This is a genomic window from Cryobacterium sp. SO2, assembly GCF_026151165.2.
Lineage (GTDB): Bacteria > Actinomycetota > Actinomycetes > Actinomycetales > Microbacteriaceae > Cryobacterium.
In genome coordinates, this window is sequence record NZ_CP117849.1 from 2,336,423 (window position 1) to 2,792,158 (window position 455,736).

Sequence of the window (455,736 nt, forward strand, 5' to 3'; positions counted from 1 at the left end):
GGCATTCGCCGCCTCAACTGTTCCCCGCGCGGACAATTGCGCCCGGTGCGCCGGCACCATTTGTCCGCTTCGGGCACAGTTGGGCGGCGCTCGTCTGGCGGCGGGCGGATGCGGCGGGCGGATGCGGCGGCGGATGGGTCAGGCGGCGGCGTACTCCGCGAGCAGGGCAGCCTCGTCGGTGTCGCTGATCCCCGCCCGACGGGGGCCCTGCGGCACCCTGAGCCGCTCCCAGTACAGTGTGTCGGCGAGGGTCTCGGCCAGGGGCCGGGTGACCAGGCCTGCGGCTCGGGCCGCGCTGCTGTCACGGGCGTTGAATCCGGCGAAGTCCGGCAGCGGCAGCCAGAGCGGCATGGAGCGGGGCCCTGACCACGGCTGCACGTCGTGCCCCTGCAGCCACTCGGCGTCTGCGCCCACGATCGGGCCGGAGTGCCCCGCCACCCCGCGGGCTACGGCGAGGTGCTCGGCGAGGGAGACGGTCTCCCCCGCGGCGTTGAACACCCCGGCGGTGCCGTCCTCCGCGGCGTCGACGATCCATTCGGCGAGGTCGCGCACGTCGAGCACCTGCGTCAACAGGCCGGGCACGTCGGGCACCAACACGCTGCAGTTGGCGCCGGCCGGCTGGTTGAACCGCAGCGGCCAATACCCGCTGCGGTCGGAGACGTCGCCAGGGCCACCGATCAGGCCCGGCCGGGCGATCAGCGCCCTGTCCGCGCCGAAACCGTCGACCACGCGCTGCTCGCAGGCCACTTTCGCCTCACCGTAGCTGTCCATGGACTCCATCACGTCGCCGTCGAGCGCCCGCAGCAGCTCACCGGTCTCGTCCTGACCGGGGGTCGCGGCGCCCGCGTAGACATTCCCCGACGACACGAAGGTGTACGAGGCGGCCCGCTCCCGCAACGCGGCCACGGCCGACGCCACCTGCCCGGGCTGCCGCGCCACATCCACCACCACGTCCCAGTCCTCGTCCGCCACGGCCGCATAGGCCCCGGCCTGGCTGCGGTCGCCCCGCTCGAACCGGATGCCGGCCGGCGCGTCCCCGGATTCGCCGCGCGCCAGGCAGGTGACCTTGTGGCCGTGGTGCATCGCCGCCGTGGCGATGGTGTTGCCGAGCCAGGCCGTTCCGCCGAGGATGAGGAATCGCATGTGGCCAGCTAACCCACCGGGGCGCGCGGCTGCAAGCGCGGTTCGCTCTGGGCACAGCACCCCGCCCGGATCGAGCGCCGAAGGGGTGCTTTGCTGCGACTCGGCAAACGGAATCCCGCGAGTTGCCGCATTACGCCCCTTTCAGGACCGCTGAAGGGGCACTTTCCGGCAACTCGGCGGAGGGAACCCCACCTGCACAGCTGCGCAGTCCGGGTGACTACTTCGTGTCGAGGTCTGGCGTGGTGTCGGCATCGGTCGGGTCGGCATCGATCGGGTCGGCGTCGCCGGCAGCATCCGCCGGCGCCGCATCGGGCACGCCGGCCGGACCGTGCTCGAGCAACAACCGGAACTCGTCGGCGTTCAGGATGCGGATGCCGAGAAGCTCGGCCTTGGCGAGCTTGGACCCGGCGCCGGGACCGGCGGCCACGAAGTCGGTGTTCTTCGACACGCTCGACGCGTTCTTGCCGCCCGCGGCAATGATCGCCTCAGAGGCGCCCTCGCGGGTGAAGCCCTCGAGGGAGCCCGTGGCCACCACCGTGAGGCCGGCCAGTACTCCCCCGGCCGCCGCCGCGGCACCGGGGCCCGGATGCCCCGGAGTGTTGAACTGCACGCCGGCCGCGGCCCACTGCTCCACAATGTCGCGGTGCCAGTCCACCTCGAACCAGGCGAGCACGGCGTCGGCGATGATGCCGCCGACCCCGTCGACCTCGGCCAGTTCCTCGCGGCTGGCGGCCCGGATGGCCTCGAGCGAGCCGAAGTGGTTCGCCAGCGCCCGGGCGGCCACCGGGCCGACGTGACGGATGTTGAGCGAGACCAGGATGCGCCAGAGCGGCTTGGTCTTGGCCAGCTCGATCTCCGCGATCAGCTTGACCGCGTTGGAGGAGGGCTGCGGCCCGGTCAGGCCGGCCTTCTTCTCGGCAGCGGAGGGGTTGCGGCGGAACGGGGTGCGCTGGCGAGCCGTGCCGTCTTCGTCTTCACGCGGCAGCCCGGTCTCGGCGTCGCGGACGACGACAGAAATCGGCAGCAGGTCGTCGATGGTGAGATCGAACAGGCCCGCTTCGGTGTCCAGCGGGGGCACTTCGGGAATCGTCGGCTGGGTCAGCGCTGCCGCGGCCACCTCGCCGAGAACCTCGATGTCGAGGGCGCCGCGGGAGCCGATGTGCTCGACCCGGCCGCGCACCTGGGCGGGGCAGCTGCGCGCGTTCGGGCAGCGCAGGTCGATGTCGCCCTCCTTGGCGGGGGCCAACGGGGTGCCGCAGTCCGGACAGTTCACGGGCATCACGAACTCGTATTCGGTGCCGTCGCGCAGTTCGACCACCGGGCCGAGGACCTCGGGGATCACGTCGCCGGCCTTCCGCAACACCACGGTGTCCCCGATGAGCACACCCTTGGCCTTCACGACGTCCTGGTTGTGCAGGGTGGCCTGGCGCACGACGGAGCCGGCGACCCGCACCGGTGCCATCACGGCGAACGGGGTCGCCCGGCCCGTGCGGCCGACGCTCACGACGATGTCGAGCAGTTTCGTGTTCACCTGTTCGGGCGGGTACTTGTAGGCGATCGCCCAACGCGGCGCACGGTTGGTGGCACCGAGTTCGTCGTGCAGGGCGAGTTCGTCGACCTTGATCACGATGCCGTCGATCTCGTGTTCGACGCTGCCGCGGTGCTCACCGAAGTACTCGATGAACGCGGATGCCTCGCTGGGCTTCGCGACGACCTTGTAGTGCGTGCTGGTGGGCAGGCCCCACCCGGCGAGGAGGTCGTAGACGGCGGACTGCGAGTCGGCGCCGGGCTGTGCCCAGGCGCCGATGCCGTGCACGAGCATCCGCAGCCGGCCGAGCCTGGCCTTCATCAGGGCGAGCTGGTCGGGGTTCTTGCTCTCGGCCTTCTGGCGGAGCGATCCGCTGGCGGCGTTGCGCGGGTTGGCGAAGACGCGCTCACCGGCGGCGCTCTGCGCGGCGTTGAGCTCGCGGAACGCCTCGACGGGGAAGAACACCTCGCCGCGCACCTCCATCAGCGGGGGGTGCCCGGTGCCGGTCAGTCGCGCCGGAATGCCGGGAACGAGAGCGATGTTCTCGGTGACGTCTTCGCCGACGACGCCGTCCCCGCGGGTGGCGGCGCTCACGAGCGCGCCGTTCAGGTAGCGGAGGTTGATGGCCAGGCCGTCGATCTTGAGTTCGCAGAGGTAGTGCACAGCCCGGCCGGCGTCACGCTCGACCTTGGCCGCCCAGGCCTCGAACTCCTCGATGGAGAACACATTGTCGAGGCTGAGCATTCGCTCGGCGTGCTGCACGGGGTCGAACAGGGTGGTCTCGGCGCGGCCGCCCACGGTCTGGGTGGGGCTGTCCTGGCTGGCCAGCTCGGGGAAGAGCCGTTCGAGTTCTTCCAGGCGCCGGATCAGGCCGTCGTACTCGGCGTCGGAGATGACGACCTCGTTGCGCTCGTAGTACGCGTCGCGCGCCTTGAGGATGCGGGTGGTGAGACTCGCGGCCTCGTCGCCGGCAGCGGAGAGCGCTGCCGCTGGCGACGATCCCGTGGTCTCAGGCATTGACCGTCGTGGCGTCGGCGGCGGCGGCGGCGGCGGTGACCGGAACCGCGCTCACTGTGCGGTCGATGGTGCACTGGCCGAGCACCCGGGTGCCCACGTACACGACGGCGGTCTGGCCGGGCGCCACGCCGGTGAGCGGCTGGGTGGGCAGGATGCGCAGCTCGGTGTGCGCCTCAACCGGCGGAGTGGCGGTCGGATCGGCAGGCACGCTGATCACCTGGGCCACGGCGGGCTCGGGGTCGGCATGCGCGCGGATCTGCACGTCGCAGGCGAATTCGATCTCGGGGTGCTCCGGAGCCAGTCCGGCCCAGGTGTACTTGGTGCCGGCGATCTCCTTGATCGCCAGTGCCTCCTTGGGGCCCACGACCACGGTGTTCGAGACCGGGCGCACCTCGAGCACGAACCGGGGCTTGCCGTCGGCGGCGGGCGTGCCGATGGAGAGACCCTTCCGCTGACCGACGGTGAACGCCACGGCGCCCTCGTGCTCGCCGAGCTTGTTGCCCTCGCGGTCCAGGATGTCGCCGGTCGCCGGGGCGACCCGCTCGCCCAGCCAGCCGCGGGTGTCGCCGTCCGGAATGAAGCAGATGTCGTAGGAGTCGGGCTTGTTCGCCACCGAGAAGCCGCGCTCGGCGGCCTCAGCACGCACCTCGGCCTTGGACGGCGTGGCGCCCAACGGGAACATCGAGTGCGCGAGCTGCTCCTTGGTGAGCACGCCGAGCACGTAGGACTGGTCCTTGGCCCAGGCGCTGGCTCGGTGCAGTTCCCGGTTGCCGTCGGCATCCGTGACGATCGAGGCGTAGTGGCCCGTGCAGACGGCGTCGAAGCCGAGGGCGATGGCCTTCTCGAGCAGGGCGGCGAACTTAATCTTCTCGTTGCAGCGCATGCACGGGTTGGGGGTGCGGCCTGCGGCGTACTCGGCGATGAAGTCGTCGACCACGTCGAGCTTGAACCGCTCGGAGAAATCCCAGACGTAGTAGGGGATGCCAATGATATTCGCGGCGCGTTGCGCGTCCATCGAATCCTCGACTGTGCAGCAGCCGCGGCTGCCGGTGCGGAGCGTGCCGGGCATGCGCGACAAGGCCAGGTGCACCCCGACCACCTCGTGCCCTGCCTCGACCGCGCGGGCTGCGGCCACGGCGGAATCCACCCCACCGCTCATAGCTGCCAGAATCTTCACTGGTTAAGTGTACGCACGCGGCGCCGAGTCGGCCATTCCCGCGCCGATCGCCTGCGCCCACGCCGCCGGCAATGCCGCGAGCAGAGCGTCGACGTCGGCCTGCGTTGAGGTGCGGCCGAGCGTGATTCGCAGGGCACTGCGGGCTTCGGCCTCGCTGCGGCCCATGGCACGCAACACGTGCGACGGTTCGGGGATGCCCGCCTGGCAGGCTGACCCGGTGGAGACCGACACCCCGGCCACATCCAGCAGGAACAGGAGCGAGTCGCCCTCGCAGCCCGGGAAGGTGAAGTGGGCGTTGCCGGGCAACCGCCCCACCGGGTCAGGGTCGCCGTTCAGCACCGCGGACGGCACGGCGGCGCGGACGCCGGCGATCACGGCGTCGCGCAGCACCCGCAGGCGGCGGTTCTCGCTGGCGAGCTCGGCGGTCATGGCGGTGGCCGCGACGGCGAACGACACCGCGGCCGCCACATCCTGTGTGCCGCTGCGCACCTGGCGCTGCTGGCCGCCGCCGTGGATCAGCGGCACCACCGTAGTCGCGCGGGAGAGCACCAGGGCGCCGATGCCCACCGGCCCGCCGATCTTGTGCGCCGAGACGCTGAGCGCCGACACCCCCGCCGTGTGCAGAGCGGCGAAGTTGATGGGCATGTGCCCGTAGGCCGAGATCGCATCGATGTGCACGGGGATGCCGTGCGACGCGGCGAGCGCCGCCACGGCCTCGATCGGCTGCAGGGTGCCCACCTCGTTGTTGGCGGCGAGCAGGGTGACCAGGGCCACGTCGTGGGGGTTCGACGAGATGGCGGCGTCGAGGGCGGCCAGGTCGATGCGTCCCAGGGCGTCCAGCGGGATCCACTCCACAGTGGCGCCCTCTTGCTGCGCGAGCCACTCGACGGTATCGACGGTGGCGTGGTGCTCTCCCCCGGGCACGAGGATGCGGGTGCGGGGCGAACGAGCCCAGTACAGCCCCTTGATGCCGAGGTTGACCGCTTCGGTGCCGCCGCCGGTGAAGACGATCTCGATCGGGTCGCAGCCCACACTCGCGGCCACCTGTTCGCGGGCCTCCTCGAGCATCCGTTTGGCGTTCTGGCCCTGGCTGTGAATGGATGCGGGGTTGCCGACGACGGCCATCGCTTCCGCGTAGGCGGTGATGGCGGCCGGCAACATGGGGGCCGTCGCCGCGTGGTCGAGGTACGCGTGGTCGAAAGACACCGACATGTGCTCGCCTCCTGGCAGATCTGTGGCGGGCGGGTCGGCCATCCGGACTGGTCGGAATACCACGCCTGCACTCATTACTCTAGTTTCATGACTCCAGCTGACTCCCTCCGCAATCTGGGCGTCCGCGCTACGAGCAACGGCGGCGAGCTCCGCGTGTGGTCCGAACACGCGGACTCCATCGAACTGTGCATCTTCGACCACACCGATCCCAATTGGATCGTGCGCACGGTGCCCATGGTGCGCGACGCGCACAACGTCTGGGTGGGCCGCTCCCGCACCCTCACCGCCGGCCGCCGCTACGGCATCCGGGTGTCGGGCCCTGCCGGTCCCACGCACTCCTTCCACCCGGAGAAGACCCTGATCGATCCGTATTCCCGGGGCCTCGCCCGGGTGGGACCCGACCAGTGGCAATCCACCATGATCGACGGCGGCTTCGACTGGGCCGGGGCGGTCAAGCCCAACACGCCCATGGACCACACGGTCGTCTACGAGGCCCACGTGCGCGGCCTCAGCAAACTCAGCGCGGCGATGCCCGTGGAGCTGCGCGGCACCTACGCGGGCCTGGCGCACGAGAGCACCATCGCCTACCTGAAGAACCTCGGGGTGACGGCTGTCGAGCTGCTGCCCGTGCAGTCCTTCGTCTCCGAGCAGCGCCTGATCAAGCAGGGCCTGTCCAACTACTGGGGCTACAACACCTTCAACTTCTTCACCCCGCACGCCGACTACGCCACCCAGGCCTCCCAGTCCGAGGGTCCTGAGGCCGTGCTCCGCGAGTTCAAGGGTATGGTCAAGCTGCTGCACGAGGCCGGCCTCGAGGTCATCCTCGACGTGGTCTACAACCACACCGCCGAGGAGGGCCCGTCCGGCCCGGTGACGAGCCTGCGCGGCATCGACAACGCCACCTACTACCGGCAGAACGCCAAGGGCCACTACATCGACGTCACCGGATGCGGCAACACCGTGAACTTCGGTCACGAGGTGCCCATCCGGCTGGTGCTGGACTCCCTGCGGTACTGGGCCAACGAGGTGCAGATCGACGGGTTCAGGTTCGACCTGGCCGCCACCCTCGGCCGGAACGGCGACGTGCACTACACGCCGGACCACCCGCTGCTCACCGCAATCAGGGACGACCCGGACCTGGCCGGCGTGAAGCTCATCGCCGAACCCTGGGACGTCGGCATGGGCGGCTGGCAGACCGGCAACTTCCCCGCCGGCTGGTCGGAGTGGAACGACCGTTACCGCGACCGGATGCGCTCGTTCTGGCTCACTGACATCGCCGCCGTTCGCCACAACTCCACCTCGGACAGCGGCATCGGCCGGTTCGCCTCCCGCCTGGCCGGCTCGGCCAACACCTTCCCGGTGGAACGCGGGCCGCTGGCGTCACTGAACTTCATCACCGCACACGACGGTTTCACCATGGCCGACCTCACCGCGTACAACACCAAGCACAACGTGGGCAACGGCGAGATGAACCGGGACGGCACCGACGGGAACAACTCCTTCAACCACGGCGTCGAGGGTCCCACCAGGGACGTGACTGTGTTGCGCACCAGGCGCCGGGCGATGCGCAACCTGCTGGGCACCCTGCTGCTCTCCGCCGGTGTGCCCATGCTCACGGCCGGCGACGAGTTCGGCCGCAGTCAGCGCGGCAACAACAACGCCTACTGTCACGACAGCGAGCTCACCTGGCTGGACTGGAACTTCGACGACTGGCAGCAGGACCTGCACAGGGTCACCCGGCAGCTCCTCGCCCTGCGCCGGGAGAACCCGGCCCTGCGCCCGGTGCGGTTCGGCCGGCCGGGGCACACCACCCTCAGCGCCAGCCAGATGGACTGGTACAACGCCGCCGGCGCCTCGATGTCCGAGACCGACTGGAACTCCCCCCAGGAGCGCACCCTGCAGTACCTGGCGGCCAGCACCCCTGAGCACGAGGCATTCAACCGAATCCTGCTTATCGTGCACGGCCTGGAAACCCCGGTCGACGTGACGCTGCCCCTGCACTCGGGTGTCTCGGGATACACGGTGCTCTGGGATTCCAGCCACGACGACATCCGCGAGGTGCAGAGTTCCTACATGCCGGGCGCCCGCCTCACCATGGGGGGCACGTCGATGCTGCTGCTGCGGGCCGAAGAAGCCCAGGCATGACCAAGCCGGATGCCGGCGGTACGCCGGCCACTGTGGCGCTGGTGCGCGCAGGCATCCGGTTCACCGCCCACCAGTACTCGCACGACGCTGCCCCGCATGGAGCGGCGGCCGGCTACGGCCTCGAGGCGGCGGACAAACTCGGCCTCGATCCCGACCAGGTGTTCAAGACCCTCCTCGCCGACGCCGACGGCAACCTCGTCGTGGCGATCGTGCCGGTCTCCGGCCAACTCGATCTCAAGGCCCTCGCCGCCGCGGTCGGCGCGAAGAAGGCCGTGATGGCCGATCCACAGGTGGCCGAACGCAAGACCGGTTACATCGTGGGCGGCATCAGCCCGATCGGCCAGAAGTCCCGGTTCAGCACGGTGCTCGACGAGACCGCCGAACTCTTCGACACCGTCTTCGTCTCCGGCGGCCGCCGCGGTTTCGACCTGGAGCTCTCCCCCGCCGACCTCATCACCGTCACGGGGGCCGTCCTCGCCCCCATCGGCCGGGACCGCTAAGCCGGACGTGCACGCATGGTGAGCACAGGGAGACTCATTCGGCGGGGCACCGTGGAGCTTTACCTGACGGACAAAGGAGGTGACGGTCCTCCCGTCGTGCTCCTGCACGGCCTGGCGGGTAGCGGCACCGAGATGGCCCAGACCGCCGCCGCCCTCCGTGACCACCGGGTGATCACTCTCGACGCCCGCGGGCACGGACGCAGCACAACCCGGCCCGACGACGTTTCGCGAGCGGCGCATACGGCCGATGTGGTGTTCGTGATCGAGACCGTGATCGGACAACCTGTGGCACTGGTCGGCCAGTCCATGGGAGGGCACACCGCCCTGCTTGTCGCGAGCGCCCGGCCCGATCTGGTGGGCAGGCTCGTCCTGCTGGAGGCCGGCGTCGGCGGCGACGGCACATTCGAGAGCAGAGAGGCCCTGCGCGGTTTCTTCGACTCCTGGCCGATCCCGTTCGCCACGACCGCGGACGCCCGGGCCTTTCTGGGTGACTCAGTGCTGTCGCGGGCGTGGATCGACGATCTGGAAGGGCGGGCCGACGGGCTCTGGCCCCGGTTCGATCCGGAGGTGTTGGTCGAGACCCTCGCCCACGTCGATGCGCATCCGCACTGGGCCGAATGGTGCAGCCTAGACGTGCCGACGCTGGCGGTCTTCGGCGCGGTCGGCATGTTCTCCCCGGTGGCGCAACGAGAGTTCGTGAGCCGAGGCCGCAAGGTGCGCCACGTCACACTCGACGAGGGAAGCCACGACGCCCATCTCGATGCCTTCGATTCCTGGATTCGCGAGCTCAGCGCGTTCCTGGCTCTGTGCCCCACCCCGCCGGGCGATTCCGAGCAGCGGCATGGGTGAGCGTGCTCGACCCGCCATCCACGACGGGGCGCGCAGCACTCACGTCTCGCACGGCACCGTGTCCAGGGTGATCAACGCCCGTCGGCCGAGATCGCTGACCAACCCACCGACGCGTCACTGACGGATCAGCTCGCGACGGCCACCAGGCCCATCTCGGCCGGGCTGATCAACAGGTCGTTCCGCGGCACCACCCGCACCGTGTAACCGAAGCCGCCGGCGCGGTCGAGCTCCACGGTTCCGGTGAACAGGGTCGGCGCGCCGGGCGTCACCGTTTCGGTGGCGTCCTGGCTCAGGGCGTCGTTGATCGGCTCGAGGGCCTGCGTGTTGACGTCCACGAGGTCGTCGCCGCCCGCACTCTTGCCGTAGACGACCTGCACCGTGACGTCTTCAGGTGCGAGGCCGTTCAACTGCACGTGCGCGCGGAGGCGCAGTTCGTCGCCCACCTGAGGCACCGGGGCAACCCCGCCGGACTCCACGTGCTCGACAGCCACTCCGGGCCAGGCTCCCACAATCCGGGCCTTCCAGAGGGCCAGTTCGCGGGCTGCGCGGTAGTTATTGGCGGACAGCCGGGCCTCGGAGGCGCCGGCGGGCCGGTAGAGCTTCTCGACGTACTCGCGCACCATCCGGCCGGCGTTCAGTTCGGGTGAGAGCCCGGAAAGGGTCTGGCGGATGTTGGCGACCCAGCGTTCGGGCACGCCGTCGGCGTTGCGCTCGTAGAACGGCGGTGCCACCTGGTGCTCGATGAGCTCGTAGAGGGCCTCGGCCTCGAGCCGGTCGCGTTCGACCGGGTTGGTGCTCGCGTCGGCGGAGGGGATCGCCCACCCGTTCTGGCCGTCGAAGTACTCGGGCCACCAGCCGTCCAGGATCGACAGGTTGAGGGCGCCGTTCAGGGCCGCCTTCATGCCTGAGGTGCCGCAGGCCTCGAGCGGGCGCAGCGGGTTGTTCAGCCACACATCCGTGCCCGGGTACATCAGCTGGGCCATGCCGATGTTGTAGTCGGGCAGGAACGCGATGCGGGTGCGGAGCTCAGGGTCGGCGGCGAACTGCACGATCTTCTGGATCAGCCGTTTGCCTTCCTCGTCGGCGGGGTGCGACTTGCCGGCGATGACGATCTGAACCGGGTGCTCCGGGTGCAACAGCAGGGCGCGCAAACGCTCGGGGTCGTGCAGCATCAGGGTGAGCCGCTTGTAGGTGGGCACCCGGCGGGCGAAGCCGATGGTGAGCACGTTCGGGTCGAAGACCTGGTTGATCCAGGCGGGGATCAGGCCGCCGGGGTTCTGTACCAGCCAGGCCGCGCCGATGCGGCGGCGGGCGTCCTCGACGAACTGGCGGCGCATGTCGCCGCGCACCTCCCAGAGGTCCTGGTCGCTCACCACCGGTGACGCCCAGTCGGCGGTGGAGGTGTCGGTGGTGCCGAGCCGGTTCGCGGCGAGAGCCTTGAGCGCCGGGTCGGTCCAGGTGGGCGCGTGCACCCCGTTGGTGATCGACGTGATCGGCACCTCGTTGGCGTCGAAGCCGGGCCAGAGGCCGTTGAACATGCGCCGGCTCACCTCGCCGTGCAGCTTGGAGACGCCGTTGGCGTGCTGACCGAGGCGCAGGCCCATGATGGCCATGTTGAACACGTCCGGCGACCCGCCCGGGTAGCTCTCCGAGCCCAGGCCCAGCAGGTCGTCCACGGCCACCCCGGGCAGCAGGTCGGTCTCGAAGTAGCGGCGCACGAGCGAACTCTCGAACCTGTCGATGCCGGCCGCGACGGGGGTGTGCGTGGTGAAGACGGTTCCGGCGCGGGCCACCTGCAGCGCCTCGGCGAAGCTCAGTCCATCACCGATGAGGCTGGAGATGCGCTCGAGGCCGAGGAATCCGGCGTGGCCCTCGTTGGTGTGGAACACCTCCGGCTCCGCACGACCGTTGAGGTTGCTCCACAGCCGCACCGCGCGGGCGCCGCCGATTCCCAGCAGCAATTCCTGCAGCAGGCGGTGTTCGCCGCCGCCGCCGTAGAGCCGGTCGGTCACCTGGCGCAGGTCGTCGGTGTTCTCCGGAATGTCGGTGTCGAGCATCAGCAGCCGGATCCGGCCGACCTTGGCCTCCCAGACCCTGGCGTGCAGGGTGCGGTCGTCCGGCAGCGCGAGGGACACCTGCACGGGCGATCCGTCGGCGCGGCGCAGCACCGACAGGGGCAGGCCGTCGGGGTCGAGCAGCGGGTAGCTCTCCAACTGCCAGCCATCCGTGGAAATCGCCTGGCTGAAGTAGCCGGCCTTGTAGAACAGGCCAACGCCCACGAGCGGCACACCCAGGTCGGACGCGCTCTTGAGGTGGTCGCCGGCCAGGATGCCGAGCCCGCCGGAGTATTGCGGCAGGGCGGCCGCGATGCCGAACTCGGGCGAGAAGTAGGCGATCGACTCGGGCTTGTCGCCCTCCAGGCCCTGGTACCAGCGCGGCTGGTCGAGGTAGGCGCGCAGGTCGTCGCGCACCAGGTTGACGCCGGAAACGTAGTCGTGGTCCTGGGCGAGTTCCTGCAGCCGGGCCGGGTCCACCGCTCCGAGCAGGGCCACCGGGTCGGTGCCGATGCGCCGCCAGAGCTCGGGGGCGATGTGTTCGAAGAGCTGCCGGGTGGGCTCATGCCACGACCAGCGCAGGTTTCCGGCCAGCTCGTCGAGCGCGGCCAGCGACTCGGGCAGGACTGCACGGACTGTAAATTTACGGATCGCCTTCACGAACTTCACTTTAGAGGCGTGGTGTGTCTAACGGGTAACGATCCTGTGCGTGTGGCCCCACCGATTCGGCCCCCGTTCGCTACGGTAGTTGTGTGGCTAAGACAGCGAAACGAACCGGTACCGCCCCCTCGACGCCGAGCCCGGCGGATGTCCAGACCAAAGTCGGTCGCATCCCGGTGCTCGACCTTTCCCCGCAGCTGAACGACAACCTCTGGCCGGCCAAGGCCTTCGCCGGTGAGGTCGTGCCGTTTCGCGCCACGGCGTTCAGGGAGGGGCACGACGCGATCGGCGTGATGCTGCATCTCACCGCGCCGGACGGCACGACGACGCAGCATCCGATGCACCTCACCGTGCCGGGCACCGACCGCTACGAGACGCAGGTGCGCCTCGACGCGCAGGGCTCGTACACCTACCGGGTGCGCGGCTATTCGGATGATTTCGCCACCTGGGTGCACAACGCGGCGATCAAGGTGCCCGCCGGCATCGACGTCGAGCTGATGTTCCTGATCGGGTCGACCCTGCTGGCCTCCGCCGGCAAGGACCTCACCCGCCCGGTCGCCGAGCGCCGGTTGTTCGCGGCCGCTGCCAAGACCCTGGCCAACACCCGGGCGTCGCTCGCCGACCGCACGGCCGTGATCACCGACCCCGCCCTGACCAATGCTGCCGCCGTGCGTCCCCTGTCCAGCCTGGACACGTTCTCCGCCGAGCGCACCGTGCGGGTCGAACGCACCAGGGCCGGTGTCGGCTCCTGGTACGAGTTCTTCCCCCGCTCGGAGGGCGCAGTGCCCCGCGCTGACGGCAGCTGGCAGAGCGGCACGTTCCGCACGGCCGCCGCCCGGCTGCCCGCCGTCGCTGCGATGGGCTTCGACGTGCTCTACCTGCCGCCGATCCATCCCATCGGCCGCGCCTTCCGCAAGGGTCCCAACAACACTCTCGACGCCGGCGAGAACGATCCGGGGTCCCCCTGGGCGATCGGCTCGGCGGCCGGCGGGCACGACGCCATCCACCCCGATCTCGGCACGATCGACGACTTCAGCTTCTTCCTCGACGCCGCGCGTGCCGAGGGGATCGAGGTGGCCATCGACCTGGCCCTGCAGGCCTCCCCCGACCACCCCTGGGTGCGCGAGCACCCGGAGTGGTTCACGACGCTGCCCGACGGCACCATTGCCTACGCCGAGAACCCGCCCAAGAAGTACCAGGACATCTACCCGATCAACTTCGACAACGACCCGGCGGGCATCCGAGCCGAGGTCCTGCGGCTGGTGCGGTACTGGATCGGCGTCGGCGTCAACATCTTCCGGGTCGACAACCCGCACACCAAGCCCCTGGACTTCTGGGAGTGGCTGATCGGCACGATCAACCGCGAGTCGCCCGACGTGGTCTTCCTCGCCGAGGCCTTCACCCGCCCGGCACTGTTGCAGGGCCTGGCCAAGGTGGGCTTCCAGCAGTCGTACACGTACTTCACCTGGCGCAACACCAAGGAGGAACTCGAGGAGTTCTTCGACGGTCTCGCCCACGACACCGCGGACTTCCTGCGGCCGAACCTGTTCGTGAACACCCCGGACATCCTGTCTGAATACCTCCAGTTCGGCGGCCCGGCGGCGTTCAAGATCCGCGCTGCCCTCGCCGCCACGGCCGCACCCACCTGGGGCGTCTACGCCGGTTTCGAACTGTACGAGAGCGTCGCCCGCCCCGGCGCCGAAGAGAACATCGACAACGAGAAGTATCAGTACCGCCCGCGCGACTACGCGAAGGCCGAAGCGCTGGGCAAGTCGCTGTCGCCGTTCCTCGCGCTGCTGGGCCGCATCCGCGCAGCGCACCCGGCCCTGCGGCAGCTGCGCAACCTCGACATCCACTCCAGCGACGACGACTCGATCCTCGTGTACAGCAAGTACCTGGCCGGCGAGTTCACCGACGACGGCCGCGCGGATGCCCTGATCATCGTCGCCAACGTCGACCCGCACTCCGTGCGCGAGACCGTGGTGCACCTCGATGTCACCCGGTTCGGGCTCCCCCTTGGCTCCACCTTCGAGGTGGAGGACCTCGTCACCGGCGCGGTCTGGACCTGGGCAGCCGACAACTTCGTGCGCCTCGACGCGTTCACCGAACCCGTGCACATCCTGCACGTACGCACCCCACACACCGCACACCAGAACGGATAGGCCGAATGAAACACGCCACCGGCCGACCGGCCGACGAACTGCCCGTCTTCTCCGCCCACGTGCTCGAGACCGTCTCGGTGGGGTCGTACTACAACCCGCACGAGGTGCTCGGCCAGCACCTGCTCGACCTGCCCGACATCGTCGACCCGCTCACGGTCATCCGGGCGCTGCGTCCACTGGCCACCGAGGTCATCGCCGTGTTGTCCACCGGCGCCAGGGTCGAGTTGGCGCACCTGGGCTACGGCATCTGGCAGGGCGTCAGCACCATCGGCCCGCAGGACTACGAGATCGAGGCGCACTACGAGGGCGGACCGGCCTGGGTCAGCGACGACCCCTACCGCTACCGGCCGACTCTCGGCGAGCTCGACCTGCACCTGATCGGCGAGGGCCGCCACGAACGACTCTGGGATGTTCTGGGCGCCCACGTGCGCACCTTCACCGGGGTGACCAAACCCGTCAGCGGCACTTCGTTCTCGGTCTGGGCGCCGCACGCCCGCGCTGTGCGCATCATCGGCGACTTCAACAGCTGGTCGGGCATCCTGCACGCCATGCGCAACATGGGCAGCACGGGCGTCTGGGAGCTGTTCGTGCCCGGCCTCACGGCCGGCTCCAACTACAAGTTCGAGATCCTCACCCAGGCCGGCCAGTGGATCCAGAAGGCCGACCCGATGGCCAGATACACCGAGGTTCCGCCGCTCACGGCGTCGGTCGTCGGCGAGACCGCGTACACCTGGGGCGACCAGGACTGGCTCGCGACCCGCAGCGCCACCGACCCGCACAACCGGGCCATGAGCGTCTACGAGATGCACGTGGGCTCCTGGCGGCCCGGTCTGGGCTACCGGGCCCTGGCCGACGAGCTGATCGGCTACCTGGAAGAACTGGCCTACACGCATGTGGAGTTCATGCCGCTGTCCGAGCATCCGTTCGGCGGATCGTGGGGCTACCAGGTCACCGGCTACTACGCGCCGACGAGCCGTTTCGGCCACCCGGACGACCTGCGTTACCTGATCGACCGGCTGCACCAGGCCGGCATCGGCGTGATCATGGACTGGGTGCCCGGCCACTTCCCCAAGGACGACTTCGCCCTGGCCCGCTTCGACGGGCAGGCATTGTACGAGCACCCTGACCCCCGCCGCGGCGAGCAGATGGACTGGGGCACCTACGTGTTCGACTTCGGTCAGATGCAGGTGCGCAACTTCCTCGTCGCCAACGCGCTGTACTGGCTGGAGGAGTTCCACATCGACGCCCTCCGGGTCGACGCCGTCGCGTCGATGCTGTACCTGGACTATTCCCGCAAAGACGGCGAGTGGGAGCCGAACAAGTTCGGCGGCCGGGAGAACCTCGAGGCGATCAGCCTGCTGCAGGAGATCACCGCCACCGCGTACAAGCGCAACCCCGGCACCATCATGATCGCCGAGGAGTCCACCAACTGGGGCGGCGTCACGGCGGCCACCTCCGGCGGCGGCCTCGGTTTCGGCCTCAAGTGGAACATGGGCTGGATGCACGACTCGCTCGAGTACATGAGCGAAGACCCGATGCACCGCGCCTACCACCACAACGAGATGACGTTCTCGTTCGTCTACGCGTTCAGCGAGAACTTCCTGCTGCCGATCAGCCACGACGAGGTCGTGCACGGCAAGGGCTCGCTGATCGCCAAGATGCCGGGTGACCCGTGGCAGCAGCTCGCCAATGTGCGGGTCTACCTGGCGTTCATGTGGGCGCACCCGGGCAAGCAGCTTCTGTTCATGGGGTCGGAGTTCGGCCAGCGCTCCGAGTGGAGCGAAGAACGCGGCCTGGACTGGTGGATGCTCGACCAGCCCGGCCACCGCGGCCTGTTCAACCTGGTCGGCCAGCTCAACCGGGTCTACCGGGACACCCCGAGCCTCTGGGCGCGCGACAACGAGCCCGGCGGGTTTGAGTTGCTCGACGGCGGTGCCGCTGCCGAGAACGTGATCACGTTCCTGCGCTGGGACAACGACGGCACCCCCGTCGCCTGCCTGTTCAATTTCTCCGGCAATCCGCACACCGCGTACAGGGTCGGCCTGCCCCAGGCCGGCACCTGGGACGAGATCCTCAACACGGATGCCGAGAACTTCGGCGGCTCCGGCGTGGGCAACCTCGGCGAGGTGCACGCGTTGGCCGAACCGTGGGCGGGCCGGCCCGCATCCGCCACCCTCACCCTGCCGCCGCTCGGTGCCCTCTGGCTGCGCCTGCGCCGCTAGCGGAACGCGAAAGCGCCCGTTCGGGCACCTCAGCTAGCTGGGGTGACCACACGGGCGCTTTCGCGAGCAGCCCGGCTGCGCTCGCAGACCGGATCGGCTAGTAGAGCAGAGCCGTGAGGCGCTTGCGGGCCGGCGGCACCCGGGGGTCGTCGGTGCCGACGACCTCGAAGAGTTCGAGCATCCGCTGGCGGATCATGTTCTTGCCGGCAGCGTCCTGGCCGGGGAAGAGTCCGAGGAGCCTGTCGAAGGCGTCCTCGATGTGCCCGCCGGACAGGTCCAGGTCGGCGACGAGCAGCTGCGCCTCGAGATCGTCGGGGGCGGCCGCGGCGGCCGAGCGCACCTCGGCGATGGTCTTGCCCTGCAGCCGGCCGAGCAGGCTCACCTGGGCGAGGCCGGCGGTGGCCATGGCGTCGCGGGGGTCGCGGGCCAGGGCCAGCTTGTAGATGTCGATGGCCGCCGCGTAGTCGCCGCGGTCGATCGCGTCGTACGCCTCGCGGTGGTGCGGCGGCAGCTCGGGTTCCACGGGCTCGGCGGGCTCCCCCGCTGGCGCCTCTGCGGCGTCGGCGACGCCGGTCACGCCGTGCTGCGCGGCGAGCTCGAGAACGCGCTCGAACACCTCGCGGATCTGCACCACGGGCAGCACACCGTCGAACAGCTGAACGGGCTGGCCGTTGATGACGGCGGCGAGGGTGGGCACCGAGGTGGCCTGGAAGGCCTGGGCGAGCTGCGGGTTCGTGTCGATGTCGACGGTGGCGAGCACAAAACGCCCGTTGTACTCGCGGATCAGGTTCTCGATCACCGGGGTCAGCTGGGTGGCCGGTTCGCTCCACTGTGCCCAGAGGTCCACGATTACCGGCACGAACTTGGACAGCTCGAGCAGCTCGGCGAAGTTGGTGTCGGTGCCCTCGAGCACGAGGTTCGGAACCGGGACCGTGCCGGCCACGGCGCCGCCCTGAACCGTGCCGGTGCTGTGCGCGCCATGGCCGGAACCGGGAACGGGAGCGGGCGGACGGTTCACGAGCGAGGACAGGTCGACGGCTCCGCGCAGGTTGGCGCCGGCTGGGGGGACAACGGTCATGGAAGCTCCACGGAAGAGATCAGTCCCTGGCTGAAGCCAAGGAGAACGATTTTGTCGGTTGAGTTTGCGGGGGGCACATGGAAGAGGATCTGTTCGTTGGACGTGCTCTGCACGCCCTTTGAGGTGCTGTCCATACCGGAGAGCGCCTTGCTCGGACCCTCGAGCGTGATTGTCGCCTTGCCGTTCACGGCCTTCACTGTCGTGATCTCGTTGACGCTCACGGCCACGATACTGCCGGAATCGTTCGTGGCAAGGGCGACGACGTCGCCGGTTCCTACGGCGTTGCTGAACTCGATCGAGCCGGTGTCTTCAAGTTCCGCCTCTTGCTGGGTCTTGAATTCGGCGCCCTTCTGGGTGCGCAGGGTGTCGCCCTCGGCTTCGAAGAGCGGGAACGACGCGCTGGCCTCGCCGTTGAGCAGGATATCCGCATAGGCGGGCCCGACCTCATTGGGTGCCATGGTCATGAACTTGTTGTCTGGAGCGACCAGCGGAGCACCGATGCTGGCCGGGGCCACACCGGGAACCTTCGCAGAGGCCTCCAACTGAATGGCGTACTCCACCATGTACTTCTCCCGCGGAGACGCCTGCTTGAGTACCAGCGCCATGGTCGGCTCGACCGTTTCATCAACAGGCTGCAGCACCGTCATGACCACCCGCGGCCAGGTTGCGGTCTGCTGCGGCAGGGTCAGCCGCAGCGGGGCATCCGGCAACGCGATGGTCGGCGTGAACGACGAGTCCGCTGACCGGATCTTGTAGTTGGCGAGCCTCTGTTCGAGGGCGGGACCGGTGAACCTGGTGCCGAGGGTGTCGGCGTCCAGGCTCGCGTCAGCGGCGGCGGTCAGCGTGACGATGTCACCGACGATGCGCTCCAGCTGCGGCTGCGTCACGGCGGGCGGCGGCACGTCGTCGACCACGGGTGCCTCGGTGTCCGTCGCGGACGGCGAGGGTGTGGCCGTCGCGGTGCCGGTGGCCTCGGGCGCAGCGGTAGGCCAGAACTCCGGAGAGCACCCGGTGAGCGCGAACCCGGTGAGCAGAACGAGAGGCACGGCGATCATGGACCGACCGATCGAGCGGCGCGGCCCGGTGATCTCGCTGGCCTTGATGGTCTTGGGGCGCGGTGCGCGCGGAAGCCGCGGCATCCGGGGACCGCGGGGCACGTTGCGCCGCGGACGACGGGAGCGGCGGAAGTGCAGCAGGCCGAGCAGGTAGATGACGAAGCCGATCAGTGCCATCAGCGCACCGCCCACGATCAGCGGACCGGCCCACGGGGTGGAGTTGTCGGTCGGCCAGGCCACGGTGATGTCCGTCGGCGCCGGAGCGGTGCCGTCGGAGGCGAGCACGACCGAGATGCCGTCAGGCACGTTCAGCGTGGTGGTCAGGGAGCCCTGGCCGGTGAACTCTTCCAGCCACAGGTCGGAGCCTGCCGGGTTGGTGGGCAGCTCGGCCGGCACGGCCGTCGCCGCCGACTCGACCGGCGTGCCGGTTGCCGTCGTCACCGTGAACGTCTGCGACTCGGCGTCGAGGCCCACGTTCGCGTACTCGTCGTCGCCGATCCAGGCCTGGATGTCGGCGGTACGACCGTAGGCCATGAACACGGTGTCTGACCCGGTCACGGTGATGGTCTGGCTGCCCGGTTGCGCGGCGAGGGCGCTGCCGTCGATGACGGCGTACGGGGAGCCGTCCTCGATCGTGGCGGTCAGGCTCGTTGATGCTGGTTCAAGAAAGACAGTCCGCTGCGCGATGCCGAATGCGATCATCAGCGCGGCGAGGACGAATGCCAAAATGGCAAAGACGAAACGCACGTAAAACCCTCCTGTGTTGCCTGCCGATGGCTGTGTTCAACAACATATGCCACCGCTTGTCGGGGCCGGAAAGCAACAGACACGGACGTCTTACGATAGTGGACGCTCCTGAGAGGTGCCTAATAGCGTCGTTTTGCGGGTTTTCGCCCAGGTCCGGCCGCATTCCCGGGGCTATCGCGGGGATACCGGCCCCGGCGGGCACTAAAATTACACGGGCTGCTCCGGCTTTCACAGTCGGGGATGGGCCCCATTATGAGGAGAGAACGTGGCGACCGAAGAGGCTGACTTCACCCAGGTGTTCCGTGGGTACGACAAGGACGAGGTCGACAAGGCTCTCCAGGGTCTTCGCCGCGACCTCATCCAGGCGAACGCGCAGAGCACGGAGTCCGCGAAAGAGATCAAGCGCCTCAGCGCCAGGATCGACGACCTCAACGCCGAGATCGAAGAGGTCGGCAGCCCCACCTTCTCCGGTCTGGGCACCAAGCTGGAGAACACGCTGCGGGTCGCGGAGGAGCAGTCCACCCGTGTGATCGCCCAGGCCGACATCGACGCCGAGAAGCTGCGCGCCTCCGCATCCGCCGAGGTGGACGCGATGAAGCGTCAGGCGTCGGAGCACGCCGGACGATCTGTCTCCGACGCGACCGTCAAGGCCGGCCGGCTGCTCGCCGACGCCCAGGCGGAGGCAGACGACCTGCTCGACCGCGCTCGCGAGACCCACGAACAACTCACCCAGGACGCCCTGGCGGAGGCCGCCGCCATCCGCGGCGCTGTGGCCACTGAGGCCGCCGAACTGCGCGCCACCGTCAAGCGCGAAGTGGCTGCGCTGCGCTCAGAGGCCGAGCGCGAGGCCGCAGAGGTGCGGGTCGTCGCCCAGCGCGAGGCCACCGAGGCCAGGGAGATCGCCGCCGGCCTCACCCGGGAAACCGAGCTGACCCGCGCCGAGGTCGCCCACGAGCTGGACCAGCAGCGCGCCGACCTGGCCCGGGAAACCGAACAGGCCCGCATCGACCTTGCCGCCGAGACCGAGCAGGACCGCATCGACCTGGCCCGGGAAACCGAGCAGGCCCGGATCGACCTGGCGCACGAGACCGAGCAGGCTCGCTCCGATCTGTCCGTGGAGATCGAACAGGGCCGCACCGACCTGGCCCGTGAGATCGAGCAGGCGCGCGCCGCTCTCGCCATCGAGGGCGAGCAGGCGCACACCGACCTCGACCGGGAACTGGACCGTGACCGCGCCGGTGTCACCCGCGACCTCGACAAGGCGCACGCCGACCTCGCGGCTGAGATCGAGCAGGCCAGGGCCGATCTGGCCCGCGAGCTCGAACAGACCAAGGCCGACTTCGACGCCGACAGCGAGCAGGCCAGGATCGACCTGGACAACCACCTCACGGCCACGCGCAAGCGCGGCGAGCACGAGGCTGCCAAGCTCCGCCGGGAGATCGACCAGATCCGCGCCGACCTCGAGGTCGAGCTCAAGGCCAGGCGTGACGAGGCGGAGCAGGACCACCTGACCCGTCACCAGCAGGCCGTCGCCCAGACCCAGAAGTACCTCGACGACTCCGCCAAGCAGCTCTCCGACACCAACGCCCGCACCGTCGAGCTTCGCGCGCTCAACGAAAAGCTCGATGCCGGGGCCAGAGAAGAGGCCAAGGCGCAGCGGAAGACCGCAAACGATGACGCCGAACGGATCGTGCGCGACGCCGAGGACCGTGCAGCCGCGCTCCTCGCCGATGCGGAGGCACGCACCCGTGAACTGGTCACTGACGCTGAAGACCGTCTGGCCCAGATTAGGATTGAGCGCGACTCTGTCGCCGGCTACTTCGAGAGCTTGCGCAGTGTTCTGACCCAGGCTGAGAAGGTCAATTCCGACCAGGACTAGTCAGACAACGCACAGATCGATAGTGGGGAACCCGTGAAAATCCAAAACGCCTTCCGTCTGGGCCTGGTCGGCACGCTGGGAGTCGGGGTCGGGGTCTTGATCCTGAGCTCGGTCGTGTCCTTGTCGACGATCATCACCTACGTCGGCGCGGCCTTGTTCCTCGCCCTCGGCCTCGATCCGGCCGTCTCCTGGCTGGAGAAGAAGAGGTTCCCCCGCTGGGCCGCCATTCTCACGGTCCTCATCGCCGTGCTGGGGGTGCTGACCGGCGTCATCTTCGCGATCGTGCCGATCATCGTTGACCAGGTCGCCAATCTCTCCGAACGCATCCCGGAGCTCGTCAAGTCGGTCAACAGTTCTACCTTCCTCGATGACGTGCAGAACCAGTTCCCCGGCCTGGACGTGCAGAAGATCACCGAGTCGATCACGGACTACCTCGGTGGGAACGTGACGACGATCACCTCCGCCATCGTCGCTTCAGGGGTCGCCATCGTGAGCGGCCTGTTCGGCGGCCTGATCATCTTGATCCTCACCCTGTACTTCACGGCGTCACTGAACAGCATCAAGCGGGCCACCTACCAGCTCGTACCGGCCTCCAAGCGCGAGCGTTTCGCGGACCTGAGCGAACAGATCACCACGGCTGTCGGTCGCTTCATCGTCGGCCAGGGTGCGCTGGCCGCCTGCAACGGGGTGCTCAGCTTCATCTTCCTGTCCATCATCGGTGCCCCGTTCCCCGCACTGCTGGCCGTGATCGCGTTCCTGTTCTCGCTGATCCCCCTGGTCGGCACGATCACCGGCTCCGTCCTGATCGTCGCGACCTGCATGATCCCCGGGATCGGAAGCTCCTGGTTGACCGTGCTCGTGGCCGCCATCTACTACCTCGTCTACATGCAGATCGAGGCATACGTGCTGAGCCCGAACATCATGAACCGGGCAGTGGCCGTTCCCGGCGCCGTCGTTGTGGTCGCCGCACTTGCCGGCGGCTCCCTGCTGGGTATCCTCGGTGCCCTGATCGCGATCCCGGTGGCCGCATCGGTGATCATGATCATCAAGCAGGTTGTCATCCCCCGCCAGAACGAGCTCTAAGCCGCCTGGACGCGCCGGGCGACGTCCAGCCCGGCTCGTAGGCTGCCGGGCGTCTCCGCCCCACCTAACGGCGTTCTAGAGCGGCCCGGCCCACTCGTCCGGCAGCGGGGATGCCGACGGGTTCACCACCGCGACGATTTCGTTCAGCACCCGGCGGGTCTGGGTCTCCCCCACCCACAGGTGCTTGGCACCGTCCACGGCGATCACCGTCGCATCGGGCACACTCGCGAATCGCTCGCGGGCCTCGGCTGGACGCAGGTAGTCGTCGTGTTCGGGCACAAGTACCACGAGGGCACGTTCGTCACCCGCCCAGGCCGCCAATTCGGCATCCGTCGCCCGGTGCAGCGGCGGCGAGAGCAGGATGGCGCCGCGGACAGGGTGCTCGAGACCGTACTTGATCGCCAGTTCGGTGCCGAACGACCAGCCCACCAGCCACGGATTCGGCAGGCCGCGCTCGGCGACGAAGGCCATCGCGGCCGCGACGTCGGCGCGTTCGGTGTCCCCGTGCCCGAAACTGCCCTCGCTGGTGCCGCGCGGCGAGCTGGTTCCCCTGGTGTTGAATCTGAGCACGGCGAGGTCGGCCAGGGCCGGCAGTCGCCCGGCGGCCTTACGCAGGATGTGCGAGTCCATGAAGCCGCCGTGAGTGGGCAGCGGATGCAGGGTCACCAGGGTGGCGACGATGGGGCGGTCCACCGGAATGGCCAGTTCCCCCACCAGGGTGAGCCCGTCGTCGGTGTGCAGTTCGATCTGTTCACGGACAGCCGGCAGATCGATCCCGCCGCGGATCTCGACAGGACCGGTCATGGGCATTCCCCTACTCATTCAACGTCATTTGATCTTCCAGCAGTGCAGGTGCCAGTGCCGGCGGGCCTCGAGATCAGCCGCGTCGCCGGTGACGCCGTCGCCGCGCCAGGTCACCAGATGGGCGACGCCCGGCGCGATCTCGAGCCGGCAGCCGGGGCAGAGATAGGTCTTGACGGCCTGCGCCGCGCTGATCGGCTGCACGTGCCACACACCGTCCCGCTTGGGTTCGGTGCGGCGCCATCCGGCCAGCAGGCGGGCCAGATCGTCACTCTCGTCTTCCCCCGTGCCGCTTCGGCGGCCCTTTGGGCGATTGCTGCGCGGCATGAGTCCAGTCTACCCGGGCTGCCTGCGGCGGCCCGTGGCGGCGGTTGCCGCCTAATACCAGCCGACGTCGACGGAGTGTCCCCAGGCGCCGCAGGGAGTGCCGTAGCGTCCGCTGATGTAGCCCAGGCCCCATTCGATCTGGGTGCCGGCGTTGGTCTGCCAGTCTGCTCCGGCCGAGGACATCTTCGAGCCGGGGAGAGCCTGCGGAATACCGTACGCCCCGCTCGGGTTGGCCGCGTTCACACGCCAGCCGGATTCCTTGTTCCAGAGTGACACCAGGCAGTTGTACTGGTCTTCGCCCCAGCCGCGGGCGGCCACCGCGCCGTAGGCGTAGGCCTGGGCGGAGCCGGGGTTGGGCACGGCCGCCGAGGCAGCGCTCGTCGACCCGGTGGATGCGGCGATCACGGGGACAGGCTCGGGTTCGGGCTCCACGATGGTGTAGCCCTCGACTGTGACGGTGTTCTCCACTGTGCTGGCCACCAGCAACGACTGCGCGGCCTCACCGTCATAGCGGTCGGATGCAGCTCCGGGCACCTGGAAGTAGGGGGACGCGGTGGCGCCGGAGTACGGGTCGACCACGGTGACAAGCACGAACGCGGCGGCTGCGGTGAACGCGAAGAGGGAGAGCGCGACGTGGCCGCGGGACGTCGGTCGCTGCATGCTGCGCAGCGGCGGACGGGTGGAGCGCGGCGCGGCGACGCTCACGCTGAGCGCGGTGCGTGCGCCGGAGTGCACAGCGAGCGGCCGATCGGCCAGTCGTCTCGCCGATGATGCGCCCCTGACGGGCGCGGAAGTGTTCAGATGTCTACCCACGATTCTTCGACCCTAGCTCAGATCGTGTGTAACAGCCAGATAACGACACGCCGGCTCACCGAACGGCGAGCATCACGTCGACGACACTGTCGAGCACCAGGTCGACCTGCGCCTCGCGATATCCCGCCCGCTGCGGCCGGAAGACCGCGGTGCGCACGTCGTCGACGGTGACCGGGTGGCCGTCCTGGAAATACTTGACCAGCTTCGCCGAGAACCTGTCGACGTCGGCCCGGTTGTAGCCGGTGCTGAGAACCGTGGTGCGGGAGAATCGGCGACCTGACGGACGTCCCAGGCGGTTGATCAGCACCTGGGCGGTGCTGCGCGCCTGGTCGAGCCACGCCTGGTCCCCCATCGCGCTGGCGGCACGGTCCCGTTCCCTCGCGGCGAACGCGTCCTCGAGGCGTTCGAGGGCGGCGTCGACGTGCTCGGGCGAGTAGCCGCCCTTGTGCATGGCGAAGGCGGTGTGACGGATATCGGCGGCCGTCAGCTTGGTCGGAGCGTCCTCGTCGTCGTCATACGCCTGGCGTGTCGACTCGAGGAACTCCTCGACCTGCTTGAGGTTGTAGCCGAGCGTCTTCTTGCTGGTCCGCGGAAACGTTGTGCTCACCGCCTCATTCTGCCTCACGCGCGCTCGAGTGTCGAAAGCCACGCGGTCAGGCGAAGATCAGGTAGAGGCCGTATGCGGCAGCGGCCGACGGCAGGATCGAGTCGAGGCGGTCGAGGAATCCACCGTGCCCGGGTAGCCAGGAGCTCATGTCCTTGATGCCGAGGTCCCGCTTGATCAGGGACTCGGCCAGGTCGCCGAAGGTGGCGGCGATCAGGATCACCACGCCGAAGACGGCTCCGAACCACCAGGGCTGACCGAGCATGAGCACTGCCAGCAGGATGCCCACCACGATGGTGGCCAGAGCCGCACCGGCGAAGCCTTCCCAGGTCTTCTTGGGACTGATGGTGGGCACCATCGGGTGCTTGCCGAACGAGAGTCCCGAGGCGTAGGCGGCCGTGTCGGCCGAGATCACCAGAAGCAGGAACGACAGAGTCCACCATTCGCCGTCGGGCTGGGCCACCAGGAGAACGGCGAAACTGGCGAGGAACACGACGTAGACCTGGATGAGGAATCCGGCACCGATGTCGCCGAGCAGGATCCTCATGGGTACCCGGTGAGCGGGGATCACCAGCATGGCCAATCGCCACAGGGTGATGACGACGATGCCCAGGAGCATCGCGAACCATTGGCCGCCTGCTCCCAGGTAGAACGCGGCGGGAACCACGGCAACGGCCGAGACGATCACCGGGATCCGGGGAACGTTGCGGCCGGCACGGCGCAGGGCCTCCGCGAGTTCGAGGGAGGTGAAGGCGACCACCACGACGGCCAGGATCATGAACAGGGCCTTGATGAAGATCAGGCTCACCAGCATGAGACCGCCGAGGCCCAGGCCGATCAGGGTCGCCAGAACGAGGTTCCGTCCGGTGCGCGCCTCGATGCGCTCGTTCGTGGCGTCCAGTTGGGCCCTGGTGGCCTGAACCTGCCGCTCGATGTCAGCCTTGGTCGACTGCACCTGCGCCCGGAACTCGGCCCGAGTCGCGCCGCGTTCCCGGTGGGGCGGCTTGACGGGTCCTGGATCGTCAGTCATTGCTTCACCTCCCCTAGATGGCGAGGAGCTCGGCTTCCTTGCGCTTGAGCGCGTCATCGATGCTGTCGATGTGCGTCTTGGTGATCTGCTCGAGTTCCTTCTCAGCGCGGGCCACGTCGTCGTCGCCGACCTCGCTCTTGAGGGCGTCGAGTTCGTCCTTCGCCTTGCGGCGGAGGTTGCGCACGGAGATCTTCGCGTCTTCGCCCTTGGTCTTGACGATCTTGACGTATTCCTTGCGACGGTCGTTGGTCAGCTCCGGCAGTGACGCCCGGATGACGACGCCGTCGTTGCCGAGGTTGGCGCCGAGGTTCGGAGTGTCCCTGATGGCGTTCTCGATGTCGCGGAGGGCGCTCTTGTCGTACGGCGTGATCAGGAGCGTGCGCGCTTCCTGGTTCTGCAGCGAGGCGAGCTGGCCCAGCGGTGTGGGGGTGCCGTAATAGTCGACCAGGATCTTCTGGAACATCTGCGGGTTCGCACGCCCGGTTCGCACGGTGGCGAAGTCTTCTTTCGCGGCCTCGAGCGCCTTGGTCATGCGCTGAGTGGTATCGGACAGGACATCCGCAATCACGGTGACTCCTTCTTCGGTGGCTTCAATAATCCTAGTTGGAGACGAGGGTTCCCAGTTCGGCGCCGAGGATGGCGGCGGTCACGTTGCCGTGCGGAGCCATCCCGAAGACCCGCATGGGCATGCTGTTGTCCATGCACAGGCTGAACGCCGTCGAGTCGACGACCTTGAGGCCGCGCTGGAGCGCATCCTGGTAGGTGATGCTGTGGATCTTGTGTGCGTCGGGGTTGGTGCGCGGGTCGTCGGAGTAGACACCGTCGACACCGTTCTTGGCCACCAGCACAACCTCCGCGCCGATCTCGAGGGCGCGCTGGGCGGCCACGGTGTCGGTGGAGAAGTAGGGCAGGCCGGCGCCGGCGCCGAAGATGACGACGCGGCCCTTTTCCAGGTGACGCTCGGCGCGACGCGGGATGTACGGTTCGGCGACCTGGGTCATGGCGATGGCGGACTGCACCCGGGTTTCAGCGCCGGCCTGCTCGAGGAAGTCCTGCAGGGCGAGGGCGTTCATGACGGTGCCCAGCATGCCCATGTAGTCGGCGCGTCCGCGGTCCATGCCGCGCTGGGAGAGTTCGGCGCCGCGGAAGAAATTGCCGCCGCCGACGACGATCGCGATCTCGACGGTCTTGGCCGCTTCGGCGATCTCGCGGGCGAGGCTGCTGATGACGTCGGGGTTGACGCCCAGGCTTCCGGCCCCGAAGGCCTCACCCGACAGCTTGAGGAGGACCCTGCGCTTCGTACCCGTATCTGACATGCCCGTGAGCGTCCTTCCGTTGTGACCTGACTCTAAAACTACCGGTTGAGCACCGGTGGGCTGTACCCCGTTGACGTTCCGCAGAACGGGACCGTGGCTGGAGGGTGACGCTACGCAGAGAAGAAGGAGACCGGATTGCCTGGGCGATCCGATCTCCTCCTGTCTTACTGCGGTTTTGATTTACTGCTGTGGTGACTTACTGCGGTGCTGGTTACGCGCCGACCTTGAACCGGGCGAAGCCGGAAACGGTCAGGCCAGCGTCGGAGAGGACCTTGGCCACGGACAGCTTGTTGTCCTTGGCGTAGTCCTGCTCGAGCAGGGCAACCTGCTTGAAGTACGCGTGGATGCGGCCTTCGACGATCTTGGGCAGCGCGGCGGCCGGCTTGCCCTCGTTCTCGCTGATCTCGGTGACGATGCGACGCTCGGCCTCGACGGCTTCCACGGGGACGTCTTCGCGAGCCAGGTACTCCGGGTTCGCGAACGAGATGTGCTGGGCGATGCTGCGAGCGGTCGCTGCGTCGGTACCGGAGTAGCCGAGGACCACGCCGACCTGCGGGGGCAGGTCCTTGCTGGTCTTGTGCAGGTAGATCTCGAAGTTCTCACCGGTGACGGCTGCGACACGGCGAAGTTCGAACTTCTCGCCGATGATCGCGGCTTCGCCGTTGATGAGTTCGCCAACGGTCTGGCCATCGGCCGGAGCGGCAAGCGCCTCGGCGACGGTGGTGGCGCCGGCAGCGGAGACCGCGTTAAGCACCTTCTCGGAGAGAGCGCCGAACTTCTCGCCCTTGGCGACGAAGTCGGTCTCGCACGCGAGCTCCAGCAGGTAGGCGGTGTTTCCGATGACCTTGGCGGCGACGAGGCCCTCAGAGGTGGACCGGTCAGCGCGCTTGGCGTTGCCCTTTGCACCCTTGAGACGCAGGATCTCGACCGCGCGCTCGATGTCGCCATCGGCTTCCACGAGTGCGTTCTTGGTGTCGACCATGCCGGTGCCGAGGCGCTCGCGCAGGATCTTGACGGATTCGAGGTTGAAGTTTGCCATACCTGGGGTCCTTACTTGGTGTCGGCTACGGGAGCGTCGGCTGCAACCTCTTCGGTTGCGGCTTCGGCAGCTGCGGGCTCGGCGACGGGCGCCTCTTCGACAACCGGCTCGGCGTCGACGGTGGCGTCGGCGACCTTCTCGGTGTCAGCGGAGGACTGCTCGGGCGTGGTCTCGGCCGGGGCGGCGAGCAGCTCGGCTTCCCAGGCGGCGAGGGGCTCGACTTCGGCGCCCTCTTCCGGCTTCTGGTGACGCTGGATGAGGCCCTCGGCCGCGGCGTCCGCGATGATGCGGGTCAGCAGGCCCACGGAACGGATGGCGTCGTCGTTGCCCGGGATCGGGTACTGGACGTCGTCGGGGTCGCAGTTGGTGTCGAGGATCGCGATGACGGGGATGCCGAGCTTGCGCGCCTCGTCAATGGCGAGGTGCTCCTTGTTGGTGTCGACAACCCAGAGCGCGGACGGCGTCTTGGTCAGGTTGCGGATTCCGCCGAGGCTCTTGTGCAGCTTGACGAGCTCGCGCTTCTTGATGAGCATTTCCTTCTTCGTGAAACCGCTCTTGGCGGTGTCCTCGAAGTCGAGCTCTTCGAGCTCTTTCATGCGAGCCAGACGCTTGGAGACGGTCTGGAAGTTGGTGAGGAGGCCACCGAGCCAGCGCTGGTTGACGTAGGGCTGGCCGACACGCGTCGCCTGCTCCGAAATCGATTCCTGCGCCTGCTTCTTGGTGCCGACGAAGAGGATGGTGCCGCCGTGGGCGACGGTCTCCTTGACGAAGTCATAGGCCTTGTCAACGAACCCGAGCGACTGCTGCAGGTCGATGATGTAGATGCCGGAACGCTCGGTGAAGATGAATCGCTTCATCTTCGGGTTCCAACGGCGGGTCTGGTGCCCGAAGTGCACGCCGCTGTCGAGCAGCTGGCGAATGGTTACGACGGCCATGAGCCGTACTCCTTATCTGACGTTTCTGCACAGCAGAAAACGCCCATCGGTTTGTGTCGTGATCGGATGACCACTACTCCTGGTGCCCGGCGCACAGCCCGCCCGTCTTCTTGCGAAGTCAGGACCGAATGGGTGTGTTGGCCGAATGGGCACGCGTAGTCAGCGCACAAAGCGCTGCTCAGAGAACTCTAGCACCCGGCGGCCCCCTCCCGCTGACCGGCCGGCTGCTCCCGCGCCCCTCCTCAACAGGCGTTCGTGTCTCCGCTGGTTCCACCGTCGTCGTCCCGCGCGCAATCCGTCGGGCGGAAGCGCCGAGGATCGCCGCATGACACTCTCACGGTTCTCCGTCACCGGGTTCTCCGCGCGTCTCGGTGTCGCTGTTGTCCTCCTGCTCGCGGTCATCGTGCCCACCCTGGCCGTGCCCGCGTCGACCACTGCCCGTGCGGCGCCAACCGTGTCGGCGGCCCCGGCCGCAGTGGTCGCCCCCGCAGCATCCGCCACCGTTGCGCCGAGTGAAGCGGGCGCGGCGGTGGCGGGTGCGGCGCCGGGTTCAGCACCGGGTCGAGCACCGGCAGCCGTGGCGGGTGCTGCTGAGCGGTGGACCTGGCCGGTCGATCCGCCGCACGAGCTGCTGCACGCCTTCGAGGCGCCGCCGACCCTCTTCGCCGCCGGGCATCGCGGCATCGACCTGGCGGCGCAGCCGGGCTCCCCGGTGCGCTCCCCCGCCGACGGTGTCGTCTCGTTCGCGGGAATCATCGCCGATCGGCCGGTGGTGTCCATCCAGCACGCCGGAGACCTGGTCTCCAGCCTCGAACCGGTCACCGCGACGGTGGGCGTGGGCGAGCGCGTCAGCGCCGGCCAGGCGGTGGGCGTCGTGGCGACGGGCGCGCACTGCGACCGACGATGTGTGCATCTCGGTGCGCGTCGGCACGGCCAGTACATCTCGCCAATGTTGTTCTTCGGCGGGGTCCCCAGGGCCATCCTGCTCCCGCTGCCCCCGGCATCCTGAGGAGGCGTCTGCGGGGTCAGGCGCGCGGGTGCGCGAGTCGGTAACTCTGTTGCAGGCGCTCCGCCGAGACGTGGGTGTAGATCTGAGTGGTGCCGAGGCTTGCGTGGCCGAGCATCTCCTGCACGGCCCGCAGGTCGGCGCCGCCGTCGAGGAGGTGGGTGGCCGCCGTGTGGCGCAGGGCGTGCGGGCCAGATGGCCCGGTGCCTGGCAGGGTTTCCAGCAGCCCGGCCACCGTGCGGTACACGGCGCGCACGCCGAGACGGTTCCGGTGCGTGCCGAGGAACAGCGCCGCGGTGTCGGCCGGAGCCGGGCTGCCGCCGCTGGCCGGCGCGGCAGCCAGTATCGGTCGGGCGACGGTCAGGTACCGAACAACCGCGGTCTGCGCCGGAACGCCGAAGGGCACGACGCGTTCTTTGTCGCCCTTTCCGGTGACCCGCACGGTGAGACGGGAGAGGTCGACATCGCCCACGTCGAGCCCGACGAGCTCGGAGACGCGCAGGCCGGAGGCGTAGAGCAGCTCGATGATGGCCAGGTCGCGCACCGGGCCGGGGTCGCCAGCGCGGGCTGCCGCCTCGAGCCGGTCGAGCAGGTCCTGCATCTGGCTGCGGTTGATCACCCGCGGCAGGGCGCGGCCGGGTTTCGGTGAGCGCAGGCGCACGGCGGGGTCGCTGGGCAGCGTGCCTTCCCGGGTGAGCCAGGCGGTGAAACCGCGGGCGGACGCGGACCGGCGCGCGATCGTCGCGCGGGCCAATCCGGCTTCGGTCCCCGTCCACAGCCAGTCGCGCAGCAGCTCAAGGCCGATCTCGGTGACTTCGGCCACCCCCCGGCTTTCGGCGAACGTCGCCAGTCCGGCAAGGTCGGCGCAGTAAGCGCGCACGGTATTCGTGGAAAACCCGCGCTCGGTGCTGAGGTAGCGGGCGTACCCGTCGATCGCGGGGTCGAGGTGCATGCTTCCAGCATCTCCCCCCTGGCCGGGGATCACGGCAGCGACTCGAATATCCGGGTATCCATCGGCCGCCGCTACGCGGTGTGCCGGGAAAAGGCCTCCAGACGGTCGGAGGCGTCGAGGGCCTCCATCCGGTCGAGGTAGGCCGGATCGAAGCGGGTGACCACGTCGAAGGCGCCCAGTGGCACGTTGGAGTGCACAACCTGGTCGGCGTAGACGTGCACGAGGTTGATCGACTGGCCACCGCCTACGCCGGTGAGTTGGCGCGGCGGGGCCGCGGCGTCGATGGTGTAGCAGGTGGCCGCGGCAACAGACACCGGGATGCCGGCGAACAGCCCGGTGGTGGCGTAGTGCAGGTGGCCGCCCAGGATCGCGCGCACGTCACTGCCGGCCAGCACGGTGGCCAGTGCGGCCTGTTCGCGCAGCTCGAGGATCGTCATCAGGGGCAGGGCGGTGGGCACCGGTGGGTGGTGCAGCGCGAGCAGGGAGCCGTGCTCAGCGGGTTCGGCGAGCACGTCGCTCAGCCAGGCGAGCTGGTCGGACGAGATCTCACCGTGGTGGTAACCGGGCACGCTCGTGTCGAGCGAGATCACGCGCAGCCCGTTGAGGTCGACCACCGCGTCCACCGGGGCATCGTCGGGGCCGGAGTGCGGCTTCCCGCGCAGAAGTTCGGCGCGGAACGCGCCGCGTTCGTCGTGGTTGCCCATAACCCAGATCAGCTCGGCACCCATGCGCCCGGCGGAGGCCTCGACGATGTCGCGCACCCGGCGGTAGGCATCCGGTTCGCCCCGGTCGGCGATGTCGCCGGTGAACACGAGAGCGTCGATGTCCAGGCCGGAGGCCTCGAGCTGCGCCATGGCCCGGTGCACGGTGCTGTCGGTGTCGACGGCGTCGTAGAGCAGCCGCCCGTTGCCGTCGGCGGCGGCGGCGAGGAAGTGGGTGTCGCTCAGGTGGGCGATCAGATGGCTGGCCGCCGGGTACTGGCCCATCTGCACGGATGGAACCGGCCGGGCGGCGTGCTTCCCGTCGGTCGGTGCTGTTCCCGTCATTGGCTGACCCCTCACGTTCTCGAACCGCTCCGCGCGCGCACGCTGCGTCGCACGTTCACGTTTCACCCTAGGCGTACCCGCCGACCCGCCCGGCGCAACTGTTCCCGTTCCGGACAAATGCGCCCGGTGCGCCGGCAACAATTGTCCGGACGGGAAACAGTTGCGCGACCCTGCGCGGTCAGGTGACGCGCACCCAGCCGGTGGCGCGTTCCCGGGCGGAGCCCTCGAGGTCGAGGGTGCCGAGCGCACCGAGGACCGCCGCAGTGGAAAGCCCGGAGCGCCGGGCGATCTCGGCGGGCACGCGCGGAGCCCGCACGCTCAGCGCGTCGAAGACCCGCACCTGCTCGCTCGTGCGCTCGCGCGGCGTGGCCCCGTCTGTGCCGGTCAGGTCCAGTTCCAGGTCGACACCCACTCCGATCAGTTCGGCCATTTCGGCGGCCGTGGTCACGCAGATGGCGTCGTAGTCGCGCAGCAGCCGGTGGCAGCCGGCCGATGTCGGCGACGTGACAGGCCCGGGCACGGCGCCAAGCGGGCGCCCGAGCGCGGCCGCGTGCCCGGCCGTGTTGAGTGACCCGGAGCGCCAGCCCGCCTCCAGCACCACGGTGGCCTGGCTCGCGGCGGCGATCAGCCGGTTGCGTTGCAGGAAGCGCCATTTGGTGGGTGCCGCGCCGCAGGGCAGTTCGCTCATCACGGCACCGGCCTCCACGATGCGGGTGAGCAGGGCGTCGTGGCCGCTGGGATAGAAGCGGTCCACTCCCCCGGCGAGGAACGCAACCGTCGTTCCATTGCTGGCCAGCGTCGACCTGTGGGCCATCCCGTCGATGCCGTACGCCGCACCGGAGACGATGGCGAGGCCCCGGTCGACGAGGCCCGCGGCGGCCTCCATGGCCACATGCTCGCCGTAACCCGTGGCCGCCCTGGCGCCGACCAGGGCGATCGAGTGTCTGAGCGCGTCGACGGCGCCACTCCGGCCACGCCACCAGAGAGCGAGCGGTGCATGCCGTCCGAGATCCTCGACCCCCTCCGGCCAGAGCGGGTCGCCGGGCAGGAGCAGGGCGGTTCCGGTGCGTTGGGCCTGCTGCAGCGACCGCATCACCTCGGCCGAGGAGAGCCGGGGCCGCCACCTGGCCAGCGCCTGTTCCAACTCCGGGCGCAGCCCCGCGGCATCCCCCGCGCCGTTCTCGTCCACCCCGGCCGCCAGGCTCCGGCTGAAGCGGTCGGCAGGCCAGGCCTCAACCACGGCCCTCAGCGCGCCGGCCGCGCCGAGGATGCCCACGACGGTGCCGGCCACCCCGTCACCCGGTTCGGCGATGCTGGTCCAGGCGGCCCGGGCGAACACCTCGCCGGGTTCCGCCTCCGCCGCGGCTCCGGTGTCGCCGGTGCGCACGGCAGCGACGGCCGTTCGAACGGCGTTCTCCTCGAGGCCGAATATGGTCATGACGCCATTCCCTTCCGCAGGTAGAGGGCCTGCCCCACTTCGTCTGGTCCAGGTCGCTGCACGCCCGCCAGGTCGGCGATGGACCACGCCACCCGCAGGATGCGGTCGTAGCCGCGCATGGTGATGCCGCCGCGTTCCAGCGCGCGGTCGAGCATCGCCGTGACCTGGCCGCCCAACCGGGTCTGCGCCCCGCGCAGCCAGGGCCCGGGGACCTCGGAGTTCAGCGTCCACGGTGTGCTGGCGAGCCGCTCGGCCGCCGCCGCCCTGGCGGCGACCACCCGCTCGCGAGCGACGGCGCTCGACAGGCGGTGGCCGTCGGCGGCCAGCCGAAGCTCCGCGATGCTCACCCGTTTGACGTTCAGCTGGATGTCGATTCGATCCAGCAGCGGGCCGGAGAGCCGGGCGAGGTAGCGCCGTCTGGCGTTGGGCGGGCAGCTGCAATCCTGGTCGCCGGCGCCGTACTGCCCGCACGGGCAGGGGTTCGCGGCCAGCACCAGCTGGAACCGGGCGGGAAAGTGCGCTGTGGCGTTCGCCCGGTGGATGCTGATCCGGCCGGACTCGAGGGGCTGTCGGAGCGCGTCGAGCACTGGAGCGGCGAATTCGGGTGCCTCGTCGAGGAACAGCACGCCGTGGGAGGCCCGCGCTGCCGCGCCCGGCCGGATCTGCCCGCTGCCCCCGCCCACCATGGCGGCGGCGGTGATGGTGTGGTGCGGGGCCTCCAGCGGCGGCCGGGTGATCAGCGAACGGCCCACAGGTCGGCCGCTGAGCGATCGGAGCGAGCTCACCTCGAGTGACGCGGCCTCGCCCAGGTCGGGCAGCAGCCCCGGCAGCCTGGCCGCGAGCATGGTTTTTCCCGCACCCGGCGGGCCGAGCATGAACACGTGGTGCCCACCGGCCGCGGCCACCTGCAGGGCCAGGATCGCCTCGTCGTTTCCGACGACGTCGAGCAGGTCGAGGGTCTCGTCGATCCGCTCGTCCTCGGCGGGAGCGGTCAGCACATCCACATCGACCGGTACCAGCCGTGCGCCGTGCCAGATCAGGGCATCCCGCAGAGAGGCGACCCCGATCACACGGATGCCGGGCACCAGCGCCGCCTCGTCGGCGTTGCCGGCGGGCACCATCACCGTGCGGCGTCCGAACCGGGCCGCGGCGATCACGGCCGGAAGGATGCCCGGCGTCGGCCGAAGCCGACCGTCGAGGGCGAGTTCGCCGATGTGCACCACGGCGGCAACGGAGTCCGCCGGAATGACGTCGTCGGCGGCGAGGCAGGCCAGGGCGATGGCGAGGTCGAAACCCGACCCGTGCTTGCGCAGCGCGGCGGGTGACAGGTTCACGGTGAGCTTGTGGCCGTTCAACGCGCAGCCGGAGTTCTTGGCCGCCGCACGCACCCGTTCGGCGGCCTCGGCCAGGGCGGCATCCGGCAGCCCGATCAGTTTCATCCCCGGCAGCTGGTTGGAGATGTCGGCCTCGACCTCGACGAGCGACCCGGCGAGGCCGATCAGGGCGACGGAGTGGGTGCGGGCCAGTCCCATTAGAGCCGTCCCATCAGAACGCGCCCATCAGGCTGCACCCATCAGAACACGCCCTCGAGGTGCTCGATTTCCGGCTCCCGGCCCGGGCGGGCGATCACGGCAACGGCATCGATGCGGATGCGGCGCGGGTGCAGGTCAGACTGCTCGCACCAGGCGCCCGCGAGGCGGCGCAACCGGGCCAGCTTGGCCACGGTGATCGCCTCGAACGGATGCCCGAACGCTGTTCCCGAACGGGTCTTCACCTCGACGAACACCACGTCATCGCCTCTGGCGACGATCAGGTCGATCTCACCCTGCGTACAACGCCAATTGCGCTCCACCAGCGTGTACCCCGCCTGCAACAGGTATTCGGCCGCGCGGTCTTCCCCACGCCTGCCCACTTCGTCCTTGCGTGCCACGAGCACCTCCGCGACCAGCGTGCGGCGGCGGGCATCCGGCTGCGTGAGACGGGCAGAACCTGTGCACATGTGACGGGCCCGCCCCCTGTGGAGGAGCGGGCCCGCCAGAGCACACCAGGGTCAGACGGTGTCGGTGCGCTCCGCCGTCTGCATCTCCTGGGAGGCCGTGGCCAGCTCCTTGTCGAGCTCCTTGGCATCGACCTTGAGCTCCTTCTCGATGTGCCGCTGGGCCACGAGCCCGGCGCGGCGGAACTCCTCTTCGAGGCGGTCCTTGCCCACCACGATGAGGGCGGCCTCGCCGGAATCGAGCATCTCGCCGAGTTCCTTGATGTCACCGCGATCCAGGCTGCGCCAGAAGTGGCCGACGACGCTGCCCGCCGCACCCCCGACGATCGCGGTGCCGATGATGGCCGGCGGAAAGAGCAGGCCGACGACGGCCCCTGCGGCTACGCCGGTCCAGCCGGCGTGCTTGCTGGTCTTGCGGTGCACCTGCACGGAGCCGTCGGCCTCCTTTGTCGCTACCGCGGCGTCGTAGGTTCCGATCACCTTCTCGGAGTGCAACTCACGCACCACATCGAGGTCGGACTCGGCCGTTGCGGTGTCGGGATAGACACCGAGGTAGAGGAAGACTGATTCGTCGGACATGGGGACTCCTTGCTCACTAGTCGGTACGGGATGGGGCGCTTTCGCTGGGGACGGTACCCACCCCCCGCACGGGTGTCAACGGGAGAGACATGATGCTGAGCCCCACGATCGGGCGCGCGAAACCCCGAGGCGCCGGCGACCGAACGACGGCGTCACGGGGAATCCCCTCACCACCGATGGGCGACGTCGACCACCAGTCGGCTGCCGTCGCCGGGTCCGTCGACGATGAACGTGCGGAACGGGAGCCGAGCGCGAACGCCGAGCCCGAACCGGCTTTGGCCGTCGAAGCCGTCAGCGAAGGCGACCTGGCGGAACGTCTGGTAGCCGGCCACGTTGAGAGCCTCGCTGTCATTCGCCGGGTCGTAGGTCACCGCGCCGGTGACGTCGTACGGGTTGGCGAACGCGATCACCTGCAGGTCGGCGGCGCCCCGGAGCGGCACTGGCTGGCCCGATCCGGCATGGACGACCGCCGGCACATACCGAACATCGAACCCCAGGATGTCGCCACGCACATCGACGACGAACCGGTCGAAACACGGATGCTCGCCCGATCGGACGTTCAAGACCGCCGCGCCGGCGGAGAGCGTGCTCTGGCTGTCGGGCAACGACCCCCAGGTGATGCCGCAGTAGGGGGCGGCGCTCGCGGCCGCGCTGCCAGAGGTGAGAATAACGGCACCCATCAACGCGCTGAGGATGAGTGCAACGGAACGCTTCATTGCGATCCACTCCTTCGGAAGAATACTCATCAAGGATGCTACGCCGGGACCCCGGATTCCTCGGCGGTCGATGATCACAGATTGGATGCAATCGCCTGGGAACGACGTCAGCCGAGACTCGTGTCAGCAGTCAGAGCGTGAGCCTGGTGCGGGCCGACTGATTCCCGGCGAATGCGACATCCGTCGCCCGCAGTACGCGCAGCACGTTCGCGCCGGCCAGTGCGGCCAGGTCGGCGGCCGACCAGCCACGGCCGGCCAGTTCGAGAAGGAGAGCAGGGTAACCGTCCACGCCCTCGAGCTGATCGGGAAACTCGTCGGTTCCGTCGAAGTCCCCGCCCAGGCCGATGTGGCGGATGCCGGCGACCGCGCGGGCGTGCTCGATGTGGTCGGCGACCTGCGCCAGGGTCACGCGGGGCGCGGCGGTGGTCTTGTCGCCGCCGAACCAGACTGCGTACTCGGCGGAGACGAACTGCGGCACGAAGGTGACCATCAGCACCCCGTCGTTGTCGGCGAGGCGCCGGAGCACCTCGTCCGGCACGTTCCGCGGATGCGCCGTCACGGCGTGGCAGGAGCTGTGGCTGAAGATCACCGGGGCTGTCGTCACGTCGAGCGCGGCGTGCGCGGTCGCCGGCGACACGTGCGAAAGGTCGACGAGCATGCCCAGCCGGTTGAGTTCCTGAATGTACTCGACGCCGCGCGGGCTGAGCCCGCCGTGCACGGGCTCGTCGGTGCCGGAGTCCGCCCAGCTGGTGTTGTGCACGTGGGTGAGGGTGAGGTAGCGCACCCCGAGCCTGGCGAGCATCCGCAGCACCGCCGGCGAGTCGTTGAGGGAGTGGGCGCCCTCTGCGCCCAGCAGGGAGGCGATCCGCCCACTGGCCCTGGCGGCCTCGACGTCGGCGGCGCTCCGGGCGATCACGAACGTCTCCGGGTATCGCGCGGCGAGCCGGTAGACCCAGTCGATCTGTTCGAGGGTGCCCTGCACGGCGTCAGAACCCGTCAGGGTGTCCTCGACGTACACCGACCAGAATTGGCCGCCGACCCGGCCTGCGCGCAGCCGGTCGATATCGGTGTCGGTTGCCAGGGCGCCGTCCAGGCCCTCAACCGAGTACTCGCGGTTCTCGCGGCACTCCCAGGCCCAGTCGTTGTGCCCGTCGATGATCGGAGCGAGGTCGAGGGCTGCTGCCACCGTGGCGTGGGTATCCGACGGGGTGCGGCTGGTGCGATCGTTCATCCGCACACGCTAGCAGCCGGGCCGACGGCGGGTTCGCGCGAGTATCTGGATACGCGCGCGCGTCTCACGCCGCCCACGCTTGGACTAGCCCAAATACGCTAGTGCGAGAGGGCGTCCGACTAGCAAAAGTGGGCCACTCCAAGCCCGGCCGATGTGGACTGGCCCGAATACGCTAGTGCGAGAGGGCGTCCGACTAGCAAAAGTGGGCCAGTCCAGGTCTGGTTCGGCGGGTCGGGCTACTCGTCGAGGGCGAGTTCCTTAGGCAGCTCGAATTCCTTCGACGCGAGTTCCTCCACGTTGACGTCCTTGAACGTCAACACACGAACCGACTTCACGAAACGGTCGGAGCGGTAGACATCCCAGACCCAGACATCCTTCATGGTCAATTCGAAGTAGAAATCGTGTTCGGTATCGCGCCGCACCAGGTCGACCTCGTTCGCGAGGTAGAAGCGGCGCTCGGTCTCGACCACGTACTGGAACTGTCCCACTACGTCTCGGTACTCGCGGTATAGGGCCAACTCGACCTCGCGGTCGTAGTCCTCGAACTCTTCTTCTTCCATGGTGAGACAATCCTACGCGCAGAACCTAGGCGGGGATTTTGAGCCAGCTGAGCCTGTGCTGTTCGGTGGCGCCGAGGGACCCGATGGCCGCCATGTGTTCGGCGCTGCCGTAGCCCTTGTTGCCCTTCCAGCCGTAGCCGGGCGTTGTGAGGTCCGCGGCGATCATCAGCCGGTCCCTGTGCACCTTCGCGATAACGGATGCCGCGGAGACCGAGGCGCAGTCCTGGTCGGCCTTGATCCGGGTGACGACGTCCAGCGGGGTGGCCAGGGCCTTGTTCAGCCAGTCGTCGTTGCCGTCGAGAAGCACGACTCCCCCGACGATGTCGACGCCGTCGGCGTGCAGTTGGGCGAGCGCCCGCTTGCCGGCCAGGCCCAGGGCGGCGATGATGCCCACGGCATCCACCTCCTGGGGAGACGCGAGGCCGACCGCGCTGTGCCGTACCCACGCGGCAGCGAGGGGTGCGAGCAGCTCCCGGCGCGGCTCGCTGAGCAGCTTGGAGTCGCGCAGGCCCGCGGGGAACGCGCCGACGTCGGCCGTGACGACCGCGAGGCCGACGGCCACCGGGCCGGCGAGGGCACCGCGACCGACTTCGTCGCAGCCGATCACGCAACTGGCGCCGGCGGAGAGCATGGCCAGTTCCACCTCGAGGGTGGGTTCGACGACCGCCATCATCATCGTCGGGAGCCGGTCGTCACTCGTCGGCCTCTTCGACACCCCGGAAAACCTCGGGGTAGTCGTCCAACCAGCTCCACCGGTTCAGCGGCCAGCTGATCACCAGGGCGCGGCCCACGACGTTGTCCATCGGCACGAAACCCTTGCCGGGGGTGTTCGGGTGGTAGCGGGAATCGAGCGAGTCGTACCGGTTGTCACCCATCACCCAGAGGGAGTCCTCGGGCACGGTGACGTCGAAGGCATCCTTCGACGCACTGGTCTGGCCCGCGGGCAGCAGGACGTACGGCTCATTGAGCGGAATGTCGTTGACAGTCATCTGGCCCAGTGCGTTGCAGCAGACGACGTGGTCGCCCGGCAGGCCGATGACCCGCTTGATCAAGTGATCGTTGCTGTCCGGCGCGGAGAGGCCTACAACGGACAGGGTCCAGTCCAGGGCGGCGACGATGGGGTTCTGTTCGATGGGCGCCTGCGGCGGCAACCATCCGCCCGGGTCGCGGAAGACGACGACATCGCCGCGGGAGACCGGCACCAGGCCGGGCTCGAGCTGGTTGACGATGATCCGGTCGTTCACCAGAAGGGTGTTCTCCATCGACCCTGAGGGGATGTAGAACGACCGAACGAGGAAGGTCTTGATCAGGAACGAGATGAGCAGCGCCACCACGAAGATGATGAGAAGGTCGCGAATGAAGATCGCGACACCACGCTTTTTGCGCGGCGAATCTGGTTCCAGGCGATGCGATCGCGAGGGCAGAGTGTTGTCTGTCATTTAACCGCCTGAGCTCCTCCCCCAGTTTAGCGGGGAGGAGCTCAGGGGGAAATCCAGCGGGCTGCGAATACGCTCAGGCTTGCGCGTGAGCGTGTCGCGACTGGCGCTGCTTAGTCGCGCTTTTCCTTGATCTTGGCCTTCTTGCCGCGCAGACCGCGCAGGTAGTACAGCTTCGCGCGACGCACGTCACCGCGGGTGATGACCTCGATGTGGTCGATCACCGGGGAGTGCACCGGGAAGGTACGCTCGACGCCGACCTGGAAGCTGACCTTACGGACGCAGAAGGTCTCGCGAACGCCTTCGCCCGAGCGGCCGATAACGACGCCCTGGAAGACCTGGACACGCGAACGCGCGCCTTCAACGATGTTGACGTGGACCTTGACGGTGTCGCCCGCGCGGAACTCCGGGATGTCTGAACGCAGCGATGCCGCGTCCACCTGGTCGAGAATATGCATGTTATTCGCTCTCTGTACCCGCCACAGGTCGAGGACGTTTTAGTGGCGCCCCGCCCGCTCACGGAAGGTGAACTGGTGGCGACCAATTGAGTGTGTGCGTGCCGATATGAATGCAGCTCCCCTGTGGCAGAGACATGCCGCGGCACAAACGCCTATTCTGCCACTAAATGCAGCGGCACGCCAACAGGGCGCCCCTTCGCCGACTCAACGTTCGTCGGACTTCTCCTGAATAATGATCACGCTAGGGTCTACCGGCGACGCCTTCGCGGTGCCGGGGTGCTGCCCGGCGGGGTTCGACATGGTCGGGAACGGCGACGCTCCGGCCGGCACTGTGCCGAACCTGGCGGTCTCGTCGATGTACACGAGCGCCTCGCGCACGCGCTTGCGGGCCGCGTCGAAAAGCTCCCACAGCGCGAACCAGAAGGCGCCGAGGCCCACGAGCACAACGAGCACGGAGAGCCAGGGCGCGGTCACCGAGTAGACGCCCATCAGCACGATGAGCGCGTGCCACAGGGTGAGCACGCCCACATCCGCCCACGACACAGCCTTCTCGAGCCGCACCTCGCGTCGGGCGAGGAAGAGCCCGCTCACCACGAGGAGGCCGAAGCCGATGGCGATGGCACCGAACGTGGCGCCTAGTACCTGCCAGGCCGTGGAGCCGAAAATCGACGCGGCGACCATGAGCCAGAGCGGGAGCGCGCCGACGGCGACGAACTGCCAGTAGTAGAAGACCCTGCGGAGAATCACAGTCCCCAGATTACCCGCGTGTGCCCCGTCGAGCCTTGGAGTTCGCTGGAGGCAGAAGCGCCGCATCGGCCGCATCGGCGGGCAGCAGGTCGGGGCGCACCGTGCGGGTGCGCTCGATCTGCTGCTCGCGGCGCCAGCTGGCGATGGCGCCGTGGTTGCCGCTGAGCAGCACGGGCGGCACGTCAAGGCCGCGCCAGCTGGCCGGCTTGGTGTAACTCGGGTACTCGAGCAGTCCGTCCTCGTGCGATTCCTCGACGAGGCTCTCGGGGTTGCCCACCACACCGGGAATGAGCCGGCCGATGGCTTCGATCATGGCCATGACGGCCACCTCGCCGCCGTTGAGCACGTAGTCGCCGAGGCTCACCAGACGTACGCGGCCCCGGCCAGCGAAGTGGTCCACCACACGCTGGTCGATGCCCTCGTACCGGCCACAGCCGAAGATGAGGTGCGGCTCCTGGGCGAGCTCGCGGGCCATCGCCTGGGTGAACTGCTCCCCCGCCGGCGACGGGAAGATCAGCACGGGGCCGGCGTCGGTTGACTCGGCGGCGTCAGTGTCGGCGGCAGCCGTGTCGGTGTCCGCCTCCGGGCGCGCGAGGATGCTGTCCAGCGCCTCGCCCCACGGCTCCGGCTTCATCACCATGCCGGCGCCTCCGCCGTAGGGCGTGTCGTCGACGGTGTTGTGCCGGTCGTGGGTGAAGTCGCGCAGGTTGTGCACGGCGAGGTCGATCAGGCCGGCCTGCCGGGCGCGGCCGAGGAGGGAGATGTCCAGCACACCGAAGAACTCCGGAAAGATACTGATGATGTCGATGCGCATAGGGGCAATTCTAGGAGTGGGCGGTTCTACGAGTGCGCGGCGGCGAGCTCCGTCGTGCTCTCCGCGTCGTCGTCGTCGTGCAGGGCTGCCTCGCGGTTGATCTTGTTGCGGTGCGAGAAGTACAGCGGCAGGGCGGTGAAGAGCACGGCACCCATGACGTTGCCGATCAGCACGGGCCCGGTGTTCCAGCCCCACCAGTCCCCGAAGCTGATGTCGGCGCCGAGCAACATGCCGGCCGGGATGACGAACATGTTCACGACCGCGTGCTCGAGACCGAGGCCGAAGAAGGTGAGCACGGGCAGCCACATGCCGAGGATCTTGCCCGCGGCCGAGGTAGACGTGTAGAACATGATCGTGCCGAGGGCAACCATCCAGTTGCAGAGCATGGCCTTGACGATGGCCACCAGGATGCCGCCGGCGCCGATGGCCTCGTACGGGAGCACCTTGTGCTCGGCCATGTGGATGATCGCCTGGATCATCGGGTCCGTGGTGTCGGTGCCGAGGTAGGTGATGACGCCCACGTAGAGCAGGGCATAGAGCCCCGCACCGAAGATGTGCGCCGGGATGACCACGCCGAAGTTCTTGAGCATCTTGGCCACGGTGGTGCGTCCCTCGAGGACCGCGAGCGGGATCAGGGCGAAACTACCGGTGACGAGCTCGAGACCGAGCATCAGGATGACGCAGAAGCCGACGGGGAACACCAATGCGCCCACAATCGGCAGCCCGGTTTGCGCCGCCGCCGTCAGGGCCAGGGTGGTGGCCGCACCGAGAATCGCTCCGGACAGAGCGCCGCGCAGGAACATCTGGCGGGCGGTGAGGTTGGACTTGACGACCCCGGAATGAACAAGCGAATCGATCAGCTGGTCCGGTTTCACGTATGACATGCGACGGTACTCCTCATCAACGGCCGCGATCTGTACGAACGTGAAGTAGGTGTGGCGCGGCGCGCCTCTCCCCGTGAACTGGCTCAGGGAGCGTCTATGCGCCCTGACCGTCGAGAGTCGGCGTCGCTGCCGGTTCTGCGGGGGTTTCGGGATCGGTCGCCGAGCCATCGGCATCCGTCTCAATGGTTTCAGGTTCGTCGGTGTCCGGCTCCTCCGGCAGCTCTTCGAGCAGTCCGGGAGGCGGGGTGATCGTGATGACGCCGGCCTTGACGTCGACCGAGGGCACGATCGCCTTGACGAAGGGGATCATCACCTCGCCGGTGGCGGTCTTCACGATGAGGAGGTCTTGCGCCGGCAGGTGCTCGAGGCGCGTGAGAGTGCCGATCTGCACTCCGTCGCGCACCACGGCGAGCCCGACCAGCTGGTGGTCGTACCAGGCGTCTTCTTCATCCGTCTGCTCGGAGGAGTCCTGGTCGATCCAGAGAATGGCCTTGGCCAGGGTCTCCGCGGCCTCGCGGTCGGGGACACCCTTGAAGAACCCGACTGCGTGCTGGTTGTACCAGCGCAACTCGACGAGTTCGATGGTCTTGCCGTGCCAGGGTGAGCTGGTCGGCACCTGGAGGGTGAACACGGCGCCCGGGACGAAACGTCGTCCCGGGTCGTCCGTGAACAGCTCCAGCTTGATGGCGCCCTTAAGGCCGTGGGCCTTGGTGAGGCGCCCCACCCGCAGTTGGGTGGCCGGGGTCGTGCTGTCGTCGCTCATGAGGGGCTAGTCACTACCCGATCAGAAGTCGGTGTCGACAACGTCGACCCGCACGCGCTTGCCATCGGCCAGAGCGGCCACGAGAGTGCGCAGCGCCTTGGCGGTGCGACCGGCGCGGCCGATCACCCGGCCGAGGTCCTCGGGGTTCACACGAACCTCGAGCACCTCGCCACGGGGTGAGTTCTGGGCTACAACGTGCACGTCGTCCGGGTGATCAACGATTCCCTTGACGAGGTGCTCAAGCGCGGGAGCGAGCAAAATTACGCCTTGTCCTCTTCGGTTGCCTCAACGGCAACGTCTTCGGTCTCAACCTTGGCCGCGGGCTTCTCGGCCTTGGGCTTCAGAACCGGCTTCTTCTTCTCGTCGGCGACGAAGGCAACCTTCGGCTCCTTGATCTTGACGGTGGAGACGGCGTTCTTGTCACCCTTGAAGATGCCCCAGTCGCCGGTCAGCTTGAGGAGTGCCGCAACCTGCTCGGTCGGCTGTGCGCCGACGGAGAGCCAGTACTGGGCACGCTCGGACTTGACCTCGATGACCGAAGGCTCCTGCGTGGGGTGGTAGATGCCGATCTCTTCGATGACACGACCATCGCGCTTGGTGCGCGAGTCGGCGACAACGATGCGGTAGTACGGCGCACGAATCTTGCCCATGCGCTTCAGACGGATTTTGACAGCCACAATTCTCCTGTGATTTAGATGTTTGGCGAACTGACAGCCGTGAGCGTGGGGGCACACTCGGCACAAGCTCAATTAGGTTCGTGTTACGCCGGATTAGAGGGTCGGGCGCAACGGAACTCGACTAATCATTGTGTCAGACATCGAGCACTTTGTGATAATCGACGGCCGAAAACCTGGCTGGCAACATGACGCCGGTAGCGCGCCGGGCGGCGAAGTGTGCGTTTAGCTGTCAGGATTGTGCCACATCGCTCCACCCCGGGGGCGTCGGAGCGCGAAGGGCACCACCGTGGCAACCGAGACTGTGGGTACCAATACCGTGGGCATCGAATTCGCTCACTCCGAGCGCTCGACCGTCGGCATCGAGTGGGAACTCGCGCTGGTCGACCGGGAGACGGGCGACCTGGTGTCGATCGCCGACGAGGTCCTCGACGCCCTCAGGGGGCCGGGTGGCTCCCCGCACCCGCACATCACCGGAGAGCTCCTCCTCAACACCGTCGAGCTCGTCTCCGGGGTACACCACACGGTGGCCGGCGCCGTCGCCGATGTCGCCGGGCAGGTCGACGAGGTGCGCGCCATCACCGAGCCGCGCGGCGTCGACCCGATCTGCAGCGGCTCGCATCCGTTCGGTCAGTGGTTCGACCAGCAGGTCACCGACAAGGAGCGCTACCACAAGCTCATCGACCGCACCCAGTGGTGGGGTCGCAACATGATGATCTGGGGCATCCACGTGCACGTGGGCATCGAGGATCGCGACAAGGTCATCCCGATCCTCAACGGCCTGCTCAGCTTCGTGCCGCATCTGCAGGCGCTGAGCGCCTCGAGCCCGTTCTGGGCGGGCGTGAACACCGGGTACGCGTCCAATCGCGCCCAGATGTTCCAGCAGCTGCCCACTGCCGGCCTGCCGTGGCGTCTGGAGGACTGGGCGGCGTGGGAGGACTATGTCAACGACCTCACCGTGACCGGAATCATCGAGGACGCCACCGAGGTGCGCTGGGACATCCGGCCGTCGCCGCGCTGGGGCACCATCGAGGTGCGCGCCTGCGACGGAGTCTCGACCGTCGAGGAACTCGGCGCGATCGCCGCGCTCATCCAGTGTCTGGTCGAGTGGATGTCGACGGAGATCGACGAGGGACGCCCGGTGCCCACCATGCAGCCGTGGTTCGTGCGCGAGAACAAGTGGCGCGCGGCCCGGTACGGCCTCTCGGCGGAGATCATTGTGAACTCCACGGGCACGGAGCGGATGGTCACCGACGAGGTGCACCGCCTGGTGGAGGTGCTCTCCCCCACCGCCGAACGCCTGGGCTGCCTGCCCGAGCTGCTGCAGCTCAACCTGATCCTCGACCACGGAGCCAGCTACCAACGCCAGCTGGCCGTGGCCGCCCTGCACGACGGCCACCTCCCTGCCGTGGTCGCCTCGCTCGCCCGCGAACTCCGAGAGGGCCTGCACTCCTGATCCGCGAACCGTGAGTTTGGCCCGGAAAACACGCGCTTTTTGGGGCTTTTCTCACGGCTCGCGGATGCTTTCCTCACGGCTCGCGGGCCGAGCGGGTTAGGACGCGAGGGCCCGCGGGGTGTTTTTGGCGTCACGCCAGGCGATCCAGTCCTCCACAGGGGCCAGGTCGTAGGCGGGGCCGGAGATGCCCAGGGTGAACAGTGTGGTGCCCAGCTCGTAGAGCTCGTCGGCCTCCTCCGTGGTCTTACCGCGCAGCTCGGTGGAGATCTCGATCTCGTTGATGTCACGCCCCACGGTGTCGCACCAGGTGCCCAGCACGCCGAGCTTGTGGGTGAGGACCTCCGGGGTGGAGAACGAGTGCCAGATGTCGGCGTGCTGCGCCACGATGCGCAGCGTCTTCTTCTCTCCGGCGCCGCCGATGAGCACGGGGATGTCGCGCAGCGGTGCGGGGTTCAGCTTGGCCCAGCGTGCCTCGATCCGCGGGAGGTTCTCGGCCAGGGCATCCAGGCGGGTGCCGACCGTGCCGAATTCGTAGCCGTACTCGTCATAGTCCCGTTCGAACCAGCCCGAGCCGGTGCCGAAGATGAAACGCCCACCGCTGATGTGATCGATGGTGCGGGCCATGTCGGCCTGCAGGTCGGCGTTCCGGTAGCTGTTGCAGTTCACCAGTGCGCCCATTTCGAGAACGCTGGTCTGCTCGGCCCAGGCGGCCAGGAGCGTCCAGGACTCGAAGTGCAGGCCCTCCGGGTCGCCGGAGAGCGGATAGAAGTGGTCCCAGTTGAAGGCGATGTCGACGCCGAGAGCTTCAACGGCAGAGACGGTGTTCCGGATTGACGCGTACTCGGCGTGCTGCGGGGCGATCTGCACACCGAGACGCACGGGGCGGGGCTGGAGAGAGGTCATTGCAAAATCCTAATCCCCGCCCGCGCCTAGACACCGCGACCCGCGGCGTCCAGAGACGTCGGCCGACTACCGGCCGAGCATCTTCTGCAGAGCCGCCATCTCCTCAGGCGTCGGGCCGCCGGCCGCAGCCTTGCCGCCGCCGCCGAGACCGAAGCCGGAGCCGCCGCCCGCAGACGCGCCGCCGATCTTCTCACCGGAGGCGATGGCCGCGTTCTCCGCGGCACGCTTTGCCGGGTTGCCCGACTTCGAGCCCTTCTTCTTCTGCTGCACCTGGGGACGCTTGCCGCCCATGCCGCCGGGGATCGGTCCCATGCCGGGGATGTTGGGCATGCCGCCCTTGGCCACGGTTTTCATCATCTTCGCGGCCTGTTCGAACCGCTGCACGAGCTGGTTCACCTCGGTGACGCTCGACCCCGAACCACGCGCAATGCGGAGGCGGCGGGAGCCGTTGAGCAGCTTGGGTGTGACACGCTCGGCCTTGGTCATCGATTGGATGATGGCCTCGGTGCGCACGATTTCGCGCTCATCGAAGTTGTCCAGCTGCTGCTTCATCGCGCCGGCGCCCGGGAGCATGCCCATCATCTTCTTGATGGAGCCCATGTTGCGCAGCTGCTGCATCTGGCCGAGGAAGTCGTCGAGGGTGAAGGTGTCGGTGGAGAACTTCTCCGCGATCTTGCGGGCTTCCTCCTCGTCGAACGCGCCCTGCGCCTGCTCGATCAGGGTGAGGATGTCACCGAGGTCGAGGATGCGGCTGGCCATGCGGTCGGGGTGGAAGGGCTCGAAGTCGTCGAGGCCCTCACCCGTGGAAGCGAACATGATCGGGCGGCCGGTGATCGACGCCACCGACAGGGCCGCGCCACCGCGGGCGTCGCCGTCGAGCTTGGACAGCACGACACCGGTGAAGTCGACACCGTCCTGGAACGCGCGGGCGGTTGCCACGGCGTCCTGGCCGATCATCGCGTCGATAACGAAGAGCACTTCGTCGGGGTCGATGGCCTTGCGGATGTCCGCGGCCTGCTTCATCATCTCGGCGTCGACACCGAGGCGTCCGGCGGTGTCAACGATGACAACGTCGTGCAGCTTCTGCTGGGCGAACTTCACGCCGTCGCGGGCGACCTTGACCGGGTTGCCGACGCCGTTGCCGGGCTCCGGCGCGTAGACCGCAACGCCGGCCTGGGCCGCGACGACCTCAAGCTGGGTGACGGCATTCGGGCGCTGCAGGTCGGCGGCGACGAGGATCGGGGTGTGGCCGTCCTTGGCCAACCACTTGGCGAGCTTGCCGGCCAGGGTGGTCTTACCGGCACCCTGGAGGCCGGCGAGCATGATGATGGTCGGTGGCTTCTTGGCGAATTCCAGACGGCGCTGCTGGCCGCCGAGGATCTGCACGAGCTCTTCGTTGACGATCTGCACGACCTGCTGGGCCGGATTCAGCGCCTTGCTGACCTCGTCGCCGAGGGCGCGCTCGCGCACCTTGCCGGTGAAGTCCTTGACGACCTCGAGGGCGACGTCGGCGTCGAGGAGGGCGCGACGAATCTCGCGCACGGTGCCGTCGACATCCGCCGCACTGAGCTTGCCCTTGGTGCGGAGGTTTTTAAACGTCTCGGCGAGGCGATCTGAGAGGTTTCCAAAAGTAGCCATTGTGGTCTTAGTTTAACCGGCTCCGGGAGGTGCCGCTGCTCACTGCCCCGATTGTTCCTCCACCAGCGTACGGTGGAAGCTTGCGCAGAAATCAGGGAGAGCACATGTCAGTTGTCGTCGTCGCCGTCATCACCCCGCTGGACGGTCATATCCAGAACGTGGTGGATGCCTTCGCCATCGTGTCGCCGAAGGTGCACGCCGAGGCCGGTTGTGAGCTGTACGCCCTGCACCTCGACGCGGAAAAGGTCATCATGGTCGAACGCTGGACCACCGCGGCCGACCTCGCCGCCCACGCCGCCGGCGCCCCGATCGGCGAGCTCAACGCCCTGCTGGCCGACCATGTGGCCGGCCCCACCGACGTGAGCGTGCTCGAGAACGTACCGCTGGGCGATCCGGTCGCGGGCACTATTCAGTAAGCGCCGGGTCGGTCTTCGCCGTCGTCCGTCGTACAGCGCGGATGCGTCGGCGCCGAATAAGCAGCACGGCACCGGCCACGAGGATCAGCCCTACGGCCACCGACCCGATGGCTATCCACAGCACGGGCACCTCGGCGTCCGGGGTGACGGTCTCCCCCACGCCGGCGTCGGGGAAGGTGATGGTCGCGGACGCTTCGCGTTCTACGAGACCGCTCTTCAGAGCCAAGGTGGCGTCCCACGGCCCGTTGGGCAGCTCAGCGTCGAGGGTGAAGAGCACCTTCTCCGAGCCGCCGGGCGCAATGGTGGTGGCCTGGGGCACAGTGAACGGACCGGCGGCAAGGCCGGCCGGCCCGTCGGCCAGGGTGAGATCACCCGTCACGTCCAGCGCCCGGCCGCCGGTGTTTGTGACCTGCGCTGCCAGCGTGGGGCGGCCGTCCGCGTCGCGCCCGGCAGTGAGCTGGTCGACGGAGAAGTCCGCAGCGACCCCGTTACCGGGTCCAACCGAAAGGTAGATCCGGATTCCGGCTCGGGTGGCCTGAACGATGGGGGAACCATCGGTTGAGGGTGCGCGCACTTCTGCCCACACGGCGGCGTACTGCTCGCCTTCCGCCGCGTCCAGCGGAACTGCAATCGTCACCAACACCATGGCCGATTCACCTGGCGCCAGCTCCAGCTCCGGCTGGTCCAGACTGGTCCAGCTCGTGATGTCGTTGGTGGCGGGGTCGGCTTCCCCGGTGAAGACGCCGCCGTCAATGTGCGCTGCGCCGGAATACACCCTCACCGCCTGGTCGATCTCGGTGTTGTTCTGCACCTCGATCCGGCGCTCGATTGTGGTTCCAGGCGCCAGTCTGTCGACGATGTAGGCACGAGCACGCGAGTCGGACTGAGTGCCGACCGGGACATCGACCAATCGAACGCCAACGCCCTGGGACTCGATGACCCCATTCTCGGCAGGAGTGCCCGAGCTGCGGGACTCGGCGATTGCGGGCCCGGCAGTGCCAAGAACGAGAGCAAGTAGTAGTGCGGCAACTGCCGCGATGGTGGGACGCAAATCCGAAGCCTTTCCTAGCGGAGACCGCTTGCACGGCCCGGCGGCCGACGCAGCCCGGCCGCGGTGCCCGCTGGAAGCGGGTGCCGCGGCCGGTTTGGAGCGATTAGACGACGGAGTGCGTCAACACGGCGGTGAACGTGTCGGACAGCGCGTCGGTGGGAACGGGGACGGAGAGCGTTGCGCTCCACGTCGCCGTGTTGTTGCCCGTGACGGCGGTCGCGGTCTGCACCGGCAGCGTGGCCGCCGGGTCACCGGCGGCAGACGGGGCGACAGTCGCTGTACCAACGACAACGGCAGTTCCAGCCGTGTAAGTTGCCCCGGCGGCAGGGATCGTGTCGGCGGTGTCCGTGCCGGTGAAGTCGGCAAGCGTGACATTGGCAACCCAGCCCTCCACACCTGCGCGAGCGTCGGTGACGACAACGCCCGCCAGGGTGGCGGTCGACGGGGCGCCAGGTGCGACCGTCGTGAATGCAATCGTGGCGGGTGCCGCGATCGAGACGAGGCCCCCGGAGACCTCGACGGTCGCCGTGGTGTCGGCCGCGAAGGCCGGGAGGGTGGTGGCACCGACGAGAGCCGCCGATCCCGCCAGGGCAAGGGTGACAAAGGTGATTTTGCGCATGAGAGAGAGACCTCTTGTTCGTAGGAACGTACATGCTGGGTCGGCCTGAAGCCATATTGCGAGAGCCGCTTCCGGCCGCTCAGCACGCCGAAAGAATTCGGCATTAACCAGGATATCTGTGTAGATACACAGAAACCCAATCCGTCGATCAGTGTGGCGTGTCACCCGCGTGCGTGGCACCCGCCGAGGGGACGTCTCCCAGGGTGGATCAGACCTGAGGAGCGACCAGACGTTCGACGGCACGAACGACGCTGGCCCGGCGTGCCGCATGGGTGGCAGCATCCGGTTCGGGATGCGCGGAGAACGCGACGGCGGGCTCGTGGTTCCAGCACGACACGATCCCGAAGACGAGCGCGGTGACGTGGTCCGGGTCCCACGAGGCGTCGACGGCCCCCGCGGCCTGGAGCGCGATGATCCCGCGGACCTGTTCGGCGTGGAAGTCGTCGATGAGGGGCGACGGCTCGGCAATCGCGTCGTGGCGTTCCAAACGCGCCCAGTCGATCATCCGCAGGTGTTCAGGATGCTCGACCGAGTGGTCGTAGAGCGCTCCGGCGAACTCGGGCAGGGTTGCTCCCCCGTCGTGCGACACCGCCTGGGCGAACTCCACCAGGTTGAGCTCCACCACAGCACTGAAGAGTTCTTCCTTGTGCCGGTAGTAGGCATAGAGCCGTTCCTTGCTGGCGGAGGCGGTGCGGGCGATCCGGTCGATGCGGGATCCGGCAAGGCCATGGGCGGCGAATTCGGCCCTGGCCGCCTCGAGGATGCGCTGACGGGTGGGCTCCGGCTCCTTCGCCGGCAGTCCGATGGATGAATCCGGGGTAATCATGCCCCGAGTGTAGCAAAACGAACTAGTTCGTTTGGTAGGATTCTCGGCATGTCACAATCGAGCCCGACCGGCGTTTCTCCGGTTTCCACCCCGTCAAAACCCGATACCCACGCCTCTGAGGCTCACACCCACAACCCCCGCCGCTGGTGGCTGCTGGCCATCGTCGCCCTCGCCCAGCTCACCGTCGTGCTCGACGGCACCATCGTCAACATCGCGCTCCCCCACGCTCAGAGTGACCTCGGCATGAGTGACGGCGACCGCACCTGGGTCGTCACCCTTTACGCGCTGGTCTTCGGCGCACTGCTGCTGCTCGGCGGCCGCATCGCCGACTACTGGGGCCGCAAGCGCTCCTTCATCGTGGGCATGGCCGGGTTCGCCATCGCGTCCACCCTCGGCGGCATGGCGCAGAGCACCTGGGAGCTCCTGGCCGCCCGCGGCCTGCAGGGCCTGTTCGCAGCGCTTCTCGCGCCCGCCTCGCTGGCACTGCTCACCGTCAACTTCCCCGGCGGCAAGGACCGCATCAAGGCCTTCTCGGTCTACGGTGCGATCGCCGGTGGTGGCGCTGCCGTGGGCCTCGTGCTCGGCGGCGTGCTCACCGAGTACGCCAGCTGGCGCTGGTGCCTGCTCGTGAACGTGCCCATCGCGATCGTGGCGATCGCCGCGGCGATCCCGATCATCAAGGAGAGCAAGGCGCACGGCAACACCAAGTACGACGTGCCCGGCGCCATCCTCGTGGCCCTCGGCCTCGGTTCGCTGGTGTTCGGCTTCGCCCAGGCCGAGAACGGCTGGGACGCCTGGCAGGTGCTCGTTTTCATCCCGCTGGGCGTTGTGCTCCTCGCTCTCTTCGTGCTCGTCGAGAGCCGCTCCAACCACCCGCTGCTGCCGCTGCGCATCCTGGCGGACAAGGTTCGCGGTGGTGCGTTCATCACCGGCACGCTCACCGGCGCCGCTCTCCTGGGCGGGCTGCTCTTCCTCACCTTCCACCTGCAGATCGTGCTCGGCTTCTCGCCGCTGGAGTCCGGCCTGGCGTCCCTGCCGATGACCGCGATGATCATCGTCGGCGCAACGACGCTCTCGAAGTTCCTGCCCCGCGTGGGCGTGCGCATCCCGATGACCGTGGGCCCGGTCGTCGTGGCGGCCGGTCTGCTGTACCTGTCGCGCATCACCGTCGGCGGCAGCTACGTCGTCGAGGTGCTGCCCGGCCTGCTCCTGATGGGTCTGGGCCTGGCGATGATCTTCGTGCCGCTGCAGAACGTGGCCCTGGCCGGCATCGATGCCCACGACGCCGGCGCCGCCAGCGCCGCGGTCACGGCCGTGCAGCAGATCGGCGGGTCCATCGGCTCCGCAGTGTTCACCGTGCTCTACACCTCGGCGGTCGCGTCCTCCCTCGCCGGCGGAGACGGCACCCCGGTCGCCCAGCTGCAGGCCCTCGTCGACGGCTACCAGGCCGCGTTCTTCTGGGCCGCCTTCGGCGTGTTCCTGGCGGCGCCGATCGCCTTCTTCATGGTGCGCCCGAAGGCGTCGGACCTGCTCGGCAACGAAGCCGCCGTGCACCTGGGCTGATACACCCAGCACCGCGCACACAGCGAAGGCCCCCGGATCACTCCGGGGGCCTTCGTCATTCACGGCTGCAGGGCAGCGGATGCTAGCTGTCGGCGGCGATCACGATGGTGTCCCCGTGCACGTCCAGCGTGACAACGAGCAGGGCATCCGTTTCGTGCGGGCTGATCGAGTAGTCCAGCACCGCGAAATGCTGGTCGTTGCCGATGTGGTGCGGGTGGAACCCGATCCGCTGCAACTGGATGGACCGCAGGAAGTCGATCTGCTTGTCTCCGGAATCCCAGATCAGGGCGTCCTCGAGCACCTCGGCGTCGAGTTCTTCGAACTGGGTCACAATGAACTGGCTGGTCACGGAGACCTCGGCACTCAGGTCGGCGACGAGCGATTCCCTGGCCTGGGAATCGAGGTCCTCGAGGGCGTTGATCATCGCGGCGACGATGTCGAGGGCTTCGGAGGACACCGACTCCTCGTCGGGGGAACTGACGTCGATCTCAACGTTCTGGTCGCCGAGTTCGGCCGTGTCGGACCAGTACACCTCGCCGCTGTCGTCGTCGCTGCCGAGAATTCCGAAGAAGTCGTGTTCGATGGTCATGGGACGTCCTATCCGACGAGTTTTTGTGCGAAAACGTGCGGGGTGAATCCGGTGAGGTCGTTGATACCCTCACCCTGCCCGACGAGTTTGATGGGGATGCCGGTCTTCTCCTGGACCGCCAGGACGAAACCGCCCTTGGCCGACCCGTCGAGCTTGGTGAGCACCAGACCGGTTACGCCGGCGTGCTCGATGAATGCCTCCGCCTGGGCGAGGCCGTTCTGGCCCGTCGTCGCGTCGAGGACCAGCAACACCTCGGAAATCGGCGTCTGCTTCTCGATGACCCGGCGGATCTTGGTGAGCTCGTCCATCAGCCCGCCCTTGGTCTGCAGCCGGCCGGCGGTGTCGATGATGACGATCTCGGTGCCGGTGTTGATGGCGCGTTCCACAGTCTGGAAGGCCACGGAGGCAGGGTCCTGGCCCTGCGCCTGCGGTTTCACGATCTCGGCTCCGGCACGCTCCGCCCAGGTCGCCAGCTGTTCCACGGCCGCGGCCCTGAAGGTGTCGGCGGCGCCGATGAGCACACTGCGGTCGTAGACGCGCAGGAACTTCGCGAACTTGCCGATGGTGGTGGTCTTGCCCACCCCGTTGACGCCGACGACGAGCACCACAGCGGGCCTCGCGCTGAGATTGAGCGTGGGGTCGAGTTTCGCCAGGCGTTCCTCGATGCCCTCGCGCAGCATCCGGTGGAGGTCCTTCGGATCCGTGGTGCTGTACCTGGACACCTTCGCGCGCAGCTCGGCGACGATCGCATCGGTGATATCCGGGCCGAAGTCGGCCTGGATCAGCGAGTCCTCGAGGTCATCCCAGGTATCTGCGTCGATCGTCTTCTTCGCGAATACTCCGCGCAATGCGCCGGAGAGGGACCACGGGGTGCGTTCTGCCATAGGTCAAGGCTAGTCCGGCCGGACACACTCGGGTGCACGGGCGACGAAGTGCCCGTGGACCAGGGGTGCTGTTCGGCGTGTGGGTCGGGCGAACGCGGGCTGGCGGCCTCCCGCGGGGCTGGGTATCGTCACGGTAGTCGTGACAGCCGAAAGCCCCTGCCAGTCGAAAACCCGTGCCAGCAGCAAGCCCGTGCCAGTCGAAAGGATCACCGTGTCCCCCAGCATTCCGACACCCGCCCCGACGTCTCCGACTCCACCTCCCGTGCACCCGGCGTTAGCCGCGCTGGCCGGCCAGCTCGACGGCAATCTGCTCCTGCCCGGCGATCCGGGCTGGGACGACGCCCGGGCGCCGTGGAACCTCGCCGTCGACCAGCAGCCCAGAGCCATCGCCCGGCCTCGCTCGGTGCGGGACCTCAGGCATGTCATCGTGGCCGCCAGGGAAGCCGGCATCGGCGTGACGGTGCAGCCCAGGGGTCACGGCGCTGATGATAACCTCGGCGGCCGGATCCTGGTGCGCACGAACGCTTTCGACGAGGTGACCGTGAACGTCGTCGCCCGGTTCGCGCGCGTCGGCGCCGGTGTTCCGTGGGGCACCCTGCTCGGCCGCCTCGACGGCACCGGCCTCATCGCCCTGGCCGGCACCAACCCCGACGTCAGCGTCGCGGGCTACCTGCTCTCCGGCGGGCATTCCTGGTTCAGCCGGTGGAAGGGCCTGGCCGCGCACTCGATCCGGGCCGTGGAACTCGTCGACGCCACCGGGGTGCTGCGCCGCGTCACCCGGGAGAGCGACCCCGACCTGCTCTGGGGCGTGCGGGGCGCCGGCGGCCTCTTCGGTGTGGTGACCGCCCTCGAGATCGACCTGTACCCGGCGCCCGAGCTCTTCGGCGGCAAGATCCTGTTTCCGGCCGAGTCGGCCGAGGTCGTCTTCGGGGCGGCGGCCGACATCCTGTTGGATGCGCCGCCGGAGCTCAGCCTGTTCCTGGGCCTGATCAACATGCCCGACATCGAGCAGGTGCCCGAGCTCCTCCGTGGCCGCAGCTTCACTCAGGTCGATGCGGTCTTCGTGGGGTCGGTCGAGGCCGGCGAGGAGCTGCTGGCGCCGTTGCTCACGATCGCGCCAGTCATCGCCAACCTCTGCCGTCCGTTCTCGATCGGCCAACTCGGCGATGTGTCAGGCGAACCGCAGGAGCCCTCCGCAACGCTGGACTGGTCCAGGACCGTCAGTGAGCTGGACCCCGCGACGATCGCGGCCCTCGTGGCGGCGTTCCGCACCGCGAGCTACGCCGGTCTCACCCTGCTGCAAGTGCGCCCCCTTGGCGGCCTGATCGGTGACCCCACTGGTGGAGAAGACGGTGTGGTCGGCCATCTCGAGGCGGCCTTCATTCTCTTCGCGGCCGCGATCCTCCCCCGGGCGGTCCGGTTCCCGCCGCCTCGGACAGCCACCTGCTGTTCCAGCCCCTGGAGGACACCGTGCAGGCCGTCGGGGTTCCCCGGACCGTGCCGACCATGCTCACGAACGGTCAGGACCTCGGTCTGGCCTTCGCGCCGGAGGCCCTGCAGCGCCTGGCCGAGATCAAGGAACGGGTCGACCCGGAGAACCTGTTCCGGAGCAACCGGGCGCTGCCAGGGGGCATCCTGGCCAGGTGACGGACAGGAGTCCTCAGGACGCCCGTTCCACCTCGTCGGGTTCGGCTTCGCGGACGATGCGCTGGCCGACCACCGCCGACACCCCGTCCTGTCGCATCGAGACGCCGTAGAGCGCGTCCGCGATCTCCATCGTGCGTTTCTGGTGGGTGATGACGATGAGCTGGCTGGTGGCGCGCAGGTCTTCGAAGATGGTCAGGAGCCGGCCCAGGTTGGCGTCGTCGAGGGCGGCCTCCACCTCGTCCATGATGTAGAACGGGCTCGGCCTGGCCTTGAAGATCGCAATCAGCAGGGCCACCGCCGCCAGCGATCGTTCGCCGCCGGACAGCAGCGAGAGCCGCTCGATCTTCTTGCCGGCGGGCTTCACCGACACCTCGATGCCGGTGGTGAGCATGTTCTCGGGGTCGGTGAGTTGGATGCTGCCGCTGCCGCCGGGGAACAGGACGGGGAAGACCTCGGCGAACGCGGCCTGGGTGTCGTCGAAGGCGCTGGCGAAGATGGCACCCATCTTGAGGTCGATGTCCTCGATGATGCTCAGAAGGTCGGCCCGGGTGTTGGTGAGGTCGGTGAGCTGCTCGGTGAGGAAGGAGTGGCGTTGTTCGAGCGCCGCGAACTCTTCGAGGGCGAGCGGGTTGATCCGGCCCAGCCGGGCGTACTTGCGTTCGGCGGCGGCCAGTCTGGCCTGCTGTTCCTCCCGGTCATACGGCGTTGCATCCACCGCGGCCGCCGCGTCCGACTCGCTCGAAACGGGCTGGTCCGGGCCGTATTCGGCGATGAGCACCTCTTCGACGAGGCCCAGCTCGCTGGCGGCCCGCTCGAGCAGCGCAGAGAGCTGCAGTTTCTTCTCGTAGATCGCCAGTTCGAGTCCGTGCACGTTCTCGGTGATGCCCTGCAATCGGGTGCGCAGCTCGCCTTCCGCCCGGCGGAGCCCGCTCAGCTCCTCGTTCTGGCTGGACCGTTCGGCTTCCGCGACCGCCAGCTTCTGGCGCGCCGCGGCCACGGCGGCGTCGGCCGACGCGAGCACAGCGGGCAGTGCGTCGGCGACAGCGGATGCGGCATCCACCTGCCGGCGACGGATGACGGCCCGCCGCGCGGCGGCGTCGGCTTCGGCCCGGTCGGATTCAAGCTGTCTGGTCAACGAGACCACCCGGGCCTGGCCGCTGCGCACCCGTTCCTTGGCGGTGTCCACCTGCAGTCGGGCCTCGATCTCGATCTCCCTGGCCCGTTCGAGCTCGGCGTACAGCGAGTCGCGCGCGCTCACGTCGAGGATCGGCCGGGGCTGGGAGCGCTGGGTGTCCAGGGCGGCGGCGGTCGTGGCCACGGCGCTCTCCGCGTCGGCAATGCCGGCAGCGGCCAGATCGGCGGCGGTCGACAGCCTGTCGAATTCCGCCGCTGACGCGTCGACCTGCACGGTCAGGCGGTTGCGCCGATCGGCGCGGGCCGTCTCCCTGCTGCTGTGCTCGCGCAGGGCGGCCTGGGCCGACTTCGCCTGGTCCCTGGCCAATGCCAGCCGGGTGCGCTGTTCGCCGAGGTCGCCGGAGACCTGTTCGATCAGCGACGTCACCTCGGCCAGGCGGTTCTCGGCCGCGTCCCGTTCGGTCACGAGTTCCAGTTTGCTGGGCGCGGCCCCTGAGCCGCCGCGGAGGGCGTGGGCGGTGAGAACGTCTCCGGCGCGGGTGATGATCGTGACAGGTGTTGCAGACGCCTGGGACGCCAGCGCGTCGGAGACCACGACGGCGGCGGCCAGGTCGTCGACGATGAGGGTTCGCTCCAGCAGGCCGAGCACTCCGGCTGGCGCGTCGACGACGGTGTGCGCGGGAACCGTCAGCGCGGCGACGGTGTCCGGCAGCAGCGACACATCCACTCCCCCGGCAGGCACGTCGGCGACCAGCCCGGCGAGAACGAGTTCGACCCGGCCGAGATGCAGCTCGTCGGCGTGGCCCAGCGCGGCGATGGCGGCCGCGCGGTCGTCGGCGGCGACGGCATCCGCGAGAGAGCCGAGCGCCGCCGCGATGGCCCGCTCGAATCCGGGTTGAACGCTCATGTGTTCGGCGACCAGGCCACGGATGCCGGCCAGGCCGGCGTCGATGAGAGCCGATGAGCCGTCCTTCTGGCCGAGCGCCAGCGAGAGCGCCCCCGTTCGCGCGGCCAGCGCGTCCCGTTCCCGCTCCTGACCGTGCAGGATCTCGCGGAGTCGTTCGATCTCGGACTCGGCCTCGGCCACCTGCGCCTGGGCGAGTTCGACGACCTCGCCGAAATCCACGTCGGTCGCCTCGGCGTCCTGGTCGTCGTCGAGGTCGGCGAGTTGGCGACGGGACGCGGCCAGTCGGTCACGCGCCGCGTCGAGGGCACCCTGTTGGCGCAGCACTTCGCCGCGAACGGCGGCCAGACGGGACGCCGCGGAGTCCGCCTGCCCGACGAGCTGGGACACCAGCAGGTCATGCCGGGAGACGAGGGCGGACTGCGCGGCGATCTCGTCGTCGACGGCGTCGAGGTCGCGGCGCACCGTGGCGGTGGTCGTGCGAGCCGTCGCCCACGCATCCTCGGCCGCCGCGATGCCGGCCCGTAACCGTTCCACCTCCGCCGCGGCGTCATCGACGCGCTGCGGGGTGACGTTGGAGGCCCGCTCCGCCGGTTCGGCCTGGCTGCCCAGCAGCGCGAGGCGCTGGTTGGCGAGGGTGTACAGGCCGCGTAGGCGTTCCTGGGCGGATTCGAGCCCGAACGCCGTGCGCCTGGCGACATCGACGGCGTCGCCGACCTGCGCGTCTTCCAGCCGCCGCACTCGCACCTGATTGTGGTCGAGCTGTTCCTGGATGACGAGGCGTTCCGAGTGCCGCTCGCTCTCCGTGCGCCCGTGGGCGTCCAGGGCGTTGCGCAGCACGATCACGTCGTCGGCGAGAAGCCGCGCCCGGGCGTCGCGCACAGTGGCGGCGATCTGCTGGGCCTGCCTGGCCACCTGGGCCTGCTGGCCGAGCGGCTTGAGCTGCCGGCGGATCTCGCCGGCGAGGTCGCTGAGCCTGGTGAGGTTGGTCTGCATGGCCTCGAGCTTGCGCACGGTTTTTTCCTTGCGGCGGCGGTGCTTGAGGATTCCGGCGGCCTCTTCGATAAAGCCGCGCCGTTCCTCCGGGCTGGCGCGCAGCACGGCATCCAGTTGCCCCTGGCCGACGATGACGTGCATCTCGCGGCCCAGACCAGAGTCGCTGAGCAGTTCCTGCACATCGAGCAGCCGGCAGGTGCGGCCGTTGATGGCGTACTCGCTCGCGCCGTTGCGGAACAGAGTGCGCGAGATGGTCACTTCGGCGTATTCAATGGGCAGCGCGCCGTCGCTGTTGTCGATCGACAGGGTGACCTCGGCCCGGCCGAGCGGTCCTCTGGTCGATGTTCCCGCGAAGATGACGTCTTCCATCTTGCCGCCACGCAGCGTTTTCACGCCCTGCTCGCCCATCACCCAGGCGAGGGCGTCGACGACGTTGGACTTGCCGGAGCCGTTCGGTCCGACAACACAGGTCACGCCGGGTTCGAAAGCGAAGGTCGTCGATTGTGCGAAGGACTTGAACCCCTTGAGGGTGAGACTCTTCAGGTACAACGCGCCCGTCCTTCCTGCACTCGTCCTTCGCGGCTTTTCTCAGGTCAACGGTACCGGAACACCGCTGGTTTACTGGGACCGGCCCGCTGTTCCCTCCCGCTCGCCGCTCCGGCGGCCGAACCCGTTCGGGTGCCTGGTCTTCCCCGGTGACGAGGTCTAGGCTCAGCGGGCATGGAGAGCCGGGGATTCAGTATCGACGAATTGGCCATTCCCACCGAGCCGAACGGCACCGGCTGGACCGATTTCGCCGCCGCCGTGGCCGTGCGCAACACCGTCGAGACGCAGGCCTACGGCACAGGGGTGCTTGCCCAGTCCGCCGAGGAGCTGCTGCCGGGCTGGCTCACCCTGGAACACGCGCCCCGCCGGCTGTTCGTCGCCCGCGTCGGCGGGGAGATCGTGGGCAGGGCCATCTACGAAACCCAAGCAGATCCAGGGTCTGATTTCGCCTGGTTCACCGTCGAGGTGCTGCCGGAGTTTCGCAACAGGGGCATCGGCACCGCCCTGACCCACCGGCTCGACGCCGCGGCCCGCCTTGATGGCCGCAGCGTGAGCGTGGTCTACGCGGTCTCGCCCGATGCGCCGGGTGAACGCCTGGCCGCGCCGACGGGGTTCGGGTCGGTGCCGGCCGCCAATCCGGAGGTGCGCTTCCTCCTGCGGCACGGCTACAGCCTCGAGCAGGTGGAACGCGGCAGCATCCTCGTCCTGCCGGTGGACTCGGCAGTGTTGGCCCGGCGACTCGCTGAGGCGGCGGCCAGGGCCGGCGGGGACTATGCGGTGCTGACCTGGGCCGGTCGCACGCCCACGCGCTGGCTCGAGGACATCGCCCTGTTGTATACCCGGATGTCGACGGACGCCCCCACCGCCGGCCTCGCCGAACCGGAGGATGTGTGGACCGTCGAGCGTCTGGTCGCCGAACAGGAGGCCAGCGCAACCGGTCCGCGGGTGGCACTCGTCTCGGCTGCCCTGCATCGGCCGAGCGGCCGTCTGGCCGCGTTCACGGAACTGTCCGTGCCGTCAGAGCCCGGCCGGGCCGTTGAGCAGGATGACACCCTGGTACTCAGGGAACACCGCGGTCACCGGTTGGGGATGCTGGTGAAGGTGGCGAACCTGCAGCAGCTGCAGCTCCAGTTTCCGGAGCAGTCGGCAGTGACGACGTTCAATGCCGAGGAGAACCGGTACATGCTCGACGTGAACGAGGCCCTCGGGTTCGTTCCGATGGGCTACGAGGGCGCCTGGCGCAAGGTCAGCGCAGCCGCTGGCAGCGCGGGCAGTAGTGCGACGACCGGTTCATGAACTTGGCCCGCACGAGTTCGGTGCCGCAACGCGGGCACGGGCGGCCATGCTGCCCGTACGCGTTGAGGCTGTGCGAGAAGTAGCCGGACTGGCCGTTGACGTTCACGTACTGAGCATCGAAGCTCGTGCCGCCCTCCGCCAGCGCGCGCAGGAGGATGGCACGGACGGCCGTGAGGAGCCGCCGGGCTGTGGCGGCGGAAAGTGACTCGGCCGGCTGGTCGAAGTGCACCCTGGCCTCGTAGAGGGCCTCGTCCGCATAGATGTTGCCGATACCGCTGACCACCTTCTGGTCGAGCAGTACGCGTTTGATGCCCGACCGGCTGCGGCCCAGAGCACGGTAGAACTCGGGCGCGGAGAACCACGGGTCCAGTGGGTCGCGGCCGATGTGCGCCACCTGGCTGGGGACCAGGCCCGCTCCGGGCAGGGCGGAGGTTCCCGCGGCGTGCTCAGGCACGCCAGGGGCCATCCCCGGCCCGGCGTATCCGGCCGGGCGTCCGTCCGTCGTCGGCTGCAGGCTGTCGACGGCCATGCTGCCGAAGATGCGCTGGTCCACGAAGTGCAGGGCCAGCTCGCCGTGCACGGGGTGCTGCAGCGTCAGCCGGATGCGCATCAGCTTCTCGGCCGCTTCGCCGGGCGTGCGCAGCAGGACCTGGCCGCTCATGCCCAGGTGGGCGACGAGGGCGCGCGGTGCGCTGTCCCGGATGGATCCTCCGGCCAAGGGGAACCAGAGGAACTTGCCCCGACGCACGGCACCGCTGATGCCCGCGCCGGTGAGGAGCGTCTCGAAATCGCCGAGCGCGCTGTCGTGCCGACGCAGGGATCGCGCGTCGAAGACCTCGACCCCGGTGACAGTGGCGCCGGAGACGGCGCTCTCGAGGCCGGCGCGGACGACCTCGACCTCGGGGAGTTCCGGCACGGCTCAGCGTCGGGCGCGCAGCTGGGTCCACGCCTCAAGGGCTGCGGACATCTCGGCGTGCTTCTTGCTGGTGCCCTCGCCGGTCGCGGTGACGCTGGTGCCCACGGTCACGGTGGCGATGAAGACCTTCGAGTGGTCGGGGCCGCTCTCGGCGACGGCATACACGGGCACTCCGGCACCCAGCCGAGCGGCGGCTTCCTGCAGGCTGGTCTTGGGGTCCATGGAGACACCGAAGTGTCCGGGATCGGCCAGGAGCGGCTGCAGCAGACGCAGCACGAACTCAGTGGCGGATTCCACCCCGGTGTCCAGGTACACGGCACCGATGACGGCTTCGACGGTGTCGGCCAGGATCGAAGACTTGTCGCGACCGCCGGTGAGGGTCTCACCGCGCCCCAGGCGCACAAAATCGCCCAGTCCGATACCGCGGGCGATTTCGGCCAGGGCGGCACTCGAGACCAGGCTCGCGCGGCGCTTGGCGAGATCGCCCTCCGGCAGCAACGGGTACTCGCGGTAGAGCATCACGGTCACGGCCTGGCCCAGGATCGAATCGCCCAGGAATTCCAGGCGTTCGTTGGTGGGCAGGCCACCGTTCTCGTACGCGAATGAACGGTGTGTCAGCGCGAGTTCGAGTAGGCCGGCGTCGATCTGCAGGCCGAGGATCTCCTGCAGACGCGACAACGACGGAGCAGGGCTCTGGTCCGTCTTGGTGGTCGGCGAGGAACCGCGCACAGCAGAAACTCCTGCAGCGCGGGCTGCAGGAGTCCCTGTGTGACGGGAACCGGCGTCAGACTTCGACACAGCGGCGCACCATTCTCTGACTAAACGTCAGCGACCTTGCGGCCCTTGTACTCCATGAACAGTGCGGTGCCGGCGGCGTCCGTGACGACCTTCGCGCGGTGCGGGAGGCTGTAGACGACCTTGCCGTTTTCCATGGTCTTCACCAGGGTGGGGGCCTCGGCCTTCCAGCAGGAACGGCGTGAGCGGGTGTTGGAGCGTGATTGCTTGCGCTTCGGGACTGCCATGACTACTTCTCTTCTCTATCCGGTACAGCCTGGATGTCTTCATCCGTGCTGATGCTTTCGGAAGCTTGGAATTCCAATAGTGCGGACCAGCGGGGATCCTGCACGTCACTCGGTTCAAGTTCAGGGGAAGTGGCACGCCGTTCCCCGGTCTCTGGGTCGAGACCTGGGCAATCCCGCCGGCAAACCGGCTGGAACGGCAGTGACAACACCACTGCATCCCTGATTAGTGGTTCAAGATCCACGTGGTCATCTTGAACCGCACACTCATAAGCTTCGTCTAGATCGTACGCGAAAAGCTCGGCAAAATGAACTCGGACAGGCAATTCGATGTCAATAAGGCATCTTCCGCACTCTCCGGCGGCTTTTCCGGTCACATCGGCGGTCACCAAGATGCCCTCGTGGATGCATTCCAGGCGCAGATCGGCCTCGAGGGTGGAGCCGGCTTTCACGGCAACGAGCGCTTCTCCGAGGTCGTGGGGAACGACAATGTCGATGTTGCGCTCATACATCGTTCCCGGGCGGTTGATGACGTCGCGGACGTCAACCTTGTACGGGGTCTTCTTGAACTTATTCACAACGGGAAATTCTACGCGCCCGCCGGGGTCTGGTCGTTCGCTCCGGCATCCTGCCCGCCGGCGGGATCCCTCGCCAGGCCCATCCGGCGCAGGAGCGGCGAGCTGAGCGAGGCTGGAAACAGCACGGCCCGCAGTCGTTCGGCGACGGAGGACCCTCGGTGCAGGGCATGCACGACGAGATCCAGGTCGTCCACCGTCCCGTCCGGCGGCCGCGGAGAGCCGGCCTCGGCGGGAGCCATGGTCCGCGCATAGCGCGTGCGTTCGGTCGCCACGAGAAGCCGCTCGAGCGCGTCGCGCACCGTCGGCGTGTCGCCGATGCCCCGCCGCGCACGGATATCCGCTGACAGTTCCCTGGCCGTGAGGGTGTCGTGAACGGGCACCCCGTGATCGGCGGCGGTGTCGGCCAGTTCACGCCAAGCCAGGGACGCGTCGGCGCGACCGTGGACGATCAGGGCACGGCGACGACGACGACGAAGCCGGCGCCACACCCCGGGCACCAGCAGAATCAGCGCCAGGCCCGCGGCGATGAGCGCGGCACGGGCAAGGGCGCCGGTGAGGTTCTGCTCTGCCGCTGCCGCCGCCTCCGGGGTGCCGGGTTGAAGCGCGGGGTCCTCGTTCGCTTGCGGGGCCACGGATGGCGCATCGCCGCCGGCCGGCTGACCTGGCGCCGCTGAACTCTCTGGCCGCGCGTAGTCCGGAACGGTGCCCCGACCCGGAGTCGGCTCGAACGGCACCCATCCCACGCCGACAAAGTAGAGTTCCGGCCAAGCGTGCAGATCGTGAGAATCCACGTTGTACCGGTTGAGGCCGCCGATCACCGTCGTCGTCCTGCTGCCGGGCAGGTAGCCCAGCGTGACCCGGGACGGAATGCCCAGGCTGCGGGACATCAGGGCCATGGCCGAGGCGAAATGTACGCAGTAGCCGCGTTTCTTCTCGAGGAAGGTGGCGATGACATCCGCTCCCCCGCCGTCGTAATTGTCCTCGACCGGGGCCTCGGTGTCATAGCTGAAGTCGTTTCCGCGCAGGTAATCCTGCAGGGCGACGGCGGCGTCGTAATTCGACTCGGTCCCCGTCGTCACCGCGCGCGCCGTCTCCCCGATCAAATCGGGCGTGCCACCGGGAAGCGCGAGGCTCGGTTCGATGCCGACCGGATACCGGCCGCCCGACTCGCGCAGTTGCTCCCTCGTCGGCTGCAGTTCGAGGGAGGTGACCGTGTACCGCTGACCGAGGGTGGTGCTGTCGATGCTCGTGATCGCCCTGGTGTCGTTGTTCCAGAACCAGTCCCCGGTCAGCCCGGCGACGCTCGTCGCGGGCACCGGCACGGGCAACAGATCGGTCGACACGTTGTCGATGCCGATGGTCGTGGTCGCCGTCGTCCTGGCCACGCCATCCGACAGGCCGGGCGGGTCGTCGATGGACCCGACCGACTTGTCCGGATCGACCTCGACGGCCCGCGGAAGCCAGGTGGTCCCCTTGATGTCGTCGAGCGTGAGCAGGGCGAAGTAGGGCTGTTCCGACGCTGTCGTGCGGTAGTGCAGGGCCGGGCCGGCCTTGGGCCGTCGCAGATCCTGGCCGAGATTGATCATGGGACTGATCGCCCCACCGAACAGCGCGCTGCTCGGGCGCCCGCCCGCCCCGGCGTCGCCTCCCAGGGGCACCGCCACGCTCACGGCCATCGCCGCGACGATGCCCAGGGCTGCGACGACCACGGCACCCCGCATCGCCACCCCGGCGCCGGAGATCCCCAGCCCCCTCGTGCCGCTATGGTGCTCCGCACGCCTCGCTGCCAGGTGCACGTCGACTCTCAGGAGCACGAGATACGCCACGGCAGTCGCCACGAGGGCGGCCCAGTCCGCGCCGTCGTCGAGGACGAACCCCGGCACCACTATGGGCACCAGCGCCGGGATCCCGGCCAGCGCCGGCCAGCGCAGCCCGAGCGCGAGAGTGTCCATCAGGATGGCCAGCACACCGACTCCGACCGCCAGCAGGAAGAGGATGCCGTCGAGCACCTCCGCGGGGGTTCCCTGGGTCTGAATGGATCTGATGCCGGCCGTGGCCAGGGCGGAGAACCGGGTCAGTGTGTCTCCGGTGGGAATGAGCCAGGCAAACCCGGTGCCCCCGCCGAAGAGTAAGGTCAGCAACGCCACCAACACCCCCGTCGTCAGGATCGGGACGAGCGCGACAGGCGCCCGCGCGTGCCGGATGCCGGCGGCGGCGGCCAGGACCCCGGCGGCGACGGCCAGGAGCACCCACCACCAGCCGGATCCGGCCAGCACCGGGCCGAGGGCTGTGCAGCCCGCCAGGAGCAGCACCAGCAGCATGAGCGACACCGGCCAACGCACCGCGCGTCTGCCGGGCGTGCCGCCGTTGTCAGTGCTGCTCGTGTCAGTACTGCTGTAATCAATACTGGCCACGGCGGTCACCCCGATCCTGGCCGGCCAGCAGCCACGCCGCCTCGACGCCGGAGTGCGCGCTCACCGGAACGCACTGCCACCCGGCGTCGGCGAGGTGGTCGACGGCGGCAGCGCTCATGGTGTCGAAGACGAAGGCCACGGCCGGCTGGCACAGGCCTCGCAGATCGACGAGGTCGGCGGTGTCACCGGCATCCGTGTCGATGAGCACGGCGAAGGTGGGAATCTGGCCGCCGCCGATCCCTGCCCGCCGGCCGCCGGCACCGGGGGCGCCGCCACCGGCCGCCGCGAGGTGATCGCGGCGCACAACCTGTGCCAGCGCGTCCAGGAGAGCTCGCTCGCCTTCGGGGCCCGTGAACGACACCGTGTCGTCGCCGCGGAGCCCGCCGAGCCTGCCCGTTTCTGCGTTGACCGAGGGCCTGGACTGGCCGGAGCGAGAGGCACGTGGTGCGATTGGGGAGGGAACCAGTTGGGCGGGGCCGAGTTCGACGGTATCCACCCGGAAGCCGGCTTCCAGGAGATGGACGGCGATCGACGCGGCCAGTTCCACGGCCACCTCGAACTCGGCGCTGTGTGCCCCGTGCCGGTCCGCCGCGCGGGTCCCGTCGGTTCCGAAGCCGCCGTCACCGTCACGGTGGCCCGCGCCCCCGCGGGTGGTGTCCAGCAGCACCCTGGCCTCCGGGTGGCTGCGCTGCTCCTCCTGGCGCACCATGATCTCACCGTGGCGTGCGGTGGCCGGCCAGTTCACTCGGCGCATCGGGTCGCCCGGCCGGTATTCCCTGGCGATGAGTTCGTCTGAGTCGTTGTTGAGATGCCGGAGGCGTTCGTGGCGCGAGCCTTCACCCCGGGTGATCGATACTCCGTTGCCCGGCAGCGGGGTGACCCTCGGGGTGACGGTGAGGTCGTGGGGTGCGCCGACGGGCCACTCGCTGTACGCGAGTCCGAAGGGGTCGACCCTGCCGAGCATCATCGGGCCGATCGGGTAGACGCCACGCCGTGGCAGCCGCACCTGATAGCTCAGCACCGCCGTGTCCGCGGGGGTCTGGTGCCCGGGACGGGCCGGGCCGAGCGCGCGCAGCGGCTGGGCGGCGGGCATCACGACACCACTGGCGGCGGTGTCACGCCAGCGGAGGCCGGCCAGTGGTAGAGAGGTGACATTGCTCACCTGGATCGTCACGGTGGCACTGAGGCCCGCTGAGACGGTCGCCGGCCTGGCGCGGGTGACCGAGACCCGCACCGGATGCACCAGAACATAGCCCAGGGCCACCAGCGGCACGAGCAGCAGCAGAGCGGCCACGAAGATCAGGTCGCGCTGGTCGGCGGCCCAGGCGACGATGAACAGCGCCGAACCGACGCCCAGGAACAGGCCGCCGCGCAGGGTGGGGCGCACGAGCCGCCGGGCGCGGGAGGCCGGCGACGTCGAACCCGACCACGTCATAGCAGTCCGAACCGCGCCGGGGTGCGCTGCACCCGCGGGCGCAGCGTCGGTTCGAGCGAGGTGTGTGGGAGCCACGGCATGTCCATTTAGGTCACCTTCATGATGACCCGGATTGCAGCTCCCGCACAGCCCATCTGCTACAGCCGGCTCTGGGAGCCCGTCGGCACCGGCGTCGCCGCCAGGATCCGCCTGACCGTCTCTTCGATCAGCAGGGCGCTGTCTTGGGACCGGTGGCCCAGGGCCCTCGTGGTGGGCACCAGCCGGTGTCCGAGGACCGCGACAGCCAGGGTGTCAATGTCGTCGGGAAGCACATACTCCCGGCCGTGCAGGGCGGCCTGCGCCTTGGCAGCCCTGATCAGCTGCAGGGTGGCCCGCGGGCTCGCGCCGAGCCGCAGGTCGCGGTCGTCCCTGGTGGCCCGCACGATGGCCACGGCGTATTCCTTGACGGCCGCCGAGGCGAAGACGCCGCGCGCGGCTGTCATCATCCCGCGCAATTGGGCCCCGGTCACCACGGCGTCGATCTGGGCCAGCGGGCTGGTGAGGTCGCGGGAGTCGAGCATCGCCAGCTCAGACGCCGAATCCGGATAGCCCATCGAGATGCGCGCCATGAAGCGGTCCCGCTGGGCCTCCGGCAGGGCATAGGTGCCCTCCATCTCGATGGGGTTCTGCGTTGCGACGACGGTGAACGGGCGCTCGAGCGGGTAACTGTGGCCGTCGACGGTCACCTGGCGCTCCTCCATGCACTCGAGCAACGCAGACTGGGTCTTGGGGCTGGCCCGGTTGATCTCATCGCCGATCACGATGTTGGCGAAGATGGCGCCTGGCTTGAACTCGAAGCGGCGTTCAATCTGGTTGTAGACCGACACACCCGTCACATCGGAGGGCAACAGGTCCGGGGTGAACTGGATGCGACTGACACTGGAGTGCACCGACTTCGCGAGGGCCCTGGCCAGCATGGTCTTACCCACCCCGGGGACGTCCTCGATGAGGAGGTGGCCTTCGGCCAGCAGCACGGTCAGCGCGATCTGAACGGCGGAATGCTTGCCGTCGATGACCGACTCCACATTGCGCATGATCGCCAGCGCGGCACCCTGCACATCTTCGAGCGCCACGACATCGTCGCTGCCCAGGCCGATCGTGTCCTCGTCGATGTCAGCCTCCTCGACAGCGGTGTTTCCGGCCGAGGTCGGTTCGGTGACCAGCCTGCCCGGAAACGCGTTCATGCGAGCGGTCGATTCAGGAAGGCCGCCACCGCCGGCGGCACGTAGGGAGCGATGTCGCCGCCCAGGGCGGCCACCTGGCGCACCAACGAGCTGGACACGTGGGCGTGCGCGGGGTCGGGGAGCATGAAGATCGTCTCGACGCCGGCCAGGTTGCGGTTCACGATGGCCATGGGGGTCTCGTAGGCCACATCGATCTGCGAACGGATGCCCTTCACGAGCACACTCGCGCCCACGTCGATGCAGTAGTCGACGAGGAGTCCGACACTCCAGGAGCTCACCACGATGTTCGGCGGCAGAGCGCCCTCGGCGATGGAGCGCTCGATGAGCGACACCCGCTGGGTGATGGGGAGCAAAGCTGACTTGGCCGGGTTGTGCACAACAAGGACATGGAGCTCATCGAACAGGCCGGCCGCCCGTTGAATCACGTCGAGATGCCCCAGTGTGACGGGGTCGAATGAACCAGGGACGACGGCGATCCTGCGCATAGGCTTCACCCTAGCGCCAGCCCGCAGCGCCCGCTGCCCGGTCCGGCCGGATTTGCCAGACGCCCGGCCCTTTGACAGAAACGGGTCTCAGCCCTTGGAGAGGGCGGCGCGCTCCGAGTCGTCGAGCCGGCGCCGCACGGCGGCCCGCAGCGCTGGCATGGTGCGGATCTCGGGGTCTCCCCCGATGAGCTCGCGCGCGGCCGTCCTGGCGTCGGAGATGATGTCGCCGTCCGTCGCGACCCGCAGCAGGCGCAGCGATGACTGGCCACCGGACTGGAACCGCCCCAGGACGTCGCCCTCCTGACGCTGCTCGAGGTCGACCTGCGCCAGTTGGAAGCCGTCAAGGGTCTTCGCCACCGCTTCGATCCGTTCCCGGGCCGGGGAGCCGATCGGAGCGGTCGTCACCAGGAGGCACAGGCCGGGGACCCCGCCCCGGCCGACCCGGCCGCGCAGCTGGTGCAGTTGCGAGACACCGAAACGGTCCGCATCCATCACGACCATGGCCGAGGCGTTCGGCACGTCGACGCCGACCTCGATGACGGTGGTGGCCACGAGCACCTGGATGTCCCCGGCCGCGAAGGCCTGCATGGTGGCATCCTTCTCGTCGGCGCTCATCGCGCCGTGCAGGGGTTCGATGCGGGCCGTCGTGAGCAGCGGATGCCGGCGGAGGTTGGCGAGCAGCTCCTCAACGTTGGTCATCGGGGTGGCATCGAAGTCGATCTCCTCGCCCTGTTCGAGCTTCTTCGGCGAGATCGCCGGGCACACGATGAAACACTGCCGGCCCAGCGCGAGCTCCTCCGACACGCGTTGCCAGACCCGCATCACCCAGGCCGGTTTCTCGTCCAGCGGCACGACGAAGCTCTCGATACCGGGCCGGCCGGCCGGGAGCATCGCGATGGTGCTCACGTCGAGGTCGCCGAAGATGGTCATGGCGATGGTGCGGGGAATGGGGGTGGCAGTGAGCACGAGCACGTGCGGGGGCAGTTCGGCCTTGAGCCGGAGGGCCTCCCGCTGGTCGACGCCGAACCGGTGCTGTTCGTCGATGACGACGAGCCCCAGGTCGAAGAATTTGACGGTGTCGCTGAGCAGGGCGTGCGTGCCGATGACGATGCGCGCCTGGCCGGACACCGTGCGCAGCAGCGCTTTCCGCCGCGCGGCAACGGGCAGCTGGCCGGTGAGCAGGGTGGGCATCAGCTCGGCCGCGAGATCAGGTCCGAGGATCTTCGTCATCGAGCGCAGGTGCTGCCCGGCGAGCACCTCGGTGGGGGCGAGCAGCGCGGCCTGTCCGCCGGAGTCGGCCACAGCGAGCATGGCGCGGAGGGCCACGACGGTCTTGCCTGAGCCGACTTCGCCCTGCACGAGCCGGTTCATTGGCGCGGTCAGCCCCATGTCGCGCCCAATCTCGGCCCCGGTGAGTTCCTGGTCGACCGTGAGGGCGAACGGCAGCGCCGCGTCGAATCGTTCGAGGTAGCCGCCGGGAACCGGCAGCCGGGCCTTGGTACGGAGGGCCCGGTGCTCGGTGTGCTGCTGCACGAGCACGCACTGCAGCACGAACGCCTCGGTGAAGCGCAGCGTCGTCCTGGCCGCGTTCCATTCCTCGTCGGTCACGGGGCGGTGGATGAGGGTGAGCGCGTCGCGGTGCCCGAGCAAGGAGTGTTCCAGCCGTAGCTGCTCAGGGAGCGGGTCGTCGACCGGGCCGAGCTCCTTCAGCACGTCCACGATGATCTTCGCGATCTGCCAGCTCGTCATGGCGGCGGTGGCCGGGTAGATGGGGATGGGCCGGTCGGCCCAGAGCCGGGCCTCCGCCGCATCCGCCGGCGAGATGGTGGCGTCCATGGGCTCGTCGCTGCCGGGCACGATCTGGTAGTCGGGTTGAGCGAGTTGGCGGGCCTTGTTGAAGACCGTCACCTTGCCCGAGAACATCCCGCGCATGCCCGGGCGCAGGGTCTTGATCAACCACGGCTTGTTGAAGAATGTGAGCGGGAGCATGCCGTGTCCGTCGGAGATCACCACCTTGGTGCGATGCAGCGCCTTCTTGCCCGGCTGCGCACGGCCGTAGTCCTGAACGGTCACCGAGATCACTTCGGCCAGCACGGTGACGGCCTCGTCGAGGGGCAGTTCGGCCAGGGTGGTGAGTTCGCCGCGCCGGGCGTAGCGGCGCGGGTAGTGGCTGAGCAGGTCGCCCACCGTGGCCATGCCGAAGGCCTTGGCCAAGACTGTGGCGGGGCCTGCGGGCAGCACGACCCGCAGCGGCGAGTCCAGGGTCAGCGGGGTGGGGTCGTCGAAGGGGTCGCGCGGGGTGGCGGCGGCATCCGAACCGGTCATACTCCGATGCTAAACGTCACCGCCGACAGCGGGAGCCGGTCGACGGCTAGGCTCGAAGGCAAATGACGCGAATTGTCGCCGGGTTCGCCGGCTCCCTCACCCTCAGCGTGCCGGCCAAGGGCACCCGACCCACCAGCGACCAGGTCCGCGAGGCGATGTTCTCCGCCCTCGACGCGCGCGACGCCGTGCACGGCTACCGGGTTCTCGACCTGTACGCCGGCTCAGGCGCGCTCGGTCTCGAGGCCGCCAGCCGAGGCGCCCGGGTGGTCACGCTGGTCGAGAACGGTTTCGCCGCGGCCCAAACCTGCCGCAAGAATGCGGCCGCAGTGCAGAAGGCCGCTCCGAAGGGGGCCACGCCGACCATCTCGGTGTCGAGCCAGGCCGTGGCCTCGTTCCTGGCGGCCACGCCAGACGGATTCGACCTGGTGTTCCTCGACCCGCCGTACGATCTCCCCGACGCCGAGCTGGCGGCGAACCTCGTCGCCCTCACGCCGCTGCTCGACCGTGATGCGCTCGTGGTGGTCGAACGCTCCTCACGGTCCCCCGAGCCTGCCTGGGGCCCAGGGCTCGAACTGGAACGACGCAAGGACTACGGCGACACGACTCTCTGGTACGCCGGGGTCGCAAGCCCGTCCTGACGCATCCGGCCTCGCGCACAACTGTGCAGGCGGGAGGGCTGGTCAGAACAGGTTTGCAGGCATAGCGTCGTAGGTGTGGCCACCATCGTCCACCGCAACCGAAAGGTCGATCCCGTGCGTGTAGCGGTTGTCTGTGCGAGCCATTACGGCGCAACAAGGGGCATCGCCGAACGGATCGGCGCCGAACTGGCTGTCGCGGGCCTCGACGCCCAGGTCTTCGATGCCGCCGAACCGCCACACGCCGAGGCGGTCGCCGGGTTCGATGCCTTCGTCGTGGGCAGTGCGGTGTACATGGGGCACTGGCTCAAGAATGCGACGACGTTCGTGCGGCGTTACCAGCCCACCCTGCTGGAGCATCCGGTGTGGCTGTTCAGCAGCGGCCCGCTCGGCCCTGACGACGCAGAAGCCGACGCCGAATCCCTCGTGCCCGCCGAGATCGCCGACTTCACCAAGATGGTGCGCCCCGTCGAGCACCGGGTCTTCTCCGGCGCCATCGACCCGGAGGCGCTGAGTCTGCCGCACCGCATGATCCGCAAGTTCCCCGGCGCCGCGGAGAAGATTCCCGCCGGCGACTTCAGGGACTGGCCCGAGATCGAGGCCTGGGCCCGCGAGATCGCCCGCACCCTGGTCGCCTCCCCCCGCTGAGGCCGCAACACGTCCCGCTGCGGACAAGTGGCCCCGGCGCACCGGGACCAGTTGTCCGCGCGGGGACCAGTCGTGGGCGTGCGGGCTGCGGGGCAAGGTCAGTCGATCGCACCGTCCCAGCCGCGGTAGGGGTCCCAGCCGGCCTGCACCCGCGGCTCCCCGTCGACGAGCACGGCACCGTTCTGATCGGTCACCACGCCCAGCCGCCGGAAGCCGGTAGGCAGGGTGGTGCCGGGCGGGAACGTGGCCAGGAGGCCATGGTCCTCCCCACCGCCGAGCACGAGCTCCCGCTTGTCGCCGAGGGCCTCGGAGTCAAAGTTGATGCCGACCTGGCTGGCGCGCGCGATCCGGCCGGCGTCGATGGCCAGGCCGTCTGACACGTCGAGCATGGCCGTCGCCCCGGCCAGCGCTGCCACCGGACCCAGGTGGATGGGCGGCACCGGGGCGAGTTGAGCGTCGACGAACTGGGAGTAGCGCACCTTGAGCGCGTTGGCGTGCACCCGGCTGGGCACCCCGTCGGAGTCGACGCCGAAGCGGAACAAGAGGCCCAGGCCGATGCCGGCGTCGCCGAGGCGCCCGGCGTGAGCCACGATGTCGCCGGCCCTAGCTCCGGAACGCAGCACGGGAGCGCGGCCTTCGAGGTCGCCGAACGCGGTGATCGAAAGGGTGAGCACCTCCGACGCCGACAGGTCGCCGCCCACAACACCGCAGCCGGGAGCGAGTGCCTCGCAGCCGTGGCGCAGGCCGTCGGCGATGCCGAGGATCACCGAGATCGGCGTGGACGGCGGTGCCGCGATCGCCACCACGAGGGCAGTGGGCCGCGCGCCCATGGCGGCCACGTCGGAGAGGTTGGTGGCGGCCGCCTTCCAGCCCAGGTCGTGCGGCGTCGACCAGGCCAGGCGGAAGTCGGGGCCCTGGATCATCATGTCGCAGGTCACCACGAAGCGGCCGTCAGGGGCGGAGAGCACGGCGGCGTCGTCACCCGGTCCGAGTAGTTCGGTGTCGGCGTGAGGCAGCCGAGGGAAGATCCGGGCGAGCACTTCGCCCTCGGTCAGGTCCGCCAGGGTCTTTTCGGTCGGCGCCGGGATCGCGGCCGCAGCTTTCGTCATACTTCAAACGGTAACCTGAATGCGATGACTCCCCCGTTCACGCACTCCCACCGCGCCCGCGCCAGGCACTCCGCCCGCGCCGCCGCGGCACTGCTGCTCACCGTCGCCGCCGTCCTGCTCAGCGGATGCTCGGCCGCCGTTCCCATGCAGCCGGCCGCGGACGCCGTGAACCCGGATTGCGCCACCGTCATCGTGCACCTGCCCGTCTCTGTGGCCGACCAGCCCGAGCGGGAGACCAACGCCCAGGCCACCGGCGCCTGGGGCGACCCGACTGCCGTGCTGCTCACCTGCGGTGTCGCCGTGCCGGGGCCCACCACGCTCCCCTGCGTCAACATCAACGGCATCGACTGGATCGAAGACGACTCAGAGGCACCGAAGTACCGGTACACCACCTACGGCCGCGACCCGGCCACCGAGGTGTACATCGACTCGGAGCTGGTCAGCGGTTCGACAACCCTGGTCGACCTGGCCAACGCGGTCGCCAATGTTCCCGCCACCTCCCAGTGCCTGGATGCCGACGACGTGACCCTGCCCAGCGCAACCCCCGCGCCCTGACTCGCACTCCCCTCCCGCGCCGAGTTTCCGCGAAAAGCCCCTTCAGTGCATCTGAAGGGGCACTTTGCGGCAAGTCGCGGAGGCGGAGTAGCTACTCGATGACGACCGCGGAGGTGCGACGGCGGCTGTGCGCCGCACGCGCCAGGGCAACCTCGATGAGCTCGTCGATCAGCTGCGGGTAGGTGTATCCGCTGGCCAACCAGCAGCTGGGGAACATCGAGATGGGGGTGAAGCCCGGCATGGTGTTGATCTCGTTGATCACCCAGCCGTCGGCGGTGAGGAAGAAGTCCACCCGGGCCAGACCGGCGGCGTCGATCGCGTCGAACGCCCGCACGGCGATGCGCTGCATCTCGGCCAGGTCGGTCGGGGCGAGGTCCGCGGGGCAGACCAGGTCGATGCCAGCGGCGTCGAGGTACTTGGCGGCGAAGTCGTAGAAGTCACGACCGGTGACCACCACCTCGCCGGCGACGGAGGCGTGCGACGGTTCGCCGGGGCGGCCCTGCAGAACGGCGACCTCGAGTTCGCGGCCGACGAGGCCGGCCTCGATGAGCACCTTGTCGTCTTCGGCGAGGGCCACCGTCATGGCTTCAGCGAGCTGGTCGGAACTGGTGACCCGGCTCACGCCCACGCTGGAGCCGGCGCGGGCCGGCTTGACGAACGCGGGCAGGCCCAGCTCCTCGAGCGCGGCGTACGCCATGCCGGGCGCTTCGTCCCAGTCGTCGGCGGTGATCGTGCGCCAGGGCGCCACGGCCAGGGAGGCCTGCTGCAGCACGGTTTTGGTGAAGTGCTTGTCCATGCCGAGCGCGGAGGCGAGCACGCCAGAACCGACGAAGGGCAGGTTGACGAGTTCGAGCATCCCCTGCACCGTGCCGTCTTCGCCGAACGGTCCGTGCAGGATCGGGAAGACCAGGTCGATGTTGCCGAGGCTACGCCGGCCGTCCGCGTCGACCACGGTGAGTTCGCGGCTGGCCGCGCTGTCCGGCCAGAGCACCCGGGTGCCGTTGTCGGTCACGACGGGGAGGGCGGAAGCGGTCAGCTGGAACTTCGCCGGATCGTCGTCCTCGAGCACGAAGGCGCCGTCCCTGGTGATGCCGACGGGGATGACCGTGTACCGCTCGCGGTCAATTGCGGCCAGTACTCCGCCCGCTGTGGCGCAGCTGATCGAATGTTCGCTTGAACGCCCCCCAAACAGCAGCGCTACCGTGAGTTTGTCCGTCATCAGTGGTCCTTTCACCCTGCGGTGCGCCCGAGTCAGTCGTGAGGTGGGGCGCAATATCCCGCGGCTTCAGCGTACCGGCCAGCACCTGGCGGACCTGTTCGACGATGGGCATGTCGACGCCCTTGGCCCGCGCCAGCTCGAGAATCGGGCTGACGGATGCGAGGCCCTCCGTGGTCTGCTGCATCTGCGCGATGACGTCGTTGTAGCTGTATCCCTGGCCCAGGAGCCGGCCGGCGGTGTTATTGCGCGACAGCGGCGACTGGCAGGTGGCGATGAGGTCGCCGAGGCCGGCCAGACCCGCGAGGGTCTCCGTCTGGGCGCCGTACGCCACAGCGAAGTCGGTCATCTCCACCAGACCGCGGGTGATGATCGAGGCCTTGGTGTTCTCCCCGTAACCGACGCCGTCGACGATGCCGATGGCCACGGCGATGAGGTTCTTGAGCACCCCGCCGAACTCGGTGCCGATGACGTCGGTGTTGACGTACGAGCGGAAGTACTTCGTCGTGGCCAGCAGGGCGACGGCGTGGGCGGTCTCCAGGCTCGACGATGACACCACGGCGGCCGTCGGCTGCTCCTTGGCGATCTCAAGAGCAAGGTTGGGACCGGAGATGGCGGCGATGCGGGACGGATCGATCGGCAGGACCTGCTCGATGATCTCGCTCATCCGCAGACCGGTGGAGCGCTCCACACCCTTCATCAGCGACACGATGATGGCGTTGGGCGCCAGGAACGGTTCGGCCTGGATCAGGTTCTCCCGCAGCGACTGGCTCGGAACGGACACGAACACCTGCTCGGCCCCGGCCAGCGCCAGATCGAGCCTGGACGTGGCACGCAGGCCCACCGGCAGGTTGATGCCCGGCAGGTAGTCGCTGTTGCGGCGCCCCTCGGTGATCTCTCTGGCGAGTTCGGGGCGACGGGCCCAGAGCACGACGTCGGCTCCACCGTCGGTGAGGATCTTGGCGAAGGTGGTGCCCCAGCTTCCGGCGCCGAGAACGGCGACCCGGGTGCCCGGCTGAACTCTAGGCTTCAAAACGGCCGGTCTCTTTCTGATCGTGCTCGGAGGGATTCCAGCGCCGGACCGGTGCGGTCTCGTTGCGGAGATCCTCGAGCAGGGCGGTGATGGCATCCATCACCACGGCGGTCGCCTCGTTCAGCGTGGCCGTGTCGAGGTTGCGGCCGCGGAACTGGGCCAGGTCGATCGGGTCGCCGATCTTCACCAGGATGGTCTTGCGGGGAAAGAGATGCAGCTTCTTGGAGTACCGCGGCATGATCTGCTGGGTACCCCAGTGCGCCGCGGGAACGATGGGGATGCCCTGCTCGAGGGCGACCCGCACGGCACCGGTCTTGCCGCGCATCGGCCAGAGCTCGGGGTCACGGGTGAGCGAGCCCTCCGGGTACACGACCACCATCTGGCCACGTTCCACGAGAAGACGGGCGGCCTTGACCGGTTCGCTGCCGCGCACCGACCCGCCCCGCTGCACGGGGATCTGACCTGATTTCGTGAGCAACCAGCCGGCGACCGGCAGCTTGAACAGCGACGCCTTGGCCATGAAACGGGGCAGGCGGCCAAGCTTCCAGCTCACCATGCCCATCACGATCGGGTCGATCTCGCTGTAGTGGTTCGGCGCGAAGACGAACGCACCCTCCCGGGGGAACTTGTCGCCGTCGGTGATGCGATACCGCGCCACCACGTTCATCAGCGGAACCACGAGGAGAGCCAGCAGCCAGAAGATCGACGGCTTGCTTTTCTCGGAGCGGACTTTGTGGGTGGGCGTCACCGGCGACGACGAGTACGACGACGACGAGGGATCAGGCACGTTTGAATCAGGCACGGTGCCATTATCCTTCGAGATCGAAGTCAGCTCCCAACAGACGCAGCTTGGTGATGAAGTTCTCGTATCCGCGGCTGATGATTCCCACGTTGCTCACGGTGGAGGTTCCCTCCGCCGTGAGTGCGGCGATGAGGTGGCTGAAGCCGCCGCGCAGGTCGGGGACCTCGATGTCGGCGCCGACGAGCTTGGTGGGCCCGGCGATGACGGCGGAGTGGTTGAAGTTGCGCTGGCCGAACCGGCACGGGTGCCCGCCCAGGCATTCGCGGTGGATCTGGATGGTGGCGCCCATCTCCACCAGGGCGTCGACGAAGCCGAAGCGCTGCTCGTAGACCGTCTCGTGCACGATCGACACACCGTGGGCGTGGGTGAGCGCGATCACGAGCGGCTGCTGCCAGTCGGTCATGAAGCCGGGGTGAACATCCGTCTCGATGATGACGGGCTTGAGGTCGCCGCCCGGGTGGTAGAACCGGATGCCGTCGTCGTGGATGTCGAAGGCGCCGCCGACCTTGCGGAAGACGTTGAGGAAGGTGAGCATCTCGGCCTGCTTGGCGCCGCCGACGAAGATGTCGCCGTCGGTGGCCAGCGCCGCCGCGGCCCAGCTGGCGGCCTCGTTGCGGTCGAACAGGGCGCGGTGCTGGTAGCCCTGCAGGCTGTCGACACCCTCGATGCGGATGACGCGGTCGGTGTCGACCGTGATGATGGCGCCCATCTTCTGCAGGATGTTGATGAGGTCCATGATCTCGGGCTCGATCGCGGCGTTCTTGAGCTCGGTGATGCCCTCGGCGCGCACGGCGGTGAGCAGCACCTGCTCGGTGGCGCCCACGCTCGGGTAGGGCAGCTCCACCTTGGTGCCCTTGAGGCCGTTCGGCGCCGACATGCGGATGCCGTTGGGCTGCTTCTCGACGACGGCGCCGAACTTGCGGAGCACCTCGAGGTGGTAGTCGATGGGACGGTCGCCGATGCGGCAGCCACCGAGGTCAGGGATGAAGGCCTCGCCGAGGCGGTGCAGCAGCGGGCCGCAGAACAGGATCGGGATGCGGGAGGAGCCGGCGTGGGCGTCGATGTCGGCGTAGTGCGCGCTCTCCACGTCGATCGGGTCCAGCAGCAGGCTGCCGGGCTCGTCGCCCTCTGTCACCTTGACGCCGTGCGCCTCGAGCAGGCCGCGCACGATGCGCACGTCGCTGATGTTGGGCACGTCGCGCAGGATGCTGGGCGTCTCACCGAGCAGGGCGGCGACCATGGCCTTGGTGACCAGGTTCTTGGCGCCCTTGACCTCGATGCGGCCGATCAGCGGGCGTCCGCCGCGGATCGTGATCTTGTCGCCGATCAGGCCCACATTGGCTCCATGGCTCTGCGCGTTTCCGCGCTCTGAGATGTCGTGCACGTTGTCGCGGACCTGATTGTTTTCGCCGACGATGATCACAAATTTACCTGCCTTGCGGGGAGAGTGCGGGGGCGCCAGGGCTCCCGGTGGGATTCGAATTCTGCGATCCGCGCTTCGTCGCGCAAAGTCAGGCCGATGTCATCAAGGCCTTCCAGCAGTCGCCATCTAGTGTATTCGTCGACCTCGAATGAGACTGTGAGGTCACCGACACTGGCAGTAGAGGCAACCAGATCCACGGTCAGTTCTATTCCGGGGTCGGCCTCGAGAATGCCCCAGAGGGTCTCGGCGTCCTCCTCGGTGATCTGGCCGGCGAGCAGTCCCTGCTTGCCGGAGTTGCCCCGGAAAATGTCGCCGAACCGGGGGCTCAGCACCACATCGAAGCCGAAATCGCGCAGCGCCCAGACGGCGTGTTCGCGGGAGGAACCGGTGCCGAAGTCGGCGCCGACGACCAGGACTCTGGGGTTCCGATAGGCCTCCTGGTTGAGAATGAACTCAGGATCCTGCCGCCAACCGTAGAAGAGCGCGTCTTCGAATCCGGTCTTGGTGACCCGCTTGAGGAACACGGCGGGGATGATCTGGTCGGTGTCCACGTTGGAGCGGCGCATCGGCACGGCGACGCCGGTGACGGTGGTGAATTTCTGCATGTCTGGCGCTCCTACAGCTTGACGGGGATCAGATCGGCGGCGACGGTGCCGTCCTGCACGAGGTCCCACGGACTCGACAGGGTGCCGCGGATGGCGGTGGCCGCGGCCACCAACGGTGACACCAGGTGGGTGCGTCCGCCCTTGCCCTGCCGGCCCTCGAAGTTGCGGTTGCTGGTGGAGGCGCAGCGCTCCCCCGGAGCCAGCTGGTCGGGGTTCATCCCCAGGCACATCGAGCACCCGGCGAAACGCCATTCGGCGCCGAAGGCAAGGAAGATCTTGTCGAGGCCCTCGGCCTCCGCCTCGATGCGCACGCGGGCGGAACCGGGCACCACGAGCATCCGCACGCCGTCGGCGATGGTCTTGCCCTTGATAATCTCGGCGGCCGCACGCAGGTCTTCGACCCGGCTGTTGGTGCAGGAGCCCAGGAACACTGTGTCGACGTGGATGTCCTTCATGGCGGTGCCGGCCGCGAGGTCCATGTATTCGAGGGCGCGTTCGGCGGCGCTGCGCTCGTTCGCATCGGCGATCTCGGCGGGGTTGGGCACGGTGTCGCTGAGCGACACGCCCTGGCCGGGGTTGGTGCCCCAGGTCACGAACGGTTCGAGGGTGTCGGCGTCGAGGATGACCTCGGCGTCGAAAGTGGCGCCCTCGTCGGTGGCCAGGGTGTCCCAGTACTCGACCGCGGCGTCCCAGTCCGCGCCCTGCGGCGCGTGTGCGCGGCCTTCGAGGTAGGCGTAGGTCGTGGCGTCCGGCGCGACCATGCCGGCGCGGGCCCCGGCCTCGATCGACATGTTGCAGATCGTCATGCGGCCCTCCATGGAGAGCGCGCGGATGGCGCTGCCACGGTATTCGAGCACGTAGCCCTGGCCGCCGCCGGTGCCGATCTTGGCGATCACGGCCAGGATGATGTCCTTGGCTGTTACACCGGGGCGCAGGGTGCCCTCGACGGTGATGGCCATGGTCTTGAACGGCTTGAGCGGCAGCGTCTGGGTGGCCATGACGTGCTCCACCTCGCTGGTGCCGATACCCAGCGCCATGGCGCCGAAAGCCCCGTGGGTGGAGGTGTGCGAGTCGCCGCAGACCACGGTGATGCCGGGCTGGGTGAGGCCCAGCTGCGGGCCGACGACGTGCACGATGCCCTGTTCGATGTCGCCCAGCGAGTGCAGGCGGATGCCGAATTCGGCGCAGTTGCGGCGAAGCGTCTCGATCTGGGTGCGGCTGGTGAGATCGGCGATGGGCCGGTCGATCGCCAGGGTCGGCGTGTTGTGGTCCTCGGTGGCGATCGTGAGGTCGGGCCGGCGCACCGGGCGTCCGGCCAGGCGGAGGCCGTCGAAGGCCTGCGGGCTGGTGACCTCGTGCACGAGGTGCAGGTCGATGTAGATCAGGTCGGGCGTGCCATTTTCGCCCTTGGCCACCAGATGCTTGTCCCAGACCTTCTCGGCCAGCGTGCGGGGGCGGATCTCCGCCATAGGTTCATCAGTGTTCACTGCGTTAGTCATGTTCGTGCGTCTTCCTCGGGAACGGTGGTCAGCCAACGACAAACTCCGCGACGAGTGAGGCCTTTAGATACGGGACTCGTCGCGGCACAGAAGAAGAAGTCGACGTTGCAGCACACCTCAGGCTAACACCGCCCACGCAATCCGTCAGGCAAGGCGTTCCTAACTCGATCTCCGCGCGGCGGCGGTCCGTGGCAGCGATGCGGCAGTCGTCCTATGGTGTGCGCATGACAACGGCGACCGCTCCGAAGACCACCGGCAGGGTGCTGGTCGTGATCCTGCTCGCCCAGTTCATCATCGTGGTCGACTCGACGTTCATGAACGTCTCCATCTCCACCCTCGTGGCGGACTTCGACACCACGGTGACCGGCATCCAGAACGCCATCACGCTTTACACCCTCGTGATGGCCGCGTTCATGATCGCGGGCGCCAAGGTGGGTGACATCATCGGGCGCAAGCGCGCGTTCGTGATCGGTCTCAGCGTGTATTCGGTGGGTACGACCATCACCGCGCTGTCGCCGTCGCTGGGCTTCTTCATTCTCGGCTGGTCGATCCTCGAGGGCCTGGGCGCGGCCATGATGCTCCCGGCCATGATGTCGCTGATAGTGTCCAACTTCGCCGCAGGACCCGCCAGGGCCCAGGCCTACGCCGGGTTCGCCGCCATCGCCGGCATCGCCGCCGGCATCGGTCCCATCATCGGCGGGCTCTTCACCACCTACCTGTCTTGGCGGCTGGCTTTCGCCAGCGAGCTGCTGGTGGCGTTGTATATCTTCACCCAGCTCAAGATCATCGCCGACGCGCCCTTCGTCGGCCGCAAGCCGCGCTTCGACGTGACGGGTTTCCTTCTCAGCGCGGCCGGACTCATTCTGGTCGTGCTCGGCATCGTGATGGCCTCCGCCTACGGCCTCTTCACCGCCCGCACGGATGTCGTCGTCGCCGGGCAGGTCGTGCTCACGGCCGGACAGGTCTCCCCCACGGTCATCCTCGTCGTCATCGGCTTGCTGTTCCTCATCGCCTTCGTGCTTGTGGAACGCCGGCGCGACCGGCACCATCACGACACCCTTCTCGACCTGCGGCTCTTCGGCATCCGCGCGGTGTCTGCAGGAAGCTCGGTGCAGCTGTTGCAGTACCTCGTGCTCACCGGGGCGATCTTCGCGCTCTCGCTCTATGTGCAGATGGAACTGAACTACTCGGCCATCCAGAGCGGGCTCACCCTGCTCCCGCTGTCTTTGGCCGTGCTGTTGTCGGCGGCTGTGAGCGCCCGGATGTTCAGCAAGCGGTTCGCTCCGCGGTCGGTGATCCTGACCGGGTTCGTCATCATCGTGCTGGGCGCGCTGGCCATGGGACTGCTCGCCCGCGATGCCACGAGCGGCGCCGACTTCATCGTGGGGCTCGCGCTCATCGGGTTCGGCGCCGGCACCATCGCGTCGCAGAATCAGAACCTCATCATGTCCTCGGTGAAACCGAAACGCTCCAATGAGACCTCGGGGGTCATCAACACCTCGCAGAACATCGGGGCATCCCTCGGCACGTCACTGGCCGGGGCGCTCATCCTGTCGGTGTTCGTGTTCACGGCCACGAGTCTCATCGATGACAGCCCGGAGTTCACCTCGACGGAGCAGTCCCAGCTGCAGGCGGCGGTCACCGAGAAGGCCCAGATCGTCAGCGACGCCCAGCTCAGCACCGCGGTCGCGGAGTTCCCGGCCGAGCAGCAGGCCGCCATAGTCGACATCAACGCCCAGGCCAGGCAGACGTCGCTCACCGTGGTCTACGCGGGCCTCGCCCTCGCCGGCCTGCTCGGCTTCGGCGCGGCGCTGCGGCTGCCCAGGACTCCCCCGCTGTCGCGGCGGCCGTCCCCTCAGATCCCGGATGCCTAGGCGAACGTCGATTCGACGAAGACGACGGTGACATTGTCCCGGCCGCCCTTGGCCAGTGCGGCGGCGACGAGAGTGTCGGCGACGGCGCCGAGGTCGTCCGGTGCGGTGCGCGCGGCAATCAGCCCGGCGATCTCCCGAACCGACAGCTCCTTGGTGAGGCCGTCCGAACAGATCAGGAAGGTGTGCGTGCCGGCTACGGGCAGCAGCCAGACATCGGCGTCGACGAATTCGTCGGCACCGACGGCGCGGGTGATGACGTTACGGCTCGGGTGTTTCTCGGCGTCGGCGGCCTTGATCAGACCGGCCTCCACCATTTCCTGCACCGCGGAGTGGTCGACGCTGAGCTGGCTGAGGGTGCGGCCGTCCCAGGTGTAGATCCGCGAATCACCGACGTTGAAGGCCATCCAGTGGTAGCCAATATTGTCGCCGGCGTCGACGATCGCCACTCCGGCGAGGGTGGTTCCGGAGATGGCGGTACCGAAGTCATCGTCGGAACTGAGATCGCGAACGGCGTCGTTCGACGAGTGAATGGCGTCGAGGATCCGCTCCGGCGTGGACGGGAGGTTCTCTTCGATGTGATCGGTGAAGACGCGGATGACGGTCTGGCTCGCCGCGTCGCCGTGCGCGTGACCGCCCATGCCATCGGCGACGAAGAAGACCGGGGACTGCGACAGGAAGCTGTCCTCGTTGATCTTCCGCACCCGGCCGACATCGCTGCTGGCACCGAACCGCACGTTCACGACCGAAGTGCCGAGGGTGATCGCACTCTCGCCGTTCACCGCCATCTGTACCCCACCAGTCCCGTCCATGCCCTCATCCGGGGCGCTTCCGGCCCGCAACCGGGGGAAGTGGAGCTACCACCGTACCAATGCGCGGGCCGGTTCATGCCCTGTGACCGGGGTTATTCGCCCGTGGGGCCGGTGAGTTCGCCGGATTTCGCGGCGTTCTCCCTGCGGGTGTCCCTGTGGGTCTTCAGCAGGCTGGCGATGGTCGCAACGGCCATCGACACGATGATCACGGCGAGCGAGGTCCAGGTGTCGATCTCCGGCGCCCACTCGAAGCCTTCTCCCCCATTGAGGAACGGGACCTCGTTGGTGTGCAGGGCGTGGAAGACGAGCTTGACGCCGATGAAGAACAGGATGAACGCGATGCCGTACTTGAGGTACTCGAGGCGCTCGAGCAGGCCGCCGAGCAGGAAATACAGCTGGCGCAGGCCCATCAGTGCGAACACGTTGGCCGTGAACACGATGAACGGGCTCTGGGTGATGCCGAAGATGGCCGGGATCGAGTCGAGCGCGAAGATCAGGTCGGTGGTGCCGATCGCGATCAGCACGATCAGCATGGGGGTGAAGAGCTTGCGGCCGTCGATCGTGGTGCGGATCTTCGACCCGTCGAAGGTGGGCGAGATGCGGATGTGGCGGCGCAGGTAGCGCACCAGACCGTTCTCGGCGTCGTCCTCGCCGCCCTCCTTCGCGAAGGCCTGGTGGATGGCCGTGTACAGCAGGAAAGCACCGAAGATGTAGAAGATCCAGCTGAAGTTCTCGATCAGCGAAGCGCCGAGCAGGATGAAGATGCCGCGCAGCACAAGGGCGATGATGATGCCCACCATCAGCACTTCCTGCTGGTACTTCCGGGGCACCGAGAACCTCGCCATGATGATCACGAAGACGAAGAGGTTGTCGATCGACAGGCTGTACTCGGTGAGCCAGCCGGCCAGGAATTGCCCGGCGTGCTCGCCGCCGCCGAAGATGAGCATCAGCAGCGCGAAGACCAGGGCGAGGCCCACGTAGAACACGACCCACAGCGTGGCTTCGCGCACCGAGGGCACGTGGGGGCGCTTGTAGACGATCAGAAGGTCGGCGACGAGGATCAGCGTCAGGATGACCAGCGAGGCCACCTCGAAGACGATGGGCAGCTCAAGATTCACGGAAAAAGGGGCCTTTCAGGATGCAACGGGCAGGGTGCAGCGGGCAGAGTGCGCGGGTGCTGAGTCAGCGAAATCCCGAAAGTCTCTCCCGCATCGCAACGAAGCGACACCACCGCGGCCGGGACCGCACAGCGGTCCGTGTTGACGACCACGGCATAGGGCAGCCAGAGGGCGCCCAGAGGGATACTCCCCTTCGACCTCCGATCTTACTCTTCCGCGGGCCCCCGGCTCCGGTGCCCAGCAACGACACACGCCGGGAGCCGACACCGGACACGACGAAGCCGGCCACCCCGAAGGGTGGCCGGCCGGGTACTGCTGTGTGCTGCCGGACTAGACCAGCCAGGTGTACTTCTGCACGATCGGCAGGGCCTTCCAGGTCTTACCGAAGCCCCAGGTGTCCCCGGCGGCAAAGACCGCGACGACGATCAGGGCGAGCGCGTAGATGATGTGGTAGTCGACGAGCGGGTTGGTCGATGCGGCGCCGGCGGTGAAGGGCCATTCCGCGAGGTACATGAACACCATGATGAGGCTGCCGGCGACGGCGCTGATGCGCAGACCCACACCGAGCATCACGGCCAGGCCGACGGCGATCATGCCGAGCATGAACAGGAAGTCGACGAGCGGGCTGGCGATGCCGACGAAGAACGGCTGCAGCGGTCCGGTGACGCCGGGACTGTTGAGGAAGCCCTGGGCCGGGGTTCCGCCGTTCAGCCACGAGTTCTCGGTGGGAGTGGAGAAGCCCAGGCCGAACGTCTTGTCGAGGAAGGCCCACAGGAAGATGAATCCTGTGGCCAGACGCAGCACCGCGAGGGTGCGACGCTGGAGCAGGGTGGTGCCGGTCGTCGCGGCGGGAGCGGTGACCGCGGCCCCGCGGGTGGTGGTGCTGGCCATGGGATGGTTTCCTCTATGTCGAATTCGGATGTCCGTGTCGTCTGACATTGGACTGTGAGTTCAAGACTCCCAGCCCGTTCGCAGCAACGACAGGGTCGAACGTCCCACCCGGGTGAACACTTGATGCCGATCAGCCCCAAAAACAGGGCCCGGAGGCATTTCGCGCGCGCGCCCGATACAGTACCGACATGAATCAGTCCGTGAATGATGTGGGTATCGCACGATCCGGCACCTGGACCGGTCTGTCCGGGCTGAACATCGCCGTGGCTGTGGCCTCGGGTGCCTTCGGTGTGGTCGCGATCGTCAACCCGTCGAACCTCGTCAGAACACCCGTCGCCTCGGACGTAGCGACCGGCTTTTTCGTCGATATGTATGGTCTTCGAGCGGTGGGCATTGCGGCCGGCCTCGTCGCGGCCGGCCTGACGATGCGGCGCGCTCCGACAGCCGCCGCCGTTGCGTTTCTCGGAGGTGGACTCGTGCAGCTGGGCGACGTGGCCATCGCGGCTCGTTCCAGAACGCCCGGCGTCGTCGGAGCAAGTGTTGCCGCAGTCATCCACATTGCCAGCGCAGGTCTTCTTCTTCGCCACGTTCGCCGCACGAGTCCCTGAACTCGGCTTTCGACGTCGTTCCGGGCCTTAACGAAATATGCCCGGGTCCCCCTCAGCAGAGGGAGAACCGGGCGTTTGTGACCCCAACCGGATTCGAACCGGTGTTACCGCCGTGAGAGGGCGGTGTCCTAGGCCGCTAAACGATGGGGCCGTTTTTGCAACTTCACGAGTATGCCACATGCTCGATACTCAGTTCAAATCGAGGTGTTCGTCCGCGCGTCGCACAGGCATCCGTTGCTGCTGTCAGAGTACCGTGCACGGCTGCGGGTGCTCTCAGGATGCGCGTGTCGATCGTTGCCGGTGGCTGGGTTTGGGTATTAGCTCGAGACATGAAGTTGACCAAACTGGAGCACGCCGCACTCGTCCTCGAAGCCTCAGGGCAAAAGCTGTTCATCGACCCCGGATCGTTCACCACCGCGCTCACCGAGACCGCGAATGCGGCCGCGGTGGTCATTACGCACGAGCACCCCGATCACTGGACCCCCGAGCAATTGGGCCGGGTGATCGCCATGAACCCCGGCGTGCCGATCTACGGACCCGCCGGCGTGGCCGCCGCGGCCGGTGACATCCCCGTGACCGTCGTCGCCGAGGGCGACACCGTGACGGCCGGGCCGTTCACCCTGCGGTTCTTTGGCGAGAAGCACGCCGTGATCCACTCGTCGATCCCCGTGATCGACAATGTGGGGGTGCTCGTTAACGACGAGTTGTTCTACCCGGGCGACGCGTTCACGATTCCCGACGGCATCGACGTGCAGACCCTGGCCGTGCCGGCCGGTGCTCCGTGGCTGAAGATCAGTGAGGTCATCGACTACGTGCTCGCGGTCAAGCCGCGCCGCAGTTTCCCCACTCACGAGATGGGCCTGTCACGCAGTGGCAAGGACCTGTCGAATTCCCGGATCAAGGCCGCCACCGAACAGAACGGCGGCACCTTCTTCCCGCTCGAACCACACGAGTCGCTCGACCTGTAACCGCATATCGCGCGACTTGTAAACGCATATCGAAGGAGATCTCATGCGTTTCTCGTTGCTCATCATCAAGGCCGAGACCAGGGAGGGCGACATCTCCGAGGAGGAGCTGGCGCCGTTCCGGGAACTCTTCGACGCGTATGCGGCCTCGCTGCAAGAGTCCGGTGCGCTGGTGGCGGCGGACATCTTCCGGCCCGCAGCCGAGTCCACCACCGTTACGCTCCGCGGCGGCAGCCGGGAGGTGCGCGACGGACCTTTCATCGACGCCGTCGAGACCCTCTCGGGCTGCTTCGTGATCGACGTGCCGAACCGGGCCACAGCGCTGGGCTGGGCGGAGAAATGCCCGGCCGCTCTGTACGGCGTGGTCGAGGTGCGCCGGGCGGCCCTGGCGTTCCGCGATGGACGCTGGCGCGGCGAGCCCTGACCGTCAGGTGGTGTCGGAGCGACGCTCCGCCGCCGCCGTGAGCAGAGCCGACACCTCCGCCTCCCCGACGGCGTCGAATCGCCGGTAGTACTGCCCGACGGCCGCGAAGCCGAAGGGCGTCGCAACCGCGATAACCTCGTCTGCGGCCGTGCCCGCGGGCTGTCTGAGCTCCGACTCGGCCTGCGCCGCGATGACGGGCACCGCCAGCACCACCCGGGCGGCACCGAGATGCCGGGCGACCCGGCACGCTGCTCGAGCCGTGGACCCGGTGGCCACCCCGTCGTCCACGATGACGGCCGTGCGGCCGGCCAGATTCAGGGGCGGGCGAACGCACCGCAACTCAGCCGCCCTCGCCTCGAGCACGATTCGCTCCCGGCGTTCGACAGCCTGAATCTGGGCGCCGGTGACCTCGGCGAGCGCCAGCACGCGCGGGTTGAACACCCGCACCCCGTTCTCGCCGATCGCGCCCATAGCCACCTCGAGGTCGAACGGAAGACCGAGTTTGCGCACGATGATCACGTCCAGCGGCGCATCCAGTGCCTTCGCCACCTCCGCTGCAACCGGCACTCCCCCGCGTGGCAGGCCGAGCACCACGATGTTCTGGCCCCGAAAGCCCGTGAGGATGTGTGCCAGCTGGCGGCCGGCATCCGCTCGATCGGTGAAGAGCGCCATGGCTGCAGCGTCGTCCAACACCGAACCTCCCGCAAGCCCGGCATTCCAGCGACCAACCCTTTACGCCGGCGCCTCGACGTCTGGCGGCAGCAGGAAGCGGGCGAACCAGTCTGCGGCCAACTCGGCGGCGGCGCCCAGCGTGCCCGGCTCCTCGAAGAGGTGGGTGGCCCCGGGCACGACGGCCACCCGGTTCTCGCAGCGCAGGAGTCTCTGCGCGTCGCGGTTGAGCTCCAGCACGTCGGTGTCGGCACCGCCAACGATGAGCAGTGTGGGCGAGGTCACCTGCGGCAACCTGGCGCCGGCCAGATCGGGCCGGCCACCACGGGACACGACGGCGGCGATCGTCACACCGGGGTCGCCGGCCGCCCAGAGGGCCGCGGCGGCTCCGGTACTGGCGCCGAAGTAGCCGATGTGGCTTCCAGCCGCGTCCGCGCGGTCCGACACCCAGTGGGTGACCTCGGTCAAACGCCGCCCGAGCAACTCGATGTCGAAGACGTTGCCGCGGTCCAATTCCTCCTGCGGCGTGAGCAGGTCGAACAGCAACGTGCCCAGCCCCGCCCCGTACAGCACGTCGGCCACATACTGATTGCGGGGGCTGTGCCGGCTGCTGCCGCTGCCGTGGGCGAAGAGCACCACCCCGGTCGGCGATGCCGGCAGGTGCAGGTGCCCGCGCAACGTCACCTCGGCGAGAGGAATCTCAACCTCGATATCGGCATCGGCATCGGCATCGGTGTCCGGCGCCGGCGGAGCGACGTCTCCGGTCAGCCGCCGCGCGGCCTCGTCGAGCAGGCGCACGACCTCGGCGTCGTCGGTGGCGGAAAAATCGGTGTAGAACTGCCCGACCGCCCAGAAGGCTTCCGGCGCAGCGACGTAGACGACGTCGTCGGCGCCGGTGAGTGTACCCAGGGTGCTGGCGGCGATCACGGGCACCGCGAGGATCACCCTCTCGGCGCCGAGCCGCCTGGCCACATCACAGGCCACCTGCGCCGTGGCACCGGTGGCCACGCCGTCGTCAACGATTACCGCGATGCGCCCCTGCAGGGAAATCCGGTCACGACCCGGCCGCAACCGGGCCACCCGGGCATCCAGGTGGGCACGTTCGCGGGTCTCGACCGCCTGCACCTCCGCATCCGTGACCCCGGTGAGCGCCACGATCGACTCGTCGACGAGTTCTTCGCCTCCCTCGCCGATGGCGCCCATCGCGAGTTCGGGTTGAAAGGGCACGCCCAGCTTGCGCACCACGATCACGTCGAGCGGGGCCGCGAGCGCGGCGGCGACCTCGAAGGCGACCGGCACTCCCCCTCGGGGAATGCCCAGCACCACAACGTCCTGTCCACGCAGCTCGAGGAGTTGGCCCGCCAGCTGCCGGCCGGCGTCGACACGATCAGAGAAGAGCACCACCGGGCCATGATGGTCCTCGACGGCCCTTGGCGCTAGGAGCTAGGGGGCGCTGGGCGCTAGATCCTGCGCCGGCGGGGTGTGACGGCGGCTCCGACGACAGCCGCCTTCGCGACCGGCGACGGGCCGGGGGAAACCGCCGCGCCGACGACGGCGGCCTTGGCGACCGGCGCACGTACAACGCCGACTCGTCCTACTCGTGCGGGCCTCAGCGGCATGTCATCCTCCTGGTGTCTCGGGTGTGTCTCGCGGCTCTGGTGCCTCATCGGCGTCGATGGAGGCGATGATGGCCTGAACGGGGATTCGTCCATTCGCGATCAGTTGGCCCCCGGCGCGCCGCGCCGCAGACGCGAAGGGCGCGGCCCACAGGTTCTCGTAGACGAGCACACCGGCAATGCTTCCGGGGTCCATCGCCGCGGCGAGGTTCACGATGTCCTCCTCGGCGAGCAGCTCTGCCAGTTCGGCTTCGAGCGTCTGCAGCGCGCCGAGGTCTCCGACGTCGGAGAGTTCCATCGCCTCAATGCCGCCCTGGTGATCCTTGGCGAGGATGACGGCGTCGATGAGGCGGATGGTTCCCGAGTCGGTGAGCCTCACCAGCTCCTCGGCCATCTCGCCCGAGAACGTCGATTGTCCCTCGGGAAACTCCACGATGAGAAAGTCGACGGGGCCCAGGGCGTCGAGAGAAGTCTCAACCATCACTACTCCGATCATCAGGCTCGACCGCTGCCCAGAGAGCACCGCCGAGATTTGCGGCCCATGGTACGCCCGCCCCGGCTATCGTGCACCGCTTGGCCATCTCGCCCGGGTTCGCCAGCCTCAGCGCCAGAATTCCGCAAGCCGCTCGGCGAGCGCCCTGCCGTGGTCGTACCCGACCCGTGCGGCGGGCGGACGGAGCGACGGATTCATCGCATTGGCGCCGAACAGGTGCTCGGAGCTGCTGTCGGGGAAGACCGTTTCCACTCTGCTGCCGCCGGCACGTAGCTCATCGGCCTGCGTTGCGAGATGCAGGCCCCAGCGCACCGGCGTGAGAGATCGGCCACCGAAGGGTGACAGCACGAGCACCCGCGCGTATCCGGCTGCCAGATCGGCATTGTCGGCGTTAGACCGATAGCCGCCGTCGATGTACCAGGCATCGCCGATGCGGTAGGCGAATCCGCTGGCACAGCTGGCGGCCACGGCGTCGACCAAGTCGACCCAGCTGTGACGGTCGAACACAACCGGTTCTCCGGTTCGGGCATCGACCGCAGTGATGAGCACCCGCCGCCGTGGCCAGAGTTGGCTGGGCAGTCTGGTCGCGACGGTCGCGCGCCACCGCGTCTGCACGGAGTCGTCCAACTCCGCCGCCAAGTCGAGGGCTGCCGCACCCATTCTGCAGCGCATGGCGGCCGCATCCTCGGCGGCGGCGATGAGTGCGCTCGTACGCTCCAGGTGGTCGGTCGCGGACCTGGTCGGCGCAGGTCCTCGGCCGGATCGGTCCGGTCGCGTCGGCGCCGGGGGTGTGGCGGCGAGGATGTCGGCCAGCAGCTGGGTGGGGCTCGCGCCGGTGATCTGGGCCGCTGCGGTGGATCCGGCGGAGGTGCCGACGATCAGATCGGCCTCTGTCACATCCAACCCGGCCTCGACCAGGCCGGCCACGACGCCGATCAACCAGGCGTTGCCCGTCGACCCGCCACCGCCGAGCACCAACGCCGTGCGGGATGGGCAAGCGTCCGGGGATGTCGGCTCCGAGTCGCGCGTGAGGGAATCATTCATAGTCGTAGCTTTCTGAGAGTGCGTGCAGCGCTCCCCGCGACGGCTACGTCAGTCGCGCGATCGTGAACTCGAAGGAGCGCCCAGAGTGGACAGTGTGTGCATCGGGCTCACCTCCTCAAATCGTGTCACGTTCCCCGAACTCTACCCGTGGTGCACCCAGCGCGCATCCGCCACGACCAGCCTCTCGACAATCCGTCAAACCAGCCGGGTTATTCGGCGCGGCGCACTAGCGTGGATGCATGGATCTTCAGTTGCGTGGCCGGGTCGTTCTCGTCGTGGGCGGGACGGGCTTCATCGGGTCCGCCATCGTCGATCGAGCCCGCGCCGAGGGCGCCACGGTCGTTGTGGCATCGCGCACCGCGAACGTGGGAATCGTCCTGGATGCCGCCGACCAGAGGTCGGTCGACGACGGCATCGCGAAGACTGTCGCGGATCACGGTCGGCTCGATGCCGTGGTCGTCGCCGCAGCCCCCGCAGCGCATACTCTCGACCCGTCACGCAACAGCGACCCGGCGCAGGTCGCGGAAGCGTTCGATGGTAAGGCACTCGCCTTCCTCAGAGTCGCGAACGCGGCCATCCCGGTCATGCTCGCTGCCGGATACGGGCGCATTGTGGGCATCAGCGGACAGAACGCCTTCATTACCGGCAATGTCACCGGGGCCGTGCGCAATGCCGCGCTCAACATCACCGCGAAAAACCTTGCCGACGAGATCGCCGGGTCAGGGGTCACGATCAACACCGTCAATCCGGCGCTCGTGACAGAGGAGCCGGCAACCGTCGTGGCCGATGGCCGCGGCGGAGAGTCATCGCCAGCTCAGATCGCCGACCTCGTGGCCTTCCTCATTTCGCCCCTGTCCGCAGTATCCGGGGAGTCAATCGCCGTCGGACACCGGATACGCGGCGTTCTCTGAAAGAATCACCGCGATCCCGTAGCCGAGCGGTCGGCGATCTTTTCGAAAAGCCCCATGAAGGGTGGATCGCTGGCGTAGGCGAGGGCTCGAGTGAGGTCGGCGTCAACGATCGCTCGGACCATATTTGAGACGGCTTCGATGTGTTCGTCCGCAGTGGCACGCCACTCTGAGCCGATCTGCCCCGAGAGCTCCCGCAGTGTGTCCATCTGAGCCCGCAGGATGGATGCTGCCACCGTTTTCAGGATGCCGGGCGGCGGGATCGAGACGATCGTGGCGAAGACCTCGAGGCTCGAGCGAACAAGATCGCGCAACTCTCCGTCGCGCGCAGCTTCGAGCGCTGACACACGTTCTCCCAGCCTCGCAGCTCCGGTGTCATTCATACTCCCAATCGCGTCCGCGAAGATCAGCGGACGGAGGGCTCCCAGCACTCGGGCTGTCTGCGGATACAAGGGGGCGTCGAAGACTTGCCCATGAATCGATCGAACAAGACCGGACAGCGCCGAGCTCTCGCCGGCGAACACCCCGCCGCCGGGACCTGTCCGAACGAAGATCTCTCCCGTCGATTGCAGCAGTCGCAGCGCCTCGTGCAGGGTGCCGACGGAAACTCCGCACAACGCTCGCATCTCCTCGCGGCTCCCGAGGCGCACTCCCCCTCCAGCCACACGAGCGACCTCCGCGATCTGTTCGGCGGCGATTTCGGCGCGAGAGCGCGACGACGATCGCGCGGGCGCATCCGATCTCGCTTCCATTTCTCTCTCCATCCGCCGGGCGCTCAGTAACCTGCGCCACTCTACTCACACAGCTATTATTCATGAATAATAGCTACGTTAGCTTTATTGCGTTGGGCCACAGCAGCCCGATCGCAGCGCGTGTACATGAAATTGGGAACCGAGGACCACATGTCAGGCACGACCACTGGAACGAAGACCGGCGTGGCCCGAACGCATTCGAGGGCGAGGAAGGTCTGGCTCGTGATCGGCGCCAACGTCGCAGTGGTCGCGGTGGCGGCGGTGACGACGTTCGCCATCTTCAAGCACTCCGTCGACAGCTACGTCGACCCGTGGATCCAGAAGGTTGCCGACGCCGGTTACGAGCAGAAGACCGCGCAGGTCAACGACGTCAACTTAAGCTACGTGGAGGGCCCCGACAACGGCCCACCCCTCGTACTTCTGCACGCGCAGTTGATGGACTGGTTCGACTACAGCCGCGTCATGCCGGATCTCGCGCATGACTACCACGTCTTCGTCGTCGACTACCAGGGCCACGGCGCGACGACCTACCCCGACGACTATCCGATGACAGCGAACCAGATCGGCGCCGATCTGGGCGCGTTCATGGATCGGGAGATCGGCGAACCGGCCTTCGTCAGCGGCAACTCCTCCGACGGGCTCCTCACGACCTGGCTGGCAGCCAACCGGCCCGACATCGTCAGGGCAGCCGTACTCGAGGACCCGCCCCTGTTCGCCTCCGAATACCCCGAGATCAAGAACACCGTGGCGATCAAGGCGTTCAAGAGCAGCTACGACGTCGCCAGCAGCGAAACCGGCAACGAGGACTTCCTCGTGTACTGGCTCGACTACAACTCCGCATTCTTCGACAAGAACGTGTTTCCTGGCTCCGCGACGGTGATCAAATACTTCACCACGTCCTACCGCGAGGCGAATCCGGGCGAACCCGTCGAGCTCAACTTCATCCCCGACGAGACCATTCGTCTGCTCATGCGCGGACTCGAAGAATACGACCCGCGATTCGGTGCCGCGTTCTACGACGGATCGTGGAACGAAGGCTTCGATCACGCCGAAGCACTGCAGAAAATCACGGCACCGACCCTGCTCATCCACGCAAACTTCTCGACAACTGACGACGGACTACTGAACGGGGCGATGGATCAGGACGAAGCGGACCAGGCGATGTCGCTGCTTTCGGACGGAACGTACAAGCGGGTCGACTCAGAACACGTCGTGCACCTCGACCAGCCCACCGAGTACGTGAGCATCCTCAACGACTTCTTCCTCGACGGCTCCAAGTGACGGTAGTGACACGACGGGCCGGCCGCCGGCCGCCCCGCATCCGCGCGCGAACCCGCGTACTCATCATCGCCATCTCCGCACTCCTCGCCGGGGCTTCGCTGGCCGCGGTCGCGGATGCGCTGCTCCGCAGTCGTATCGAATCCGAGCTATCGGCGACGAGCACGCCGGTCGAGCTGGCCCTGGGAAGCCAACCCGTACTGTGGGGGTACCTGACGGGAACACTTCACCTGGATGCGCACCTCGACGCCGCACAGATGCAGCAGGCGATCAGCGCCAAGGCGGGCATCGCCGTCGGCGACATCACGCTGTCGGACGGTGCGATTCTCGCGTCGATCGACACCGGACCCCTGTCGGCGCTCCTCGGCGGCGATGTCCTCATCGAGCTCACTCCAGAAGCTGTCGACGGGAAGCTGTCGATCTCCGTCTCGGGAATCAGCGTCGGGGGCGAAGAGCGGGAGGGCACGGCACTCGCCGCCCAGCTCGGTCCAGTCACGATCGACCCCGCCGAGATGATGAACTGTGCCGCGCTGGCAGACGTGGAGGCCGACAACGTGAGCGTTGAGGACGGCGACATGGTCGTGTCACTGAGCGTGCCGACCGCCGCCGCGAAAGACTTCAACGGCTGTCGATGACTCGTACTCGACGTCCGTGAGCTTTCGTTCATCCAATGCACACCATCGGTTAATCGACATCTCGCCCCGTAGCTTCCAGCATTGTCCGAACGGCATATCGCTGTGTGGCGGACACGGGTGAATGCGCTCGAGGGGTCGCCGCAGTCACACCACCTGACCAAGTCCGAGAGGCGTCGCGATGAACCGTCCTATTCGAGTCCTGTCGCTCTATGAAGGTTTCTTCGCCGGCGGCGCCCGCATCCTGCATACCGATCTCATCGCCGGGCTACACAGCGGGGCCGGCCAACGGCATAGCGTCCTATCCATCGCATCGGCCGCCCGCCGCGAATCAACCATTCAGCACCTGCACAATGACCCGCGTTATCTCCGCCTCACCCAGTCGGGCGTCGAGGTGGCGACGCTGGGGCGACTTGGCGGGCTGGACGCACCTGCACCGGCCACGTTCACCGAGCGCCAGCTGCGCATCGCCGCGAACGCGGTCCGGCAAGCGGACATGATCTTGTCGCTGAAGGAGCAGCCGATCGGGCTGCTGCTCGCGTTGCGTGAGCGCGGCTTGATGCCTGACATTCCCGTTGCCGCGTGTCTCCATCGCTCCGACCCGAGGCACTCGGGGCCGGCCCTGTCCTGGCTCAGCGAAGCAGCCTCGAACGGCCTGTTGACGGCGGAGATCTCGTGCGCCCAGTCGACCAGCGACGCCTACAGACCATTTCTGGCGCCGACGACAGCACGATTCGTCATCGGCAACGGCATCGACACAGATCGCTTCCGCCCCGGCACGGACGACGAGCAAGCCTCGACGCGGCGGCGGTTCGGGATACCAGCGGCAGCACCCGTCGTGGTGTTCGCCGCCCGGTTCGACGCCATGAAGGATCCCGGCCTGTTCTTGCGTTCCGCCGCCCTGCTTTCCCAGCAGCGGCCCGAGACGCACTTCCTCGTCTGCGGCGCAGGGATGACCGTGGAGAACGACGCATTTCGTACCCTGGTTCAGGACTCGGGTGTCACCGCTGCGACAAATCTCCACGCGCTCGGCATCCGCGATGACATGCCGGCGATCTACCAGATCGCCGACATCGTCGCGCTCACCAGTGCCTTCGGCGAAGCATCACCCCTGTGCCTCCTCGAAGGCGCGGCGTCCGGTGCGACGCCGGTCACCACGGATGTCGGCGACTCCGCTGTCACGGTGAACGGCATTGGATTCGTCACGACGCACGACCCGGCCACTATCGCCGCAACGTGGGATGCTGTCCTCGACCAGAGACCAGAGCTTCGAAACCAGAGCCTGTCTGCTCGGGCGCGCTTCGGGCGCCAACGCATGATTGCCGAGTACTCAGCCGTCGTGAGCGGCCTCCTCGGGAGCAATCGGGCCGCGGCCTGACTGACCCGCATCTGTCGACCCGCGTTTGGGTTTCTTAGACGTCCCTGTGATGCCTCGAGGCACGCTGGGGTGATGGACACTCTGATTCCGGCAGCGGCCACCCGTTCAGTGCAGCAGCAGCCTTCGTGGTCCTCGAGAATGCCGCGTGGCTGCTGCTGGTGCCACACTTGAAGGGACAACGCCCCGACGCAACCGCCGTTCGTGCCGTCCAAGGAGCTTCCGATGATCGCTGAGGGCAAAGCCCGCGCTCGACTGCTCCTGATCGAGGACGACGCAAAGCTTGGGCCGCTGATCACGCAGGTGCTGACCGAGAACTATGAGGTCACCTTGGTGGCCGACGGTGCCGAGGGGCTCTCCGCCGGACTGCTGGGCGACTTCGAGGTCATGGTCATCGATCGACGGTTGCCGTCGTTGGATGGGCTGAGCGTCGTTACTGCTCTTCGCCGCAAGCTGGTCACCACCCCTATCCTGTTGCTCACCGCACTCGGTACGACCAGGGACAAAGTGGACGGTCTTGATTCCGGCGCGAATGACTACCTGGTCAAACCGTTTGAGTTCGACGAGCTCCTGGCCCGGCTGCGCGCCATCCGTCGGGTCTTCACGGGCGAGGGACGCACCCTGGTCGTGGGCGGGTGGGCGTATTACCCTGACAGCCGCACCATCTATTCGCCGTACGACGGCCGTATTCTGCTCACGGCCAAAGAGAATGACTTGCTCAAGCTTCTCGCCGAGGCCCCAAACCGCACATTCAGCCGTCAGCAGATCCTTAACGCAGTGTTCAACGCTGACGACACCGCCGGCACTGTCGATACCTACGTGCATTACCTTCGACGCAAGACCGAAACTGACATCGTCCTCACCGTGCGCGGGCAGGGCTACCGGCTGGGACAGCCGTGACCCACCGCCCCATCATTGACAGCGACACCCTCGCGATCCGACGCGCTTCACGCATCGTGGGGACTCGTATTGCGCTCACCTGCGCCGCAGTTGTCGCGCTCGTAATTCTCGCCGTTTTCTTGTATCTCCTCTCGGAGATACCTGCCGCTGAGCTGTTTGAAAGAGTACCTGACCCTGACAACCTCACGCTCAGCGCCGTTGATCTTCTGCGCGCTGCGGCCGTCCTCGGCGGGGCGCTGATCGTGCTCGCGGGGGTGATGAGTTGGTTGGTCACCAGGCGGGCGGTTCAACCTCTGGGCGAGGCACTGCGAATCCAGCGTGCCTTCGTCGCCGACGCCAGTCACGAATTGCGCACGCCGTTGGCCGTGCTCGATGCCAGGCTGCAGATCTTGCAACGTGCCCTGCCGGCAGACGACCCGGCATCCGCAACCGTTGCTGAGCTTCGCAGCGATGCGAAGGACCTGATCAACATTGTGAATGATCTCCTCGAGTCGGCGGAAATCGATAGCCCCTCCGTCGAGGAAGTTGATGCGGTGGACGTGGCCGCGGCAGTGGCCGCCGCTGTGCAGTCGATGTCTCTGATCGCCGTGGAAAAACACGTCACCATAGCCTTCGATACCACCGGTTCCGCGGCCGCGCGCGTGCCAGCATCCAGCATCACCCGATGCATCATCGCCTTGCTCGACAACGCCCTGCGATTCGCACCCGAGCACTCAGTCGTCAACGTGGGCCTGACTGTGACGCAGAAAGCAGTCTCGGTCACAGTCCGCGACACTGGCCCTGGGATTCAAGGAATAGATCCGGCTCGAGTCTTCGATCGTTTCGCACACTCTGGGCAAGCCGTGGATGGCGGTGGGGATGCTCGCACCGGTTTCGGTATCGGTCTCTCGCTGGTTCGGGAAATTGCCGTGCGCTACGGCGGAGGAGTCGCTGTTCTCGCCAGCTCCAGCGAGGGCACCGCGATTCGGCTCACGGTTCCCCGAGCGAAACAGTCGCCGCGCGTTGCCTAGGGGCGGCGACAAGCGAAAGCGGGTGAGAAATCTACGCCACTCGCCGGCGACGAATGATCGCTGTGCGCACCAGGACCGGTATAACCGAAAGCACCACAATGCCCACCAACACAACGTCGATGTATCGGGCAGCGAACTCGGATACCCCGGGAATGTGGGCTAAGCCGTACCCCAGCATGATCACTCCCGTCGCCCACACCGACGCGCCCACGACGTTGAACAGGGTGAAGAGCCCTCGGCGCATTTTCCCCACGCCTGCGGCGACGGGTGCGAACGTTCGAACCACGGGGACGAATCGGGCCACCAAAACGGCTGCCGGACCGAAACGATCAAAGAACGCCTGCGTGCGCTGGACGCTCCTTCTGCTGAAGAGCCCGGATTCTCGGCGCTCGAATATTGGCGGGCCGGTTCGACGACCGATGACGTAGCCGACCTGATCTCCAGCGGCGGCGGAAAGCACGACAGCAGGGATGACCATCCACAAGGGCTGATTGACTGCTCCGCTGAGGGTGAGTACCCCGGCGAAGAAGAGAAGGGTGTCCCCCGGGAGGAAGAATCCGATGAGGAGACCGGTTTCTGCGAAGACGATGGCGCAGATCACGACCAGCCCCCAGGCTCCTGCACCGGAGATCAACGCTTGAGGGTCAAGAAAACCGGCGACCGGCAGCATGGAGTGGATCATCCGTCTACCCTCGCAACCTGTCTCTAAGAAACGGCCAAGAATGCTGCTGGTTCCTGAGAGATTCGGTACCGCTGATAACTTCTGTGAGAAGTCTTAGACCCGGGCAGTTTCGCTGACTAGTGCTAACCCACTCAGAAGGAGCGTTCACCCATGAACTCAGAGCATTCCCGCAGTCAGTCGTCCACCCGTCGAATGCTCAACAAGGTTCCAGAGGTCACCCTCGTCTTCTGGGTGATCAAGGTCCTGGCCACCACGGTCGGTGAGACCGCCGCGGACTTCCTCAATGTCGACCTGGGGCTCGGGCTCACACTCACCTCAATCGTCATGGCCGTGTTTCTCATCGCCGCTCTCCTCGTGCAGTTCACACTCCGCCGCTACGTGCCTGCCGTGTACTGGCTCGCCGTTGTGCTCATCAGCATCGTGGGCACGTTGATCACGGACAACCTCACCGACAGCCTCGGGGTGCCCTTGTGGGTCACGACAGCAGTGTTCGCCGTTATCCTCGCGGTCACCTTCACAACGTGGTTTCTGTCTGAAGAGACCCTCTCCATCCACTCGATTTTCACCACGCGCAGGGAGACGTTCTACTGGCTGGCGGTGCTCTTCACCTTCGCGCTCGGAACCGCGGCCGGCGACCTCGTCGCCGAAAGCCTGGACCTCGGCTACCTCGTCGCACTGCTCGTTTTTATCGGCGCTATCGCGCTTGTGGCAGTCGCATATTTCATTTTTCATCTCAATGCCGTGCTGGCGTTCTGGATCGCGTACATCCTCACCCGGCCGCTCGGGGCGTCAACCGGTGACCTCCTTTCCCAGCCCGTCGCCGACGGCGGACTCGGGCTGGGCACGACAGGAACAAGTGCGCTGTTCCTGGCTGTGATCCTCGTCCTGGTGACCGTCCTGTCCGCTCGCTCGCGCAACATCGACGCTCCACTCGTGCAGACCCTGTAAACGAGTGTCAGTGCACGGTTACGGCGATCTTTCCTTCGGCGTGACCACTTCGCAGTCGTTCGATCGCCTCGGCGAGTTAGCCGAGGACCTTGGCGATCTGCACACCGATCAATCCGATCGCGGAAGTCGCCTCTGTGAACAGGACTGTGGCACCCGATGCTATTCCGGCGGTGGTCACTGCGCCGTGCTCGGTGAACAACGCGGTAGGGAGGGCCGCCGCGTCGGTGAAGGAGGGTGAGTCGGGGATGACGATGACGCGCCGGTGGTTAAGCTGCCCCTGTCCGGCTGCGTAGACCGGAAGCACCCTCTTCACGTAACCGATACCGTCGCCGGTCACCTAGGCGGTCATGGTCTTGTCGACGAGCGAATCCTGCTGGTCTGGCTTATTGCTGGTCTGGTTCATTGTTCGGCGAAGACACGCTTGGCGACATTCATCGAGCCCATCCCCTTGGGCCAGCCCGCGTAGAAGGTGACATGGGTGATGGTTTCGATGAGCTCGTCCTGGGTCACACCGTTCGCCACGGCGTGACCGAGGTGGAAGGCGAGTTGGTCGTAGTCGCCGCCGGCCGCGAGCACAGCAACGGTGATGAGGCTGCGGTCCCGAGGGGACAGTTCAGGACGGTTCCAGACATCCTCGAACAGGACGTCGTCGGTGAGGGCCGCGAGCTTGGGAGAGAAGTCGCCGAGAATTCGGCGGCCTCCGCCGACCTGCTTGCGGTTCTGGTTGCTGGTGGTGTCAGTCATAGCGCTACTCAACCGCACGTGCTCCGTATGCGGGAGGCCCTGGTGGAGGACGTACTGGGAGGGCCTCCCTCATTGGTTGCATCTGTCGTAACGTCGTCCCATCGGCGTCGACCTGCCCCGGGCATCGCCCGCGCATCAACCAGCACCACTGTTAAGGAGAAACACCATGCAGATCGAACCCCAGAACCCCACCGTCAAGAACCCGGCCGCTCAGTTCGCCGGCGACGTGTGGCTTGACCTCGTCGCCACGCCCCACACCGACGACCAGCGGATGACCGTCGCCACCGTGCGCTTCGCCCCCGGCGCCCGAACCGCCTGGCACTCCCACGCACGCGGCCAGTACCTCCGCGTCACCCAGGGAGTAGCCCGCTTCGGTGCCCGCGACGGCAGCATCATCGAGGTCCACCCCGGGCAGACGCTGTACACCCCACCCGGCGAAGAACACTTCCACGCCGCGTCCGGTGGCACCTTCATGGAGCACATCGCCATGCTCGAAGCCGGCGACGATCCCTCGGCCACCACCGTGTGGCTCGAGCACGTCACCGACGACGAGTACAACGGCAAGTAACCGCACACCTCTGGCGACGACCCCGAACCGATCGAGTCTCGGCCGGGGTCGCCGCCCCTATGAGCGGTTCGTCGTGATGATGTCGTAATCCTGTAGGGCGGTCAGCTGAACGAGGAGGCGCGTGGCCTCCTGACCGGGAAGGATGTCACCCAGCATGCCAGCGAGGTGTGATTCAGCTGCCGCCTCGGCCGCCGCCACGGTGGTCGCTCCGGTCTGGGTGAGGGCCACGATGGAGGATCGCCGGTCAGTGGGGTTGGCCGAACGCACCGCGAGGCCATCCCGTTCGAGCCGGTCAACGAGCTTGCTGGTTGCTCCGACCGTGATCGACATTTTCACGGAGATGTCCTGCACCCGAGCAGACCCCGCTGTTGAGCGGATCGCGGCAAGTGCCTGAAATGTGGCCAGGGACACCCCAACTGTTGCTTCCAGGTGGGCATCGAGTCCGTTCCAGAGCTTGATCTCCAATCTCACCAGCTCCGAAAAGACATCCAAATAGCGACTCATTGATTCCAGCTTCCCTGTGTGTTCATCAGTATTCCCTGTACGGAGCCAAGCCGACCGCACATCTGGTGGCACGCAATGTCACTCAAGCCAATTGCAGTGATGCTGGGCCACTCAGGTGGGCCTAGAGGTGTTCCGTCAGCCAAGTGCCCGCAATAGTCGACGCCGGTGCTTGCTTGTCGATGCTCTCCGCGTTGAGGGCGATGAGGCCCTCGGGCGTCAGCGCGGCGCTGATTTCGTTGATGATGCCTTGAGCCTCAGCGTCGAGCTTGTCGCTGGCGATCGGCACCACATGTGACGGGAGAAACAGGCCCTTGGGGTCTTCCAGTGCCACCAGGTCGTTGGATCCGATCGCGGGGTCGGCCGTGTAGATGACGGCGAGTTGGATCGCATCGTCCCGCAGTGCTTTCAGGGTCAACGGTCCACCGCCGTCCTCGATCGGGGTGAAACCGACCGTGACACCGTATTCGCTCTCGAGTCCCTTCGGGCCGTCCGGTCGGTTCTCGCCCTCACTGTTGCCGCCCAGGGTGATCGGCACGGGGACTGCGGCGAGGTCGGCGATGGTCGTGACGCCGTACTTCTCAGCGAACTCGCGAGTGACGACGAAGGAATTCTGGTCGGTCGCCGATGACTCGTCGAGAACGTGCAAACCGTCGGGCGCCGCCGCCACCAGAGCGTCGTAAACCTCGTCGGCTAGACGGGCGGACGTACCGGGTTCCCAGTAGGTGAGCAGCGGCCCGGTGTACTCCGGGAAGAGATCAACGGCGCCGCTCTCAATCTCCGACACATAGACCTCCCGCTGGCCGATGAGGAAGTCACGTTCCACGGTGTATCCGGCGGATTCGAGTGCCTGCGAATAGATCTCGGCGATGATCTCGCTGGAGTAATAATCCTGCGAGCCGACCACGATGGTCTCAGACGACGACGATCCGGTTGCGCCGAGCGAGTCCGTGCTCGTGCAGCCCGCAAGGCCGATCGACACGACGGCCAGGCCGGCGGCCAGTGGAATAATCCGAGTGAATTTCATGTGCTTCTTTCTGTGACAGGTGCAGGGGTGGAAGTGTCGAGGGTGCGCGCGCCCATCCAGCGCACGACGAGGGCGAGTACGCCGTCCAGGGCCAGGGCCAGAATCACGACCAGAATTGAGCCGCCGATCATCTCGTCGTATTCGCGGCTCTTGAGTCCGGTGAAGATGAAGCGACCCAGCCCGGCGTCGGCCGTGTATGCGGCCAGGGTGGCGGTCGCCACGACTTGAAGCGTCGCCGAGCGGAGACCACCGACGATGATCGGGGCGGCCAGGGGCAGCTCGACCCCACGCACAATCTGCGCCTCGGAAAGCCCGACGGCCCGTGCGGCATCCACCGTGATCAGGTCGGTGGCGGCGACGCCAGCATAGGCTCCGGTCAGCAAGGGCGGGATGGCGAGGATGATCAGCGCGAGCATCGGCGCCCCGAGCCCGATTCCCAAAGCCAGGCCCAGCACCGTGAGAAGTCCGAGGGTCGGGATCGCTCGAGCCGCGCCGGCAAGCACCACGATGACTCCCCCACCCCGCCGGCGATGTCCCAGGATCACTCCGACCGGAAGAGCCAGGCCAGCTGCGACCCCGAGCACCCCGATCGTGATGAGCACGTGTTCGACGAGCCGCTGCGGGACGCCGCCCGATCCCGTCCAGGTGTCCGGCGCGAGGAACCACGCGATCGTCTCAGCCCACAACGACATTTGCCTTGTCCTTTCGCGGGGAGGCCTGTAGCCAGGGTGTCAACGCCCGGCCCAACACGGCCAGAATCAGGTCGATCGCCACGGCGATCATGACGGTGAGAACGAGCCCGGTGACGACTTCACCGACGATGCCGCGTTGGAATCCGTCAGTGAAAAGCGTGCCCAGGCTGGAGACACCGGTGAGCGCTCCGATCGTCGCCAGGCTGACCGTGCTGACCGAGACCACACGCAGGCCCGCGATGAGGATTGGCGAGGCGAGCGGTAGTTCAACGTCCCAGAAGCGGCGCCATGGTGAGTATCCAACCGAGGATGCCGCCGCCAACGCGGACTGGGGCACCGACTCGAACGCGTCACCGGCCGAGCGGGTCAGGATGGCGACTCCGTAGGCCGTGAGAACGATGACAGCGGTAGCAGGTGATCTCAGACCGGTGCCGAAAATCGACGGGACGAGGATGAACATGGGCAGCGCGGGAATCGCGTAGAGCACCCCGATGGCGCCCAGAGCAGGTCCGCGCACTCGGCGGAGACCGTTCACGATACGGCCGAGCGGCACCGCGACCAGCAGGCTGAGCAGAATCGCCGGAAGAACGAGGGACAGGTGTGCCGCTGTCAACTCGAGGATCCTGTCCAGGTTCTGGCTAAGCCAGTTCACGGTGCCAGAGCCCCGAGAAACCGGCCGGTGCGATCGACCACGAGCCGCACACCGTTGACCTCACGTACCGACAGGGCACGGGAGGGATCTGCCGCCCCGACGAACTCTGCGACGTAGGCGTCGGCCGGTTGGGTCAGCAGCTGGGCAGGCGTGCCGCGTTGGGCGACCTCGCCGCCGGCGCGGAGCAGCACGACTTCGTCGCCCAGCGCGAAAGCCTCATCGACATCGTGCGTGACGAACACGATGGTCTTGCCGAGTTCACGGTGCAGGCGCCGCACTTCGTCCTGCAGCTCGCGGCGCACGATCGGGTCAACGGCCCCGAAGGGCTCGTCCATGAGAAGGATGTTTGGATCCGCTGCCAGGGCGCGGGCAACGCCGACTCGCTGCTGCTGCCCGCCGGAGAGTTGCGCCGGGTACCGGCCCGCCAGGGCACGATCCAGGCCGACCCGTTCCAACAGCCCCAGCGCATCCCGACGTGCGGAAACCCGGGAACGGCCGTTGAGCACCGGGACCGTGGCGACATTGTCGACAACGGTTCGGTGGGGCAGCAAACCGCCACCCTGCAGAACGTACCCGATCGATCGCCGAAGGCTAGTGGGCTCCATCGTGCGAATATCGCGGCCATCGATGAGGACACGGCCCCCGGTCGGGGCAACCATACGGTTGACCATCCGCAGCAGCGTGGTCTTGCCCGACCCGGAGGACCCGACAAGCGCGATCATGGCGTGACTCGGGATCTGGAGGGACAGGTCGCGAACGGCGGCAGCGCCGCTCGGATAGACCTTGGAGACCTTGTCGAACTCGATCACCGGGTCAGCACGACAAGCTTGCCGCCCGCGACGCCGCCCTCCATGTCGCGGTGCGCCTGCACGATCTCATCGAGCCGGTAGACCCGACCGACCGGAACCCGCGCCCGGCCGGCGACGACGGCGTCAAGGAAGCCCTGCAGCTCGGCCGCAGAGAGGTCGGCGGCCTCCCCGGAGTAGGCGGTGAGTCGCACGCCGTTCGGAAGCCAGTCCATCGGATAGAACTCGCTGATCGTCCACTGGTCGCTCAGCATGCCCGTGAAGCAGACCGTCCCTCCGGTGCGCACGGCACGCAGAGTGTCGCGCATCACGTTGACGCCGACCAGCTCGACGGCGCCATCGACACCGCCCGGCACGATCTCCCGCACCCGCGCGGCCACCGAACCGTCATCGATGATCACGTGGTCCACACCGGCGGCCTCGAGCAGATTGCGACTCGCCGGGTTGCGGGTGGTGGCGAGCACCGTCATCCCGCGAAGCGCACCGAGAGTGGCCAGGGCCAATCCCACCGACGACGTGCCGCCGCGGATGAGCAGGCTCTGTCCGTCGACGGCTTCCAGGCCGACCCGGAGAGATCCGGCCGCGGTCTGGAGCATCTCGGGCACGGCGCCGAGCACGTCCCAGCCCAGGGAGCTCGAGAAGGGAACGACGATGCGTGCGGGCACGGAGACGTATTCCGCATAACCGCCGTCGAAGGCCCGGCCCATACCGCCCATCATTGCCGCGACACTCGTCCCGATCGGGAACTCGTCGCCGGGCGCATCCACGACGACCCCGACCGCTTCGATGCCGGGGATGCGCGGGAACGACCCGGTCGAGGCAACGCCGGACCGGAAGTGCAGTTCGGAACGGTTGAGCCCGAACGCCTCGACCCGGATCAAGACCCATCCAGTTTGGGGCGTCGGGATCGGAACGTTGCGGATCTGGAGCGCCTCTGGGCCACCCGGCTGGTCGATGACGACCGCACGCATCGTGCCGGTCATGCGCGCGCCGCCGCCCAGAAACAAGCCCGAACCATCACGTTCTCCAAACTGTCATGGCCTGCACTCATGTGCATTCCTAAGAATATAATGTAGTGGAAGATTCTTCTATACGATAGGCCTCTGATCCGGCCCGTCGGTCTCTCCGCCACCGTAGAAAGGCTCCACCATGACCTCCCCCAAGAGCATTGCAGTCCTCGTGATCGACATGCAGAACGACACCGTGCACCCCGACGGCGCCTACGCGGGAACCGGTGCCGCCGAGCACGCTGCGAGCCAGAATGTCGTGCCGAATGTGCGCTCCATCTTGGATGCGGCGCGAATGTCCGGAACGCCCGTCTTCCACAGCCGGATGATTGTCTATCCCCAGCCGGGACTCGGCGGCGACAATGCCCCGATCTTCCGCATGCTGGCACCCGACACTTTCACACTCGGTAGCTGGGGAGCTCAGATCGTCGACGAGCTCACCCCCGCGGACAACGAGATCGTGCTCGACCGCACCCGAATGAGCGTCTTCAACGGCACCAGCCTCGACAGCATGCTCCGCAATCTCGGCATCCGCACGCTTGTCGTGGCCGGCGCGTGGACGAACATGGCCGTCGAGCACACTATCCGGGATGCCGCGGACCTCGGCTACGAGGTCACGATCGTGACGGATGCCACGTCCAGCCTCAGTGCCGAGTGGCAGCACGCCGCCCTCAACTTCGCGCTCACCAACATCGCCACGGCGACCGACACCGCATCTGCAGTGGCCGCGCTGCGTCAGTAGACTGATCGCCCGCACACTGGAGGCAGCATGCCCATCATTGACATCAGTCTCGCCGAAGGCCGAACAGACGAGCAGCTGCGCGACCTGATGCAGCGCGTGCACAACGCAGTGGAAGAGTGGGGCGCACCAGCATCCAGCATCCGGGTGCTGGTGCGGGAAGTCCCGCCAACACAGTGGCTATCAGGCGGGACCACTCTGGCCGAGCTGAGAGGCGTGAAGTAACGCCGCGAGACCTTCAACGCGCCGAAGCGGCTGAAGGCGCTACGGGTCAAGCGTCCCCTGGATGGCGGCGAGGTTTTGCCCGATTACCGGCTCAGGAATGCGGGGCTGGTCGTGGAGCAAGCTGAACACCGTCTGCCCAGACGTGGGAGACCGCGAGATCGCTCGTGAGCCCGACGAGGTCTGCGGCGAACCCCGGGGCCAGGTAGCCGAGTCGATCGTCCAGCCCGAGCGCAGCGGCGGGAGTGGCAGTCAGCGCGGTGACGGCGTCTGTCAGGCTCAGGCCGAGACGACCGACGGCCATTCGCAGTGCCGCATCCTGGGTGAGGGTTGAGCCCGCGATAGTGTCAGATCCCTCGACGCGTGCGATGCCGTTTGCGACGGTCACGTTCAGCGAACCGAGCAGATAGGCGCCGTCCGGGGATCCCGCGGCGGCCATGGCATCCGTGATCAGGGCGACTCGTCCCGGTACTGCCTGAAACAGGGTGCGCGCCACGATCGGGGCGACGTGAATGCCGTCGAGGATGAGTTCCACTGTGACCCGGTCGTCGTCAGCAGCCGCCATGATCGGTCCCGGTTCGCGGTGGTGGATGCCCGGCATGGCATTGAAGGCGTGCGTGAGTACCGTCGCGCCGGCGTCGAATGCCTTCCGTGTGATGTCCTGGGTTGCGACGGTATGACCCACCGCGGCGATTACGCCGCCGTCGACGATTTGTCGGATCGCGTCGTAGGCACCCACCAGTTCGGGGGCGATCGTGATCTGGGTGAGTACCCCCCGACCGCAATTCAAGAGGTCACCCACGGTCGACCGCGTTGGCTCAAGCAGGTATCCCGGCTGGTGAGCTCCATGGTTATGCGGGGAGAGGAACGGCCCTTCGAGGTGGGCACCGAGAATCAAGGGATCGTCTGACATCGCTTCCCGAATGGTGTCCAGCGAGCGGGCCAGCATAGCGACGGGGTTCGCGACAAGACTCAACACGGCGCGGGTCGTACCGTGCTGCCGGTGCATCGCTAGCGCGGCGGCGATGTCGTCCGGCCCGTTGTCGTAGGCCCCCTGCGCGCCACCGTGCCCGTGGAGGTCGATGAAGCCGGGAACCAGCGTCGTTTGCCCTAAGTCGAGCACGCGGTGCGCGGCCGGCGCATCCGGTCCGCTGCCGACAGCGTGGATGGTGTTGCCGGTGATGAGTACCCAGGCGTCCTCGAGAGTTCTGCGCGCGTCCACCGCGCGCGCTGCGCGGATGAGTGTCGTCCGCGGAACCGCCTCCGTCAATGCTCTACCTGCCAGGCCGGCTTATTGGCGTACGTGTACCGGTAGTAGTCAGCGAGCTGCAGATCTGCCGCCGCCTCCTCGTCAAGGACGACTGTGGCGTGCTCGTGTAGCTGCAGGGCACTGCCGGGTACGAAGGAACTGAGTGGGCCTTCGATCGCTGCGGCGACTGCTTGAGCCTTTGCCGAGCCGTGCGCCACCAGCACAACCTGCCGAGCCTCAAGGATCGTGCCCAAGCCCTGGGTCATGCAGTGCATGGGCACCTGTTCGATGGAGTCGAAGAAGCGTGCATTGTCTTGCCTCGTCAGTGGGGCGAGCGTTTTGATCCGGGTCCGAGACGCGAAGGACGACGTCGGTTCGTTGAAGCCGATGTGCCCGTTGGCGCCGATGCCGAGAATTTGCACATCGATCCCGCCGGCGGCTCGGATGGCTGCGTCGTAGTCCTTCGCGGCGGATTCGAGGTCGACGGCGCGGCCGTCGGGCACGCTGACGCGCGTGGGTTCGAAGCCCAGGGGCGCGACGACATCACGCGCGATCACGCTGGCGTACGACTCCGGGTGTTCGAGCGGGATGCCCACATACTCGTCGAGGGCGAATCCGCGCGCATGGGCGAACGTTATTTCCCCGGCCTGGACCCGTCGTCTCAAATCGACGTAAATCCCCTGGGGACTCGATCCGGTGGCGAGCCCGATGACTGCCGACGGATTCTGCGCGACGACGGTGGCGACTTTGGCCGCCGCGACGCGGCCGACCTCGGCCGGCGAGGCCACGATGATGATTTCCATGGTGTTTCTTCTCCTTCTAGCCTGAGCACAACGGCTCATGGACTATTAACGTGCGACGGATTCCGCGAACCAGTTGGTGATTGTGGTTGGATGCGTGATGGCCGTGCCCACGACCACCGCGAACGCCCCGGCATCGACGCATGCCGAAGCCTGGTCGGGTGTGTGCACCCGCCCCTCGGCGATCACCGGGATCGGCAACACCGAGGCGAGGATGCGCAGCACCTCCAGGTCGGGTCCGTCGGTCTTGGGCCGTTCACCGGTGTAGCCGCACAGGGTGGTGCCCACGCAGTCGGCACCGGCCTCGAAGGCGGCGATGCCGTCGGCCGCCGAGCCGACATCCGCCATCACCAGGGCGCCAGTCTGATCGTGGATGCGGGCGATCGTCTGCGCCAGGCTGAGTCCGTCAGGCCGGGCCCGGCGGGTGCCGTCGATGGCCACGATCTCGGCGCCAGCCTCAACCACGGCCAAGGCATGTCTGAGCGACGGAGTGATGAACACGTCGTCAACTCCGTCCTTCCACAGACCGATCTGTGGCAGCGCCACCCGCTGGTGGATCGACCGGATGTCGTCGAGGCCCTGGGCGCGGATGCCCACCGCGCCGCCGCGCACCGCTGCCTCGGCGATCTGGGTCATCGTCTCGGGGTGCCGCATGGGCTCGTTCGGGTAGGCCTGGCACGAAACAATGAGGCCGCCCTTGAGCGTGCCGAGGAGAGGGTGGGGCATGGCGGGGATCCGTTCGAAGTGTTGAGGTGTCGGTGCGGGTAACGAACGACGGGGCGCCGTCACGAGGAAAGACGAGCGACCGCCGGCGCGGCGAGCAGAGAGGCCGCGCCGACGATGGCCGAGTCGGCGCCAAGCCGCGTGGGCACGATGTGGCAGCCGGCCAGAAGGCCCAGCGCTTCGGCGCGGGCGTGGCTTTCCATCACGGTCCACCAGCGCGGGCCGGCGGCGGCCAGCCCGCCGCCCACGATCACGATGTCGGGGTCGACGCTGTTGATCAGGCCGCCGAGGGCGCGTCCGAGGGCGGATGCGGCGACGTCGATGATCTCGGCCGCCAGCGTGTCACCCGCGTCGGCCCGGGCGAAGATCTCCTGGGTGTTCCGGACCGGGCTGCCGCCGTGGCGCAGGTAGGCGTCGAGGATGGCGGGGCCGGACGCGATGACCTCGAGGTGACCGGTTCCGCCGCAGGTGCAGGCCAGACCGGCCGCCTCGGCGGCGGGCAGGTGGCCGTAGTGGCCGGCGGCGCCGTGCCGGCCGGACTGCAGCACGCCGTCGATCACCAGCGCACCGCCGATTCCGGTGCCGGCGGCGAGCACCAGCACGGTGCGTTCGCCCCGGCCGGCACCGTGCACGGCCTCGCCGAGGGCGTGGGCGTGCACGTCGTTGACGGTGGCGACCGGCAGGCCCAGCCGGTCTTCGATCTCGGCGCCGAGCCGTGTTCCGGTCCAGCCGGGCAGGGAGTTCGTGGCGAATTGAACGGTGCGGCTGACCGGGTCGATCACGCCGGCCGCGCCGATTCCGCAGCCGGCCAGGGGTGCGCCGGCTGCGGATTCGGTGAGGCGGGTGGCGAGGTCGACGATGGTCTGCAGCACGGCCGCGGGGCCTTTCGCCGCGGGTGTCGGCGCCGAAACCCGCCGGATGACGGTGCCATCGGCGGCGACGAGGCCCGCGGCGGTCTTGGTGCCGCCGAGATCGACGCCGATGACGAGGCTCATCGCACCAAGAGGCCCGCGCGGTCGACGATGGCTTCGATGCGCTCGACGGTCTCGCCGGTGAGGGCGGGAACCGGCGGCGACATCCGGTTGGTCGCGATGATGCCGAGGTGCGCGAGCGCGGTCTTGAACGCGCCGAGACCGGCGGCCTCGCCGCTCACGCCGGAGGCCTGGAAGACGATCTCGAACAGTTCAGACAGCTCATCCTGGATGCGGCGGACGGCGACCCAGTCGCCAGCCTTGGCCGCGGCGACCAGGTCGACGTAGCGCTTCGGGTCGACGTTGCCGAGTCCGGGAACGACGCCGTCGGCGCCGAGCAGCAGGGCACCGTCGACGACGACCTCGTGACCGGTGAACAGAACGAGCGGGCTGCCGGCGGCACGGTTGGCCATCACCAGTCGGCGGAACGCGACGTCGTCGCCGCTGGAGTCTTTCACGCCGGCGATGATGCCCTCGGTACCCAGGCGCACGAGCATCTCGAGACCGAGCTTGTTGTGCACCCGCACCGGAACGTCGTAGGCGAAGATCGGCAGATCGGTGGCGGCGGCGAGCAGGCGGAAGTGCGTCTCGATCTCGGCCTGGTTGGGCAGGGTGTAGAACGGGGCGGTAGCCACGATGGCGTCAACGCCGGCGGCTTCGGCCAGGCGGATCTGCTGCACGACCCGGGCAGGGGTCATGTCGTTGACGCCGGTGAGTACCTTGACCCGGCCGGCGGCGATGCGCACGGCTTCGCTGAGGATGAGCGAACGGTCCGCGTCGGAGAGGAAGGCGACTTCGCCCGAGGAACCCAGCACGAACAGGCCGTCGACACCGGCGTCGATGAGGTGGTTCACAAGACGCTCGAACGATTCGAGGTCGATCGCGCCGTCGGCGGTGAGCGGGGTGACGAGGGGCGGGACGACTCCGCCGAAGGTGGAAACTGACATGGATGAACTCCTGATTTCGTTAGTTATGGATGAGAAGGCTGGGGGCCGCACCGAGCAGGGTGCGGGTGTAGGCGTCGGCCGGGTTGCGGAATACCTGCTCGGCGGGGCCCTCCTCGACCACACGGCCGGACTTCATGACCACGATGCGGTCCGAGACGTACCGCACGGTCTGGATGTCGTGCGAGATGAACGCCATGCCGAGGTTGAGGCCCACCTTGAGGTCGCTGAGCAGGTTGAGGATCTGGGCGCGCACCGAGACATCCAGGGCGCTGGTCGGCTCGTCGGCCACGATGATGTCGGGCTCGAGGGCGAGCGCCCGGGCGATGGCCACCCGCTGGCGCTGCCCGCCGGAGACCTGACCCGGGAACACGTCGCTGGTGGAGGCCGGCAGGCCGACGAGGTGCAGAAGCTCCCGCACCCGGGCCTCCCGCTGCGCCAGGGTGCCGATTCCGTGCACCCGCAGCGGGTCCATCAGCACGTCGTGCACCGTCATCCGGGCGTTCAGTGCGGTGGATGGGTCCTGGAAGATGATCGACACCGACTTGCCGTAGGCCTTGGCGGTGGCCCGGTCGCGCTTGACGATGTTGCGGCCGTTGAACGACACGGTGCCGCTGGTGGGCTCCTGCAGCCCCACCATCACCCGGGCCAGGGTGGACTTGCCGCAACCGGACTCCCCCACGATGCCGATGGTCTCGCCGCGGTTGAGGGTGAGGCTCACCCCGTTGACGGCATGCACCTTGTCGCGACGGAACAGGGTGCCGGTGCGAGCGGTGTGGATGACGTGGATGTCGTCGAGCCGAAGGATCTCGCTGCTGGTAGTCATCGGGTGGTCTCCAGTTCGTCATCCGGTGCCAGGAGGGCATCGTTGTGGGTGGACACGAGGTGCAGGGTGCCGGTGACCGGGCGCAGCTCCGGGCGGGTGGCCCGAACCGCGTCACCGGTGCGTGACCGGGGCGCGAACCTGTCGCCGGTGGCGAAGTCGCGCGGTGACGGCACTGTGCCGGGGATCTGGTGCAGCCGGGTGGCGCCGTCCTCGATCGACAGCACCGAGCCGAGCAGGCCGCGGGTGTACTCGTGCCGGGGGCTCATCAGCAGCGCGGTGGTCGGCGCGGATTCCACCACCTGGCCGGCGTACATCACGGTGATCCGGTGCGCCAGCTCCGCAACGAGGGCGAGGTCGTGGCTCACGAACACCATGGCGAAGCCGAGCTTCTCGCGCAGGTCGTTGAGCAGGTCGATCACCTGCGCCTGCACGGTCACGTCCAGCGCGGTGGTGGGTTCGTCGGCCACGATCAGCTTGGGGTTACGGGTGAGCGCCATGGCGATCAGCACTCGCTGGCGTTGCCCGCCCGACAGCTCGTGCGGGTAGCTCTTCAGGGTGCGGTCCGGGTCCAGGCCCACCAGCTCGAGCAGCTCCCGGGCGCTGCGGGTGCCGCCGCGCTTGATCAGCTGGCCGAGCTGGGTGCGCACCAGCATCGACGGGTTGAGCGAGCTCAACGCATCCTGGTACACCATCGCCATCTCGTGGCCGAGCAGGGCCTGCCGGTCCTTGCGCGGCATGGTGAGCAGGTCGCGGCCCTCGAACAGGATCTGCCCGGTGATCTCGGCGGTGTCGGGCAGAAGGCCCATGATGGCCAGGCTGGTGATGCTCTTGCCGCAGCCGGACTCGCCGACCAGGGCCATGGTCTCGCCGGGGCGCACCGAGAAGCTCACGTTGTCGACCACGGCGACGTCGCCGTGCCGGTTGGGGAAGCGGATGCTCAGGTTCTTCACCTCGAGCAGCGGAGCGGCGTCGCCGGTGAACACCAGCCGGTCGGTGCGGGTGGACTCGATCAGCCGCAGCTGGGCGAGGTGCACCTCGAGGGGCACGGATGGCGCGGCGACCTCGATCGTGGACACCGTCATGGTGGTGGCGCTGTCGGCGGCGGACACGGCCGCTACGGCTGTGGAGTTCTTCGTGGCCGGTTTCACCAGCGCGTCGGTGAGGCCCTCGGCGAGGATGTTCAGCGACAGCACGGTGATCAGGATGAGCATGCCGGGGAAGAACGTCGCCCACCAGCCGCCGCTGAGCAGCAGGTTGCGGCCGGAGGAGATGACGTTGCCCCACGACGGCGCCGGGTCCTGCACGCCGGCGCCGATGAACGACAGGCTCGCCTCGAACACGATCGCGTCGGCGACGAGCACGGTGACGAACACCATGATCGGGGCCGCGCAGTTGCGGGCGACGTGCCAGAACAGGATGTGCGGCAACCGGGCGCCCATCACGCGTTCGGCGGAGACGTAGTCCTCACCGAACTGGGCCATCACGTTGGCGCGCACGATCCGGGCGATCTGCGGCACATAGAGGAACGCGATGGTGCAGATCAGGATCGGCAATTCCTTGCCGAACACGGCGACGAACACGATCGCGAGGGCGATGCCGGGGAAAGACATGATGATGTCGAGGATGCGCATGATGGTCTCGCTGAGCCAGCGCGACGCGGTGGCGGCGATCGACCCGATGATCGCGCCGAATATCAGCGCGAGGGCGGTGGCACCGAGGCCGATGGCGAGGGAGAACCGGGCGCCGTAGAGCAGCCGGGAGAAGATGTCGCGGCCATTCCGGTCGGTGCCGAACAGGTGCTCGAACGACGGCGGCAGGGCCGGGATGCCCGACTTGAGCGGGTCGAACGGGGCGATGACCGGCGCGAGCAGGGCGACGAGCACGACCAGCCCGAAGAAGGCGAGAGCGATCTTGGAGCCGAGCAGCATGGCGCCGAAGCGCTGGGCGGGCACGCTCAGCCGTGCGTTGAGTGATCGACGCATCGTTACACCGTCCGAATCCGTGGGTTGATGAGCAGGTAGAGCATGTCGACGATGATGTTGACGACCACGAAGGCCAGGGCCACGGTGAGGGTCACGCCCTGCACCAGGTTGATGTCGTTGTTCGTCACGCCGTTGAGGATGAGCTTGCCCATGCCGGGCAGGTCGAAGATGACCTCGATGATGACCGCGCCGCCAATGAGGTAGCCGACCCGCAGGCCGAGCACCGTCACCGGGGTGATGAGCGCGTTCCGCAGCACGTTGCGGCTCACCACGACGCTGCGCGGCAGGCCGCTGCCGATGGCGGTGCGCACGTAGTCCCGGTCGAGTTCCTCGACCATCGAGGTGCGCACCACCCGGGTGAGGGAGGCGGCGACTGGGATGCCGAGCGAGATAGCCGGCAGGATCATGGTGCCCAACCAGCCGGCGAAGGAGTCGTTGATGTTGATGTAGCCGCCGGTGGGCAGCCAGCCCAGGCCCAGGGCGAAGTTCTGGATCAGCAGGATGGCGAGCCAGAACGACGGCACCGCGATGCCGGCGATCGAGACCACCCGGATGAGTTGGTCAGGCCAGCGGTCGCGGTAGAGCGCCGCGGTCACGCCGAGGGTGAGCGAGAGCACCACGGCGATGAGCAGGCCCATGATGGTCAGTTGCACGGTGAGGGGGAAGGCGGAGCCGATCAGGGTGGTCACCTTGCTGGCCGGCGGCACGGTGACGCCGAGGTTGCCCTGCACCAAGTTGGCGAGGAAGGTGAGGTAGCGCACGATCAGTGGGTCGTTGAGGCCCGCGTCTTCGCGGTAGGCCTCTCTGGCGGTCTCTGACGAGCTCTCCCCGAGGGCGTTGATGGCCGGGTCTCCCGGCGCGAGTTGCATCACGAAAAAGACCAGGGCGGTGATGCCCAGGATCATGATCGGGAGCACGGCGATTCTTCGGGCCATGAGCCTGAGCAGCGCGGTCACAAATGTCTCCTAAGAAGGAATGGAGTGGGGGCCGGCCAGGCGGCCGGCCCCCGGTGGATTACTGAGCCGTGCGAGCGACGTCGAGGAAGGACAGTCCGGTGAACGCGACCGGCTTGAAGCCGGTGATGGCGTCTTCGTTCCAGGCCGTCGGCAGCTTGCGGTGCACCAGCGGGTATACCGGGCACTCGTCGGCGATGAGGTCGAACGCTTTGCCCCACAGCTTCTTCTGCACGGCGGCGTCGGAGGTGGCCATGGCGTCGTCGAGGTAGCCGGTCAGTTCGGCGAACTCGGCCGAGTCGGCCCAGCGGTACCGCTTGGTGGGCCAGACGGTCGCGGCGCCGTACCACCAGCGCAAGAGCAGGTCGGCGTCGTTTCCGAACACCGACGGGTCGCCCGGGGCGACCATGACGGTGTAGTTGCCCTCGTCGACGGTCTTGTACTGCGCCCCGGACTGGTTCGTGTCGATGGTGGTAGCGATGCCGGCGGCGTCGAGGTCTTCCTTGATCAGTGGCAGCACATCCTTCACCCAGCTGGTGTCGGTGGCGAGCAGGGTGATCGTCAGGCCGTCGACCCCGGCGGCCTTGAGCAGCTTCTGGGCCTTGGCCAGGTCGTAGGTGTAGACCGTCTTGGCCTTCTGGTAGGACGGGTGCTCCTTCTGCAGGTAGCTGGTGGCGGCCGTAGCCTGACCCAGCATGCCCGTGTTGATGAGCTTGTCGTAGTCGATGGCGTAGCGGAACGCCTGGCGCACCCGCTTGTCGTCGAACGGGGCGACCGAGGTGTTGAACATCATGAACAGCTGGCCGAAGGACTGCACGGATTCCACCGTGGCGTCCTTGAGCGAGGCGACGTCGATGTAGGGCACATCCTCGATGGCCTGCACCCGGCCGGACTGCACGGCGGTGACGCGGGCGGCGGCATCCGAGAGCAGGTTCCAGGTCATCGCCGCTGCCAGCGCGGGGCGGGCGCCGGTGTATGCATCGAAGCGCTCGAACATGATCTTGTCGTCCTTGACGGCCGACAGCATCTTGTACGGGCCGGTGCCGGTGGGCAGCGAGTCGAAGGCCACCTTGTCGGCCTCCACCAGCGCCTTCGGGACGATCTTCACGACGGAGAGGCGCTCCAGGGCGAGGCTGGTCTCTTGGTTGAGGGTGATCGTGACCGTGTTCTCGTCGACCTTGGCGATCGAATCCACGAACGGAAGGAAGGTGAGGTAGAGCGACGCGTTGGCCGGGTCGAGCACCCGCTGGAAGGAGAACACGACGTCATCGGCAGTGACCGGGGTGCCGTCGTGGAAGACCGCGCCATCCCGCAACGCTGCGGTAATGGTCTTGCCTTTCACGGTGGGCAGCTCGGCAGCGAGCGCGGCGTATACGTCGCGGGTGACCGGGTCGAGTTCTACCAGACCCTCGAGCACGTGCCAGTTCGCAGCGACGGTGACGGCGCCGGTGGTGGTCATCGGGTCGAATCCGGTGGAGAGGGCGTAGGAGATGCCCGCCTCGATGGTGCCGTTCTTGTCAATGCCCGCACCACCGGAGGGGGTTGGTGCGACGCTGTTAGTAGACGCGGGGCCGCTACAGGCAGCCAGTGTTGCCACCAAGCCCATCGCGCCTGCGGCCTGGAGGAAGACCCTACGGCTAGTCTTCCCCTGAAGTGTTTCTTGGAGCATCAGATTGCCTCTCGTTCATAATCAGAAAGCTAAATCAGACGTCAGACGTCCTACGTGTTAGATTGAAGTTATACACACACCAGTGAAAGGTCAAGCACGGATGCTGAATATCGACAGTTCGAAAGCAGGAGTTTTCGCCTCCGAAACATCCCGGAAACGTAGCTCCGTGACCGACCAGATCAAGGATTTCATCCTGCGGCGGGGACTGAAGTCTGGCGACCTCATGCCTACCGAGACCGAAATTTGCGCTGAACTGGGAGTTAGTCGATCCAGTGTTCGCGAGGCGATTCGGACCCTTGCTGCGCTTGACATCGTGGAAGTCAAACACGGTTACGGCACCTATGTTGGCCAGCTTTCGCTCGCTCCCCTGGTGGAAGGACTCGTCTTCCGTGGCGTGCTCCGCCCGCAAGACGACTTCGCCGCACTGCGCGAGGTGATCGAGGTACGCGAAGCGCTCGACATCGTCATGGGGCAGCAGATCGTCGACGCGCTGCACGGCCAAACCGATGAGGTCCTCGAGGGCCTGGTGTCCACGATGGTGTCCAAGTCCGAGACCGGCACCGCCTTCGCCGAGGAAGACCTCGCCTTCCACACCCGCCTACTCGCCTACCTCGACAACACCCTGGTGGGCCAACTGGTCACCGCGTTTTGGGAAATCAACACGGTGCTCTATCCCAAGCTCGGCATCGCGCCAGCAGAGGACATCGACGACACCGCTCGCGCCCACGGGGCGATGCTGGAGGCCGCGAAGGCAGGCGACCTCGAGGCGTACCGCGCCGCCGTGGTCGCGCACTACCAGCCGTTGCGGCGGTCGCTGGAGAAGGCGGCACTGCAGAGCGCCACCGACTAACTCGCGTAGTCCAACGAGCCAGGCGCCCCCGCCGCGATCGAGCGCCGGGCGATGTCGAGCACGGTCTGCTCGTCGTCCACGCCGCCGCCTTCGTGGCCGTTGTAGGGCCAGACCGCAATCTCCTTCGGCCCGTCATAGGCGTTGAACGCCGCGAACACCGTCGACGGCGGGCAGATCGGGTCCATCAGTGCGGCGGAGAGCCACACCGGCGCGGTGGCGCGTTTGATGAAGTTGACACCGTCGAAGTACGACAGGGTGCGCAGCACGGCATCCGCCTTACCCCGATACCAGGACAGGTAGTCGGCGATCTCCTTGTAGGGGTCGTGGTCGGTGATCAGTATCGCCCGGGGAAAATCGCAGAGAAACGGCACCCGGGCTGCCACGGCAGCGAGGCCCGGAACCAGGCCGGCCACGGCCAGGGCTAGCCCGCCACCCTGGCTGATGCCGGTGACCAGCACCCGGGTCGCATCCGTGAGCGGCAGCTCGGCCACGGCGTCGACCAGCCGTACCGCGTCGACGATCAGGCGGCGGTAGTAATAGGACTCCCGAGCGTCGATGCCGCGGGTGAGGAAACCGGGCACCTGCGGCCCGGACCCGGTCAGGTCGGGGGTGCTGCCCCGCGATCCGCTCCAAGCCTGGCCCCTGGTGTCCAATTCAAGGTGGGCGTAGCCGGCGGAAGCCCAGAGCAGGTTCTCGATGGCGTCACCCCGGCCGCGGCCGTAGCCGTGGAATTGCACGATCGTGGGCAGCACGGCCGTGGTGCCGGCCGGCACGCGCAGCCAGGCCTTGATGCGCTCCCCCGCGTAGCCGGCGAATGTGAGGTCGTAGACGTCGAGAGTGGCCAGGCCCGCGTCGACCCTGCGCAGCTCCGGTGCCAGCGGGTGCCGACGGGAGGCCTCCAGGGTGTCCGCCCAGAATCGGTCGAAGTCGGGCGGATCGACCTGCGCGCTTCGATACTCGGCCAGCTGGGATTCGGGCAAGTCTCGAAGCATGCTCAGCGCACCGTGTTGCGCAGAGTGCCGATCTCGGGAATGGTGATCGCCACCTCGTCGCCCGGGCTGAGTTCGGCGGCGGTGTTGGGTGACCCGGTCATCACGATGTCGCCGGGTTCCAGGGTCATCCACCGGGTGACGTAGACCAGGGTGTCGACCACCCTGGAGGGCAGGTTGAAAGTGCCCGACGACGCGACGAGGTTGCCGTTCACCTCCACGAGGATCTGCAGGTTCTCCGGGTCGTCGATCTCGGTCTCGATCCAGCTGCCGAGCGGGGTGTAGTTGGTGCCCGCCTTGCTCTCGAAGTTCTTGTTGTCCACGGCGTTGCGCTCGGCGCTGGTGACGTCGTTCACGATCGTGTAGCCCAGCACGTGCTCGAGCGCGTTCTCGACCGTCAGCCGGGCGGCGGTGCGGCCGATCACCACGGCCAGCTCACCCTCGGCCACCACGGTCCCGGCGTCCGGGGCCAGCACAATCTCGTCGCCGTCGTTCGCGACGGTGCGCACCGACTTGAGCCAGGCCTGCACCGGCAAGGTGGTGTGCGGGTCGGCGTTATGGCCGATGCCGACAATGAGGCCGGGGGTGGTGGTGCGGGCGATTTTCACGGGGTGGTGCCTTTCGATGTGGGAACGGAGGGGGCGGGCGGCGCGGCGACGACGGGCTGCACCGGTCGGCTCGGGTTGGGGGTGGCAGGTTCATCGTCGAGCAGAGCGTCCCGGATAATGCGGCGCGGGTCGTACTGGCGGGGGTTGAGCTTCTTCCAATCGACCTCGTCGAACTCAGGCCCCATCTCGTCTTTGAGGCGGTCCTTGGCGCCGTCGGCCAGCTCCTTGGCTTTACGCACGAAACGGCCGAGCATGGCGGCGTAGTGCGGGATGCGCTCGGGGCCGAGCAGGAAGGCGGCGATGATCGCGATGATGATGAGCTTGTCGAAGGTCAAACCGAACATGTGGGCTGGTCCTTCTCTGCTGTCGGTCGGGTAGTCATCGGAGGCCGGCCAGTTCCTGGTCGAGCCGGTCGGAGGCCTTCCGGGCGCGCCGGTCGTGGATCCAGGCAATGAAGCCGGCCACGAAGTACAGGGCCATCATCGGCACTGCGAGCAGGAACATCGACATCACATCGGCGGCCGGGGTCGCCACTGCGGTGAACAGGATCACCACGAGGATGGCGACCCGCCATGAGCCGAGGATCGACCTGGCGCTCAGCACCCCGGCGAAGTTGAGTAGGACGAGGAATACCGGCAGCACGAATGCGATGCCGATGGCGACCACGAGCTTGAGCACGAAGTCGTAGTAGCCCTTGGCGCTGATTATTGCCGCGGAGTCCGCGGGCGCGAACGAGGTGAGCAGGGCCACCATGTTGGGCAGCACGAACCAGCCGGCCGCGCATCCAGCCAAGAACAGTGGCACAGCGGCGGCGACGAATCCGAGTGCGAACCGCTTCTCCCGCCGGGTGAGGCCCGGCATGAAGAAGGCCCAAATCTGGTACAGCCAGACGGGTGAGGCGACCACCACACCCACGGTGATGGCAATCTGCATGCGCAGGTCGAAGGCCTCGGAGATCGTCGTGAAGTTCAACTCAGACGTGCGGCCCTGGGCTTCGGCTATCCGGCCGATCGGCACGCGGAGCGCGTCCAGCACGGGCTCGGAGAGCAGCCAGCCCACGACGGCGCCCGCGAGGATGCCGAGTGCCGCCCGGGTGATGCGCTTGCGCAGCTCGATGAGGTGCCCGCCCAGTGACATCTTGCCATCGCGGGCGGCTTTCACCTTCGTGACGGTGGTCACGGTGAGTCAGGCCTGGTTCGCCGCGCGGTGAGGGGTGGAGTGCGGGTCGGTGACGATGACAGTCGGAGCGAGCGGGCTGGCCGTCGGGCTCGCCGGGTCGGAAGCATCCGCCGGATCGTCGTCTTTCAGTGTCTTGACTTCACTCTTGAAGATGCGCATCGACTGTCCAACGCTGCGGGCCAGGCCCGGGAGCTTGGGGGCGCCGAAGAGCAGCAATACGATCGCCAGGATGATGACCATGTGCCATCCGGTGAGGTTTGCAAACATGAGTTCGCCTCTCTGTTCTAATCAAGCAGGACGTATGACGTCATACGCTACGCTAAATTCAACCAAATGCAAGGACGCTGTCAAAGAACTTGTGAACGAGCTCGACGAAATCCTGGCGAGCCGGCGGTGGCCTCCCGCTCACGCAGGGCCCGCACTGCGCGCGAGTCCGTCGGACAACAGTCACCGAACGCCACGAGGCCGCGTTTGATATACTGTCTCGAAGACAGTAAACGGCTAGCTTTCTTCTGGCCGGTGAACGACGGGACGAACGGTGCGATGACTGATTCACTTTCAGACGATGCCCCGAAAGTCCGGCTTGCACAGTCATACCGATCCGACCAACTTGCGGCCCTGCTTGAGGTCTTCTCGGTCTGGTCCTCGGGGTCGTTCATGAGAGGTCTCGCTGCTGGCGCCGGGTTGGATCTTGACGCCACGTCCATCGTGGCGATCACGCTGCTCGCTCGCGACGGAGACCAACGCGCGTCCGCGCTGGCTGCTCGCCTCCGGGTCGGTGCGTCGGCCATCTCTAAACTGAGCAACCGCCTCAGCGCGATAGAGCTGGTCGAGAAACTGCCGGATCCTGGAGATACTCGCGCCACTCTCCTGCGCCTCACTCCTGCCGGGAGGGCTGCCGCCAGAGCTTTGGTGCAGGCCGGCGACACGATGATGGCCGAGTTGATGCGCGAGTGGCCGGAAGACGACCGCGCGCACTTCAACCGTCTTCTCCGCCGGTTCCGTGACGACGCAATACTTCACGCTGTCCGCACTGAAACAGCAACACGTCCTTCCACTGATCCCAGAAAGTTGTGAAATGACCACTAGAACCTACCTCGTCACCGGTGCCGCCAGCGGTATTGGCAAGGCCACGGCCGAGCTGCTGACTTCACGCGGCCACCGAGTCATCGGCGCTGATCTCAAAGACGCCGATATCAACGCGGACCTGTCCACCCTCGACGGCCGGGTGGCCCTTATTAATCAGGCGACCGAGTTGTCAGGAGGCACCCTTGACGCAGTCATCGCCGTCGCGGGACTTAGCCACCCGATCCCAGTCACCGCGTCCGTGAACTACTACGGCGCGATCGCAACGCTGGAGGGCCTGCGCCCCTTGCTCACGCGGTCCGCTGCTCCGCGGGCCGTGGTGGTTGACTCGATGGCTTCTCTGCAGTCGTACGACGAGGAACTGGAACGCCTTTTCCTTGAAGGTACCGAAGGGGAGGCTGTGGCGCGTTGCGTTGAACTCGCCAGCTCTCCGGCAACCGGACACCAGATCTACTCGTCCAGCAAGCGTGCTCTGGCCCGCTGGCTACGTACCAACGCGACCACTGCACAGTGGGCCGGAGCCGGCATTCCGCTGAATGCCATCGCACCCGGCGTTGTGCTCACCCCGATGACGAGGGACCTCGTTGCTACGCCCGAAGGCCGCGCAAAGCTGAACGCGCAAGTACCGATGCCCCTCAACGGTCCGTTCGACCCGATCGTCGCGGCCCGGTTGCTCGCGTGGCTCGCCGACGAAGAGAACTCACATCTGTGCGGGCAGGTCATTTTCGTGGATGGTGGCTATGACGCCGTCCTTCGCGGCGATACGACCTGGTAGCAGGTGCTTCTGACCGCGAAGACGGGTTTCACGTGAGCGTGCGCATCCAGGCTCTGAGGTCATTCAGCGCGGTAAGTGCAACGGTGGCGTGGTCCGCGTCCGGATAGACGTGGGAGGTGACGGCCGTGCCATCGGCTTTCCGGGCGGCGACGAAGCGCGCGGTGATCTCCGGCTTGATGAGCGTATCTTTCGCGCCCTGCGCGACGAAGAGTGGCACGGCGAGATGTTCGTCCGGTGAGTTCTCTACGAGGAGTTCGCTCCAGTCGGGCGCGACGGCGGGGTTGGCGCTCGTGAATTTGCCGATCAGCGGGGTCGCGATCGCATGAAGCTCGCCGTTCTGGCCGAGCAGGCAAAGCGTCACCATGCGAGGAACAGCGGCGACTCCCGCCGGGGTCAGGATGCTCCCCAACGGATCCTCGGGCAGCTGTGACGGATACGCCCGGGCATAAGAATCAAAGGCGTACGCACCTATCGTCACACCTGAGACGTCGCCGATATCGGCATCGAGCAAGCGGGTCAGATCGGTTGCAGGGGCGGCGACACCGACCCCGAGCAGATCGAGCTCTGGCGCATAGTCGGCAACGCGCTCGGCGGCAAACAAAGCCGCGTGACCGCCCTGAGAATGGCCCCACAGTATGAGACGGTCACTGGTTCCCGTATCAGGCATCGTGCGGGACGCCCGGGCAATGTCGAGCACGTTCGCCGCTTCGGTCGCCCCAATCAGGAAAGAGGACGCCCCGGCGATTCCCATGCCGGCGTAGTCAGTAGCGACGACGACATAGCCGTCCGACAGAAGGTCGGTGAGACCCTCGATAAGCGCAAACGGAGCGACTCCACGGGAAGGGGCGCAGCGCGGAGCCGTGCCCGTGGTCGGATGCGCCCATGACACGATCGTGCGCCCATCCTTCGGCGCCGGGCCGTCCGGCACGATTACGAGGCCAGACACGAGAGTGTCAGCACCAACGACATCCGTGGAGTGATACAGCACACGTTGTGCGTGGGATCCAGGAGGGGCGCCGACCACTGACTCGGCCCGAACGACGGTCCCGGGTACCGCGGCAGCCGGCGCCGGAGTCGGGCTGGAGTAGAAGGACGCCACAGAAGACTCGGCAACCGCGCCTTCCCCGACCCGAAATGCGAAATCGATGACCCGCCAGCCCCCGACCAGCACTGCAGCGACAGCGAGGACGGCAACAACGGCGACAACACGTCGCACCACCCGTCGGCGCGGCGACACGACCCGGGGCGGCTTAGCCAGCGCGTTCTGATTCGATCCCACGGTTCTCCTCCGGTGGTGCGATCAGGTCGAGCCGCAGCTGCCCCTGGGTGGCCGCTCATCCACCAAGTATTGGTCATTGTGCCAGCCAAAGATAGGGCGGCCGGTACCGCTGCGTCGAGCGTTGCCCATTCGGCCAGTTGCAACGGTGAGTTGGTGGACGCTCACAGCACTCTCGTCATCCCACGCAAGGTTGAGGTCGTCCTTCTTGCCGCGAATCAGCGCGAAGCCGATGATCGCAGCAGCGACCATGGTGATGCCGGAGGGCGATACTCATCCACTTTATCGAGATATCGATAATGATCGATATACTCGGTTGGCCGGGAACAATCAACACCGTGTCGTCCCAACCGGAGGACGATGAGGCTCCCATGACGAACATCCAGATCTTCGAACCCGGCCTGTGCTGCGGCATCTGCGGCGTCGACATTGACCAGCATCTGGTGACGGTATCCGCCGACATCGACCGGGCCACCTCCGCCGGCGGTTCTGTCCGCCGGTTCAACTTTGCCTAGGAGCCCCTCGCGTTCGCGGAGAACGAGACCGTCCGCACCTTCCTGCACACCGTGGGCCAGGAAGGCCTGCCCGTCACGATCGTCGACGGCTCAACCGTTTTGACCGGCCGGTACCCGTCCCGCCCCGAACTGGCCAAATGGGCCGGCCTGGGCGCCCCTGCCGTCGAAGGCCGCCCGTCGCTCCTCTCCCCCGACACCGCGCGAGAACCTGCTGCGTCCGACGCCGGATGCTGCGGTGGTGACAGCGGAGGCTGCTGCTAATGACACCCGGTAGCGACACTCTCACCGGTACAGGCACCCGCAGCGACCTCGCTTTTCTTACCGACACGCCTCGGTTCCTCTTCTTCACCGGCAAAAGTGGAGTGGAAAAGGCCTCGATCGCCTGCGCGAGCGCGATCCACCTCGCTGAGGGCAGCGCATCCGTACTGTTGGTCAGCACCGACCCGGCCTCGAACGTCGGCCAGGTGTTCGGCGTGACGATCGGCAACACCGTGACGCCGATTGCCGCCGTGCCCGGGATCTCCGCCCTAGAAATCGACCCTGAACAGGCCGTCGAGAGCTACCGCGAGCGCATAGTCGGGCCCGTGCGCGGGCTGCTAACCGCCGCTGAGGTCGCCTCGATCGCGGAGCAGCTCTCAGGCGCCTGGACCACCGAGATCGCCTCGTTCAACGAGTTCACCGATCTGCTCACCGACGCCGCCTGGACCGCCGCATACGATCACATCATCTTCGATACCGCACCGACCGGGCACACCATACGGTTGCTGCAGCTGCCCGGCGACTGGACCGCGTTTTTAGATACGGGCAAGGGCGACCCGTCCTGCCTCGGCCCGCTGTCGGGTCTCGAAAAGCAGCGTGCCGTCTATGCTCAGGCCGTGGCCGCGTTGGGCGATCCCGAGCGGACTCGCTTGATTCTCGTGGCGCGAGCTCAGCAATCCACGCTGGCCGAGGGCGTGAGCAGCAGGCGCTCGGCGCACGCGGCGACGCGTTGAGCGTATTGCCGACCGATTTCCTGCCCCTCAAGGCCGGCAACATGGTCGGACTAGCCGCACTACGCGGGCATCCTTCGGTGGACGAAACAGCGACCGTCGAAGACGATACGGCCGGCCCATCGACCCCCACGTCGAGCCCCCTCAGCGACCTCGTCGACCAGATTGCGGCTGAGGGCCACGGCCTCGTGATTCTCATGGGCAAAGGCGGCGTAGGCAAGACGACCATGGCCGCCGCTATCGCAGTGGCACTGGCAGAACGCGGATTCGAGGTGCACTTCACTACGACAGATCCCGCTGCCCACCTGGCCGACACCCTCGCCGGTGACCTCGACAACCTCGAGGTCTCCCGGATAGACCCCGCTGTCGAAATCGAGCGTTATACCGACCACGTTCTGGCGACAGGGGGGCCCACCTCGATGAGCAGGGTCTGGCCATGCTCCGAGAAGACTTACGGTCGCCCTGCACGGAAGAAATCGCTGTCTTCCAGGCATTCTCCAGAGTTACCCGGGAGGCCAAGCGCAAGTTCGTCGTGCTTGACACCGCCCCCACCGGGCACACCTTGCTCCTGCTCGACGCAACGGGGTCCTATCACCGCGAGGTCTCCCGCCAGATGGGTAGCACGATGCACTTCACCACCCCCATGATGAAGCTCCAGGATCCAACCCAGACCAAGGTCCTACTGGTGGCCATTGCCGAGACGACACCTGTCCTTGAGGCCGCAGGCCTCCAGGAAGACCTGCGCCGCGCCGGAATCGAGCCATGGGCATGGATCGTGAATAACTCCATCGCAGCTGCAGCGCCAACATCCGCCCTCCTGCAGCGGCGGGCCGCCAACGAGCTCCCCGAGATCGACGCTGTGCGCACCAGCTACGCCACTCGAGTTGCCCTCCTACCGCTGCTCGCAGTGGAGCCGATTGGGATCCCGGCATTGGAGGCACTAATGGCCGCGTCGGCAGCCGAGAGGACTGTGTCGTCGGTTTAGGCCTGAGCAAGCTCAGCCCTGAAGGCGGGCGAGGAGCTCGTCGACCCGAGCGCGGATGTCGTCGCGGACCAGGCGCATGCGCTCCATACCCTGGATTCCATGCTCGGACGGTTCGTCCGTGATCCACGTCTCGAAGGTCGTGCCCGGCACTTCAGCGACCTGAGCCTCTTTACCGAGAACGACGACAACGTCAGCAGCGGCGAGCATCTCCGCTGTGATGAGCTTCGGGTGCTCATCGCCGACATCGACGCCCAGCTCGGCAAGAGACTCCACCGACTGTGCGTTCAGCGCCGCCCCGGGCTTCGTTCCCGCGGAGTGCACGGTGACGGTGTCCCCCGCTGCCGCACGCAGAAGAGCCGCCGCCATTTGCGACTTCCCCCCGTTCTTCTGGCAGACGAACAGAACGCTGGGGATAGGAGTCTCAGTCATGACGCAATGGTAACTACCGCGAAGAGACAGTCGACGCTGTGCACGGTCAACGAGTCGCTCTTGGGCGTTTGTTTGGAGGCGGCCAAACGGCGATTACAAATTGCAGCGTTCCACGCGCCTGATCTCGAGACTGCCGGCGAGGTCGCTGGCAACCAGGGTCAAGACGAGTCCCGGCCGGAGTCCGCGGGATTATCGTTTGGAGTATCACTGTCCGTGTACTCGCCCTCGGTCTGATTCTCGCTGACAATTGCGTCCGACGAGCCGGCCGCAGACTCGGAATCGGTGTATTCACCATCTGACTCGTTGTTGATCTTCATGAGCTTCTCTCTCGAAAGGAATCTCATTTTAAGTGTCAGTACCGGCAATAGATAGGCTGAATGCCGTCATTTAGCCCTTCTCCTGCCCGACCGAGATATGCACCAGACGCCATGGCCCCTATCGAGTGGCAGACTTCGCCACGTCCTACTCGACCCACGGTCGTAGCCCTCTACGGCAACGGTGGCGCCCCAGATCACGGCAAGATCTTTCGCCGTCACCGGCCGCTTTGGGAATGTTGAGCGATCAGGAAGTCGTCGAGGTTTGGCAACGCTTGGTTAACGACGCGGTGTGCTTCGTTCACTACCGTGGCCGCCTCGGCCGTCGTGGACGCGTCAATTGAGACGACCGCGGTTCCCTGGAGGCGGTGGCCTACCCAGCGCAGCTGCACACGGTCGACCGTCGTGATGCTGGGCACGGCTAGCAGAGCGGCATTCGCGCGGTCGACGAGTTCTGGCTCGATTCCGTCCATCAGCCGTCGACCGATGCTCCTCACAGTGCCCCAGAGAAGCACGATGATCGCTCCGGAGATAAGAATGCCGACGATCGGGTCGGCCAACGGGAATCCGAGCATGGCGCCGATAGCGCCGGCGACCACCGCGAGCGAGGTGAAGCCGTCGGTGCGGGCGTGGACGCCGTCGGCGACCAGTGCTGCCGAGCCGATGCGCTGGCCCACACGGATGCGGTATGTCGCGACGGCCTCGTTACCAGCGAAGCCGATAACCCCGGCGGCCACGACCCACCAGAGGTTTTCAAGCGGATGTGGATCCAGGAGTCGCGCGATCGACTGCCACGCCGCGACGACCGCCGAGAGAGCAACGACAATGACGATGAAGAGGCCGGCGAGATCCTCGGCCCGGCCTAACCCGAAGGTGTACCGGCGGGATGCGGCGCGACGGCCGAGGATAAAGGCGACCCAGAGCGGTACGGCGGTAAGTGCATCGGAGAAGTTGTGGATGGTGTCAGCCAAGAGAGCTACGGACCCGCTGATGAGCACAACCCCCAGCTGCAACACTGTGGTACCGAGAAGCACGAAAAGGCTGATCTTCAGCGCCCGCACACCCTCTTTGCTGGCCTCAAGGGCATCGTCGATCGAGTCGGCGGCGTCATGACTGTGTGGCACGAACAGGCCGTAGAAAAACCCTTTCACCCCCGTCGGGTGGGAGTGAGTGTGCCCTCCGCCGCCGTGCTCGTGCTCGTGCTCGTGCTCGTGCTCGTGCTCGTGCTCGTGCTCGTGCTCGTGCAGATGGTGCTTGCTGGCTGAACTCATGCCCCGGCCTCCGAGTGATGATGGCGTGGGTTCGAACTCAACGAGTGCTCGGCTTGGAAGATCGCATCGGATACCAACTGCTTCGCATGTTCATTGGCCAGGCTGTAGAACACCTTGGTTCCCTCCTGCCGGCTGGTCACGAATCGTGACAGGCGCAGCTTGGCTAGATGCTGTGACACTGACGACGGGGACTTTTCCAGCAGCTCGGCCAGGCTGTTAACCGAGAGTTCGCCGTCGCGCAGGGCGAGAATGATGCGGATCCGGGTGGCATCGGCGAGCATCGCGAACACCTCGACTGCCAATTCGACGTATTGGCTGTCGGGTTCACGTCCGCAAACGGGCTTATCTGCATCCATACGCAGATTCTTACATTAAAACCCCACGTCTTGTAATCGCCGTGCACCGAACCTCAGCGTTGATGGCGGATCAAGGGAAACTCAACTGTAAAGGTCGCGCCTCGGCCGGCACCGGCACTCTCTGCTCGGATGCTTCCACCGTGGGCCTCGGTGATGGACTTGGCGATCGCCAGGCCTACTCCCGACCCGCCGTGAGCGCGGTCCCGGCTGGCGTCCACTCGGTAGAAACGCTCGAAAACATGCGAAATGTGGTCGGGCGGAATTCCATGGCCTTCGTCGGACACGGCTATCGCCGCCCGGCCGTCGACTACCGCGGCGGAGAGCACCACCTCGCGCCCGGCCGGGGTGTGTCGAACTGCGTTGTCGAGGAGATTTGTCAGGACCTGACCGATGCGATCGCTGTCCCCGCTGACAGCAGCGTCCCGGGCGTCTGCGGACATGGTGACCGTCAGCGTGACGTTCTGGGCAGCGTATTGCGCCGTCGCCTGGGCTACTGCATCCGCGACCACCTGGGCAACGGGCAGGCGTCGTCGGTGCATAGTGAGTCGGCCTTCCTCTGCAGTCGTCACGATGGCGACGTCCTCGCTAAGCCGTGCCAGACGGGTGACCTGGTCCCCCAGCATCGTGAGGGTTGCCGGATCCGCTTCTTGCACACCATCGGCGATGGCCTCAAGGTAGGCGCCGATGGTGGTGATGGGGGTACGCATTTCGTGCGCCAGGTCGCCCAGCATCCTCGTTCTGGTCGCTTCGATCCGACCCAGATCGGTGGCCATCGAGTTGAAGGCCGAAGTGAGGTCGTCGAACTCACTGCCCAGGCCTACAGCTGGGATCCGCGCGGTGTAGTCCCCGTCCGCCACCCGGCCGGCCGCTTCAGTGACGGGTGCCAGGGATCGCGTGATCCGGCGGGAGAGGAAAAGGCTCACCCCGACTGACGCCGCCAGAGCAGCGAAAAGGGCCACGGCAAGGGAAAGCATGGATGCCGTCCGGAATGCCTCCTCGGCATGCACCGTTGAGTCAGCCCCAGAACCACCCATGCCCATCATGTGAACATGGAATATGGCTGGGCCGATCCCTGCAACGACGACCCAAGCAGTTGCGACTCCGACAAGTACAACGACGAGGATGGCGCCGAGCAGGCGAGCACTGAGGTCCCTCGGGCCAGGGACCCGAGTGCGTGTTCTGCTCACGCTCCCACGCCCATCTGGTAGCCAACCCCGCGCACTGTCCGGATGAAGACCGGTGACGACGGATCATCACCGATCTTGCGCCGCACATGCCCGATATGCACGTCCACCAAATGCGGATCGCTCATCCAGCCGTCTCCCCATACGGCATCAATCAGTTGCTGCCGGGAGAAGACAATTCGAGGTTGGCCGGCCAACGCCACCAGCACCTCGAACTCGGTGCGGGTCAGGTCCACCGGTTCACCGCTTCGGTGAACTTCGCGGCCGGCGACGTCGATGTGAAGGGAGCCAAAGACAAGAGGCGGTGTGCCGAGCGCGGCGGCTTGTTCGCTGGGGCGCGGTCGGCGGAGCATAGCGCGCACTCGAGCTACTAGCTCTCGCGGGCTGAATGGTTTGGTCAGGTAGTCGTCTGCTCCGACAGAGAGACCGACCAGCTTGTCGATCTCCTCGACCCGCGCGGTCAGCATGATGATGTAGCAATCAGTGAAGGTGCGCACGGTACGACAAACCTCAATGCCATCCATCCCTGGCAGGCCCAAATCGAGAACGATGATTGCGGGGGCCCAATCTCGTGCCTTCGTCACGGCGGACTGGCCGTCGGCCGCCGTCTCAACGTCGAACCCATCTCGCTCCAAGTAGCCGGCCACCAACTCGAGCAGCGGTACCTCGTCGTCGACCACCAAGACTCGCGGACGCGGCTCCGCAGTGGTCTGTGGCCTGAAGGTCGTTGACATCATGGTCTCATTGTCCCTCCGGGTTCATCCCGGACCTCTCTGATGAGCGGCCACAGCCCATATCCCCAGTCAATCTTTGTCAAAAGCCCATTCAGTGGATTTCATCCACCGCGGGCTTGTCGCCAGCCAGGAGAATCCAACTATGCAGATCCCCCAAACGCTGACTCGGTCGTGATTTGCTGACCCTCAGCCGCGGCATTCTCAGCTGAACTTTGTCAAGTGCCGATACGGTTTTCGGGTATCCGCGTTCGCAACGTGGCCTGATCGACACCGGAGGTGACATGGACCCGCACGGCAATTCCGTAACTAAACGTCGCCAAGGACCCGCTGTCGCATACGTGTTCACTGCGGTTCTGGTGCTAACAGCCATGCTGCTAGGAATCCTGGCCATGCACTCAATAATCGGCGAACACGGCGTCGCGTCGGGGGCAGCCGAGTCCACAGCACATTCCGACACCATCCCGAGTGGCGCAGACTTCAGAACTGAGATGGCGGTCGTGGCGACAGCGGCGATGATCCCGCTAATGGCGCATGCCGAAGTTGGCCTGTTCGGTTGCGCGGACTGCATGCTCGACTGCGCCATGTGGGCGATGACCTGCGCCATCCTGCTGGTCCTGGCGTCTCTCATCATTCTCGCCCGCACCCCGGCCACGTATCGGCGCCTGCTCGAAGCGGGCGGGCGCGTCGTCTCTGTCTTTCATGGCCCTGCGCCCCATCTTTTCCGGCCTAGCTTGGTCGTTCTTTCCATCAGTCGCACCTAAAACCGGCAATGGCCTTCGCGTCACTTGACGCCTGCCTTCACGACGCCGTATGGCGAACCGGTTTCTCACGCCTGACTCTGAATGGATTAACAATGCCCAAGCCACGTACCAACCTCCTTACTGCCGCGGCCATCGCGACAGCACTCACTCTCAGCGCCTGCGTCGGCGGAACCACCGATACCGGTTCATCCGCCGCCCCCAGCTCCCCCGATTCCTCCGCCTCCTCGGTCGATTTCGTCGACGCGGACGTCGAGTTCGCCCAGATGATGATCCCCCACCACGAACAGGCCGTTGAAATGAGCGACGACCTCCTTGCGAAGGACGGCATCGACCCGCGCATCGTGGATCTGGCCACCGAGATCAAGGCCGCCCAGGAGCCCGAAATCAAGCAGCTCGAATCGTGGCTGACAGCATGGGGAATGGATGACACCAGCTCCAGCGAGATGGATATGTCCGACATGGATCACGGCACGGACGGCATGATGTCCGATGACGACATGAACGCCCTCAAGTCCGCTTCCTCAGAGGACGCCGGGAAGCTTTTCCTCGAACAGATGATCGTTCATCACCAGGGCGCCATCGCGATGGCGCAGACCGAGATCGACGAGGGACAATACCCGGACGCCGTGGACATGGCCACGAACATCGTGGAGAGCCAGACCGCTGAGATTGATGTCATGAACGACATCCTCGCCACACTCTAGAACTCCCCCACCAGGATCGGGGCCGCGCATCGCGGCCCCGATCCGCGGCGTGCCCAACTCGGACACCATCTCCTCGCCTCCCTGAGGCGCAGATTGAGCGCGCCAACGTGATCGCAAGGACCACCTCCTCATGACCGCATCACCCCATCTCCCCCGCAAACAATTGCGCCTGGCCGAAAAACACCCGCACCTCAGCCGCCGAGCACAACGACCACTCCCCGCGACCCGTCGACCGGGCCGCCGCCTCAAAGGGAACTATCTCGGCTCTGCAATTCAGTGGCCCTTCCTTGTCGGAGTACCCATCACCACTGATTTCGGTCCTCGGATTCCCTCGTGCGATGGATGCTCCAGCTTCCATGAGGGCATCGATATGAACCCGGGCGTGAACACTCCGATCCAAGCGGTCGCGAATGGCGTCGTGAGAGAAGTCTCCAGCACTGGCAAAAGCGGACTGGGTGTGTACGCGATCATCGACCACATGATCGACGGGCGTCTCGTCAGCAGCCTGTACGCCCACATGACGGAAGGCACCCTGGCATTTGCTGTCGGCGACCCCGTCCTCGTCGGCCAGCTGGTGGGAAACGTTGGCAACACCGGTCAAAGTACCGGCCCACACCTTCACTTCGAGATCCTCCTTGACGGGGTCACCCCGACGGCCCCGTACGCCTGGCTGACAGACAAGGTGAGCGCATCATGACAGGCAGGCTGCGATGACCGTCATCGGATACGCGCGTGTTGCAACGCGCAAGAAGAGAGTTGATGAGCGAGAAATCGCGTTGACCTCGGCCGGCGCCGAGCGCGTATTTGTGGACCACGGCGAGTCGAGGAATAAGGCGTCGCTGCCGCAGTTTTCAGCTTGCCTGGATTACTTGCGGGCAGGTGACCTCTTGTTGGTTTGCCAGCTGAGCCAGTTGGATCGGTTGGGTCGTGACGATCGTTTGATTACGCTGCTTCATGAGCTCGGCGAACGCGGCATCGGGCTTCGTTCGCTAGCGGAACCGGCGATCGATACGACCGGCCCCTCAGGCCGGGCCCTCTTCGATATCATCGCTGTGTTCACTCAGCTGCGTACTGAGTCGATCCAGGTGCACCGGCGCGATGGCCCCGCACCGGCTCGAGCACATGGGCGCAACGGCGCACGCCCCACAGATATGACAAACGAGAGGATCGCTGTAGCTATCGATATGCGCGAAAGGGGCGCCACGATTGACACGATCGCCACCACTCTCGGCGTCGACAACGTCACTGTGCAACGCGCGCTCCTGAGCAACCCGGACGGACAGCCGAAGTTGGCGCGCGATGAGGGATGATGTCGGGCAGACGAGCCCGCTGCCCGTCTCGCGTCACCTCACGTAGGAGACCAGGCCGATCATGCCGCGAGCAGCGTGGTACGCGTTGTGGCAGTGGACGAGCCATTGGCCTGGATTATCAGCGTCGAATTCGACGGTGACGGTTTCCCCCGGCCGGACGATGACGGTGTCCTTGCGTGCTCCGTTGCCCGCGATCTGAAAGCTGTGTCCGTGCAGGTGCATTGGATGCCACATCATCGTGTCGTTGATCATCGTGATCTGCACCCGCTCGTTGAGGCTGACATCGAAGGCACCAGCGTAGGGGTCGTCCATGTTGAAGGTCCGCCCGTTGATGCTCCAGTCGTAGGAGTGCATCCCTCCCGTAAGTCGCATCTCGTGTCGCCGGGTCGGCGAGCGGGACGGGAGGCGGACGGATTCATCTGCTCGCAACTGACCGCCGTCGGTGACGTCACCTGTCAGAGTGGACGGCATTCGACCCGGCGAGGGTGGGGTGCCAGAACCTGTGCGGATGAGCCCGTAGGCGCTTCCGTCCTTGCCTTCGGGGAGAGCCAGAACTGGAGTGTAGCCGTCGACGACGGTGACGAGCGCGTCGATGCGTTCGCCCATTCCAAGGACAACGGCGTCCACCTGCTGGTGCTGGACGGGAAAGCCGTCGGTGTGGGTGAGGGTGATCTTCTGCCCGGGGATGCCCACCCTGTAGGCGGTGTCCCCTGCCGCGTTGATGATGCGCAAGCGGATCCGACTGCCGGGTCGGCTGTCGAACACTTCGGCCGTTTGCGGAGCCTTGCCGTTGAATAGATGGACGGGGAATGGCACGTCGCCCGCGTCACCGCCCAAGTATGGGCTGGTGAAAGTCGACCCCATTCCGCTCATGCCCGAATCCATCCCGCTCATACCCGACCCGCCGGCCAAAGCGTTCAGCGCATCGTCGGGAGTGCCCGGGAGTCCGTCGAGCCAGTCGTCGAGGAGGATGACCCATTCCTGGTCGTAGGCCATCGGTTCGTTGGGGTCATCGATGATGAGCGCTCCGGACAGCGCTCGTTCACGTTGCATGTCCACGTGGGAGTGATACCAATAGGTACCTGGTTGGTTCAGAAAGAATTGATATCTATAGTCGCTGCCTGAAGCTATCCCTTTTTGGGTGACGCCTGGCACCCCGTCCGCGTCATTTCGCAAGGCGAGGCCGTGCCAATGGACGCTCGTCGGCTCTGCCAGGTTGTTGGTCACTGGCACCTTCAAAAGGTCTCCCGTTTTTGCGCGGATGAGAGGCCCGTTAAGTGTCCCGTTGTACCCCCAGGTCGTCAGAGCAGTGCCGGCGACTACGGTGTCGAAGGTACCGGCGGTGAGGTTGTGGGTGACGGTGGCGCCGTTGGCCGTACGGCGCGCCTCGTACCGGGCGACCACGGGATCGGTCGACAGTATCCGGTCGGCCCCGGCTCGGGCGCCGGGACCAGTCGTGCATGACGCAAGGACCGCTGTGGCCGTCGCAGCCAGGGTCGCGTCCAGGAAGGTCCGTCGAGTGAAGTGGGTGACCATCATTGCTCCGTTAGCTTGGGCTCGCGGTCGAGCGCATGGCGGGCCACGTCAGCGAGGAGAGATGGCGGCGCAGTTTTTTTTCTGACAGGCGTCCGTAGCTGAACAGCTCGCCGTCGATCAAGATGCCCGGAGCAAAAACGATGCCGACCCGATTGGCAAGTTCTCGGCCTTCCGCTGATGCCAACGGAATCTCCGCGATGTCCAGGGGGTACTCTTCGCTGAGCTGCGCCAAGGTGTTCTTGGCGTTCACGCAGGATGGGCATGATTCCTGGGTCAGGACGGTGATCATCATGATCCGCTCACCCCGGCAGCCTTCATGTCGGCGAGCAGGTCGGTCATTGACACGTACATTGTGTAATCCGGTGCGCCGCCGTAGTCGGCGCGCCACTCAATCTCGCCGTCGGGCCCGACGAGGATGAAGCTGTGTCCGGCGCGGGAGTCGCCCATCATGCCGTAATCGTTCGCCCCGTACTCCTTGATGACGTCCATCTTCGTGTCCGCCAGCGCGACAGAAGCGAGCTTGTCGTCGTCCATCTTTTGCGCGATCAGGTCTACCGGTCCGCTGGTGATCGTGAGCACATCGTCGACTCCGGCGGCGGCGAGCTGGTCGGATGAGGCATCCAGGTCACGCATCTGGTCCCAGCACGGCTGGCAGCCCAGTCCCTCATGGAAGTACAAGAGCACCGACTTGCCCGAGTAGTCACTCAGATCCACGGTGTCCCCCGTTGTGGACTCCATTGCGAATCCAGGGGCCATTTCGCCTACCCCCGGAGATCCCACTGCGTAGTCGGCCGCATCGGCGCTCCTGCCCATAGGAGCGGACTGGGCCGTCTGGGCGGGCGCGGAGGGCTGCTGGGCGAGAACGAGGAAGAAGGCGCCGAAAATTGCCACGACCACGCCGGCACCGATCAGCACGACAAGGCGGTTGGTGTTCTTCCTCAGCGGCCGCATCGCTGCTGCCGGCTTCTTATTGCGTGATGCCATTACTTCGATTCCTTTGCATTGTCGTGACATGCCGGAGTGGTCGCACCGACCGCAACCTGTTCTGCCGTGTCTGGCTCTGTCGCCGAAGCGGTGTGACCGGCCTGTGGGCGTCGAGCGCGCAGCGCCTTCCACACGAGGGTGGCGAGGGCGGCGAAGACCACGAGCGCAGAGAGCCAACCGGGGATGAAACCAATGGACTGCTGGATAACCACCGCTGCGTGGTTCAGCCAAGCGGTGACCCGCACCTGCCAGCCGTCAGACGCCATGCCAATACCGCGAACCGCGATGATCATGGTGACGATGCCCATCCCGAGCATCAAGGCACCGGACAACAGGCTTGACAGCGGCAGCCGGCGCCCACCGGGCCACAACGCAACAGTGCGAGCCGTGAGCAGACGGCTATTGCTCCAATCCTTCCGGTCCCACACCAGTGCAAGGACGCAGAGCGGGGCGACCATGCCGAAGACATAGGCGACACCCACCAGCGCGGCGGTAGAAATCGACGACGCCGCCCCAGACATCGCGGCCACCCCAGCCAGCACCGGTGCACAACAGGCACTCGCCGCGCCAGAGAACACGCCCAGGCCATAAACGGAGCCGATTCCGGAGCCGGACTTCTTCCCCGACGGCATCGGGAGCATCAGCTTCCACCCCACCAACGTGGCGACACCCACGACGACCATGGCGATTCCCACGACGCTGAAGATCCAGAAGTGGTACTGCGCCAGGGCGCGGCTCACGATCGCGGCCCCCAACGCTATGGGCAGGATGATCGTGCCGACACCGGCGGCGAAAACCAGTGTCATGCCCAGAATCTGACCGCGACGGCGGAAGCTGGACGCGAAGAACGCCGGCAACATCACCGACACGCAACACGGGGCCAATAGGGCGACGATGCCGCCTAAGAACGAGGCGAGGATTGTGGTGGAGAGCAGGACCTGCTCCATGTATTGCTCCTTCAAAAGTGCACGGACTCACCGCCGTGCCGTCGGGGGGGCGGACGCCCGAGGTTCAAGCCTGGGTCGTGGTCTTTGCGGCTTCGTTAGAGCTGATGTCGGCGTGGTCGTATGAATCCTGCGTAGTGTCGGTGCTCCTATTTTTACTGCGCATCATCATGAACATCATTCCGATCATCATCACTGGGCACGCTAGAACCGCTGCGATGGGAAGCGCCTCGCCGATCGACCGGCCGGCCGCCAGGAGTCCGCCGAGGATGACGACACCGATCACGATCATGCCGATGAGATGAGACTTGCCGCCGTGGTTGTGCCCGTTCATGGACCTTCTCTTTTCTGGGGTTTGGTTTGGTGGACTGCGTCCTCCGGTGGTGTGTCAGTCCCCCGGCTATTCACGGGGAAGATCTGAGCGATCGCCCACACACCGAGAATGACGAAGACCACACAAATTCCGGCGAGAATCGGCCACGCATTCATGACCATTACTTCCTCCTATCGGAATGTCTTGTCATGACTGTGGCCCCTCTACCCGGGCCTCTCGGTGCAGGTTTGACGAAGAAACGATAAAGAATGGTCCTCATCTGCGAGGGAGCTCTCAGCCTTGGACTCCGCCAGAGCAGGGCGCGCCGGGTTCGGGGGCTTGTGGACCCTGCAGATAGGCGGAGAGGAATTCGCTCAGCCTCGGGTCGCCCGCTCTGTCTACCTGAAGCCGCTTACCCCACGTGGTGGCGATGATCGGCGCCGGAAGGTCCGGATACGGGCTCAAGATCTCGAACGAATTCGCTGCCGAGTTGGAGATAAGGATCTTCAGCTCAGCTGCACCGGAGGCAATTCCGGGAATGCGACAGTGCTGAGGACGTGCTCGCGGGTGAGCCCCGAAAAGCTCTCAACTTCGTCGATCGTGGAGCCAGCTGCAGACCTGTCATCAGACCCTGCATTCGGACTTCCGAGCAACACAAGGAGGGTGGACAGTTCCACCGTCACGGCCTACCAGTGCCGAACCGACGAGAGGGCCGATGTGGTGGAGAACGTGCGGCGTAAGGCCCGCGATCCCTCCCAAGCCCGCCGTGAAAGCCGTCCAACGTCGGGTGTGGGTCTATGTCCACCATCGCCTGCGTGCGCATCGATATCGATGGAGTTTCAGTGAAGGAACGATCAAGGAGCGAAGAAACCACATGGAAACTTCACAGTTCCTTCGAAAGTTCCATATTCGGGGGCAGAAGACTCGACGTCAGAGCGCCGCTGGCGCCAGACGAAAGGAAATTTGATGATGGGAAATTATGCAGGCGGCATGGGCGGGGCGGGTTGGATCCTGATGGTCCTGCTTTCGGTGACGCTGATCGTCGCTATCGTGTGGATGGTCGTCGGAATGGTCACCCAACCCAGACAACCATCTGCCCCAGTAGCGACGCCGGAGGCGAGGATCGATACTCCAGCCGACATCCTGAAGCGTCGGCTGGCCAGAGGCGAAATCGACACAGCGACCTACGAGGAACTCAGTTCAACCATGGAGAAGTCGCGCTAAACGCGCCGGCCTGTTGGCGATCCGTGACTTGTAGCCCCCACCGGGCGCTGGGCGGATCGTCCCTCTGGCGCCCGAGAAGGGCCCGCCGTGATCCGGGCGACCACCCGATTTCTCCCAACCGCGCTTGGACGGTTCATCAGTGATCCACGTCTCGACTTTCGTCCCCGTCACGTCATCAACCTGCGCCTCGCACCCCAGCACGACGACAATGTCTACGCCGGCTACTAGCAGCGGGGTGATGGCCTTCTGGTGCTCCTCGCCGACACCAATGCCCAGCTCCGCAAGCGGCTCCACCGTCTGAGCGTTCAGTGCAGTTCCGGGGTTTGTTCCCCCCGAGTGCGCTGTGATTCGGCCATGAACAAGCGATAGAAGTTAAACGAAAAACCCCCGAATCACCGGGGGTTTTGTTACTGCTGGGGTACCTGGACTCGAACCAAGAACAAATGATAGGCGTCTCGGCCGTGCCACTCCCCCGCAACTGGGGCGGAATCCCGCGGATTTCCGCGGTTTTCATGGATCTAGTGTACGCGCTGGCACGGACGTATACGGGCTCATTCTGGTCACGCAGCGAGGTATCTGGTTCGTTTCTGGTCACGCCGCCGACTGATTCCGGCACTGCCGGGGAGCTGACCTACATCGGCTCCGGACGTACCCTCGACCTAATACATTGACGATGCGACGATCACCGCTGTGTGGATCTGCGCTCCTCCCCAGGGCGCTGTCGTCACCTACCCCTTTGGACGCCAATACTTATGGCTATGTCCACCAAAGGTTGAGCCGGTGATCACTAAGCGCTCGCGCTACCCTCGGCAAAGCGCGACCTGGGGTCAGAGTGAGGTGGAGTCCATTGCCGGAGGGTTTCCGTTAGGAGTATCGCTGTCGGTGTACTCGCCCTCTGCCTGTGTGGCGTCGTCGCCAATTTCCGGCGTGCCGGCCGCTGCCTCGGAATCGGTGTATTCGCCATCAGCAGCGTCGTTGATCTTCATGGTTCTCCCTCTCGAACGGACGATTAGTCTATGTCGTTGCTCTGGGTAAGGACGGGCGGACGTGATGTGCGGTGTTCATCATCCGCCCGGAACTGATCCGCGGCGCCAGTCCGCTGAATGTAATGCTCTGCGGTCACCACCCGGCGATGCAGCCCTCCTAGCTACCGCGCTGGAAGCTGTCCCGTTCACTGAGGCGGTCCTCGGCGACCACGTCGGAGATCCCGAGGTGTCTTGATAGCAAATCGGCTTCATTGCTGTCGCGCGCCGGTCGCCCTACCTTCCTCTAACTTGAGTCGCGGTCGGGAAGAAACCGGTACCCCATTCCCGATTCAGTGAGCAGGTAGCGCGGCCGACTCGGGTCGGGTTCGATCTTTTTGCGTAGTTGAGCGATATATAGCCGGAGATAGCCCGTGTCGCTGATGTGCTCTGATCCCCAAATATCGGTGAGGAGACTCTGGCGGGTGACAAGTTTCCCGGCGTTCCTGACAAGCACTTCGAGGACCTGCCATTCTGTGGGCGTCAGCCGGACGAGTTCAGTCCCCGTTGGGGCGTTCCTTGTGACGCTTTTGGCGGCAAGGTCGATGGCGATATCGGCGAATCGGACTGTCGGCGCAGTTTCCTCGTTCGGGACCCGTCTGGTCAAGGCGCGAATGCGAGCGAGGAGTTCGTCGATTGAAAACGGTTTGGTGACGTAGTCGTCTGCGCCGGCGTCTAGGGCTTCGACTTTCTCTGCGGCGCCGGTTCGTCCGGATACAACCAGGATGGGGGCGAGAGTCCAGCCGCGGAGCGCTTGGATAACTTGGATCCCGTCGAGTTCAGGCATGCCGAGGTCGAGCATGAAGATGTCGGGACGATGCGCGATGGCTGAGTTGAGTGCTTCCGTGCCGTTGACTGCTGTAATGATTTCGTAGCCGCGCGCGCCGAGGGTAATTCGTAATGCGCGGAGTATCTGTGGGTCATCGTCGGCGATGAGGATCTTCATGCGGTCTCCTGGTCTACAGTCCCAGCGCGTTCAGCCTGGGTGCCAGCGTAGTTCTCTCCTGCTGTTGACTGGTCGCGTTGAGGACGTGCCTCGGGCAGGGATATAACCATCGTCAGTCCGCCGCCGGGTGTGGTCTCGGCTTCGAGGGTGCCTCCCATCCCTTCGGTGAACCCCTTGGACAGGGCGAGCCCCAGGCCGAGCCCCGTGAGGTTATCCGTGTCGCCGAGTCGTTGGAAAGGGACGAAGATGTCGTCGCGCCGTTCGGGAGAGATGCCGGGGCCATGGTCGATGACGCGGATTTCGACGGTGCCACCGAAGCTACTGGTCGAGATACGCACTCGGGTGCCGGGCGGAGCGAAGCGGGAGGCATTCGCGAGGAGATTCACCACTACTCGTTGAAGCAGTCCGTGATCGGCGACAAGAGTGGGAAGGTCCGGGTCGAGGTCAAGCTCGATAGCTTGGGGGCCGAGTTTCAGTTCGTCCAGCGACGGGAGGATCACGTCCTCTGCGTCTATGGCGTCGAGAGAGACTCCGAGAACGCCGGCTTGGACTCTGCTCACGTCGAGGAGGTTGGTCACGAGTGCGGCGAGGGTTTGCAGGCTCTCATCTGCAGTGGCGATGAGTTCGTCACGATCGCTTGCGGACCAGGTGACTTCGGTCGAGCGTAGTCCGCTGATCGCGGCGGTGGCCGCGGCGAGTGGCCGGCGGAGGTCGTGGCTGACGGCTGTGAGGAGTGCGCTTCGCACCCTGTCGGTTTCGGCCAGGGGCCCGATCTCGTTTGCGGTCGCGGTGAGAGCGGAATGCTCCATGGCGGCGTCGATTTGGGCGGCGATCACCGCAAGCAGCCGTCGTTCCGATGCCTGCAAGTCTCCCCCGTGGAGTTCGAGGCTGGCACGGACCCCCACCGGCACCGTGGTGACGTGTGCGGCCTGGGTGGGTTCTCCGTCTCTGACGAGAATCTGACCCTGTGCGATCAGGCGGACTTCCGTGAGGTTGAACGCTTCCCGCGTGCGACTGATCAACGCCTGCAGAGCGCTTTGACCCCGAAGTACGCTTCCGGAGATGGTAGCGAGCAGTTCGGACTCTGCTGCCGAGCGTTTCGCGGCTCGGGTGCGGCGGGCGGCTTGATCGACAACGTAACTGACCAGGGCTGCGTTGAGCACATACAGCACGAGCGCTAAGAGGTGCAGTGGCTCATCGACAGTGATGGTGTGGATCGGTTCGACGAAGAAGAAATCAAGAGTGAGGCCCGAGAGGAAAGCCGCAAAGAGGGCCGGCCAGATCCCGCCGATCAGAGCGACGAGTACGACCAGGAGCTGGTAGGTGAGAACATCGCTTGTGATGGATTCCGGGCTTCGGAACGACGCGAGTAGCCAGGTCACGAGTGGACCGCCGAGCAGGGCAAGGACGAAACCCAAAATGCGTCTCTTCATCGTGACAGCCCCGGCAAGTCGAGGCAGCGCGAACCGGCCTCCGGCTGCGGCGTGCGTGACGATGTGTACATCGATGTTGCCGGATTCGCGAATCACGGTGGAACCGATTCCAGGACCGGTAAGCGCGGCCATCAGGCGGCTTCTCCGGCTGACGCCGATCACGAGTTGTGTGGCATTGGCGCCCTTGGCGAATTCGACCAGGGAGTGCGGGATGTCGTCGCCGATGACCTGGTGGTAGGTTCCGCCGAGGGTCTCCACGAGGGTTCGCTGCTGGCCCAGCGCCCCCGGGTGCGTCGATCTAAGCCCGTCCTGGCTGGTGACATGCACCGCGAGGAGCTCCCCGCCGGCGGAACGTGCGGCGATCCGGGCGCCGCGCCGGATGAGGGTTTCTCCCTCCGGACCACCGGTGAGGGCGATGACGACTCGCTCTCGGGCCTCCCATTTGCTGTCGATTCCGTGTTCGGCACGATAGGACTTCAACGCGGTATCGACCTCGTCCGCCAGCCAGAGCAAGGCAAGTTCTCGCAGGGCGGTGAGGTTGCCCAATCGGAAGTAATTAGACAGGGCCGCGTCGATGCGTTCGGCTGGGTAGACCCGGCCGTCGGCCAAGCGTGCACGCAACGCTTGCGGCGCGAGGTCCACCACTTCGATCTGGTCGGCAGCGCGGAGTACTTCGTCTGGAACGGTTTCACGTTGCGGCGCACCGGTGATTTGCTGCACGACGTCGTTGAGTGATTCGATGTGCTGGATGTTGACGGTCGACATCACGTCAATTCCCGCAGCCAGCAGGGTTTCTACGTCCTGCCACCGTTTGTTGTGCGTGGAGCCAGGTGCATTCGTGTGCGCGAGCTCGTCGACTAAGGCGATGGTGGGTCTCCTCAGGATGACCGCGGCGAGGTCCATCTCGGTCAATTCGACGCCGCGGTGCAGGATCGTGGAGCGTGGGATGACCTCGAGGCCGTCGGCCATGGCGGCCGTGGCGGCGCGGCCGTGGGTTTCCACGACCGCGACCACCACATCCTGGCCTTCACCGAGGAGTCGCTTGCCTTCCTCGAGCATGGTGTAGGTTTTGCCGACGCCGGGGGCGGCGCCGAGCAGCACTCGTAACCGCCCTCGTTTCATCGTTAGGCCTGCAGGGCTTCGAGTGCAATGTTCAGCTGGAGTACGTTCACCGTCGGCTCGCCGAGATAGCCCAGGTCTCGGGACTGGACGTGAGCCTCGACCAGCGCCCGCACATCGTCCACGGGGAGATCCCGGGTGGCCGCGATACGGTCGACCTGGAGCAGTGCGTACTCCGGGCTGATGTGTGGGTCCAATCCGGACGCCGATGCAGTGAGGGCATCCGCGGGGATTTCGTCGGGGTCGACGCCGTTGAACTCTGCGATCTGCGCTTTACGCTCCTCGATCGCAGCGATCAGGTCCGTGTTCTCCGGGCCGTAGTTGGATCCGCTGGACGCGCCGGCGTCGTATCCGTCGCCAGCGGCTGAGGGGCGCGGTTGGAACCATTCCGGCAGCGGGTTGCCGTCGGCGTCGGAGAAGGACTGCCCGATGAGGGCAGATCCGACGACTTCGCCGTCCACGGTTTCGGTTGAGCCGTTCGCCTGAGCGGGCAGTGCAAGCTGGCCGATACCGGTGATGACGAGTGGGTAGGCCACGCCGAGGCCGACAGTGAGGACGAGCATGGCGCGGAGGGCGACCCAGTAGTGCGCGATGCCCGAGCGTGGTGCGCTCATGATGAGATCTTCTTTCTGATGTGGAGCACGGGGTTAGAAGCCGGGGAGCAGACCGACGATGAGGTCGATCAGCTTGATTCCGATGAAGGGCGCGATCACGCCGCCGACGCCGTAAACGAGCAGGTTGCGGCTGAGGATCTTCGATGCGCTCAGCGGACGGTACTTCACCCCACGCAGAGCCAACGGGATAAGGACGACGATGACGATGGCGTTGAAGATGATCGCCGACAGGACCGCCGACGACGGGGAATGCAGCCCCATGATGTTGAGCACGGCCAAGCCGGGGAACACTCCCATGAACATCGCCGGGATGATTGCGAAGTATTTCGCAATGTCGTTGGCGATGGAGAAGGTGGTGAGCGCGCCGCGAGTGATCAACAGCTGCTTGCCGATCCGCACGATGTCGATCAGCTTGCTCGGGTCCGAGTCCAGGTCGACCATGTTGCCCGCCTCTTTCGCGGCCGAGGTGCCCGTGTTCATGGCCACTCCGACATCCGCCTGCGCAAGCGCTGGGGCGTCGTTGGTGCCGTCGCCGGTCATGGCGACAAGGTTGCCGCCCTGCTGCTCGCGGCGGATCAGAGCGAGCTTGTCCTCCGGGGTGGCCTCGGCCAGGAAGTCGTCCACCCCGGCTTCGGCTGCGATCGCCTTGGCTGTTAGCGGGTTGTCGCCGGTGATCATCACCGTACGGATGCCCATGGCACGCATCTCGGCGAAGCGCTCCTTCAGGCCTTCCTTGACGATGTCCTTGAGGTGCACAACACCGAGGAGACGACCTTCACCCGTCGCGGTCTTCACGGCGACGACGAGCGGAGTGCCACCGCTGTTGGCGATGCGCTCCACCTGCTCATCCAGATCAGCCAGAACAGAGCTAGCCACCCGTCCGTCCTGTTCGATCCAGGCGATAACGGCGGAGCCGGCGCCCTTGCGGATCTGGGTGCCGTCTGGCTGATCGAGTCCGCTCATCCGAGTCTGGGCGGTGAAAGGGACGATGTCGCCGGGCGCGAATTCGCCCACGTGGATACCTTCCACGCCTGCCAGGTCGACCACCGACTTACCTTCCGGTGTCGGGTCAGCCAGCGACGAGAGAGCAGCCGTGCGAATGAGCTCGTCTGAATGGACACCCTCAAGGGTGACGAATTCGGACGCGCGACGATTTCCATAGGTGATGGTTCCCGTCTTATCCAGCAGCAGCGTCGTGACGTCGCCTGCGGCTTCAACCGCGCGCCCGGACATCGCCAGCACATTGTGCTGCACAAGCCGGTCCATACCGGCGATGCCGATAGCTGAGAGCAACGCCCCGATGGTGGTGGGGATCAGGCAGACCAAGAGCGCAACTAGGACCGGCAGGCTGACCGTCGCCGCAGAATATGACGCGATCGGGTTCAGGGTCAGCGTGACGATGACGAAGATGATCGTGAGGCTGGCCAGGAGAATGTTCAACGCGATCTCGTTGGGGGTCTTCTGGCGTGACGCACCCTCGACGAGGCCGATCATCCTGTCCACAAACGTCTCACCAGGCTTGCTGGTGATCTTCACCACGATGCGGTCGGACAGCACCCGGGTTCCGCCGGTCACCGCGCTGCGGTCACCACCGGATTCACGAACCACCGGAGCGGATTCACCGGTGATGGCCGACTCGTCCACCGAGGCGATTCCCCAGATAATGTCGCCATCACCCGGAATCAGATCACCGGCCGTGACGACGACGACGTCACCGAGCTGCAGGTCCGCGGAGGACACTTCCCGGGTCGGTGTGGTCGTTGCGGCGGGGTCACCATCGGGGCTGTACCCAGTGACCGTGTGAGCGGTGGTGCTGGTGCGGGTCTTGCGCAGGCTGTCTGCCTGGGCCTTTCCACGGCCCTCGGCGACGGACTCGGCCAGGTTGGCGAAGAGCACGGTCAGCCACAGCCAGACGGCGATGCCCCAGGTGAAGGATGCCGGTACGGAGGAGCCCCCCGAGGATTCCGGGCCGCCCATGAATGGTTCGGCGATAGCGAGGACCGTGGTGAACGCTGCGCCTACCTCGACGATGAACATGACGGGGTTGCGCCACATTTGGCGAGGATCGAGCTTTCTGAAGGCTCCGGGTATGGCGGCGATCAGTTGCTCGGCGCTGAATGCGCTCTGTGATCGAGGGGCGGTGGGGGCGCCGGGTGTTTCCGGCGCCATCGTGGGTGTTGTGGTGGTGGACATGGTTACTGCAGCCCTTCCGCTAGGGGACCCAGCGCGAGTACGGGGAAATATGTGAGAGCAGTGATGACGACAGTCACGCCGACGAGGAGACCGACGAACTGCGGACGGTGGGTGGGCAGTGTTCCCGCCGTGGCCGGCACTTTGTCTTGAGCGGCAAGGGATCCTGCCAACGCAAGGACCAACACAATCGGAATGAACCTGCCGAGCAACATGGCAACACCCAACGCGGTATTGAACCAGGGAGTGTTCGCGGTGAGTCCGGCGAAGGCCGAACCGTTGTTGTTTGCTGCCGAGGTGAATGCGTACAACACTTCAGAGAGGCCGTGAATACCGGGGTTCCAGATCGATGTGGATTCGACGTCAGCGCGGATCGCGGGGATCGCGAAGCTCAGCGCGGTACCCAGCAGGACGATCGTGGGAGTGACCAGAATGTAGAGGCTGGCGAGTTTGATTTCCTTCGGGCCGATCTTCTTGCCGAGGTACTCGGGTGTCCGTCCGACCAGCAAACCGCCAACAAAGACCGCGATGATCGCCAAGACCAACATTCCGTACAGGCCCGATCCGACGCCGCCGGGGGCGACCTCGCCGAGCATCATGTTGATCATGGGCATCATGCCACCCAGGGCGGTGTACGAGTCATGCATGGAGTTGACCGCGCCGGTGGACGTCAAGGTGCTCGTTGAACCGAACAGTGTCGAGGCGAAGATCCCGAAGCGTTGCTCCTTGCCCTCCATAGCTCCTCCCGCAAGCTGCGGCGCCGTGCCGGCACCGTTGAGCTCGAACAGGGTGAGGAAGGTGAGCGAGGCGACGAAGATGCTACCCATCACAGCGAGGATGGCGTAACCCTGTTTGTGGTTGCCAACCATGCGCCCGAAGGTGCGTGGGAGAGAGAAGGGAATCATCAGCATCAGCACGTTCTGGAATAGGCTCGTCCAGGCGTTCGGGTTTTCAAACGGGTGGGCCGCGTTGGCGTTGAAGAATCCACCACCGTTGGTCCCGAGGTTCTTGATCACTTCCTGGGAGGCAACCGGGCCACCGGGCAGGTTCTGCACGCCGCCGCTGAGGGTCGTGATCTCGGTGAAGCCGTTGAAGTTCTGGATCACTCCGCTCGCGATCAGCACCACTGCACCAACCACCGAGAGGGGAAGAAGCAACCGCAAGATCCCCCGGGTCAGATCGACCCAGAAGTTACCGATGGTGGCCGACTCGCGCCGGGTGAAACCGCGCACGAGCGCGATAGCGATCGCGATTCCCACGGCGGCGGAAACGAAGTTCTGTACGGCGAGGCCGGCGATCTGGACGGTGTAACCCATGGTGACGTCGGGCGAGTACGACTGCCAGTTCGTGTTCGCCACGAACGACGCCGCCGTGTTGAAGGAGAGCCCTTCCGGGACGGCGGGCAGTCCCAGAGAGTAAGGGAGTACCGCTTGGAAGCGTTGCAGGAGGTAGACGAACAACAGCCCGACGACCGAGAACGCAAGAACGCCCCGCAGGTAAGACTTCCAGGTTTGCTCGACGCTGGAATCTACCCCGATGATCCGGTAGAAGCCTCGCTCGGCCTTCAGGTCTTTTTTGGAGGTGTAGATGTGGGCCATGTAGTCGCCCAGGGGACGATAGAGCAGGGCCAGGATGAGTACCAGGGTCGCTACCTGGAGGATCGCGAAGAATACGTCCATTTAGAATCGCTCCGGTTTCACGAGGGCGACCACGAGGTACACCACAGCGGCAATAGCCAACGCCGCGGCAAGCAGGTCAAAGAAGATCACAGCTTCTCGACCCCCCAGCCAATGACGCCGACAAGCGCGAACACGGCAATGACGCCGAGAACGTAAACAATGTCAAGCACAAGTAACTCCATCTGGAGAAGGACCACACGACCCGAAAGCGGGACATGGATGCCGCAGCGGCACGACATCCGATTAGACACCCCCGGTCACGGCGAAATCCCAGCCCTAACGGAATCCAAACGGTGAATCGCCCGAACCTAACGGGATCCCTACACCCCTCCTCTTGCCAGGCTGATTGGCCTCGCCCAGCACCCTGATTCGTGCGTCATCGGTATGCCGGGCCGCCTCCGTATCGGTTCCGTTCGATTCAGGGCTGTACCCGCATGCGTTCCGTTAGGGAGCGGGGTTTCCCGTCGCCGGGCCAGTAGGACTGAACCATGACAACACCTGACAGCCGCACATCGGAGCCCCTCAAACCGAGCAACCGTGGCACGGGCTCGCGCTCATGACTCTCACCGCGATCATGCCCTCCCTCCGGCGCTCAATTGCCGACCCTCTCCGGATCGATGCGTGGCCGGAGTCCTCTCAAGTCACCACGACCGACGTCATCGTGTGCGGTGTCTCGATGATCCGACTCGTCGAGGTGTGCCAGACACCGTGTGTGCACACAGCGGCCGCTGTCATCCCCGGCACGCACGGGCGCAGGTCGCCCTATCGGGATGCCGCAGTGGTGGTTGTGCGCGTCACCGCGGTCTTGAAGAACTTCGATGCGGCCCGCGTTGTGCTCATCGACGCATGCCTGGACACGGTCAACGCCACGTGGCGAGAGACCCGACTCATCGGGCGAGCGTCCACGGTGAAGAGCACCGCGGCGATTCTGCTCTCCGGCGAATCCCACGAAACACCGAGCATCGGCCGCGGCGTGATGGAACTGCCCGACGATCTCCGGGAAGGCGACCTGCTCGCCATCCCCTGCACCGGTGTCGTCGCACTCCGGGACATCCGTGCCCGACCAACGGTGCTGACCGACACGATAGACACCCGCGAAGACAGCGCCGCCGAGTTCACCTGGCTGGCGCAGCTCGCATGACCAATCCCACACACCATCGCAATCCCACGGAGGAGCACTCATGACTCTCATGTCCAGCATCCTGGCCCGGACACCCCTGACGCATCGACCTGCCGACATCGGCTCCTGGCCGGAGGGCACCGTCCACACCATGGATGACCTCATCATCAACGGGGTCTCCCTGGTGCGCGCCAGCCACGACCGCACTCCCGCGGTACGAATCGGCGCGGCTCCCGACGCCGGGGAGCGGCACGCCGCCACGCCGGAACGATTCATCACCGTTCTGTTGACCCGGGTGGAGGAGACCGGCTTCACCGATTCACACCGGCGCCTGGTCGTGTGGGTCGACGCCGAGCTGGACCACTGCCGCCCCAATCTGTCGGCAGCCCGCATTGTCGGCCGCCGCAGCGTCGCTCACCTCAAGCGCATGCAGCTCCGGCCCCGGCCTGTGGATGACATGCAGTGGGTTTGGCTGCCGGCCGATGTGGTTGTCGGTGATCTGATCGCCATACCGTGCGAAGGAGCCATCCCTCTCAGCGACATCCGTCGACACAGCAGGTACCCGGGTCACCACGTAGACGAGTGGCCAGACGAACCGGACGATCTTCCGTTCACCCGCGCGTGCTTGAAATAAACCTCAGCGCCGAGTTGGAGATCCCGCCGCTCTCCGCGCCGACGATCGTCCTCCGGGGCGACCCGATGGCTGCTCTTCGCCCTTTGTCACGGCTGCCGACCGTGCTCGCGACCCCGGCTCAACCGGGGCGGCCCTTTCGGCGCCGGGCGATCAGGGCGGTGGCGACGGGGGTCGATGCCAGCGCGGACGCCGCACTCACCTCCCGCGGGCTGAAGTCACGGCTTCGACGAGAGCTGCTGTCGAGCCAGCGACTGTGCGAGTGGCTACCCCACCTCAAACACGTCATCTTCGTCGTTGCGGAGCCCACGCACCTGCGTGAGAGAGCGGTGCTCGGCATCGCTGACGGGTTTGCCGCATACGTTCACGCTCACTTGGAACGGGTCTGCGGGGCCTATGTGACCGTGACGGTGCTGCTGGTCGCCGACTGCGCCCAACCCGGGCTGCTCGCGGAACGCATCGATCAGCGCGCCTCGCTTGGCCCGCTCGACCCCTATCTGGCATTACCGTGGCGGGACGTCGCTGAACAACCAATTCAGCTCTCGGCGGCCGCCGCATACTGCTGATTCCACAGCCGCCAGCTCCCTTCCTCCCGGAGCTGGCGGAGCTGGCGGCTACGCGGCGGTCCGCGCCGCGTCCAGGTGTTCCTCGGCGTCTGAGTAGACAGCCGACCAGACCATCTCGTGTTCCGCCGGCGTGGACCGGCCTAGCTGCAGCGCCTGGTCCGCGGCCGCCAAAGTCGCGGCCAACGAGGCCAGGTATCTGCACTCGCCGGTGTGACAGGTGTCGGGCACGAGGGTGGATCTGGCCGCCGTCAGCTCAAGGACCTGTTTCCGCACCGGACCTGCAGCACGGGCCACGACGACAGCCCCGAGAGCATAAAACGCGACGCAGCCGATCACGATGACCAGTCTCGAGGCGCCACCCTCCGCCATCGCTACGAACACGCCCAGCACGCCCACGAGCCCCAGGATCGTCCAGCCGCGACAGAGTCGAACTCGGCGTCGTTGCTGCACCGATATTCCCGGCGGGTACACGACAAGCCGGTAACCGACGCTGCCGTACCGTCCGACCGCGACGGTGTAACTTCCCCACCGGCACCGCCCATCAACGACCGTGGAGAGCCATTGGTTGAGCAAGATTCCCGAACTGCTCGTTCGCGCACTATTCACCTCACCAGCGTCCTCCCGGCGCCTCACCGTTTGGAGGATCTATACGGAACGCATGCGCAGGATCCGATGCTTTATACGCTTTCCCTACGCCGCGAGTTCACGCCGCAGGGGTGTGACGGCTTCAGCTGACGTGAACGTGTGGTCGTCGTTTAGCGTTGGGCTCGGATTCGCGAAGCACCTCTCGGGTCACGGGCGCAATTTCTCCGAGGCCGGTGAACAGGAACTTGAACATATTGGCGAGCGGGTTGCCCTGGGTCCATTCGAAATAGATCTCTGGGATCAGGCCGGTCTGATCGCGGATCTCCAGCAGCACAGCGGCGATCGTGTTCGGAACGTTGCCGCTGGTGACCTGCAGAACTCGATACCCGTGTTTCGCCACCCCGCGCACGACCAGGTCCTCTTCAAAATCAGAGGAGTCGGAGGGAAGTACTTCGAGGAAGATGATCGGCGAACCGGGCGGGATATTGCCGAACCGGCGTTCGTCCCGGCTCTTGTTACGATATTCGACCTCGGTGTCGTCGTCTGGCTCGTGCGAGATGATTCGGATTACGTCGTAGTCTTCGGCGTCCCCGGTGACGAAGTCGAGTGCGGACGGGTCCAAAATGACCGATGTTGCCCGCAGTTCAAAGGAACGCCGCACCCGAGATACCAGCGAAATAACCATAATGCCCACGATGAAAAGGCCGGCAATGCGCACACCGTCAGGGCGTTCAACAATATTGACAACGGTCGTGTAGACCAGGATCACCGCGATAGCTGCGAAGCCGAGAGTCGGCCAGCGCTGCTGCTTTCGGCGTGCAGAGAGCGTCACCGCAACGGACGCGGACGTCATCAGCACCAAAACCCCCGTCGCATACGCTCCGCCCTGGGCGTCGACGCTGGCCTGGAAGGCGATCGTGATGACGAAGGCTATTGCAACGAAAACCAACACAAGTGGACGCACGGCACGGGCCCATTGCGGGGCCATGCCATAGCGCGGCAGATACCGCGGGACGAGGTTGAGCAGCCCAGCCATCGCTGACGCGCCCGCGAACCAAAGAATGCAAATGGTGCTGATGTCATACACGGACCCGAAGGCGTTCCCTAGGTATTCGTGGGCGAGGTACGCCAACGCGCGGCCATTGGCTGGCCCGCCGGGCTGGAAAGCCTCCTGCGGAATCAGCAAGGTCGTGACGATACTCGAGGTGATAAGGAATCCGCTCATGATCAGCGCGGCCGTGGTGAGCAGCCTCTTCGTGCCACGGATCCGGCCCGCCGGGTTGTCCGCCGTGTCAGAGGCACCACCCTTCACCTGGGGCATTACGGCTACGCCTGTCTCGAAGCCAGACAATCCCAACGCCAGCTTCGGGAACACGAGAAGAGCAATGCCCACCATGACAAGTGGATTGCCGTGTTGCACGGTCAGTGCCGCCCACCAATCAGTGATCAGCACCGCGTTCGAGGCGACGTGCCCGATCGATACCACGATCACGATCAGGTTAAGGAAGAGGTAGACCGCGACCAGCACCACAGCAATGCCGATGGCCTCCTTGAAGCCGCGGAGGAACACGATGCCCAGCAGTGTGACCAGAAACAGGGTGACGAGCACCTCTTGGCCGTGCAACCAGGATGGCGCGAACGGATTCTCGATAGCGTGCGCCGTGGCATCCGCTGCCGACAAGGTGATGGTGATCATGAAGTCGGTGGCGGCGAATCCGAGCAGTACCAGCACGAAGATCTTGCCGGACCACCACGGCAGCAGCTTTTCCAGCATCTGGATCGAGCCAGAACCGCGAAAACTCTCTTCAGCGACCCGGCGATACACGGGTAACGCCCCCAACAAGGTCAAGATCACCAATACGATCGTCGCAATAGGTGACAGCAGCCCTGCCGCGAGGGCCGCAATAGCCGGCTGATATCCCAGGGTGGAAAAATAGTCGACACCTGTTAGGCACATCACCCGCCACCAGGAGTGTGTTCTTTCGACCGTGGCAGCGTGGGGACCCACACGGGTGCCCTGCCGGTCGCCACTGTCCTGCAACAGCCAAGCTTTGAGATTCGTGGCGGAAGCACGTGGTTTATTCACGGGCACACATTACGCCACACGAGACACAGCCGGGAGACGGGTCGCAAAACTGCCCCGGCGCCGGAAAGATACAGAGGCACATCGCGGCGGTCAGACGGCCCGCATCTTCGTACCATTTCCAGATGGCACTCAGCATCTCCTGCCTTGGCGTTCACAACGCATTGTCCCCATGATGCAGCTCAGCGGATGAGCACTGGTGGTTCGTATTGAGGCCCGTTGAGGAGTTGAATTTCGTCTCGCTCGACGCCTGTATCCACGTAGCAGGCAACACCCGTAATCGTTGGTGCTGCACGGCCGGACCCGGTTACGTCCCTGTGAGTGGTGTGGTTTCCGGCTCTTGAGCGTTGCTTCGTCAACGTGAAGAGCCACCGTGGGATGGTCAGTGAGTACCGATCAAAGAACTCACAAAGGACACCACACGATGGCTCTAGACCAGTCTGCCCTGCTCGACCTGCTGGGAGAACTCAAACTCACCGACGTCACCGACCGAATCCGCGTCGCGACCGAAAAGCTCTACCAAGAACTCATCGATGCCGAAGCGACCGCGTTCATCGGCGCAGCCCCGTTCGAGCGCTCCGGGGACCGCACCACCCACCGCAACGGCGCCCGGTCCAGGACCCTGTCGACGACCGCCGGTGACCTCGACCTGAAGATCCCCAAGCTCCGCGCCGGGTCATTCTTCCCCGCCCTACTGGAACGGCGCCGCCGGGTCGATCAGGCGTTGTTCGCGGTCGTGATGGAGGCCTACGTCCACGGCGTCTCAACCCGGAAAGTCGACGACCTGGTCAAAGCCCTCGGCGCTGATACCGGGATCTCCAAGTCCGAAGTGTCCCGGATCTGCGCCGGCCTGGACACCGAGGTCGCCGAGTTCCGCGACCGCACCCTCGCCGCGCAGAACTTCCCCTACGTGTTCCTCGATGCGACCTACTACAAGGCCCGGGTCGGGCACCGGATCGTGTCCCAGGCCATCGTCGTCGCCGTCGGCGTTGCCGTCGACGGGCGCCGGGAAGTCCTGGGTTTCGACGTGGGCGACAGCGAGAACGAGGGCTTCTGGACGTCGTTCCTGCGGTCGCTGAAGACCCGCGGCCTCGACGGGGTCAAGCTAGTCATGTCTGACGCTCACACCGGCCTGAAGAAGGCCATCGGGACCGTGTTCCAAGGCGCCGGCTGGCAGCGCTGCCGGGTGCATTTCATGCGCAACGTCCTCGCGGTAATCCCGAAAGGATCGCAGGACATGGTCGCCTCGATCATCCGCACCATCTTCGCCCAGCCCGACCGTGAACACATCGAGAAGCAGTTCCGCGAGGTCACCACGATGCTCGCCCGGTCGCACCCGAAGGTCGCGGCGATGCTCGTCGACGCGCAACCCGACCTGCTCGCCTTCGCCGCGTTCCCCAGACGGCACTGGCGCCAAATCTGGTCCACCAACCCGCTCGAACGGGTGAACAAAGAGATCAAACGCCGCACCGACGTCGTCGGCGTGTTCCCCAACGCCGCAGCCCTGCTGCGCCTGGCCGGGTCGGTCCTGATCGAGCAACACGACGAGTGGGAAGCCGGCGAACGCCGCTACTTCTCCGAGTCATCCATGCTCAAGCTGGGCACCATGACCAACCCCATCGAGGTCATCGACGAGGCGGTGATCCTCCCCGAACTCGCCGCCGCCTAAGCTAGAACAACTGACCCGCACGGTGTTGAGAAACTCCACCACTCAGCGGGACGTGACCTCGATGAATGGCTGCTCGACCAGCCGGACGACAACACCCGCAGCATGCTCCTCGAACTCCTGGAGCGCCGCTACGACACCACCTTGACCGTGTTCTGCACCCAGTACGCCAAGAAGGACTGGCATCAGCGCCTGGGCTCCGGCGTTCACGCCGACGCAATCATGGACCGCATCGTGCACCGCACGATCTGGATCGAGACCGGCGGCACCAACAAGCGCGAACACACCGCGGACAACGCGGCGTGACCCACGCCGGTGAGCGCGAGCTGAACCGCTGGCGCTCACCGGCAATACTCAGTGGCGCTGAAGCCCAATATTCAGTGGCGCTCAACCGCAATAACTGGTGGCGCTCAAGGGGTCAAATACTCACTCGGATAGGTGGGACTCTGCCGTGTCTGTGGCGGCGTGCACACAGATAGGCACGTCGCATGAGTGCAGCAGTAGAACCGATGACGGGAGCGCCGTTCCGGTCGCGAGCTGGCAGGCAAAACGTTGGGGCCGTATGACCTTTTGGCCGTCGCCGTCTTTGGTCCAGAAGCGGCCGTAGCCGTCATTGGCAATTGCGCCCGTCCATATCCAGCAGTCATCGGCGGTGGGTCCTTTGACGACGTGGGACCAGAACCGTTCCGGCTCCGTGGCTTTCACTTCTCCCCCTTCGCGAGCTGGACCTAAACCGTCTCTTTCACTTCATCGAACCAGCGCACAACACCGTTAGTGTTATGGGCCTTGAGGAGTAAATTCGCTGTTGCCATAGCCTTTGCCGTGGCGGTCCGGAGCGAGACCGATACTGTCCCAGTAGTCCCTGCGGCGGGTTGTCCTGGGATACCGCGCTCGTCCTCACCGTCGTAGTGCCTGCCGTCTACCGCGGCACAGTGCCACGCATCCAACTGCGCATAAACCTGGCCTAACGCCGCCTGGGCATCGGCCAGCGCTCCCAGCAGCTCGTAGGAATCTGAGGGGCGCGGAACTGTGCGCGTCGAGTGCGCGAGCGTTCGGGCGGCCTCGGCCAGCTCGTTAGCGATTTCGGGCTGTCGACCTTCTTCGTTCACTGCCATTGAGTCTCCTGGTCGTTGGGGTTCTAGTGGGTGAGCTGGCTAATGCGCTGCGGTGAGAGGCCGAGAATCCGGGCGGTGTCGGCCTGGCTGAGGCCGTCTGCGGTGAGGGCCTTAACTGCTTCGCGGTTGAGCCTGGCCGCTTCCGCGACGGCGGCCCGGGCGTCTTCCTCGTTCTTCTTCGCGAGCGTCCACAGCTCGGCAGCGTGCGGCGGAATTTCTACTGTCACCTGAACCTCGATTTGGTTCTCGTCCACGTCGAGCCACACTGCGGCAATGTCGCGGGCGGCGGCGTCAATGTCTTTGACGCTGCGTGCCTGCCCGATCGCCGTGATGCGTGTGTCTCCCCCTCGGGGTGATGGTGAGGTGAGTTCGGGGATTTCGATGGTCCACCATTTGCCGTCTCGGTAGGCGCGTCCCGTTAGGGTTCGCGTCGTCGTTGTCGTGCTCATGAGATTGCCTTTCCTGCTTCGATCAACTGTCGTTCTACGTCTTCTAGCAGGCTCTCCGCCGTCACAGCTATCTCGTTCAAATCGTCTACTCGGAACTGATTTGGCTGCTCGTTCTGCTCCTCGTCGGCGGCGTCTGCGCGGGCGACTTCGGCGTAGCCGCTGAGGGCGAGCGTGAGAACGCTATATGCGCGGTCCTCGGTGAGGTCCAACACGACGGGGAACGGCTTTCGCTGCTCGGTGGCCATGGCCTGTCCTACTTCCAGTTCTGGGGGGTGTTCGAGAATACGTCGGTGATCTGTCGCACAACTCCCGCTGACAGTTCCTTGTGACCCGGGATGGTGATGGTCTGAGTTTCGTCCTCGGAGGCCCAAATCTGGTGGCCACCCTTGCCGGGCCGGAGGAAAAACCAGCCCTGCGAGCGAAGGAACTTCGTCACGTCCCGGTATTTCTGCGGCTTCGTCATAATACTAGTCTAGTCCCCCCTAGTGTGCAATGTCAAGGGGGGACTAGATGTTTAGCGGTGGTGCTGGTCGCCCTCGTCGTCGTCGGTAGCGAACATCGAGGCCGTGATCGCGCGCATCCCAGTCGTGGGGATCCTCCTTGACGAATCTCCGCACGACATCGCTCCGGCAACCTTCTTCGAAAAGATGATCACCCGCGTCCTCAACAACACCCCGGTGGACTTCCATGAACCCGCGAGAGAACTTCGAAACACCGCCGCCTAACAGGCCACATCCAAATTAACGCCCGGCTATGGTGCCAGCATGGAACCGGACTCCCTGGGCGCTCCCCCGAACTGCGAGCGATGCCCAGTCCCGATGCTGGACGCGGGGTCGCCGGCCAACCCGTTCTGGCGGTGCCCGTCGTGCAAGCTGGTGCGCCTGGTCTAGCTTTCGACCGAGCCCGCTGGTGGCAGATGATGAGGCGATGAACTAGGACCTGGCACACCGCACGCGGGGCGCTAGGGGAATCGAATGTATTTGGCAGCTGGTGCTGGGACCTTGGGTTGAGTGTGCTTCGGGAACGATAGTCATGCCGTCGGGTGTGTCTGCGGTGCGGGCCAGCGCTTCAAGCCACTCGAAATTGAGAGTCGCCTTCCGGCTGTTGGTGAATGTGTAATACAACGAAGCGCCCGGATGTATCCAGATCACGTTCCGGCCCGCGCCCCCTGCAAATTGTCCTTCCACGACAGATAAAACCTGTCATGGCGCTCAAATCTTCTTGCGATGACGGCCTGAATATGAGATATGGTTCGGTCATCGAAGTAGACCTTCAGGTTTGAGTTATACGTCAACCGGCCCATCTCGATGCCTCATTAGTTCGATACACCAACGGGTTCACCCCACGCGATTGGTAACACTCGACAATGCCCAGACCCTATCCCGCGCGCTCCACGCCCACGCCCCGTCTCGGCGAAGGGCGTCCAAGTTGCAATGTCGGTCAACCTACCGTGGTCATGTTTCCGGGAATAGGTTGTCTTCATGTGTGACGCTGACATGAGTGGCGCTCTGTTCCGTCAACAAATTCGGACCTGCGAAGAGGCATATTTCGCCCTTGTCGTTGTCAGTGACGACTGCGCCGATAGGTGCGTGGCCGTTCACGGCGACGGAGAAAGCACGGCCTGTTTTCTCGCCAACCTGGACTGCGTCGAGATCGGGAATGTTGCAGTCAAAGTGCTGTCTTGGACGACAAGTGGCCACCGAGCCGCAGCCATTGCGATACTGGATGCCTGCATCGAGGCCTGTGCTGAGTCTTCGGTAACGTGCGAACGGATGGCACAGCTCTACAGCCCCTGGATTTCGTGTGCTGCGGCATGCCAACGACTCAAAATTGCGTGCGTCGAGCTCTTGCTGAGCTTGACCGGCTCATTGCCCGTTGGAGAGAACCCTTCGTAGGCCACTAAACGAAGGGTTGTATCTAGTTCTTAGGGTGTTAAGGCAATGGGAGTCTTTTGCCGGCTAGCACTTCCGCGGCGACTTGATCGACTGTGGATTCGGTGGCGGCCGCCTGGGCGACCAACCGGCAGAGCGCCTCATCAGCACTCACGTTGGTCTGCGCGATGATCATCCCAGTCGCCTGGTGCACCTGAGGATTATGCCAGCTGGCGGCAGTCCGAATGCCCTCACTGATCTTGACAGCCATGTCTTCCCAATCTCGACTTCCCCGGATGAGAACCGGGGGCGGCCCCATTCTCGAATGAACACTTGAGCAGGTCAAGTAGATATCCGAGATAAACTCAGGGAACGGCTGGAATGACGGTGTGCACTCGTTCCCGGGCGAAGCCTCTCGAGCATCATCAAGGTAAATCAACGCGTCCGGTCACAAAGCGTTAACAGACCTGGCTGCTTCCTTTCCTACGCCTGGAGGTGGGAATTCTGATCGGGAATCTCAACGGGTGCAGGCTGGCATCATCGGCCGCACCGAAGAACAGATGAGAGAGTAGGAAGCGTACCCGCCGGTCATCACCGACGAGGAGATATCGAACATATACCGGTTCTTCGAACATTACTAAGCGACACCCACCCACAGATGGGCGTCGTTAACTTCTAGCGCGGTGCGGTCGTTCCGCTTAGGACGACGAGTCGTCGGTGCCTTGGTTGTTTTCCTGCTGGGCGAGTTCGGCTCGATCCGCGGCGGACGCTTCGCGGTCGGTCCTCGCGTGAGAGCGATCCACTGCTGCCGCTCGGCGTTCTCCCGGACCGGAATACGTTTCGCTGGTGTCGAGAAAGGCTTGGAGGTCGGCGGCTTCTGCGCGCCTGCACAGACCTCCAAGCCGCCCTATTCGTCCCCTAGAGGATGGTTCCGCGGCCACTGCCGCGTGGCTTACTCTGTGGGCCGGCGTCCGCTTTTCAAGCAGATATTCTGCCGGTAGCAGGCTGAGTGCAGGACGAGCGGGCGCGGTTCTGACAGGACCTTCATGCCTGCCTGGTGATACTTCGCGGTTTCCTTGACCTCTTTTCGGGTGACGTCTAAGACTAGAGTCGGGCCTCACAACCAAGTGGGGCAGAAAGCAGACACACCGTGACCGATGAGGCCCAAAAACAGTTCGAAAAATCTCCCAGTTGGGATAACCCTCAGGTGCATCAAGCGACCGGCGTTATCGTGGCGCAAACCAATGCCTCCCCCAACGAGGCGCTAGGCCGCCTGATCGGGTATGCGGAATCGACGGATGCCTCTGTAGATCAAGTAGCGGCCGATATCCTCGCCTACAAGATCGCGTTCACCTAAGCGCTCAACCGCCTATCGGCGGGCACCACAGACAGGTGCTCTCTTCCTTCAGCCCAGCGAGGAAGTCTCCGAACAACTAAGGGCCCTACGCCCTATCCAGTTCATCGGCCGCTGCCCGAAAAGCCTGAGCGAGGTTTCTGTGCTCGCCTTCCCCGGAAAGCTGAATCGTAAATTCTCTAGCCGAGTCGAAATCTCGAATCTTCTCACCCAACCAAATGTTGCCTGCCCCCACGTCGAAACGCACCGAAGAACTCCCAGAGTTCCCATTCAGCGCGGAATTGCGGGTCACAACCACATCCAACTCCGCAAACCCAGGAAAGCTGAACTGCATTGTTCGGGGATAGTCATTACTCATGGAGAGAGCATGGCATCTTCAAAGCGTGCTCGTTGGGCGGCTCGCCTAACGGCTGCTTCGGCTGTCGTTGGCTCTATTAGGTCCGGCGTACGCGAATTAGGTCCAGATGCCCTGCCGTTGGCTGGTTGAGTGCAAGACGAGCGGGCGCGGTTCTAACAGGACCGTCATGCCTTCAGGAGTATTCGCGGATTGCACCAATGCTTCGACCCACTTCGAATTCAGGGAAGGCCACGGGCTATCGGAAAACGTGTACACGAGCGCCACACCGGGGGAAATCCAGACCGCGCCACGGCCACCGTCGCCCTCATGGTCATTCGTCCAGGAAAGATGGAAACTCTCTTTCAGATGAAGCTTGACCCCGATAGCGACCTGGAGGTGAGCGAGCGTCCAATCGTCGACATGAATAACCTGCCTCGAACCGTATGTGAAGGTTCCCAAAGACTTCTCCTCCCCCCAAGCAACTTTTGCAGAACCATACCCCCAGTGACACAGCCTCAGGAAGGGGGTTGCGCTGCCGCTGTTTGTACGTACATGCGTTACGGCGACATAACTCCCCGAGCCTTAGCGTCCGATAGCCGATCGTCTACCGGCTCGTGTGCAAGGCGCTCGAAGTATTCGAGACTGTAGACGGACAAGCCAGTGCTCTTTCTATGATCTGCCCGGCAGCCCGGACGGTGCGGTGTGATCTCATCTGAAAGTGGGACGAGACTGCGCCGGCGGAGAGTGTTATGTTCATGAGACCTCAACGGGTACCAGGTGTAGATCAGCCGGTCAAGAGCATCCTCTGACCGTCGTCAGCCCAGGCATTTCCAGCAGCGGAGATTCTATGTGCAGAGAGTGTTCACTGATGCCAACCAAAGTGGGCGCGGGGTGATGGCGGCGTCCGAGGTATCTGATCAGCAGAAGCTGATGCTCAGCATGGCTTCAGGTAGTCAGGTCGCGTTCGGGCTCATTTACGATCACTTGTGTGTCACAACGTTTGCGATCTGCACTCATCATTCACAATCGCCGGCCGGGGTAGACGAGGTCATGCACGATCTGTGGCTGTACGTTTGGCAAAACGCGCCGAGGCTCTCGGCGCTTGACGGCTCGCCTTGGTCGATCATCATTAGTACAGCTGAGCAGCACGCCGCAGTTCACGCTCAGGCGGAGCGCCTGCACCAAAAAACGGACACCACTCCGCTCGGAAAAGTCCCGATCCGCGAGTAATGAGCAGCCCGGAGACCGCAGAGTCCCCGTTACGTTCGGCCCAGACGCCGCAAGCTACTACGAAACAATCTTGACCTCGGTTCTCGCGTACGTCGGTTATGGATAGCGACTGCTGAACTGGAGCGGATCGGTTTTGCCAGCGCAGCCGCACAGGGCCAAGCTGATGATCCCGAAAGCGATTAGTGCTTCCATGCCGCTCGGGGTCCTCATGGCCTGATCTAGCCAACTCACCTGAAGTGCATGCCCAGCGGGCGCTCCTCCGAGTTAGCGCCCATCCCGGAACAGAATCTGACGCCGACCCCGGCACCGACCCCGGCACCGGCACCGGCACCGGGCAGGATTCGAGAACCCAACCTGCACCTCGACAGACTCGACCTCAATGGCGAGCTAATCGGGCCCTTCATCCATTCAACCCCCGCTGCTTTGCCCAGCGCAGAACAGCATGGGTTTGGTCTCTTTGGTAGCTCTAGCCAACTCTTCCGATTCTCATAGGAACGGCATAGGAGATGTACAGCTGAGCTATCTAGCGTGATCGTCATGCAAAACATTGATGAGACCACGAATCGCGCCTCTGAGCGCACCCTGAAGAAGCGGGCAACTTGGATCACCGCTATGGTGCTGGCCGGCGGTATCGCCCTCGCTGGCTGCACCACTTCGACAACGGAGGCCACGACCGGGTCCTCGACCAGCAGCAGCTCCAGCGCCATCACCGATGCAGCGACGGTGTCGACCACCGACAGTACTACGACCGCCGAGACCATCTCGGCCACGACCGCCGCCGCCGCGGCCTTCCTCGCCACCCTCACGGACGAGCAGCGCGAAGCCGTTCTGTACTCCTACGACGACGAGACGAAGACCACGTCCTGGTCAAACTTCCCGGTGACGTTCGTAGAGCGAGCCGGCCTGAACCTCACCGACCTCACCGAGGAGCAACAGACCGCTGCCCTCGCGGTGCTCGAATCGCTCCTGAGCGACGACGCCTACGCCACCGTGGTCGGCATCATGGGAGGCGACGAATATCTACTGGAGAACTCCAACAGCACCGAGACCTCCCTTGGCCAGTATTACATCGCATTCTTCGGCGACCCCTCCGACACCAGTGCCTACGAAGTACAGTTCGGCGGACACCACCTCGGCATCAACGCCACCCTCGACGGCTCCACAGACGCCATCACCTTCGCCCCCACCCACCTCGGCGTGCAGCCCGCTGCCTATACCGACGCCGACGGCAACGAGGTGCAGCCCTTTGACGACATCTACACCGACGCGTTCGCCTTCTACAACAGCCTCACCACCGAGCAGCAGGCTACCCTCACCTCGGGCGACGTGAGCACGTGCGCTCCGGGCGACACCTGCGACTTCGCCACCGGCGCCGGCCTCACCGGAGCCGACCTCACCGACGAACAGAAGCAGCTGCTGCTTGACCTCATCGCCAACTGGGCCGGCATGGCCGACGAGGAAACCACCGCCACGGAACTCGCCGAAATCGAAGCGACCCTCGACACCACCGTCATCGCCTGGTCAGGCGAGACGACGTACGACATGAGCACCGGTGACGGCATCTCGTTCTCAATCTCGGGCCCGAACGTGTACATCTCGTTCCAAGCACAACAGGGCTCCGCTGGGGCAGATGTCGACGGGGTAACAACCTCAGGCTGGGGCCACGTGCACACCATCTACCGCGACCCCACGAACGACTACGCGAACAGCGTCACCCAACAGGCGGCCACCGGCATGAGCGGCGGCGGCGCACCCGCCGACGGCGGCACCCCTCCCTCGGGCAGTAGCGCACCCTCCAACGGATAGCGATCTGACCTGAACCGGAGAACGATTGGCCCGGCTGCACAGCAGCCGGGCCAACCGCGTATATGCCAATGGACGGGATTCCCCTAAAGGCTTCTCCGCGCCCGGGCCCTTATTCAATTTCATCACCGCGCGATCCGCATCGTCGATCCTGCTTTCGGCTCCGGGTAAGCATGCTGCAGATATCAAGGCACCACTGCTCGCCGCATTGTGCACGCGTCCCTACTACGACAACAGAACCATCGCCCGACCACTATTGACGGCGTCACAGCTGCTCACCGCACTGCTCCGTCGTCTAGATGTGTAGAGGCGCGGCAGGTCGGGCCTGCGAACAGGCCGCTCTGCCACATACCCAGCAACCATATTCCTGTCGTCGATCCAAAGATTCCCCTGTCGGGCCTAGTTGGGCAGGGAGTCGTGCGCACTCAGGCGATCAGCTGAGGGGGGGGTGGTTTGTGACTTTCTAACAACTGCGACGAGGCCTCTGGGAGAAGTGACGATGAAGTCATCCGGAGGCCCTGTCGGCCGGAAGGGGACCAACAGGTCGGCTGGGTACGAATTTGTAGGCTGACATTGCAGTGTCGGAGAATAGCGCTTGCCGTTCCAATCGAGGAAGATCAGAGGTGATTTCTTCAAATGCTTCGTACAGCCTGTCGAATCCGGAGTAGAGGCTGTCAACTGGAAAATTACTGCCGAACATCGTGCGCTTCGGGCCGAAAATTTCGATGGTGTCGATCACGAACGACCTTAAGGATTCGATTGTCCACCGGTGGTCGTTGGTGCCCAAAGCCGAGATTTTCACAAATACGTTTGCTTCAGCCGCGACCGCGCGCATGCCTTGCCGCCATTCGGAGATCGACTGCAGGTCTCGGTTGATCGGCATTCCGGCGTGGTCGAGGATGATGCGTGTCTCTGGGAACTCCGCTGCGAGTTCCGCGGCTTGGAGCAGCTGAGAGGGGAATACCTGCAGGTCGAAGCTCATTGCGTGCTGGTGGAGGAGCGCGAAATGAGCCCGCCACCTGGGATCGGTGATGATGTCGTTACGGTCGCGATGTGCATATAAAGGATCGTTGTGCCAGTTCAGGATGTCGCGAATGCCTCGCACACTCTGGAGAGTTGCGAGCCGGTCAAGCTGCGCTGGTGCGTCCAGGTCTAGAAGCGAAACCTGCGCTACTTGGACGCTGGGGAGTCCGCGCTCGGTGTGAAGCGAATCTATCCAGGTGGCCTCAGCCCACGGATCAGCTGCGCCGTTCTCCACATGTACGGAGCCGATCAGCCGATAGGCGCCGACGTCCTCGAGATAGTCGTCGAGTGAATACGACCGCCGCAATGGCAGATCGTTGCCGTGGTACCGAGCCCTCAGCGGACCGTCCAGCCACGGATAGGACCGAGCGAGGTCAGTGAGGTGGTGGTGGGCATCGACGATCTCAAGGTCGCTCATTACGACCCTTCGCGATGGTCAGGTAGACACCTGTGTGATCCAGTGCGCCGTCCCCATCGGCAACCATTTGGGTGAACAGCCGGGTGACTTCGGTCGTGGTCGGCAAGGTCAGGTGAAGGGCTTCGGCAGCCTCGGCGACGAAGCGCAGATCCTTGAGCTGATTCGTCGCGCTGCCTCCGGGGCTGAAGTCTTCGGTGATCCATTTGTCACCCTTCTGCTTCAAAACCTCGGAGTGTGCCAGGCCGCCCTGAAGGATCCCCCGCACGACGTCGAGGTCGAGTCCCGCTGTTCGGGCCAGCAGCATCGATTCGGATACGGCCGCAACTGTTGCTGCGACCACGATCTGGTTGCAGGCCTTTGCCATTGCGCCCGACCCACTTGGGCCGAGATGGCGGATGGTGGTGCCGAGAAGTGCGAACACTGGCCGCAGCCGTTCGACGACATCGGTCTCGCCGCCGATCATGATGCTCAACGTGCCCGTCTCGGCGCCGACGGTGCCGCCGCTCAGGGGCGCGTCGACAACCTGCACACCGTGCTGAGTCTTCATCCGCTGGGCGAAGTCGGCGATCGCGATCGGTGACACGGTGCCGTGCACGACCAGCACCGGGGCGCTGATGCGCTTGGCCGACCAGCCCGCGAGGAGCCCGTCCGGGCCGGCGAGGAGGCCTTCGACCTGCGGAAGGTCGGGCAGCACGGTGAGTGTGACTTCGGTCGCCGCCTCGGCCGGCGTGAGAGCGACAACGGCCCCGCGGGATTCCAGTGCCTCGCTCTTCCCGGCGGACCGGTTCCAGACGATGACCGGACCGTATCGGGCGAGCAGTATTCCGGCCATCGGGCGGCCCATCGGACCGAGGCCCACAAGCGAGACAGTCGGGCGTGGGAGGGTTTGGCGGATCATGGGTACTCCGAATCGAAGAATCGGCCCCACCCCGCCGGTAATCGGGAAATGAAATCCGGCGAAGGCGGGGAGAGCGCTTAGATCTTGACCGACGGATGGGTCGCTGTCGGCGGCGCCGCCACTTCCTTGCGCTTCTTGCCCCGGGAGAACATCGACCAGTCCTTGCTGGTCTGATCGAGGATGACGGCAATCAGGACCACGAGGCCGGTGACGATCTGCTCGTAGAAGCTGGGGACATTCAGCAGGACCAGGCCGTTGGTGAGTGCGCCGAGGATCAGCGCGCCGACTAGGGTTCCCGCGATGCGGCCCTCGCCCCCCATCAAGTTGGCCCCGCCGATGACGGCTGCCGCGATGGCGGTCAATTGGTAGGAAGCGCCGGCGTCCGGCTGCGCCGCATTGATTCGAGCAACGATGACCAGGCCGCCCAGTGCAGAGAGCCCACCGGCGATCGCGTACACCGCAATCTTCACGCGGTGCACTCGCACGCCGGAGAGCCAGGCGGTTTCTTCGCTGCCGCCGACCGCGATCACGTTCTGACCGAAGACTGTTTTCCGCAGCAGCAACCAGGCGCCGATTGCCACGACCGCGACGACGATGACCACGACCGGGATGCCGAAGACGTAGCTGTTGAGGATCATCACAAACTCGGCCGGGATGTCGTAGACCGGTCGGCCGTTCGTGGCCACGTAGGCGCAGCCCTGGAACACGCTCATGGTGCCGAGGGTGGCGATGAAGGGTGGCAGCCGCAGTTTTGTGACCAGCAAACCGTTGATGACGCCGCAGAGGATGCCGAGGAAAATACCCAGCAGGAGCCCGAGCATGGCCGGAACACCCTCGTTGACCATCAGGTTTGCGCTGACGATCCCCACGAAACTCGCGATGGCGCCGACGGAGAGGTCGATACCCGCGGTGATGATGACGAAGGTGAGGCCGATACCGATGATCGCGTTCACGCTCGCCGATACCGCAACGTCGCGGAGGTTGTTGACCGTGAGGAAGTTCGGGTTCAGAGACCCCAGCACGGCGAACAGGACGATGGCTGCCAGGTAGATGCCGACGGCTTGGAGGTTGATTTTGCGCTTCGGTCGGACTGCGGCCGGGGGCGGGAGAGTCATTTCTGTCCTTTCGGTACACCCATGGCGCTTGCCACGATGCTGTGTTCGTTGATGTCGTCGTCGGTGTGTTCCGAGACGAACTGGCCCGCTTTCATGACGAGTACCCGGTCCGCGATGGAGATCACTTCCGGAAGGTCGCTGGAAACGACGATGATGGCGTGGCCTTCGGAGGCGAGTCGGTCGATGAGCTCGTAGATCTCGACCTTGCCGCCGACGTCGACGCCCTTGGTCGGCTCATCGAAGAGGAAAACGCTGGCGCCCAGCCACATCCACTTGCCGATGACGATCTTCTGCTGGTTGCCACCGGAGAACTGGCGGGCATTGAGCCGCACGTTCGCCGGTCGCAGCGACATGCTCTTGCCCATCGCTTCGGCCGTCTCGACTTGCCGGCGGGCGCTGATGAACGGCCCGAAGACGTTGAGCTGCTTATCCGCCGTGAGGGAGATGTTGGCGAACGCCGGCGTTTGCAGGATGAGGCCCTGGTGTTTGCGGTCTTCGGGGATGAACGCGATGCCGGCGGTGCGACTGTCACGAGGTGATTTCATCTTGAGCTTGCGCCCACCGAGCGTGACCGTACTATGGGTTCCTTCATCGGCGTGGATGAGTGCGCGCAGGAACTCGGTGCGCCCCGACCCGACGAGGCCGGCGATGCCGACGACCTCGCCGCGTCGCACGGAGATCGACAGCGGGCCGACCCCGGAGGGGTGGGTCACGTCCGTCGCTTCGAAATACACTTCGGCGTCGGGTTTGACCGGGTGTTGCCGCACGAAGGAGAGCAGTTCGCGGCCTACCATCCGACGGACGATGTCCTCGGATGAGGTCTGGTGGATCGGAGCGTCAAAGACCGGTTTGCCGTCGCGGAGAACCACGACAGTGTCGGACACGCTCATGACTTCCGGCATTTTATGTGACACGTAGATCACGCCGACGCCCCGCCCGTGAGCGATTTCTCGCACCCGGTTGAGGACTTCCTCGACGTTGTGCTCCAGCATGCTGGTGGTCGGTTCGTCCAACGCCACGATCTTCGCGTCGAACGCGAAGGCCCGAGCGATGGTGAGCGCGTGCCGCTGGGCGGGGCTCAAGCGAGAGACCGGTGTTCGCGCCTCCATTGGAAAGCCCATCTGGGCGACGTCCTTAAGCGCGCGATCGATGTCCTTGTTCGCATTCGCCCGCTGGCTGCGGGTGAGTCCGAGGAGGAGGTTCTGAATGACGGTGAGCTGGGGCACAATGGCCGGCTCCTGCTGAGCAATACGCACCCCCTCTGCCAGCGCCCGGCGGGACGTGTACTCCGTCCGCCGGACGCCGTCGATGGTGATCGATCCGCCATCAGGCCGAAGGGATCCGCCCAGGATGGAGAGGAGGGTGCTCTTGCCTGCACCGTTTTCTCCGGCGAGGGTGCGCACCTCGCCACGCTCCAATATGAAGCTCACTCCGTCGAGCGCGCGAACGCCGGGGAATGACTTCGCTATTTCTCGAACTTCGAGCAGATGTTCGGCCATGAAAATCGCCTTTCAAGTTGAAATGGTCGGGCTGAACGGGTTAGGGCATGCCCTCGGCGTACTCGTCGACGTTCTCGGCGTCGATGATGAATGCCGGCACGTCAACCCAGCCCGGTACTTTCTGGCCGTCGAGCAGCCACAGGGCCACATCGACTCCGGTTGCACCTTCGGTGACGGGCAGCTCGCTGACCGTGGCGGTGATGCCGCCGTCTACGATCTGCTTCTTCGCCTGCGGGATGCCATCCGTGCCGACCAGGACAACCTCGCCGGTCAGGCCTTTCGCAGCGATGGCCGCCTGAACGCCCAAGGCCATTCCATCGTTCTGGGAGTAGAACGCCTTGATGTCAGGGTTGGCTGTCAGCATCGCGGTGGCGATTTCCTGCGCTTCGGTCTGGCTCCAGTTGGCGGTCTGAGAGGCAACGAGCTCCAGGTTCGGGTGGTCTGCCAGAGCGGTCGTGAAGCCCTCGCCGCGGTTGCGGGCGTTGGAGGAGCCCGGGTCGCCTTCGATCATTGCGACCTGGCCGCCGTCGGGCAGCTGCTCCGCGATGTAGTCGGCTGCCGTCGCGCCGATGGTCAGGGCGTCCGGTCCGACGTACACGACGCCGGGCACGGTTCCCTGTGCGTCGTTTAGGACGATTGCGGGGATGCCCTGCTCCAGGGCTGCCTCGAACACGGTGTCCAGAGCGGTGGCAGAGATCGGCGAGGCCAAGATTGCGCTGCAGCCTTGATTCATGGCGCTGTTCGCCTTGTCGAGCTGTTCGGTGATCGACGACTCGTCGGTTACGTCGAACGTCTGTGACTCGACGCCCAGCCTCTCAGCCTCGTCCTGGAAGCCCTGTTGTTCGAAGCCCCAGAACTCGTTGGACAGCGTTCGGGTCACGTAGCACAGCTTGATGCCCTCGCCGCCCTTGGGCTCCCCGAGTTCCTCCTTGACTGCGTCTACCTCGGTTTTCGCGTCGGTGTCGACCAGGTCGACGATTGACGAGTCCGAACCCCCACCGGTGCTGCTTGGACCGTCCGGAGTGGCGGTGCAGCCGGCGAGGAGGCCGACCGCGGCGATTCCGGCCAGGGCTGCGCCTGCGGCGCGTGGAAATGTGAACATTGTGATGCCTTTCATCTTTGAAGGGAAAAACACAGGTTCGAGTGCCTGTGGCAACGTCTGTGTTGCGGTCAATCGGTCGTGCTGGGTTGATGAGTCAGACGGATAATGGAGGTGGGGTCAAGCCCGCCGGCCGAGGGGTTGCGAGCGTCGGCCGGCGTCGCGCGTTAGAGCGCGATTCGGACGAGTTCGTTGCGAAGCTTCTGGGATTCGACACCGTCAGCCTTGTTGATCACATCGGTGATGTGGTCAATGCCCACGGCTTTCAACTTGTCGAGGAGCAGGGCCATCGTGGCGAGGTTCGCCTCGGCCTCTGCCTCGGCCTCTTCGCGGATCGGGAAGGTGTCGAAGTAAATCACGCCGTCGTAGTCATAGCGCAAGAGGTAATAGAGGAACTCGAGGGTCTCGAACGGGTGGATCGACGCGACCATGAGGCCGTCGTCGTGCGCGTTGTTCCCGTCGTTGAGGTGGACACCCCACAGCTTCCCTTCGGCGAGGAGCTGGGCCGCGCCAAAGCCAGGAGCGTCACCGGCCATGAGCATATGCGCGAAGTCCAGCGTCGCACCGACGTTCGGGCGATCGATGAGCTTGAGGATGTGGAGCGTCCCGCCGAGGCTGCGGACGACCGAGTGGACGCGCTCCTCGTACGGCTTGTATTCGATACTCAGGCGCACGTCGGGACGGTAGTCGGCGAGTTCCTGGAACGCCTCCACGATGCGGCCGAAGTCCTTCACGTAGTCCTTCTGGAACGTGTAGTCGAACCCGTCGAAGCCGAGCCAGACGGTGACAAGGTCCGATCCGCCGGCTGCCGCCGCATCGATGCCCTTCTTGGTCAGCTCGATGGCTTCCCGGCGCACCGCTTCGTCACGGTTGCTGTATTCGCCGTGCACGAATTCCTTGCGGAATCGCATGGCAACACTGTTGAGGGTCAGGCCGAGTTCATCGAGGAGCGTTTTCATCGCTTCCGGTTCTATGTCGACGAAGTGCTCCGGGTAGTTGAGGTCGACGTAGTCGATCCCGTCGACCGCAGCGACGCGGCGAAGGGCGGCGCCGGCGTCAGCGCCGGCGTTGAACGAGTTGAGTCTGGTTGCGAATTTCATAATCGTGACAGTAACAGAAAATGACACGTTTTGTCATTCTTGATCATTTTTGTGCAGCAAGATCGTTATTTTTGGCAATTGCGGTCATCTGGACATAAGCTCACTCTTGTTGGTAAGAGCGGCACGACTAGCGTGCAGCTCGCTGACGGCCCCGGGAAACGGGGATTCACAGTGAGGTGGAGCAGCACATGACGCTCGGAAACATCCTGGTCATCGGAAGCATCAACTATGACTTCATCCTGAGCCAGGCCCGGCTGCCACGACGGGGCGAGACGCTCTCGGCAACGGCGATGCGGGCCGCCTTCGGTGGCAAGGGCGCTAATCAGGCCGTACAAGCCGCTCGCCTGGGTGCGCCCGTGGAATTGCTTGGCGCCGTGGGTGACGACGCGCCTGGCCGCGAAAGCCGCGCGAACTTCGAACAACAGAGCGTAACCTGCATTCTCCGCGACTCCCCCTATGGAACAGGCCTGGGTGTGGTGCACGTCACCGACGCGGGCGAGGTCTATGCCACGATCTTTGCCGGCGCGAATGACTCAGTCGACAGCGACTGGGTCGAAGCCCAGCGCGAACGACTTGAACACGCCGACATGGTGATCCTCCAGAACGAGATTCCAGCCGAAGCCAACTACCGTGCGATCATCCTCGCCAGTGGCTCCGGGATACCGATCATCTACAACGCGGCCCCCGCCCGGCCTGTCGACCCGGACGTGACGAATCTGTGCTCCTGGTTCATCGTGAACGAGGATGAAGCGCAGTTCTACCTCGGCAGAGACCTGGGCGACGTCACCGACCTCGGTGCTATGACCGAGGCCGTCCGCTCGCTCCAGCGCTACTGCCCGGGCGTGATCCTCACCGCAGGTCGACACGGCTGTTACATCTCAGCTGGCACCGCGGTTCATTTCATCGAGGCCACGCCCGCACACGCCGTAGACTCCACAGGTGCCGGGGATTCGTTCGTGGGGGCGTTTGCGACAGCCCTGCTGGACGGCTCCGACGCACCCGACGCAGCGCGAGCCGCGTCACTTGTCGCCGCCCGCACCGTCACCGGCGTGGGCGCCCAATCGAGCATGCCGACGCGTGAGGACATGACCAATGCAACTGTTTTTGCGCCAGCAACTGATTCTTGACAAGGTTCGCGACGGTAACCCGGTCCATATCGATGAGCTGGTAGCCGAGACGGGGGCTTCCCCCTCGACCGTGCGCCGCGACATCCGGGCCCTCGAAGAGTCGGGCCGGATCGTCAGCCTGCGCGGCGGCGCCGTAAGGCTGGACGATCGCCCCACTGAATTGCCGGCGGCCGCAAAGTCGCTGATCAACCAAGCGGAGAAGGCCGCGATCGCCCGAGTAGCCGCCGAAAACGTGTGCGACGGCGAGACCATCTACCTCGACTCCGGGACCACCGCGACCCGAATGATGCAGTTCCTCCACGGCACGCGAGTGCACATCGTCACCTCGAACACGCAGATTCTCTCGTCCCCCCTCGGGTCGAAGATGACCGTCACACTCCTGGGTGGCGCGTACTTCCCCGAGATCGGTTCCGTCGCGGGTTCGATGACTGATCGCATGTTGAACGAGCTGTACTTCGACAAAGCGTTCCTTGGTGCGAATGGGATCAGCAAGGCGGCGGGGGTCACGACCTTCGATGTCCGTGAAGCGACCAAGAAACGCCTCGCCCACGAGCACAGCCGCGAGAGCTTCGTGCTGATCGACAGCAGCAAATTCGACAAGGTCACCCTTTGCCGGTCGCTCGATCTTGCCGAGGCGAACATCATCACCGACGCCTACGGTGAGGTTCTGGAGTCAGCCCGTTCGTATATCGTCGCGACCAGCCAGGAAGACCTGACGCGGGTCAGGCCAGCAACGCCTCGGTCTCCCGCCGCAGTTCGATCGCCTCGGCCAGGGAGTCGTCGATGATCACGTCGGCCCAGCGCACGATCTGGCCCTTGGCGACATCGTTGACGAGTTGGACATGGTGGGCCATCGCCACCGGAAGGGCGCCTGCCTCGACCGAGTGCCTGGCGGACACCAGCTTTCCCCACACCGTGTAGCCACCCTCGCCATCCAGGAATTCGCCGGCCTTGAGGTCCTTTTTCGCGGTCGCGACGACGTCTCCGTAGAAGCCCTCGGGTTGACCGGTTGAGATGCCGCGCAGGGCCGCATTCGCGATCGAAATGTTCAGCTCCAGCCCGACGTAATGGTACGGACGGTATAGCGCGGCGTACTGGTTGGTCGGGTCCGGGTGCCACGGGTATTCGGCGAAGCAGGTCGACACGTAGTCATTGGTGGCCTTGACGACCACGAAGACGCCCTCCTGGGTGTTGAAGGGGATCCAGCTTCCGTCACGGTTTACACTCGACATCACGTCGACGCTCCCGTGGTTGTCGAGCACTCCCCCGACCTCCCTGGGCCGGCAGATGGTGGCGATCTCCTCCACGTTCCCGGGGGTGAAGGACAGCCCGTTGTCGGACGGCACCAGGCGTGCGCCGTTGGCCACCGCCGCCATTTCGATGGCCGCCTTCGTGCCGTCGCGGAAGGAAGTGTGCATGTTCGGATTCAGCTGCCCGGAGTCGGTGAGTTCCTTGGAGAATTCCCAGTTTTCCCAGACGTTGTCGGGGTTCATGTCGTGGTAGTGCTCGAGGTACTTTGCGCCCTTGCCGGCGCAGGCGACCTCGAAGCCGCTCGTGCGTGCCCAGTCGACGAGCTCCATGATGAGCGCCGGCTGGTCCCCGTAAGCCATGGAGTAGACCACACCCGCCGTCTCGGCGCGCTTCACCAGCGCGGGGCCGGCGAGGGCGTCCGCCTCGACCGTGACCATGATGATGTGCTTGCCGGTTTCGATCGCACGGAGCGCGTGATGGATGCCCACGATCGGATTACCGGTGGCCTCGACGATGACGTCGATGTCTGACTCGAAAAGCTCAGCGGCATCCTTGAGAATCGTTGTGGTGCGATTCATCAGGGCGTCGTCGACGCTGCTCGCGATCTGGTCTTCCGGCCAGTCGACGAGCGCGAAGGCTCCCCTGGCTCTCGCGACGTTGATGTCCGCGATCGCCACGACGTGGATGCCGGGGATGTTGCGAGCCTGAGCGAGGTACATGGTGCCGTAGCGGCCCGCCCCGATGAGGCCGACCCGGATGGGACGGCCCTCTTTTTCCCGTTCGCCGAGGAGTTTGTGCAGATTCACGATGGCCTTTCTGGATTTGTGGTACCGATACCACTTTTGTACCACCCTCGTCTAGACTGTGTCAACCGCCAACGAATGAGGAAGCCCGTGAATAGACCGCCCACCATCCGGGATGTAGCGAAGACGGCCGGCGTATCGGTGTCGGTTGTTTCCCGCGTGCTCAACGATTCGGGCCCGGTCGCCGGCGAGAAGCGCGAGGCTGTTCTGCAGGCCATCGAGAGCATGGCCTACCGGCCTCGCGCTGCTGCCCGCGAGCTCAGTCAGGGGCGCGCCCTGACCATCGGACTTGTTCTCGCCGATCTGACCAACCCGTTCTTCGCCCGGCTGGCCGACCGGATCGTGTGGGAGGCGCGGGCGCACGGCGCCCAGGTGGTCCTCATGACTACGCAGGAAGATCCGCACCTCGAGGCGGAGTCGCTCGACACGCTCTTAGACCGTTCGGTGGGTGGTGTGATCGCCACGCCGACCGGCGAAAACGTCGGCCAGTGGGAAAAGCTGCAGGACGTCGGCGTGGACATTGTGTTTGTCGACCGAGCGATCGACGGCCTGCACGGGATAGACGTGGTGAGCATCGCGAACGCGCGGTCTGCAGACACCGCCACGGAGAGTCTTCTCGCGCTCGGGCACACCCGGATCGGCCTGATCTCTGGACCGCTGTCCACCTCGACCGGCCGCTCACGTATCGCCGGGTACCAGGATGCCCTGCGGCGATCGGGAGTCAGCCCCGAGACCGAGCTCATCAGGACGGTCCCGTTCCGGGGCGATGGCGGCGCCGATGCCGCGGCCGCGCTGCTCGCCTTGCCAGAACCGCCCACTGCACTCGTTGTTGCCAATACCGCGCAGGTTCAGAACGTCGTTCGGCGTCTCGCACAGCTCGGAACGAGCATCCCGCAAGAGCTGTCGTTGATCGTTTTTGATGACAATCCGTGGACCGAGCTCGTGACCCCACCGCTGAGCGCGATGCGCCAACCGATCGACCTCCTCGCCCGCCACTCCGTGGACACGGTTCTCGCTCGCATGCAGGGGCGGCTGCCTACCGGGCCGCGCGTGATCGAAGTCGAGGCAGAGCTGATCATCCGCAGTAGTTGCGCCGCCCTGATTCGACCGGCACATTCTGCCTGACCGGATGGCCAGACCATGAAGTTGTGGTGGCGGCGCCCCAGGGCCGACGTCGGAACCTACAAGCATCCGCCCATTGTTCCGCTTGCCGCGATCGAAAGTGTTGTCGAGGAGGGCATGCTGGTTTCTCGGCTTGCGGTGCGGATGGTTATCAAAAATTCGCTCATCGTCGGGGCCCTTCGCGAACGACTCGACTACGACTTTGAGCTGCTCGCGCTCGAAACCCGGGAGCGACTCATCCTCCTCGCGCTCGAGAACGAAACCACCGCGGAGCGTCTTGACCAGACCGAGCGGGATGGAGACGGCGCGGCCGCCGATGCCGACGTAGAGAGAAACGACTATGACATCCTCCTCGAAGAGGCTCATCGCCGACGCCCGAGCGTTCATCGCCTGCTCGCGGCAGCACTTCGCCGGGACGCGGATGATCCGACGGCGATTGCGGCCCTGATCGCACAGGCGCGAGTCGAGGCCGCAGACGACATCGGCAGTGAGGCCGTGCGTCAACTGGTCCGACGGGACTTCGGATCTGAAGCGGGGTACGCGGACGCGCGGGCCAAGAGAATCCAAAACCTCATCGCTATCGACATCGCCCGGTTGAGGCGTCCTCCAAGATAGGCGTCAAATCCGACGGCTGCTACGAAGTCGCCGCAGCACGCCTGACGCCTTGTCCTCGAAGGGCTTGTCAACGTCGACGCCGTCGAGCTGACGCGCCGTGTTTTGATCGAGCATGCTCACCCGATTCGCTGACCTGACATCTGCCCACCACCTGATCCGTCAGGTTGAACTCTAGGAGCCGGACAGGAGTGGCGTCAACAAAAGGGAATTCGACTTCAACTGGACGGATTTCACGGCAAGATCTGACGTCAATCTGGCTTGTACTCCAAGTCGGCATGAGGTTCGCACAGCTGCAGAATGCGCGACTCACTCTCCAAACGTTTGATGCCGGCAACCAGTTTGGGGCTCATCCCTTTGGAAAAATCAGGTGCGTTTACAGGGGGTCGGCATCCCGCCTTGGAAACGTCGATCCGCAGTTGTATACACTGGATTTCGATCTCGTCGCCGTCGTGGATCAGGATGGTAACAGGGACTCTGCCGACGACGGCTGGGTCCTCCGCGGTCTCCAGCGCGACATGGTTCTGTCTCAGCCTTCACAGTCCTCTGGGTCCGATTCCGGTCGAACGATGCGGAGCTGACGACGAACTCGCCTCTGAACTAACTCCCCCGTCTACTTCGTGTCAGATGTACTTTCATTAGGCGTATCACTGTCTGTGTATTCACCCTCGACTTGCGTCTCGTCGACGGCTGCTTCAGGCGACCCATCCCCTTGCTCCGAATCGGTGTATTCGCCATCACTGCCGGGATTGTTTTTCATGGGGTTCTCTCTTTCTGGAAGGGAATAGCAGCCTATGTCCCTGAACCGGCCAGGTACAGGCACTATGGCCGATATTCATCCAGCCTCGCCCGAGTTTCGTGCAAACATCACGCCTGCGACAATTGAGCGGCACGAAGGCCGGGAGCCTAACTCGGCAAGTGGCCACGGTTGGATTGGGGAGTCCAAATTCCTCGCTCTCGGTGGGCAAATTGCGCGAAGCTGATTGGGTCACGTCCAAGAACGTCGCGAACAGTCTGGGTAAGCCCAGCAGCCATTCCCATCCGTGCTGTGGTGTAAATCGCCAGGGTGACCAGGACCATGGTCCATGGCATCAAAAGGCGGCGGCGAGCATGGAGCGCGTAGCGAATCGCTCCGGGCTGGGCGTACCGGATCGGGCGCCCAAGCTCCGATGTGAGGATCTGCACGATCCGCTCGTAGGTTAGCGCTTCGTCGCCCGTCACCGTCAGCGCCTTGTTGGAGTACGTGTGAGGGTCGAGGAGAGCGGCCGCCGCTACAGCGCCGACGTCTTCTGCGTCGACGAACGCCGTCGCACCGCTGCCGGCCGGTACAACGAGCTCATTGCGGTCACGGATGTCCATGAGGTGGGTGGTGCTGAGGTTCTGGTGAAAAAACGATGCGCGGACGAAAGTCCAGGAGATCCCGCTGGTGCGAAGCCAAGATTCGATGGCGGCGTGCGGCACCACCTTGTTCTTCTCAGCGTCCTGAAGCGAGAGGAATACAATCTGCTCGACGCCCTGCCGGCGGGCGAACTCAAGGGCCGGGAGCATCTGTTTTTTAGGCTTCCCCAGCTGTGGCGGTCGCAGGAGGAACATCTGGCGCACCCCACTGAACGTTGCCGTCCACGTGGACGGGTCGGTGAAATCGAGACTGACAGCTTCCACTCGATCGCCAAACATCTTGCGGACCGCGTCACGGTCTCGCCCCGCTGCCCGCACCGTCTTGCCGGCGTTGAGGAGTGCCTCCACCACGGCGCGACCCACGTTCCCGGTTGCCCCGGTCACCAGGATCGCTTCTGTGGCTCCGGCAGTGCCCGGCACTTCGTTCGCATGCGGCATATGTGTAGAGTACACCTATGACCATTAGTCAGGACTGGGACCGGATTGATGCATCACTCATCCGCATGCGTCGCCTGTTGGAGACCCCGCGGGGAGCGACCGACGAGGTTGATCTTTCAGCCGTGTTTGTGGTGGACACGATTGCCCGGCGCGCGCAGGACGGGATGTTAACGCGGATCGCCGACATCGCACACCACCTCTCGGTGCAACCGTCCACGGCAAGCCGACTCGTCCGCTCCACTGAGGCGGCCGGCTACATACAGCGCTCCGCCAGCCCGGACGACCCTCGCAGTGTTGTTCTGCACCTCACGTCGAGGGGCACTGAACTCAATGCCAGCGCTAAGGACTTCCGAACCAACATGCTCCGCAACGCGACCATGGAGTGGGATTCGAACACCATCGCCACTTTTGCACGTTTGTTGGACGAATTCTCCCGCGCAACATCTGGGAGTACGACCGACCGCAACGGCCAATAGCTACCTAGGAAGTTCCATGGGGCTGTTGAGCAATCAAGAAGTCGTCCAGGTTAGGCAGCGCTCGATCCACCGCCTGACGTGCGTCATCCACAATTGCTGCTGCCACAACCGTCGAGGCCGCGTCAAGGCTCACGAGCGCGGTGCCCTGGAGGCGGTGGCCTGCCCAGCGTAACTGCACGCGATTGACCGTGGTGATGCCTGGCACAGCGAGCAGAGCGGTAGTCGCGCGGTCGACGAGCTCTGGCTCGATGCCGTCCATCAGCCGTCGGCCGATACTTCTCACTGTGCCCCAGAGGAGCACGATGATCGCACCGGAGATGAGTATGCCGACTATCGGGTCGGCTAGGGGGAAACCGAGCATGGCGCCCACTGCGCCGACGACCACCGCGAGCGAGGTGAAGCCGTCGGTGCGGGCGTGTACGCCGTCGGCGACCAGCGCCGCCGAGCCGATGCGCTGGCCCACACGAATGCGGTATATCGCGACGGCCTCGTTACCAGCGAAGCCGATGATCCCCGCGGCCACGACCCACCAGAGGTTTTCAAGGGGATGTGGATCCAGGAGCCGCGCGATCGACTGCCACGCCGCGACGACGGCCGAGAGTGCGACAACCATGACGATGAAAAGCCCGGCGAGGTCCTCGGCCCGACCCAACCCGAAGGTGTACCGGCGGGATGCGGTGCGGCGACCAAGGATGAAGGCGACCCAGAGCGGTACGGCGGTGAGGGCGTCGGAGAAGTTATGGATGGTGTCAGCCAGGAGGGCGACGGACCCGCTGATGAGCACGACCCCCAGCTGCAACACGGTGGTGCCGAGAAGCACGAAGAGGCTGATCTTCAGCGCCCGCACACCCTCTTTGCTGGCCTCGAGGGCATCGTCGATCGAGTCGGCGGCGTCATGACTGTGTGGCACGAACAGGCCATAGAAGAACCCCTTCAACCCGGTCGGGTGGGAGTGAGTGTGTCCTTCACCTCCGTGGTCGTGGTCGTGGCTGTGCTCGTGCTCGTGCTCGTGCTCGTGCTCGTGCTCGTGCTCGTGCTCGTGCAGATGGTGTCTGCTGGCTGAACTCATGCCCCGGCCTCCGAGTGATGATGGCGTGGGTTCGAGCTCAGCGAGTGCTCTGCTTGGAAGATCGCGTCGGACACCAGCTGCTGCGCATGCTCATTGGCCAGGCTGTAGAACACCTTCGTCCCCTCCTGCCGGCTGGTCACGAATCGCGACAAGCGCAGCTTGGCTAGATGCTGCGACACGGACGGCGGGGACTTCTCCAGCAGCTCGGCCAGGCTGTTCACCGAGAGTTCGCCGTCGCGCAGAGCGAGAATAATGCGGATCCGGGTGGCATCCGCGAGCATCGCGAAGACCTCGACTGCCAATTCGACGTACTGGCTGTCGGGGTCACGTCCGCATACGGGCTTATCTGCATCCATACGCAGATTCTTACATTAAACCGCGACGTCGCGAAATCGCAGTGACCCGCGCCATCAGTGCGAATCGCTGAGCAACGGAAACTCAACGGTGAAGGTCGCGCCTCGGCCGGCCCCCGCACTCTCGGCTCGGATGCGTCCACCGTGGGCCTCGGTGATCGACTCGGCGATCGCCAGACCTACGCCCGAGCCACCGTGAGCACGGTCCCGGCTGGCGTCCACTCGGTAGAAACGCTCGAAAACATGCGAAATGTGCTCTGCCGGAATCCCATCACCCTCATCGGACACGGCCATCACCGCCATACCGCCGACTACCGCGGCGGAGATCACCACTTGGCGCCCGGACGGCGTGTGTCGAACCGCGTTATCGAGGAGATTCGTCAGGACCTGACCGATGCGATCGCTATCCCCATCAATGGAGGCATCTCGGGAATCGGCGGTCATGGTGACTGTGAGCGTGACGTTCTGGGCAGCGTACTGCGCCGTAGCCTTGGCTACAGCATCCGCGACCACTTGAGCAATGGGCAGGCGTCGACGGTGCATTGTGAGCCGGCCTTCCTCCGCAGTCGTCACAATGGAGACGTCCTCGCTGAGCCGTGCCAGACGAGTTACCTGGTCCCCCAGCATCGTGAGTGTTGCCGGATCCGCTTCCTGCACTCCGTCGGCAATGGCCTCAAGATACGCTCCGATCGTGGTGATGGGAGTACGCATCTCGTGCGCGAGGTCGCCCAGCATTCTGGTTCTGGTCGCTTCGATTCGGCCGAGATCAGTGGCCATCGAGTTGAAGGCCGAGGTGAGGTCGTCGAACTCCCGGCCCAGGCCCACAGCGGGGATGCGCGCCGTGTAGTCCCCATTCGCAACCCGGCCAGCGGCTTCGGTGACCGGTGTCAAGGATCGGGTTATTCGGCGGGACAAAAACAGGCTAACCCCGACCGAGGCTGCCAGAGCGGCAAGGAGGGCCACGGCCAGGGACAACATGGATGCGGTCCGGAATGCTTCTTCGGCATGCATTGTCGAGTCGGCGCCGGAACCACCCATACCCATCATGTGCACGTGGAAGATTGCTGGGCCGATGCCGGCGACAACGACCCAGGCCGTTGCTACCCCGACAAGTACGACGACGAGGATGGCTCCGAGGAGGCGTGCGCTGAGGTCCCTGGGGCCGGGTGCGCGACTCCGTTTGTCGGTCATGCTCCCGCGCCCATCTGGTAACCGACCCCGCGCACAGTCCGAATGAAGACCGGTGAAGACGGATCGTCGCCGATTTTGCGGCGCACATGACCGATGTGCACATCAACCAGATGCGGATCGCTCATCCAACCGTCACCCCACACCGCCTCGATGAGCTGTTGTCGAGAGAAAACGATGCGAGGTTGGCTCGCCAGCGCTGCCAGGACGTCAAACTCTGTGCGCGTGAGATCTACCGACTCGCCGTTCCGGCGGACTTCGTGACCGGCGATGTCGATTCGTAGGGAGCCGAAAACGAGTTCGGGCGAGCCAATGTTTTCGGCCTGCTCGCTGGGGCGCGGTCGGCGGAGCATGGCACGCACTCGTGCAACAAGCTCACGCGGACTGAACGGCTTGGTCAGGTAGTCGTCCGCACCGACGGAGAGCCCAACGAGCTTGTCAATCTCTTCAACGCGCGCGGTGAGCATGATGATGTAGCAGTCGGTGAAGGTGCGGACAATCCGACAGACTTCAATACCGTCCATAGCCGGCAAGCCCAGGTCTAGAACGATAATGGCCGGCGCCCAGTCTCGAGCCTTGGCGACAGCAGAGGCCCCGTCTGGTGCCGTCTCGACATCGAACCCGTCTCGTTCGAGGTACCCGGCGACAAGCTCGAGTAAGGGCACCTCGTCATCCACCACCAGCACGCGCGGCCGTGGCTCGGGTGTCGATTGAGACCTAATGGTGGCTGACGTCATGGTCTCATTGTCCCTCCGCAAGCTTCACGGGCCTGCCGGATGACCGGCAGCAACCGACATACCCAGCAAACCTTTGTCGATAGCCCGGCTACCTGGCCGCTCATGACGCATTCCGCTCCCTCGTGAGCTTGTCCGCTTGGACTACCTGGCTCGGGAATGGGGCTACCGGATCTCGCTCATCGCTGGTTCCGTCGCCGAACCCAGAGGGGTCTCAGATGGAGTCGGCAAATGCAGTCTCTTCAACAGCAATGCGTTGACGGCAACGATGACGCTTGAGCCTGACATAGAGATCGCGGCGATCTCCGGGCTGAGCTTGATGCCAAACCCTGGATAGAAAATCCCCGCTGCAATCGGGAGGGCGATCACGTTGTACCCAATTGCCCAACCGAGGTTCTGACGCATCTTGCGAACGGTGCCTTTTCCGATGCGCAGGGCGATGGGAACATCGAGCGGGTCGGAGCGCATGAGGACTACGTCCGCGGTCTCGATGGCGACGTCGGTCCCCGCCCCAATGGCGATTCCCAGATCAGCCTGAGCCAAAGCGGGAGCGTCGTTTACGCCATCACCGACCATGGCAACTCGTCTCCCCGCCTGCTGGAGCGCGGCGATCTTCGCTGACTTTTCCTCTGGCAGCACCTCGGCGATGATCGTGTCGATCTTCAGCAGAGACGCGATTCGCTGGGCGGTGGCCACGTTGTCACCGGTCAGCATCACAACTTCAATTCCTGCATCATGAAGCGCTTCTACGGCGGCGGACGCGGTCTCCCGGACGGCATCAGCAAGGGCCACGACCCCAACCGCCCGGCCGTCGACGGCGATGAGCACTGCCGTACGCCCCGTCGCCGCTAGTTCATCGCGTTTCGGAATCACCGGTCCTGCGTCCACTCCTTGGTCGAGAAGTAGTTTGTGGTTACCGACGAGTACCCGGTGGCCGTCCACCGTGGCTCCGGCACCGTGGCCTGGCACGTTTCGGAAGTCCGAAGCCGCCAGAATCGGGACGTTCCTGCTGGTGGCATAGTCCACGACAGCACCAGCAAGGGGGTGCTCAGATTCCCTCTCGACGGCGGCAACCAGAGCCAGGAGAGATTGCTCGTCGTAGCCGATGGTGAAGAAGTCTGTGACCTCTGGTTGGCCTTTGGTGAGGGTGCCGGTCTTATCCATCACAACCGTGTCGATCCGGGCCGCGGTTTCCAGCGCAGTGGCGTTCTTGAACAGAACGCCACGTTTCGCTCCCAGTCCGGTGCCGACCATGATCGCCGTGGGCGTAGCCAATCCGAGCGCGTCAGGGCACGTGATGACGACCACAGTGATTGCGAAGAGGATAGCGGTCGGGAGGCTGGCCCCTGTGACAAGCCATGCCGCCAGTGTCAGTCCTCCGCCGATCAGCGCCACCAAGACCAGCCAGAATGCGGCTCGATCAGCCAGGCGTTGACCGGGTGCCTTGGAGTTCTGGGCTTCTTGGACTAGGGCAACGATCTGGGCCAAGGCGGTGTCCGCGCCCACCTTTGTCGCCCGCACCCTGAGTGTTCCGGTGGTGTTGACCGTTGCACCGATGACGGCTGATCCAACGGATTTTGCGACAGGCAGGCTCTCGCCCGTGACCATGGACTCATCGATATCGGAATCGCCCTCCTCCACGACTCCGTCGGTCGGGACCTTTGCGCCGGGCCGCACCATCATCAGGTCACCGGGAAGCACCTCGGCGGTGGGCACTTCGATCGCCTCACCGTTTCGAAGGACGATTGCCATGGACGGTGCGAGCTCCAACAGGGTGCGGATGGCGTCGTTCGCCCCGCCGCGTGCTCGCATTTCGAACCAGTGGCCCAATAGAACGAAGCTGGCCAACACCGTGGCCGCTTCAAAGAAGACCTCTCCGCCGCCGGTCAAGGTGACGATCACGCTGTACAGCCACCCGGAGCCCACTCCAACTGCGACGAGCACCATCATGTCCAGAGTTCGGGCTCGCAACGCTCGGAACGCACCATCGAAGAAGATCCAGGCCGCGTAGAAGATCACCGGGAGAGACAGAATCAACGAGAACACGTCATCCCGCAGACCAAACGGTGCGGGCACCGTGAAACCGATCACATCCCGTCCAATCGGCGACCACAAGATGATCGGTATCGACAAGATTGCCGCTACCAGGAACCTATTGCGCATATCGCGCACCATGGCATCCATCGACATGCCCGCGTGAGCTCCGCCGTGACCCATCGTGTCCTGAGCTGTCCGCGTAACGTGCTCCTTGTGTGCAATATCTCGGTCGGGCCCCTCGTGCGACATGGACGAGCTGTGGGTCATGCCCGTCGGCTGAGAGCCGTTGTTCATTTCCTCGGAGCCTTCGAGGGGATCGCAAATGTGCTCAGGCACCGAACGGCCCGCGCAGTGATAGCCGCAGGCTTGGACCCAGCGGGTTAGCTCAGCCACAGAAGTCTGACTGGGGTCATAAGTGACTACCGCTGTCTGGGCGACCGGATTTGCCTCCACGCGAATCGCTCCAGGCCGGCGGCCCAGCATAGATTCGGCGACGGCTTTCGAGGAAGCCCACTGCACGCCGCCAACCTCCATCACCGTTGATAGTTCTTCGGTGCTCATGGGCAGGTTCCTTTCATTGCGTTTCGAGAATGACAGGTACGTCTCTCTTGGCTGACGCTATACCCCCCTGGGGTACCTGTCAACAAAGGCCCGCGGGCCTGCGGGCGCCGCGGCATCGAAACGCGGCCTCGAGGCGATCGGGTGAATTTATACCCCAAGGGGGTATAGTGCGGAGTACCCCCCAGGGGTAAATGTGACGGATTCGACCGTCAGCAACGAAGGGAACTTCTGATCATGCTTACTGGTAAAGACAATGACCTCGGCCTCACAGACTCATCTTGTGCGTGCGCTCATGACTCACATCCAGACGTCGCCAACGCTTCACACACGGCTGACTCGGGTTTCTCTCGCACTTTCCAGGTTGCAGGCATGACCTGCTCTCACTGCGTTGCAAGCGTCACCACAGAGGTGGGCAAGGTAGCCGGAGCGGCGAGAGTCAATGTTGATCTAGTTCCTGGCGGCCTATCCATGGTCACCGTCTCCAGCAGCAGCCCGGTCGACCCCGCAGCGATCGCCGCCGCTATCGATGAAGCGGGTTACGAACTGACCCTCGAGACCCCGTGAGTGGCGTACAGGTCGATCTTGTCGTCGGCGGGATGACCTGCACGTCGTGTGCAGCGCGGATCGAGAAGAAACTGAATCGAATGGCAGGTGTCGAGGCCACGGTCAATTACGCGACGGAGAAGGCGAGCGTGTTCATTCCAGACGGTACGTCCGTTGAGGATGCCATCGCCACCATTGAGGCAACCGGGTACACGGCGGTCCTCCCCCGCCCCGTAAGCCCCTCGCCTGACGGGGCAGCCATACCCACCGAAGCCGAAAAAGAGGTTGAAAGTCTTCGCCAGCGATTGGTGCTCTCCGCGGTGCTGGCCGCACCGGTCGTGGCGCTGTCCATGATCGCTCCCTTCCAGTTCTCCAACTGGCAGTGGCTTGCCCTTGCGCTGGCCGGTCCCGTAGCGATCTGGGGTGCCTGGCCATTCCACCGCGCTGCCTGGGTCAACTTGCGGCACGGCGCGGCGACCATGGACACCCTGATCAGCATGGGAGTGCTCGCGGCACTCGGATGGTCGTTATACGCCCTATTCTTCGGAACGGCGGGAATGACCGGAATGACCATGAGCTTCAGCCTCACCACAGAACCCGGCGGCGGTGCGCACGAAATCTACCTTGAAGTCGCGTCGGCTGTCACGGTCTTCATCCTCGCCGGTCGATACTTTGAAGCACGCGCAAAAAAGCAATCAGGCGCCGCGCTGCGTGCCTTGCTCGAGCTCGGTGCCAAGGAAGCAACACTGCTGCGTGACGGCGTCGAGACCGCCGTGCCCACGTCTTCGCTGATCGTTGGTGACCGTTTCGTGGTGCGTCCCGGCGAAAAAATCGCCACAGACGGCACCGTCGTCGAAGGAAACTCGGCGGTCGATGCGAGCATGCTCACCGGTGAGTCCGTGCCCGTCGAGGTCAGCCCGGGCGATGCCGTGGTCGGCGCCACCATGAACTCCGGTGGCCGCCTCGTCATCCAGGCAACACGGATCGGCGCCGACACTCAGCTGGCCCAGCTAGGTCGCCTGGTCGAACAAGCTCAGACGGGCAAAGCGGAGGTGCAGCGCCTCGCCGATCGAGTCTCCGCCATTTTCGTGCCCATCGTGATAGCCCTCGCCCTCGGCACCCTCGTTGTCTGGCTCCTGGTCGGGGCCGGCCCCGTGGTCGCATTCACGGCAGCAGTGGCGACGCTCATCATCGCCTGCCCCTGCGCACTCGGATTGGCCACTCCGACAGCTCTACTCGTCGGAACTGGTCGGGGCGCCCAACTGGGCATCCTCATCAAGGGACCGCAGATTCTCGAGTCGACCCGACGAGTTGACACCATCGTTCTCGACAAGACCGGCACCGTCACCACCGGGCAGATGACCCTCGTTGCTGTCCACTCGACGGACAACACCACTGACGAGGAGCTCCTCGTTCTCGCCGGCGCTGCTGAGTCGGGATCAGAACACCCGATCGCCAAATCGATCGTGACCGGAGCGCGAGCGCGTGTGCAGACGCTCCCGACGCCGGAGGCCTTTTCGTCCACGGATGGCCTCGGCGTGCAGGCCGTCGTCGACGGACGCGTCGTGCTGGTCGGACGCCCTAGCTGGCTCAGTGAAAACTGGTCTATCGAGCTGCCCAACGAGCTCAGACTCGCCTTGTCCTCCTGCGAGTCGCACGGTCAGACAGCCGTCGCCGTCGCCTGGGACGGGCAGGCGCAAGGCGTCCTGGCTGTATCTGACGTGGTCAAGGACTCCAGTGCCGCCGCGATCGAGGAATTCCGTCGCCTGGGTTTGCAACCCGTGCTGCTCACTGGTGACAACGAAACCGTGGCGCGCGTCGTGGGTGCTGAGTTGGGCATCGCTGACGTTCGTGCCGGTGTGCTCCCGGCCGAGAAGGCCGAAGTGATCAGAGAACTCCAGCGAGCCGGCCGGGTGGTGGCCATGGTCGGTGACGGAGTGAACGATGCTGTGGCGCTGGCAACCGCGGACTTGGGAATCGCGATGGGCACCGGCACCGACGTCGCCATCGAGGCCAGCGATCTGACCTTGATCCGCAGCGACCTTGTCGCTGCCGCCGACGCCATCCGGCTTTCTCGGCGCACCCTGGCCACCATCAAGGCCAACCTCTTCTGGGCTTTCGCATACAACGTGGCCGCGATCCCGCTTGCCATGCTGGGCCTGCTCAACCCGCTCATCGCGGGCGCCGCTATGGCGTTGTCATCGGTCTTCGTCGTCAGCAACAGCCTGCGGCTGCGCGGCTTTCGTGGCCTCGACGTGCGGGTGACGCAGACGACCTCCCTGACTCGGAAGGCCCACCCGGTCGAGATCAGCTGAGCTACGGCTCAGCATTCCCAGCTGAACTTTGTCAAGTGCCGATACGGTTTTGGGTTATCCGCGTTTGCAATCTGGCTTGATCGACCCTGGAGGTGACATGAACCCGCACGGCAATTCCTTCGCCGGCCATCACCAACGGTCCGCCCTCCCCTACGCGTTCACGGCGCTTCTGGTTCTGGCGGCCATGCTGCTGGGGATCTTGGCCATGCACTCCATGATCGGCGGGCACGGCGCCGCGCCGGCAGCAGCCGCGTCCACCGCACATTCCGACGCCATTCCGAGTGGCACTGACGTCGGAACTCACGTGGCAGTCGCGGCGGTCGCGGCGACTGCCGCGATGATCCCACTGGTGGTGCACGCCGAAGGTGGCTTGCTCGGTTGCGCCGACTGCATGCTTGACTGCGCCGTGTGGGCGATGACCTGCGCCCTGCTGCTGGTGTTGGCGGCTCTCATCATTCTTGCTCGCTCGCCGGCCACGTATCGGCGCCTGATCGAGGCGGGCGGGCGCGTCGTCTCCCTGTTCCAGCGCCCTGCGCTTCATCTCTTCCGGCCTAGCTTGGTCGTTCTCTCCATCAGTCGCACCTAGAACCGGCATCGGCCTTCGCGTCATTTGACGCCGGCCGTCCTGACGCCGTATGGCGAACCGGTTTCTTACGCCTGACACTGAATGGAACAACAATGCCCAAGCCACGTACCTACCTCCTCACTGCCGCGGCCATCGCGACAGCACTCGCTCTCAGCGCCTGCGCTGGTGGAACCACCGAAGCCGGCTCATCCGCCGCCCCCACATCTCCCGATTCCTCTGCGTCATCCGTCGATTTCGTCGATGCGGACGTCGAGTTCGCCCAGATGATGATCCCTCATCACGAACAGGCCGTCGAGATGAGCGATGACCTTCTCGCCAAGGACGGCATCGACCAGCGCATCGTGGACCTGGCCACCGAGATCAAAGACGCACAAGAGCCCGAAATCAAGCAGCTTGAATCCTGGCTCACAGCGTGGGGCATGGATGACACCAGCTCCAGCGAAATGGACATGTCTGACATGGATCACGGCACGGACGGCATGATGTCCGATGACGACATGAACGCCCTCAAGTCCGCGCCCTCAGAAGACGCTGGGAAGGTCTTCCTCGAACAGATGACCATTCACCACCAGGGCGCCATCGCGATGGCTCAGACCGAAATCGACGAGGGCCAATACCCGGACGCTGTCGACATGGCCACGAACATCGTGAACAGCCAAACCGCCGAGATTGATGTCATGAACGACATCCTCGCCACACTGTAGAACTCCTCCACCCGGATCGGGGCCGCGCATCGCGGCCCCGATCCGAAGCGTGCCCATCCCGGATACCGTCTCCCCGCCTCGCTGAGGCGCCGATGGAGCGCGCCATCGTGATCGCAAGGACCACCATTCATGACCGCATCACCCGATCTCTCCCGCAAACAATTGCGCCTAGCTGAAAAGCACCCACGCAGTCGCCGAGGCCGCCAACCACGCCCAGCAACTTGCCGACCGGCCCGCGGCATGAAAGTCACGCTGCGGAAGCAGCTGTCTTCCGTGGTCGCTCTGGCGTTCGCTGCACTGCTCGCCGTCAGCGTGTCGGTCCCGGCCCTCGCTGTGAACCCCTACGCGCAGACCCTCGCAGCGCGCGCTGAGCGATCGGATGCGGCAGTACAGAACTTAACGACGTCGGGGAACGGCACCATCACCGTCGCGCAGGACTCTTTCTCGTCCCAGGCCATCCAGGAGACGCTGCGAACTGATGACTCACTCCCGGGCGTTTACTCCCAGACCGCTAACACCTATACGAATGATCTCGGCTCTGCGATCCAATGGCCTTTCCTCGTTGGCGTGCCGATCTCAACTAACTTCGGCCCGCGGATTCCGCCGTGTGACGGGTGCTCCAGCTTCCACAAAGGCTTGGATATGAATCCGGGCGTGAATACCCCGATTCAGGCTGTTGCGGATGGCGTCGTGAGAGAAGTCTCCCGAACCGACAAAAGCGGACTGGGTGTGTACGCGATCATCGACCACATGATCGACGGGCAACTCGTCAGCAGTTTGTACGCCCACATGACAGAAGGCACTCTGGCCCTTGCCGTCGGTGACCCCGTCCTCGTCGGCCAACTGGTGGGAAATGTCGGCAGTACCGGTCAAAGTACAGGCCCCCACCTTCACTTCGAGATCCTCCTTGACGGCGACACCCCTACGGACCCGTACGCCTGGTTGACAAACAGGGTAGGCGCATCATGACCAACCCTCAACGCGAGAAACGTCGCATGCCGCGTCGGAACCTGAATGCCCTTTCGGCCGCCGCTCTCGTCCTTAGCCTGGTGTCCGGTGCGGGCTGGGCCACCCAACCGGCAGCGGCAGCCGAGTACCCGTCCTGGTCCGATGTCGAAAACGCGCGAGCAAACGAAGCAACCAAACAAGACCAGATCAGCACACTCAACACCCTCATTTCCGGTCTGACCTCCGAGGTCACCGCCGCACAAGAAGAGTCCACCCGGCGCGGTACCGAATTTGAAGAGGCTCAGGGAGCCTTCGACGAGGCGACCTACCGCGCCACAACATTGCAGGCCCAAGCTGACGAAGCCGGCGCGCAAGCCGCTCTCTCCAGCGAACAGGCCGGTCGGCTTGCATCAGGGCTCGCCCGCAGCGGAGGCCCCGACCTTTCGTTGGCTATCCTCATGGCGGGAGACAACACCGACGCTTTGTTGTATCAACTTGGCGCCATGAGCAAACTCACGGAACGGTCATCGGCGGTCTATGACCAGGCCGCATCGGACCGGAACTCCGCCAGCGCCCTTACCGACCAGGCAAAGATCGCCCAAAACGAGCTTGGGGCTTTAGCCAAGGACGCCGAATCCGCCCTAACCAGGGCCATCGCTGCCAGCGCCGCAGTGGAGGTCGCACTCGCCGAGCAGCAGGCCAACGCGGGCACCATGCAAGCGCAACTCGCCGTCCTCACCGAGGGACGCGCCGCCACAGAAGCCGACTTCGCCAAGGGAGAGGAAGCCCGACGCGCTGCCGAGGCAGTAGCAGCGGCCGCGGCAGCAGCGAAGGTACCCACGGGCGGTTCGGGAGGGTCGAGCGGGTCCGGCTCAGACTCAGGCCAGCTCAGTGGACAGGGCTGGGCTCTTCCGGTGTCCGGGTGGATCAGCGACGACTTCGGTCCGAGACCCAACAAACCCGTCGCCGGAGTGGGCGCGTTCCACTACGGCACAGACCTCGCCGCCGGGTGCGGCGTCCCGGTCAAGGCCGCAACGGGAGGCACAGTCGTCTACTCCGGGTACCTCGGCAGCTACGGGAATTGGGTTCTCATCGATCACGGCAACGGGGTCCAGACCGGGTACGCCCATAACAGCGAGAACTTGGTCAGCAACGGCCAGCAGGTCTCCGCCGGGCAGACCATTTCGTTGGTCGGCACCACCGGAGCATCCTCCGGCTGCCACTCACACTTTGAAGTGCGAGTTGATGGCGCGCGCATCGATCCGGAGCCGTTCATGAGCGCACGAGGCATCAACCTTGGCTAGGCGACGAGCAGACACGGTGCCGATCACAGCAGCCATCACCAGCGCTCCACAGCGACTGACACCCTCACTCACCCCGAGCCTCCAAGAATCGACCACGAGCCCATGAACGTTCCAGCCAGCATCCCCAGCCCCGACGTCAGCTCAATCCAACTGGGACCCTTCCAGATCCATTTCTATGCGCTCTTCATCCTTGCCGGGATCGTCGTCGCGGTGGCCCTCACCTCCCGGCGTCTCACCGCGCGCGACGGGGCTCCCGACACGGTGCTCGACATTGCCCTGTGGGCTGTGCCCTTTGGCATCATCGGCGGCCGGCTGTATCACGTGGTCACCCACCCCACCGACTATTTCTTCCCCGGCGCCGACCTCTGGAAGACGCTCTACGTGTGGGAGGGTGGCCTGGCCATCTTCGGCGCCATCCTTTTCGGCAGCCTCGGCGCCTACATCGCCTGCCGCCGGGCAGGACTGCGCTTCCTGTCATTCGCCGACGCCCTGGCCCCGGGAATGTTGTTGGCCCAGGCATTCGGACGGCTTGGCAACTACTTCAACCAAGAACTCTTCGGCACCCCGACCACCCTCCCGTGGGGCCTGCAGATAGATCCAACCCAACCGGCGTTTCCCTCTGGCCTGCCCGAGGGCACGCTCTTTCACCCTCTGTTCCTCTACGAGATACTCTGGAATCTGGTCGGGGTAATCATCATCCTCCTTGCCGAACGGCATATAGATCTCCGGTGGGGAAAGGCTCTGGGTCTCTACCTGATCATCTACGGGATGGGCCGCACCTGGTTCGAGTCGTTCCGCCTTGACCCAACCGAGTTCGAACTCGACGGGTTCAAGATCAACATGCTCATCGCCTCCCTCGTCGCAGCGGCAGGCATCATCCTGATCATCGTGCAGTCGCGTCGCCACCCTGAGGCTGAGACAGACCCCCGACTGCCGAATGGGCAGGGCAGGGTTGGGACCCCAACCGACGATGTTCGCGCACCGGCTGATGCATCGGACCCCGGAGTGCTCGAGCGAGGTAAGCAGGGATGACCGTCATCGGATACGCGCGTGTTGCGACGCGCAAGCAGAGAGTTGATGAGCGAGAAATCGCATTGACCGCGGCCGGTGCCGAGCGCGTGTACGTGGACCACGGCGAGTCACGGAATAAGGCGTCGCTGCCGCAGTTTTCGGCCTGCCTGGACTACCTGCGGAGCGGTGACCTCTTGCTGGTGTGCCAGCTGAGCCAGCTGGATCGATTGGGGCGTGACGATCGTTTGATTGCACTCCTTCACGAGTTCGGCGAACGCGGGATCGGCCTGCGCTCATTGGCGGAACCGGCGATCGACACGACCGGCCCCTCAGGCCAGGCCCTGTTCGAGATCATCACCGTTTTCGCTCAGCTGCGTACTGACGCGATCCAGGTGCACCGGCGCGATGGCCCCGCACCGGAACGAGCGCATGGGCGCGACGGCCCCCGCCCCACAGCGATGACAAACGAGCGGATCGCCGTGGCTATCGATATGCGCGAAAGGGGCGCCACGATCGACACGATCGCGACCACCCTCGGCGTCGACACCGTGACCGTGCAACGCGCGCTCCTAAGCAACCCAGACGGACAACCGAAGTTGGCGCGCGACGAGGGCTGATGCCGCACAGGCGCCGGCCCTCTCGCGTCACCTCACGTAGGAAACCAGACCGATCATGCCACGGGCAGCGTGGTAGGCGTTGTGGCAGTGGACCAGCCATTGGCCGGGATTATCCGCGTCGAATTCGACGGTGACAGTCTTCCCAGGCCGGACAATGACGGTGTCCTTGCGCGCTCCATTTGCCGCGATCTGGAAGCTGTGCCCGTGCAGGTGCATCGGGTGCCACATCATCGTGTCGTTGATCATCGTGATCTGCACTCGCTCGTCACGGCTGACTTCGAAGGCACCGGCGTAGGGGTCGTCCATGTCGAAGGTGCGCCCGTTGACGCTCCAGTCGTACGAGTGCATGCCTCCGGTCAGTCGCATCTCGTGGCGCCGGTCAGGCGTGCGGGACGGAAGGCGGGCGGATTCATCGGCTCGCAATCGACCGCCATCGGTGACGTCACCCTCCAGCGCAGACGGCATTTGATCAGCCGAGGGCGGGGTGCCAGACCCCGCGCGGATGAGCCCGTAGGCGATTCCTTCCTTGCCTTCGGGCAGCGCGAGCACCGGGGAATAGCCGTCGACGACGGTGACGAGCGCGTCGATGCGTTCGCCCATACCGAGGACAACGGCGTCTACTTCCTGATGCTGGACAGGAAAGCCGTCGGTGTGGGTGAGGGTGATCTTCTGCCCGGGGATGCCCACCCTGTAGGCGGTGTTCCCCGCCGCATTGATGATGCGCAAGCGGATTCGGCTGCCCGGTCGACTGTCGAACACTTCGGCCGTGAGAGGTGCCTGCCCGTTGAACAGGTGGGCAGGGAATGGCACGTCGCCGGCGTCGCCGCCCAGGTACGGGCTGGTGAAGAGCGACCCCATTCCGCTCATCCCTGAATCCATTCCACTCATGCCCGAGCCCTCAGCCACGGTGTTGAGCGCGTCGTCGGGGGTACCCGGGAGGCCGTCGAGCCAGTCGTCGAGGAGGATGACTCATTCCTGGTCGTACGCCAGGGGTTCGTTAGGGTCATCGATGATGAGCGCCCCGGACAGGGCGCGTTCGCGTTGCATATCCACGTGCGAGTGGTACCAATACGTACCGGGCCGATTGAGCAAGAACTGGTATCCATAGTCGCCACCCGGCGCTATGCCCTTTTGGGTGACGCCCGGGACGCCGTCGGCGTCGTTTCGCAAGGCGAGGCCGTGCCAGTGGATGCTTGTCGACTCTGCCAGGGTGTTCGTCACCGGTACGTTCAACAGGTCTCCCGTTGTGGCCCGGATGAGAGGCCCGTTCAGTGTCCCGTTGTATCCCCACGTCGTGAGAGCGGTTCCGGCGACCATCGTGTCGAAGGTGCCGGCGGTGAGGTTCTGAGTGACAGTGGCGCCGGTGGCCGCACGGCGCGCCTCGTACTGGGCGACCAGGGGGTCCGTCGACAGGATTCGGTCGACCCCGGCTCGTGCGCCGGGTCTCGTCGTGCAGGAAGCCAGGGCCGCTGTCGCTGTGGCCGCCAGGGTCGCGCCGAGAAAGGTGCGTCGGGTGAAGTTTGTGACCATTGTCAGCTCCGTTAGTTCTGGCTCACGGGTGAGCGTGTGGCCGGCCACTCCAGATTGGACAGGTGGCGGCGCAGTTTCTTTTCAGACAGGCGGCCGTAGCTGAACAATGCGCCGTCGATCAAGATGCCCGGGGCGAAGACGATGCCGACCCGGTTGGCGATCTCTCGGCCTTCGGCTGATGCCAACGGCACCTCCACGATGGTGAGGGGGTACTCGACGGCGAGCTGCGCCAGGGTGTTTTTCGCGTTCACGCAGGATGGGCATGATTCCTGGGTCAGGACAGTGATCATCATGATCCGCTCACCCCGGCGACCGTCATGTCGGCGAGCAGGTCGGTCATAGACACGTACATTGTGTAGTCCGGGGCGCCGCCGTAGTCGGCGCGCCACTGGATCGTGCCGTCGGGCCCGACGAGGATGAAGCTGTGGCCGGCGCGGGAGTCGCCCATCATGCCGTAGTCATTCGCCCCGTATTCCTTGATGACGTCCATCTTCGTGTCCGCCAGGGCGACGGAGGCGAGTTTGTCGTCGTCCATTTTTTGGGCGATCAGGTCCACCGGACCGCTGGTGATCGTGAGCACATCGTCGACTCCGGCGGCAGCGAGCTGGTCGGATGCGGCGTCCAGGTCACGCATCTGGTCCCAGCAGGGCTGGCAGCCCAGTCCCTCATGGAAGTACAAGAGCACCGATTCGCCCGAATAATCACTCAGATCCACAGTGTCCCCCGCTGTGGACTCCAGAGCGAAATTCGGAGCCTTCTCCCCAACCCCCGGAGACCCCACCGCATAGTCCGCAGCATCCGCGCTCCTGCCCGCGGGAGCCGACTGAGTCGTCTGCGTGGGTGCGGAGGGCTGCTGGGCCAGAACGAGGAAGAAAGCGCCAAAGATGGCCACGATCACGCCGGCCCCGATCAGAACGGCGAGGCGGTTGGTGTTCCTCTTGAGCGGTCGCATCGCTGCGGCCGGCTTTTTGTTGCGTGATGCCATTACTGTGAATCCTTTGCATTGTCGTGACATGCCGGAGTGGTCGACCCGGCCGCAACCCGCTCTGTCGCATCCGGCTCTATCGCGGAAGACGTGTGACCGGCATCCGGGCGTCGGGCGCGCAGGGCTTTCCACACCAGCATGGCGAGGGCAGCGAAGACGACGAGCGCCGAGAGCCAGCCGGGGATGAAGCCAATGGATTGCTGAATGACCACGGCTGAGTGGTTCAGCCAAGCGGTGACCCGCACCTGCCAGCCGTCGGGCGCCATTCCGATGCCGCGAACCGCGATGATCATGGTGACGACACCCATTCCGAGCATCAAGCCGCCGGACAACAGGCTCGACAGCGGCAGCCGCCGCCCGCCGGGCCACAACGACACAGTGCGCGCCGTGAGCAAACGGCTATTGCTCCAGTCCTTCCGATCCCACACCAACGCGAGAACGCAGAGCGGGGCGACCATGCCGAACACGTAAGCAACACCCACCAGTGCGGCAGTGGAAATGGACGACGCCGCTCCCGACATCGCGGCGACGCCGGCCAACACTGGTGCACAGCACGCACTGGCCGCGCCGGAGAAGACGCCGAGGCCGTAAACGGAGCCGATGCCGGAGCCGGAACTCTTCCCGGACGGCATCGGAAGCATCAGTTTCCACCCCACCAACGTGGCGACGCCCACAACGACCATGGCAATTCCTACGACGCTGAAGATCCAGAAATGGTACTGCGCCAGGGCGCGGCTCACGATCGCTGCCCCCAACGCAATGGGCAGGATGATCGTGCCAACGCCAGCGGCGAAGACCAGTGTCATTCCCAGGATCTGGCCGCGCCGGCGGAAGCTGGACGCGAAGAACGCCGGCAACATTACCGACACGCAACACGGGGCCAGCAGTGCGACGATCCCACCTAAAAACGAGGCGAGAATCGTGGTGGAGAGCAGGACCTGCTCCATGTGATGCTCCTTCAAGAATGCACGGGCTCACCGCCGTGCCGTGGGGACGTGGCGAACGCCCGGGGGTCACGCCTGGGTCGTGGTCTTTGCGGTTTCGTCAGAGGCTGTGTCGCCATGCATGTGGGATTCCTGCGGGGCATCGGCGTTGTTGGTCTTGCCGCGCATCATCATGAACATCATGCCGATCATCATCACGGGGCACGCCAGAACCGCTGCGATGGGCAGCGCCTCGCCAATCGACCTGCCGGCCACGAGCAGGCCGCCGAGGATGACGACACCGATCGCGATCATGCCGATGAGGTGAGATTTGCCGCCGTGGTTGTGCCCGTTCATGGACCTTCTCTTTTCTGGTGTTCGGTTGGGTGGACTGTGTCCTGGGGTGGTGTGTCACTGCCTCGGCCATTCGCGGGAAAGATCTGAGCTATCGCCCACACACCGAGGATGACGAAGACCACACAGATTCCGGCGAGAATCGGCCACGCGCTCATGACCATCACTTCCTCCTACCGGAATCTCTTGTCATGACTGTGGTCCCTCCACCCGCGCCTCCCGGTGCAGGTTTGACGAAGAAACGATAAAGAATGCTCCTCATCTCCAAGGGAGCACTCAGCCTTGGACGCCTCCAGAACAGGGAGCCCCAGGCTCGGGGGTTTGCAGGCCCTGCATGTATGTGGCGAGGAACTCGCTCAATCGTGGGTCGGTGGCACTTTCTACCTGGAGCCGCTTCCCCCACGCGGTGGCGATGATCGACGTAGGCAGGTCCGGATACGGGCTCAAGATCTCATACGAGTTCGCTGCCGCGTCGGAGGTAAGGACCTCGATCTCGGATGCAGGCAGGCCAGTTCGGTATGTCACCCACACGGCACCGTGCTCGAGAGAATGGACCGCACGCCACGTGTCCACCGGCTCTGTGTATGTCCCACAGTTCGTCAGGTCCTCGGAATGGTCGCCGCCGACCGGCGGCAACTCCGGGAATGCGACCGTACTGAGAACGTGCTCGCGGCTCAGCCCCGAAAAGCTCTCAACTCCGTCGATTGTCGACCCAGGCGCAGAGTTGTCATCAGGCTCTGCCTGCGGAACACCGAAGACAACGAATCCGACGGTCGCCAGTAGGCCGGCGATCAGGACGGTACTCGCACCGAGCAAGAACACCTTCCGTCGTCGCTCGTCCTTCTTTATCTTCCCGCGGGCCTCGGCCACGATGGCTTGCCGGCCTAGTTTTCGCGCGCTATTCGATTGCATATCTGATCAGTTCATTTCTGTCGGTACTGGCGGTTGTGATGGTTGTCTGCTCCAGACGGTTGGCTCACGGGTGATGACTGTCGTGTCCCACTTCCGAGGAACCCGTGGAGGGTTGCCTCGCCGGCGCGCTTATCAGCGGCCCAACGACGAACGAAGAGAGGAGGAACATCACGACGAAGATTGCCAGGGCAATTCCAGGGGCCCACCAGCTCGCGAATTTTCGGCGAAGCGAAATCAGCATCGGCACGGATGCAACGAAGCCGAGGACACCGAATAGGACCGTTCCGCCGCTACCCGCTACCAGTGCTGAACCGACAAGAGGGCCGATGTGATGAAGCACGTGCGGCGCCACACCCGCTATCCCTCCCACCGCACCGGTGACAACCGTCCGGATGGTTCGAGGTCGGGCCTGGGTTTTCGTCACAGGCGACGCTTTGTCGACGACGGAGACATCGTCAGTGCGTGCCGAGGGGGTGCTCATCGTTCCACCATCGCCCGCGAGGGCATCGATACCGATGGAGATTCGGTAAAGGAACGATCAAGTATCGAAGGAACCACACGGAAACTTCATAGTTCCTTCGACAGTTCCATATTCGAGGACAGAAGACTCGACGTAGGAGCGCCACTGGCGCCAGACGAAAGGAAATTCCATGATGGGAAATTATGCGGGCGGCATGGGCGGGGCGGGTTGGATCCTGATGGTCCTGCTCTCGGTGACGCTGATCGTCGCCATCGTATGGATGGTCGTCGGAATGGTCACCCCGCCCAAACAACAATCCGCCCCCACACCGGCCACGTCAGAGTCGAGGATCGATAGTCCAGCCGACATCCTGAAGCGCCGGCTGGCCAGAGGTGAAATCGACACAGCGACCTACGAAGAACTGAGCTCCACGATTGACAAGGTTCGCTAACCGCCCCGGCCTGTTGACGATCCGCCTCCTTTGCCCCAGAGGGCGCTGGCGGATCGCCCTTCCGGGACCTCGAGCAAGGCCCACCGCTATCCCGGTGACCACCCGAACCAAAGGAAAGAACCTATGAAAAAGCGCCACCTCACAACCGTTGCAGTCGGAGTCGCTGCCGTCGTCGTCGCGACTGCAGTCATCGCAACCACCACCGGAAGGGCCGACGCGGAGGCGGCCGACCACAACGACATGGTCGCAGGCACCGTTTGGGTCGCCAACGAAGATGGCGCCAGCCTCACCGCGATCGATGCCTCCACCAATACGGTCGCGACTACCCTCACCGGAATCGAAAGCCCGCACAACGTTCAAGCCACGCAGGGCGGCCAGTCCGTGTGGGCGGTGAGTGGCACAACGTCGATGGCTGTGGAGATCGATTCACAGACGAACGAGGTAAACGGAGCGGTACCCACCGGGGCTATGCCGGCCCACGTCATCGTGACACCCGACGAAACCCGAACCTACACAACGAACAACGCGGACGACACCGTGACAGCCGTCGACATTGCCACCATGACGACGATCGCCACGATCCCGGTCGGCGACGGGCCACACGGATTGAGGCCCAGCCCCGACGGCAAGACCATCTATGTGGCCAACAACAACGGAACCACGCTCAGCGTCATCGACACCGCCACCAACACCCAGATCGACGAGATCGAGGTGGGCAAATTGCCCGCGCAGGTCGCGTTCTCGCCCGACGGAAACTTCGTCTACGCATCGGTGAACGGCGACAACGCTGTAGCCAAAATCGCCACGAGCACCCGTGAACGCGTTTCCACACTTACAGTGGGCGTAGGTCCAATCCAAACGTTCGTCAGCCCCGATGGTCAGTACCTCTTGGTCGCCAACCAAGGCACAGAAGAGTATCCCGGCCGAACGGTTTCCGTCATCGACACCAAGACTTTTGACTTCGTCCGCACAGTCGAGACCGGTGCCGGCGCGCACGGTGTCACCATCGACCCGACGAGTCGACACGCCTACATCACCAACACCTTTGACGACACGGTGTCAGTGCTCGATCTCAAGGAGCTTACGGTGGTGGCTACAGTTCCAGTCGGTTCAAAGCCGAATGGGATCACCTTCACCAGTCAGGCCGCGGGAATCGCCCCGGCTGTCGAACTGGACCTCAAGATGGACGACAGCGCTGCGCCCGGCATGAAGCATTGACCGAATGCCGAATCGATCCGCCTAGGCCTTGAAGGCCTAGTGACTTCTCGTATCGATTCTTTCGAATCTATGTTCTAATACCTTTATGGGAGCAACCAAGAGATATCCGAGCGGCCCCCACGCCGAAACTCCGGTGCAGGCAGACACCTTGAGACAGGTTGAGCCCGACTATGGGGACGAGTTCACCGCCCGGCCGTTCAGTCTTACGCCGGAGGAGTTGGGTCGGCTGCCGGTGACTGTGGCCTCCGAGCCCATCCCTGTACTCGCGTGGGTGCGGTCCCCGCAATGCCCACCCACGTCCAGGGTCGCGCCCTGGCCTGGACCCCACGCGCCGTCTACATCGAGTGGGAACAGCGTGGTCTGCGCCGGGTCTGGGTCTGGGCATCGGCGGTGGAGCGCGGCGGATTGGCCTGATTAGAGATGTCGCGCGAGGACGCAATCCCCGGGCTCCCGGTCATACCAAGCACCGGCGCGAACTCAGCTGCTCTTGGACGAGAAGCTTGGCTCGTCGGAACGGTCCAGTCCAACATCATTGCGACCCTGCAGCAGCGTGTTGAATCGTCGGGCACTCGCCTCCCGACGGCGCACCCGACACAACCCGATGAGAGTCACAGGTCCGGCAACCAGAAATTTCAGTGAGTTCCACGCGAACAGCAGCGCGAGCATATTGAGCCAGCCTGACCCACCAGATTCTGTGAGCCCCACGCAAGCGACCGTCGCGAGCGCGTATGGGACGGCGAGAAGCATTGACGGCATGCCCCATTTGAGACCGCGCCGAGTGTGGATAGCGTCCAGCACGAGGTTGGTCGGCATGAACCGGCGCAGCGAATAGTGCGTGCGGGCGGTCAGGCCCAAGATCAATCCGAACATGCGTCGGTCCTCCAGATGTTCGGCGACAAGAATCTGAGAGGGGCCGCTAGTTGGGAGCCATGCCATCGCGACAAGCGATGGCGCGAAGTGGAGGTCGCCTAATGACAGATTAGAACTGTATGCCGGCAGGCGGAAGCCCCACCGTCACACTCGATCTCAGTCCACCATGGGCCGGGACTCGTTCTGCAAGCCGACGTGCCGAATCTAGAGCGGCCCGGGCGCGCGCGCCGTCAAGTTGCTGCGCCTCCGACTGGGGCGCCGGACCGAGTGCACTGGCTCCAACGATCTCATAGCGCTCCCTATAGGCCGCGACTGTGCACCCATACTGCCGCCACATGGCGGATACCGATCCCCGTGGCACCGGGCCAAGGGCTCGCGTCCACGCTTCGCCCGCAAGCAACGCCTCGTTAAGGGCGATGCTCGCTCGCGTTTCGATCAGGTCGCTCCGCTCGAGCAGAGCGCGGCGCATGTCTGCGCGCATAGGTCCCTTAGGCACTGGGATTAGTCCGACTACGAGCAGTGGCATCTTCCGTGAACGCCCCGCCCCGGTGTCGTGAGCAGTCACTGATTCGACCCTGGAGCGGAGAATGGCCGCGATGTCCTTGGCGTCGTCGAATCCTCGGACGGCGATAGCGCGGGCGAGCAAGCTCTTGATGTCGAAGTGGTGCGCCTCGGCCCTCCGGAGTTCCGCTGTGAGCGGGCCAAACGCATCCGAGGCGATAACGGTGTCGGCGTGCACCTGCGACAGCCCGCTCTCGCGCACCACAGACACCCACCTGTCGTGTTGAGCGGCCGCCGCGATGGTCTCGTACTCTGCTGCAAGTTGGGCGATCGATCCCGCCGAATCCTGCTCCGCGGAGATTGCCTCATGTGCAGAAAGTTCAGCGCCCTCGCGCTGCAGTACGCCATAGAGAACGCTTCGCGCCGTGGCCTCGGTGTCGTCGCCAGGTCGAGGCCCGACGTGGGCGTCATCCGGTCGGTCCACGGCAACGTAGGCAGTATTCGTCTCCCGGCCACGCGTCATCGCGACGTAGAAGTTCTCCCTCGTCATGCCCGACGCAACGAAAGTGTGTGCCGTGTCCGTCGTCATGCCCTGGGCGCGATGAGAGGTGACCGCGTAACCGAGTTCGAGGTGCCGTTTGGCGTACACCGCAGGAAGCAGCACGGCACTCCCCCACCGACGACCATGCCGCCGCACCTCAACGGAGCCATTTCGGTGCACCGCGATCACCGTCCATCTGTCGCCGTTGCGCACCCAGGATCTGGCCGCGCGAAGGCGCCGCTCGTTCTGGCGCGTGATGACCGTGTCACCGACCGCCGCTCGGGTTCCGTCGTGAAGGGTGATCTCCCGGAGCGCATCCACACGCCCCTCCAGGATTAGTTCCGTCCGGGCGCGCACGTTCAACGAGGCAACTGCCTCGAGTGAGTCACTGATTAGCACCGTGGTCTTGCCTGCTCGAGCATCTGTGCGCCAGGCCTCATACGCAGCATCCGCCATTGACTCGGTGCTGCCGTCACGCACGCGGTCATGCGCGACGTAGGCGTCGATCGACTCGGGGTCGCCGTGACGCAGTTCGAGGGATGCCGTCTTCTCCCAGTCGTGGATGAAGCGGTGAACATCAAGAAGTTCAGGCGCGTCTGCTCGATCGTGGACGAGTAGGGACAGCGCCCCACCCGCATCGACCGACTGGAGCTGGGCGTAGTCGCCCACCAGGAGAACTTTCGCGCCAGCATCCGCCGCGAGCGCGGTTACCCGATCTAAGGGCAAGGTTCCCGCCAAAGACGCCTCGTCGATAATGACTAGCTGGCTAGCGCGGAATGTCGCCCCGTACTCGAGATGGTTGTGCCACCACTTCGCCAGATTCTCGGTTGTGATACCCAAGTCGTCTGCTAATACCTGAGCAGCGGAGGCAGAGGGAGCCAACCCGACCACGGAACCCGCACCGTGCGCCGACTCCCATGCCCGCCGGAGCGCGTTCATCGCTGTCGTCTTACCCGCGCCGGCCGGCCCGACCAGAACATCGATTACGCGGCCGGAGCCGACAACCTCTGTGAGCGCTTCAAGCTGGTCGACGGACAGCATGCCACCACCCGGCAACGGCCTGCGTTCAGTAGATCGGAGTGTGATCGCCAACACCTGTGGGCCAGTCTTATCACTGGCCCGCTTGAGCAACCGACTCTCGGCGTCCAGCAACTCGGTGGAGGTGAACACTACGGAGTGTTTGGGGCGGAAGACAGTCGTACCATCACCTCGCTGGAATGGCGCTGGGTTCGACGCTAGTTCCGGAGGCGTGATCCGCAATGACGCACGCTCGGCGGCATCGACGATAAGACCGACAGCGGCTTCTCGATCGGATGCCGATGCGAAACGGTATTGCATCGTTTGCCGTGACGCTTCGGCCACGAGATTCCAGTGGCGCCAGGTCGCTCGCCTTTCGCTTACCGCCCTCATCACACTCATCCCGAGTGCGCTGACGGCCTCGAGCGGCACGTCCCCTGCATTCAACACCACGGGTGTCGACTGCACCTCCGTGGCACTCGGCCGCGTCGTCGACTTCTGGTCCAGCACACGGTGGGCGCGTTCACGCCACTCCGCGGTGAGTTCAGCCAGAGACCGCACCGTCTTCGCAGGCCGAGTGGCCAGCGTGGCCTGCGCGCGAAGCTTCATGATTGTGACCGGGTTGGGACGGTAACCGTGACTACCCACATACGCCCCGATCAATCGATCGGTCTCGACGTCGATGTGCCGCGACCGAGTTGAGAACTCCGAGACCAGCACCTCGGGAATCGAGCTGATCGCCCACGCTGGGTGACGGTCCCGGCCTCGCTCGCGCATCACCCAGCGCACACCGACGGCACGCGCAAGCGCGTCCGCGAACAGAGTCTCGTGCAATTCAGACAGTGCGACGACCGCCGCGTGCATCGGTCGGCCGTCGAGGGAACGCCACCTTCCATCAAGCACGGCTTGCACCTTGTTGCTGATTACGACGTGCGTGTGCAGGTGCGGATCACCCGCCCTACTGTCGAAGTGATCGAAGGCCGTCGCGATCAAGCCGCTCACATCCACCTGGGCAACGGCGCCGTCGTGGACCGCTGCGCCGGTCCTCGTGGCGGCAACCTCGCGCTCCATGTACGCGACAACCTCGGCGACCGCCGCATGATGCGCATCCACGATCTGCGCTTGGGTGGTTGCGTCTGCGACGCCCCAAAGGATGCTCGCCGACTTGGGGATTGAGAAGGTGAAATCGTAGCCCGCGACTGCGCGCCGCCTACGCGCTACTTGGTCGCTTCCCGGCGACGACTCGTCCGAGTCGACCGGGGTTCGATAGGAGGGATACGCGCGTCCCAATGGCGAGCCAGTGACAGGGTCCCGCCCCATCCCGATCAAGAGCTGTAGTTGCGCCTCTGTGACTTCGGCGCCTTCGACAATGCGTCCCCTCCCGAGGCTCGGGATACCTTTGCCCATCCATCGTCCTGGCGGGGTGCCCTTCGCGCTGTAGTACCGAGTCAGTGGCGTTGACAACGACCGTTCCCCGTCGCCGGCAACAACGGTGCGGAGCAGGTACTTGTAACCGTCACCAGCGCTCATCACCCGCATAGACACCGTCATCGAAACACCCCGCCTCCGGGAGGAAGGTGCGCCGCCTCGATCTGCAAGAGGCGTGGCAATTCGGTTGGAAGGACTCCGAGGCCTGCCCAAGGGAGTGTTCACGCCAACGCTGGCTGGTGTCGGCATCGAGAGTTGATCGAGAATAATCTGCCCAGCAATGAGTGCGAACGTCGATTGATTAAGTCGGTCGCGTTCCGGCTATTTCTTCCAACGGCGGTGCAATGCTTGGTGCATTCACCATCTTGAGGGTGTGGGCTAACGGCCCGGGCATGTTGCAGACAAATCGTTCACTAAGCTCAACCGAGTCCATATCCCAGTCGGCTCAGACCTCACGAACCCAAAAAGGAACCCACCACATGTCCCGCAACGCCCGGAAATACGGCCTTGGTAAGTTCCTGCTCGATGTCATTCTGGTCCTCATCACGGGTGGCCTGTGGCTGATCTGGATCTTCGTTCGGGAACTGAGAGGCCTTCGTCGATAGTCCCCGCAGATCTAATCCGCGGCTGTCACGCTAGGGATCTGCTTCACCCTGATCTTGCTTCGGGCACAGTCGACATCTGGGTTGAGCTAGACCACTGCGGGCTACCTCAAGCTCACTTCGGTCAGGGAAGTCAGCCAAGCGTGGAGTACCGCCCTCCAGTGGTGGCGATCCGAATTCCAGCTCATCGTGTGGTCTGCGTCGAATGATTCGAGCTCGACGATGTCAGGGCGCAGTTCTCTGAGCCGACTCGAGATCTCGAATGGCGATGAGCTATCAAGGGTGCCGTGCAGGATGAGTGTCGGCACAGTCAGCTCGTCGGCTCGCGCTACCCAGTTGAATTTTCGCAGGGGGACGGGGTTCGGGAGCCCGGTCAAGCGAGCCAACGGCCGGGAGTTGAGCCATGGCAAAGCGAGGCCGCCAGTCCATGCAGGCAGGCCTGCCCGCGCGCAGTTTGCTCTGATCGTCGACACCCAGTCAAGGACTGGTGACTCAAGTACGAGACCCTTCAGAATCGCCCGGATCTCGGATTCGTTGGCAAGTTGAAGTGCGATGGCTGCGCCCATCGACCACCCGACCAGGACGATGTTATTGGCGCCGTTCTGGCGAGCGAAGCGCACGGCCGCCCGGACGTCGTCCACCTCGGCAGCACCGAGCTCGGATCGTCCAGTTCCCACAGTGGGACCTTTACCGTCATTCCTGTAAGTCACGACAAGCGAGGTCAACCCAGCTTCCTCTGCGACTTGCACCCCACGAAGTGTTCCGGCGCGCGGGCTTCCGAGACCGTGGATGTGGATGGCCCACGTTGTAGATGGGCCGCCACGAGGAGCGATAAGCCATGCAGGCGCGGGACCAACATCCGTCGGTATTGAGACGTCCATCGCATCTAAACCGGCCTCCTCCGGGGTCGAGAAGACGATGCCGCTCCAAGAAGCTTTGTCACCGGCCTTCAGGTCTCCACTCGGTTCCTCCACCGCGCGTCCGACGAGCCTCGGGCCACGATCCACTACGTCATTCGACAGCCGAGCCCAGCCGCCATTCTCGAGAATAAGGCAGTAACGACCAGGCGCCACGGTGTGAGCGGTTCGGTCAAGAACGACGATAGTCCGCTCCCCCGAGCCCTCTAATCCACGGATGGTGAGGTCGAATGTTCGGCCACTCGTCGGCGCGGTAAGGCTCTTCGCGATGAAGATTCCGAGCCCAGCGACCACACCGCCCGCAGCGACCACCGTGCCCACCACTGCCCAACCGACTCTCATCGCCGCGACTGCCCATCTCCAGTAGTCGTGGCTGAAGTCGCGGTCACCGAGCCCGTCTGTACGGCCCCAACAAGGTGACGCTCGGCGCGCTCAACCAGCTCTCTGTCTCGGTCGCTGACTGTGAAATGCACTCTGGTGTCCATCATTGCGTCACGAATCTCGACGACCTGACGGTGTAGCAGAGTGTCGGGTTCGTCCGTATGAAACGCGACCTGCTGGTTCTGGCTAATTCCCGGTCGTGCCATCGTCGCCTCCACCCAGATCGGTTTGAGGTCGTCGACGAACATCAGTGTCCTTCGTTCGCGGGATCGTGCCTGTAAGGTCCGAGCGGCAGGCTGGCCCGCGAATCCGAGGCAGAGGAACAAAAAGGCCAGCAGCCGCAGCGGCTCATACGTGACTGCGATCTCAGTCATGACGTCCAGCTCGTCGGTGACGTGGGCGAGGTCCATGGCGATGACGACGACGCTGAGAACCACCCCAAGGAGACTTCCGATGAACAGAGAAGCCGGTGGCAATTGCTGGACACCGTTGGTGTTTCGGAACTGGCGGGCAGCGAGGACTGCCATCGCGGAAAGGACGATCCCGTAGTAGACGAATTGGATCGTTGAGTAGATGGCCGCCGCAGGTTGGTCACCGAGCTCGAGCATGAAGTTTGTGGTGGTGCCGCTTAGTTCAATGAGGAAGAACGCAACGACGGCGCCGAAGATTGCAGTTACCAGGGCGACCCGACCGAGTGCGAGCCTGACTGTCCGGGGTTGATGCTCGGATGCCTTCATCACTCCACGACCTAGGAAGAATACGCCGACCATCAACGCAACATCCGCCACTAGAGTTACGAGGTTGTCCCCTCCGGCCAATCTGTCGAGAGCGCGATAGACGGGGTCAGTGTTGAGCGTCATTGCGACCGCGATTGTCAGCGCGGCATAGGTAATATTCCGTTCGGCACGACCACGCCGCAGGATGAGCAGACTCGCCGCGAGTAACCACATTGCTGCGGCGACAATGACGGCAGTCATCCGAAGATCTCCAAGTACCGGGAGCTGTGCATTGCCGAACCCCGAATCGCTGCGGCCAGACGGTCGGCGAGCGTCTCCGCTATGACTTCTTCGGCGGTGTCCAGATCCTGGCGTCGGAGCAGCCGTGACTTGATCTGTGGCGGAATGTCGGGCAGCAAGAAGTCGGGAGCTTCGGGATCGTGATTGGCGTCGTGACCGAGGATCATGTGCGCCAATTCGTGCAGCACGAACTGCTGCCGATGCAGCGCCGAATCACTGCTGGCGTGGAGGATTAAGTCTTCCCCGTCCGCCACGAGCCAGACCGCACACAACCCGTCTTGATCGCCAAGGTCCGCGAGTTCAACGATTCTCAGTCGGCGGTGCCGCCTTCTCTGCACGGCGCCGACGAGTTCGTCGAATGTGAAGTTATCCCCAAGAGCAAGGTTATCGACGGCCGTCGACACGCTCACTTCCTTGTCCACTGCTTCTTCACCTCAATTCATAGGTTGGTTATGGCTCATCTCCAGCACGATCTTGCGCTTCTCGAGATTTGGGCGAGATCGCCGCATCCAAGAACCTGCTGATTGCTTGCAGCGCTTCAGGGGAAATGTCTCCCAGGGTGCGAGCCGCGTAGGTTTTCACTTTGGCGGCTCGCATCGCGCGTATGAGATCGAGTTGAGCGCTCACTTTTGCGGGGACGTCAGCGTCGGCGGCACCCGCGAGGAACGCTGGATCGACGTCGAAGAATGCAGCCAGCCCCTCGAATAACGGGAGATCCTGTACATACCGGTGGCCGTTGACCATGTAGGTCCAACGTGACCGCGAGAGGTTGGTGCCACGCTCTTCGAGATACGCGGCGATCTGGGCGAATGTCGGCTCGCTGCCCGTTTCTGCGACCGCAACGTCGAGTAGTAGCCGAAGGCGCTTCGCGAGATTGTCGGCGGCTGTCTTACTCTCTTCATCGGTCATAGACAGACCCTCTCACCCTTCGGTCTGGTCCGAACGTTTCGGCAGTCACGCGAGGCCTTGGGAGTGCTCAATTTAGTCTTTGAGCATGACCAACACAATGGTTGCGCATGCTCAAATGTGGTGCTAAACCGTAGCTGAAAGCAATTGAGCATGCTCAACGGAGATGGCTCGCCTAACGCGCTGGTTGGCGAGGCGCACCTCTGTGTCAGCCACACATCAAGTGCGTGGCAGCCACTTGGGAAGGTGATCAATGTGTCGACTGAACCGCAAACGCGACAAGACCGGGATGCAAAGCTCGCGAGCCTTCACGAACGCCTCGTTGCATCGGTCGAGGAGCTAGTCAACGGAAATGAGTGGCGCCGCGCCCTTGAGTTCTCCGCTCGCTTTCGATCACGGTCTTTCAACAACTCACTGTTGATCTGGGGGCAGCATTCAGCAGCGCACGAACGTGGAACAGTCCCGACTGAACTCCCGAGCTACGTGGCCGGGTTCCGGCACTGGCAAGCGCTCGGGCGACATGTGATCGCCGGGCAAAAGGGTTACATGATCTTCGCGCCCCTCACCGCGCGTTTCGCAAGCTCCTCCCCCGTCGACATGAGTTCGTGGCGGAGGCTTAACCGACACGAGCGGCCCCGATCCGGTGAGGTCGTACGCCAGCGAATGGTCGGAGCCCGCCCCGCATACGTGTGGGATGTCTCCCAAACGGAGGGGTCGTCGATTCCTGAGCGTCCCGCGCCCATGCTGCTCCGCGGCGAGGCACCCCAGGGACTCTGGGACGACCTCCGAGCACTCATCGAAGAGTCGGGTTTTGCCGTCTTGTTGGTACCGGATGCTGGGTCACTCCATGGAGCAAACGGCCAGACCGACTTTGGTGGGCGAAGAGTCTTCGTCCGCGCGGACATAGATGCCGCGGCCCGGGTGAAAACGCTCGGTCACGAACTGGCACATGTCAGGTTGCACGATCCCGATGCTGGCACGCTTTCACACCGCGGCATGCAAGAAGTGGAGGCGGAGTCGGTCGCATTGATGATAGGCGCGGCACACGGGATGGATACAAGCGACTACACGATTCCGTACGTGTCCGCCTGGGCCAGCTCCGTACCCGACAAGACCGAGACCGAGGTTATCCAGGAGACCGGCGAGCGCGTTCGTCGGGCGGCCGTGGCGATCCTCGACGGGCTCTCGACACATCAGATTGGAGCCGGCGATCCTCCCGAGTTGGGCCCGTCGCAACCGGTCCGGCATTCCGACGTCACATTGCCGGATCCCCTCGATCACCAGTCTGAGCGGCCCGGAATCAGGACACTCTGATGGATATCGTCGGCGTCCTAATCGACACGATTCAGTCTTCGATGGGAAGTGCGGCTCTCTCCTTCGCCAGGGCAGCCATCCCGATCTTTCCGTGTGCCAGGGACGGCAAGCGTCCGCTCACTCATGCCGGGTTTCACGAAGCAAGCTCTGACTTGGACCAGGTGCAGGCTTGGTGGGCCCGTTGGCCCTCCGCAAATATCGGGATGCCAACGGGCAGCCCGTCCGGTTTCGACGTGGTCGATATCGACGTCACGGCCGCAGGGTCGGGGTTCAGCGCGTATGAGCGTGCGAATGCCGCCGGGCTCGTCGACGGCGAGCTCGCCCGCGTGCGCACGCCGTCCCGAGGAATGCATGTCTATTTCCCCGTGCTGGCGGCCCGTCCTCAACGCTGTTGGCAGGCTGCATCCGCGCATATCGATTTTCGTGGCGACGGCGGCTACGTCGTTGTGCCGCCCTCGATGCTGGCGACACCCAACGGCCGAGTCTGCTACCGGCTCGACTCGCTGTCAGCGGCAGGCTCGAAGCCGGTCGACGCCATCGCCCTCCGGGAGTTCTTGGCACCCAGACCGCCTCGGGCGGTATCGAGGCCGGAGGTGCTCGCCTCGGCTGAGCCTCAGCGGCTGGCGCAGTGGGTCAGCAAGCTCGCCGAGGGCGAGCGAAATAGAGGCCTGTTTTGGGCAGCCTGCCGACTTGTGGAGGCTGGGTTTGCGCCTGCGGACATCGACGCTGCGCTGGCTCCGGCTGCAGAGTCCGCGGGGCTGCCGACCACGGAAATTACTGCGACTATCCGGTCCGCGAGCCGACAGGCTGCCCCACATGCGCCTCGCGCACGGAGCGAGCAATGGTGCGACCCAAGTGCTCCGGTACGCGGGCGAGGTGACGCGCTATGCCTGGGGTGACGTTCGCGTTCGCGGCGACGTCTGGCCTTGCCCGGGGCATTGCCTTCCAGGTACGTGTTGACACTCCTGTAGTTCAAAGCATCGATATGAGGGAGGACCAAAGCCATGGCTAGGGATGAGTTCAAAGAGGCAGGCGAATCAGCAACTATCGAGACCCTCGGCGAAACACAGCCGCAGCATCCATTCCCCGCAGAGGATCCCGTTCGCTCGGATTTAGCAGCTTCGCACGACGAAGCGGACAGACGATCACTCTTAACCGGCAAGGAAAAGCACTCCCCTGGCGGCGACGTCAACTGGGTTCGCGCCTCAGATCTACTCAGCAGCAGCACCGGGCGCATGGCCGGCAGAGGCATCGACTTTGAGGCCGAGCTCGCACGCCGGATGCGCAGGACCCCGGCCACCACCCGCCGCGCAATACGCGATCGCGCGAGCAAGCTTCCCCCGCTCTCCGAATTCGGGCAGCGGAACGACCAGGCCCAGGTCTCACGCCCCGAGCTCGGCCGACCCTGATCTCAACGGCAGCCAGTGCGACGACGCACACCGATCCGAAGGGAGGTGCCGTGATGGAATGGACCACACACCGAGGAGCAGATTCGAGGGCGTTCCACGACTCCGAGGGACTGAGAACGGTGCTCGCAAGACTTCAGGCTGACGGTGGTCTCAGCTGGCGAACTGACCCCGAGGCATCCGAGCTCATGCGGTACGCCGCCAAACGCTACGCAGCCCTGGCGCACCGACACGGACTGGATCCCTGGGAGGCAGCCGCCGCGGCGTACGACGCAATGCGAGCACCGTCAGCGTTGCGCGCCGACGATCCCTGGGCGATCGTGACGAGAGCAGTGCAGGTGACCTGTATTGCGGAGGAACGCGCTCAGGGCCTCCTGTGCTCGGTGCACCAGGCACGCCGACGCAAGATCTCGGGGTACCACGATGCCGAGCGCTTCAGTGACCGGGAGCGCCCTCTACCGGAGTATCACCCGGCATTCCGCACGGAGTCGGCCGACCCGCAGACCGATGCATCGCCGCGACCCGAAGTGGAACCGGCTGTGGAGGACGCAATCATGCTGTTCACGCTGCTGGGCTGGGAGTCTGACCGAGCACGAAGCTGCGTTGAGTACATCTGTAGCCGGCTCGCGGACTCCCAATCACGCCCTTCTGCCTTCGAGTCACTGCGCCGCGACTACTCCGCCCGAGCGCACCTAGACATTCCCCAACGGGCGTGGATGTCCATGCTTCGAGCTCTCCTAGGGAACGGCGATCCGCTGCAAGCACACACCGCTGCTAGCCGCGGCATCCTGCTTCGGTTGCTTATCGGCGAGCCACTTCGTACTCTCCTTCGCGACGACGCCCTTGTTTCCGACATCGTGGCCAACGCACCAGGAGTGCGGGTATGACGAACTCACCGGGCCACATCGAGCTGGAGCGGTCGATTGACTCCATTCGGATCGGGTCGCGACATCGCACCGACCTTGGCGAAATCGACGTCCTCGCAGCCTCCATCGAGCAGCATGGCCTTCTCCAGCCGATCACAGTGACGCCCGACGGCACGCTCGTCTGCGGTGCCCGTCGCCTTGCCGCTCTTAGACAGCTCGGGGTACGCAAGCTCAACGTCTGGGTCCGTTCCGGAATCTCAGAGCGACTCACCCAGCTACTTGCGGAGCAGGACGACAACACTCTTCACAAGCCGCTGAGTCCTACTGAAGCGGCCACCCTGTATCGCGAGGTCAAAGTGCTTTTGGCCGAGGACGCGCGGCGCCGTCAGGAAGCCTCGCGATTCGGTTCCCAGCAAGGAAACCCCAGGTCAGCCGGTGCTGCCGAATCGGCAGCACCGTTATCCACTCGCGATGGCTCTGCCCGTGAACAAGCGGCGCTTCTGGTGACCGGCCGGCGTTCGTACACGACGCTGGAGGGCATCGGCGAGCTTCAGCGAATTGCGGCTGACCAGACTGTCGACGAGACGGTGCGGACGCGCGCGAACGCTGAACTCGACTTGATTCACAACGGAGGATCGGTCTTGTCTGCACAGCACCGAATGAACACTCAAGTTGCCGTCTTCGAACTGGAGCGGATGGCGGCAGACCCCGGACAGCCAGCTAGCATCCGCGAAGCCTCATCGGCGGGTGCAACCCGGATTCACGCCGCTGCCCCCATGACCCCGGATGCCGACCTCGAACGTCTGGCTCAAGATGCGCTGGCACGTGCCAAGACCGCGACAAAGGCCAAGAAGACTCGATCGGCTCCCACCGCCAACGCGAAACTGCCCGTCCGTTCGTTCGTCTTCCTTTGGCACGATCTGGGCGAATGGTGGCTGCGCTACGACGTCGCCGAGATCTCGGCCCAACTCACGGATGACCAATGGGACCAGTTCGAAGTCACGCTTGCAGGCACCGTAGCTTTCGCCGAGCAGCTACGCCGTATGCGCGACGCTTCCCTCGGTGTAAGTCAGCTCTCAGCAAGCCGATGATCCGTCCCATGACGCACTACGTCGCCTGGACCTGAGGCGTCTGAAATGCCCCTCGTCCACCAGCGCCGCTTCATCATCGCGGTCATCTGCGGCGGCCTCACGCTGATTCTGCTCATGGCGATCGGCGTGTATGGCCTGATCCGAGGCCCTGAGAAGACGAGCCACCTGGACCGGCCCGCGGTCGAGACGTCGGTCCCGTCAGTCGCGCCTGAACGCGCCGGTGAACCGCGGCCGGTGCTCGTGACGACGGACCCCGAGGTCTTCGCCCGCAGGGTGGCACACGCCTTGTTCGATTGGGACACCCGGCACGAGGGTGGCCCTGCCCAATGGGCGCAGGTACCGCTCGACGTTGCTGACGCGGAAGAGGCGCCAGCCCTGGCATCCGACGTTCGCGGTTACCTGCCGAGCCCTGAGATGTGGGAGCGCATAAGCGCTTATGGGACTCAACAACGGCTCGACGTGGAGTCAATCGCCGTTCCCAAGTCGTGGTCCACGGCACGGGAACAAGCCACGGCGGGACAGCTTCCCCCTGGTGCAGCGGCACTTACGATCACGGGAACTAGTCACCGAGTGGGTACGTGGAATACCGAAGTCATCCGCACAGAGCGTCCGGTGGCGTTCACCATTTTCGTTGCGTGCCTCGAGGGCCAGCCGTGTGTGCTCCTTCGGCTTTCGCAGCTCGACCGTCCTCTGAAGTGATTGAGCGATGAAAAAGCTCATAGTGCTTGTTGTGTTTTTCACACTCGTTGGCCCCTTCATCGGGCTAGTGAGTGTGGCCACCCTTGTGAACCCAGCGGCGATTTCGTGCGGTTCGGGATCCCTCGCCGTCGGCAGTGTGCCCGAGTCGCTGACAGCCCAGACACGCGATGGCCGTTCGATCGCTCTGAACAAGCGCCAGCTCACCCACGCCGCGACGATCGCTACGGTAGGTGCGCGAACCCCCGGGGTCGGGCGCGAGGGCGCTCTCATCGCGTTGATGGCCGCGCTCACGGAGTCGACGCTCCGGATGCTGGCGAACACCAGCGCCTATCCGGAGTCATCGAATTATCCAAACGACGGACTCGGCTCCGATCATGATTCCCTGGGGCTGTTTCAGATGCGATCTGTTTCAGGTTGGGGAACGGTGGCCGAGCTGATGGATCCGGACTACCAGGCACGAGCATTCTTCGGCGGGCTTTCAGGGCCAAATGCCGGGTCACCTCGCGGGCTGCTTGACATCCCGGGTTGGCAGTTGCTCGATCCGGGCGCGGCCGCGCAGGCCGTTGAAGTCAGCGCCTATCCGGACCGGTACCAGAACTTCCAGCCCGTCGCAGAGTCGATTCTCGCCGCGTTGACTCGACCGCAGTCGGCGAGCGCCGCAGGTTCCGTCAATATGGTCCCCGAGACAAGGCAGGTGGCGTTCCCGCTCCCCGACGGCACGTACACAAAGACAGACAGCTTCGGAATGCGAACCGACCCCTACAGCGGTGAATCTAGATTCCACGCCGGAAGTGACCTCGCGGCACCCGCGGGCACGCCGATCCTCGCGGTCGCCGACGGCATCGTCACCTTCGCCGGGCAACGCGGTACCTACGGAGGCCTGATCGTCGTCGACCACACTGTCGGCGGCGAGCGCGTCGCCTCGTACTACGCCCACATGTACGACGCGGGCATCCTGGTGACCAAGGGTGACAGCGTTGCAGCCGGCCAGCATATCGGCGATGTCGGCTCAGCGGGCAAATCGACCGGCCCCCACCTACACCTCGAGATCCACCCGGGCGGAGCAGACCAACCTGCTGTCAATGCTGAGCAGTGGCTCGCCGAGAACGGCGCCGCCGGTGTCGCAGGTGCGGCGGTCACCACAGCAGGATGCACACCAGAAAGGGCTGAGTGAGATGGATGTCTTCCCCGACTTCGGAGCCGTCGGCGGCGCCGAAGAACTGCAGAACATCGTCGGCGCCATGCTCACCTTTGTGCTCATGATCTCGGTACTCATGATGATCATCACTGGCGTCACCTGGGCGCTCGCCTCGGCGAGCGGCAACTTTCAAACGGCCGTTCGCGCCCGCACCGGGCTCTGGGTTGCCTGCGGTGCAGCAGCCCTGGCAGGCGCCGGAGTCGCCTGGGTCAACTTCTTGATCGGCATCGGTTCAACTCTGTAACGGCCGCAGCCCTCACGGGACGCAGTGCGCTCCTGTCTGTCGTACGTCCATCGACCGAGGGAGCTGATTGTGATCGACATTGATCCAAATGGGACGGGCCTACCTGGCATCGACCAACTGCGCACCATTGTGGGTGCGGTGATGACCATCGGCTTGGTCCTCAGCGTGCTCGCCTTGATCGTCGCGGCCATCGTCTGGGGCTTCGGGGCCAACTCGTCCAACCCGCACCTCGCTTCGCGCGGAAAGACCGGCGTGCTCGTGTCCTGTGGTGCGGCCATCATCTGCGGGGCGGCTGTGACGCTGGTCAACTTCTTCTGGGGCGTCGGCCAAGCCGTCTGACCGTGACTCAGACATGATCGAGACGATCCAATGAGCGTGTGCGATGTGCCGGTGATCGCGAGCGTTTGCGACGCCGTCGGTGAGGGCACCGCTTCACTGGTCGCGGCGCCGTTCGATTGGCTGGCCAACGCGATGGGCTCCGCCGCCGCCTGGTTGTTCGAATCGGTGTGGGCTGCGTTCGACACGACCACACTCGTCGACGTCACCGATCCTGGCTACATCGATGTCTACAACGTGCTCTTCGGCGTCGCGGTCTTCGTCACCCTCGTGCTCTTCTGCCTGCAACTCATCACCGGGCTCATCCACCGCGACCCGACGGCACTATCCCGGGCTGCGACAGGCCTCGCCAAATCTGTACTCGGTGCTTTCGTTCTCATCACCATCACAGCGTTGCTACTCGAGATCACTGATCAACTCACGATCGGCATCGTTCAGGCAAGCGGCAACACGATGGAAGGGATGGGTGATCGCATCGCTCTGCTCCCCGCCGGCCTCACAGCAATCAACGTCGCTGCTCCCGGCGTCGGCGCGATCGTGACGATCTTCCTGTCCGCGCTGGCGATCAGCGCCGCGGCGATCGTCTGGTTTTCACTCCTCATTCGCAAGGCACTTCTGCTCGTGGCGATCGTCTTTGGGCCAATCGCACTCGCAGGCGCCACCTGGGATGCCGCCAAAGGATGGTTCGCGAAATGGGTCGCCTTTGTAATTGCACTCATCCTGTCGAAACTCGTGCTCGTCGTGATCTTCCTGGTCGCGGTCGCGCAGGTCTCGGCCCCGATCGACGCCGATCTCGCCTCCATCAGCGACCCGATCGCGGGCATCGTGTTGATGTTCATCGCCGCGTTCGCGCCATACATCACCTACAAATTCATCAGCTTCGTCGGGTTCGACATGTACCACGCCATGTCGAGTGAGCAGGAGGCGAAGTCGGCCCTGAACCGTCCCGTACCTGTGCCTGCCGCACCCATGGCAGACAGCGCCAAGAAGATCCTCGGCCCGAGCGGAGGCGACGAGAAGGGGGCAACGGCTCCAACCGCTCAGACAGCGAGTCCTTCTCCATCTGCGCCAGGACCCACCACCGCTTCGCCGACAGGGAGCCCCGGCCCCACTGCCGGAGCGTCCAGCCTTGCATCATCAGGCGGCGCCAGTGCTGGAGCTGGCGGCGCGGGAGCAGCAGCCGGGGTGGGCAGTGCAGGAATCGTGGTTGGAGCAGCAGCCGCCGGCGCCGCCGCGGAGGCCGGACCCAGACTCGGCAACGCGCTCGGACAGACTGCTGACACTCAGACACAGGCAGTCGGCGACGCCGCCGGACCGAGCGCACCTACGCCGGAACCCGAACCCATGCAGCCAAGAACTCCCACGCCCCTAGCCGATGCACCCGCCGCGGCATCCCGACTCGACCGGAAGGAGGTTTAGCTGTGGACGCCGACGAGAACCGCGCCAAGTACCAGCTGTCCCCCGTTCAATTCTCCCGCCTCACCAAACGCGGCATCGTCCTGAGCCTGTCGCTGCCACAGTTAATTGCGCTGTCGATCGGGATGCTCACTCTCGTAACAGCGCTCTACACAGCTGGCGCCTCCGGCCTAGCGTGGACAAGTCCCGTCTGGGTGACCACCGCGGTCATCGCGGGTGTCTCGATCGGCGGTCGCAAGCTCGTCGAGTGGGTGCCGGTCGGCACACGGTGGATGTGGCGGGTTGCTTACCGCCAACTGACCTATCGGCGCCGAATCATCCGGCCGCGCCCCGTTGGAACGCTGTCCCTTCCCGGCGATGCGGCCGCCCTTCGCGAGTGGAACGATCCCGAGTCTGGGGCGGTCATGATTCACGATCCGCACGCGAAGAGTCTCACCGCTGTGGTGGCCGTGTCGCACCCGGCATTCGCGTTGCTCGACCCCGGTGAGCAGCATCGGAGGGTGACCGGTTGGGGGCGTGTACTAGCGGGCGCGTGCAGATCAGGACGCATCGCGCGACTACAGGTGTCGGAACGCACACTGCCCGATTCGGGCACCGGGCTCGCCGAGTGGTGGGAGCAACATGGCATCGATGACGGTGGTTGGGCTGCAGTGACCTATCGGGATCTCATCGGGAGAGCCGGACCAGCCGGAGAGCGTCACGCCACCACGATTAGCCTCTCCGTCGATCTCGCCTCGGCCGCGCGCCAGGTCCGAACGCAAGGCGGCGGCATGCGCGGTGCGGCAGCGGTACTCCGCCAAGAGATGACGGCCTTGACGGGAGCCCTGCGGTCCGCGGACCTCTCCGTCGGAACCTGGCTCACCGCCGACGAACTCGCCAGGATACTGCGAACCGCTTACGACCCCGCCGTGGGCGTCGACCTGGAAAGGCATCCTGACGTTGGGCGATCGCTCGCCACTGCAGGCCCGGTCGCCGTCACCGAAAGCTGGGATCGTCTGCGCACAGACAGTGCCTTCCACGCGGTCTTGTGGATCAGTGAATGGCCCCGTTCGCAGGTGTTCCCCGGCTTCCTGTCACCCCTCGTCTTCACCAACGGTGTTCTCCGAACGCTTTCGCTGCACTATCTCCCCGTTCGAGCGGATCAGGCTGCCCGCGATCTCCGCAAGAAGAAGACCGAGCTCATCAGCGATGCCCACCAGCGCCGGCGCATCGGCCAGATCGAGGATGCCAGTTCCACCGCGGAGTACGAAGACGTGCTTCAGCAAGAGGCGGAGCTCACCGCCGGCCACGGCATTGTTCGCGCAACCGGTCTCGTGTGCGTGACAGCATCCACTGCCGACGAGCTCGAGGCGGCTGTGGCGTCGATCGAGCAGGCCGCCATTCAGAGCTCATGCGAGACACGCCTACTCGTCGGCCAACAGGCGCAAGCGTTCACTGCCGCTGCGCTGCCCCTCTGCCGAAGCGTGTGAGCGGTGCGCACCTGTCTCGTGACGCAATCGATTGGAGTTGAGATGTTTGACGAAGGACTGAGAACAGCCGAACCTCGTTGGATCAGTGTCGTCTTCTTACAGGGAGATGAGGCGCACGCAGTGCTCAGCATGATCGACCTCAGAGGCGCCATCGCGGCGATCGGGCACTTACAACAATGGGACTACGGCGACGAGACTGTTGATACTGCTCTGATCGACGGGTATGTCTACGACCGTATCCCGGCCGGGCGGACAGATCGGATCATCGAAGACGACGGATCGCCCTACGCGCTGACCTACAGCAAACAATTCGGCTACGTGTCGCTGTTGCGCCGATATCCCGATGAACCTGAACCGAATCTTGCCCGGACCAAAAGGGTGGCATCCGCCCAGCGAGCCCAGTCCCGCCAGCCCGCGGCGACCTGGGCCAGCGCTCAAGCCCGATCGAGCGCCAAGTCAGCGCAGGCGGTCTCGCTGTGAAGAACTCATTGGACACACACCTGCACACCACTCACCTGCTTGAGCCGCACGGCGAAGTTCGGCGCGACCGCCAGGCGCGCAAACGCTCAGCGGCACAGATCGTGGCTGATGCGCGGCGGGCGAGGCATCTCGAGGCGCGCACACAGTGGCAGGCCGAACGGGACGAGGCTCGATCAGCCGAATACCTTGCCGCCGGCGGTGAGCCAGGTCCCGCACAACTTCGGATGCCCGGTCGGCTCCGGCTCCCGAAGCACCAGGACACCACCGCCACTCTGTCGGGTCATTATCCTTTCCTCGCCGAGGCCGGACTAGGCTCGGCCGGTGTCTTCGTCGGGCAGGACCTCTATTCGGGTGGCTCCTTCGTCTACGACCCGTGGGTGCTCTACCAACGCGGATTGATTACCGCCCCGAACATCGTCCTCGCCGGCATCGTCGGCTCAGGGAAGTCATCCCTCGCCAAGTCGCTCTACACACGCTCTCTCCCATTCGGACGCCGGGTCTACGTGCCTGGTGATCCGAAGGGCGAGCACACCGTCGTGGCCGAAGCTGTCGGCGGTAAGGCGATCATCCTCGGCCACGGGCTGCGTAACCGGCTGAACCCACTCGACGAAGGTCACCGGGCGGCATCCGCTACAGACGCCGAGTGGTCGGCACAGCTTGCGTCCCGGCGACGCGAGCTAATTGGAGCGCTCGCCGAGACGGTGCTCGATCGAGTCCTCAGTCCGCTCGAGCACACCGCCATCGACCTAGCCCTGGCGGATGCCGTTCGAAGCGCTGAAGTGCCGATACTCCCGATGGTCGTGGATCGTATCCTCGCTCCCAACCCCGAGGACGACGAGGGCCGCCTCGCCGAAGACGGGCGACTCGTCGGTCATGCGCTGCGGCGGCTGGTGGCCGGCGACCTTGCCGGGCTCTTCGACGGGCCATCCACTGTGCGTTTCGACCCTTCCCTGCCAATGGTCTCGCTTGACCTGTCGCGGGTGGCCGAGAACTCCACGCTCATCTCCGTGCTCATGACCTGCTCATCCGCATGGATGGAAGCCGCCCTTGCCGATCCGGCCGGCGGCCAGCGTTGGGTGATCTACGACGAGGCCTGGCGGCTCATGGCCTACCCCGCACTGTTACGCCGCATGGACGCCCAGTGGCGCTTAGCCCGACACTTCGGGATTGCAAACATGCTCGTCTTCCACAAGCTCAGCGACCTCGACAACGTTGGCGACTCCGGGTCTGCAATGCGCGCACTCGCGTCGTCGCTGCTGGCCAACGCCGAGACTCGCATTGTCTACCGCCAGGAACCGGACCAGCTCGGGTCCACGGCGAGCGCCCTTGGGCTCAGTGGAACGGAGCAGCAGCTGCTCCCCTCGCTCGGGACGGGTCAAGGCCTGTGGCGCGTCAAGGATCGAAGCTTCGTCGTGCAGCATCAACTGCACCCCAACGAGCTCGAAGCATTCGACACGACCGCCCGGATGTCCGCAGGCCGGTAACAGTGCGTCCCCTCAGCGGACCTTCCACCCAGAACAAGGAGTCATTCCAGTGGTCAAGAATGTGAGCGAAGAGCGAGAAGCGAGGATATTGCTTGCCGCGCTCTCCGAGCCGAGTGACGTCATCACGGGGACACTAGTGGCCCGTCTCGGCGCCGCGGCGACCATGCAGCTCATCACTTCCGGCGATCGGCTTCCGAACGGCGTCGAACCCGCCGAAGGCGAACTCTGGCGACGGCGACTGGCTCCCCGCATCGACCCCGGGCAGATCGACCGCATTAACGTCGACATGGAGCACCACGACATTCGGCTTCTGACTCCTGAGGACGTCGACTGGCCCGGCGAGCTGCAGCAGCTCGGCGCCACCGCGCCCATCGCTCTGTGGCTCAAAGGCGACCCGAGTCAGCTCTCGGCTCCCCTCCCCGGCCGCGTCACCATCGTGGGCTCCCGTGCCGCAACGGCGTACGGCAGCCAAGTGGCGACCGAGCTCGCTTCAGAGCTCGCCTCGCAGGGCCGGGTGATCCTTTCCGGCGGTGCGTATGGCATCGATGGATCAGCTCATCGAGCGGCCACGGTGTCCTATCCCGGTTCCACTGTCGCCGTGCTGGCCGGCGGGCTCGACAGACTCTACCCAGCCGGCCACGAGCAACTCTTCGAACGCATCGAACAGAGCGGCGGACTGCTCCTGAGCGAGCTTCCGCCCGGCGCCGCCCCGACTCGCTGGCGTTTCCTTCAGAGGAACCGGATCCTCGCAGCGCTCTCGGGCGCGACTATCGTCGTCGAGGCTGGCCACCGCTCCGGTTCGCTGAACGTTGCGGCCCAAGCGCACTCGTTGGGCCGACCAGTCGGCGCGGTTCCTGGACCGGTCACGAGCCCGGCAAGCGCAGGCTGCCACCGCCTGATCCAGGAAGGGGTCGCGAGCCTCGTGGTTGACGCTCAGGATGTGACGGACTTAATGGATGCCTCGGCCGGCTTCTCGGGAGACCGGACCTTCACTTACTCCCCCACGAGACGATTCAGTCGAAGCGGCACCGATCTCCGCCTGTAGGCGGTCTCCTCACGAAGGGACAGCACCGGTGAGCACACCGCGGAGTCAGGCCTCCCTTGGCGACGAGCTCGCAAACCTCGGCATCGGACTCCTGATGTGTTCAGCAGTACTTGCGCTCCTCCTCCGGCTGGCGGGTACCGTCACGGCCTGGGCGACAGGTATCGCACAACCGGCTGGCGGGCCCGAAACCGGACTCTCCGTCCTCCTTGACCCGGGCAACCCATCAGTCGCCATGCAGGCTCCCGGGCTGCACCCGCTTGCCTACTGGCCGACGGCCAGCATCATGGTCGTTGCCGTTGGCGCAGCCGGGACCTGGCTGTGGCGGAAGCTTCACGATCCGCAACGAGCAGCACGCATCGATCCGTACCGCATCCCCGGAATCGCGACACGGAACGATGTACTACGAGCGGCGTCCAGCAAAGCGCTCATGCGTCGCGCTGCGCATCTCCGTCCAGCCCTATCGAACGCGAAACCAACGGACGTTGGCTACCGCCTCGGACGATCACGAGGTACCGACGTCTGGGCCAGCGTCGAGGACTCCATCCTCGTCATCGGACCACCGCGCTCCGGCAAGGGCGCACACATCGTCATCAACGCCATCCTCGACTCCCCCGGGCCGGTCGTGACCACCTCCACCCGCCCTGACAACCTCACCGCCACACTCCGAGCACGCCAGCGGACCGGCCCGGTCGCGGTGTTCGATCCTCAACAGCTCGCCCTCGGCGTGCCGGCGGGCCTGCGCTGGTCGCCAATCCGCGGCTGCGAGGACCCGCTCACAGCGATGATCCGCGCAACGGGATTGGCAGCCGGCACTGGACTGGCTGCCGGCGGCGTTGATGGAGGCGGGTTCTGGGAGGCAAAGACACGCACTGCTCTGCAGGCGTTGCTTCACGCCGCCGCCCTCGACCACCGCACGCCCGCCGAACTCTTCCGGTGGACCCTCGACCCGGCTGCAGCTCACGACGCGGTCGCGATCCTGCTCAGCACTCCCGCGGCAGCCACCGGCTGGGGCGACTCCCTTCAAGCCATGCTGGAGGCAGACCCGCGAACGCGCGATTCGATCTGGCAAGGGGTTTCCCTCTCGCTAGGCGCTCTCGCCGACCCGCGCGTGCTGGATGCTGTCTCACCGGGAGAGGGCGAGAGCTTCGACCCGGAGGGATTCCTGCGCAGCAACAGCACCCTGTACCTACTCGCTACAGGTGCAGGCTCGAACAACTCCGCCGCATTGGTCTCGGCCTTCGTCGAAGACCTCGTCGAGACTGCCCGTCGCCTGGCCGCTCGCAGCGCAGGCGCGCGACTCGACCCGCCTCTGCTGCTCGCACTCGACGAAATCGGAAACCTGGCGCCCCTCCCCTCACTCCCCAACCTGATGGCGGAGGGCGGCGGAACTGGCATCACGACCATGCCAGTGCTGCAGTCGCTCGCACAGGCGCGCACAAAATGGAGCGAGAACGCAGCCGGCACAATCTGGGACTCGTCGATCGTCAAGGTCGTGCTCGGCGGAGGATCCAACTCCCGAGACCTGCACGATCTCTCGACGCTTATCGGCGAGCGCGACGAATCGACTGACTCGACCACCGTCGGCGATCGGGGTTCACGCTCAGCACAGCGGTCCATCCGCCGCGTCCCGATCATGCCGCCTGACACCATCCGCACCCTCCCGTTCGGGACCGGCCTGATCATGCTCCGCGCGGCCCCGCCTGTCATCGGGAGCATGCAGATGTGGACCGCTCGTCCGGATGCGAAGACCCTGCTCGCCAACCGGGCGGAAATCGAAGCGTTGATGCGTAGGCAGCCCCCGGAGGAACCCGCGCAACCCTCGGTCAGTCAATCGGAGTGACAGCGCGTCCCACACGGCGTCACTGAAGAGGGCGCCGCGGTGGCGGTTCCTTCTGGTTTTGTAGGTAGCGGCACACCTAATAGTGAGCGCGGATCAATATGGTCCGCCCAGGAACAGGAGGTCGAGTCCCATGGCGTTTCACACGCAGCAGTCGCTGTCAGGTTTCATCGCCTCGGAGCCGCAACAGTCGGTCACCGAGAACGGCGACACGCGCTTCTACGTGCGCGTCGGCCAGCCCCACTTCCGTCGCGAAGGAGGAGGATTCACCCCACTCGAGCCAAGCTTCCACGACCTCGTCGCATACCGGGCTACGGCTGAAGGGGCGCTCACTCGGTTCGCGAAGGGCGACAGCTTTGTTGCCGAGGGATACGTTCGCAGCTTCCAAGTGGAGCGCGAGGGGGAAGTCATCGAGCGGGAGGAGTTCGTCGCCAAAAAGATCGGCCACGACCTCGCCCGCACAAATTATGAGGTGGATCGTGCTCGCCGCCCAGCACCGGCCGAGGGCATGAACACACCGGCTGTCCAAAAGGTCATGTGGCGAGTCCCCGGGCTTGCTCAGCCCCATTCGGCCACGATCGGGTTGTGACGGTGATTATGACCGCGCCACTGGACGAGTGGGTCCCCGACGATCAAGAAGGCTCGTTCGCCGGGGACTCATTCGACGATCTCGACGGGCCGCTCACGGCAGAGCCGCCACATCCTGTCAACTGGAATCTCCTCACCGCCGACGAAGCCGAGGTCGAATGGATCGAGCTCAACCGGTGGGTGAATTGGCTACGCCGAACGTATGGGCTCCCGGCCTCCGTCCTACCGCCATTCTGGCACCGCCACCCCGAGCTTGTCTGGGAGCTCTCAGCGCTGCACCTTCATTGGCTCTGCGCCTACGACCCCGATCAACACGGCTCGGCACCATTCGGCTGGCACCGTGACTTTGCCGATGCCCGTCAGCGCCTCCACGACTGGGTTTCGACGTCGGGAACGAGGCTCGAGCGCGACCGATCAACGCGGCAAACCGCTTGGCCGGGCGAACCTCCCGCCGACGCCGTCGAAGACATCATGATCGGCAACCGCGACGAGGACTTCACGCTCTTCGTCATTCAGGATGTCGGGAGTCGTCGCGAGGCCGCAGCCGGATTGAATGGTCTCACCGCCCATTTAGACTCGAACCCTCCGGTCCACGAATGAAAGCGTCGCCCTCGATCGCGCCATCCCCCGAGGTTGCTCGCAAGTACAGATGCCGCGCACGACGGTCGCAGAGCACCCTGGTGCTGGCGGCGTCGACGCATCACGATTTATGAAACCAACCGGTGATAAGCACGCCCCGCGTCGTACGCCGGCGGACGATCGATAGCTCCAAGCCGCAAGCGACTCAGCTTTGACGATCTAACAAATCATTGGACCGTCTGCCCCGGCGGCGTTTGAATCCGCCATCCAACGCAAGGTCAGAAGCCATAGAGATGCTTTCGGTCGTTAAAGGCGTCACGTCCGCCCTCCAGAAGGTCCTCGGCGTGTGCCAAAATTGCTGGTTCGTCGAGTGATCCCAGGCCCTGCGCGGCTACCCACGCACGTGAACCGTCGCCTGCCAACACGACAATCAACTCCGCGTCGCCCAGTACTGGGATGTTGGCGTTGTGTGTGCTTGCAATAATTTGGCGGTGGCCCTTGAGCTTTCGGAGCCTTTTCACAATCTCGCGGAACACGAATCGATTGTCGAGATCGTCTTCGGGTTGGTCAATTACAAGTGGACTAGAAGAGAAGCCGAGCAAGAGCATCAACAATGCAGTTGCACGCTGACCTTTTGATAGCTGGTCGAGCCTGCGGAACGTGGCCGCCCCTGCCCCACTCGAAGTGTCCAAATAGACGTCGACCGCTTGGTCGATACAGCACTCTTCCAGCTTGCGGAAAAGTGGCTCGCCGGCGTTGATTAGCGCGTTGGCTTGCGCACCCTTGATTGAATACAGCCGCTCGAGGTCCACTGCCCCAACGCGAGCGGCCATGACGAACTGAGCCACCGAAAAATTCTCGTCCTCAAGCGCCGCCATAATTGTGGACCGCTGACCAACTGTGTTGCTTTTGACAAGCGCGATCAATTCGCGTCGATCTGAAGACTGGACTGCTCGCAGATTGATCGCTTTGCTGGTCGCTTTGTTGGCGTCGCGGATAGTGTCCAACAGGTGCTTCGCCATCGCAGTTTGATTTACCTGGAGCTGTCTAACGAGGCTCGCTCTCTCCTTCGCGAGGTCTTTGAGCAGCTTGTCCGAGGCCGGAATCCGTTGAGCCTTTGTCTTTAGAGTCTCAAGTTGACCAGAAACCGTCAGATACTTTTCCGGCTCCAGCCCACCAACTCGAAGCTCGCGGAGCACTTCGTCATGGGCGGCTTTCTCGCCGGCTGTGGCCGCTTCCCATTCGTCCTTTGCGCCTGCCAACTCCAGCTTCGCGTCCGCAGCAGCGGCCTTGAGCGCCTCGATTGCGGCTCGTATTGCCACGCCGAGCGCCTGCCCAGCTGCAGCGGCACGCTGGAGCGTCACTTTCTGTGGCGACTCATCTATCAATTCGATGGACGACGCCAGAGTCGTTAGGAGGTCACCAGCCGCGATCTCAGCAATTGCCTTGTCGGCTTCCGCGACCCGATCCCCGACTTCTTTGAAAACGGAATCATCTTGCTGAAGGCGCCGTAGGTCTTCGAGTCGCTTCGCTACGTCGGTGTCTTTGAACCTGTCAGCCTGTGCTTGTAATCGATCCAGGTCCGCGAGTTCATCTTCGAGTCTTTCCCGATCGCCTTCGGCGCGATCAAACCGCTCCCTGTTGTCAACGAGTTTCTCAACCAGATCCTTGCGGTCAGTCTGAGCACCGTTGGATGGATTGAATCGGTGAAGCATGGCAGCAACCGCAGTGTTGTCGTTCGCTAGTTCAGCGAGCTCATGCTGCCCGTAGATCTCGACGCTTCCGACAACATCCTCGGGGCGCAGATCGGTTGCTGTGCCGCTCGAATCAAGAACAACCGCAGGCCCGGGAACTGTTCGCTGGATCGTATATCTGTCTGCAGTCGGTGAGATGGCTTCCACTACAAGGCTCACCGTCGTGCCCACCCCGAGTACGTGTTTGACGATGCCATCGTGATCGCTGCGCGCTGCTGCCCCCAATGGATCGATCTCCAGAACAAATCGGAGGCTCTCAACGATTGTGGACTTCCCAGTCCCTCGTCCTCCGATGAGGTTCGTCATGTCATCGGGCAACGTGAGCGTGACCCCGTCGATGAAACCGCCCTGCCAAGATACTTCCCTGATGATCGCACGCGGAGACGATTTTGGGTCCACGACCGAAACACGCGTAGAAGGGATATGAACCGCATGCTTAATCCCAGCCAGACTACGACGGCTCATCTTGAACCACGTCGAACCGCCAGGCTTGAGAAGCGTGTCCGGGTGACAGACATCGTCAGAGTAGATCATTGCGATGGGATACTGACGGTCGAAAGGGGGCTGGCGCCTGAAAATCGCCTTCTGCTGTCCGGCCTCCCCAACCGACGGAGTTATGCCGATCGCATGGAGGTCGCTATGCATCACCATCTCAACCAAGGACAGCCCACCTCGGCCTGTCAGGAGGCCGCTACTGGCGACGTTGGCGTGCGCTGGGATCACTAGGGCGCCCATTGCGGCCATCTCAGTAAGGATCCTTGAATAGGAATCACCCGTCGCCGAATCTTGCCCAGGAACACCGCCGCACTTTCCAATGGCTGCATTGATGAGACCCGGCCTTGTCCCAGCCTCGAATATCACAAGGAGGTGAATGCCTTCTGAGCTGTTGGCCTCGAAGCCAGGAAGCGCGACGATTCCGCGACTCTCAGCATCGGCGACAAGCTGAAGGGCAGAATCCACAGACCAATGGTCAGTTATGGCGATAATCGAGATTCCTTGAGCCTCGCACCGGTCGAGCAATGCCGTGTTGTAATCGTTCTCGCTCGCGAATATACGAGAGGGCTGGGCTTTGCCTTTGTACGAATAAGGATTGATCTGGAGCGCAGCTCGGAACCAACTTGCTCCGACCTTGTTCGGCGGAACTGTTTCAAGAACATCTTGGTCTACTTCGCTCATGCGTTGTTCCCTGTTTTGGAGGTGGACAAGATCGTCGAAATGGAGCGGTGAAGCTCTGTGAGGACTCGACGTCCGAAGTCGCTGGGTGTCGCCAGCCGGTCCTCCACAAGCCGGCTCGCAATCACCCGCTTCCCCGGCATCTTTAGCGACTGCTGGGTCGCCCACCTATCCAAGAACGAAGGCCAGACTTCCGACGCTGGGTCGGGCAGCTCGGGGAGATCGGGGACAGCCTTCCCTGGATTGCATTCTGCAAGGAGCGCTCGCACTGCCTCAAGATATGAGTCCGAATCGAGAAGGTTCTCGAGCGTGAGAGCATCGAGCGTCACGATCCGCGCCCCCGGCACTCCGCCTCCAACAAGCGCCCTACGAAGGTCCTGCCCGCCTTTATCTCCGTCCACAAGGAACGCAACTCGTGCGCCAACTAGATCAAGCTCTGGGTACATTATGGTTCGGGCTTCGGACAGCCCGGGAGCCACTTGGTATTCAAGGTCGGCGACATTGATTGCCGACTTGATCAGTGACGGAAGTAAAAGCATCTCCGTTGCCCCTTCCGCGAGCACCACGAAACGTGCCGCGGAAAAGGCAGCGGCTCCAGCACCCATCGCGAGCATGAGTGGCGAGTAGCCGGCCGCGCCGTGCCAAAAGCTGCCTTGAATCACACTCCGGTACTCGCTACCGGCGTCCGGCACAACTGCACGGATGTTCGAGCCGAGGTCCGGGGGAAGGCAAGCGGGCGAGTGCGTGGTGTAAACAATTTTCGCCGCTTGCTGCTGCGTCATGAATGTATTGACAAGGTCTGCCTGGGCGTCGATGTGCAAGTGCGTCTCGGCTTCATCTATGAGAAGGATTGGGGGTATAGTTTCGTCCCGAACTGCGAGGAAGGCCACGAGAGCCACGAACATCTGGAGTCCAGCACTGCGCTCATCGAACTTTGTGATGCGTTTGCCGTCCTGGCGGATGCGAATAGTCAGTACAGTGCCTTCGATTTTGAGCCAAACGGTGACAGCCGACTGTTTCCATGCTGCAGCGAACTTAGCGGCAAGGACTTGATTGGCCACATCGATGAGTGTCTCGCGCTCCCCTTCGTCGCCGCTTTGCAATGCGGCCCAGAGACTCTTTAGGTCGAGTTCAGCCATGCCAAGCAGATTCGCGAGAGAGGCTGGTGGGGCCGCAACGAACTCCTCCGAGAGCGCATGCGCTGATGCGAGAATTCGATCAGCGTCGCTGAAGAGCAGGATGTTGGGAGTGCGGCCGAAGAGCGTCGCGGCCACTGCTCGCGTTGGATCCTCCCGTTCGACCCATGTCAACACAGCACTAAGTGCATCGGCCATACCCACTCCGAGGGAGTATTGATTTAGACGGTCACGAACCTGTCGAAGGTCAGAATCATGAACCGTCACGGCAAGACGACCGTCGCCCGTCTCGAAGGCTTCGAGGAACATCGAAATCGTGTCTCGTGTGTGCTGCTGGAGCGATATGCGATGCTCGTCGACCAGGACCGAGTCTCCGCCCTCATCGGGCACTGGCGGACGATACTGCAGCTCTGCATACGACTTCTTCGTCGCTGTAGCTCGCAGAGCAAGCACAGCAGCCTCAAGAGGTGCGAATGCTTTCAAAGGCGATGGGACGACAGTGACAGACGGGTCAGTTCCACCAGCAGCCGTGCGCGACAACCAAATCGACGTCGGAGGCTCCTGGAGTCCATATTGTTCAGCGGAAGTCCTGTCCCCCGCATTGAGCAGATACTGCACCCGCACGACAACGTCGCTGTCCTCAATGACCAAACCACGAGATCGTTCCGACGCAGAAAGCGTAGCCCCGTTGTCGGTGTATGCGAGAGCGCGAAGCAGGGTGGTCTTGCCCGCTTCGTTGGGGCCGACGATTGCGATGACCTTGTTGTCGAGATTCACCTTGCCGTCCGCGAGGCGCCCGAATCCCGTTATCTCCGCTTTGACGAGCCTCATATAAGTTGTTGTCCTCCATTCGATCTCAGCCCGAAGAGTCGCTCGATGAGCTCGCCAAATCTTGGGACCTCGCGATGCCTCGCGCTGCGGCCGCCTGCTACGAAAAAACGCGAACCCGGAGGCAGCACCTTCGTGATTGGGGCCATGGCTCTTCTCTTGCGCATCTGCGCACGATCTAGTTGTACTTGCCGTGCAAGTCTCACCGTACCGGCGACCGCCGACACCGCTCGCGTGTTGCGCTCGTTTTGGGGGTGCCAATCGTGCCGCTGCGCCACAAGAGGGGCTCTTGACTAACAGAAACGGCCACAAAGGCGCTCAGGCGCATGAAACGTGAAGCATGCTAGTGGACCGGCCCGCCACGCCTCAACAACAAAACAACGTGAATGACCAAGTCGATACATGAAGCATCTACTTGGTCACCCGCCTAGTACCTCGTCAAGGATTTCCGCCGTCACCGGGTCGACCTGGTCAGCGGTGACTACATAGCTGTTTCGGGTGGTCTGCTCATTCGCGTGTCCGAGGAGCCGAGACGCCAGCGTGATGCCCGCCGCCCGCTCAACGAGTGTCGCAGCCGTGCGTCGGTAAATATGAGTGGTGTACTCGTCCACGTCCACTCCCAGCTTGATCAGGCTCGCGCGCTCGTCGGCAATGAATGAGCGCAACAGGCGCTCGTAATTACTGACGCTCAGTGCGCGTCCGGTCTTAGTTGGGAATAGTGACGCCTCTAGGTCGGGTTCAGCCAGTGCCAGTCGTCGGCGGACGGCCGCTGCTGCCATCGATGGCAGAGCGATGCTGCGTCTCTGTCGGGAGCGCTTGGGTGTGTCCTTCCGGTGGATTCCTTCCGCCTTGGTGCTGACTATGGTGCCGTTGACGACGAGAGTCGGTGGCCGGGTTGTCATGTCTACATCGCAGCGGCGCAGGCCGAGGCATTCTCCAACCCGGATGGAGGTGCCCAGCATGATCTCCATGCCGTCGATCAGAATGCGGTAGTTGGGTCTGGGGCCGTCCGCTCGCGTTTCTCGCCAATCCTGCATCAGCTCACGAATGGTGTTGAGTTGCTCAGTGGTGAGCGTGGATTCCTTTTTTGGGGCCGTCGGCAAACGCTGCACGTCTCGCACTGGATTGCTGGGCAGCGCGTCGTCGCGCACGGCGTAGCCGCAGATGAGGCTCAACACGGCGCGGGCGTGGCGTGCTTTGGAGATGGATTCTTCCTCGAGTATTTTCTGGAGGATGCGGTCACACCGACCGACAGTGAGTCGGTCGAGCTTGATCCCCCCGCAGCGGGGCAAAATGATGAGGCGCGCAGTTGTCTCATACGATTCGTAGGTGGAGTATGTCAGGCTGCCCGTTTTCGCGCGGGCGGCAATTTGAGAGAGCCAGAGTTCCACCACTTGGTTAACGGTGTTCTTGGGCGAGAGAGCGCCGGTGCCGCCGGTACCGAGCACCGCTGCCTGCCGCCGAACGTCTGCGCGCGCGTTCTCGTCAGTGTGAGCAACCGCGGACAGACGATGCAGGACTCCGCCGTCGTCTCGGAGGGAAGCGCGGGCTCGGTACCGGCCGTTCGGCAGGACTCCCACAGTTATGGCGCCCAGCACGCCGGCAGCGATCTGTGGCCTAGCCATGCCGGTGTTCCTGAGCCCAGGCGAGCACGTCCTGAACGTCGTAACGGACGTGACGGCCTAGCTTGAGGTAGGGCGGCCCCGTGCGGGTCAGGCGCCAGTCTTCCAGGGTGCGCTCGGGTAGCCGGAGCAACTCGGCGAGTTCACGCTGGGTGAGGAACGTCGGGGTGATTTGTGTCGTCGCGTCCATACCCAAAAGGTGTGCGCGCCTTGTCGTGACTATTCCGACTATGCCGGGACGGGTCCGTATCAGTCCGGGCGATAAGTAGTCACAGCAACCCTGCAAAGGGGTTTCTGGTCCATTTCTGGTCACAGCGGCCGGTTTCGGCCTGATCGGGAGGAGGGGCCATGGGCTGTTTCGCCGCGGAATCCTGCGCCTGTTACTGCTGGGGTACCTGGACTCGAACCAAGAACAAATGAACCAGAATCATCCGTGTTGCCAATTACACCATACCCCAATGGCGTAGTCCGAGAACCGCGCCGAAAAGTAACTCTAGCCCACTTCGGGGCGACCAGCCAAATTGAGCGGAGGGTGTGTCGCCAGCGGCCCGAGCAATTCGCGGTTGATGGCCACGGCGGCGCGGGCTCCCTCACCGGCGGAGACCAGCAACTGCTCCGGGCCGGGCGGGGTGGTGTCGCCCGCGGCGTAGAGGCCGGGCACGGAGGTGCGACCCTGGGGGTCGACGATGATCAGGCCGTACGCATCCGTGGCCGGGTTCAGCGCACCCGCGAAGGCGGCGGCCGCCTCATACCTGGGACGCACGAAACCGCCCTGCCTGGGCACGAACTCGCCGTCGGCGGCCCGGATGCCGGTCATGGCGCCGCGCTCCCCCACCACGTCGGTGAGCGGGCGCCGGTCGACCCGGATGCCGCGCGCGGCCAGGGCGACCTCATCGGTGTCGGAGACCTGGCCGACGCCGTTGGTGAAAACGATCAGGTCGTCGGTCCACTGCGAGATAAGCAGGGCGTGTTCGGCCAGGTCGTCGGTCTCGCCGATCAGGGCGAGGGCCCGGTCGGCTTCTTCGTAGCCGTCGCAGGCGATGCAGCTGTGCAGGTTGGTGCCGTACCACGCACGGATGCTCGGCAGCGCCGGCAACGTCTCGGCCAGGCCGGTTGCGATGAGCACGGTGCGGGTCGTGACAACCCGGTTCTTCTCGCCGCGCAGGCCCTTGGTGGACACGGTGAACCGGGCACCGGTGGCATCCGCCTCGTCGACCCCGGGCAGAGCCTCGACGGTGCGCACGAGGCCCACATGGAACTCGGCGGCCGGGTAGGCCTCGTACTCTTCACGGCCGATACGCCGCAGCTCGAGCGGCGGCACACCGTCGCGGGTGATGAAGCCGTGCGACCGAAGCGTGGCGGAGTGCCGAGGCCGGTTGCTGTCAATCATCAGGGTGCGACGGCGGGCACGCACGAGGTTGAGCCCCGCGGCCAGGCCGGCCGGGCCGGCGCCGATGATGACAACGTCGTAGAGCACCTCAGCGGCGCCGGCAGCAGTAGCGCTGCCGGCACCGGTGTTCAGTGAGCCGTCCGGGCTCATGACACCAGGGTCGCCGAGAGCCGATCCAGGCGGGCCAGCGAGTCGGCCCGGCCGAGGATCTCCATGGATTCGAACAGCGGCGGCGAGATCTTGCGACCGGACACGGCCACGCGCAGCGGGCCGAACGCCACCCGCGGCTTCAGGCCGAGGCCGTCGATGAGGGTCTCGGTGAGGGTGGTGTGCACGAGCTCGTGGGTCCATTCCGCTTCGGGAATGTTCCGCAGCGCCGCGGTGGCGGCCGTGAGGATCTCGGCGGCGTTCTTCGGGAGCGAGGCGAGCGCATCCGCCTGGTGCTCGAGCTTATCGGCGGGCTCGAAGAGGAAGCCGAGCATGTCGGGCGTCTCGCCGAGCAGGGCGATGCGTTCCTGCACGAGCGGTGCCGCGGCGGTGAGGACGGCCTGTTCGGTGTCGCTGAGCGGCTCGGTGAGGATGCCGGCGTTCACCAGGTAGGGAACGACCCGGGCGGCGAAGTCGGCCGGTTCGAGCAGGCGGATGTGGTCGCCGTTGAGCGATTCGGCCTTCTTGAGGTCGAAGCGCGCCGGGTTGGGGTTCACATCGACCACGTCGAACGCGGCGATCATCTCTTCGATCGAGAAGACGTCGCGGTCGTGGGTGAGTGACCAGCCCAGCAGGGAGAGGTAGTTGACCAGGCCCTCGGGAATGAAGCCGCGTTCGCGGTGCAGGAACAGGTTCGACTCCGGGTCGCGCTTGGAGAGCTTCTTGTTCTTGTCGCCCATCACGTAGGGCAGGTGGCCGAAGCGCGGCACGAACGTGGTGAGGCCGATGTCGATGAGCGCGTGGTACAGCGCGATCTGGCGGGGCGTGGAGGAGAGCAGGTCTTCGCCGCGCAGCACGTGGGTGACGCCCATCAGCGCGTCGTCGACGGGGTTCACGAACGGGTACAGCGGATGCCCGTTGGGGCGCACCACGACGAAGTCGCTGAACGAGCCGGCCGGGAAGGTGATCTCGCCGCGAACCAGGTCATCGAAGGAGAGCTCGGTGTCGGGCACCTTGAGGCGGAGCGCGGGCTCGCGTCCCTCGGCGCGGAAGGCGGCCTTCTGCTCGTCGGTGAGGTCGCGCTCGTAGTTGTCGTAGCCGAGCTTGGCGTCGCGGCCGAGCTTGATGTTGCGTTCGGCGATCTCTTCGCCGGTGGCGAAGCTTTCGTAGATGTGGCCGGACTCGATGAGCTTGGCGATCACGTCACGGTAGATGTCGTAGCGCTGGCTCTGGCGGTACGGTTCGTTGGGTCCACCGGTCTCTACACCCTCGTCCCAGTCCAGGCGCAGCCAGCGCATGGCCTCGAGCAACTGGGTGAAGCTCTCCTCGCTGTCGCGGGCGGCGTCGGTGTCCTCCACCCGGAAGATGAACTTGCCCCCGGTGTGCCGGGCGTAGGCCCAGTTGAACAGGGCCGTGCGGATCAGGCCGACGTGCGGCGTGCCGGTGGGCGAGGGGCAGAACCGCACGCGCACATCAGTGCCGGTTGCGGTCGAGAACGGGTGCGCTGTTGTAGTAGACATACGGCCTTCATTCTACCGAGGGCGCGCCGCAACCGGGTGTGCGGTGTTCGGGGCCGGCCGGGCCGCCAACAACGTCCAGGGTGCCGCGTCGATCTCGCCGATGGCGCGGATGGTGGCGGCCACCGCCGGCACCGTCTCGGCGCCCTCTGTTCCCACGAGGTGAATCGTGCGGAAGTCGCCGCCCGTGGTGGGCCGGGCCACGATCCCGGCCGGCAGCGGGGCGGCGGCGATGGCCAGGGCGGGCACGAGCGCCACGCCCAGGCCGGCCGCGACCATACCGAAGACGGCCACGACGTTATCGGTCTCGTAGGAGATGCTCGGACTGAAGCCGCTGCGGGCGGCGAGGTCGAGCAGGTGCGCCCGGCAGCGCGGGCAGCCGCCGATCCACTGGTCTGCGGCCAGCAGGGCCAGGTCGATGCGGTCGCGGCCGGCCAGCGGGTGCTCACGGGGCACCACCACGAGCATCTCGTCTCGCCAGAGTGGCACGACCGTGAGACCGTGGGCGCTCTGGCGATGTGGGTCGGCCTGGTCGCCGGTGTAGCTGAACGTGATGGCGAGGTCGGCGGCCTGGTCGCGCACCGCGCGCACGGCCTCGGGCGGTTCCGCTTCGAGGTAGCTCAACTGCACGCCGGGGTGCCGCTGGGAGAGGCCGCGCAGCAGGGTGGGGATGACCGTGGCCGAGGCGGACGGGAAGGCCGCGAGGGTGACCCGGCCGCTGCGGAGTCCCGCCAGATCGCTGAGTTCGCCCGCCGCGGCATCCAGCGCCTGCGTCACGGTGGCGGCGTGCCTGGCCAGGATGCGGCCGGCCTCGGTGAGGCGCACGCCCCGGCCGGCCTTGGCCACCAACGGCAGGCCCAGGCGGGCCTCGAGGCGTTTGAGGTGCTGGCTCACGGCCGGCTGGCTGTAGCCGAGCGACCGGGCCGCCGCGGTGATCGAACCGAGCTCGTTGATGCGGTGCACGATCCGCAACGCGTGGGAATCTACGTCGAGTGCACGGTGGATATTTTCGGGCATGCTCGAAGCATAACCTGGGGTTATCTAAATGATCGGGGGCTGGGCATTGTCGAATGGGTGCCGCGGCGCGACGCTGGAAGCATGCGTTCCACAGCTCCGTCCTCCACCACGACCGCCACTCTGACGCTCGCGCAGGCCCAGGTCGCCTACTCCCCCAGCAGCACGCGCTACCTGGCCGCGTGCACCTCGGGACGCCCGACGCTGGAGACCGTGCAGGCGCTGCACGCGGACGCTGAAACCTGGGCGCGTGGCGACGCCTCCCCCGGTCACTACCAGGTGGAGATCGACCGGGCGCGGGCGCTGTACGCCGGGCTGGTCGGGGTCGGTGCCGACCGGGTGGCAATCGGGTCGCAGGCGTCGGTGATGGCCGCCGTGCTGGCCGCATCCGTGCCCGCCGGCCGCGAGGTCGTCTGCGTCGACGGCGACTTCACCTCGATGGTGTTCCCGTTCCTGCAGCAGGAGCACCGCGGAATCACCGTGCGTCACGTTCCGGTCGCCCAGCTGGCGGCCTCGCTCACCGAGCGCACCTGGCTCGTGGCCTTCTCCCTCGTGCAGTCCGCCACCGGTGAGGTCGCGGATGCGCCGGCCATCCGGGCGGCCGCCGCCGCGGTGGGCGCGTTCACGCTCTGCGACACGACGCAGGCCACCGGCTGGCTGCCGGTGAACGCCGGCGATTTCGATGCCACCATCTGCCACGCCTACAAGTGGTTGGGTGCTCCGCGGGGGGCCGCGTTCCTCACGGTGACGCCCGGGCTGGCCGAGCTGCTGCGCCCGGTGCAGGCCGGCTGGTTCGCGGGCGTCGACCCGTGGGCCTCCTGCTACGGCCCCACCATGACCCTGGCCACGGATGCCCGCCGCTTCGACGTGTCGCCGGCATGGCCGGCCTGGGTGGGCACCCGGGTGGCGCTGGAGTTCTTCACCCGGCTGGACCCGGCCGCGGTTTTCGCTCACGACACCGCCCTGGGCAACGGCCTCTGCGCCGGGCTCGACCTGCCCGAGAACAATCAAGCGATCGTCACCTGGGCCGACCCTGCCGGCGCCGACCTCGCCCGCCTCACCGCCGCCGGCATCACGGCCTCCGGCCGCGCCGGCCGCGCCCGCGTGGCCTTCCACCTCTGGAACACCCAATCGGACGTCGACGCCGTCCTGACCGCCCTCGGGAACTGACAAGCCCGCGAGCCGTGAGCTAAGCCCCGAAAACTCGCGTTTTTTGGGGCCCAACTCACGGCCCGCGGGAGGGGACGGGGCGGGGCGGGCTACTTCTGGGCGGCTACCGCATCGATGATCGCGGTGGCGAGGGCCACCGAGGAGGCCGGGTTCTGGCCGGTGTAGAGGTTGCGGTCGATCTCGATGTGCTCGGCGAAGGAGGCACCCTCGACGAAGTCGGCGCCGAGCTCAACCAGGCGAGCCTGCACGAGCCACTTGGCCTTCGGGGCGAGTCCTCCCAGGGCCTCTTCGGCGTCGGTGAAACCGGTCATGCGGTAGGCCAGGAACGGCCAGGTGCCGTCCTCGGCCACGGCGGCGAGCAGCGCGGCCGGGGCGTGGCACAGCACGCCGAGGATCTTGCCGGAGCCGATGGCATCCGTCATGATCTGACCGCTGGTCGCGTCGACCGCGAGGTCCTCCATCGGGCCGTGTCCGCCCGGGTAGAAGACCACGTCGTAGTCGCTGGCGGCGACGTCATCGAGCGAGTTCGGGCTCTGCAGTGCCGGCAGGGATTCGAGGTAGCTGCGCAGCTCGGCGGAGCGCTCCTCGCTACCGGTGGCCCCGGCGGCCAGGCTGCCCAGGTCGACGGTGGGAGCGGCACCCTTCGGGGTGGCGATGGTGATCGACCAGCCGGCCTCGGTGAAGAGGCGGTGCGGCTCGGCGAGCTCCTCGGCCCAGTAGCCGGTGGGGTGCAGTGAACCGTCGTTGAGGGTCCACTGGTCAGCGGCGCTGACGACAAAAAGTACGGAAGTCATGGGTTCTCCTAGATCGAATTCGATGAATCGTGCGGGCCGTGATTGACGGCTAGTTCGCGGCCAGGGCGGAGTCGGCGACGCTGGTCTTGACGACCATCTTGCCGGTGTTCTCTCCGCGGAGCATGCCCAGGAACGCGTCGACCGAGTTCTCGATGCCGTCTACGACGGTCTCGTCGAAGACGATGTCGCCGGCGGCGAACCAGGCACCCATCTGCTCGGTGAAGGCCGGGAAGTGCTGCAGGTGGTTGCCGATGGTGAAGCCCGTGAGGGTGAGGCCGCGGGTGACGATGTTGACCATGTTCTGCACGCCGGTGGGGCCATCCGTGCGGTTCATCTGTGAGATCGCCCCACAGAGTGCGGCGCGCCCGCCGTCCTTGAAGGCGCCGAGGGCAGCGCTGAGGTGGTCGCCACCGACGTTGTCGAAGTACACGTCGATACCCTCGGGTGCGGCTTCGGTGAGCTGGGCGGCAATGTCGCCGGTCTTGTAGTTGAACGCGGCGTCGAAGCCGTACTTCGACGTGAGCAGGGCCACCTTCTCGTCAGTGCCGGCGGAGCCAATCACGCGGGCGGCGCCCTTGAGACGGGCGATCTGACCCACCATGCTGCCCACGGCACCGGCGGCGCCGGAGACGAAGACGGTGTCGCCCTCCTTGAACTTGGCGATCTCAAGCAGGCCGATGTAGGCGGTGAGGGCGGTCATGCCGAGCACGCCGAGATACGCGGATGCGGAAACGTTCGGGATCTCAGGAACGACCCGGAAGCCGGCTGCATCCTCCTGCACCACATCGCGCCAGCCGTACTGGTGCACGACGAGGCTGCCAACGGGAACGGACTCCACAGTCGACGCAACGACATGGCCCACGGCGCCGCCGCCCATGGTCTGGCCGAGCACGAACGGCGGGATGTAGGACTTGACGTCGTTCATGCGGCCGCGCATGTAGGGGTCAACGGAGATGAAGTCGTTGACGACCCGCACCTGGCCGGCCGCCAACTCGGGCAGGTCGATCACGGCGGTGCTGAAGTCGGCCGCGGTGGGCCAGCCGTCGGGCCGGGCCGCGAGCTGGATCTGGGTACTGGTGGCTGTCGTCATGGGGAGAATCCTTACTGTTCGTGGTCGGCGCCGGGCTGCTTGCGGCAGCCCTCGTTTTCTGAACCGATCGTTTTACTATAGCCGGGCTATCGGTTATAGTGAAACGAGCAGTACAGAACATTCACAGGTACACCGCTCGGATCACCCCGGTTCAGACGTGCGCGGACGGAAGGCAGACAGCTCATGGGACGGCTCCAGACGTTCGACAGCACCACGGTCGTGCAGTCCGCCCGCGACGTCTTCTGGGACCTCGGCTACGACGGCGCCTCCCTGGCCGACCTCGAGACGGCCACGGGCATCAACCGGTCCAGCCTCTACCACGCCTACGGCAGCAAGCGCGGGCTCTTCGACGCGGCCGTCGTCGACTACCGCGACACCGTCATCCGGCCCCGCTTGCGCGGCCTGCAGGCGGATGGCGCGGGCCGGCGCGAACTGCTGGCCTACTTCGACGAACTCCGCGAAGCCGTGGCCAAGCTCCCGTTGGACTCCCCCCGGCGCGGCTGCCTGCTGGTGAACTGCGCCACGGGCCTCGCCACGCATGACGAGCCCGCCCGCGAGGTGGTCGAGGACTACCGCACCGAGCTCGCGGCGGCCCTCGGCCATGCCCTCGCCGGAGCCGGCGCCGGCGCCGGCGATTTTGACGATCCCAGCACCGTGAACAGCACCGCCGACAGAACCGCCGACGGCGCCGCCACCGATCTCACTGCCGAACGAGTGCGCACTCTCGGGTCGCTCTCGATGAGCGCGATGTTGCTCGCCCGGGTCAACGCCGCCGAGTCATCCGCGCTGCTCGCGACCGCCGCCGCCCAGATTCGCAGCTGGTTCCCGCTCGCAGCCGAGTAACTGTTCCCCGTCCGGACAAGCGCGGCCGGCGTGCCGGGCGCACTTGTCCGCTGTGGCAACACTTGGGTGGGCCACGTGCGGGGCGCCCGCGCGCACCTCGTCGTCCGGCAAATGCGCGGGTCACACGCCGTTACGCGGGTCACACGCCGTTATGCGGGTCCCGCGCCGTTACGCGGGTCCCGCGCCGTTACGCGGGTCACACGCCGTTATGCGGGTCCCGCGCAGCTCGATGCGCGGCAGATGCGCGGGTCACACGCCGTTGCGCGGGTGGCACGCCACCCGCGAAGCGGCGCCTAACCCGCGCAACGCGCGGGGGCGCCCCGCGCACCTCGTCGTTCGGCAGATGCGCGAGTCACGCGCCCTTCCGCGGGTGCCGCGCCGTTACGCGCGTCACACGCCATTGCGCGCGTCGCACGCCGTCTTGGCGCCGTGCACGCGCAGCGGCGCTGGACTTGCGCAAATCGTTGCGCCGAAGATGCGCGGGTCGAACGCCGTTACGCGTGTGGCGTGCCACCCGCGAAGCGGCGCCTAACCCGCGCAACGAGCCTGGGCACCCCCGCGCAGCTCGTCGCGCGCCGTCGCGCGGGTCGAACGCCGAGCTAGGCGGCCCGGCGGACCGGGTTGGTGAGCACGCCCAGGCCGGGAATCTCGACGCTCGCGGTGTCGCCGTCGGAGACCCGCTTGGCGGCGCTCGATGAGCCGGTGAGGATCACGTCGCCGGGCAGCAGGGTGAAGGAGTGCGAGAGGAACGAGACGATCTCCGCCATCGAGAAGGCCAGCAGGGACACCTCGCCGTTCTGGAACTCGGTGTCGTTGACCCGGCCGAGAACGCGGCCATCCGTGGGGTCGAACTCGGTGTCGATGACGGGGCCGAGCGGGCAGAAGGAATCGAAGCCCTTGGCCCTGGCGCCGTGACCGCTGGCTTCGGCCAGGTCCACGGCGGTGACGTCGTTGGCAATCGTGTAACCGAAGATCGCCCCGGGGGCGTCGGCGACGCTGAGGTTCTTGGCGACCCGGCCGATCACGATGGCAAGCTCGCCTTCCACGCGCACGTCGTCGGATGCCGCGGGCAGCACGATGGGATCGTTGGGTCCCACGACGGTGGTGTTGGGCTTGAGGAAGAAACGCGGCTCGGCCTTCTCACCCGGCGCGGCCTGCGCTGCCGCCTGCTCCGCGGCATCCGCGAAGTAGGCGCCGGCCAGGCCGATCACCTTGGAGCGGGGAATGACCGGCGCGAGCAGCGCCACGTCGACCAGCGGCAGGCGCGCACCGGTGGGGTTGTAGCCAGCGAACATGGGGTCACCGGTGAGCACGACGAGTTCGTCGTCATCGATGATGCCGAACGCTATGGTGCCGGCGTGGCTGAACCTGGCGATCTTCACGCTGTCGCCTCGGCGTCCAGGCGCAGCAACCAGTTGTGCCGGTCGGGCAGGCGGCCGTACTGGATGTCGGTGAGTTCCTGGCGCAGCGCCATGGTGATCTCGCCGGCGGGAGCGTCGGCGGAACCGATCTCGAAGCCGACGCCCTTGAGCTGGGCGATCGGGGTGACCACGGCGGCGGTGCCGCAGGCGAACACCTCGGTGATCTCGCCGGAGGCGACACCGTCGCGCCACTCGTCCACGGTCACGTCGCGCTCCACCACGGTCATGCCGCGGTCGCGGGCGAGCTGCATGATGCTGTCCCGGGTGACGCCCTCGAGGATGGTGCCGGTGAGGCGCGGCGTGACGAGGGTGTCGGTGCCGTGCACGAAGAACACGTTCATGCCGCCGAGTTCGTCGATGTGCGTGCCGGTCTCGCCGTCGAGGAAGAGCACCTGCGCGCAGCCGTTCTCGTAGGCCTCACGCTGGGGCAGCAGCGAGGCGGCGTAGTTGCCGCCGCACTTGGCGGCTCCGGTGCCGCCGCGCCCGGCGCGGGAGTACTCGGTGGACAGCCAGATGCTCACCGGGGCGACGCCGTCGGTGAAGTAGGCGCCGGCGGGGCTGGCGATCACGTAGTAGCCCACCTTGTGCGCGGCGCGCACGCCGAGGAAGCTCTCGTTGGCGATCATGAACGGGCGGAGGTAGAGGCTGGTCTCCGGGGCATCCGGCACCCAGGCGCCGTCGATCGCGATCATCTGCTTGACCGACTCGATGAAGTCGGTAACGGGCAGTTCGGGCAGCGCCAGACGGCGGGCCGAGCTCTGCAGACGTTCGGCGTTCTTCTCCGGGCGGAAGGTCCAGATGGAGCCGTCGGCGTGCCGGTACGCCTTCATGCCCTCGAAGATCTCCTGGCCGTAGTGCAGCACCGAGGACGCCGGGTCGAGCAGCAGCGGCCCGTACGGGGTGACCCTGGCGTCGTGCCAGCCCTCCTCGACGGTCCAGTCGATCGTGACCATGTGGTCGGTGAAGTGCTTGCCGAAGCCGGGGTCGGCGAGGATGCTCTCCCGCTCGGCGAGGCTGCGGGCCGTCTCGGACGGCGTGAGCTCGAATTCGAGCGGGAAGGTGGTGGTCTGCTGGCTCATGGGAGTCCCTTGTGGTTAGACGGGAGTGCGGTTAAGCGGAAGTGCCGGTGAGGCGGGCCACGATGGCATCGCCGACGGCGCTGGTGGATCGTGAACCCGAGGCGGCGCTGCCGGTGCTGCGGGCCGCGATGTCGGCCGTGACGGCCGCGCTCACCCTGGCCGCCGCATCCGTGAGCCCGAGGTGGTCGAGCAGGAGCGCGACGGAGAGGATCGCCGCCGTCGGATCGGCCAATTGCCGGCCCGCGATGTCTGGTGCCGAACCGTGTACCGGTTCGAACATGCTGGGGAAGCGAGCGTCCGGATTGATATTTCCGGATGCCGCAAGGCCGATGCCGCCGCTGATTGCCGCTGCCAGGTCAGTGAGAATGTCGCCGAAGAGGTTATCCGTGACGATGACGTCAAATCTACTCGGATTTGTGACGAGAAAAATCGTCGCCGCGTCGACATGCAGGTAATCGACGGCCACGTCGGGGTATTCGGCGGCCACCTCGGTGACGATGCGCTGCCACAGGCTGCCGGAGAAGACGAGGACGTTGGTCTTGTGCACGAGGGTGAGACGCTTGCGCGGGCGGTTCTGGGCCACCTCGAACGCGTAGCGCACGACCCGCTCCACACCGTAAGCCGTGTTGACCGAGACCTCGTTAGCCACCTCGTGCGGGGTGCCCTGGCGGATGGCGCCGCCGTTGCCGACGTACGGGCCCTCTGTGCCCTCGCGTACGACGACGAAGTCGACCTCGCCGGGCTCGCCGAGCGGGCTGGGCACGCCGGGGAACAGCACGCTCGGGCGCAGGTTCACGTAGTGGTCGAGGGAGAAGCGCAGTTTGAGCAGCAGTCCGCGTTCGATGTTCGCGTTCTTCAGGCGCGGGTCTCCGGGCACCCCGCCGACGGCGCCGAGCAGGATGGCGTCGTGCGCGCTGATGGCGGCCAGGTCCTCGTCGGTGAGCACGTCACCGGTCTCGAGGAAGCGGGTGGCACCGAGCGAGAAGTGGGTGAGCTCGAAGTCGACGGGCTCGGCCTGGGTCACGGCGTCGAGCACCTTGAGCGCTTCCGCGACGACCTCGGGGCCGATGCCGTCTCCGGCGATGACTGCGAGCTTGACTGAGCGGGACATGCGGCTCCGATTACGGTGAGGCAGCCGGTGGGCTGGCGAAAGTGGCGTGTTATTGGTGTGGAGATACCCTGCAAATCAACCCTACTGTGCGCGTTCCGCTGTCTATGCTGGAGGACCCTGACCGTGCGCGTCGCCGATGCGCATGTGCCACATCGAAGAAAGCAGTTCACCATGAGTATCGGATTGGGAATCTTCCTGTTCGTCGTCGGCGCCATCCTGGTGTGGGCCCTGAACATCCAGGTCGACTGGGTTGACCTCGACCTTGTCGGCTACATCCTGATGGGTGCGGGCGCGCTCATCTTCGTGCTCGGCCTGGTGTTGCTCACCCGCCGCCGCAGCAGCATCAGCACCACCCGCAGCGCCGTCGACCCGGTCAGCGGAGAGCGCGTTGTGCAGCAGGAACGGTCGATCGACGACGTGTGATCTCGCCGCAGACAACGAAAAAGCCCCGGATTCGCATCCGGGGCTTTTTTCGTGCGGTGCGCGTGTGGCCGCGTCGCGCTGGTTACTCGGTGATGTCGATCGCGACCATCACGTCGGCCGTGATCGCGTCGCGGAGCGAGGCGAGCAGCTCAGCGGGAACGGGCGAGTCGACGGTGAGCACGCTCAGTGCCTTGCCGCCGGCCTCGTGCCGGGCGATCTGCATACCGGCGATGTTGATGGACGCCTCGCCGAATTCGCGGCCGTAGACGGCGACGATTCCGGGGCGGTCGGTGTAGAGCATGACGATGAGGTGCTCGGCGAACGGCACCTCCACGTCGTAGCCGTTGACCTCGACGATCTTTTCGATCTGCTTGGTGCCCACCAGGGTGCCGGAGACCGAGACCTGCGAGCCGTCGGCGAGGGCGCCGCGCAGCGTGATCAGGTTGCGGTATTCGGGCGACTCGGCCTCGGTGATGAGGCGCACGGCCACACCACGCTGTTCGGCGAGCAGCGGCGCGTTGACGTAGGAGACGGTTTCGCTGACCACGTTGGTGAAAATGCCCTTGAGCGCAGCGAGCTTGAGCACCGAGACGTCGAACTGCACGATCTCGCCGCGCACCTCGATGTCCACGCTGGTGAGCGGGCTGTGGGCGGCGAGGCCGGAGAAGACCTGGCCGAGCTTCTCCACGAGCGGGATGCCCGGGCGCACGGTCGGGTCGATGACGCCACCGGCGACGTTGACCGCATCCGGCACCAGCTCGCCGGAGAGCGCGAGGCGCACCGACTTGGCCACGGACACGCCGGCCTTCTCCTGGGCTTCGTCGGTGGACGCGCCCAGGTGCGGGGTGGTGATCAGGTTGTCGAGGCCGAGCAGCGGCGACCCGGTCGGCGGCTCGTTGACGAAGACGTCGAGGCCGGCGCCGGCGATGGTGCCGTCCACGAGCGCGGTGTACAGGTCGGCTTCGTCGATGAGGCCACCGCGGGCGACGTTGACGACGTAGGCGGTGGGCTTCATCAGCTTCAGCTGCGGTGCGCTGATCATGCCGGTGGTCTCTGGCGTCTTCGGCATGTGGATGGTGACGAAGTCGGACTGCGCGAGCAGTTCGTCCAGGCTCACCGGGTGCACGCCCAGCTGCTGCGCGCGAGCCGAGGTGATGTACGGGTCGAACGCGATGATGTTCACGCCGAAGGCCTGCAGGCGGGCGGCCACCAGGGCGCCGATGCGGCCGAGGCCGATGATGCCGACGGTCTTCTCGTAGAGCTCGATGCCGGTGTACTTGGACCGCTTCCACTGACCCTGCGCCAGGGCGCCGTGGGCCGGCGGGATGTGGCGGGCGAGGCTGAGGATGTGGCCGACGGTGAGTTCGGCGGCGGAGATGATGTTGGAGGTGGGGGCGTTGACCACCATGACACCGGCCGCGGTGGCGGCCTTGATGTCCACATTGTCGAGTCCGACGCCGGCACGGGCGATGACCTGCAGGTTCGGGGCGGCGGCGAGTGCCTCGGCGTCGACCTTGGTGGCGGAACGGACCAGGATGGCGTTGGCAGAGGCCAGCGCGGAGAGCAGTGCGGCACGGTCGGTGCCGTCGACGTTGACAACGTCGAAGTCGGGCCCGAGGGCATCGACGGTGGCGGGCGAGAGTTCTTCGGCGATTAGTACAACGGGCTTCGACACGAAAACAGATCCTTAGAAAGCGTCAGGCGAGGGAAGCTCGCGCCTCGATCATGGGGCGCCAGATACCACAACACTTTACTGGCACCAGAATGGAGCGATGAGCCCCGAGTCCATGACCAACGTCCTAACCGTGCTTCGGATCGTTCTGGCGGTCGTGTTCGTCGGCGCCGGGATCAGCCATTTCGCCCCGGGTGTGCAGCGCACGATGGCCGCGATGATCCCGCCACGACTGCGATCGCACGGCTGGCTGTCCCCGAAGAACCTGGTGATCTTCACCGGTCTCTGCGAGATCGCCGGCGGTGTCGGCCTGCTCGTCGAAGCCACCCGTGTTACGTCCGGTGTCGCTCTGGCCGTGTTCCTGGTCGCGGTGTTCCCGGCCAACGCCTACGCGGCCCGGCACAAGGAGCGGTTCGGCGCGGTGGCCATTCCGTTCGTTCCGCGGCTGCTCGGGCAGCTGGTGCTGATCGGCCTGGTGCTGGCGGTGAGCCTGGTCGGCTGACCCGTTCGGTTGACCCTGTCGGTTGACCCTGTGGGCTAGACGATCAGGCTGCCCAGGCCGAACACGAAGATGTCGAGGGAGAGCGCCGAGACCAGGCACAGCCCGGCCAGGAGCAGCAGCGCCTGCGGTCCGGCTTCACGACGGCGGCCGAGCCAGAACGCGATTCCGAAGACCAGCACCGGAGCGAGCACCCCGGCGAGCAAGAGGCCCCAGCCGAAACCGCTCAGGGTGGTGTCGAGAGCCTGCGCCGCGGAGTTGAGGCCGATCAGGTTGCCGAGGCCCGACCAGGCGCTGTAGGCGTAGAACAGCCCGAACAGGATGGCGATGGTCGCCGACAGCCACGCCGGCGTGCGGCGGATGCGAGTCGCAGCCGTCGTGGCCGTGCTGTCGGTGGTGGCGTTCTTGTCGGTGCTCATCAGAGTCCCCCGGTTCCGGCGATGAAGGGCAGTGGGGCCAGCAGAACGACGCCCAGGATGAGCCAGGTCCAGCGTGAGCGCGGCTTGCCGCGGGTGAGCCAGAACGAGGAGGCGAACCACACTGCGGGAGCCGCGATGGCCAGCCAGGTGCCCAGGGAGAACATGAACTGGGCCAGCGGGTCGGTGAACGGGTTGTCCAGGCGCCCGACGCCGATGAACCAGCCGATCGTGTAGAGCAGGTAGACGCCGCCGAGGATGCCGAGGCCCACGAGGGCCGGGGACGACATCGGCGCGGGTGCGGCCGGGGCGTCGACATAGCCGCCGGGCGCCCCGGTGACGGCCCAGCCCTCCGGCAGGTCGGCGTCGGTCGTGGCCGCCGCGGGGTTCACGATCGTGCCGGTGGACGGCGCATCCTTCGCCTGGGGCGTTGTGGTGCTGCCGGACACGAGCGTGGGGTCGTCGTCGCCGGCCCAGCCGAGTGCATCGTCGTCCCGAGAAGAAGTCATGTGTCCAGCCTATAGAGCCGGTCGGCCGCGCCGTGGACGAAACGGCTCCGTCCTCGCCCCGTAACAACTTCGCCTCGTCAGTGGCTGATCAGCACCTTGAGGGCGTGGGTCTCCGCGGCCCGGGAGAAGGTGTCGTAAGCGTCCTCGACGTGGTCGAAATCGAACCGGTGGGTGGCCAGTCTCTCGGCCGGGATCTTGTGCTGGGCCACCAGTTTGAGCAGCATCGGGGTGGTGTTGGTGTTCACCAGGCCCATGCTGATGCTGATGTTCTGGATCCAGAGGTTCTCCACGTGCAGCGGCACCGGCTTGCCGTGCACTCCCACATTGGCCAGGTGCCCACCCGGGCGCACGATCTCCGTCGCCATGGTGAAGGTCTCCGGGATGCCCACCGCTTCGATCGCGACATCCACGCCCGCGCCATCGGTGACGGCGAGCACCTCGTCCCGCCACTCCGGCCGGCCGGAGTGCACGGTATGGCTGGCCCCGAACGTTTTCGCCTGCTCGAGCCGGTTGTCGTCGATGTCGACGGCCACGATGGTGCCGGCACCGTAGAGGCCGGCCGTGGCGATGCAGGCCAGTCCCACCGGGCCCGCCCCGATCACGGCCACAACATCGCCGGGAGCGACCTGGCCGTACTGCACCCCGATCTCGAAGCCGGTGGGCAGGATGTCGGAGAGCATCACGGCCTCGGCGTCGGTGACGGCATCCGGCAGCGGGTAGAGCGAGTTGTCCGCGTACGGAACACGCACGAACTCGGCCTGGGTGCCGTCGATGAGGTGACCGAACACCCAACCGATGCCTGACCGGCCCTCGTCGCCCAGGCAGTGCGAATAGAGGCCGTTCTTGCAGTTGGCGCAGTGCCCGCAGGACTTGATGCAGGAGATGAGCACCCGCTGACCCACGGCGATGGACTCCACGGACTCCCCCACCGCCACGACGGTGCCGACGCCCTCGTGACCAAGGATGCGCCCGGGCTCCACCGCGGGAACGTCCCCTTTGAGGATGTGCAGGTCGGTTCCGCAGATCGTCGTGGTGTCCACCCGCACGATCGCGTCGGTGGATCTGATGATCCGCGGATCCGGCACGTCGGTCCAGGTCTTCACGCCCGGGCCGCCGTAGACGAGTGCTTTCATGAGGACGCTCCTATCGTCGCAGCTGCCACGTGCAGGCGATAGTACGCTCGCCCGGGCGTCTTGACTGGCCCGGTTTTGCTAGTCGGAACCACCCTCGCACTAGCGAATTCGGGCCAGCCTCGACTCCACCCGTTCTGGGTGGCCCGGTTTTGCTCGTTGGGAGGGCGTCCGCACTAGCGAATTCGGGCGAGTCTGGGAGCAGGTCAGCTGCGGCGGCGGAGGACCGCGGCGACCGCGATGACCCAGCCGAGCACGCCGGCCAGGCACAGCCGCTCGGCGAGGCCGATCAGCCCGGGCGCGAGCGTGGCCGCCACGCCCAGCCAGACGAGCCCGACGAGGGCGACTCCGGTGAGCACCGCGGCGGGCGGGTAGGCCGCCCGCAGCCGGTCACTCCCCCGCAGCCAGACGGTGAGAAGGGCGAAGCCGATCAGTGCCGTGACGAAACCCACGACGGCCACGGCGAGATGCCCGGCGCCGAGCGCGGTGGTCGGTGCGAGCCCGGGCGCATCGATGCTCGGGATGTCGGTGGGCAAGAAGGCCAGAGCGGCCGAGCAGGCTCCGGCCAGCAGCGTGAGCGCCAGACCGGTGCGCTGCAGCCGGGTGCGCGGGCCGAATCTGGCCAGAGCGGCGACGACGCAGACCGTGACGACTCCCCTGGCCAGGAAGTTCAGGTTCATGATCCAGCCGTACGGGCCGACGGCGAGGTTGCTCTCGGCCTCGGAGACCACGCTGTAGTGCGGCGGCAGGAGCTGCAGGACGACATCGACCAGCACATAGAGCACCGCGCCGGCCAGCGCAACGGTGGCCAGAACCCGGGTGGACCGGGAGGCACGCGCGTCACTCGCGGAGGGTGCGCCGCGCATCTGCTGGACCGGGGGACGTTGCGTACTCACGCGGGAAGCCTACCGGCGAACCAGGCTCGCCGAGTTGCCGCAAACTCCCCCTTCGGCAGCGCTGAAGGGGCGATTTGCGGCAAGTCGGTGAGGGGGCGGGCATGCCGAAGGGGCCAGTCGGATGACTGGCCCCTTCGGGAAAACGAAAGCTCCGAGCTAGCGGGCGGCTTCGCCGTCGACGTAGTCGTCGTCGTTCGAGGCGTTCCACGCGAAGAGCTTGCGCAGCTCGCGGCCGGTGGCCTCGATCGGGTGCTCTTCGCCCTTCTTGCGCAGGGCCAGGAACTCGGGTGCTCCGGCGTCCTGGTCGTTGATGAAGCGCTCAGCGAATGCGCCGTTCTGGATGTCGGCGAGAACGGCCTTCATGTTCTCCTTGACGCTCGGGTCGATGACGCGCGGGCCGGAGACGTAGTCGCCGTACTCAGCGGTGTCGGAGACGCTCCAACGCTGCTTGGCGATGCCACCCTCCCACATCAGGTCGACGATGAGCTTGAGCTCGTGCAGCACCTCGAAGTAGGCGACCTGCGGCTGGTAGCCGGCCTCGGTGAGAACCTCGAAGCCGTACTGGATCAGCTGCGACGCGCCACCGCAAAGCACGGCCTGCTCGCCGAACAGGTCGGTCTCGGTCTCTTCGGTGAAGGTGGTCTTGATGCCGGCGGCGCGCAGGCCACCGATCGCCTTGGCGTAGCTGAGGGTGAGCGGCCAGGCGTTGCCCGAGGCGTCCTTCTCGACGGCGACGATGACGGGAACGCCACGGCCAGCCTCGAATTCGCGGCGCACGGTGTGGCCCGGGCCCTTGGGGGCGACCATGACCACGTCGACGCCCGCGGGCGCCTCGATGTAGCCGAAGCGGATGTTGAAGCCGTGTCCGAAGACGAGGGCCTTGCCGTCGGCGAGGTTGGGGAGGATGTCGTCCTTGTACAGGTGACGCTGCACCTGGTCGGGAGCGAGCACCACGATGACGTCGGCCCAGGCGGATGCCTCGGCGGCGGTCTTCACGGTGAAGCCGACCTCTTCGGCCTTGGCGCGAGACTTCGAGCCCTCCTTGAGTCCGATGACGACCTCGACGCCGGAGTCGCGGAGGTTCTGCGCGTGGGCGTGGCCCTGCGAGCCGTAGCCGATGACGGCGACCTTCTTGCCCTGGATGATGGACAGGTCGGCGTCTTTGTCGTAGAAGATTTCAGACAATGTGGTGTTCTCCTTGTTTGTGAAATTGGTCGAGCTGGTGTGACCCGAAGGGTCCTTAGTTCTTGAAGACGCGTTCGGTGATCGACTTGGATCCCCGACCGATGGCGAGAAGGCCCGACTGGGCGATTTCCTTGATGCCGTAGGGCTCGAGCACGCGCAGGAAGGCCTGCACCTTGCCGGAGTCGCCCGTGACCTCGATGACGACGGCATCCACCGCCACGTCGACGACGCGGGCACGGAACAGCGTGACCGCTTCGAGCACCTGGGAGCGGGTGCTGTTGTCTGCCCGCACCTTGACGAGCAGGTGCTCGCGCTGGACCGACTGGCTCGGGTCGAGCTCGACGATCTTGATGACGTTGATCAGCTTGTTGAGCTGCTTCGTCACCTGCTCGAGCGGGGCATCCTCGACGTCGACGAGGATCGTGATGCGCGACAGACCGGGGATCTCGCTGTGGCCGACGGCGAGGCTCTCGATGTTGAAGCCGCGCCGGGCGAACAGGCCCGCGACGCGAGTCAGCAGGCCGGGCTTGTCCTCGACGAGGAGGCTGAGAACGTGGGTGCTCATGGTTACTCCTCTTCCCAGGTGGGGGCGTGATCCTTGGCGTACTGCACGAAGCTGTTGCTGACACCCTGCGGCACCATCGGCCACACCATAGCGTCACGGCTCACGATGAAGTCGATCACCACGGGCCGGTCGTTGGTGGCCAGCGCGAGCTTGATGGCGTCGTCGACCTGGTCGGCGCTGGTGACCCGGATGCCCAGGGCACCGTAGGCGTCGGCCATCTTCACGAAGTCGGGCACCATCGCGGTGCCGTGGCCAGTGTTGAGGTCGGTGAAGGAGTGCCGGCCGTCGTAGAACAGTGACTGCCACTGCCGCACCATGCCGAGCGACGAGTTGTTGATGATCGCCACCTTGATCGGGATGTTGTTGATCGTGCAGGTGGCGAGCTCCTGGTTGGTCATCTGGAAGCAGCCGTCGCCGTCGATGGCCCAGACCACGCGGTCGGGCTCGGCGACCTTGGCACCCATGGCGGCGGGAACCGAGTACCCCATGGTGCCGGCACCGCCGGAGTTGAGCCAGGAGTTGGGTCGCTCGTACTTGATGAACTGGGCGGCCCACATCTGGTGCTGGCCGACGCCGGCGGCGTAGACGCCTTCGGGGCCGGTCAGTTCGCCGATGCGCTTGATCACGTACTGCGGGGCGAGCAGGCCGTCGGCCGGCTCGGAGTAGCCCAGCGGGAACTTCTCGCGCAGGCCGTTGAGGTAGGTCCACCACTCGGCGATGTCCGGCGTGGTCGTGGTGATCGCCTCACGGTAGGCCACCGTGAGGTCGGCGATCACGTCTTTGGCGTCGCCCACGATGGGCACGTCGGCGGCGCGGATCTTGCCGATCTCGGCCGGGTCGACGTCCACGTGCACGATGGTCGCGTTCGGGGCGAACTCGGAGGCCTTGCCGGTGACCCTGTCGTCGAAGCGGGCGCCGAGGGCGATGATGAGGTCGGATTCCTGGAGCGCGAGCACGGCCGAGACCGTGCCGTGCATGCCGGGCATGCCTAGTTGCTGCTCGTGCGAGTCGGGGAACGCTCCTCGGGCCATCAGCGTGGTGACGACGGGCGTGCCGGTGAGCTCGGCGAACTCGAGGAGCTCCTTCGACGCCTGGGCGCGGATGACACCGCCGCCGACGTAGAGCACCGGCTTGGACGCTCCAGCCAGCAGAGCGGCCGCGGCCTGCACCTGCTTGCCGTGGGCTTTGGTGATGGGGCGGTAGCCGGGCAGGTCGAGCTTGGGCGGCCAGATGAACGGCGCGCTCATCTGCTGGGCGTCCTTGGTGATGTCCACCAGCACCGGGCCGGGGCGACCGGTGTTGCAGATCAGGAACGCCGACGCGATGGCGGCAGGGATGTCTTCCGGCCGCTTCACCAGGAAGGAGTGCTTGGTGATCGGCATGGTGATGCCGACGATGTCGGCCTCCTGGAAGGCATCCGTGCCCATCAGGGTGCTGAAGACCTGGCCGGTGATCGCGAGGAGCGGTACCGAGTCCATGTAGGCGTCAGCGATGGCCGTGACCAGGTTGGTCGCGCCGGGGCCCGACGTGGCGATGGCCACCCCTACCCGGTTGCTCGAGGACGCGTAGCCCTCGGCGGCGTGACCGGCACCCTGCTCGTGGCGCACGAGGATGTGCCGGATGTCGTCCTGGCTCATGATCTCGTCGTAGAGCGGGATAACGGCGCCGCCGGGCAGGCCGAACACGTCGGTCACACCGAGCAGTTTGAGTGATTCGAGGATCGCGCCGGAGCCGGTGAGTACCGGCGGCGTGCCCGTCGTGTCGGCCTGGCCGGAAGCGGGAGCCGACGGCGTAGACAGAGACGGGGATGGCACGGGATAGGGTTCCGTGGTCATGAGAGGCAATTCCCTAATTCGTATGACGGATGGGGTCGATTAGCCCGTGGTCGCGCCCAGCGCAGCCGACTGCACGAGCTTGGAGTACTTGGCGAGGACGCCACGGGTGTAACGGGGAGGAAGCGGAGCCCAGCCTTCTCGGCGGGCGGCCAGCTCAGCAGGGTCGACCAGTAGGTCAAGCGAGCGAGCTGCGATATCGACCCGTATCAGATCACCATCGCGCACGAAGGCGATGGGACCTGCGTCCACCGCTTCGGGTGCTATATGGCCGATACACAGTCCGGTTGTGCCGCCTGAGAATCGACCATCAGTCAATAGTAGTACATCGGCTCCGAGCCCGGCGCCCTTGATGGCCGCGGTGATCGAGAGCATCTCGCGCATGCCGGGGCCGCCCTTGGGGCCTTCGTAGCGGATGACGACGACGTCGCCCTTGAGGATCTCCCCGTTGGTGAGGGCGTCCATGGCCGCGCGCTCACGCTCGAAGACCCGGGCGGGGCCCTCGAAGATGTCGCTGTCGAAGCCGGCGGTCTTCACGACGGCGCCCTCAGGGGCGATGGAGCCCTTGAGGATGGTGATGCCGCCGGAGGCGTGGATCGGGTTGTCCAGGGTGCGCAGCACCTTGCCGTCGAGCTCCGGCGGGTCGATCTCGGCGAGGTTCTCCGCAACGGTCTTGCCGGTCACGGTGAGCGCGTCACCGTGGATGAGGCCGGCCTCGAGCAGGGCGCGCATCACGGCGGGCACGCCGCCGTGGCGGTCGACGTCGTTCATGACGTACTTGCCGAAGGGCTTGAGGTCGCCGATGTGCGGAACCTTGTCGCCGATGCGGTTGAAGTCGTCGAGGGTGAGCTCGACTTCGGCCTCCTGGGCGATGGCGAGCAGGTGCAGCACCACGTTGGTGGAGCCGCCGAAGGCCATGGCCACGGCGATCGCGTTCTCGAAGGCCTTCTTGGTGAGGATGTCGCGGGCGGTGATCCCCAGGCGCAGCAGGTTCACGACGGCCTCGCCGGAGCGGTGCGCGTAGTAGTCGCGGCGGCGGTCGGCGGAGGCGGGCGACGCGGAGCCCGGCAGGCTCATGCCCAGGGCCTCGGCCACGCTGGCCATGGTGTTGGCGGTGTACATGCCGCCGCAGGCACCCTCGCCGGGGGCGAAGGCGCACTCGATGCGCTTGGCGTCGGCCTCGCTCATGCGGCCGGCCTTGACGGCACCGACGGCTTCGAACGAGTCGATGATGGTGATGTCTTTTTCGGTGCCGTCGGAGAGCTTCACCCAACCGGGTGCGATGGACCCGGCGTAGAGGAAGACGCTGGCAAGGTCCAGGCGCGCGGCGGCCATGAGCATACCGGGCAGCGACTTGTCGCACCCGGCCAGCAGCACGGAGCCGTCGAGGCGTTCGGCCTGCATGACGACCTCGACCGAGTCGGCGATGACCTCACGGGAGACGAGGGAGAAGTGCATGCCCTCGTGGCCCATCGAGATGCCGTCGGAGACGGAGATGGTGCCGAACTGCAGCGGGTAGCCGCCGCCGGAGTGCACACCCTCCTTGGACGCCTGCGCGAGGCGGTCCAGCGACAGGTTGCACGGGGTGATCTCGTTCCACGAGCTCGCGATGCCGATCTGGGGCTTGTCCCAGTCGGCGTCGCCCATTCCGACCGCGCGGAGCATGCCGCGGGAAGTGGTGGCTTCGATGCCATCCGTGACGTCGCGGCTTCTCGGTTTGATATCGATCTCAGACATGCTTACGAGTCTAGAACGTCGCGGGCGGGCCGGGTGGCATCCCGAACCCTGCCCGCGACGCGCGTCCTAGTTCTGCTGCTGAGCGGATGCGGCGCGGAAGTCCGCCAGGAGCGCGAGCACCTGGGTGACCTCCTTGGGGCCGCGCACCCGGTAACCCGCCAGGGTGGCGCCGGGGCCGATCTTGAGGCCCAGGTCGCTCTCGCCCAGCACCGTGAAGGCGTCTTCGTCGGTGACGTCGTCGCCGGCGTAGAGCACCCGGTCGGCTCCGGTGTGCACGCGCAGGCGCTCGAGGGCGTCGCCCTTGGTGCTCGAGCGCACCGAGAACTCGAGCACGTTCTTGCCTTCGCGCACGGTCAGTGCCGGCAGCAGTTCGGCCAGCTGGTCGCGGGCCTCACGCTGAACGGCCTGGCCGTCCTGGGCTGTCGCCAGGCGGGTGTGCAACGCCAACCCGGCCGGCTTCTGCTCGATCCAGGTGCCGAACACCGGCCCGGAGATGCGTTCGAGCACCCGGGTGAGGGTGTCGAGCTGCTCGAGTTCGGCCGGCACCAGGCCGAGTTCGATGCCGTTGTCGTCGAGCTGCACCTCGATGCCGTGCGACCCGGTGAGCAGAACCTGGGACTGCGGTTCGGCGACGTGCTTGAGGCTCACCAGCGCCCGGCCGGAGACGAACGCGACGCGCACCCCGGGCAGGTCCAGCAGCCGCTGCACCACGTCGTGGGTGCCGTCGACGGCGCGGGCGTCTTCCGGCTCGTCCACGTGCGGGGCCAGGGTGCCGTCGAAGTCGAGGGCCACCAGGATGGTCTCTGCCGAGCTGATGTCCTTGAGCGCCGCCACGAGATTCTCCGGCACACCGCTGGGCACGGCGGCCCCGCCGGTGAGGGTCTCCAGGAAGTTGGCGGACCAGGCGGCAACGTCGTTGTCGAAGACCTTGCGGCGCAGGGCGCGCATCCGACGGGTGCGTTCGCGCTTGGGCATGGTGATGGCCTTCATGATCGAGGCCTTCATGCCGTCGATGTCGTGCGGGTTGATCAGCACGGCCTGCTTGAGTTCATCGGCGGCGCCGGCGAACTCGCTCAGCACGAGCACGCCGTCCCCGTCGTAGCGCACGGCCACATACTCCTTGGCGACCAGGTTCATGCCGTCGCGGAGGGCCGTGACGAGCATCACGTCTGCGGCCAGGTAGAGCGCCACCATCTCTTCGCGCGGGTAACCGTGGTGGTGGTAGCTGATGGCGGTGTGGCTGATGGTGGAGTAGTCGCCGTTGACGCGACCGACGGCGAGTTCGATCTCGTCGCGCAGCTGCATGTAGGTGGCGACCCGCTCGCGGGACGGGCTGGCGACCTGCACCAGGGTGACGTCCTCGACGTTGAGCGTTCCGTCTTCGAGGAGCTCGCCGAAGGCCTTGATGCGGTGGCCGATGCCCTTGGTGTAGTCGAGGCGGTCGACGCCGAGCATGATCGTCTTGGGGTTGCCGAGGTCTTCGCGGATCTGGCGGGCGCGTTCCTGGATGTCCGGGCGCTTGGCCATCTCCTCGTACGCTTCGGCGTCGATCGAAATGGGGAAGTGCTTGGCGATGACGCGGCGGTGCTGCCCGTTCTGGCTGGGCACGTCCACGGCCACACCGCGGGTGGCGTAACCGAACAGGCGACGCACCGCACGGGAGAAGTTGCCGGCGTCCGCCAGGCGTTGGAACCCGATCAGGTCGGCGCCGAGCAGGCCGTCGAGGATCTGCTTGCGCCACGGCAGTTGGGCGAAGATGCCGTACGGCGGGAACGGGATGTGGTTGAAGAAGCCGATCACCAGGTCGGGGCGGGCGTCACGGAGCATGCGCGGCACCAGCTGCAGCTGGTAGTCGTGCACCCACACCGTGGCGCCGGGGGCAGCGGATGCGGCGGCCGCGGCGGCGAAGCGGCGGTTGACCTGCACGTACGCCTCCCACCACTCGCGGTGGTAGCTGGGCGACGCGATCACGTCGTGGTAGAGCGGCCAGAGGGTGTCATTGGAGAAGCCCTCGTAGTACAGCTCGAGGTCTTCGGTGCTCAGGCGCACGGGCACGATGGAGATGCCGTCGTTCTCGAACGGCTCGAAGCTGCGGTCGGCCACACCGGGCCAGCCCACCCAGGCGCCGTCTGAGGCGCGCATCAGGGGTTCGAGGGCGGTCACCAGGCCGCCGGGCGAGGTGCGCCAGCTTTCGGTGCCATCTTCGGCGAGTTCGTAGTCGACCGGAAGCCGGTTGGACACCACGACCAGGTCGAAGTGACCGGGCGCGACCGAATCAGGGCCTGGCTCCACACCGGTCTCCGGCGAGGTGTCCGGAGCGGTGTCGGTTGCGCTGTCGGTAGCGGTGGGTGCGGTTTCGATGACTCGTCCGTTCCGGTGCCCGCCCATGCGGAGCACCTGGCTGCACCTTGAGGTTACCAGCGACGGCTATGCTGACGCCGTGATTCGCATCGGCATGAGTTCCACCTGCGTCTACCCGCTCCCCCTGGAGGACTCCTTCAGGCTGGCGAAGCTGGCCGGATACGACGGTCTGGAGGTGATGGTCACCCGCGACGAGGCCACTCAGGATGCCGCGGTGCTGGCGGCGCTCTCGGAGAGGTACAGCCTGCCGATCTTCTCGATCCACGCCCCGGTGCTGCTGCTCACCCACTTCGTCTGGGGCAGGGACCCGCGGGTGAAGCTGGAGAAGTCGGCGGTGCTTGCCGCCGAGGTCGGCGCCTCGACCGTCGTGGTGCATCCGCCGTTTCGCTGGCAGGCCGGCTACGCGGAGGACTTCCTCGACATCGTGCGTGAGCTGACCACGTCCACCGGGCTCGAGATCGCCGTGGAGAACATGTTCCCCTGGAAGATCGGCGGTCGGGGCGTGAAGGCGTACTCCCCCGGCTGGGACACCACCCGGATGGACTGCGAGGCGGTGACCCTCGACTTCTCGCACTGTGCCCTGAGCGGCCACGACAGCCTGGCCATGGCCACGGCCCTGGGCGACCGGCTGCGGCACGTGCACCTCTGTGACGGCTCCGGTTCGCAGGGCGACGGTCGGGTCTTCGACGAGCACCTGCTGCCCGGCCGCGGCTCAGAGCCCGTGGCCGAGGTGCTGCAGCTGCTCGCTGCCAGGGACTGGACCGGTGCGGTGGTCGCCGAGGTGAACACCCGAACGGCTCGAAACGAACTCACCCGCCTGGCCCTGCTCACCGAAACCCTCGCGTTCGCCCGCGAGCACACCCACCCCGTCCGCGAGCCGTGAGTTGAACCCCGAAAACCGGAGGTTTTTGGGGTTTTTCTCACGGCTCGCGGGCTAGATGGTTTGGGAGAGGACAAGAGTGGCGATCAACACCGTGGCGGGGGCCACTACCAGGCCGAGGAGCATGTAGCGGCGCCAGGAGATCTCCACCCCCAGGCTGCTCAGGCGCTGGTGCCAGAGCAGCGTCGCCAGCGACGCCCACGGCGTGATCAGGGGCCCGGCGTTCACGCCGATCAGCAGCGCCACCAACCGTGCGGGCGAGTTCGCCACCGGCTCGAGCGCGAGGTAGGCCGGCAGGTTGTCGAAGGCGTTCGCGCCGACCATGCCCGCCCCGGCCAGCCGCAACAGGCTGAGCGGGTCGTCGCCGGATCCCGCCGCGGCGTCGAGGAGCTCCCCCAACCCCAGTTCGTGCAGCGCCGCCATCACCAGGAAGAGGCCGGAGGCCAGCAGCACGAGTGGCCAGGGCACCAGCCCGAGACTGAGGGTCTTTCGGTCGAGCACGAAGAAGATGACCGTGAGGATGAGGGCCGCCTGCACCGCGGGAATCCACACCGGCACGCCGGACACCAGCGCGGGGATGAGCGCCACCACGGTGACCGCGCTGGTGCCGAACAGCACGGGGTTGGCCACGCGGGTGGTGGGCGCCACCTGATAGCCCATCCGCAGCGGGCGCCGGCAGACCAGGTAGATGGCCACGACGGTCACGAGAATCGCCGTGAGGGCCGGCGCGCCGGTGAGCCAGGCGAATTGGATCGGGCTCACCGGATGCCCGAGAAGATCGCCGAGGCGTCCCTGGGCGAGGAGGTTGGTGAGGTTCGACACCGGCAGCAGCAGGGAGGCCGTGTTCGCCAGCCACACGGTGGTCAGGGCGAAGGGCAACGGGCTGAGCCCGACGTGCCTGGCCATCACCACCACCACGGGTGTGAGCAACACTGCCGTCGTGTCCAGCGACAGGAAGACCGTGCTGAGCACGGCCAGAACCACGACCAGCAGCCACAGTAGCCAGGTGCGTCCCCCGGCCCAGACCGTCAGCCGTTCCGCCACGAACGTGAAGACCCCGGCCGCCGCCGCCAGCTCGGCCACGACGGTGATCGCGACGACGAACACGAGAATGGGCAGCACCCGGTCGATGAGTTCGACGGTGGCGGGCCACGGCAGGATCCCGGTGATCGCGGCTATGATTCCCGCACAGAGCAAGACCGCCCCGATGATCGCCGTTCGCATCAATCTCCTTCGACCATCTGGGCGCCGACTCGCGTGATCGACGACCACCCCGGTAGCGTAGAACCAGGAGGACCACATGCGGAAGTTTTTGTTCAACAGCGCCATGATCGGCGTCGTGGCCGGCGGTTGGAATATCGTGCAGGCCACCAGGCACGGACCGAGGGATTGGCGTCTGCTGCTCACCTGGATCGGCTGGGGCATCAGTGTGGCCGTCGCCGTCGGCAACGTCGTGAAGGACGCCGACGAGAAGTCCCTGAACAAATAGGGAATCACGAATACGGCGTATTCGCCCCGCGAGTCCGTCTTCTGCGGCGTGTCCACCCCCTCGTTCGCAGTCAGGACGGGGAAACTGGACTTCTCACGTTGTTAGAAGGAAGGGGCTCACGATGTTCGGTCGTCGACGTCGCACCGCACCCGTCGTTCAGGCACCGGTTGCGCCCGCCCTGCCGGAACTCAGCCGTGCCCAGATCTTCGAACACCTGCACAGCGCCCTCGCCGACCTCGTCGGCTCTGACGGTGCCTGGACCCTGGTTCCCCGCCAGGCCGGGGACACGGATGTGATCTTCCACGGGCTCAAGGCCCACCAGATCGCGGCCGCACTCACCGAGATTCTCGCGACCGAGACCATCCGTCTGCGCACCGAAGAGACCGCGCCGCCGGCGAACATCGCCGAACCGCGCACAGACACGCCCGCTGAGGGCATCGCCGCCGCCGACATCGCCGCTGCGAACACCGGCGCCGTGCTGGTGGCCTCAGGGGCAGAGCCCACGGCACTGCCGTGGAACCCGGCCCCCATCTCGGTCTGGGCCGAGCAGCACGACGGCGCTCGCGCCGGCACGTCCCCGCGCCTGGTGGCCTAGCACCCCTGCCTGTAAGCACTGGCTGGTCGGCACCGGTATTCAGCCGCGCCGTGTGAGGATATCTGCATGGCTCTGCACATCGAGGACTACGCACTCCTGAGCGACTGCCACTCGGCGGCCCTGGTCGGCCGGGACGGCAGCATCGACTGGCTGTGCCTGCCGCGGTATGACTCCGGATCGATGTTCGGCGCGTTGCTCGGCTCCGAAGACCACGGCCGCTGGCTGCTCGCCCCCGCAGATCCCACCGCCACCTGCACCCGCTCCTACGTGGGTGAGAGCTTCATCCTGTCGACGGTCTGGACCACACGCACGGGCAGTGTGGAGGTGACCGATTTCATGCCGCACGGCGACGGCCGAGCCGATGTCGTGCGCACGGTGCGCGGCCTCTCCGGCAGCGTCGAGATGATCCAGGACCTTCGGCTGCGGTTCGGCTACGCCACCACGGTGCCGTGGGTGCGGCAGCTGCGCCACGAACGCACCCCCGGCCTCGTCGCCGTGGCCGGCCCGGATGCCGTGGTGGTGCGCGGCCCTGCCCTGCACGCCGCCGACCACCGCCACGAGGCCCGGTTCACGGTGTCCGTGCACGAGAGCCTCACCGTGCAGCTCACCTGGTACCCCTCCCACCTCCCCCTGCCGCCGGCGCTGGATGTGCGGAGCGCCTACGACAGCACGGCGGACTGGTGGGCGAGCTGGGCGGACAGCTGCACCCACGAGGGTCCGTTCCGGGAGGCCGTGGTGCGTTCGCTTCTCGTTCTTCGGGCACTGACCCACGAGACCACCGGCGGCATCGTGGCCGCGGCCACGACCTCCCTGCCCGAGCACGAGGGTGGCAACCGCAATTGGGACTACCGGTACGTCTGGCTGCGCGACGCCTCGCTCACCCTGTCGGTGCTGCTCTCGCACGGCTACGAGCTTGAAGCCGAAGACTGGCGTGGCTGGCTGTTGCGCGCCATCGCCGGCGACCCGAACGACCTTCAGATCATGTACGGCCTGTCCGGCGAGCGGTACCTGCCCGAACGCGAGCTCACCAGCCTGCCCGGCCACCGCGGCGCGTCGCCGGTGCGGGTGGGCAACGGCGCCGTCGCCCAATTCCAGTCAGACGCCGTGGGCGAGGTGATGGTGGCCCTGCACGAGGCACGCGCGGCCGGGGTGGAGGAGACCGAGTTCTCCTGGCCGCTGCAGCTCTCCCTGATGGCCTACCTGGAGGAGAACTGGCAGCGGCCCGATCAGGGGATCTGGGAGGTGCGTGGCCCGGCCCGCGAGTTCACCCATTCCCGCGTGATGGTGTGGGCCGCGTTCGACCGGGCCGTGCGCGGCGTCACGGAGTACGGCCTGCCCGGGCCCGTCGCGCGGTGGCGGCGGATCAGGGACGAGGTGCGCCGCGACATCGAGGAACGCGGCTTCAACCTGGCGCGCGGCTGCTACACCCAGTATTTCGGCAGCGAGGAGGTCGACGCGTCGCTGCTCGTGCTGCCTCAGGTGGGGTTCTGCGCCGCCGACGACCCCCGCATGCTCGGAACGGTGAGCGCCATCGAGGCCGACCTGCTGCGCGACGGCCTGGTGCTGCGCTACACCACCCACGCGGCCCTGGACGGCCTCGAACCGGGTGAGCATCCGTTCCTGGCCTGCTCCTTCTGGCTGGTGGAGCAGTACGCCGCCTCCGGCCGCACCGAGGAGGCACGAGCCCTGATGACGCGGTTGGTGGGTCTGGCCAACGACGTGGGGCTGCTCTCGGAGGAATACGACGTGGCGACGGGGCATCACGCCGGCAACACGCCACAGGCGCTGACCCATCTGACCCTGGTGCGTGCCGCCGACGCCCTGGTGGCCGCGATGGCGCGGAGCGCCCTGGCCTGACCCGCGGAGTGCGGGTGGGCGAATCAGGTGCGGCAGGTTGATCAGGAGGAACTGCTGCGGTTACGGGTGGCGACGCCGTAGATGAGCAGCACGATGATCGAACCCAGGATGGCGATCACCCAGGTGCGCAGGTCGAAGAACGACCCCATGTTCACACCGAAGATCAGGCCGGCCAGCCAGCCGCCCAACAGGGCGCCGACCACGCCGAGCAACAGGGTGATGAACCAGCCGCCGCCCTGGGTGCCGGGCAGGATCAGCTTGGCCAGGGCGCCGGCCAGCAGGCCGAGGAGGAGAAAACCGAAGAATCCCATGGGGACAGCCTTCCGTGACCCGGCTTCGGCGGACTCGCCGGCCGGCTGTGTCGATCATAAAACCGTCGGCGTCGGGTGGATAGGCGCGACGACGGGCGAGCGTGCGTTGCCGGCGGCCCCGGCGGGAATCAGAGTTCTGCCACATTCTTTGTAGGTATTCCACTGCGCTGCCCTGGCGCCGAATTCTAGATTGAAAACCATGACCGCGCCCCAGAACTCACCCCGCCAGAGCACGTCCCGCCTGAGCGTGCGCGACCTCGCGCAGATCGCCATCTTCGCCGCCCTCATCGCGGCCCTCGGCTTCCCCGGTGCGATCTCCCTGGGTGCCAGCACGGTGCCGATCACCTTCCAGACTCTCGGCGTGATGCTGGCCGGCGCCATCCTCGGGGCTCGCAAGGGCTTCCTGGCCGTGCTGCTGTTGCTGGTCCTCACCGCCGCCGGCCTGCCACTGCTGTCCGGCGGCCGTGGCGGCCTGGTCTGGTTCACCACCTCCCCCTCCGCCGGGTACCCGTACGGTTGGCTGCTGGGCGTCGCCGTGATCGGCCTCCTCACCGCCTGGCTGCTGCCGCGCTACCCGTTCTGGCCCGCTCTCGGCGCGACAGCGCTCGGCGGAATCGTGGCCGTCTACCTGATCGGGGTTCCCGTCACGGCCATCAACCTGGGCCTGCCGCTCTGGGCCGCCCTCGTCGACAGCGCGAAGTTCCTGCCGGGCGACCTCGTCAAGGTCGTCGTGACGGTGCTCGTCGCCAAGCAGGTGCACAAGGCCTACCCGGGCCTCATCACTCCGCGTCGCGCCGCGCCGGCGACGCTGCCGGCCGGGGACGTCCAGGCGCGAGCGTGAGCACTGCGGGCATCCGTTTCGAGGGTGTGTCGCACGGCTTCGACGACCGGCCCGTGCTGCGCGGAATCGACCTGCACCTGACCGAGCGCCGCATCGGCATCGTCGGCGCCAACGGCAGCGGCAAGTCCACGCTGGCTCGCATGATCAACGGCCTCGTCACCCCCACCAGCGGAACCGTGACGGTGAACGGCCTGGACGTTCGCCGCCAGGCCAAGCTCGTGCGACGCGAAGTGGGCTTCATCTTCACCAACCCCGACAACCAGATCGTGATGCCCACGGTGCAGGAGGACGTGGCCTTCACCCTGCGGCGCCGGGGCCTGGACGCCGCCGAGATCGCCGCACGGACCAGCGAAGCACTGGACCGGTTCGGGCTCACGGCACTGGCCGACCGACCTGCCCACCGGCTCTCCGGCGGGCAGAAGCAGCTGCTGGCCCTGGCGGCTGTGCTCGTCGCCGGGCCGAGCATCGTGGTCGCCGACGAGCCGACCACGCTGCTGGATGCCCGCAACACCCGCCTCATCACCGGGCTGCTCGTGTCGCTGACCCAGCAGGTGATCGTGGTGACCCACGACCTCGAGGTCCTCGACGGATTCGACCGGGTGATCGTGATCGACGATGGCCGGGTCGTGGCCGATGATGTTCCCGCCGCAGCCCTCCGGGCGTACCTGAGCCTGCTGTCATGATCGGGCCGTCGTGATCGGGCTCTACCGACCGGGAACCTCGCTGGTGCACCGCGCGCCGGCGCTGCTCAAGCTGGCCGTGCTCGCTGTTCTGATGATGCTGGTCGGTCTGGCGGCCGACCCGCTCGTGCTCGCCGGCGAGCTCGTCGCCGTTGTGGCCTTGTACGCCCTCGCCGCGATGCCGCCCACCGCGGCCTGGCCGCAGATCGGCCCGATCCTGTGGATCCTGCTCTTCGCTGTCCCCGTGCAGGTGCTCGTCGCCGGCGGCTCCGCGGCCGGGTGGACTACAGCCGGTCTGATGGCCGGTCGACTCGTGGTGGCCGTGGCCCTCGCCGCCCTCTTCACCCTCACGACCACGGTCACCGCGGTGCTCGAGGCCTTCCAGGTGATGCTGCGGCCGTTCCGGCGCTGGGTGGATGCGGACAGGGTGGGTCTGCTCGTCGCCCTGACCATCCGCTGCATCCCGCTAGTGGCCGAGATCGTGCGAGAGGTCCTCGACGCCAGGCGGGCCCGCGGCGCGCAGGGGTCGGTGGTCGCCCTGGCCGTTCCGGTCGTCGTACGCTCGTTGTACGCCGCCGATGCGATCGGAGAGGCACTGGCCGCGCGTGGATTGGACGACTGATCACAGTGATGACAGAGCACAGGAACGACGGCGCACCGGAGACACCCGACAGGACCGCCCGCACCCGAACCCGCGCCCGCATCGCATTCGCCGGCTGGAGCGCCCTCACGGCATTGGCGCTCGGAATCGTGGCCATCCTCGTCTGGACCCAGCTGGTCATGCCGGCTGACCGTGCCGCGGCCCAGGCCGTGCTCGACAATCCCGCCGTCACCGTGACCGACACCGACGTCTCCGTGGTGATCGCCCCGGCGGAAAAACCCTCCATCGCCGGCCTGGTCTTCATCCCCGGCGCCAAGGTCGACCCGTATGCCTACCTTGCCACGCTGTCCGGCACCGTGGAGGCGACCGGGATGACAGTGGTCATCACCAAGCCGGTGCTCAACCTGGCCTTCTTCGACCAGCGCCCCCTGGACACCTTCACGGCCGCCGCGCCCGACGTGACGGCCTGGTTCGTGGGCGGCCATTCGCTCGGCGGTGTGCGCGCGTGCATGTACGCCGACGACCCGGCGAACACGGAGGTGGCCGGCCTGGTGCTGTTCGGCAGCTACTGCGCCTCGGCCGTCGATGAGGAACTGCCCGTGTTGAGCATCAGCGGCAGCGAAGACGGGCTCAGCACCCCGGCCAAGATCGAGGACACCGCTGATCTGCTGCCCGACGACACCACTTTCGTGCAGGTCCAGGGGGCCAACCACGCCTCATTCGGCGCCTACGGCGCCCAGCCCGGTGACGGCGTGGCCACGATCACGCCGGCAGAGTCGGCGGATGCCATCACGGACGCGCTCTCCGATTTCGTGGCGCTGCGCTTCATGCAGTCGGACTGATCGGCTGGACTCCGCCGGGTGGGAAATCCTGCTCTTGTCGGCCTCGACGGCCGGGTCCACTATGGCCCGTGTCGGCCAATGCCGCCCCGACCCAGGAGGACCCATGCGCGCCCGCGTCGTCTACGACACCAACTACGGCAACACCCGCACCATTGCGGAGGTGATAGCGACCGAGTTGGGCGGGGGCACCACCACCCTGAATGTGGCCGACGTCACCGAGGCCAGTCTGGACGGCGTCGATGTGCTCGTGGTGGGCAGTCCGATCAACGGCTGGCGGCCGACCGAGAAGATCCAGGCCTGGTTGCGCGCTCTGCCGGCCGGCTCGTTGACCGGTGTGCGCGCCGCCGCGTTCGACACCCGCATCAAGCTCTTCATCCACGGCGATGCCGCCGCCAAGATCTCGCACGGCCTGCACGCGGCCGGCGCCACCATCGTCGCCAAGCCGCAGGGGTTCGTCGTCGTGGGCACCGAGGGACCGCTGGCCCCCGGCGAGACCGGCAAGGCCGGCGCCTGGGCCGCGTTCATCGGCTCGGAGCTGCGCGCGACCGCCTGATCCAGGCCTGGGTACACCAACAGCCCGCGCCGAAGCGCGGGCTGGTGTGTGGAAACGGAGGCTTACTTCGTGAGTGAGTCCACGTATTCCTGGTTGTCTTCGATCCACTTCGCCACGATGGGCTCGTAGTCCTGGCCGTCGTAGTCGACGAACATGGCGGTCTCAAGCGACGTGAGCTGCTCCAGGTCGAGCTTGAAGTCGCCGATCCACTTGGTGGCCTGCGGGAAGTCGGTCGCGAAGTCCTTCTTGCCGTAGGCGTGGATCGTCTCCGCGATGCCGAGGGTGCCCTCGGGGTCTTCGAGGTTCTTCAGGTCGAACGAGCCGTAGGCCCAGTGCGGCTCCCACAGGGTGACGGCGATGTTCTCGCCGGACTTCTCGGCGGCGGTGAGCTCGGTGAGCATCGCCGCGGTCGAGGAGGTCTGGTAGTCCATGTCTTCCAGGCCGTAGGTGGGGATGGTGTTCTCGGTGACGGCCTCGGTGAGACCGGCGCCGGGCTCGATGCCCACCAGACGGTTGTCGAATAGGTCGGCGTTCTCGGCGAGCTCGGCGAGGGTGTCGATCGGCGCATCCGCGTTCACGGCGATGGTGTTCTTGGCCTCGTCGTTCCAGGCCCCGACCTCGGTGATCTCGTCGCCGTACTCCTTGAGGTAGGAGGCGTGGGTGTTCGGCAGCCAGACGTCGAGGTTGAGGTCGTAGTCGCCCGTGGACAGGCCGGCGTAGACCGGGGCGACGTCGGCGTACTCGAGCTCGACGTTGTAGCCCTTCTCGTCGAGGATGGCCTTCCACAGCTCGGAGGCCGCGATGCCCTCGTCCCAGCCGTTGAAGACGGCGATGGTGAGGTCCTTGTTGTCGGAGTTGCCGTCGCCGACGGTCTCGGCTTCGGCCGCGGCGCAACCGGTGAATGCGAGGAGCCCGACGGCTCCGAGTGCCATGACGCTGAGTGAACGGTTCTTCATGTGTTCCTTTCGTGCCGCCGGTGAGGGCGACGAATGGTGCAGGTTCGTGAGGTGTGTGGCGTTCAGGAGGGAACGAGCACACCGGGCCGCTTGGCGGCCTCGATGTCGGCCTGATCGGTCGTCGACGTTCCGGTGGGGGCGGGCTGCACGGGCGTGGCCCTGTGCTTGCGGGCCGCCCTGAGGCGTCCGATCGGCGTGTTGCCGGTGCCGAGCGCTGCCGTGATGCGGTCGAGGAAGATCGCGAGGATCACCACGGACAGGCCGGCTTCGAAGCCCAGCGACACGTCGATGCGGTTGAGGCTGGCGACCACCTGCTGGCCGAGGCCGCCGGCGCCGACCATGCCGGCGATGACGACCATCGACAGCGACAGCATGATGACCTGGTTGATGCCGGCCATGATGGTGGGCATCGCCAACGGCAACTGGATCTGGCGGAGGATCCGCCACGGCGAGGCACCGAATGCCTGGCCGGCTTCGACGACCTCGTGGTCGACGTTGCGGATGCCGAGCTCGGTGAGCCGCACGCCGGGAGCCATGGCGAAGATGATCGTGGCCACGATTCCGGGCACGACGCCGACGCGGAACAGGATCAGCGCCGGGATGAGGTAGACGAACGCCGGCATGGTCTGCATGAAGTCGAGGACGGGCCGGATGATGCCGGACGCCAGGCCGGACTTGGCCGACAGGATGCCCAGCGGCACGCTGAACAGGATCGCCAGGATGCTCGCGACGAGCACCAGAGCCAGCGAGTCCATCGCGTTCTCCCACTGGTCGACGCCCACGATCACGACGAGGCCGACCACGGTGCCCACGGCGAACTTCCAGCCGCGGATCATCAGGCCCAGAGCGGCGGCCACGAGGATGATCACCCAGAACGGCGGGGTGGCGAGAACGAGGTCCACGAGGTCGTAGGCGCCGCTGAAGATGGCGCGCACGAAGTCGAAGAAGAACCCGAAGGTGTCGGTGATGAAGTCGATGAACGAATCGGCCCAGCTCCCGAGCGGGATGCGGAAGTCTGTTGCTGTAATCAGGGCTGCTGTGATGCTCACGGCTGGACTCCTTCCGGCGCGGTCTCGCGCAGGGTTTCGGTGATGATGCTCATCGAGATGGTGGCCGGCGGTTCCATCACCGGCAGCTCGCCGGTGCCGGTGCTCACGTTGCCGAGGGCGGCGAGCAGAGTGACCCTCGGGATGACCCCGAGCAGGCGATTGCGGTCGTCGACAACGGCGATGGGCAGGTCGCTCTCCACGGCCAGCTCGACGAGATCGACCAGCGCGGTGTCGGCGGAAACCGCGGTGGCGTCGAGGATGATCGCGCGCAGGTCGCCGTCGCCGGCCTTGACCTGCTTGAGCACGTCGCGGTCGCGCACGACCCCGGCGAAGCTGCGGTCGCGACGCAACACGAAGGTGGCCGAGGTCTGCAGGTCGCGCATGGTGCGGAGGGCCGCGCGCGGACCGGCGGTCACCGTCACGACGGACCGGGCCGGTTCCATGACACTGCCGGCGGTGAGCACGCGGGCCCTGTCGACATCCTGCACGAACTGGGCCACGTAGTCGTTGGCCGGGTCGGTGAGGATCTCTTCGGGCGTGCCGATCTGCACGATGCGGCCGTCGCGCATGACGGCGATGCGGTCGCCGAGGAACATGGCCTCGTTGAGGTCGTGGGTGATGAAGATGATGGTCTTGCCGAGTTCGGCCTGCAGCTCGATGAGCTGTTCCTGCATCTCACGGCGGATCAGCGGGTCGAGCGCGGAGAATGCCTCGTCCATCAGGAGCACGTCGGTGTCTGCGGCCAGAGCGCGGCCGAGGCCGACGCGCTGCTGCATGCCACCGGACAACTCGGAGGGCAGGTTGTCGGCCCAGCCGTCCAGCCCCACCAGGCGGATGATGGTGCGCGCCTTGGCCAGGCGTTCGTCGCGGGGCATGCCCTGCACCTCGAGGCCGTAGGCGACGTTGTCGATCACGGTGCGGTGCGGCAGCAGAGCGAAGTGCTGGAAGACCATGGAGATGCTCTGGCGGCGCACGTCGCGCAGTTTGGCGGCCGGGATGCCGGTGATCGGGGTATCCCCGACGGTGACAGTGCCGCTGGTCGCCTCGAGCAGGCCGTTGAGCATGCGGATCAGGGTGGACTTGCCCGAGCCGGACAGTCCCATCACCACGAAGATCTCCCCGCGCTTCACCTCGAAGGAGGCGTCGATGACGGCAGCGGTTCCGAGGTGGGCGAGCTCGTCGCGGCTGGCGCCGCCCTGGAGCTTCTTGACGATGTCGTATGGTTTGCGGCCGAACGCCTTGTAGAGCTTGTCCGCCTTGACGGCGATGCCCGGTGTTTCGGTTGTTACTGGTGCTGTGTGCTCCGCCTCACTGGCGGATTTTTCTGCCTTGACGGCAATGATTTCGGTCACGGATTCTCCGGAGCACGCCGAATGGACCGCCTGGACGGTCGACAACACGGGGGCTCGCTGTGTCGGACGGGTAGGCCGAGACCGGCCTCGACACCGGCTACCGGTGTGGGCTGGGGTGACCATGGGGTCACGCCCGTCTGGGCCTCACCGTACGCTCGCGGCCGTCCCAGTCGGGCTGGGGGCTACGCGTTCGCGTCCTGGTGAAGGGTCGTAAGACCAGAAGCGAGCCTAGCATGCGAACGCATGAAAGCCCCCCGGACGAGGGCGGTTTCGACCCTCGTCCGGGAAGCTTAAGTGCAGGTCAGGCATGCTAAAGCCGTGCGCCGGGGATCAGCGCCTGGCCAGCTCGGGCTGCGGCGCGGCGACTTCGTCGCGCGGCACGTCATGGGCGGCATCCGTTGGCTCCGCCACGGTGTGCGCCGCCATCATCGTGGACTCGTCGAACGGCGCGTGCCGGTCGAGCACGAGGTCCACCTGGGCCCGGTCGATCTCCTTGGTCCAGGTGCCGATCAGCACCGTCGCGACGGCATTGCCGGTGAAGTTGGTCAGCGCGCGGGCCTCCGACATGAACCTGTCGATGCCCACGATGAATGCCACCCCGCCGACCAGCTGCGGGGCGTGCGCTTGCAGGCCGCCGGCGAGGGTCGCGAGTCCCGCTCCGGTGACCCCGGCCGCGCCCTTGGACGCGATGATCATGAACACCAGCAGGCCGATCTGCTCCCCCAGCATCAGCGGCTGGCCGAGGGCCGTGGCGATGAACAGCGACGCCATGGTGAGGTAGATCGCCGTGCCGTCGAGGTTGAACGAGTACCCGGTGGGCACGGTGACCCCCACGACCGGCTTGGACACCCCGAGGTGCTCCATCTTGGCGATCAGGCGGGGCAGCGCGGCCTCAGACGACGAGGTCGAGAAGATCAGCAGGTACTCGCGGCCCAGGTAGCGCATCAGCTTGAAGATGTTGACGCCGGTGGCCAGTTTGAGCAGCCCGCCGAGGATCACCACTATGAAGATGATGCAGGTGAGGTAGAACGCAGCCATCAGAGTGAACAGGCTGATCACGGCCTGGATCCCGGTGGCGCCGACGACGGCGGCGATGGCGCCGAACGCGCCGATCGGGGCCAGCCACATCACCATCACGAGAATACGGAAGGTCAGCGCCTGCAGGTGTGCGATTCCGGTGAGGATGGGCTTGCCGGCGGCTCCCATCTTCTGCAGCGCGAAGCCCACGACGAGCGCCACCATCAGGGTCTGCAGGATGTTGCCCGAGGTGAGCGAGGAGATCAGGGTGGTGGGCACGATGCCGAGCAGGAACGAGTGCGTGTCGGCCGCCTCAGGGGCGGTGTAGGTCGCATCCTGCAGGTTGAGACCCTCACCGGGGTGGATGAGGTTGCCGACGAGCAGGCCGATGCCCAGCGCGAAGGTGGACATCACCAGGAAGTAGCCGAGCGCCAGGCCGCCGATCTTCCCGACCGTCGCCGCCTTGGCGATGGATCCGATGCCGAGCACGATGGTGCAGAAGATGATCGGCGCGATCATCATCTTGATCAGCAGCACGAAAACGTCACCGAGCGGCTTGAGCGCAACGGCGAAGCCGTCCGGCCCGCCGAACAGCAGGCCCACCAGGATTCCCAGGCCGACGGCCACGATCACCGCGATGTAGAGGTAGTGGGACTTGTCGAGCCGTTTGCGGGTCGTTCCGCCGGGGCGGCCGGCGCCGCGGGAAGTGCCGCCGCGAGGAATAGCGAATGCCATGTCAGACTCCTTTGTCTAGGCTGTACGGAATCCGGCAGGCGGCCCGAACAGCAGTGGTGAATACACAGTGCGGGACGGGAGGCGTACGGTCACTCTTGCGGTCATATTGGTCACGACGTCGTGACCGGCGGTTTTTCACAGGCGAAAGGACGAGTGCGCGAGATGCACGGGTGGAGCATTGCACGCCGGCTTTTCCTCGCCCACTTCGTGTTCATCGTCGTGCTGGCGGTGTTCGTCGGGACGGCGTCTTTCGTTGATGCCCGCGACCGCGGCTACTCCGAGACGGCCGACCGGATGCTCGCTGTCGCGGCCGCGATCGCCGACAGTCCGCTGGTGGTCACCGCGGCGCAGTCACCGGACCCCACGGCGGCCCTGCAGGCGTACACCCTCGAGGTGACCGAACACGCCGAGCTGGACTTCATCACGATCATGAGCCCGGCCGGCATCCGATGGACGCACCCGGATGCGGGCGAGATCGGCCGGCACTACATCGGCAAGACGGCCCCTGCCGTGGCCGGAACACCGTTCACCGAGGTGACCAGCGGCACGCTGGGCCCGTCGGTGCGCGCCGTCGTTCCCATCGTCGACCCCGACGGCACCGTGGTGGGCCTGGTGGCAGCCGGGGTGAAGACCAGCAACCTGCAGATCGCGCTCAACGCCCGCCTCCCCGCCATCCTGGCGCTCGCGCTGGCACTGCTGCTGGCCGGGTCGGTGGCCACCTGGCTGCTCGGCCGCTATCTGCGCCGGGTCACCCTCGGCTGGGGCCCGGAGGAGCTCGCGCAGCTCTTCGTCTACAACGATTCGGTGCTGCACTCCGTGCGGGAAGGGCTTGTGCTCGTCGACCGCAAGGGCGACATCGTGCTCTACAACGACCAGGCCGCGCAGCTGCTCGGGATCCCGTCCCGGCAAGGCTCCAGGTCCGGTGCCGCCGCGCCGGCGATCGCCGATCTCGACCTCCCGCCCAGCCTCGCCGAGCTGCTGGCCAGCGGGCGCACAGCGCAGGACGAGGTGCATCTCACCGACACCCGGGTGCTCGTGGTGAGCCAGGAACCGGCGGTGCCCACTCCGAGCCGGGTGCGCAGCCGCACCACCCCGATGGGCACCGTCACCACCATCCGCGATCACACCGACCTCGAGTCGCTCGGCACCGAGCTGGCGTCGATGCGCACCCTCTCGGATGCACTGCGCGCCCAGACCCATGAGCACGCGAACCGCCTGCACACCATCGTGTCGCTGATGGAGCTCGGCCGGAGCGCGGAGGCGTTGGAGTTCGCGACCAGGGACATGGCTGTGAGCCAGCACCTGACCGACGAGATGATCGGTTCGGTGGATGAGCCTGTGATCGGTGCCCTCCTGGTGGGCAAATTCGCCCAGGCCGGCGAGTTGGGCGTGCAGCTGACCGTGGACTCCGCCGGCACCCTGGCGGACTCCGGACTGTCGGTGCAGGACCTGGTGACGGTGCTGGGCAACCTGGTGGACAACGCCCTCGATGCCGCCGCCGGAGGCGAGCCTCCTCGACGCGTGGATGTGGCCATCCGCACCGTCTCGGCCGCCCCGGCCCCGCCCGTCGTGGTGATCGAGGTCGCCGACACCGGTCGCGGAGTCGACCCCGACGAGCTCGGCCAGGTGTTCACGCTCGGGCACAGCACGAAAGACCCGGGCCGGTACGGGCGCGGCCTGGGCCTGGCACTGGTGCGCCAGGCGGTGAACCGGCTCGGCGGCAGCCTCACCGTGACGCGGCGCATCGGCGCCGTGTTCACCGTGACGATTCCGCTGCATGCGCCAGCCGCCGAGCCACAGGTGACGCCGAATGCTTGACCAGGAAAGCACGCCGGCCGTGGACGCATCCGACCGGTCGGTGATCCAGGTTCTCATCGTCGAAGACGAACCGCTCACCGCCGAGGCACACGCGGCCTATCTGCAGCGGCTGCCCGGGTTCGAGCACGCCGGAACCGCCGGCACTGGCCAGTCGGCCATCCGCCTGGTTGCCGAAGCCGCGACCACCGGCTCCCCCGTCGACCTGGTGCTGATGGACATGAACCTGCCCGACCTGCACGGCCTGGATGTGTCCCGCCGGCTGCGGGCCGCGAATCTCGAGTGCGACATCATCGCGATCACGGCCATCCGAGACCTGCAGGTGGTGCGCGGCGCCATCTCGGCCGGGGTGGTGCAGTACCTGATCAAGCCGTTCACTTACGCCACCTTCGCCCAGAAGCTCACCACCTACCGGGAGTTCCACCGCCAACTCGGCGAGCGCTCACGGGTGACCAGCCAGGCGGATGTCGACCAGGCGTTCAACAGTCTGCGCACCCCCACGCCGATCACCCTGCCCAAGGGCCTCGCGGAGGGCACCCTGGCAGGGGTGACCGAGTTCCTCAAGGCGCGCAGCGCCCCGGTGTCGGCGGCCGAGCTCACCGACGAGCTCGGCATCTCCCGGGTCACCGCCCGCCGCTACCTGGAGCACCTCGCCGAGGACGGTTCGGTGTTGCGCTCCCCCCGATACGGCACCCCGGGCCGCCCCGAAAACGAGTACACCTGGCGGCGCGACTAGCGGAGCCGAGGCGGCGCCTCCAGGTACACATCGATCGGGTCTTGGCGGTCGACGACGAACCCGTTGCGCTCATAGAGCGTTCGCGCTGGGCTGCCCTGCAGCACATTCAGCCGGAATGGCCGGGTATCACCTTGGGTGGCCATGATCTCCCGGAGCACCTGCCCGCCGATCCCCCGGCCCTGCTGCGCGGGCTGCAGATAGAAGTGTTCGATCCACAGGGCGTCCGTTTCCGGCCGCACAGCGATGAGCCCGGCGCTCGCACCGTCGACGGTGATGACCGAGGTGTGGGCGCTGTCGAAGGCCGCCAGGAAGCGCTGGCGCACCCGCACCGGATCCCACCGGCCGAGCCGCTCGAGGTCGGCACGCATGACGACGGCTCGAAGCTCCGCCATCCAGGACGCGTCGGCCGGGCTACTCGGGGCCAGGGTCCACTCGGTAGTCATGCTGCAATGCAAGCGCACCAGGACCGTCATCGTCAAAAGTTCGTCGCGGTGAGCTGGCTGACCGGCGACCGCACGTGGACCGGCCTGCGGAGACGGTAGGAGTCCTCCTACCGGATCGAGTCTTCCGTCTCGGTCGCGAGCGCAATGCGCAGCCGTCCTTTCGCCGACGCGTACCGCGACCGGGCCGTTGACGCCGAGACGCCGCTGACCTGGGCCGCTTCCACGATGCTGAATCCCTCCCAGTGCACGAGTTCGACGAGTTCGCGCAGGGCGGCCGGGAGCTGCGCGACAGCATCCCGCACCGCGAGGGTCTCGAGGTCATCCGTGGGCGCCGGTGGGTGGTCCAGCTCGTGGCGCAACCGATCGGTGGCGGCCAGGCGGCGTCGGGTCGATCGGCGGGCGTTCAGCAGCAGGTTGCGGGCGATCGCGAAGAGCCACATCCGGCCGCCGATCTCGTCGGTCGGGGCCGTACGGGCTTTCCTCCACGCCACGATGAAGGTCTCGCTCAAGACGTCAGCGGCATCCGCGCGCGGATCGATCCGCCGCTCCAGATAGGCGAGCAGGTCCGACGCATTGGCGCGGATCAGGGCCTCCAGGCGGTCGTCACTGGCAGCCAGGCTCACCGGGCGACCTCGTCACAGGTTCCGCCTGCTTCGAGCGAGAAGTGGCTGGTATCCAGGCCCCTGGCCGTGACGCCATCCGTCATCATCGTGAAGGCGGCACTGAGCAACGCGTCGGTCTCCGGGTCAGGGGGCGCCGGCTGGATAGTCGCCTCCGGGTGGGCTGCGTTGTACTGCGCGAGGGCGGCAGCCTTGGCAGCGGCGGCGGCCGAGGCCCGGGCGTCCTGGCGAGCGCTGTCGGGAACCTCCACGGTCTCGAAGTCGATGCCGAGGAGGATCTCCTGGGCGGCGAGGAAGGATGCGTCGTCCGCCGGCACTCCCTCCGGACGCACGATCATGCCTGCCACACAGAAATCGCCGTCGGCGTTGGTGTGCTGCAACGACCGGTCCGGGGTGAAGCCCAACCATTCGAGGAGCGGCGGCGAGGCCAGCGCGGTCGAGGTTCCCCCGAGGAGGACGACGCCGAGCGCCGCTCCCCCGATCAGCCACCGACGGGCGCGCGTCCGTCGGCGTGCCGGCCGGCTGCTCGTGATCATCGCATCGACGGCGGCCCTGAAACTCTCGTCGCGGCTCATGACCGCAGGCGCCGATCCCGCGAGCCGACCGTACAGCTCCTCGTCATCCATGTCTGTCCCCCTCAGTGATGCTCTCACTAGCTACATGTCCGCATGTACCTGAAGCGTCCGAAGGGCCCGTTCTCGCGGCATCCACACCGGTTAGAGTGGAATCCCGGGAGAGGGTGCGCCATGGTTTCGCCTCGAGAACACGGTCTGGCGCCCGCACAGAACGATGTGCCCGCCGCGCGACACACGCTGGGCATCCTCACGCACCTGGCCGCCCAACGCGGGCCCGTGCCGGCCTCCACCATCGCTCAGGCGCTCGGTCTGCCCCGCTCCACCGTGTACAGGCTGCTCGGCGTGCTCACCGAGCTCGGCTTCGTGCTGCACTTCCCCGAGGCCCGCCGCTACGGCATCGGACTGGCCGCGTTCGAGTTGAGCTCCGGCTTCTCCCGGCAAGAACCGCTGGCCCGGCTGGGCCGACCGATCCTCGCGTCGCTCGTCGACAAAATCGGCGAGAGCGCGCACCTGGCGGTGCTGCACGGCCGCGACGTGATCTACCTCGTCGAAGAGCGCGCGCCCCGCCGGCCCGCCCTGGTGACGGATGTCGGCGTGCGGCTGCCCAGCCACCTCACGGCCAGCGGCCGGGCCCTGCTCGCCACGCTGCCGCTGTCCCAACTGCGGGCGCTGTTCCCCGACAAGGCCGCGTTCGTGCAGCGCTCGGCCGACGACAGCGCCCATCCCCGGGGCGCCGTGAGCAGCTACCGCGAACTGAGCCGACTCCTGGTCGAGGTGCGCGCCCACGGCTACGCGGCCGAGGACGGCGACGTCACCGAAGGCATCGCATCCGTGGCCGTGGCGGTGCGCGACCACTCCGGCTGGCCCGCCGCCGGCATCGCCGTCACCTTCGCCCGCTCGAGCGTGCCGCCCGAGCGCTGGCCGGAACTCGCCGCAGCGGTGGAGCACTCGGCGGCGGAGCTCAGCCGGCGGATCAGCGGCCGAGCCGGCTGAGTGCGGCTCTCCCGAACCCCATTTCCAGCAGTTTTGGATGCCGGTGAACCTTTGGGCTCTGCGCCTCGTTGTTCAGGGTGGATGACCATCATCCGTGGCAAGAGTGAAGACGACACTGAACGAGGGTGACATGCAGAAGAAGACGAAGATCGGGCTGTGGATTGCGGGCGGAGTTGTCGTCATCGGCGGCGCCGCCCTGGCATTCGGACCGGCCGTGTACGCCGGTTACGCCAACAGCAACGCCGAGGCAGCCCCCACCATCGCGGCGGGCACCCCCACCACGTCGGATGCGGCCACCTCCGTCCCCGTGAACGCCGACGACCTGTCGGGCAGCTGGAGCATCGGCGCGGACTCTTACGCGGGCTACCGTGTCGACGAGGTGCTGCAGGGCAACGACGTGACCGTGACCGGCCGCACGACCGACGTGACCGGTGTCCTCACCGTCGACGCGCTCTCCCTCACGGCCGCCACCATCACGGTGGATGTGGCGAGCATCGCCACCGACGAGAGCGCCAGGGACGCCTACTTCCGCGACACCGCCATGGAGGTCGGCGAGTTCCCAACGGCCACCTTCACCCTCACCGAACCGGTCACCCTCGAGGCGCCCGAAGCCGGGGTTGCCCAGACCGTGAGCGCCACCGGTGAACTGACCATGCACGGCGTGACCCAGCCCGTCACCGTCGAGCTGCAGGCCGCGCTCACCGACACCGGCGGCCAGGTCGTCGGCACCATCCCGATCACCTTCAGCGACTACGGTGTTGAGGCCCCCGACCTCGGCTTCGTCTCGGTCGAAGATGCCGGCTCCGTCGAGTTCTCACTCAACGCCCTGCAGAATTAGATCCACCGTGTTCATCGTGGGCATCGGGCAGACCGGGAGGTGACCGTGGCGGACCAACACGCAGAGCCGCACGCTGAGCTCCTCCGGGCGCTGCACGATGCCCACGGGCCGGCGCTCTTCCGCTACGTCGTGCGCCTCACCGGAGACTACGGCTTCGCCCAGGATGTGGTGCAGGAAGCCCTACTGCGCGCCTGGAAACGACCGGCGCTTCTCGACCGGGACGACGAGGCCGCCAGGGCGTGGCTGTTCACCGTGGCCAGGAACCTCGTCATCGACGACCGCCGCAGCGCCCGGTTCGCCCGCGAGATCAGCACCGATGCCCTGCCGGAGACGGCGTCAGCTGACGCCACCGAGGCCGTCCTGGACCGGTGGCTGCTCACGGATGCGCTCACCGCGCTGTCCCCCGAACACCGCACCGTGCTCGTGAGCGCCTATTACCTCGGCCAGTCGATCGCCGAGATCGCCCGCCGCGAGCAGGTACCGGAGGGCACCGTGAAGTCGCGCCTGCACTACGCCCTGCGAGCGATGCGGCTCGCCCTACAGGAAAGAGGGGTCACCGAATGACCTCCACCCCCGACAACTTCCGTGAGTGGGATGCCGCCTACGTGCTCGGTGCGCTGAGCACCGAAGACCGACGCACCTTCGAACGCCACCTCGCGGGCTGCCCCGCCTGCGCCGCCGCCGTAGCCGAGCTCGCCGGGATGCCCGGCATCCTGGCCGCCCTCCCCGCGGCAGAGGCCCAGGCGATCAGCGAGGCCGGCGCCGCCGATGACCACCTGCGCAGCGCGCTGCACCAGCCGGGACTCGTGCAGCGGCTGGCCGGCGCGGCCGTGAAGCGCACCAGGCGCACCCGCATCCGCCTGGCCGTGGCCTGCGTCGCCGCCGCGGTGCTGATCGCGCTGGGCGGCGGGGCGCTCGGCGCCGTTCTCACCTCCTCCCCCGGCGTCGAGGCCGGCCCGGCCGTGCCGCCTGCCACCAGCCCGGCCGCGACCCCGACCGAGGCGACCCGGATCGTGGCCATGGAACCGCTGGAACCCAACGCGCTCACTGCCGCCCTCACCATCACCGATACCGACTGGGGAACCCGGTTCGACTGGTCGTGCGTGTATCTCAACGAGCTGTGGAAGGACAACGGGCCGCAGGACTACGACATGGTCATGACCGATCGGAACGGCGACTCGACGGTGCTGGCGACCTGGACGGCGACCAGCCCGAGCACCGAGAACCTGGCCGCGTCGACCGACGTGCCGCGCGACCAGATTCAGAGCATCGAGATCCGGGCCAGCCAGAGCGGACTCGCGCTCGCCCACACCGACCTGTAAGGCCACGGCCGCGGGGCCTTGAAAGGACATCCCATGATGGTTGCACTGCCCATCCTCGCCGTGACCGGCTCCACCGGAGCACTCGGAAGCCTCGTCGCGCACGCGCTGGCCGCGGATGGCGTGCCCCAACGTCTGCTCGCGCGCACCGTGGCCAAGGCGCCGCAGTTGCCCGGGAGTGTCGCGCTGCCGTTCTCCTATTCCGACCGGGCCGCCTGCGCTCTGGCGCTGGACGGCGTGCAAACGCTGTTCATGGTGTCGGCCGCCGAGAATGCCGAGCGGCTCGACCAGCACCGCGCCTTCATCGACTCGGCCCGAGCCGCTGGGGTGCGCCACATCGTCTACACCTCGTTCATCGCAGCGGCACCCGATGCGACCTTCACGCTGGCCAGGGATCACTACGCCACCGAGCAGTACATCCAGGCGTCCGGGATCGAGCACACCTTCCTGCGCGACAGCCTCTACCTCGACTTCATGCACGCTCTCGTCGGCGCAGATGGCGTCATCCGCGGACCGGCCGGCACGGGCCGGGTGGCCGCCGTCGCCCGGGCGGATGTGGCCAGGACCGCCGTGGCGGTGCTGCGGGATGTGACCGCCCACCGGAACGTGACCTACGACCTCACCGGACCGGAGGCGCTGACCATGGCCGAGGTCGCCCAGACGCTCTCCGCCGCCCAGGGAAGCACCGTGCGTTTCCACGACGAAACCCTCGCCGAGGCGTACGAGTCCCGCGCGCCGTGGGGCGCACCGGGGTGGCAGGTGGACGCCTGGGTCTCGACCTACACGGCCATCGCCGCCGGAGAGATGGCCGCGGTCAGCACCGACATCGAAACGATCACCGGTCTCAAGCCGGCCAGTCTCGCCCAGCTCCTGGCCGGGTAGGCAGGGCGGCCGGTACGGCTTGGGTCAGAGCGCCCAGAGGTCCCGGCTCGCCGCCTCCCGCACGGCCGCCGACACGGCATCGAGCAGTGGCGACGACAGGTTCCATCGTTGCCAGTACAGCGGCACGTCCACCGGATGCGCGGCCGCCAGGTCCACGAGCCGGCCGTCGGCGATCTCTTCCAGGCACTGCTGTTCGGGCAGCACGCCCCAGCCCAGGCCCAGCAGCACGGCCCTTGCGAAGTCGTTCGAGGCGGGGATGACGTGTCGCGGCGCGGCGCCGGGGCGTCCCGCCTGGGCGCGGAGGAACGCATCCTGCAGGTCGTCGTTGCGGTCGAACGTCACCACGGGCGCCTGAGACAATGTCGCCAGGCCGTCCTGGAGCCAGCGGTCGACGAAGGCCGGGGTAGCTACAGCGCGGTACCGCATCCGGCCGAGCGGTTCGGTCACGCAGCCCTGGATGGTTTCGTGGCTGGAGGTGACCGCGGCCATGACGGCGCCGGCGCGCAGCAGCGAGAGCGTGTGCTCCTGATCCTCGCGGTGCAGATCGAAGGCCACATCGCGTTCGGCGGCCACTGGCGCCAGCGCGCCGAGAAACCAGGTGGCCAGGCTGTCGGCGTTGACGGCGAGGGAGACGCGCGCCGGCCGACCAGCCGGCGCGGCGTCCTGGAGCAAGCGTTCGGTGTCGGCCTCGAGGAGTTCGACCTGGCGCGCATAACGCAGCACCACAGCGCCGGCCGCCGTGAGCGCCACGGGGGTCGTACGCTGCACGAGCACCCGGCCGGAGGCCTGCTCCATGGCCTTCACCCGCTGGGACACGGCGGAGGCCGTGACGTGCAGGCGGCGGGCGGCCGCATCGAAGGTGCCCTCCTCCATCAGGGCGAGGAGGGTGCCGAGCTGTTCCAGGGTGAATCGCTGCATTAGCTCAGCTTACGCATCATCAGAAACTGTAGCTGGACTGAATCATGGTGGCTGCCTACGGTGGAATCATGACCCCCGCGACAACACTCCTGCCCGCCCTCCTGGGCCTGCTCACGGGGCTCTCCCTCATCGTCGCCATCGGCGCCCAGAACGCGTTCGTCCTGCGGCTCGGGATCGAGGGCCGCACCCGGGTGATCGCACCGGTGGTCGCCATCTGCGCTCTCTCCGATGCCGCACTGATTCTCGCCGGGGTCCTCGGCATGGGCACTCTCGTGCAGGCGGCGCCGGCGGTCATGCAGGTCGTGCGGATCGGCGGGGCCGCCTTCCTGCTCGGCTACGGCCTGTGGGCCGCGCGCCGCGCCATCCGCCCCGGGGCCCTGGTGCTCACCGGAGCGCCGTCCGTGACGGGGATGCGCGTGGCTGTCGGCACGGTACTCGCCCTCACCTGGCTCAACCCGCACGTCTACCTGGACACGGTCGTGCTCCTCGGCTCCGTCGCCTCGCAGCAGGATGCCGCCGGGCGCTGGTGGTGGGTGGGCGGCGCCATGCTGGGCAGCCTGCTCTGGTTTGCCGGCCTCGGTTTCGGGGCGCGCCTGCTGCGCCCGGTCTTCGCCCGCCCGCGCGCCTGGCGGGTGCTCGACGGCATCATCGCCGTGGTCATGCTCGTGCTGGGCGCGCGGCTGGCGTTCGACCTGTAGCGTGCCAGGCTCACGGAGCCCAGGAATTTAATACCCAGATCAGAGCGATGGCCACGGCTGAGGTCTAGGTTGAGGTCATGGGGATATGGGGAAGTTTTCGATCCGGCACCACTCTCGCACTGACAGTCGCGCTCTTGATTGGCGTCACGAGTTGCGCTGCGTCCCCACCAGAAGTCGACACCACCCCGACCGCCAGCAGCACAACCGCTGCAAGGCCCACAGCGAGCGCGACGCCCAGCGCCACTGCACCATCCACGCCCACACCGACATCCGTCACGGTCCCGGCCGCCGCCTGCGACACCGCACTCAGCACCGCCGAGTATGACCAATTCGCCACCGACGGGCTGACCTTTCGTGCCGAGACCCCGAATGCCAACCTGGATTCGCTGATGCAAGGCGGTGGCATCCGGTGCCTCTGGCGCCTCCCGAACAGCGACATCGAGGCCTGGTACGCCCAGTGGCCCAGTGACCAGGCCACCTGGGACGCATCGACCGCGCAGTTGATCGCCGACGGAGCCACGGAATCCACGGACGGGTACGCCGGCGTGGTGCAATCCGAGTACAACTCGGCGCTCACCTTCCGGGACGGAACCGTGTACTACGCCAGTCCCGCACGGCTGTTCGCCTCGGTGCTCGCGCTGCAGTAGGCCTGGGTCAGTGCTCCTCGTCGGGCACGTAGGTGAGGATGTCGCCGGGCTGGCAGCCCAGCACGGCACAGATGGCGTCGAGGGTGGAGAACCGCACGGCCTTGGCACGGCCGTTCTTGAGGATCGACACGTTCGCCACGGCCAGGCCGATACCGGCGGCCAGGTCAGTCACCGACATCTTCTTCTTCGCCAGCTCCACATCGAGGTTGATCACGATCGCCATCAGATGACCTCGGCGAGCTCACTGCGCAGCTGGATGGCGGTGTGCAGCAGTCGGCGCATCACCACGACGAGCAGGGCGAGGGCGGCGCTCACCCCGGCCGCGGTGGCAGCGAGCAGCGCGAGCGGCCAGCCCGCCGCATCCGGCTCACCCAGCTGAACAATCACGACGGCGATCACCCCGCCGAGCGCGACCACCGCCCCGGCCAGCAGAGCCCCGATCGCGGTGTTCACCCAGGTGTCGGCCGAGCCGCGGTCGTCGAAGATCTTCTCGCTCTGCACCATGGCCACGAGCATCCAGACGCTCACGAGCACGACCTCCACACAGAGCGCACCCGTCACCACCAGGGCCAGGAGAATCCCCGACAGCGGTCCGGCTTGAGCGGCCCCGGCAATGGCGCCCGACGCGACCTGCGCGGTCAGGGACGCCGCGAACAGCAGCGCCAGCAGAATCCGGAGCGTGAACAGAACCGATCGAGACATTGTGGCCCTCCTGTGAATTCATATCGAATAACGTGCAATTCGTATCGTTATTCGATACGTTAACGCTCGTAAGGTTACCGCAACCGCGGTCGGACGGCCAGCAGGCCGGGCCGACACGCTCAACACGAGGAGTTCGGATGACTCAGCACGACGCACCTTCCACGCAGGGATTCGGGATCTGGACGGCGTACTTCGAGGCGAACCTCGCCCGCCACGACAGGCTGGATGCACTCATCCCCTGGCACTCGGTCAGCCCGCTGCCGGCCGCGGACCTGGCCGCGATCGCCCGGTCGCTGCAGCGATTCGAACTCGGCGAGAGCGGCGACGGCACGGGGCTGCTCTCCAAGGCCCGCCGGCGCAACAACCCCGGCTACGACTGGGCGCTGCGGCTGTTCGTCGCCGAGGAGCAGAAGCACTCCGCGCTGTTCCGTGCCGCGCTCGTGCGCTTCGGCACCGAGCCGCTCAGCGCGCACTGGACCGACGGTGCCTTCGTGGCGCTCCGCCGCATGCTGGGCCTGCGCACCGAGGTGGCCCTGTTCCTCATCGTCGAGACCGTGGCGATGGAGTACTTCGCCGCGCTCGGGCGCTGTGCAGACCCGGTCGTGCAGGGAGTGGCCCGGCGCATCCTCACCGACGAGGTGGAGCACGTGCGCTTTCAGATCGATCAGCTCCGGATGGGCTTCGAGCGCACTCCCCGCCCGGCCCGCCTGCTCGCGGCGGCGGCGGCCTGGGTTCTCGCGGTGGGCACCGCCACGGTGCTGGCCGTCGATCACGGTGCGGCAATGCGCGCCTGCGGGCTGTCGCCCGTGCTCTTCTGGCACCGCGCGCTGCGGCACTTCGGTCGGGCGCTGCCCCTCGCGTTTCGGCTGAACCGGGAGGAGACGCCGTTCGGACCGAGCGCGCAGCCGAGCGGGGACCGGCTGGGCCGGGCCGGCCGGGTGCCGGCGCGGGTCTAGGCAGCGCGGCAGGGAGCGCCCGGCTGTGGAGGGCACGGCGCCGGCGGTACGCTTGCCCCGTGCTCTCCAAGGATCTGATCCGCCTCTACCCCGAGCTCTACCACGTGGCCGCGGATGGCGCGTGGCCGTCGATCGAGCGGCACGGGCTGCTCTCCACGGCCGCTCTCGTCACCCGCTGGGGCGTGCGGCAGGGCGCCCCGCAAGCCGCGATCCTCACCAAACGCCGCGGGGAGAACATCGAGCTGACCCACCCCGACTACGGCACCGCGGTCATCCGGCACCAGAAGGCGATTCACGAATCGTCATTGGCCGCCGCGCTCGAGGACCTCACGCCGAGCGAGTGGTACACGATGCTCAACGACCGGGTGTTCTTCTTCCTGCAGAAGGCGCGCCTAAACGAGCTGCTCGCCGCGCGGTCCTATCGGGACGACGCACACACCGTGATCACTGTGGACACCCGCAGCCTGGTGACCGCGCACGAAGACGACATCCAGCTGACCCACGTGAACACGGGCTTCGCGCAGCGGTTCAGCGCCGAGCCGCGCGGGCGGGCCAGCTTCCAGTCGATTGAGGAGTTCGCGCATCCGACCCGGGCGCACGCGTCGACCAAGGTGGTGGATGTGGCCGAGCTGGCGGTGTACCGCGGGGTGCGCGACATCCGTGATCACGTGAAGCGCGTCGAGCGGATGCGCGACGGCACGGTGCTCGAGCGCTTCGTCTAGCCCCGCCCCAACTGTTGCCGAAGCGGACAATTGCGCCCGGTGTGCCGGGCGCAATTGTCCGCACGGGGAACAGTTACGAACCGTGGGACGGGTGGCTAGCGGGGCAGAGTCAGGGTGGCGCCGGTGTCCCGGGAGTGCAGGCCGGCGTGCAGGGTGTACTCCCCCGGTAGCGTGGTCCAGTCGTGGGCCGCGACGTCCCAAGTTTGAAAGGCCCGGCCGCGAATACGCACGGGGATGTCGGCCTGCTCGCCCGGTTCGATCAGAGCCGTGGCGAAGCCGGCCAGGCTTCGCAGCGGACGTACCACCTCGCCCGCCGGTGGCTCGAGGTACACCTGCGCCACGGCGGTGCCCGCGCGCTCTCCGGTGTTGCGCACGGTGACCAGGAGGTCCACGGAGCCGTCCGGCACCCTGTCCGCGGCGCCGTCAGCGGTACCGTCCGCCGCGAGTGCCTGTGCAGCTGCACGCATCCCGGTCACCTCGAAGTCGGTCCAGCCGAGGCCGAAGCCGAACGGCCGGGCGGGTTGCCGGCCGGCGGCATCCCAGGCGCGGTGACCCACGAGCACGCCCTCGTCGTAGCGCAGCCGGCCGTCCCTTGGCGCGGTCGGGCGGGTGGGGATGTCCTCCTCCCGGGCAGGCAGCGTCCAGGGCAGCCGGCCGGCGGGCTCGACCCGGCCGAGCAGAACGTCGGCGAGGGCGTTGCCGCACTCCTGGCCGGGGAACCAGGTCCAGAGCACGGCGGCGACCTCGTCGAGCCAGGGCAGGATCACCGGAGCGCCGGCATTGACCACCACGATGGTGGGAGTGCCCGTGGCGGCGACCCGGCGCACGAGTTCGTCCTGCCGCCCGGTGAGGGCCAGGCTCTGCCGGTCGAAGCCTTCGCTCTCGACCTCGTCGTTGGTGCCCACCACCACCACGGCCACCTCGGCGGCGACCGCGCTGGCGACGGCCGCATCCAGCAGTTCGTCTTCGCTCGGTCCCGGGGCCACGTGCCGCACGATGACGACGGACCAGCGGCCGAAGTCGTCAAGATCGGGAATCTCCAGTTCGACTCGCACCCGCACCGCGCGTGGTTCGTCGACCGTCAGGGTGGCGGAGCCGCCGGGCGGATTGTTGCTGGTGCTCGTGAGCACGTCTTCGCCATGCGCCGTGCTGGTCTCCCGGTGCAGCGGCACATCGTCGAGGAACGACTCGTGGCGGCCGAGCGCGGCGACACCCAGTTCATGACTGCCGGCGGTGTCCAGCCGCACGGTTCCGGTGAGGCTGACACGCAGCACGGCCGCGCTCGCCGGCGTCACGTGCACGTGACCGCCGGCCGGCTGGGTCGTGCTGGCCACGAGGTGCCCGCCAGCCGCGTAATGGGCGATGGTCCAGTCGTCGGTCACGCCTGGATCGGCCAGCCTGGCGGTGAGTCTGGACGTGCATCCGGCGTCGACCGTGACCGTGACGCCCTCGCCAAGAGCGGCGCGGAGGCCATCGGCGGGGCTGATCAGGTAGGGCGGATTGACGTGGGCGCTGCCGCCGCCCTGCGTGAACGCCTCGACGGCGTTGGGTCCGATCAGGGCCACCGACGCGGGCTTGCGTAACGGCAGTACGTCGCCGGCGCGGCGCAGCACCACTGTGGAGCGGGCGGCGAGCCGGCGGACCACAGCGGCCACGTCGATACCGGACACGTCGTCCCTGCCCGTGGCGGGAGTGGCGCCGTCGAGGGCGCCCACCCGGCGGGCGAGTCTGAGCACCCGCAGCACCTTGTCGTCGAGCACGGACTCGGCGACGGTGCCGGCCTCGATCGCGGCGAGCAGGGCGTCACCCCACGGGCCGAACGGGCCCGGCATCGCCAGGTCCAGTCCGCCCACGGCGGTCTGCACGGTGCGCCTGGCGGCCATCCAGTCGCTCATCACCACTCCGTCGAAGCCGAGTTCGCCCTTGAGGATGTCATTGACCAGGTGGCCGTGCTCGCTCATCGGCGCGGCCTGCACGCCGTCGTCGACGCCGTTGTACGCCGACATGATCGCCCAGGCACCCGCGTCGACGGCGTCTTCGAACGGAGCCAGGTACACCTCGCGCAGCGTGCGTTCATCCAGGTGCGCCGTGTAACTGGTGCGCTCGGTCTCGGTTTCGTTGGCGATGAAGTGCTTGGGCGTTGCGGCGATGCCGTGTGACTGGATGGCGGTGACCAGCGCCGCACCCATCGCGCCGACCAGCAGCGGGTCCTCGGAAAAGTTCTCGAAGTGGCGTCCGCCATAGGGGGTGCGCTGCAGGTTGATCACCGGGGCCAGCACCACGTCGACGCCCTGCCGGTGCGCCTCCACCGCGAAGGCATCGCCGATGCCGGATGCGGCGGCCACGTCCCAGGTGGCGGCCATCGCGGTGGGGCTGGGGAAGCTGGCCGACGGCAGCGGGTCGACCTGGGCGACTCCGCGCACCCCGGCCGGCCCGTCGGACAACGACACCGCCCGCAGGCCGATGGCCGGAACGGCACGCAGGTTCCAGGAGTTCTCCCCAGTCACCAGCGCCACCTTGGTGGCCAGGTCGAGGGTGGCCAGCCGGGCGCGGAGGTCGGCCTCGACGGCCTCGGTGCCGGAGTCTCCCGTCTGCAGTGTCATCGCGCGGTCGGGGCCGCGGAGCTCTTCAGGCCGTTGCGGCGGGCGACCTCGCCCAGCCAGCTGGCGCTGGGCTTGGGAGTGCGGGCGAAGGTCTGCTTGTCCCAGCCGATCAGGCCGAAGGTGGGGGTGAATCCCGAGGCCCACTCGTAGTTGTCCAACGCCGACCAGTGCAGGTAGCCGAGCAGGTCGATGCCGTCCTCGATGCAGGCGTGCAGGCCCTCGAGGGCCCCCTGCGTGTAGGCGATGCGGCGGCTGTCGTCCGCGGTAGCGATGCCGTTCTCGGTCACCATCACGGGCACGTGGTCGGTGAGCTCCCACGCAGCGCGCACGCCGATACCGGCGGCGGGTGGGAAGTACTCCCAGCCGGTGAGGGTGGTCTCCACGCCCTCGGCGACGGGACGCGGGCCCTCCGGCCCGATGAAGGTGCGGGTGTACGCCTGGACGCCCACGAAGTCGTCGCCCTTCACGGTCTCCAGGTACCAGTCCTCGCGGGGGTAGGCATACTCGGCGAGTTTCTCGTCCGCGCCCTCCTCGTCCACGGCCACGAACGCCTGGGTGGCGATGGTCCAACCGGTCTTCAGTCCGTTCACCTGCGAGAGCACCTCGCGGGAACGCTGGTGCGAGAGCAGCAGCGCATCCGCCACCTGCAGGTCGGGGTCGGGCAGCCCGTGTGCAACCAGGTTGGCGGCGTCTTCTCCGCCGGCGAGCATGGCGGCAATGTTGGGCTCGTTGATGGTGCACACGTAGTTCACGCCCTCGGCCACGACGGGCAGGGCCAACTCGGTGTAGTGGGCGAACAGGTCGGCGGCATCAGCGGCCCGCCAGAAGCCGTCGTTCTCGAACCAGCGCGGCACCGTGAAGTGCATCAGGGTCACGATCGGCTCGATGCCGAACTCGTGGCAGGTGTCGACCATGCGGCGGTAGTGGTCCACGGCCGAGCGGGAGGTGAAGCCGCGCTCCGGCTCGATGCGGGCCCACTCGATGCTGAACCGGTAGGAGTTCAGGCCCAGGTCGGCGAGCAGTTTGATGTCTTCGCGGTAACGGTGGAAGCTGTCGGCGGCATCACCGGAGGGTTCGACCATGGTGGTGCCCTGCGCGTGTTCCTTGGGCCACCAGTTGCTGTTGACGTTGTTGCCCTCGATCTGGTGGGCGGCGGTAGCGGCGCCCCACAGGAAGCCTTGGGGGAAAGTGAGCATGGAAGGATCTCCTTGGGTTCTGGTGGTGCGGTGGTGAAGTCAGAAAAGTCAGTTGGTGGATGCCCAGAACTCGTCGAGCAGTGCGGCTGTGAAGCCGGGGTTGTCGAGGTTGGGCAGGTGCCCGGCGTGCGGGATCACTCGGTACTCGGCGCCGAGCTGCTCGGCCATCAGCCGTTGCGAGGGGATGGGCCAGGCGTCGTCGGTGTCGCCGTGGGCGACGAGGGTGGGCACCCGGGTGGCGCGCACGGCGATGCTGGAGTCCGGGGTGCTCTGCAGGATGCGCGCACCGCCGAGGTAGTTGTCGACCGAGGAGGCGATCAGGCGGTCGCGCACGAACTCGTCATCGCCGGTGAGCGGGCTGCCCGCCGGGTGGTCGAGCGCCCAGATCGCCAGAGTGCCGTGCTCGGCCACCAGCGCGGCATCCGCCTCGTGCACGCCGGCCCGGCCGCCTGGGCCGGAGCAGAGCATGGTGAGATCGGTGAACAGGGCGGGGCTGCGGAGCAGTGCGGCCCGGGCGACGAGGCCGCCCAGGCTGTGCCCGACCAGGTGTACCGGGCCACCCGCGCCGATCTCGTGCGCGACGGTGACGGCATCCGCCGCGAAGTCGTCGAGCCGGTAGTTGTCGATGCCGGAGGGGGCGGCGGAGTCGGCCTGGCCACGCTGGCTGTAACTCACGACCTCCCAACCGTGCGCCGCGATCAGCGGCAGCAGCAGCCTGAAGTCCTCCTTCGAGCCCGTGAAGCCGGGAACGAGCAGCGCCACGCCGCGGCGCTGGCCTGCCGGCAGCGCCCGGAAGGCTGTGAGCGGACCGGCCGCTGTGTCGATGCTGAAGTGCACGATCTCCGGGGCCAGCGTCAGGGCGCCGAACGGGGCGGTCACGCGACGACCTTGCGCGGGTTGGGGATCGCGTCGAGCAGGCGGATCGTGTAGTCGTCCTGCGGGTTGCGCAGCACGTCGGCGGTGTTGCCGGTCTCGACGACAGCGCCGCCGTTGAGCACCATGATGTTGTCGGTGACCACGCGCGCCGAGAGCAGGTCGTGGGTGATGTAGAGCAGGCTCACTCCCCACTGTTCGCGGAGGTCTTCGAGCAGCGCGAGCACGCCGGCACGCAGCGACACGTCGAGCATCGAGACCGGTTCGTCGGCGATGATCACCTGCGGGTCGCTGGCCAGCGCCCTGGCGATCACCACGCGCTGCCGCTGCCCGCCGGAGAGCTGGTGCGGCAGTTTGGCGGCGAACTCCTCCACCGGGTTCAGGCCCACGATGTCGAGCAGCTCGAGCACCCGGCGACGGGCGTCCGTGCCGTGCAGGCCGGTGAAGTTGACCACCGGCCGGGTGAGCGCGTATTCCACGGTGTGAAGCGGGTTGAGCGCCGAGTACGGGTCTTGGAAGACCATCTGCACGTCGCGGTGCAGCTGGCGGAAGTGCCGGCGGTTGAGGGTGCCGACGTCGAGGTCGCCAAAGCGGATGCGGCCGCTGGTGGGTTTCTCCACCGCGGTGATGAGCTTGGCGATGGTGGACTTGCCCGAGCCGGAGGCGCCGACGAGAGCCAGCGCGGCGCCGGGCTCGAGGGTGAACGACACGTTGTTCACGGCGCGCACCGGTGCCTCTCCGCGGCGCGGGGCCGGGTAGACCTTCGAGACGTTCTCGACGATCATGGCGTGCTGGTCGGTGCGGCGGGTGCGCGGCGACACTGTGGGCGCGTGGGTGGCGCCGTCGGCGCGGGCGACGCCCTCCGCCCTCCGCTGCTGCCGGTCGACGAACCCGGGCAGTTCCACAACCTCGGCGCGCGGGTCGGCGTAGTGCGAGAGCAGCATCCGGGTGTACTCGGCCTGCGGGTTCTCCAGAATCTGCCGGGCCGGCGCATCCTCGACGATGCGGCCTTCGTGCATCACCATCACCCGCTGGGCGGATTCGAGCACGATGCCCAGGTCGTGGCTGATCAGGATGGCGGTGAAGTTCTCGGCCTTCTGCAGCTCGATGATGGTGTTCATCACGGCGTGCTGCACCAACACGTCCAGGGCCGTGGTCGGCTCGTCGAAGACCATCAGCTCGGGTTCGAGCGAGAGCGCCAGGGCGATGGAGACCCGCTGGCGCATGCCGCCGGAGAGTTCGGCGGGGAACCTGTCGAGCACCGCTGGAGTCAGTTCGACCTTGCCGATCAGCTCGGTGGCGCGGGCGGCCCAGCGCGAGCGTTCGACGTGCCCGTGGGCGCGGAAGATGTCGATGAAGTGATTGCGGATGCTGCGCACCGGGTTGAGCGCGTTCATGCCGGACTGCAGCACCATGGCGATGCCGCCGTGGCGCTGCTCGCGCAGCTGCTCGGCATCGAGGCTGGCGATGTCCTTGCCGCCGAAGAGGATGCGGCCCTTCTCAATGTGCGCCGGGGGCTTGGAGAGCCCAGTGAGCGCGAAACCGAGGGTGGACTTGCCCGAACCGGACTCCCCCACCAGGCCAACGAACTCGCCGTGGGCCAGCCGGAAGGAGACGTTCTGCACGGCCTTGGTTGCGCCGGCGCCGTAACCGTAGTGCACCGAGAGGTCGTGCACCTCGAGCAGGGTGGTGTTGGTGGCGGGCGGGATCTGGCTGAACGGAGACGGGGTCATTTCTTGGTTCCTTCCCGGAGGCGGGGATTGCTGATGCCGTCGACGCCGAAGTTGATCAGGGTGAGGGAGGTGGCCAACAGGGCGATGCACAGGCCGGGGGCGAACAGCAGAGCCCACTGCCCGGTGAGGAGGGCGTTGGAGTTCTGCGCCCAGAAGAGCATCGTTCCCCAGCTCACCACGGTGGAGTCGCCGAGGCCGAGGAACTCCAGGCCGGCTTCGGCGAGGATCGCCGCGGTGGCGGCGCCGAAGAAGTTGCCGACGATGAGCGAGGTCATGTTCGGCAGGATCTCGCGGAACACGATGCGGAACGGGCGTTCGCCGCTGAACACGGCGGCCGTGATGAAGTCCCGGGAGCGCAGCGACTGGGTCTGGCTGCGCAGCACCCGGGCGCCCCACGCCCAGCCGGTGATCACGACGACCACGATGATCATGCCGATGCCGCCACCGGAGAGGTACGCGGCGATCACGATCATCAGCGGCAGGCCGGGGATGACCAGGAACAGGTTGACGATGAAGTTGATCACGTCGGCGCCGAAGCCGCGCACGTAGCCCCAGCTCAGGCCGATGAGCACGGCGATGACGGTGGAGAGCAGGCCGGCGATGAGGCCGACGAAGATGCTGATCTGGGCGCCGTAGAGCAGCTGGCTGAGCACGTCTTCACCGGCGGCGGTGGTGCCCAGCCAGTGCGCGGCGCTGGGGTCTGCGCTGCGTTCGAAGCCGGTCTCGCTGGCGCCGTAGGGCGCGATCAGCGGGGCGAAGATCGCCAGCAGCACGAACACGGCCAACATGACCAGGCCGATGCGGGCCTTGCCGTTCGACCAGATCGTGGAGGCGACGCGGGCGACGACTTTCCAGGCGGAAGGCGCCTCGCCGGCCGGGGTAACCGGGGCGCGCAGGATGGCGGTGGTGGGTGGCAGTGAGGTGGTCATCGTCGGGTCCTCGGGTCCAGCACGCCGTACAAAATGTCGACGAGGAAGTTGGCGATGAGCACGCTCACGGTGATCATCAGGAAGAGTGCCTGCATCAACGGGTAGTCCTGGTTGGTGACGGCGTTGAAGAGCAGGTAGCCGATGCCCGGGTAGCCGAAGACCTGCTCCACCAGGATCGAGCCGCCCACCACACCGCCCAGGGCCAGGCCGAAGGAGGTGAGGTTGGGCAGGATGGCGTTGCGCGCGGCGTACCGCAGAGCGATGGTGCGGGGCTTGAGCCCGTTCGCCTCCGCGAAGGTCACGTAGTCGTCGCCCAGGGTGGAGATCATGGTGTTGCGCATCCCCAGGATCCAGCCGCCCAGCGAGGTGATCAGGATCGTGAGCGCCGGCAGCACGCCGTGGTAGAGCGCGTCGCCGAGGAACTCGAAGGAGAGGTTCGGCGTGGCCGTGGGCCCGTACGCCCCGGAGGTGGGGAACAGCCGCAACACGTAGCCGGCGAAGAAGAGCAGCAGCAGCGCCGTCCAGAAGTACGGGAAGGCGCTCAGGAACGACCCCACCAGGGTGGGCACGCTGTCGAGCCAGGTGCCGCGCTTCCACGCGGCGAGCACGCCGAGCAGGGTGCCGAGGACGAAGGCGACCACGGTGACCAGGCCCACCAGCACGAGCGTGTACGGCAGCGCCGCCGAGACCAGCTCCCCCACACTCTGCGGGTAGAAGGTGTACGAGATGCCGAAGTCCAGCGTGACCACCTGGTGGAGGTAGGCGACGTACTGCTCAAGAATGTTGCCGGTGGGCACCCCGAGCTGCGCCTCGATAGCGGCCTTGGTCGCCTCGGAGACCGGGCCGTTCTGGGCGAGCTTGGCCAGGGCGGCATCAGCCGGGGTACCCGGCATCAGCCGTGGCAGCAGGAAGTTGACCGTGACGGCCGCCCACAGGGTGAGGGCGAACAGGCCGAGCTTGCGGCCCACGAACCCCAGGGAGGCGAGGACCGGACTGGGCGCGTGCGCCGCATCCGTTGGGCTCAGGCCGGTGGGATCCAGGCCTGGAGTGAGGCTCTCGGCGCCGCGCGGCGCCGCCGTGGTGCTAGTCATCGTTGACCTTCTTCAGATGGGTGAGAACAAGAAGCGGAGTGGACTCGTAGGTCTTCGGGGAGGCGTACGGGTCGTCCGCGCTGGGCCAGCCGGTGAACTTCGCGTCGCTGAACAGGCCCCAGGATCCGCCGTAGTAGAGGCTGATCGATGGGATCTGGTCGTAGACGACCTCCTGCAGCTGGTTGGCCAGGTCGGCCTGCACCGCGGGGTCGAGTGCAACCTTGTATTCGGCCAGGATCTCGTCGACGGCCGGGTCACTGAACCGTTCGAAGTTGTTGCTGGCCTCTTCGCCGACCGGCTTGACCCACTCGCTGGAGAGCAGGTTGTTGAAGTCGCGGAAGGTGTTGCCGGTGCCGCCCGTGGCGCCCATGGCGAAGTCGTACTCGCCGTTGCGGAGTGCCAGGGTGTAGGCGGCGGGCTGCGGCGACTCCACCTTGACGTCGACGCCGATGGCGCCCCACTGCTTCTGCACCTCCTGCACGCCCTTGAGCCAGTCGTTGTACCCGGCGGCCGTGGTGATGGTGAGGCTGAGCTGGGCACCGGATGCGTCGACCAGCTTGCCGCCCTGTTGGGTGTAGCCGGCGGCGGCGAAGTACTCCAGCGCCTTCGCGGTGTCCTGGGTGATCAGGCCGGAGTCCGGGATATCGGGGTTGAGCACATCCGCCTGGTTGGGCAGCAGGATGTTCGTCTGGCCGGCCGGGTCCATGTAGCCCTCGGCGGCGGCATCGCCGACCATGCCCCGGTCCAGTGCCGTGGACAGGCCCAGGCGCACATTCACGTCGTTGAACGGCGCCTTGGTGAGGTTGGGGAACAGCGCGATGGTGCCGCCCGGCGGGAACCAGTAGGTGTTCTGGTTGCCGGCATCCACCCAGGCGCCCTCGACATCGCTGATGAACGAGTACGCCCAGTCGTAGCCCTTGGTGGCCACGTCGAGCTGGGTGTTGGTGGCCGGCAGGATGAGGTGCTCGGCGGCGACGGTGTCGGCCTGCCAGTAGTCCTGGTTCTTGTCGACCGTGTACTGCTGCGGGGCGAAGTTGCCCAGCGTGTACGGGCCGGTGCCGACCGGGTCGGGGTTCCGCCAGGTGGTCGGGTCCTTCACGTCGGCCCAGATGTGCTCCGGCACGATCAGGGTGGTGGAGGCGATCAGCTGGGCGGCGGGCACGTCCGCTGTGGTGAGGTGCACCGTCACGGTGTCGGCGCCCACCTCGAAGGTGTCGATGTAGCTCCAGATGCCCTGCAGATCGAGAGACGGGTTGTCCTTGAGCAGCTGGAAGGTGAAGCCCACGTCCTTGGCGGTGAAGTCCTCGCCGTCGGACCAGGTGACCCCATCGCGGATGGCGAACACGATGGTGGACGGGTCGGGCTGCGTGTACCCGGTGGAGAGCCACGGGTGTTCTTCGCCGGTGAGGTTGTCGAGCACGATGAGCGGCTCGTACATGTAGAACGCCGCGACCCGCTTGTTGATCATGTACGGGTTGAAGTTCTTCTCGAACAGCGGTGAGCCGTTGTCGGCGGCGACGAGCATGGTGTCGTCGGGGATGGACGGGTCAGGCGCGCTCTGGATCTGGATGCTGCAGGCGGCCAGCGTCGAGGCGGCGACAGCCAGCGCCACCGCGGCAATCGTTCGGCGGAGAGGCCCCGATCGGGGCCGAGATCGAGTGGGTTGCATCATTACTACCGGGTTTCCTCAGTCATCGTTGAGCTGATCGCGCCAGGGGGTCGAGCGGGGAGGCGCGTGATCTGACTTCGATTGTATGCGCATACATTCGAGGAATGCAAGCATCGGCGCGGTTTCGGTGGCCGGTCCGCGACGCTCAGACGCGGGGGCAGCTCTCCCGCAGCACGACCTCAACGGGCAGGGTGAACGCCTGTGGAGCGAGAGTGGGATCGTCGAGCCTGGCGGTGATGGCGTGCACGGCGGCCCGGCCCAGTTCCACCATCGGCTGGTGCACGGTGGTCAGCCGCGGCCGGGAGTGCCGGCCGGCCGTGATGCCGTCGAAGCCCGTGACCAGCACATCTTCCGGCACCCGGATGCCGCGCTGCTCGAGCACGTCGAGCACGCCGAGGGCGGTCTCGTCATTGGAGCAGAGGATGCCACGGGGCTGCCGGTCGGCCAGGATACGGGCGGCCAGCGCCCGGCCGCCGTCGCGGGTGAAGTCGCTGCGCACGATACGCACGCTGCTCTCCCCCACCCCGGAGTCGGCGAGGGCGTCGCGGAACCCGGCGAGCCGTTCGGCGTCGTCAGGGGAATCGGTGGGGCCGGCGATGTAGACCACGTCGTGCACGCCGTGGTCCTGCAGCATGTAATTGGCCAGGGTGCGCATGCCGGGGCCATTGCTGGCGCTCACGTGGTCGAAGTCGTCGGCGCGCTGGGCGCCGGCCAGGATCACCACGGGGATGCGGCGGGCCACGTAGGCGAGGAGCTCATCCGGAACCGTGCGGGCGAGCACAGCCAGGCCGTCGACCCGGCCCGCGATGTCGGTGACGAGGGCCTCCCGGCTCGATCCGCGCCCTGCGGCGACCATGAGCGCGAAACCGCGGCGCCAGGCCTCGATCTCGGCGCCGCGCAGCACCTCGTCGAAGTAGAGGTTGTCGGTCTCCGGCGACCGGTCGGAGTCGTCGTCGACGATGGGCACGGTGTCTCCGCGCGCGGAGTCGACGGGCTGGTCCGGCACGGTCTCGTCGTGGCCGGGGAAGAACAGGCCGATCACGTTCGTGCGCCGGGCGGCGAGACCCCGGGCCGCAGCACTGGGCACGTAACCGAGCTCCGTGACGGCGGCGAGCACACGCTCCCTGGTGTTCTCCCGCACCGCGGCGGGCGAGCGCAGCACGCGGGAGACCGTGGCGATCGAGACACCGGAGCGCTCGGCGACGTCGTAGACCGTGGGCGCTTTCGCCACGTTGTCGCCTCCCTCGCCTCTGGATCGCCGCGAGCTGCCGCGGGGCCTCCGCCGCTGCGGGGGTGTCCTGCCATCGTACGGCTGGAACTGGTCCCGTTCCGGACAAGTGCGCCCGGCACACCGGGCGCACTTGTCCGCGCGGGGAACAGTTGGGAGGGGCGCGTGCGGGCTAGACGCCCTCGCGGGCGGCGAGCCGCCCGCTCCGCACGGCCTCGAGGAACTCCTGGTAGTCCTTGTCGTTCTGGTCGGCGTAGCGCTCGGAGAAGTCGACCACCGCCCGGTCGAACTTGTCGCCCTTGCCGAGGTAGGCCGCGATCGCGACAGGGTCGCCCGAGCGGGCGTGCGCACGGGCCAGGGTCCAGCCGCAGGCGTGAGCGTAGAACGTCATACCCATCGGCACCATCGCTTCCACGATCGCAGAGCCCTTCATGTCGCGCAGCTGCCGCCAGTACAGGTAGCGGTTGTCTTGCACCCCCTTGGTCCAGCCCAGGAAGATGTCGCTGGCGGCCTGCATCATCCGCTGCCCCTGCACGACGCGCTCGCCGGGTTGTTCATACACGCTCTTCGGCAGGTGGTCTTCGAGAACGGATGCGGTGGCCTCCTTCACCTGCAGGAAGAGCGGGTCCTGCTCGTCTCGGCCCTGCAGCAGGGCGATGAACGCCCGGTTGCCGACGCTGCCGACGCCCACCACCTTGTGGGCGACGTCCACCACCGTGAAGCGTTCGAGGAGCTGGCGCCGGTCGTCCTGCAGAGTCTGGCGATACGACTGCAACTGCTCGCCGACGGCCTTCTGGGTTTCCTCCGAGGTCAGTCCGAAGGACGCGGCGAGCTCCCGGACCGGGATGACGATGGGCGGCTGGCTGATGATCCGGTATTTGCCGTCGACGAGTTCGGCGAGCTTGGCCAGCGCATGCATACTGTCGTGGGACCTCGCCTTCGCGGCGTTCTTGAGAGTGCGCTTCTCGATGCTCTTCGAGGCCTTTCTCGCCGCCTTGCCCTTCTGAGTGGCCTTGGCCATCTCCAGCGCCGCGATCATTTCCTGCTCCGACATCCGGGCGTACCAGATGTCCATGGTGCGCATCGCGGCGAACTGGGCCATGCCCTCCCGGTACGACCGCACGACCTCGCTGGTGACGCCCGTCACATCCGCGGCGCTGAAGGCGTTGTTGCGGGCCGCGATCGTGAAGCTCGCCGCCAGCCGCAAGACGTCGTACTCGAACGGGCCGGGAAGGGTCTCGTCGAAGTCGTTGAGGTCGAAGAGCAGGTTGCGTTCCGGAGAGGCGAAGACGCCGAAGTTGGACAGGTGGGCGTCGCCGCAGAGCTGCACGATGAGTCCGGCGCGAGGTGTGTGCGCGAGGTCGGCGGCCATGATCTTGGCGGCGCCGCGATAGAACGTGAACGGTGACGCCATCATGCGGCCGTGCCGCACCGGCACCAGGTCGGGCACCCGGGTGAGGTTCTGGTCCTCTAGCAGCCCCACGGGATCGGCCCGGTCAGCAGCCGGCTTCCAGCCGCGGTGGCTCGACACCGGGGTGTGCTGCCTGGCAGCCTTGCCCGTTGCGGCGCGCTCGGCGACGCTCGGATGCCCCGGGCCGTTCGACGATGCTGGACTGGACTGGGGCGCTGGACTGCTCGCATTCTCGGACATGCGCCCACGATCACCCGGGCCACCAGCCCTGTCAATGCCGCAGCGCCCGCCGGCACAGGGTGCATACCGCGCACAAACACCTCAGGGCGGGCAGAGAATCCTCTGCCCACCCTGTGGTGTCGTGCTGTGCTGCGTGTTACTTGGCGGTCACCGTGAGGAGCGCGTCTCCGACGGCGACGTGGCCGGTGGCGGCTTGGTCGATGGAGCCGAACTTCTTCGGGTTGGTCACGAGCACCGGGGTGACCAGCGAGTAGCCGGCCTCTTCGATGATCGCGCGGTCGAAGGTCACCAGCGGGGTACCCGCCTCGACCCTGTCGCCGGCCTTGACCTTGACGTCAAAGCCCTTGCCGGCCAGGTTCACGGTGTCGATGCCCACGTGAATGAGCATTTCGATGCCGCCGTCCAGCATCAGGCCGAAGGCGTGGCCGGTCGGCTGAGCGACCAGGACCTTGCCGGCGGCCGGTGCGAAGACGGTGTCACCGGTCGGGTCGACGCCAACACCGAGTCCGACGATGCCCTTGCTGAACACGGGGTCCGGCACCTCATCGAGCGGAACGACGATGCCGGCGACCGGAGAACCGATCGTGGCGAGGACGGTGGCGACCAGTGTCGCCGTGCCGCCGCCGGCAGGTGCCGTGGCGGTAGCGGTGCTGGCGACAACCGGTGCCGCGACGGGAGTGACGGGAGCGTGCTTGGCGTCCTCCATGGCGGTGTCGGCGGCGAGCTGAGCGGCCGCTTCGGCCTTCTGCTCGGGCGACAGGTAGCCGGAGAGGATCACGAGGATCATCGCGGTGAAGAAGGATGCGGCAACGGCGATCGCGTACAGCGGGATGTTGTTGAACGCGGGGATGGTGAGCAGCGAGGTGAACACGAACGCGTTGGTCGTGACGCCACCGCCGAGACCGATGATGACACCACCGACGAGGCAGCCGACGAGCATACGCGGGTAGATGCGCTTGTAGCGCAGGTGGATGCCGTAGAGAGACGGTTCGGAGATACCACCGAGGAGTCCCGCGGCGAGAGCACCCGATGCGGTCTGCTTCATTGCGCTGTTCTTGGCGCGGATGGCGAGGAACAGCACGCCGGCGGTCGCACCGAAGCAGGCGAAGTTCCAGGCGCCCATCGGGCCCTGGATGAAGTCATAGCCGAGGGACTGGATGTTGAGCAGCATCACGGCGTTCAGCGGCCAGTGCAGGCCCAGCGGAACCATGAACGGGTAGGCCAGCGGGATGACGATCGCGAAGATCAGCGGTGAGAAGTCGTTGATGGACTTGAGGAACTCGCCGATGGCCGCTCCGCCGAAGACGCCGATCGGGCCGATGAGGAAGGCCGTGACGGGGATCATGACGAGCATGCTCAGGAACGGCACGAAGATCAGCTGGACGCTGGCCGGGATGACCTTCTTCAGGCCCTTGGTGAGCAGGCCGAGAGCGGCCGCCATCAGCAGCGGCGGGAAGACCTGCGAGCTGTAGTCGGTGACGGTCAGCGGCAGGCCGAAGATCGACACAATGGCAGCCTTGCCGTCGAAGACGGTCTGGGCGCCGTCGGAGGCGGCCAGGGCGGAGAAGCCCGGCAGCATGACGACGGCCATGATGCCGAAACCGACCCACGGGTCGGCGCCGAGGCGCTTGGAGGCGTTGTAGGCGACCATGAGCGGCAGGAAGACGAACACGCCCTGCCACATCAGGTTGATGAAGGCCCAGCCGGGTTCGAGAGTGACGCCCGGTGCGTTCCAGGCGGGGATGACACCGAGGGTGGCCATCAGGGCCATGAAGGTGATGAAGAGCGAGGCGCCCAGCAGCGCGCCCAGGATCGGGCGGAAGGAGTCGGAGAGGACCTCGAAGAAGGTGTCGAGCCCGGCGAACTTTCCGCGGGGGCCCTTGGCACGTTCGGCGGCCTTGATGTCGTCGGCGCTTTTCTCGCCGCTGCCGATGTTCTTCATCGACGGGAGCGCGAGGATCTCATTGTACACGGTTTCGACAGCGCCACCGATGACGACCTGGTAGCGGTCGCCGCTCTGCGGTACGGCGCCCAGGACGACCGGAATGGCCTCGACAACAGCCTGGTCGATCACAGATGCGTCCTTGAGCGTGAAGCGCAGGCGGGTCGCACAGTGAGTGAGGTGGACGACGTTTCCGGCCCCTCCAATGCTTTGGATAATGTCTCCAGCGGGTGTTGACGCCACCTGGGTCTCCTTTTGGTGTAAATGCCAAGCGTGTGTTGCCACTTGGAACAACTCAACGCGAACCAGGATGGTCGGCTGAGAATCGCCTGTTAGGTTCTACAGACCGGTTGTAATTTACACCGTCGGTGCAGGGTCATTGGTCCCGTCCGGTGGAGCGAAGCAGTATGCGAGCTGGTCAGAGCGTAAAAAAATGAGGGAACCCTCAGTTTTTCGCCGTCGCGGTCGTCGGCGCGTTGACCGGACACAACCCGGCGACCGGAGACAACAAAAAATGAGGACCTCCGTCACCAGAGGTCCTCATTTGGTGCCCGAGATCGTTAGCCGGCGACCTGTTCACGGCGCGGCAGCACCCAGCCCGGGCGCACGAAGTGGCAGGTGTAGCCGTTCGGGTAGTTCTGCAGGTAGTCCTGGTGCTCGGGCTCGGCCAACCAGAAGCCACCCAGCGGCTCGACCTCGGTCACGACCGGGCCCGGCCAGATGCCGGATGCGTCGACATCGGCGATGGTGTCCCTGGCGACGCGCTCCTGCTCGGCGTCGGCGAAGAAGATCGCCGAACGGTAGCTGCGACCGCGGTCATTGCCCTGGCGGTCCCTGGTCGACGGATCGTGGATCTGGAAGAAGAACTCCAGAAGTTCGCGAAAGCTGGTGCGCTCGGGGTCGAAGGTGATCTCGATCGCCTCGGCGTGGTCGCCGTGGTTCCGATAGGTCGCGTTCGGGGTGTCGCCGCCGGTATAGCCCACCCGGGTGGAGATGACTCCGTCGCGCTTCCGCACGAGTTCCTCGACGCCCCAGAAGCAGCCGCCTGCCAGTGTCGCCTTCTCAGTTGTTCCGCTCATCGTGAGGCCTCCTCGTTCATGAACCGACCGCGGTGTCTTCCATGGTCGTCCGCTTGTGTCTAACGCCGGGATACGTCGGCCTGTTCCAACGCTACTACCACGCACAGTCCGCTCACAGATTGACCCGAACGGGGGACCTTGTGAAGGTGACAAACGCTGGACATACTACAAAAAAAGTGAGAATTTCTTCTCGCTTCCTCACCCGGCCCCTCATCCCACCCCATTCCCCCCTCAACCAGCTCGAGGGGGAGGTTCGTGCCCTAGAGCCGCACGGTTACCCCTATCGCCGTCGTGCTTGCCGCCCTACACACAGAGTTGCACCCACCCGAATGGAGCACACGTGCGTATCTTCTCCGCGCCCCGATCATCGTCCCCGTCGTCCTTTTTCGATTCCCGTCCCCGCACCCCGCGCATCAGCATCGTCATTCCTACTCGCAATGAAGCCCGCAACCTTGAAGTGATCCTGACAACCCTGCCCCCGGTTCACGAGGTGATCATTGTCGACGGCCACTCGGTGGACGGCACCTTGGACACCGCGCATCGCGTGCTGCCGAGCGCCATCACACTGACGCAGACCCGCCGGGGGAAGGGCAACGCCCTCTCCTGCGGTTTTGAGCGAGCGACCGGCGACATCATCGTCATGTTCGACGCCGACGGGTCCGCGGACGCGCGGGAGATCCCCCGTTTTGTGGACTCGCTGACAGCGGGAGCGGATTTCGCGAAGGGCAGCCGGTTTCGAGCCGGTGGCGGGAGTGAGGACATCACGCGTCTGCGCACAGCGGGCAACGCCGTGCTGAGCGGCATCGCGAATATTCTCCTGCGCGCTCGCTTCACCGATCTCTGTTATGGCTACAACGCCTTCTGGCGGGACATCCTGCCGATCCTGGACCTGCCGGCGGCGGGTGAGCCTGCACCGCACCTCATGAACTGGGGTGACGGTTTCGAGATTGAAACCCTGCTGAACTGCCGGGTCGCGAGAGCGGGCATCGTGGTGGAGGAAGTGCCGAGCATCGAACTGAACCGAATCCACGGAGTCAGCAATCTCAACGCGGTCAGCGACGGCCTGAGAGTGTTGCGGACGATCCTGGTGGAGACGCGCCGACGGTACCAGCCGCCAGCGGTGATCGCCGAGGTTGAGCCCGGGTCAGCGCTGGCCGCCTGACACCCCGACGACACCGACACCCATGGGCACCGTGCCGAACTCACTCGTGTCCGCGACGACCAGCCGTATCGAGGCTGTCGTCGCCGACTATGAAACGACCACTCCTGACGCATCCGCCAGCGCCATAATCGACGCGGCTGCGAACGCTCCCCGCGCGTGGATGCTTGTGCGGCGAGATGACGAACCGCTGGGCATTCTTGACTGTGCGATCCCGGCAGGCGGTATCACCGCGCACTGGCTCCGGAACGCCGTCGTCGAGCGCTTCGGCAGCTCCGCATTCCCGCCGGACCCCGCCCGCCGCACGTTTTCCGCCGGGCGGGACGCTGCGTTGCCGTCCGCACCGGACATCACCGTCGTCGTCTGCACCAGGAACCGCCCCGATGACCTGGTGCGCTGTCTCGAATCCCTGATCCGGATGACGTGTCCGAACTTCCGCATCCTGGTCGTCGACAACGCACCGGGCGACGACCGCACCCTGCACGCGGTGGCCGCAATCAGCTCACCTACAGTTCCCATCGACTATGTGGTCGCCCCCGTTCCCGGACTGTCGAACGCCCGCAACGTCGCGATGGCACGGGTGACGACCCCGCTGGTGGCCTGGCTCGACGACGACGAAGTCGCCGACGAGCACTGGCTCGCCGAGATCGTGCGCGCGTTCGCCGACAGGCCGGGAGCCGCAGCCGTCTCCGGCCTCGTCGTGCCGGCCGAGCTTCGTACCCGCGCGCAGCTTCTGTTCGAGAGTTTCGGCGGGCACAGCAAGGGCCGCGGCGTGACTCCCGCCGTGTTCTCGCCCCAGGCTGATGCGCAGAGCCCGCTCTTCCCGCTGCCACCGTTCGGGGTCGGTGCCAACATGGCGTTCCGCACAGAGCACCTGCTGGCGCTCGGGGACTTCGACGCCGCGCTCGGCGCCGGCAGTCTGACGTTCGGCGGCGAGGACACCGAGATGTTCACCCGCCTGCTGCTCAGCGGCCGTGAGAGCACGTATCACCCAGCGGCCATCACGCGCCACTACCACCGGCCGGACCTGCCCTCGCTCGAGCGCCAGATGTATGGCTACGGGGTCGGGCTCACCGCGTTCTACGCGAGCCTTCTCGTGCGTCAGCCTCGCCTCTTCGGTGCGCTGCTGCGACTCGCGCCGGCGGCGCTCCGCACGGTGATGCGCGGCGACAGTTCGCGCAACGCGGGAATCCCAGACGATTTCCCGCGCTCCTTCCTCCGTCGCAACCTCGTCGGAATGCTCAGGGGTCCGGTGGAGTACGCACGGGCGCGTCGGGTCGTGCGCCGAGGGACACCGTGTCCCAGGTGACGGCGGGCCGAAAGTCGTTGGCCTCGCTGCGTGCCGGCGCGCGGGCGCACACCGACCTGTTGAGCAACTCCAGCCTCGTCGTGCTCACGACGGCAGCCAACGCCGCGCTCGGCTTCGTCTTCTGGATCGTCGCGGCCCGGTTCCTCACGGCTGATGTGGTCGGCATTGCCGCAGCAGCGATCTCGGCGACCACGCTCATCGGCACGATCGGCATGTTCGGGATGGGCACCCTCCTCATCTCCTCGGTCGGAACGGTGTCGCGAGCGCTGGCCGGGCGCTTCATCGTCGCGGGCATCGCGATTGCCGGCATCGCCTCCTTCCTGGGCGGGCTTGGCTATGTGAGCCTGACCCCCGTGCTCTTCCCAGCGGTCGCGCAGAGCTCGCTTCTCGCGAACTCGCTCATCGTGGTCGTGACAGTGCTCACCGCGATCGGCCTCGTTCTGGACGAGACCATCATCGGTCTGCTGTCGAGCGGGATCCAGCTCCTGCGCAACCTGGTCTTCGCCGCGGTCAAGCTCGCCTTGCTCGTCGTGCTCGCGCTCCTGGCCGGCTCCGCCCAGCCGGCCGTGCTCCTGGGCGCGTGGGCGATCGGGCTCGCGGTGTCACTGGTCGTGGCGGCCGCCCGGCTGCGATCGCTCGGTGTGCGGCTACTTGTCGCGCCTCGCCTGCCGAGCGCACGGATGGGCGGCGCAACCCTCGACCACAATCTCCTCAATATCGCGCTCCTGGTGCCGACGGCCGGGCTCCCGCTCCTTGTCGCCGCAGGGTCAACGGCCGCCGGCACGGGCGCCTTCTACATCGCCTTCGCGATCGTGGGGCTCCTGAATGCGATTCCGAGTGCCTTCACGCTGTCGCTGTTCGCGGCCGGGGCGCGTGAGCCGGAGGCACTCGGCGCGAAGCTTCGCGTGAGCCTCGCGGCCTGCCTCGCGGTCGGCGTTCCGATGGCCGTCCTCATCGTCCTGCTCCGTGAGCCGGTGCTGCACCTCTTCGGGCCGTCCTATGCGGCCATGGCAGCCCCGGCCCTCGCCCTTCTCGCGGCGGCCTATCTGCCCCGTTTGGTGCCGTATCACTTCATCGCGATCGGACGGGTCGGCGGACGCATCCGTCGCACAGCCTGCATCGCCGCGATCGCGACGGTTGCGGAGCTCTGCGCCGCGTGGGCCGGGCTCAGGGTGGGCGGCCTCACCGGCCTCGCACTCTCTGTGCTGGTCGTCGTGACCCTCGAAGCGCTGGTGTTCCTGCCCACCGTCCTGGCCGCGGTGCGCAGCCGTCCCGCTCGGACGGTGATCTGATGGCGCGGCGTGTCGAACAGGATGCCGTCACGCTGTACCTGATCGAGCGGCTCGGCAATCAGCTCTTCCAGTACGGAGCCGGCCTCGCTCAGGCCCGCCGTCTCGGCGTTCCCCTGTCGCTGAACCTGGCCTACTACCGGCACAAGCGGCCGATCCGGAAGAACTACGCGAAGACCTTCGAACTCGACGCGTTCGACCATGGCGCGACCATCCCCGAGGACCCCCGCTTTCACCAGCATCCGGTGCTCGCTCTGCCTGCGGTTCCCACCGCACGGCTGTGGCACAACGCCATCTCGCCGCGGCTGCCGAGCTTCACTCCCCCGGTCTTCATGGAGCAGTCCCTCGACTACGACTGCCGAATCGACAGTGTCGAAGCCGGAACCACACTGATTGGTTTCTTCCAGTCGCTGCGGTACATCGACGCTGTCCTGCCCGAACTGCGGATGCGCATCCCGCGGCTCACCGCCCCGTCGCCCTGGTACGTCGAGACCACCGAACGCCTGGCCGCGGAACAGGGCGCGATCCTGCTCAACGTGCGACGTTCGGACTACATGTTGGCCCAGAACCGGGCGATCCAAGGCGTTGTCGGGCGAGGGTATTACGCCAATTCCCTTCGGATGGCCCGTCGGCTGGGGTACGACGGGCCGGTCTACGTGGTCAGCGACTCCATCGACGTGGCCATGGCGGAGCTCGACGGGCTCGACGACCTCATCCCGCTCGCCCCGCCGCCGGGCACGAAGCCGCTGGAGATCCTGCTCGCCGTCTCCCAGACCGACGCCCTGGTGATGGCCAACAGCACCTTCAGCTGGTGGGCCGGCGTGCTCGGCTCGCAGGAGAACCGTCTGGTCATCGCACCCCGGCCCTGGATGACCGCCGAACGCGACACCCACGATTTGTTCCCCACGGATTGGATGACCCTTGGTCGCAGTTGAGGCAACACGTCCTTCGTCCGCCGCTCCGCTCACACGCGGGAGCACCGACCACCCGCTGTCGGCCCCCGGCGGGGCGGGGAGCGCCGTCGTGGTGCTCGCCGTTCTGCTCGCGGTCGCCGGCACCCTGGCCTTCGGTCGCGGCAGTTCTGCCGCAACGATCGCCGGGCTCGTCTTGCTGGTGTGGGTGCCGGGAGCGGGGCTGGCCCTGCTGGTCCCCCTGCCGCGGGACTATCGCCGGTTGCCTTTCATCCTGCTGTTCGCGCTCACCTGGTCGACCTTCGTCGGGCTGCTCACCGCGTACGCCCGGATCACCGACGGCTATTGGATCTTCGCCCTGAGTGCGGCGCCGGCACTTGTCGGCGCTTCGGTGCGGATCGGACGGGCGCTCACCGGGCGGCCGGATGCGTCCGACCGCCCGTCTGGAGTGCCCCGCCCCGATGCGGTCACCGTGACCTCCGGATCGTTGGTGGCGGCCGTGGCGTGCGGCGTTGGTCTTCTCGCGGCTGCCGTTCTCACGGTCGTCGCGTCCGGCAGGGTGTCAGACGCCGCGGTCGGGGTGTGGGGACTGTTGCCCGCGCTGGGCCCGCTTTATCTCGTCGCCATCGTGCTGGTCGTGGGAGTGCTCGTTTTCGCCGGGCTCGCGCGGACGGCCAGCGGACCGGTCTCGGTGGCAGGCCTCGTGACCCTGGGGTTCGTGGTGGCGTCTCCCCCGGCGATCATCGCCACTCGCCTCCTGGCCGGGTGGAACTACAAGCACATCGGCGCCGTCGAACTGATCGCGAACGGCCGCGGCCTGACGCACCCGGAGGATCTTTTCCAAAGCTGGCCGGGGTTCTTCGCCGTTGCCGCGAACCTGGTCAACCTGGCCGGAACCGACCCGGTCGAGTACGCCAATTGGGCGACTCCGGTCTTCCTGGGACTCGCGGCCGTCGCCGTGTACGCCGCCGCCCGGCAGATCGTCCGGGAGGTCCGGTTCGCGGCCGTCATCGCCACCGCTCTTTTCCTCTGCACGGTCTGGTCGAATCAGATCTACTACTCGCCGCAGTCCTTCGCATTCGTGATCGCCATGCTCCTGTGGGCTGTCGCCCTTCCCCTCCTCCAGGACCGCTCGGCATCCCACCACGACCTCGGGGGCAGGTCCTGGTCTCGTGCACTCCGCCGCGGCATGATACGAACGGCGCTGACCGGGCGCGACGAACTCGTCACCACGAGCGCGGTGGCCGCCGCGTTCGTGGCCATCGTGACCTCGCACCAGCTGACGCCCTACTTCATCCTTCTCGGTGTGATCGCGCTGGCATTCCTGCTGCGCATGAGTCGCGCGACCAGGTGGCTGATTGCCTTCATGCTCGCGGTCGCCGTGATCTACCCGCTGATCCACCACGACGCCCTCCGGGAGTACTCGATCTTCACCGCGTTCTCGTTCGGCAGCCTCAACCCGGCTGGGTCGGGCACCGGGATCCCGTCGCAGCAGATGGTGGTGGCTATGATCGCCGCCCGATCGGTGGCCGTCGTGACAGTGATCGCCGCGTTGGTGGCCACCGTCGCCCGACGCAAACGACTCGGGTCCATCCTGATTCCCCTCGTTCTCGCGATCACGCCGGCCGCACTCGTGCTCGTACAGAACTATGGCGGTGAGGCGATCTACCGCATCTGGTTGTTCTCCTCGCCCTGGGCCGCGATCATCATCGCCGCGGGAATCGTGGGAATGCGCCGTGCCGCAGCCCGGAAAGTCACGACCGCCGTGTGGGGCCTGCTCCTGCCCCTGCTCCTCCTGGCGAGCGCGCAAGCAACGAATTTCGGTATGTACCACCTGGCGCGAGTGCCGGATGACGACCTGAGCGTTGCGCAATGGTTCTATCGGAACACTGAGCCGGGCACGAGGCTGGTGATGGCCGGCGCAAGCTTCCCGGGTCGGTTGACCGAGGACTACGTGGCGCATTCCGACCTCGGCGCCGTCAACGATTTGGCGATGTTCGACGATGCGCGGTTCAGCGGAGCCGGCTTGGACGAGACCACGCCGGCAGCGCTCGCCGCCTACGTCACGACGAACAGCGGTGGATCGAGCTACCTCGCGGTGGGCGAGGGGATGCGGAACGAGGCTGCGTATTTCGGTGACGTCGCCCCCGGAGCCCTCGACCGCCTGGTGCAACGGCTCACGGCATCCACCGAGTGGGAAGTCAGCTATTCGAGCGGCGACAGTTACCTCTTCACCCTCACCGGGGTGACACCGTGACCGGCAGCGCCGTGACCTCAGACGTCACCGTCGTGATCGGCTGTTTCACCCTGGAGCGCTGGAACGACATCCGTGCCGCGATCGACTCTGCGCTTGCCCAGGAGCCGGCGCCGGCGTCGGTGATCGTGGTCGTCGATCACAATGCCGAGCTGAGCGCGAGGCTGAAGGCCGAGGAACCACGGGTCATCGTGCTCGACAACACCGGCCCGCGCGGCGCCTCGAGCGTGCGCAATACCGGAGCGTTCCACGCCACCACGTCCACCATCGCCTTCCTGGACGACGACGCCAAGGCTCGGCCGGCCTGGCTGTCGCGGCTCATCGCACCGCTGAACGACCCCGAGGTCGTCGGCACCGGGGGCTGGGTCGAGCCCGAGTGGCGCGGCGGCCGCCCCCGCTGGTTTCCCGATGAGTTCGCCTGGGTGGTCGGCGCATCGTTCGCCGGGATGCCCGGTGCGGGCCCGATCCGTAACGTCTGGGCCGAGAACATGGCGGTCCGCGCGTCGGTGTTCGCCGATGTCGGCGGATTCCGCGAAGACTTCGGCAAGGTCGGCAGCGTGTCCAGGCCCGAAGACACGGACCTGTCGATCCGGATGAGCCGGGCCAGCGGCGGCGTGTGGATGCACGTGACGGACGCGGTGGTCGATCACGCTGTGCCTCCGCCGCGCGGGCAGCTGCGGTATTTCCTGCGGCGGTCCTACCTCGAGGGGCGCGGAAAAGTCGAAATGGCCCGCACGCTCGGCTCGGCCTCGCTCGGCTCGGAGCGCGGGTACATGTCGAGTGTGCTGCCGCGGGCCGTGCTCCGCGGAATCGGACAGAGCCTCTCCCAGCGGTCGTTCGACGGTGTCACCCGGTCCGCGGCGATAGTCCTGGGCGCGGCGGCGGCCGGCTGTGGAGTCATCCAGGCCATGGTCACACGGCCGGCGAAGGACAGCACGATGACAAGCCCCATTCCCCTCACGAAAGGCGCATGACATGACCATCTTGATCACCGGAGGTGCCGGATTCATCGGCACCGCCCTCACGCGGGCGCTCCTGGAGGACACCGATGAGGACATCGTTGTGCTTGACAACCTCCACCCCCAGGTGCACGGCGAGCACCCGATTCTTCCGGCCCTCTTCGACCGGCCACGCGTCAATTTCGTGCGGGCCGACGTGACCGATCCCCTGGCGTGGGACGCGCTCCTGGCGCAGACCCGTCCGAGGATCGTCGTGCATCTCGCCGCGGAGACCGGCACCGGCCAGTCCCTGCTCCAGGCGAGCAGGCACACCCACGTGAACGTGAACGGCACCGCCGTGATGCTGGATGCGCTGGCTCGCGCCGACCGCATCCCCCAGCGCATCATCCTCACGTCGTCGCGCGCGGTATACGGCGAGGGCCGCTGGCGCGACCTGACGACCGGCGAGTACTTCTATCCGGCGCCGCGGGGAGCGGCACAGCTCGCGTCCGGGCTGTGGGACGCGATCGCACCGTCCGGCGGTGGTGTCGAGTTCACCGCTCACGAAGCCAGCCAGGTCGAGCCTCGACCGTCGAACGTGTACGCGGCGACCAAGCTCGCCCAGGAGCACATCCTGTTGTCGTGGTGCGCAGCGCTCACGGTCGACCTCACGGTGCTCCGCCTGCAGAACGTCTATGGTGCCGGCCAGGCGGTTGGCAACCCGTACACCGGTGTGCTCACCTACTTCGCTCGCGAACTCAACTCCGCGCGCCCGATCTCTGTGTTCGAGGGCGGCGGGATCGCACGCGACTTCGTGCACGTCTCGGATGTCGTTCGCGCCATCGAAGCCGCATTGAGTGCACCGGTCGGTGCCGCCGGGCATCGGACCTTCGATATCGGTGCGGGGGCGAGCGGCACGCTGGCTCACTTCGCCACCGTGCTGGCCGGGCACGTCGGCGCTGCAGAGCCCGACATCACGCGCGACTATCGTCTCGGAGATGTGCGCGCGGCCTACGCCGACATCAAGGCGGCCCGCGACGGGCTCGGCTACGAGCCCCGGATCACCTTCGAGGAAGGCTCGAGGGAGCTGTTGACCTGGGTGGCTGCGGAATTGGAAGAGGCACTCAGCGCCTAGACGATAGGGAGGCTCCGCGCTCCATCGCGATCATCACCCGTTCGTCAGTCCACGAGTACACTGACGGCAATGTGATATCCGGTCGCGATGGAGCGAGTGCCTTGGACGTTACCCAGCGCACCGTGGCGGAACACTCGCCAGCACGTCGTGGTGACGAAAAGGGGAATTCTGTGACCGAGACCCGTATCGACAAGCTCCACGCTGTTGAACCGCCCCGCGCGGAAGAACGAAAGCCCTGCCTGTGTGGGCATCCCGGAGTCGCCCACGAGCACTACCGCAGAGGCACTGATTGCGCATTGTGCGGTCCCGGTGAATGCAACACGTACCGACCAGACCCGAAGGCCTAGAAAGAAGAAGCGTGAAGTCTGATGGTGCACCCCCCCGGACTTGAACCGGGAACCCGCTGATTAAGAGTCAGCTGCTCTGCCAATTGAGCTAGAGGTGCATGTTTATCGGCGGGGCTTCCCCTGCCGACATGAGACATTACCACCACGAAGAGACCGGGCGCCAATCGAGGGCCAACATCGGCGTGTCGCGCCGCACCACTATTCTGGGGAGCGTGACCGAGACCCCGCTGCCCACCCTCGCCGACGATCTCACCCTCGCGCTGGAGCTGGCCGATGCCGCCGACGCGATCTCGATGGCCCGCTTCGAAGCCCTCGACCTGGTCGTGACCACCAAACCGGACCGTACCCCGGTGACGGACGCCGACCAGGCCGTCGAGCGCGCCATCCGCACTCTGCTGGCCGAACGTCGCCCCACCGACGGCATCCTCGGCGAAGAATTCGGCACGGCCGGTTCGACCACCCGGCAATGGATCATCGACCCGATCGACGGAACCGCCGGGTTCCTGCGCGGCATCAGCATCTGGGGCACCCTCATCGCCCTCGCCGTCGACGGCGTTCCCGTGCTCGGCGTGGTCAGCTCCCCCGCTCTGGGCAAGCGCTGGTGGGCAGCCGTCGGCGGCGGCGCCTGGTCGACTGACGCGCGTTTCCCGGATGCGCCGCCGAAACGGCTGAGCGTTTCCGGCGTGCAGACCCTCGCCGACGCCTCGATCAGCTACGGCAGCATCCAGCAATGGGATGCCGCCGGGCGACTGGACGCTCTTGTCGGGCTCACCCGCCAGGTCTGGCGCACCCGCGCCTACGGCGACATGTGGTCGTACATGTTGCTGGCAGAAGGACATCTCGACATCGCGGGTGAATTCGACCTGCAGCCGTACGACATGGCCGCGCTCGCGCCCATCGTGCAGGAAGCCGGCGGACGTTTCACCTCGGTGGACGGCCGCGACGGGCCCTGGCACGGCAGCGCCCTGGCCACGAACGGACACCTGCACGAGCTCGCCCTCGCCGCGTTGGCGACACCGCTCGCCTGATCCGACGTCAGCCACCATGAACGGCCTCCCGCTCAGGTTCGTGCCGATCGCGGCCGCCCTCTGCCTGCTCACCGGCTGCAGCATCGTGGGGACGCTGATCCCGTCGGATGAGACCACCGACGGCCCACTTGTGCCCGTTGCCGGGGACACCGTGGACGCGGCCATGCTCACGATCGGCGACTGCCTCAACGCCGTCGACGGCGACCTCCTCTCCGGACTCGACGCCGTTCCGTGTTCTGACGAACACGACTGGGAGGTCTACGCCGAGTTCGCCGTCGCGCCGGGCGCGGGCGACGCCGGCGGCTTCCCCGGGGCCGACGCCGTGGTCGCGGCCGCCGAGGAGGGCTGCGGCGCCCAGTTCTGGCTCTTCCTGGGCCTGCCCACCGACACCGCGTCAGCGCTCGGCTACACCTACCTCGCGCCGGACGAGAGCGATGCGCCGGGCCCGGACGGCTACCTCGTGCACTGCCTGATCGGCGACATGGGCGGCCCGGTCACCGGCACGCTGGCCGGCGCCGCCAGGTAGCCAAGCCGGTCAGCCCGGCAACCCGGCGCCGTCTGCGCCGTCGAGGCCGGTCGGTGAGACGGAATGCCAGAGCTCGTTCTGCAGCAGGAGCGCAAGTTCCCGCAGGAGGACCACGTCGACGTCACGCTCGGCACGGGGCTCCTGGTCGTAGACGCAGAGCGCTCCGATGCGTTCGCCCGACGGAGACTCGATGGGGAACCCGGCGTAGAACCGCAGCTGCGGTCCGGAGACCACGAGGGGATTATTCCGGAACCTGTCGTCCAGGAGCGCATCGGGCACGACCAGGGCCGCCGGTTCCAGCACCGTGACGGTGCAGAAGGAGCTGCTCCGCGGAATCTCGGTGACCCCGAGTCCGACCACCGACTTGTGCCACTGCCTGTTGCCGTCGAGCACCGTGAACGCGGCCGCGCTGGTGCCCAGCGACGAACTGGCCAGTGCCACGATCCGGTCGAAGCGTTCCTCCGGCGCCGTGTCGATCAGGTTCAGTGCCATCAGGGCCCGGTGACGTGCCTCCTCGATCTCCTCGCTGGTGCGACTCTGCACCTCCGGCCCGGCGAGACCCTCAGGCGATCGGCGGTCCGGCTCGAGCACGGCCGCCATCCTCGCGGCCAGGGTCTCCGCCCACACTTCGTAGTCCGTTGCCGAGCGGAAGCGCCCCGACCTGGAGACGGGCGTGGTGGGAAGCCTCACGAAGGTGATCCCTTCCCTAGCCGCGCAGTACTGGGCGCTGACACTGTTCAGGGCGACTCCCTGGGCGCCGGCCATGGCGCCCAGCGGGGTCTGGAACACGGGTATCGACGCCAGCGGCACGATACCGGCGAGGTAGATCTCGGTGCCCACCGACGTCGAGCGTTCAATCCGGTCGACCAGCCGCGCCAGCTCCTGCTGCCACGCCCTGGTCGAGGTGAGCTGACCGGCATCGCCGACTCCCAGGGTGAGCACCACGGCGTCATAACGCCAGAGGTTGGCGAAGTCGATGTACCGATGCGCGGCACGCACGGTCATGCTCGACTTGGCGATCACGTCGACGTCGGCGCCGCGCCCGGTGCGGGCGGTGAGCGCTCTGGCCAGAGAACCGGGCAGGGCGAGAGTGTGGCTGAGCACGCCCCAGCCCACCGCGGGTCCGCCGCCCACAATAAGAATGCGGTCGCTGTCGCGGCCGGGCGAGTGCGCCTGCGGAGCGTCCAGGGGCAGCGGGATGCCCAGGAACTTGCGGTCCAGGTTGGTCACCCACGCCCGCATCACCGGGACCATGGTCCAGCGAAGGATCTCGTGCACGTGACCTCCAACCGGACGCAATGAGTGCGACCCCAGCCGCGCGCGAACATTGCATACAACTGACTCACATCATACGCATCCGCCTCATGTCCTAAGATTCTGTAGTGTCCCCCGTTACCGATCCTCTCCGTATCGCCCTGGTTTCCCTCCATACTTCTCCAGGCGCCGAGCCCGGTTCCGGTGACGCCGGCGGTATGAACGTGGTCGTCAGGCACCAGGCCGAGGCCATGGCGGCCCTGGGCCACCACGTCGAAATCCTCACCCGGCGCTCCTCCCCCGACATGCCCGCCGCGCGCCGGCTGGGCCCCGGTGTCACCCTGCGCTATCTGGATGCCGGACCGCTCAGGTCGGTGCCGAAGGGCGACCACGAGGGGTTCATCGAGGAGTTCCGCGGCCGGGCCGCATCACTCGGGCCGTGGGACGTCATCCACTCTCACCACTGGTTCTCCGGCATGGCGATGCTCCCCCTCGCGCGCACGCTGGGTGTGCCGCACGTGCAGAGCTTCCATTCCATCGCCGCCGACGCGGCCACTCCGCTCTCCGAGGGTGAACGCCCCGAATCCGGCGGGCGGATGGCCGGCGAGGCCTGGCTCGCCCGGGAATCGGACGCCATCGTGGCGATCAGCCACGCCGAGGCCGACACCATCGTGCAGAGGCTCGGTGGGTCGCCCGAGCGCATCACCGTGGTCCTTCCCGGCGTGGACGGTACCCTCTTCCACCCCCGCACCCGGGCACCAGCCGGAGGGGCCACCGGGCACGGCTATGCCGTGGTCGCCGGGCGACTGCAGCCGCTCAAGGGCCTCGACCTCGCCATCGAGGCGATCGCCGCCGTGCCCGAGCAGCTGCGCCCCGACCTCGTCATCGCGGGCGACGCCTCGGCCGACTTCGACGGCTACATCGACGAACTCACCCGGCTCGCCGCCCGGCACGGCATCGCGGACCGCGTGCGCTTCGTGGGCCCGCGCTCCCGTGTCGACCTCGCCGCGCTCTTCCGGGGGGCCAGGGTCGTGCTGGTGCCCTCGCACTCCGAGACCTTCGGGCTCGTGGCTCTGGAGGCCGCCGCCAGCGGCGTTCCGGTCGTGGCGCAGGGCACCGGTGGCCTGCGCGAGGCAGTGCTCGCGGGCGACACCGGCCTGATCGTCGAATCCCGCGACCCCCGCGAGTGGGCCGGGGCGCTCGCCGAGGTGCTCTCCGACCCGGAGCTGGCCCGCCGTCTGTCCCAGGCGGCCCGCGCCCGCGCGGAGATCTTCGACTGGCCGCGCTCCGCCGCCGCCCTGCTCGACGTCTACTGCTCGCTCCTGCCGGTCGCGATCTGCGCGTGAGCCTGCTCGACGGCCGCAGCTCGGTGCTGTTCGTGCACGCCCACCCCGACGACGAGACAATTTCGACCGGGGCTCTCATAGCCGAATTTGTGGCACGGGGCAGCACAGTCACCCTGCTCACCTGCTCCCGCGGCGAACGCGGCGAAGTCGTGGCCGGTCCGCTCACGGCCCTGGCCGGAACCGCCGAGCTGGCCGCAGAACGCGAGCGGGAACTGGCCCGCGCCACGGGCATCCTGGGAATCAGCGACAGGTTCTGGCTGGGCGAGGCGCCCGCCCGCGCGCACGGCCTGGCCGCGCGTCGCTACCGTGACTCCGGCATGGTGTGGATCCGGCCGGGCCTGGCCGGGCCCGCCGCCGACGCCGCGGAGGACGCCCTCTCGGTGGCACCGCTGGCCGAGGTCGCCGACGACATCGCCGCCCTCATCACGGCGCTCCAGCCGGCCCTCGTGATCAGCTACGACGACGGTGGCGGGTACGGGCACCCCGACCACGTGCGCGCCCACGTCGCGACACTGGCGGCCTGTGCGGCCACCGGCACGCCGTTCGCCGAGGTGCTCGAGGCTCCCGCGGCAGACGCCGAGTGGTTCGAACTGCCCCAGCACCTGACCGTGGTGACGGATGCGCTGCGCGCGCACGCGAGCCAGCTCACCGTGCACGGCGCCTTCATCGTGCACTCCGGCGGGCAGCGAGAAGCGATCGGCACCTCGGTGGGCCTCCGGCCACACCCGTTCGACGACGCCCCGGCGTGACGGCCCGCCCGTTCCACTCCTCGGCGAACGTGCTCTTCGACACCGTGGTGCGCCAGGTGCAACGGCTCTCGCCTGGCTTCCTGCGCATCACCCTCACCGGGGCGCACCTCAACCAGTTCGCAGGGCACGGACTCGACCAGCGCGTCAAGATCCTGCTGCCCAACGGGCCGTACCCGGCGGCGTTCGACCACGACCTGCTACCCGAATCCGAGTGGCGTCGGCGTTGGCGGAACACCGACGCGGCCGACCGGCCGGCGCTCCGCAGCTACACGATCAGCACGGCGCGCCCCGATCACCGCGAGGTGGACCTCGATTTCTACGTGCACGCCCGGCCGGGCCCGGCGAGTTCGTGGGCCGAAACCGTCCAGCCGGGAGCGCGCCTGCTCGTCTCCGGGCCCAGCAGTCGACTGAGCGACCAACCGTACGGGATCCAATTCTCACCTGGCACGGCCAGCCGGATGCTGCTGGCCGGAGACGAGACCGCGTTCCCCGCCATTCGCGGGATCGCCTCGGCCCTGGGCCCATCCGTTCGGGCCACGATCATCCTGGAAGCCGGCGATCCCTCTGACGCGGCCTGGCTCGTCGCGGACCTCCCCCGGCACGCTGTGGCCGTGCACCGGCGCGGACCCGACGGCAGCGGATCCGCACTCATGCCCGCCGTCGCGGAGTGGACCCGGGCCGTGGGCGCGGACTCCGCCGCACGCGGCACCGACTTCTACGCCTGGCTGGCGACGGAGAGCGCCCAAGTCGCCCGGCTGCGTGACCTGCTGCACGGATCAGGGATCGACCCCGCGCGGGTGCACTCGCAGGGGTACTGGAATGACCGGGCACGAGCCGCCGAGCATCGCGCGGAGGTTAGGGTAGGCTAAGCTAACTATCACGACACTCGTCGTCTCCTCGCCCGCCGAAAGGACGTCTTCGTGCGCCTGCCCACCTCCCTGCACCGTTCACGTCGGTTTCTCGTCGCCGTGGCACTTCCCATTGTCGTGGTCATCGCCGTGACCGGATGCACCGCATCCGTATCGACGGCTACGTCGGCCGGCGCGTCCACGGACGGCTCCTCACCCGACACCGGCACCCACCTCGTCGAGCATGCTCGCGGTGAGACCGAGGTGCCCAACGACGTACAGCGAGTCGTGGTGCTCGAGCCGGTACAGCTGGATACCACGGTGGCGCTTGGCGTTATCCCGGTGGGCGCGGCCGTGTTGAACGAGGCGGCCGGGGTGCCGGCCTACCTCGGAGAGGCCGCGGCGGGGATATCCTCGGTGGGAACCGTGCCAGAGCCGTCGATCGAGAAGATCGCCGCCCTGAAGCCCGACCTCATCCTCGGAACCGAGTCGCGCCACTCCGCGCTCTACGACCAGCTCTCGTCCATTGCGCCGACGGTGTTCATGGCCACCCAGACCGACCCGTGGACCGAGAACGTCGCGCTGGTCGCCAGAGCCCTCGGCGACGAGGCCGGCGCCGAAGAGCTGCTCGCCGCGTACAACGACCGTTGCGCCGAGATCGCGGACACTTATGACACGGCCGGCCTGACGGCCCAGTTCGTGCGCCCGCGCGATGGCATCCTCACCCTGTACGGGCCCACCTCCTTCGCCGGCAGCACTCTCGAGTGCGCGGGGTTCACCATCCCTGAGCGGGACTGGGAGGAGTCGATCTCGGTGGACATCTCCCCCGAGCGCGTGCTCGAGGCGCAAGCCGACCTCGTACTGGTCTCGGCGACCGACGTGACCGATGCGACCCTCATTCCCGAGTCCATCCGGAGCAATGCGGCGTCCTTCCCCGGCCTGAACGTCGTGGACCAGTCCTTCTGGATCACGGGTGTCGGCCCGCTCGGCGGCATGACCGTGCTTGACGACATCGACCGCATCCTGGCCGGCTCGAAGTAGCCGGGTTCGATGTCAGTGCGGGCGGCCTGGTTCGGGGTAGCCGGGGTAGCGCTGCTTGTGGCCATCACTCTCTCCGTGATCGTCGGCGCCAATTCGCTGGCGCCCGGCACCGTGCTGCATACCGTCTTCGGCGGCGGCAGCGCTGAGTCCCGGTTCGTCGTCTGGGATCAGCGGATACCGCGCACGGCGGCCGCTCTGGCGGTGGGTGCCGCCCTCGGCGTGGCCGGCGCGCTCATCCAGGCGTTTACCCGCAATCCGCTGGCCGACCCCGGCATCCTGGGTGTCAACGCGGGGGCGGCGTTCTGTGTGGCCGTCGGCATCGCCTTCTTCGGCGTGACCAGCCCGCTCGGCCATGTCTGGCTGGCCTGCGGCGGCGCGCTCATTCTCACTGTGGCGGTGTACGCGATCGGGTCCGCCGGCGGCGAAGCGGCCGGACCCGTGCGGTTGACCGTCACCGGCGTCGCGATCGGAGCCGTGTTCGCCGGACTCACCACGGGGCTCACGCTCACCAATCCCGACGCCTTCGACCGGATGCGCGGGTGGAGCGCCGGCAGTCTGCTCGAGCGGGGATTCGACGTGGTCGTGCCCGTTCTTCCGCTGGTCCTGGTGGGACTGGCCCTGGCGCTGGCTGCCGCGCCCGGGCTCAATTCGATAGCGCTCGGCTCCGACGTGGCCCGCTCGCAGGGAGTCAGCGTGCGGCGCATCCAACTTGTCGTCTTGACGGCGGTGACGCTGCTGGCCGGCAGTGCAACGGCCGTGGCCGGGCCACTCGTCTTCGTGGGCCTGGTCGTGCCGCATGTGGTGCGGTGGACGCTCGGTACCGACCAACGCTGGATCCTGCTCGGCTCCCTGCTGCTCGGTCCCATTCTCGTCGTGCTCTCCGACGTGCTGGGCCGTATCGCGGTACTGCCGAGCGAGATGCCCGTCGGCATCGTGACGGCCTTTGTGGGCGCGCCTGTGCTGATCGCCCTGGTGCGCCGGCGCTCGGCGACCGCGCTGTGACCGCCCTCGACGTCGGGCGGCGGCGGGTGGTCCTGCGCATCCGCGGCTCCAGTCTGGTCATCGGGGTGCGCTCCGCCGTCGTCGGCCTGATCGTGACCTTGGTCACGGTGCTCCTCGGACTCCTCGCCCTGGCCCTGGGCGATTTTCCGATCACCATCGCCGAGGTCGTCGGAGTCCTCACCGGCCAGGTCGACGCCCTGCCGCGCATCGTGGTGCTGGAGTGGCGCCTTCCGCGCGCGGCCGCCGCCGTATTGTTCGGTGCCGCACTGGCCGTGGCCGGCGCCATTTTCCAGACCGTCACCCGCAACCCGTTGGCGAGCCCGGACATCATCGGCCTCGCGAACGGCTCGTTCACCGGCATGCTGGTGGCCCTGCTCGTACTCGGCGGCAGCTGGCCACTGCTCACCGCGGGGTCGCTGATCGGCGGCCTGCTGGCGGCCGTCCTGATCTACCTGCTCGCCTACCGGGGCGGCCTGCATGGGTTCCGTTTCATCGTGGTGGGCATCGGCATCTCGGCCATGCTCGCGTCGGTCAACACCTGGATGCTGCTGCGGGTGGAACTGGAGACCGCGCTCTTCGCATCGGCGTGGGGTGCCGGCACGATGAACAGCGTCACCGCTCTCACAGCGGTTCCGGCGGGTCTCTGCATCGTTCTGTTGCTCGCGCTGCTTCCTCTGGTCGCCCCCGCCATGCGGCAGCTCGACCTCGGTGACGACGCCGCCTCCGCCAGCGGAGTGGCTGTCGGTCGGGCCCGGCTCCTCGCCATCGCCCTCGCCGTTTGCCTGGTGAGCGTCGTCACGGCCGTTGCCGGCCCGATCGCTTTTGTTGCGCTGGCCGCACCGCAGATCACCCGGCGACTCACCCAGAGCCCCGGCATCCCCCTCGTCACGACGGGACTCGTGGGAGGGGCGTTGCTGCTCGGCTCCGACCTGATTGCCCAGCATGTCATCCCGCTCACCGTGCCCGTCGGCGTGGTGACGGTGGTCCTCGGCGGCGGTTATCTCGTGTGGCTACTCATCCACGAATCCAGGAGGAGAGCATGAGCTCACCCACCGACCCCACCCCCTCACCGCTCCAGGCCGCCGGCCTCAGTGTGCGGTACGACCGTCGCAGCGTCATCGACGACCTCGACCTCAGCGTGCCGCCCGGATCGTTCACCGTGATCATCGGCCCCAACGCCTGCGGCAAGTCCACCCTGCTGCGCGCCCTGGCCGGCTTGCTTCCCGCGGCGTCGGGAGCCGTGTTGCTGGACTGCAAGGACATCTCCGCCTATTCGGCGAAGGAGACGGCCCGGCGCCTCGGCCTGTTGCCGCAGAGCGCGGTGTCCCCCGACGGCATAACTGTGGCCGAGCTGGTGGCCCGCGGCCGTTACGCCCATCAGCGCCTGCTGCGCCAGTGGTCTGCGGCCGATGAGGCAGCCGTGACGGATGCGCTTCGCCTCACCGACGTCGCCGACCTGGCAACCCGGCCGGTAGACGAGCTCTCCGGCGGGCAACGGCAGCGCGTGTGGATCGCTATGGTCCTTGCCCAGCAGACACCGCTGATCCTGCTGGATGAGCCCACCACCTATCTCGATATCGCACACCAGATCGAGGTGCTCAACCTGCTTCACGACCTCAACGGGCAGGGGCGAACCATCGTGGCGGTGCTGCACGACCTCAACCATGCCGCTCGGTACGCCTCCAACATCATCGCCATGCAGGACGGCCGGATCGTGGCGCACGGCCCGCCCCGAACGACCATCACCGCCGAGCTGGTCGCCGGGGTCTTCGGCCTGCCCAACATCGTCATCAACGATCCGCTCACGGGCACTCCCCTGGTGGTTCCCGCTGACACCCGGCTGCCCCACCCCGTGCACAGGCCGGCCTGAGCCACGACCTGCATAGCCACAGGTTCAGCCGAGAATCGATCCCACCGTCACGGCCATCTTCTCGTCGCCGCGCGGCAGGGACACCGTGGCGGCGAGCAATCGGCGCAGCCCGGGCAGCCCGCCGCGGCTGAACGCCGCCCGCTGCCGCTCAGCGCCGGTGCCGTCCACCGCCAGCCGCGCCACCGCCTCCGCCGCCAGCTCCAGGTCACCCAGTTGCACGAGCTCGGGCTCGACCAGCCGCAGGAGCCTGCGGAGGCAGTCGTGCGCCGGGGCCAACGCCCCGACCAGCGGATCGAACACCTCGTGGCGCATCCCGAAGTGAGCAGAGTGCAACAGCGCGGCCGACAGGAGCTCTGACGGCATCTCGGCGGATGCCGTCGCCGCGGCGCTCTGCGCGTTCGGGACTGCGAGCGAGTGCGCCACCAGCGCCCGGCACAGTGTGGTGATGAACAGGGTGGTCTGCGTGTCGAGTTGCGCGTCCGCCATCCTGAACTCGATCGTGGGCAGGTGCTCGGAGAGGCGCACATCCCACATGATCACGCCCAGGTCGACGGTGCCGCCGATGCCCAACAGGCGGGCGATCCGCCGGTCGTAGTCCGCGGCGTCGACGAACGAGGGCGGGCAACCGGAGGTCGTCCACCGGCGCAGCAGCACAGTGCGCCAACTGTCGTGCCCGGTGTCCTGCCCTCGCCACAGGGGTGAGTTCGACGCGATCGCCGTCAAAAGGGGCAACCAGGGCCGCACCGCGTTGAGTACGACCACACCGGCCTGCCGACTGGGAATGCCCACGTGTACGTGCAGACCACTCACCTGGTGGTCGGCGATCACGGCGTCCATGGTGCGCACGATGTGTCGGTAGCGTTCGGTGTCGGTGATCGAGGGGAACTCGGTGGTGTCGGGCGGGGTGCCGATACTCGCCACCACGACTCCCAGCTCGGCTGCGCGTATCGCCACCGCACGGCGGAACCCCGCGACGGCCGCACGGGCGTCGTCTATCCGCTCGAACACGGCCGAGGCGTGCTCGATCTGCGAGGCCAAGAACTCCCGGTGCGTGACGTCTCGCCACTTGACCGTGGCCGAGAGCGTGTCGAAAACCCTGGCGCCCGCATCCACTGGGCACAGGGTTTCAGGATCGAGGAACTGGAACTCCTCTTCGATGCCGAACGTAGCCACGATGACCTCTCCCGTCACCGCCCGATCACGACGGTGTGAATCCGATTGGGACGAGTTTGCACTCCATCCCCTCCGCCGGTCAAGGGCTGTCAGGAGGGTCGAAGGATGTGCACAGCGATCTGGGCGCTGGCCCGAGGGAGGTGCATTATGGTCGCGTGCGCGTCGCCGCAGGCGTGCCGGATCGGAGAGGTACGGATGTGCAGATGGCTGGCCTATATCGGGGAACCGCTGCGTCCCTCGAAGATCGTGCTCGACGCAAAGCACTCGATCGTCGCGCAATCGCTGGATTCCCCGCTCGGGGCCGAGACCGTGAACGGTGACGGTTTCGGCTTCGGCTGGTATCCCACCGGAGCCCCGGCGGGTACGGCGCCTGCGCTCTTCCACAGCATCGAACCGGCCTGGAATGACGCGAACCTGCGCGAACTCAGCCGGGCGATCGAGAGCCCACTCTTCTTCACCCACGTACGCGCGGCGACCGCGCCCCCGATCCAGCAGACCAACTGCCACCCGTACCGCTTCGAAAACTGGATGTTCATGCACAACGGAGCCATCGCGAGCTGGCGGCAGCTGCGCCGAGACCTCACCCTGGCGATCGACCCCGAACTGTACCCGAACGTGCTCGGGACGACGGACTCCGAGGTACTTTTCCATCTCGCCCTCAGCCTGGGGCTCCGTGACGACCCGATCGACGCCATCGGGCGCGCGATACGCATGGTCGAGTCCGTCGGGCATTCCCAGGACGTGCAGTTCCCCTGGCAGGGCACCGTCGCCGTGTCGGATGGCACCACGCTCTGGGCATTTCGCTACTCATCCCAGGGCCGCACGCGCTCGTTGTTCCACTCGGCAGACATCCCCACCCTGCGGGAGATGTACCCGGAGCAGGAGCGCCTCGCGGCCTTCGGCGACCGGGCCAAGGTCGTGGTCTCCGAACCGCTCAACGACCTGCCCGGTGCCTTTGTCGAGGTGCCGGAGTCCTCAGCCCTCACGATCGACCCCGATGGGTACCGCCACCAGCCGTTCCTGGTCGGCTGAGAGCACCAGCGCACTGGCGCGGGAGATACAGGAAACGCCACCTCGGAGGGTGGCGTTTCGTGTGTTGTCAGCAGCGTGTGGCAACAACCCAATGGTGGAGATGCGGGGAATTGAACCCCGGTCCATTGCTGTGGTCATGTTTCTTCTACGGGTGTATCCAGTGAAGACGTTTTACTCGGCTCCGGAATTTGCCACTGGCACCTACTCCGACGAGCCCAGCCCTCGTTTAAGTCCCCCTATACCCCGAGGCTCAGGATAGGAGCAATCTCTCTAAATGACGTCAGGATCCGAGTAGAGAGCATTCCCGGTCTGACGGTCTCAATGTGGTTCTACTTAGGCCGCGAGGGCGAAAGCGGAACGCGAGACAGTGCGGTTTGAATTGGCACTTATTGTTTTGCAGAGATCGTTTACGAGATAACCCTGCATCCTCGACCCGCTTCTCACAGTTACGCAGGCAATGTCGAAACCGATCATCCCCATGTTCACGCAGCTCCTGGTCCGTTATGAACCTGAGCGATACGCGGTTGTTGTCACACGCTGTTGAGTTTCCAAGACCGCAGTGGCGAACATTTCAGCCCACCACTACGGCCTTTCAGGATACATCACTTTGAGCGCGAGGCGGTAGCCAGGTCCGCTGGGTCCGCTGGTCTAGCCCGTCAAGACCCCGCGACCCGGCCTCAAAAACGCGCCCATCCGTTGGTCGAGCTCGTCGAGACCCCGCGACCCTGCCCCTCAAGCCCCCCCCATCCGCTGGTCGAGCCTGTCGAGACCCCGCGCCCCGGCCTCAGAGCAGCTGGGTATTAGTCGAAGTCACGTTCTGAGGAGAAAGTGACTTTATGAGGAGATAGTGAGTTTATGAGGACGGAATCGGCCAGAACGTCCTATTTTGCGGCCTATTTCCTCTTAAACGTGCGTCGCCCTCCGCTGGGTCAAGCCGGATAGATCCGCGAGATTGCCCTGTGAATAACATGAGATATCCTCGCATAAGCCTCTCATTCGTGGGAGAATGAAGGTATGGACGAAGACCTGGCAGGTGGTTCCACAGCATCTGAGAATGCAGCAGCAGCGGGAGGCGCTCCCCCTGCGTCTTCAGGTGCGGATGCGCCCTGTGATTGGAACACGAGCCTGGCCGGTCCGGCCCGGGTTACTCCCGCTATCACCGCCTCGCCTGACTCCACCGTAGGCGGCACCACCGACACTCGATCCGGCTCCGCGTCCGGGTCCGGCCGGGCCCGCCGTGCCCCGGGCGACAAGCGGCCGGAGTGGCGGGACCCGTCCGAGCTGCCCGGAGTGCAGCGGGTGGTCGCCGGGGCGTTCGGCGAGAAGTTGAAGGTGTTGGAAGAAGCGTCCCGCACGGTGCAGGCAGTGATGGACTCGATCGACGTCGAGGGCCTCAGCGACCCCGAGGTCGTCGCTTTGACGCAGATGGTGGAGCGCACCGGCCGGCCGGTCGATGCGGCCCGGGTGGCGACGGCGAGCGTGGTGGGGTATCGGTCGCGGCGGTTCCTGGGCAGCGAGTCCCTGGCCTGGCGGTTGGGCTGCTCCCACGCGAACGATTTGCTCACCCGGTTGACGGGCGCGTCGGTGCCGGAAATGAAGCGACGGGTGGCGCTGGGAGACAAGGTCTGCCCGCGGGTGCTCGGAGACAGGGTGTTGGAGCCAGTGTTCCCGGTGGTCGCCGCGGCACTTCGGGCGGGCGAGTTGGGTGTTGATGCGGCGGAGACGATCGTGAAGGGTCTGGCCGATTACACGGTGCATGGCCGGTTTGATGCGAACCAGGACGACGTGCACGGCTGTGAAGCGGCCCTGGTCGAAAGCGCAACCGGGTCGATCTTCGGCCGAACCCCCGACCCCGGCGACGACCCGGATGGCAGCGACCCCGACACGGTCTGCACCGGACCGGTGGCACGCCTGGGCGACTCGGACGGATCCGTCTACTCCGTCGATTCTCTGCACGCCATGGCCCTGCAGTGGCAAGCGTTCCTCAACCCCGACGGCGCCGCGCCCACCGAAGCCGTCCTGGAAGCGAAGTCGACGTTCTCCTTCGGCACACTCACCAACGGCCTCCACCCCCTGCGCGGCGCGGTGACGCCGGAGCTCAAGGGCATCATGCAGGGCGTGTTCAACACCTTCCAGTCCGCCCGCTCCGCCCCCGCGTTCCCCTCCGCGGAAGACCAGCAGCGCATTGAGGCCGGCGAACTCGTACCTGGCGAGGTCATCGACGAGCGCACCGGCGGGGAGAAACGCGCCGATATCCTCCGCGGCATCCTCACCCAGGTCGCCCAGGACCCCCGCACCCCCACCATGGGCGGCATGCCACCCACCGTGATGGTGCACGTGAACGCCACGGACCTCCTCGCCCAGGCCGGGGTCGGATGGATCGACGGGGTGGAGGGGCCGATCTCAATGAAGACGATCAACCAGATGATCGACAACGGCGGCTACCGGCCGATCTTCTTCGGCGGCAACGGCGCCGTCCTCGCCCTCGGCGACAAAGTACGCTGCTTCACAGCCCTACAACGCAAGGCCATCACCGCCCGTGACGGCGGCTGCGTCATCCCGGGCTGTGACTGCCCGCCACAGTGGACCGAAGTCCACCATGTGACGTCCTGGCAAGACGGCGGGCCCACCGATGTCTCCAACGGGGTGCTGTTGTGTTGGTACCACCACCACACCCTCAGCACCGGTGGGTGGCAGATCCGGATGGTGCTCGGCATGCCCGAGGTCAAGGCACCAGCCTGGCTCGACCCGAGCGGCGCATGGCGGAAACCCAATCAGCATCGGGCGCATGACCCGCGGACGCGAAGACCACCACACACCGAGTGACCAGTACGTCACGGGGTCTACTTCGACAGGCTCAGCACGGCGTCGACAAGCTCGACCAGCGAGATGGGCTCGACCAGCGAGACCCCTCTGCTAGTCGCCGAGGTTACGGCGGGCGGAGATGGCCCGGTCCGACTCGCGCTTGTCCTGGCGCTCGCGCAGGGTCTGACGCTTGTCGAATTCCTTCTTGCCCTTGGCCACGGCGATCTCCACCTTGGCCTTACCGTCGCTGAAATAGATCTTCAGCGGGATGAGGGTGTAGCCGCCCTCTTTGGTCTTGTGGCTGATCTTGATGATCTCCTGCTTGTGCAGCAGTAGCTTGCGCTTCCGACGCGGCGGGTGGTTCGTCCACGTGCCGGCGGTGTACTCGGGAATGTGCACGGCATCCAGCCACGCCTCACCGGACTCGATGAACGCGTAGCCGTCGACGAGCGACGCCCGTCCGGCACGAAGTGACTTCACCTCGGTGCCGCTGAGCACCATTCCGGCCTCGTACGTGTCCTCGATGAGGTAGTCGTGGCGCGCCTTGCGATTGGTCGCAACGACCTTCTCGCCTTTTTCCCTGGGCACGGCATTCTCCTCGATCAGTTCGGTGCTTCTGAAATTTGACTGGCACCGCCCGGCATCCGCCGGGCAGCCCATCAGTCTAGCGGACGGCGCGGCCGCTGCTGGCCCGGCTGCGCCGGCCGGATCAGACCTTCAGATAACGGGTGATCGCGAAGTTGGCCGAGGCCGCAGCCAACGCTGCTCCCAAGACCAACAGGATCGGCACCACGGTGAGAGCATCCTGCAGGTCGACGAGGGCGAAGCCGCTCAGCCGCACGCCCAAGTAATCCTGCACGAAGAACTTGACGATGGCCACGACCGCACCACCCGCCAACAACGACCCCAGCAGGGCCGCGAACACGCCCTCCAGGATGAACGGTGTCTGGATGAACCTGTTCGACGCACCCACCAGCCTCATGATGCCCAGCTCCTTGCGCCGGGAAAAGGCCGACAGCCGGATGGTCGTGGCAATCAGCAACGCCGCAGCCACCAGCATCAGCGAGGCGATGCCGATCGCCGTGTAACTGGCCACATTGAGCACCGAGAAGATCTGGTCCAGATACTTGCGCTGATCGGCGACACTCTCGACGCCCGCCACGCCGGACAGACCCTCCACCATCAGCTGCGAATCGTCAGGATTCTTGAGGTTCACCCAGTAGGTCTGGTTGAGCTGCTCAGGCGTCACGTACTCGGCCACCGGGTTGCCGGCGAACTGGGTCTGGAAGTTCTCGAAGGCCTGCTCGTGGGTCTCGAAATAGTACTTGTCGATGAACGGCGCCAGCGTGGGCGACTCGAGCTGGGCCTTGACGGAGTCGATCTGCTCCTGGGTCGCTTCGCCCGCGGTGCAGGTCTCCGCGGTCGACAGGCTGGTGCACATGTAGATGCCCACCTGCGCGCGGTCGTACCAGAAGTTCTTCATCTGGCCGATCTGCATCTGCATGAGGATGGCCGCGCCCACAAAGGTCAGCGAGATGAAGGTCACGAGAACGACCGAGACGACCATCGAGGCGTTGCGGCGCAGGCCGTTGGATGCTTCGGAGAGCACAAGTCCGAGTCTCATCGGGTGGGTCCTACATTCTGCTCACTGGTGGGGTCGGGCTTTTCGCCCGGCGCCCGCAGACCGAGTTTCTCGGCCAGGGTGAGCTGTTCCGGTTCGTCGTGCTGGGTGACCGGGAGAACCGGCCGGGACATGGTGGTGGTGGGCGGCTCCACCGGGGCAACCGGCGCGGGCTCGACCGCAACCGGAACGGCCGCAGCGACCGGCTCGGGTACGGCGGGCACATCCGCCTCCGCAGCGACAGGCTCGACGACAGGAGCGGTCGAGGGAGCCGCAGCCTCAGCCGCCACAGGCGCGGTCTCGGCCGCCGTGGGCGGAGCCGTGCTCACCGCAACAGCAGCGGCCTCGACCTCGGCCGACGCCACCTCCTGGGGCAGCACCTCCGGGGACGGGTAGGTGAAGGGTTCGACCGTGGTGGGGCCGGTGGTCGACGCGGTGGTCGGCATCCGGGATGACCGGGACGCGGCCCGCTCGCCGGCGGGCAGCACCATCGGGATAGCCGCGGTGGCGTAGCCGCCCTGGCGCTCGTCGCGCACGATCTGACCGGCGGAGAGCTCGATGACGCGGCGCTTCATCTTGTCGACGATGCCGGCCTCGTGGGTGGCCATGATCACGGTCGTGCCGCTCGCATTGATCCGGGCGAGCAACGACATGATCTCGGCGCTCGTGGTGGGGTCGAGGTTTCCAGTGGGCTCGTCGGCCAGCACGATCTGGGGCTTGTTCACGATCGCGCGGGCGATGGCCACACGCTGCTGCTCACCGCCGGAGAGTTCGTGCGGCAGGCGCTGGGCCTTCTCGGCCAGTCCCACCATCTGGAGCGTGTCCGGCACGGCCTCCTGGATGTAACCGCGGGACTTGCCGATCACCTGCAGGCTGAACGCGACGTTGTCGTAGACCGACTTGTTCGGCAGCAGCCGGAAGTCCTGGAAGACGACCCCGAGGTTGCGCCGGAAGTAGGGCACCTTGCGGTTGCTGATGGAGCGCAGATCCTGGCCCAGCACGTGAATGCTGCCGCTGGACGGCTTCTCCTCCTTCAGCATCAGGCGAAGGCAGCTTGACTTTCCCGAGCCCGAAGCTCCGACCAGGAAGACAAATTCGCCGCGAAGAATTTCGACGTCGATTGAGTTCAGGGCCGGTCGGTTCGTACCGGGATATTTCTTGGTGATGTGATCAAATCGGATCATGGCGGTTCGAGCCTAGGCAGGCATCCGCGATTTACCTACTTGCGACATGCCCCAAGCAGCAAGTCCATAGGTTCGCCGCGCTCTAGTCGGTGGGCGTCTTGCGCCAGCGGATGCCCGCGGCGATGAATCCGTCGAGGTCGCCGTCGAACACGTTGGACGGGTTGTTCACCTCGTACTCGGTGCGCAGGTCCTTGACCATCTGGTACGGCGCGAGCACGTAGCTGCGCATCTGGTCACCCCAGCTGGCCGTGATGATGCCGGCGAACTCCTTCTTGGTGGCCGCCTCCTGCTCGCGCTGCAGGAGCAGCAGGCGGGATGCCAGCACCCGCATGGCCGCCGCGCGGTTCTGGATCTGGCTCTTCTCGTTCTGGCAGCTCACCACCAGGCCCGTGGGCAGGTGGGTGATGCGCACGGCGGAGTCGGTGGTGTTGACGGACTGGCCGCCGGGGCCACTGGAACGGAACACGTCCACACGGATGTCATTGTCCGGGATCTCCACGGCCTCGGCCTGCTCAATGAGCGGTACCACCTCGACGGCGGCGAACGAGGTCTGGCGCTTGCCGGCGGAGTTGAACGGACTCATCCGCACCAGCCGGTGCGTGCCGGCCTCGACGCTCAGGGTGCCGAACGCGTACGGGGCGTTCACCTCGAAGGTCGCGGACTTGATGCCGGCCTCCTCCGCGTAACTCACGTCGAGCACATTGGTGGTGTAGTCGTGCTGCTCGGCCCAGCGCAGGTACATCCGCAGCAGCATCTCGGCGAAGTCGGCGGCGTCGACGCCGCCGGCACCGGCCCGGATGGTGATCACGGCGGGGTTCGGGTCGAACTCGCCGTTGAGCAGGGTCTGCACTTCCAGGTCGCCGAGCACCTTCTGCACGCTGTGCAGTTCGGCCGTCGCCTCGTCGGCGGACTCCTGGTCGCCCTCGGCGTTGGCGAGCTCCACGAGCACCTCGAGGTCGTCCAGGCGCGACTCGATGCTCTCGATGCGCTTGAGCTCGGACTGGCGGTGACTGAGGTCGCTCGTCACCTTCTGGGCGTGCTCGGAGTCGTTCCACAGGTCGGGGGCACCCGCCTGGTCGTTCAACTCGGCGATGTCCAGTTTCAGACGGTCGATGTCGATCACCGACCGGATGTCGTCAAACGTGGCCCGCAGCGCGGCGATCTGCTCAGAGAAATCCAGCTCAATCATTGTGGAATCCAGCCTACCGGGCGACCCGGCGCGCCCGAGGGGCGCGCGGAGACGGCGTAGCATCGATTCGATGAGTACCGAGCGCCCCTTCAGCCTGCGGGGAGTGGCTCTCGCGGCGTTCCTGCCCACGATGCTCTTCTCCATCGGCGAGGGCGCCATGATCCCCCTCATCCCCCTGGTGGCCGACGGTCTCGGTGCGTCCCTGGCCTTCGCCGGCTTCATCGCCGCGATGGTTATGGTCGGCGAACTGGTCGGCGATATCCCCAGCGGCTCGGTGGTGTCCAGGTTCGGCGAACGCAATTCAATGATCGGCGCCTCGCTCGTGGCGATCCTTGCCGTCCTGGTCTGCATCGTCGCCCCCAACCCGATCGTGCTCGCCGTCGGCATCTTCCTGATCGGCCTGGCGACCGCCGTGTTCGCCCTCGCTCGGCACGCGTTCATGACCAGTTATGTGCCCGTGGCCTACCGGGCCAGGGCGTTGTCCACTCTCGGCGGTGTCTTCCGGGCGGGCTGGTTCGTGGGCCCGTTCATCGCCGCCGGCGTCATCCACCTCACCGGCGGCACCACGGCGGTGTTCTGGGTGTTCATCGTCTGCTGCGTCGCGGCAGCCCTGGTGCTGATGCTGCTGCCCGACCCGTCGAGCACCTTCGCCAGCGCGCAGCCCGGCGCCGCGGCCGACACCCCCGTGCGCACCGCAGGCGAGGAGCTGGCCGCCGCAGAGACCGTGGGCCTGTTCGCCACCATCGGGCGCTACCGCGACGTGCTGCTGCGCCTGGGCACCGGCGCCGGGCTCGTCGGCGCGATGCGCGCCACCCGAACCGTGCTGCTGCCGTTGTGGGCCGTGAGCATCGGCATCAACGAGCCGGACACCGCACTCATCATCGGCATCGCCGGCGGCATCGACTTCGCCCTCTTCTACGCCAGCGGCCAGATCATGGACAGATTCGGCCGGATGTGGACCGCCATCCCCTCGATGATCGGCCTGTCCCTGGGGATGATCGCCCTCGCCTTCACGCACGACCTGCCCGCCAACGCCCAGTGGTTCATCGCCGTGGCGATGTTCCTCTCGCTCGCCAACGGCATCGGCAGCGGACTGCTGATGACCCTCGGCGCCGACCTGGCCCCCTCCAGTGGCCCTGCTCCGTTCCTGGGCGCCTGGCGGTTCACGGCCGACTTCGGCAGTGCCGCCGCTCCCCTGGCCGTCGCCGGAATGACGGCACTGGTGTCGTTGTCCGTGGCCAGTGGTGTGATGGGTCTGGTGGGTCTCGTCGGCGCCGGCCTGCTCTGGCGTTACATTCCCCGGTACGCTCCACGCCATCCGCGCATCACCCTGCCCCGTATCACCCCGAGAGAGAGATAGGCCGATCATGCCCCTGCACGGAGACTACGAGCCCAGCCCCGAGAAGTGGGTGCGCGACCAGGTCGACCTCTACGAGTCCTCCGGCGGCACCCAGGGCACGACCCTGCGCGGGATGCCCGTGATCGTTCTGACCACCCTCGGCGCCAAGTCGGGCAAGACCCGCAAGGCCCCGCTGATGCGCGTCGAACACGACGGCAACTACGTGGCCGTCGCCTCCCTCGGCGGCAGCCCGAAGAACCCGGTCTGGTACGCCAACGTCGTCGCGCATCCGCTGGTCGAGGTGCAGGACGGCCCGGTTCGCCAGGACATGACGGCCAGGGAGATCACCGGGGACGAGAAGGCGATCTGGTGGGAGCGCGCCGTGGCCGCCTATCCCCCGTACGCCGACTACCAGACGAAGACCGACCGGGTCATCCCGGTGTTCCTGCTCGAGCCCCTCTCCTAGTGGCCCGCCCCACGAAGCGCGGACCCCAGCTCGACCGGATCGAACTCGACAATCTGGTCGACAACGACGGCGCCCTGGTCGGGCGCGGCGACGACCGTGAAGGCGAGCGGTTCACCCGGGTGGACTTCTCCGGCCGGGACTTCACCGGCACGAGCTTCACCGAGTGCGAACTGCACGCGGTGGACCTCGACACCACGGTGCTGCGCGGCAGCTCCTGGTCGGAGTGCATCGCCACCGAATTGCACGCCGCCGTGTTCAGCGCGCCCCGATCGAGCTGGCGGGACGTGCGCATCGAGCACTCCAGGCTCGGCTCGGTGGAGATGTACGAGGCCAATCTGCGCAGCGTGCAGATCGACGGCTCCAAGCTGGACTTCGTGAACCTGCGGAACGCCAGCATGACCGACGTGCTGATCAGCAACTGCATCATCGACGAACTGGATATCTCCAGCGCCGTCGTGCAGCGGCTGGAACTGCGCGACTGCCGGATCGGCACCCTCGACGTCGCCGGGGCGCGCCTCACCGACGTCGATCTGCGCTCGAGCGACTTCTCGGCCGTGCACAGCCTGGAAGGCCTCAAGGGCGCGACCATCGACGACGCTCAGCTCTCGCTGCTCGCGCCGCTGCTGGCCGCGCACCTCGGCATCCTGGTGGAGTAGACCCCTAGAGCCACTTCTCCGCGAGGTGCTCGGCCACCACACGGCGGATGGTGCCGCTCTTGCCGCGCAACACGATCGATTCGGTGCGGATCTTCGGGCCCATCTTGCGCACGCCGCCGACCAGCTGGCCGTCGGTGACGCCGGTGGCGACGAAGTAGGTGTTGTCACTGGTCACGAGGTCGTTCACGCCCAGGATCCGGTCGAGGTCGTGGCCGGCGTCGATGGCCTTCTGGGCCTCTTCGTCGTCCTTCGGGTGCAACTTGGCCTGGATGAATCCGCCGAGCGCCTTGAGGGCACAGGCCGTGATGATGCCCTCGGGGGTTCCGCCGATGCCCACGCACATGTCGATGCGGGTCTCGGACAGTGCAGCGTTGATGCCGCCGGCCACGTCGCCGTCGAGCATCAGCCTGGTGCCGGCACCCGCGGCGCGAACCTCGTCGATGAGGCCAACGTGTCGCGGCCGGTCCAGGATGGCAATGGTCATGTCGGCCACGTCCTTGCCCTTGGCCTTCGCCAGCGCCCGGATGTTCTCGCCGATCGGCAGGCGCAGGTCCACAACACCGTGGCCCTCCCAACCGGTGACGATCTTGTCCATGTAGAAGACCGCGCTCGGGTCGTACATGCTGCCGCGGTCGGCGACAGCGATCATGCTCAGGGCGTTCTGGCGGCCGTTGGCCGTGAGCGAGGTGCCGTCGATCGGGTCGACCGCGATGTCGCAGGAGGGGCCGCGTCCGCTGCCCACGTGCTCGCCGTTGTAGAGCATCGGCGCGTCGTCCTTCTCGCCCTCGCCGATGACGACAACGCCGTCGAAATCGACCGTGCCGAGGAACTTGCGCATCGCGTCGACGGCGGCGCCGTCTGCGGCGTTCTTGTCTCCCCGACCGATGAACGGCACCGCGCGGATGGCGGCGGCTTCGGTGGCCCGCACCAGCTCCATGCCGAGGTTGCGGTCGGGGTGCAGATAGAGAGAAGCGTGTTCGGTATTCACCATGGGCAGTAGTCCTTCGAGGTCGTATGTGGGTTGCTGAGGGACGTTCCGGAACTCAGCCGGGACAGGGCCAGCTTACCCAGGGGGCCTCGGGCGGGACCTTCTACCCGCAGCGGGCAGAGCGCTGTCACAGCCTGCCTCGCTAGACTTGACGGACAACCCCGCTCGATTTCGAGGAGAAGCAATGCCCATCGCAACCCCAGACCAATACGCCGAAATGCTGAACAAGGCCAAGTCGAAGGGGTTCGCGTACCCCGCATTCAACGTTTCCTCCTCGCAGTCGATCAACGCCGTACTCCAGGGCCTGACCGAAGCCGGCTCCGACGGCATCATCCAGGTGACCACCGGAGGCGCAGACTACTTCGCCGGCCACACCGTGAAGAACCGCGCCGCGGGCGCCCTGGCCTTCGCCAAGTTCGCGCACGCCGTTGCTGACAACTACCCCGTCACCGTGGCCCTGCACACCGACCACTGCCCCAAGGGTGCGCTCGACGACTTCGTCCTGCCCCTGATCTCGGCCTCCGAGACCGCAGTCGCCGACGGCTTCAACCCGATCTTCCAGTCGCACATGTGGGACGGCTCCGCCATCGCGCTCGACGAGAACCTTGAGATCGCCAAGAGCATCATCACCCGCACCAAGGCGATCAACGCCATCCTCGAGGTCGAGATCGGCGCCGTCGGCGGCGAAGAAGACGGCGTTGAGGGTGACATCAACGACAACCTCTACACGACCTTCGACGACACCGTCAAGATGATCGAGGCCCTCGGCCTCGGCGAACAGGGCCGCTACATGGCCGCCCTCACCTTCGGCAACGTGCACGGCGTCTACAAGCCCGGCAACGTCAAGCTGCGCCCGGAGCTCCTCGCGGAGATCCAGGCCAGCGTCGCCGCCAAGTACGGCACCGCCGCGCTCCCCCTCGACCTCGTCTTCCACGGTGGCTCCGGCTCGACCGACGCCGAGATCGCCGAGGCCGTGAAGAACGGCGTCGTGAAGATGAACGTCGACACCGACACCCAGTACGCGTTCACCCGCGCCATCGCCGACTATATGCTGAAGAACTACGACGGCGTGCTCAAGGTCGACGGTGAAGTGGGCAACAAGAAGCTCTACGACCCGCGCGCCTGGGGCAAGGTGGCCGAGACGGCCATGGCCGCCCGCGTCGCCCAGGCCACGCGTCAGCTCGGCTCCGCCGGACACTCCAACAGCTAGTCACAACGTCTAGCTAAGCGAACCGGATGACGATGGCAGAGAACGTTCCAGACCAGACCCCGGCGGCGACCCCGCCGGTGGACTACCGCCCCCAGCCCCGCTACGGCGAGCTGGCTCCGGAAGGCTGGACCTGGGCACCGCCGCAGGACGAACAGGCTCCTGCGGCCTCTGCCGCTCTTCCCCCGGTTTCCGCTCCAGCGCAGCTGGGATCGGCCGAACGGCCGGTCCCGGCTGCACCGGGCTGGGATCGCCCCATCACCGCGATCCTGCTGGTGCTTGGATTGTTGGGCACCTACCTGACCATCTCGATCCTGGTCTCCATGCCGGAGGCCCTGCAGATGCTCTACACGCAGGCGGAACTCGGCACCTACACGGCGGCAGACTCGGTCGCCGCGATCATCACGGCCGGCAGCATCAGCCAGGTGGTCATCTGGCTGGCCGCCGCGGCCTCGTCGATCCTGCTCGTGCTCCGCGGCCGGCGCGCGTTCTACGTGCCGCTCATCGGCGGCGTCGTGGCCTTTGTGCTCCTGGTTGCCGCCATGGCCGTTGTGCTCGCCGGTGACCCGGCGCTGCTGGACTACTTCGGCCAGCCGTAGGTTCTCGGACCCGAACTACTCGGGCCGGCTGACCCGGCCGCCGAGCGCACGCGCATCCGTCTTGCCCTGCAGGTCTTTGCGCAGCTCCTTGGGCAGCGAGAAGAGCAGGTCTTCCTCTGCCGTCTTGATCTGCTCCACGTCGCCGTAGCCGGCGCCGGCCAGGTCGCGCAACAGCTCCTCGACGAGTTCTTCAGGCACGGATGCGCCGCTGGTGACACCGACGGTGTTCACGCCGTCGAGCCACTCCTGCTTGACCTCGCTGGCGTAGTCCACCCGATAGGCGGCCTTCGCGCCGTACTCCAGCGCCACCTCGACGAGGCGCACCGAGTTGGACGAGTTCGCCGAGCCCACCACGATCACCAGGTCGGAGTCGCGGGCGACCTTCTTGATCGCCACCTGACGGTTCTGGGTGGCGTAGCAGATGTCGTCGCTGGGCGGGTCCTGCAAGTTGGGGAACCGGGCGCGCAGGCGGCGCACGGTCTCCATGGTCTCGTCAACGCTCAGCGTGGTCTGCGACAGCCAGACGACCTTGTTGGGGTCGCGCACGACGATGGTGTCGGCTTCGTCCGGGCTTCCCACGAGAGTGGTGTGCTCCGGCGCCTCACCGGCAGTGCCCTCGACCTCTTCATGGCCTTCGTGGCCGATCAGCAAGATCTCGAAGTCGTCGCGGGCGAAACGCACGGCCTCGCGGTGCACCTTGGTGACCAGCGGGCAGGTCGCGTCGATGGCCATGAGGCCACGGTCGGCGGCGGCGTTCACCACGGCCGGCGACACGCCATGGGCGCTGAAGACGATGTGCGACCCAGTGGGAACCTCATCGACCTCTTCGACGAAGATGGCGCCCTGCTTCTCGAGCTCGCTCACCACGTGGGTGTTGTGCACGATCTGCTTGCGCACGTAGACGGGCGCGCCGTACAGCTCCAGGGCCTTCTCCACGGCGATGACCGCCCGGTCGACGCCGGCGCAGTAGCCGCGGGGGGCCGCGAGCAGCACCTTTTTCAGCCCATCCACGGGGGTATCCTTGAGCCTGTTGCGCAGACTCGGAATTCTGGGCATGCCAAGGCCGATCACAGGCTTTTCTGTACTGATGCTCACCAGACCAGTCTAAGCGGGCGCGTCTGAACAAACCGTGCGAGCCGGCAGTTCCCGTCGGCGCAGATCCAGGAGACCAATGAACGCTGTCACGATGCCCGCCGCGGGCGACGAGCCGCCCACCGTCGACGCCCCGTGGCCCGTTGCGGTGCTCTCCAACAAGATCCGCGGCTACATCGAACGGCTCGGCACCGCGTGGGTCGAGGGCGAGATCGTGCAGTGGGGCGCCAGCGGCGGCAATGTCTACGGCAAGCTCAAGGACCTCTCGGTGGATGCCACCGTGAGTTTCACGGTCTGGTCGTCGGTCAAGGCCCGCCTCACCGGCGACTTCAAGCAGGGTGACCGGGTGATCGCGCTCGTCAAGCCCAATTACTGGGTCAAGGGCGGCACCCTCACCATGCAGGTCTTCGAGCTGCGCCACGTGGGCCTCGGCGACCTCCTCGAGCGGCTCGAGCGCCTGCGCGCCCAGCTCAAGGCCGAGGGCCTCTTCGACGTCTCCCGCAAACGACCGCTGCCGTTCCTGCCGCACCGCATCGGACTGGTCACCGGCAAGGATTCGGACGCCGAGAAAGACGTGCTCCGCAATGCCCAGCTGCGCTGGCCGGCCGTGGACTTCAGCGTCGTGCACGCCGCCGTGCAGGGCGACCGCATGGTCGGCGAGGTGACCGCGGCCATCCAACGGCTGGATGCCGACCCCGAGGTGGACGTCATCATCGTCGCCCGCGGCGGCGGCGACTTCCAGAACCTGCTGGGCTTCAGCGACGAGGGGCTCGTGCGCGCCGTCGCCGCCTGCACCACCCCGGTGGTGAGTGCCATCGGGCACGAGGCCGACCGGCCGCTGCTCGACGACGTCGCCGACCTCCGCGCCTCCACCCCCACCGACGCGGCCAAGCGCGTGGTGCCGGATGTCTCCGACGAGCTCAACCGGGTGCAACAGGCCAGGGCCAGGCTCAGCGGCCGGCTCACCGGCATCCTCGCCACCGAGGTCGACAGGCTCGGCCAGTTGCGCAGCCGCCCGGTGCTCGCCGGCTCCGACTGGATCATCGACAGCCGGTCGCAGGACCTCACCCGGTTCGTCGCCCGCGGCGCCGAGCTCGTGCAGCGCACCCTTGAGCGTGCGGGTTCCAGCGTCGTTGAACTGCGCTCCCAGTTGCGCGCCCTCTCCCCCCAAGGCACCCTCGACCGCGGCTACGCCATCGTGCAGCTGCCGGACGGCCACGTGCTGCGCACCAGCGACCAGGCGCCGTCGGGCACCGACCTGCTGATCACCGTCGGCGTCGGCACCGTGCCCGCAGTCTCGAAATAACGACCGCGAATGCCGAAATAGAATGGAAGACATGACCTCGCCCGCCACCACGCCCACGCCCGCTCCGGTCGACTCTCTCAGCTATGAGCAGGCCAGGGACGAACTGATCCGCGTGGTCTCGGTGCTCGAGCAGGGCGCATCGACACTCGAGGAGTCCCTCGCACTCTGGGAGCGCGGCGAGGCTCTCGCGACCCGCTGCGAGGAATGGCTGATCGGCGCGAAGGCGCGCCTGGACGCCGCGCGCGGCGCGGCCACGGCGGAATGAGTCGCGCCCCCCGCCCGCCGCGCGTCGTCGCGGAGCTCGGCCGCCCGGAGACCGCCGAGGAACGTGCCACCCGGCTGGCCACGAACTCCCGCAACTACCGGTCGCGGAAGACCATCAACAACCTCGTCTACTCGTTGCTGGCCACCGTCGGCGCCGTCATCGTGCTGGTTCTCATCGTGCCCCGCAGCGACACCCCGCTCACCCGGAATGTGGACTACGCCAGCGTGGCCGAACAGGCCCAGCCCGGTATCGACGTGCCGTTGGCCGCCCCCACCCTGCCGGGCGGCTGGGTCGCGAACGCGGCAGAGTGGCGAAGCGGCAGCAGCGACGGGGTCTCCAGCTGGTACATCGGCCTGATCACCCCCACGAACGAGTTCACCGGCCTCACCCAGGCCGTCGACGCGAACCCCACCTGGCTAGCCGAGGAACTGAAGAAGGTCTCCGCCAGCGACACCATCACCATCGACGGGGTGGAGTGGGACGTCTACCGCAACCCCGCGCCGGCGGAGGACCAGGGTAATTTCGAGTCGGCGCTCGTCACCGAGGCCGGCTCCAGCACCTACCTGCTCATCGGCACGGCCCCCGACGAGGAACTCGCGCTCCTCGCCGGTACCCTGACCAACGACATCACCGAACAGTCCAGCACCGAACAGGACGGGTCCACCCCATGACCGACATTCTCACTCCAGCCAGCGTGTGGAACGATCTCGCCTCGGGCAATGAGCGATTCGTGAACGGCACGCCGCAGCATCCCCGCCAGGACGTCGACCGCCGCGCCGAGACCGCGTTCGTGCAGACCCCGATGGCAGCCCTGTTCGGCTGCAGCGACTCCAGGCTGGCCGCCGAGATCATCTTCGACAAGGGCCTGGGCGACCTGTTCGTCGTGCGCAACGCCGGTCAGGTGATCTCGGACTCCGTGCTCGGTTCGCTCGAGTACGCCGTGGCCGTACTCAAGGTGCCGCTCATCCTGGTGCTCGGTCATGACCGCTGCGGCGCGGTGCAGGCCGCCATCGAATCGCAGGCCGTCGACGCTCCCCTGCTCCCCGTGCACATCAACAACATCATCGAGAAGATCGTGCCGGCAGTGCGCCGCGTCGGTGGCCCGACGACGGGCCCGCTCGTGCCCGATGACGTGGACGCATCGGCCGTGGGCCGGGAGCACCTGCGCGACACCGTGGCCGAGCTCGTCCAGCGCTCAGAGATGATCAGCGCGGCCGTCGCAGAAGGTACATTGGCTATCGTCGGCGCGAATTACCGGCTCCTCGAGGGCCGCGCCGACCCCGACATCGTCGTCGGCGTCGTCTAGGCGCCAACGAGCTCGACGCACCTGCACCTCGACGCACTTGCACATTGAATCGAAAGGTATGACACACCGTGGTGGACATTTCAGCTGACACAGACTTCCGGATCGAGCACGACACCATGGGCGAGGTGCGGGTTCCCGCCGCCGCGCTCTACGGCGCGCAGACGCAGCGGGCGGTGGAGAACTTCCCGATCTCCGGTTCCGTGCTCGAGTCGGCCCAGATCGCGGCGCTCGCCCGCATCAAGAAGTCGGCCGCCCTCGCCAACGCCCGCCTCGGCGTGCTCGACGCCGACATCGCCGACGCCATCGCCGCCGCCGCCGATGAGGTCATCAGCGGCCGGTACGACTCCGAGTTCCCGATCGACGTGTACCAGACCGGCAGCGGCACCTCCTCGAACATGAACATGAACGAGGTGCTCGCGACCCTGGCCACCCGGCGCCTCGGCAGCCCCGTGCACCCCAACGACCACGTCAACGCCTCGCAGTCCTCCAACGACGTCTTCCCCACGTCGGTGCACATCGCCGTGACGAGCGCGCTCATCGACGACCTCATCCCGGCCCTCGACCACCTCGCGGTGGCGTTCGAGGCCAAGGCCGAGCTGTGGGCGACGGCGGTCAAGGCCGGCCGCACGCACCTGATGGATGCCACCCCGGTCACGCTCGGCCAGGAGTTCGGCGGGTACGCCCGGCAGATGCGCCTGGGCATCGAGCGAGTGCGCACAGCGCTCCCCCGCGTCGCCGAGGTCCCGCTGGGCGGTACAGCTGTAGGCACCGGCATCAACACCCCGGCCGGCTTCCCGCAGCTCGTGATCGAGCTGCTCACCCTCGAGACCGAGCTGCCGATCACCGAGGCCATCGACCACTTCGAGGCCCAGGCCAACCGCGACGGCCTCGTCGACGCCTCGGGGGCACTGCGCACCATCGCCGTCGGCCTCACCAAGATCTGCAACGACCTGCGCTGGATGGGCTCGGGCCCCAACACCGGCATCGGCGAGCTGAGCATCCCCGACCTGCAGCCCGGCTCGTCGATCATGCCCGGCAAGGTCAACCCGGTCATCCCCGAGGCCGTGCTGATGGTCTGCTCCCGCGTGATCGGCAACGACGCCACCATCGCCTGGTCCGGCGCGTCCGGCGCGTTCGAGCTCAACGTGGCCATCCCGGTGATGGGCACAGCACTGCTCGAGTCGATCCGGTTGCTCGCCAACGGCGCCAGGGTGCTGGCCGACAAGACCGTCGACGGCCTCGAGGCCAACCTCGACCGCGCCCGCGCGCTGGCCGAGTCCTCACCGTCGATCGTCACCCCGCTCAACCGGGTGATCGGCTACGAGGCCGCCGCCAAGGTGGCCAAGCACTCGGTGGCCCAGGGCCTCACCGTGCGGGAATCGGTCATCGACCTCGGCTTCGTCGAACGCGGCGAAGTCACCCTCGAGCAGCTCGACACGGCGCTCGACGTGCTGAGCATGACGCGGCCGCCCCGCTAGTCCCATCTCGCGAAAGCGGCGAAACGGTTGCTTCAGCTGTGCTGAGGCAACCGTTTCGCCGCTTTCGTGGCCTTAGGCCAGCTCGTTACCCTCCAACATTTCCGTGACCAGGGCGGCGATGGCGCTCCGCTCGGACCGGGTCAACGTCATGTGGGCGAACAGCGGGTGCCCCTTGAGCGTTTCGATCACACTCGCGACCCCGTCGAAGCGGCCCACCCGCAGGTTGTCGCGCTGGGCCACATCGTGGGTGAGCACCACCCGGGAGTTCTGCCCGATGCGGCTCAGCACCGTGAGCAGAACGTTCCGCTCCAGCGACTGGGCCTCGTCGACGATCACGAACGCGTCGTGCAGGCTCCGGCCACGGATGTGGGTGAGCGGCAGCACCTCGAGGATGCCCCGTTCCACGACCTCCTCGAGCACGTTCTCGCTCACGAGCGCGCCGAGGGTGTCGAACACGGCCTGCCCCCACGGCCCCATCTTCTCCTGTGCGTCACCGGGCAGGTAGCCCAGCTCCTGGCCGCCCACGGCGTAGAGCGGCCGGAACACCATGATCTTGCGGTGCTGTTGGCGCTCCAGCACGGCCTCGAGTCCCGCGCAGAGGGCGAGCGCGGACTTCCCCGTTCCCGCTCGACCTCCCAACGACAGGATCCCGATCTCCGGGTCGAGCAGCAGGTCGATGGCCAGGCGTTGCTCGGCCGACCGGCCGTGCAGGCCGAACAGGTCACGGTCGCCGCGCACCAGCCGCAATTCGCCCCTGCCGGTGACCCGGCCGAGCGCCGACCCGCGGTCGGAGTGGATGACCAGGCCCGTGTTCACCGGCATGTCCTGCACCAGGCGGGTCTGCAGGGACTCCTTGTCGTAGAGGTCGTTCACCTGCTCGGCGCTCAGGGTGATCTCGTCCATGCCGGTCCAGCCGGAGTCCACCGCCAGCTCGTGCCGGTACTCGTCGGCGGCGAGGCCGATCGACGCGGCCTTCACCCGCAGCGGCAGGTCCTTGGACACCACCGTCACGGCGAGCCCGTCGTTGGCCAGGTTCATGGCCACCGCCAGGATGCGCGAGTCGTTGTCGCCCAGTTGCAGGCCGGAGGGCAGCACCGACATGTTCGAGTGGTTCAACTCGACGCGCAGGCTGCCGCCGTCCCCCACCGGGATGGCGAAGTCGAGCCGTTCGTGCTTGACCCGCAGCTCGTCGAGATAGCGCAGCGCCTGCCGGGCGAAGTAGCCGATCTCGGGGTCGTTGCGCTTGGACTCGAGTTCGGTGATCACCACCACCGGCAGAACCACGGCATGCTCGGCGAATCGGAAGATCGCCTTCGGATCGGACAGGAGAACCGAGGTGTCCAGCACGAAGGTGCGCTCGGTTTGGTCGACCCCTGACGGTGTGTCAACGTCGTTCAGGTAGTCGGTTCGATTAGCGGTCACAACCACTCCCACCCCGCACCCTGAGGTGCGGATTCGTTGGCGAGCGACCACAAGCTTTTTTCTCGAGCCGTACTTATGTGGCCGTCTCGATCAGGTGCCGTACCTGATGAGTTGAAGGTAAGCCGATTGCCGCCCAATGCGAAAAGCGACACGCCCAACGTCATCAGACGTTAACAGTTTCGCCGCCTCAGTACGCGGTGCCGGCGGCGTACGCGGTGAAAGCGCCACGCAGCATGTCGACGGTCTCCTCGGCGAGGTGCGCGTGCACGCTCAGCCGCACGGTGCCGCCCCGGCTCGTCGCCGTGACGCCGTGGTTGTGCAGGGCGGCGCCGAGCGCCGTGAGGCGCTCCCTGGGCGGCTCCAGCACCACCAGGCCGGCACGCTCGCGCACATCGCGGGACGAACTCACCGGGATACCGAATTCGTCGGCCAGATCGATCAGGCGCTGCGCGTTGCCACTCACGGCCGCCGCGATGACCGGCACCCCCACGGCCGCGATCTCCTCGAGGGCCGCGGCGAACCTGGCCTGGGCCACACCGTCGGCATTGCTCACCCTGAAGGCGGCTGCGGCGCGCACCGGCGGCGGCACGTCGTCCCACGGTTCGCCCATGGCCGTGCCCGTGAAGCCGCTCATGACGGGAGTGAGGCGCTCGACGGCGCGGTCGCTCAGGGCGAGGAACCCGGTTCCCCAGCCCGCCCGCACCCATTTCTGACCGCCGGAGACGACCACGTCGGCCGCGTCGTAGGCCGCGTCCACCACGCCGAAGCCCTGGATCGCGTCGACGATGAGCAGGCGATCGCCGATGACCTGGCGGATGCCCTCCAGGTCGACCTTGAAGCCCGTGCGAGAGTCGACCAGGCTCACGGCCACGGCCACTGTCGTGGCGGTGAGCTGGTCGCGCACCTGGCCGGGCGTGACACAGCCGGCCGTCATGGAGGTCTCGTCGGCTTCCAGCCAGAGCGGAACGGCCACGTGCAGGGCCTCGGCGGCGCGGACGGCCGCGAACGGCACGCTCGGGAAATCCGCCGGCGAGAGCAGCACGTCACCGGTGAGGCCGAACATGGCGTGCATGAGTCCCATGCTGGTGTTCGGCTGCGCGGCGATCTGGTCGGCCCTGAAGCCGGTGACGGCGGCGACGGCGGCCCGCATCCGCAGGTCCTGCTCACCGAAATGGCCGAGGCTGCCGTATCTGGCCCGGCTGAGCATCTCGATCTGGCCGAGCGCTTCGGCCGCGACCGCCCGGGCGAGGGGCCCGATGCGGCCGTAGTCGAGGTACCCGGGCTCCTCGGTGAAACCGTCGAGGTAGGTCTCCACGGGCGAGACGAGGGTCATCCGCCGAACCTGCGGTGCCGTTTGGCGAAGTCGCGCAGGGCCCGCAGGAAGTCGACCTGGCGCAGGTCCGGGCCGAGTGCCTCGACGAAGTAGAACTCGCTGTGCGCGCTCTGCCAGAGCATGAAGTCGCTCAGGCGCTGCTCCCCCGAGGTGCGGATGACGAGGTCGGGGTCGGGCTGGCCGCCCGTGTAGAGGTGCTGGCCGATGAGCTCGGGGGTGAGGGTCTCCGCGAGGTCTTCCAGGGTGCCGCCGTGCGCGTGGTGCGTCGCGACTATGCTGCGCATGGCGTCGGTGATCTCGGTGCGGCCGCCGTACCCGACGGCGAGGTTGACGTGCAGCCCGGTTTTGTCGGCCGTGCGGGCCTCAGCGGCGCCCAGGGCGCCCTCCAGGGGGCCGGGCAGGCACTTCTTGGAACCGACCTGCTGCACCCGCCAGTCGCGGTAGTGCGAGAGGTCCTCGGCGAGGTCGGCGATGATCTCGAACAGGGCCGTGAGCTCGTCGGTGGGGCGCTGGGTGAGGTTGTCGGCGGAGAGCAGGTACAGAGTGACCACCGAGATGCCGAGGTCGTCGCACCACTCCAGGAATTCCCGCATCTTGGCGGCGCCGGCGCGGTGCCCGTGCGCGGCCGAGTCGTAGCCGAGTTGCCGGGCCCAGCGCCGGTTGCCGTCGATGATCATGGCCACGTGTTGCGGCAGGACCGCCGCGGTCAGCCCGCGGCGCAGGCGACGCTGATAGACCCGATAGAGGAGTCCGCGTCCGAGGGTCAATTGCCGCATGTGCACACAGTTACGCTAGCCCAATCCGGCCGGCGTTCGTGCCGCGCCGCCGGTCGGGCTGCCGTATCCTGACAGCATGGCCTCCGCGGACGACATCCCGAATCTCCCGCTTCTCGAAGACGAGATCGAGCACCCGGTCCCCGAAAAGCCCACCTGGCGCGGCTGGATCCACGCGGGCACGTTCCCCGTCACCATCGTCGCCGGGATCATCCTGCTGGCCGCAGCCGACGGGCCGGCGGCCAAGTGGAGCTCGGCGGTCTTCGTGGCCAGTTCCATGCTCCTGTTCGGCAACTCGGCGCTGTACCACCGGTTCAACTGGCAGCCGCGCACCCGGATGATGCTCAAGCGCATCGACCACGCCAACATCTTCCTGCTGATCGCCGGGTCGTACACGCCCATCACCGTGCTGGCCCTGCCGCCGGACAAGGCAGCGCTGCTCTTGACGTTGGTCTGGGGCGGAGCGATCCTGGGGATCGCCTTCCGGGTGTTCTGGATCAACGCGCCGCGCTGGTTGTACGTGCCGCTCTACCTGGCGCTCGGCTGGGGCGCGCTGATGTTCATCGTGGACTTCTTCCAGGCCGACGCCGTGATGATGACGCTGATCATGGTCGGCGGGATCTGCTATTCGGTGGGCGCCGTCGTCTACGGCCTCAAGAAGCCCAACCCGGTGCCGGGGGTGTTCGGCTTCCACGAGATCTTCCACTCGCTCACGGTGGTGGCGTTCCTCTGCCACTGGGTCGCGATCCTGATCATCGCGACCCATCCGCTCTACCCCTAAAGCGGCGCCTGGCGCTCGTCTGGCTTCGTGGCCGCTGCGTCGCGCTCGGCGACCTCGGCCTGCAACCGCTCCTGCATCTCGGCGCGGTAGTTGGTGCGGCGGATGCGCCTGGCCAGGTCCATGCCCAGCAACAGGGTGACCGCCGCGACGAAGAAGATCGCGAAGAAGCCCCACGGGCCCGGTGTCACGGTGTCGGGGTTGAACTCGGGCGGCGGGGTGTTGGCGAGGATGAATCCGGCCACCGGCACGAAGAACGCGCTCACGAGTCGTCCCGGTCTGCGGTGACGCCGGCGAAGAGGTCGGATTCAGGCATGTCGCTGTCTACTTTCGATTCGACGAGTTGGAAGTCCTCATACGGCCAGGCCTTGCGCACCATGTCGTTGGGCCAGAAGAAGAAGCTGCTGGTGGGCGATACCTGGCTGGCGTGCGCCTTGAGGGCCGTGTCGCGCACCTCGAGGAAGTCGCCGATCGGCACGTGGGTTGTGGCCAGGTTCGGGTACTCGCTCATGCGCTCCCTGGCGCTCGCGAGCGGCTCGAGGAGCTCGGAGTCCGGCTCCGAGACACTCAGCTCGAGGTACATGGCGTCCATGCGTTCGAGGTTGAAGATGCGGTCGTAGTACAGCTTGTCGATCTGCCAGGCTGGGCCGGCATCCGGGTAGCGGTCGGCGTCGGCCGCCGCGCGGTACGCCTCGAGGGAGACCTCGTGGCAGCGGATATGGTCGGGGTGCGGGTAGCCGCCGTTCTCGTCGTAGGTGATGAGCACCTGCGGGCGGAATTCGCGGATGATGTGCACCAGGGGTTCGGCCGAGTACTCCAACGGGATGTCGGCGAAGGAGTTCTTCGGCACTCCACCGTCGTCCTGCATGCCGGAATCCTGGTAGCCGAGCCAGCGGTGCTGGATGCCCAACGCCTTCTGCGCAGCGGCCATTTCGAGAATGCGGAGGCCGGACAGGTCGCGCTCGGCCATGGCCAGATGCGCGAGGTCCTCGTTGAGGATGCTGCCGCGTTCGCCGCCGGTGCAGCTGACGACGAGCACTTCGGCGCCGAGGCTTCGGTAATACGCGTATGTTGCCGCGCCCTTGCTCGACTCGTCGTCGGGATGGGCGTGCACTGCCAAGAGTCGCAGCGTCATGAAACTCCTCAGAAATGCCAGCTAACCTTGTGTCAAGCCTAATCGTTGAACCGTGAGTGTGGAGTCTGAGTGCCCGTGAGCAGCAACCTCGACGATCGCTATGGGCGAACGCCCGGCACCCGGCTGCGCGACCGGCGGGTGCTCTGGATCACCGCGAGTGTCTTCGCGCTGATCCTCACCGCCTGGGTGGTCTGGGCGGGCCTGGACGGCTCGGCGCCGTCGATCGAGGCCAGGGACACCCGGCACCAGATCATCGACGACAACAGCATCAGCGTCACCTTTGAGGTGTCGCTGCCCACCGGCAACGCGTCCAGCTGCGCCGTGCAGGCTCTCAATGAGAGCTTCACCGTGGTGGGTTGGAAGGTCATCGACCTGCCCGCGTCCGACGAGTACACCCGCTCGTTCACCGAGGTGCTGCACACAACGGAGCTGAGCAACACCGGATTGATTTACCGTTGTTGGTTGACCTAGACTGATGTATTCGCCCTGGCAGTAGTCGGGGCGTCAGTTGTATCTCAGCTGCATCCGGCCCCTGGTGTTTCCGGCCACAGGCCGTCTCAGCGACGAACGGCCGCGTCCTGCGGCACCATCGGCGCACCATCTGCCGGCGCATCACCGATCAGCACGAGAAGGAGAGAACCATGACTACCGAAACTTCGGTCACCTGGCTGACCCAGGAGGCCTACGACCGCCTCGCTGCGGAGCTGGATACTCTCAGCACCGTCGCTCGCATCGATATCGCCAACAAGATCGAGTCCGCGCGCGAAGAGGGCGACCTCAAGGAGAACGCCGGCTACCACGCCGCCAAGGAGGAGCAGGGCAAGATGGAGGCGCGCATCCGCACGCTGACCCTGCTGCTGCGCACCGCCGAGGTCGGCCACGCACCCGAGAGCAAGGGCATCGTCGAGCCTGGCACCATCATCACCGCCACGATCGCCGGCGATGAGACCCGGTTCCTGATCGGCAGCCGCGAGATCGCCGGCGACAGCGACCTCGACGTCTACAGCGAGAAGAGCCCGCTGGGTGAAGCCATCATCGGCCTCAAGGTGGGCGCGACGACGAGCTACGAGACCCCCAACGGCAAGCAGATCGCCGTCGAGATCCACCTGGTGGAGACCTTCACCGGGTAGAGGCGGTTTCTCGCCCGCGCGCTCTAGTCGGTGCGCGGGTCGTACCCGGCGGCGCGCAGCGTCTCGACGACGTGCTGGCGGTGCTCCGGTCCGCGTGTCTCCACGCTGATGTCGAGCTCGACCTCGCTGATCTGCAGGCCGACGCCGTGCCGGGTGTGCAGCACCTCGATGACGTTCGCCGCGGCCTCGGCGAGGAGCTCGGAGATGCGGGCGAGCTGGCCGGGGCGGTCAGGCAGCATGATGCGCAGCTTGAGGTACCGGCCGGAGGCGGCCAGGCCGTGGCTGATCACGCGCTGCATGAGCAGCGGGTCGATGTTCCCGCCGGAGAGCATCGCCACAGTGTTGCCTGTCGCGGTGATCTTGCCGGCCAGGATGGCCGCCACCGAGACGGCGCCGGCCGGCTCCACGACGAGCTTGGCGCGTTCGAGCAGCACCAGCAGGGCCCTGGCCATGTCGTCCTCGCTCACGGTGACGATCTCGTCGACGGCGTCGCGGATGATCTCGAAGTTGAGCAGGCCCGGCTTGGCCACGGCGATGCCGTCGGCCATGGTGGGCGTGATGTCGATGGCGAGGGCCTCGCCGGCCGCGAGGGAGGGCGGGTAGGCCGCGGCGTTCTCGGACTGCACGCCGATGACCCGGATGTGCCGGCCGTTCGTGGCCGCGTACTGCTTGAGCACGCTCGCCATGCCGGCCGTGAGACCGCCGCCGCCGATAGGCACGATCACAGTGTCGAGGTCGGGCACCTGGTCGAGGATCTCCAGCCCGAGGGTGCCGGCGCCGGCGACGACATCCGGGTGGTCGAACGGCGGGATCAGGATCGCGCCGGTCTCGCGGGCGTACTCGGCCGCGGCGATCAGCGGTTCGGCGACGGTGTGGCCGCGCAGGATCACCTGGGCGCCGTAGTCGCGGGTGGCCTGCAGCTTGGGCAGCGCGACGCCGACGGGCATGAAGATGGTGGCCTGGATGCCCAGCTCACGGGCGGCGAACGCCACCCCCTGGGCGTGGTTGCCGGCCGATGCCGCGACGACGCCGCGGGACTTCTCCTCGGCGGTGAGCTTGGACAGCCGGTTGTAGGCCCCGCGGATCTTGTACGACCCGGTGCGCTGCAGGTTCTCGCACTTGAGGAACACCGGCGAGCCCAGAATGGTGGACAGGTAGCGGGAGCTCTCCATGGGAGTGACGTCGGCCACCTGCGCGACCACGGTGCGGGCAGCCTCGAAGTCGTGCAGGGTGGGGCCGGCCAGGGCCAGCTCGGCCAGAGGAGTGGGGGTGTCTGTCATGGACGGGTCTCTCGTGCTCGGGTGTCGCGTGCTCGGGTGTCGCGTGCGGGAACAACGGCTGTGCGCGGCTGCCGGAAGCCCGGCCGCTGCGGAACCGTCTGCCACAGTACGGAGCCGGGTGCCGCGCCAGCCTGTGGCACGCCCCCACGCCAAGCGCCGCTGTGGATGTAGCTGATCATAACGTTCAGCACGGCGGCAACGGGCACCGCGAACAGGGCGCCGGGGATGCCGGCCAGCAGGGCGCCGGCCGCCACGACGAGAACGACGCCGAGCGGATGCACCTTCACGGCCGTACCCATGATCAGCGGTTGCAGCACATGACCCTCGATCTGCTGCACGAGCAGCACCACCGCGAGCATGAGGAGAGCCACGAACCAGTCGTTGAAGATCAGCGCGATGATCACGGCCACAGCGCCTGTGGCCACGGCGCCCACGATCGGGATGAACGAGCCCAGGAAGACCAGCACGCCGATGGGGATCGCCATCGGCACCCCGAGGATCGCCGCCCCGGCGCCGATGCCGATGGCGTCGATCGTGGCGACGAGGATCTGCACCCTGGCGAAGTTGCCCAGGGTGGTCCAGCCGGCCTGGCCCGCACCGGCGATGGCCGACCTGGCCCGCCGGGGGAAGATCCGCACGATCCAGTTCCAGATGCCCGCACCGTCGATGAGGATGAACAGCAGGCTGAACAGGGTGAGCAGAGCACCGGTGGCCAGGTGGCCGAGCGAGGAACCCACCGAGAGGGCTCCGCTGATGAAGATCTGGCTGTCGGCCTGCAGCGCCGTGGCGGCCTGGCTCAGGTAGCCGTTGATCTCGGCGTTGCTCAGCTGCAGGGGCGATGACGCCAGGACGTCCTTGAGGTTCGCGTACGAGGCGGCGAACCGGCCGCTCAGGCCCACCGATCCGGCCGCGATCTGGGTGACGGCCAGGGTGACGAGGCCGGCGACCACGGCGAGCGTGCCGATCAGCGCGGCGGCGACGGCGAGGCCCTTGGGCCAGTGGTGCCGGGTGAGGAAGCCGACCAGGGGCACCAGCAGCGCCGACAGCAGCACGGCCACGAGCAGCGGGATCACGATGAAGCGCAGCTGCACCACCAGGAACAGGAACACCCCGATCGCCGCGGCGATCACGAGCAGGCGCCACGCCCACGCCCCGGCCAGGCGGATGCCGGGCGGGATGTTCTCGTCCACGCCGTTCGGCTCGGCGGGCACCGGCGCGATGACCGCGGTGACCGGCGTGGCCCCGCTACCGGAGGGGGCTCTGCGCCGACGACCGAACAAACCGGATCTTCCCGTGGATGTGCTCACCGAACCAGTCTAGGACGGCGTCGGGAGCAGACCGGCAGCGAGCGCCTGCTCCACCGGCACCGGCGCGCCGCTGAACCGTACGACAACGCTCTCCCCCACCTGCGGTCGTTCCCGCACGTCGTGTTGCACGACGACAGAGCCGCCCTGCTCGAGGAGGACGGTCGTGCGACGCAGCGAGCCGAGGAAGCTGGAGAGCAGCACCGTGCCCGCGAGGCTGTCGCCGGGCAGCCCGGCCGATGACAGGGTGAGGTCCTCCGGCCGCACGAAGACCCGCACCGGGCCATCCGCCTGCGACGGATCGAGCAGCGGCAGGGTCACCCCGTGCACGTCGGCGAAGCCGTGCCGCACCACGCCGGGCAGTCGGTTGCTCAAGCCCACGAAGTCGGCGATGAACGGCGTCGCCGGCCGGGTGTAGAGCTCCTCGGGGGTGCCGACCTGCTCGATCCGGCCGTCCCGCATCACCGCGACCCTGTCGGCCACCGCGAGGGCTTCGTCCTGGTCGTGGGTGACGAACAGGGTGGTGATGCCCAGTTCCGTCTGGATGCGCCTGATCTGCTCGCGCAGGCTCACCCGCACCTTGGCGTCGAGGGCCGAGAGCGGTTCGTCGAGCAGCAGCACCCGGGGGCGGGTGACCAGCGCACGCGCCAGAGCCACCCGCTGTTGCTGGCCGCCGGAGAGCTGATGGGCGTACCTGTCCGCGTGCGCGTCCAGGCCCACGAGGGCGAGCGCCTCCGCGGCCCGGGCTCGGCGCTCGGCGGCGGGCACCCGGCGCATGCGCAGGCCGAACTCCACGTTCGCCCCCGCGCTCAGGTGCGGGAACAGCGAATAGGACTGGAACACCATGCCCATATCGCGGCGGCTGGTGGGCAGCCCGGAGACGTCGGCGCCGTCGATGAGGATGTCGCCCTCGTCGGTGCTCTCCAACCCCGCGAGCACCCGCAGGGCCGTGGTCTTGCCGCTGCCGCTCGGGCCGAGCAGGGCCACGAGTTCGCCGGCCGCGAGGGTCAGGTCGAATTCGCTCAGCGCCAGGTGGCTGCCGAACCGTTTCTGCACCGCTGCGAATTGGACGACGGCGCCGGTTCGGGTTGCGGTGCCGGTTGCGGTGCCGGGGGGCGACGTCTGGGTCATGATCGGGCTCCAGTCGGGGAAGGAATCGGGGTCTGGGCGGGCGCGGAGCGGGGTGTTCCCTGCGCGGGGCGGCGCACAGTGCCGAGCCGGCCGATCGCGATGAGCAGCAGGAACACCACGACCAGGGCCATGAGCGAGAGGATGACGGCGGTGTACGGGTCGTTCTTGCTGACCACGACGAGCGCCGTCTGCAGGTTCACCCGGTTGAGCAGTGACGCGATGGTGAACTCGCCGAGCACCACGGCAACGGCGATGAACGCGCCGGCCAGGATGCCGCGGCGGAGGTTCGGCACCAGCACCCGGAGCAGCACGCTGCCCCAGCCGGCCCCGAGCGTGCGGGCCGCTTCGCTCAGCGTGCGCACGTCGACACCGTCGATGTTCGCTTGGATCGCCCGGTAGGCGAACGGCAGCACCGTGATGCCGTACGCGAACGCCAGCGTCCACACCCCACTGCCCACCAGCCGGGCCACCACGGAGAACACCGGGGCGAGACCGACCACGAGCACGATGGCGGGGATCGAGATCGGCAGGATGCAGACGATCTCCAGCGTGCGTCGCAACCGGGGGAAGCGCAGGTGCACGAGCAGCATGGTGGGAACCAGCAGCAGGAGCACGATGGCCACCGTGCCGATGGCCAGGCCCACCGAGTTGCCGAGGGCGACAAGCACCGGCCGGTACTCGCCGGTGAGTCCGCTCTGGAACAGGTCGCTCCAGTGGTGTAGGTCGTAGCCGCCGGACAGACCCGCGCGCAGGGTGAATTCGACCATGGCGATGAGCGGGACGAGAAAGACCAGGCCGACCGTACCGAGAATCAGGCCACGGACGAGGCGGCTCGGCGCGTGCGCGACGGCGCCCCCGCTCATCGCTGCCACCGGGCGGCACGGCCCTGCAGGCTGGAATAGCCGGTCATCACGATGGCCATCACGATGATCATGCCCAGCGCCAGCGCCCCGGCCAGGTTCTCCCGGCCGAGCATGGTCTCGCTGGTCAGCGCCGACCTGATCTGCAGGGGCACGATCTGCTGGCCCTGGCTGGTGAGCGTGGCCGCCGTCGCATACGACGAGAACGCGTTGGCGAAGAGCAGCAGCAGGCTACCCAGGAACGAGGGTGCGAGCACCGGCAGCGCGATCCGCAGCCAGTAGGTGCGGCTGGTGCCGCCGAGAGTGGCGTTGGCCTCGGCCCAGGCGGGCTTCAACGACGCGAGGGCCGGCATGAACGTGATCACCATGAGGGGAACCTGAAAGTAGATGTAGGGCAGGACGAGGCCGGGCAGTTCGTAGAGCCACACGCCGTCCGCGTAGATGTCGAGGCCGAAGGTGTCACGCAGCAGAACCGTGATCAGGCCCTGCACGCCGATGGTCGCGACGAACGCGAAGGCGAGCATGACCCCGCCGAACTGGGCGAGCACACTGCTGACCGAGTCGATGGAGGAGCGCAGCGCCCCCTCCGGGTGGGCGCCGAGCAGGGCGTAGCAGACCAGGGCGCCCACGACAGCGCCGATGACGGCGGTGAGCGCGGACAACCAGATCGTGTTGCCGAAGGCGTCGAGCACCACGGGGTCGCCGAGGGCGGCGACCGTGTCGAGGGTGAAACCGCCGTCGGCACCGACGAATCCGGTGCCGACGGCGATCAGGGTCGGCAGCGCGAGGAAGAGCAGCACGTAGACCGCGAACGGCAGCAGCCCGAAGGCTGCTGCCGGTACACGGAACCTACTGGACAGCCGCTGCCCACTTCTCGCCGAGGAGCGTTGCCGCGGCCTCGCTCTGCTCAGCGGTGGGCACCACTGTGGTGTCCGGCACGGCGGGCAGGGCGTCGAAGAGGTCGGTGTCGATGGTTCCGGCGTCGGCCATGGCGTCTGCGCGAGCCGGGCGGGCACCGCCGGCGAGCCACAGGTTCTGGGCGTCGTCGCTGTAGAGGAATTCCTGCCAGAGGCGCGCGGCGGCCGGGTGCGGCGCATCCGCGTTGATCGCCTGGTTGTAGTAGCCGGCGTAGCCGGTGCCGGGGAAGACCACGACCTCCCAGTTGCGCTCACCGTCCAGCTGCGTGCCGTAGCCCACGTTGAGGTAGTCCCAGTCGAAGACCACGGGGGTCTCGCCCGAGGCGATGGTGGCCGGGGTGGGGTCGATCTTCACGAAGTTGCCGGCGGCGTTGAGGTCGCTGAAGAAGTCGATGCCCGCCTGGAAGTCGTCGACGGAGCCGTCGTTCTGCACGGCCGCCATGCCGACCGCGGCGAACGCGGCGCCGGCCTGGGTGGGGTCGCCGTTGATGGCGACCTTGCCGCGGTAGTCGTCGCCGAGCAGGTCGCTGAGCGACTCGGGGGCCGGGACGGCGTCGGGGTCGTAGCCCACGGCCATGTATCCGCCGTAGTCGCCCACGTACAGGCCGCTCTCTTCCTTCAGGGCGTCGGGGATGTCGGACCAGGTGGCCACCTGGTAGGGAGCGAACTGGTCGGTGTTCGCCAGTGCGACGGCCAGGCCCAGGTCGAAGACGTCCGGGGCGGTGTCCTGGCCGGCCAGGTTCTCTGCGGCCTGGATCTCCTCGGCGCTGGAGCCGTCCGGAGCGGCCTCGGTGATGGTGATCTCCGGGTACTTCTCGGCGAAGAGATCGAGCACGGCGCCGTAGTTGGCCCAGTCGCGCGGGAGGGCGATGACGTTGAGCGCGCCCTCGTCGATCGCGGCGGCCTCGAGGGCGGCCAGGTCGCCGAAGGCGGAGAGGCTGGTCGCGGTGGCGGCGTCGACGGAGCCGTCGGTGCCGGCAGCGCCGGCGGTGCCGCTTGCGCAGCCGGTGAGGGTGAGGGCGACGATGGCGGTCGCGGCGATGGATGCGGCCAGGGTTCGGGTGGTAAGCACGGGTCCTCCGGTATGAGAGCGGGGTGATGACCGGCCAGGGTGCTGGGTTACCGGTCGCTGAGGAGACTAGAAGCGGCGGATGGACCCGACGCGCCCTGGCGTTGAACGACGAGTGAACGTCGAGTGTCACCGCGCATCGGTAGTGTCGAGGCGTGGTCCAGACTCTCTCCCCCGCCCTCGCCCGCCGCATCGCGCTCGCCGCCCAGGGCTTCGGCCGGCCGGCTGCGGCGCCCGGCGCCGCTGCTCCGGGCATCCGTCAGCTCGGCGCGCTGGTGGAGCGGCTGGGACTGCTGCAGATCGACTCGGTCAACGTGTTCGAGCGCAGCCACTACGTGCCCGCGTTCAGCCGGCTCGGCCCGTACGACAAGGCCCAGCTCGACCGGTTGAGCACCGGCGCGAAACCGCGGCTGACCGAGTACTGGGTGCACGAGGCATCGCTGATCCCGGTCGACGACTGGCCGCTGTTCCGCTGGCGGATGCAGGCCTTCCGGGGCCGGGCCGCGAGTGACGACGCCCACTGGTCCCAGGTCAACGCCCCCATGTTGGCCTGGCTGCGGGACGAACTGGCGGCCAACGGCCCCATGCGCGCCAGCGCCATCGAGCACGACGCCAACAAACGCAGCGGCCCGTGGTGGGGCTGGTCAGACGTGAAGATCGGCCTGGAGACCCTGTTCCGCTGGGGTGACGTGGTCAGCGGCGGCCGGGAGCGGTTCGAGCGGGTCTATGCGCTGCCCGAGCAGGTCTTCGGCTCCGACCTGCTGAACCGGCAGGTCTCCGCCGCCGACGCCCACCGCGCGTTGATCGCCCAGTCCGCCCGGGCACACGGCATCGGCACGGTGAAAGACCTGGCCGACTACTTCAGGTTGCGCACCGAGCCTGCCCGCGCCGCCATCGACGAGCTCGTCGACAGCGGCGAACTTCTGCCGGTGCAGGTTCCCGGCTGGGGGCGAAACGGCGCGCCCGGCGCCGCCTGGCTGCACCGGGATGCCCGGTTGCCGCGCACGATGGACGTTGCTGCAGTGCTCAGCCCGTTCGACCCGGTGGTCTGGGAGCGCGCGCGTGCGGAGCGGATGTTCGGCTTCCACTACCGGATCGAGATCTACACGCCCAAGGAGAAGCGTCAGTTCGGTTACTACGTGTTGCCGGTGCTGCTGGGCGACACCATCGTGGGCCGGGTCGACCTCAAGAACGACCGCCAGGCCGGGGTGCTACGGGTGCAGGCCAGCTGGGCCGAGGCCGGAGCCCCGGCCGACACGGCCGCGCGCCTGGCCGGGGTGCTGCGGAGCACCGCCGCCTGGCAGGGCCTGGACGCCATCGAGGTGGTCCCCCGCGGCACCCTCGCCGCCGGCCTGGCGGCCGAACTGGCCTAGTTCCCTAGAACTTGCTGCCCATCGCGTGCAGGCGCTCGATGCGCTCGTTCAGCGGCGGGTGCGTGGCGAAGAGCTTGTCCATCACGCCGGGCTTGAGCGGGTCGGCGATCCACAGGTGCGCCATCGAGGTGTTCTGCTTGCGCATCGGGCGGCCGTACTCGCCCAGCTTGGCCAGGGCGCTGGCCAGCGCATCCGGCTGCCGCGTCGTGAGCGCGCCCGTGGCATCCGCCAGGTACTCGCGCTGCCTGGACACGGCCAGTTGCACGATCGACGCGATCAGCGGCGCCACGATCATGGCCACGAGGCCGAACACCAGCACGACGGGGTTGCCGTTGCTGTTGTTGTTGCGGCCGAAGAATGCCATCCGCAGGAACATGTCGGAGATGAAGCCGACGGCCACGACGAGGCCGAAGACGATCATCGACACCCGGATGTCGTAGTTGCGCACGTGCCCGATCTCGTGGGCCATGACTCCCTCGAGCTCGGCGTCGTCCATGATGTCGAGCAGGCCGGTGGTGGCGGCCACGATGGCGTGCTGCGGGTCGCGACCGGTGGCGAAGGCGTTGGGCGCCGGGTCGTTGATGATGTAGACCTCCGGCATGGGGGTGCCTGTCGTGATCGACAGGTTTTCCACGATGCGCCAGAGTCGCGGGTGGTCGGTGACGCTGTTCACCCGGATGCCGCCGCTCATCGAGATGGCCTGGCGGCCGGCCGCGAAGTACTGCACGAGCGCGTACCCGGCGGCGATGACGATCGTGAGGATCAGGATGCCGTAGCCGCCCTGGCCGTAGACGGCGTTGGCCAGCCAACCGAGCCCGGTGATGATCACCAGGAAGAGCACGATGATGAAGACGGTGTTGCGCTTGTTCCGCGCGATCGCGCTATACATGGATCCTCTTCGGTGGTGCGGCTAGAACTGGACGCGGGGCGGCTCGGCGATGGCCGCGGAGTCGCTGACCTCGAAGAACTCGCGCTGCGTGAAGCCGAGGTTCTTCGCGAACAGGTGGTTCGGGAAGGTCTGCATCTTGGTGTTCAGCTCGCGCACGCCACCGTTGTAGAACCGGCGCGACGCCTGGATCTTGTCTTCGGTGTCGACGAGCTCGCCCTGCAGCTGCAGGTAGTTCTGGCTGGCCTGCAACTGCGGGTACGCCTCGGCGACCGCGAAGATGCTCTTCAGGGCGGTCTGCATGTGGTTCTCGGCGGCCGCGGCGTCGACCGGTCCCTGGGCAGACAGGGTCTCGGCGCGAGCCTTGGTGACGTTCTCGAAGACTGACTTCTCGTGGGCGGCGTAGCCCTTGACGGTTTCGATCAGGTTGGGGATCAGGTCGGCGCGGCGCTTGAGCTGCACGGTGATGTCGCTCCACGCTTCATCCACCCGTACCTTGAGCGTGACGAGCGAGTTGTAGGTCGCCCACAGGTAGATACCCGCGATCGCAACGAGTACGACAACGATGAGGACCGGGATGAGCCATTCCATGGCAGCGTCTCCTTGCGATTGAACGTGCGGGTACTGATGAACAAGCGATAGAGCACCATCATAACGACGCGGGCTGGGGCTCCCATGTGCTTCCCATCACACTCCAAGGAACGGTGCGGCCCAAAGCGTGACTTTAGCTTCTGACCGGCGAATAATGCAGTCATGGATACAGCGTCGAGCCCGGCTGTCGTGGTGTCGGACCTGCACGCCTGCCGGGGCGCGCAGCGGGTGCTGCGCGGCCTCAGCCTCACGATCCCCGCCGGGCAGGTCGTGGGACTGATCGGGCCGAGCGGCTCGGGCAAGACCACCCTGATGCGGGCGATCGTCGGCGTGCAGATCGTGCAGTCCGGTGCCGTGAACGTGCTCGGCCGGCCGGCCGGCTCTGCCGAGTTGCGGCGCCGGGTGGGCTACGTCACCCAGGACGCCAGCGTCTACGACGACCTCACCGTGCGGCAGAACCTGGACTACTTCCGGGCGGTGCTGGGCGCCGGGCGCTCGGAGGTGACGCGGGTGCTCGAGGCCACTGACCTGGGCAGGAGCGCCCACCAGTTGACCGGTTCGCTCTCCGGCGGTCAGCGCAGCCGGGTGTCGCTGGCCGTTGCGCTGCTGGGCTCCCCCGAACTCCTGGTGCTGGACGAGCCGACGGTGGGCCTGGACCCGGTGCTGCGGCGGGACCTGTGGACGATGTTCCACGCCCTGGCGGCCGCCGGAACCAGCCTGCTGGTCTCCAGCCATGTCATGGACGAGGCCGCCAGGTGCGACAGGCTCCTGCTGATGCGGGACGGCGAGATCCTGGCCGACGACACCCCCGCCGGGCTGCTCGTGGCCACCGGCACCGCTGACATCGAAGCCGCCTTTCTCAGCCTGATCGGGGACGGCGCATGACCCCGTCGCGCACCCTCGCCACGGCGGGCCGGGTGCTCACCCAGATCCGGCACGACCCGCGCACCATCGCGCTCCTGCTGCTGGTGCCGAGTCTGCTGATCGGGCTCGTGGCCTGGATCTTCTCCGATACCGACGTGTTCGAATCGGTCGGTCCCGCGATGATCGCCCTCTTCCCGTTCATCGTGATGTTCCTGGTCACGAGCATCACCACGCTGCGGGAGCGACGCACGGGCACCCTCGAACGGCTGCTGTCGATGCCGCTGGGCCGCGGCGACCTGATCCTGGGCTACACGCTCGCGTTCGGGTTGCTCGCCGTGCTGCAGTCGAGCCTGGCGGCGCTGTTCGCGGTCACGGTCTGCGGGCTCAGCATCTCGGGGTCGGTCTGGCTGCTCGTGGCCGTGGCGGTGGCCGACGCCGTGCTGGGCACCACCCTCGGCCTGCTCGCAAGCGCCTTCGCCCGCACCGAGTTCCAGGTTGTGCAGTTCATGCCGCTTCTGGTGTTCCCGCAGATCCTGCTCGGCGGTATCTTCCTGCCGCGCGACCAGCTGCCGGATGTGCTCCAGGCGATCGGGGACGCCCTGCCGCTCTCGCACGCCATCGACGCGCTGGCCGCCGTGGCCTCCGGCAGCGAAGACGACGCCTATGTGCTCGGCGAGCTGCTGATCATCCTGGCCTGGATCGTGGGTGCGGTGGTGCTGGGCTCGATCACCCTGCGCCGCCGCACCCCGTGACCGCCTCGCGGGGTCAGCGGGACGCCAGGAGCTGCTGCAGCCAGCGGTAGGAGAGCTTGGGGGTGCGCGGGCGGGACGGGTCGAGGAAGTCCACGTGCACCAGGCCATAACGCTGGCTGTACCCGGCGGCCCACTCGAAGGAGTCCAGCAGCGACCAGATCAGGATGCCGCGCAGGTGCACTCCCGCGGCGGCGCCCCCCGGCGCCACGGCCTCGACGGCCGCCACGAGGTGCTCGGCCAGGTAGTCGATGCGGGCCAGGTCGGTCACCGCGCCGCGCACATCCGTTCGGTCCGGATAGGCGGCGCCGATCGCGGTGAGGTACACGGGCGGCAGGGCCTCGGCGTAGCGGTCCTGCAGTTCTGCCAGCAGCACGGGCAGGTACTCCGGCGCGTTCGGCCGGCCCGATCCGGTGACCGGATGCTCACGGAAGGGCACCAAGCGGAACGGCAGCCGATGGATCGCCGGGGTGTCCTGGCCGGTGGTGTCCGTGTCTCGGCCCTGGCCCGCCGCCCTCACCGGGACGTTGGCGCCGGCCTTGACCCGGCTGGGCTGGTGGTAGGTGACGCCGTAGAAGTCCAGCGGCTGGTGGATGGCGGCGAGGTCGTCCGGCTCGATCTCGTGCAGGTAGCGCAGCTCGTTCTCGAACACGCCCGCCGGGTCGGGGTAGCGGCCCAGCAGCACCGGGTCGGCGAACAGGCGGTTGTGCAGCAGGTCGTAGAGGGTGGCGGCATCCCGGTCGGCTTCCCGGTCGGTGGCCGGCTGCACGGGAGAATGCACGTTGCTCATGCCGATCTGGCCGCGCACATCCGCGGCGCGCAGGCCCTGCACCGCGAGGCCGTGGCCGAGCAGCTGGTGGTGGGCGGCCGGCAGGGCGTCGAACAGGAGCGTCTCGCCCGGGGCGTGCAGCCCGACCGCGTACCCGTTGAAGGCCACGGCGGCCGGCGAGTCGACGGTGACCCAGGAGTCGATGCGGTCACCGAAGACCTCGCCCATCTGGTGGGCGTAGTCGCCGAGCCGCTTGGCAGTGTCGCGGTTCAGCCACCCGCCGCGCAGCGCCAGCGGGATGTCCCAGTGCGAGAGCGTGGCCATCGGGCTGATGCCGCTGGCCAGCAGCTGGTCGAGCAGGCGGTCGTAGAAGGCCAGCCCGGCGCGGTTGAGGGCACCGCGGCCGTCGGGCTGCAGGCGCGGCCAGGCGAAGGAGAACCTGTAGACGTCCCCGCCCAGTTCGCGCAACAGGGTGACGTCGTCGTCGAGCTTGCCGATGTGGTCGGCGGCCACCGACGCGTTCTGTCCGTCCAGGATGCGGCCGGGCGCTCGCGTGAACGGGTCCCAGACGGATTCGCCGCGGCCGACGTCACGGGCGCCGCCCTCGATCTGGAACCCGGAGGTGGCGGTTCCGATGAGAAGGCCCGTCGGCAGCCGGTCGCCCAGCTCCCCGGCCCGGTGCTGCCAGGCGCGGGACGCCGGGGTGTTGCTGTTCATCGGCCGAGGACTCTTTCCAGATAGCGGTTGGCGAAGCGACGCTCCGGGTCGAGCCGGTCCCGCACGGCGAGGAAGTCGTCGAAGTGCGGGTAGGCCTGGCGCAGGGAGTCCGCATCCAGGTTGTGCATCTTCCCCCAGTGTGGGCGACCGTCGTGCGCGCGCATAATCGCCTCGACCCCGGCGAAGTACTCAATCGGGTTTTCGCGGAAGTAGCGGTGCACCGCGATGTACCCGGTGTCGCGGCCGAAACCGGTGGACAACCAGATGTCGTCGGCGGCCGCCGAGCGCACCTCGAGGGGGAAGGAGATCCGCCAGCCGCGCTTCTCGATCAGCGCCCGCACCTCGCGGAGGGCGTCGGGCACCTGCTCCCGCGGCAGCGCATACTCCATCTCGTGGAAGCGCACCGTGCGGTTCGTGACGAAGACCCGGTGCGAGAAGTCGGTGAAGTCGCGGTGTCCGGTGAGCCTGTCGGCGAGCCGGTTGATGGGCGGCACCAACGGCGGGACCACCAGCCCGGCAGCGCAGGTGCCGCGGTAGATGCCGTTCGCGAGCAGTTCGTCGTCGGCCCAGCGGCGCATCCGGCCGAGCGGTGCCCTGGCGGCGCTCGCGGGCAGCCGGGTGTTGGTCTTGGTCAGCACGGTGTCGGTGTGCGGGAACCAGTAGAACTCGAAGTGGTCGGCGGTGCCGCTGCGCTCCGGGTAGGCGTCCACCACCTCGTCGAACGGTTCGGGTTTCTCCACGGCGTGCAGCAGGTACGTGGGCACGCACTGGATGGTGAGGTCGACCAGGATGCCCAGGGCGCCCAGGCCCAGCCGCACGGCGGGCAGCAGCTCGGCATTCTCGCTCTCGCTGACGTGCAGCAGGGAGCCGTCCCCGGTGACGAGGGTCACGGCCACGATCTGGCCGGCGAGGCCGGTGAACCCGGCGCCGGTGCCGTGCGTTCCGGTGGAGGTGGCGCCGGCGATGGTCTGCCGGTCGACATCGCCCATGTTCTCCAGGGCGAGGCCGTACGGGCGCAGGAGCGCCGGCAGCTCGTACAGGTGGGTGCCGGCGGCGAGGGTCACCCGGCCGGCGGCTTCGTCCACGGCGAGCACCCCGCTCCAGTCCAGGTCGAGCTGCACCCCGGGGGCCAGGGCGATGCCGGAGAAGCTGTGTCCGGCCCCGACGGCCTTGATCCGCGAGCCGGTGCGGGCGGCGGCGAGCACGGCGCGGCGCACGGCCTCGGCGCTGGTGGGGCGCTCGACCCTGGCGGGAATCACCGACTCGCTGTGCGCCCAGTTGCGCCAGAGCGCGCCGCTGGCGCTCACAGGAACGCCTTCCCCTCGCCTCGATAGGTCGGCAGCATGTCGATCACCTTACCGTCGTGGATCAGGGCGAATTCGTTGAGGTGTTCGCTGAGCTCGCCGGATTTGGTGTGCCGCAGCCAGACCCGGTCACCCACCCGCAGCGCGCGCGCCGCGGGGCCCGTGACGGGCGACTGCACCTCTCCGGCCATCTCCCGTGGCACCAGTTTGAGCCCCTCCGGCCAGACCAGACGCGGTGAGCGGTCGGCTCCCGGCGGGCCGGAGGCGATCCAGCCGCCGCCGAGCAGCGTCGCGGTGGCGGCCGTGGGCTTGCGCACAACGGACAGGGCGAACGCGGCCGCCGGCGCCGGCCGGAAGCCCGAGTAGTTGTCGAACAGGTGGCCGCCGAAGAAGCCGCTGCCCGCGGCGATGTCGGTCACCGAGGTGTCAGCGTGGGTGCTCTCGAGCGAGCCGGTGCCGCCGCCGTTGACGAATTCCAGGTCGGCCACCTGGCGCACGGCCGCGACCGCTGCGGCACGGCGGGTGCCGATGTCGGTGATCGAGTGGTTGCGCACCCAGCGGTTCACTCCGCCCTGCAGCGGCCGCCCGGCCGGCTGGTCGACGAGCCCGGCGATCTGCGCTTCGTACGCCATCAACCCGACGAGTTCGAAGCCGGGGCGGGAGACGATGGCGATCGCGAGGGCCCTGGCATCCTCCGGCGTGTGCACGGGCGAGCGCCAGACGCCGAGGTGGCCGAGCACGGGCGCGTTCCAGGATGCGTCGAGTTCGAGGCAGACCCGGATCTTCTCCCTGCTCGCCGGCGGGAGCACGGCGTCGACGATGTCCAGGTGGTCGACCGAGTCGACCATCAGCGTCACCCGGCCGGCGAGCTCGGGCGAGCGGCCCAGCCGCCGGATCATCTCGGTGTCGACGCTCGGGTAGCCGACCACGACGTCGTCGATGGTCTCGGCCAGCCAGAGCGCCTCGGCGAGGGTGTAGGCGAGCACTCCGCTATAGCCGGGCAGGGCGAGCACGGCCTCGAGTACCCGGCGCACGCGCAGCGACTTGCTGGCGACACGGATCGGGGTGCCGGAGGCACGATTCAGCATGTCGTGGGTGTTGTGCCGCAGCGCGTCGAGGTGCAACGCACCGACCGGGGTGTCCAGGCCCCTGGTGGCCTCGGTCAGTCCGCCCCAGTACGCCCGCGGGGTGCGCCAGGGCGCTGCCTCCGGCCGCACGGACAGGTCGAGGGAGAGGTCGGGGCTCATGGTCGGTCTGCTTTCTCTCGAGCGGTCATTGCGGTCGCCCCAGGGCGGCCACGGAGTCGGCGATCAGGTCGAGCAGAGCCGCGGTGGCCCGCTCGTCCTGATCGACCAGCCAGGCGATGGTGAGACCGTCGGTGAGGGCCACGAGCAGGCGGGCCACATCGTCGACGGGTCGCAGCCAGGTGGAGCCGCTGCGCCGTGCCGCGGACTCCAGGGCCTCGGCGGCGAAGGCGTGGTAGCGGTCGTACTGCTCCCCGGCCAGATGCTGCATCTCCGGCGACCGCAGGGCGTACTGGGTGAGCTCGAGCATGGCTTTCTCGCGCAACGGCTCCGCGTGCAGGTGGTCGACGTAGCGCTGCAGGCCGTCGCGCAGGAGGTGCCGCAGGGAATGGGGTCCAGTGGCATCAGGACCGGTCGGATCCGGCAGGACCGCGCGGGTCTCGTCGGCCACGACACTGCGGATGAGCTCGGTCATGAGCTCGTCCCTGCTCGCGAAGGCGTAGTGGAAGCTGGCCAGCGACATCCCCGCCTCGGCGACGATGGCCCTGGTCGTGGCCTGGGCGACGCCCCGGTCGGCCACCACCCGCAGGGCGGCGCTCACCAGGGCGGTGCGCCTGTCGACCGCTGACATGCGCGTCACGTGATCACCTCGCTGTCGAGACTTCGCCGGAGAGAGTGGGCCAGAGAGTGGGGCAGATGACCCAGTCGCCAGTATGCCGTACCGACCCGCCGGCCGCACGGATTCGGTCAGATAACAACTGTGTCGCATTCCCGGGCGGGAGGCGCGCCACGTTGACTTTCGCCCGTTTGGCCCGTGGAATGGAGGGAGGGGGTTCATGTTCACGCCACGCCACTACCGCGCGCCCGGGTCTCTCGATCGAGCCCGACGCGGTCCCGGGCGAGCCACCCTGCTGGTCGGGGCGCTCCTGGCGCTGGTGCTGGCCGGGCCGGCATTGGCAGCACCGCTGGGGGCCTCGGCCGCCGTCTCGACCCCGACCCCGACGGCCACCGCCACGGCAACACCCACCCCAACGCCGACGCCGACGCCGACGCCGAGCCCGACACCCACTCCTACGCCCACCCGGAGCAGCGCGCCGCTCGATTCCGTCACTCCCGTTCCGACGCCGTCCCCGTCACCGTCACCGACCGCCACCCGGTCGCCCTCGGCTACGCCCACCCCGACGCCCACCCGGGCGCCGACGGCCACACCGTCACCGACGCAGACACCCACACCGACACCAACTCCGGCGGCCGCGCCCACCATCGACAGCCCGGCCGCCGGCAGCTTCATCGGCGGCAGCACGACAGTGTCCGGCAGCCGTGACCCGGGCCAGGAGATCCAGCTGCTCTCGCCCATCGGTGGCGACCCGCTCTGCATCGTCGCCGCGGACGGCAGCACGAGCTGGCAGTGCACGGGCGTACTGCTGCCCAGCGGTCCGGCCGTCAAGCTGCGCATCGTCGTCACGGGCCACGCCAGCCTCGCCGCCACGCACACGGTGCGGGTGCTGCAGGCACCCACCGTCACGGGTGGCGCCACCGGGCAGGCCACGACCAGCGGCCTCGTGCGCGGCACCGGCTACCCGGGCGCCACCGTGACCGCCACCCTCGCCAGCGGCCAGCGCTGCTCGTTCACCGTGGACGCCTCCGGCGCCTGGGCCTGCCTGATGCAGGGCGACCTGGTGAGCGGCCCCGAGCAGATCACCGCCTCCCAGCAGAGCGGCTTCAGCGCTCCGTCCTCGTCCCCGGGCAGCGCCCCGATCTCGCTGCTCATCGACGTCGACGCCCCGGCGGCCCCCGTCGTGACCGCGCCCCTGGCGGGGGCAACGGTGGACCTCGCCGGCACCCAGTACTACGGCCAGGGCGAGAACGGCGCCACCGTCACGGTCTTCGCCGGCGCCTACTCGGTCTGCAGCAGCGTGGTCTCCGGCGGTACCTGGTCCTGCTCGGGGGCCGGCGTCGCGACCGGCTCCTACGACCTGCGGGCCGTGCAGCAGGATGCCGCGGGTAATGTGAGCGCTGGCAGCGCGGCCATCCGAGTGCAGTATGGCCCCGCCGTGGCCACGCCACGCCCCACCGCGACACCGGAGCCCACCGCCGCGGCGCCCTCCCCCGCGGCCACGCCCACGCCCACCGCGACGCCCCCGGCCGCGGCTCCCGGCACCCCGTCCGCCACACCGGCCCCCGGCACCCCGGTCCCGGCCGACCCGGACGACCAGGCCGGCGCCCTGCCGCCGGAGTTGACGGTGCCAGGGGGCTGGAGCGATCCCACCCAGTTCAGCACCGCGGTCATCCCGCCGTGGACTGTGGCGCAGTTCCCCTGGCTGCAGGCCGGCCTGCTCACCCTGGGCGCGCTGCTGCTGCTCGTCATCCCCTCCCGGCTGCTGGCCGGCACCGTCTCCAGGGCCAGGGGCGGCCGGCCGATCCTCAGCGGGCACCGCTTCGCGGGCCGGAACCACCCGCGCGAGGACTTCGAGGTGGCGCCGACAGTGCAACTCGCGCAGTGGGTCGTCGGCGGGGCCGCCCTCATCGCCGCGGCGGTCTTCGTGCTCTTGTCCGGTCCGGTGGCCGGCACGCCGAACTACCTGCGCCTGTTCCTCGCCGTACTGCTGGCCCTCACCGTGGTGAACGCCGTGGCCACGCTCGTGCCGCAGTGGTGGGGGTCGCGGGCCATGCACCTCGACGTGACCACCACGATCCTGCCGCGCTATCTGGTGCTCGTCGCCATCACCGCTCTCGCCTCGCGGGCACTCGAGTTGCACCCCGCCCTGCTCTTCGGCCTGCTGGGCAGCGTCGTCGTTCAGCACGGACCGCTGGCCGCGCAGCGTGGCCGTCTGGCTGCGGTGCGGGCCGGCAGCCTGCTCGGCCTGGGGCTCGTGGCCCTGCTCGTGGTGGGCACCCTGCCGGCGGCCGACGGGTTCCTCAGCACGCTCGCCGCCGAGTTCGTCAACACCATCGTGCTGGCCTCGATCGGCTCAGCGGTGCTCGTGCTGATTCCGGTGGGCAGCACCAGCGGCCGCAGCATCCTGGCCTGGTCACCGCCGGTCTGGGCCGCGCTGGCGGTGCCGGCGTTCCTGACCCTGTTCGTGCTGCTCTCCCCCACGATCGCCGGCTGGGCCGGCGACGGCACGGTGCGGCTGCTCTGGGTCGTGGCCTCGGCCTTCGCCGGTGTGAGCGTGGCCGTCTGGGCCTGGCAGCGCTTCGTGGCGCCGGCGCTGCGCTGACCAACGCTGCGCTGAAAAGAACTGGTGCCCCCGCTGGGATTCGAACCCAGACTGTGACGATTTTAAGTCGCCTGCCTCTGCCGGTTGGGCTACGGGGGCACGCCCGACTAGACGGCAAATGCTGCGAGTCGGACAGCACGGGTGGATGCCGCACCGGAGTGCGGCATCCACCGGTGACTCTACGGTGCGGCGACGGTCTCCGTGCCGGACTCGGCGGCGGCGACCTCGACGGGCTTCTTGACCGGAGCCTTGCGCGGCGCGCGGGGAGCCTTGACCGGAGCGGCCTCGACAGGCGCGGCGACCGGCGGCTTGGGCCGGGAAGCGAACTGCTCGAATACGGCGCGGGGCGTCTGCACGGCCTCGAGCGACACGATGTCGCGGCCGAGGAAGATGTTCAGGACCCAACCGCCGACAACGCGGATCTTGCGCTCCCAGCTCGGCATCGCCAGGCCGTGGTAGCCACGGTGGGCGACCCAGGCCGGGAAGCCCTTGAGCGCGAACTTGCCGGACTGGAATGCGCCGACGCCCAGGCCCAGGCCCGCGACGGCGCCCAGGTTCTTGTGGTTGTACTCCGCCGTGCCCTCGCCGCGGAGGACCGCGACGATGTTCTTGGCCATGAGCTTGCCCTGGCGCACAGCGTGCTGGGCGTTCGGCACGCAGAAGCCGCCGACGCCGCCGCCGGAGAGGTCGGGAACGGCCGTGATGTCACCGGCGCCCCAGGCGCCGTCGATGATCTCGTCCTCGGTGCCGACGCGGAGGTCGGTGCGCACCTTCAGGCGGCCGCGTTCTTCGATCGGCAGGTCGGTGTTGCGTACGATGCCGGGGTTCGCCATCACGCCGGCGGTCCAGACGATGAGGTCGGATTCGAACGACTCACCAGTGGACAGCTCGATGACGCCGTCGACGGCGGAGGTGAGCTGGGTGTTCAGGTGCACCTCTGCACCGCGCTCGGCGAGGTTCTTGATGACCCAGAGCGCGGTCGACTCCGACACCTCGGGCATGATGCGGCCCATCGCCTCGATGAGGTGGAAGTGGGTGTCCTCGAAGGCGATCTGCGGGTACTTCGACAGCAGTGCGCTCGCGAACGAGCGCAGCTCGGCGAAGACCTCGATGCCGGCGAAGCCGCCGCCGATGACCACGAAGGTCAGCAGGCGGTCGCGCTCGGGACCGGCGGGCAGCTGGGCTGCCTTGTCGAAGTTGGTGAGGACCTTGTCGCGGATCGCGACGGCTTCCTCGATGGTCTTCAGGCCGATGGCCTGGTCAGCGACCCCGGGGATCGGGAAGGTGCGCGACACGGCACCGGCAGTGACCACGACGATGTCGTAGTCGAACTCCCAGGGCTCGCCGACGGGCGGGGTGATAGTCGCCTTCTTCTCGGCGTGGTTCACGTTGGTGACCTTCGCGGTGAGCACGTTGGTCTTCTTGAGGTGACGACGGTGGGCCACGACCGAGTGGCGCGGATCGATGGATCCGGCGGCGACCTCGGGCAGGAACGGCTGGTACGTCATGTACGGCAGCGGGTCGACCATGGTGACCTCGGCTTCGCCGGGGCGCAGCCACTTCTCCAGCTTCCAGGCGGTATAGAACCCCGCGTAGCCGCCACCGACGATGAGAATTTTGGGCACGATTAGAAGGCCTCCTACAAGGATTGGATACGCGAGATTTAGTGCTTGGAACGAATTCGCTTGAAATGCCGCGTGGCCCCAATGCCGAACAGCGTTACTAGGATACCAAACCCCACCAGCACGGCGAGCGGCAGGCTCACGTAGGTGATCGTGAGGGGGCTGGGCAGCCACGCCGCTGCCGTGTTCCGCTCCGGCAGGGCCGGGTCGGCGTCGGGGACGACGGGTACGGCCGTGCTCGGCGTGGTGGGGGTGACCGGCGCGGTGATCGCGCGGCGGTGCAGCGTGATCCACTCCTGCAGCAGCTCGGTGGGCGTGGCGGAGACGGACCGCGGAACGGCGACCGACACGGCGGCTGCCGCGTCGATCAAGCCATTGCCGTAGATCGGGCTCGGCACCGTGTGCCCGTTCGGGTTGGCGGTCTCGATGACCCGGTTGATCACGCCGGCGGCGTCCAGTTTGGGGTACGCCGAGCGCACCAGCGCCACGAGCCCGGAGACGATCGGAGCGGCAGCGCTGGTGCCGTCCCACTGCAGGTAGCCGCCGCCGGGGGCGACGCCGACGAGCTTCTCGCTGGGCGCGGCCACGGCGATGGTGATCCCCTGCGAGGAGGCATCGAAGCTGGCCTCCTTGGAACGGTCGACACCGGCGACAGTGAGCACGCCGGGGATGGTGGCGGGAGCCCCGACCTCGGTGGTGCCGCTGCCCCGGTTTCCGGCGGCCGCGACGACCACGACATCGTTCTCGAAGGCGTACAGGAACGCGTCGTCCCAGCTGGTGGGCCAGTCGAGGGTGTTGCGGGTGAGCGACATGTTGATCACGTCGGCACCGTTGTCAACGGCCCAGCGGATGCCCTCGGCGATCTGGTCGTCGTTGCTGAGGGTGGCGCCGGTGGTGCCGAACGCCACCGAGACGCTGAGGATCGACGCTTCGGGGGCCACCCCGATCAGGCCGGTGCCGGCCCCGCTGCCGCGCCCGGCGAGCAGGGAGGCCACCAGGGTGCCGTGCTCGTTCTCGTCGCCCACCGGGGTCTGGCCGTTGGACGAGCCGAGGCCGGAGACATCCGTGCCGCCGACGACGACGCCGTTGAGTTCGGCGATGCTGCCGTCGACACCGGTGTCGATGACGGCGACCGTGACGCCTGCGCCCTTGCTGGTGCCCCAGGCCTTGTTGAAGCCGTAGTCGTTCAGCCAGTATTCGAGGTCGCGCACCTGATCGGCGCGGGCGGCGGGTGCGTCAACCGACACCGCGACCATGGGCACGGCGCCCGCGAGCACGACCGCGAGGCCGGCCAGGATCCGACGTGCGCGGCGACTCACGCGTCGGCCGGCGGCGCCACCGGCGGGGCATAGTCCAGGCACTCGCACACCGCCGGCGACCAGGCCGCCCGGAGCAGGGCGAGGTCACCGATCGGGTTCACGCCGGGACCCGCCGCGAGGGCGTGAGCGGCGAGGGCGTGCAGGCATTTCACCCGCACCGGCATGCCGCCGGAGGACACCCCGGCGAGTTCGGGGACGACACCGATCATGTCGCGGTCGGCGAGGAAGCTCTCGTGCGCGGCCCGGTAGTGGCTGCGGAGGTCTTCGTCGTCGGCAAGCATCTGGTTGTACTCGTTCATCACCTGGGTGGCCTCGAGGAAGGACAGCGCTGCGGTCGCCGCCGGGTGCGACAGGTAGTACAGAGTGGGGAACGGGGTGCCGTCCTCCAGGCGCGGGGCCGTCGCCACCACGGTGGGAGCACCGCAGACGCAGCGGGCGGCGATGCCGATGACGTTGCGGGCCGGTCGGCCCAGCTGCGCGGAGACCGTGTTGATATCGGCCAGGCTGGCGGGATCGAAGGGTGGTCGGGTCATTGTGCTGCCTCCTGTGGGGCGAGTCCGGCGGTCATCACGGAACGGAAGATCGAGTCGACCCAGTCGACGTCGGTGTCCTGGATGGCGGTGCTGACTGTTGTGGTGTCAGCGTCGGCGTCGACGCTGGCCCCGGTGTCGTTGAGGACGAGGAAGCTGATGTCGCCCGGCATCACGTAGGAGAGCCGGTCCCGCGCCTGCGTGGTGACGAAGGTGCGGTCGTTCCAGCGTTCCCGTTCGTCCTTGAGGTCGTCGACAACGGCCTCCTGCGCAGCGACGCTGGCGCGGAGCTCGTCGATCTGCTGGCGTTGTTCGGCGTAGGTGCGCACGCTGGGGGCGAGCACGACCACGGCGAGCACGAGGATGCCCATCATCACGAAGGAGAAACCGGACAGGCGCAGGCCGCGCAGCCAGCTGCCGGCGGCGGTCTCCTGGTGGGCGACCTGGGCGGGCCGCTTCGTCGGCTCCGCGCGCGGCTTGACCTTGGGGCGGCGCGGTTCGGGGAGGCGGGGCGGGGTCATGCCGGAGTTGTTCCAGGTCATGCTGCTCCTCATCCGTTGTCGGCGGCAGCGCCCGGCGCGCGCCGGGCGGCGGAATCCCCCTGTTCTAGAGTGCCAGATGTTTCGGCCCTCGCCGTCCGACACGGGTGACGGGTGTGGTGATCCTGTGCAAATCCGCAGGCAGCCGGCCCCCGGCGGCCGGGCGGCGGGGGCCCCACGCAGAAAGGACCCCAGCCCGGTAGGGCTGGGGTCCTTCCGTCAGATGCTGTTACGCGGTGAAGCGGGGGAACGCGGAGCGGCCGGCGTAGACCGCGGCCTCGCCGAGCTCTTCTTCGATGCGCAGGAGCTGGTTGTACTTGGCAACGCGCTCGCTGCGGGCCGGGGCACCGGTCTTGATCTGGCCGGCATCCGTGGCGACGGCGAGGTCGGCGATGAAGGTGTCTTCGGTCTCACCGGAGCGGTGCGAGATGACGGCCTTGTAGCCGGCGCGCTGGGCGAGGGCGACAGCATCCATCGTCTCGGTCAGGGTGCCGATCTGGTTGACCTTGATGAGGATCGAGTTGGCAGCGCCGAGCTCGAGGCCCTTGGCCAGGCGGATCGGGTTGGTGACGAACAGGTCGTCTCCGACGATCTGCACCTTGTCACCGAGCTGCGCGGTGAGGTGGACGTAGCCGTCCCAGTCCTCTTCCTCGAGCGGGTCTTCGATGGAGACGAGCGGGTACGCCTCGAGAAGCTCGGCGTAGTACGCGACGAGCTCGGTGGAGGTGAGTTCCTTGCCCTCGAAGTGGTAGACGCCGTCCTTGAAGAACTCGGTGGCTGCACAGTCGAGCGCGAGGCCGATGTCGGTGCCGGGCGTGTAGCCGGCCAGGGTGATGGCTTCGACGATGAGGTCGAGGGCCGCACGGTTGCTCGGCAGGTTGGGAGCGAAGCCACCCTCGTCGCCGAGGCCGGTTGCGAGGCCCTTGCTCTTCAGCAGGCCCTTGAGGGCGTGGTAGACCTCAACGCCCCAGCGCAGGCCCTCGCTGAAGGTGGGGGCACCGAGCGGGACAACCATGAATTCCTGGATGTCGACGTCGTTGTCAGCGTGCGAGCCACCGTTGATGATGTTCATCATCGGCACCGGCAGGGTGTGGGCGTTCGGGCCACCGAGGTAGCGGAAGAGGGGCAGGTCGGCCGAGGCCGCTGCGGCCTTGGCGACGGCCAGGCTCACGCCGAGGATGGCGTTCGCGCCGACGCGCTCCTTGTTGACGGTGCCGTCGGTCTCGTTGAGGACCATGTCGATGATGCGCTGGTCGGCGGCGTCGAGGTCTTCGACGGCCGGGCCGAGCTCGTCGGTGACGGAGCCGACGGCCTTGAGCACGCCCTTGCCGAGGTAACGCTTCTTGTCACCGTCGTGCAGCTCATAGGCCTCGAAAGCGCCGGTCGAGGCGCCTGAGGGAACGGCGGCACGGCTCAGCGTGCCGTCCTCGAGAAGGACCTCGACCTCGACGGTCGGGTTTCCCCGAGAGTCGAGGATTTCGCGTGCAACAACTGCGTCAATAAGAGCCACAACTATCTCCTGTTTGTCTGTCGATCTTCTTTTGGATTTCTAAGTCCGATTGGATTTTGAGGAAGACGCCGCTGTGTTCCAGTCCGAGAACAGTCTAGTGATCGCACGCGCGGGGCGCTTTAGGACTGAAGTCCCGTCGCCCCGGCGTTCATCGATCGTTCAATCGCCCAGCGGTTTGAAAACGAGCGCGGCCGCGTCGACGGTGTCGTCGGTCACGAAGGCGAACCGGCCGTAGCCGGCGGCTCCGGCCCGCTCGAGCAGCGCCTTGAGGTTCTTGGTGCGCTTCTCCAACCGCACCCGGAGGCCATCGGCCACCAGCGCCGCCTTGAGCGCCACCAGCGCGGCTGGATCGGCGTCCTTCTCGTGCACGAGGACGACGGCGTTCCCGGTCTCCTCGTCGGAGCCGGCGAGCAGGTCGACGATGCGTTCGAAACCGATCGAGAACCCGCAGGCGGGCACGTCGGTGCCGAGGAACCGGCCGATCATGCCGTCGTAGCGGCCACCGCCGCCGAGCGAGTAGCCCAGCTCCGGGTGTTTGATCTCGAAGATGGTGCCGGTGTAGTAGCCCATGCCGCGCACCAGGGTGGGGTCGAACTCCAGGCGCACACCGGGCAGGGCGGCGCGCAGGGCGGCGAGGTCGGCGTAGGCCGCGGCGTCGAGCCAGGTCGGCGCATCCGCCGGGTCGGGCCAGCCGGCGTCGCTGAAGCCGGCGAGGGTGTCGGCCAGGCCGGTGGTGTCAATGCCGAGCCCGCCCAGTTCGGCGACGACGCCGTCGACGCCGATCTTGTCGAGTTTGTCGAGGGTGATCAGGGCGCGTTCGGTGAGGTTCGCGGCCACACCCCAGGTGGCGAGCATGGTGCTGAGGATGCGGCGGTCGTTGATGCGGATCGAGCAGCCGGCCAGCCCCAGGTTGTCGAGCGCGGCGACGGTGGCGGTGATCAGCTCGATCTCGGCCAGCGGGCCGGCCTCCCCGATGATGTCGATGTCGCACTGCATGAACTGGCGGTAGCGGCCCTTCTGCGGGCGCTCGGCACGCCAGACGGGGGCGATCTGGATGGAGCGGAACACGGCGGGCAGCTCGGCGCGGTGGCTGGCGTAGAACCGGGCCAGGGGCACCGTGAGGTCGAAACGAAGGCCGAGGTCGGTGAGCGAGAGCAGGTCGTCGGCTTCCGCGGCCGCCACGAGGTCGGCTGGGGCCAGCCCGCGCTTGAGCACAGCGAAGCCGAGCTTCTCGTTGTCGCCGCCGAGCCCGGAGTGCAGCCGCGCGGTGTCCTCCATCACCGGGGTTTCGATCTCGTCGAAGCCGTGCGCGGCGAAGCTGGTGCGGATGACGCCCAGCGCCCTCTCACGGGTGGCCTTGTCGGCCGGGAGGAAGTCGCGCATGCCGCGGGGAGGGGTCACTGCTGTTGCCATGGCCCCAATTCTGTCAGGTCCCCCGCCGCTCCCCCGCAGCTCCCCCGGCGAAAACTGTTCCCCGTGCGGACATCTGCGTCCGGCGTACCGGCCGCAGATGCCCGCTTCGGCAACAGTTAGAGGGCGCCGCCGGCCGCGCCGGGAGCGTCGGTGTCGCCGCCGCCGTCGCCGACCTGCTCGCGGGCGATGAAGTTCTCGATGTCGAAGAGGTTGTCCTTGGCGCGCTTGGCGATGGTCAGCAGCGTCGACATGGAGGCGACCTCCTCGACCTGCTCCTTGAGGAACCAGAGCATGGCCTGCTCACCGAGCGCATCGCCGTCGGCGCGGGCAGCGCGGAAGAGCGCCTCGATCTGGCCGGTGACCTGCTGTTCCTGGGCCAGGGCCAGGGCGATGGGTTCCACGATGTTGGCGAAGCCGTTGATGACGGCGGGAATGCCGGGGATCACGACCTCCAGGCCGCGGTCGAGGCGGTACTGCACGAGCATCATGGCGTGGTTGCGCTCTTCGACGGACTGGCGGTAGAAGTGCCTGGCCAGCTGCGGCAGGTCCTGGCTGTCGAACCAGGTGGCGATGGCGATGTACTGCTGGGACGCGGCGAACTCGTTGCCGATTTGCCGGGTCAGGAGCGCGTTGAAGGAGGTTTCGGTCATGCTTCGACGTTAGCGGGCCCGGCTGGGCCGCGCTATGCGCTGGGCAGCCCGATGATTCCGGCGTCGGTCGGGTCGCTCTGCTCGGCAGCGCGGATCTCGTCCTGCAGGTCGCGGACGGCCGTGCGCAGCGCCCGCTCGGAGTCGAGCCCCTGGGCCTTGGCCGCCGACACGATGGCGAGCAGGATCGGCCCGAGTTCGGCCTCACTGTCGATCGGGAGCAGCCCGGGCGCATCCGTCTCGAGCAACCCGATCTTCTGGGCGCGGCCGAGCACCTTGTCGGCCAGCGCGAGGGCAGGCATGCCCTGCGGGATGCCGTCGAGAACGCTCGTGCGGTGCGGTTTCTCCGCGGCCTTCACGTCGTCCCACCCGGCCACGACCTCATCGAGGCTCTGCTCGGCTGCGTCGCCGAAGACATGCGGATGCCGGCCGACCATCTTGCGGGTCATCCGCGCGGCCACATCCTGGATGTCGAAGCCCTCGTCGGGGGTCTGGGCGGCAATGGCCGCGTGGAAGACCACCTGGTAGAGCACGTCGCCGAGCTCCTCGAGCAGGTCGTCGCGGCTGCCGGTCTCGATGGCCTCGATCAGCTCGTGGGTCTCCTCGGTGAGGTACTGCACGAGCGACTCGTGGGTCTGTTCAGCGTCCCACGGGCAGCCGCCGGGCGCGCGCAGACGGGCCACCGTGCCCACGAGCTCGTCGAAGGCGGATGGCGTGGGCTGGCTGGAATCGGTCACACTCCATCGTAGGCGGCAGGATTCGCCCCGGCCCGGCTAAACTGGGCGCAGGTGTGCCGGGAAGTCTGGTCGGCGGGCGAAGTGTTTCGCTCTCGACTCACAACAGACCCCGGGCGTTCTCCGGCCGGGATGGACAGGACACCGTATGACCTTCATCCGATCCGAGCGCTACGCCGCCGGGTTCCTCCTTCTCGCCGGGATCCTCGGCCTCGTCGCCGCGAACCTCACGTTCGGGCCCGCCCTGATCGACGCCGCCAACCAGCACCTGCAGACCGGCGTCTTCGGACTCGACCTGTCGGCGAAGCACTGGATCAGCGACGGCCTGCTGGCGGTCTTCTTCTTCCTCATCGCCATCGAACTCAAGCGCGAGCTCGTGATCGGCGACCTGAACAGCGTCGGCAAGGCCGCGCTGCCGGCCCTCGCCGCCCTCGGCGGCGTTGTGGTGCCGGCCGGGATCTACCTGCTGCTCACGCAGGGCTCCGGCCTCGCGGCGGGCTGGCCGGTGCCGACGGCCACCGATATCGCCTTCGCGCTCGGTGTACTGGCGGTCTTCGGCCGCGGCATTCCCACCCGGGTGCGGGTGTTCCTGCTGGCCCTGGCCGTACTCGATGACCTCGTGGCCATCCTGATCATCGCGTTCTTCTTCACCTCGGACCCGCAGCTGCAGTACATCGGTTTCGCCGTCATCACCGCGACCCTGTTCGGTGTCATGAGCCGGCTGCTCAAGCCCCGCTCCGGGTGGGTGCTCGGCCGCAAGCCGATCTGGCCGATCATCGTGCTGCTCACGGTTCTGGGCATGGCCACCTGGTACTTCACCTACCTGTCCGGCGTGCACGCCACCATCGCCGGCGTCATCCTCGGCCTGGTGATGGCCCGCATCCCGGCCGGCCGCACCCACCACATCCTCGAGCCGTACTCGAACGCGGTGATCCTGCCGCTGTTCGCATTCTCGGCGGCGCTCGTGGCCATCCCTCAGGTGAGTCTGGCCGAACTCAGCCCGGCGTTCTGGGGAATCCTGGTGGCACTTCCGGTGGGAAAGCTCATCGGCATCACCCTGGCCGGCGCCCTGGGCAGCCTGATCTCGCGTCGCCCGGCCGGCTCCAAGGCCGGCCTCAAGCTCGCCGACATCATCATGGTCGCCTGCCTGGGCGGCATCGGCTTCACGGTGTCACTGCTGATGGGCGCGCTCGCCTTCGCCGGCAGCACTGAGGTGATCGACGAGGCCACCCTCGCCGTGCTGCTGGGCTCCGGCTTCGCGATCCTGGTCTCGGCCGTCGTCGTCAGTGTGCGGGCACGGCAGTATCGACGGGCCGCGGAAATACAGCATCCAGCAGCGCTCCCGTCCACGCGATAAGCGCGGCATCGGCCAGCGGCTCGCCGTTCACGCGCGGCAGCGGCACGATCATGGAACCCGCGGCCGCGGAATACTTGGCGCCCGGGTACATCCGCTGCACCCGCACCTGCATGGAATCGGCCAGGTCGACCGGGGCGACCCGCAGGTTGGAGCCCATCGCGACGACCTCGCCCAGGCCCGCCTGCTGCGCGTGGCGGCGCAGGCGGGAGACGGCGATGAGGTTGGTGACGGCCTCCGGCGGTTCGCCGTAGCGGTCGGTGAGCTCCTCGAGCACGAGGCCGATCTGGTCGGCCGCTGCAGCGAGTCCGCTGGCGCCGGAGAGCTTCTGGTACGCCTCGAGGCGGAGGCGCTCGCTGTCCACGTATTCCTCGGGGATGTGCGCGTCCACGGGCAGCTCGAGCCGCAGCTCGGTCTGGCCCTCAGCGACGTCGCCGCGGAAGGTCGACACGGCCTCGCCGATCATGCGCAGGTACAGGTCGAAACCCACCCCGGCGATGTGGCCGGCCTGCTCGCCGCCGAGCAGGTTGCCCGCTCCGCGGATCTCGAGGTCTTTCAGCGCCACCTGCATGCCCGCGCCGAGTTCGTTGTTGGCCGCGATGGTGGCCAGCCTGTCGTGCGCGATCTCGCTCAGCGGCTTGTTCTCGTCATAGAGGAAGTAGGCGTAGGCCCGTTCCCGGCCGCGTCCCACCCGGCCGCGCAGCTGGTGCAGCTGGCTGAGGCCGTACTTGTCGGCCCGGTCGATGATGATGGTGTTCGCGTTGGCGATGTCCAGGCCGGTCTCGATGATGGTCGTGGAGACCAGGATGTCGAACTTGTTCTCCCAGAAGTCCACCACCACCTGCTCGAGCTGCGCCTCGGGCAACTGTCCGTGCGCCACGGCGATGCGCGCCTCCGGCACCAGTTCGGCCAGCTGAGCGGCTACCCGGTTGATGCTGGAGACCCGGTTGTGCACGAAAAAGATCTGGCCCTCGCGCAGCAGCTCGCGGCGGATGGCGGCGGCCACCTGGCGGTCGGAGTAGGGACCGACGAAGGTGAGGATCGGGTGCCGGTCCTCCGGCGGCGTTGCCAGCGTAGACATCTCCCTGATGCCGGTGACGGCCATCTCCAGGGTGCGCGGGATGGGCGTGGCGCTCATCGCGAGGATGTCGACGTTGGTCTTGAGCTTCTTCAGCGCGTCCTTGTGCTCGACGCCAAAGCGCTGTTCCTCATCGATGATGACCAGGCCGAGGTCTTTGAACACCGTGCTCTCGGAGAGCAACCGGTGGGTGCCGATGACCATGTCGACGGTGCCGTCGAGCATGCCGGCCACGGTCTCGCGGGATTCCTTGTCGGTCTGGAACCGGCTGAGCGCGCGCAGGTGGATCGGGAAGCCGGCGAAGCGCTCCTGGAAGGTCTCCATGTGCTGGCGCACGAGCAGGGTGGTGGGCACGAGCATGGCCACCTGCTTGCCGTCCTGGATGGCCTTGAACGCAGCGCGCACGGCCACCTCGGTCTTGCCGAAGCCCACGTCGCCGGAGAGCAGCCGGTCCATCGGGATGGGCCGCTCCATGTCGGCCTTGACCTCCTCGATGGTGGTGAGCTGGTCGGGTGTCTCCGCGAACGGGAACGCCTCCTCGAGCTCCCGCTGCCACGGGGTATCGGGGCCGAAGGCGTGACCCTTGCTGGCCATCCGGGCCGAATAGAGCTTGACGAGTTCGACGGCGATGTCGCGCACGGCACGGCGGGCCTTGGTCTTGGCGGCCGACCAGTCGCTGCCGCCCATCTTCGACAGGGCGGGGGCCTCGCCGCCGACGTAGCGGGAGACCAGGTCGAGCTGGTCGGTGGGCACGTAGAGCTTGTCGCCGCCGTGGCCGCGCTTGGATGCGGCGTATTCGAGCACCAGGTATTCGCGGGTGGTCTTGACCGGGTTGCGGCCGCCGCTGGAGACCTCGCGCTGGGTGAGTTCGAGGAACCGGCCGATGCCGTGGGTCTGGTGCACGACGTGGTCGCCGGTCTTGAGCTGCAGCGGGTCGACGACGTTCTTCCGCCGGCTGGCGAGCTTCTTGATCTGCCGGGCGTCGTAGCCGACGGTACGGCCGTAGAACTCACTCTCGCTCACCAGGGTGAGCTTGGTCTCGGGGATCTCGAAGCCGTGCGCGATGGAGGCCTTGAGCAGGTAGGCGATGCCGGGCTCGGGGTTCGCCGGGAACTCCTCGACGATACGGGCGGGCAGTTCCGCGCCGGCGAGCACGTCGGCGGCGCGTTCGACGAGGCCGGCGCCCTGGGCGACGACGGCGACGGTCCAGCCATCCTTCATCCGGCTGCCGAGGTGCCCGACGGCGCCCTCGACGCTGCCGGCGAAGCTCGGCACCGCGTCGCCCTCGACACGGATGGTGAGCAGTTCGTCGATCTCACGGTGCTCCGGCAGCACCTCGATGTCGGTGGGCGCGGCCTGGAACGAACTCATTGTCCACCAGACCCGCTCGGTGGCGGGGGCGCCGGGCGCCGAGTACCGCACGGCGTCGCGCAGGGTGCCGAGGCTGAGGAAGTCGCCGCTGGCCAGGTCGATGGGTGCCTCCGCGCCGGCTGTGGCGGCGTTCCAGGCGGCGGAGAGGAACTCCCGGTTGGTCTCGGCCAGGCTGATCGCGCGGGAGGCGACCCGCTCCGGCGAGATCACGGCGACGGCGGCCTGCCGGGGCAGGTAGTGGGTCACGGGCACGAGCCTGTCGACGAGGGCGGGCGCCAGGCTCTCCATACCCTCGACGGGGATGCCCTCGGCCACCTTGGCGAGCAAGCCAGCGAGGCTGGGGAACTCGTGCTGCATCTCCCTGGCACGCTGGCGCACTGCGGGGCTGAGCAGCAGTTCCCGGCTCGGCGGCAGGCTCACCGAGGCAACGGGTTCGGGCATCGAGCGCTGGTCGGAGACCGCGAACGCGCGGATCTGCTCCACCTCGTCGCCGAAGAACTCGATGCGGTACGGGTGCGGGGCCATCGGCGGGAACACGTCGAGGATGCCGCCGCGCACGGCGAATTCGCCGCGGCGGGTGACCATGTCCACGCGGGCGTAGGCCACGTTGACGAGGTCGACGGAGATGGCGGCCAGGTCGTGCCCGCGGGCACCGGCGGTCAACTCGAGCGGGGCGAAGTCGGTGAGGTTGTCGGCCACCGGCTGCAGGGCGGCGCGCACGGAGGCCACCACGATGAGGGGGCGGCGCACGGCCGCATCCTGGGCTTCCCAGTCGCGCATCCGCCGTAGGGCGTAGAGCCGGCGGCCGACGATCTCGGCGCTCGGGCTGAGCCTTTCGTGCGGCAGGGTCTCCCAGGCCGGGAACTCGACGATCTCGGCGTCGTCGGAGAAGCAGCCGAGGTTCTCCCGCAGCGCCTCGGACTCCCGCCCGGTGGCGGTGATCACGAGCAGGGCACGGCCCTTGTCCAAACGGCTCCGCTGTTCCATCAGGGCGGCCAGCAGGGGTGCACGCAGCCCCTCGGTGAGCGAGAAGTCGGCGTCACGGGCCGCGAAGGCGAGGGCGTTGTCGAACGTGGAGGCGCGCGAAAGCGCCGGAATCAAGCCCTGAAGAATCACCGCACAAGTCTACGGGTTCTCTGGCGCGCGCTAGGCGGGCGGAGCGTGGAACTTCTGCTGGGCCGCGGTGACACCGTCGAAGGCGATCATCTCGATGGCGTCCGCGGCATCCTCGAGCATGATCGGCAGGGTCGCCCGCTCGGTGCTGCTGAAGTCGTGCAGCACGAAGTCGGCCGCGTTCTGACGGCCGGGCGGGCGGCCGATGCCCATCCGGATGCGGGTGAATTCGTTGCTGCCCGCGGCGGAGATGATGTCCCGCACCCCGTTGTGGCCGCCGTGGCCGCCGCCCACCTTGATCTTCAGGGTGTCGAACGGCAGGTCGAGCTCGTCGTGTACGACGATCAGGCGGGAGACATCGAGGGAGTAGAACCGCAGCAGGCCCGCGACGGGGCCGCCGGAGAGGTTCATGAAGCTGTTTGGCTTGGCCAGGATGAGCTTGGGGCCGCCGGGGACGCTGCGGCCTTCGGCGACGGAGGCGTTCGCCTTGTGGTTCTTGAAGTTCGCGCGCAGGCGGTCGGCCAGCACGGCTGTCACCATGTGGCCCACGTTGTGGCGATTACCGGCGTAGCCGGGCCCGGGGTTACCGAGCCCGACTACGAGCCAGAGATTCTCGTCCAGGGGGTTCCTTTACGCAGTTTTCTGTCCGGTGATCACGAAGGGGGAAAGCTACTCTGCGGCAGCTTCCTCGGCGGGAGCCTCCTCGGTGGCGGTCTCCTCTTCCTCTTCCTCGGCCGGCAGGTGCACACCGACGACAACCATCTCGGGGTCGGAGATGAGCGACGCGCCCTCGGGCAGCGTGATCTCGCTGGCGTGGATGAGGGCGCCGTCTTCGAGGCCCTCGACATCGACGCTGACGCTCTGCGGGATGTTGGTGGCTTCGACCTCGAGCAGCAGGGTCTTGGCGTCGAGGTCGGCGGTGGTGCCGGCGGCGGGCTCACCGGTGACGTGCACGGCGACCTCGACCTGGACCTTTTCACCCTTGCGGATGACGATGAGGTCGAGGTGCTCGATGATCTGGCGAACCGGGTCCTTCTGCACATCCTTGACCAGGGTCAGGTGAGTGGTGCCCTCGACGTCGAGCTCCAGCACGGCGTTCGCACGACGCAGCAGCAGGCCGATCTCGTGGGCCGGCAGGGCCACGTGCACGGGGTCGGTGCCGTGACCGTAGATCACGGCGGGGATCTTGCCGAGCACGCGCAGCTTGCGGGCAGCGCCCTTGCCGAAGCTGACGCGGGCGTCAGCGGCGATCTTGTTGTTGTTGTTCTTGGCCTCAGCCATGGTGTCTCCTTGCGGGCCTGGTGTGCCCGTATTGATGGTGCGGGCACGAAGCCCGCAGTACGGATGCTGGTTCAACTCGAACGCATGTCAGCGTGAGGAAAGGCCTGGGGGGACTTTTCGCCGCGTCGATTACGGATTTCGCAGGTGCCGGTTGCCCGACTGGCGCGAATCCCTCGCCGAAGTTCAACTCAAGAGTCTAGCGGACGAGTGGGGTGGCCGCACGACCCCGATAACATGACGATCATGGCCAGCCTGCACACCCGAGTGACCGAAGACGTCGGACGGTCCATCGTCGACGGCGCGGTTCCGGCGGGGGCCGTGCTGCTCTCCGATGAGATCGAGCGCCGGCAGGGAGTGAGCCGGTCCGTCATCCGGGAGGCCATCAGGGTGCTGGGGTCGATGGGGCTCGTCGAGTCCGTCAAACGGGTCGGCATCAGGGTTCTGCCGGCGGAGAGCTGGAACGTCTACGACCCCACCCTCATCCGCTGGCGCCTGCTCGGGCCCGGCAAGGGAGACCAGCTGCGGTCACTGACCGAGCTCCGCTCCGCCGTGGAACCGATGGCGGCAGAGTTGGCGGCCAGGCACGCGGACCCCTCCGTCTCCGCCGAGCTGATCGAGGTGGCCGAGCTGATGCGCGTCGTGGGGTCCTCCGGTGACGTGTCCAGGTTCCTCGAGCTCGACATCCGCTTTCACCGGCTGGTGCTGCAGGGGTCGGGCAACGAGATGTTCGCCAAGCTCGACGAGCCCATCGCGGCGGTGCTGTCCGGGCGCACCGACCTGGGCCTGATGCCCGACCATCCGCACGAGAACACCCTGCAGCTGCACGCGGACGTGGCCGACGCGGTCGCGGGCGGCCACCCCGGGCAGGCCAGGGAGGCGATGGAGCTCATCATGCGTCGCACCTACGCGGAGGTCCAACCGACCTGGACGGCCGCATCCGGTCAATAAGTATGATTACATTGGGGTAGCGGACCAGTAATCTTGATTGTGGTCCTCGCTCACAGACCCAAAGGAGATTTGCGTGTCAGAAACCGGTTCAGCAAACATCGGCGTCGTCGGACTGGCGGTGATGGGCTCCAACCTCGCCCGCAACCTCGCCAGCCGCGAAGGCAACACCGTCGCGGTGTACAACCGCTCCCCCGAGCGCACCCGGCTGCTCACCGACGAGCACCCCGAGGCCGGTTTTGTGGCCTCGGAGACCATCGAGGAGTTCGTCGCGTCGCTGAAGACCCCGCGCACGGCGATCATCATGGTTCAGGCCGGCAAGGGCACCGACGCCGTGATCAGCCAGCTGACCGAGCTCTTCGAGCCCGGCGACATCATCGTCGACGGCGGCAACGCCCTGTTCACCGACACCCTGCGCCGCGAGAAGGCCGTGCGCGAGACCGGCATCAACTTCGTCGGCGCCGGCATCTCCGGCGGCGAAGAGGGCGCCCTCAAGGGCCCGAGCATCATGCCCGGCGGCTCCGCCGAGGCGTACGTCACCCTCGGCCCGATCCTCGAATCCATCGCCGCGGTCGTCGACGGCGTGCCCTGCGTCACCCACGTCGGCACCGACGGCGCCGGCCACTTCGTCAAGATGATCCACAACGGCATCGAGTACGCCGACATGCAGCTCATCGGCGAGGCCTACGACCTCATCCGGCGCGGTACCGGCAAGACCCCGGTCGAGATCTCCGAGATCTTCACCGAGTGGAACAAGGGCGACCTCGAGAGCTACCTCATCGAGATCACCGCTGAAGTCCTCAAGCAGGTCGACGCCAAGACCGGCCAGCCTCTCGTCGACGTGATCCTCGACCAGGCCGGCAGCAAGGGCACCGGCGTCTGGACCGTGCAGACCGCATTGGACCTCGGCATCCCCGTCTCCGGCATCGCCGAGGCCGTGTTCGCCCGCTCCGTCTCCTCCAAGCCCGCGCAGCGTGCCGCCGCGGCCGCCCTTCCCGGCCCGACCGCGAACCCGGTCGAGGACGTGGACGGCTTCATCGAGGGTGTTCGCCAGGCGCTCTACGCGTCGAAGATCATCGCGTACTCGCAGGGCTTCGACGCCATCGTCGCCGGCGCCGAGCAGTACAACTGGGACATCAAGAAGGGCGACATCGCGAAGATCTGGCGCGGCGGCTGCATCATCCGCGCCCGCTTCCTCAACCGCATCACCGAGGCCTACACCGAGAACCCCGGGCTCGTCTCACTCGTCACCGCCCCGTTCTTCACGGATGTCGTCGCCAAGGCGCAGGACTCCTGGCGCAACGTCGTCGCCGACGCCGCTCACGCCGGCATCCCCGCGCCGGTGTTCGCGTCGTCGCTGGCGTACTACGACAGCCTGCGTGCCGACCGCCTCCCCGCGGCACTCACCCAGGGCCAGCGCGACTTCTTCGGTGCGCACACCTACAAGCGCGTCGACATGGAAGGCACCTTCCACACCCTGTGGTCCGGCGACCGCAGCGAGATCGTCACCGAGGGCTCCTCACACTAGAGTCCGCTCCCCCGCACCACCCGCCCGGCAACTGTTGCCCGTGCGGACATCTGCACCCGGTACGCCGGCCGCAGAAGTCCGGACGGGCAACAGTTGTCTGCACGGTCGGCCGGCGCGGTTCAGCGGATGACCGGTAGTCCGGCTCCGCGGAGCAGCCGCGACAATGCCGCCCGGTCGGCCAGCTCGGCCCAGCCCCACCGCACCACGGTGAAGCCCTCGGCGCGCAGGTGATCCTCGCGAATCTTCTCCTCGTAGACGACATCGCCGGGAGCGCGTCCCCGCAGGTATTCCTCCTTGAGGTACTTGCCCTTGCCGTCGAACTCGCCGATCAGCCTGAAGTCCAGCCATTCATGATCGGCGTAGTACCAGCCGCCGCGGGGGTTCCGGTGCCGCGCCTGCAGCTCAGGGTCGGGAAACCCCAGCTCGAAGATCGCGACCCGGCTCAGCGACTCTCCAGGGTTGGCCACGTTCGGCCGGGCAAAATCGAGCGCGCGCTGCGCCCTGACAAGTCCGCGCACCGAGACGACCCTGGTCAGGGCCTCCGACAGCTCGTCGGCGTATACGAGCACCCGCGGGTCGGCGCGGTCCGGGTTCAGACCGTGATCGAGGGCCACGACGGCATCAGCGAAGCTCACCGTCCTGGCGAGGTCCACCAGGGTGCGCGCCGGACTGGTGACGAGCACGCCGTCGATCTCGACGATCTCGTCCCAGTCGAACTCGGCCCGGTGCACGAGCACCCCGTTCTTGCTGCGTGCGTGGGAGGCCGGCCGGGCCAGCACGTGAACCGCGTTTGGCCAGGGACTGCCCAGCGGGATTCCCCAGAGCGCGGCCGCGGACTGGTGGCTGACGATGGGGTCGTGTTTCCTGGTCTCCACGACGGCCCGGATCCGGTCCAGGTACTTTTGGCCGAGGTCGATACTCCGCCAGCGTTCCGCCGTCGTGAAGACGCCGCGCCTGAGCCGGGTGGCCTCGCCGAGGTCGACCTCCCGCCGGGCGTGTCTGGCGTCGGTGTCGCTCACGCCGATCTTCTTCACGAGGAACAGGCCCGTCTGTGGGTCCAACCGGTCAACAGTCATGGCCCGAGCGTCGCACCCGCAGGTCCGCCGTCGCGGGCCGCGCGCACGGCTGTGCAGAACCGGCACGACGACAGCCTGGGGAGGCGGGGCCACCGCCGGCTTCTGTTGCTCGAACGGACATCTGCGTCCGGCGTGCCGGACGCAGATGTCCGGATGGGGAACAGTTAGGGGTGGCGGGCGGGGCGGGGGCGCCTGGCGCGGCGGGCGGCGCGGGACAGGCGCAGGGCGCGGCCGAGCAGGCCGAGGGCGAGCCAGGCGATCGCGGCGAGCACTCCGGGCCAGGGCAGGGTCACTGCGAGGAGCAGGCAGCCCGCTACGCCCAGGTACTGCACTGCGCGAGGCAACCAGCGCTCTGCACGCGGCTGGCGCAGGGCGGCCAGATGCGCGATCGCGTAGTAGACGAGCACGGCGCAGGCCGAGAAGCCCACCAGTTGAGCCGGGTCGAGCACCAGCACGCCGAGGATCGCGACGAGGCCCACGCTCACCTCGGCCGTGACGGGTGTCTGCCGGGTCACCGAGACGCGGCTGAGCCCGCCGGGCAGGTCGCCCTCCCGCGCCATCGCCAGCCCGGTGCGGCTGAGCCCGGCCAGGATGCCGGCGAGCGAGCCCAGGCAGGCCACGGCGGCGAGCAGCCTGATGATGCCGCTCCACGGCTCGGTCCCACCGACCAGATCGGCCAGCGGCGAGGCAGAGGTGGTAAGGGCGGCCGGTCCGAGCACGATGATGCAGAGCCAGCCGATCACCCCGTAGACCAGAAGGGCGAGGCCCAGAGCAATCACGATCGCCCGGGGCAGACTGCGGCGGGGGTCACGCACCTCCTCCCCCAGCGTGGCCATGCGCGCGTAACCCGCGAAGGCGAAGAACAGCAGGCCGGCCGACTGCAGGATGCCCGACCAGCCGGCATCGACCAGGGTGCCGGGGTGAAAGACGGCCGCGCGGGCTCCGCCGACGAGGCCGGCGCCGACCACAACCACCAACACGGCCAGTCCGCCGAGCACGAGGAAGACCACCAGTGCGCTGAGCCTGGCCGTGCTGCGGATGCCGGCCAGGTTCACAGCTCCCATCACGAGCAGGGCGAGCACGGCCACGAGCCTGGCTTGCCCCGGCCACAGATAGCCGCCCAGGATCAGGGCGATGGCACCGGCCGACGCCGTCTTGCCGGCCAGGAACAACCAACCGGCCGAGAAACCCCACCACGGGCCGAGGGTCGCCCGGCCGAAGGCGTAGGCCCCGCCCGAGACCGGATGGCTCATCGCCAGTTGCGCGGAGCTCAGGGCATTCAGCGACGCGATGAGCCCGGCCAGCACGAGCCCGATGAGCAGGCCGGAGCCGGCCGCGGACGCTGCCGGAACCCAGACGTAGAAGACCCCGGCGCCGATCATGGCGGCCAGGCCGACGACGATCGCGCTACCCGTGCCGAGGTGCCGCTGCAGCGCAGCCGGGTTGTCCGGTTCGTTTCGGTCGTTCACCCAACCAGCGTAGGTAGGCCAGGTGAACGACAGGCATCCACCGAACGCCCGCCACAACTGTTGCCGCTGCGGACTTCTGCGTCCGGCGCACCGGCCGCAAATGTCCGCACGGGGAACAGTTCCCGTCGGCGGGTCTGATTTACTGGATGGCACCTATGAGCGAATTTCATCCCGAGCTGTCCGGCTACGAACCGAACGATTCCTCCCGGCCCCTGCGCGGCCGGCGGATGGTGCTGCTCACGCGCGTCGTCGTGGTGCTGGGCCTCGTCGCCCTGGTCGTGCCCGGCGTGCTGACCGGCCTCAGCATCGCCTCGGCCACAGCGGTGCGGGCCTGCAGCCAGGCCGTGGCGCGCTACTACCCACTGTCGGAGGGTTTCGACGCCCGGTTCGAGGTGAGCGGGGCAGGCGGCTTCGGCTGGCAGTGTTACGCGATCGACCAGAACGAGCGCCAGACCTTCGTGCTACCGCTGGGCATCATCCCCGGTCCGTTCCGGCCGCCGGCCACGAGCGTGTCCTAGCCGATGAGCCCCGACAGCGACGGCAGGCTCCCCACCGGGCCCACCTTCACCTTCACCACGACGCTGTGGAACACCGAGAGCATGAACGCCTGGGTCTTCGTGTCGCTTCCACAGGACCAGTCCGCGGACATCCGTGACCTCACCGACGGACTGCGCACCGGATTCGGCTCACAGCGGGTGCGGGTCGCCCTGAACGGCTCCCGGTGGGAGACCTCGATCTTCCCGGAGAGCGGGTCGGGCCGGTTCGTGTTGCCGGTGAAGAAGGCCATCCGCACGGCCGAGGGAATCGATGTGGGCGACTCGGCGACCTTCACCGTCGAACTCGTGCTCTGACGACGGCCCGGAAACGACGCCGACCGGCCCCGAGAACGGGACCGGCCGGGCGAAGCAGTGGTACGGATGCGTTACGCGGCGCCCTCGAACATCGACGTGACGGAACCCTCGTCGAAGACCTCGTGGATGGCGCGGGCCAGCAGCGGCGCGATCGGCAGCACGGTCAGCGTGGGGAAACGCTTGTCCTCGGGGATCGGCAGGGTGTCGGTGACGACGACCTCCTGGATGGCCGGGTTCTGCAGCAGGTCGAGCGCGGGCGGGCTGAACACGGCGTGCGTCGCGGCCACGACCACGCCGATGGCGCCGGCGGCCACGAGAGCCTCAGCGGCCTGCACGATGGTGCGGCCGGTGTCGATCAGGTCGTCGACGATCAGGCAGACGCGGCCCTTCACGTCACCGACGATCTCGTGCACGGTGATCTGGTTGGGCACCAGCGGGTCGCGGCGCTTGTGGATGATGGCCAGCGGGGCGCCGAGCTTGTCGCTCCAGATGTCGGCGACACGCACCCGGCCCATGTCCGGAGACACGATCGTGAGGGTGGACGGGTCAAGCTTGGCGCGGAAGTGCTCGAGGAGCACCGGCATGGCGAAGAGGTGGTCGACAGGGCCGTCGAAGAAGCCCTGGATCTGGGCGGCGTGCAGGTCGACCGACATGATGCGGTCGGCGCCGGCGACCTTGAACAGGTCGGCGACGAGGCGGGCGGAGATCGGCTCGCGGCCGCGGCCCTTCTTGTCCTGGCGTGCGTACGGGTAGAACGGGGCGACCACGGTGATGCGCTTGGCCGACGCACGCTTGAGCGCGTCCACCATGATGAGCTGTTCCATCAGCCACTCGTTGATCGGGTTGGTGTGCGACTGGATGACGAAGGCGTCGCAACCGCGCACACTCTCGTCGAATCGGGCGTAGATCTCACCGTTCGCGAAGGTGCGCGCGTCGGTGGGGATCAGCTCCGAATCAAGCTCCGCGGCGATGTCGATAGCGAGTTGTGGATGCGCTCGCCCCGAAATCAGCACCAATCGCTTTTCGCCGCTGCTCTTGATTCCAGGCACCTAGTCTCCGCTCTGTGACGCGGCTATCGCCGCGTCTGTTCCCGGCCTGTTGGTCTCTACCCAACCGACCATATTGCGTTGCGGAGCCACGTTGATCGCGAGCGAGCCGGCCGGCACGTCCTTGCGGACGACCGTTCCGGCGCCCGTGTAGGCTCCGTCTCCAATCCTAATCGGCGCGACGAACACGTTGTGCGACCCGGTGCGCACATGCGACCCGATCACGGACGGGTTCTTGTTCACGCCGTCGTAGTTCGCGAAGATCGTGCCGGCCCCGACGTTGGAGTGCACACCGACCGTCGCATCGCCGACGTAGCTCAGGTGCGGAACCTTGCTGCCCTCGCCGATGACGGCGTTCTTGGTCTCCACGAAGGTGCCGATCTTGCCGTCGGCGCCCAGCCAGGTGCCCGGCCGCAGGTAGGCGAACGGGCCGACGGTGGCACCGGCGCCGATCACCGCGAGCGTGCCGTCGGTGCGCTTCACCGTGGCTCCCTCGCCGATCTCGCAGTCCAGCAGGGTGGTGTCCGGCCCGATGGTGGCGCCGGTGGCCACGGTGGTGGAGCCGAGGATCTGAGTGCCGGGCAGCACGGTCACATCGTTCGCGAGGGTCGCCTTGAGGTCGATCCAGGTGGTGGCGGGGTCCTGCACGGTCACGCCGGCCAGCTGCCAGCCGCGCACGATGACGGCGTTGAGCTTGGCGGCGGTGTCGCTGAGCTGGGCCCGGTCGTTGATGCCGGCGACGAGCCAGGCATCCGCGACGGGCACGGCCCGCACCTCGGAGCCGGCGGCGCGCAGCAGCCCGATCACGTCGGTGAGGTACTTCTCGCCCTGCACGTTGTCGGTGGTGAGCCTGGCCAGCTGGTCGCGCAGCTCGGACAGGCCGAAGAGGTAGACGCCGGCGTTGATCTCGTCGACGGCGCGTTCGTCTTCACTGGCGTCCTTGTGCTCCACGATGCGGTCGAAGCCGCCGTCGACACCGCGGATGATGCGCCCGTAGCCGGTGACGTCGCCGGGGAACGCCGACAGCACGGTGGCCGACACGGCCCGCTCCCGGTGTGCCTCGATGAAGTTGGTGAGGGTGGCGGCGTTCAGCAGCGGCACGTCGCCGCTGATCACGAGCACGTCACCGTCGAAGTCGGCCGGCAGGGCGGCGACGGCCTGCTCAACGGCACGGCCGGTGCCGGGGATCTCGTCCTGGTCGACGAGCAGGCTCTCCGGCAGGTCGAGGGTCACGAGCTCGGCGAGGCGTTCGCGTTCGTGGCGCAGCACGGTCACGACGTACGCGGCATCCAGCGCCCTGGCGGTCGCCAGCACGTGGCTGATGATCGGCAGGCCGGCCAGCGGATGCATGAGCTTCGGCAGGCTGGACTTCATGCGGGTGCCCTGCCCTGCGGCGAGCACGATGACGGCGAGACGGGAATCGGTCACGGGTTTCCTCTCAACTGCGAGCTCCGCCGCCAGGACTCGAACCTAGACCTAACAGCTCCAAAGGCTGTCGTGCTGCCATTACACCACGGCGGATTGCTCCGGCTTTCAGGCCGGGCAACGCAGTCAAGTCTGCCAGATGTGCGACGCCCCGGGCGTCATCGGCCCGTTCCGGCCCGGTAAAGGCCGGATAATGAGTGAATGCCTGCGAATGACGAAGTCGACCGGATCGTTGATGCCTGGCTGCGCGAACGCCCCGACCTGGATTTCGCACCCCTGCAGGTGTTTTCCCGCGTCGCCCGGCTGAGCAAACATCTGGACCGCGCCCGGCGCACAGCGTTCTCCCGCTCCGAACTGGACTCCTGGGAATTCGACGTGCTCTCGGCCCTCCGCCGCGCCGGCGCGCCCTACGAGCTGAGCCCGAAGCTGCTGCTGCAGCAGACCCTGGTCTCCAGCGGCACCATGACCAACCGCATCGACAGGCTCGTCGAACGCGGCCTGGTGACCAGGCGCACCGACCCCAACGACGGCCGCGGCATCTTCGTGGGCATGACGGCGGGCGGTCTCACCCGGGTGGATGCCGCGATCACCCGCCTGGTCGACGCCGAGGCCGCCCTGCTGGAGAGCCTCTCCGGCGCCGACCAGGAGCGCCTGGCCGCGCTGCTCCGCCGCCTGAGCCTGGACTTCGACTAGCGGGTCAGCGCCGCAACGCCTTGCGGGCCAGCCAGTTTCCGAGGAACTGCACCAGCTGCACCAAGACGATGATCAGCAGCACGGCCGCCCAGGTGACGACGGGGTCGAACTGGCGCCAGCCGTAGAGCAGCGCGAACGCGCCCAGCCCGCCGCCGCCGACATACCCGGCCACGGCCGACATGTCCACGAGCGCCACAAAGATGAAGGTGTAGCCGAGGATCAGCGGGCCGAGGGCCTCGGGCAGCAGCACCGTGAAGATGATGCGGATCGGGCCGGCACCCACGCTGCGGGCCGCTTCGATCACGCCGGGCGTCACGGTGAGCAGGTTCTGCTCAGCGATCCGCGCCATCGCGAACATGGCGGCGAGGGCGATCGTGAAGATCATCGCGTTGTTGCCGATGCCGGTGCCCACCACGGCGCGGGTGAGCGGTTGCACGGCCGCCAGGAAGATGATGAACGGGATGGGCCTGATGGTGTTGACGAGCACGTTGAGCACGCCGAACACGCCCCGGTTGGCCAGGATGCTGCCCGCCCGGGTGAGGTAGAGGCCGAGGCCGACGACCAGGCCGCCGAACCCGCCGAAGAGCAGGGTGAGGCCGACGATGTACAGGGTCTCGCCTGCAGCCTTCCAGAATTCGGGCAGCAGGTCGATGAGGGAGTCGAACATCAGCGCACCTCGGTGACTGTGGTGAGCGCGCGCACCCGGTCGAGCGCGGCGTCGATGGTCGCGTCCTCCCCGGTCAGCGTGAGGGTGAGGTGGCCGAACGGGCGGCCCTGGATCTCGTTGATGCCGCCGTAGACGACCTGGAACGCGACGCCGTCGCGGGAGAACTCACCGAACACCCGGGTCTGGTCGACCGTGTCCTCGCGGAAGGCGAGGGTGACGATGCGACCGGTGTGGCGGGCGCGCAGCACGGCCAGCTCCGGCACGGAGGGCAGCCCCTTCACCACCGTCGAGACGAACCGGGCGGATGCCGCCTGTTGCGGATTGGAGAACACGTCGAACACGTCGCCGCGTTCGATGATGCGGCCCTTGTCCATCACGGCGACCTTGGTGGCCAGCGTCTGGATGACATCCATCTCGTGGGTGATCACGATGATCGTCACCCCGAATTCGCGATTGACCCGGCCGAGCAGTTCGAGCACCTCGTGGGTGGTCTCCGGGTCGAGGGCGCTGGTGGCCTCGTCGGCCAGCAGCAGGGCCGGCGACGTGGCCAGAGCGCGGGCGATGCCCACGCGCTGCTTCTGACCGCCGGAGAGCTGGTCCGGGTAGGAGCCAGCCTTGTCGGCCAGGCCCACGAAGTCGAGCATCTCGGCGACGCGCGTGGCGCGACCGGCCTTGTCGCGGCCGGCGACCTCGAGCGGATACGCCACGTTGCGGGCGACGGTGCGGGAGTTCAGCAGGTTGAACTGCTGGAAGATCATGCCGATGCCGAGCCGAACCGGCCGCAGCTCCCGCTCGGGCAGGCCGGCGACGTCACGGCCGTCGATGAGGATCTGCCCGGCGGTGGAGCGCTCGAGCACGTTCACCAGGCGCACGAGGGTGCTCTTGCCCGCCCCGGAGTAGCCGATGATGCCGTAGACGTCGCCGGCGTCGACGGTGAGGCTCACGTCGTCGATGGCCGTCACATCCGGTGCGCCCTTGACGGTGGCCGGGTACACCTTGCTGACATTTCTCAGTTCGACGAGCGGGGTTGGTGCGGGCATATCGGTCCTTCGGTTGGAACGTGGAAAGGCCGGCCGCTCCTCGCGGGGAGGAGCGACCGGCCGGGGTGGGGCCTACTTCTGTGCGGCGGTGTCTTCCTCGACCGTGGCCAGGGCGGCCTGCAGGTCGGCGGCCGACGTGGTCGCCAGCACGGCGGATCCGCCGGAGACGTCGAGCACGCCGTCAGTGACGGCCTTCGTGGTCTGGAAGATGTCGACGAGCTTCGCGTAGGTCTTGTTGTCCTTGTCCTCGGCGCGGGTGGCGAACACGTTCACGTACGGGAGGGCGGACTCGTCGGAGGGGTCGTCCTTGATGAGGGCGTCCTCGAACTTGAGTCCGGCCTTCTCGACGAAGTCGTTGTTGATGACCGCGGCGTCGACATCGGGCAGCGAGGTCGCGGTGAGCGAGGCCTCGAGCGCCGTGACGGTGACCTTGGACTTGTCGGTGTCGACGTCGTCGAGGGTGGTGAAGATGGATCCGCCGTCTTTCAGGGTCACCAGGTCGGCGCTCTGCAGCAGGAGGAGGGCGCGGGCCAGGTTGCTCGCGTCGTTCGGGACGGCAACGGTGTCGCCCTCACCGAGGTCGGCGATGTCGGTGATCTTGGTGGAGTACAGGCCGAGCGGGTAGATCGCGGTCGCGCCGATGGGCGTGAGGTCCTCGCCGCTGGAGACGTTGTAGTCGGCCAGGTAGACCAGGTGCTGGAACTGGTTGATGTCGATGTCGCCGTTGGTGAGGGCGGGGTTGGGCTGGGTGTACTCGGCGAAGTCGACGATCTCCACCGTGATGCCCTCGGCCGCCGCGGCCTCGGTGTAGTCGGCCCAGTACGGGTCGCTGGCCCCGACGACGCCGATCTTCACGGTCTCATCGTCAGCGCCTCCGGATGCACCGGCGCAGCCGGCGAGCAGGGCCACGACGGGCACGACGGCCAGGGCCGCCCAGAGGTTCTTCTTCTTCAGGATTTTCGCGCTCACGCTGATCTCCACGTTTCATGTCATGTTTCGCTGTGTGACTCCACCGGTGCGGGCGGAGTGTGCGCCGGGCACGACGAAGAGATCACAAACTTCGGGACTTATGGCACAGGGCATCCACGGGATCTACGCGTGGGAACTGTGCCGCTGCGTCGCGTGGCACTCTTCTACGGTATCCGCAGAACGCACGACGCCTGAACCACGCAGACACACAACGTCACAGATACTGCGACCACAACCGCCCAGTCACAGGAACTGCGAACTGGGCGGCGGGTCTTGCAACCGGGGGTGCCGGCCGATGAAACAGATGGATCACTTCTCGAGCAGCACCGAGAGTTCCACCCAACGGGTTTCGAAGCCGGCGACGGCGTCTTCGGCCGCGGTGACCTCGGCGGTGAGCTTGCCCAGGCCCGCGTAGTCGCTCTGGTCGTGCGCGGCAAGGGTGTTGTGCAGTTCCTTGATCTTGGCCTGCTGCTTGGCCACCTTGCGATCGATCGAGGCGAGCTCCTTCTGCGCGTTCCGCAGCTCGGCGCCGCCGAGCGCCGGCTTGCCGGAGGACTTGACGCTGGCGGAGGTCGGCGAGGCCGCATCCGCGGTGAACGAGCCGCCGGCGACCTGGCGCTTGCGGAGCTCCAGGTACTGGTCGACGCCGCCGGGCAGGTGGTGGAACCCGCCCTCCGAGACCGCGTACTGGTTGTCGGTGACGCGCTCGATCAGGTACCGGTCGTGCGAGACCACGAGCAGCGTGCCGGGGAAGGAGTCGAGCAGGTCCTCCATAGCCGCGAGCATGTCGGTGTCCAGGTCGTTGGTGGGCTCGTCGAGGATGAGCACGTTCGGCTCGTCCAGCACGATCAGCAACAGCTGCAGACGGCGCTTCTGGCCACCGGAGAGGTCCTTGACCTGGGTGGAGAGCTGCGCGCTCATGAAGCCCATGCGCTCGAGCATCTGCCCGGGCGTGATCTCCTTGCCGCCGGCCATGTACGAGGTGCGCTGGCGGGCGATGACGTCGCTGACGCGGTCGTTGCGGATGTCGTCCAGTTCGAACAGCTGCTGGGTGAGCACGGCGACCTTGATGGTCTTGCCGCGCTTGACCTTGCCGCTAGTGGGCTCGAGGGTGCCGGCCACGAGGTTGAGCAGCGTCGACTTGCCGGCGCCGTTGACGCCGAGGATGCCGGTGCGCTCGCCCGGCGCGATCAGCCAGGTGATGTCGTTGAGCACGGTCTTCTCGCCGAAGGTGACGGTGATGTCGACCAGGTCGACCACGTCCTTGCCGAGGCGCTGCATGGCCATCGACTGCATCGACACGGTGTCGCGGGGCGGCGGCTCGTTCTCGATCAGTTCGTTGGCGGCGTCGATGCGGAACTTGGGCTTGGCGGTGCGGGCCGGGGCTCCGCGGCGCAGCCACGCCAGTTCCTTCTTCATCAGGTTCTGGCGCTTGCCCTCCATCACGGCGCTCATCCGGTCGCGCTCGACGCGCTGCAGGATGTAGGCGGCGTAGCCGCCCTCGAACGGTTCGATCAGGCGGTCGTGCACCTCCCAGGTCATGTTGCAGACCTCGTCGAGGAACCACCTGTCGTGGGTGACGACCACGAGGCCGCCGGAGTTCTGCGCCCAGCGGTTCCTGAGGTGGCCGGCGAGCCAGGCGATGCCTTCGACGTCGAGGTGGTTGGTGGGCTCGTCGAGGAAGACCACGTCGTGGTCGCCGATGAGCACCTGGGCGAGGGCCACCCGGCGGCGCTGGCCACCGGAGAGGTCGTCGACGAGGGTGTCCCAGGGGATGTCGCGGACGAGGCCCGCGATCACGTCGCGCACCTTCGCGTCGCTGGCCCAGACGTGCTCGTCGATGCCGCCGACGATGGTGTGGCCGACGGTCTGGCCGTTGACGAGGTCGTCGGACTGGTCGAGCACGCCGATGGTGACGCCGCGTCGGCGGGTCACCCGGCCGGAATCGGGCTCCATGCGGCCGGCGAGCAGGCGCAGGAGGGTGGACTTGCCGTCGCCGTTGCGGCCGACGATGCCAATGCGGTCACCCTCGTTCAGTCCGGCGGTGACGCTGTCGAAGATGACGCGGGTGGGAAATTCAAGGTGCAGGGACTCGGCCCCGAGCAAATGTGCCATAGGGTTCGAGCCTAGCCGTCGCAGCTGGGAGCCGAGACCGCCGATCTGCTACGTGGTGAGGATGCGGGCGCCGTGCACGGGGCCGGTGGCGCGCACCACGTGCAGGCGGGCGGCACTCAGCGCCACCTGCAGCTCGAGGGCGGCGTCGGTGTCAGGCACGAGGAACGCCACGGTGGGGCCGGAGCCGGACAGGATGCCCGCCAGCGCGCCGTTCGCCTCGCCGAGCTCGAGCACCCGGCCGAGACCGGGCGCCAGCTGCAGCGCCGGCGCCTGCAGATCGTTGTGCATCGACTCGGCGAGCATGGCCGGGTCGCCGGCGCGCAGCGCCTGGAGCACATTGGAGTCGACGGTGGGCTGCTGCTGGGCGGGGAAGATGTCCTGGGCGTGCCGGGTGCGGTGCCGGTCGAGCTCGCTGTAGACCGAGGGCGTCGACATTCCGAACTCGGCCAGGGCGAGCACCCAGTGGAACTGGCCCTTGGCCAGCGCCGGGCTGAGCTGGTCGCCGCGGCCGGTGCCGATGGCGGTGCCGCCGGTCACGGCGAACGGCACGTCGGCGCCGAGGGTGGCCGCGATCTTCAGCAGCTCTTCCTTGCCGATGTCGGTTCCCCAGAGTTCGTCGCAGGCCAGCAGCGTGGCCGCCGCATCCGCTGAGCCGCCGCCCATGCCGCCGGCGATGGGCACGTTCTTGTCGATCTCGAGGTGCACGCCGCCGCGGAAACCGGTGGCCGTGGCCAGCGCGCGGGCCGCCTTGATGGCGAGGTTGCTGCCGTCGACGGCCAGGGCCGAGGTGTCGATCGACCCGGTGAAGGCGACGCTGAAGTCATCGGCGGCCGTTGCGCGCACGTCTTCGTAGAGTGAGACGGCCTGGAACGCCGTTGCGAGGTCGTGGTAGCCGTCGTCCATCACGGCGCCCACCTTGAGGAAGACGTTGATCTTGCCCGGTGCCCGCGCATGCACAACCGGTGAGGTCGCCGTGTTGGTCATGTTTCTAACCTAGCCCAGCGCCGTGCACGCCCCGGTCGCACTCCCCCGCCGCCGTGACGGTTCAGGACGCCAGCCAAGCCCTGGCGATGGCCAGGAAGTCGTGCACGGTGAGCTGCTCGCCGCGTTCGGTGGGGTCGATGCCCGCTGCCGTGAGCACCGCGGAGGCCTCGGCGGAGCCGCCGAGCACGGTGGAGAGCGACTGCCGCAGCATCTTGCGGCGCTGCTGGAAGGCCCCGTCGACGAGCGCGAACGTGGCCAGGCGCAGCTCCTCGGATTCGAGGTCCGCGCTGCGGCGCTCGAAGGCGATCAGGATGGAATCGACGTTGGGGACCGGCCAGAACACCTGCCGGCTCACCTTGCCCGCGGTGCGGAACTGCCCGTACCAGGCGGCCTTGACGCTGGGGCTGCCGTAGATCTTGGACCCGGGCGCGGCGGCGAGGCGCTCGCCCACCTCGGCCTGCACCATCACCACGCCGGTGCGGATGGAGGCGAAGTGCTCGAGCATGTGCAGCAGCACGGGCACCGACACGTTGTACGGCAGGTTCGCCACGAGCCGGGAGGGGTCGCCGGGCAGTTCGGCGATCTTCAGGGCGTCGGCACGGATGACCGTGAGCGCGGCGCCCGGCTGCATGAGCTGCACGGTGAGCGGCAGCTGCTCGGCGAGACGGTCGTCGATCTCGACGGCCACGACGGCGGCGCCCACCTCGAGCAGCCCCAGGGTGAGCGAGCCGAGGCCGGGCCCCACCTCCACCACGGTGTCACCGGGCTGGACCGCGGCCACCTTCACGATGCGCCGAACGGTGTTGCCGTCGAGAAGGAAGTTCTGGCCGAGCTTCTTGGTCGGGTTCACCCCGAGCAACTCGGCGAGGTCGCGGATCTCGGCCGGCCCGAGCAGGGCGCCGGCGGAGGGGTCTTTGTCAGACTTGTGGGCAGATTCGGTCATGCGAGGCCTCCGGCCGGGCTGATGCTGGGGTCTCGGGTGGGGTCGGTCAACACCACGGGTTCCGCATCCCAGCGGCCGTAGACGAGTTCGGTGTTCGAGGTGATCTGCGCGGCGAGCACCGAGACATCCGTGGCCAGGTGCTCGGCCATGGCTCGCAGCGTGTGCGGCAGCAGGTAGGGCGCGTTGGGCCGGCCCCGGTGCGGTGTGGGAGTGAGGTAGGGCGCGTCGGTCTCGACCAGCAGCAGCTGCCGGGGCGCCACCGCCAACGCCTCCCGCAGGGTGGCGGCGTTCTTGAAACTCACCGGTCCGGCGAAGGACATGTACCAGCCGTGCTCGGCGCAGAGCCTGGCCAGGTCGGCGCCGCCGGAGAAGCAGTGGAAGACCGTGCGTTCGGGCGCGCCGACCCGCAGCAGGGTCTCCACGACCTCGTCGTGGGCGTCGCGGTCGTGGATCTGCAGCGCCAGGCCGTGCCGCTTGGCGATCTCGATGTGCGCCTCGAAGGAGCGGAACTGCGCGGCTCTGCCCTCTGCTTGAGTGCGGAAGAAGTCCAGCCCGGTCTCGCCGATGGCGACCACGCGGGGCCGGCCGGCGAGCTCGTCGATCACCGCGAGGCCCTCGTCGAGGGTGCCGGCGGTCTCGAGGTCCGGCGCGTCGTTGGGGTGGATGGCGACGGCGGCGAGCATCCGCGGTTCGCGGGCGGCCATTTCGGCCGACCAGCGCGAGGTGGCCACGTCTGTGCCCACCTGGATGACGCCGCGAACGCCGACGCTGGAGGCCAGGTCGAGCTGCTCGGCCACCGAGAGCGGGGTGCTGCCGTCGCTGATCTCGAGGTGCGTGTGGTTGTCGTACACGCCGACGACCAGCGGCACCGGGGCGGGCGGGTAGACCAGGTCCCGCCCCGCTGTCGCCTCGCGCGAGCGGATGTGCGTGGTGCCGTCAGGCAGGTTAGCCAACAGTGGCCTCGATGCGGGGGAACAGGGCGGACAGCGGCGACACGTGGGTGCCACCGGTCCACTCCCAGGCCCGGTCGATACGCTGGTCTTCCACAACACCGGTGCCGCCCAGGGCGGTCCACAGCGTCGCGGTGGCCTGCGGGGTCACCGGCGAGAGCAGCACGGCGAGCGTGCCGAGGCCCCGCACCACGGTGTGCAGCACGGTCTCGAGGCGCGCGCGATCCTCGGGGTTCTTGGCCAGGGCCCAGGGCTCCTGCGCGGTGATGTAGCCGTTGAGCTCGTCGACGAGTTCCCAGACCGAGGCCAGGGCCTCGTGCAGGGCGAACCTGTCGATGGCCTCGCCGGCGGCTTCGGTGACCCGGATTTCCGTGGCGCGGATGGCGGCATCCGCCTCTGTGGGGGTGCCGGCGGCCGGGATCTCGCCGTCGCAGTAGCGCACGACCATGGCGATGACGCGCGAGGCCAGGTTGCCGAAACCGTTGGCGAGCTCGGACTGGTACCGGGCGGAGAGGTCCTCCCAGGAGAACGAACCGTCCTGGCCGAAGCTGATGGCGCGCATGAAGTAGTACCGGAACGTGTCGGAGCCGAAGACGTCGGTGATCTGGTTCGGGGCGATGCCGGTGAGCTTGGACTTGCTCATCTTCTCGCCGCCGACGAGCAGCCAGCCGTGGCCGAAGACCTTGGTGGGCACGGGAAGCCCGGCGGCCAGCAGCATGGCGGGCCAGATGACGGCGTGGAAGCGGAGGATGTCCTTGCCGACGATGTGGGTGGCCGGCCAGAGGCGGCTGAACTTCTCGTCGTCCTGGCCGTAGCCGGCGGCGGTGATGTAGTTGAGCAGCGCGTCGAACCACACGTAGACCACGTGGCTGTCGTCCCAGGGCACCTTGATGCCCCAGTCGAAGCTCGAGCGCGAGATCGACAGGTCGGAGAGGCCCTGCTTGACGAAGGAGATGACCTCGTTGCGGGCGGACTCGGGCTGGATGAAGGTGGGGTCGGCCTCGTACAGGGCCAGCAGCTGGTCGGTGAAGGTGCTCATGCGGAAGAAGTAGTTCTTCTCGTGCAGCAGTTCGACCGGGATGGAGTGGATGGCGCAGACCTGCTGGCCGGTGTACTCGCCGGTGCCGTCGACGAGGTCGCTGGGCTGCTTGTACTCCTCGCAGCCCACACAGTAGAAGCCCTCGTACTCGCCCGTGTAGATGTGTCCGGCGTCGAAGAGGTGCTGCAGGAACTTCTGCGCGTTGACCTCGTGGCGCACGTCAGTGGTGCGGATGAAGTCGTCGTTCTTGATGTCGACAGTCTCCAGCAGCGGCTTCCACGCGGTCTCGACCAGACGGTCGGCCCATTCCTTGGGGGTGACCCCGTTGGCGGTGGCGGTGCGCAGGATCTTCTGGCCGTGCTCGTCGGTGCCGGTGAGCAGCCAAGCGTGCTCCCCACGCTGGCGGTGCCAGCGGGCAAGGACATCCGCGGCCACCTCCGTGTAAGCGTGCCCGATGTGCGGGACATCATTCACATAGAAAATAGGCGTGGTGATGTAAAAAGATGAGCCGTCGGACATGCTTTCATCTTATGGGGACGTGCCCAGCCCATCGACCCCGTTACGCCGCGCGCCGTGGCGGGCTAGTCAGAGCAGCGGCAGCTCGGGTTGCGGGGCGACCTTCGTGCGGGTCGCACCGGCCCCGGCGGCCTTGCCGGTGAGGGCCGCTTCGTACAGGTCGCGCTTGCCGAGGCCCGAGGCGGCGGACACATCGGCCGCGGCATCCTTGAGCCTGGCGCCGGCCGCGACGAGGGCCAGGACCTCCTCGACGCCGGTGGCGAGGTCGAGCACCCGGGCGGCGGCGCCGGCGACGACGATGCAGATCTCGCCGCGCACGCCCTCGGCGGCCCACTCGGCAAGCTCGGCGGCGGTGCCGCGCTTGACCTCTTCATAGAACTTGGTCAGTTCCCGGCAGACCACCACCCGGCGGTCGGCCCCGAGGGCGGCGGCGAGGTCGGTGAGGGAGGCGGCGAGCCGGTTGGGCGACTCGAAGAAGACCATGGTGCGGCGTTCGGTGGCCACCTCGCGCAGGGCCTGCATCCGCTCGCCGTGCTTGCGGGGCAGGAAGCCCTCGAAGGTGAACCTGTCGGTGGGCAGCCCGGAGACGGCCAGAGCCGTGAGCACCGCGGATGGCCCGGGCAGGGCAGTGACGAGAACGCCGGCAGTGATGGCGGCATCCACCAGGTGGAAGCCGGGGTCGGAGACCGTGGGCATGCCGGCGTCGCTGAGCACGAGCAGGTCGGTGTCGCGGGCCAGCTCCACGAGCTCGGCGGCCTTACCGCGCTCGTTGTGGTCGTGCAGGGCGATCAGCCGGGGCCGGTTCTCGATGCCGAGAGCCTTGAGCAGGTGCACGGTGACCCTGGTGTCCTCCGCGGCGATGACGGTGCTGGTGCGCAGCGCCTCGATGAGGCGGGTCGAGGCATCCCCGAGGTTTCCGATAGGGGTGGCAGCCAGAATGATCATGGTCCCAGTCTCGCAGCACCGGCTCACTACGATGGTCAGGTGCTTCCCACCCTCCGCGACACCGGCCCTGAGACCACCCGTCGGCCCGCCCTGTGGTCGAACCGCTGGGTTCGGCTTGCCGTGCCGGCCTTCGTGGTCCTCCTCGCCGCGGTGCTGCGCTTCTGGAACCTCGGCCACCCCGCCTCGCTGGTCTTCGACGAGACCTTCTACGTGAAGGACGCCTGGAGCCTGTTCAACAACGGCTACGAGTCCACCTGGCCCGAGGGCGCCGACGCCCTCTTCGCCGCCGGTCAGAGCAACATCTTCGGCACCGCGGCATCCTTCGTCGTGCACCCGCCGCTGGGCAAGTGGCTCATCGCCCTGGGCATGGCCGTCTTCGGCGCCGACAACCCGTTCGGCTGGCGGGTGATGACGGCGTTGATCGGCGTGCTCGCCGTCGTGCTGCTCATGCTCATCGCGCACAAGCTCTTCGGGTCGGTGCTGCTCGCGTCGATCGCCGGTTTCCTCTTCGCCATCGACGGCAACGCCATCGTGATGAGCCGAGTGGCCCTGCTCGACAACTATGTGATGTTCTTCGCGCTGCTCGGGTTCGGCGCTGTGCTGATGGACCGCGACCACCACCGGAAGCGACTGGCGGCCTGGATGGCCGAGAAACGGGACAACGAGGTTGAACCGACCTGGGGCCCGGCCCTGTGGTGGCGGCCGTGGGTGTTCGCGGCCGGCCTGGCCTTCGGGCTGGCCTGCTCGGTGAAGTGGTCTGGCCTGTACTTCCTGGCCGCGTTCGGCATCTACCTCGTGGTCGTCGACGCGCTCGCCCGTCGCCGGGCCGGGCTGCCGTTCTGGATCAGCGGCGCGATCCTCAAGCAGGCTCCGGTGACGTTCCTGCTGATGGTGCCGGTCGCCGTGGTCACGTTCATGGTCTCCTGGACCGGCTGGTTCGTCACCAGGGGCGGGTACTACCGGGACTGGGCCGACCAGGCGGGCCAGGCGTGGACGGGGGCGCTGGCCTGGGTGCCGCACTCGCTGCAGAGTTTCTGGCACTACCAGGCGGCCGCGTACGCCTACCACGTGGGCCTGGTGACGCCGCATCCGTATCAGGCGAACCCGCTGACCTGGCTGCTGATGACCCGGCCGACGAGCATGTACTACCAGGGCAGTTCCCTGGGCGAGAACGGCTGCGGCTACACCACCTGCTCTGAGGCGATCACGGGCATCGCCAACCCGATCATCTGGTGGGCGGCCACCGCGGCCATCCTCTACCTGGTCTACCGGCTGGCTCGCTACCGCGAGTGGCGGGTGGGCCTGATCCTGATGGGCATGGTCGCGGGCTACCTGCCGTGGCTGATGTACCTGAACCGCACCGTCTTCCAGTTCTATACGATCGCGTTCGAGCCGTACCTGCTCCTCGGGCTCACCCTGGTGATCGGGATGCTGCTCGGTGTGGGCCGGACACCGTCCGGCGGCACTGACAGGAACGAGACCGACAGGGACAACACCGCCGGCCTCGTCATCGTCGTGACGTTCCTGAGTGTCGCCGTGCTGGTGAGCGCCTTCTTCTTCCCGATCTGGACCGGCTCCCAGGTGCCGTTCGCCTTCTGGCAACTGCACATCTGGCTCCCCAGCTGGCGTTGATCAGCGGATTCACACTTATTGCAGACCGTGCATACATCTCGACGTATGCCAAAATTGGAATACATCGGCTGTTAAAGGCGTGTGAATTCACCACGATTTCGGTGCTTCGACCCGTAGGATATCCGGTATCTGCTTGACGAGTGTTTGCTCTACAACCGACTGAGAAGTCCAGATACAAACCAAAGGCCTCATGTCGGAAGCATCTGCCGCACCCACGGTGCGTATTGTCCGCACTCGCAAGGGTGGCGACTCCAAGAATCCCACCACCGAGTACTCGTCGCTGCTGCACACCGTGCGCAATCTGGGCCTTCTCGGCCGCCGCACGGGCTTCTACTGGGGCGTCTTCGCCGCCCTGGTGCTGATCACCGCCGGCCTCGGCGTGGGCTTCGTGCTGCTGGGCGACTCCTGGTACCAGCTGATCATCGCCGGCGTGCTCGGCATCATCCTCACCCAGTTCGCGTTCCTCGCCCACGAGGCCTCGCACCGGCAGGTCTTCGAGTCCGGCCCCGCGAACGACAGGGCCGGCCGCATCCTCGCGAACCTCTTCGTGGGCATCAGCTACGCCTGGTGGATGACCAAGCACAGCCGCCACCACGCCAACCCGAACGTGGTCGGCAAGGACCCCGACATCGACCCCGACGTGATCCGCTTCAACGAGAAGGACGCGTCAGAGGTCAACTGGATCACCTCGTTCATCACCCGCAAGCAGGGCTACCTGTTCTTCCCGCTGCTCACCCTCGAGGGCATCAACCTGCACATCCACGGCTTCAAGACCGTGTTCGGCAAGGGCAAGGTCGACAAGCGCTGGCTTGAGATCACCATGCTCACCACGCGCATCCTGGTCTACTTCGCCGTCATCTTCTACTTCCTGCCGCTGGGCATGGCGTTCGCCTTCATCGGCGTGCAGATGGCCGTCTTCGGCGTCTACATGGGCGCCTCCTTCGCCCCGAACCACAAGGGCATGCCGCAGCTGCCGCACGAGAGCAAGGTCGACTTCCTGCGTCGCCAGGTGCTCACCTCGCGCAACATCCGCGGCGGCACCTTCATGGACACCTTCATGGGCGGCCTCAACTACCAGGTCGAGCACCACCTGTTCCCGAACATGGCTCGCCCGCACCTGAAGAAGGCCCAGGAGATCACCAAGGAATACTGCGAGTCGAACAAGATCCTCTACACCGAGACCGGTCTGTTCGAGTCCTACGGCATCGTCATCGCCTACCTCAACAAGGTGGGCCTGGCCGCCCGCGACCCGTTCGACTGCCCGATGGTGCAGCGCTTCCACCACCGTTAGAGTCCAAGCACTCGCGAACCGTGAGTTGAGCCCCAATCCGGCGCCCGGGTTGGGGCTTTTCTCACGGTTCGCGAGCCGATCGGTAGGTTTGTGGGATGTGGATGTGGGGAGTTGCGGCCGCCGCGTGCGCGACGCTGGTCGCGTGGGGCGTGCATGCCGCCGTGCCCGCGGTGCCGTTGCTTACCGCGGCGGTGGTGCTCGGCATCGTGGTGGGGCAGCTGCCGGGGGTGCGCCCCGCGCTGACCGGCCCACTGAAGCCCGGCCTGTCCCTGGCGGCTAAACGCCTGATGCGGCTCGGCGTGGTGCTGCTGGGCCTCAAGCTCAGCCTGGTCGACATCGCGGGACTCGGCTGGCTCACCATCAGCACCACCGTGCTGATCGTGCTACTCACCTTCTTCGGCACCCTGTGGCTGGGCCGCCGGGTGGGCCTGCCAGGCAACCAGCCGCTGCTCATCGCCACCGGCTTCGCCGTCTGTGGTGCCTCCGCTATCGGCGCGATGAGCGGGGTGGTCAAGGCCAAAGACGAGGAGACCGCCACCCCGGTGGCGCTGGTCACCCTGTGCGGCACCCTCGCGATCGGCGTGCTGCCGCTGCTCTGGCATCCGCTGGGCCTGACGGACCTGCAGTTCGGCCACTGGGTGGGCGCCGGCGTGCACGACGTGGGCCAGGTGGTCGCCACGGCGCAGATCGCCGGTTCGGCGGCCCTCGCCGTGGCCGTGGTGGTCAAGCTCACCCGGGTGCTGATGCTTGCCCCGCTCGTGGCCGGCGTGGCCGTATACGAGCGCAGGAGGGTGGCCGTGGCCGCCGGCGGCCACGGCACCGTCGATCCGGTCGGCTCCCCCGCCGCCCGGCGTCCCCCTGTCGTTCCGCTGTTCGTCGCCGGGTTCCTGGCCATGGTGCTGGTGCGCACCTTCGTTCCGCTTCCGGCCACCGTGCTCGACATTGCGGACCTCCTGCAGACAGTGCTGCTGGCCATGGCCCTGTTCGGATTGGGCACCTCCGTGCGCCTGGCTTCGCTCCTGCGCACCGGCGGGCGTGCCCTCGGCGTGGGGCTGGCCTCCTGGCTGCTCATCGCGGTCCTGGCGCTGGCTGCCGTGGCCGTCAGCTGAGCCTGGCGCTGAGCCCGGGCTACGGATTTCACTCTGTTACGTCCGCCCGCTTCGGGGCCGGCGCAGGGCCGGTAGCGTACTCCCATGGCAGATCGCGAGTACGGCTTCACGACCAGGGCAATCCACGCCGGGAACATCCCCGACGCAGTGACCGGGGCGCGGGCCCTGCCCATCTACCAGACCAGCGCTTTCGTCTTCGACGACACCGCGGATGCCGCGGCCCGCTTCGCCCTGCAGAAGTACGGCAACGTCTACTCTCGGCTCTCCAACCCCACCGTGGCGGCGTTCGAAGAGCGCATCGCGAGCCTCGAGGGCGGCCTCGGCGCCGTCGCCACCGCCTCGGGACTCGCCGCCCAGTACATCACCTTCGCCAGCCTGGCCGGCTCCGGCGACCACATCGTCTCCAGCGCCAACCTTTACGGCGGCTCGATCACCCAGCTCGACGTGACCCTGCGTCGTTTCGGCGTGGAGACCACCTTCGTGCAGTCCGCCGACCCGGCAGACTACGCCGCCGCGATCACGGACAAGACCAAGCTGATCTTCGCCGAGACCGTGGCCAACCCGTCCGGCGAGGTCGCCGACATCGAGGGCCTGGCGGCGGTGGCGCACGCCGCCGGCATCCCGTTGATCATCGACTCCACCATCGCCACCCCCTATCTGTGCCGCCCCATCGAATGGGGCGCTGACATCGTCATCCACTCCGCCACCAAGTTCCTCGGCGGCCACGGCACCACCCTCGGCGGCATCGTCGTGGAGAGCGGCCGGTTCAACTGGCACAGCGAGAAGTTCCCGCTCTTCACCGAGCCCGTGCCCAGCTACGGCGGCCTGGAGTGGTCCGGCAACTTCGGCGAGTACGCCTTCCTCACCCGCCTCCGCGCCGAACAACTGCGCGACATCGGCCCCGTGCTGGCCCCGCATTCCGCGTTCCTGCTCGCCCAGGGCGTCGAGACGCTGCCCTACCGCCTGCAGGCGCACGTGAACAACGCCCGCATCGTGGCCGAGTGGCTCGACGCCGACCCGCGGGTCGATTTCGTCAACTGGGCCGGCCTGCCCAGCCACCCGCACTACGAGCGCAGCCTCAAGTACCTGCCCAAGGGCCCCGGCTCGGTGTTCAGCTTCGGCGTCAAGGGCGGCCGCGACGCCGGCCGCACCTTCATCGAATCGGTCGACCTGGCCAGCCACCTCGCCAACATCGGCGACGCCAAGACCCTGGTCATCCACCCGGCCTCCACCACCCACGCCCAGCTCAGTGAGCAGCAGCTCGTCGACGCCGGTGTGCTGGCCGGCCTCGTGCGCATCAGCGTGGGCATTGAGGATGTCGACGACATCATCTACGATCTCGACCAGGCCCTGGCCCAGGCCGCCGGCACGTCAGGAGCGTCATGAGCACCGACACTGTGAACAGCACCGAAACCGTCCAGCTCACCAACGGGCTCAGCTGCAGCGTTCCCGCCGATTCCCCGCTGGCCAAGCTGCTGCGCACCCAGCGCACCTGGGAGGGACCGGACGCCAAGGCGCGCCTGGGCATCCTGCGCCGCGCGAAGTCCATCGCCATCGTGGGCGCCTCCCCCAACCCCGCCCGCTCCAGCTACTTCGTGGGCACCTACCTGCAGCAGTCCAGCGACTACAGGGTCTACTTCGTCAACCCCCGGGCCGACACCATCCTCGGCCAGAAGGCCTACCCCGATCTGGCCTCGCTGCCCGAGGTGCCCGATATCGTCGACGTCTTCCGCAAGGCGTCCGACATCCCGTCCGTGATCGATGACGCTCTCGCGGTCGGCGCCCAGACGGTGTGGGTGCAACTCGGCATCTGGAACCAGGAGGCGGCTGAATACGGCGAATCGAAGGGTCTCACGATCGTGATGGACCGGTGCATCAAGATCGAGCACGCCCGCTTCCACGGCGGACTGCACCTGCTCGGCTTCGACACCGGCCAGATCACCGCGCGCAAGACCATCCGGTAGCCGCCGCGTACGATGGGCAGGTGACAGCGTACGTTTCGGCTCTCGACCTCTTCTCCATCGGAATCGGTCCATCCAGTTCCCACACGGTCGGCCCGATGCGGGCAGCCCTCGTCTTCGCCGAGAACCTCGCCGCCGGCGGCCGTCTCGACGAGGTTGTGCGCATCCGCTGCTCGCTGTTCGGCTCGCTCGGCTCGACCGGCCTCGGCCACGGCACTCCCGATGCGATCCTCGCCGGCCTGGCGGGCCTCCGCCCCGAGGCCTGCGACCCCGATGATGTGCGGGGCCGCTGGACAGACCTCGCCGACGGCGCGACGCTGCCGCTGAACGGAACGCATCCGGTGACCGTACAGAAGAATGATGTGGTCTTCGAACCGCGCACCCGGCTGCCCGGGCATCCCAATGCCATGACCCTCTCGGCGTGGGGCGACGACGCCTCGCCCGACGCCGCTCCCCTGCTGGAGGAGACCTACTACTCGATCGGCGGCGGCTTCATCCGCCGCGACGGCGACCCCGTGCGCCCCGCCTCCATCCACCCCCAGCCGATGCCCTACGCATCCAGCGCCGCGCTGCTGGCGCTCTGCGACGCCCACGGCATCGGCATCTGCGACGTCGCCCGTGCCAACGAGGAGGCCATCCACGGCGCCCAGGGCCTCGACGCCGGACTCGACGCCATCTGGGACGCCATGCACTCCTGCGTCGAAGCCGGACTGCACGTCGACGGCATCCTGCCCGGCGGCCTGCGGGTGAAGCGCCGGGCCTCCGCGATTCGTATGCAGTTGGAAGAATACGACGGTCTTCCGCAGCGGGAGCGCGACACCTCGACCGAGTGGCTGCATGCCTTCGCCCTGGCCGTGAACGAGGAGAACGCCTCGGGCGGTCGCGTCGTGACAGCACCCACCAACGGGGCGGCCGGCATCATCCCTGCCGTCGCGCACTACTACCTCAGGTTCGTCCCCGGTGCGGATGCGGCCGGCATCCGCCGCTTCCTCCTCACCGCCGTAGCGATCGGGTCGCTGGTCAAGGCCAACGCCTCCATCTCCGGAGCGGAGGGCGGCTGCCAGGCCGAGGTCGGCTCGGCATGCGCCATGGCGGCCGGGGCGCTCTGCGCCGTGCTCGGCGGCACCCCGCGCCAGGTGGAGAACGCGGCGGAGATCGCCATGGAACACCACCTCGGCCTCACCTGCGATCCCGTCGGCGGGCTCGTGCAGGTGCCCTGCATCGAACGGAACGCCATCGCCGCATCCACCGCGGTGTCGGCCGCGCGGCTCGCCCTGCACGGCGACGGCACCCACCTGGTGTCGCTTGACACCGTGATCGAGACCATGCGCCAGACCGGGCTCGACATGATGACGAAGTACAAGGAGACCAGCGAGGGCGGCCTCGCGGTCAACGTCATCGAGTGCTGACTGCGCTGTCGGAGACGCCACTCGAAGAGGGCACACCAGGGCGCCCCGACAACGTAATCCCTGACCTAAGCTAGGTTCCCGGGGGTACACCATCGACGATTCCACTCTTTCACCGCGCCGCCTGCTGTCGCCGCGCCCGCTCGGCGCCGCTCTGGTCGTCGCCGCAGGACTGCTGCTCACCGGCTGCGCGACCGCGCCGGCGCCCGCCGTGACCCAGACGATCGTGGTCACCGCGACCCCGACGCCCACGCCGACACCGACTCCTACCCCGACGCCCACGCCTACGCCGGTGCCCACCGAGGAGCCCGTGGTGGAGGACCCGTCGCTCGACCCGAACCCCGAACTGCCCGCCGAGCCCCTGCCGGAGGGCCCGGCGCAGGACCTCGGCGCTATCCCGGGGCCCAGGGCACGCCGGAGCTCGACGGCACGGGCATGCCGATCAGCTACAAGGTCATCGAGAACGACTCGTTCTTCGACATCGCCCAGCGCTTCAACATCCCGATGCAGCAGCTGCTCAAGATGAACCCCAAGGTTTCCGGGGTGGGCGAGAACATCTACATCCGCCAGGTGATCAACCTGGACTGGACCAAGACCGGGTAATCAGCGGGTCGCACTCAGCGGTTCGCGGCGTGGATGCGCTCAATCACTTCGATGGTACGGATCGCGTCTGCGGGATTCACCGGCAGCGGAGCCCCACGCAGGAGCGCGTCGGCCAGCTCGGCGTAGAACCCCACGTACCGGCCACGCTCGGTGGGGACCACCCGGGTGGCCCCGTCGATACCCAGGGTTCCCCAGGCGCTCTCCGGCTCCAGCCCGAAGTCGGGGTCGCTCGGCCGCGCACCGGCCTGGATCGCCTCTTCCTGCCCGTCCAGTCCCCACTTCACGTAGGCGGCCTCCGAGCCCAGCACCCGGTAGCGCGGGCCGACCTGCGCGGCGAACTTACTCATCCACAGGTGCGAGGTCACGCCGGAGCCGTGGTGCAGCGAGACGAAGGTGTCGTCATCGGCGGCGGCATCCGGCCGCCGGCTGTGCACCTCGGCGGTCACGTCGTCGATCGGTCCGAACAGCTGCACCGCCTGGTCGATGAGGTGGGCGCCGAGGTCGAAGAGGATGCCGCCGCCGGCCGCCGGCGTGGCTCCGGCCTTCCAGCTGCGGGCCGGTCCGGGCCTGAAGGATTCGAACCGGGACTCGAACGTGTACACCTCACCGAGGGCGCCATCGGCCAGGAGCGCGCGCAGGGTGAGGAAGTCGCCGTCCCAGCGACGGTTCTGGAACACCGTGATGGGCAGGCCCAGGCTTGCCGCCCGGTTCAGGAGCTCCCAGCCATCGTGGGAGTTGGTGGAGAACGGCTTGTCGATCACAACGGCCAGGCCGGCGTCTAGAGCGGCGTGGGCGAGCGGAACGTGGGTCTCCGGCGGTGTGCCGATCACGACGAGGTCGAGATCACCTCGGGCGAAGAGTTCCTCAGCGGTCGCGAGCACCTGCACGCTTGGGTAGGCCTCGAGGGCAGCGGCGCCGCGCTCGGCGTTCGAGGTCACGATCACATCGAGCGAGAAGTCCGGGTTGGCCGCCAGGAACGGGGCGTGGAACACCCGCCCGGACAGCCCGTAGCCGATCACTCCCGCGCGGATCGGAGCGGTACGTGGGGTGTCTGTCTGAGTGGAGGCCATACTCCGAGGCTACAGCGATGAGACTAGAGCGACGGCGCGACGTGGTCGAAGATGATGCTCGTGCGGGTGGACGCCACCACCGGATCGGCCGACAGGTTGTCGAGCACAAAACTGCGCAGCCCGTCGGTGTCGCGCACCGCCACGTGCACCAGGAAGTCCTCGTTGCCGCCCACGAAGAAGAACTGCATCACCTCGGGCAGTTCGCGGATCCGGGCCGCGAACGGGGTGATCTGCGACCGGGCGCCGGAGTGGATGTTGACGCTGATGAGCGCCTGCACGCCCAGACCCAGCGCCGCCGGGTCGATGTCCACGGTGAAGCGCCGGATCACACCGCGGCTCACCAGCGACCGCACCCGCTCCAGGCAGGTCGACGCCGCGATGCCCACGGATGCGGCCAGCGCGGCATTGGTCAGGCGCGCGTTGGAGCGCAGCAGCGCCAGTAGGCCCCAGTCCACGGCATCCAGAACGTCGGTGGAGACGGCCAGTCGATTCTTCGGTATCGCCATATCCAGATTCCCTCACTGCCGAAGCCTGCGCGGCGGATTTGCCGAATGAGTTCAATATATTCGGTCGCATTGCACATCGACCGACGATGACCCAGCATTATCTCGTTCCCACCACAGATCGCGCGGCCCGCGCAGCTCTCATCCCACGTCCCACCAGCCAGGAGTCCTCATGCGCGTCGGTATCCCCCGCGAGATCAAGAACCACGAATATCGGGTGGCCATCACCCCCGCCGGCGTCTCCGAGTTCGTGCGCCTCGGCCACGAGGTGCTCATCGAGACCAACGCCGGCGTCGGCTCCGACATTTCCGACGGCCAGTATGCGGCCGCGGGCGCCACGATCGCCGGCACGGCCGCAGAGGTGTGGGCATCCGCCGACCTGCTGCTCAAGGTGAAGGAACCAATCGCGGCCGAGTACCCGCTGCTGCGCCGCGACCAGGTGCTGTTCACCTACCTGCACCTGGCCCCCGCGCCCGACCTCACCCAGGCCCTGCTGGCCTCCGGCACCACGGGCATCGCCTATGAGACCGTGCAGCTGGAGGACCGTTCGCTGCCGCTGCTCGCCCCGATGAGCGAGGTGGCCGGCCGCATGTCGGTGCAGGTGGGCGGCTACCACCTGATGCGCTCGGCCGGCGGCCGCGGCGCCCTGCTCGGCGGTGTCTCCGGCACCAAGCCGGCCAAGGTCGTCGTGATCGGCGGCGGTGTGGCCGGCGAGCAGGCGGCCACCATGGCCGTGGGCATGCACGCCGACGTCACCATCTTCGATATCTCCGCCAAGCGCCTGCGTGAGCTGGATGCCCGCTTCGACGGCCGGGTGCACACCCTGCGGTCCTCCGCCTACGAGATCGCCGCGCAGCTCACCGACGCCGACCTCGTGATCGGGTCGGTGCTGGTGCCGGGCGCCTCCGCGCCCAAGCTCGTCACCGACGCCATGGTGCGCGCCATGAAGCCCGGCGCCGTGCTGGTGGACATCGCCATCGACCAGGGCGGCTGCTTCGAGCACGCCGTGGCCACCACCCACGACGAGCCGGTCTACCCGGTGCACGACACCCTGTACTACTGCGTGGCGAACATGCCGGGCGCCGTGCCGGTCACCTCCACCGAGGCGCTCACCAACGCGAGCCTGCCCTACGCACTGGCGATCGCCCAGAAGGGCTGGCGTGCGGCTCTGGCGGCCGACCCGGCGCTGGCCCGCGGCCTGAACGTCTTCGACGGCCAGGTCACCAACCCCGCCGTCGCCGCCGCGCAGGGCCTGGACTTGCTGCCGGTGGCCGACGCCTTGGCTGAGCCGGCCCTGACCGCCTAGAGCCGGTTGATGCCGGTCACCTTCAGGGCCGGCACACCCAGCTCGTCGGAGTCCGCCAGGTCGATCTCGGCGCTGATGCCCCAGTCGTGGTCACCGGCCGGGTCGTCGAAGATCTGCCTGGCGGTCCAGACCTGGGCACCCTCGTCGAGGATGAGGAGCCCGGCGCCGCGGGCGTTGGCCCCGGCGAGCAGCTCGTCGTGCTCGGCGTAGTAGCCGTCCATGGCGTCGGCCCAGGCATCCGCCCCGAAACCGCTCTCGCGGTCGAGGTCGCCGAGAGCGTCGTAGTTCTCCAGCGCGGCCAGCTGCACTCGGCGGAACAGTTCGTTGCGCACCAGGATCCGGAACGCGCGGGTGTTGGTGGTGAGCCGGTGCGGCGCGGGCGGCACCACGGCGTGCGCGACGTTCTCGTGCGCGGCGAGGTCGGGGTGGATGAGTTCCTCCCACTCGTCGAGCAGGCTGGAGTCCACCTGCCGCACGAGTTCGCCGAGCCACTCGATCAGGTCGAGCAGGTCTTCGGTCTTGGCTTCGTCCGGGATGGTCTGCCTGGCGGCCCGGTACGCATCCGAGAGGTAGCGCAGCACAACGCCCTCGCTGCGGGCGAGCTTGTAGTAGGCCACGAACTCGCCGAACGACATGGCGCGTTCGTACATGTCGCGCACCACGGTCTTGGGGCGCAGCGGGAAGTCCGCGATCCAGGGCTGGGACTGCTTGTAGGTCTCGAACGCGTAGCTGAGCAGTTCGTCCAGAGGCTTCGGCCAGGTGATCTCCTCGAGCAGCTCCATGCGCTGGTCGTACTCGATGCCCTCGCTCTTCATGGCGTTCACGGCCTCGCCGCGGGCTGCGAACTGCTGGCCCATCAGCACCGGGCGCGGGTCGTCGAGGGTGGACTCGAGGATCGAGATCATGTCGAGCGCGTAGGTGGGCGCCTCGATGTCGAGCAGGTCGAAGGCGGCCAGCGCGAACGGCGACAGCGGCTGGTTGAGCGCGAAGTTCGCCTGCAAATCGACCGTGAGGCGGATGCTGCCGTCCGTGCCCTGCTCCACGATCCCGGCGGCGCGCAGGGTCTTGTAGATGCCCAGCGCCCGGCGGGCGTGGGCGAGCTGGCGCTTCCAGGGCTCGTGGTTGTCGAACACCAGCGAGTAGACGTTGGCGTAAGCGTCGCCGCCGCGGGCGATCACGTTGATCAGCATGGCGCTGGTCATCTGCATGCTCGAGGTGAGGGTTTCCGGCTCCGCGTCGACGAGCCGGCGGAAGGACGGCTCCCCCCAGGAGACGAAGCCCTCGGGGGCGCGCTTGCGCACGATCTTGCGGCGCTTCTTGGGGTCGTCGCCGGCCTTCTCGATGGCCTTGAGGTTCTCGGTCTCGTGGTCGGGTGCCTGCACCATCACGGTGCCGGCGGTATCGAAGCCGGCCCGGCCGGCGCGGCCGGCGATCTGGTGGAACTCGCGGGCGTTGAGCTGGCGCATCTTCACACCGTCGTACTTGGTCAGCGCCGTGAACAGCACGCTGCGGATGGGCACGTTGATGCCGACGCCCAGGGTGTCTGTTCCGCAGATCACGCGCAGCAGGCCGCGCTGGGCGAGCTGCTCCACCAGCCGGCGGTACTTGGGCAGCATGCCGGCGTGGTGCACGCCGATGCCCATCCGGATGAGCCTGGACAGCGTCTTACCGAAGCTGGTGGTGAACCTGAACTCGCCGATCAGCTCGGCGATGGCCTCCTTCTGCTCCTTGGTGACCACCTTCACGCTGGAGAGTGCCTGGGCGCGTTCGAGGGCGGCGGCCTGGGCGAAGTGCACGATGTAGACGGGCGCCTGGCCGGTCTTGAGCAGGTCCTCCACGGTCTCGTGCACCGGGGTGGTCTCGTAGAAGTAGTGCAGCGGCACCGGCCGCTCCACCCCGGTGACCACGGCCGTGTCGCGGTTGGTGCGGCGGGACAGGTCGGCGGCGATGTCGGTGACGTCGCCGAGGGTGGCCGACATCAGGATGAACTGCACCCGCGGCAACAGCAGCAGCGGCACCTGCCAGGCCCAGCCGCGGTCGGGGTCGGAGTAGAAGTGGAACTCGTCCATCACGACCTGGTCGACCGGGGTGTCCTCGCCGTTCCGGAGCGCCAGGTTGGCGAGGATCTCGGCGGTGCAGCAGATGATCGGGGCGTCGGAGTTGACCGAGGAGTCGCCGGTCATCATGCCCACGTTCTCGGGGCCGAAGATCTCCACCAGCGCGAAGAACTTCTCGCTCACGAGCGCCTTGATCGGGGCGGTGTAGAAGCTGCGCTTGCCGGCCGAGAGAGCGGCGAAGTGCGCGCCGACGGCCACGAGCGATTTTCCGGTGCCGGTGGGGGTGGAGAGGATCAGGTTGGCGCCCGAAACGATCTCGATGACCGCTTCTTCCTGGGCCGGGTAGAGCCTGAGGCCCGCATCCGCCGCCCACAGTTCGAACGCCTCGAAGAGGACATCGGGATCGGTGACGTGCGGGAGAGCGGAGAGGGTTGCCATGATCCTTCGATCCTGCCCTATACCGACTCAGTCGGCGTGCTCCATCAGCCAGGCCAGCAGGTAGGCCCGGCTGTTGCCGTCGTCGATCCGGTCTTCCGGTAGTCCCTTGGCTGCCTCGAGGGCGGCGGATGCGGCGTCCCTGCCCTGAAGGGCGGAGTACATCAACAGGTAGTCGCCGAACAAGACGTCATAGCTCGCTGTGCCGGAGCTGCCGGCGGGCAGGGCCTCGGCCAGGTTCGCTTGCACTCGCTCGGGGTCCCCGCCGAGGTAGTCGGCGACCGGACTCATCGGCAGCACCAGGATGCCGAGCATGGCGCTCGGTTCGGCGCTGAACCAGGTGGCGTAGTCCCGTTTGCCGCCCCAGACCAGCGATGTGATGGTGTGGTCGAAACCCTGGTAGACCGGGTCGGCCAGGTCGAAGTCGGTCCAGTAGGCGCGGGAGGAGGCCGCCTCGGCGGAGAGCATCCATTCGGCTTCGGTCTGCAGCCCGGCCTGGTCGCTCGCGGCGGCCCACAGGGCGAGCCCGTTCCAGGCGGTCACGGCCTCTGAGCTGGATTCCTGGTTGTTGCCGTCGCCGAACGGCGAGGTGCCGCTGGCCCAGGAGTGACCGGCGTAGGCGTCGAACACCCGCCGGTCGGGGAATGACTCGCTGCCACCGGTGGTGGCCAGGTCGGCCGCGAGCAGGTTGAGCACCGGTGCCCAGCGTTTCACCGCGTCGGGGTCCTCCGCCGCCACCACCGCCGCGGCGTAGAAGAAGTAGCCGTAGTGGAAGTGGTGGTCGTTGAATTCCTCCGAGCCGAACGAGGTGGCCAGGCCCACGATGCCCTTCGCGGCGGGGTCGTAGACAAAGCAGCGCTCGGTGCGGGCGACGCAGCCGTCGGGGTCCATCCAGTCGTCGAGTGCGGCGCTGAGGCGATCGGTGAGAGCCGCCACCGCGTCATCGGCGCCGACCTGACGGGCCACCTCGAGCAGGTTGGCGGCCCGGTAGAGCGACTTGCCGCCGAAATAGGTGTCGGCGGCAAACGTCGGGGTGGACGCCACATCCGCGCGCACTTGGTCGGCCAGTCGGGCGCGTTGATCGTCGTCGAGGGCGGAGAGGTCCACGGCGCCGCTCGGGGCGACGGTGGGCACCGACCAGCGGAGCGCCGACCCCTGGCAGACCGTGAGCGCTCCGTAGATGCTCCGGTACTGCCCCCCGGCGCAGGATGCATTCTTGTCCAGGCCGGCTTGTTGGTGCGGGAGTGCGGCGATCAGGGTGTCGCCGCCGTCGCTGGTGTCGTATGAGATGGTGGTGCCGATGGTGTCGGCGCCGGTTGCGTAGTCGACGCGGGTGCCGGTGACCGGGTGGGTCGCGGCTTCGACGAAGGCGTCGAGGCCTCCGCCTGTCGGCAGGGCGAACCAGGTGGCGGACTGGCCCGACGCCAGGGACAGGTCGGTGCCGGCCGAGAGCGTGCCGCCGCTGACCAGCCCGTAGGTGTCGCCGGCGACCTCGGCGGTCCAGGCGCCGCCGCTCTGCCCGGTGTTCGCGGCGGAGAAGACCGTCGGCATTGTCAGGGCCACGTCGGTCGCGGCGGTGAACGACACGAACGGAGAGCCTTCCGCGATCACCGTCCTGCCCACCAGGGCGCCATCGACGAACTGGCCGATGGTGACCGACGCCTCGTCGTAGGCCGTCACTCGCTGGTCGAGGGCGGCACCCCCGGCACCGACCTGCACGCCGATCTGGCCGGCGAAGCCGCCCATGATCACGGTGGGTTCGGCTGACACCGCCGGCAGTCCGAAGGCGAATCCGGTGTCGGTGAGCTGGAAGGTCAGCGGCAGCGGGAACACCGGCATCGATGGGTCGCCGAAGACCAGGCCGGAGAACCAGCGGTTGGTCGGCGGGATCAGCCCGTCGGCGAGCCGGGCCGTCGGCAGGGTTTTCACGGTCTGCTGGGGCAACGCGTTCACCAGCGGCGCCACCTCGGCACTCGGGAAGACGGCCGCGCCCCGGGTCTCGTCGTCGCCACCGGCCGAGGAATCGGCATCCGACGCGGTGCAGGCGCTCAGAACCGTGGCGAGCACGACAATCGCGGCCATCGTGAGTGGGCTCCTCCCCCTCCGCACGCTCACAGTCCGATCGTCCGCAGGAAGCTGAACAGGCCGTCGCTGGCCCCGGCGAGGAGGCCGTCGTCGCGCAAGGAAATGGTCGCTGTCACGGGTGTGCCGGGCGCCATCAGCCCGTTGGCGGCGCCGTCGACGAGGTCGGGGCTCACGACCTTCGCCGTGGTCTCGGCCTGGCCATCCGCGGTCTGCACGTCCAGGGTGTCCATGGTTCCGGCTACCCGCGTCTGGTTGGGCAGCACGATGTCGACGGCCGCGCCCGGTTCGATCCGCGCATAGTCGCCGCTGGTGAGCACAAAGTCGGCCGACACGAACAGGGAACCGGTCTTGTTGATCACAGCTAGCACCTGGCCTGCCTGCACAAAGGAACCGCGCTCGGTGGTGATGTCGGTGAGGGTGCCGTCGACGGACGCGGTGAGGGTGAGCACGCCGTCGTCGCCGACGGAGTAGGCCACGTTGTCGGCCGTGACCAACCCCTCGGCCAGGTCGGCCTGCAGGGTTGGACTCTGCAGGGTGAACAGGGCCTGGCCGGCCTTCACCTCGTCACCGTCGTCGACGAGCCGGTCCAAGACGGTTCCGCCGTAATCGGATCCCACCGGATACTCCGCCGCCTGGATCGACGCGGAGGCGCTCATCACCTGGGCCTGCCGCTGGTTGAAGACAATGGTGAGCACCGCGACAATACCGACAACCGCGATGAGTCCGACGAACAGCTTGAATCGATTGGCCCAGGTCATGAGGGCACCACCTCGCGGGTCGGGGCGGCCTGGATAGAGGCGGGAACGCCGTCCGCCGCGGTGCGGATGCCGCTGGGTCGACGGGCTTCGGGTCGACGGGCCATGGCCCGCACCCGGCGGGCGCTGTGCGACTCGTGCAGCGCCGTGCCCACAAAGGTGCCGAGGATGAGAGTGTTGGTCACGTTCCACGCCGTGGCCAGGGTGAGGGTGCCGATCGTCAGGTCCCGCCACACCGCCACCACCGAGGTCAGCAGCAGGAAGACGAAGAACAATACCTGCGGAATCATGAAGTTGAACGGTGAGGCCGCCTTCGACCGGTTGCCGGTGGCACTCCAGTGCTGTTCCTTGCCGACCAGCACGTTGACCAGCGCGGCCACATAGATCGGGAACGACGCCGTGGCAAGCATCAGCGTCTCCCACCGGAATGACCCCATCGTGTAGAACGCTAGGACCACTTGCATCAGGTAGAAGCCCGCGTAGTACAGCAGCCAGGTCACAACGGTTGTGGAGATGTTCATCGGGCGCAGGTCGAAATAGATCTCCAGCGGCGGCACCAGTAGCAACAACAACGGGGCGATCCCGGTGAGGTAGAAGGATGCCGTCACCAAATACTGAAGTCGCTGGTCGAAGGTGAGGCGGCGGCGCGGGCTGAGCGGGTTGCTCTGCAGCAGGATCTCGAAGCCGCCCGTTGCCCAGCGCAGCTGCTGTTTCGTATAGGCCTCCACGGTGTCCGGCGCGTGGCCGGTCGCCAGCACGGTGGGAATGTAGATGGTCTTCCACCCGCGTTCGTGCAGCTTGAGCGAGGTCCAGACATCCTCGGATTTGGAATCGGTGTACATGCCGCCGACGTCGTTGATCGCATCCCGGCGGAAGATCACATTCGTGCCCACGCAGAATGCGGCGTTGAAGCGGTTGCGGCCCGGTTGGATGAAACGGTAGAAGACGGCCTGCATGTAGCCGGCGCCGCGGGAGATCACGTTGTGCAGATTGCCGTAGGCCTGCGGGGTCTGCACAAAGGCGACTCTGTCGTCGATGAAGAACGGCAGGGTCTCGATCAGGAACTCCGGCTTGGGCACGAAGTCGGCGTCGAAGATCACAAAGTACTGGGCGCTGCTCACCGTGAGAGCGTGGTTGACGTTGCCCGCCTTGGCGCCGTTCGAGCTCAGTCGGCGCAGGTATCGCACGCCCAGCTCGGCGGCGAGATCGCGCACATCGTCGGACCGGCCGTCGTCGAGCACCCAGGTGAGATGCTCACCGTGCATCTGGCGCGCGGCCGTCACGGTGCTGCGGATCACGTCGAGGTCCTCGCCGTAGGTGGTGATGAATACGTCGACGGTGGCCGGTTGGTCGCCCAGGTGCAGCGGCCACCGCTCCGGCCGGTTCTGCAGGCCGTCCCTGGCCACGGAACGGGTGTGCACCAGCGTGGCCTGGGCCTGGTGGAAGTTGAACTCCCGCGGATCCGTCGACCCGGACAGGATTGTCCACATCGACAGCAGCGCCTGGAAGATCAGGATGGACTCGGCGACGATCACCAGCGAATACGGCAGCCAGTCGCCCCGGCTCGCCGGGTTGAGGAGGAAGTTCGCGTACGCCAGGATGCCGACCGTGGCGATCAGCACCAGCATCACAAGCGATGGCGAGTGCGCGTGACCCGCGGAGGCGGGCCGTGCCGGGTACGGGTGAGTCGCCAGCTGATGGGTGGGGATGCGGTGCATAGCCTCGGGCGGGACCCCGTCTTCCGACGGGGATCCGGGTGTGGCGGGGACGCCAAGGCTGGGATGAAGGGAGGTCATCCGTCTCTCTTTCGGTGCAGGATTCGGGTCCGGGGTTCGCGAACGGGGTCTCGGGCGAGGTTCGCGGTGCTAGTGCGGAACGCAGGCGTGACCGGGATCAGTCACTGGTGGGGCCGAGGAGCTGGTTCGAAGAGCGGCACGAGAGAACCGGGAGCACGGGAACAAGACCGTCCGGGCATGCCTGAATACGCCATGTCTGGAGGGGCAGCGGGCTTCGTCGGCCGTGGTTCGCGGGTTCTCTCGAGATCGGTATCCGGATGGATCAGGATGCGAGTGGAGCGGCGTGCAGCCAGGGGTAGAGGCGAAAACGATGAACGGGGAGGTCGGGTTCGACCGTTCGTCGTGGCGTGCAGGTATCACCGTAAGTCCGCTGCCCAGCGGCGGTCCATCGGTTCCCCCAACGTTCTCTTATTCGTAACACGGCTGTAATCAGGGCTGAGATCTGGACCGCCGCCTCGATCTCACCCGTGCCGCCGTAAGAGTTTCGTAAGGGCGATCCATCGGACAACACGGCACAGCTCCCAGCCGGCGAATCTAAGCTGAGGCCATGTCCAGCCCTGCCACGCCGCCACCGGTCGTCACGCCGCCACCGGGCCCGCTGCTGCCCGCCCTCGCCGGCCTGGCCGCGGTCGTCGCCGGATTCGGCCTGGCCGAGTTGGCCGCCGGGCTCATCGCCCCAGGGGCGAGCCCGGTGCTCGTCGTCGGCGCCCTGCTCATCGACCTCGCCCCGGCCTGGCTGAAGGAAGGGGTGATCGCGCTCTTCGGCACGGCGGACAAGGCCGTGCTCATCGGCTTCATCGCTCTGGTGGCGGCGCTGCTCGCCGCCCTCGCCGGCATTCTCGAGTACCGCCGGCCGCCGTTCGGCCGGTACCTGGTGGTGGCCGCCGGCCTCATCGCCCTCGCGGCCGCGCTCACCCGCGCCGACGCGTCGCCGTTCGACGCGGTGCCTCCGGTGCTGGCCATGATCGTCGCCGCGCTCGTGCTCACCATGCTCACCACCCGACTGCGCGCCAGCCGGGCCCCCGCCGCCGCGGCCGCGGCCGCGGCGGCATCCGCCGAGTCGGGCCGGCCGGCATCCGTGACACCGGCGGCGGCTTCGCGAGCCGCCCTCGACCGGCGCCGTTTTCTGACCTACACGGGCATCACCGCGGGCGCCGGCGTGCTCGCGGCCATCGGCGGCCAGCTGCTCACGGCCGGCAGCCGGGCTGCGGATGCGGCCAGGGCGCTGTTCACCCTGCCGGCGCCGGCGACTCCGGGAACTCCGACCCCCGCCGGCGCGTCCTTCGACATCGAGGGTCTGTCGCCGGTCATCACCCCCAACGCGGACTTCTACCGCATCGACACCGCCCTCTCGGTGCCGCGGGTCGATCCGTCGACCTGGACCCTGAAGATCACCGGGATGGTGGAGACCGAGGTGGAGATCGACTTCGCCGAGCTCCTGGCTCTGCCGCTGGAGGAGAGCACCACCACGCTCGCTTGCGTGTCGAACTACGTGGGCGGCGACTTGATCGGCAACGCCGTGTGGCTGGGCTACCCCATTCGCGAGCTGCTCAAGCGCGCCTCACCCACGAGCGAGGCCGATATGGTGCTCTCCCGCAGCCAGGACGGCTGGACGGCGAGCACCCCGCTCGAGGCGCTCACCGACGACCGCAACGCGATCCTCGCCGTGGGCATGAACGGCGACCCGCTGCCGCTCGAGCACGGCTACCCGGTGCGGATGGTCGTGCCCGGCCTCTACGGCTACGTGTCCGCCACCAAGTGGGTCACCGAGATGGTGGTCACCCGCTTCGACCAGGAGACTGCCTACTGGTCCACCCGCGGCTGGTCGGAGAAGGGGCCGGTGAAGCTGTCCTCCCGGGTGGACGTGCCCCGCGAGAACGCCACCGTCGCCGCCGGAACCGTGACCGTGGCCGGCGTCGCCTGGAGCCAGCACGTGGGCGTCTCCGCAGTAGACGTGCAAGTGGACGACGGCGACTGGAACCCCGCGACCCTCGCCGACGCGATCTCGGTGGACACCTGGCGTCAGTGGCGCTGGGACTGGGAGGCCTCCAGTGGATCCCACACCATCCGGGTGCGCGCCACAGACACCAACGGCCTGGTACAGACCAGCAAGCTCGCCGATGTGGCGCCCGACGGGGCCACCGGCCTGCACGAGATCAGCGTCTCGGTCTCCTGAGCGTGACCGGGTCTGCGGAGCCGCTGACGGCGGCGGATGTCGCCCATTTCGAGGGACTGCTGCGTCGGCAGAGGCAGGACCTCGAGCAGGAGGTGGCCCGCCAGGGCGACACCCTCGACGCCGTGCGCGCCGCCCGCAGCGACGGGGACGCCGATGACGAGCACGACCCCGAGGGCCCGACCCTTTCCGACGAGTGGTCGCTTCGGGCGGGCGTGCACAGCGAACTCACAGCCTCCCTGGCGGCCATCGACGCCGCCCTGCATCGCATCGACGACGGCAGCTACGGAATCTGCCTCCGCCGGGGCGAACCGATCGGTCGCGAGCGGCTGGAGGCCCGGCCGGCCGCCGAGCTCTGCATCGACTGCGCCCGCGAACAGTAGGCTCAACCCATGTCATCGTGGGGGCGCGTTCGACTCGGCTGGGGGCCGAGCCTGGCTGCTGCTGTGCTCTGGCTGGGCAGCTCCGGCGTCTTCGCTTACCTCGCCTGGCAGGAGCGGATTCCGCGGCAGGTCCTGGCCCACGTGGTGCCGGAGGGCATGCCGTCCAGCCTGATGTACCTCACGTTTCCGTGGATCGTTCTCGTGCCCCTGCTCTCGACCGCGACCGTGTTCGTGGTGCACCTGCTGCTGGCCGGCCTGGTCGGCACTGATGCCTCCGGCCCGCGTTCGACGCGGTTCCTCGCGCTCTGGTTCGTGGCCGTCCTCACCGGGGTACTCGCCATCCTCCCCTTCGCAGTGAGCGCGATCATCACGGAGTTTCCGCCCAGCCGGGCCGCGTTCATCCTCGATCCCGCCGGCAGCCTGATCCTGCACAGCGGTTACTGGGGCCTGATCTGCGGGTGGATTCCGGCCCTCTTGGCTTCCCGAAGCCGCGCCCGTGTGGCGGTACCGGCGGCCGAGGCGACCCCCGCCGCATCCCGCCGCCCCGCCCTGCTGCTCGCCGGCGTGGTGGTGCTGGCCCTCGGCCTGTCCGGGCTCAGCGTGGGAGCCGGCGCCCGTGCGGCCAGGGTGGCATCGGCCGAGGCCTCGGCTGTCGCGGAGGGCCAGACCCTGGGTGACGCGCCAGACCCCGACGTCGAGTCCACGCCCCCGCCTACCGTGGCGCCGGGAGCCGACCTGGACGACATCGACCCCACCTGGTGCACGCCGGAGCAGGCGACTCCACTCCTCGGCGACCCGGATGCCGCCACCGGGCACCGGGTGCTCAGCATCGAAGTGATGAACTTTTCCGACACGCCTTGCGTGCTCGATGGTTACCCCGATCTGGCGTTCGCCGACGCGGACGGGTCGGCCATCGACGTGACGATCACGCACGGCGGATCGTTCATGGCCGAGGACCCGGGCGCGATGCCGATCACAGTGCCTGCCCATGGCTACGGCGTGACCCGAATCGGCTGGAACGCGATGGCGACCGATGGCGAACTGGCCACGTACACCCTGTACTCCGCGCTGTATCCGGGGTTGGAGCGGGGCTCCTGGCCGATCACCCTGGACATCGTGGCCGGCGGCGAGGTCTTCGTCACAGCCTGGTCGGTCAGCGAACCCGCACCCGCCGGCGAATAGGCGCGTCCGCTCTCGACAGAACCAATCCGGAAATGTACCATTCGGTTAGTACAAGTCGGATTCGGGGATTCGCTGGTCACAGCGGGGATGCAGGTGGCGCATGGCGTGGTGGATGACCGCCTATGAAGTGGGGTCTGTGGCCCCGGTGCTGGTGGCGCTAGGCATCCTTTTGCACGGCATCCGTGTCTCCGAGGCGGCCGCACCGCGGTTGCGCGCGCTGCCCGCCGACACCGCTCCGTCCTGGGATCGCGCCATGAGCGGGCAGCTGCGCCGCGGCCTGATCGCCGGCGGCATCCTCTGCGGCATCATTGTGGCGCTGATCGTCCTCACCTGGATGCCGATCGGCTTCGAGTGGCGTATGTGGCGATTCCTCGTGCCGGTGCTCGCCGGCATGCTGTGCCTGGCCGCGCTCGTGCTGGTGCCCGGCTCTCGGCCCGGGCACCCAGCCGGAGCCGAGCGCGCTCTCGACCTCACCCCGCGCACCCTGCGGTCGTTCGGGCCCGGCTGGTGGTTCACGGGCTGGCTGACGGCCACCGGCCTGCTCGTGATCACGGTGTTGTGCGCGGGCTGGCTGTCCTCGCCCGACGAGGCGGGGAACTACACCCGAATCACCGTCGCGATGGGATCAGCGTCGTCCAGCAGCGATTTCCTCGGCTGGTTCTACGGCGTGCCACTGCTGGCCGGCATCGCAGGCCTCACGGCCCTCACAGTGATCGCTCTGGCCGGCATCGCCCGATCACCGCTGGCCCCCACGACGGATGCGCGCGCCGTCGACGTGTGGCTGCGTCGCCTGGGAGCCCGTACGGTGCTCTCGGTCAGCACGGGGGCTGCGCTGGTCACGCTGGGACAGGTGTGGGACCTGATCGGTGCGACAGCGCGGATGACCGGCTCGGTAACCTCCGCCGCCGGGATGATCGAGGTCGGAACGCCCTTCGCGGCGCTGGCCTGGCCGCTCTGGGCACTGGGCTATCTCGCCCAAGGTCTGGGTATAGCGCTGCTCCTCCTACCGCTGTTCGCCCGCCGGGCCCGCTTCGCCCCACGCGCGGCGACGACGGCCGACGAGTCCCCCAGCCCACTGTCCACCACTTCCCGGGCCTAGTCGTGGTTGTGATCAACCTGGACGGGTCCGGCCAGCCGGCGGACCAGATCTACCAGACGCTGCGGAGCGTCATCCTGGCCGGGAGCATGGCGACCGGAACAAGGCTCGCGCCGGTTCGGCAGCTGGCCCGCGACCTCCAGGTGGCCCCCGGCACGGTGGCCAAGGCCTACAAACTGCTGGAGCAGGACGGCCTCGTCGTCTCGCGTGCCGGCGCCGGCACCCGGGTGGCCGCCGGCGTGACCGCGCCACCTGCCGCTGTGCTCACGGCCGCTCGGATCCTCGCCTCCGTAGCGGCCGACAACGGGCTGAGCCTGGACGACGCCATCACCGCACTGCGGGGCTCCTGGCCGGGCTGATGTCGGGCGGACCGCGCAATTTTCGGCGCCGGCCCCTCCTCCACAGGGCGCTGTTTTACAACCTTTCCCCTCCTGGGTTTTCGGGCCTGTGAGTGTGGGTGGTGGGTGGTTCACTGTCCGTATGGCCACCCCAGATGCCACACCCGCAGAAGCGATCAGAGCGGTCATCGACCCGCTGATCGAGAACGAGAAGGTGATCGCCGCCGGGTACGCCGAGCGTGCCCGGCTCCTGGCCGAACTGGACCGGCTCGGCCGCCAGCCCCGCATCATCCGCGGGCTCTGCGGTGACCCGGTTGAGTCCGGCCGGGACGACCCCGACACGCAAGCGCACGGGCCGTCCTGGAACGACGAGGAACTCGCCCGCCGCTGCATGGCCGCCGAAGCCGCCGGGGTGCTGCGCGTCACCAGCACCACGGCGGGCAGCATGGTCTTCAACGCCGCCCGCCTCACCGACGACCTCCCCCGATTCCACTCCGCGCTGACCCGGGGCAGCATCACCTGGGGTCACGCGATGAAGATGCTCGACCTCACCGAGGGTCTGCCCGAGGAGATCCTGCCCGTCTTCGAAGCGACGGTGCTGCCCGCAGCGGAGACGCTCACCTCCACCCAGTTCGTGCGGGTCGCCGGCCGCATCCTCGACCGGATACACCCGGTGCCCCTGCAGGAGCGCGCGGACGCCGGCTTCGTGAAGCGTCGCGTGGTGATGAAGCCCGACGTCGACGGCATGGCCTGGCTGAACGCGTACCTCAAGGCCGACGACGCTCAGGCGATCTACGACCGGCTGACCCTCATCGCCACAGAGGTCACAGACGACGCCGATACCGACCCGGCGACGGGCACCGACGCGAACGCTCCTGGTCGCACGAAGGACCAGCGCCGCGCGGACGCCTACCGCGACCTGCTCCTGGACGGCGTCGGCCCCACCGGGCTCGGCCACGGCATCCGCGGAACCGTGCGCCTCACGGTGCCGGCGCTGACGCTGCTGGACCGGAGCGACGAACCGGCGATTCTCGAGGGCTACGGACCCATCGACCCCGAGACCGCGCGGCAGATCGCGGGCACCGCGACCAGCTGGACGCGGGTCCTCACCCACCCCGAGACCGGCTGCCGCCTCTCCGTGGGCCGGGAGCAGTACGCGCCGCCGGCGGACATGCGCCGCTACCTTCAGATCCGCGACCAAACCTGCCAAGGAATCGGCTGCAGCCGACGGGCCACGCTCAGCGAGATCGACCATACCCAGCCCTGGAACACCGGCGGCGCGACCAGCGTCGACAACCTCGTGCACCTCTGCAAACCCTGCCACCGGCTCAAACACCAATCCAGCTTCAGCACCAGCCAAGGCCCCGGCGGCGCCCTCACCTGGACCACCCCCGGCGGCAAGAAATACAGCTCCGCACCCGCAAGAACCGACCCCGCCACATACGAGAGCCACCCACCCGGCTCGCCTCGTACCGGCACCCGGAGACCAGCGGCTGAGGAACCCCCGCCGTTCTAAGCACCCAGCGCTGGCCCGCCCGGCCCGATGCGACTACAACGGAGGAATGGACGAGACACAACGGACGGACCGGTGGATGAGCGCGTACCAAACGGCCTGGGCCTCGAACGAAGCCGCCGACATCAGGGGCGAATTCACCGAGTGGTACATGGACCAGGCCGCGCATTCGGACGACCAGGGCGTAGACCTTGCCCCGAGTGTCCAATAGGCTGCCGCGAGAGCGTCGTGACACGGAAGGAACACCATGGGCATTGTCTCCCCCGGCTTTTTCGGCCGCCGCCGCCGTGACGATCCGGCGCTGCCTCCCGGCCAATACCTCACCGAGGGCTTCCCGGTACTGTCGGCCGGCCCCACCCCGCGCATCGCCCCCGACGAGTGGGAATTCACCATCACCACCGAGACCGACCAGGTGCACCGCTGGAGCTGGGACGAGTTCCTCGCGCTCAAACAGGATGACGTGACCCAGGACATCCACTGCGTGACGAGCTGGTCGAAGCTCGGCACCAGCTGGCGCGGCGTCTCGCTCGACACGCTCTTCGAATCCGTCGAGTCCGACTGCGAGTTCACCATGGCGCACTCCTACGGCGGCTACACCACCAATGTGCCCCTCGACGACCTGCTCGGCGGCAAGGCCTGGATCGCTCACGAGTTCGACGGTGAAACCCTGGAACCGGCCCACGGCGGCCCGGCCCGGCTGCTCGTGCCGCACCTGTATTTCTGGAAGAGCGCCAAATGGGTGCGCGGCCTGGAGATGCTGCGCCAGGACGAACCCGGCTTCTGGGAGAGCAACGGGTACCACATGTACGGCGACCCGTGGCGCGAAGAGCGTTACTGGTGAGAACCGGCTGGAACGTTGCGGAGGTGATCGGTGTGACCCAGGAGACCAGGACCGCCCGCACCCTGCGGCTGCGCCTGCCCGGACTCACCGGGCACCGGCCCGGCCAGCACGTCGACGTGCGCCTCACCGCAGAGGACGGCTACACGGCGGTGCGCTCCTATTCGGTGGCCTCCGCGCTGCCCGGCGACGAGCTCGAGCTCACGGTGGAAGAACTCGACGACGGCGAGGTGTCACCGTATCTGGTGCATCAGGTGGCCGTGGGCGACCAGCTCGAGGTACGCGGGCCCGTTGGCGGCTGGTTCGTCTGGGATCCGGCCGACCCGTCGCCCGTGCAGCTCATCGCCGGCGGCTCAGGAGTGGTGCCGTTGATGGCCATGATCCGGGCCCACGCCGCGGCGAGCCCCGGCAGCACGGCCCCGTTTCGACTGCTCTATTCGGTGCGCAGCCCCGACTCCGGCTACTACAGCGCAGAACTCGACGAGCTCGCGCGGTCCCCGCTGCTGTCGGTGACCTACGTGTACACCCGCGAAGCCCCGGCCGGCAGCGGCATCACCCCGCATCGGCTGGATGCGGCGACTCTGCTGGCCGCGGTGCTGCCGGTCGACGACCACCCGGCCTTCTTCATCTGCGGGGCCACGGCCTTCGTCGAGACCGTGGCCGACTGGCTCGTTCGCGCCGGCTACCCGGCCGACCGGATCAAGACCGAACGATACGGCGGGACGGGGAGCCGACCGTGACCGGCCCGGGCGACGACGGTGACGCCGGCTCCGACTACCTCGACGGCAACGCCGCTGCGGGCCCCCTGAGCGAGGTCTTCGCCGTCGACGTCACGGTCGCCAGCGGTCGGTGTGCCCACTGCGGCCGCACCGGGGAACTCGCCACCGCCCGGGTCTACCCGAACTCGCACGGGCTGCTGCTGCGCTGCCCGGGGTGCGCCGAGATCCTGCTCAGGCTGGTCGACACCGGCCACAGTCTCGCTGTCGACCTGCACGGAATGAGCTACCTGGAACTGCAGCGGGACGCCCCGGGTTCTCAGCAAAAACCGTCCCCTGCCGCCTAGGCTGAGAACCGGCGGACCTCCGCCCATCAAGCGGGAGCGTGCATGCAGGGTTCGGTCATCCTCGACGTCATTCTCATCGTGCTGCTCGTGGCCAGCCTCGGCGCCGGCTACCGGAGCGGCCTGATCGGCAGCATCAGCGGCATCCTGGGCCTCGTGGCCGGCGCCGTCGCCGCCTACTTCGTAGTGCCCCTGGTGCCCACCTGGGTGCCGGCCGCCGAGTGGCGTACCCCCGCCTCGATCGCCGCGGCCCTGCTGCTCGTGATCGGCGGCCTCACGATCGGCGAGTCGATCGGGCGTGCCCTCCGCCGCCGCACCCCGCGCAAGCTCCGCGGCATCGACAGGCTCTTCGGTGCCGTCGTCGGGGTGGCCGCCGCCGCCGCCGTGGTGTCGATGGTCGCGTTCAGCGTCGGCGCTCTCGGCATCCCGGTGCTCACCTCGGCGATCGCCTCCTCCGGCGTGGTTCGCACCATCGATTCCGTCACCCCGGTGCCGGTCAAGAGTTTCCTGGCCCAACTGCGCTCCACAGTCGTCGACGACGGCCTGCCCGTGATCGCGGATGCCTTCGGTGGCCAGTCCCCCACCCTGCCGGAGGCGCAGCTCGACAATGCCGTCCTCGACACGGCCGCGGAGTCGGTGCTACGGATAACGGGCAACGCCGTGGCCTGCGGGCAGAGTCAGTCCGGCTCCGGATTCGTCATCGCTCCCGAGCGCGTGCTGACCAACGCGCACGTGGTGGCCGGGGTCACCAATGCCGTCGTCGAGGTGCCCGGTGCCGGCGCGCTCACCGGCGAGATCGTCTACTTCGACCCGGTCGACGACCTCGCCATCATCGCCGTGCCCGGCCTGTCCGCGGCACCACTGACCATGCAGGACGACCTCGCCGTCGACAGCGAGGGTGTGAGCCTGGGTTACCCCTTCGGCGGCCCGTTCGACTCCGACCCGGCCAGGGTGATGTCGGTCGGCCCACAGCTCGTGGCCGACATCTACGGCCAGTCGCCCACCCCGCGCGCGGTGTACACCCTCGCCGCCGACGTGCAGCAGGGCGAATCGGGCGGGCCACTGCTCAGCGCTGACGGCAAGGTCGCCGGTGTCATCTTCGCCAAGGCGGCCAACACCGCCAACGTGGGTTACGCCCTGGCTATGGAAGAGGTCGCGCCCGTCGTGGACCAGGCCGCCGGCCTGTCCGGCGCCGTCGCCTCCGGCACCTGCATCCAGAGCTGACCGGCGTTTGCGGGCCGACTGGCAGACTAGAGCGCATGACTATTACTGCCGCCGCTGACGGATCCGCCCTCGGAAACCCGGGACCGGCCGGCTGGGCCTGGTACATCGACGACAACAACTGGGCCGCGGGCGGCTGGAAGCACGCCACGAACAACCAGGGCGAACTCAAGGCCGTGCTCGAGCTGTTCCGCGCCACCGCCCACGTCGACGACGACCTGCTCGTGCTCTGCGACAGCCAGTACGTGATCAACTCGATCACCAAGTGGATGCGCGGATGGAAGGCCAAGGGCTGGCGCAAGGCCGACGGCAAGCCCGTGCTGAACCTCGACCTGCTTCAGGAGATCGACGAGGCCCTGGTGGGCCGGAAGTACCGCTTCGAATGGGTGAAGGGCCACGCCAACCACCCGCTCAACGAGGCCGCGGACTCCCGCGCCCGCGCGGTCTCCGAGGCCTACCAGCGGAACGGCGCCATCCGCACCGGTCCCGGCTTCGTGGCCGGCGGGCCCGTGCCCGCTGCACCGGCCACCGCGGCGAAGGCTGCACCTGTCAAGGCTGCACCGGTCACGGCCGCCGCACCACGCGCATCCGCCCCACTGGGGCTGTTCGACCTCGAGGTCGACCGCCCACACACGGTTCAGGTGGCGCTCAGCGCGGAGGAGCTCGGCCGGCTCAAGCGCCGGGCCGCCACTCGCGGCGTCAGCCCGGAAGAACTGCTCCGCGACCTGATCTGACTAGCGGCGCGCCTTCGCTTTCGGCTGAGGCTTCGGCTTCGCCGCGTTCTTGTTGGGCAGCAGGGTGTTCGCCTCGTCCAGTGACATGCCGTTGGTCTCCGGCACCTTGGTGAGCACGAACAGGAACGACAGCCCCGCGAACAGGGCGTACATGCCGTAGGTGAGCGGCAGCGACCACGCCGACATCGGCGGGAACGTCACCGTGATCAGGAAGTTCGCGATCCACTGCGCGGCCGCGGCCAGGCCGAGAGCCTTGGCGCGGATGGTGTTCGGGAAGATCTCCCCGAGCAGCACCCAGACCACCGGCCCCCAGGAGGCGCCGAAGGAGATCACGAAGACGTTCGCCGCGACCAGCGCGATCGGGCCCCAGGCACCGGGCAGGGCGAGCTCGCCGTCGGTCGTGACCGACTGGCTGAACGCGACGGCCATGGCGGCCAGCGACACCGTCATCCCGATCGACCCGGTGAGCAGGATGGGCCGACGGCCGATGCGGTCGACGAGGGCGATGGCCACCAGGGTCACCAGGATGTTGGTGACCGAGGTGGCCACCGAGATCGCCAGTGAGCTGGATTCTTCGAAGCCCACGGCGCTCCACAGCGTGGTCGAATAGTAGAAGATCACGTTGATGCCCACGAACTGCTGGAACACCGACAGGATGATGCCGACCCAGACGATGGGCTTGAGGCCGAGGACCGGACCGCGCAGCGACCCGGTGCGCTTGGCCTTCACATCATCCTCGATCGACGCCTTCATGTCGCGGATCTCCCGGTCGACATCGCCGTTCGGCCACACCCTGACGAGCACCTCGCGGGCCTTCTGCTCCTTGTCGTGCAGAACCAGATAGCGCGGCGACTCCGGCAGCAGCAGCGCGATCACACCGTAGATGAGCGCCGGGATCGCGCTGACCAGGAACATCCAGCGCCACGCCTCCAGGCCCCACCAGAACATCTCGCTCGCGCCGCCGGCCGTCGTGGCGAACACCGCGTCCGAGAGCAGGGCGGCGAAGATACCGATGGTGATGGCCAGCTGCTGCAACGAGCCGAGCCGGCCGCGCATCTGCCGCGGGGAGATCTCGGCGATGTAGGCGGGCGCCACCACGGAGGCCAGGCCGATGCCGATGCCGCCGAGCACCCGCCAGACGATGAGGTCGACCACGTTGAAGGCGAGGCCGGAGCCGACCGAGCTGGCGAAGAACACGATGGCGCCGATCAGCATCACCGGGATGCGGCCGAACCTGTCGGCCAGCCGGCCGCCGAGGAACGCGCCGGTCGCGGCGCCGAGCAGGGCGCTGGCAACGGCGAACCCGGTGAGGGCTTCGGTGAGGCCGAACTGGCCAGTGATGGCCTCGACCGCGCCGTTGATGACCGAGGAGTCGAACCCGAACAGGAAGCCGCCGAACGCGCCGGCGATGGCCAGCGCGATGACTTTGCGGTTCGTGGACGGCTTGATCGGCTCGGTCGTCGTCTTCTCGGTCGTCTCGGTCATCGCCGCTTCCCCCGTCGTCGGATGTGCTGTTGCTGGTGAACAACCTGACGAGCCTACGCCAATCGGCTCTTCCGCCCGCGCACCGCGCGTGCTATCCATAAGCCATGACGCGATTCCTCGGGGTGGATCTGGCCTGGGCAGAGGGCACGGCGGCGAAGCCGGCCAACGAGAGCGGCCTCGCCTGCATCGACGAGACCGGCCAGGTGATCGACGCCGGCTGGGCCCGCGGCATCGACGACGTCGTCGACTGGATCCAGTCGCTGGTCGAGCCCGGTGCCGTGCTGGCCATCGACGCGCCACTGGTGGTGAACAACCCCACCGGCATGCGCGTGTGCGAACGCGAGACCGGGTCCAGGTACGGGCGCTGGCACGTGTCCGCGAACGCCTCCAATCAGGCGTTGCCCCGCCTGGGCGGTGTGAGTCTGCGCCGCCGGTTGGAGGAGCGCGGCTGGACCTACACCGACGGGCTCGACCCGGTTGAGCCGGGTGCGGCGAGCTTTTTCGAGTGCTACCCGTATACGACCCTGGTGGGTGCCGCGGAGTTCGGATACGACGACAAACGCCCCCGCTACAAGCGCATGGGCTCCGCACTGCCGATCGTGGACCGCCGCGCCGCGCGCGCCGTGGTGTGCGACGACCTGATCGAACGGATGTGGCGGCTCACCGACGCCGCGCCCCCGCTGGATCTGAGCACTCACGAGGCCACCGACACTCTGGTCACCGAGCCCACGCCACTCACCGACACCGCCTACAAGCACCGCGAAGACCTCATCGACGCGCTGCTCAGCGCCTGGACGGCGTCCCTCTGGCACCGGCACGGCACCGCGCGCAGCCAGGTGCTCGGCGCTTCGGATCCGCTCGTGGTGGACGGCCGCCGGGGCACAATCATCGCGCCGGCGCGGCTCGAGCAGCGCCGCGGCGCGGATGCGGTGCGGGCGGCCGAGCTCAGCAGAAGAGTCAGTGAACCGGAAGCCAGCGCCCCTTCACCCGTTCGGTGACCAGCCAGGTCACCGGCTCGGCGACGAGTCGGGTCTGCTCCACCACGTGCCGCCCGATGGCCAGCGCCGTATCACCGTCATCGGCTGTGAAGCGCACGGTGGCTCGCGCCGACCCGGCCACAACGGCCAGGTCGGAGGCTTCCACAGTGGTGCGCTCCGCGGCGGCCCTCGCCGCGGCGGGCAGCACGGCGTCGGGCCGCACCCCCTGCTGCAGGGCGCCGATGGACATGATCACGCGGTAGGAGGGCATCTGCCCAGCGTATGCCGCTAGAAGCGGATGTCCTGGCGCGACCTGGTCACCTCGGCGAGCACGTCCGGCAGCACCTCCACGCCGGTGCCGGGTCCTGTCGGTACCCGCAGGTGGCCGTCCTCGAGCACGAACGGGGCGGTGAGGTCCTGGGCGTAATAGCGGTCAGAGGCCGAGGTGTCTCCGGGCAGCACGAAGTTCGGCAGACCGGCCAGGGCCACGTTGGCCGCCCGGCCGATGCCCGTCTCGAGCATCCCGCCGCACCAGACCGGCACACCGTGCGCGGCCGCGACGTCGTGAATGCGCCGGGCCTCGAGGTAACCGCCCACCCGGGACGGCTTGACGTTAATGATGCTGCACGCGCCCAGACTGATGGCCGCTGCGGCGTCCTGCGCCGACTCGATCGACTCGTCCAGGCAGACCGGCGTGCGGATGACCCGGGCCAGGGCGGCGTGCCCGAGCAGGTCGCGCTCGTTCAGGGGCTGCTCGATGAGCAGGAGGTCGAACGGGTCGAGCCGGGCGAGGTGTCGGGCATCCGCCAGTGTGTACGCGGTGTTGGCGTCGACCTGCAGCAGCAGGTCAGGCCCGAACCGTTCGCGCACGGCCCGCACGGGCTCAAGGTCCCAGCCCGGTTCGATCTTGAGCTTGATACGCAGGTAGCCCTGGTCGAGGTACCCGGCCACGGCCTCGAGCAGGTCGTCGAGGGAATCCATGATGCCCACTGATACCCCGGCGGGGACAGTGTCGTGAACAGCGCCGAGGTAGCCGCCGAAGGACTGGCCGGTCGTGCGCAGCTGGGCATCCAGGATCGCGGACTCGAGCACGGCCTTCGACATCTGGTGACCCTTCACCGGGGCGAGGGCGGTGCCCACGCGCTCGGCCGTGAGGGCATCGCCGAGGGCCCCCAGCCGGGGAATCAGGTGATCGCGGATCACCAGGTCGCTGGCGTCGATGAACTCCGAGCTGTACAACGGTCGCACCTCGGCGGCGCACTCGGCCCAGCCCTCTGCATCGGCCGTCGACACGTGCACCAGGGAGATCTGGCGCTCTGTGATGGTGCCGAACGAGGTGCGGAACGGCCGCACCAACGGCAGGCTGACCCGGCGCAGCTCGATGTTCTCGATTCTCATGGGTCGGAGTTTACGGCGGACATCCAGCCATCCGCACGGTCTCGTCGATTAGGGTTCGAAGAATGAGCAGCATTCTGGACGGATTCGTGAACAGCTGGCGGTCGCACCTGCTCGTCACCCTCTCCGGCAACGACGAGGGCCGGCCGGCCTGGGTGGACACCATGAAGCAGGGCGACGACGCCGGCTTCTTCGGGCCGGGGTCGGCCTCCTGGGCTGTGCACGGCGGCATGGCCACCATGGTCGCCGGCATCCGCGCGCTGCTCATGCAGACCCTGCACCCGGGCGCCATGGCCGGGGTGCACGACTGGTCGAGGTACCGGGAGGACCCGCTCGGCCGCCTCAGCGGAACCATCCAGTGGCTGGTCACGGTGACGTTCGCCGCCACCGGGCAGGCCGAGCAGGAGTCCGGCCGGGTCGGCCGGTTCCACGACAGGGTCGCCGGCAGCTACCTCGACGCCCACGGGGTCGAACGCCCGTACTCGGCGGGCGACCCCGAGCTGCTCTCCTGGGTGCACGTGGTCTTCACGGATGCCTTCCTCGCCAGCCACACGCTCTGGGGCGGCCCGATTCCCGGCGGCGCCGACCAGTACGTGCGGGAGTGGGCGAAGGCCGGCGAACTCGTGGGCGTGCAGAACCCGCCCCGCTCGAACGCCGAGCTGGCCGCAGAGCTGAAGGCGTTCTCCGACGCCGGCGTGCTGATGGGCGGCGACCGGGTGGCCGAGGCCGTGCGCTTCATCCGCCATCCGCCGCTCCGGCGCGGCATGCTGCCGTTCTACCGCATCATGTTCGCCGGCGCCGTGGCGTCGATCCCGGTTGACTACCGGCGGATGCTGGGCCTCCGCCGCTCTCCCCTGCCCGTGGTGTGGGCCACCGGAGCCGTGCTCGGCCTGGTGCGCCTGCTGCTCGGCGCCTCCTCCACCTCGGAGGACGCCGCCCGAGCCCGCATCGCCCGCCTGGCGATCTCCTAGGCTCGAGCCCGGCGGGATTCCCTTCGCAGGGTGACGGCGATGGCTACGGTCGCCGCTCCGAAGAGTGCGGCCGCGAGGGTGATGACCAGGGCGTTCGGCTGCACGATCGACTGGCCGGCGAGGGCCTGGCCGGTCAGCAGGGCCAGCACGCCCAGGTAGAGGCCGACCAGCGCGCGCAGGATGCCACGGCGGGCGAGCGGACGGGCGAGCGCGGGCATCCATCGAGCGAGTGCTTCGAGCAGCAGGGCGGCCAACGGCAGCACCTGCAGGGCATGCATCCCCACGAAGTGCGGAATGCGCAGGTCACCGGCCACGGTGCTCCAGCCGAGCAGCGGCAGGCCGGGGCCACCGTCGGCGACGCCGACGGTGTGCGCGCCGACGATGCCCTGGTAGTCGTCGAGCTGGGCGGCGGTCGGTCCGGTCATCAGGAACGCCAGGCCCATGCCGACGAGGGCGATCAGCAGGCCGGCGCGGATCGCGAGGGCCCTGGCCGGGTCGCCGAGGTCGGCGCGGAGCAGCAGGATGGCGATGGGAACGGCGGCGACCCACACCGTGACGATCGACGCCGCCATGACCGACCAGAGTGCGGCGTGGAACGCGGTGGACACGTTGAAGTGGCTGGTCAGGCCGGCCGCGGCCGCTCCGACGATGATCACCATCTCCACAACGAGGAAGACCGCGGCGATCGTGCCGGCCCACCAGGCCAGATGGCGGCGGCGAGCATGGGCCGCGGGCAGCAGCCCGATCAACCAGGACAGGGTCACGGCGTACAGGCCCACAGAGATCGCGAACTTCAGCGGCTTGGCCCAGAGCGGCGCGCCCGTGAGAGTGCGCGGATCAACGATGAGGCCCACGATGGCGCCCACGGCGAGGATCGCCATCGCCGCCGCCAGCCAGAGCAGCGGCCGGTGCCAGCGGATGGCGGGCGGAGCGGGGATCACCGGGCGCCTCCGGCGAAGCGTTGGGCCGTGACGTGCTCCTGCGCCGCCCGGCGGAGGGCCGCGAAGAGGGCATCCCCGAGAACTGTGCCGACGACCACCATCTCGGTCTTGGATTCCCGGTCGGAGCGGGCGTCGATCTCGTCGAGGTCCGCCTCGGCCACGGCGAGCGCCGCCGCCGCGTAGCCGGGCACCCAACCGCTGAGGTCGGGCTGGCCGAGCTCGGCAAAGGTCTGCAGCACCCGGGCCGCGGCCAGGCGGCCGGGGTTGTCCGGCGAGACGCGCCATCCGCTCAGCACCGCATCGACCTGGGCCACGGCCTCGGGCGCCAGCGTCGCGCCGTCGATCTGGGGCGAGACCGTGCGCTGGGCGATGTCAAAGGTGTGGGCGAGACCCAGATCGGAGTCAATGGCGTCGATCACCTGGTGGGCGGCGGCGATGCTGAGCCCGCCCACCTCGAGCAGGCCACGGATGACGCGCAGCCGGCGCAGGTGCTCCGGCCCGTACAGCGATTGGTTCGGGCCCTGCCGCTCCCCCGCCGGCAGCAGCCCTTCCCGCAGGTAGTACTTGATCGTCGCCACGGGAACCCCGCTTGTGGCACTCAGCTCAGCCATTCTCATGCAGATAGTGTAACTATCGGATAGTGAAACTGTCTATACCTGCTCAGGTCTCGCGCCGATTACAGTTACACGGTGCCCCAACGACCCGCCACAGCTCTGCCCACCACCCCGCCGACGGTGCGCGCTACGCTGCGCCAACCCCAGGCGCTCAGCGTCGAGGTGCTCGCGGGCGTCGTGACCACCCTCGCGCTCATCCCCGAGGTGATCTCGTTCTCGATCATCGCCGGGGTCGACCCCAAGGTGAGCCTGATCGCATCCGTGGTGCTGGCCGTCTCGATGTCGTTCCTCGGCGGCCGCTCCGCCATGATCACGGCGGCCGCCGGCGCGGTGGCCCTCGTGGTGGCCCCGCTCGTGGCCGACCACGGCGTGGAGTACCTGCTGCCGGCGGTGCTGCTGGCCGGACTCGTGCAGATCCTCTTCGGTGTCACGGGCCTGGCCCGGCTGATGCGGTTCATCCCGCGGTCGGTGATGATCGGCTTCGTCAACGCCCTGGGCATCCTGATCTTCGTCGCCCAGCTGCCGCACCTCATCGACGTGCCCTGGTTGGTCTACCCGCTGTTCGCCCTCACCGTGCTCATCGTGCTGGGCCTGCCCCGGCTCACCCGGGTGGTGCCCGCTCCCCTGGTGGCGATCGTGGTGGTCACCGCGATCGCCATGACCTGGCACCTGGCCGTGCCCACCGTCGGCGACCAGGGCGACGTCTCGGGCGGTCTGCCCGGCATCACCCCGCTCAACGTGCCGCTGAACCTGGAGACCCTGCAGATCATCTGGCCCACCGCCCTGAGCGTGGCGTTCGTGGGCCTGGTGGAGACCCTGCTCACGGCCAAACTCGTCGACGACATCACCGACACCCGCTCACCCAAGGGCCGCGAGGCGTGGGCGCTGGGCATCGCCAACATGCTGGCCGGCCTCTACGGCGGCATCGCCGGCTGCGCGATGATCGGCCAAACCGTGGTGAACGTCAAGCTCGGCCGCGCCCGCACCCGCATCTCCACCTTCGTGGCCGGGGCCTTCCTGCTGGTGCTGGTCACCGCGCTCAGCGGCCTGATGGAGCAGATCCCCATGGTGGCCCTCGCCGCCGTGATGATGATCGTGGCCCTCACCACCGTCAACTGGCACAGCGTGCGGCCGGCCACGCTGCGGCGGATGCCCGTGCCCGAGACCGTCGTGATGCTCACCACCGTTGCCGTGGTCGTGGCCACCCACAACCTGGCCATCGGCATCGTCGCCGGCGTGGTGCTGGCCATGGTGCTCTTCGCCCGCCGGGTGGCGCACGTCGTGACCGTGCACAGGGTGCTCGCCGACGACGGCCTCTCGGTGCGCTACAACGTGAGCGGGCCGCTGTTCTTCGGCAGCAGCAACGATCTCGTCGAGCAGTTCACCTACGCCGCCGATCCCGTCCTGGTGCACGTGGACCTCGCCCAGGCGCAGATCTGGGATGCCTCGACCGTGGCCGTGCTCGACTCGGTGGAGACCAAGTACCGCCAGCACGCCGCCACCGTCACCTTCCACGGCCTCGACGAGCGCAGCCGGGCCATGCACGGCCGCCTCACCGGCCGCCTGTAGCCGCGCCCTCCGCCCCCCTCCGCCCCCCTCGCGGCACGCGTTCGTGCGGTCGCGGCCCGTCTTACGCCCGGCGGCACGCGTTCGTACACGTGCCACCGGGACGAACACGTGCCGCGAACGCAAACACGTGCCGCGAACGCCCCCTACGCCCCGGCGAAGAACGCGCTGATCCCCGCGCTCAGCCAGAACGGGTCGTTCACGTGCGCCAGCTCGCGGGCCGAGTGCATCGACAGCAGCGGCACGCCCACGTCTACGGTGCGGATGCCCAGCCGGGTGGCGGTGAGCGGCCCGATCGTGGAGCCGCAGGGAATCGTGTTGTTCGACACGAACTCCTGGTAGGGCACGCCGGCCGCGGCGCTGCAGCGCGCCCACAGGGCCGCACCGGCCGCATCCGTCGCATAACGCTGGTTGCCGTTGATCTTCAGCAGCGGGCCGTGGCCGGCCAGCGGCAGGTTCGCGGGGTCGTGCCGTTCGGGGTAGTTGGGGTGCACGGAGTGGCCGGCATCGGCCGAGACGCACCAGGAGTCGGCGTAGGCGCGGAGGCTCTCGGAGACGGTGGCACCGAGGTCGTCGCCGATGCGGCTGAGGACGTCGTCGAGCATCGGGCCGCTCGCGCCGGAGCGGGACTGCGAGCCGAGCTCCTCGTGGTCGAACGCGGCGAGCACGCTGATGCTCTCCTCATCGTCGGACACTCCCAGCAGCGCGACCAGCCCGGCGTACACCGAGGTGAGGTTGTCCATCCGCCCGGCGGCGAACAGCTCCCCGTTCAGGCCGAACCTCGCGGGCGGGTTGGTGTCGGCAGTGAGGATGTCGTAGCCGGCCACATCCTCGCCAGCCACTCCGGCGAGCGCCGCCAGGTGTCCCACCAGGTCGGCCTGGCGGATGTCGCCCACGCCGAAGACCGGGTTCAGGTGCCGCTGCCGGTCGAGGCTGAGCCCCTCATTGGCGGAGCGGTCCAGGTGCACGGCCAGCTGCGGGATCCGCAGGAACGGGCCGGTGCGCACGAGGTGTTCGACACCGTCGGTCGTGACCAGTCGGCCGGCCAACTCGAGTTCACGGTCGAGCCAGGAGTTCGCCAGCGGGCCGCCGTAGACCTCGACGCCGGCCTGCAACCAGCCGAATGACCCCGTGGTGGGCTTGGGCTTGAGCTTGAAGCCGGGTGAGTCGGTGTGCGCGCCCAGGATGCGGAACGGCGTGGTCGCCTGCGCCCCGGCCGGCTGCACCCAGGCGATGATCGCCCCGTCGCGCACCACATAGTGGCGGCCGGCTGTCGCCGCTGCGGCCCGCGAGTGCGCCTGCGCGGGCAGCACCGACCAGTCCTCGGCCTCGTCGCGTCGTTCGAAGCCGGCCGCGTCGAGACGACGGGCCGCTTCGGCCGCCGCGTGGTACGACGACGGCGACGCGGTGATGAAACGGGCGAAGTCGTCGATGTATGCCGAGAGAGAAGTCATGGCTCCATCCAACCACCCGCCCCTCCGGCGAACCCACCCGCCGCCCTCGACAAGGCCGGCAAGCGGTGCGACTCTCAGGAAGAACGAGGAGGAATCCGTGACTGAGACCGAACCCGCGGTGGACCCGTGGGTGCTCCGCTTCGACGGGTTCGACCCGGCGGCCGAGGGCTACCGTGAGGCCCTGTGCACCCTCGGCAACGGCTACTGGGGCACCAGGGGCGCCGCCCCGGAGGCCCGCACTGACGCCGTGCACTACCCGGGCACCTACCTCGCCGGCGTCTACAACCCGCTGAGCACCGAGGTGCACATGGGCGAGGCCGTCGGCGACCCTGTGGTGGACCTCGTCCCCACCGCCGTGATGCCCGGCCCGCGCACCCCGTTCGAACCGCTGCCGGAGATCGGCGTACTCGGCCGGCCCGTGCTGGCGCCGGTGGCGGCTGCCCACGTGCGAGACGACGAGCACATGGTGAACGCCCCCAACTGGCTCTCGCTCTGGTTCCGCACCGGGGGCACGACCAACCGGATGGGCGACTTCACCGCGCCGGACACCGGCTGGTTCCACCCTGAATCCGCCGACCTGCTCGAGTACCGCCAGGAACTCGACCTGCGCCGCGGCCTGCTCACCCGGCTGATGCGCTTCCGCGACCCGCACGGCCACGTCACCCGGGTGCAGAGCCGCCGCTTCGTCTCGCAGGCCGCCCCGCACGTGGCCGTGCTGGAGACCACCTTCGTCGCCGAGGACTGGTCGGGGCCGCTCACCGTGCGGTCGGCCATCGACGGCCGGGTGGCCAACCGCAACGTCGCCGCCGACCGGCTGCTCGCACATCTGCACCTGATGCCGCGCACCGCCACCGAACTGGGCCCGGACGCGGTGCTCCTCGAGGTGGAGACCACCCGCTCGGGCATCCACATCGCCATGGCCTCCCGCACCCGGGCCTACTCCGACGGCGCGCTGCTGAACCCCACCCGCCGGTTCCTCACCGACTCCAGCCGCTGGGTCGCCCACGAACTCGACCTCACCCTCGAGCGTGGTGTGCCACTGCGGGTCGAGAAGGTCGTCACGCTGAGCACCTCCAGGGACCGGGCCGTGGTGTCGCCGACGATGGCTGTGGCCACCTGGTTGCGGCGGGTGCCGGACCCGGCCGACCTGCTCGCGGCGCACGAGCGGGAGTGGCAGATCCTCTGGGACGAATTCGAGGTGCACCTGCACAGCGGCGCCCGGCAGTCCCTCGCGCTCAACCTCAACACCTTCCACGTGCTGCAGACCGTGGCCGCGGTGGATGCCGACCTCGACGCCGGCGTGCCCGCTCGCGGCCTGCACGGCGAGGGCTATCGCGGCCACGTCTTCTGGGACGAGGTGTTCGTCTACCCGGTGCTCACGCTGCGCCGGCCGGACCTCAGCCGGGCGCTGCTGGGCTACCGGTACCGCCGGTTGGGCGAGGCACGCGCCGCCGCACGGGCCACCGGCCACGAGGGGGCGAGGTTCCCCTGGCAGAGCGGCATCGACGGGCGCGACGTCACGCCCACCGAACTGTTCAATCCGCGCACCAACCGGTGGATGCCCGACCATTCCGGCCTGCAGCACCATGTGGGCCTGGCGCTGGCCTACAGCGTCTGGGGCTATTACCAGGCCACCGGTGACGTGGACTACCTCATCGAGCAGGGCGCGGAGCTGCTCCTGGAGATCGCCAGGTTCTTCGCCAGTCTCACCGTCTACGACGAGGCTGCCGACAGGTACGACATCGACGGCACCATGGGCCCGGACGAGTTCCACGACGGCCCGCCGGGGCATCCGGGCCAGGGTGTGCGCAACAACGCCTACACGAACATCATGGTCGCGTGGGTGATGCGTCGCGCGGTCGACACCGTCGCCGTGCTCGAGGGCCGCGCCTGCCGGCCGTTGTGGAACCGGCTGCGGCTGCGCCCCGACGAGGTGGACACCTGGGAGAAGATCGGCCGGCGCCTGCGGGTGCCGTTCCACGCCGACGGGGTCCTCAGCCAGTTCGACGGCTATGAGGCACTGCCCGAGCTCGATTGGGCGCACTACCGCGCACGGTACGGCTCCGCTGATCACTCGCTCGGCCGGCTCGACCTCATCCTCAACGCCGAGGGCGACAGCACCAACAACTACCGGGTCTCCAAACAGGCCGACGTGCTCATGCTGCTCTACCTGTTCTCGGCCGAGGAGCTGCGGGAGCTGCTCGAGGAGCTGGGCTATTCGCTCTCCCCCGACCTGATCCGCCGCACCGTGGAGTTCTACCGGGTCAGGTCGACGCACGGGTCGACGCTGAGCAACGTCGTGCATTCCTGGGTCGACGCCCGCGCCGACCGCGAACGCTCCTGGGCCGCGCTCTGCCAGGCGCTCGACAGCGACCTCGGTGACATCCAGGGCGGCACCACCAACGAGGGCATCCATCTGGGCGCGATGGCCGGATCGATCGACATGGTGGTGCGCTGTTACACCGGGCTGGAGATCCGCGACGACATGCTCTGGCTGCACCCGGTGCTGCCCGTCCAACTCGACAAGATCGCCTTCAGCATCAACTACCGTGAGCAGCCGATCCGCCTGGAGGTCACGGCCACCAACCTGCGGCTGCAGCTGCCGGCCGGCGGGGCCACGCCCATCCGGGTGCGGGTCGAAGGCCGCGAGGCGCAGCTCTACCCGGGCCAGACCCACGATTTTCTGCTGAGCGGGCCGGACTGACGGCACAGGGTATTCTCTGCGGTGCTCTCGCAGTACCCCCCAAACAGGTTGCAGACGGCGGCGCGCTGCCATTGAATTGACCCATGCCCCTGATGATGTTCCTCAACCTTCCCGTCACCGACCTCGAGAGATCCACGGCCTTCTATGTCGGGCTCGGCTACACGGTCAATCCGCAGTTCACCGACGAGTCCGCCGCCTGCATAGTGCTCGAGGACGGCCACCTCTACCTGATGCTGCTCAGCCACGACAGCTACGCCAGGTTCACCAGCAAGCCGATCGTCGATTCGACGACGGCGAGCGAGGCGATCTTCTCGCTCAGCGTCGACGACCGCGCCACCGTGGACAGGGTCGCCGAGACGGCCCTCCGCTCGGGCGGCAGTTTCTCCGCCGACTCCCACGACCTGGGATTCATGTACACCCGCAGCTTCCAGGACCCGGACGGCCACCTCTGGGAGATCACGCACCTCGACCTGTCCGCCGTTCCCGCCCACGCCGACGAGAGCACTGTCAGCGGGTCCCGTTAGCCTGAGGGCATGGCCAGAACCGTCGCTTCCAGCACCACCGTCTCCCTGACCGACCTGCTCGCCTTCGTGCGCCCGCGGCACCGGATGCTGCTGGCCACCACCCGCAGCGACGGCCGGCCGCAGATGTCCCCGGTGTCCGGCGGGGTCGACGAGGTGGGGCGCATCGTGATCTCGTCCTATCCGTCCCGGGCGAAGACCCGTAACGCCGAGCGCGACCCGCTGACCTCGGTGCTGGTGCTCTCGGACGAGTGGGACGGCGCCTGGGTGCAGGTGGACGGCACCGCCGAGATCCTGCACATGCCGGAGGCGGGTGACGGGCTCGTGGACTACTACCGCTGCATAGCCGGCGAGCACCCGGACTGGGACGAATACCGCCAGGCCATGACGCTGCAAAATAAGTCCCTCATCCGCATCACTCCCAGCCGGTGGAGCCCGATCGCCACCGGCGGCTTCCCCGCCGATGTGGCCGCCAGGCTCGACGCCCTGTCATGACCGGCGCCGTGACCGACACCCGCGAGGCCGCCCTCGAGATCTTGCGCACGCTGGTGGGCCGCCCGGACGCCGACTTCCACGAGGGCCAGTACGAGGCCATCGAGACACTCGTCGACCAGCGCCGCCGGGCCCTCGTGGTGCAGCGCACCGGCTGGGGCAAGTCGGCGGTGTACTTCGTGGCCACGCTGCTGCTCCGCCGCCAGGGTGCGGGGCCCACCATCCTGGTCTCGCCGCTGCTGGCCCTGATGCGCGACCAGGTGGCCGCCGCCGCCCGCGCCGGCGTGCGCGCGGTGTCGATCAACTCGGCCAACGCGCACGAGTGGGCCGACGTGCTCGCGCAGCTGCGCGCCGACGAGGTGGACGTGCTGCTGGTCTCCCCCGAACGGCTGAACAACCCGTCCTTCCGCGACGAGCAACTGCCGACCCTGCTCGACCGGGCCGGCCTGCTCGTGGTCGACGAGGCGCACTGCATCTCCGACTGGGGCCACGACTTCCGGCCGGACTACCGCCGGCTGCGCGACCTGATCGCGGCGATGCCCGCCGGGGTGCCCGTGCTGGCGACCACCGCCACGGCCAACAGCCGGGTGGTGACGGATGTGGCGGAGCAGGTGTCGATGGGGGTCTCGACAGGCTCGACCCAAGCGACAGGCTCGACCAGCGAAGGGGTCGCCACCATCCGCGGCCCGCTCGCCCGGGCGTCGCTGCGGCTCGGGGTGCTGCGGCTGCCGGACTCCCGGGCCCGGCTGGCCTGGCTGCTCAGCCACCTGGCCGAACTGCCCGGCAGCGGCATCATCTACACCCTCACCGTGTCGGCCGCCGAAGACACCGCCCGGCTGCTGCGCGACGCCGGCCACGCCGTGCGCGCGTACACCGGCCAGACCGACACCGGCGAACGCGAGGAGTCCGAAGGCCTGCTCAAGGCCAACCAGGTGAAGGCCCTCGTGGCCACGAGCGCCCTGGGCATGGGCTTCGACAAGCCCGACCTCGGTTTCGTGCTGCACCTCGGCGCACCCAGCTCCCCTGTCGCCTACTACCAGCAGGTGGGCCGCGCCGGCCGCGCCACCGAGAACGCCGACGTGCTGCTGTTGCCCGGCGTGGAGGACGAGGCCATCTGGCAGTACTTCGCCACCTCGTCGATGCCCAGCCAGCACAAGGCCGAGGCCGTGCTCAACGCCTTGCACGCCGCCGGCGGTGCTCCGCTGTCCACGCCGGCGCTGGAGTCCCGGGTGGACCTGCGCCGGTCGCCGTTGGAGCTGCTGCTCAAGGTGCTCGACGTCGACGGCGCCGTGCGCCGGGTGACGGGCGGCTGGATCGCTACCGGGCAACCGTGGGTCTACGACAGCGAAAGGTACGAACGCATCGGCGCGGCCAGGGTCGCCGAGCAGAACGCCATGCTCGACTACGAGCGCATCACCGGCTGCCGGATGGAGTTCCTGCAACGCGCCCTCGACGACGACACCGCGGTGCCCTGCGGACGCTGCGACAACTGCACAGCCCCCTGGTACCCCACCGACGTGCGTGCCGACGCCGCGAGCACGGCCGCATCCGCCCTCGACAGGGTGGGTGTGGCGCTCGAGCCGCGCGCGCAATGGCCCACCGGCGCCGACCGCCTCGGCGTCTCCGCGAAGGGCCGCATCGACCCGGGCGAGCGCGTGCTGCCCGGCCGGGCGCTGGCCCGGCTCACCGACCTCGGCTGGGGCAACTCCCTGCGCGACGTCTTCGCCCCCAATACCCCGGATGCCCCGGCGTCGGCGGCCATGCTGGCCGCCTGCGTGCGGGTGCTCGCCGAGTGGGGCTGGGCCGAGCGGCCCGTGGGCGTGGTGGCCATGCCGTCACGGTCGCATCCGCTGCTCGTGGCCTCGGTGGCGGCCGAGCTCAGCCGGGTGGGCAGGCTGCCGCAGCTGGGCACGCTCAGCCTGGTGGGCGCCGGGCCCACCGGCGAGACCGGCGGGAACAGCGCCTACAGGCTGTCGAGCGTCTGGGGCGCGTTCGAGGTGGGCCAGGAGCTCGCCGCGAACCTCGCCGCGACCACCGGCCCGGTGCTGCTGGTCGACGACCTCGGCGACAGCCGGTGGACACTCACTGTCGCCGGCCGCCTGCTGCGCCGGGCGGGCGCGCCGGCCGTGCTGCCGTTCACGCTGGCGCTGCGCTCCTAACCGGCGCCTACCGCACCGGCGCCTCCCGCACCGGCTCCTCTCGAACTACGTGGAGTCGAAAGTTCTCCCGTTCGCCGGCCTCATTGATGTCGCGGCCGTGCGCGGCGAGCACCGACAGGCGCACGAGGTCGGCGCCGCGCAACCCCGGCCAGCCCTGCACCAGACGCCGCCACTCGCTGGGAACGGCCGCCAGACCCCAGCGGGCGGCGAGGAGCGCCCCGGCGATACCGGCCACGGCGTCGGTGTTGCCGCCGCCACGCACCGCGGTCTCCAGGCCGCGCCGGAACTGCGTGGCATCCTCTGCCGGCGTGTGCACGATGGCCGACCAGGCGCCCTGCAACGCCTGCACCACCCAGCCGTTGCGGGTGAAGTCGCGCGGCTCCCGGCGTTCGGCGTGGTCGATGCGGGCCGACCAGAGCTCCCGTCGTCCGGGCGACAGCATCGGCAGGCCCACCCGCAGGTCGAGCTCGCCCTCGAGCACGGCATGACGGATGGCCAGTCCCCACAGCACGCAGGCATCGCCGGCGTCGGTCTCGCAGTGGGTGAGGTCACTGAGCGTGCGGGCAGCGTCGGCGAGGGCGTCCGGGTCGTGCAGGAACGCGAGCGCCACCGGCGCCGTGCGCAGCAGGCATCCGTTGCCGGCGCTGCGGCCGACCCGTTCGTGCTGATCGCGGGCGGCCCGGCGCACCCCGTCGGCGGTGGGGTCAGGTCCGCTCAGCGCCGCCCCCAGCTGCAGGCCGGAGAACGGCGCCGTGTTGGCCCAGTCCACCCACTCGGCAACGATGAGGTCGAGGGTGGATTCCTCGCGCAGGTCGAGTCCATCGGCCGCGGCCTTGGCCACGGGCACGGACAGGGCCGTGTAGTCGGTCCACTCTCCCCTGGCCCAGTGCGTTCCGGCACCACCGCGCATGCCCACGGGCGTGTCGGGCGGCAGGGGGCCGGCGTAGTCGTAGCCCGCGCCCAGGGCATCACCACACGCCATGCCCAGCAGAACACCTGACGAACGATCGTGTTGAAGCATCGACAATTTCACGCGTACTCCTTCGGGTTGAGTGCGACCGCGGCAGCATATGCCGAAAGGGGCACCGCCGACAGGTGCGCGAGACCGCCCCAACAGGGGGTCAGAACAGGGGGTCAGAACAGGGTGAAACCGTGTCATCGGGCGTCATCGGAATATTCGGCCGGCCGTCGACCTTGTTACCCTTCGGTGAGCACCTCCCCATCAGGGGGCACCGCCACCGGCTCCAGCAGGGGCCCAGCCACCAGCCCGCGATCAGCACTTGGATGAACCGACACATGAAGCGCCACCTCACCACAGCCACCCTCCTCTCCGTCGCAGTAGTGGTCGCCCTGGCCGGGTGCAGCGCCTCCACCGCGGATTCCGGAGCCGGCTCCGGCACGGCCGCCCTCGACGATTCGCTCAGCTCGGTACTCGAGTCCGGCACGCTGACCGTCGGCACAGAGGGCACCTACCGCCCGTTCTCCTTCCACGCCGACGGCTCAGGCGACCTCACCGGCTACGACGTCGAGGTGGCCAAGGCCGTCGCCGACGAGCTGGGCGTCAAGGTCACGTTCGAAGAGACCCAGTGGGATGCGATCTTCGCCGGCCTCGAGGCCGGCCGCTTCGACACCATCGCCAACCAGGTGTCGATCACCCCGGAGCGCCAGAAGTCCTACGAGTTCTCCACCCCGTACACCTACTCCACCGGCGTGATCGTGGTGCCGGAGGACAACACCGACATCACCTCGTTCGAGAGCCTCGCCGGCAAGACCACGGCCCAGTCGCTCACCAGCAACTGGAACACCCTCGCCACCGAGAGCGGCGCCACCGTGCAGGGCGTCGAAGGCTGGGCGCAGTCCGTTGCGCTGGTCGAAGACGGCCGGGTCGATGCCACCATCAACGACAAGCTCACCTACCTCGACTACAAGAAGCAGACCGGCGCCGCGGGCCTGAAGATCGCCGCCGAGACCGACGACCGCTCCGAGAGCGCCTTCGCCTTCGCCCAGGGCGGCACCGCGCTGGCCGACGCCGTGTCGGATGCGCTCGCCACGCTGAGTGAAGACGGCACGCTGGCCTCGATCTCCGACACCTACTTCGGAGCCGACGTCTCGAAGTGACCGACTCCACCTGGCAGTTGATGCTGGACTCGCTGTGGCCGATGCTGCACGGCGCCATCACGGGAACCATCCCGCTGGCGCTGTCGTCGTTCGCGATCGGCCTGGTGCTGGCCCTCGGGCTGGCGCTGATGCGGCTGTCCAGGCGGCGCTGGTTGTCGTCGATCGCCCGGGTGTACATCTCCATCGTGCGCGGCACGCCGCTGCTGGTGCAGTTGTTCGTGATCTTCTACGGCCTGCCGTCGCTCGGTGTGGTGATCGACCCGTGGCCGAGCGCCATCATCGCGTTCTCGATCAACGTCGGCGGTTACGCGGCCGAGGTCATCCGCGCGGCCATCCTCTCGGTGCCCAAGGGACAGTGGGAAGCCGCGTACATGATCGGCATGTCGCACCGGCGCGCGCTCACCCGCATCATCCTGCCGCAGGCGGCCCGGGTATCGGTGCCGCCGCTGTCGAACACCTTCATCAGCCTGGTCAAGGACACCTCCCTGGCCTCGCTCATCCTGGTCACCGAACTGTTCCGCGAGGCTCAGCAGGTGGCGGCGTTCAGCGGGCAGTTCATGGCCCTCTACCTCGAGGCCGCGCTGCTGTACTGGGTCATCTGCCTGGTGCTCTCCAGCGGCCAGAGCGTGCTCGAGAAGCGATTGGACCGTTATGTCGCCCACTGACCAGACTCCGCCTGCCCAGACCCTGCTCACGGTTCGCGGCCTGCAGAAGAGCTTCGGCGCCAACCAGGTGCTGAAATCGGTCGATCTCACCGTGGCCCGCGGCACAGTGCTGGCCCTGATCGGCCCCTCCGGCTCGGGCAAGACCACCGTGCTGCGCTGCCTGAACGGCCTGGAGATCGCCGACGGCGGCACCATTAGTGTCGTCGGCGCCGACGACGCCAGGCACGCCCCGGTGACCATCGACTTCGGGGCAGCCCACGGCTCACGAGCAGGCGTGCCCAAGAAGGCGCTCACCAATCTGCGCGACCAGTCCGCCATGGTCTTCCAGCACTACAACCTGTTCCCGCACAAGACCGTGCTCGAGAACGTGATGGAGGGCCCCGTCGTCGTGCAGCGGCGTCCACGCGCCGAGGTGGAAGCCGAGGCGCTGGCGCTGCTGGAACGGGTGGGCCTCGGCGACAAGCGCGACAGCTACCCGTTCGAACTCTCCGGCGGGCAGCAGCAGCGGGTGGGCATCGTGCGCGCCCTGGCGCTGCGCCCCACCCTGCTGCTCTTCGACGAGCCCACCAGCGCCCTCGACCCCGAGCTCGTCGGCGACGTGCTGCGGCTGATCAAGGAGCTCGCGGGCGAGGGCTGGACCATGGTGATCGTCACCCACGAACTCGAGTTCGCCCGGGAGGTGGCCACCGAGGTGGCCTTCGTGGACGGCGGCACCATCGTGGAGCACGGCGACCCCAAGGTGATGCTGCGCAACCCGACGCACGAGCGCACCCGCCAGTTCCTGCACCGGTTGTTGTTTCCCTTCTAAGGCACGGGCCTTTTTAGGCACAGGCCCTTCTAGGCGATCAGCCCGAACTCCCTGAGCAGCTCCCCGATCTCGGTCGTCTCCAGCTTCTTCAGGATGCGCTTCTGCACGAACCCGGGAACGGGCAGGTTGAGCTCTTCGCCGTCGCGCAGCCGGCTCATCGCCGCGAGCAGGCTGCGCACGTCGTAGGTGGAGTTGAACACCTCCGGCACGCCGCGCTCGATGCCGAGCAGCTGGTAGGCGGCCTCCATGCCCGTGCGCACCGAGTACTCGGTGGTGAAGATGGTGTCGCGGGTAGTCTCGGCGAACTGGCCGATGAACGCGAAGTTCACCGCGCCGGCGGGCACCACGGCCGGCCGGTCGCCCGCCGTACGTGGCAGGAAGAACGACGTGACGTACGGCATCATCACGGGCACCGTGCGGGCCGCGTCGGCGGCGAGCTCGGGGATCTCAGCCACCGGAACACCGAGGTGGAACAGCCACTCCTGGGCGATCTCTTCGCCGGTGCAGTCCTGCATCGACTTCTTCACGTAGTCACCGGGGGTGTCAACGAGCAGCGAGTACACCCAGACCACGATCTGGTCGGGGCTCTGCTGCTTGAAGTGCGGCTGGCGGTTGACGGTCCAGCTGAGCAGCCAGCTCGAGTCGCGCGCGGTGACGATGCCGCCGGTGACGACGGTGCCGCTGAACGGGTCGCGCTTGGCGACCTTCTCGATGTACGCGGGGATCCGCGGGTCGAGGGTGGTGACGGTGGCCGACGCCCACTTGCTCTCCGGGATGTTCTGGCAGAACACCTCCGGGCGCCCGAAGGAGACATCGTTCTTGGCGATGCTCTTCCAGAGGTCCCAGGCGGGGGCCGGACCCTCGTCGAGCGTCGCCGGAGTGTGCTGGTCGCCATCCGTTGAGTTCTCGGTGAGCGAGCCGATGGTGGTGAAGACCAGGTCGTTCTCGCCGAGCTCGACGCTGCCCGGCTCGCCGTTCTCCAGCCAGTGGATGCGCGTGGCCTGCTTGCGGCCCGAGCTGATGTCGAAGTCGATGTCGGTGACCTCGGTGCTGAACCTGAAGGTGACCCCCTTCTCGAGCAGCCAGCGGTAGAGCGGCAGCACGAGGGACTCGTACTGGTTGTACTTGGTGAACTTGAGCGCGGTGAAGTCGGGCAGGCCGCCGATGTGGTGTACGAAACGGTGCAGGTAGAGCTTCATCTCCAGGGCGCTGTGCCATTCCTGGAAGGCGAACATGGTGCGCCAGTAGAGCCAGAAGTTGCTGGCCAGGAAGTCGGCGGAGAACACCTCGTTGATCCGCTTGCCCTCCAGGTCTTCCCGCGGGGCGAGGAAGATCTTGGTGACCTCCTTCTGCGCCTTCTCGCTCAGGGTGAACAGGCCGTCGGTGCCGGCGTCCCTGCCCTGCTTCTCCGTCACACGCTGCAGGGAGTAGTTGGGGTCGTCCTTGTCGAGCCAGTAGAACTCGTCGAGCACGCTCGCACCGTCGATCTCGATCGACGGCACCGACCTGAACAGGTCCCACAGGCACTCCATGTGGTCTTCCAGCTCGCGTCCGCCGCGAATGACGAAGCCCTTCTTAGGCGCCTTGATGCCGTCGAGCGCGCCGCCGGGCAGCCGCAGCCGCTCCAGGACGGTGATGCTCGAGCCGTCCATCTGGCCGTCCCGGATCAGGAAAGCGGCGCCGGCCAGCGACGCCAAACCCGATCCCACGAACCAGGCGGTCTTCTCGTCCACCCCCTCGGGCTTGCGGGGGCGGGCAAAGGCCTCATAGTTGCCGCTGGTGTGGTTCATCCGTGTCTCCTTCGGAGTCAGATGCTTTGTCAATCAGAAACCCTGATTTTTGAAGTTGACTCCTTTTTGAGCGTAGTCCGCACGCGCGCCGGGGTGCAACCACGCCCTAACCTGAACGGGTGAATTCTGCAGCGACGACGCCCCGTGCCCCCGAGGGCCCCACCCCCTATCGACGTCTGGTGGGCGGGGTGCGCATCCTGCTGGCCGCCCTCGTGCTGACCGCGATCATCACCCAGATCACCGACCAGATCCTCAATGACGCCTTCGACCCCGCGGCCTACTTCGGCTACTTCACCATCCAGTCCAGCCTCATGAACGTCGTCGTTCTCGCCGTCGGCGGTGTGCTCGCGCTGCGCCTGCCCGCCGAACCCGAACTGTTGGCCCGGGTGCGGATGTCGACCCTCGCGTATGCCGTGATCACCGGGGTGGTCTACAACCTGCTGCTGCGCAACCTGCCCTCCGACGGCAGCTTCGCGGGTCTCGACTGGCCCAACGAGGTGCTGCACGTCTGGGCGCCGGCGCTGATCCTGCTGGACTGGCTGCTGGCGCCCGGCCGCCCGGCGCTGGCCTGGAAGCGCATCTGGTTCGCCCTGATCTACCCGCTGGCCTGGCTGGCCTACGCCCTGCTGCGCGGCGCCCTCACCGACTGGTGGACCTACCCGTTCCTCAATCCGGGCGAGCCGGGCGGCTGGCCGTCTGTGCTGCTCTACATCGTGGTGATCGCCGCGGTGATCGTGATGATCTCGGCCGCGGCCATCGGATTGAGCCGGGTGGGCCGCCGCGAACCTGCCCTGCTGGAGGCCGACCCGGTCTGAGTGCCTGGGCTGAGTGTCACCTGCTGTTCACCTCGGCGCAGCAGACTGGGTGGAACCTGGCCGACAGGCCATGCGATGACGCACAGTTCTGGAGGGGTGAAATGAACAATCCAGCCGCCGAGTCCGCCACTGGCTCCGCCACCGAACGACCTGCAGAACACACCAGAGAACGAGAACAGCCCTACGCCCATCTGGTCGCCGACCGCGGCCGTGAGCTGGCCGGCGCCGTGGCCGTGCTCGCCGAGGGCGAGGGCCCGCTCGTGGTGCACGGCCCCGGTGGCGAACACGCTACCGGCCTCGTGCTTGCCCTGGCCCTGCTCGCCGCCGGCCTCCCGCACGAGGAGGCCGTGGCCGCCGCACTGCCGGCCGAGCCGCAGCCGGAGGCCCTGCTGGGCGCCCTGGCGGCCATCGCCGCCCGTGGCGGCCCCGAGCCGTACCTGCTCAGGCACGGTCTCACCGTGTCGCACTTCCTTGCGCTGCGCGAGCGGTTCGCCGGCGACGACGCCGGTCTCGCGGCCGGGGATGTCAGCTGAGCCTCACCGGGACAGCACCAGCCGGCGCTCGCGCAGGGCGAGGAAGAGCGGGAAGGTGAACGCGAATGCCGTGAGCAGCCCCACGACCACGTAGGCCCAGCCGAACCGCATACCCAGTCGGCGCGCCTCGACGATGATCAGGATGCTGCCGGCGATCGCGACGACGAGCAGGTCGGTGGTCAGTGACGAGACAGCGGGCCCGCTCAGGGTCCAATCGCCGATGAAGTCGCTGGCCTGCATGATCGCCTGGATGTTCCAGGTCCAGGTGCCGATCAGACCCACCACGGCCAGGGCGAGGTAGACGAAGGTGAGGGTGGTCCAGCCCGCGGCGGCGGACGAGGTGGCGGGGCGTTTGTCGGTTCGGCTCATGCAGACAGTGTGCCGCGATCTCGGTGATCGCGGCACACTCGGTTGTGACAGGCGGGTCGGCTCAGCCCACCGGACCGGCGATGAGAGTGGCCGATGCGCTGTGCGCGGCGCCGGCGGCATCCACCCAGTCGATCGTCACGGTGTCGCCGGGGTTGTACCCGGCCAGGGCCGCCGAGAGGGCCGTTGCGGTGGCGACGGCGATGCCGTCGACGGCGATGATGGTGTCGCCCGCGGCCAGGCCGATCGATTCGGCCGGGGTGTCGGCGATGACGCCGGCGACGAGCGCGGCATCCGTGCTGGACGCTGTCGTGCCGGACGCTGCGCCCAGGCCGATGCCGAGGAAGGCCGGGTAGCCGACGGTGATGGTGTCGGTGTCGACGCCCGTGGCGACCGCGGCGTCGATGGCGTCGACGATCTCGAGGGCGTCTTCGATGGGGATCGCGTAGCCGGTGATGTTCGTGGTGCCGGAGGAGGCGGCGGTGTCGATGCCGATGACCTCGCCGTCGGCGTCATAGAGCGGCCCGCCGGATTCGCCGGATTCGATGTCGGCGTCGACCTCGATCAGGCCGGTGAGGTCTTCGGCGTCAGAGCCGTCGGAGTCCTGCGCGGTGATCGACTGCTCGAGGCTGAGTACGGTGCCGGCCGCGGCGGTCAGGTCGCCGGTTCCACCGGCGTTGCCCACTCCGGTCACGGCGTCGCCGACCGCGACGTCGCCGGTGGTGTCGAGGTCCGCCACGGTCAGCCCGCTCGCGTCGACGAGTTCGAGAACGGCGATGTCGTCGGTGGCGTCGGTGCCCACCACCTCCGCGGTGTACTCGACGCCGGTGGAGACCACGGTCACCGTGATGCTGGTGGCGCCCTCCACGACGTGGTTGTTCGTGAGGATGCGGCCGTCCGAGGTGAGGATGAGGCCGGTGCCCGCGGCGGCGGCGCTCTCGTAGTCGAGCACGGTGTCGATCACGACCACGCCCGCCGACTGTTCGTCGGTGGCCGCGGTCGTCTCGAGGGTGGTCGTGGTGGACTCGCTCGTGCCGGTCTGGCCGCCGCCGTATCCGCCGGCCGGCCCGCCGAAGGACTGGCCGCCGGAGATGTCCTGGGTGGTGGAGTCGGGAGCGGTGGAGTCCTGGGTGGTGGCGGTGGTGTCGGTCTGGGTGGTCGACGAGGTCTGGGCGGACTGGCTCTCGATGGCCCTGCTGGCGACGAAGAGGCCGGTTCCGGCGGAACCGACGACGAGCGCGGCGGCCAGGCCCATGGCCACGACGTCGCCCGTGCGCCAGCGCTGGTGGTGGGGCTTGGGTGTCTCAGACTCGCTCATGCTCTGTGTCCTTTCCTGGGCGCCCGGGGAACCGTTCGCGTCTGGATTCAGACAAGCCGTCGAAGCTATGCGTGAGCTATGACACAGCCGAGGAGAGCCTTTCGATTTCGCTGTAGCCCTGCGGCGTCACCCGGATCTGCAGTTTCGCCGGGATCTGCTCCTTCATCGACTCGACGTGGCTGATCAGTCCGATCGTGCGCCCGCCGGCGCGCAGGCTGTCCAGGGTGCTCATCGCGGTCTCCAGGGTCTCGGCGTCGAGCGAGCCGAAGCCCTCGTCCACGAAGAGGGTGTCCAGTGCGATGCCGCCGGCCTGGTTGGAGACCACCTCCGCCAGCCCGAGGGCCAGCGCCAGCGAGGCCAGGAACGTCTCTCCGCCGGAAAGCGAGTGGGTGGCCCTGGCCCTGCCGGTGTGCTCGTCGCGGATCGCGAGCCCGAGCCCGGCCTGGCTGCCGCGGTACTGCAGGGCGTCGTCGTGCTCGAGCGCGTACCGGCCGCCGGTCATGGTGCGCAGCCGGTTGTTCGCGGCCGCGATGATCTCCTCGAGCTGGGCGGCGAGCACGTAGGTCTCGAGTTTCATGCGCTTGGTGTTCGGGTCGTCCCCGTGCACCACGGCGGCCAGCTGCCGCACCTGGGCCTGGGTGGCGAGCAGGTCGGCGGCGAGGGCGAAACGGGCCCGGGCATCCGCCACGAGGACGGTGAGCGCACCGGACCGTTCGCGCAGTGACTCGCGGCGGGCCAGGCCCTCGTCGCGGGCGCGGGCGGCGGCGTCGCGCGCGAGCCGTGCCGGCGCGAGGTCGACGGGGTCCGCCGGCAGCTCGGCCAGGTCCGGTTCGGCGAGCACGCCGCGGACCGCGGCGAGTTCGTCATCGTGCGCACGGATGGCGGACCGGCCGGCCTGCACCTCGGCCGGGCTGAGCCGGGCGGCGACGGCCGCGGCTTCGTCGGCGAAGCCTTCCTCGTCCAATTGCGCGGCCAGGGCGTCCGCGATGGTCTGCTCCGCGCGTCGCCTCGCGCCGCACTGCGCCAGCGCATCCGCCAACGCGCGAGCGGCACCGAGTTCGGCCTGCAACCGGGCGGCCCGCTCGGTGACGCTGTCGAAGCCGGAGGTCTGGGCGCGCAGCCGCGTCGAGATGCCGTCCCGCTCGCTGCGATGCTCGGCCAGCTGCACCGTGGCTTCGTCCCTGGCCAGTTGCAGCGGGGCGAGCGCGTCCTGGGCCTCGGCCTGATCGGCGCGCAGCCTGGCCAGCTCGGCCTCCAGGCCCGGCACCCTGGCGAGGTGGTCTGTGGCCGTTGTCAGCGCCTGCCGGGCCAGCGTGTGGGCGTCGTCGAGGGCGTCGGCGTCGGCGTCGCCGGCGCGGGTGCGCGCTTCGGTGAGGCGGGTCTCGATCTGCCGGGTGTCGGTGCGGGCGGCGTCCACGGCGGCCTGCCGGCGATCCATCAGGCGGCGGGCCTCGTCGAGGTCGGCCTCCGTGACGGGGTCGGTCTCGCCGGTCATGGGCGCCGGGTGCTCGATGGCGCCGCAGACCGCGCAGGGGGAACCGTCGACGAGGCCGGCGGCGAGTTCGACCGCGAAGCTGCCGAGCCGGGCATCCACAAGCTCCTGGTAGGCCACGGCAGCCGCGGTGTTCTCGGCCACGGCCTCTCGTTCGGCGCGGTGCACACCCACCTGTTCGGTCTCCAGTCGCCGCACGTCCTCGGCCGCGGCCAGGGCCGCCTCGGCCCGCGCGACGGTGGCCTCGGCCTCGGGGCAACGGGCGGCGCCCAGGCTCGCCTCGGTGAGGGCATCCGTCGCGGCGTCGATGCGTTCGGGGAGGGCGAGCAGCAGCAGCCGGGCGGTATCCAGCGCCGCGACATGGTCGGCGCAGCGCTCCGCCAGCTCCGCGATCTGGGCCTCCAGGCCGGGCAGCCGGCGCTCCTCGGCGAGCACGTCGTCCAGGCTGCCGAGCTGGCGGAGCCTGTCGTCGATGAGGGCAGCGAGACGAGAAGCGTCAGCGTCAGCGTCAGGAGCATCGGCGAGGAGTTCCTGCCAGGCGGCCCGCGCGGCGGCGTCGGCGGCGTCGGCCGCGGCCACCTCGGCGCCGACGTCGGCCAGCGCCCGCACCTGGGGCCAGACCCTGGCGGCGTGCTCGGCCAGGCGTAGGGACTCGCGTGTGGCGCTGATCTCGGCCGAGCGCTCGTCGAGTGCCTCGAGCGCCAGGGCGGCCGCGTCCCGGCGGTCCTGGCGCCGGCGCAGGTCTTCGGCGCTCTCGCAGACGAGGGAGGCGGCCGCCAAGGCGGCTGAAGCGGCCTCTGCCCGCTCGGTCGCGGCGGCGAGGCGGGTGTCGAGGGTGCGCAGGGCGGCCTCGAACCAGGCGAGGTCGGGCTGCTCGGGCTGGGCAGGGGCGCCGTCGTCGGCATCTTCGGCGTGGTCGGCGTCCTCGGCCCGCCACAGCTGCCGCAGGGTCGCGGCCACGATGCCGTCGATTTCGTGCCGCACGAGCATCAGTTCGTCGTCGAGCGCCTTGCGGCGCGCGAGCAGGTCGGCCTCCAACTGCTGAAACCGCAGGGTGCCGAACAGGGTGCGCAGCACCGTGAGCCTGTCGTCGGTCTTGGCGAGCAGGAACCGTTGGAATCGGTTCTGGGCCAGCAGGATCACCTGCAGGAACTGGTCCTGTTTGAGCGGCAGGATGCGGCTGAGCTCGTTGCCCACATCGACCGGTCGGGAAGCGATGCCGACCCAGCCGTTCAGCTCGGCGTCGAATCTGTCGAGGCGGGCATCCGGTTGCGCGGTGGTGGTGCCGACGCCGCGCTTCTTCGGCTTCTCGTACCGCGGGGTGCGGTAGACCCGGTACGACACGCCCTTGAGGGTGAATTCAAGTTCGACGAAGCTCGGGTCGTCGGGGTCGCAGTGGTCGCTGCGCAGCCGCAGTTCGCTGCCGTCGAAGCGGGGCACCGAGCCGTACAGGGCGAAGCAGATGGCGTCGAGGATGCTCGACTTGCCCGCCCCGGTCTTGCCGGTGATCAGGAAGATGCCGTCGGCGTCGAAGCGGGTGAAGTCCACCTCCTGCTCGGTCTTGTAGGGGCCGAACCCCGCGATGCGCAGGCTGATGATCTTCATGCCGAGGCCGCCGCAGTGGCACCAAGCACCTCGGCGACGAGCGCCCGCTCGAAGTCGCTGAGTCCCACGCCGTTGCGCACGAACTCGAGGAAGCCGGCCACGATCTCCGGGTCGCTCTTGTGCTTGACCCGGTCGGCGTAGGTGGCGATCTCGGGCGTCTCGGTCACGGCCGGGCGATGCTCGAGGGCCACGCAGTGCGGGAAGCGCTTCTGCAGGGTGCGCATGCCGTCCAGCGGACGCACCTGGTCGGTGAGCACAGCGGCCACCCAGTCGTTCTCGAAGGCCGCATAGTCGTCGTCGTGAGCGAGCGCCGCCAGGTCGCCGGTGAGCACGCTCAGGCGCCGGGGAACCGGCAGGTCCACCCACTCGACCGCGCCGAGCCCGCTCGCGTCGAGCTCAACGAGCCAGGCTCCCCGCGGCTTGTCGGCCTCCGCGAAGGAGTAGTGCAACGGGGCCCCCGAGTAGCGCACCCTGTCGGCGATCCGGGCGCGGCCGTGGATGTGGCCGAGGGCCACGTAATCCGGCCCGTCGAAGACCTCGGCCGGCACCAGGTCGATCCCGCCGGCGCTGATGTCGCGTTCAACATCGCTGGCGGCGACTCCCGCGGCGAAGCAGTGCGAGAGCACCACCGATCGGCCGCCGCGCTCGGCGAGGTCGGCTCGCACCTGCCGCATCGCGAGGCCGAGCACCTGCTCGTGGGTCTTGAGGAGTTCGTCCGGGTAGTGGTGGCGCACCAGGGCCGGCTCGAGGAACGGGATGCCGTAGAAGTGCACTGGGCCGTGCTCGTCGTCGATCGTGATCGGGGTGCGGTACTGGTCGAACCCGGTGACCACGTGGATGCCGGCCAGTCCGGCCCACTCGGACTGGAAGCCCAGCCGAGTGGCGGAGTCGTGGTTGCCGCTGGTCATCACGACGCGGGCGCCGGTGGCGTGCAGGCGCGCCAAGGTGCCGCTGAGCAGGGCGTAGCTGTCGGCAGACGGCGTGGCCGAATCGAACACGTCGCCGGCCACGGCCACCACGTCGACACCGCGTTCGCGCACCAGATCGACGAGGGCGTCGAGCACGACGCGCAGGTGGTCGTGGGTCTGGTGGGTGTGGAAGGTGCGCCCGATGTGCCAGTCACTCGTGTGCAGGATCTTCATGCCTCTCACGCTACCGTCGGCCACCGACAGCGCTGCTCCGGTGCCCGCGCGTGTACATTCCCCGACGAACCCGTTTTGGCCAGCGTCGATTGGGAAGGACAGGTCAAGCCACCGCTCGCGTCAGTGGAAAGGTCCCCCTCATCAGTGGTGGAGCGCGCGGGCTCGGTGCCGCGACGGCCCGGCGTCGGGTGGAGGAGGGCACCACCCTCGCGGCCGAACTCGGCCCGGCCCGCCGGTACGTGCACCTCGATGTCACCCACGCCCAACACTGGGATGCGGCAGTGGCCGAAGCTGTGGAGCCAAGTTCGGCATGCGTGGCCCTGCACAGGGTCGGCCGGGACGTCGAGGTGGCCAATCTGGTGCTCTTTCTGGCCAGCGACGCGTCGAGCTTCTCCACGGCGCCGAGTTCCTCACCGACGGCGGCGAGCTGAGCGGTCTGTCGCACTATCAGTAGCTCTGTCACAGCTGAGCGCCCTTGGCACGCAAGCGGCGACTGATCCGCGCAACCAGGGTCGTCGGGTCGCGGAGATCGTCGTCGGTGAACTGCAGCACCTGCCAGCCGCGGTCCTCGAGGCGGCCGACGCGGCGGATGTCCGAGCGCCACTGCGCCCGATCGGTGCGGTGGTGGTCACCCTGATACTCGAGGAGGAGTTTGTACTCGGGGTAGACGAGGTCTCCCCTGGCCAGGAACCGTCCCTCGTCGTCGAACACGTTGTAATTGCACTCGGGTTCGGGCAGGCAGGCGAGAACGATGATCACCCGGAGCAGCGACTCCCGCGGTGATTCGGAGCGGGTGCGGAGGAGCGGAAGGGCGGTTCGGGCGAGCCTGAGGCCTCTGCGGCTCGGGTACTTCTCCAATGCATCCGCGAGCTCGTCTCGCGTCAGGATGGGAGACTCCCAATACAGCAAGTGGTCGCCGATGGCGACGAGCTCACCCAGGGTCAACAGCGCTGCCAGGTCCAACCAGGTGCGGGCCGGGCCGGTGAGACGCAGCGAACCCCGGTCGACGAGGTCGTCGGGTTCAATGCGCACGCTAGGGCCGACGATGTCCCGCGCCTTCATGGCGGCGGCCGGCGCAGGCACCCCGACATGCACCGGGCGCAACCGCGCCAGCCGGGTGGGCACGGGCAGGCCGAGGAGCAAGGCAGCGGTTGCATGTGAGAAGAACGCCCCGGGTGGCATCCGCACGAGAAGCGCCCGGGCCATAGCCTCCAACTCGGCACGGCGAACGGGCACCCACGCCCCGCCGTTGACGGTCGGTCCGGCCCCCTGAGAGGCGGCGGGAATGCGAACGCCCCAGAAGGGCCGGTCGAGGTCGCCGCTCCGCAACCTGGAACGACCGACCCCGGCATCGAGGGCGTCGCCCACGCGGAATGGACGATCGGCCCAACCGTCGGGCAGCGGGATACGAGCTGTCATCGGATGAGGGTGCCTGACCGCGGGACCTGCCCGTGGAAGTTCTCCACAGGCTCCCGAAGGCCTCGCCCGCCGCCCGCGCGCCCTGCCAAGCACTCATTTTGGAGAAAAGCACCTTCGTTGGGCTCCACAACCCTGCGAAGTTTCGGAATGAGTGCGCTCGTGCACGGGGAACGTGCGGCTCGCGTCCAGGGATCTTTGTTTGTCTGCGTTTGTGTTGACAATCAAAAAGAAACGGGTCTAAAGTCAGGCATACAAACTTTCGCGCGGTTTCCCCCGGCCGCGCACACCCCCTGAGTTCTCACCGTCGAGGAGGCACGATGTTCGCCGAAGAGCGTCAGTCGATGATCGCCGAGATGGTGTCCGACTTGAGCCGTGTCACCGTCAACGAACTCGCCGTGCGCTTCGACATCACGCCGGAGACCGTGCGCCGCGACCTCTCCGCGCTGGAGACCAGCCGTCACCTGCGCCGCGTGCACGGTGGCGCCGTGGCCATCGACCGCCTGAGCATGTCGGAGCCGAGCCTCGAGGAACGCCAGAGCCAGCGCCACGACGAGAAGGCCCGCATCGCCGACGCCGCGCTGGCCATGATCCCCGCGAGCACCACCGGGTCGATCATCCTGGACTCCGGCACCACCACCGAGCTGCTGGCCGACCGCCTGCTCGACTGGATGCCCGCCAACGCCGGCGACCAGCTCTTGGTGATCACCAACGCCCTGCCCATCGCCTACAAGCTGGCCGGCAACGAGGCCATCTCGCTGCAGATCCTCGGCGGCCGGGTGCGCGGCCTCACCCGGGCCATCGTGGGCACCCGTACCACCCAGATGCTCGACGCGATGCGCCCGGACATCGCGTTCGTCGGTGCCAACGGTGTGGCCGCCGAGTTCGGCTTCAGCACCCCCGATTCCGTCGAGGCCGCCGTGAAGACCGCCATCGTGCGTTCGGCCCGCCGGGTCGTCGCCCTCGCCGACTCCTCCAAGCTCGACCAGGAAACCCTGGTCAGGTTCGCTGCTCTGAGCGACATCGACGCGCTCATCACCGATGCTCCCCCTTCCCAGAAACTTGCCGCAGCCCTCGCCGCGGCGGATGTCGAGGTCGTAATCGCATGATCGTCACACTCACCCCCAACCCCAGTCTTGATCGCACGATCGAGCTCGCCGGCCCGCTCGCCCGCGGCGACGTGCAGCGCGCCCTGGACGCCCACCAGGAACCCGGCGGCAAAGGCGTCAACATCTGCCGGGCGCTCGAAGCCTCCGGCGTGCAGAGCCTCGCGATCCTGCCGGGCGACGCCGATGACCCGGTGCTGCTCGCGCTGACCGCGCAGGGCATCCCCCACCTGGGCCTGCCCATCAACGCCACCCTGCGCAGCAACATCGCGATCACCGAACCGGACGGCACCACCACCAAGGTGAACGAGCCCGGTCCGGCGCTCAGCGCCGACCAGCAGGCCGCCCTGGTGGAACTCGTGCTGGAGAAGGCTGCCGGCGCCGGATGGCTCGTGCTGGCCGGGTCCCTCCCGCCCGGAGTGCCGGACACGTTCTACGCCGACCTCACCCGTGAGCTCAAGGCCCGTTTCGGCGCCGACGCCCCCAAGGTCGCCATCGACTCCTCCGGAGCTCCCCTGGCCGCGGCCATCAGCGCCGGCCCCGACCTGCTCAAGCCCAACGCCGACGAACTCGCCGAGCTCACCGGCATCTCGGATCCCGACAGCCTCGAGGCCGACCCGCACCTGGCGGCCCGTGCCGCGCAGACCCTCATCACCGCTGGAGTCGGCGCCGTTCTGGCCACCCTCGGTTCCAAGGGTGCCCTGCTGGTCACCGCAGAGGGCTACTGGCTCGCCACTCGTCCCCCGATCGTCGCGGTTTCAACCGTCGGCGCCGGAGATTCTTCGCTGGCGGGCTTCCTGCTCAGCGACCTGGCCGGAGCATCCGCCCCGGACTGCCTGCGTCAGGCCGTCGCCCATGGCGCCGCTGCCGCATCCCTGCCCGGCTCAACCGTGCCGGCCCTCGACCACACCGACCCCAGCGCCGTCACAGTGACGGCATTTGCTACACATCCAAAGGAGGATGACCAGTGAGTGCACTGATTACCCCAGAGCTCGTTGCTTTGGACCAGAACCTCGGAGACGCGCCCGCGACCGTGATCCGGCACCTTGCCGAGCTCGTTGCCGGAGCCGGCCGGGCCACCGAGATCGAGGGCCTGTACGCCGATGCCCTCGCCCGCGAAGCGAAGACCTCCACCGGCATCCCCGGCGGCCTCGCGATCCCCCACTGCCGCTCGGCAGCGGTCACGGAGCCGACGCTGGCCGTCGCCCGCCTCTCGCAGCCCGTCGACTTCGGTTCGGCAGACGGCCCCGCCGACCTGATCTTCATGATCGCCGCCCCGGAGGGCGCCGACCAGGACCACCTGAAGATCCTGTCCAAGCTCGCCCGTTCGCTCATGAAGGCCGACTTCACCGCGGCCCTGCGCGCAGCGAAGACCCCCGAAGAGATCGTGACCCTGGTCACCGACATCGTCGCCCCGGTCACCGCAGCAGCACCCGCCGGAGCGCACTCCGCCCCAGCGGCACCGCGCGCCACGTCCGCAGTGCCCGTCCAGGCACCCACCGGTGCCGGCACGACGGGCCCCGCCACCGCGGGCAGCCGTCGCCTCGTGGCCGTCACCGCCTGCCCCACCGGCATCGCGCACACCTACATGGCAGCGGATGCGCTCGTCGCGGCCGCCAAGGAAATGGGCATCGACCTGCAGGTCGAGACCCAGGGTTCCGCCGGAGCGACCCCGCTGGCCGCCTCGGTCATCGCCGCAGCAGACGCCGTGATCTTCGCGGTTGACGTGGACGTTCGCGACAAGAGCCGCTTCGCCGGCAAGCCCGTCATCCAGTCGCCCGTCAAGCGCGGCATCGACGAACCGAAGAAGATGATCCAGGAGGCTCTCGCCGCCGTGGACAACCCGAACGCCCGCCGCGTCAGCGGTGGTGGCGCAGAGGCATCCGACTCGGTCAGCGAGAACGAGCACATGGGCCAGAAGGTCAAGCGCGCCCTGCTCACCGGTGTCAGCTACATGATCCCGTTCGTCGCCGGTGGAGGCCTCCTCATCGCACTGGGCTTCCTGCTCGGCGGCTACAAGATCACCGAGGTCGCCGACGTCGTCGTGCTGCAGAACAGCCTCTGGAACCTGCCTGAGGGTGGCCTGGCCATTTACCTCGGCGCGGTCCTGTTCAAGATCGGCGCCCTGTCGATGGGCTTCCTGGTTCCGGCCCTGGCCGGCTACATCGCCTACGGCATCGCCGACCGGCCCGGCATCGCCCCCGGCTTCGTCGCCGGTGCGGTCTCCGGCTTCATGGGTGCAGGCTTCCTCGGCGGCATCGTCGGCGGCCTGCTCGCCGGTGTCGCTGCGGCCTACATCGGTTCCTTCAAGGTGCCGAGCTGGCTCCGCAGCCTGATGCCCGTCGTGATCATCCCGCTGCTCGCCTCGATCTTCGCCTCCGGGCTGATGTTCCTGGTGCTCGGTGGACCGATCGCCTGGCTCACCGTCGCCCTGAGCGACTGGCTCAACGGCATGACCGGCGCGTCCGTCGTGATCCTCGGCCTGATCCTCGGCCTCATGATGGCGTTCGACCTCGGTGGCCCGGTCAACAAGGTTGCATACTCCTTCGCCGTCGCCGGCCTCGGTGCCGCAACGCTGGCCAACCAGGCGCCGTGGCAGATCATGGCCGCGGTCATGGCCGCCGGCATGGTTCCGCCGCTCGCGATGGCCCTGGCCACCGTGCTCGACCGCAAGCTGTTCAGCCCGGTCGAACGCGAAAACGGCAAGGCTGCCTGGCTGCTCGGCGCGTCGTTCATCTCCGAAGGCGCCATCCCGTTCGCCGCTGCCGACCCGCTGCGCGTGATCCCCGCGAGCATGCTCGGCGCGGCCACCACTGGCGCGCTCACTATGGCCTGGGGCGTCACGTCCAAGGCCCCGCACGGCGGCATGTTCGTCTTCTTCGCCATCGACAACTTCCTCCTGTTCGCTCTCGCGATCATCATCGGCACGGTCATTTCGGCCATCGCCGTGATCGTTCTGAAGCGCTACGTGCGGAAGGCGCCGACGGCTGAGAACGCCGAGCTGGCTAACACCACCCTGGTGAACGCCTAGCATTAGTGGGTTACCCACTGTTTATGAGAATCGAGGAAGTTCCGTGCAGAGTTTCACAGGAGTAGGGGTCAGCCCCGGGCGGATCGTAGGATCCGTACGGCAGATGCCCAAGGCCGTGAGCGAGCCGCCCGCTGGAGAAAAGCTGGCCTCGTCGACGACGGCGGAAGATGCCGCTGTCACACTGCGCGCAGCCGCGAAGGCGGTGCAGGCCGAGCTCAAGCAGCGTTCGGTCGGCGCCACCGGAGCGGGCAAGTCGGTTCTCGAGGCCACCGCACTGATGGCCGCGGACCCCATGCTCATCAAGGGCGCCGTGAAGTTGATCACCAACAACGGCACCTCCGCTGAGCGAGCAATCTGGGAGTCCGCGGCATCCGTGGCCGAAATGCTGCACAACCTCGGCGGCTATATGGCCGAGCGCTCCACCGATGTGCTCGACGTGCGGTCCCGCATCGTCGCCGAGCTGCGTGGGGTGCCCGCACCGGGCATCCCCGCCTCGGATGAGCCGTTCATCCTCGTCGCCGACGACCTGGCGCCGGCCGACACGGCCACGCTGAACCCGGCGATCGTGCTGGCCCTGGTCACCTCTGGTGGCGGCCCGCAGTCGCACACCGCGATCATCGCCCGTGCCCTGGGCCTGCCCGCCGTGGTCGCCGCGGCCGGCGTCGAAGAGATCACCGACGGCACCAGCGTCTACGTGGACGGAGCGGCTGGCAGCATCTCCGTCGACCCCGACGCCGACCAGGTCGCCGCCGCCGAAGCGTGGGCCACCACCGCAGCCACCCTCGCGGTGTTCTCCGGCGAGGGCACCACGGCCGACGGCCACC

At 67.2% G+C, this 455,736-nt stretch carries 439 protein-coding genes, 5 tRNA genes, 1 other RNA gene and 3 pseudogenes (1 of these 448 running past the window's edge); 185 read left to right on the forward strand and 263 right to left on the reverse strand.

Annotation, left to right across the window (positions count from 1 at the left end; all coding sequences use genetic code 11):
- Positions 1–138 precede the first annotated feature (138 nt).
- The 4 genes from BJQ94_RS10825 to BJQ94_RS10840 form a co-directional block, all read right to left on the reverse strand.
- Entirely contained in the window at positions 139–1,143 is a 1,005-nt protein-coding gene (locus BJQ94_RS10825) for an NAD-dependent epimerase/dehydratase family protein (RefSeq protein WP_265400270.1), read from the reverse strand.
- Between the two features lie 217 nt (positions 1,144–1,360).
- On the reverse strand, positions 1,361–3,688 hold the full coding sequence (ligA, locus tag BJQ94_RS10830; protein ID WP_265400269.1) for an NAD-dependent DNA ligase LigA: 2,328 nt from the start codon (positions 3,686–3,688) through the stop codon (positions 1,361–1,363).
- Entirely contained in the window at positions 3,681–4,865 is a 1,185-nt protein-coding gene (mnmA, locus tag BJQ94_RS10835; RefSeq protein WP_265400268.1) for a tRNA 2-thiouridine(34) synthase MnmA, read from the reverse strand. Before mnmA ends, ligA begins: the two co-directional genes overlap by 8 nt.
- Positions 4,866–4,868: 3 nt before the next feature.
- Complete coding sequence (locus BJQ94_RS10840; protein ID WP_265400267.1) at positions 4,869–6,077, reverse strand: cysteine desulfurase family protein; 1,209 nt, start codon at positions 6,075–6,077, stop codon at positions 4,869–4,871.
- 87 nt (positions 6,078–6,164) lie between these two features.
- On the opposite strand from BJQ94_RS10840, the gene glgX reads away from it, so the two are divergent.
- From glgX to BJQ94_RS10855, 3 genes are read left to right on the forward strand one after another with little or no spacing between them, the layout of a single operon-like run.
- Positions 6,165–8,222, forward strand: a complete 2,058-nt coding sequence (glgX, locus tag BJQ94_RS10845; protein ID WP_265400266.1) for a glycogen debranching protein GlgX — start codon at positions 6,165–6,167, stop codon at positions 8,220–8,222.
- Positions 8,219–8,722: a Cys-tRNA(Pro) deacylase gene (ybaK, locus tag BJQ94_RS10850; protein ID WP_265400265.1), complete on the forward strand. Its 504-nt coding sequence runs from the start codon at positions 8,219–8,221 to the stop codon at positions 8,720–8,722. The genes glgX and ybaK overlap by 4 nt, the downstream gene beginning before the upstream one ends.
- A gap of 51 nt (positions 8,723–8,773) precedes the next feature.
- Positions 8,774–9,571 (forward strand): alpha/beta hydrolase, encoded by a 798-nt coding sequence (locus tag BJQ94_RS10855; protein ID WP_275875469.1) that lies wholly within the window; start codon positions 8,774–8,776, stop codon positions 9,569–9,571.
- A gap of 125 nt (positions 9,572–9,696) precedes the next feature.
- Here the strand turns inward: BJQ94_RS10855 and glgP are convergent, their stop codons facing one another.
- Positions 9,697–12,285, reverse strand: coding sequence for an alpha-glucan family phosphorylase (gene glgP / locus BJQ94_RS10860; protein WP_265400263.1), 2,589 nt, complete (start codon positions 12,283–12,285; stop codon positions 9,697–9,699).
- Positions 12,286–12,455: 170 nt separating this feature from the next.
- Between glgP and BJQ94_RS10865 the strand changes: the two genes are divergently transcribed.
- The gene (locus BJQ94_RS10865) at positions 12,456–14,447 is read left to right on the forward strand and encodes a maltotransferase domain-containing protein (protein WP_265400337.1); all 1,992 of its coding nucleotides are present in this window, start codon (positions 12,456–12,458) and stop codon (positions 14,445–14,447) included.
- 59 nt (positions 14,448–14,506) lie between these two features.
- Positions 14,507–16,669 (forward strand): 1,4-alpha-glucan branching protein GlgB, encoded by a 2,163-nt coding sequence (gene glgB, locus BJQ94_RS10870; RefSeq protein WP_265400336.1) that lies wholly within the window; start codon positions 14,507–14,509, stop codon positions 16,667–16,669.
- 97 nt (positions 16,670–16,766) lie between these two features.
- Here glgB and BJQ94_RS10875 read toward each other — a convergent pair whose 3' ends face one another.
- Complete coding sequence (locus BJQ94_RS10875; RefSeq protein WP_265400262.1) at positions 16,767–17,747, reverse strand: tetratricopeptide repeat protein; 981 nt, start codon at positions 17,745–17,747, stop codon at positions 16,767–16,769.
- Positions 17,744–19,549, reverse strand: coding sequence for a hypothetical protein (locus BJQ94_RS10880; protein ID WP_265400261.1), 1,806 nt, complete (start codon positions 19,547–19,549; stop codon positions 17,744–17,746). Before BJQ94_RS10880 ends, BJQ94_RS10875 begins: the two co-directional genes overlap by 4 nt.
- A 265-nt stretch (positions 19,550–19,814) precedes the next feature.
- Here BJQ94_RS10880 and BJQ94_RS10885 point away from each other — a divergent pair, with 265 nt between their 5' ends.
- Complete coding sequence (locus BJQ94_RS10885) at positions 19,815–21,428, forward strand: DivIVA domain-containing protein (protein WP_265400260.1); 1,614 nt, start codon at positions 19,815–19,817, stop codon at positions 21,426–21,428.
- A gap of 33 nt (positions 21,429–21,461) precedes the next feature.
- Positions 21,462–22,511 (forward strand): AI-2E family transporter, encoded by a 1,050-nt coding sequence (locus BJQ94_RS10890; protein WP_265400259.1) that lies wholly within the window; start codon positions 21,462–21,464, stop codon positions 22,509–22,511.
- 75 nt (positions 22,512–22,586) lie between these two features.
- On the opposite strand, the gene BJQ94_RS10895 is transcribed toward BJQ94_RS10890, so the two are convergent.
- The 9 genes from BJQ94_RS10895 to rpsB form a co-directional block, all read right to left on the reverse strand.
- A complete protein-coding gene (locus BJQ94_RS10895) occupies positions 22,587–23,315 on the reverse strand; it encodes an alpha/beta hydrolase (RefSeq protein ID WP_265400258.1) in 729 nt (242 codons plus the stop codon).
- A gap of 24 nt (positions 23,316–23,339) precedes the next feature.
- A complete protein-coding gene (locus BJQ94_RS10900) occupies positions 23,340–23,639 on the reverse strand; it encodes a hypothetical protein (RefSeq protein WP_265400257.1) in 300 nt (99 codons plus the stop codon).
- A gap of 51 nt (positions 23,640–23,690) precedes the next feature.
- Positions 23,691–24,374, reverse strand: coding sequence for a lytic transglycosylase domain-containing protein (locus tag BJQ94_RS10905; RefSeq protein WP_265400256.1), 684 nt, complete (start codon positions 24,372–24,374; stop codon positions 23,691–23,693).
- Positions 24,375–24,507: 133 nt separating this feature from the next.
- Positions 24,508–25,059 (reverse strand): DivIVA domain-containing protein, encoded by a 552-nt coding sequence (locus tag BJQ94_RS10910; RefSeq protein ID WP_265400255.1) that lies wholly within the window; start codon positions 25,057–25,059, stop codon positions 24,508–24,510.
- A 46-nt stretch (positions 25,060–25,105) separates the two neighbouring features.
- Entirely contained in the window at positions 25,106–26,086 is a 981-nt protein-coding gene (locus tag BJQ94_RS10915) for a phosphatidate cytidylyltransferase (protein WP_265400254.1), read from the reverse strand.
- A 13-nt stretch (positions 26,087–26,099) separates the two neighbouring features.
- The gene (gene frr / locus BJQ94_RS10920) at positions 26,100–26,654 is read right to left on the reverse strand and encodes a ribosome recycling factor (protein WP_265400253.1); all 555 of its coding nucleotides are present in this window, start codon (positions 26,652–26,654) and stop codon (positions 26,100–26,102) included.
- Positions 26,655–26,685: 31 nt separating this feature from the next.
- Positions 26,686–27,402 carry a UMP kinase gene (gene pyrH, locus BJQ94_RS10925; RefSeq protein ID WP_265400252.1) on the reverse strand — a complete coding sequence of 239 codons (717 nt, stop codon included), beginning with the start codon at positions 27,400–27,402 and terminating at the stop codon, positions 26,686–26,688.
- A 211-nt stretch (positions 27,403–27,613) separates the two neighbouring features.
- The gene (tsf, locus tag BJQ94_RS10930; protein ID WP_265400251.1) at positions 27,614–28,441 is read right to left on the reverse strand and encodes a translation elongation factor Ts; all 828 of its coding nucleotides are present in this window, start codon (positions 28,439–28,441) and stop codon (positions 27,614–27,616) included.
- Between the two features lie 11 nt (positions 28,442–28,452).
- Entirely contained in the window at positions 28,453–29,376 is a 924-nt protein-coding gene (gene rpsB, locus BJQ94_RS10935; protein WP_265400250.1) for a 30S ribosomal protein S2, read from the reverse strand.
- A gap of 325 nt (positions 29,377–29,701) precedes the next feature.
- Here rpsB and BJQ94_RS10940 point away from each other — a divergent pair, with 325 nt between their 5' ends.
- Entirely contained in the window at positions 29,702–30,385 is a 684-nt protein-coding gene (locus BJQ94_RS10940; protein WP_265400249.1) for a M23 family metallopeptidase, read from the forward strand.
- A 16-nt stretch (positions 30,386–30,401) separates the two neighbouring features.
- Here BJQ94_RS10940 and BJQ94_RS10945 read toward each other — a convergent pair whose 3' ends face one another.
- The 18 genes from BJQ94_RS10945 to rpsP all read right to left on the reverse strand — a co-directional run bounded on the left by BJQ94_RS10945 (position 30,402) and on the right by rpsP (position 44,679).
- On the reverse strand, positions 30,402–31,334 hold the full coding sequence (locus tag BJQ94_RS10945; protein WP_265400248.1) for a tyrosine recombinase XerC: 933 nt from the start codon (positions 31,332–31,334) through the stop codon (positions 30,402–30,404).
- A 71-nt stretch (positions 31,335–31,405) separates the two neighbouring features.
- Positions 31,406–32,380, reverse strand: a complete 975-nt coding sequence (locus tag BJQ94_RS10950) for a phosphodiesterase (RefSeq protein ID WP_265400247.1) — start codon at positions 32,378–32,380, stop codon at positions 31,406–31,408.
- A gap of 178 nt (positions 32,381–32,558) precedes the next feature.
- Positions 32,559–33,818, reverse strand: coding sequence for a DNA-processing protein DprA (gene dprA / locus BJQ94_RS10955; protein WP_265400246.1), 1,260 nt, complete (start codon positions 33,816–33,818; stop codon positions 32,559–32,561).
- A complete protein-coding gene (locus BJQ94_RS10960; RefSeq protein WP_265400245.1) occupies positions 33,815–35,350 on the reverse strand; it encodes a YifB family Mg chelatase-like AAA ATPase in 1,536 nt (511 codons plus the stop codon). The genes dprA (BJQ94_RS10955) and BJQ94_RS10960 overlap by 4 nt, the downstream gene beginning before the upstream one ends.
- 41 nt (positions 35,351–35,391) lie before the next feature.
- Positions 35,392–35,748 carry a YraN family protein gene (locus BJQ94_RS10965; protein WP_265400335.1) on the reverse strand — a complete coding sequence of 119 codons (357 nt, stop codon included), beginning with the start codon at positions 35,746–35,748 and terminating at the stop codon, positions 35,392–35,394.
- A gap of 120 nt (positions 35,749–35,868) precedes the next feature.
- Entirely contained in the window at positions 35,869–36,393 is a 525-nt protein-coding gene (locus BJQ94_RS10970) for a DUF1269 domain-containing protein (protein WP_265400244.1), read from the reverse strand.
- A 167-nt stretch (positions 36,394–36,560) separates the two neighbouring features.
- Positions 36,561–37,109, reverse strand: coding sequence for a hypothetical protein (locus BJQ94_RS10975; RefSeq protein ID WP_265400243.1), 549 nt, complete (start codon positions 37,107–37,109; stop codon positions 36,561–36,563).
- A 130-nt stretch (positions 37,110–37,239) separates the two neighbouring features.
- The gene (locus BJQ94_RS10980; protein WP_265400242.1) at positions 37,240–38,340 is read right to left on the reverse strand and encodes a dipeptidase; all 1,101 of its coding nucleotides are present in this window, start codon (positions 38,338–38,340) and stop codon (positions 37,240–37,242) included.
- A 236-nt stretch (positions 38,341–38,576) separates the two neighbouring features.
- Complete coding sequence (locus BJQ94_RS10985; RefSeq protein ID WP_265400241.1) at positions 38,577–38,900, reverse strand: DUF2469 domain-containing protein; 324 nt, start codon at positions 38,898–38,900, stop codon at positions 38,577–38,579.
- A gap of 25 nt (positions 38,901–38,925) precedes the next feature.
- Positions 38,926–39,570 (reverse strand): ribonuclease HII, encoded by a 645-nt coding sequence (locus BJQ94_RS10990; protein WP_265400334.1) that lies wholly within the window; start codon positions 39,568–39,570, stop codon positions 38,926–38,928.
- A gap of 22 nt (positions 39,571–39,592) precedes the next feature.
- Positions 39,593–40,339 carry a signal peptidase I gene (lepB, locus tag BJQ94_RS10995; RefSeq protein ID WP_265400240.1) on the reverse strand — a complete coding sequence of 249 codons (747 nt, stop codon included), beginning with the start codon at positions 40,337–40,339 and terminating at the stop codon, positions 39,593–39,595.
- 110 nt (positions 40,340–40,449) lie between these two features.
- Positions 40,450–40,794 carry a 50S ribosomal protein L19 gene (gene rplS / locus BJQ94_RS11000; protein WP_265400239.1) on the reverse strand — a complete coding sequence of 115 codons (345 nt, stop codon included), beginning with the start codon at positions 40,792–40,794 and terminating at the stop codon, positions 40,450–40,452.
- Positions 40,795–40,998: 204 nt separating this feature from the next.
- A complete protein-coding gene (locus tag BJQ94_RS11005; RefSeq protein WP_265400238.1) occupies positions 40,999–41,541 on the reverse strand; it encodes an MFS transporter in 543 nt (180 codons plus the stop codon).
- A gap of 10 nt (positions 41,542–41,551) precedes the next feature.
- On the reverse strand, positions 41,552–42,355 hold the full coding sequence (trmD, locus tag BJQ94_RS11010) for a tRNA (guanosine(37)-N1)-methyltransferase TrmD (RefSeq protein WP_265400237.1): 804 nt from the start codon (positions 42,353–42,355) through the stop codon (positions 41,552–41,554).
- Between the two features lie 26 nt (positions 42,356–42,381).
- Entirely contained in the window at positions 42,382–43,239 is an 858-nt protein-coding gene (locus BJQ94_RS11015; protein WP_265400236.1) for a formate/nitrite transporter family protein, read from the reverse strand.
- A gap of 94 nt (positions 43,240–43,333) precedes the next feature.
- On the reverse strand, positions 43,334–44,002 hold the full coding sequence (gene rimM, locus BJQ94_RS11020) for a ribosome maturation factor RimM (protein ID WP_265400235.1): 669 nt from the start codon (positions 44,000–44,002) through the stop codon (positions 43,334–43,336).
- Positions 44,003–44,023: 21 nt separating this feature from the next.
- A complete protein-coding gene (locus BJQ94_RS11025) occupies positions 44,024–44,260 on the reverse strand; it encodes an RNA-binding protein (protein ID WP_066596208.1) in 237 nt (78 codons plus the stop codon).
- Positions 44,261–44,262: 2 nt separating this feature from the next.
- Positions 44,263–44,679: a 30S ribosomal protein S16 gene (gene rpsP / locus BJQ94_RS11030; protein WP_265400234.1), complete on the reverse strand. Its 417-nt coding sequence runs from the start codon at positions 44,677–44,679 to the stop codon at positions 44,263–44,265.
- Between the two features lie 316 nt (positions 44,680–44,995).
- Here rpsP and BJQ94_RS11035 point away from each other — a divergent pair, with 316 nt between their 5' ends.
- The gene (locus tag BJQ94_RS11035; protein ID WP_265400333.1) at positions 44,996–46,132 is read left to right on the forward strand and encodes a glutamate--cysteine ligase; all 1,137 of its coding nucleotides are present in this window, start codon (positions 44,996–44,998) and stop codon (positions 46,130–46,132) included.
- Between the two features lie 96 nt (positions 46,133–46,228).
- Here BJQ94_RS11035 and BJQ94_RS11040 read toward each other — a convergent pair whose 3' ends face one another.
- Both BJQ94_RS11040 and ffh read right to left on the reverse strand, forming a co-directional pair.
- On the reverse strand, positions 46,229–47,035 hold the full coding sequence (locus BJQ94_RS11040) for an LLM class F420-dependent oxidoreductase (RefSeq protein ID WP_265400233.1): 807 nt from the start codon (positions 47,033–47,035) through the stop codon (positions 46,229–46,231).
- Between the two features lie 66 nt (positions 47,036–47,101).
- On the reverse strand, positions 47,102–48,673 hold the full coding sequence (ffh, locus tag BJQ94_RS11045; protein ID WP_265400232.1) for a signal recognition particle protein: 1,572 nt from the start codon (positions 48,671–48,673) through the stop codon (positions 47,102–47,104).
- A gap of 104 nt (positions 48,674–48,777) precedes the next feature.
- Here ffh and BJQ94_RS11050 point away from each other — a divergent pair, with 104 nt between their 5' ends.
- The gene (locus BJQ94_RS11050; RefSeq protein ID WP_265400231.1) at positions 48,778–49,089 is read left to right on the forward strand and encodes an antibiotic biosynthesis monooxygenase; all 312 of its coding nucleotides are present in this window, start codon (positions 48,778–48,780) and stop codon (positions 49,087–49,089) included.
- Here the strand turns inward: BJQ94_RS11050 and BJQ94_RS11055 are convergent.
- The 3 genes from BJQ94_RS11055 to BJQ94_RS11065 form a co-directional block, all read right to left on the reverse strand.
- The gene (locus BJQ94_RS11055) at positions 49,079–49,999 is read right to left on the reverse strand and encodes a hypothetical protein (protein ID WP_265400230.1); all 921 of its coding nucleotides are present in this window, start codon (positions 49,997–49,999) and stop codon (positions 49,079–49,081) included. The two genes, BJQ94_RS11050 and BJQ94_RS11055, sit on opposite strands and share 11 nt — an antisense overlap.
- Before the next feature lie 244 nt (positions 50,000–50,243).
- Positions 50,244–50,759 carry a hypothetical protein gene (locus BJQ94_RS11060; protein ID WP_265400229.1) on the reverse strand — a complete coding sequence of 172 codons (516 nt, stop codon included), beginning with the start codon at positions 50,757–50,759 and terminating at the stop codon, positions 50,244–50,246.
- A gap of 208 nt (positions 50,760–50,967) precedes the next feature.
- Complete coding sequence (locus BJQ94_RS11065) at positions 50,968–51,585, reverse strand: TetR family transcriptional regulator (RefSeq protein WP_265400228.1); 618 nt, start codon at positions 51,583–51,585, stop codon at positions 50,968–50,970.
- Positions 51,586–51,633: 48 nt separating this feature from the next.
- On the opposite strand from BJQ94_RS11065, the gene BJQ94_RS11070 reads away from it, so the two are divergent.
- Positions 51,634–53,148, forward strand: coding sequence for an MFS transporter (locus BJQ94_RS11070; RefSeq protein WP_265400227.1), 1,515 nt, complete (start codon positions 51,634–51,636; stop codon positions 53,146–53,148).
- Positions 53,149–53,230: 82 nt separating this feature from the next.
- Here the strand turns inward: BJQ94_RS11070 and BJQ94_RS11075 are convergent, their stop codons facing one another.
- The 3 genes from BJQ94_RS11075 to BJQ94_RS11085 all read right to left on the reverse strand — a co-directional run bounded on the left by BJQ94_RS11075 (position 53,231) and on the right by BJQ94_RS11085 (position 55,780).
- The gene (locus tag BJQ94_RS11075) at positions 53,231–53,737 is read right to left on the reverse strand and encodes a DUF2004 domain-containing protein (protein WP_265400226.1); all 507 of its coding nucleotides are present in this window, start codon (positions 53,735–53,737) and stop codon (positions 53,231–53,233) included.
- An 8-nt stretch (positions 53,738–53,745) separates the two neighbouring features.
- Positions 53,746–54,621: a signal recognition particle-docking protein FtsY gene (gene ftsY, locus BJQ94_RS11080; protein ID WP_265400225.1), complete on the reverse strand. Its 876-nt coding sequence runs from the start codon at positions 54,619–54,621 to the stop codon at positions 53,746–53,748.
- A gap of 274 nt (positions 54,622–54,895) precedes the next feature.
- Complete coding sequence (locus BJQ94_RS11085) at positions 54,896–55,780, reverse strand: hypothetical protein (protein ID WP_275875470.1); 885 nt, start codon at positions 55,778–55,780, stop codon at positions 54,896–54,898.
- A 347-nt stretch (positions 55,781–56,127) separates the two neighbouring features.
- On the opposite strand from BJQ94_RS11085, the gene BJQ94_RS11090 reads away from it, so the two are divergent.
- Entirely contained in the window at positions 56,128–56,268 is a 141-nt protein-coding gene (locus BJQ94_RS11090) for a BBE domain-containing protein (RefSeq protein WP_275875471.1), read from the forward strand.
- A 13-nt stretch (positions 56,269–56,281) separates the two neighbouring features.
- Here the strand turns inward: BJQ94_RS11090 and smc are convergent, their stop codons facing one another.
- The gene (gene smc, locus BJQ94_RS11095; RefSeq protein WP_265400223.1) at positions 56,282–59,851 is read right to left on the reverse strand and encodes a chromosome segregation protein SMC; all 3,570 of its coding nucleotides are present in this window, start codon (positions 59,849–59,851) and stop codon (positions 56,282–56,284) included.
- Between the two features lie 171 nt (positions 59,852–60,022).
- Here smc and BJQ94_RS11100 point away from each other — a divergent pair, with 171 nt between their 5' ends.
- Complete coding sequence (locus BJQ94_RS11100; protein ID WP_265400222.1) at positions 60,023–61,144, forward strand: GNAT family N-acetyltransferase; 1,122 nt, start codon at positions 60,023–60,025, stop codon at positions 61,142–61,144.
- Here the strand turns inward: BJQ94_RS11100 and mutM are convergent.
- From mutM to BJQ94_RS11145, 9 genes are all read right to left on the reverse strand, one after another.
- On the reverse strand, positions 61,095–62,060 hold the full coding sequence (gene mutM / locus BJQ94_RS11105) for a bifunctional DNA-formamidopyrimidine glycosylase/DNA-(apurinic or apyrimidinic site) lyase (protein WP_265400221.1): 966 nt from the start codon (positions 62,058–62,060) through the stop codon (positions 61,095–61,097). The genes BJQ94_RS11100 and mutM overlap by 50 nt on opposite strands.
- 3 nt (positions 62,061–62,063) lie before the next feature.
- A complete protein-coding gene (rnc, locus tag BJQ94_RS11110) occupies positions 62,064–62,738 on the reverse strand; it encodes a ribonuclease III (protein WP_265400332.1) in 675 nt (224 codons plus the stop codon).
- A 140-nt stretch (positions 62,739–62,878) separates the two neighbouring features.
- A complete protein-coding gene (rpmF, locus tag BJQ94_RS11115; RefSeq protein WP_066596228.1) occupies positions 62,879–63,082 on the reverse strand; it encodes a 50S ribosomal protein L32 in 204 nt (67 codons plus the stop codon).
- Between the two features lie 2 nt (positions 63,083–63,084).
- Positions 63,085–63,657: a YceD family protein gene (locus BJQ94_RS11120; RefSeq protein ID WP_345893438.1), complete on the reverse strand. Its 573-nt coding sequence runs from the start codon at positions 63,655–63,657 to the stop codon at positions 63,085–63,087.
- An 11-nt stretch (positions 63,658–63,668) separates the two neighbouring features.
- The gene (locus tag BJQ94_RS11125) at positions 63,669–66,071 is read right to left on the reverse strand and encodes a DUF3488 and transglutaminase-like domain-containing protein (RefSeq protein ID WP_265400220.1); all 2,403 of its coding nucleotides are present in this window, start codon (positions 66,069–66,071) and stop codon (positions 63,669–63,671) included.
- Complete coding sequence (locus BJQ94_RS11130; protein WP_265400219.1) at positions 66,058–67,506, reverse strand: DUF58 domain-containing protein; 1,449 nt, start codon at positions 67,504–67,506, stop codon at positions 66,058–66,060. The genes BJQ94_RS11125 and BJQ94_RS11130 overlap by 14 nt, the downstream gene beginning before the upstream one ends.
- Before the next feature lie 137 nt (positions 67,507–67,643).
- A complete protein-coding gene (locus tag BJQ94_RS11135) occupies positions 67,644–68,579 on the reverse strand; it encodes a MoxR family ATPase (protein ID WP_265400330.1) in 936 nt (311 codons plus the stop codon).
- A gap of 146 nt (positions 68,580–68,725) precedes the next feature.
- Complete coding sequence (coaD, locus tag BJQ94_RS11140) at positions 68,726–69,214, reverse strand: pantetheine-phosphate adenylyltransferase (RefSeq protein WP_265400218.1); 489 nt, start codon at positions 69,212–69,214, stop codon at positions 68,726–68,728.
- 87 nt (positions 69,215–69,301) lie between these two features.
- Positions 69,302–71,539 carry an ATP-dependent DNA helicase RecG gene (locus tag BJQ94_RS11145; protein WP_265400217.1) on the reverse strand — a complete coding sequence of 746 codons (2,238 nt, stop codon included), beginning with the start codon at positions 71,537–71,539 and terminating at the stop codon, positions 69,302–69,304.
- A 62-nt stretch (positions 71,540–71,601) separates the two neighbouring features.
- Here BJQ94_RS11145 and rsmD point away from each other — a divergent pair, with 62 nt between their 5' ends.
- Entirely contained in the window at positions 71,602–72,177 is a 576-nt protein-coding gene (rsmD, locus tag BJQ94_RS11150) for a 16S rRNA (guanine(966)-N(2))-methyltransferase RsmD (protein ID WP_265400216.1), read from the forward strand.
- A gap of 75 nt (positions 72,178–72,252) precedes the next feature.
- Positions 72,253–72,822 (forward strand): flavodoxin domain-containing protein, encoded by a 570-nt coding sequence (locus BJQ94_RS11155; RefSeq protein WP_265400215.1) that lies wholly within the window; start codon positions 72,253–72,255, stop codon positions 72,820–72,822.
- Positions 72,823–72,920: 98 nt separating this feature from the next.
- On the opposite strand, the gene thiL is transcribed toward BJQ94_RS11155, so the two are convergent.
- The gene (gene thiL / locus BJQ94_RS11160; RefSeq protein ID WP_265400214.1) at positions 72,921–73,931 is read right to left on the reverse strand and encodes a thiamine-phosphate kinase; all 1,011 of its coding nucleotides are present in this window, start codon (positions 73,929–73,931) and stop codon (positions 72,921–72,923) included.
- Between the two features lie 24 nt (positions 73,932–73,955).
- Between thiL and BJQ94_RS11165 the strand changes: the two genes are divergently transcribed.
- Positions 73,956–74,486: a DUF3515 family protein gene (locus tag BJQ94_RS11165; RefSeq protein ID WP_265400213.1), complete on the forward strand. Its 531-nt coding sequence runs from the start codon at positions 73,956–73,958 to the stop codon at positions 74,484–74,486.
- Positions 74,487–74,577: 91 nt separating this feature from the next.
- On the opposite strand, the gene BJQ94_RS11170 is transcribed toward BJQ94_RS11165, so the two are convergent.
- From BJQ94_RS11170 to leuC, 6 genes are all read right to left on the reverse strand, one after another.
- Positions 74,578–75,705, reverse strand: coding sequence for a D-alanine--D-alanine ligase family protein (locus tag BJQ94_RS11170; protein ID WP_265400212.1), 1,128 nt, complete (start codon positions 75,703–75,705; stop codon positions 74,578–74,580).
- Positions 75,608–76,735: an NAD(P)H-dependent glycerol-3-phosphate dehydrogenase gene (locus BJQ94_RS11175; RefSeq protein WP_265400211.1), complete on the reverse strand. Its 1,128-nt coding sequence runs from the start codon at positions 76,733–76,735 to the stop codon at positions 75,608–75,610. The genes BJQ94_RS11170 and BJQ94_RS11175 overlap by 98 nt, the downstream gene beginning before the upstream one ends.
- On the reverse strand, positions 76,725–77,537 hold the full coding sequence (locus tag BJQ94_RS11180) for a lysophospholipid acyltransferase family protein (protein ID WP_265400210.1): 813 nt from the start codon (positions 77,535–77,537) through the stop codon (positions 76,725–76,727). Before BJQ94_RS11180 ends, BJQ94_RS11175 begins: the two co-directional genes overlap by 11 nt.
- A gap of 7 nt (positions 77,538–77,544) precedes the next feature.
- Complete coding sequence (murA, locus tag BJQ94_RS11185) at positions 77,545–78,873, reverse strand: UDP-N-acetylglucosamine 1-carboxyvinyltransferase (RefSeq protein ID WP_265400329.1); 1,329 nt, start codon at positions 78,871–78,873, stop codon at positions 77,545–77,547.
- Positions 78,874–78,956: 83 nt separating this feature from the next.
- On the reverse strand, positions 78,957–79,565 hold the full coding sequence (gene leuD, locus BJQ94_RS11190; protein ID WP_265400209.1) for a 3-isopropylmalate dehydratase small subunit: 609 nt from the start codon (positions 79,563–79,565) through the stop codon (positions 78,957–78,959).
- Between the two features lie 11 nt (positions 79,566–79,576).
- Positions 79,577–81,064, reverse strand: a complete 1,488-nt coding sequence (gene leuC / locus BJQ94_RS11195; protein ID WP_275875472.1) for a 3-isopropylmalate dehydratase large subunit — start codon at positions 81,062–81,064, stop codon at positions 79,577–79,579.
- A gap of 224 nt (positions 81,065–81,288) precedes the next feature.
- Between leuC and BJQ94_RS11200 the strand changes: the two genes are divergently transcribed.
- Positions 81,289–82,938 (forward strand): MFS transporter, encoded by a 1,650-nt coding sequence (locus BJQ94_RS11200; RefSeq protein ID WP_265400207.1) that lies wholly within the window; start codon positions 81,289–81,291, stop codon positions 82,936–82,938.
- Here the strand turns inward: BJQ94_RS11200 and BJQ94_RS11205 are convergent.
- From BJQ94_RS11205 to BJQ94_RS11215, 3 genes are all read right to left on the reverse strand, one after another.
- Entirely contained in the window at positions 82,935–83,747 is an 813-nt protein-coding gene (locus BJQ94_RS11205; protein WP_265400206.1) for a protein phosphatase 2C domain-containing protein, read from the reverse strand. The two genes, BJQ94_RS11200 and BJQ94_RS11205, sit on opposite strands and share 4 nt — an antisense overlap.
- Positions 83,748–83,839: 92 nt before the next feature.
- Entirely contained in the window at positions 83,840–84,865 is a 1,026-nt protein-coding gene (locus tag BJQ94_RS11210) for a TerC family protein (protein WP_265400205.1), read from the reverse strand.
- A 330-nt stretch (positions 84,866–85,195) separates the two neighbouring features.
- Positions 85,196–85,756, reverse strand: coding sequence for a DoxX family protein (locus BJQ94_RS11215; protein WP_265400204.1), 561 nt, complete (start codon positions 85,754–85,756; stop codon positions 85,196–85,198).
- Positions 85,757–85,944: 188 nt separating this feature from the next.
- On the opposite strand from BJQ94_RS11215, the gene BJQ94_RS11220 reads away from it, so the two are divergent.
- The gene (locus BJQ94_RS11220; RefSeq protein ID WP_265400203.1) at positions 85,945–86,364 is read left to right on the forward strand and encodes a hypothetical protein; all 420 of its coding nucleotides are present in this window, start codon (positions 85,945–85,947) and stop codon (positions 86,362–86,364) included.
- Positions 86,365–86,442: 78 nt separating this feature from the next.
- Here the strand turns inward: BJQ94_RS11220 and BJQ94_RS11225 are convergent.
- A tRNA-Glu gene (locus tag BJQ94_RS11225) sits at positions 86,443–86,515 on the reverse strand.
- A gap of 178 nt (positions 86,516–86,693) precedes the next feature.
- Here BJQ94_RS11225 and BJQ94_RS11230 point away from each other — a divergent pair.
- Positions 86,694–87,332 (forward strand): MBL fold metallo-hydrolase, encoded by a 639-nt coding sequence (locus tag BJQ94_RS11230; RefSeq protein ID WP_265400202.1) that lies wholly within the window; start codon positions 86,694–86,696, stop codon positions 87,330–87,332.
- A 43-nt stretch (positions 87,333–87,375) separates the two neighbouring features.
- Positions 87,376–87,753 (forward strand): YciI family protein, encoded by a 378-nt coding sequence (locus BJQ94_RS11235; protein ID WP_265400201.1) that lies wholly within the window; start codon positions 87,376–87,378, stop codon positions 87,751–87,753.
- Between the two features lie 3 nt (positions 87,754–87,756).
- On the opposite strand, the gene BJQ94_RS11240 is transcribed toward BJQ94_RS11235, so the two are convergent.
- The 4 genes from BJQ94_RS11240 to BJQ94_RS11255 form a co-directional block, all read right to left on the reverse strand.
- Complete coding sequence (locus BJQ94_RS11240) at positions 87,757–88,425, reverse strand: phosphoribosyltransferase family protein (RefSeq protein WP_265400200.1); 669 nt, start codon at positions 88,423–88,425, stop codon at positions 87,757–87,759.
- Between the two features lie 60 nt (positions 88,426–88,485).
- Positions 88,486–89,826 carry a phosphoribosyltransferase family protein gene (locus tag BJQ94_RS11245; RefSeq protein ID WP_265400199.1) on the reverse strand — a complete coding sequence of 447 codons (1,341 nt, stop codon included), beginning with the start codon at positions 89,824–89,826 and terminating at the stop codon, positions 88,486–88,488.
- A 216-nt stretch (positions 89,827–90,042) separates the two neighbouring features.
- Positions 90,043–90,519, reverse strand: a complete 477-nt coding sequence (locus tag BJQ94_RS11250; protein ID WP_265400198.1) for a DUF6325 family protein — start codon at positions 90,517–90,519, stop codon at positions 90,043–90,045.
- Positions 90,520–90,639: 120 nt separating this feature from the next.
- Positions 90,640–91,575: a patatin-like phospholipase family protein gene (locus BJQ94_RS11255; protein WP_265400197.1), complete on the reverse strand. Its 936-nt coding sequence runs from the start codon at positions 91,573–91,575 to the stop codon at positions 90,640–90,642.
- A 239-nt stretch (positions 91,576–91,814) separates the two neighbouring features.
- On the opposite strand from BJQ94_RS11255, the gene BJQ94_RS11260 reads away from it, so the two are divergent.
- Positions 91,815–92,486, forward strand: coding sequence for an SDR family oxidoreductase (locus BJQ94_RS11260; RefSeq protein WP_265400196.1), 672 nt, complete (start codon positions 91,815–91,817; stop codon positions 92,484–92,486).
- A gap of 5 nt (positions 92,487–92,491) precedes the next feature.
- Here BJQ94_RS11260 and BJQ94_RS11265 read toward each other — a convergent pair whose 3' ends face one another.
- Entirely contained in the window at positions 92,492–93,235 is a 744-nt protein-coding gene (locus tag BJQ94_RS11265; protein ID WP_265400195.1) for a hypothetical protein, read from the reverse strand.
- A gap of 126 nt (positions 93,236–93,361) precedes the next feature.
- Between BJQ94_RS11265 and BJQ94_RS11270 the strand changes: the two genes are divergently transcribed.
- The 5 genes from BJQ94_RS11270 to BJQ94_RS11290 all read left to right on the forward strand — a co-directional run bounded on the left by BJQ94_RS11270 (position 93,362) and on the right by BJQ94_RS11290 (position 98,430).
- Positions 93,362–94,516: an alpha/beta hydrolase gene (locus BJQ94_RS11270; RefSeq protein WP_265400194.1), complete on the forward strand. Its 1,155-nt coding sequence runs from the start codon at positions 93,362–93,364 to the stop codon at positions 94,514–94,516.
- 5 nt (positions 94,517–94,521) lie between these two features.
- Positions 94,522–95,148 carry a hypothetical protein gene (locus BJQ94_RS11275; RefSeq protein ID WP_265400193.1) on the forward strand — a complete coding sequence of 209 codons (627 nt, stop codon included), beginning with the start codon at positions 94,522–94,524 and terminating at the stop codon, positions 95,146–95,148.
- A gap of 178 nt (positions 95,149–95,326) precedes the next feature.
- Positions 95,327–96,523: a glycosyltransferase gene (locus tag BJQ94_RS11280; RefSeq protein WP_265400192.1), complete on the forward strand. Its 1,197-nt coding sequence runs from the start codon at positions 95,327–95,329 to the stop codon at positions 96,521–96,523.
- Positions 96,524–96,745: 222 nt separating this feature from the next.
- Positions 96,746–97,420 carry a response regulator transcription factor gene (locus tag BJQ94_RS11285; RefSeq protein ID WP_265400191.1) on the forward strand — a complete coding sequence of 225 codons (675 nt, stop codon included), beginning with the start codon at positions 96,746–96,748 and terminating at the stop codon, positions 97,418–97,420.
- Positions 97,417–98,430, forward strand: a complete 1,014-nt coding sequence (locus BJQ94_RS11290) for a HAMP domain-containing sensor histidine kinase (protein WP_265400190.1) — start codon at positions 97,417–97,419, stop codon at positions 98,428–98,430. The genes BJQ94_RS11285 and BJQ94_RS11290 overlap by 4 nt, the downstream gene beginning before the upstream one ends.
- A gap of 31 nt (positions 98,431–98,461) precedes the next feature.
- On the opposite strand, the gene BJQ94_RS11295 is transcribed toward BJQ94_RS11290, so the two are convergent.
- Entirely contained in the window at positions 98,462–99,112 is a 651-nt protein-coding gene (locus BJQ94_RS11295) for a DedA family protein (protein WP_265400189.1), read from the reverse strand.
- 150 nt (positions 99,113–99,262) lie between these two features.
- Here BJQ94_RS11295 and BJQ94_RS11300 point away from each other — a divergent pair, with 150 nt between their 5' ends.
- Positions 99,263–100,060: a hypothetical protein gene (locus tag BJQ94_RS11300; protein WP_265400188.1), complete on the forward strand. Its 798-nt coding sequence runs from the start codon at positions 99,263–99,265 to the stop codon at positions 100,058–100,060.
- A gap of 76 nt (positions 100,061–100,136) precedes the next feature.
- Here the strand turns inward: BJQ94_RS11300 and BJQ94_RS11305 are convergent, their stop codons facing one another.
- Positions 100,137–100,397, reverse strand: coding sequence for a hypothetical protein (locus tag BJQ94_RS11305; RefSeq protein ID WP_265400187.1), 261 nt, complete (start codon positions 100,395–100,397; stop codon positions 100,137–100,139).
- A gap of 62 nt (positions 100,398–100,459) precedes the next feature.
- Positions 100,460–100,804 carry a carboxymuconolactone decarboxylase family protein gene (locus BJQ94_RS11310; RefSeq protein WP_265400186.1) on the reverse strand — a complete coding sequence of 115 codons (345 nt, stop codon included), beginning with the start codon at positions 100,802–100,804 and terminating at the stop codon, positions 100,460–100,462.
- A 166-nt stretch (positions 100,805–100,970) separates the two neighbouring features.
- Here BJQ94_RS11310 and BJQ94_RS11315 point away from each other — a divergent pair, with 166 nt between their 5' ends.
- Entirely contained in the window at positions 100,971–101,372 is a 402-nt protein-coding gene (locus BJQ94_RS11315; protein WP_265400185.1) for a cupin domain-containing protein, read from the forward strand.
- A 57-nt stretch (positions 101,373–101,429) separates the two neighbouring features.
- Here the strand turns inward: BJQ94_RS11315 and BJQ94_RS11320 are convergent, their stop codons facing one another.
- The 6 genes from BJQ94_RS11320 to BJQ94_RS11345 all read right to left on the reverse strand — a co-directional run bounded on the left by BJQ94_RS11320 (position 101,430) and on the right by BJQ94_RS11345 (position 106,033).
- Positions 101,430–101,837 (reverse strand): MarR family transcriptional regulator, encoded by a 408-nt coding sequence (locus BJQ94_RS11320; RefSeq protein ID WP_265400184.1) that lies wholly within the window; start codon positions 101,835–101,837, stop codon positions 101,430–101,432.
- 160 nt (positions 101,838–101,997) lie between these two features.
- The gene (locus BJQ94_RS11325) at positions 101,998–102,900 is read right to left on the reverse strand and encodes an ABC transporter substrate-binding protein (protein ID WP_265400183.1); all 903 of its coding nucleotides are present in this window, start codon (positions 102,898–102,900) and stop codon (positions 101,998–102,000) included.
- The gene (locus tag BJQ94_RS11330) at positions 102,897–103,592 is read right to left on the reverse strand and encodes an ABC transporter permease subunit (RefSeq protein WP_265400182.1); all 696 of its coding nucleotides are present in this window, start codon (positions 103,590–103,592) and stop codon (positions 102,897–102,899) included. Before BJQ94_RS11330 ends, BJQ94_RS11325 begins: the two co-directional genes overlap by 4 nt.
- Positions 103,576–104,244, reverse strand: coding sequence for an ABC transporter permease (locus tag BJQ94_RS11335; RefSeq protein ID WP_275875473.1), 669 nt, complete (start codon positions 104,242–104,244; stop codon positions 103,576–103,578). The genes BJQ94_RS11330 and BJQ94_RS11335 overlap by 17 nt, the downstream gene beginning before the upstream one ends.
- A complete protein-coding gene (locus BJQ94_RS11340) occupies positions 104,241–105,053 on the reverse strand; it encodes an ATP-binding cassette domain-containing protein (RefSeq protein WP_265400180.1) in 813 nt (270 codons plus the stop codon). Before BJQ94_RS11340 ends, BJQ94_RS11335 begins: the two co-directional genes overlap by 4 nt.
- Positions 105,050–106,033 carry a zinc-binding dehydrogenase gene (locus BJQ94_RS11345; protein WP_265400179.1) on the reverse strand — a complete coding sequence of 328 codons (984 nt, stop codon included), beginning with the start codon at positions 106,031–106,033 and terminating at the stop codon, positions 105,050–105,052. The genes BJQ94_RS11340 and BJQ94_RS11345 overlap by 4 nt, the downstream gene beginning before the upstream one ends.
- Before the next feature lie 166 nt (positions 106,034–106,199).
- Here BJQ94_RS11345 and BJQ94_RS11350 point away from each other — a divergent pair, with 166 nt between their 5' ends.
- Entirely contained in the window at positions 106,200–106,799 is a 600-nt protein-coding gene (locus BJQ94_RS11350) for an isochorismatase family cysteine hydrolase (protein WP_265400178.1), read from the forward strand.
- Positions 106,800–106,826: 27 nt separating this feature from the next.
- Positions 106,827–107,021, forward strand: coding sequence for a 4-oxalocrotonate tautomerase family protein (locus BJQ94_RS11355; protein ID WP_265400177.1), 195 nt, complete (start codon positions 106,827–106,829; stop codon positions 107,019–107,021).
- Positions 107,022–107,112: 91 nt separating this feature from the next.
- Here BJQ94_RS11355 and nagA read toward each other — a convergent pair whose 3' ends face one another.
- From nagA to BJQ94_RS11400, 9 genes are read right to left on the reverse strand one after another with little or no spacing between them, the layout of a single operon-like run.
- Positions 107,113–108,288 carry an N-acetylglucosamine-6-phosphate deacetylase gene (gene nagA, locus BJQ94_RS11360; RefSeq protein ID WP_265400176.1) on the reverse strand — a complete coding sequence of 392 codons (1,176 nt, stop codon included), beginning with the start codon at positions 108,286–108,288 and terminating at the stop codon, positions 107,113–107,115.
- The gene (nagB, locus tag BJQ94_RS11365; protein WP_265400175.1) at positions 108,285–109,070 is read right to left on the reverse strand and encodes a glucosamine-6-phosphate deaminase; all 786 of its coding nucleotides are present in this window, start codon (positions 109,068–109,070) and stop codon (positions 108,285–108,287) included. Before nagB ends, nagA begins: the two co-directional genes overlap by 4 nt.
- Before the next feature lie 45 nt (positions 109,071–109,115).
- Positions 109,116–109,793 carry an N-acetylmannosamine-6-phosphate 2-epimerase gene (locus BJQ94_RS11370; protein ID WP_265400174.1) on the reverse strand — a complete coding sequence of 226 codons (678 nt, stop codon included), beginning with the start codon at positions 109,791–109,793 and terminating at the stop codon, positions 109,116–109,118.
- Positions 109,794–109,852: 59 nt separating this feature from the next.
- On the reverse strand, positions 109,853–110,785 hold the full coding sequence (locus BJQ94_RS11375) for an ROK family protein (RefSeq protein ID WP_265400173.1): 933 nt from the start codon (positions 110,783–110,785) through the stop codon (positions 109,853–109,855).
- Positions 110,782–111,708 carry a dihydrodipicolinate synthase family protein gene (locus BJQ94_RS11380; RefSeq protein ID WP_265400172.1) on the reverse strand — a complete coding sequence of 309 codons (927 nt, stop codon included), beginning with the start codon at positions 111,706–111,708 and terminating at the stop codon, positions 110,782–110,784. Before BJQ94_RS11380 ends, BJQ94_RS11375 begins: the two co-directional genes overlap by 4 nt.
- A gap of 19 nt (positions 111,709–111,727) precedes the next feature.
- Entirely contained in the window at positions 111,728–112,531 is an 804-nt protein-coding gene (locus BJQ94_RS11385) for an ATP-binding cassette domain-containing protein (protein WP_265400171.1), read from the reverse strand.
- Positions 112,528–114,513 (reverse strand): dipeptide/oligopeptide/nickel ABC transporter permease/ATP-binding protein, encoded by a 1,986-nt coding sequence (locus tag BJQ94_RS11390; RefSeq protein WP_265400170.1) that lies wholly within the window; start codon positions 114,511–114,513, stop codon positions 112,528–112,530. The genes BJQ94_RS11385 and BJQ94_RS11390 overlap by 4 nt, the downstream gene beginning before the upstream one ends.
- Before the next feature lie 2 nt (positions 114,514–114,515).
- Entirely contained in the window at positions 114,516–115,469 is a 954-nt protein-coding gene (locus BJQ94_RS11395) for an ABC transporter permease (protein ID WP_265400169.1), read from the reverse strand.
- 58 nt (positions 115,470–115,527) lie between these two features.
- Complete coding sequence (locus BJQ94_RS11400; RefSeq protein WP_265400168.1) at positions 115,528–117,072, reverse strand: ABC transporter substrate-binding protein; 1,545 nt, start codon at positions 117,070–117,072, stop codon at positions 115,528–115,530.
- A gap of 163 nt (positions 117,073–117,235) precedes the next feature.
- On the opposite strand from BJQ94_RS11400, the gene BJQ94_RS11405 reads away from it, so the two are divergent.
- Complete coding sequence (locus BJQ94_RS11405; RefSeq protein WP_265400167.1) at positions 117,236–117,985, forward strand: GntR family transcriptional regulator; 750 nt, start codon at positions 117,236–117,238, stop codon at positions 117,983–117,985.
- On the opposite strand, the gene BJQ94_RS11410 is transcribed toward BJQ94_RS11405, so the two are convergent.
- Genes BJQ94_RS11410 through tatA form a run of 5 tightly spaced genes read right to left on the reverse strand, consistent with a single transcriptional unit; the run spans position 117,982 to position 121,028 of the window.
- Positions 117,982–118,965 carry an acetylxylan esterase gene (locus BJQ94_RS11410; RefSeq protein ID WP_345893439.1) on the reverse strand — a complete coding sequence of 328 codons (984 nt, stop codon included), beginning with the start codon at positions 118,963–118,965 and terminating at the stop codon, positions 117,982–117,984. The genes BJQ94_RS11405 and BJQ94_RS11410 overlap by 4 nt on opposite strands.
- A 14-nt stretch (positions 118,966–118,979) precedes the next feature.
- On the reverse strand, positions 118,980–119,582 hold the full coding sequence (locus BJQ94_RS11415) for a fumarylacetoacetate hydrolase family protein (RefSeq protein ID WP_275875474.1): 603 nt from the start codon (positions 119,580–119,582) through the stop codon (positions 118,980–118,982).
- Positions 119,579–119,926, reverse strand: coding sequence for a Sec-independent protein translocase TatB (locus tag BJQ94_RS11420; RefSeq protein ID WP_275875475.1), 348 nt, complete (start codon positions 119,924–119,926; stop codon positions 119,579–119,581). Before BJQ94_RS11420 ends, BJQ94_RS11415 begins: the two co-directional genes overlap by 4 nt.
- A 34-nt stretch (positions 119,927–119,960) precedes the next feature.
- Entirely contained in the window at positions 119,961–120,719 is a 759-nt protein-coding gene (gene tatC / locus BJQ94_RS11425) for a twin-arginine translocase subunit TatC (protein ID WP_265398086.1), read from the reverse strand.
- 48 nt (positions 120,720–120,767) lie between these two features.
- Complete coding sequence (gene tatA / locus BJQ94_RS11430; protein WP_265398083.1) at positions 120,768–121,028, reverse strand: Sec-independent protein translocase subunit TatA; 261 nt, start codon at positions 121,026–121,028, stop codon at positions 120,768–120,770.
- A gap of 276 nt (positions 121,029–121,304) precedes the next feature.
- On the opposite strand from tatA, the gene BJQ94_RS11435 reads away from it, so the two are divergent.
- Together BJQ94_RS11435 and BJQ94_RS11440 are read left to right on the forward strand one after the other, a co-directional pair.
- Positions 121,305–121,838 carry a MarR family transcriptional regulator gene (locus BJQ94_RS11435; protein ID WP_265398082.1) on the forward strand — a complete coding sequence of 178 codons (534 nt, stop codon included), beginning with the start codon at positions 121,305–121,307 and terminating at the stop codon, positions 121,836–121,838.
- Position 121,839: 1 nt separating this feature from the next.
- A complete protein-coding gene (locus BJQ94_RS11440) occupies positions 121,840–122,622 on the forward strand; it encodes an SDR family oxidoreductase (RefSeq protein WP_265398081.1) in 783 nt (260 codons plus the stop codon).
- Positions 122,623–122,650: 28 nt separating this feature from the next.
- On the opposite strand, the gene BJQ94_RS11445 is transcribed toward BJQ94_RS11440, so the two are convergent.
- A complete protein-coding gene (locus tag BJQ94_RS11445) occupies positions 122,651–123,568 on the reverse strand; it encodes an alpha/beta fold hydrolase (RefSeq protein WP_265398080.1) in 918 nt (305 codons plus the stop codon).
- Positions 123,569–124,269: 701 nt separating this feature from the next.
- On the opposite strand from BJQ94_RS11445, the pseudogene arsD reads away from it, so the two are divergent.
- The 4 genes and pseudogenes from arsD to BJQ94_RS11465 all read left to right on the forward strand — a co-directional run bounded on the left by arsD (position 124,270) and on the right by BJQ94_RS11465 (position 126,387).
- A pseudogene (gene arsD, locus BJQ94_RS11450) lies at positions 124,270–124,674 on the forward strand (arsenite efflux transporter metallochaperone ArsD).
- The gene (locus tag BJQ94_RS11455) at positions 124,674–125,405 is read left to right on the forward strand and encodes a TRC40/GET3/ArsA family transport-energizing ATPase (RefSeq protein ID WP_275875476.1); all 732 of its coding nucleotides are present in this window, start codon (positions 124,674–124,676) and stop codon (positions 125,403–125,405) included. Before arsD ends, BJQ94_RS11455 begins: the two are co-directional and overlap by 1 nt.
- Before the next feature lie 224 nt (positions 125,406–125,629).
- Positions 125,630–125,749, forward strand: a pseudogene (locus BJQ94_RS11460) (hypothetical protein); the annotation flags it as partial.
- Between the two features lie 89 nt (positions 125,750–125,838).
- Positions 125,839–126,387, forward strand: a complete 549-nt coding sequence (locus BJQ94_RS11465) for an ArsA-related P-loop ATPase (protein ID WP_275875477.1) — start codon at positions 125,839–125,841, stop codon at positions 126,385–126,387.
- Positions 126,388–126,399: 12 nt separating this feature from the next.
- Here the strand turns inward: BJQ94_RS11465 and BJQ94_RS11470 are convergent, their stop codons facing one another.
- The 5 genes from BJQ94_RS11470 to BJQ94_RS11490 all read right to left on the reverse strand — a co-directional run bounded on the left by BJQ94_RS11470 (position 126,400) and on the right by BJQ94_RS11490 (position 130,678).
- Positions 126,400–126,816, reverse strand: a complete 417-nt coding sequence (locus tag BJQ94_RS11470) for a low molecular weight phosphatase family protein (RefSeq protein WP_265398079.1) — start codon at positions 126,814–126,816, stop codon at positions 126,400–126,402.
- A 532-nt stretch (positions 126,817–127,348) separates the two neighbouring features.
- Complete coding sequence (locus BJQ94_RS11475) at positions 127,349–128,281, reverse strand: cation diffusion facilitator family transporter (protein ID WP_275875478.1); 933 nt, start codon at positions 128,279–128,281, stop codon at positions 127,349–127,351.
- Between the two features lie 116 nt (positions 128,282–128,397).
- Positions 128,398–128,757: a metalloregulator ArsR/SmtB family transcription factor gene (locus tag BJQ94_RS11480; RefSeq protein ID WP_265398078.1), complete on the reverse strand. Its 360-nt coding sequence runs from the start codon at positions 128,755–128,757 to the stop codon at positions 128,398–128,400.
- 53 nt (positions 128,758–128,810) lie between these two features.
- Positions 128,811–129,800 carry an ATP-binding protein gene (locus tag BJQ94_RS11485; RefSeq protein WP_265398077.1) on the reverse strand — a complete coding sequence of 330 codons (990 nt, stop codon included), beginning with the start codon at positions 129,798–129,800 and terminating at the stop codon, positions 128,811–128,813.
- A gap of 140 nt (positions 129,801–129,940) precedes the next feature.
- Positions 129,941–130,678 (reverse strand): response regulator transcription factor, encoded by a 738-nt coding sequence (locus BJQ94_RS11490; RefSeq protein WP_265398076.1) that lies wholly within the window; start codon positions 130,676–130,678, stop codon positions 129,941–129,943.
- Between the two features lie 386 nt (positions 130,679–131,064).
- Between BJQ94_RS11490 and BJQ94_RS11495 the strand changes: the two genes are divergently transcribed.
- From BJQ94_RS11495 to BJQ94_RS11510, 4 genes are all read left to right on the forward strand, one after another.
- Entirely contained in the window at positions 131,065–131,436 is a 372-nt protein-coding gene (locus tag BJQ94_RS11495) for a hypothetical protein (RefSeq protein WP_265398075.1), read from the forward strand.
- 92 nt (positions 131,437–131,528) lie between these two features.
- Positions 131,529–132,140, forward strand: coding sequence for a DUF305 domain-containing protein (locus BJQ94_RS11500; protein ID WP_265398074.1), 612 nt, complete (start codon positions 131,529–131,531; stop codon positions 132,138–132,140).
- 130 nt (positions 132,141–132,270) lie between these two features.
- The gene (locus tag BJQ94_RS11505; protein WP_265398073.1) at positions 132,271–132,837 is read left to right on the forward strand and encodes a M23 family metallopeptidase; all 567 of its coding nucleotides are present in this window, start codon (positions 132,271–132,273) and stop codon (positions 132,835–132,837) included.
- A 13-nt stretch (positions 132,838–132,850) separates the two neighbouring features.
- The gene (locus BJQ94_RS11510) at positions 132,851–133,450 is read left to right on the forward strand and encodes a recombinase family protein (protein WP_265398072.1); all 600 of its coding nucleotides are present in this window, start codon (positions 132,851–132,853) and stop codon (positions 133,448–133,450) included.
- Positions 133,451–133,483: 33 nt separating this feature from the next.
- On the opposite strand, the gene BJQ94_RS11515 is transcribed toward BJQ94_RS11510, so the two are convergent.
- The 5 genes from BJQ94_RS11515 to BJQ94_RS11535 all read right to left on the reverse strand — a co-directional run bounded on the left by BJQ94_RS11515 (position 133,484) and on the right by BJQ94_RS11535 (position 137,248).
- Positions 133,484–134,989, reverse strand: coding sequence for a multicopper oxidase family protein (locus BJQ94_RS11515; protein WP_265398071.1), 1,506 nt, complete (start codon positions 134,987–134,989; stop codon positions 133,484–133,486).
- Between the two features lie 7 nt (positions 134,990–134,996).
- Positions 134,997–135,278 carry a thioredoxin family protein gene (locus BJQ94_RS11520; protein ID WP_265398070.1) on the reverse strand — a complete coding sequence of 94 codons (282 nt, stop codon included), beginning with the start codon at positions 135,276–135,278 and terminating at the stop codon, positions 134,997–134,999.
- Positions 135,275–135,970, reverse strand: a complete 696-nt coding sequence (locus BJQ94_RS11525; protein ID WP_265398069.1) for a peroxiredoxin family protein — start codon at positions 135,968–135,970, stop codon at positions 135,275–135,277. Before BJQ94_RS11525 ends, BJQ94_RS11520 begins: the two co-directional genes overlap by 4 nt.
- Positions 135,970–136,917 (reverse strand): cytochrome c biogenesis protein CcdA, encoded by a 948-nt coding sequence (locus BJQ94_RS11530; RefSeq protein WP_265398068.1) that lies wholly within the window; start codon positions 136,915–136,917, stop codon positions 135,970–135,972. Before BJQ94_RS11530 ends, BJQ94_RS11525 begins: the two co-directional genes overlap by 1 nt.
- Before the next feature lie 64 nt (positions 136,918–136,981).
- Complete coding sequence (locus BJQ94_RS11535) at positions 136,982–137,248, reverse strand: hypothetical protein (protein ID WP_265398067.1); 267 nt, start codon at positions 137,246–137,248, stop codon at positions 136,982–136,984.
- 945 nt (positions 137,249–138,193) lie between these two features.
- Between BJQ94_RS11535 and BJQ94_RS11540 the strand changes: the two genes are divergently transcribed.
- Positions 138,194–138,451 carry a hypothetical protein gene (locus BJQ94_RS11540; protein ID WP_265398066.1) on the forward strand — a complete coding sequence of 86 codons (258 nt, stop codon included), beginning with the start codon at positions 138,194–138,196 and terminating at the stop codon, positions 138,449–138,451.
- An 827-nt stretch (positions 138,452–139,278) separates the two neighbouring features.
- Here BJQ94_RS11540 and BJQ94_RS11545 read toward each other — a convergent pair.
- From BJQ94_RS11545 to kdpA, 6 genes are all read right to left on the reverse strand, one after another.
- Positions 139,279–139,437, reverse strand: a complete 159-nt coding sequence (locus BJQ94_RS11545; RefSeq protein WP_265398065.1) for a hypothetical protein — start codon at positions 139,435–139,437, stop codon at positions 139,279–139,281.
- A 283-nt stretch (positions 139,438–139,720) separates the two neighbouring features.
- On the reverse strand, positions 139,721–140,419 hold the full coding sequence (locus tag BJQ94_RS11550; RefSeq protein WP_265398064.1) for a response regulator: 699 nt from the start codon (positions 140,417–140,419) through the stop codon (positions 139,721–139,723).
- Positions 140,416–142,974, reverse strand: a complete 2,559-nt coding sequence (locus tag BJQ94_RS11555) for an ATP-binding protein (RefSeq protein WP_265398063.1) — start codon at positions 142,972–142,974, stop codon at positions 140,416–140,418. The genes BJQ94_RS11550 and BJQ94_RS11555 overlap by 4 nt, the downstream gene beginning before the upstream one ends.
- Before the next feature lie 2 nt (positions 142,975–142,976).
- A complete protein-coding gene (gene kdpC, locus BJQ94_RS11560; RefSeq protein WP_110127639.1) occupies positions 142,977–143,585 on the reverse strand; it encodes a potassium-transporting ATPase subunit KdpC in 609 nt (202 codons plus the stop codon).
- A 33-nt stretch (positions 143,586–143,618) separates the two neighbouring features.
- Positions 143,619–145,778: a potassium-transporting ATPase subunit KdpB gene (gene kdpB / locus BJQ94_RS11565; protein ID WP_265398062.1), complete on the reverse strand. Its 2,160-nt coding sequence runs from the start codon at positions 145,776–145,778 to the stop codon at positions 143,619–143,621.
- Positions 145,779–145,780: 2 nt separating this feature from the next.
- Positions 145,781–147,454, reverse strand: a complete 1,674-nt coding sequence (gene kdpA, locus BJQ94_RS11570) for a potassium-transporting ATPase subunit KdpA (protein WP_265398061.1) — start codon at positions 147,452–147,454, stop codon at positions 145,781–145,783.
- Positions 147,455–148,010: 556 nt separating this feature from the next.
- Here kdpA and BJQ94_RS11575 point away from each other — a divergent pair.
- Genes BJQ94_RS11575 through BJQ94_RS11585 form a run of 3 tightly spaced genes read left to right on the forward strand, consistent with a single transcriptional unit; the run spans position 148,011 to position 149,771 of the window.
- A complete protein-coding gene (locus BJQ94_RS11575) occupies positions 148,011–148,595 on the forward strand; it encodes a hypothetical protein (protein ID WP_275875479.1) in 585 nt (194 codons plus the stop codon).
- 40 nt (positions 148,596–148,635) lie between these two features.
- Positions 148,636–149,208: a hypothetical protein gene (locus tag BJQ94_RS11580; protein ID WP_275875480.1), complete on the forward strand. Its 573-nt coding sequence runs from the start codon at positions 148,636–148,638 to the stop codon at positions 149,206–149,208.
- Positions 149,196–149,771, forward strand: coding sequence for a hypothetical protein (locus BJQ94_RS11585; RefSeq protein WP_275875481.1), 576 nt, complete (start codon positions 149,196–149,198; stop codon positions 149,769–149,771). Before BJQ94_RS11580 ends, BJQ94_RS11585 begins: the two co-directional genes overlap by 13 nt.
- Positions 149,772–149,819: 48 nt before the next feature.
- Here BJQ94_RS11585 and BJQ94_RS19395 read toward each other — a convergent pair whose 3' ends face one another.
- Positions 149,820–150,404 (reverse strand): DUF6611 family protein, encoded by a 585-nt coding sequence (locus tag BJQ94_RS19395; protein WP_345893440.1) that lies wholly within the window; start codon positions 150,402–150,404, stop codon positions 149,820–149,822.
- Between the two features lie 94 nt (positions 150,405–150,498).
- On the reverse strand, positions 150,499–152,313 hold the full coding sequence (locus BJQ94_RS11595) for an amino acid transporter (RefSeq protein ID WP_275875594.1): 1,815 nt from the start codon (positions 152,311–152,313) through the stop codon (positions 150,499–150,501).
- Positions 152,314–152,863: 550 nt separating this feature from the next.
- Between BJQ94_RS11595 and BJQ94_RS11600 the strand changes: the two genes are divergently transcribed.
- Positions 152,864–154,108: an IS256 family transposase gene (locus BJQ94_RS11600; RefSeq protein WP_275875483.1), complete on the forward strand. Its 1,245-nt coding sequence runs from the start codon at positions 152,864–152,866 to the stop codon at positions 154,106–154,108.
- A 69-nt stretch (positions 154,109–154,177) separates the two neighbouring features.
- On the forward strand, positions 154,178–154,411 hold the full coding sequence (locus tag BJQ94_RS11605; protein WP_275875595.1) for an ATP-binding protein: 234 nt from the start codon (positions 154,178–154,180) through the stop codon (positions 154,409–154,411).
- 422 nt (positions 154,412–154,833) lie between these two features.
- On the opposite strand, the gene BJQ94_RS11610 is transcribed toward BJQ94_RS11605, so the two are convergent.
- From BJQ94_RS11610 to BJQ94_RS11625, 4 genes are read right to left on the reverse strand one after another with little or no spacing between them, the layout of a single operon-like run.
- Positions 154,834–155,220: a hypothetical protein gene (locus BJQ94_RS11610; RefSeq protein WP_265400340.1), complete on the reverse strand. Its 387-nt coding sequence runs from the start codon at positions 155,218–155,220 to the stop codon at positions 154,834–154,836.
- Between the two features lie 23 nt (positions 155,221–155,243).
- Positions 155,244–155,669, reverse strand: a complete 426-nt coding sequence (locus tag BJQ94_RS11615) for a hypothetical protein (RefSeq protein WP_265400341.1) — start codon at positions 155,667–155,669, stop codon at positions 155,244–155,246.
- Entirely contained in the window at positions 155,666–155,914 is a 249-nt protein-coding gene (locus BJQ94_RS11620) for a hypothetical protein (protein ID WP_265400342.1), read from the reverse strand. Before BJQ94_RS11620 ends, BJQ94_RS11615 begins: the two co-directional genes overlap by 4 nt.
- Before the next feature lie 8 nt (positions 155,915–155,922).
- Entirely contained in the window at positions 155,923–156,132 is a 210-nt protein-coding gene (locus BJQ94_RS11625) for a type II toxin-antitoxin system HicA family toxin (protein WP_265400343.1), read from the reverse strand.
- Between the two features lie 103 nt (positions 156,133–156,235).
- On the opposite strand from BJQ94_RS11625, the gene BJQ94_RS11630 reads away from it, so the two are divergent.
- Complete coding sequence (locus tag BJQ94_RS11630; protein ID WP_265400344.1) at positions 156,236–156,394, forward strand: hypothetical protein; 159 nt, start codon at positions 156,236–156,238, stop codon at positions 156,392–156,394.
- A gap of 1,207 nt (positions 156,395–157,601) precedes the next feature.
- On the opposite strand, the gene BJQ94_RS11635 is transcribed toward BJQ94_RS11630, so the two are convergent.
- Positions 157,602–157,811: an ANTAR domain-containing protein gene (locus BJQ94_RS11635; protein ID WP_265400345.1), complete on the reverse strand. Its 210-nt coding sequence runs from the start codon at positions 157,809–157,811 to the stop codon at positions 157,602–157,604.
- An 879-nt stretch (positions 157,812–158,690) separates the two neighbouring features.
- Here BJQ94_RS11635 and BJQ94_RS11640 point away from each other — a divergent pair.
- Positions 158,691–158,897: an ANTAR domain-containing protein gene (locus tag BJQ94_RS11640; RefSeq protein ID WP_265400346.1), complete on the forward strand. Its 207-nt coding sequence runs from the start codon at positions 158,691–158,693 to the stop codon at positions 158,895–158,897.
- A gap of 85 nt (positions 158,898–158,982) precedes the next feature.
- Here the strand turns inward: BJQ94_RS11640 and BJQ94_RS11645 are convergent, their stop codons facing one another.
- Positions 158,983–159,252: a hypothetical protein gene (locus BJQ94_RS11645; RefSeq protein WP_265400347.1), complete on the reverse strand. Its 270-nt coding sequence runs from the start codon at positions 159,250–159,252 to the stop codon at positions 158,983–158,985.
- A 96-nt stretch (positions 159,253–159,348) separates the two neighbouring features.
- Positions 159,349–159,690 carry an ATP-dependent DNA ligase gene (locus tag BJQ94_RS11650; RefSeq protein ID WP_265400348.1) on the reverse strand — a complete coding sequence of 114 codons (342 nt, stop codon included), beginning with the start codon at positions 159,688–159,690 and terminating at the stop codon, positions 159,349–159,351.
- Positions 159,691–160,089: 399 nt separating this feature from the next.
- Here BJQ94_RS11650 and BJQ94_RS11655 point away from each other — a divergent pair, with 399 nt between their 5' ends.
- Both BJQ94_RS11655 and BJQ94_RS11660 read left to right on the forward strand, forming a co-directional pair.
- A complete protein-coding gene (locus tag BJQ94_RS11655; protein WP_265400349.1) occupies positions 160,090–160,461 on the forward strand; it encodes a hypothetical protein in 372 nt (123 codons plus the stop codon).
- 537 nt (positions 160,462–160,998) lie between these two features.
- Entirely contained in the window at positions 160,999–162,267 is a 1,269-nt protein-coding gene (locus tag BJQ94_RS11660) for a DUF3500 domain-containing protein (RefSeq protein WP_265400350.1), read from the forward strand.
- Between the two features lie 502 nt (positions 162,268–162,769).
- Here BJQ94_RS11660 and BJQ94_RS11665 read toward each other — a convergent pair.
- The 6 genes from BJQ94_RS11665 to BJQ94_RS11690 form a co-directional block, all read right to left on the reverse strand.
- Complete coding sequence (locus BJQ94_RS11665; RefSeq protein WP_265400351.1) at positions 162,770–163,705, reverse strand: amidohydrolase family protein; 936 nt, start codon at positions 163,703–163,705, stop codon at positions 162,770–162,772.
- Positions 163,692–164,603, reverse strand: a complete 912-nt coding sequence (locus BJQ94_RS11670) for an NAD(P)-dependent oxidoreductase (RefSeq protein WP_265400352.1) — start codon at positions 164,601–164,603, stop codon at positions 163,692–163,694. The genes BJQ94_RS11665 and BJQ94_RS11670 overlap by 14 nt, the downstream gene beginning before the upstream one ends.
- Before the next feature lie 77 nt (positions 164,604–164,680).
- On the reverse strand, positions 164,681–165,718 hold the full coding sequence (locus tag BJQ94_RS11675; RefSeq protein ID WP_265400353.1) for an ABC transporter permease: 1,038 nt from the start codon (positions 165,716–165,718) through the stop codon (positions 164,681–164,683).
- Positions 165,715–167,217, reverse strand: a complete 1,503-nt coding sequence (locus tag BJQ94_RS11680) for a sugar ABC transporter ATP-binding protein (protein ID WP_265400354.1) — start codon at positions 167,215–167,217, stop codon at positions 165,715–165,717. The genes BJQ94_RS11675 and BJQ94_RS11680 overlap by 4 nt, the downstream gene beginning before the upstream one ends.
- Before the next feature lie 40 nt (positions 167,218–167,257).
- Entirely contained in the window at positions 167,258–168,391 is a 1,134-nt protein-coding gene (locus BJQ94_RS11685) for a substrate-binding domain-containing protein (protein WP_265400355.1), read from the reverse strand.
- A gap of 92 nt (positions 168,392–168,483) precedes the next feature.
- Positions 168,484–169,416 (reverse strand): sugar phosphate isomerase/epimerase family protein, encoded by a 933-nt coding sequence (locus BJQ94_RS11690; RefSeq protein WP_265400356.1) that lies wholly within the window; start codon positions 169,414–169,416, stop codon positions 168,484–168,486.
- Positions 169,417–169,604: 188 nt separating this feature from the next.
- On the opposite strand from BJQ94_RS11690, the gene BJQ94_RS11695 reads away from it, so the two are divergent.
- On the forward strand, positions 169,605–170,543 hold the full coding sequence (locus tag BJQ94_RS11695; RefSeq protein ID WP_265400357.1) for a ribokinase: 939 nt from the start codon (positions 169,605–169,607) through the stop codon (positions 170,541–170,543).
- Entirely contained in the window at positions 170,509–171,330 is an 822-nt protein-coding gene (locus BJQ94_RS11700) for a DeoR/GlpR family DNA-binding transcription regulator (RefSeq protein ID WP_265400358.1), read from the forward strand. The genes BJQ94_RS11695 and BJQ94_RS11700 overlap by 35 nt, the downstream gene beginning before the upstream one ends.
- Here the strand turns inward: BJQ94_RS11700 and BJQ94_RS11705 are convergent.
- Positions 171,266–172,600: a Gfo/Idh/MocA family oxidoreductase gene (locus BJQ94_RS11705; protein ID WP_265400359.1), complete on the reverse strand. Its 1,335-nt coding sequence runs from the start codon at positions 172,598–172,600 to the stop codon at positions 171,266–171,268. The two genes, BJQ94_RS11700 and BJQ94_RS11705, sit on opposite strands and share 65 nt — an antisense overlap.
- Positions 172,601–172,687: 87 nt before the next feature.
- On the opposite strand from BJQ94_RS11705, the gene BJQ94_RS11710 reads away from it, so the two are divergent.
- Both BJQ94_RS11710 and BJQ94_RS11715 read left to right on the forward strand, forming a co-directional pair.
- Positions 172,688–173,722: a substrate-binding domain-containing protein gene (locus BJQ94_RS11710; protein WP_265400360.1), complete on the forward strand. Its 1,035-nt coding sequence runs from the start codon at positions 172,688–172,690 to the stop codon at positions 173,720–173,722.
- Between the two features lie 15 nt (positions 173,723–173,737).
- Positions 173,738–174,334 (forward strand): hypothetical protein, encoded by a 597-nt coding sequence (locus tag BJQ94_RS11715; protein WP_265400361.1) that lies wholly within the window; start codon positions 173,738–173,740, stop codon positions 174,332–174,334.
- A 39-nt stretch (positions 174,335–174,373) separates the two neighbouring features.
- Here the strand turns inward: BJQ94_RS11715 and BJQ94_RS11720 are convergent.
- Both BJQ94_RS11720 and BJQ94_RS11725 read right to left on the reverse strand, forming a co-directional pair.
- Positions 174,374–174,474 (reverse strand): annotated as a pseudogene (locus BJQ94_RS11720) (recombinase family protein); the annotation flags it as partial.
- Positions 174,475–175,237: 763 nt separating this feature from the next.
- Positions 175,238–176,167, reverse strand: a complete 930-nt coding sequence (locus BJQ94_RS11725) for an NmrA family NAD(P)-binding protein (protein WP_265400362.1) — start codon at positions 176,165–176,167, stop codon at positions 175,238–175,240.
- 17 nt (positions 176,168–176,184) lie between these two features.
- Between BJQ94_RS11725 and BJQ94_RS11730 the strand changes: the two genes are divergently transcribed.
- Positions 176,185–176,643 carry a MarR family transcriptional regulator gene (locus BJQ94_RS11730; RefSeq protein WP_265400363.1) on the forward strand — a complete coding sequence of 153 codons (459 nt, stop codon included), beginning with the start codon at positions 176,185–176,187 and terminating at the stop codon, positions 176,641–176,643.
- Between the two features lie 4 nt (positions 176,644–176,647).
- Here the strand turns inward: BJQ94_RS11730 and BJQ94_RS11735 are convergent, their stop codons facing one another.
- The 5 genes from BJQ94_RS11735 to BJQ94_RS11755 form a co-directional block, all read right to left on the reverse strand.
- Positions 176,648–177,553 carry a cation diffusion facilitator family transporter gene (locus BJQ94_RS11735; protein WP_265400364.1) on the reverse strand — a complete coding sequence of 302 codons (906 nt, stop codon included), beginning with the start codon at positions 177,551–177,553 and terminating at the stop codon, positions 176,648–176,650.
- A 155-nt stretch (positions 177,554–177,708) separates the two neighbouring features.
- On the reverse strand, positions 177,709–178,068 hold the full coding sequence (locus BJQ94_RS11740) for a metalloregulator ArsR/SmtB family transcription factor (protein WP_265400365.1): 360 nt from the start codon (positions 178,066–178,068) through the stop codon (positions 177,709–177,711).
- Positions 178,069–178,122: 54 nt separating this feature from the next.
- Entirely contained in the window at positions 178,123–179,256 is a 1,134-nt protein-coding gene (locus tag BJQ94_RS11745; protein WP_265400366.1) for an ATP-binding protein, read from the reverse strand.
- On the reverse strand, positions 179,253–179,990 hold the full coding sequence (locus tag BJQ94_RS11750) for a response regulator transcription factor (protein WP_265400367.1): 738 nt from the start codon (positions 179,988–179,990) through the stop codon (positions 179,253–179,255). Before BJQ94_RS11750 ends, BJQ94_RS11745 begins: the two co-directional genes overlap by 4 nt.
- Before the next feature lie 162 nt (positions 179,991–180,152).
- Positions 180,153–182,585, reverse strand: a complete 2,433-nt coding sequence (locus BJQ94_RS11755) for a heavy metal translocating P-type ATPase (RefSeq protein ID WP_265400368.1) — start codon at positions 182,583–182,585, stop codon at positions 180,153–180,155.
- 234 nt (positions 182,586–182,819) lie between these two features.
- On the opposite strand from BJQ94_RS11755, the gene BJQ94_RS11760 reads away from it, so the two are divergent.
- From BJQ94_RS11760 to BJQ94_RS11795, 8 genes are all read left to right on the forward strand, one after another.
- Positions 182,820–183,149: a cation transporter gene (locus BJQ94_RS11760; protein WP_265400369.1), complete on the forward strand. Its 330-nt coding sequence runs from the start codon at positions 182,820–182,822 to the stop codon at positions 183,147–183,149.
- A gap of 32 nt (positions 183,150–183,181) precedes the next feature.
- Positions 183,182–185,443, forward strand: a complete 2,262-nt coding sequence (locus BJQ94_RS11765) for a heavy metal translocating P-type ATPase (protein WP_265400525.1) — start codon at positions 183,182–183,184, stop codon at positions 185,441–185,443.
- A 97-nt stretch (positions 185,444–185,540) separates the two neighbouring features.
- Complete coding sequence (locus BJQ94_RS11770) at positions 185,541–186,029, forward strand: hypothetical protein (protein ID WP_265400370.1); 489 nt, start codon at positions 185,541–185,543, stop codon at positions 186,027–186,029.
- 92 nt (positions 186,030–186,121) lie between these two features.
- Positions 186,122–186,733, forward strand: a complete 612-nt coding sequence (locus BJQ94_RS11775) for a DUF305 domain-containing protein (RefSeq protein WP_265400371.1) — start codon at positions 186,122–186,124, stop codon at positions 186,731–186,733.
- 129 nt (positions 186,734–186,862) lie between these two features.
- Positions 186,863–187,702, forward strand: coding sequence for a M23 family metallopeptidase (locus tag BJQ94_RS11780; protein ID WP_265400372.1), 840 nt, complete (start codon positions 186,863–186,865; stop codon positions 187,700–187,702).
- Positions 187,699–188,985, forward strand: coding sequence for a M23 family metallopeptidase (locus BJQ94_RS11785; RefSeq protein ID WP_265400373.1), 1,287 nt, complete (start codon positions 187,699–187,701; stop codon positions 188,983–188,985). The genes BJQ94_RS11780 and BJQ94_RS11785 overlap by 4 nt, the downstream gene beginning before the upstream one ends.
- A 102-nt stretch (positions 188,986–189,087) precedes the next feature.
- A complete protein-coding gene (lgt, locus tag BJQ94_RS11790; protein ID WP_265400374.1) occupies positions 189,088–190,017 on the forward strand; it encodes a prolipoprotein diacylglyceryl transferase in 930 nt (309 codons plus the stop codon).
- On the forward strand, positions 190,014–190,613 hold the full coding sequence (locus tag BJQ94_RS11795; protein ID WP_265400375.1) for a recombinase family protein: 600 nt from the start codon (positions 190,014–190,016) through the stop codon (positions 190,611–190,613). The genes lgt and BJQ94_RS11795 overlap by 4 nt, the downstream gene beginning before the upstream one ends.
- Positions 190,614–190,640: 27 nt before the next feature.
- Here BJQ94_RS11795 and BJQ94_RS11800 read toward each other — a convergent pair whose 3' ends face one another.
- The 8 genes from BJQ94_RS11800 to BJQ94_RS11835 all read right to left on the reverse strand — a co-directional run bounded on the left by BJQ94_RS11800 (position 190,641) and on the right by BJQ94_RS11835 (position 195,798).
- Entirely contained in the window at positions 190,641–191,480 is an 840-nt protein-coding gene (locus BJQ94_RS11800) for a multicopper oxidase domain-containing protein (RefSeq protein WP_265400376.1), read from the reverse strand.
- Positions 191,481–191,582: 102 nt separating this feature from the next.
- Positions 191,583–192,143, reverse strand: coding sequence for a multicopper oxidase domain-containing protein (locus BJQ94_RS11805; RefSeq protein ID WP_265400377.1), 561 nt, complete (start codon positions 192,141–192,143; stop codon positions 191,583–191,585).
- Between the two features lie 11 nt (positions 192,144–192,154).
- Entirely contained in the window at positions 192,155–192,436 is a 282-nt protein-coding gene (locus BJQ94_RS11810) for a thioredoxin family protein (RefSeq protein WP_265400378.1), read from the reverse strand.
- Complete coding sequence (locus BJQ94_RS11815; RefSeq protein ID WP_265400379.1) at positions 192,433–193,128, reverse strand: peroxiredoxin family protein; 696 nt, start codon at positions 193,126–193,128, stop codon at positions 192,433–192,435. The genes BJQ94_RS11810 and BJQ94_RS11815 overlap by 4 nt, the downstream gene beginning before the upstream one ends.
- The gene (locus BJQ94_RS11820; RefSeq protein WP_265400380.1) at positions 193,128–194,075 is read right to left on the reverse strand and encodes a cytochrome c biogenesis protein CcdA; all 948 of its coding nucleotides are present in this window, start codon (positions 194,073–194,075) and stop codon (positions 193,128–193,130) included. Before BJQ94_RS11820 ends, BJQ94_RS11815 begins: the two co-directional genes overlap by 1 nt.
- 66 nt (positions 194,076–194,141) lie before the next feature.
- Positions 194,142–194,408 (reverse strand): hypothetical protein, encoded by a 267-nt coding sequence (locus BJQ94_RS11825; protein ID WP_265400381.1) that lies wholly within the window; start codon positions 194,406–194,408, stop codon positions 194,142–194,144.
- Positions 194,409–194,681: 273 nt separating this feature from the next.
- Complete coding sequence (locus BJQ94_RS11830; protein ID WP_265400382.1) at positions 194,682–195,275, reverse strand: DUF3105 domain-containing protein; 594 nt, start codon at positions 195,273–195,275, stop codon at positions 194,682–194,684.
- Between the two features lie 106 nt (positions 195,276–195,381).
- Positions 195,382–195,798 carry a hypothetical protein gene (locus BJQ94_RS11835; protein ID WP_275875484.1) on the reverse strand — a complete coding sequence of 139 codons (417 nt, stop codon included), beginning with the start codon at positions 195,796–195,798 and terminating at the stop codon, positions 195,382–195,384.
- A 169-nt stretch (positions 195,799–195,967) separates the two neighbouring features.
- Between BJQ94_RS11835 and BJQ94_RS11840 the strand changes: the two genes are divergently transcribed.
- The 3 genes from BJQ94_RS11840 to BJQ94_RS11850 all read left to right on the forward strand — a co-directional run bounded on the left by BJQ94_RS11840 (position 195,968) and on the right by BJQ94_RS11850 (position 197,860).
- Positions 195,968–196,228, forward strand: coding sequence for a hypothetical protein (locus BJQ94_RS11840; protein WP_265400383.1), 261 nt, complete (start codon positions 195,968–195,970; stop codon positions 196,226–196,228).
- Positions 196,229–196,351: 123 nt separating this feature from the next.
- The gene (locus tag BJQ94_RS11845) at positions 196,352–197,446 is read left to right on the forward strand and encodes a beta-propeller fold lactonase family protein (RefSeq protein WP_265400384.1); all 1,095 of its coding nucleotides are present in this window, start codon (positions 196,352–196,354) and stop codon (positions 197,444–197,446) included.
- Positions 197,447–197,731: 285 nt separating this feature from the next.
- Positions 197,732–197,860 carry a hypothetical protein gene (locus tag BJQ94_RS11850; protein WP_265400385.1) on the forward strand — a complete coding sequence of 43 codons (129 nt, stop codon included), beginning with the start codon at positions 197,732–197,734 and terminating at the stop codon, positions 197,858–197,860.
- A 63-nt stretch (positions 197,861–197,923) separates the two neighbouring features.
- On the opposite strand, the gene BJQ94_RS11855 is transcribed toward BJQ94_RS11850, so the two are convergent.
- Positions 197,924–198,316, reverse strand: a complete 393-nt coding sequence (locus tag BJQ94_RS11855; RefSeq protein WP_265400386.1) for a sulfate permease — start codon at positions 198,314–198,316, stop codon at positions 197,924–197,926.
- 109 nt (positions 198,317–198,425) lie between these two features.
- Positions 198,426–201,926: a MobF family relaxase gene (mobF, locus tag BJQ94_RS11860; RefSeq protein WP_265400387.1), complete on the reverse strand. Its 3,501-nt coding sequence runs from the start codon at positions 201,924–201,926 to the stop codon at positions 198,426–198,428.
- A 356-nt stretch (positions 201,927–202,282) separates the two neighbouring features.
- Here mobF and BJQ94_RS11865 point away from each other — a divergent pair, with 356 nt between their 5' ends.
- Positions 202,283–202,408, forward strand: coding sequence for a hypothetical protein (locus tag BJQ94_RS11865; protein ID WP_255578577.1), 126 nt, complete (start codon positions 202,283–202,285; stop codon positions 202,406–202,408).
- Between the two features lie 101 nt (positions 202,409–202,509).
- On the opposite strand, the gene BJQ94_RS11870 is transcribed toward BJQ94_RS11865, so the two are convergent.
- From BJQ94_RS11870 to BJQ94_RS11885, 4 genes are read right to left on the reverse strand one after another with little or no spacing between them, the layout of a single operon-like run.
- Positions 202,510–203,664 carry an alpha/beta fold hydrolase gene (locus BJQ94_RS11870; protein WP_345893441.1) on the reverse strand — a complete coding sequence of 385 codons (1,155 nt, stop codon included), beginning with the start codon at positions 203,662–203,664 and terminating at the stop codon, positions 202,510–202,512.
- Entirely contained in the window at positions 203,661–204,680 is a 1,020-nt protein-coding gene (locus BJQ94_RS11875) for an MAB_1171c family putative transporter (RefSeq protein WP_265400388.1), read from the reverse strand. Before BJQ94_RS11875 ends, BJQ94_RS11870 begins: the two co-directional genes overlap by 4 nt.
- Positions 204,677–205,141 (reverse strand): hypothetical protein, encoded by a 465-nt coding sequence (locus BJQ94_RS11880; RefSeq protein WP_265400389.1) that lies wholly within the window; start codon positions 205,139–205,141, stop codon positions 204,677–204,679. The genes BJQ94_RS11875 and BJQ94_RS11880 overlap by 4 nt, the downstream gene beginning before the upstream one ends.
- Before the next feature lie 28 nt (positions 205,142–205,169).
- Positions 205,170–205,628, reverse strand: coding sequence for a hypothetical protein (locus tag BJQ94_RS11885; protein ID WP_265400390.1), 459 nt, complete (start codon positions 205,626–205,628; stop codon positions 205,170–205,172).
- A 150-nt stretch (positions 205,629–205,778) separates the two neighbouring features.
- Between BJQ94_RS11885 and BJQ94_RS11890 the strand changes: the two genes are divergently transcribed.
- The 15 genes from BJQ94_RS11890 to BJQ94_RS11960 all read left to right on the forward strand — a co-directional run bounded on the left by BJQ94_RS11890 (position 205,779) and on the right by BJQ94_RS11960 (position 221,698).
- Positions 205,779–206,939: an ArdC-like ssDNA-binding domain-containing protein gene (locus BJQ94_RS11890; RefSeq protein WP_265400391.1), complete on the forward strand. Its 1,161-nt coding sequence runs from the start codon at positions 205,779–205,781 to the stop codon at positions 206,937–206,939.
- A complete protein-coding gene (locus BJQ94_RS11895) occupies positions 206,939–207,838 on the forward strand; it encodes a bifunctional DNA primase/polymerase (RefSeq protein ID WP_265400392.1) in 900 nt (299 codons plus the stop codon). The genes BJQ94_RS11890 and BJQ94_RS11895 overlap by 1 nt, the downstream gene beginning before the upstream one ends.
- A 1,390-nt stretch (positions 207,839–209,228) precedes the next feature.
- Positions 209,229–210,302, forward strand: a complete 1,074-nt coding sequence (locus tag BJQ94_RS11900) for a ParB/RepB/Spo0J family partition protein (RefSeq protein ID WP_265400393.1) — start codon at positions 209,229–209,231, stop codon at positions 210,300–210,302.
- Positions 210,303–210,347: 45 nt separating this feature from the next.
- On the forward strand, positions 210,348–211,001 hold the full coding sequence (locus BJQ94_RS11905; protein WP_265400394.1) for a hypothetical protein: 654 nt from the start codon (positions 210,348–210,350) through the stop codon (positions 210,999–211,001).
- Between the two features lie 31 nt (positions 211,002–211,032).
- The gene (locus BJQ94_RS11910; RefSeq protein WP_265400395.1) at positions 211,033–212,175 is read left to right on the forward strand and encodes a M23 family metallopeptidase; all 1,143 of its coding nucleotides are present in this window, start codon (positions 211,033–211,035) and stop codon (positions 212,173–212,175) included.
- Position 212,176: 1 nt separating this feature from the next.
- Positions 212,177–212,443, forward strand: coding sequence for a DUF6112 family protein (locus tag BJQ94_RS11915; protein WP_265400396.1), 267 nt, complete (start codon positions 212,177–212,179; stop codon positions 212,441–212,443).
- Between the two features lie 69 nt (positions 212,444–212,512).
- Positions 212,513–212,782, forward strand: a complete 270-nt coding sequence (locus BJQ94_RS11920; RefSeq protein ID WP_103432436.1) for a DUF6112 family protein — start codon at positions 212,513–212,515, stop codon at positions 212,780–212,782.
- A gap of 30 nt (positions 212,783–212,812) precedes the next feature.
- Positions 212,813–214,198 carry a conjugal transfer protein TrbL gene (locus tag BJQ94_RS11925; RefSeq protein ID WP_265400397.1) on the forward strand — a complete coding sequence of 462 codons (1,386 nt, stop codon included), beginning with the start codon at positions 212,813–212,815 and terminating at the stop codon, positions 214,196–214,198.
- Between the two features lie 2 nt (positions 214,199–214,200).
- On the forward strand, positions 214,201–215,664 hold the full coding sequence (locus BJQ94_RS11930) for an SCO6880 family protein (RefSeq protein ID WP_265400398.1): 1,464 nt from the start codon (positions 214,201–214,203) through the stop codon (positions 215,662–215,664).
- Positions 215,665–215,784: 120 nt separating this feature from the next.
- A complete protein-coding gene (locus BJQ94_RS11935; RefSeq protein WP_275875485.1) occupies positions 215,785–216,144 on the forward strand; it encodes a hypothetical protein in 360 nt (119 codons plus the stop codon).
- 8 nt (positions 216,145–216,152) lie between these two features.
- Positions 216,153–217,628, forward strand: a complete 1,476-nt coding sequence (locus BJQ94_RS11940) for an ATP-binding protein (RefSeq protein ID WP_275875486.1) — start codon at positions 216,153–216,155, stop codon at positions 217,626–217,628.
- A gap of 49 nt (positions 217,629–217,677) precedes the next feature.
- Positions 217,678–218,673, forward strand: a complete 996-nt coding sequence (gene dprA, locus BJQ94_RS11945) for a DNA-processing protein DprA (protein ID WP_265400401.1) — start codon at positions 217,678–217,680, stop codon at positions 218,671–218,673.
- 28 nt (positions 218,674–218,701) lie between these two features.
- Positions 218,702–220,513 carry a TraM recognition domain-containing protein gene (locus tag BJQ94_RS11950; protein WP_265400402.1) on the forward strand — a complete coding sequence of 604 codons (1,812 nt, stop codon included), beginning with the start codon at positions 218,702–218,704 and terminating at the stop codon, positions 220,511–220,513.
- A gap of 130 nt (positions 220,514–220,643) precedes the next feature.
- Complete coding sequence (locus tag BJQ94_RS11955) at positions 220,644–221,099, forward strand: single-stranded DNA-binding protein (RefSeq protein ID WP_265400403.1); 456 nt, start codon at positions 220,644–220,646, stop codon at positions 221,097–221,099.
- Positions 221,096–221,698 (forward strand): hypothetical protein, encoded by a 603-nt coding sequence (locus BJQ94_RS11960; protein ID WP_265400404.1) that lies wholly within the window; start codon positions 221,096–221,098, stop codon positions 221,696–221,698. Before BJQ94_RS11955 ends, BJQ94_RS11960 begins: the two co-directional genes overlap by 4 nt.
- Positions 221,699–221,955: 257 nt before the next feature.
- On the opposite strand, the gene BJQ94_RS11965 is transcribed toward BJQ94_RS11960, so the two are convergent.
- The 8 genes from BJQ94_RS11965 to BJQ94_RS12000 form a co-directional block, all read right to left on the reverse strand.
- Positions 221,956–224,607, reverse strand: coding sequence for a TrlF family AAA-like ATPase (locus tag BJQ94_RS11965; protein WP_265400405.1), 2,652 nt, complete (start codon positions 224,605–224,607; stop codon positions 221,956–221,958).
- Positions 224,604–226,571, reverse strand: coding sequence for an AAA family ATPase (locus tag BJQ94_RS11970; protein WP_265400406.1), 1,968 nt, complete (start codon positions 226,569–226,571; stop codon positions 224,604–224,606). The genes BJQ94_RS11965 and BJQ94_RS11970 overlap by 4 nt, the downstream gene beginning before the upstream one ends.
- A 416-nt stretch (positions 226,572–226,987) precedes the next feature.
- On the reverse strand, positions 226,988–228,193 hold the full coding sequence (locus tag BJQ94_RS11975; protein WP_265400407.1) for a tyrosine-type recombinase/integrase: 1,206 nt from the start codon (positions 228,191–228,193) through the stop codon (positions 226,988–226,990).
- Entirely contained in the window at positions 228,186–228,380 is a 195-nt protein-coding gene (locus tag BJQ94_RS11980) for a helix-turn-helix domain-containing protein (RefSeq protein WP_265400408.1), read from the reverse strand. The genes BJQ94_RS11975 and BJQ94_RS11980 overlap by 8 nt, the downstream gene beginning before the upstream one ends.
- A gap of 196 nt (positions 228,381–228,576) precedes the next feature.
- Positions 228,577–228,648 (reverse strand) — tRNA-Gln (locus BJQ94_RS11985).
- 35 nt (positions 228,649–228,683) lie between these two features.
- Positions 228,684–229,730, reverse strand: coding sequence for an NAD(P)/FAD-dependent oxidoreductase (locus BJQ94_RS11990; protein ID WP_265400409.1), 1,047 nt, complete (start codon positions 229,728–229,730; stop codon positions 228,684–228,686).
- Complete coding sequence (gene gltX / locus BJQ94_RS11995) at positions 229,727–231,247, reverse strand: glutamate--tRNA ligase (RefSeq protein ID WP_265400410.1); 1,521 nt, start codon at positions 231,245–231,247, stop codon at positions 229,727–229,729. The genes BJQ94_RS11990 and gltX overlap by 4 nt, the downstream gene beginning before the upstream one ends.
- 12 nt (positions 231,248–231,259) lie before the next feature.
- Positions 231,260–232,261, reverse strand: coding sequence for a LysR family transcriptional regulator (locus BJQ94_RS12000; protein WP_265400411.1), 1,002 nt, complete (start codon positions 232,259–232,261; stop codon positions 231,260–231,262).
- An 81-nt stretch (positions 232,262–232,342) separates the two neighbouring features.
- On the opposite strand from BJQ94_RS12000, the gene BJQ94_RS12005 reads away from it, so the two are divergent.
- Entirely contained in the window at positions 232,343–233,428 is a 1,086-nt protein-coding gene (locus BJQ94_RS12005) for an aminotransferase class V-fold PLP-dependent enzyme (RefSeq protein WP_265400412.1), read from the forward strand.
- An 89-nt stretch (positions 233,429–233,517) separates the two neighbouring features.
- Here BJQ94_RS12005 and BJQ94_RS12010 read toward each other — a convergent pair whose 3' ends face one another.
- Together BJQ94_RS12010 and BJQ94_RS12015 are read right to left on the reverse strand one after the other, a co-directional pair.
- Positions 233,518–234,222, reverse strand: a complete 705-nt coding sequence (locus BJQ94_RS12010) for a type 1 glutamine amidotransferase domain-containing protein (protein ID WP_265400413.1) — start codon at positions 234,220–234,222, stop codon at positions 233,518–233,520.
- A 49-nt stretch (positions 234,223–234,271) separates the two neighbouring features.
- Positions 234,272–235,312 carry an NADP-dependent oxidoreductase gene (locus BJQ94_RS12015; RefSeq protein WP_265400414.1) on the reverse strand — a complete coding sequence of 347 codons (1,041 nt, stop codon included), beginning with the start codon at positions 235,310–235,312 and terminating at the stop codon, positions 234,272–234,274.
- A 183-nt stretch (positions 235,313–235,495) separates the two neighbouring features.
- On the opposite strand from BJQ94_RS12015, the gene BJQ94_RS12020 reads away from it, so the two are divergent.
- Positions 235,496–236,155, forward strand: a complete 660-nt coding sequence (locus BJQ94_RS12020) for a helix-turn-helix domain-containing protein (protein ID WP_265400415.1) — start codon at positions 235,496–235,498, stop codon at positions 236,153–236,155.
- A 599-nt stretch (positions 236,156–236,754) separates the two neighbouring features.
- On the opposite strand, the gene BJQ94_RS12025 is transcribed toward BJQ94_RS12020, so the two are convergent.
- The 3 genes from BJQ94_RS12025 to BJQ94_RS12035 are packed head-to-tail and all read right to left on the reverse strand — an operon-like array spanning position 236,755 to position 239,766.
- On the reverse strand, positions 236,755–237,537 hold the full coding sequence (locus BJQ94_RS12025; RefSeq protein WP_265400416.1) for a fumarylacetoacetate hydrolase family protein: 783 nt from the start codon (positions 237,535–237,537) through the stop codon (positions 236,755–236,757).
- A complete protein-coding gene (locus BJQ94_RS12030) occupies positions 237,534–238,655 on the reverse strand; it encodes a branched-chain amino acid aminotransferase (RefSeq protein WP_265400417.1) in 1,122 nt (373 codons plus the stop codon). The genes BJQ94_RS12025 and BJQ94_RS12030 overlap by 4 nt, the downstream gene beginning before the upstream one ends.
- A 31-nt stretch (positions 238,656–238,686) precedes the next feature.
- Complete coding sequence (locus BJQ94_RS12035) at positions 238,687–239,766, reverse strand: 3-isopropylmalate dehydrogenase (RefSeq protein WP_265400418.1); 1,080 nt, start codon at positions 239,764–239,766, stop codon at positions 238,687–238,689.
- A 171-nt stretch (positions 239,767–239,937) separates the two neighbouring features.
- Here BJQ94_RS12035 and BJQ94_RS12040 point away from each other — a divergent pair, with 171 nt between their 5' ends.
- Entirely contained in the window at positions 239,938–240,189 is a 252-nt protein-coding gene (locus BJQ94_RS12040) for a DUF6458 family protein (RefSeq protein ID WP_265400419.1), read from the forward strand.
- A gap of 82 nt (positions 240,190–240,271) precedes the next feature.
- Here BJQ94_RS12040 and serA read toward each other — a convergent pair whose 3' ends face one another.
- The gene (gene serA, locus BJQ94_RS12045) at positions 240,272–241,864 is read right to left on the reverse strand and encodes a phosphoglycerate dehydrogenase (RefSeq protein ID WP_265400420.1); all 1,593 of its coding nucleotides are present in this window, start codon (positions 241,862–241,864) and stop codon (positions 240,272–240,274) included.
- A 97-nt stretch (positions 241,865–241,961) separates the two neighbouring features.
- Between serA and BJQ94_RS12050 the strand changes: the two genes are divergently transcribed.
- A complete protein-coding gene (locus BJQ94_RS12050) occupies positions 241,962–242,363 on the forward strand; it encodes a DoxX family membrane protein (protein ID WP_265400421.1) in 402 nt (133 codons plus the stop codon).
- Positions 242,364–242,398: 35 nt separating this feature from the next.
- Here BJQ94_RS12050 and BJQ94_RS12055 read toward each other — a convergent pair whose 3' ends face one another.
- The 9 genes from BJQ94_RS12055 to BJQ94_RS12095 all read right to left on the reverse strand — a co-directional run bounded on the left by BJQ94_RS12055 (position 242,399) and on the right by BJQ94_RS12095 (position 253,018).
- Entirely contained in the window at positions 242,399–242,779 is a 381-nt protein-coding gene (locus tag BJQ94_RS12055; RefSeq protein ID WP_265400422.1) for a hypothetical protein, read from the reverse strand.
- Positions 242,779–243,285 (reverse strand): DNA polymerase III subunit gamma/tau, encoded by a 507-nt coding sequence (locus BJQ94_RS12060; RefSeq protein WP_265400423.1) that lies wholly within the window; start codon positions 243,283–243,285, stop codon positions 242,779–242,781. Before BJQ94_RS12060 ends, BJQ94_RS12055 begins: the two co-directional genes overlap by 1 nt.
- 77 nt (positions 243,286–243,362) lie before the next feature.
- Positions 243,363–244,418 carry a zinc-dependent alcohol dehydrogenase family protein gene (locus BJQ94_RS12065; RefSeq protein WP_265400424.1) on the reverse strand — a complete coding sequence of 352 codons (1,056 nt, stop codon included), beginning with the start codon at positions 244,416–244,418 and terminating at the stop codon, positions 243,363–243,365.
- A gap of 203 nt (positions 244,419–244,621) precedes the next feature.
- Positions 244,622–245,311: a DUF998 domain-containing protein gene (locus BJQ94_RS12070; RefSeq protein ID WP_265400425.1), complete on the reverse strand. Its 690-nt coding sequence runs from the start codon at positions 245,309–245,311 to the stop codon at positions 244,622–244,624.
- Between the two features lie 156 nt (positions 245,312–245,467).
- Positions 245,468–246,496 carry a ketol-acid reductoisomerase gene (gene ilvC / locus BJQ94_RS12075; RefSeq protein ID WP_265400426.1) on the reverse strand — a complete coding sequence of 343 codons (1,029 nt, stop codon included), beginning with the start codon at positions 246,494–246,496 and terminating at the stop codon, positions 245,468–245,470.
- Between the two features lie 55 nt (positions 246,497–246,551).
- Positions 246,552–247,061, reverse strand: a complete 510-nt coding sequence (ilvN, locus tag BJQ94_RS12080) for an acetolactate synthase small subunit (RefSeq protein WP_265400427.1) — start codon at positions 247,059–247,061, stop codon at positions 246,552–246,554.
- 2 nt (positions 247,062–247,063) lie between these two features.
- A complete protein-coding gene (locus BJQ94_RS12085) occupies positions 247,064–248,896 on the reverse strand; it encodes an acetolactate synthase large subunit (protein WP_265400428.1) in 1,833 nt (610 codons plus the stop codon).
- Positions 248,897–248,935: 39 nt separating this feature from the next.
- Positions 248,936–250,630, reverse strand: a complete 1,695-nt coding sequence (gene ilvD / locus BJQ94_RS12090) for a dihydroxy-acid dehydratase (protein ID WP_265400429.1) — start codon at positions 250,628–250,630, stop codon at positions 248,936–248,938.
- Between the two features lie 66 nt (positions 250,631–250,696).
- The gene (locus tag BJQ94_RS12095) at positions 250,697–253,018 is read right to left on the reverse strand and encodes a bifunctional alpha,alpha-trehalose-phosphate synthase (UDP-forming)/trehalose-phosphatase (RefSeq protein WP_265400430.1); all 2,322 of its coding nucleotides are present in this window, start codon (positions 253,016–253,018) and stop codon (positions 250,697–250,699) included.
- Between the two features lie 52 nt (positions 253,019–253,070).
- On the opposite strand from BJQ94_RS12095, the gene BJQ94_RS12100 reads away from it, so the two are divergent.
- Positions 253,071–253,874, forward strand: a complete 804-nt coding sequence (locus BJQ94_RS12100) for a sugar phosphate isomerase/epimerase (RefSeq protein ID WP_265400431.1) — start codon at positions 253,071–253,073, stop codon at positions 253,872–253,874.
- A gap of 51 nt (positions 253,875–253,925) precedes the next feature.
- Here BJQ94_RS12100 and BJQ94_RS12105 read toward each other — a convergent pair whose 3' ends face one another.
- Complete coding sequence (locus tag BJQ94_RS12105; protein ID WP_265400432.1) at positions 253,926–255,095, reverse strand: SLC13 family permease; 1,170 nt, start codon at positions 255,093–255,095, stop codon at positions 253,926–253,928.
- 76 nt (positions 255,096–255,171) lie between these two features.
- Here BJQ94_RS12105 and BJQ94_RS12110 point away from each other — a divergent pair, with 76 nt between their 5' ends.
- From BJQ94_RS12110 to BJQ94_RS12120, 3 genes are all read left to right on the forward strand, one after another.
- A complete protein-coding gene (locus BJQ94_RS12110; protein WP_265400433.1) occupies positions 255,172–255,360 on the forward strand; it encodes a hypothetical protein in 189 nt (62 codons plus the stop codon).
- A gap of 121 nt (positions 255,361–255,481) precedes the next feature.
- On the forward strand, positions 255,482–255,955 hold the full coding sequence (locus tag BJQ94_RS12115) for a hypothetical protein (protein ID WP_265400434.1): 474 nt from the start codon (positions 255,482–255,484) through the stop codon (positions 255,953–255,955).
- Between the two features lie 66 nt (positions 255,956–256,021).
- Positions 256,022–257,812 carry a glycoside hydrolase family 15 protein gene (locus BJQ94_RS12120; protein WP_265400435.1) on the forward strand — a complete coding sequence of 597 codons (1,791 nt, stop codon included), beginning with the start codon at positions 256,022–256,024 and terminating at the stop codon, positions 257,810–257,812.
- A gap of 41 nt (positions 257,813–257,853) precedes the next feature.
- Here BJQ94_RS12120 and BJQ94_RS12125 read toward each other — a convergent pair whose 3' ends face one another.
- Entirely contained in the window at positions 257,854–258,123 is a 270-nt protein-coding gene (locus BJQ94_RS12125) for a GlsB/YeaQ/YmgE family stress response membrane protein (RefSeq protein WP_265400436.1), read from the reverse strand.
- A gap of 199 nt (positions 258,124–258,322) precedes the next feature.
- Here BJQ94_RS12125 and BJQ94_RS12130 point away from each other — a divergent pair, with 199 nt between their 5' ends.
- The 5 genes from BJQ94_RS12130 (at position 258,323) to BJQ94_RS12150 (ending at position 261,640) form a co-directional block, all read left to right on the forward strand.
- Positions 258,323–258,964, forward strand: coding sequence for a biotin transporter BioY (locus BJQ94_RS12130; protein WP_265400437.1), 642 nt, complete (start codon positions 258,323–258,325; stop codon positions 258,962–258,964).
- A complete protein-coding gene (locus BJQ94_RS12135; protein ID WP_265400438.1) occupies positions 258,961–259,647 on the forward strand; it encodes an ABC transporter ATP-binding protein in 687 nt (228 codons plus the stop codon). The genes BJQ94_RS12130 and BJQ94_RS12135 overlap by 4 nt, the downstream gene beginning before the upstream one ends.
- 10 nt (positions 259,648–259,657) lie before the next feature.
- Positions 259,658–260,266: a CbiQ family ECF transporter T component gene (locus BJQ94_RS12140; protein WP_265400439.1), complete on the forward strand. Its 609-nt coding sequence runs from the start codon at positions 259,658–259,660 to the stop codon at positions 260,264–260,266.
- Between the two features lie 8 nt (positions 260,267–260,274).
- Positions 260,275–261,087 (forward strand): alpha/beta hydrolase, encoded by an 813-nt coding sequence (locus BJQ94_RS12145; RefSeq protein ID WP_265400440.1) that lies wholly within the window; start codon positions 260,275–260,277, stop codon positions 261,085–261,087.
- 103 nt (positions 261,088–261,190) lie between these two features.
- Positions 261,191–261,640, forward strand: coding sequence for a flavodoxin domain-containing protein (locus BJQ94_RS12150; RefSeq protein ID WP_265400441.1), 450 nt, complete (start codon positions 261,191–261,193; stop codon positions 261,638–261,640).
- A gap of 62 nt (positions 261,641–261,702) precedes the next feature.
- On the opposite strand, the gene BJQ94_RS12155 is transcribed toward BJQ94_RS12150, so the two are convergent.
- From BJQ94_RS12155 to BJQ94_RS12170, 4 genes are all read right to left on the reverse strand, one after another.
- A complete protein-coding gene (locus tag BJQ94_RS12155) occupies positions 261,703–262,596 on the reverse strand; it encodes a glycine betaine ABC transporter substrate-binding protein (protein ID WP_265400442.1) in 894 nt (297 codons plus the stop codon).
- A gap of 62 nt (positions 262,597–262,658) precedes the next feature.
- Entirely contained in the window at positions 262,659–263,645 is a 987-nt protein-coding gene (locus tag BJQ94_RS12160; protein WP_265400443.1) for an ABC transporter permease subunit, read from the reverse strand.
- Positions 263,642–264,913, reverse strand: a complete 1,272-nt coding sequence (locus BJQ94_RS12165; protein ID WP_265400527.1) for a glycine betaine/L-proline ABC transporter ATP-binding protein — start codon at positions 264,911–264,913, stop codon at positions 263,642–263,644. Before BJQ94_RS12165 ends, BJQ94_RS12160 begins: the two co-directional genes overlap by 4 nt.
- 414 nt (positions 264,914–265,327) lie before the next feature.
- The gene (locus BJQ94_RS12170) at positions 265,328–266,749 is read right to left on the reverse strand and encodes a cation:dicarboxylase symporter family transporter (protein WP_265400444.1); all 1,422 of its coding nucleotides are present in this window, start codon (positions 266,747–266,749) and stop codon (positions 265,328–265,330) included.
- Between the two features lie 162 nt (positions 266,750–266,911).
- On the opposite strand from BJQ94_RS12170, the gene BJQ94_RS12175 reads away from it, so the two are divergent.
- Complete coding sequence (locus BJQ94_RS12175) at positions 266,912–268,567, forward strand: sensor histidine kinase (protein WP_265400528.1); 1,656 nt, start codon at positions 266,912–266,914, stop codon at positions 268,565–268,567.
- Complete coding sequence (locus BJQ94_RS12180) at positions 268,560–269,300, forward strand: response regulator (RefSeq protein ID WP_265400445.1); 741 nt, start codon at positions 268,560–268,562, stop codon at positions 269,298–269,300. The genes BJQ94_RS12175 and BJQ94_RS12180 overlap by 8 nt, the downstream gene beginning before the upstream one ends.
- On the opposite strand, the gene BJQ94_RS12185 is transcribed toward BJQ94_RS12180, so the two are convergent.
- From BJQ94_RS12185 to BJQ94_RS12195, 3 genes are all read right to left on the reverse strand, one after another.
- Complete coding sequence (locus tag BJQ94_RS12185; RefSeq protein WP_265400446.1) at positions 269,297–269,743, reverse strand: GNAT family N-acetyltransferase; 447 nt, start codon at positions 269,741–269,743, stop codon at positions 269,297–269,299. The two genes, BJQ94_RS12180 and BJQ94_RS12185, sit on opposite strands and share 4 nt — an antisense overlap.
- Before the next feature lie 107 nt (positions 269,744–269,850).
- Complete coding sequence (locus BJQ94_RS12190; protein WP_265400447.1) at positions 269,851–270,366, reverse strand: sigma-70 family RNA polymerase sigma factor; 516 nt, start codon at positions 270,364–270,366, stop codon at positions 269,851–269,853.
- Positions 270,363–270,989 carry a hypothetical protein gene (locus BJQ94_RS12195; RefSeq protein WP_265400448.1) on the reverse strand — a complete coding sequence of 209 codons (627 nt, stop codon included), beginning with the start codon at positions 270,987–270,989 and terminating at the stop codon, positions 270,363–270,365. Before BJQ94_RS12195 ends, BJQ94_RS12190 begins: the two co-directional genes overlap by 4 nt.
- 120 nt (positions 270,990–271,109) lie before the next feature.
- Between BJQ94_RS12195 and BJQ94_RS12200 the strand changes: the two genes are divergently transcribed.
- From BJQ94_RS12200 to BJQ94_RS12220, 5 genes are all read left to right on the forward strand, one after another.
- Positions 271,110–271,931, forward strand: coding sequence for an IclR family transcriptional regulator (locus BJQ94_RS12200; RefSeq protein WP_265400449.1), 822 nt, complete (start codon positions 271,110–271,112; stop codon positions 271,929–271,931).
- Between the two features lie 130 nt (positions 271,932–272,061).
- Positions 272,062–272,769: a YceI family protein gene (locus tag BJQ94_RS12205; RefSeq protein ID WP_265400450.1), complete on the forward strand. Its 708-nt coding sequence runs from the start codon at positions 272,062–272,064 to the stop codon at positions 272,767–272,769.
- Between the two features lie 39 nt (positions 272,770–272,808).
- Positions 272,809–273,333 (forward strand): sigma-70 family RNA polymerase sigma factor, encoded by a 525-nt coding sequence (locus tag BJQ94_RS12210; RefSeq protein WP_265400451.1) that lies wholly within the window; start codon positions 272,809–272,811, stop codon positions 273,331–273,333.
- Entirely contained in the window at positions 273,330–274,091 is a 762-nt protein-coding gene (locus BJQ94_RS12215; protein WP_265400452.1) for a zf-HC2 domain-containing protein, read from the forward strand. The genes BJQ94_RS12210 and BJQ94_RS12215 overlap by 4 nt, the downstream gene beginning before the upstream one ends.
- A gap of 33 nt (positions 274,092–274,124) precedes the next feature.
- Positions 274,125–274,970, forward strand: a complete 846-nt coding sequence (locus tag BJQ94_RS12220) for an SDR family oxidoreductase (RefSeq protein WP_265400453.1) — start codon at positions 274,125–274,127, stop codon at positions 274,968–274,970.
- Positions 274,971–274,994: 24 nt separating this feature from the next.
- On the opposite strand, the gene BJQ94_RS12225 is transcribed toward BJQ94_RS12220, so the two are convergent.
- On the reverse strand, positions 274,995–275,888 hold the full coding sequence (locus BJQ94_RS12225) for a LysR family transcriptional regulator ArgP (protein WP_265400454.1): 894 nt from the start codon (positions 275,886–275,888) through the stop codon (positions 274,995–274,997).
- A 68-nt stretch (positions 275,889–275,956) separates the two neighbouring features.
- Between BJQ94_RS12225 and BJQ94_RS12230 the strand changes: the two genes are divergently transcribed.
- Together BJQ94_RS12230 and BJQ94_RS12235 are read left to right on the forward strand one after the other, a co-directional pair.
- A complete protein-coding gene (locus BJQ94_RS12230; protein ID WP_265400455.1) occupies positions 275,957–276,586 on the forward strand; it encodes a LysE/ArgO family amino acid transporter in 630 nt (209 codons plus the stop codon).
- 134 nt (positions 276,587–276,720) lie between these two features.
- On the forward strand, positions 276,721–277,233 hold the full coding sequence (locus tag BJQ94_RS12235; protein WP_265400456.1) for a hypothetical protein: 513 nt from the start codon (positions 276,721–276,723) through the stop codon (positions 277,231–277,233).
- A 7-nt stretch (positions 277,234–277,240) separates the two neighbouring features.
- On the opposite strand, the gene BJQ94_RS12240 is transcribed toward BJQ94_RS12235, so the two are convergent.
- On the reverse strand, positions 277,241–277,456 hold the full coding sequence (locus BJQ94_RS12240; RefSeq protein ID WP_265400457.1) for a helix-turn-helix transcriptional regulator: 216 nt from the start codon (positions 277,454–277,456) through the stop codon (positions 277,241–277,243).
- Positions 277,456–277,935, reverse strand: coding sequence for a DUF2975 domain-containing protein (locus BJQ94_RS12245; protein ID WP_265400458.1), 480 nt, complete (start codon positions 277,933–277,935; stop codon positions 277,456–277,458). The genes BJQ94_RS12240 and BJQ94_RS12245 overlap by 1 nt, the downstream gene beginning before the upstream one ends.
- 137 nt (positions 277,936–278,072) lie before the next feature.
- On the opposite strand from BJQ94_RS12245, the gene BJQ94_RS12250 reads away from it, so the two are divergent.
- Together BJQ94_RS12250 and BJQ94_RS12255 are read left to right on the forward strand one after the other, a co-directional pair.
- Positions 278,073–278,891: a ferritin-like domain-containing protein gene (locus BJQ94_RS12250; protein WP_265400459.1), complete on the forward strand. Its 819-nt coding sequence runs from the start codon at positions 278,073–278,075 to the stop codon at positions 278,889–278,891.
- Positions 278,892–278,950: 59 nt separating this feature from the next.
- Positions 278,951–279,613 (forward strand): hypothetical protein, encoded by a 663-nt coding sequence (locus BJQ94_RS12255; protein ID WP_265400460.1) that lies wholly within the window; start codon positions 278,951–278,953, stop codon positions 279,611–279,613.
- Between the two features lie 95 nt (positions 279,614–279,708).
- Here BJQ94_RS12255 and BJQ94_RS12260 read toward each other — a convergent pair whose 3' ends face one another.
- The 11 genes from BJQ94_RS12260 to msrA all read right to left on the reverse strand — a co-directional run bounded on the left by BJQ94_RS12260 (position 279,709) and on the right by msrA (position 295,607).
- Entirely contained in the window at positions 279,709–282,216 is a 2,508-nt protein-coding gene (locus BJQ94_RS12260; RefSeq protein ID WP_265400461.1) for a glycoside hydrolase family 3 C-terminal domain-containing protein, read from the reverse strand.
- Positions 282,213–283,412 (reverse strand): family 1 glycosylhydrolase, encoded by a 1,200-nt coding sequence (locus tag BJQ94_RS12265; protein ID WP_265400463.1) that lies wholly within the window; start codon positions 283,410–283,412, stop codon positions 282,213–282,215. The genes BJQ94_RS12260 and BJQ94_RS12265 overlap by 4 nt, the downstream gene beginning before the upstream one ends.
- A 48-nt stretch (positions 283,413–283,460) precedes the next feature.
- Positions 283,461–284,291: an alpha/beta fold hydrolase gene (locus tag BJQ94_RS12270; protein WP_265400464.1), complete on the reverse strand. Its 831-nt coding sequence runs from the start codon at positions 284,289–284,291 to the stop codon at positions 283,461–283,463.
- Positions 284,288–286,018: an ABC transporter ATP-binding protein gene (locus BJQ94_RS12275; RefSeq protein WP_265400465.1), complete on the reverse strand. Its 1,731-nt coding sequence runs from the start codon at positions 286,016–286,018 to the stop codon at positions 284,288–284,290. The genes BJQ94_RS12270 and BJQ94_RS12275 overlap by 4 nt, the downstream gene beginning before the upstream one ends.
- A complete protein-coding gene (locus BJQ94_RS12280) occupies positions 286,015–286,947 on the reverse strand; it encodes an ABC transporter permease (protein WP_265400466.1) in 933 nt (310 codons plus the stop codon). Before BJQ94_RS12280 ends, BJQ94_RS12275 begins: the two co-directional genes overlap by 4 nt.
- Complete coding sequence (locus tag BJQ94_RS12285) at positions 286,944–287,924, reverse strand: ABC transporter permease (RefSeq protein ID WP_265400529.1); 981 nt, start codon at positions 287,922–287,924, stop codon at positions 286,944–286,946. Before BJQ94_RS12285 ends, BJQ94_RS12280 begins: the two co-directional genes overlap by 4 nt.
- Positions 287,925–288,030: 106 nt before the next feature.
- Positions 288,031–289,650 (reverse strand): ABC transporter substrate-binding protein, encoded by a 1,620-nt coding sequence (locus tag BJQ94_RS12290; RefSeq protein WP_265400467.1) that lies wholly within the window; start codon positions 289,648–289,650, stop codon positions 288,031–288,033.
- Between the two features lie 202 nt (positions 289,651–289,852).
- Complete coding sequence (locus BJQ94_RS12295) at positions 289,853–290,938, reverse strand: LacI family DNA-binding transcriptional regulator (RefSeq protein ID WP_265400468.1); 1,086 nt, start codon at positions 290,936–290,938, stop codon at positions 289,853–289,855.
- A 169-nt stretch (positions 290,939–291,107) separates the two neighbouring features.
- Positions 291,108–292,586 carry a DUF2252 domain-containing protein gene (locus BJQ94_RS12300; protein ID WP_265400469.1) on the reverse strand — a complete coding sequence of 493 codons (1,479 nt, stop codon included), beginning with the start codon at positions 292,584–292,586 and terminating at the stop codon, positions 291,108–291,110.
- A gap of 136 nt (positions 292,587–292,722) precedes the next feature.
- Positions 292,723–294,813, reverse strand: a complete 2,091-nt coding sequence (locus BJQ94_RS12305) for a glucose PTS transporter subunit IIA (protein ID WP_345893442.1) — start codon at positions 294,811–294,813, stop codon at positions 292,723–292,725.
- Positions 294,814–295,088: 275 nt separating this feature from the next.
- Entirely contained in the window at positions 295,089–295,607 is a 519-nt protein-coding gene (gene msrA, locus BJQ94_RS12310; protein ID WP_265400471.1) for a peptide-methionine (S)-S-oxide reductase MsrA, read from the reverse strand.
- Between the two features lie 340 nt (positions 295,608–295,947).
- Between msrA and BJQ94_RS12315 the strand changes: the two genes are divergently transcribed.
- The 7 genes from BJQ94_RS12315 (at position 295,948) to BJQ94_RS12345 (ending at position 304,602) form a co-directional block, all read left to right on the forward strand.
- Positions 295,948–296,769 carry a glycosyltransferase family 2 protein gene (locus tag BJQ94_RS12315; protein WP_265400472.1) on the forward strand — a complete coding sequence of 274 codons (822 nt, stop codon included), beginning with the start codon at positions 295,948–295,950 and terminating at the stop codon, positions 296,767–296,769.
- A 22-nt stretch (positions 296,770–296,791) separates the two neighbouring features.
- Positions 296,792–298,075 (forward strand): glycosyltransferase family 2 protein, encoded by a 1,284-nt coding sequence (locus tag BJQ94_RS12320; protein ID WP_265400473.1) that lies wholly within the window; start codon positions 296,792–296,794, stop codon positions 298,073–298,075.
- Positions 298,072–299,367, forward strand: coding sequence for a hypothetical protein (locus BJQ94_RS12325; protein WP_265400474.1), 1,296 nt, complete (start codon positions 298,072–298,074; stop codon positions 299,365–299,367). Before BJQ94_RS12320 ends, BJQ94_RS12325 begins: the two co-directional genes overlap by 4 nt.
- Positions 299,367–300,299, forward strand: coding sequence for an alpha-1,2-fucosyltransferase (locus BJQ94_RS12330; RefSeq protein WP_265400475.1), 933 nt, complete (start codon positions 299,367–299,369; stop codon positions 300,297–300,299). Before BJQ94_RS12325 ends, BJQ94_RS12330 begins: the two co-directional genes overlap by 1 nt.
- 88 nt (positions 300,300–300,387) lie before the next feature.
- Entirely contained in the window at positions 300,388–302,532 is a 2,145-nt protein-coding gene (locus tag BJQ94_RS12335) for a hypothetical protein (RefSeq protein WP_265400476.1), read from the forward strand.
- On the forward strand, positions 302,529–303,503 hold the full coding sequence (locus tag BJQ94_RS12340; RefSeq protein WP_265400477.1) for a glycosyltransferase: 975 nt from the start codon (positions 302,529–302,531) through the stop codon (positions 303,501–303,503). Before BJQ94_RS12335 ends, BJQ94_RS12340 begins: the two co-directional genes overlap by 4 nt.
- Position 303,504: 1 nt before the next feature.
- Positions 303,505–304,602, forward strand: coding sequence for an NAD-dependent epimerase/dehydratase family protein (locus tag BJQ94_RS12345; protein WP_265400478.1), 1,098 nt, complete (start codon positions 303,505–303,507; stop codon positions 304,600–304,602).
- A gap of 369 nt (positions 304,603–304,971) precedes the next feature.
- Here the strand turns inward: BJQ94_RS12345 and BJQ94_RS12350 are convergent.
- Positions 304,972–305,047, reverse strand: a tRNA-Lys gene (locus BJQ94_RS12350).
- A 114-nt stretch (positions 305,048–305,161) separates the two neighbouring features.
- Between BJQ94_RS12350 and BJQ94_RS12355 the strand changes: the two genes are divergently transcribed.
- Complete coding sequence (locus BJQ94_RS12355; protein ID WP_265400530.1) at positions 305,162–305,977, forward strand: inositol monophosphatase family protein; 816 nt, start codon at positions 305,162–305,164, stop codon at positions 305,975–305,977.
- A gap of 16 nt (positions 305,978–305,993) precedes the next feature.
- On the forward strand, positions 305,994–306,503 hold the full coding sequence (locus BJQ94_RS12360; RefSeq protein ID WP_265400479.1) for a septum formation family protein: 510 nt from the start codon (positions 305,994–305,996) through the stop codon (positions 306,501–306,503).
- A gap of 9 nt (positions 306,504–306,512) precedes the next feature.
- On the opposite strand, the gene BJQ94_RS12365 is transcribed toward BJQ94_RS12360, so the two are convergent.
- Complete coding sequence (locus BJQ94_RS12365; protein ID WP_265400480.1) at positions 306,513–307,781, reverse strand: GAF domain-containing protein; 1,269 nt, start codon at positions 307,779–307,781, stop codon at positions 306,513–306,515.
- A gap of 194 nt (positions 307,782–307,975) precedes the next feature.
- Between BJQ94_RS12365 and BJQ94_RS12370 the strand changes: the two genes are divergently transcribed.
- The 7 genes from BJQ94_RS12370 to BJQ94_RS12400 are packed head-to-tail and all read left to right on the forward strand — an operon-like array spanning position 307,976 to position 314,613.
- Positions 307,976–309,103 (forward strand): glycosyltransferase, encoded by a 1,128-nt coding sequence (locus tag BJQ94_RS12370; RefSeq protein ID WP_265400481.1) that lies wholly within the window; start codon positions 307,976–307,978, stop codon positions 309,101–309,103.
- On the forward strand, positions 309,100–309,852 hold the full coding sequence (locus tag BJQ94_RS12375) for a PIG-L family deacetylase (protein WP_265400482.1): 753 nt from the start codon (positions 309,100–309,102) through the stop codon (positions 309,850–309,852). The genes BJQ94_RS12370 and BJQ94_RS12375 overlap by 4 nt, the downstream gene beginning before the upstream one ends.
- Positions 309,849–310,721: a siderophore-interacting protein gene (locus tag BJQ94_RS12380; RefSeq protein ID WP_265400483.1), complete on the forward strand. Its 873-nt coding sequence runs from the start codon at positions 309,849–309,851 to the stop codon at positions 310,719–310,721. Before BJQ94_RS12375 ends, BJQ94_RS12380 begins: the two co-directional genes overlap by 4 nt.
- A gap of 51 nt (positions 310,722–310,772) precedes the next feature.
- Positions 310,773–311,741: an iron-siderophore ABC transporter substrate-binding protein gene (locus BJQ94_RS12385; protein WP_265400484.1), complete on the forward strand. Its 969-nt coding sequence runs from the start codon at positions 310,773–310,775 to the stop codon at positions 311,739–311,741.
- Between the two features lie 9 nt (positions 311,742–311,750).
- Positions 311,751–312,743: an iron chelate uptake ABC transporter family permease subunit gene (locus BJQ94_RS12390; protein ID WP_265400485.1), complete on the forward strand. Its 993-nt coding sequence runs from the start codon at positions 311,751–311,753 to the stop codon at positions 312,741–312,743.
- The gene (locus BJQ94_RS12395) at positions 312,740–313,786 is read left to right on the forward strand and encodes an iron chelate uptake ABC transporter family permease subunit (protein ID WP_265400486.1); all 1,047 of its coding nucleotides are present in this window, start codon (positions 312,740–312,742) and stop codon (positions 313,784–313,786) included. The genes BJQ94_RS12390 and BJQ94_RS12395 overlap by 4 nt, the downstream gene beginning before the upstream one ends.
- Positions 313,783–314,613, forward strand: coding sequence for an ABC transporter ATP-binding protein (locus BJQ94_RS12400; protein WP_265400487.1), 831 nt, complete (start codon positions 313,783–313,785; stop codon positions 314,611–314,613). The genes BJQ94_RS12395 and BJQ94_RS12400 overlap by 4 nt, the downstream gene beginning before the upstream one ends.
- A gap of 24 nt (positions 314,614–314,637) precedes the next feature.
- Here the strand turns inward: BJQ94_RS12400 and BJQ94_RS12405 are convergent, their stop codons facing one another.
- Positions 314,638–315,786 (reverse strand): YbdK family carboxylate-amine ligase, encoded by a 1,149-nt coding sequence (locus BJQ94_RS12405; protein WP_265400488.1) that lies wholly within the window; start codon positions 315,784–315,786, stop codon positions 314,638–314,640.
- A gap of 195 nt (positions 315,787–315,981) precedes the next feature.
- Here BJQ94_RS12405 and BJQ94_RS12410 point away from each other — a divergent pair, with 195 nt between their 5' ends.
- A complete protein-coding gene (locus BJQ94_RS12410) occupies positions 315,982–316,818 on the forward strand; it encodes a class II glutamine amidotransferase (protein ID WP_265400489.1) in 837 nt (278 codons plus the stop codon).
- 92 nt (positions 316,819–316,910) lie between these two features.
- Here BJQ94_RS12410 and ssrA read toward each other — a convergent pair.
- Positions 316,911–317,296, reverse strand: a transfer-messenger RNA (tmRNA) gene (gene ssrA / locus BJQ94_RS12415).
- A gap of 536 nt (positions 317,297–317,832) precedes the next feature.
- On the opposite strand from ssrA, the gene BJQ94_RS12420 reads away from it, so the two are divergent.
- A complete protein-coding gene (locus BJQ94_RS12420) occupies positions 317,833–319,644 on the forward strand; it encodes an HNH endonuclease signature motif containing protein (protein ID WP_275875487.1) in 1,812 nt (603 codons plus the stop codon).
- 90 nt (positions 319,645–319,734) lie between these two features.
- On the opposite strand, the gene smpB is transcribed toward BJQ94_RS12420, so the two are convergent.
- From smpB to prfB, 4 genes are all read right to left on the reverse strand, one after another.
- Positions 319,735–320,211: an SsrA-binding protein SmpB gene (gene smpB / locus BJQ94_RS12425; RefSeq protein ID WP_066599783.1), complete on the reverse strand. Its 477-nt coding sequence runs from the start codon at positions 320,209–320,211 to the stop codon at positions 319,735–319,737.
- A 121-nt stretch (positions 320,212–320,332) separates the two neighbouring features.
- On the reverse strand, positions 320,333–321,247 hold the full coding sequence (gene ftsX, locus BJQ94_RS12430) for a permease-like cell division protein FtsX (protein WP_265400491.1): 915 nt from the start codon (positions 321,245–321,247) through the stop codon (positions 320,333–320,335).
- Entirely contained in the window at positions 321,244–322,428 is a 1,185-nt protein-coding gene (ftsE, locus tag BJQ94_RS12435) for a cell division ATP-binding protein FtsE (protein WP_265400492.1), read from the reverse strand. Before ftsE ends, ftsX begins: the two co-directional genes overlap by 4 nt.
- A gap of 82 nt (positions 322,429–322,510) precedes the next feature.
- On the reverse strand, positions 322,511–323,617 hold the full coding sequence (gene prfB, locus BJQ94_RS12440; RefSeq protein ID WP_265400493.1) for a peptide chain release factor 2: 1,107 nt from the start codon (positions 323,615–323,617) through the stop codon (positions 322,511–322,513).
- 70 nt (positions 323,618–323,687) lie between these two features.
- Here prfB and BJQ94_RS12445 point away from each other — a divergent pair, with 70 nt between their 5' ends.
- The 3 genes from BJQ94_RS12445 to BJQ94_RS12455 are packed head-to-tail and all read left to right on the forward strand — an operon-like array spanning position 323,688 to position 326,078.
- Entirely contained in the window at positions 323,688–324,977 is a 1,290-nt protein-coding gene (locus BJQ94_RS12445; protein WP_265400494.1) for an MFS transporter, read from the forward strand.
- Between the two features lie 7 nt (positions 324,978–324,984).
- Positions 324,985–325,422, forward strand: coding sequence for a nitroreductase family deazaflavin-dependent oxidoreductase (locus BJQ94_RS12450; RefSeq protein ID WP_265400495.1), 438 nt, complete (start codon positions 324,985–324,987; stop codon positions 325,420–325,422).
- Complete coding sequence (locus tag BJQ94_RS12455) at positions 325,422–326,078, forward strand: pentapeptide repeat-containing protein (RefSeq protein WP_265400496.1); 657 nt, start codon at positions 325,422–325,424, stop codon at positions 326,076–326,078. Before BJQ94_RS12450 ends, BJQ94_RS12455 begins: the two co-directional genes overlap by 1 nt.
- A 4-nt stretch (positions 326,079–326,082) precedes the next feature.
- Here BJQ94_RS12455 and glpX read toward each other — a convergent pair whose 3' ends face one another.
- A complete protein-coding gene (gene glpX, locus BJQ94_RS12460) occupies positions 326,083–327,069 on the reverse strand; it encodes a class II fructose-bisphosphatase (RefSeq protein WP_265400497.1) in 987 nt (328 codons plus the stop codon).
- 181 nt (positions 327,070–327,250) lie between these two features.
- Here glpX and fbaA point away from each other — a divergent pair, with 181 nt between their 5' ends.
- Together fbaA and BJQ94_RS12470 are read left to right on the forward strand one after the other, a co-directional pair.
- The gene (gene fbaA, locus BJQ94_RS12465; RefSeq protein WP_265400498.1) at positions 327,251–328,276 is read left to right on the forward strand and encodes a class II fructose-bisphosphate aldolase; all 1,026 of its coding nucleotides are present in this window, start codon (positions 327,251–327,253) and stop codon (positions 328,274–328,276) included.
- Between the two features lie 26 nt (positions 328,277–328,302).
- On the forward strand, positions 328,303–328,872 hold the full coding sequence (locus tag BJQ94_RS12470; protein ID WP_265400499.1) for a DUF6264 family protein: 570 nt from the start codon (positions 328,303–328,305) through the stop codon (positions 328,870–328,872).
- Positions 328,873–328,887: 15 nt separating this feature from the next.
- Here BJQ94_RS12470 and BJQ94_RS12475 read toward each other — a convergent pair whose 3' ends face one another.
- Positions 328,888–329,928: a 4-hydroxy-3-methylbut-2-enyl diphosphate reductase gene (locus BJQ94_RS12475; RefSeq protein ID WP_265400531.1), complete on the reverse strand. Its 1,041-nt coding sequence runs from the start codon at positions 329,926–329,928 to the stop codon at positions 328,888–328,890.
- A gap of 115 nt (positions 329,929–330,043) precedes the next feature.
- Between BJQ94_RS12475 and xseA the strand changes: the two genes are divergently transcribed.
- The 5 genes from xseA (at position 330,044) to BJQ94_RS12500 (ending at position 334,319) form a co-directional block, all read left to right on the forward strand.
- Positions 330,044–331,270 carry an exodeoxyribonuclease VII large subunit gene (xseA, locus tag BJQ94_RS12480; protein ID WP_265400500.1) on the forward strand — a complete coding sequence of 409 codons (1,227 nt, stop codon included), beginning with the start codon at positions 330,044–330,046 and terminating at the stop codon, positions 331,268–331,270.
- Positions 331,271–331,301: 31 nt separating this feature from the next.
- Positions 331,302–331,535, forward strand: coding sequence for an exodeoxyribonuclease VII small subunit (locus BJQ94_RS12485; RefSeq protein ID WP_265400501.1), 234 nt, complete (start codon positions 331,302–331,304; stop codon positions 331,533–331,535).
- A complete protein-coding gene (locus BJQ94_RS12490; RefSeq protein WP_265400502.1) occupies positions 331,532–332,206 on the forward strand; it encodes a DUF4245 domain-containing protein in 675 nt (224 codons plus the stop codon). Before BJQ94_RS12485 ends, BJQ94_RS12490 begins: the two co-directional genes overlap by 4 nt.
- Positions 332,203–332,841, forward strand: a complete 639-nt coding sequence (locus tag BJQ94_RS12495; RefSeq protein WP_265400503.1) for a carbonic anhydrase — start codon at positions 332,203–332,205, stop codon at positions 332,839–332,841. Before BJQ94_RS12490 ends, BJQ94_RS12495 begins: the two co-directional genes overlap by 4 nt.
- Positions 332,842–332,909: 68 nt before the next feature.
- Entirely contained in the window at positions 332,910–334,319 is a 1,410-nt protein-coding gene (locus tag BJQ94_RS12500; protein WP_265400504.1) for a class II fumarate hydratase, read from the forward strand.
- Positions 334,320–334,391: 72 nt separating this feature from the next.
- Here the strand turns inward: BJQ94_RS12500 and BJQ94_RS12505 are convergent, their stop codons facing one another.
- The 3 genes from BJQ94_RS12505 to BJQ94_RS12515 all read right to left on the reverse strand — a co-directional run bounded on the left by BJQ94_RS12505 (position 334,392) and on the right by BJQ94_RS12515 (position 337,850).
- Positions 334,392–335,717: a PhoH family protein gene (locus BJQ94_RS12505; protein ID WP_265400532.1), complete on the reverse strand. Its 1,326-nt coding sequence runs from the start codon at positions 335,715–335,717 to the stop codon at positions 334,392–334,394.
- Between the two features lie 211 nt (positions 335,718–335,928).
- A complete protein-coding gene (locus tag BJQ94_RS12510; RefSeq protein ID WP_265400505.1) occupies positions 335,929–337,074 on the reverse strand; it encodes an aminotransferase class V-fold PLP-dependent enzyme in 1,146 nt (381 codons plus the stop codon).
- Entirely contained in the window at positions 337,071–337,850 is a 780-nt protein-coding gene (locus tag BJQ94_RS12515; protein ID WP_265400506.1) for an isoprenyl transferase, read from the reverse strand. Before BJQ94_RS12515 ends, BJQ94_RS12510 begins: the two co-directional genes overlap by 4 nt.
- A 76-nt stretch (positions 337,851–337,926) precedes the next feature.
- Between BJQ94_RS12515 and BJQ94_RS12520 the strand changes: the two genes are divergently transcribed.
- The gene (locus BJQ94_RS12520; protein ID WP_265400507.1) at positions 337,927–338,628 is read left to right on the forward strand and encodes a hemolysin III family protein; all 702 of its coding nucleotides are present in this window, start codon (positions 337,927–337,929) and stop codon (positions 338,626–338,628) included.
- Here BJQ94_RS12520 and BJQ94_RS12525 read toward each other — a convergent pair.
- Both BJQ94_RS12525 and mca read right to left on the reverse strand, forming a co-directional pair.
- On the reverse strand, positions 338,625–338,891 hold the full coding sequence (locus tag BJQ94_RS12525) for a hypothetical protein (protein WP_265400508.1): 267 nt from the start codon (positions 338,889–338,891) through the stop codon (positions 338,625–338,627). The genes BJQ94_RS12520 and BJQ94_RS12525 overlap by 4 nt on opposite strands.
- Positions 338,888–339,760 (reverse strand): mycothiol conjugate amidase Mca, encoded by an 873-nt coding sequence (mca, locus tag BJQ94_RS12530; RefSeq protein WP_265400509.1) that lies wholly within the window; start codon positions 339,758–339,760, stop codon positions 338,888–338,890. The genes BJQ94_RS12525 and mca overlap by 4 nt, the downstream gene beginning before the upstream one ends.
- A gap of 75 nt (positions 339,761–339,835) precedes the next feature.
- Here mca and BJQ94_RS12535 point away from each other — a divergent pair, with 75 nt between their 5' ends.
- Together BJQ94_RS12535 and greA are read left to right on the forward strand one after the other, a co-directional pair.
- Positions 339,836–340,231, forward strand: coding sequence for a DUF4307 domain-containing protein (locus tag BJQ94_RS12535; RefSeq protein ID WP_265400510.1), 396 nt, complete (start codon positions 339,836–339,838; stop codon positions 340,229–340,231).
- Between the two features lie 170 nt (positions 340,232–340,401).
- Positions 340,402–340,890, forward strand: a complete 489-nt coding sequence (gene greA, locus BJQ94_RS12540) for a transcription elongation factor GreA (protein WP_265400511.1) — start codon at positions 340,402–340,404, stop codon at positions 340,888–340,890.
- 23 nt (positions 340,891–340,913) lie between these two features.
- On the opposite strand, the gene ilvA is transcribed toward greA, so the two are convergent.
- From ilvA to BJQ94_RS12570, 6 genes are read right to left on the reverse strand one after another with little or no spacing between them, the layout of a single operon-like run.
- Positions 340,914–342,170 carry a threonine ammonia-lyase gene (gene ilvA, locus BJQ94_RS12545; RefSeq protein ID WP_265400512.1) on the reverse strand — a complete coding sequence of 419 codons (1,257 nt, stop codon included), beginning with the start codon at positions 342,168–342,170 and terminating at the stop codon, positions 340,914–340,916.
- Positions 342,167–343,477 (reverse strand): AI-2E family transporter, encoded by a 1,311-nt coding sequence (locus BJQ94_RS12550; protein WP_265400513.1) that lies wholly within the window; start codon positions 343,475–343,477, stop codon positions 342,167–342,169. The genes ilvA and BJQ94_RS12550 overlap by 4 nt, the downstream gene beginning before the upstream one ends.
- A 9-nt stretch (positions 343,478–343,486) precedes the next feature.
- Positions 343,487–344,605, reverse strand: coding sequence for an ABC transporter ATP-binding protein (locus tag BJQ94_RS12555; protein WP_265400514.1), 1,119 nt, complete (start codon positions 344,603–344,605; stop codon positions 343,487–343,489).
- Positions 344,602–345,468: an ABC transporter permease subunit gene (locus tag BJQ94_RS12560; RefSeq protein ID WP_265400515.1), complete on the reverse strand. Its 867-nt coding sequence runs from the start codon at positions 345,466–345,468 to the stop codon at positions 344,602–344,604. Before BJQ94_RS12560 ends, BJQ94_RS12555 begins: the two co-directional genes overlap by 4 nt.
- Entirely contained in the window at positions 345,465–346,325 is an 861-nt protein-coding gene (locus tag BJQ94_RS12565) for an ABC transporter permease (protein ID WP_265400533.1), read from the reverse strand. The genes BJQ94_RS12560 and BJQ94_RS12565 overlap by 4 nt, the downstream gene beginning before the upstream one ends.
- Entirely contained in the window at positions 346,315–347,454 is a 1,140-nt protein-coding gene (locus BJQ94_RS12570; RefSeq protein WP_265400516.1) for an ABC transporter substrate-binding protein, read from the reverse strand. Before BJQ94_RS12570 ends, BJQ94_RS12565 begins: the two co-directional genes overlap by 11 nt.
- Before the next feature lie 152 nt (positions 347,455–347,606).
- Between BJQ94_RS12570 and BJQ94_RS12575 the strand changes: the two genes are divergently transcribed.
- Positions 347,607–348,824, forward strand: coding sequence for a crosslink repair DNA glycosylase YcaQ family protein (locus BJQ94_RS12575; protein ID WP_265400517.1), 1,218 nt, complete (start codon positions 347,607–347,609; stop codon positions 348,822–348,824).
- Positions 348,825–348,828: 4 nt separating this feature from the next.
- Here the strand turns inward: BJQ94_RS12575 and BJQ94_RS12580 are convergent, their stop codons facing one another.
- The gene (locus BJQ94_RS12580) at positions 348,829–349,713 is read right to left on the reverse strand and encodes a M48 family metalloprotease (protein ID WP_265400518.1); all 885 of its coding nucleotides are present in this window, start codon (positions 349,711–349,713) and stop codon (positions 348,829–348,831) included.
- 21 nt (positions 349,714–349,734) lie between these two features.
- Positions 349,735–350,301 (reverse strand): LemA family protein, encoded by a 567-nt coding sequence (locus BJQ94_RS12585; protein ID WP_265400519.1) that lies wholly within the window; start codon positions 350,299–350,301, stop codon positions 349,735–349,737.
- 162 nt (positions 350,302–350,463) lie between these two features.
- On the opposite strand from BJQ94_RS12585, the gene BJQ94_RS12590 reads away from it, so the two are divergent.
- Both BJQ94_RS12590 and BJQ94_RS12595 read left to right on the forward strand, forming a co-directional pair.
- The gene (locus BJQ94_RS12590) at positions 350,464–351,186 is read left to right on the forward strand and encodes an ABC transporter ATP-binding protein (RefSeq protein ID WP_265400520.1); all 723 of its coding nucleotides are present in this window, start codon (positions 350,464–350,466) and stop codon (positions 351,184–351,186) included.
- Complete coding sequence (locus BJQ94_RS12595; protein WP_265400521.1) at positions 351,183–351,917, forward strand: ABC transporter permease; 735 nt, start codon at positions 351,183–351,185, stop codon at positions 351,915–351,917. Before BJQ94_RS12590 ends, BJQ94_RS12595 begins: the two co-directional genes overlap by 4 nt.
- 13 nt (positions 351,918–351,930) lie before the next feature.
- On the opposite strand, the gene BJQ94_RS12600 is transcribed toward BJQ94_RS12595, so the two are convergent.
- The 4 genes from BJQ94_RS12600 to BJQ94_RS12615 are packed head-to-tail and all read right to left on the reverse strand — an operon-like array spanning position 351,931 to position 356,579.
- Positions 351,931–353,400 carry a family 1 glycosylhydrolase gene (locus BJQ94_RS12600; RefSeq protein WP_265400522.1) on the reverse strand — a complete coding sequence of 490 codons (1,470 nt, stop codon included), beginning with the start codon at positions 353,398–353,400 and terminating at the stop codon, positions 351,931–351,933.
- Positions 353,397–354,707 carry a D-arabinono-1,4-lactone oxidase gene (locus tag BJQ94_RS12605; RefSeq protein ID WP_265400523.1) on the reverse strand — a complete coding sequence of 437 codons (1,311 nt, stop codon included), beginning with the start codon at positions 354,705–354,707 and terminating at the stop codon, positions 353,397–353,399. Before BJQ94_RS12605 ends, BJQ94_RS12600 begins: the two co-directional genes overlap by 4 nt.
- Complete coding sequence (locus tag BJQ94_RS12610) at positions 354,704–355,951, reverse strand: alanine racemase (protein WP_265400524.1); 1,248 nt, start codon at positions 355,949–355,951, stop codon at positions 354,704–354,706. The genes BJQ94_RS12605 and BJQ94_RS12610 overlap by 4 nt, the downstream gene beginning before the upstream one ends.
- A 25-nt stretch (positions 355,952–355,976) precedes the next feature.
- Complete coding sequence (locus tag BJQ94_RS12615; RefSeq protein WP_265400534.1) at positions 355,977–356,579, reverse strand: TetR family transcriptional regulator; 603 nt, start codon at positions 356,577–356,579, stop codon at positions 355,977–355,979.
- A gap of 205 nt (positions 356,580–356,784) precedes the next feature.
- On the opposite strand from BJQ94_RS12615, the gene BJQ94_RS12620 reads away from it, so the two are divergent.
- Complete coding sequence (locus BJQ94_RS12620) at positions 356,785–359,169, forward strand: hypothetical protein (protein WP_275875488.1); 2,385 nt, start codon at positions 356,785–356,787, stop codon at positions 359,167–359,169.
- Between the two features lie 22 nt (positions 359,170–359,191).
- Here BJQ94_RS12620 and BJQ94_RS12625 read toward each other — a convergent pair.
- The 9 genes from BJQ94_RS12625 to BJQ94_RS12665 form a co-directional block, all read right to left on the reverse strand.
- Positions 359,192–359,268, reverse strand: a tRNA-Leu gene (locus BJQ94_RS12625).
- Positions 359,269–359,348: 80 nt separating this feature from the next.
- Positions 359,349–360,794 (reverse strand): NAD(P)/FAD-dependent oxidoreductase, encoded by a 1,446-nt coding sequence (locus BJQ94_RS12630; protein ID WP_265398372.1) that lies wholly within the window; start codon positions 360,792–360,794, stop codon positions 359,349–359,351.
- A gap of 38 nt (positions 360,795–360,832) precedes the next feature.
- Positions 360,833–362,110, reverse strand: a complete 1,278-nt coding sequence (locus tag BJQ94_RS12635) for a S8 family serine peptidase (protein WP_345893443.1) — start codon at positions 362,108–362,110, stop codon at positions 360,833–360,835.
- Positions 362,107–362,643: a DUF501 domain-containing protein gene (locus BJQ94_RS12640; protein ID WP_265398371.1), complete on the reverse strand. Its 537-nt coding sequence runs from the start codon at positions 362,641–362,643 to the stop codon at positions 362,107–362,109. Before BJQ94_RS12640 ends, BJQ94_RS12635 begins: the two co-directional genes overlap by 4 nt.
- Positions 362,640–363,182, reverse strand: coding sequence for a septum formation initiator family protein (locus BJQ94_RS12645; protein ID WP_265398370.1), 543 nt, complete (start codon positions 363,180–363,182; stop codon positions 362,640–362,642). The genes BJQ94_RS12640 and BJQ94_RS12645 overlap by 4 nt, the downstream gene beginning before the upstream one ends.
- A 226-nt stretch (positions 363,183–363,408) precedes the next feature.
- Positions 363,409–364,689 (reverse strand): phosphopyruvate hydratase, encoded by a 1,281-nt coding sequence (eno, locus tag BJQ94_RS12650; RefSeq protein WP_265398369.1) that lies wholly within the window; start codon positions 364,687–364,689, stop codon positions 363,409–363,411.
- Between the two features lie 159 nt (positions 364,690–364,848).
- Positions 364,849–366,102, reverse strand: coding sequence for a histidine--tRNA ligase (hisS, locus tag BJQ94_RS12655; RefSeq protein ID WP_265398368.1), 1,254 nt, complete (start codon positions 366,100–366,102; stop codon positions 364,849–364,851).
- Between the two features lie 116 nt (positions 366,103–366,218).
- Complete coding sequence (locus BJQ94_RS12660; protein ID WP_265398367.1) at positions 366,219–366,752, reverse strand: ferritin; 534 nt, start codon at positions 366,750–366,752, stop codon at positions 366,219–366,221.
- Positions 366,753–366,784: 32 nt separating this feature from the next.
- Positions 366,785–367,486, reverse strand: coding sequence for a MazG family protein (locus BJQ94_RS12665; RefSeq protein ID WP_265398366.1), 702 nt, complete (start codon positions 367,484–367,486; stop codon positions 366,785–366,787).
- A gap of 145 nt (positions 367,487–367,631) precedes the next feature.
- On the opposite strand from BJQ94_RS12665, the gene BJQ94_RS12670 reads away from it, so the two are divergent.
- The gene (locus BJQ94_RS12670; protein ID WP_265398365.1) at positions 367,632–368,840 is read left to right on the forward strand and encodes a Na+/H+ antiporter NhaA; all 1,209 of its coding nucleotides are present in this window, start codon (positions 367,632–367,634) and stop codon (positions 368,838–368,840) included.
- Here BJQ94_RS12670 and mfd read toward each other — a convergent pair.
- From mfd to BJQ94_RS12685, 3 genes are read right to left on the reverse strand one after another with little or no spacing between them, the layout of a single operon-like run.
- Positions 368,767–372,402, reverse strand: a complete 3,636-nt coding sequence (gene mfd / locus BJQ94_RS12675) for a transcription-repair coupling factor (RefSeq protein WP_265398364.1) — start codon at positions 372,400–372,402, stop codon at positions 368,767–368,769. The genes BJQ94_RS12670 and mfd overlap by 74 nt on opposite strands.
- A gap of 30 nt (positions 372,403–372,432) precedes the next feature.
- Positions 372,433–373,020: an aminoacyl-tRNA hydrolase gene (gene pth, locus BJQ94_RS12680; protein ID WP_265398375.1), complete on the reverse strand. Its 588-nt coding sequence runs from the start codon at positions 373,018–373,020 to the stop codon at positions 372,433–372,435.
- A 48-nt stretch (positions 373,021–373,068) separates the two neighbouring features.
- The gene (locus BJQ94_RS12685) at positions 373,069–373,680 is read right to left on the reverse strand and encodes a 50S ribosomal protein L25/general stress protein Ctc (RefSeq protein WP_265398363.1); all 612 of its coding nucleotides are present in this window, start codon (positions 373,678–373,680) and stop codon (positions 373,069–373,071) included.
- A 243-nt stretch (positions 373,681–373,923) separates the two neighbouring features.
- Here BJQ94_RS12685 and BJQ94_RS12690 point away from each other — a divergent pair, with 243 nt between their 5' ends.
- Positions 373,924–374,628 carry an FCD domain-containing protein gene (locus tag BJQ94_RS12690; protein ID WP_345893444.1) on the forward strand — a complete coding sequence of 235 codons (705 nt, stop codon included), beginning with the start codon at positions 373,924–373,926 and terminating at the stop codon, positions 374,626–374,628.
- A gap of 67 nt (positions 374,629–374,695) precedes the next feature.
- Positions 374,696–376,153, forward strand: a complete 1,458-nt coding sequence (gndA, locus tag BJQ94_RS12695) for an NADP-dependent phosphogluconate dehydrogenase (RefSeq protein WP_265398373.1) — start codon at positions 374,696–374,698, stop codon at positions 376,151–376,153.
- 119 nt (positions 376,154–376,272) lie between these two features.
- Here gndA and BJQ94_RS12700 read toward each other — a convergent pair whose 3' ends face one another.
- Entirely contained in the window at positions 376,273–377,229 is a 957-nt protein-coding gene (locus BJQ94_RS12700; RefSeq protein ID WP_265398362.1) for a hypothetical protein, read from the reverse strand.
- A gap of 164 nt (positions 377,230–377,393) precedes the next feature.
- Positions 377,394–378,698 carry an APC family permease gene (locus BJQ94_RS12705; protein WP_275875489.1) on the reverse strand — a complete coding sequence of 435 codons (1,305 nt, stop codon included), beginning with the start codon at positions 378,696–378,698 and terminating at the stop codon, positions 377,394–377,396.
- 155 nt (positions 378,699–378,853) lie between these two features.
- Between BJQ94_RS12705 and BJQ94_RS12710 the strand changes: the two genes are divergently transcribed.
- Positions 378,854–379,216 carry a hypothetical protein gene (locus BJQ94_RS12710; RefSeq protein WP_265397967.1) on the forward strand — a complete coding sequence of 121 codons (363 nt, stop codon included), beginning with the start codon at positions 378,854–378,856 and terminating at the stop codon, positions 379,214–379,216.
- Between the two features lie 3 nt (positions 379,217–379,219).
- Positions 379,220–379,549, forward strand: a complete 330-nt coding sequence (locus BJQ94_RS12715) for a DUF1905 domain-containing protein (RefSeq protein ID WP_265397968.1) — start codon at positions 379,220–379,222, stop codon at positions 379,547–379,549.
- A 71-nt stretch (positions 379,550–379,620) separates the two neighbouring features.
- On the opposite strand, the gene BJQ94_RS12720 is transcribed toward BJQ94_RS12715, so the two are convergent.
- The 3 genes from BJQ94_RS12720 to BJQ94_RS12730 all read right to left on the reverse strand — a co-directional run bounded on the left by BJQ94_RS12720 (position 379,621) and on the right by BJQ94_RS12730 (position 382,116).
- Positions 379,621–380,598 (reverse strand): ribose-phosphate diphosphokinase, encoded by a 978-nt coding sequence (locus BJQ94_RS12720; RefSeq protein WP_265397969.1) that lies wholly within the window; start codon positions 380,596–380,598, stop codon positions 379,621–379,623.
- Positions 380,599–382,023: a bifunctional UDP-N-acetylglucosamine diphosphorylase/glucosamine-1-phosphate N-acetyltransferase GlmU gene (glmU, locus tag BJQ94_RS12725; protein ID WP_265397970.1), complete on the reverse strand. Its 1,425-nt coding sequence runs from the start codon at positions 382,021–382,023 to the stop codon at positions 380,599–380,601.
- A gap of 21 nt (positions 382,024–382,044) precedes the next feature.
- Positions 382,045–382,116: transfer RNA gene (locus BJQ94_RS12730), tRNA-Gln, on the reverse strand.
- A gap of 105 nt (positions 382,117–382,221) precedes the next feature.
- Between BJQ94_RS12730 and BJQ94_RS12735 the strand changes: the two genes are divergently transcribed.
- Positions 382,222–382,713 carry a MarR family transcriptional regulator gene (locus tag BJQ94_RS12735; RefSeq protein ID WP_265397971.1) on the forward strand — a complete coding sequence of 164 codons (492 nt, stop codon included), beginning with the start codon at positions 382,222–382,224 and terminating at the stop codon, positions 382,711–382,713.
- A 4-nt stretch (positions 382,714–382,717) separates the two neighbouring features.
- Here BJQ94_RS12735 and BJQ94_RS12740 read toward each other — a convergent pair whose 3' ends face one another.
- From BJQ94_RS12740 to rsmI, 9 genes are all read right to left on the reverse strand, one after another.
- Positions 382,718–383,380, reverse strand: coding sequence for an ABC transporter permease subunit (locus BJQ94_RS12740; RefSeq protein WP_265397972.1), 663 nt, complete (start codon positions 383,378–383,380; stop codon positions 382,718–382,720).
- A complete protein-coding gene (locus BJQ94_RS12745; RefSeq protein WP_265397973.1) occupies positions 383,380–384,420 on the reverse strand; it encodes a methionine ABC transporter ATP-binding protein in 1,041 nt (346 codons plus the stop codon). Before BJQ94_RS12745 ends, BJQ94_RS12740 begins: the two co-directional genes overlap by 1 nt.
- A gap of 72 nt (positions 384,421–384,492) precedes the next feature.
- Positions 384,493–385,389, reverse strand: coding sequence for a MetQ/NlpA family ABC transporter substrate-binding protein (locus tag BJQ94_RS12750; RefSeq protein ID WP_265397974.1), 897 nt, complete (start codon positions 385,387–385,389; stop codon positions 384,493–384,495).
- A gap of 309 nt (positions 385,390–385,698) precedes the next feature.
- Positions 385,699–387,504 (reverse strand): ABC-F family ATP-binding cassette domain-containing protein, encoded by a 1,806-nt coding sequence (locus BJQ94_RS12755; protein WP_265397975.1) that lies wholly within the window; start codon positions 387,502–387,504, stop codon positions 385,699–385,701.
- A 48-nt stretch (positions 387,505–387,552) separates the two neighbouring features.
- Positions 387,553–388,488: a 4-(cytidine 5'-diphospho)-2-C-methyl-D-erythritol kinase gene (locus BJQ94_RS12760; RefSeq protein ID WP_265397976.1), complete on the reverse strand. Its 936-nt coding sequence runs from the start codon at positions 388,486–388,488 to the stop codon at positions 387,553–387,555.
- 61 nt (positions 388,489–388,549) lie between these two features.
- Positions 388,550–389,431, reverse strand: a complete 882-nt coding sequence (gene rsmA, locus BJQ94_RS12765) for a 16S rRNA (adenine(1518)-N(6)/adenine(1519)-N(6))-dimethyltransferase RsmA (protein ID WP_265397977.1) — start codon at positions 389,429–389,431, stop codon at positions 388,550–388,552.
- Positions 389,428–390,375 (reverse strand): TatD family hydrolase, encoded by a 948-nt coding sequence (locus BJQ94_RS12770; protein WP_265398000.1) that lies wholly within the window; start codon positions 390,373–390,375, stop codon positions 389,428–389,430. Before BJQ94_RS12770 ends, rsmA begins: the two co-directional genes overlap by 4 nt.
- Position 390,376: 1 nt before the next feature.
- Positions 390,377–391,939 carry a methionine--tRNA ligase gene (metG, locus tag BJQ94_RS12775; protein WP_265397978.1) on the reverse strand — a complete coding sequence of 521 codons (1,563 nt, stop codon included), beginning with the start codon at positions 391,937–391,939 and terminating at the stop codon, positions 390,377–390,379.
- 66 nt (positions 391,940–392,005) lie between these two features.
- Entirely contained in the window at positions 392,006–392,881 is an 876-nt protein-coding gene (gene rsmI / locus BJQ94_RS12780) for a 16S rRNA (cytidine(1402)-2'-O)-methyltransferase (RefSeq protein WP_265397979.1), read from the reverse strand.
- Between the two features lie 39 nt (positions 392,882–392,920).
- Between rsmI and BJQ94_RS12785 the strand changes: the two genes are divergently transcribed.
- The 7 genes from BJQ94_RS12785 (at position 392,921) to BJQ94_RS12815 (ending at position 400,883) form a co-directional block, all read left to right on the forward strand.
- A complete protein-coding gene (locus BJQ94_RS12785) occupies positions 392,921–394,513 on the forward strand; it encodes a phospholipid carrier-dependent glycosyltransferase (RefSeq protein WP_265397980.1) in 1,593 nt (530 codons plus the stop codon).
- A 190-nt stretch (positions 394,514–394,703) separates the two neighbouring features.
- Positions 394,704–395,804 carry an acyl-CoA desaturase gene (locus BJQ94_RS12790; RefSeq protein ID WP_265397981.1) on the forward strand — a complete coding sequence of 367 codons (1,101 nt, stop codon included), beginning with the start codon at positions 394,704–394,706 and terminating at the stop codon, positions 395,802–395,804.
- A gap of 95 nt (positions 395,805–395,899) precedes the next feature.
- Entirely contained in the window at positions 395,900–396,913 is a 1,014-nt protein-coding gene (locus BJQ94_RS12795) for a putative sulfate exporter family transporter (protein WP_265397982.1), read from the forward strand.
- Between the two features lie 84 nt (positions 396,914–396,997).
- Positions 396,998–398,299 carry an O-acetylhomoserine aminocarboxypropyltransferase/cysteine synthase family protein gene (locus BJQ94_RS12800; protein ID WP_265397983.1) on the forward strand — a complete coding sequence of 434 codons (1,302 nt, stop codon included), beginning with the start codon at positions 396,998–397,000 and terminating at the stop codon, positions 398,297–398,299.
- Positions 398,296–398,877, forward strand: a complete 582-nt coding sequence (locus tag BJQ94_RS12805; RefSeq protein WP_265397984.1) for a CoA-binding protein — start codon at positions 398,296–398,298, stop codon at positions 398,875–398,877. The genes BJQ94_RS12800 and BJQ94_RS12805 overlap by 4 nt, the downstream gene beginning before the upstream one ends.
- Before the next feature lie 20 nt (positions 398,878–398,897).
- A complete protein-coding gene (locus BJQ94_RS12810) occupies positions 398,898–400,283 on the forward strand; it encodes an L-serine ammonia-lyase (RefSeq protein WP_265397985.1) in 1,386 nt (461 codons plus the stop codon).
- Between the two features lie 432 nt (positions 400,284–400,715).
- Positions 400,716–400,883, forward strand: a complete 168-nt coding sequence (locus BJQ94_RS12815; RefSeq protein WP_275875490.1) for a LysM domain-containing protein — start codon at positions 400,716–400,718, stop codon at positions 400,881–400,883.
- A 14-nt stretch (positions 400,884–400,897) separates the two neighbouring features.
- Here the strand turns inward: BJQ94_RS12815 and BJQ94_RS12820 are convergent, their stop codons facing one another.
- On the reverse strand, positions 400,898–401,953 hold the full coding sequence (locus tag BJQ94_RS12820) for a Gfo/Idh/MocA family oxidoreductase (protein WP_265397987.1): 1,056 nt from the start codon (positions 401,951–401,953) through the stop codon (positions 400,898–400,900).
- Between the two features lie 23 nt (positions 401,954–401,976).
- Complete coding sequence (locus BJQ94_RS12825) at positions 401,977–402,459, reverse strand: Lrp/AsnC family transcriptional regulator (RefSeq protein WP_265397988.1); 483 nt, start codon at positions 402,457–402,459, stop codon at positions 401,977–401,979.
- 169 nt (positions 402,460–402,628) lie between these two features.
- Between BJQ94_RS12825 and ald the strand changes: the two genes are divergently transcribed.
- Entirely contained in the window at positions 402,629–403,762 is a 1,134-nt protein-coding gene (gene ald, locus BJQ94_RS12830) for an alanine dehydrogenase (RefSeq protein WP_265397989.1), read from the forward strand.
- On the opposite strand, the gene BJQ94_RS12835 is transcribed toward ald, so the two are convergent.
- The 4 genes from BJQ94_RS12835 to BJQ94_RS12850 are packed head-to-tail and all read right to left on the reverse strand — an operon-like array spanning position 403,759 to position 410,890.
- The gene (locus BJQ94_RS12835; protein WP_265397990.1) at positions 403,759–406,257 is read right to left on the reverse strand and encodes a DEAD/DEAH box helicase; all 2,499 of its coding nucleotides are present in this window, start codon (positions 406,255–406,257) and stop codon (positions 403,759–403,761) included. The genes ald and BJQ94_RS12835 overlap by 4 nt on opposite strands.
- A 27-nt stretch (positions 406,258–406,284) precedes the next feature.
- Positions 406,285–408,336: a glycosyl hydrolase gene (locus BJQ94_RS12840; protein ID WP_265397991.1), complete on the reverse strand. Its 2,052-nt coding sequence runs from the start codon at positions 408,334–408,336 to the stop codon at positions 406,285–406,287.
- Between the two features lie 29 nt (positions 408,337–408,365).
- Complete coding sequence (locus BJQ94_RS12845) at positions 408,366–409,097, reverse strand: biotin/lipoyl-binding protein (protein WP_265397992.1); 732 nt, start codon at positions 409,095–409,097, stop codon at positions 408,366–408,368.
- On the reverse strand, positions 409,094–410,890 hold the full coding sequence (locus BJQ94_RS12850; RefSeq protein WP_265397993.1) for a glycosyltransferase family 2 protein: 1,797 nt from the start codon (positions 410,888–410,890) through the stop codon (positions 409,094–409,096). Before BJQ94_RS12850 ends, BJQ94_RS12845 begins: the two co-directional genes overlap by 4 nt.
- Before the next feature lie 547 nt (positions 410,891–411,437).
- On the opposite strand from BJQ94_RS12850, the gene BJQ94_RS12855 reads away from it, so the two are divergent.
- The 12 genes from BJQ94_RS12855 to BJQ94_RS12910 all read left to right on the forward strand — a co-directional run bounded on the left by BJQ94_RS12855 (position 411,438) and on the right by BJQ94_RS12910 (position 421,428).
- A complete protein-coding gene (locus tag BJQ94_RS12855) occupies positions 411,438–413,066 on the forward strand; it encodes a molybdopterin-dependent oxidoreductase (RefSeq protein ID WP_265397994.1) in 1,629 nt (542 codons plus the stop codon).
- Between the two features lie 2 nt (positions 413,067–413,068).
- Complete coding sequence (locus BJQ94_RS12860) at positions 413,069–413,446, forward strand: TraR/DksA C4-type zinc finger protein (protein ID WP_265397995.1); 378 nt, start codon at positions 413,069–413,071, stop codon at positions 413,444–413,446.
- 9 nt (positions 413,447–413,455) lie between these two features.
- Positions 413,456–414,628, forward strand: a complete 1,173-nt coding sequence (locus tag BJQ94_RS12865; RefSeq protein ID WP_265397996.1) for a DUF4232 domain-containing protein — start codon at positions 413,456–413,458, stop codon at positions 414,626–414,628.
- Between the two features lie 112 nt (positions 414,629–414,740).
- The gene (locus tag BJQ94_RS12870) at positions 414,741–415,727 is read left to right on the forward strand and encodes a hypothetical protein (RefSeq protein WP_265397997.1); all 987 of its coding nucleotides are present in this window, start codon (positions 414,741–414,743) and stop codon (positions 415,725–415,727) included.
- 8 nt (positions 415,728–415,735) lie between these two features.
- Positions 415,736–416,083, forward strand: coding sequence for a winged helix-turn-helix domain-containing protein (locus tag BJQ94_RS12875; protein ID WP_265397998.1), 348 nt, complete (start codon positions 415,736–415,738; stop codon positions 416,081–416,083).
- Between the two features lie 121 nt (positions 416,084–416,204).
- Positions 416,205–417,578, forward strand: a complete 1,374-nt coding sequence (locus BJQ94_RS12880; protein ID WP_275875491.1) for an HNH endonuclease signature motif containing protein — start codon at positions 416,205–416,207, stop codon at positions 417,576–417,578.
- Between the two features lie 76 nt (positions 417,579–417,654).
- The gene (locus tag BJQ94_RS12885; protein ID WP_265398975.1) at positions 417,655–417,786 is read left to right on the forward strand and encodes a hypothetical protein; all 132 of its coding nucleotides are present in this window, start codon (positions 417,655–417,657) and stop codon (positions 417,784–417,786) included.
- A 36-nt stretch (positions 417,787–417,822) separates the two neighbouring features.
- The gene (locus BJQ94_RS12890) at positions 417,823–418,416 is read left to right on the forward strand and encodes a sulfite oxidase-like oxidoreductase (RefSeq protein ID WP_265398976.1); all 594 of its coding nucleotides are present in this window, start codon (positions 417,823–417,825) and stop codon (positions 418,414–418,416) included.
- Positions 418,413–419,153, forward strand: a complete 741-nt coding sequence (locus BJQ94_RS12895) for a ferredoxin reductase (RefSeq protein WP_345893445.1) — start codon at positions 418,413–418,415, stop codon at positions 419,151–419,153. Before BJQ94_RS12890 ends, BJQ94_RS12895 begins: the two co-directional genes overlap by 4 nt.
- Entirely contained in the window at positions 419,150–419,476 is a 327-nt protein-coding gene (locus tag BJQ94_RS12900) for a DUF6510 family protein (RefSeq protein ID WP_265398977.1), read from the forward strand. The genes BJQ94_RS12895 and BJQ94_RS12900 overlap by 4 nt, the downstream gene beginning before the upstream one ends.
- 42 nt (positions 419,477–419,518) lie before the next feature.
- Complete coding sequence (locus tag BJQ94_RS12905; protein ID WP_265398978.1) at positions 419,519–420,697, forward strand: MarP family serine protease; 1,179 nt, start codon at positions 419,519–419,521, stop codon at positions 420,695–420,697.
- 35 nt (positions 420,698–420,732) lie between these two features.
- On the forward strand, positions 420,733–421,428 hold the full coding sequence (locus BJQ94_RS12910) for an RNase H family protein (RefSeq protein ID WP_265398979.1): 696 nt from the start codon (positions 420,733–420,735) through the stop codon (positions 421,426–421,428).
- Here the strand turns inward: BJQ94_RS12910 and BJQ94_RS12915 are convergent, their stop codons facing one another.
- Positions 421,429–423,012, reverse strand: a complete 1,584-nt coding sequence (locus BJQ94_RS12915) for a sugar porter family MFS transporter (RefSeq protein WP_265398980.1) — start codon at positions 423,010–423,012, stop codon at positions 421,429–421,431.
- A gap of 5 nt (positions 423,013–423,017) precedes the next feature.
- Between BJQ94_RS12915 and BJQ94_RS12920 the strand changes: the two genes are divergently transcribed.
- Positions 423,018–423,911 (forward strand): DUF429 domain-containing protein, encoded by an 894-nt coding sequence (locus BJQ94_RS12920; protein WP_265398981.1) that lies wholly within the window; start codon positions 423,018–423,020, stop codon positions 423,909–423,911.
- Here the strand turns inward: BJQ94_RS12920 and BJQ94_RS12925 are convergent.
- Positions 423,871–424,161 carry a hypothetical protein gene (locus BJQ94_RS12925; protein WP_265398982.1) on the reverse strand — a complete coding sequence of 97 codons (291 nt, stop codon included), beginning with the start codon at positions 424,159–424,161 and terminating at the stop codon, positions 423,871–423,873. The two genes, BJQ94_RS12920 and BJQ94_RS12925, sit on opposite strands and share 41 nt — an antisense overlap.
- A 17-nt stretch (positions 424,162–424,178) precedes the next feature.
- Complete coding sequence (menC, locus tag BJQ94_RS12930; protein ID WP_265398983.1) at positions 424,179–425,288, reverse strand: o-succinylbenzoate synthase; 1,110 nt, start codon at positions 425,286–425,288, stop codon at positions 424,179–424,181.
- Between the two features lie 62 nt (positions 425,289–425,350).
- Here menC and BJQ94_RS12935 point away from each other — a divergent pair, with 62 nt between their 5' ends.
- On the forward strand, positions 425,351–426,256 hold the full coding sequence (locus tag BJQ94_RS12935) for an oxygenase MpaB family protein (RefSeq protein WP_265398984.1): 906 nt from the start codon (positions 425,351–425,353) through the stop codon (positions 426,254–426,256).
- Here BJQ94_RS12935 and BJQ94_RS12940 read toward each other — a convergent pair.
- On the reverse strand, positions 426,253–427,197 hold the full coding sequence (locus BJQ94_RS12940) for a hypothetical protein (RefSeq protein WP_265398985.1): 945 nt from the start codon (positions 427,195–427,197) through the stop codon (positions 426,253–426,255). The genes BJQ94_RS12935 and BJQ94_RS12940 overlap by 4 nt on opposite strands.
- Positions 427,194–427,814, reverse strand: a complete 621-nt coding sequence (locus BJQ94_RS12945; RefSeq protein WP_265398986.1) for a MerR family transcriptional regulator — start codon at positions 427,812–427,814, stop codon at positions 427,194–427,196. The genes BJQ94_RS12940 and BJQ94_RS12945 overlap by 4 nt, the downstream gene beginning before the upstream one ends.
- 72 nt (positions 427,815–427,886) lie before the next feature.
- On the opposite strand from BJQ94_RS12945, the gene BJQ94_RS12950 reads away from it, so the two are divergent.
- Entirely contained in the window at positions 427,887–429,380 is a 1,494-nt protein-coding gene (locus BJQ94_RS12950; protein WP_265398987.1) for a SulP family inorganic anion transporter, read from the forward strand.
- A 143-nt stretch (positions 429,381–429,523) separates the two neighbouring features.
- On the opposite strand, the gene BJQ94_RS12955 is transcribed toward BJQ94_RS12950, so the two are convergent.
- The gene (locus BJQ94_RS12955; RefSeq protein ID WP_265398988.1) at positions 429,524–430,831 is read right to left on the reverse strand and encodes a M18 family aminopeptidase; all 1,308 of its coding nucleotides are present in this window, start codon (positions 430,829–430,831) and stop codon (positions 429,524–429,526) included.
- Between the two features lie 97 nt (positions 430,832–430,928).
- Between BJQ94_RS12955 and BJQ94_RS12960 the strand changes: the two genes are divergently transcribed.
- The 4 genes from BJQ94_RS12960 (at position 430,929) to BJQ94_RS12975 (ending at position 436,707) form a co-directional block, all read left to right on the forward strand.
- On the forward strand, positions 430,929–433,535 hold the full coding sequence (locus BJQ94_RS12960) for a glycosyl hydrolase family 65 protein (RefSeq protein WP_265398989.1): 2,607 nt from the start codon (positions 430,929–430,931) through the stop codon (positions 433,533–433,535).
- Between the two features lie 83 nt (positions 433,536–433,618).
- Positions 433,619–434,059: a VOC family protein gene (locus BJQ94_RS12965; RefSeq protein ID WP_265398990.1), complete on the forward strand. Its 441-nt coding sequence runs from the start codon at positions 433,619–433,621 to the stop codon at positions 434,057–434,059.
- 9 nt (positions 434,060–434,068) lie between these two features.
- Positions 434,069–434,551, forward strand: coding sequence for a PPOX class F420-dependent oxidoreductase (locus BJQ94_RS12970; RefSeq protein ID WP_265398991.1), 483 nt, complete (start codon positions 434,069–434,071; stop codon positions 434,549–434,551).
- Positions 434,548–436,707: a DEAD/DEAH box helicase gene (locus BJQ94_RS12975; RefSeq protein ID WP_265398992.1), complete on the forward strand. Its 2,160-nt coding sequence runs from the start codon at positions 434,548–434,550 to the stop codon at positions 436,705–436,707. The genes BJQ94_RS12970 and BJQ94_RS12975 overlap by 4 nt, the downstream gene beginning before the upstream one ends.
- Before the next feature lie 7 nt (positions 436,708–436,714).
- On the opposite strand, the gene BJQ94_RS12980 is transcribed toward BJQ94_RS12975, so the two are convergent.
- On the reverse strand, positions 436,715–437,866 hold the full coding sequence (locus tag BJQ94_RS12980; RefSeq protein ID WP_345893446.1) for an ADP-ribosylglycohydrolase family protein: 1,152 nt from the start codon (positions 437,864–437,866) through the stop codon (positions 436,715–436,717).
- Positions 437,867–438,003: 137 nt separating this feature from the next.
- Here BJQ94_RS12980 and BJQ94_RS12985 point away from each other — a divergent pair, with 137 nt between their 5' ends.
- From BJQ94_RS12985 to BJQ94_RS12995, 3 genes are read left to right on the forward strand one after another with little or no spacing between them, the layout of a single operon-like run.
- Positions 438,004–438,825, forward strand: a complete 822-nt coding sequence (locus BJQ94_RS12985) for an amino acid ABC transporter substrate-binding protein (protein WP_265398993.1) — start codon at positions 438,004–438,006, stop codon at positions 438,823–438,825.
- Between the two features lie 20 nt (positions 438,826–438,845).
- On the forward strand, positions 438,846–439,490 hold the full coding sequence (locus tag BJQ94_RS12990; protein WP_265399022.1) for an amino acid ABC transporter permease: 645 nt from the start codon (positions 438,846–438,848) through the stop codon (positions 439,488–439,490).
- Positions 439,477–440,298 carry an amino acid ABC transporter ATP-binding protein gene (locus tag BJQ94_RS12995; RefSeq protein WP_275875492.1) on the forward strand — a complete coding sequence of 274 codons (822 nt, stop codon included), beginning with the start codon at positions 439,477–439,479 and terminating at the stop codon, positions 440,296–440,298. The genes BJQ94_RS12990 and BJQ94_RS12995 overlap by 14 nt, the downstream gene beginning before the upstream one ends.
- 29 nt (positions 440,299–440,327) lie before the next feature.
- Here BJQ94_RS12995 and BJQ94_RS13000 read toward each other — a convergent pair whose 3' ends face one another.
- Positions 440,328–442,088: an oleate hydratase gene (locus tag BJQ94_RS13000; protein WP_265398994.1), complete on the reverse strand. Its 1,761-nt coding sequence runs from the start codon at positions 442,086–442,088 to the stop codon at positions 440,328–440,330.
- Positions 442,089–442,207: 119 nt separating this feature from the next.
- Between BJQ94_RS13000 and BJQ94_RS13005 the strand changes: the two genes are divergently transcribed.
- Together BJQ94_RS13005 and BJQ94_RS13010 are read left to right on the forward strand one after the other, a co-directional pair.
- A complete protein-coding gene (locus BJQ94_RS13005; RefSeq protein WP_265398995.1) occupies positions 442,208–442,903 on the forward strand; it encodes a Pr6Pr family membrane protein in 696 nt (231 codons plus the stop codon).
- A 101-nt stretch (positions 442,904–443,004) separates the two neighbouring features.
- On the forward strand, positions 443,005–443,436 hold the full coding sequence (locus BJQ94_RS13010; protein WP_265398996.1) for a tyrosine-protein phosphatase: 432 nt from the start codon (positions 443,005–443,007) through the stop codon (positions 443,434–443,436).
- A gap of 3 nt (positions 443,437–443,439) precedes the next feature.
- Here BJQ94_RS13010 and BJQ94_RS13015 read toward each other — a convergent pair whose 3' ends face one another.
- From BJQ94_RS13015 to BJQ94_RS13030, 4 genes are all read right to left on the reverse strand, one after another.
- Positions 443,440–443,805: a DUF2834 domain-containing protein gene (locus tag BJQ94_RS13015; protein ID WP_265398997.1), complete on the reverse strand. Its 366-nt coding sequence runs from the start codon at positions 443,803–443,805 to the stop codon at positions 443,440–443,442.
- A 61-nt stretch (positions 443,806–443,866) separates the two neighbouring features.
- Positions 443,867–445,120, reverse strand: coding sequence for a trypsin-like peptidase domain-containing protein (locus tag BJQ94_RS13020; RefSeq protein ID WP_265398998.1), 1,254 nt, complete (start codon positions 445,118–445,120; stop codon positions 443,867–443,869).
- 76 nt (positions 445,121–445,196) lie between these two features.
- The gene (locus BJQ94_RS13025; RefSeq protein WP_265398999.1) at positions 445,197–448,217 is read right to left on the reverse strand and encodes an SMC family ATPase; all 3,021 of its coding nucleotides are present in this window, start codon (positions 448,215–448,217) and stop codon (positions 445,197–445,199) included.
- On the reverse strand, positions 448,214–449,359 hold the full coding sequence (locus BJQ94_RS13030) for an exonuclease SbcCD subunit D (protein ID WP_265399000.1): 1,146 nt from the start codon (positions 449,357–449,359) through the stop codon (positions 448,214–448,216). Before BJQ94_RS13030 ends, BJQ94_RS13025 begins: the two co-directional genes overlap by 4 nt.
- Positions 449,360–449,547: 188 nt before the next feature.
- Between BJQ94_RS13030 and BJQ94_RS13035 the strand changes: the two genes are divergently transcribed.
- Positions 449,548–449,790, forward strand: a complete 243-nt coding sequence (locus tag BJQ94_RS13035) for a hypothetical protein (RefSeq protein WP_265399001.1) — start codon at positions 449,548–449,550, stop codon at positions 449,788–449,790.
- A 28-nt stretch (positions 449,791–449,818) separates the two neighbouring features.
- Here BJQ94_RS13035 and BJQ94_RS13040 read toward each other — a convergent pair whose 3' ends face one another.
- On the reverse strand, positions 449,819–450,778 hold the full coding sequence (locus BJQ94_RS13040) for a DUF559 domain-containing protein (protein ID WP_265399002.1): 960 nt from the start codon (positions 450,776–450,778) through the stop codon (positions 449,819–449,821).
- A 317-nt stretch (positions 450,779–451,095) separates the two neighbouring features.
- Here BJQ94_RS13040 and BJQ94_RS13045 point away from each other — a divergent pair, with 317 nt between their 5' ends.
- The 4 genes in view from BJQ94_RS13045 to ptsP are tightly spaced (at most 43 nt apart) and all read left to right on the forward strand, a layout consistent with a single transcriptional unit that may run on beyond the window.
- A complete protein-coding gene (locus BJQ94_RS13045; protein WP_265399003.1) occupies positions 451,096–451,884 on the forward strand; it encodes a DeoR/GlpR family DNA-binding transcription regulator in 789 nt (262 codons plus the stop codon).
- Positions 451,881–452,852, forward strand: a complete 972-nt coding sequence (locus tag BJQ94_RS13050) for a 1-phosphofructokinase family hexose kinase (RefSeq protein WP_265399004.1) — start codon at positions 451,881–451,883, stop codon at positions 452,850–452,852. The genes BJQ94_RS13045 and BJQ94_RS13050 overlap by 4 nt, the downstream gene beginning before the upstream one ends.
- Positions 452,849–454,912: a fructose-specific PTS transporter subunit EIIC gene (locus tag BJQ94_RS13055; protein WP_265399005.1), complete on the forward strand. Its 2,064-nt coding sequence runs from the start codon at positions 452,849–452,851 to the stop codon at positions 454,910–454,912. Before BJQ94_RS13050 ends, BJQ94_RS13055 begins: the two co-directional genes overlap by 4 nt.
- Positions 454,913–454,955: 43 nt before the next feature.
- On the forward strand, positions 454,956–455,736 hold the beginning of the coding sequence (gene ptsP, locus BJQ94_RS13060; protein ID WP_265399006.1) for a phosphoenolpyruvate--protein phosphotransferase. The gene runs 908 nt beyond the window's last position; only the first 781 of its 1,689 coding nucleotides appear in the window; its start codon is at positions 454,956–454,958; the stop codon falls past the right edge of the window.

Coding starts and splice junctions, on each gene's coding strand:
- dprA (WP_265400246.1), bottom strand. CDS start 33,818: ATGACCATATTCGGCCTCGAGGAGAACGCCGTTCGAACGGCCGTCGCT.
- BJQ94_RS12245 (WP_265400458.1), bottom strand. CDS start 277,935: ATGTCTCGATCGGTTCTGTTCACGCTCCGGATTCTGCTGGCGCTGCTG.
- BJQ94_RS12215 (WP_265400452.1), top strand. CDS start 273,330: ATGACCTCCACCCCCGACAACTTCCGTGAGTGGGATGCCGCCTACGTG.
- BJQ94_RS11215 (WP_265400204.1), bottom strand. CDS start 85,756: ATGGCCAGCACCACCACCCGCGGGGCCGCGGTCACCGCTCCCGCCGCG.
- mobF (WP_265400387.1), bottom strand. CDS start 201,926: ATGACGGTGTCTATGCGGGTGATGAGCGCTGGTGACGGTTACAAGTAC.
- BJQ94_RS12975 (WP_265398992.1), top strand. CDS start 434,548: ATGACCGGCGCCGTGACCGACACCCGCGAGGCCGCCCTCGAGATCTTG.
- BJQ94_RS12470 (WP_265400499.1), top strand. CDS start 328,303: ATGACGATGGCAGAGAACGTTCCAGACCAGACCCCGGCGGCGACCCCG.
- BJQ94_RS11100 (WP_265400222.1), top strand. CDS start 60,023: ATGGAGAGCCGGGGATTCAGTATCGACGAATTGGCCATTCCCACCGAG.
- BJQ94_RS12670 (WP_265398365.1), top strand. CDS start 367,632: ATGACCTTCATCCGATCCGAGCGCTACGCCGCCGGGTTCCTCCTTCTC.
- BJQ94_RS12065 (WP_265400424.1), bottom strand. CDS start 244,418: ATGAAAGCACTCGTCTACGGCGGCCCGGGCGTGAAGACCTGGACCGAC.
- BJQ94_RS11040 (WP_265400233.1), bottom strand. CDS start 47,035: ATGACCTCTCTCCAGCCCCGCCCCGTGCGTCTCGGTGTGCAGATCGCC.
- BJQ94_RS12345 (WP_265400478.1), top strand. CDS start 303,505: ATGACCATCTTGATCACCGGAGGTGCCGGATTCATCGGCACCGCCCTC.
- BJQ94_RS12880 (WP_275875491.1), top strand. CDS start 416,205: ATGGCCACCCCAGATGCCACACCCGCAGAAGCGATCAGAGCGGTCATC.
- BJQ94_RS11355 (WP_265400177.1), top strand. CDS start 106,827: ATGCCCATCATTGACATCAGTCTCGCCGAAGGCCGAACAGACGAGCAG.
- BJQ94_RS11805 (WP_265400377.1), bottom strand. CDS start 192,143: ATGGTCACAAACTTCACCCGACGCACCTTTCTCGGCGCGACCCTGGCG.
- BJQ94_RS12610 (WP_265400524.1), bottom strand. CDS start 355,951: ATGAGCCCCGACCTCTCCCTCGACCTGTCCGTGCGGCCGGAGGCAGCG.
- BJQ94_RS11975 (WP_265400407.1), bottom strand. CDS start 228,193: ATGGCTAGGCCACAGATCGCTGCCGGCGTGCTGGGCGCCATAACTGTG.
- BJQ94_RS10960 (WP_265400245.1), bottom strand. CDS start 35,350: ATGGGACTGGCCCGCACCCACTCCGTCGCCCTGATCGGCCTCGCCGGG.
- BJQ94_RS11435 (WP_265398082.1), top strand. CDS start 121,305: ATGACTGATTCACTTTCAGACGATGCCCCGAAAGTCCGGCTTGCACAG.
- BJQ94_RS11980 (WP_265400408.1), bottom strand. CDS start 228,380: ATGGACGCGACGACACAAATCACCCCGACGTTCCTCACCCAGCGTGAA.
- BJQ94_RS11580 (WP_275875480.1), top strand. CDS start 148,636: ATGACTCTCATGTCCAGCATCCTGGCCCGGACACCCCTGACGCATCGA.
- BJQ94_RS12855 (WP_265397994.1), top strand. CDS start 411,438: ATGTCCAGCCCTGCCACGCCGCCACCGGTCGTCACGCCGCCACCGGGC.
- BJQ94_RS11970 (WP_265400406.1), bottom strand. CDS start 226,571: ATGAGGCTCGTCAAAGCGGAGATAACGGGATTCGGGCGCCTCGCGGAC.
- BJQ94_RS12390 (WP_265400485.1), top strand. CDS start 311,751: ATGTCAGTGCGGGCGGCCTGGTTCGGGGTAGCCGGGGTAGCGCTGCTT.
- BJQ94_RS12030 (WP_265400417.1), bottom strand. CDS start 238,655: ATGAGCCAGCAGACCACCACCTTCCCGCTCGAATTCGAGCTCACGCCG.
- trmD (WP_265400237.1), bottom strand. CDS start 42,355: ATGCGCATCGACATCATCAGTATCTTTCCGGAGTTCTTCGGTGTGCTG.
- rsmA (WP_265397977.1), bottom strand. CDS start 389,431: ATGACCGAATCTGCCCACAAGTCTGACAAAGACCCCTCCGCCGGCGCC.
- BJQ94_RS12145 (WP_265400440.1), top strand. CDS start 260,275: ATGACAGAGCACAGGAACGACGGCGCACCGGAGACACCCGACAGGACC.
- BJQ94_RS12515 (WP_265400506.1), bottom strand. CDS start 337,850: ATGCGGCAATTGACCCTCGGACGCGGACTCCTCTATCGGGTCTATCAG.
- BJQ94_RS12280 (WP_265400466.1), bottom strand. CDS start 286,947: ATGACCACCTCACTGCCACCCACCACCGCCATCCTGCGCGCCCCGGTT.
- BJQ94_RS11760 (WP_265400369.1), top strand. CDS start 182,820: ATGCTTACTGGTAAAGACAATGACCTCGGCCTCACAGACTCATCTTGT.
- BJQ94_RS11295 (WP_265400189.1), bottom strand. CDS start 99,112: ATGATCCACTCCATGCTGCCGGTCGCCGGTTTTCTTGACCCTCAAGCG.
- BJQ94_RS11465 (WP_275875477.1), top strand. CDS start 125,839: ATGCTCCGAGAAGACTTACGGTCGCCCTGCACGGAAGAAATCGCTGTC.
- BJQ94_RS12815 (WP_275875490.1), top strand. CDS start 400,716: ATGCCGATCAGCTACAAGGTCATCGAGAACGACTCGTTCTTCGACATC.
- BJQ94_RS10840 (WP_265400267.1), bottom strand. CDS start 6,077: ATGTCGGTGTCTTTCGACCACGCGTACCTCGACCACGCGGCGACGGCC.
- BJQ94_RS12040 (WP_265400419.1), top strand. CDS start 239,938: ATGAGTATCGGATTGGGAATCTTCCTGTTCGTCGTCGGCGCCATCCTG.
- BJQ94_RS13015 (WP_265398997.1), bottom strand. CDS start 443,805: ATGAGCCGAACCGACAAACGCCCCGCCACCTCGTCCGCCGCCGCGGGC.
- BJQ94_RS12510 (WP_265400505.1), bottom strand. CDS start 337,074: ATGACCCTCGTCTCGCCCGTGGAGACCTACCTCGACGGTTTCACCGAG.
- BJQ94_RS11535 (WP_265398067.1), bottom strand. CDS start 137,248: ATGAACGGGCACAACCACGGCGGCAAGTCTCATCTCATCGGCATGATC.
- BJQ94_RS11770 (WP_265400370.1), top strand. CDS start 185,541: ATGAACCCGCACGGCAATTCCTTCGCCGGCCATCACCAACGGTCCGCC.
- BJQ94_RS12490 (WP_265400502.1), top strand. CDS start 331,532: ATGAGTCGCGCCCCCCGCCCGCCGCGCGTCGTCGCGGAGCTCGGCCGC.
- BJQ94_RS10980 (WP_265400242.1), bottom strand. CDS start 38,340: ATGAACGATCGCACCAGCCGCACCCCGTCGGATACCCACGCCACGGTG.
- ilvA (WP_265400512.1), bottom strand. CDS start 342,170: ATGACAGACACCCCCACTCCTCTGGCCGAGCTGGCCCTGGCCGGCCCC.
- msrA (WP_265400471.1), bottom strand. CDS start 295,607: ATGAGCGGAACAACTGAGAAGGCGACACTGGCAGGCGGCTGCTTCTGG.
- BJQ94_RS12590 (WP_265400520.1), top strand. CDS start 350,464: ATGGATACAGCGTCGAGCCCGGCTGTCGTGGTGTCGGACCTGCACGCC.
- BJQ94_RS12000 (WP_265400411.1), bottom strand. CDS start 232,261: ATGCCCGAAAATATCCACCGTGCACTCGACGTAGATTCCCACGCGTTG.
- BJQ94_RS11170 (WP_265400212.1), bottom strand. CDS start 75,705: ATGACGGACAAACTCACGGTAGCGCTGCTGTTTGGGGGGCGTTCAAGC.
- tatC (WP_265398086.1), bottom strand. CDS start 120,719: ATGTCACTGGGCGGGCACCTCATCGAGCTGCGCAAGCGCATCACCCGG.
- glpX (WP_265400497.1), bottom strand. CDS start 327,069: ATGGTGAATACCGAACACGCTTCTCTCTATCTGCACCCCGACCGCAAC.
- BJQ94_RS10985 (WP_265400241.1), bottom strand. CDS start 38,900: ATGGAAGAAGAAGAGTTCGAGGACTACGACCGCGAGGTCGAGTTGGCC.
- BJQ94_RS12825 (WP_265397988.1), bottom strand. CDS start 402,459: ATGGCGATACCGAAGAATCGACTGGCCGTCTCCACCGACGTTCTGGAT.
- BJQ94_RS12790 (WP_265397981.1), top strand. CDS start 394,704: ATGTCGGAAGCATCTGCCGCACCCACGGTGCGTATTGTCCGCACTCGC.
- BJQ94_RS11550 (WP_265398064.1), bottom strand. CDS start 140,419: ATGAAGATCCTCATCGCCGACGATGACCCACAGATACTCCGCGCATTA.
- BJQ94_RS12450 (WP_265400495.1), top strand. CDS start 324,985: ATGCCCCTGCACGGAGACTACGAGCCCAGCCCCGAGAAGTGGGTGCGC.
- BJQ94_RS12690 (WP_345893444.1), top strand. CDS start 373,924: ATGGCCAGCCTGCACACCCGAGTGACCGAAGACGTCGGACGGTCCATC.
- BJQ94_RS10940 (WP_265400249.1), top strand. CDS start 29,702: ATGACACTCTCACGGTTCTCCGTCACCGGGTTCTCCGCGCGTCTCGGT.
- BJQ94_RS11990 (WP_265400409.1), bottom strand. CDS start 229,730: ATGAGCCCGGACGGCTCACTGAACACCGGTGCCGGCAGCGCTACTGCT.
- BJQ94_RS11090 (WP_275875471.1), top strand. CDS start 56,128: ATGCTCACGAACGGTCAGGACCTCGGTCTGGCCTTCGCGCCGGAGGCC.
- BJQ94_RS11380 (WP_265400172.1), bottom strand. CDS start 111,708: ATGTCAGTTTCCACCTTCGGCGGAGTCGTCCCGCCCCTCGTCACCCCG.
- BJQ94_RS12105 (WP_265400432.1), bottom strand. CDS start 255,095: ATGCGAACGGCGATCATCGGGGCGGTCTTGCTCTGTGCGGGAATCATA.
- BJQ94_RS11070 (WP_265400227.1), top strand. CDS start 51,634: ATGTCACAATCGAGCCCGACCGGCGTTTCTCCGGTTTCCACCCCGTCA.
- BJQ94_RS12700 (WP_265398362.1), bottom strand. CDS start 377,229: ATGACTGTTGACCGGTTGGACCCACAGACGGGCCTGTTCCTCGTGAAG.
- BJQ94_RS11615 (WP_265400341.1), bottom strand. CDS start 155,669: ATGAGCACGACAACGACGACGCGAACCCTAACGGGACGCGCCTACCGA.
- BJQ94_RS11510 (WP_265398072.1), top strand. CDS start 132,851: ATGACCGTCATCGGATACGCGCGTGTTGCAACGCGCAAGAAGAGAGTT.
- BJQ94_RS12805 (WP_265397984.1), top strand. CDS start 398,296: ATGAGCACCGACACTGTGAACAGCACCGAAACCGTCCAGCTCACCAAC.
- kdpC (WP_110127639.1), bottom strand. CDS start 143,585: ATGAGCGCACCACGCTCGGGCATCGCGCACTACTGGGTCGCCCTCCGC.
- BJQ94_RS11780 (WP_265400372.1), top strand. CDS start 186,863: ATGACCGCATCACCCGATCTCTCCCGCAAACAATTGCGCCTAGCTGAA.
- BJQ94_RS12955 (WP_265398988.1), bottom strand. CDS start 430,831: ATGACTTCTCTCTCGGCATACATCGACGACTTCGCCCGTTTCATCACC.
- BJQ94_RS11250 (WP_265400198.1), bottom strand. CDS start 90,519: ATGGTTGAGACTTCTCTCGACGCCCTGGGCCCCGTCGACTTTCTCATC.
- BJQ94_RS12320 (WP_265400473.1), top strand. CDS start 296,792: ATGGGCACCGTGCCGAACTCACTCGTGTCCGCGACGACCAGCCGTATC.
- BJQ94_RS11965 (WP_265400405.1), bottom strand. CDS start 224,607: ATGAGCGAAGTAGACCAAGATGTTCTTGAAACAGTTCCGCCGAACAAG.
- BJQ94_RS11015 (WP_265400236.1), bottom strand. CDS start 43,239: ATGTCATACGTGAAACCGGACCAGCTGATCGATTCGCTTGTTCATTCC.
- BJQ94_RS13045 (WP_265399003.1), top strand. CDS start 451,096: ATGTTCGCCGAAGAGCGTCAGTCGATGATCGCCGAGATGGTGTCCGAC.
- BJQ94_RS11745 (WP_265400366.1), bottom strand. CDS start 179,256: ATGACCGACAAACGGAGTCGCGCACCCGGCCCCAGGGACCTCAGCGCA.
- BJQ94_RS12410 (WP_265400489.1), top strand. CDS start 315,982: ATGTGCAGATGGCTGGCCTATATCGGGGAACCGCTGCGTCCCTCGAAG.
- prfB (WP_265400493.1), bottom strand. CDS start 323,617: ATGATTGAGCTGGATTTCTCTGAGCAGATCGCCGCGCTGCGGGCCACG.
- BJQ94_RS12240 (WP_265400457.1), bottom strand. CDS start 277,456: ATGGCGATCGTGATCAACCTCGATGTGGAGCTGGCGAAGAAGAAGATG.
- ffh (WP_265400232.1), bottom strand. CDS start 48,673: ATGGCTACTTTTGGAAACCTCTCAGATCGCCTCGCCGAGACGTTTAAA.
- ftsY (WP_265400225.1), bottom strand. CDS start 54,621: ATGGCAGAACGCACCCCGTGGTCCCTCTCCGGCGCATTGCGCGGAGTA.
- BJQ94_RS11675 (WP_265400353.1), bottom strand. CDS start 165,718: ATGACTCTCCCGCCCCCGGCCGCAGTCCGACCGAAGCGCAAAATCAAC.
- BJQ94_RS11725 (WP_265400362.1), bottom strand. CDS start 176,167: ATGCCGCATGCGAACGAAGTGCCGGGCACTGCCGGAGCCACAGAAGCG.
- BJQ94_RS12735 (WP_265397971.1), top strand. CDS start 382,222: ATGCCTGCGAATGACGAAGTCGACCGGATCGTTGATGCCTGGCTGCGC.
- BJQ94_RS12115 (WP_265400434.1), top strand. CDS start 255,482: ATGTTCGGTCGTCGACGTCGCACCGCACCCGTCGTTCAGGCACCGGTT.
- coaD (WP_265400218.1), bottom strand. CDS start 69,214: ATGCGCAGGATCGCCGTCGTCCCTGGTTCATTCGACCCCGTCACACTG.
- BJQ94_RS12155 (WP_265400442.1), bottom strand. CDS start 262,596: ATGAAGAACCGTTCACTCAGCGTCATGGCACTCGGAGCCGTCGGGCTC.
- BJQ94_RS12120 (WP_265400435.1), top strand. CDS start 256,022: ATGGCTCTGCACATCGAGGACTACGCACTCCTGAGCGACTGCCACTCG.
- BJQ94_RS10900 (WP_265400257.1), bottom strand. CDS start 23,639: ATGCCGCGCAGCAATCGCCCAAAGGGCCGCCGAAGCGGCACGGGGGAA.
- BJQ94_RS10875 (WP_265400262.1), bottom strand. CDS start 17,747: ATGACCGTTGTCCCCCCAGCCGGCGCCAACCTGCGCGGAGCCGTCGAC.
- BJQ94_RS11075 (WP_265400226.1), bottom strand. CDS start 53,737: ATGACCATCGAACACGACTTCTTCGGAATTCTCGGCAGCGACGACGAC.
- glgX (WP_265400266.1), top strand. CDS start 6,165: ATGACTCCAGCTGACTCCCTCCGCAATCTGGGCGTCCGCGCTACGAGC.
- BJQ94_RS12905 (WP_265398978.1), top strand. CDS start 419,519: ATGCAGGGTTCGGTCATCCTCGACGTCATTCTCATCGTGCTGCTCGTG.
- BJQ94_RS11730 (WP_265400363.1), top strand. CDS start 176,185: ATGACCATTAGTCAGGACTGGGACCGGATTGATGCATCACTCATCCGC.
- tsf (WP_265400251.1), bottom strand. CDS start 28,441: ATGGCAAACTTCAACCTCGAATCCGTCAAGATCCTGCGCGAGCGCCTC.
- BJQ94_RS11820 (WP_265400380.1), bottom strand. CDS start 194,075: ATGGAGCAGGTCCTGCTCTCCACCACGATTCTCGCCTCGTTTTTAGGT.
- BJQ94_RS11905 (WP_265400394.1), top strand. CDS start 210,348: ATGCCCCTCGTCCACCAGCGCCGCTTCATCATCGCGGTCATCTGCGGC.
- BJQ94_RS11530 (WP_265398068.1), bottom strand. CDS start 136,917: ATGGAGCAGGTCCTGCTCTCCACCACAATCCTCGCCTCGTTCTTAGGC.
- BJQ94_RS11795 (WP_265400375.1), top strand. CDS start 190,014: ATGACCGTCATCGGATACGCGCGTGTTGCGACGCGCAAGCAGAGAGTT.
- BJQ94_RS12660 (WP_265398367.1), bottom strand. CDS start 366,752: ATGACCGAAACCTCCTTCAACGCGCTCCTGACCCGGCAAATCGGCAAC.
- BJQ94_RS12370 (WP_265400481.1), top strand. CDS start 307,976: ATGAACGTGGTCGTCAGGCACCAGGCCGAGGCCATGGCGGCCCTGGGC.
- BJQ94_RS12985 (WP_265398993.1), top strand. CDS start 438,004: ATGAAGCGCCACCTCACCACAGCCACCCTCCTCTCCGTCGCAGTAGTG.
- BJQ94_RS11875 (WP_265400388.1), bottom strand. CDS start 204,680: ATGACTGCCGTCATTGTCGCCGCAGCAATGTGGTTACTCGCGGCGAGT.
- BJQ94_RS11350 (WP_265400178.1), top strand. CDS start 106,200: ATGACCTCCCCCAAGAGCATTGCAGTCCTCGTGATCGACATGCAGAAC.
- BJQ94_RS12925 (WP_265398982.1), bottom strand. CDS start 424,161: ATGCCCTCCTACCGCGTGATCATGTCCATCGGCGCCCTGCAGCAGGGG.
- BJQ94_RS11370 (WP_265400174.1), bottom strand. CDS start 109,793: ATGCCCCACCCTCTCCTCGGCACGCTCAAGGGCGGCCTCATTGTTTCG.
- BJQ94_RS12995 (WP_275875492.1), top strand. CDS start 439,477: ATGTCGCCCACTGACCAGACTCCGCCTGCCCAGACCCTGCTCACGGTT.
- BJQ94_RS12475 (WP_265400531.1), bottom strand. CDS start 329,928: ATGCCCAGAATTCCGAGTCTGCGCAACAGGCTCAAGGATACCCCCGTG.
- BJQ94_RS11810 (WP_265400378.1), bottom strand. CDS start 192,436: ATGATGATCACTGTCCTGACCCAGGAATCATGCCCATCCTGCGTGAAC.
- BJQ94_RS13030 (WP_265399000.1), bottom strand. CDS start 449,359: ATGAAGATCCTGCACACGAGTGACTGGCACATCGGGCGCACCTTCCAC.
- BJQ94_RS12520 (WP_265400507.1), top strand. CDS start 337,927: ATGGCCTCCGCGGACGACATCCCGAATCTCCCGCTTCTCGAAGACGAG.
- BJQ94_RS12800 (WP_265397983.1), top strand. CDS start 396,998: ATGGCAGATCGCGAGTACGGCTTCACGACCAGGGCAATCCACGCCGGG.
- BJQ94_RS11840 (WP_265400383.1), top strand. CDS start 195,968: ATGATGGGAAATTATGCGGGCGGCATGGGCGGGGCGGGTTGGATCCTG.
- BJQ94_RS12445 (WP_265400494.1), top strand. CDS start 323,688: ATGAGTACCGAGCGCCCCTTCAGCCTGCGGGGAGTGGCTCTCGCGGCG.
- rpsB (WP_265400250.1), bottom strand. CDS start 29,376: ATGGCCGTCGTAACCATTCGCCAGCTGCTCGACAGCGGCGTGCACTTC.
- BJQ94_RS13050 (WP_265399004.1), top strand. CDS start 451,881: ATGATCGTCACACTCACCCCCAACCCCAGTCTTGATCGCACGATCGAG.
- BJQ94_RS11765 (WP_265400525.1), top strand. CDS start 183,182: ATGACCTGCACGTCGTGTGCAGCGCGGATCGAGAAGAAACTGAATCGA.
- BJQ94_RS11545 (WP_265398065.1), bottom strand. CDS start 139,437: ATGAAGATCAACGACGCTGCTGATGGCGAATACACCGATTCCGAGGCA.
- BJQ94_RS12850 (WP_265397993.1), bottom strand. CDS start 410,890: ATGACCTCCCTTCATCCCAGCCTTGGCGTCCCCGCCACACCCGGATCC.
- BJQ94_RS11915 (WP_265400396.1), top strand. CDS start 212,177: ATGGATGTCTTCCCCGACTTCGGAGCCGTCGGCGGCGCCGAAGAACTG.
- BJQ94_RS12150 (WP_265400441.1), top strand. CDS start 261,191: ATGCGCGCCCGCGTCGTCTACGACACCAACTACGGCAACACCCGCACC.
- BJQ94_RS12715 (WP_265397968.1), top strand. CDS start 379,220: ATGAGCCCCGACAGCGACGGCAGGCTCCCCACCGGGCCCACCTTCACC.
- BJQ94_RS11635 (WP_265400345.1), bottom strand. CDS start 157,811: ATGGCTGTCAAGATCAGTGAGGGCATTCGGACTGCCGCCAGCTGGCAT.
- BJQ94_RS11065 (WP_265400228.1), bottom strand. CDS start 51,585: ATGATTACCCCGGATTCATCCATCGGACTGCCGGCGAAGGAGCCGGAG.
- BJQ94_RS11715 (WP_265400361.1), top strand. CDS start 173,738: ATGAAGTTGTGGTGGCGGCGCCCCAGGGCCGACGTCGGAACCTACAAG.
- BJQ94_RS12485 (WP_265400501.1), top strand. CDS start 331,302: ATGACCTCGCCCGCCACCACGCCCACGCCCGCTCCGGTCGACTCTCTC.
- kdpA (WP_265398061.1), bottom strand. CDS start 147,454: ATGGACGTATTCTTCGCGATCCTCCAGGTAGCGACCCTGGTACTCATC.
- BJQ94_RS12640 (WP_265398371.1), bottom strand. CDS start 362,643: ATGACCCGACCACCCTTCGATCCCGCCAGCCTGGCCGATATCAACACG.
- BJQ94_RS12600 (WP_265400522.1), bottom strand. CDS start 353,400: ATGAACAGCAACACCCCGGCGTCCCGCGCCTGGCAGCACCGGGCCGGG.
- BJQ94_RS12915 (WP_265398980.1), bottom strand. CDS start 423,012: ATGGATAGCACGCGCGGTGCGCGGGCGGAAGAGCCGATTGGCGTAGGC.
- pyrH (WP_265400252.1), bottom strand. CDS start 27,402: ATGTCAGATACGGGTACGAAGCGCAGGGTCCTCCTCAAGCTGTCGGGT.
- leuC (WP_275875472.1), bottom strand. CDS start 81,064: ATGACTAACGCAGTGAACACTGATGAACCTATGGCGGAGATCCGCCCC.
- BJQ94_RS11205 (WP_265400206.1), bottom strand. CDS start 83,747: ATGGACGGGACTGGTGGGGTACAGATGGCGGTGAACGGCGAGAGTGCG.
- BJQ94_RS11825 (WP_265400381.1), bottom strand. CDS start 194,408: ATGAACGGGCACAACCACGGCGGCAAATCTCACCTCATCGGCATGATC.
- BJQ94_RS12920 (WP_265398981.1), top strand. CDS start 423,018: ATGACGCGATTCCTCGGGGTGGATCTGGCCTGGGCAGAGGGCACGGCG.
- rimM (WP_265400235.1), bottom strand. CDS start 44,002: ATGAGCGACGACAGCACGACCCCGGCCACCCAACTGCGGGTGGGGCGC.
- ftsE (WP_265400492.1), bottom strand. CDS start 322,428: ATGATCCGATTTGATCACATCACCAAGAAATATCCCGGTACGAACCGA.
- BJQ94_RS10825 (WP_265400270.1), bottom strand. CDS start 1,143: ATGCGATTCCTCATCCTCGGCGGAACGGCCTGGCTCGGCAACACCATC.
- BJQ94_RS12870 (WP_265397997.1), top strand. CDS start 414,741: ATGACCGCCTATGAAGTGGGGTCTGTGGCCCCGGTGCTGGTGGCGCTA.
- BJQ94_RS11900 (WP_265400393.1), top strand. CDS start 209,229: ATGACGAACTCACCGGGCCACATCGAGCTGGAGCGGTCGATTGACTCC.
- BJQ94_RS11700 (WP_265400358.1), top strand. CDS start 170,509: ATGCAACTGTTTTTGCGCCAGCAACTGATTCTTGACAAGGTTCGCGAC.
- BJQ94_RS12010 (WP_265400413.1), bottom strand. CDS start 234,222: ATGACTTCCGTACTTTTTGTCGTCAGCGCCGCTGACCAGTGGACCCTC.
- BJQ94_RS11895 (WP_265400392.1), top strand. CDS start 206,939: ATGGATATCGTCGGCGTCCTAATCGACACGATTCAGTCTTCGATGGGA.
- BJQ94_RS11240 (WP_265400200.1), bottom strand. CDS start 88,425: ATGGCGCTCTTCACCGATCGAGCGGATGCCGGCCGCCAGCTGGCACAC.
- BJQ94_RS13025 (WP_265398999.1), bottom strand. CDS start 448,217: ATGAAGATCATCAGCCTGCGCATCGCGGGGTTCGGCCCCTACAAGACC.
- BJQ94_RS11785 (WP_265400373.1), top strand. CDS start 187,699: ATGACCAACCCTCAACGCGAGAAACGTCGCATGCCGCGTCGGAACCTG.
- BJQ94_RS12125 (WP_265400436.1), bottom strand. CDS start 258,123: ATGGGATTCTTCGGTTTTCTCCTCCTCGGCCTGCTGGCCGGCGCCCTG.
- BJQ94_RS11230 (WP_265400202.1), top strand. CDS start 86,694: ATGAAGTTGACCAAACTGGAGCACGCCGCACTCGTCCTCGAAGCCTCA.
- BJQ94_RS12495 (WP_265400503.1), top strand. CDS start 332,203: ATGACCGACATTCTCACTCCAGCCAGCGTGTGGAACGATCTCGCCTCG.
- BJQ94_RS12095 (WP_265400430.1), bottom strand. CDS start 253,018: ATGGGCGGGCACCGGAACGGACGAGTCATCGAAACCGCACCCACCGCT.
- BJQ94_RS12260 (WP_265400461.1), bottom strand. CDS start 282,216: ATGACACTGCAGACGGGAGACTCCGGCACCGAGGCCGTCGAGGCCGAC.
- BJQ94_RS11330 (WP_265400182.1), bottom strand. CDS start 103,592: ATGTCGTTGTGGGCTGAGACGATCGCGTGGTTCCTCGCGCCGGACACC.
- BJQ94_RS11865 (WP_255578577.1), top strand. CDS start 202,283: ATGTCCCGCAACGCCCGGAAATACGGCCTTGGTAAGTTCCTGCTCGAT.
- BJQ94_RS12645 (WP_265398370.1), bottom strand. CDS start 363,182: ATGACCTGGAACAACTCCGGCATGACCCCGCCCCGCCTCCCCGAACCG.
- BJQ94_RS12970 (WP_265398991.1), top strand. CDS start 434,069: ATGGCCAGAACCGTCGCTTCCAGCACCACCGTCTCCCTGACCGACCTG.
- BJQ94_RS10945 (WP_265400248.1), bottom strand. CDS start 31,334: ATGCACCTCGACCCCGCGATCGACGGGTACGCCCGCTACCTCAGCACC.
- BJQ94_RS12620 (WP_275875488.1), top strand. CDS start 356,785: ATGTTCACGCCACGCCACTACCGCGCGCCCGGGTCTCTCGATCGAGCC.
- BJQ94_RS11050 (WP_265400231.1), top strand. CDS start 48,778: ATGTCAGTTGTCGTCGTCGCCGTCATCACCCCGCTGGACGGTCATATC.
- BJQ94_RS11280 (WP_265400192.1), top strand. CDS start 95,327: ATGAACCGTCCTATTCGAGTCCTGTCGCTCTATGAAGGTTTCTTCGCC.
- BJQ94_RS11800 (WP_265400376.1), bottom strand. CDS start 191,480: ATGAGCGGAATGGGGTCGCTCTTCACCAGCCCGTACCTGGGCGGCGAC.
- greA (WP_265400511.1), top strand. CDS start 340,402: ATGACTACCGAAACTTCGGTCACCTGGCTGACCCAGGAGGCCTACGAC.
- BJQ94_RS12060 (WP_265400423.1), bottom strand. CDS start 243,285: ATGACTTCTTCTCGGGACGACGATGCACTCGGCTGGGCCGGCGACGAC.
- BJQ94_RS11400 (WP_265400168.1), bottom strand. CDS start 117,072: ATGGGCTTGGTGGCAACACTGGCTGCCTGTAGCGGCCCCGCGTCTACT.
- ilvN (WP_265400427.1), bottom strand. CDS start 247,061: ATGAGCACCCACGTTCTCAGCCTCCTCGTCGAGGACAAGCCCGGCCTG.
- BJQ94_RS11620 (WP_265400342.1), bottom strand. CDS start 155,914: ATGGCCACCGAGCAGCGAAAGCCGTTCCCCGTCGTGTTGGACCTCACC.
- BJQ94_RS11575 (WP_275875479.1), top strand. CDS start 148,011: ATGACTCTCACCGCGATCATGCCCTCCCTCCGGCGCTCAATTGCCGAC.
- BJQ94_RS11600 (WP_275875483.1), top strand. CDS start 152,864: ATGGCTCTAGACCAGTCTGCCCTGCTCGACCTGCTGGGAGAACTCAAA.
- BJQ94_RS11495 (WP_265398075.1), top strand. CDS start 131,065: ATGCACTCAATAATCGGCGAACACGGCGTCGCGTCGGGGGCAGCCGAG.
- BJQ94_RS11885 (WP_265400390.1), bottom strand. CDS start 205,628: ATGACCGATGAAGAGAGTAAGACAGCCGCCGACAATCTCGCGAAGCGC.
- BJQ94_RS12885 (WP_265398975.1), top strand. CDS start 417,655: ATGAGCGCGTACCAAACGGCCTGGGCCTCGAACGAAGCCGCCGACATC.
- BJQ94_RS12865 (WP_265397996.1), top strand. CDS start 413,456: ATGTCATCGTGGGGGCGCGTTCGACTCGGCTGGGGGCCGAGCCTGGCT.
- hisS (WP_265398368.1), bottom strand. CDS start 366,102: ATGGCAACAGCAGTGACCCCTCCCCGCGGCATGCGCGACTTCCTCCCG.
- BJQ94_RS12555 (WP_265400514.1), bottom strand. CDS start 344,605: ATGACCCAGACGTCGCCCCCCGGCACCGCAACCGGCACCGCAACCCGA.
- xseA (WP_265400500.1), top strand. CDS start 330,044: ATGAACGCTGTCACGATGCCCGCCGCGGGCGACGAGCCGCCCACCGTC.
- ilvD (WP_265400429.1), bottom strand. CDS start 250,630: ATGTCTGAGATCGATATCAAACCGAGAAGCCGCGACGTCACGGATGGC.
- BJQ94_RS11260 (WP_265400196.1), top strand. CDS start 91,815: ATGGATCTTCAGTTGCGTGGCCGGGTCGTTCTCGTCGTGGGCGGGACG.
- ftsX (WP_265400491.1), bottom strand. CDS start 321,247: ATGAGACTCGGACTTGTGCTCTCCGAAGCATCCAACGGCCTGCGCCGC.
- BJQ94_RS11645 (WP_265400347.1), bottom strand. CDS start 159,252: ATGAGTAATGACTATCCCCGAACAATGCAGTTCAGCTTTCCTGGGTTT.
- BJQ94_RS12225 (WP_265400454.1), bottom strand. CDS start 275,888: ATGCAGCGATTCACCCTGGAACAGCTCGGCACCCTCCTCGCCCTGATG.
- BJQ94_RS11235 (WP_265400201.1), top strand. CDS start 87,376: ATGCGTTTCTCGTTGCTCATCATCAAGGCCGAGACCAGGGAGGGCGAC.
- nagB (WP_265400175.1), bottom strand. CDS start 109,070: ATGGAAATCATCATCGTGGCCTCGCCGGCCGAGGTCGGCCGCGTCGCG.
- BJQ94_RS12020 (WP_265400415.1), top strand. CDS start 235,496: ATGGGACGGCTCCAGACGTTCGACAGCACCACGGTCGTGCAGTCCGCC.
- BJQ94_RS11505 (WP_265398073.1), top strand. CDS start 132,271: ATGACCGCATCACCCCATCTCCCCCGCAAACAATTGCGCCTGGCCGAA.
- BJQ94_RS11485 (WP_265398077.1), bottom strand. CDS start 129,800: ATGATGGGCATGGGTGGTTCTGGGGCTGACTCAACGGTGCATGCCGAG.
- lepB (WP_265400240.1), bottom strand. CDS start 40,339: ATGACAGACAACACTCTGCCCTCGCGATCGCATCGCCTGGAACCAGAT.
- BJQ94_RS11660 (WP_265400350.1), top strand. CDS start 160,999: ATGCAAAACATTGATGAGACCACGAATCGCGCCTCTGAGCGCACCCTG.
- BJQ94_RS11890 (WP_265400391.1), top strand. CDS start 205,779: ATGCTCAACGGAGATGGCTCGCCTAACGCGCTGGTTGGCGAGGCGCAC.
- BJQ94_RS11870 (WP_345893441.1), bottom strand. CDS start 203,664: ATGAGAGTCGGTTGGGCAGTGGTGGGCACGGTGGTCGCTGCGGGCGGT.
- gltX (WP_265400410.1), bottom strand. CDS start 231,247: ATGTCTACTACAACAGCGCACCCGTTCTCGACCGCAACCGGCACTGAT.
- BJQ94_RS11855 (WP_265400386.1), bottom strand. CDS start 198,316: ATGTTCGGATTGATCTTGGGCCTGACCGCCCGCACGCACTATTCGCTG.
- BJQ94_RS12755 (WP_265397975.1), bottom strand. CDS start 387,504: ATGGCACATTTGCTCGGGGCCGAGTCCCTGCACCTTGAATTTCCCACC.
- BJQ94_RS12945 (WP_265398986.1), bottom strand. CDS start 427,814: ATGAGAATGGCTGAGCTGAGTGCCACAAGCGGGGTTCCCGTGGCGACG.
- mca (WP_265400509.1), bottom strand. CDS start 339,760: ATGACGCTGCGACTCTTGGCAGTGCACGCCCATCCCGACGACGAGTCG.
- BJQ94_RS12050 (WP_265400421.1), top strand. CDS start 241,962: ATGAGCCCCGAGTCCATGACCAACGTCCTAACCGTGCTTCGGATCGTT.
- BJQ94_RS12965 (WP_265398990.1), top strand. CDS start 433,619: ATGCCCCTGATGATGTTCCTCAACCTTCCCGTCACCGACCTCGAGAGA.
- BJQ94_RS13040 (WP_265399002.1), bottom strand. CDS start 450,778: ATGACAGCTCGTATCCCGCTGCCCGACGGTTGGGCCGATCGTCCATTC.
- BJQ94_RS10970 (WP_265400244.1), bottom strand. CDS start 36,393: ATGTCCGACGAATCAGTCTTCCTCTACCTCGGTGTCTATCCCGACACC.
- BJQ94_RS11595 (WP_275875594.1), bottom strand. CDS start 152,313: ATGTGCCTAACAGGTGTCGACTATTTTTCCACCCTGGGATATCAGCCG.
- BJQ94_RS12055 (WP_265400422.1), bottom strand. CDS start 242,779: ATGAGCACCGACAAGAACGCCACCACCGACAGCACGGCCACGACGGCT.
- thiL (WP_265400214.1), bottom strand. CDS start 73,931: ATGACGAAAGCTGCGGCCGCGATCCCGGCGCCGACCGAAAAGACCCTG.
- BJQ94_RS11755 (WP_265400368.1), bottom strand. CDS start 182,585: ATGAGCACCGAAGAACTATCAACGGTGATGGAGGTTGGCGGCGTGCAG.
- BJQ94_RS11390 (WP_265400170.1), bottom strand. CDS start 114,513: ATGCGTCGATCACTCAACGCACGGCTGAGCGTGCCCGCCCAGCGCTTC.
- BJQ94_RS11385 (WP_265400171.1), bottom strand. CDS start 112,531: ATGACTACCAGCAGCGAGATCCTTCGGCTCGACGACATCCACGTCATC.
- BJQ94_RS10915 (WP_265400254.1), bottom strand. CDS start 26,086: ATGACTGACGATCCAGGACCCGTCAAGCCGCCCCACCGGGAACGCGGC.
- BJQ94_RS11695 (WP_265400357.1), top strand. CDS start 169,605: ATGACGCTCGGAAACATCCTGGTCATCGGAAGCATCAACTATGACTTC.
- BJQ94_RS12265 (WP_265400463.1), bottom strand. CDS start 283,412: ATGCTCACTTTCCCCCAAGGCTTCCTGTGGGGCGCCGCTACCGCCGCC.
- BJQ94_RS13000 (WP_265398994.1), bottom strand. CDS start 442,088: ATGAACCACACCAGCGGCAACTATGAGGCCTTTGCCCGCCCCCGCAAG.
- BJQ94_RS11835 (WP_275875484.1), bottom strand. CDS start 195,798: ATGAGCACCCCCTCGGCACGCACTGACGATGTCTCCGTCGTCGACAAA.
- BJQ94_RS11490 (WP_265398076.1), bottom strand. CDS start 130,678: ATGATGTCAACGACCTTCAGGCCACAGACCACTGCGGAGCCGCGTCCG.
- BJQ94_RS11310 (WP_265400186.1), bottom strand. CDS start 100,804: ATGACTGACACCACCAGCAACCAGAACCGCAAGCAGGTCGGCGGAGGC.
- rsmI (WP_265397979.1), bottom strand. CDS start 392,881: ATGATCATTCTGGCTGCCACCCCTATCGGAAACCTCGGGGATGCCTCG.
- BJQ94_RS11420 (WP_275875475.1), bottom strand. CDS start 119,926: ATGTTCGGTTTGACCTTCGACAAGCTCATCATCATCGCGATCATCGCC.
- BJQ94_RS12740 (WP_265397972.1), bottom strand. CDS start 383,380: ATGTTCGACTCCCTCATCGACCTGCTGCCCGAATTCTGGAAGGCTGCA.
- BJQ94_RS12360 (WP_265400479.1), top strand. CDS start 305,994: ATGAACGGCCTCCCGCTCAGGTTCGTGCCGATCGCGGCCGCCCTCTGC.
- ald (WP_265397989.1), top strand. CDS start 402,629: ATGCGCGTCGGTATCCCCCGCGAGATCAAGAACCACGAATATCGGGTG.
- BJQ94_RS12935 (WP_265398984.1), top strand. CDS start 425,351: ATGAGCAGCATTCTGGACGGATTCGTGAACAGCTGGCGGTCGCACCTG.
- BJQ94_RS11325 (WP_265400183.1), bottom strand. CDS start 102,900: ATGAAATTCACTCGGATTATTCCACTGGCCGCCGGCCTGGCCGTCGTG.
- BJQ94_RS12420 (WP_275875487.1), top strand. CDS start 317,833: ATGGACGAAGACCTGGCAGGTGGTTCCACAGCATCTGAGAATGCAGCA.
- rpmF (WP_066596228.1), bottom strand. CDS start 63,082: ATGGCAGTCCCGAAGCGCAAGCAATCACGCTCCAACACCCGCTCACGC.
- BJQ94_RS11255 (WP_265400197.1), bottom strand. CDS start 91,575: ATGAATGATTCCCTCACGCGCGACTCGGAGCCGACATCCCCGGACGCT.
- ligA (WP_265400269.1), bottom strand. CDS start 3,688: ATGCCTGAGACCACGGGATCGTCGCCAGCGGCAGCGCTCTCCGCTGCC.
- fbaA (WP_265400498.1), top strand. CDS start 327,251: ATGCCCATCGCAACCCCAGACCAATACGCCGAAATGCTGAACAAGGCC.
- BJQ94_RS11665 (WP_265400351.1), bottom strand. CDS start 163,705: ATGAGCGACCTTGAGATCGTCGATGCCCACCACCACCTCACTGACCTC.
- BJQ94_RS12890 (WP_265398976.1), top strand. CDS start 417,823: ATGGGCATTGTCTCCCCCGGCTTTTTCGGCCGCCGCCGCCGTGACGAT.
- BJQ94_RS11500 (WP_265398074.1), top strand. CDS start 131,529: ATGCCCAAGCCACGTACCAACCTCCTTACTGCCGCGGCCATCGCGACA.
- BJQ94_RS12330 (WP_265400475.1), top strand. CDS start 299,367: ATGGCGCGGCGTGTCGAACAGGATGCCGTCACGCTGTACCTGATCGAG.
- BJQ94_RS11375 (WP_265400173.1), bottom strand. CDS start 110,785: ATGAGCCTCGTCATCGGCGTCGATCTCGGCGGCACCAAGACCGCCGCG.
- BJQ94_RS11850 (WP_265400385.1), top strand. CDS start 197,732: ATGCCCACCCACGTCCAGGGTCGCGCCCTGGCCTGGACCCCACGCGCC.
- BJQ94_RS11440 (WP_265398081.1), top strand. CDS start 121,840: ATGACCACTAGAACCTACCTCGTCACCGGTGCCGCCAGCGGTATTGGC.
- BJQ94_RS12085 (WP_265400428.1), bottom strand. CDS start 248,896: ATGACCACGGAACCCTATCCCGTGCCATCCCCGTCTCTGTCTACGCCG.
- BJQ94_RS12220 (WP_265400453.1), top strand. CDS start 274,125: ATGATGGTTGCACTGCCCATCCTCGCCGTGACCGGCTCCACCGGAGCA.
- BJQ94_RS11740 (WP_265400365.1), bottom strand. CDS start 178,068: ATGGATGCAGATAAGCCCGTATGCGGACGTGACCCCGACAGCCAGTAC.
- BJQ94_RS11480 (WP_265398078.1), bottom strand. CDS start 128,757: ATGGATGCAGATAAGCCCGTTTGCGGACGTGAACCCGACAGCCAATAC.
- BJQ94_RS12130 (WP_265400437.1), top strand. CDS start 258,323: ATGACCGCGCCCCAGAACTCACCCCGCCAGAGCACGTCCCGCCTGAGC.
- BJQ94_RS11690 (WP_265400356.1), bottom strand. CDS start 169,416: ATGAAATTCGCAACCAGACTCAACTCGTTCAACGCCGGCGCTGACGCC.
- BJQ94_RS11925 (WP_265400397.1), top strand. CDS start 212,813: ATGAGCGTGTGCGATGTGCCGGTGATCGCGAGCGTTTGCGACGCCGTC.
- BJQ94_RS12585 (WP_265400519.1), bottom strand. CDS start 350,301: ATGGAATGGCTCATCCCGGTCCTCATCGTTGTCGTACTCGTTGCGATC.
- BJQ94_RS11555 (WP_265398063.1), bottom strand. CDS start 142,974: ATGAAACGAGGGCGGTTACGAGTGCTGCTCGGCGCCGCCCCCGGCGTC.
- BJQ94_RS12910 (WP_265398979.1), top strand. CDS start 420,733: ATGACTATTACTGCCGCCGCTGACGGATCCGCCCTCGGAAACCCGGGA.
- BJQ94_RS12760 (WP_265397976.1), bottom strand. CDS start 388,488: ATGACCAACACGGCGACCTCACCGGTTGTGCATGCGCGGGCACCGGGC.
- BJQ94_RS11165 (WP_265400213.1), top strand. CDS start 73,956: ATGACTCCCCCGTTCACGCACTCCCACCGCGCCCGCGCCAGGCACTCC.
- BJQ94_RS11845 (WP_265400384.1), top strand. CDS start 196,352: ATGAAAAAGCGCCACCTCACAACCGTTGCAGTCGGAGTCGCTGCCGTC.
- BJQ94_RS11200 (WP_265400207.1), top strand. CDS start 81,289: ATGACAACGGCGACCGCTCCGAAGACCACCGGCAGGGTGCTGGTCGTG.
- BJQ94_RS11455 (WP_275875476.1), top strand. CDS start 124,674: ATGACACCCGGTAGCGACACTCTCACCGGTACAGGCACCCGCAGCGAC.
- BJQ94_RS12035 (WP_265400418.1), bottom strand. CDS start 239,766: ATGTCCCGCTCAGTCAAGCTCGCAGTCATCGCCGGAGACGGCATCGGC.
- BJQ94_RS11815 (WP_265400379.1), bottom strand. CDS start 193,128: ATGGCATCACGCAACAAAAAGCCGGCCGCAGCGATGCGACCGCTCAAG.
- BJQ94_RS12005 (WP_265400412.1), top strand. CDS start 232,343: ATGCGTTCCACAGCTCCGTCCTCCACCACGACCGCCACTCTGACGCTC.
- BJQ94_RS12250 (WP_265400459.1), top strand. CDS start 278,073: ATGACTCAGCACGACGCACCTTCCACGCAGGGATTCGGGATCTGGACG.
- BJQ94_RS12710 (WP_265397967.1), top strand. CDS start 378,854: ATGAGCGAATTTCATCCCGAGCTGTCCGGCTACGAACCGAACGATTCC.
- BJQ94_RS12275 (WP_265400465.1), bottom strand. CDS start 286,018: ATGACCCCGTCTCCGTTCAGCCAGATCCCGCCCGCCACCAACACCACC.
- BJQ94_RS12400 (WP_265400487.1), top strand. CDS start 313,783: ATGAGCTCACCCACCGACCCCACCCCCTCACCGCTCCAGGCCGCCGGC.
- BJQ94_RS12990 (WP_265399022.1), top strand. CDS start 438,846: ATGCTGGACTCGCTGTGGCCGATGCTGCACGGCGCCATCACGGGAACC.
- BJQ94_RS12795 (WP_265397982.1), top strand. CDS start 395,900: ATGTGGATGTGGGGAGTTGCGGCCGCCGCGTGCGCGACGCTGGTCGCG.
- BJQ94_RS12300 (WP_265400469.1), bottom strand. CDS start 292,586: ATGTCCGAGAATGCGAGCAGTCCAGCGCCCCAGTCCAGTCCAGCATCG.
- BJQ94_RS11680 (WP_265400354.1), bottom strand. CDS start 167,217: ATGGCCGAACATCTGCTCGAAGTTCGAGAAATAGCGAAGTCATTCCCC.
- BJQ94_RS11750 (WP_265400367.1), bottom strand. CDS start 179,990: ATGACGTCAGCCACCATTAGGTCTCAATCGACACCCGAGCCACGGCCG.
- BJQ94_RS11625 (WP_265400343.1), bottom strand. CDS start 156,132: ATGACGAAGCCGCAGAAATACCGGGACGTGACGAAGTTCCTTCGCTCG.
- BJQ94_RS13020 (WP_265398998.1), bottom strand. CDS start 445,120: ATGAGCGAGTCTGAGACACCCAAGCCCCACCACCAGCGCTGGCGCACG.
- BJQ94_RS11955 (WP_265400403.1), top strand. CDS start 220,644: ATGGCGTTTCACACGCAGCAGTCGCTGTCAGGTTTCATCGCCTCGGAG.
- BJQ94_RS12580 (WP_265400518.1), bottom strand. CDS start 349,713: ATGTATAGCGCGATCGCGCGGAACAAGCGCAACACCGTCTTCATCATC.
- BJQ94_RS11285 (WP_265400191.1), top strand. CDS start 96,746: ATGATCGCTGAGGGCAAAGCCCGCGCTCGACTGCTCCTGATCGAGGAC.
- kdpB (WP_265398062.1), bottom strand. CDS start 145,778: ATGTCCACCACCACAACACCCACGATGGCGCCGGAAACACCCGGCGCC.
- BJQ94_RS12110 (WP_265400433.1), top strand. CDS start 255,172: ATGCGGAAGTTTTTGTTCAACAGCGCCATGATCGGCGTCGTGGCCGGC.
- BJQ94_RS11315 (WP_265400185.1), top strand. CDS start 100,971: ATGCAGATCGAACCCCAGAACCCCACCGTCAAGAACCCGGCCGCTCAG.
- BJQ94_RS11775 (WP_265400371.1), top strand. CDS start 186,122: ATGCCCAAGCCACGTACCTACCTCCTCACTGCCGCGGCCATCGCGACA.
- BJQ94_RS11405 (WP_265400167.1), top strand. CDS start 117,236: ATGCTGAATATCGACAGTTCGAAAGCAGGAGTTTTCGCCTCCGAAACA.
- lgt (WP_265400374.1), top strand. CDS start 189,088: ATGAACGTTCCAGCCAGCATCCCCAGCCCCGACGTCAGCTCAATCCAA.
- BJQ94_RS11135 (WP_265400330.1), bottom strand. CDS start 68,579: ATGCGCAATGTGGAGTCGGTCATCGACGGCAAGCATTCCGCCGTTCAG.
- BJQ94_RS10895 (WP_265400258.1), bottom strand. CDS start 23,315: ATGACCGGTCCTGTCGAGATCCGCGGCGGGATCGATCTGCCGGCTGTC.
- BJQ94_RS12595 (WP_265400521.1), top strand. CDS start 351,183: ATGACCCCGTCGCGCACCCTCGCCACGGCGGGCCGGGTGCTCACCCAG.
- metG (WP_265397978.1), bottom strand. CDS start 391,939: ATGTCCGACGGCTCATCTTTTTACATCACCACGCCTATTTTCTATGTG.
- rsmD (WP_265400216.1), top strand. CDS start 71,602: ATGACGCGAATTGTCGCCGGGTTCGCCGGCTCCCTCACCCTCAGCGTG.
- BJQ94_RS12980 (WP_345893446.1), bottom strand. CDS start 437,866: ATGACACGGTTTCACCCTGTTCTGACCCCCTGTTCTGACCCCCTGTTG.
- BJQ94_RS12230 (WP_265400455.1), top strand. CDS start 275,957: ATGACCCCCGCGACAACACTCCTGCCCGCCCTCCTGGGCCTGCTCACG.
- BJQ94_RS11265 (WP_265400195.1), bottom strand. CDS start 93,235: ATGGAAGCGAGATCGGATGCGCCCGCGCGATCGTCGTCGCGCTCTCGC.
- BJQ94_RS12200 (WP_265400449.1), top strand. CDS start 271,110: ATGGTTTCGCCTCGAGAACACGGTCTGGCGCCCGCACAGAACGATGTG.
- BJQ94_RS12195 (WP_265400448.1), bottom strand. CDS start 270,989: ATGGATGACGAGGAGCTGTACGGTCGGCTCGCGGGATCGGCGCCTGCG.
- BJQ94_RS11220 (WP_265400203.1), top strand. CDS start 85,945: ATGAATCAGTCCGTGAATGATGTGGGTATCGCACGATCCGGCACCTGG.
- rplS (WP_265400239.1), bottom strand. CDS start 40,794: ATGCATATTCTCGACCAGGTGGACGCGGCATCGCTGCGTTCAGACATC.
- menC (WP_265398983.1), bottom strand. CDS start 425,288: ATGAGAATCGAGAACATCGAGCTGCGCCGGGTCAGCCTGCCGTTGGTG.
- BJQ94_RS11610 (WP_265400340.1), bottom strand. CDS start 155,220: ATGGCAGTGAACGAAGAAGGTCGACAGCCCGAAATCGCTAACGAGCTG.
- BJQ94_RS11300 (WP_265400188.1), top strand. CDS start 99,263: ATGAACTCAGAGCATTCCCGCAGTCAGTCGTCCACCCGTCGAATGCTC.
- BJQ94_RS11345 (WP_265400179.1), bottom strand. CDS start 106,033: ATGACCGGCACGATGCGTGCGGTCGTCATCGACCAGCCGGGTGGCCCA.
- BJQ94_RS11515 (WP_265398071.1), bottom strand. CDS start 134,989: ATGATGGTCACCCACTTCACTCGACGGACCTTCCTGGACGCGACCCTG.
- leuD (WP_265400209.1), bottom strand. CDS start 79,565: ATGCAGAAATTCACCACCGTCACCGGCGTCGCCGTGCCGATGCGCCGC.
- BJQ94_RS12835 (WP_265397990.1), bottom strand. CDS start 406,257: ATGGCAACCCTCTCCGCTCTCCCGCACGTCACCGATCCCGATGTCCTC.
- BJQ94_RS12180 (WP_265400445.1), top strand. CDS start 268,560: ATGCTTGACCAGGAAAGCACGCCGGCCGTGGACGCATCCGACCGGTCG.
- BJQ94_RS12615 (WP_265400534.1), bottom strand. CDS start 356,579: ATGTCAGCGGTCGACAGGCGCACCGCCCTGGTGAGCGCCGCCCTGCGG.
- BJQ94_RS12015 (WP_265400414.1), bottom strand. CDS start 235,312: ATGACGACAGCCACCAGTACCCAGATCCAGCTCGCGGCCCGGCCCGAC.
- BJQ94_RS12845 (WP_265397992.1), bottom strand. CDS start 409,097: ATGACCTGGGCCAATCGATTCAAGCTGTTCGTCGGACTCATCGCGGTT.
- BJQ94_RS11525 (WP_265398069.1), bottom strand. CDS start 135,970: ATGGCATCACGCAATAAGAAGCCGGCAGCAGCGATGCGGCCGCTGAGG.
- ybaK (WP_265400265.1), top strand. CDS start 8,219: ATGACCAAGCCGGATGCCGGCGGTACGCCGGCCACTGTGGCGCTGGTG.
- BJQ94_RS10975 (WP_265400243.1), bottom strand. CDS start 37,109: ATGAAGCGTTCCGTTGCACTCATCCTCAGCGCGTTGATGGGTGCCGTT.
- BJQ94_RS12820 (WP_265397987.1), bottom strand. CDS start 401,953: ATGGCCTCCACTCAGACAGACACCCCACGTACCGCTCCGATCCGCGCG.
- BJQ94_RS11670 (WP_265400352.1), bottom strand. CDS start 164,603: ATGATCCGCCAAACCCTCCCACGCCCGACTGTCTCGCTTGTGGGCCTC.
- BJQ94_RS11540 (WP_265398066.1), top strand. CDS start 138,194: ATGATGGGAAATTATGCAGGCGGCATGGGCGGGGCGGGTTGGATCCTG.
- tatA (WP_265398083.1), bottom strand. CDS start 121,028: ATGTTTGCAAACCTCACCGGATGGCACATGGTCATCATCCTGGCGATC.
- BJQ94_RS11520 (WP_265398070.1), bottom strand. CDS start 135,278: ATGATGATCACCGTCCTGACCCAGGAATCATGCCCATCCTGCGTGAAC.
- BJQ94_RS12185 (WP_265400446.1), bottom strand. CDS start 269,743: ATGACTACCGAGTGGACCCTGGCCCCGAGTAGCCCGGCCGACGCGTCC.
- BJQ94_RS12685 (WP_265398363.1), bottom strand. CDS start 373,680: ATGGCTGAGGCCAAGAACAACAACAACAAGATCGCCGCTGACGCCCGC.
- BJQ94_RS11060 (WP_265400229.1), bottom strand. CDS start 50,759: ATGCGCAAAATCACCTTTGTCACCCTTGCCCTGGCGGGATCGGCGGCT.
- BJQ94_RS12560 (WP_265400515.1), bottom strand. CDS start 345,468: ATGAGCGGGGGCGCCGTCGCGCACGCGCCGAGCCGCCTCGTCCGTGGC.
- BJQ94_RS12745 (WP_265397973.1), bottom strand. CDS start 384,420: ATGCCCGCACCAACCCCGCTCGTCGAACTGAGAAATGTCAGCAAGGTG.
- BJQ94_RS12840 (WP_265397991.1), bottom strand. CDS start 408,336: ATGGCCGCGATTGTCGTGCTCGCCACGGTTCTGAGCGCCTGCACCGCG.
- BJQ94_RS11470 (WP_265398079.1), bottom strand. CDS start 126,816: ATGACTGAGACTCCTATCCCCAGCGTTCTGTTCGTCTGCCAGAAGAAC.
- BJQ94_RS12170 (WP_265400444.1), bottom strand. CDS start 266,749: ATGGCATTCGCTATTCCTCGCGGCGGCACTTCCCGCGGCGCCGGCCGC.
- BJQ94_RS11130 (WP_265400219.1), bottom strand. CDS start 67,506: ATGACGTGGTCGGGTTCGACGTCGCCGGCCTCCCGCGCCCGGCGGCTC.
- BJQ94_RS10950 (WP_265400247.1), bottom strand. CDS start 32,380: ATGACGGGAACAGCACCGACCGACGGGAAGCACGCCGCCCGGCCGGTT.
- BJQ94_RS11270 (WP_265400194.1), top strand. CDS start 93,362: ATGAAATTGGGAACCGAGGACCACATGTCAGGCACGACCACTGGAACG.
- BJQ94_RS12175 (WP_265400528.1), top strand. CDS start 266,912: ATGCACGGGTGGAGCATTGCACGCCGGCTTTTCCTCGCCCACTTCGTG.
- BJQ94_RS10990 (WP_265400334.1), bottom strand. CDS start 39,570: ATGGCGGTCGTCGAACCCACCCTCGAGGTGGAACTGGCCATGCTCTCC.
- BJQ94_RS12205 (WP_265400450.1), top strand. CDS start 272,062: ATGCAGAAGAAGACGAAGATCGGGCTGTGGATTGCGGGCGGAGTTGTC.
- BJQ94_RS11145 (WP_265400217.1), bottom strand. CDS start 71,539: ATGACCGGTTCGGATGCCGCCGCCACCCCGCGCGACCCCTTCGACGAC.
- BJQ94_RS13010 (WP_265398996.1), top strand. CDS start 443,005: ATGAACAATCCAGCCGCCGAGTCCGCCACTGGCTCCGCCACCGAACGA.